The sequence below is a fragment of the Polyangiaceae bacterium genome, from assembly GCA_016715885.1.
Classification (GTDB): domain Bacteria; phylum Myxococcota_A; class Polyangia; order Polyangiales; family Polyangiaceae; genus Polyangium.
In genome coordinates this window covers 230,685-692,057 of the sequence record JADJXL010000025.1, presented here as the reverse complement: position 1 = coordinate 692,057, position 461,373 = coordinate 230,685, and the positions used below count along the sequence as shown (strand labels likewise).

Below are 461,373 nucleotides of genomic sequence, written 5' to 3'. Positions count from 1 at the left end.
GTTGCTCCAGCCTCCGCTCAAGAAGTTCGCTTTTCACGCGAACAGATCGACCGCGGCGAACACTTTCCGAAGATGAACGGCAAGCAGGTCTTCCGATGGGCGACCGAAAAAATGCCCGAAGTCAGCCGCGAAGCGCTCGCGTCGGCCGGCATCGACACCGACAAGATCGACCTCTTCGTCCCGCATCAAGCCAACATGCGCATCAATCAATACGTCGCCGACAAGCTCGGTTTGTCGCCGGACAAGGTCGTGCACAACATCGAGCGATACGGCAACACCACCGCGGCGACGATCCCCATCGGTTTGTCCGAGTCCGTGGCCGATGGTCGCATCAAAGAAGGCTCGACCGTGCTCATGGCCGCATTCGGCAGCGGTTTTACCTGGGGCGCCGCCGTCCTGCGTTGGTGACCAGAAGAGCGACCCATGATCCTGCCTTCCCTCATCGACGCCATCGTCGATCGTGCCCTCGAAGAAGACCTCTCCGGCGGTGACCTCACCGGACAAACCTGCATCGACGAATCGGCACTCGCCACGGCCGATGCCGTTTGTCGCAAGGACGTCGTATCGTGCGGCGCCGACGTCTTCCGCCGCGTCTTTGCGCGCATCGATGCTCGCTGCGCCGTCGACGAGCTCGTCCCCGACGGCTCACGCGCGAAAGCTCGCACCGTGCTTTGGCGCGTTCACGGGCCTGCTCGAGCCGTGCTTGCCGGCGAACGCACCGCGCTCAACCTCGTGCAACGTTTGACGGGCATCGCGACGCTCACGCGGCGGTACGTCGATGCCTTGCCCGCGAGTTCGTCCACGCGCATCACCGACACACGCAAGACCACGCCAGGCTTGCGCGTGCTCGAGAGGTACGCCGTGCGTTTGGGCGGCGGGCACAACCATCGCAACGACCTCGGCAGCGCCGTGATGATCAAGGACAACCACATCGTCGCGGCTGGAGGCATCTCCAAGGCCGTTGCGCGCGCACGAGCGTACGCCCCGCACACGACGCGCATCGAAGTCGAAGTCGACGGGCTCGATCAGCTCGAAGAAGCCATCACCGCGGGCGCTGACATCGTGATGCTCGACAACTTCTCCACGGACGACTGTGCGCGAGCGGTCGAACGCGTCCGCAACCTGTCGCCCAGGCCACTTCTCGAAGCATCAGGCGGCATCACGCTCGAACGGGTAACCGAGCTTGCACGTGCGGGTGTCGATGTGATCAGCGTGGGAGCGCTCACGCACTCGGCGCCCGCTGCAGACATAGGGCTGGATTTTCAGACCTGATCGCCGAGCGAAAGGTCATCACTCCGCGCTTATGTAGGCGGTTATGGAGTTGGGGCGTGAGCTGATGCACTCGGGCCCCCCATCTTCACCATCCAAGACCCCCATCGTCTCCATTCCGGCCCCCCTCCGTCTCCATGCGGGCCCCCGTCCCACTTCAATCTAGACGCCCCCCGTGAGCACTCGAGACCCCCTCCTTCTGCACCGAGGCTCCATTCCCATTGCAGTCGAGACCCGCCGCACATGCACCATTGCCCGATTGGGCGTCTGCATTAGCTGTTTTCGGATTCGTCGTCGCCACCATTCTCGTCGTTATCGGTGGCATCTTGTTCGTCATTGGATTGGCGCGCCGGGCGTTTCAGCGTTGTCAATCTGGGGGGCTCGTCGGTTTCGATTGGCTCAGGTCGCAGCCGGGTCAGCGAGCCAGGTGGCGAGATCGGCGGCGGAGAGGTCGAGGACGACGTCGCCGAGGCGGTCGGAGCCGAGGCTGACGAGGCGTTGGCGGAACGTGGTGCGTTCCTCGTCGGTGAGCGGACGACCGAGGCGGCGTTCGAACTGGTGGGCGAGGCTCTTTTCTAGGCCTTTCTCCATCCCTTCCGCGAGAATTTCCTCCCGGACCTCGGGACGCGCGCGCAACCATGTCTTGATCATCTGCGCCTGGTTTTCGCGGATTCGAGGCTCGTCGGTTTCGATCAGCTCCATATTTACCTCGCTGCGTGTCTTGGGAGACACCGGCAGAATTTGTAACATCCTTTCGACCCATTGGCTAGGCCGTCGCGAGGGCGACCAGCGAGCAAACTCGTCGAGGCTACGGCCGGAACGGGCAATGAGAAACGGGATCAGTTCGTCCTCGAGCGGCAGCTCGTTTGCGGCGATCCACATGAAAGAATACCACGCCGGGCCAACCTGGTAAACGCCCGCGTCGAGCCGAGTGACTCGACGCCGCTCGCGTAGCGCGGCGGGGACGTGCGGCGCGACCATCCAAATAGGTTCGTCGTCCAAGAACGGTTGCTCGGGGTGCTGCATTCGCTGGACCTGGCGAGCTTGGCGGCGGAGCAAGGTGCGCTCGATGGTCAAGAAATCAAGGTGATCGCCGGGCATTTTGATTTCGAGGATGACTTCGCTGTGCTCGAACGCATAAGACCAGGGGGCGGTGAGGGATGGGAGGCCTCGAGGGTTGCAGACGGTGAGCAGTCCATCGAGACGAACGTCAGCGAGACCTATCTCGATGGCGGATTGCCAGGCGATAGAGCCATGGGTGATGATTTCGGTCTCGTTGGCAAAGGTATCCTTGGCGAATTGCTCGAGCTGGCCCACGGCCCGACGTGTAGCGCAGGCGCAAGAAGAAGCAAATGGTTTTTCGAGGGGAAAGGGTGGACGGGTAAAACCAAGCGCGACATGCAGGCGCTCCGATGTCATACGCTGGCAATAGCAGGCGCAAGAGGATGGATCCCGGGATGAGCAGGAGAAGAAGAGGCTCGTCAACTCGAGGGCGGCTCACGGAAGCTTGGCAATTACGAAACCGTATGGATTTCCCATCCCCGGGCGTGTACATTCGAATGCGTCATGGCCAGCAAAGTCACGCGAATTGATTTTACGGCACTTTCCCCAGCAGCTCAGCGAAGGGTGTTCGAACAAACCGCTCGCGGCTGGACGCGGCTCTACAACACACCCGTGAGCGATTTCGAGGCTTACTGGTTCGAGAACAAGTCACGCAAGACGATCATCTACCTGCTGCGCGACGACGACGACGTCTGCGGAATGGTCACGTTCAAATATTACGATGTCGAGTACGAGGGGCGGCGCATCGTCGTCGTCAAGACCGGGGTGGGGACCCTGCCCGAGGCCAGGGGGTCGAACTTCACGGCGCGCTGTATCGCCACGCAGGCGGTCTACCACGCCATCGAACACGCGCGCGACGAGGTCTACGTGTTCTCCACGCTGATCCACCCGGTCACCTATCAGATCATCACGAGTTTCCTCGATACCTACTATCCCTTCTACGATCGCGCGCAGGACGGCGAGCTCGAGAAGCTTGCGTCGTTTCTGGCCCGTCACTTTGGCGTGCAGCCGTCGAATCGGCCGGAACCGTACATCTTTCGGGAAGCTCGGGGCGTGGTGGAGAGCCCCACGGAACGGGCCTATTGGCGGCAAAAGACCAACCCCGCAGTCCGCTTTTTCGTCGACAAGTGCCCCGACTACAACGCCGGGGAATGCTTCATCATGGTGGCTCCAATCCAAAGCCGATTCATGTTCGTCGCCTTCGCCAAGCTGGTCAAAATGCAGATTCGTCGACTCACGAAGCGCTATGTCACGAATCATGAGCGGCGATGAGGCGCACCACGGTGACGGTAATTCGGCAACTCGAATGAAATCACTGCGTGACGCCCGTGTCCGGGAATTGCAACGCAGCCTTTCGATTCGGCATTGATGTCGACCGAGTTTCTCTGCAAAAGGCATCGGGCTTGTGTTAGCATCCGCCTCGGACATGGGGAACGAGCCGCGATCAGACGTTTTACGTGCGGATCCCGACTTCGACGCGGGGACTTGCACCATGACCGGAACGTACGATTCGGGTGACGTTCTTTCGCCTTCTCCCATATCTCCACCGACGAATCGACCCGACAGCGACGTTCCTCGGACCGGCTATATCGAACATTACGAGATCATTCGCCCGCTTGGCGCCGGCGGCATGGGCACGGTGCTGCTCGCTCGCGATACGAAGCTCGGACGCCTCGTCGCCATCAAGTTTCTGCTCGACGCGCGTCGTTCAGGGATGCGCCTTCTCGCCGAGGCTCAGGCGACGGCTCATGCGCGGCACGAAAATATCGTCGTCATTTATGACATTGGGGCGCACGATGGCCGCCCATACCTCGTCCTCGAATACCTCGATGGCCGATCGCTGCGTCAGGTGATGATGACCGAATCGCGTGGCGACAACCGCGCGCTGCCGCGGGGACTTGCGCTGGATATCATGGTGTCGGTGGTTCGAGCGCTCGTGGCCGCGCATCAAGTGGGTATCGTGCATCTCGATTTGAAGCCCGAAAACATCATGTTGCTCGATTCGGGGCAAGTCAAAGTGCTCGACTTCGGCATTGCAAGCTTTGTCGAGCGTGAAGAGCGAACGCGCGCGGGAACGCGGGCATACATGTCGCCCGAGCAATGGCGCGGCGATTCGGTCGATGCGCGAAGCGACATTTGGGCCGTGGGCATCATGCTCTACGAGCTGCTCGATGGGGCGCATCCGCTGCCTGTCGAACAGCGCGAACGCGTGCGTGATTTGGACACGCCCATGCCGAGCCTCGCGGAGACGCGCCCCCAGCTTGCAGGGCTTGCGGATGTCGTCGCACGTTGCTTGCGTAAACGCGCAGACGAGCGATTTCAATCGGCCGAAGAGCTTCTCGCCGCGCTCGAACCTTGGGTTGCACGATCCAAGGCAACTTCGCTTGGCGAAGACAATTGTCCTTTCGCGGGCCTCGGAGCATTTCAAGAAGGGGATGCGGATAGGTTTTTCGGTCGTGAGAGAGACAGCATTGCGGTGCTTGGTCGCTTGGGTCGCCAGCCGCTCGTGGCGATTGCAGGGCCGTCGGGAGCGGGCAAGTCGTCGCTCGTGCGGGCGGGTTTGATTCCGGCACTTCGACGCAGCGGAGAAGCGTGGGACGCGCTGGTCGTTCGGCCGGGTCGAGCGCCCATGGCAGCGCTTCACGAGGCGCTTCGTGGCGAAATGATTGCAGGCGAATTGCAGACTTCGCCGGCGATGTTCGGGATGTCGTTGCGATCTCGATGTCGCAATGAAGGGCCCGCGCATCGATTGCTCGTGTTCGTGGATCAGTTCGAGGAGCTGTATACGCTTGGGGCTACCGAACCGGAGCGAAACGCGTTTCTTGCATGTTTGCTTGCGGCTGCGGATGATCCATCTTCGCCGCTGCGCGTGGTGCTGGGCATTCGTTCGGACTTTTTGGATCGTCTCGTCGAGAATCGAGCTTTCTTGGCGCAGGTGAGCACGGGCTTGTATTTGCTGCCGCCCATCCAGGGCGACGGGTTGCGCGAAGCGCTCATCGAGCCTGTATTGGCTGCAGGGTACCATTTCGAGGACGAAGGCATCGTCGCGGAAATGCTCGACGAATTGTCGCACGCGAAGACGCCGTTGCCATTGCTTCAATTTTCTGCGAGCGCCTTGTGGGAAGCGCGCGACCACGAGCGCAAGCGGCTGACGCGGGCTGCGTACGAAGCGATGGGTGGTGTGGCCGGAGCGCTCGCGAAACATGCGGACGCGGTGGTGATGGGTTTGTCGGGGAAAGAGCAGACCATGTGCCGCGCGATTCTTTTGCGTCTCGTGACACCGGAACGTACGCGTGCCATTGCGCCTTTGCAGGAGCTCGTTGCATTGAGCAAGGAGCCGGCGGTCATCGAAGGGATCATCGATCGCTTGGTGGCAGCGCGCCTGATTCTCGTGGATACGGGAGCCGGAGAAGAAAACGCGACGGTGGAATTGGTGCACGAATCGCTCATCGAGCGTTGGCCGATGCTTGGGCGTTGGCTGGATCAAAGTGCGGAAGATGCGCATTTTTTGGCGCGGCTACGTACGGCTGCGACGCAATGGCACGCCGCGGGGGAAACGCCGGGCCTTTTGTGGCGTGATCACGTCGCCGAAGAGGCGCGGCGTTTTCATGATCGTCATCGGCAGACCGCCATGTCGCTCAATACGATGGAAGAACGGTATTTGCAGGCCGTCATCGACTTTTCCGATCGCGCACGACGACGCCGAAATGGTCTCATTGCATCCGCATTTGCCGTCGTATGTGCGGTGGCGGGAATCGTCTTCGTCTTGGCACTACGCGCTCAATCTGCGGCGAAGCGGGCCGATGAAGAAGCAGCTCGCGTGCGCCAGCAAAATGCCGAATTGGCACTTCAGGCCTTGAAAGGCCGCAATGCGGTGCGGATCATGGTAGCGCGAAAATACGAAAAGGATCCCACCTTGGTCCTTGCGGTGGCACGGGAAGTCGAGCCGCCCGAAATCCCCAAGGACTGGCCCGAGCTCATGAGCGCGGCGCTGATTCGCGGCGTCGCCGCGGACGTGTGGAGGACATCACCGGATCGATGCGGGTACGCGGCCACGTTCAGTCCCGACGGTTCACGCATTGCGGTCGCAATGGATGACTATACCACGCGCATTTTGGGTCGTGACTTGGTCGAACGCGTCAACTTGCGGGGTCACACGAAGCTGGTCTGGTCGGTTGATTGGAGCGCCGATGGCAAACGCGTCGCCACGGCTTCATTCGACAACACGGCGCGGATCTGGGCCGCCGATGGTTCGGGGGAAAGCATCGTGCTGCATCACGACGACATGGTCAACACGGCTGTGTTCGACCCAGATGGGAAGCGCGTGGTGACCGCTGCCGATGATAAGACGGTGCGCGTGTGGAGCGCGGAAGATGGGCGCGAGCTGCTGCGATTGCCGCACGTCGCAGAGGTGCAGACGGCGGCGTGGAGCCCCGACGGACAGCGCATCGTCACGGCGGGCATGGACGGCATCGTTCGCGTGTGGAATGCGAGTGGCGTGGGCAAACCGCTGCTTTTGCGCGGCCATACGGGACCGAGCTTTGCGGCGACGTTTCACCCCGACGGGACACGGATTGCCGCGGGTGGGCAGGATCGGACCGTGCGCGTGTGGGACGCGAAGGACGGTACGGAGTTATTGGTGCTTCGCGGGCATGAAGAAAAAGTGCTCAGCGTGGCGTGGAGCCCGGATGGGACCCGAATCGCCACCGCCGCGAAAGACCAGACCGCGCGGATATGGCGAGCCGACGGAATGGGCGAGCCAATCATTCTGAGCGGGCATGGGCATTGGGTTTATACGGCGACGTGGAGCCCCGATGGGCAGCAAATCCTCACCACGTCGCTCGATGGCACGCAGCGTCGCTGGGATTTGCGCAGCATCGTCGCTCCCACGGTATTGCGCGGTCACCTGGATACCGTTCGCGGGCTCGCTTTCAGCCCCGATGGTCAACGCGTCGCCACGGCATCGTACGACAACACGGTGCGCGTGTGGAATGCCGATGGCTCGGGAACGCCGATTGTTCTTCGCGGCCATACGAATTCCGTCACGTTCGTCCGCTGGAGCCCGGACGGTACACGTTTCGCGTCGCTCTCCGACGACGGAACCGCGCGGTTATGGAGCGCCAATGCCGTCGCGGACCCCATCGTCGTCTCGGCTGCTGGAAGTAAATTTCAAACGCTCGATTGGACACGTGACGGCGAGCGATTCGTGACCGCTGCCGTCGATGGATGGCTTCGGTTGTGGAGCAAGGACGGCTATGAAATCGCCAGCTTGAAGAAAGAGACGACGACCGAATACAAGTGGATCCACGTGACGTTCGATGCATCCGGCAAACGTGTCTTGATCAACGACACGATGGATCGAGTCGTTTACGTGTGGAACCTCGATGACCCCGAAAAACTCACGACGTTCGGTGAGCACGAATCGCCGGTGTGGCGAGGTGCGAAGTGGAGTCCGGACGAAGCTCGGATGACCACCGTATCGAGGGACGGAGTGGCGCGCATTTTCGATGTGCGAGGTCTTGCCAAGCCGATCGAGGTTCGAGCGTCGGAGCCGATTCGTAATGGGTTTTGGACGCCCGATGGTCGCCAACTGATTTGGGTTTTGCATGATGGTACGTTTCGGCCGTGGCGTGACGGCGTGCTTGGCGAGTCGCTCATTTCCGGTATGACCGAAGAAGGGTTGTCGGCGGTCGGTTGGAGCGCCGACGGTACGCGGCTGCTCACGGGGGCGCCGGATGGCAAAGTGCGCGTGTACCGCGCGGATTTCAGCGGTGCGCCATTCGTGTTGACGGGGGCTGCCGTGCTTCCGCGCAATGCGCTGTGGAGCCCGACCGGCGATCGCATCGCCGTCCATTACGAGGACAAACTTGCATGGGTATGGCCTGGCGTTCAGCCTTTTTCCGGGCTCGACGACGAACGCCTTTGGATGGCGACGTCCTATTGCTTGACCATTCCTTTACGCATGCAGCTTTTCGGAATATCCGAATCCGATGCGCGAAATGCCGACGCGGCATGCAAGCAAAAGGTTGCGCAGAAACGTTCCACGTTATGACTTTGGGGGTGGCCTCATGAGCGAAACCGTAACATCCACGACCGATGATGTCCCTTCGGAGAATGCGCAGCGGCAAGCTCGTCCACGACCTTTTCTTTTCGTCGTCTTGCATTGCGACAATCCCACCCTTCGCGGTGCTCGGATTGGTTTGTCCGACATCGATGAGGTCACCATTGGGCGAGGTTCCACACGTCAAGTCGTGCGGGTGGGGGACCGGCGCCTCGAATTGCAGCTTCCATCGTCCAGCATCTCCAAAACACATGCGAGGCTCGCGCGCGGTTCGAATGGGTGGTTTCTCGAAGATCTTGGGAGCAAAAACGGTTGTGTCGTCCGTGGTACGCGGGTGAAGAGCGCCGAGGTGCACGACGGCGACTTCATCGAAATGGGCGCGATCGTTTTGCGATTTGCCGCGGCCATGCAAGCCTTGCCCGAACATGCTGGCGATTTCGATGCCGCAAACCCGGTGCCCAATCAGGTGGGTTTTTCGAGCCTCGTGCCATCCATTGCTTCGAGCCTCGGTGCGCTCGCTCGTATTGCCGTGCTGCCCATTACGACGTTGCTCTTGGGCGATACCGGTACGGGCAAAGAAGTGCTGGCCAAGGGCATGCATGACCTCAGTGGTCGGCCGGGGCCATTCATTGCCGTCAATTGTGGGGGCTTGACGGCATCGCTGGTCGAGAGCCAGCTTTTTGGTCACGTCCGCGGCGCGTTCACCGGGGCATTGCGCGAAGAGCCTGGATTCATTCGAAGCGCGGACACCGGCACGCTTTTCCTGGATGAAATCGGTGATTTGCCGCTGACGGCACAAGCCACGCTCTTGCGCGTGCTGCAGGAGCGCGAGGTGGTTCCCGTCGGCGACTCACGCCCGATGCGCGTGGACGTGCGCGTGATCGCGGCGACGAACAAACGGCTCGATACCCTGTGTTTCGAAGGGAAATTCCGTTCGGATCTGTATGCGCGATTGGCAGGGTATCAGCATGACTTGCCGCCCCTGCAACAACGTATCGAAGATCTGGGTCTTCTCGTGGCTGCCATTTTGGAGCGGATCAATATCGGCGACGCCCGTCACGCGCGCCTCAACATGCGTGTCGCACGGCGGCTATTGTCTCATTCGTGGCCGCTGAACATTCGCGAGCTGGAAAACGCGCTCACCGTCGCCGTTGCGCTGGCGGATCATGGAGTGGTGGAATGTGCGCATCTGCCGCAAAGCATAACGAACACGTCGGCTCCGGTCACACCGCCCCCAGAGCCGATGCAGCCGGGTGAAACGCGTGAACAGGTCGAGGCGTTGTTGCGTCAGTACGGTGGCAACGTCACCGCCGTCGCGCGAGCGACGAACCGATCACGCATGCAAGTGCATCGATGGTTGCAACGGTTCGGGATTGATCCGGAGCAGTTTCGCGAGTGATTTCGAGGTATTGGGGGAGGCAAAACGGAAGCGATGCCTACCAGGATTCGCCGAGGGAGCAAACGATGCCTCCCACGCCTCGTCCGCAGATGTCCCCCTGGCCATCGCCGTTGAGGTCGGGGATGCGGATGGTCCCGTAATATTCGCCCTTGTTCCAACCGGCTGCGTCGGAGTACTCCAAGTTCCACATAGCGCCAAAGCCAAGCCCGGCGTCGGGCCCCTTGACGCCGCAAGCGATGCCCAAACCGCCGCGTGCGCAGACGGCGTAACCCTTCGAAGACGCCGAGGCAAGTTTGACGGGTCGAAGCGTCAGCCAATAATCATTGTTCCAACCGCCGGCGTCGGAAAATAAACTCGCCTGCCCGCTGGCTTTGACGAAGCTCGTTCCCGTGGAATACGCGCACTCCATCCCCGATCCGCTGCGCATGCAGATATCGGCTTTGCCGTCCGCGTCGAGGTCGAGGAACATGATGGTCGCGAAGTAGCTGAAGCTGCTGCCGAAGCCTTGCGCATCGGTGTAGTGGTCGACCCAGAGCGTTCCGGGGCCAAAGTTCGTCCCCTCCCACAGATGGCAGGCGATCCCATTGTTGCTGCGTCCGCAGACATCGGCTTTGCCATCGCCATTGATGTCGGCGTAGCGAATGGTTCCCCAATAGCTCTGGTTCGTATTCCAGCCGTTGGGATCGCTGTACGTATCGGCCAAGATGTCGACCGTACCGAAGGATGTCCCGGTGGACAGGCCGCACTGCACGCCGGCGCCTCCACGCACGCAGACATCGGCTTTGCCATCGCCGTTTAGGTCGGGAAATGCGACGGGGCCGTATACCTGCCCGTCCCAGCCGTTGAAGTCGCTGAAGTCCGGGCTCCAAACCTTGAAGTCCTCGAAGGTGGTGCCATTGGAAATGCCGCAATGGATGCCGGCCTGGCCGCGTGCGCAAAGGTCGGCTTTGCCATCGCCATTGACGTCCACGTAGCTGATGCTGAAACGGTACTTGTTGTCGGACCAGCCGCCGGCATCGTTGATGGTGCTGTTCCACAAGCTGGGTGCGCCGAATTGGGTGCCGCCTTCGTTGAGCGCACACGTAATCCCATCTATCCAAAACCCGCAGACGTCGTCGAGCTTGTCGCCATTGATGTCAGCGTAAAGAATGGACTCGTAGCGCACCTGGGAATTCCATCCCCCGGCATCGCTGAAGGCCGGGCCCCAAACGCTCGTCTTGCCAAACTGGCCCCCTGGTTCCGCGAAGCGCGAATAAAGTAGGTTCGGTGGTGAGTCTTTCGCATCCTTGACGACACCCTTCGTCGCGGCTTTGGCCACGCGATCGTGTACTTCGGCGGGGGTCGCCGTGGGATTTTTTGACAGATACGCGGCGATCGAGCCAGCCACCACGGCTGTCGCTGCGGACGTCCCGAACTTCAAGTCGAAACTGGTGTCGTCCTTGTGCGATGCCGAAGTAATATCTTTACCCGGCGCGAAAATATCGACACAGGGCCCGAAATTCGAGAACCAGGCGCGCGAGTCGCCGTTGTCCGTTGCCCCTACGGTAATCGCTTCCGGCACATGCGAGGGGCTATAGCCACACGCATTCTCGGAGGCATTTCCTGCTGGGACGACGATCGGTACGCCCGCGTCGACCAAGCTCTTCACCAAATTGTCCATGATCGAGACCGCTTTTTGGCTGAGCATGCTCATGCTGACGACGGCCGGCTTCTTGTGGTTGTTGAGGATCCAATTCAGCGCCGCGATCCCATTGCTGCCGACGACTGCGCCGCCGCAACCGTATGTGCGTACGGGGATCAGGTTCGCGCCTTTGGCGACCCCCGACACCGCTCCACCCGCGAGCCCCGCGATATATGTGCCGTGTCCATGGCAATCGTCGGTCCCCTTGCCGTCGTTGATGAAGTCGACCCCTTCTGCCGCCTTCACCCGTCCACCAAAGTCCTGGTGTGAAGCACGAATGCCCGTATCGACGACGTAGATGTTTACCCCGGTGCCGTCGAACTCATAATTGAACGTCGAGTCGAGATCGGGCAATGGTTGATCAATGCGATCGAGGTGCCATGGCGCATTCGATTGCACCAATTCGAGGCTCATCTCGTAATCTTGCGTGATCCCGACGATGCGCGCATCCTTGGCCATGGCGAGAGCTCTTGTATCGTCGAGGCCATTGGCGGCGAAGCCGACGAGAGGGGCGCCGAATGTCTGGAGCAGGACGCCACCATGGGGAGCCAGCAATGCTTCCGCAACGGATTTCGCCGAATCTTCCGTAACGGCCTTGGGATCGAGCAAAAACATGTATTGCCCTTCGATGGCGCCTTCCGGCTTTTCGATGGACGTAACCGTACCGCCGCCGCCACTGCTGCTGCTGCTGGAGCCTGCGCTGGAGGTTGAATTGGAATTGCCACCGTCGCTACACCCGACGAAAAGAGCAAGAACGGCAGCACAAGGAATGAGGGTTCGTTGTAGGCGCATGGGCAGATCATTAGGCAATCCTGATGCCAATGGCGATCTGCTCGATTTCTCGCTGTAGGAGCCCGGCACAAAGGTTCATGGACCGTAACGGTGACGTCACGTGGGGCGTCACGTGGAAGCCGCAGGTTACACGCTCGATGAGCGGGTATGACAACAATGAAGCGTTCGAGCTGCCCGCCTTACTCGCTCATGGTCCAAAGGCCAGCAGTCTCACCTCCGAAATGTTGACCTTGTTGAATCGCCCGGCTTGTCCGCCGGCACCGCCATAGGTCGCGAAGTGTGCGTAATCGCTCATGTTTCCCGATGCCATGTCTTCACGAATCACAAGAAAATAGGTTTTTCCCGCCGTGAGGTTCACGGGGATCAAATTCGACGTCCGCCATTGTCCCCATGGATTCGGATCTCCGGGCGCCGCGAGGTGCGGCATCGTGAGATACCCGCCTCCGACGAGCGTTCCGCTTTCCCACACTTCGATCGCTTTCATGCCGCAGGTAATGCCCGACGTCACGTTGCCGGCGCCATTGCCCGCTTCGACCTGCAGGTAATGCCAGCCGGATTGGGTGGGTTGCACGTTGGCAATCATGAGCGTATCGTTCGGGTCGCCCCAATCCTCGTAGTGCCAGCGGCCGTGATTGAAGGTCAACGTTCCGCCGTTCGCTTGGAATGTTTGCGCATTCCACGTCTGGATACGTTGCGCGTTCGGTCCCCAATAACAAGACGGCTGCGCCCGTTGTGACGCATTGCCGCTCGATCCGAACACGGCTTCCACGGTGTAGCAATACGTCGTCGTCGCGTGCGCTCCGCTGTCCGGATCGAGCCAGTTCGTCGTCGTACCGGGCAAATTTTCCGCCACGCGGGACCCATTGCGGTACACGTTGAACGTCACGTCGCTCCCATTTTCGGGCACGGTAAAGCCAACTTGCACCCTATCGTTCACGATGCTCAGGCTCGAAATGGCCGGCGTGCGCGGCCCATACAAAAACTGCGGATTGCTCGCTTGCTGCTCGCTGATCACGGTGATGCTACGCGTTGCATCGCTGCCAGCGGACAGCTCCACCTCGAACAAATTGAAATCGCCCAGCATGGCCACGTCGACGAAGTCCGTGCTGATTTCATTTCCGTTGAGGCGCACGCGCGCGATGTCGAGCATTCCGTTCGTTGCTGGAGCCTCCGGCAAGGAAACGACCACATTGACGGTTTTTCCTTGGAACTTCACGTTCGACAAGGCAATTTGGTTCATGCCTGCAAAGAGCGTGTTTCTCGAGCTGCGCGTGATGTTTGGCCTGAACCGTACCCCTTTTTGGGTCGCCTCCAAGCCGAAAAGCACGTCGTGCACCATGGATATGTATCCCGCGACGCTCCACAGTTGCCGCTGCGAATTCACGACGGGACCGCTCGTCGGCCCTTCGTGCAGCATGTTGGCGCCGGAGACGACTTCGAAGTTCTCCATGTTGGACAAATTGAGCGCCGCTCCGCGCGCGAGCGAGTGCACGGCATGATCGACGGCGTCGGCATTGCCCACTTTGGCGGCAGCTTTGGCCCAAAACGCGGTAACGAACGGCCATATGCCTCGATTGTGGTAAATCCGCACGTCGCGTTGTTGGGGCCAAATGACCGGCGGCCCTTTGGGCAAGTGTGGATATTGTGCGACGATGTCCGCGGCTTGTGCCGGCGTCGCGACTTCGAATAGCACGGCAAACGCAGATCCCAGCAAATCGTATTGCAGCGTCGGCGCCTGGTCGAGCTCGGTCGTGACGAACGTCGAATACATTTTTCGATCCGGCAAGTACAAACGCGATCGAATGGCTTGCCGTAATGCCGTCGCCCATTCTGTATATTTTTGGCTCGCCGCCGAATCATTCTTTTCCGCTGCCAATTGTGCGGCCATGTCGAGCATCACCAGGTGGCCGATATTCGTGCCGAGCGCTTTGCTCATGCCAATTTGCACCGTGTCCGTCGTCGTCCATGCGGGATAGGTTTGCTCTCGCCAATCGAGAAACGACTGCTCGCCGCGATAGAGGCCATCACGCGGATCCCAAACGACCACACGATCGCGCTCGGCCGTATTCACGATGGCCTCGTACGCCAAGTCGCGAAATGCGGTGCGCTCGTCGCCTTCCAATACCTTGAGGACTTCAATCGCCCCCATGGCCCAGACGACTCGATCCGTCGAAATGGGCCAGCTCCCTCCGGTGCCCGTGTCTTGCACGATGGCGCGTTGAGATCCATCGCGTTTGGTGCTCGTCTTGAAGACCAACGACGTCCGCGCGCGCAATGGATCCAAGAGGCCGAGCCCCAATGCCATCGAATACGCCGTATCGCGGGTCCAGACGTATTTCCACAATCGCCCCGTCTCGAAACACCCGCCCGCTTCGCAAGGTAGCGGATTTCCACCGTTGAACGCTCCATCCGATATGGATTCGACCGACGCTTCACGCGACTCTTCAATGGCCAATGCATACAATGCATCGAACATGGCGTGACCCGTACGCACGACGGGTTGCCCAGCGATTTCCGAATACACGCGAGGATTCTGGGGCACTCCATCTCGCAATGGTCCCGTCGTCGATAGCTCGTAGGTCCGCGCGCACGTATCGGCGTTTTGGATGACGACCGTCGCCTGGTGGGGATCATCGTTCCACGATGCCGTTGCCGAAGCGGGCGTTCCGGCGGCGCGATAACAATCGACGGGCGGAATGCCCATCCCTCCGCTGCTCGAAGAACCGCTGCTCGAAGAACTGCTGCTCATACCGCTGCTCCCGCTGGATCCGGAGCTCGATGCGACGTGGGAACTTGCGCCCGTCGTGCTGTTTGGATTGTCTTCGGAACAGCCCACGATGGAAAGGGGGATGAACGAAGCGATGGCGCAAGCGAAGAGGCAGAATCGTGCATGCATGATGGTAAATGTGCTTTGTTGGGCGGCTTTTGGCAAGCTCTCGACATCGTGTCGATTCGGTCGTCGAAGTCTTGCACAGGGTAGCGGCGGACATTGACTTCCAGTAGCCTGGACAAACGCACGTGACGGACCTCGAAGCTTGCCGCATCGAAACCGAGCTTGATCGCCTTGGGGCGACCATCGGCCGACGGGTTGTCGTGACAAACGTCACGGCATCGACGAACGACGATGCTCGTCAGGCCGCTGCGAAGGGAGCGCCTCATGGGGCGGTTTTTCTAGCGGAATCGCAGACGCGCGGTCGAGGTCGGAGCGGTCATTCTTGGCATTCTCCGGCCGGGGAAAACCTGTACCTTTCCGCTGTTCTGCGTCCCAACATTCCGCCGATGGCGCTTCCGCCGCTCACGCTCGTGATCGGCGTGTGCGTAGCTCGCGTGGTTGACGAAGCGCTTGGCGCCGAAGGGCGTGCGCGCATCAAGTGGCCGAACGACGTGTACGTTGGCGAGGACAAACTCGCCGGCATCCTCGTCGAGACGTCGTTGCGCGGAAGCGCCGTCGATGCGGTCGTCGTGGGCATCGGCATCAACGTGCACACGACGGTTTTTCCTGACAATTTGCGAGCAACGTCGTTGCGACTCCTCGGCGCGCGCGTGACGGACCGATCGGTTCTCGCAGCGCTGCTTCTTGCGGAGATCGGCCGAGCGGTCACGTCGTACGAAGCTCGACGACTCGAGCCGTTTCACGCGGAGATCGAGCGGCGCGACATGCTCCGCGGGCGCCTTGTCGAAATCGGGGGCGTGCAAGGCATCGCCGCGGGCGTCGACGCTGACGGCTTCTTGTGCGTCAGGGCAGAGGACGGGACGACCCACCGTTTTGGCTCGGGAAGCGTCGACTTCCGCACTTTCCAAGCGTCTTCACCTGGCGCTCGCGAATCGTCGTAGTAAAAGTCAGCCGCCGCCGTGAAAGAAGACACCCTCGTCGTCCACGAGATTTATTCGAGCATCCAGGGCGAATCGTCGTTCGTGGGCCTCCCATGCACGTTCGTGCGCTTGACGGGATGCAACCTTCGCTGTGCGTGGTGTGACACGACGCAGGCCTTTTATGGCGGCAAGCGCATGCAGCGTGAAGCCGTTCGTGATGAGGCGCTCGAGTTTGGCACTCCGCTTGTCGAGCTTACAGGAGGCGAGCCGCTGCTACAGCCGGGTACGATTCCGCTTTTGCGCGAATTCTGTGATGCGGGTCGGACGGTGCTTTTGGAGACGAGCGGTGAGGCGGATGTGTCTCGCGTGGATCCGCGGGTGCACAAGATCATGGACTTGAAGGCGCCAGGTTCGGGTGAATCGCATCGCAATCGCTGGTCGAACTTGGAGCACATCACTGCGCGGGACGAAATCAAGTTTGTCTTGGCGGATCGAATGGATTACGAATGGATGCGCGGGGTGATGACCGAGCGAAAGCTTGGCGCGATGGGGTGCACGTTATTGGCGTCGCCGGTATGGGGAAAGCTTCATCCGAAGGATCTCGTGAAGTGGGTGCTCGAGGATGGGCTGAACGTGCGTGTGCAGGTGCAGCTTCACAAGGTGATTTGGGGGGCTTTGGCGCAGGGGGTTTGAGCGACTCGCGGCAGGTTGGACAAACCGCTTCGCGGGTGTAATTTCATCCATCGTCATCGGAGAATCTTGTGTTATTCTCGGCCCCAGCCAGCGTGGACAGGCGATCATGACCTTCGATTCCGGTGACTTGCTTTCGGCCGTGGCGCTCTGTTTGGCGCTCCTCGCGGCAGCCATGTTGATTGGGTTTCTCGTGCGTCGCCCGCCGCTGACGCGCGTGGTCAAAATGTGGCTCTTCGTAGCGCTCGGACCTCTCCCCATCTCCGCCGCCATGGCTGGGAACATTGCCAATTTCGAGGTGACGACGAAACGTAAATTCTGCGCCTCGTGTCACACCATGGACCCGCACGCCAACGACGCGGCCGATCCGCACAGTACGTCGCTCGCATCCATTCACAGCAAGAATCCCTATTTCGGCGACAAGAGCTGCTATGTGTGCCACGCCGATTATGGGATGTTCGGCACGGTGCTCACGAAAATAGGCGGCATGCACCACGTCTGGGATTATTATACCCAGGATTGGGACGCCCCCGGTCACAGACCTCCACAATTGTACAAGCCCTATTCGAATCTTGCTTGCATGCAATGCCATCCGGTCGACAAGCCTCGCCAACCGCTCGAACACAAGATTCATGCGGAAGCCGCCAAGAAGGATCTCGTGTCTTGCGCGGCGGCGAATTGCCACGGCCCGCCGCATCCGAAGCCGAAGGCAATCGTGCAAGCGGCCGGAGGTTCACCGTGAGCTCGTCGAATTCGCCCGAACGGCCGCAGACGGCTCCTCCGAACGTCGAGCGTCAGGTGCGCATTGCGTGCGTATTGGCGCTCGTCGCGCTTGCGCTCATCATCTTTTCATTGCTCGTCCCCAAGCCATTGCCGGTCATCGTGGCCATGTCGGTGGCTCAAGGCATTGGCACGTTGTCTTTGCTCGTCTTTTTGCGTGTCGTCATCCGCGAGGTTTGGCGTGCGATGGGCACGAAAGCATCGGCATCGACGGGCGATCGGCAAAGCGAAGCGCCGCCGGCGGCATGAATCATCGCAATACGCGGAACGAGTGACAGCCGGTGCACGTGCGCGCAAGCGGCTCGTGCTTTTCCATTTTGGTGTGGCACGACGATAGGCACGTCTTGCGATCGCTCTTGGGCGCATCATGCGCGGAATGGCACGACGAACATTGTTGATGGCCATTCAACGAATGCAAAGTAGGCAGTTTTGCGATTGAATGACACGATTCGCACGAGGGCGGGGAGCTTGGTCCTTTGGGGCCCATGGGAGCATCCGGCCCGTGTGCGCGATGGCATGCATTGCAATCTTGACGGGCGTGCGGACCGGATTTTTGTTGTTCGGCATGGCAATCGATGCATGCCTTCAGCGGTTTTCGGTCTTTCGGATGGTTCTCGTGGCATTGCAGGCAATTCAAATGCCCATCGAGCGCAGTCGTGTGCTCGGTTTCGTGGCACATGGCGCACATCGGCGCCTTCTTTCGCGGCTCGTGCGTGGTGTGGCACTTGGCGCAATCGCCGTGCCCATGGCCGCTCGATCCAGCGGCGCTCTCTTTTGCGTGGCATTGCTTGCACGGAAGCGCGCTCGCCCCATCGAATGCGTGCGGCACGTGGCAATCTCGACACTTCGTCGTGCCCGCGTGAAATGCCGTTTCGTTTGCTGCTTTGGTATGGCATTGATTGCACGCGAGCGTTGCGGATGCCGCCTTTTCGTCTGGATGCGGGTCGTGACAACCGGTGCAGGATTGCCCCTTGGGATCCGGATGTTTCGGTTGTATGGTCGCGTGACAAGACGTGCAGGTGGATGCGGCGGTCTTTTGTACGTCATGCGGTGAATGACAGGATTCGCATTTCGCGTGCGTATCACTTCCGCGCCCGGGCATCGTGTGGACGTTCGTATGACACGACGAGCACGCGCGCGGGGCAGCATCCGGAGCCGCGTGCGGGTCGTGGCAAGAAGCGCAGTCGTGGCCGTTTTTGAACACCGCCTTGACGAACGCTCCAGGCTTTCGTTTGTCGTGGCAATCCATGCATCGAGTGGCCGCGTCACCGCCCACTTCATGCGGCCTATGACAGACGTTGCAAGCGGATTCGCCGGCGTTTTCACCGTGGTGCGTGTCGTTCGATACGTGGCAATCGGTGCAGTTTCGCGGCAGTGTCCACGGTTCTTCGTGAGGCCTGTGGCAATTCGTGCAGTCTTCTGCGCCGTGCACGTCGATCGCCAAGCGATTGCCTTGTTGTTTTGCGTGACATTGCTGGCATTCCCATGCGCTTTCGCGAATGAGCGTCCCGCCGGCGCTCGATGGATCGTGGCAGGCTACGCAATGGAGCGACCCCATGCCGGTGATGCGCACGCGCACGTCCTCGTGGCATTGCACGCACACGCGATCGAGCGGCTCGCCAAACCCTTTGACTTCGCCAATGTGACAGCATGTGCACGTCGATCGCGTTTCCAGCATCGCGTCGACGTCATGGCCGACCTTTTTGGCGATTTCTTTCCACCGTGCGGCTTCCCGATCTTCGTCGGAATGGCAGCGACCACATCGCACCGATCCGGGGCCACGGTGAGGTGATTCTTCGATATGTTTTGCTTGGGCGCCTTGTCCTGCGCTACCCGCCGATGTCGCATCATCGTTCGTCAAGCCGCATCCGCCGGCAATCATCAATGCAGCCTCGAGCAGCCATTCCCAGGGGCGCGCGAGCGGCGACCTCATAGGCCACCTTCGTGACAGCGCCGGCAAGGCTCGTCGATGGTTTTACGTTTGCTGCTGCGGAAGCCGGGTGCATGTGGATTACCGCCCACGCCGCCTACGCGATGGCATCCAATGCATAACGCTTCACCCGCGCCACCATGACAACTCGCACATGTCTCCGGTTCGCGAAATGCCGCAGGTCCGTGGTCATTGCGCGTTCTGGGCGGGCCGAGCCATCCGGCAGGATGAGGGCTCCCGCGGCCGTTTGTCGCGCCAACCCCCTCGCGCGTGTGACAACTGCTGCACACGCTCGGCGAATGACACGTCGTGCACAAGCCCGGATCCGCTCGAGCTTCCTCGGCATGGCGCGAAAGGAATCCGGCGCGATGCACCCCGAGGCGCATCGGATCGTCGAAAAGGAGGCGCTCTGGCAAAATCGCAGCCGTCACGCCATGACAGCTCAAGCAAGATCGCTCGGAATGGCAATTCATGCAGAGCTGTCGTTGCGCGGCCGCTCGTACGCCGTGTTCCCTGACGAAATTGCCCGCGTGAATGAGGTGATCGTCCGGACGAACGCCTTCGTCGCGCAGGTTCACATGACACGGATCGCAACGATCTTGCGCGAGCTGGTTTTCGTGCGCGTGACAGCTTCCGCAGGTTGCCATACGCGGCCGCAGAATTTCGGAGCCGCTCGCGATGTCCACGTGGCATCGCACGCAATCGCCTCGAACCCGGGGCACATGAGTACGGTGCTCGAATCGCAGGTGCGTGCGCGCCATTTCGGCGCCTCGAGCGGCATGAGGCAATCCGTGACAATTGCGACATTCTCGATCGTCGTGAGGTTTCTCGTGGCAAGTCACGCAATCTCGAGTCGAAGGCAAGTGCAAGGGGCCTTCTTCGCCGGCCGCCGAAACTCCGACGTGGCAACGATTGCAATGAATCCCCTCGAGCGCATGCGCACGATGCTCGAAGGCTCGGCGTCCCGGTGGTCGAATGCCCAAAATGGACGCGCATGCGGCCGTGAGCAGGAGACATGCGCACAAGAGCAGCGACGACTTCGTGGTTTTCACGGACCACCCCACGAATAACCAAGGCGCACGAGCGCTCGAATTGCGGCTGAATTCGTCGGGGAAGCGTTCGCTTCGACGGCGCCCGAAACATCCCACGCCGATGCGGGGGCATACCGCAATGCCACGATGCCCCAGGGCCACACGGTGCCGCGATCTCGCGGATCGTCGGGCCAAACCAATTCGAGCTCCGTGGACGCAGAGAGCTTCGGTGCCAGAGGCAGTCGTGCGGTCCCTCGAATGCCCGTCCACGCCGCGGTGGGGGCGCCTTGACGTCGCAATTCGAGCCCCAGGGCGCCGTCACCTCGGTCGTCGAGGCGCAAGGTGGATCGTAAAAAGAATTGCCCTCCGAGCGCCCCGCCGAGCGATTCGAAGGCGCCTTCGCCGCGCACGTCGAGCCGCGGGGCTGCGCGCCAATGGATCGACCCGCCTGCGCGATCCGAGGGGACGTCGCCGAGCGCTGCAAAAAGAGACGTCGCAGGCAAAAGGCGCGAAGGGGAACGCCGTACGGCAAAGAGCTCGATACGAAAAGGATCGAAACGTGTTGCGATCGAAATGCGCGCATCGGATACACCGATGCGTAACAGATCCAGGCTCGTCGTGAAGGCTCCGTCGAATACGCGGCCGAACGATGCGGCGCCGTCGATACCGATCTCCTCGAATGCGGCTTTTCCTTCCAAACGCGAATGAAGATACGAGAACCCCACGGTCGCTCGTTGTCCAATACGCTGAGCGGCGCGACCTCCCACGACCCACGAATAATTGCGGGGCGCGAGGCCAAAGGTCACGGGCAAACCCCCAAAGAATTCGATACTGCTTCCCCAGGGAGCTCGAACGATTGCATCCGCGCCATCGATGTGCAGCGGTCGAATGGCTCCCATGGACGCCATCATGCGACCCACGCGCAATTCGGCGCGTCCCATGGGATCGCGTGCCCTGACGGTCATCACCAGGACATCGGCGGGCGTTTCACCCGAGCCCATCCACACGGCCGCTTCCGAATCGAAATACGATGGTTTGCGCGCTTCACCGTGGAGAAATACGAGCCCCGTCGTCGTAGGCGGTGACGATACATACGCATCCGCCCGCAAACGATAGGTTTGTCCGTGGGCCGTGACGGAGAAAAGCAAAATGCCGATGGAAGCCGTAAATGCACATCGTTTCATGGCGTCACGTTCACCACTCCATCGACGTGAGATTCCGGGGTAAACGAATGGCAGGACAAACACGCAGCCAATGTCGGTTGGCATGGTGCGTGTTTTGTTCCTTTGCGCGTAAACGCCGGCGGAAATCCATGACACGCATCGCATGTCCGCGCCGCGCCCGTTGCGTCGGTCCACGCTGGCCCTGGAACCGTGTCGAAATGGCACGACGTCACGCAGCGACCCGTTTCCGCATCATAGTTTCCCAATACCAAAGATACATCCGCCGGTGAAGTCGTATCGATGTGCTCGAATGGATTCGAGGATTGCGGTACGACGTGACACGCCGTGCAGGCTACAACGCGCCCGATACGATCTGCAAGCGTTTCATCGAGGTGTCTGCGATGGGCTCCCACACCTCGAGACGAAGCATCGACCGATCCGTCGAGCGCTGCGGGTGGAGCTCCGAGCTGCCCTTGTCCATGGCACGTGCTACACGTCAACGGGTTTGTCTCAACGATACCATTGACATGAGACGACGAAGACGCGTCCGGGTGGCAATTCGCGCATGAATCCGGCGTCGCCACGGTGGCGAACCGAGCATGTGAATCGGGTGGATTGCCATGGCACATGTTACACGGAGTGGCCGTCGCATTGGGCGCTTTCCATTCGATGTTCGTCCCAAGATGACAGTACGTGTCCGAACAAGTGTTTGTCGCGGCATTCCAGGTTGCCGACGATTGATTCGCCTTGGCCAAGCCGGAAAAGGCAACGTCGTTCATACCATCGAGGTGCCCAGGGTCGCGTATCGATTTGGGTACGGCGTGGCATTCGATGCAATAGGACCGATGTTTTTCGTGGGCTCCGTCATTGGGCCGTGGACCGTTTTCATTTCCGTGACAGGTGCCGCAAAAGGTGACGCCTTGCTCGTGACAGCCTCCATCACTGCACCCTGGAAGAACCGAGCTTTCCGCGCCATCGGCGCCATGACAAACCTGACAATCTTCGATGGGATATCCGTTGTCGCGAAGCCAGATTGCGTGTTTGCCTCCAGTGAGTTTGCTGGACCAGCCGCTCCCGTGATAACCTTCGGGCGCAGGTCGATCACGCGGGATCTCGCATCCCGCCACGGAGAGCATGGCAATGGTGAGGCAAACCCGACCGTGCATGTGTTTTGTCAGGGCCGAGGTGCGTGAACCACTTGCACGTCGAGGGCTGCGCCTTTTCCGTGGCACGTCGCGCAAGCTTCGATGCCGCTCGCGCTGGTCATCGTTTCCGCGTGGGCAACCACGTAAGGTGCGTCATGACAACCCGTGCAAGCTGCCGTTTCGGGTGGAATGAGTTTTTCGGATTGGATGATCCGCTCGTCACAATAATTGTCGCCGTCTGCCAAGGGATCCTCGGCGCACGCAAGGACCTGGGTTTTCTTTGGCAAGAGGTTCGAGCTGAGCGGCAGCATGTAGGTATCGCCCGCGTGACAGGTCCAGCAAGCATTCCGGTCGCCAGGATATCGCACTTCGCCGAAATCGACGGGATTGCCTGCGGGGTTCGCTTTCGTCGGCGATGGATTGCCTCCGAGCACATACGGCTCCGTCAATGCTTCGCCCATGTGAATGCGATGCACCATGACGGCCAAATCAACGGAGTGCACGTCGACGGATTTGTTCTCGAATCGTTCGACGCGGTCGTCGTTCACGTTTCCGGGCTGATGACAGAACGCGCAGTATTGCACTTCGATACGCGAGCCACCATGCGCGGCCAATTGAAGGTGGCAGCTATTGCATTGCTCCTGGCTCACGATCGTCCTGCGTGGCTCGGGCGTCATATCCGTGACTGCCGCAAACTTGACGGGATTCGGCGCCGAAATTCGAGTTCCGCCGGCGGGCTGCACATACCCCTCGAGGCCGAAGGCATACGTGCCCGCGGCAGTCACGGGCATGATTGCCGGGAATGCGTAGCGGAAATTTTGGCCGTCGGCTGTCAACATTCCGCTTGCTCCGCTGCCTTGGATGGTGTGTTGCCAATACGTTGCATAATCAGTCGTCGGGCCGGCAATCGTCACGACGAGGCGCGTGAGCGGAGTCGATAGGATATTGACTGGCAGGCCATTTTGCTCGACGCGGAACACGATCTCGGGAGTATTGCCGGGCGCGGTCTTTTCGACGCCGACGATGGTGAGCGTCAATTTCGGATTCGCCGGGTCCAAATAGGGAACCGCGTGCTGCGTGGCGATGCCTTCGAGCCCTCCAGCGGGCGGGTGGCATACCGAGCATTTCGAATTGTCTGCTTGTGGGCCTCCGACATGAAGCGTCTTTCCTGGGGGCGGCGGATCCTCGAACGAAACCATGTCATGACACGATCCGCAAGCGATCATCGTGGGATTGTTTTTCCATTGGTCGCCTTGGGCACCCGCATGACACGCTTCGCAATGCTGCATGGGTCGAGGGAATGCCACGGTCGAATAATCGTGCACGGATTGCTGATTTCCAATGATTTGGTAAGGTATTCCCGCCACGACGCTCGGAAGGGTCTTTCCGCGGTGGATCTTGTGCACCATGACTTGGAAATCGACCGTGTTGCCCGTATCCGGATCCGTCGATTGCGCCGAGTGGCAAAGCACGCACAGTTTTACATCGCGCCGGGATCCTCCATGCGCCTCCAATGGATCATGACATGCATTGCAGCGATCGGTTTGCACGAGCTCGCGCGCCGTCGTTGGAGTGCCGCCGGCGGGCAAAAAGTTGTAAAGGGCTTCCGCCGAATATCGTACGTCCTCGAACGTGCGAGTGGCCCATGCACCGAGCGTGTGCGTCTTCGTCCCGTCCGCGACTTGGATCTTGGTCCCGAACGTGTATCGGTAAATGCCTTGTGAAAAGTCGACTTCTTCGAACGTGCCACCTTCATCGGCAGCGGCTTGTTCCGCCGATTGTCCGGTGATGGGGCTCGTCTGCATTCTCGTCGTGTACGATGTGTATTGCAGCGCGTTGCCATTCGCGTCTTCGTCGAGCCACGCCAAGACAAACCGTAGCGACACGGCTCCCTCGGTGTATAATCCCTGCCTATCGAGCGCCACGCCGCTCTGGTCGGTGATGCGGAACGTCACGGTCACGGTGCCATCGACGCCGACTTGCGTATGGGAAACATCGAGCTTCACGCCAGGGCCCGTGAGATAAGCGTTGTGCCCTGGAGTGCCCGGCGGACCCTCCGGCCCTGCATCACCCGTTTGTCCGGGCTCACCGTTCGTACCGGGCAAACCCTCGCCCACGGAGCCTCGTTCACCAGGAGGGCCCGCGGGTCCTTCGCATGCAGAGAGCAATCCTGCGCCGACGACGACGGCCCAAAGCCCCAGCGTTCGCCAGGAAAAGCGACGGCGTGACGTGCGTGATACGAGCTGCAAACCTTGATGCATCTGCGCGAACTTCTTGAACATTGTGGCGATCCGTGACCTTCGATGTTGGGCGAGAGTAGGCAACCGCGCGCGTGTTGTCAATTGTCATGCCAATCAGTGTTTCTCGGCATTTCAGCGTGCGGTGTGCCCAACATCGGTCATCGAGGCGCAAGCGTTGCGCGCCGGTGCACTTCGTGCGCCGGATCCTCTTGACGGACCGCGGACAATCCCCTTCCATGCGCGTGTGAAATACGCTCCTCCGTCACTCGTTTTGCTTGCTTTCTTCGTTTCGTGCGCGGAAGCGCCGCCCGCGACACCCGACAAGCGCGTGCCCCTGCCGCGCGAAGCGTGCACGAGCCGCGTGGAAGCGCGTATGCCTCTATACGGCGAGCTCCACGCGCACACGGCGTTTTCTTTTGACGCGCGATCCTACGAAACCGTCGTCGAACCTGCCGATGCGTATCGTTTTGCGCGAGGTGAAAGCATAGGTTTGCCGCCGCTCGATGCGAATGGCGTGGGCACACGGAAGGTCAAGATCGATCGCCCCTTGGATTTCGCGGCTGTCACCGATCATGGCGAATTCCTTGGCGAAATCTACCATTGTACCACACCCGGTTCGCCCAAATACGACAGTTTTTCTTGCACGACGTATCGATCCGCCGTCGGGGAAGGAGCGTCTGAATTCGGCATTCGCCTATCGCAAGCCAATCCAATGCGCATTGCCGAATTATGCGGGGAAGGTCAAGATTGCGAAGCCGCGGCGAAAGTGCGTTGGCAGGCCATGCAAGACGCAGCCGAATCCGCGTACGATCGCACGAGCGCATGTACATTCACGTCGTTCGTCGCATACGAATACACGAATACGTTCGGGATATCGAACCTGCATCGCAACGTGATTTTTGGAAACGACATCGTCCCCGAGCTTCCCATTACATATTTCGAGGCGCCCACGCCGCTCGATTTGTGGACGAAACTCCGCGACGAATGCAAAGCGAACGAAAGCGGCTGCGATGTCATCGTACTGCCGCACAATTCGAATCTGTCCAATGGCAGACTTTTCGATCCGACGTACCCCGGCGGATCGACGGTCGAAGAAGAAGCATCGCGAGCGGCATTGCGGGTTGAAATGGAGCCCGTGGCGGAGATCTTTCAACACAAGGGATCGAGCGAGTGTCGCAATGGATTCATGGATGTCGAGGCAGACGTGGATCCGCTCTGCGATTTCGAACAACTGCGCCCGCCTACGGACGAACAATGTGGGGAAAAACCGGGCTCGGGCGGCATGCGGCTTTGGGGGTGCACACATCGTCACGAATTTTTGCGATACGTTCTGAAAACGGGATTGCTCGAGCAAGAACGATTGGGCACGAATCCATTCATGGTGGGGTTCATCGGGTCGACCGATACGCACAATGGCACGCCGGGAAACGTATCCAGCGTCGGTTTTCCGGGGCATGTCGGCATGGTCGACGATACGCCGGAAAAACGCCTCGGCGCGGGAACCGAAACGCACGATGGAGTCATCAACAATCCCGGCGGACTTGCGGCCGTGTGGGCCGAAGAAAATTCGCGGGAAGCCATTTTTGCAGCGATTCGAAGGCGTGAAACGTTTGCCACGAGCGGTCCACGCATTCCCATTCGCTTTTTTGCAGGCTTTGCGTACGACGACATGATGTGCGGGCGCGCTTCGATGCTCGAGGAAGCTTATGCGAATGGTGTTCCCATGGGCGGCGCGCTCGACATGAGCAACGCAATGGGAATGGCTCCGTCGTTCATCGTGCAGGCGAGCGCCGATCCAGGAACAGTAGATTGGCCGGGCAGGCCCCTCGAGCGCATTCAAATCGTCAAGGGTTTCGTGCGTGGCGGCAAAGTATCCGAAAAGGTATATGATGTCGTTGGCACGGAAATTCCCGATTCCACCGTGGATACGGCCACGTGTGCGGTGCAGGCTCAAGGGCCCGACGAACTATGCGCCGTTTGGACGGATCCCGATTTCGATCCGCAAGAGCGCGCATTTTATTATGCACGGGCCGAGGAAGCACCAAGTTGTCGGTGGAGCGCGTACGAATGCAGCAAGCTCGATCCGGCCACGGCGCCCGCGGCATGCACGGATCAGGTCACCCCGAAGATTGTCAGGCACCGAGCGTGGAGCTCGCCGATTTGGGTGGGGCCGTGAAGGGAAGGGGATTTGTCGGATCGAGCGCCGGAAACGCATGACGCGCTTCCAGCGCCATTTCATCAATGCAAGGGGCTCTTCTTGAATCGCGCCGCAAGCTCGTCCAGGATGACCTGTTGGTCCGGACGCACGCTCCTCTTTTGCGCGTCGATGAGCGAAAGCGTATCCGCGTGATCCACCATCAGCACCGCTTTGCCAATCGTGGACCGCACTTCGCCGTCATAACGCAAATACGACGCCACGAGCGCTTTGGCCGCCGCTGTTCGCACCGCATTTTCTTCGCCGCTTGCCTTGACGATCGGCGTCTTCCACGCCCACGCTGAACCGATGTCCCCGAGCGAATGCGCAATGACCTTTGCCATTGGCTCATTCGGCTGCGCGAGCAGCATGGCAGCGAGCTCGGTTGCGGCGAGGGACCTGCGGCAATGGCCCATTCCAGCAAGCACGGCCAATTGCTTGGCGTCTTTCTGCCGCGCCATCATCACGAGCTTTTGCGCCGCCGCATCCGTGCCGAGTTTCCCATACGCGCCCGCAGCCGCACGAACGAGGTCGTAATCGGTCTCCGCTCCATCGAGGATCGCCGTGAGCACCGGGGCCGATCGCCCGTCCCGCAAAAAGCCCACGGCTTCCACGAGTCCCACGCGCCACGATTTCCACGCCGAATCCGAAAGACCGTCACGCCCGCGCGCGTCGAACGCAATTTCATTCAGCATCGGGAAAAGCGCGTCGCTCCCCATTCCTTTGAGAATGGCCGAAACCGGGACGGCTCGACCTCGTTTGTTCGCGTCGAGCGTCGGCAAGTCGTCACGCAGTCGAACCAGCGTTTCGAAGGCCGCAGGCTTTGCAACGCGTTCTGCAGCAATGGCTCGAGTCAGCGTCGACCGTTCCGCCATGGCCAGTTTGTCCGGTGCGATGACCGCTCCTTGCGAACCGAGGGGCGCAGCCATTGAAAAACTCGACAGGAAAAGCCCTGCCACGAAAAGCCCGACGTTCATGGTTTTCATCATTTTCATGGCATGCTCTCCCACCAGAGATCCGCATCAGGTACGACCCGCGTCGTATTCGTTCCGCAATGCACCTCGCCGCTCAAGCGATGGTACAAGTTCCAGTTTTCAATGAAGTGCACCTTGATCCCGTAAGGCGCAAACGCTTCCACGAGCTGCGCCTCGAAGATGTCCTGGCCTCCGATGTTCGGCCCATGCGGTTTGGGCGCCCCGAATGACGTATCCGACAGGTAAATCCCGTTGACCGTGCCCGGCTGATACGCGACCGATCCGCTATTCGTCGGTTGATGCAAGAACGGTATCGGAATCATTTCCGCGTCCGTGATCCCCGTTTCTTGCTTCAATACATTGACTTGATCGTCGATCTCGATGGCCGCTTGCGCGCTTTCGTTCATCACGTCGGGATCCGACAGCACGTCGTCGATGCTGATTTCCGCCGATTGACTGCCCCACCAAAACTTTCCAACGAACATGTGCACGCCGCCGTAACCATCGGCCTGGGCCTTTTCGAGCATGGCTCGGGCCATGGTGGGGTCGTTGACGCCCATTGCCCAGCCCCGCGGGGAATTCGTTTTGATGAACGTGATCGTTTCGTCGACGTGCCCGACCTGTAGCCATTCTGTGTTGACGTAGATGATCGGTTGCGCATTTTGCGCACTTACCATCTTGTCGAACGACTTGTCGGGATAAAAGCTCGGCGTGCTTCCGCGGAGCACTCGTCCCAGCGCATAGGTTTTTCCTGCATGGGAATATGGCGGTACCGTCTCCAGATTACCGAACGAATTCAGCGTATTCATGCTATCCGAATGTTGCGGATCGTATTGAACCGCGGCTGCGACGTCTTTGCCCCGCAGTTGGAACACGATCCGCCCTGCTGAACGCAAATTACCGTTCGAATAATTCGCCGATCGGACGTTCACGTGCATGACGTGCTGCTTGCCCCCGGGGCCTGGCATCGACGTGTACGCAGTCTCGAAAAAGTCCTGCGTCCATTGGTCCGAATTGCCATATTCGTAGGTCGGCTCGGGCACGGCTGCGGCTTGTACGGCCGTCGCCAAATCAGCACGGAACACCGACGACGATTGCGAATTGGTGTTCGTCACGTACACCTTTTGCGCTGCATGCAAATGATGCCGGAACAAGACCGGAGCGACCCGCATGCGCAATTTGTCCGTCGTCTCGGGCATTGGCATTCCTTTGGGATCCGTGCCCGTCACCGTCAGCGTCACGTCGACGAATCCGTCCCACACAGCCGGGTCCCGTACGATGTCCGTTGCTTCGATCGCCAATTCGATACCAGTCGCCAAATCGGCTTGCGTCAATTTCGTCGCGGCGGGATCGAACAAGTCAAACGTGCCGCTTTCGTTTTTCCTGAAAAGCCGCACGCGATCCGGTGCGCTGACCGAAATCACACCCGCGGCGTCCGCATACGCTTCCTTCCACGGAACCGTCATGATTCGAGCGAGATCCTCGAGATCGTCCACTCCATTGACCACACTGTCCGCAGCGTCGTGACACGATGCATATTGCGAATCGGTTTGCTGCGACTTGGGACACTTCTCTTCGTCGTCGTCGATGTTCGCCATGAAAATGGCGCCGTGGGCTGAATCCCAGGTGTCCTCGTCCTTGTCTTCGGTTGCATCGTCCAGGTCGACGACGCCATTGCGATTCACGTCTGCACGCAAATCGACAATCTCGGCCGGTGGATTCACCTGACCTCCACCGCTACCGCCCGGTCCACTTCCACCTTCGGCGCCACCTTGCCCGGAGCCGCCAACTCCCGAGCCTCCAGCGCCACCCGTGGTCGATCCTGTCGAACCTCCGCCCGATGCCGTGCTATTGCCGAATACGAGATCCTCGTCGCTGCCGCCGCAGCCTATCGCGAGCGCGGCGCTCGAGATGCCTACGGCGCAGACTTTGGTCCAAAGATATTTCATTGGTTTTCCCTCGAACGTGGGTGCAGACGAACCTTCCGCTCGGCATGGTCACGCTGGCGGGCGGACATCCACAACGTTCGCAGTCTATCCCCAACGATCCGATTTGCATGCATCAAAAAGCACGAAATTGCATGCAGTGGCCGCGCAATTTTTCTCGAATGGTGGACAGGAAGTGAACCAGGCCCATTGGGAGCCCTGGCTCACTTACAATCCGAAAGCCAGGGCTCTTGACCTGTGAGATCCAACGTTTTCCAAACGCCCGATCGAAAACGCAGCCACAATACGAGGGCCAGAACGCCGAGATACGCTGAAAGCCAAAACACGGCCCAACCAATTCCTCCGCCCAGCACTCGCACACTCACGTACGAGCCGGGAACGAAGAGCAGCCATGCGATGAGCGTACGCGTCCACGCGGTAAACGACGTATCACCCGCAGCTCGAAGCGCTTCGGCGAAGCTCATGGAAAGAGCGTCGGCTACTTGCCACGTCGCCGATAACACGAGCACTCGCGCGCCGATTTCGAGAAACGCAGCTCCTTCGGCACCCGGCGGAGAAAACGGCAGCATGATGTACTTGGCGAAAAGGATGTAGAGCACGGCTACGCTGCCTTGCCAAGCGCATGTCGCAAACGCCGTCAAGCGCACGGTTTTCGGCACCGCGTCCCATTCTTTTGCACCAATCGATTGCCCAACGAGAATGGCTCCAGCGCTCGTCAAGCCAAACGCAGGCATGAACGAAACCTGATTGATTTGCATCGCCGCCATGAACGCGGCGAGCGTCGTCGTGCCGAGGCCAATGAGGACGACGTTGACGAACAGCATGAAAGCAGAAAATTCGACGAACCAATTCAGCCCGGTCGGTATGCCGAAGCGCAACATTCGATAGAACTCTGACAAACGCAGCGACCCGCGATTCGTCCGTGCGGAGGGGTCTGCGCCCACGCCGTAAAGAAAACATCCGAACAGCACGGACAAACCGATGAACGTCGATATCGTACTGGCCAGAGCTGCACCTTGCACACCGAGCGCTGGGGCTCCCAAGTGCCCGTAAATGAGCACCCAGTTGAGTCCGACGTTGAAAATCATGCACAAGACTTGCGTCATCATCGGCAAACGCGTGTTGCCAATGCCGCCGTAATAATTCCCGAGCGCTTCGAGAGCAATGGCTGCTCCACCGCCAACGAGGCGCGGCTTCGAATACTCCACCATCAGCGTCGTCACGGCGGGCGAATAGCCGAGCATCTCGATGACCGACGGCGCGAACGCAAGCAGCCCGATGTAGAGAAGCTCGAGCAAAAGCGAGAAAACGAGCCCGTAATAGCCGTACCGCCGCGCGCCCCCGTGATCGCCGCGGCCATAAAGCTGCGACGCGAAGCTCGAGATGATGAACATCGCGCCCATGGGCAGCGTGAACAGAAGCAGGACGTTGAGCGCTCCTGCCGTCGTTGCGGCGATAGCGTCTTCACCCAGAGGCGCGACCATTGCCGCATCCGACACACTAATGACCGTCTGCGCCGACCGGGAAACAATGATCGGCCAGGCAAGCGCGAGCAATTGACGCGCAGACGGGGCGACGGACGCGTTCGACATCGGGGGGACGGGGTTGTGACACTGGATGCGGCGCTACGCCCGTGGTTTGTCAAAAAAAGAAAGCATGAACGGTGAGAACGGAGGGGCATTCCAAGTGCCGTTCAGTCTGGAATAAGGCCCGGGGGTTGAGCGGCAAACACGCGCCCCCATCGACGACCGAAGCCGCCCCGCGCCGCCGCGATCACCCGTCGAAAACCAGGCGCGTCAGTCGTGGATAAATCGACCGTACGAACGGAATGCTTCCTGCCATGGCTCCAAGTGCGTCCCAGTGGTCCCGGTGAAGGGTGACGAGCCCGCCCTGCGAACGCAGCTCGCTCACGCCTGGAGCCGTGAGCGTCAAGCCCACTCGAGTCTTTATCTTGCAAGTCCACGTGATCACGAAATGAGGGTCGTCGCCGACGAGCTCGAGATCGTCGAAGCGCATTTCTTCGACCCGCGCGTTGAGATTGCGGGTGATCCGCATGAAATGGTCTTTGCCGACGACATCGTTGAAAGGATCGATGAAACGCACGTCGGGGGCATAGAGAGCATCGATGTCGTCGAGCACTTTGTCGCGGCGAATATGATACGTGGCAAACAGCGTCATGATGCGCTCGGGTAGCGTGGGCATGAATCGAGTTGTACCAGACGCACCGGTCGGGTCGAGGCTTCTTGGCGAAACAACGCATTGGTAGACGAAGGGCTTTACCCGCGCGCCCATGCCCCTGTAGGCTCACGCGCGTGGCCCTTTTGAATGCTCTCCTGCGTGCACGGGCAAGCCGTTCGATCGCTCGACGTTCGGCGATCGCGATTGCCGCCGTGGCGCATCTCGTCGGCGTTGCCGCTGCCGCGTCCGCTGTGGTTCTCGTGCCGTCCGAGGCATCTGCCGAGGAGCCGGCAAAGCGCAAAGTGCTTGCGGTTCACGTGGAAGGCCAAAACGCAGCGGACGCACGAGAAGACATCCTTTCCGTGCTACCGGATCGCATCACGGTCGTGGACAAGGGCGACGTCACGGCCGCCATGCGCAAGTTCGGCCTGTCGAAGCCGATGGGTTCGGCGATGACGCAAGCGAAGTCGCGAACGGGCCTCCTGCCGCGCTTGCGCAAAGCGGCCAAACAGATGGATGCCGATGGGTTCATCGTGGGCATCGTGCAGCGATACTCGGGCAAGTGGCGCGTGTATGTCGTTTGGCTGAGCCCCGACGGCAACGAGCTGCTCGTCGACGAAGCGGTCTCGCGCGAAGGTTCCGAGGCGGATCGGCGCAGCGCCCTCGAAGGTGCGCTGTCGGGGGTGATCGAGCAATTTTCGCCCAAACCAGTCGAGAAACCGAAGGACGACAAACCCACGCCGACTCCTGAAGCTGGCGAAAAAGATGGTTCCGACGAAAGCGATGACAAGCCCGCGCGGGTTCGTCACGAAGCGGGTTCGTCGATTTTTGCCGTCGAAGTCGGCGTGGAGGCGACAGGGCGCAGGTTCGATTTTTCGGACGGTTTGTCCACCAATTTACGTTCGTACGAATTGTTTGGTGCGCCCGTTGCGTTCGCCAGTGCCGAGGTGTATCCCGCGGGCTTTACGACCGTTCCCGTCTTGCGCGACATCGGTCTGACGATTGGCTACGCCCGGGCATTTGCCCTGCAATCTGCGACGGCGGACGGGACGCCCGTGAACACCCTGTACCAACGTTTTTCCGCAGGAATTCGCTACCGCATTCCGATCTCGCGCCCGACGGGACCCGTGCTGGGTTTGTCCGGCCAATACTACATGCACACGTTCAACGTCGACGAACCTCCCGAGCTTGCTGGGCAAGTACCCAACGTGGATTACAGCGCGATCCGAGCTGGTATCGACGGGCGTTTTCCGATTGGGCGAGCGGCGATCGTCGCAGGCTTCGACTGGATCGAACCTTTGTCCGCAGGTCCCGTCTACGATCGGTTCACGGGCGTAGGAGTGCACGGTATCGGCGGCAAAGTGGGGCTCGTCGTGCGTATCGCGAGTGGTTTCGAGCTGCGGTTTGCTGCGGAATATGCTCGGTTTTTCTCGGACTTCGACCCTGTCCTCGGCGATGCTTACGTCGCCGGCGGTGCGCTCGATCAGTATCTTGGGCTCCGGCTCTCCGGCGCCTATGTGGAGTGACGGACGCCATGAAACACGCTCGCTTGCTCCGTTCGGCTGCTGCGCTCGTCGTGGTCTTTCCCTGGATCGTCGTGGCTTCCGGTTGTCCAGGAACGCTCACGGAAGAAGAAAAGAAAATATTTCAGGGGGGCGGGAGTTGTCCGGACGTACCCAGTCTCCTCGCGGCAAAATGCGGCACCGCGGGTTGCCACATCGAGGGAGCCAATGCAGCAGGGGCGCTCGATCTCGTGTCTGCTGGAGTCGAAGCGCGCGTCGTTGGTAAGCCCGGAACGGCCGCGTGCAACGGGCTTGTCTTGGCAAACCCTGCCGATGCAGCCAATAGTTTGCTCTACAAGAAACTCGTGGATCCGCCACCGTGCGGCTTGAAGATGCCGCTCGGAACGTCCTTGTCGCCTTTGGAAACGGACTGCATCCAAGCATGGATCGCGGACCTCGATCCGAACGCTGGTACGGGCGGCGCAGCCGGTGCGGGTGGCGCTGCTGGCGCAGGCGGGGCAGCGGGAGCCGGTGGTGGTGGTTCCGGCGGTGGTACGTGATCAAAACTTCGTGGATTGAACCCCTTTCGCTCCCTGCTCTCAACTCGCCAGCGGCAACACCGGCCGGTGTATCAAGACAAACGGCTGCACGACCACCGAGGTAAATCGTAAGTTTGTCGAGATGGACCATCGCGAGACGTCTTCCGCCGACGGCTTTTCGAGCTTGCCCGACTTGATCCATGCATCGACTGCGGCCGTGTCGTTCAACGCGAACGCCATGCCCACATCGACCAGGTCGAGCTCTGCAGCAGCGATGATCACGGCGTCGCGCGCGACGTGCGCCGCAAGATCAGTCCAGAACACGCTCCCCATCGTCTCGGCGATACGTTCGCGCATGCGCAAAGCGTAGCGACAACGTTCGTACTAAGGTAGCTCCACGGGCGCGCCTCTTCTGTACGAGCCAAGCCCGCACGGACGAGCATGCACATCTTACCCGCGATCGATCTGTTCCAAGGCAAAGCGGTGCGTCTGCATCGAGGTCAGTACGACGCCGTCACCGTGTACGACGACGATCCGGTGCGGCTCGCTGCGAGCTTGCGCGGCAGGGTCGAGTGGCTGCATGTCGTGGACTTGGAAGGCGCGCGAGCAGGCCGGCCCGTGCAAGCGGACCTCGTGCGAGCCGTCGTTGGCGCGTTCGGCCCTGGTGTGCAAGTCGGCGGAGGCGTGCGTCATGCCGACGCTGCCGAAGCGTACCTCGCGCTTGGTGCATCACGCGTCGTGCTCGGAACGGCGGCCATTCGCGACATCGACATGGTTCGCGCGCTTGCGGATGCGCATCCCGATCGCGTCGTCGTCGCCGTCGATGCGAAGGGCGGACGAGTCGCCATCGAAGGATGGCTCGAAGCCTCCAATCAATCGGCGCTCGATGTAGCGAAAAACCTTTCCGGCTCGCGCGTGGCTGCTCTTTTGTACACCGACATCATGGTCGACGGCACGCAAACCGGGCCAAACGTGGTTGCTACGGCCGAGCTTTCCATGTCGGGTGGTTTTCCCGTCATTGCGTCCGGCGGTGTCGGAACCCTCAGCCACATCCGGTCGCTGGCGTGCGTTCCGGGCGTCGTGGGCGTCATCGTCGGCAAAGCGCTCTATGAACGGGCATTTACGCTCGAGGACGCGCTTGCCGCGGCGGGCCATTTCGTACGAGCCGAACCCTGATTCGCGCGTGCGTCCCTTTCCACTTGCCAATCATGGTGTACTGTTCGCGCCGTGGCCGGTAACGGATCGAAGGCGGACCGAGCGTCGTTGCGCAAGCTCAAAGCTGCGCGGCGTAAAACCCTTTGGGAGGACGCACGCAACCTTCCGAACCTCCTGACCTTCGCGCGGATCATCATGATCCCCGTCGTCCTCATCCTGCTCGATCGCGGCAGCCCCCGTGACTGCTTCTGGGCCGCCGGCGTCTATGCGCTCGCTGCCCTCACCGACATGTTCGACGGATGGCTCGCGCGTCGTCAGGGCCTCGTCAGCGTCCTCGGAAAGTTTCTCGACCCGCTCGCGGACAAACTCATCGTCACCGCCACCCTCGTGTGGCTCGTCCCCATGGGCCGCATCCCAGCATGGGCCGTCGTGCTGCTCATCTCGCGCGAGATCACCATCACCGCCCTGCGCTCCATCGCGTCGACCGAGGGCATCGTCATCGCCGCCGGCAACGATGGCAAAACCAAAACGGCGCTGCAGATGATCGGCATCGCGTGCCTCATCATCGGCTACCCGTACAACTTCACCCTCGGCATCTACGACTTCGGTCGCGTCGATCTCGTGCATGTCGGCAGACTTCTCGTATACACCTCGCTCGGCTTTTCCATCTGGAGTGCCGGCCAGTACTTGAGCTTGTTCGTCGACGCGATCGACAAGAAGAACAACGCAACCACCGAGAAGGCGGAGCCACCCGCGTGAACAGTGCAACTACAAAAACCGTGATTTCGCGAGCAACGTCGTCGATCTTCGGCCTGGGCTTATGTGCAACGTTGGCCCTGTTCGTCGGCTGTTCCAACCAGGCCGAAGGGCAGGCGTGCAGCATCGACAACGTCAACGCCGACTGCGAAGAAGGCCTCGTGTGCACATCGAGAGCCGAGCTCGATACGAAGGTCGACATCTGCTGCAAACCCATCGGCAGCGACAACCCCGCGTGCATTCCAGGTGCCCTCGGCAGCACCAGCTCCTCGTCGAGCGGCGTCGGCGGAGCAGGCGGCGCAGGCGGTGCCGGTGGAGCAGGCGGCGCCGGTGGAGCTGGCGGTGTCGGCGGAGCTGGCGGTGCCGGCGGAGCAGGTGGAGCTGGCGGCGGTACGTGAAAGCGTCGTGATCGATGCTCGGCCCTGCAGAACGATCTTCGGCCTCGCCCTTCGCTCCGAGTGACTTACGAGCGATCGCCGGCGCTCCGGGGCCCGTGCGCATCGCAGGCCGCGTGATCGACGTGCAGGGCAGCGACATCATCATCGCCGATGCGTTTGCGCGCGTCGGCGTGTCGCTGCTTCAAGGTGATGTTGCCCCGGGCGATCTCGTCGTCGTCGAAGCATCGTTCGTTCAAGACAAACTCGTCGCGGGTCGTGTGATCGAAAGGTTCACTCCCGCCAAACCCAAGGTTTCACGCGGGGCATCTTCGGAGGCTCCTTCGGGCGAAACGGAACGCTTCGTCTTGCGTGACGTCGGTCGAGCGCTCGCTGCGCGTGCTCGAGCCTTCGCGCTCGTGCGGTCGTTTTTCGATCGGCGAGGGTTTGTCGAAGTGGACACGCCGTCGATGGTTCCTTGCCCAGGCCTCGACCTCCACCTCGATGCCTACGGCGTCGCCGATTCGCCCCACTGGCTCATCACGTCGCCCGAATACCAAATGAAGCGGCTGCTCGTGGGCGGCATCCCGCGGTGTTATCAGCTCGCGCGGTGTTATCGTCGAGGCGAAGTTGGCGGGCGGCACAATCCCGAATTCGTGATGCTCGAATGGTATCGCGCGTTTGCCTCCGTTGATGACATCATCGCGGACACCGAAGATCTCGTGCGGCACGTCATCACCGAGCTTTCGGGCAAGAGCGAGGTTCTCGTCGAAGGTGTGCGGATTGATTTATCTGCGCCGTTCGAGCGCCTCACGGTGGGTGATGCATTTGCCCGCTATGCGAACGTGTCAGCAGATGAAGCGATTGCTTGGGCGACGGACGACGAGGATCGTTTTTTCAGGGTCCTCGTTGAAGACGTCGAGCCGGCGCTTGCGCGCCTAGGTCGACCGGTCTTTCTCACGGATTACCCGGCCCCATTTGCGTCATTGGCGCGCCTCTCGCCGTCCGATCCGCGCGTCGCCGAGCGATTCGAATTGTACGTCGGGAGCCTCGAAGTTTGTAATGGTTTTGGCGAATTGACCGATCCCGTCGAACAGCGGCAACGTTTTCTGCGCGATCAAGAACATCGACGGTCGCAAGGCAAGCCGGTGTATCCGATTGACGAACGGTTTCTCGCAGCGCTCGAAGAAGGAATGCCACCATCGACGGGCAATGCCTTGGGCCTCGATCGATTGGTCGCGCTTGGCTTGTCGGCCAAGAGCATTGCGGACGTCACGAGTTTCCCGTTTGGGTGGTTATGAAATTCGACGTTCCGACGCGCGAAGAGCTTGCCCTTCTCGAAGCGAAGTATTCGCAAATCGAGGCACTTCGGCTCTCGCGTGATCGCGGCGAGCCGATTCCCGAGCGGGCCGTGTTCAAAGCGCTATCCGAACGGTTTCCAGGAGCATTGCGGGAGCTCGATACGCTGCCGATGGACGTCGTTGCGAAACGTCGACGAATGCTCGGCGAGGCCATTGCTGGAGGTGCGATCGCGCCGTGGATGGCGTGGATGATCGCGTATCACGCATTATTGCGTGCAGCATTGTGGATCAAGCTCCGCACGGCCAACACGCTGGACGTGCCGACCGAGCGAATCGAGTCGCTCGTCCGTGGCGTATCGGGAGAATTTGAATTGAATGTCGATGCGCAGTTCGTGATGGATGTCGTTCGTCCGCATGCAGGACGTCTCAATGCGGTCGTCTTGCAGAGGCTCGAAGTCGTCTTTGGCGTGCCCGCGGTGGATATTCGTGCGGCACTGTTTCCGAGGCGAAAGAGCTCATGAGCCGGTTGTGCATTCGTCGAGCAGAGCCACGGATGTCCTTGGCGTTTTCTTGCTTCCCGTTGTCCCTCATGGCATTCTTCTTGATGCGGTTCTGCTGCCCGGTCGGGCAGTACCGTCACCGCACCCCTCAGCGTCGACTGTCGCTCCTTCGACAGTCCAGGATTTCATCGTGAGTCGACTCGAGATCAGTTGTCGCAATTTTCGCAGACTCAAAGACTTCTCCTGGGCGCCGGGAGCCGTCTCGCTCATCGTGGGGCCCAACGGCGCCGGGAAGACGACGACGCTCGATCTCCTTCGCTTTTTGCGGGGAACTTTCATCAGTGGACACGAGGATGGATTGCACGCTGCGCACGGTGGTGATCATTTTCCAACCCGGGGCAGTTCCGACGATCTGGTGATTTTCGAAGTGCGCGTCGATGACGTCCGTTGGCGGCTGCTGCTTCCGATGTCTGCTGCGGGCCTCAAAGGAAGATATGGCGAGGAGCTATATTGCGGAGATCGTTTGATCCTACGGGCAGCGGCTTATTCGGAAACGTGGACTCTAGAAGGCAAAACGCAACCCTTCGACGACGTTCGATGCTGTGCCAGGGTACTATGGGATCGCGGCGGCTCAGATTGGATGCGCCCGCTCTTTCAAGCATTGTATGATTTGCGAACCTATGACTTTTGGCTCCACACCGTGCGCGAAGGAACTACGCGTGAAGACGCAGTCAAATTCTTGCATGGTACAGGACGCAATCTATGGGCCGTGCTTGCGAACTGGAAGCAGGCGCCATTGCGCTACAGGGGGCAATTCGAGTGGGTCATGCAGCACGCCCGCATTGCTTTCCCCGACCTGATCCAGACAATCGAATTCGACCGCAACGAGGCTTATGTTTTTCCTCCGGGAGCGACCGATCCCGCTGATGGGTTGCCACCCCGAAGACAGGCCGACGGGTTACTCACGGGCCTATTGCAACTTACTGCCGTTGCAGGAGCAAAACCTAGGAGCATCCTTGCTTTCGATGAAATGGAAAACCAGCTCCATCCCCACGCAATTCGTTCGATTTTGGCGTCCATGCGGGCCATGGCCCGGGAACGTGATCTCACCGTCGTTCTAACGACCCACTCTCCCCTCGTCATGAATGAATTCGACCAGGAACCTGGCCAGATCTGGGTTCTCGACGCGGAGGCGGACAAATGCCCAATGCCACTCGACCAACTCAAGAAGCCCGAGTGGTTGGCAATGTTCCCGCTCGGAGAGCTCTACGATCGCATGAAATTCGGCGCTCCTCCCGTACCCGAAGCGACGCCTTCGGACGAGAAATCGAATTCATAACGAGGCTGCCCATGCGGGTATCATTGCTCACGACCGGGATCATGGAGTTCCGTGGTCTTGCGGCCGCACTCCAAAAATTGTTTCCCGATCATGAATTCCACGTCGAGCCATACGCGCCAGGCAAACCATTTCACGGCTTCACCTCATGTACGGTGCAGTTGCTACCCCCCGGCAATGGATCGGGAAAGGCTGGCACGATGCTGAGGGCGGCTCTTGGTACGTTGGTCCCTCCTGATACGGCGACACCCCCATCGGACCTTGCGTATGTCGTCGAGGATCTGGAACTCGTCAATAAGGGGAATGAAAGGATCATGATTGAACACGTTCGTGAATCAGCAAGGCGCACGATCAGCAACATCGGTTCCGCAATGGATCCAGCGTTTGCTACACGACTCATGCGCGAACGCGTCTCATTTCACCTCGCCGTCCCCATGCCGGAGAGCTGGTTCTTTGGGGACTTCTCGGCATTGCAAACGGAAGTGCCGTCGGCGTACTGGCCTCCGAACATTGCCCCGAACCGAGATCCCGAGGACTTTCTGACGGACGATCCTGCGTACGATGCGGACGACGGCAGTGCGTGCAAAGGTTTCGCTAGCGGCAGGATGCCGAGTTGGATCAGCGCTCGGCGAAAGGAGCATCCCAAGAAATACCTCGAGTGGTTGATGCGTGATCACACACTTGGCGACTGCTCGAAATACCTGGAGCAGCACGAAGGAGTGCGTCTCCTGGGCAAGCTGAACTGGCCCACCGTGCTCGCAACGTCTACGTGGTTCCCATACCTACGCGCACTTGTCCGGGACCTCGAGGCTGCGCTTGGTTCGAGCGCAGTTGGCATACCCACCGGTGGCGACGAAGCACCATTGACGAGTATGTTCAACGAACGATCGAATCCAATCCTTCGCAATCTCTAAAGGCGCGGTAATTTCTACCGCGTGCTTCGAAAAGCACCCATTCCGTCCGATCTCAACCCATCCCAATCGCCGCAGAAAACCCCGCGAGCAGCCGAATCGATTCGTCTCGACCCGGATATCCCGCCGCCGGCAATGGCGCATCCTCATGCGACAAGTGACAGCGCATCCGCTGCAACTCCGCGCGCTGCAATGCTCGCACCTCCGCGCGCTCTTCCGCGCTCAGTCGAGCCTCCGCCCATTTCGCAACCCGCCACGCAAGCGACGCGTGCCGCGTTTCGTCGTTCGCAATCACCCCCATCGCTCGCTTGATGTGCTCGTCCGTCGCGTGCTGCGCCTGGTACGTCGCAACCAGCGCCCCGAACGTCTCGCGAATGCACCCCTCGACCGCATTTTCTTTCACGAATTCCATCCACGCTCGACCCGACATTTGCCGAACCCGTGCAGCCACCGGCGTCCCACCATTTTTCTTCGCCAATCGTCGCGTCATCCGCGCGTGCCGCACTTCATCATTGCGCGCCCGCCTCGCATCCCGCACCAGCGTCCGCGGAGCGCGATACGTGCGCAGTTCCCCTTCCAGCCGCTCGAAAGCAAATACCGACGCCGCTTCGAGCTGCGACGCTTCCGCGAAATACGCGCCCATCGAGCGAGCCCCCCGCGGCGGATTCGACGCAATCAACCCCTCCGGACGGCGCCCAATCACGCAGCCCGAGTCCCCTTCTTCAATCACCACCGTTTCCTTCACCGTGATCACGCCCGTGGACGACACATGCACCACGTGCTCGTCTCGATGCGACCCCTCGCCACATGCAGTCCCGCTCGTCGTGAGAATATGGAATCCATCATCGACCGCAGCGGTGTTGTTCTCTTCGCAGATGACGCGATGGCCACTCAATTCATTATCAATCAAAAAGATCGCGTCTCGCGGATTCTCGATCGGCGCGAGGAACTTTTTGAGGTCGTCGAGTGACGCGACAGCGCCCACTTCGTCGCCACGCGTGAACACCAGATACCGAGTTGTCGGGCCGCCATCGAAGAATCCCGACGAGCGAGTCCAACCGCCTGTTACCGTCAGCGTTGCAAGGGTATCCGAGCATGTCGTGCCCGATGCGTTCGCGCAAGCAGACCCCTGCTTCGCAATGACCTCCGTCATCGGTGGCTCGGAGAAGGCAACCGTTTGCCGAAGCTCCATGTAATCGACCGCCGGCGTTGCCGTGAGCCCATCGAGATCATTGTTACCGGTGCAGGCATTCGTGGTGAATTGGTCGCGATCGACGCCGCCACATCCGGGCACGAACGAAGCGACCAGAATACCTTTGAACAACCGTTTCAAGTTTCGAGCGTCTAGCATGGTTCGTAGAATCCGTTGGTTCGAGGTTCCAAAGCAAGGGCAATTTGGGGGCATGGGCATTACCACATGCAGCGCGGCGCGTCGAACGCACCATTGGCATCGAAATCGAAGGTCGACGTGTTCGTCAAGATCCCAGCGACGTGTCCGCCATCGATGGCTGTAATCTCCAGCTCGCCATCGAAGAAGCTCCCTCCGCCGAACGCGCATTGACCCGTCGCATCGGCGGCACCCGACCACGAGAAATTGGAGATGATGGTTGGATCGTTCAGCGGAATGATGCCGACTTTTTGGAGATCCACCGGGATGCCAATCGCGACCCGATAATTGTCTCCGCAAGGTTCCGCCTCGAAGGGGTCGTTGCAGTTTTCGGGTGTATTGCTGATGGCAATGTAAAGCATATTCGCATCGGGTCCTCCGCCGCTCGACGAAGCCACCGTGGTGCCCGACGGATTCGAGCTTTGAAGCTCGCCGTAAAGCATCGCGATTGCATTCGAGCCGCCGGGGCTTCCGCCCGCCGTACCGCCGCCGCCATTGCCATTTCCGCCGCTCCCGCCGCCTCCGCCGCTCCCGCTGCTCGATGCGGTCGTTGCATTGCCGCCGTTGCCGCCGGAGCTGCCGCCGTCAATGACTTGAGCGCCACACGCGGCAAGCGTGAAGCAGGCGATGATTGAGATGGTGCTGACGAGCCAAGGAGATGCTTTCGTTGCGTTTCGCATGGGCGGAACGCGGGAGCAATCCGTGTGCCATTCGATGCGTCGGCTTTATTCGATTCGACGCGCCGTGGTGGGTGCGGTAATTGTCACAGGTTGGCACAATCAAGCGCCGATTTTGTCCTCTTACTCTGCGCCCTTGGCATCTTCCACTTCGGGCCACAAAAGTCCCAGGTCCAATTCGATGGCGTCGAAGGGCGGCACGCGCACACGCTGATTTCCTTCATGAAGTCCCGTCGTCAACCAATAACCGTCGGGATTCAGCGTGAATGCTTCGAGCGTCTGGCGAATGGGATGCACGAGCCACACGTACTTGACGCGTTCGCGCGCATAAACGACCACGACGTTCGGGAACGGCAGCGTAGTCCTCGTAGGTCGCGCGTCGCTGTGGTTTCTCGGCCGGAACGCTCATGGCCCCGAGTGTGCCGCGGCTTTTATGGGAAGGCAAGAGGCTCGTGATGGGAAACGACGAGCTCGTCGCCGCAATTGGTTCGGCATGACGAACTTGTTCTCGGCGCGTATGCCAATCGTCGCTACGTCCCGTTTCGTGCGGGCGGCGCTTCGGTCCCTTGTCCCGCGTCTTCCGGCTCCACGAGACCCGCGCGACGACGCGCCGTCGGGCGCACGCGTTCCGCAAGCTCGGGACGTCCTCCCAGCACGTAAAACGCCGCCGCCGCATCCGCCACACCCGAATACGACGTTCCCCATGCCGCCATTGCATCGTTCTTTGCGGCCTGCGTGAGCTGCGCTTCGCGTTTTTCTCGGTCGACATCCGATAGCGCCGTCTTCAATGCATTCGCGAGCGATTGCAATTCATCCGCGGCGAGCGTCGGATCGATTTTCAAGCTCTTGTTTTTCGGCGTTTCGACAAGGGGCCTCGTGCGCAAGAATTGCTCGACATGACCTGCCAGCGTCAGCACCGTCGCGGGCTCTTCCGGAATGGACCCTCCAAGCCCATAAGCTGCTGCCACCGTAGCACCATAGTTTTGCGCGAGCCCCGACCGCAAGGCGCTCATGAATTCGCGTACGGCCACGAGGTTTTCGTCTCGCGTGCGGCGATAACCATCGTCATCCGCGAGCTCCGTCGTATGCGTGCGGTCGGCATTGACGAGCGCTGTCGCTCGAGCTTGCAAATGCGCGCCGAGCGCTACGAGGACCCCCGCCACGGTCAGGTTCGGTGGCACTCCGTCCGGAAAGAGCAATTTTTCGAGGACCGGAGCGACTTCGGGACCGTGAATGTTTATCGAGGATACCACGGTATTGGTGATCGCAAGCCGGTCGGAAACCATACGAGAAGCTTTTGCGTCGGTCATGATGCTTGCTTAGCGGAGCTGCATCGAGAAGTAAAGAATTTGTCGACAGGGTGGTGTGGTGAAGTTGAGACAAGGAAGCCTCGGCACATCCGGCGAGGTGGCTTCAAAATGAAGCAGGGTCTCCGGAGGCAAACGGGACGCGGCGATCGGGCGTTTGTGGCGCGCCGGCGCAGCCGGGAAGCGAGTTGCGTGGGCGATATCGGTCACCGATCGCGGCGGATGGCGAGTTTCCGCGGCAAGTGGCGTGCCGATGGCGCCGGGAGGCGACGTTGATTGGATAGACGCGTGGCGGCGGTGGCGGAGGGGCATGTTGACGGGGCGAATGGTGCAGCGGAGGCGCCGGGACGCGACGTGGGGGCGGAAGTGGGGAGCGGGCGAGGGAATTCAGGGGATGTGGGATGCGTCCTGGGCCGATGTGACCGAGGTGGTCCTTGACAGGAACAAACATTCCAGTGTTTTTTGAGGCAGCGGCATGTGGTAGGTATGCGCCGTGGAGAGATGCGGATGACGACGGAGACCTCGCCCGAGCTACAAGCGACGACCGAAGCCGGCTCGCATCCGCGCCGTTGGTTGGAGCGTCTCAAGATCAACCAGTTCCGGTCGGTCGAACCGGGGACCGAGCTGCATTTCAGTGAGGGGCTGCATGTCGTTCTTGGAAAGAACGCGACGGGCAAGAGCACGTTGCTCGATCTCGTTGCTTCCGCACTAAATCTAAACTTTGGGCACCGAGCTTTCCGCGACGAGCCGTTGGACTTGGAGTTTGTCCTACGGGCAGGGCCACATCAAATTGATGTCGCGGTCAAACGAGCGGCGCTCACCGAGTCTTCGGCAGTCACACTTCGTGAAGAGGGTCGCTACACATTGCGGGCACCATCCGGCGTGGAGGTGACGATCCTTCTGGCGAGCGATAATCCTCCTCGGCGCATCGTGAAGGGAGCGGCGCTGGCGCTCGATGCGGTCGATGAGTCGATTGCATGGAGCTTCAAGCAAGCACCGCTCGCCCCTAATTTGCCGGCGCTCGGCGCATTGTTGAATGCGGACGTTCGCGCTATCAGTGGTAACGACCAAGCTCTTCATCGTATGCCCGAGAGTGATGAACTCTTGAAACACATTGAGGGCAACAGCTTTGAGATTTGCCTTGGGGAGTCGATGTGGAGTCGTCCAGGCCTCCTGCCAGATACTATTTTCCGAGCGCTACCTTCCGATGGTTCGGCCATTGACATCTCCCTGGTGAGTGAACCCCTCCTAGCAGCATTCGTTCGCGAGATGGGTTTCAGCGAAGCTCGGATGTACCTCGGTCCACCGCGCGTCGAGCAGCGCTACGGAAGCAAGAGTTTCGTTTACTCCTCTCCCACGTTCACGTTTTACCGTGACGGGCGATTGGCGCGACGAGGAGATCAATTGTCCTATGGTCAACGTCGGCTTTTCGCTCTGGGCTGGTACTTGGTATGCAACAAAGAGGCTGCCATTCTCGACGAACCCTCCAACGGTCTTCACGAGTCCTGGATCGAATTCTTGGTTTTGCAACTTCGCGATCGGCAGGTTTTTCTTACCAGTCAAAACCGCGAAATGCTCGATATGCTCCCCTTCAGCACCGAGACGGAGCTGAGCCGTGGATTCGTTCTCTGCGAATCTCGGCCGCAACCTGGGGGCGCTGAGCCCACACTTCACTGGCGAGGGCTGCGCGACGACGAATCTGCCCTCATGATCAAGGCATTGCGCGCCTCGCGCCTCGACCTCGTGACCGACTTGCTCCGTGCGCTGAACCTCTGGTGATCCGTGACGACACAGATGATTCATACCATCGATGTGCCGCGCCCTGTCGGGGGAGAATTCAATCCTGCGTCGCACCGCATTCGTCGACGTCAGCTCGACGCGCTGGGAGCGCTCATGGCATTGGGCGAACCTTGTGCACATCGGTTGGTCATGGCAGATGGCTCGCCTGTTCCCGCGGATCAAGTTACGGACCAAGACTTGGCTGATGTCGTGGGCGACCTCGAGCGCATTGGCCGAAGAGACGTTCCGTCGCTCGATGTGCTGCTCGAGCTATTGTATGCTGTTTCTTCGCATTCCGATCGATCGCGCGTCGCGTCGGCACTCGATCGCCTACTCGAATATGTCGACCATTGGAGCGCGACAGCGCCGGAACATGTCGTCGCGCTCTTCGAACGGCTCGATCCTGCTCGCACGGTACGTGCGGTCGGCCAGACCTTGCTTGCTGCAACGCGTATGTCGAGAGATCACTTGCCTGCCCGCCAAGCTTTTCTCGAGCGGTTTCTTGCTGACCTCCGCGCCCGCGGTACGCCCGAAACAACGATACGCCGCCTGGAGCAAGGGCTTGAAACGTGAGCATGGGACACCGTACGCAATGGTTTCGCGGGGCTGATGCTGATCTTGTCGTAGCCGTATGGGTTACGCGCACAGGCCGCGTCCAGTTCCATGCAGGACTTTACCATCGCGATTACGGTGCCCCACGTGTTCTGCACTTTGCCTGGGATCGAGATCTCCGCGACGATGTTCCGGGAGATGTCTTTGAGGGGCATGACAATGGTCTCATTGCGCTGACGCTCGATGATGACGACGCTCAGACGTTGTGCGCGCTCTGTCGCCGGGTCGCGCGGAGGCATTCCAACACGCTTCGTTATCGATTCATGGAGTGGAGGCCTCGATTTGATCCTACCAGTGCGGACATCATTCCATCGTCGACCGATGAACGTTATGGTTTTACTTGCGCGACGTTTGTCTTGGCAATGCTCCGGTCCGCGGTCGTCGAGGAGCTGCTCATGCTCGACGAATGGCCACTCCCAGCGCCGCAGGATGCCGATGACCGGTGGCAAAGGAGGCTCGCGCAGATGCTTTGTTCGAACGAGGCTTCGCCCGCGCAAGCAGCGAAAGTGCTTGCCGGGATTGGTGCAAGACGCGTTCTGCCGACGGACGTCGCTGGTGGAGCGACGCAACCACGCGAGCGATGGCCTGTGGGGTTCGCGGACGCTCGCAGGGATGGGGATGAGATCGCGAGATGCCTGCGATAGGTCGGCGCAAATTCGTGTGCCGTCGTTGCTGACGAGGGCGACGGCGTTTAATGCATAGCGTCCGCGGTAAGCATTTCGTTGCGCATGAGGCGATTGACGAGCCCAAGAAATTCGTCGAGCTCCTCGTACTGCATCAGCTCACGCGTTTCCTCTGCGTCAAGCACCGTCATCTGTCGCCGCTCGAGCAAGTCTTCGATGCGTTCCTGCACATGCGGCGGCGCTCGAAAAATAGGTACGCCTTCAACCAGCTCGATTCGCACGGCGGCATCCATCGGAAGCAGTTCCAAGAGGGCCTTCAGAATCGGGGGTTTCATGGGAGAGCGTTCCATGCATCAAGTGCCTACTCCATTCGGTTCCAGGTTGCAAGATGCGGCCGTGCAGGACCGCTAATTCTCCACCCTGCCCATGATCCACCACTTCGTTTTTTTTCCACCTTCCTCCGTCCAAACACGCCCCTCTCGCCCTTGTCGCGTAGACCTTGCTCGGCTACAACCGTGCCCCGATGGACGACATCAACTTCGGCGACACCGTCAAAAAAGCCGTCGAACAAGCCATGCACGAACGCGGCCACGCGAACGTGCTCATCGCAGGTCGCACCGGCGTCGGCAAAAGCACGCTCATCAATAGCGTCTTCCAAGGCCACTTCGCCGCCACCGGCCACGGAAGACCCGTGACCGAATCGACCCGCGAAATCAATAAATCCGGAATTCCACTCACCATCTTCGATACCCGAGGGCTCGAAATGGCGGAATTCGAGAAAACCCTGACGCAACTACGCGAATTCGTCGCAACGCGCCGCCAAGATCACGATCCGCGCAAGCATATCCATGTCGCGTGGGTGTGCGTCGCCGAAGACCTCCGGCGCGTGGAAGAAGCCGAAACAAGACTCGTCGATATGCTCGCCGACTTCATGCCCGTGCTCGCCATCGTCACGAAAGCCCGCGCAGACAATGGATTTCGAGCTGAAGTGCAGCGCCTCTTGCCGCGCGCCGGGAATGTCGTTCGCGTGCGTTCGATTCCCGAAGAATTGGACGATGGTCACAAACTCGCCCCCATGGGCCTCATCGACTTGGTCCAAGCGACGGTGGACCTCGTCCCGGAGGGGCAAAGATGTGCTTTCGTCGCCGCGCAAAAAGCTGATTTAGAGCTCAAGAGAAAAAAAAGTCATTTGATCATGGGTACGGCCGTTTCCGCCGCCATGGGCGTCGGGGCCGCGCCGATTCCATTTGCAGATGCGGCGCTGCTCGTGCCCATTCAAATCGGAATGATCGCCAGCATCACCGCAACGTATGGATTGGACTTTTCCGAAGGTTTTTTGAGCGCCGTCGTGGCATCGGCCATTGGCGGTGCAGCCGCGACGCTCACCGGACGCGCCATCGTCGGCGGCCTTTTGAAGCTCATTCCGGGAGCAGGATCCATTGCTGGAGGCGCAGTCGCAGCCGCAACGGCTGGCGCAATGACGACGGCGCTCGGCACGGCTTACATCGCGGCGCTCGATGCATTGTTTGCCAAACACAAAGGTGAACCGCCGTCGGTCGACGAAGTGCTCGCCGCCGTTGCTTCATTGCGAAAGTAGCAAGCGTGGTTCGATGAATCGTTCCCGCATTTCGGACAGGAACCGTTCATTCGCCATGTCGACAATTGCATCAGATTCGACGGGCGCCCTGCCATCTGGGGTTTTGGGGACCTCCGCGGTGGGCCTGTCGAAAGAAGACCTCGACGAATTCGGGCTCTGGAAACTGGCGCAATTCCCGGATGAAAGCTTCCTTCAGGTATCGGTGTCGACGGGATTTCGGGTCGTCGACGTCCGGGTCTTCCGAGACGTATCCCAACGACGGTGCCTCGCCCGGCGTGGTCGGTAAACGAGGGTGGCACGGGCCGTGTTTCCTCGCAATATACGGGTGCCTTCTGGGGCAAGGGCGTTTGCGTGTGTTCATGTGAAGAGCGGCAGAGGTGCCTTGTTGGTTTGGGGCGGTTGGCACTTCGAGCTGCAAACCGTCTTGACGGTCGCATCGTTTCGATGTTTTGTTGCCGCATGCAAAAGGCGTCGTGTTCGTTCGTGATTGTCGCGTTCCTCGTTGCTGGATGTGGTGCATCTTCGTCGTCTCCATCGTCCGATGCGGCCAAAGTGCCATCGACGCGTCGCGAGGCCCAGGTCTACGATAGCGCGGGTCAAGCCAAAACGTGCGAACCTCCGTCGAAGGAATGTGCTGCGCCGGAGATGAATCGCGAGCTTCAGGAGAGATGCGCGCTTGCGGGGTATCGCATGGTCCATTGTGGTTGCGAAATGCTTTGCATGGGCAAGCCGCAGCCGGCCGAAAAGATGCTTTACGACGCGGAAGGCAATGCGAAGGCATGCGCCAAGGCTTCCGAAGACTGTTCACCGCCGCCCGCGAGCGCCGCATATCAGGATGCGTGCAATGACAAGGGCTACAAGCTGGAAGTGTGTGGTTGTGAATGGCTTTGCACGGGCAATCCGGCGAAGTAGGCATTACGGGGACGCCGCGCCCCGAGCGACCCGGCAATGCCGCGACATGACCCGTTACGCTTGGCCTTGACGCTGGACGCGCGACCTTGTACCGCTTGATCCATGCACTCGCGGATATCGTCATTGTCTCGGGTCGCCCTCCTGCGCTCGGTAGCAGCGCTTGCGTTCATTGCATGTGACGGTCCTCGCGAGCCCGTGCGACCTCCGCAACTTCCTTCTGCGACGCCGCCAGGATCGGCGGCTCCGGTGGTTTCCGCATCGAATGCGCCGCCGACCGCGCCGCTTCCCGACGGGATTCGCGCCGAAATGAAAGGCAAAACGGGCGTCGTGCGCGTCGAGGAGCGTGACGGTTATCGATTGCTCACGATCGATGGAATCGTGCATGCGGCGCATTTCATTGGCTCGGGGGACGCTCCGCTTGCAGCGCACGATCCGCTCGTCGCGATACTCATTGCATCTCGGCGCGAACAGGCGACGCGTACGCTCGTGGTAGGTCTCGGTTCGGGCGCGACGGCTTCCGAGCTTGCGAGTGTCGAACATACGGTCGAAGTGGCCGAAATCGAAAGAGCGGTCATCGATGTTGCGCGGCGGTTTTTCGATTACAAGGGCCATGCCGAAGTTTCGGATGGTATGGATTGGATTCGTAAAGCCAAAGCTCCGTACGAGCTCATCGTGCTCGATGCATTCGCGGGCACGGAGCTGCCTGCATCGTTCATGTCGGCGGACGCTGTGAAGGTCATTCGGGAGAAATTGGCGCCTGGTGGGGTTGTTGCCGTGCGTTTTCTGGGGTCGCCGAAGGACGACATCGTTGCTGGCGCCGTGCATATGTATGCGAATTCATTTGGCCATGCGCGGTTTTATGGCACGGGCGTGGGCGACGAAGTGCAGAATTTGTATTTGTTGCTATCGGATTTGCCGCTGCGGCTGTACGACGAACATATGGGAATGGCGTTTGCGATGCCATTGCCCAAAGGGGACGCTGCGCTGGAGTCAGCGAAACCGGCGAATCGCGATGCGAAGGCGGAAGCTTCCGTGCGTGACGTCGTCATGGGCAGGATCGAAAGGCGCGCGGCGGTCGTGGGGTATTTGGTGCAAGATGCGGATGGCAAGTTGTGCGTGGATTTGCCGCATTGGGAAATGGGGGCGAGACGGTTTTTGCTTTCGGGGCCGGAATTGGAGCGGTTGCGGGCCCTTTTGCCAAAAAATGCGGTGTTTCCTACGTCGGGCGACTTGAGCACCGATGGTGATTTGTCGAAGACGATGCATTCTTTGTTGAGCGGCGGGGGCGTCAAGCTGAACACCGTGAGGTTTTCTCCGGTGGTCGTGGCGATCGAAGGCAAATTATCGGGACGCACTCCGGAGACACCTGCGATTCCGCGAGGACCCGGATTCAACCCTCGTACCTTCATGGATGGGGCAAAAAAAGTCGCAGTCAATGCAATCGGCGAGATTGCGGTCGAGCGCATTCATTTTTCGATGGATACGAAAGAGTGGCGTACGTTTCGACAGAAAAACATGCAAGCTCGGGCAAAGCGCGCAGAGCAAGCGTTTGCCAAAGGTGATCTCCAGGCCGGAGCGAACGCGATTCGCGCGATCCTCGATGCTTTGCACGATAGATTCGGTCGTTTTGCTCCGCGCATCGTCACGTACGACGAATTGTCGACGCTGCTGGGTGTGACGTCCAAGCCCGGGGCGACGTGTCATTCTGCGCGAAAGGAATATCGATCGCTTTACGGCGGGCCATTTTGGAATGCCGACGACGAAAGGCGCGAGGTATCGTCGATGCTGGCGGGGCTTTTCCATTGCGCGGTCAAGGCTTTCGAAAAGGAAGCGGGCCCAGCGCCGAAAACCGAGACGCAGCAGAAAGCGGCCGCGCGCCTGCTCGCGTTGCTCGAAGACGCCGGTTGGGACGAATTCAACGAAAAAGAGCGCAATGCCTTCGAAAAACGATACGAAACGCTGAAAGAAAAGTGGAAGATCGAGCCGGCCGAGGATCGGTGAGAGGGGGAATGAACATGCTGCATTCCAATGCGCGAGTCCTGTCGGGATCGATTTCGACGATCATCGCCTTGTTGTTGCTCTCCGGATGTTCGTCTCAGGTCTTTGGACATTATCATGCGCCGGAGTACCAGGATCCGCCGGCGTATCCACCACCGTCCGTTTCTCGTGCCGAACAAGAGCAGCGCCACGCTGAACGACGCGCGGCCATGGAGGAAGCCAAGCGCCAGCGGGCAGCGGAAACGGAAGCTCGTGAGAGAGCCATTTTCGATGAATTGGACGTCATGCGGCGAGACATTGCGGCGACCAAAGACGTCGTGAACAAGGCAAGACCGTTTGCCCAGAAAGTCGTCGAGGCGAGTCATACGGAGCTTGCTCGATCGCGCAAAGTGGACATGGCGCCGCTTTATGCGGAAGCCGCGCAGTACCTCGAGTCGGCCATTCGGCAATCGCCGTCCATCGAAACATTCGATACGCTTGCAGGCTTGCCGCCGGGTGAAGCGACGGATCGCGCGCTGCTTGCGGCGTGTCATCGCGTGCGGCACCTCGTGCAGGGCGACGAGGTCCTTGATTTTACCGGCACATGCCTGGATGGAGCAGGCGGTGATGCGAAAAAGCTGAAATGGCCCAATGCGCAGCGTGACGTCGCGGCGTATTTGAAAGAGGAAAATGAGCGGGCATTGGCTGCGGCGGTGACGGCAAAGAAAGCGCAGGAAAAGCAAGCAAAAGCGGAGCGATACGTGGCAGCGGCCGTATTTGCGGCAGGACGGTGCCGATTTGGCAATTGTTTGAAGGATGGCTGGACCGCGCGCACGGCCGAAGGCGATGTCGACGTGAGCTGTTCCTTTTCGAATTGTTTCAAAGATGGCTGGACCGCGCGATTTCCCGACGGATCGCAAGCCACGACGCGATGTTCGTTTTCGGATTGCACCAAAGACGGCTGGTCGACGAGGTTTCCCGATGGAACCGAAGCGACGACGCGTTGTTCGTTCTCGAATTGTTTGAAAGACGGGTGGTCGACGGATTTGCCTGGTGGAGGCACGGCCACGACGCGTTGCTCATTTTCCGATTGTTCGACGAACGGTTGGGAAACATCGCTACCGGATGGGCAGAGTATTCGATGCCGATGCAACTTCAACAAGTGTTTCGAAGATGGCGCGACGTGTGAGTGACAATCGTCGCACCTTTTTTGCTCCTGCCGCGGCTTGTCCGGTAGTCTCGGTGCCGCCCGAAGAACTGCTCCGGCAGGGCCGCTCCGATGTCCGATACTCTCGTCTGCTCCATCGAACTCAGCAAGATTGACGGCGTGACCGTGACGGTCAAGAACGCTGCCGGGAAGATCACGCAAACGATCGTGATGAACGGGACGAGCATCACGACGACGGTCGAGGGTGAAGAGAGCACGTCGACGATCACGCAGGATTCGGAGAGCTTTTTGTTCAAGGTCGCCGGGCCGGACGCGACGAGCACCATTACGCAGAAGCAGGATCAGGTGCTCATCAAATGCAAGAACTTCGAGGTTGATGCGGAAGACGTGAAGGTCAAGTCGTCGAAGGCTTCGCTGTACCAGGCGACCGGCAAAATGGATGTGAAGAGCACCGAAGACATGACGGTGAAATCTTCGGCGAAGCTCACGGCTTCGAGCACTGCTGCGATGAAGCTCGATTCGAGCGCATCGCTCACGGCGAGTGCCGTTGCAGATGCAAAGTTATCGGGCGCCAATACGACGATCGAAGCTTCGGCGAAGCTATCGGCGAAGGGCAATGTGAGTGCCGAGGTTTCGGGGGGCAAAGTGGATATTTCCGGCACGATGACGGCGTCGATGGCGGCGCCGATCACGAGCGTCGGGCGGGATCTCACGACGGTCAAAGGTTCGCTCGTCAAGGTGGAAGGGTCCCTCGTCAAGCTGGGCTGAGCGAGGTATGGAGGCAGCAAGGTGGACGACGAGGTTGAAAAGGTATTTCTAGACGAACTCGCCGCGCTCGACCGGTTTCGGATTTCGTACACGGGGGCGTATCCGAACACGCCGCTTTCGCGCGAGGATCCCGATGTACGCCGGCTTCTCGAGGGATTGGCGATGTTCACGGCGCGGACGCGCGTCGCGACTGCACGCGCGCTGCATCGCAATGTATTGCGCATGTTTCGGCAGCACTTTTCGCATATGCTCGGGCCGGTGCCTGCGATGGGAATGCTGAGCGCCAAGCCGAGCGCGCGTTTCGTGGATCCGGCCGTGCTTCCGAGCGGTTCTGAGGTGATGCTCGTCGAGCCGGGCATCAAAGGCGCCGACGATCGGGTCTTTCGGTTTCGCACGATTGGCGAGCTGCGCGTGTTGCCGCTCGAATTGCATTCGGTCGTGCCGCTGCGGATGCCCGACCGGAGCCTGCGGCTCGTGCTGCAATTTCGCTTTACGACGCGCCACGCAATGATGATGGATGTGGGGGATTTGCATTTGCACATCAATCATTTGGACGATCTCGCTTCGTCGCTCATGGTCGCGTATGCGCTCGAAAAAAACTTGAAATCGGCCGGGGTTGTTTTTGGACAGACCGTGCGTGAAGACACGGTGGGGACGCCTTGCCGCGTATCATTTGGGGCGTTGCCCGAGGCGCGGGACGTATTGGACCGGGCGTCGTATCCATTGCGGGATGTGCGTATGGCGCTACGTTTTCCGCGGCAGCATTTGTATTTGAACATTCATGGTATCAAATTGCCGGGTGCGGTCGATAGGTTCGCCGTGTATCTCGATTTGGGGACGACTTTTCCCACCGACCTTCGGCCGAATCACGACGGGTTCGAGCTGTTCGCGGTGCCGATCGTGAACGAACGAATCGAAATGGCGAACCCCATCGAGCATGATGGGACGAAGGAGCGTCATCCGGTATTGCATCCGGACATTGGGGCGAAGTTCGTTGCATCGGATATATTTGGCGTTTATCGAATGACCGATCAGGGGCTTGATCCGATTGAACCTGCGGTCGTATCGGCGGGTGCGCCTGGCGGTGGCAGCGAGTCGCGCCCGACATACGACGTGACGTACGAAGGGCAGGGTGCGCGGCGGAATGCCTTCGTGACGCTGGATGTGCCAGGGGCCTTCGATAGCCCTGTGAACGTGGCGGTCGAAGCGATATGGTATCAACCGTCGGTCGATACCGTGCGCATGGATGATGTGCGTGTGGCGCTTGCGGATCGGCATCTTGCGGGTGTGGAATGGTCGTGCTCGGGGGCATTGATGCCGCATGGGGAGAGCTCCATCGAGGAAAGCGATCAGGATTTGCTCGAGCTTTTGTCGATAAAAAATCATCGCGTGCTCGACTTGGAGCATATTCGGTGTTTGCTACGAGCGGTCGGGGCAGCCGAGGGGTCGGCATACGAAAAATTCACGAATGCTATGAAGAACGTTTCCGTGGATAGAAAACCGGCCGCAAAAAGCTCGACGGGGTTCAAGTACGTGTACAACATCGAGTTTTCCGAGCTTGGTCCGACGGAAATTCCAAAGCTCGAAGTTTATTGTCGCAGGCTCTTCGACTTGCTGGCGGCGTGGAGCACCGAGGAGGTCATCGAGCTCGTGGGGCGCGTCGTGGGTGGACGAGCGACGGTACGAGTGGAGGGAACGTCATGAAAAAGTCGCAAGCGGAGCTTTGGGCAGCCATCGATGCGGCATTTACCGAAGTGGTTTCGGTTTGTCGGGAAGCACGAGCCGCGGAAGCGCTCCTCGAAAGAAAACACCGCGAGGACGCAGTGGCGCAGGGGCGGCAGGCCGAGGCAGAGACGCACTCGGCGATTCCGAACGAACGGGTGCATCCGCGCCTGGCCAGCATCGATGATCTGGTCGAGGACTTGGCGTTTCAGAAGAAGCATCCGAATGGTGCGGATCTCGTCGCGATGAAGGCAAAAATTCGCGATCGATTGCATTTGCTCAAAAATGCGCTCGCGAGCACGTATTCCGAAGAAGACACGCACGCCATTCTTTTCCCCATCGTGGTTTACTTCGACGAGCTCGTACGGTTCGTCAGTCGTGACGTTGCCATTCAATGGGAGACGCTTCAGGGCGAGATATACAATACCGAGAGCGGAGGCGAAGAATTTTATAAATATCTCGAACAAATCAAATCGCCGCAGCTCGCCGTCGAGGTTTATTATTATTGCTTGCAGGACGGATTCGAGGGCATGTATGCCGACGATCCGGCTCGCATCGACGACTACAAGAAGCAGCTCGAGGCGCGCATGCAGATCGTGCCAATTGCGGCCGAACCTCCGCGTGCCGAACCGCCCGCGCCGGAGCTCGTGAAGTTTCCCGTGCTGTATTACGTGGCTGCGGCGGGGGCCATCGTCGGGCTTTACTTCGTATTGCGCCTCATTGGCGCGTCGTATTGAGGTTTTCGAGCCATGGCGCAGAGCCCTTTCGATCTCGAAGCAATCCGTCGCAATTGGGCGCGCACCATCGCACCTCCGAAAGGCCGCGTTCCGCCGCGTCTTTCCACGGTGGAGGTTCCGCGTGACGTACCTGCTGAAGTGCGCCAGCTCGTCGTGCGTATTCGCGACTTGACGTTGCAACGTTTTCCTCATCGTGAAGAAACGCTCGCCCCATTTTTCGTCGAGCTGCAGCGGCTCGCCGATCGCCTTGCCGATAGCGATGGCAAGTCCAAAGAGAATCCCGCCGAACACATGTCCGCCTTGCTCTCCGAATTGGAGGACCTCCTCGATGCGTTCGCGATCCTCAAGCGCTGATTCCGCCGCATCCATCCAATCGGCCGCTCGTTCATGCATTGCGATGGCCGCGGTTCTGGTCACGTCCGGTGAGGCGTTGGCCGATTCGATTCGATATGTCGATCGTAATGGTCGTGTGCACGAAATCGTCGTTCGCCGCGACAAAACGCCCGAAGCGCCCGCAACAGTCCCCGTAGCGGTTTCCGCCACGCTGCCTGCGGTAACGACGGCATTTGCGTCGTCCGTTCCATACCTCGACCACGTACGCGAGGCGGCCAAGCTGTATTCGCTTCCCGTGGAGCTCGTCGCAGCGGTCATGAGGATTGAATCCGGCGGTAATCCCAATGCTGTTTCGGTTGCGGGCGCCATGGGGCTCATGCAATTGATGCCCGGCACGGCGAATGACATGGGTGTGGACGATCCTTACGATCCTCGCAAAAACATATTCGGCGGGGCGCGGTACTTACGTATCCTGATCAATACGTACGAAGGCAGCGTTGCGATGGCGCTCGCGGCGTATCATGCCGGCACGGGGAAGGTCGAGAGGTACGGTGGAATTCCGCCTTATCCCGACACGCGGAAATACGTTATCGAAGTGATCAAGCTGTATCACCGATATCAGGAGAAGAACACGCCGACGAAGGCCGTGTCGAAGTGATTACGGGCTGAGAGGTGCGCGAGCGATTCGGTGGGGTGTGCATTATGGTGAAACGGATGCCGAATTCGTCCAGCAGATGCTGCAAGAAGTGGGTGTCGGGTACATTGCCAACGATTGAAATGCCAACCCGAACCCGCATGACGCCTCTTGTAGCGATTTGCAGCGTTGAGGCACGCTGTGTAGAAAGAGGTTGTTATGATGTCTTTTCTTGCCTTGGTTGGTTTGGGCTTTCTGGGACTCGCTGGTGGTTTCGATGGCGGGGGATCGAGCCCACTCGATCCAGGTGTTGGGGATTTCAACGCCGCTCCCCCCCCCCCCCCCCCCCCCCCCCTCCCCCCCCCCCCCCGCCGGCCCCCCCGCCCCCCCCCGCCCCCCCCCCCCCCCCCCCCCCCGGCCCCCCGGGCCCCCCCCCCCCCCCCCCCCCGGCCCGCCCCGGGGGGGACCCGCCCGCCCCGCCCCCCCCCCCGGCCCCCGGGCCCCGGCCCCCCCCCCCCCCCCCCCCCCTCCCCCCCCCCGCCCCCTTTTCCCCCCCCCCCCGGGGCGGCCCCCCAGCCCCCCCCCCCCCCCCCCTACCCGCGGCTCGGCTCGAGGGTGCTGAAATGGTGATAACTCGATCTGACCTGCTGGATCTTGTCTACCGATTCTACCCGCGAGGACTGCGTGACCTCGAGTGCACGCACGTTCCCCCTGGCGAGCCCGTTTACGACGACACGGAGGAGCACGGCCGCCTCGTCGCCGCCGCTGCCCGTGGGAGACGCGAGTACGACACGTGGAAGGCGATGTGCCGCCGCCTGGGGGATCGATACGGCCTTCAAAACGAGTCGCTCCACCTGTTCTCGGGCGGGACCGACCCGGCCTATTCGGCCCGAATTTGGCTCACCGAGGAAACGGCACTCAGCTTCCACGTGTCGCTGCTAGGGCCCTACTACGGGATCCACCTTCCGGGTATCCCCGAGGAGGAGCCGGTGGCGCGGGAGATCGCTCGGGAGATCGAGACCACGTACCCCGGATATCAGACGATCCCGCCGGAGATCGGCAATGAAGTGGTGCCGGACGTGGCTGCTGGGGCGCCGTTTGGAGAGGCGACGATCTACATCTGCCTTTTCTCGGAAGTCTGGACGTGGGTCGATCCCGTGTAAGCTAAACACATAATGAACGCCTTAGAACCACCGACTGCGGACGCGTCGAGACCCACTGCGCACGCGTCAAAGCGCACTGCGCGCGTCTGCCATGCCCACTGCGCACGAACGTCCCGTGGGAGGCATTACCGGAGTATGTGCGTGATCAGCCCGTTTTGGGCAAGCGTTGCGGGATGGGGGCGGTTGTCGTGACAAACCGAAGCTCGCGACGGCGTTCTTCGCGGGCTCCGAGCGATGCGCGCTGCGTGGTCGTACGCGTATCGACGTAGGCATCGCCAAGGCGCGAAGTGCCGAGAACACCGAGGTTTCGGGCATCTGGATCGCGCGAGGCCGCCACGTTTCTCGGACGGAAATAGCGAGCAGCTCCGTCACCGTCGAAAAGTACCGAGCCATCGTCCATGCGGTACATGGCGAGGTTTCCGCGTTTGCCGTACTCGAGGAGTCGTTCTTCTCCGACGGTAAAGCGGGCCGAGATTTGTTTCGCCGTCATCCAGGTGGGCATCGTGTTCTCGAAGTTCGGGCCGATGCAGACGGCATACCTAAGCTCGGACGCCCGGGCCAAGTTTGCGTTGATTTGGTCGGAAACTTGACAGGCCGAAATTCTTGTCGGGAGGTGTCATACACGTGGTTCGCTTGCTTTGTCGCGCATTGGTCACCCGACCATCCGCTGACTTTTTGACCTTTTCTCCTGTCTCTGTTACGACGTTCGTCAGGAGGACTTGTCTATGGAAATGCCGACGGCGGGAACAATCGCCGAAGCCTATCTGCCCAAAAGTGCATACAGCGTGTCGCGTGTCGCGGCGGATCCCAAAACCAAGGGACTCGAAAGCGGACTCGAAGCTGTGCATACGAGCATCAAAACAACGCTCCGCGAACGTGACGACCTCGAAGAGCAAGCGCAAAAAAACGCTGCATTGCTCGATGCGGACGACGACGCTTGTGATGATGTCGTCGAAGAATGATGGCAACGTGGCGCGAGGAATACAAGAAACTCGAAGGCACGCTCCTTACGGTTTACGCTTCCAATCCCAAGCGCGTCGCGCGGTTCTTCAAACCCTTTCGGAAGAATCGAAAAGTCTCCAAGCTTCAAACGCCCGTCGTGCCTCCCGAATCGCCCTGAAGTTGCATAGAGCGGCGTCAGGTCCCTTGCCCGCCGCTGTGGACGTGCACAATCGAGTCGAACAGCCCTTCGGCACGTCCGTGGACGTGCACAATCGTGTCGAACCTCCCCTTCAGCTCGTCCGTGGACGTGCGCAATCGTGTCGAACAGGGCTTCGGCGCGTCCGCGGACGTGCACAATCGTGTCGAGCAGCCCTTTGGCGCGTCTGTGGACGTGCATAGCCGTATCGAACCTCCCCTTCGGCGCGTCCGTGGACGTGCGCAATCGTGTCGAACAGCTCTTCGCTGCGTCTGTGGACGTGCACAATCCGATGGAACGCTCGTTGTGCCGCGCCATGACGCTGTAGAGCGATGAATCACGAGCTGAGCGCCATGCTTGGGTATGGATTTTCGCTTGATATGTTGACGCGGTTGTGCATGCGGGCGGCGCAGCGCCACGGGTGCGCGTGAAGGTTCGTCGAGGCGGACTCTTGGTGAGCAAACGAAAATGCGGCGCGTACTCAGACTCGCGGCTGATCTGCGTATCTGCGTACGCACAAGCAGATGCCGGATGTTGTACCAGGAACAAACGCGCGTTTCACCTTGACCAGGGCGCATCGCATCGGGTGCCATCGCACCATGGCTCCCACTATCAATAGACTCACATTGTCCTTGGGCTTTGCCGTGTGCTTGGGTTTTGCGTTCGTACCGCAAGGGTGCGGGGGAGCTCATCCTGTCGCGGACATTCCCGAGCACGTTGCAGCGCCGATCAAAGGCTGCGTTGTAGAGCACACGCATCACGTCAGAAGAGATGCGGACCAGATCGTCAAGTATGACGTGACGCTCGATAGCAACGGCCAAGTCGAGACCATTGCGCTGGTCGATTCCACCGTCGGCGATGAAGAGCTGGAGCAATGCATAGCTGCCTCGATCCGTTCGCTGACCGAGAACGATCTTCTGCGCCACCGCTCGGAGAATTTCGATCGGGAGCTTGCACAGCCGGAATCGCGCATGCTGCTGGGTACTCCGGCAGTACCGCTTGCGGTTTGCGTTGCGTCGCCACCTTGTTTGCTCGCGCTGACCGCCCTCATGGGTGCTTCCGCGATCACCGTACAGCTCATCGTGCACGCGGCGACGAGCAAACCCACCGCGATAACGACGGGCTGGCCGATGGCGACCGCCACAGCCACCACGACGACGGCCCCGCCGATCCCGATTCCGATTGCCGTGCCCACGACGCGCTACCCCAACCAGACGTGCACCGACAAGGAGCTGGATCGTCTGGAAGCAGAGAAGAAGAAACTTTGCTACGCCGGGTACGCCGCGAGCTGCAGTGGGAACCACGAGAAGCCAAAGTTTACAAAAATTCCCTGCTCAGCGATCAAGCTTGCCATCCAGCAACGGCGTGATCTGCAAGACGGCGCGACAGCTCGTCCAAGACAAGTGCTTCGGCGGCGAGCCGGACCCCGGACACAAGAAGGCGATTGATCAGGAGCAGGACGGGATTGACAACTGCGAAGCACTGAAGCTGATAAATTGCGCCAAAGACCACCCGATGGCAGGAAAGTAAGAAGATCCATGTCTGACGCACTTCTCGAAGCCATTCAATCGCGCGACGTTGATCGCGTGGCAAAGCTCCTTGCCGCCGGCGCGGATCCAAACGAGCCCGGCAAATCGCGCTATGGCAGAGGCGGAAATCTCCCACCCTTGCACGCCGCGATTGGTGAACTCGAAGCGTTCGAAGCCATCGGCTCGGACGCCCCGGTGCCGGAAGGGCCAATCGATTCCGTCGTGCTGCTGCTTCGTCACGGCGCGAGAGCCTCGGGCTGGAACATATCGAAGGAAGGGGATCCGCTCCTCGACGCGGTGCTTGGCAACCACATCGAAGCGGTGCAACTTCTTCTTGCTGCGGGCGCCGATCCCAACGTATCTGATGGCGAAGGCACCTCGCCGCTCCGCGTCTGCGCGGATAAAGGCTATTTGGAAATGGCTCGGCTCCTGCTCCTGTGCGGGGCGACCAGGACGATCGAGGAATGGGGCGGGGGACGGCCGATGACGGCACTCGGATTTGCCGCGCGCGGGCTCCACGTCGATTTGGTGAAGCTGCTGCTCGCACACGGGGCCGATCCGCAAGGAAAGAACGTTGACGATTTGACCCCACTCGATTGCCTGGAGTTCGTCGATTCGCCCGAGGATCCCGCCGACCAGGAGCGCCTTCGGGAGATTCGCCGGTTGCTTGGCGACCCGTCTGCGTCGTGCTAGCACCACGGGCCACCCGATCGTGGATCCAAGCAATAACGTGCAGGTAATGCCACCGGTGTGTCTCAACTGCCTGCAGGTCCTGGTGATCAACGTGCAGTCGCAGGGGTTTGTCCTCCCTGGTCTACCGTTTCGCCTCAAGAGTCAACCCCCTCCGCGCGTCCCCGTGCTAATTCGATGTGCCGATCCTGGACGATGGCCTGGTGGGTGATCCGGGTGTGCCCCCAACACCCTGAAAAACGGCAAGGAACGGGCGGGCGGGGGCCCGCCGGGAAAACTCATTGACAAACTGGATGATTTCGCCAAACAGCCTCCGCCACAACACGTCTTGGAAGGCTTGTTGCCGCAAGGGCCGCATTTCATCGAAGCCGTTCCGGGATTGGTCGACGAATTGGCAAAGCAATTGAAATTGCCCCGCGAAGCGCTCGACAATACGCGAGAAAGCCTCGATGTGGTGGAAGAAGCGCTGAAGAAACGGATACGACCGCGCAGCCGCATACTCGAAATTCCCAATTTGTTCGCGGCAATCGTCGCGTATACGGGCGAAGTCGCCAGGCACGTGACCGGTGGTCATTGGCATTTGAATGAAGTGCACGGGGGCATTTGGGAACCGTACGTCATGTACGACAACGATTCCGATTACGTGAATCCTTTCTTCGAACCGTACAAAAGCATCGTGGAACGTAGGCGCGGCGGTCTGCTGCTCTTCGCGCTGATTCCCGTCATGGACCATCCGGGATTGAAATTCAAAAAGCCGGATTGGGAATAGGAGGCCATGACCTCGCCCCTCATTCGAACGACCACACACCCATCAGCGAAGCTCCCGCCGTGAGCGCATGGAGCCCGGCGAGCATTCCCAATCGATGGTCAAACGCGCGTTCCCCCAGAGGCACGAGCGCAAATGCATCAACACGCAGCGATGCCGGCCCGGCAATCCGGAATTCCGTGCCGACGCGCATGCTGGCCGCGAGCGTCGTGGGCATTGTGCCGTGACCAGACTCGCCGACGAAAAACATCGTTGCCAGGCCGCCGCATAGACGCAATGCAGACGGTGCATGACAGATCGAACCGAAGAGCGGAATCATATCGCTACGAAATGCATTCGATGTAGGCATTGCAAGGGCGGCATCGATTTCAATGCGCAGGTGCGGCACACGTGACGATGGGACGAATCCAAGCGAAAAGAGCGGGCCGAGCCATTGCGTCGGCGCCGCGCCCATGCCGAGCAATGCGCCGACACCAAGGTGAAAACGATGCACGATCGGCGGCGGAGCGTCGACTTCTGGAGGCGGCGGCAGCGGATCGGGGCATATTGGAGAAGGCGCGGGCTCCGGGGGAGGCGGTTCCGGGGGAGGCGGAGGTGGTGGATGCTTGGGACACGGTTCGGACGGCGGGGGTTTTTCGAAGGCGCCGAGGAGTCGTGCTGCCGCGCGCGCAGAATCGTACAACACCTTGTGGCACTCGGTCCTGCTGGTGAACGACTCGTGATATTCGGCAAGCGTTGCCCCGGCTGCATCCACGAGCGTCATGTCCACGAGCGCGCCTCCCATGGGACTACGGCGGATGTGAACGGCCAACCGGCGGTCTGCATCCGGAATCAAGACGTTCGCACTCACCCAGTTCGCGAGGAGCGCTTCAAACGTCGCTAGGTCGTTGCAACGTGTGAGCGGCTGCTGCGTGTCGAAGTCGAGCCGCGTCGGGGCGATGGTCGGGGGGTCATGGGCGAACGCTGTTCCTACCGGCAAACCCACCAACATTGCCGCCACGAGAAAAATCGACCGGAGGGTCGACGATTTTTTCGGAATTCCGGTAGGCTCGCAGCCTATCTCGTCATGAGTCACCGACCGCCGACCGAACCACCCGACGATCCGCCCAAGCCTTCCAACAGTCGCCGGTTTGCCTTGGCCTTCGGGTTGACCAAAACCGAGTTCGACGAGCTGATCAAGGCGATGCTGGGTATCGTGGGGAAAGTAGGGTGTCCTGCACATATCGACCGCATGGATGTGGTTCATGATGCCTTCGTGACGGCCCTAGAAAAACCCATTTCGGAGCGAGTGTCCAGCGCCGAGCGCGAAAGGTTCATTGGATGGATGTGTGAGCTTGCGAGATATGCTGCCCTGACCACCCGCAACGCCGACGAGCGATTACGCCTGTGTCGCGAGGTATCGGATGAAGAAATCGCCCAATTGCTTTCCACACCGGCTCGTGTCCCGGATGTCGGCGTGCGCAAAGCGTTGCAAGAAGCGTTGGCCTCGCTCGACGCCGAAGACCAAGCTCTTTTGCTGGCGCGTTTTGTCGAAGACAAAGACATCACGGAGTTTGCCCGAGCGCGGAAACTGGCCCCGTCGACGGCGTATTCGCGTTTTTATCGGGTGCTGGGCTTGCTGCGCGCCGCCCTGAAAGCGATCATCGTCGCCACCGTCTTGCTCGTCGTGAAAAACGCCCGCGCCCAGGGAGCTCGTTTGGCAAGGCACGTGTCGCGCTTGCTTCCGCACGCAGGGCAAACGGCATGCGCGATGACCGTGACCGTGGCTTGCGGTATCGTGGTGCCTGCGAGCTCCACAGCCATGACGGTACGTCAGGACGCACCATCGGCGGTGTCATTGGCCCTGCCAGAGACACCCAGCATGGATGTTACCGCGCCGCCGATGCCCGTCGAGGTTGCACCCGTAGAACAGATTGGCCTTGACGAACCCGACGAGCAATGGTCTGCTGCCGTCATGAAGTCGAACAGCGTCGCCATTTGTATCCAAGGATCCCTTGTTCCCTTTGCTTTTCTCATAGCCTCCGCCATGACCCAACTCGGCTGTGCCGGCGCCGAACAACATACAGCTCCGCCCCAAGAGCCAGCGGAGCGAGACGGCAGCGGAGATCCATGGGTGCAAATGTGCGAAAACCAGAGAATGCGCGGCGAATCCTGCCTCTCAAAAGCAGATTGGTGCGCAAGGATGGGCCTACGCCCGGCGCCCAAGGGTTGTCAGTGACTTGGAGGTTGCGCCCGAAAAACGGATTGGCCTTGACGAACCCAATGCACCGCCTTCTGGCCAGCCTCGCAGCGTGACGACCGCGGCGCCGCGGGAACAAGAGCCGAACATCGTCGCCGACATCCGCGAATCCATGACCACGGACGACGACGTGTTCGCGCAAGCCGTCGACCGGGCGCTCAGGAAGGATCAGCGACGCGACCGACGAAGAGCACCGCCTTCGTCTTGAAGTCGCGGATGAAGAACACGAAGGGTTTGTCCAATGAAATCGTCGCCGGCTCGGGAACGCTCGTCTCGCCCACGATGACGGCCGTCGCTGCTGCCGCTTCCGTGCCCGCTTCATTCACCTTCACGAACGATTGGTGAATCACGTCCGTGATGACGAGCCCGCCCTTGCCATTGATGCCCGAGAAGTCGGCCCCATCCGAGAATGCAATGCCCATCCCCATGTCCTTCAATGGATCGACCAGGCCAAACTTCGATTCGAACTCGAACGTCGGCATCGTCGTGTCGACCATGTGATGGCTGAGCGAGCCGACGATCTGGTCCATCTTGGCGCCCGTCAGGCTCGCTTCGAACGCTGCCAAGTCGTTGGGCAGCACGAGCACCATCGATAGTTCGCCACCATCATACGGCAGCTCCACGGCGACGTAGTCCGCGCCTGCGCCATAAGGCACTTCGAGACTTCCGTGCATCATGGGCACCGTCACCATCGTTCCGGCTTGCGTCGTAAACGTTCCGGGCTTCGTTTGGGCGGGCTCGAAAGGCGTTTGCCACGCCGCATTGAAATACACGGCATTCGTCAGGACGAGCCTCGTGCTGGAGTCCACCGAATCGGGCGAGAGGATGTCTTTGATGCGGTTTTCGGTCTTCTTTTCGACCCAACCATTGATCAAATCGACCGCTTGGAGTGATTGCGTTTCGAAGTCGACGATGTGCATGCCGGCGCCGTAATTCAGCCCGAGCACATCGAGGAAATCGCTCTCGAAATGGTAGCCGACTTGGCCCCAGAGTGCATTGGCGATGTTGAGTCGGAACACGCCACCATCGGCGCCTTGTGCACCTTCGCCGCGGCTCGCCAGCTCGAGGTCCAGCGCATTCATGGCGGGATGGAATTGAGCTTGCGGCAGCGTGAAATGCAATGCCGACGCCATGTCCTTTTCGGTTTGAGTTCGCGCGCCGGCCCACGTCATGCCGAGGGCGCTCGAAATGCTGTGTGGCGAATAGAAAAAGTTGCCGGGTTCGGTGCGCAGGCGCTGATAAAGGTCTGCGGCGAAGTCCGTATTGCCTTGGACGAGGGCCGCGAGGTCGGCACTTGGAACGTCTGGCGTTTGAATGCGCTGCTGACTCGAACGAATCACGCAACCCGCCTTCGTTGCGTCATGGCATTCGGCGTCCACGGGAGCCGCGGGATTGGGCTCGACCGTGGTGGTACATGCGAGCGTGGAAAGGGAGAGAACCAAGGGGAGAATGGATAGGGTTTTCATGCCGGCGCACGTGAGCAACGAGCGTGCCGATGGCCGTGCAATGTGATGGTCGCACGGGCCGCCCTGGCGGTAACGCAATGAATGCGCGCGAGCGACGGATTTTGCATGTGTCATGGATGTCGGAATTGGCGCAAGGTGGCACGCAAACGTCTCATGCGCCCTCGAGCGCCCTGTACATGCGTTTCCAATTTGTTGATCATGGTACAAATGTTAAAAGACTGATGCATCGATTTGCCGAAAAACTTGCCCCTGTCCTCCCGCCCATGGCACCCCTTCGTCGATGCCCGTGTCGGCTCGTGCGCCAGGCCCATCCCCTTCGCGTGCCACTTTTTCTGATCGCATCGTCGGAACGCTCGACCTCGTCATTGGCGGCGAATCGTTTTCGTTTCCCGCCGGGAGCCTCGAACGCATCTGGATCAAAGCGACCACGTACGACTTCGAGGCCGAAGTCGTTTTCGGTGTCGTTTGCGACGGCGTGCCGGACACGGTTTTTTCGAGCTTCATCACGACCGACCTCATCACCGCTACGCTCACGCTTGCAAACGGAAATGAGGGGTATGCGGACGAAGATTCTCCGCCGTGGAAATTGCAGGGGCCGGTCACTTGGCGGCGTTTGCTCGAAACCACGGCGGACGACAAGACCGGAATCCCCATCGTGTTGCGACGATACTCCATTCGGTTTCTCGATCCGGCGCGCGTTTTTTGGGGCCAGCACAGGCCTCTCGAATTGCTCACGAGCGCTTCGATGAAAGACGTGCTCACGGCCTACGTCGCGCCAGGCATGCAGCTCGATGCGTCCTGGAATGCGCTCGACGAGTCCATGGACATGCTTTGCATTGGTGCGGGCAGCGAGGGCCCTGCGACCTTTTATGATTTGGTCATTTGGTTCGTGTACGAACACCACGGCATACTCGAGCTCGATGCGGAAAAAGCGAAATACAAGTTTGCCGCAGCAAAGTCGAAGAGCAAGCAAAAGCTCATGGTCGATCCCGACATCGTGCAGCATTTGCGTACGCGCCCGTCGGAACCATTACGGCGTGCGGCCTCGGTGCTCAATGCCTACAGCGAAGCCGCGACGCGCAAGAAGTCGATAACAAATTCGAATGCAGTGACGGGCGTTCGCCGAGACGCCCTTCTTCGTTCGCCCATTCAAACGGAAATGGATCGCCGCGTTCGTGTGGAAACGGCGCGCCTCGACGCTGGGCCGGCAGGCATCGATTTGACATTTCACAGGCTTCCGCCCGCATTTGCACCTCCGAATACGAACGTATCGCTCGGAGAAGAATTCAGTGCGGCGCTCTTTCCGGCAGGGAAAACGTATCGTGTTTACGAAGTGGAGCTCGATGCACGAATCGATGCGCCCGTGGATGTGGGCGATCCCGATGATGATTCGGCCGTGTTTCACTTGACATACCGTTTGTCCGCGGAACAAGAGAACGATCCGCGGCCGCGGTTGCCTGCATTTCATCGGCCGCAGTATCCGATCATCGTGGAAGGCAAGGTGCTTGCGGCATCTGGCGGTGACGACGATCGAACGTGGACGGCGCAGGAAAATGAAATGGATGCGCTGCATGCATATCGCGTGAACATTCCCTTGTGGAACAAAATCGTGAAGACGCCGTTTGTTCCGGATTATCAACCGGGGCACTTTTTCTTCCCGGCGTACAAGCATCAGCGCGTGCTCGTGGCGCTTTTTTTCAATCGCGCGGAAATCGTCGGATACCTCGATTGGGCCGGAAGACTTGCGCAAACGACGCAAGGTGATCAGATCATTCTCGGCAAGCGGGACAAGGACGAAACGGTGGCTCGTCACGTGTACGAGGAAGCCAAACCGAAATTGACGATCGTCCGGAAGCTCGCGGGGGACACGCAGACGATTACGGTCTCCGAGGGTGTCATTCGGTTTGTCGTGGAAGAACTGGAAGAGGCGCCTGCGCCCGAGCCGAAATACGACGTGACGCCCAAGGTCGATGCAGCGGTTGACGAAGTGGGCGCGGAAGTGCGCTCGAGCATTGCCAAAATATCGGGTACGTTCGAATCATCGATGGGCAGCGCGACGGCGTCGCTCGAAGCTGCGACCGCCGAAGTGGAAGGTGAGCTATCGGCGTCGGCCGCGACGATTGGTGCAAAAATCGCCGCAGCCGAAGGGGAATTGCAAACGATGATGTCGTCGGCAACGGAGGCGATCGTGGAAGCAACGGCAATGGTGGACGAAGCAAAAGCGGCGCTCGTGCAGGCGCTCTACGCGTAAGGAGAGGGTTTCGTGTTTGGAGAGCTGAAGGCGAAACTCGCGGCGATCGAGGGGAAACTGCGACTTTTGCTCGCGACCATCGAAGGTCAAGCAAAACTCGTCGAAAAGGACGCGGCGACGATGGACGCCGAGGCGCTCGGCATTTTGGGCCGCGCCGATGCGAACATCAAAAAGGCGGAATCCGAAGGAAAGCAAAAACTCGGCGGAGCGCGAGCGATGCTGAAAAAGATGTCGCCGCCGGCCTGAGGAACGGACGAGATGCAAGCGGTTTGGACAAAGTTCGATACAGCGGCGTCTTCGGTGACGAAAGTCGAAACGAAGACGAAGGCCACGGCGACGTCGATTCAAAAGACGGTTGGGAATTTGCCTGCGGACGTAGCCAGTGAATGGAAAAAGCTCAGCACTGAAATCAGCAAACCGAGCAATGATGTCAATACGGCGCTCGACAAGCTCCTCGCGGATGTAAAAGCTGAAATTGCAGCGATCAAAGCTCAATTGGCGCAGAAAACCCTTGGTTGGAGCGTCGTGGCGGACGCGTCCATTCAATTGGCACTGAAAAACATCGACGCGCAGACTACGGTAGACGTCGAAGCATTACGATCACGAACGAAGGAAGCAAAAGAGCCGCTGCAGAAGGAAGTCGACGCGCAAGGAAAAACGTTCGAGGAGCGGGCGAAAGGTTTGTCGACGGAGGCGAATGCGGCCATCGATCCATTCGTGAAACAAATTGGGGGGCTGGATAAAGCCGTAAAAGACGAGCGCAAGCGGGTAAAACAACAAATCGAAGCGTTCTCCGCGGGACTAGAATCGCAAATTGCAGCCGCGGAAAAGGAGCTCGGGCAAGGGCTCAAGACGGCAAGTGGGCAGGTCGATACGGGACGCCAGGCGCTGAAGAATTCGACGGCGACCGCGAAAAAACAGATCACGGCGCTCATCGAGCAGGTCCGGGGCATTGGAAAAAGCCTCGAAACGCAGGTGATGGGCCCGATCGACGACATGAAGAAGACGCTCGACGAAACCGAGAAGTCGCTGAACGAGCTCGTGAAAGCGGCGACTGCGAAGCTCGATGAATTGCAGAGGAAAACGATTGGAGAGCTGCAATCGCTCATCGATCAGGTGCAGGCGGCGATTGCGGCGGCGCTTCAGGTGCTGGCGACGATTCGTACGACGGTGAAGGAATTTCCCAAGAAGATCCTGGCGCCGCTTCACGCGCTCATTCAGGCGCTGGATCAGCTTTCGAGCCTCTTTTCCACGACCGTGGGTGAGCTGAAGGGCCTCTTTGCGACGGGCAAGTCGGCGCTTCAGGCCATTCCCGCGGCTGCACTTCCGCAGCCTTTGGTGAAGCCGACGATCAATGCGATCGAACAGACGGTTGCAGCGGCGTTGCCGCAAGTCGCGAACGCGGCGACCTTGGCGACGACGCAGTTCACGACGATCAGCACGCAAATCCAAGGACAGATCAACGCCGCGAAGACGCAGGCCGTGCAGGCTGTCAACACGTTCACGACCGAAACATCGCGTGCGGTCGATGCGGCGATCGTGCCAGTTTCGACGACGCTCGAGACCGTGCGTACGCAGATGCAAAGCGTGGTGGCGCAGCTACGACAAACCGTCGATGCGGCGAAAAACGCCGTGATTGCGCAGATTCAAGCGGCGAAGGCGGCGATGACGAAGGCGGTGGACACGCTCGTGTCGCAGCTCGAAGCGGTGCTCGATCGCGCGAAGGCGGACGTCGACAAAGCGCTCGGTGCGGTGCGCAAGCAGATCGACGATGCTCGCGCGGCGCTGAAAACGCAGGCGGATGCGATTGTCCTTCCAATCGAAGGAGCCGTGGATGCGCTCGTTGTGCAAGTGACGACGGTCGTGGGTTCCATCGAGCAGCAGATTTCGTTGGAGGAGCAACGAATTGTTACGGCCGTGGACGTGTTCGTGAAACCGATCGAGAAGCAGGCGCAGGGGGTCGAGCGGCAAGCTGCGGCGATCGAGAAGCGGCTGAATGATCAGGTTGGTCTTTTGAAACGCGAGAACGCGAGTGCTGTGGACGCCATACGGAACAAGATTTCAGAAGCGATGATGATGCAGCCTGCGGTGGATGCATTGCGGCAGAGCATCATGCAGGCGTTATCGGCGGTGCGAGCGGACGTTGCGGCGCTGTAGTCGTGCGGAATGGTGGACGTATGAGCAGGCATCGTAAAGTTACCGAAAGGCGTCAGAAAAGAGTGGATCTGTGGTGAGAATGGGCGGATGATGGCGCTCTTGTGGAGCTAGAGGGGAACGACTTCGACTTCGACTGCGATCACCGTTTTGGATTCGCGATGGATCCGAAGGGGAGCGCGACGGTCGGGTATTTGCTCGTTTGGAGCGGGCTTGGAGGGCTTGCGCTCTCGCCCGACATCGAGGTGAGCAATCCGTTCTCGAGTCCGGGGCAGAGGGTGCTTTCGGGCGCGCGGGTCAAGTGCATCGGGCTTCTCGAGAGTCTGCGATTTGCGGGTGAAGAAGACGATCCGATGCGTTTCGTCGCGTGGGTGAGTCAGGGGACTGCGGCGAACATACGCGCGAAAATTGCTCGGCCGCTTTCGAGCACGAAGCTCGAAATGGTCTTTTATATCATTTCCTACGACGAGGAAAAGAAGCAGTGGTTCGAGGCGGGGCTCGTCAAGGACGGGGGGCGCATGAAAGCGGCGCTCGATACGACGGGCGGGGAGGTGCAGATTTTCATATCGAACAAGCCGACGCGCATTGCGGAAAATTCGGAGACGCGCGTGTATAAATTCGAGTTTCAGGTCGTTCCTGCGGCGGGCGAGACGTCGATCGTCGAATTTGCGCTCGGGCCGACGCAACGGTTCGTGAAAAAATGGGGAGCGGCCGAGGGTTGACGGGACAAGGATTTCAGGTCGTCGAGACATCGAAACGAAGGAGTGGTCATGGCCAGGGAAGAAAAGTCGGAGATACCGAAGTCGAGAATCACGCTCACGTACCGAATTCCTCAAGGTATCGAGAAGAAGGAGCTGGAGCTTCCCTTCCGCGTGCTGGTGATGGGGAATTTGTCGGGCTCGACTGCGGAAGGGAAGAACAAGTCGAAGGATCAATTGGTCGACCTCGACAAACGCGCGATCCGACGTCTCGATGGCAAGAACCTGAACAAGGTGATGGCCGACATGGACCTCAAGGTCACGGTCAAGGTGAAGGATTGCATCGAGCCGGGTGACGACGGGTCGAACGAGATGGAAGTGACGTTGCCCATCAAGGGGATGAAGTCGTTCACGCCTGCGGACATTGCGCAGAACGTGCCGAAGATCAGGGCGCTCTTGCTTTTGAAAAAATTGCTGCTCGAAGGCCAGGCGCACATCGACAACAGCAAAGATTTCCGCAAGGACTTGCAGGCCATCAGCAAGGACAAGGAAACATCTTTGACGGCGCTGAAGGGCGAGCTCACGGGATTCGAACGATTCCAATTGCCGCCCGGGTTGCCGAAGGCGGAAGGCTGAAGGGCTCAGGGTCATAACGACTTCGGGTGGAGATGAATCATGGCTGATGCAATCACGCTTGAGAAACTATTGAAGGACGTGCGGCTCGAGCCCGAGAACGTCAAGGTCAACAATGCCTTGGCACTCACGCCGATGGTCAAAGACGGCTGGGAAGTCGTGCCGGACGACGCGGTCAAAGAAGAGGATCGGTTTGCTGCGAGCATGGCGGCAATTCTGTACAACATCGATCCGAAAGAGGGGATGATCGACAAGACGAACATCCAAAAGCTCGTGGCTCGCATCGATGAAATGGTCAATGACCAAATCAACGAGATTTTGCATGCAGAGCCGTTTCAGCAGATGGAAGCGACGTGGACGTCCATCGAAGATCTCGTGCGCAATACGAACTTCCGCCAGAACATCGACATCAACTTGCTCGATGTGACGAAGGAAGAAGCCTACGAGGACCTCGAGCTGAACATTGCGGACATCGCCGGGTCGGAGATCTTCAAGAAGATCTACGTGGCCGAGTACGATCAATTCGGCGGGCTTCCGTATGGGGCGATGATTGGGCTTTACGAGTTCGAGAATACGAAGCGCGACATTCTGTGGCTCGAGGCCATTGGCAAGATTGCGCGCCATTCGCATGCGCCGTTCATTTCGTCCGCATCGCCCAAGCTGTTCGGGTGCTCGACGATGGCCGAAGTCAATCAGCTTCGGGACATCGAGGGGCTCTTCAATACGCCGCGATATGCGGCATGGAAACAGCTTCGCGAAAAGGACGTAGCCGTCTACATCGGGCTCGCGCTCCCGAAATATCTCGCGCGGCAGCCCTATCATCCCATCGAAAACCCTGCCGAGGGCATTCATTTCGAGGAGAAGTTCCGGTTCACGAAGAAGGACGAGAACGACAAGATCGTGGCCATGACGGAGACCGAGGTCATGGATCAATATGCTTGGGGCAATGCGGCGATGCTGATGGCCCGCAATCTCGTGCGTTCATTCGAGCAGACCGGGTGGTGCCAATATTTGCGCGGCGTCAAAGGTGGCGGCCTTTGCACGGGCCTCGCGACGCATACGTACAACATCCGCGGCGAGGATGAATTGCGTGGCCCCGTGGAAATCACGATTGCGGACTTCCGCGAATACGAGCTTGCAAAGGCAGGGTTCATCCCGGTCATTCACCGCAAGGGTACGGCAGAAGCGGTGTTTTACAGTGCGCAAGCATTGAAGCGCCCGCTCGCGCAGGAGAACCCGAAAGACGCCGAGAACCAGCAGCTTGCCGCGAACATGACGTACACGTTCTCGGTTTCGCGCGTGGCTCATTACGTCAAATGCCTCATGCGCGACAACATCGGATCGTCCGCGGATGCGAATTACATCGCCGGCGAAATCGATCGGTGGATCGCTCAATACGTCACGACGATCTCCAATCCGGATGATCTCACGCTTCGTTACTATCCTTTCAAGGCGTACAGCGTGAAGGTCGATCCAGTTCCTGGGAAAATCGGCTGGTATCACTGCGATCTGTCGATTCTTCCACACATTCAATTCGAGGGACTCGATGTCGACTTGCGTGTCGACGCGAATCTCGCCTAATGACTTCGGTAGAACGAGAAGGAGAATCCCAACATGTTCGACCTACCTTGTAATTGGCGCGCCGGGTTCGTCATGGACCCGACGAAGAAGCAGCGATTCGGTTATATCACGTCCCTCGACGGCTTTGGCCTCAGCGCGGCCTTGCCCACGGACATCACGGTATATACGCCGTACAACACGGGCGCCGCACCGACGTATGCCGGCATTTCGTCGGGCTATACCGCGCCCAGTGAAGACGCTCCCGTGGGCGTATGCAAGGTCGTCGGCGTCCTCGAGCATTTTTCGTGGGGTGGTGGGGTGGGCGATCCCATTTCCGTCAGCATGTACGTGTCTCAGGAAAATGCGACGCAGATCAAGGCCCTCCAGCAGCTCACGCTCAAGACGACGACCATCAAGAAGCTGGGCTGGTGGATCGCCAATTACGATGAAGAAGTGAAGAAATGGTTCGAGGAAGCTTTCCCGAAGGCGCCGCAGGAAATCACGGGGCAAATCAATGCACCCGGCAAGAATGACATTCGGCTCCACGTGGCGAGTGATCCGGAGAAAGTGGCCCCGAACATCGATGTGAACGTGTACAACGTCAACATCGAAATCGTTCCGGCGGCAAACAAGCAGCACACGCTGCATTTTGCGAATTCAGACCAAAAGAAGGTCGTAAAAGCCTGGGGCCTCGTCGTCGGCACCATGGCCACGCAATCCGTGGGATAGTGAGCTGGTCTTGATTTGGACGCTCGCTTCGCGCGCGTGGGACGCGCGCTTCGCGAGGCTGGTCAACGATGGGGGGGTCCGCGGCTCGCCTCCCGGTGCTTTTGCTTCGCAAAAGCACGGCGAGGCGCGGACGCCCCCCATACCCCCCGAATGGGCCGTACTGCGAATTGTTGGGCCGTCCAAACTCCTCACTTCCGTTACGCTCGTGCGCACGATATAGAAACCGCAGATGGATCAACATCGGCTGTCGCGCGTGCACTGGTTCATTGGCCAGGCCCTTCTCCCAGAGCACTTTTATGCTCAAGAAGAATCGCTCCGGGGGGAGGTCGATCGGCGTTTCGGCCTGCATGCCGCTCCGCAATGGGGACTCGGCGTATTGGAGCTCGAACCGTACGGGCTGCCAACGGGCGTCATCACGATCGAACGGCTGACGCTCGTCTTGCGCTCCGGCATGGTCATCGACGTGCCGGGCAATGCCAAACCCGCGACGATCAAGCTGAAGGAGACGGGCGCGAGCATCGTGCCGCTCTACGTGCACGTTCTCAGCGAGTCGGAGGTTTCGAAGACGCGTATTGGAGATGCCGACGAAGAGGGCATCGAGCGCATCGTGCATCAGATTCGTTTGTCCACGGATCCGAGCTCGCCGACGATGATCGAATCGATCAAGATCGCAGAGTTCGAAGCGGATCCGGAAGGAGTTTGGCAGCTCGCGCCGAACTACTTGCCACCGCTCGTGTGCATTGGCCGGTCCGCTCCCCTATTCGAGTCGCATCGGATCCGCCTTCGCGCGATCGTGCAAGCGCTTCGTGAGATTCTCCTGACGGACATCGGCAAACATTATCTTGCGGGCGAAAGTCAGTCGGCGGCGCGACAAGCGCTGCGCGCGGTGTTCACGTTCGAACACGTGCTCGGAGACATCGAACACGGAATTGCTTTGCATCCATACGAATTTTTCAAAGCGCTCCGGTCGCTCCACGTCGACGTATGCATGTACGCGGGGCTCGATCCTTTGCAGCTCGACGTTTGGTACAGCCACGAAGAGCTGGGTGAGTGTTTGTCCAAGTACGTGGGCAAACTCGACGAGTACGTGAAGACGCCGCGACAACCGCCGCCCTACATCGCGTTCACGAAGACCGGATCGCGTTGGGAGTGCACGCTTTTGCCGGAAGCGCGTCGCGCGCGCGACGTGTACTTGCTCGTGCAGAAGCCGCAAGTTTCGATGAAGATCGACCTCAGCGGCAGCAAGCTCGGAAGTCCCACGCGGATTCAGTCGCTGCACGAACGGGCGCTGACGGGGATTCCGTGCAAGCGCATCGTGAATCCTCCGTTTCATCACGATTTGTCGTCGAACATCGACTGGTACCGCATCGAGCCTGGCGAGGAGTGGGACTACGCGATCCGCGAGCGCAAGCTCGTGATGTTCGACACGGCGGAGCTTTCGGGGTCGCGACTCTACTTGTATTTCCGGCCGGGTTGACGAGGAGCTGTCGAATATTTGGCGTCACGCGGGCGCCGGCTTATGGTGGCAACTGCCCACGTTGGGCGCTCGGGATAGCTTCGAATGAAGCCTAGCGACGTCAGCAAATTGTCATCGCTGTTCGGTCTTACGATCGATCCGAAGTGGCTCGCCGTCGTCGCGGTCCTCGTGCCCGTCGTCGTGATCGTGATCGTGGTCGTGTACAAGCGCGTGAAGGCACGTGGAGCGGGCAAGAAAGAGGCAAACCTTCCTTCGCCCACCGGAGCGCAGGCGCCGGATCCGACTGCGCCTGCGGAGGCTCCGAAGCTGCGCGAGGCGTGGCTCGAGTTCCTCAAGCGTTTGCCGTCGCTCTACCGGCGTTCGATTCTGAACTTCGAGCACTACGTCGTCTTGGGCGACAGCGCGCACGGCAAAAGCCGGCTCATCGACGTCTACACCGACTGGCAGCGGCAGCAAAAGCAGTTTCTCTCGAGCAACCCGGACAATCCCGAGCTTCCCGTCTACATCACGTCGAGCGCCGTCGTGATGGAGATCCCGGCGAAGGTGCTGCGCACGCACGGACAGGAGTGCAAACAGGCGCTCACGAAGTTGTGGAAACCGCTCTACGAGCACAAGACGCCGGTCGCCGTGGTGGCGGTGCACGCGCAGAAGATGCTCGATGCGACGTTCGACGAAATCCAAGACCTCGGGGAAACGCTACGCGGCAAGATCAATCTGCTCGCGTCGATACGAGACAAACCCATCGAGGTGAGGGTTGTCCTGACGAACCTCGACGCGATGGAGGGGTACACGGACGTCGCGGCGCTGTGTCGCAATTCCGGAATGCCGCTGCGGGTGCCGCTCCGTGGGGCGCCGAATGCCGAGACCGCATTGGCCGCGTGGCTCGATGGGATGAAGGCGCAGCTTCCGCGTGCGCTGCTCACCGTGGACACGGCGGCGTATGGTCGCATCCTGCGATTTTTGAATGGTGCGTCTCGGCTGATTGCTCCCGTGCGTCATCTCTATACATCGATGTTTGCGCACGAGGCATTGTCGGTCGATCCGATTCGAGGTGATTTGTATCTTGCGTCGCAGCCTGCGGGGAATCCGAATCCGTTGGCGCAAGGAGATCGAGCTCCAGGGCCGGATCCGCGTTTGCCGCACTTGATTGCCGCGGCGGTCGTCGCCGGGGCGTGCATGACGTTGCTCGGCATTACATTCGCGCATCAATATTCCGAATGGAGCACGGCGAAGGAGGCATTGAAAGATTACGTACCGAATGCCGTCAATCCAAAATCCGAAGTACGTCACAGGCTACGCATCATCGAATTTACCCAAGAGCATGATTCCTATTTGGACACTCATCCGGATTTCTTCGCGGGCGCGCGGCACGAAATGCGGAAACAATTCACCGACAGAATTCGCCAAGATTATTTGATTCCTCGGCTTCGCGAGGTGGCTCAGACGGGCGCTCCGGAAATGGGCCAACCTTTGCGCGCGCATCAGCGAAGCTTGTATTTCCTCGGGCTCATCCACAGCGGGAAAAACGACGTGCTCTCGATTCGGTCGACCCGCGATGGCAAGGATCGAGATCGCCTCGTACTTTGGAGTACGATGACGGGCATCGAGCCGGATTTCATTCGTGATTATCTGAACAATACGGACGAACCTGATCTCCGTGCCGTCGTGGGGCTCGAAATACAGAACGTCGATGCACACGATACGAAGCGGGTTTGGCAGGGATTTATCGATGACGTGAAAAAGGCGATGGCCGATGATGTCGTCACCGTGGAGGAGCTCGAGAAGCTGCGCAATGCGGCCAAAGATCTCGAACCGCAAGTCGCACGGTTACGCAATGCCGACATCACGCTCGACATTTTGCCAGCGCTCGATCAGCAGCGCCGGCCGGAGGGCGCGGCGGCGGACGATGACGCGATCGATGCGGCGGACGAGTCGAGTGGTCCATCGAATGGTTTGGCGCGGAAATACGCGCCGGCATTTGGCAGGTTCCTCGATGGATACGAGGCATTTCGGTTTACCGACGTGAACGAGCTCTCTGGAATGCTCGCAACGGTGCGGGATACGGGCCTTGCGGCGGACGAAGAGCGAGGGCTACTCACGTCGCTACTTTCGCGACTTTCGGCGCTGTATAGGCAACGTCTGACCGCAACGGACAACGGCCGAATGGTCCAGATCGATTGGGAAGCGAATAGCTTCGACGAATTGGCGTGGCATGCGAGCATTCGTGAAGCGAAAGCGCATATGATGGTGGAGTCGTTTACCAAGACGGCGACGGAGCGAGATATCTTCTTCGACGCGTCTGACGTGCTGGTGCCGACCACCTGGAATCCGACGGGAAGCGCGGCGGCCGTTTTCGTGGGGCGCAGGTCCATTGATGGGCGTTTTACGCGCGAGATGTACGAAACGCGTGTACGCCGCCCGGTGCTCGCATTGTCCGATTTCTTCGACAATGTAAAAATGGTCGAATCGGACAGAAAAGAACTAATCGAGTTTGTCCGCAAGGGTGTGCAGCGGTATGCAGCGAATTTCCGCACGGGGATGATCGCCTTCATCAGGGGTTTCGACTTGACCGTGTCTTCGCCGGAAGAATTGCGCGTCGCGCTCACTCAAATGAGCGCCGAAACGGGCGGGACGAGCTTCGACGAATTTTTGAAAATCGTCGATAGAAACACGCGCCTCAATGCCCAGAGCTCGAAGACGGGAGCACTGGAATCGATGCTGGTGCCCGCGCACGATGAAATGAAGATCTTCGATGCGTGGCATGGCGTGGTGGACCAAGAAAAAGGCGCGCCGAGGATCATCGAATACAAAAAGATTCTCCAGCAACTCCTCATCGACCTCGGTGGTTCGCTCGAATCTGCTCCCGCCGCAGAGGCGGAGCCGGCAAAAGATGGCAAAACCGAGACGGCCTCCACCGAAAAGAAGGCAAACGAACGGACGCTCGAAACGGAATTGACGCCGACGGGGCGGGTATTTCTCGCATCGATCGTGGACCGCAAGGGCGCGTATTGGGGGATGATTCGGGCGTGGCTCCAAGGGTCGAACCTGCCTTCGGAACAACAATCGCCATTCTTGTTGCCGCTTTCGTCCATCGAGACGACGGGCCGGCGCGACGTCGAAAACGCCGTGGAACGTAGTCTGCAACGCGAGCTCATGCTTGATCTCGAGCGCATCGTCAATCGCTTCCCATTCGACAGAACGGCTCGGGAAGAAGTGACGCCGCAGGAGCTGACCGATCTGTTTCATCCGAAGGAAGGCCGCGTATTCGACTTTTTCCGCAGGTATTTGGAGCCCGTTTCGGAAATCGACGGCGAAGGAGGATTTCGTATCAAGTCGTCGATCCGCGGCGTCCGATTGTCGAAAGCGATTTACGACGTCCTCAATGCATCGGCGCTGCTTTCTTCACGTCTATGGGACGATGCAGGCAAACCGCGCACGCTCGACTACCGGCTCATTACGGTACCTTTCAACAAAGCGCCAGACGGCGACGATGCACTCACGCTCGTGTACTTGAACGTGGGTGAGGGATCGCTTTTCAATTTCAATCAGAAGCATACCGCGAAGACGATGTCGATTGATTGGACGAAGACGGGGAGCTCGCAGGTTGGTGTGCAGCTCACGAACACCGAAACGAAAGAAAACTCGTTTCCACGGCCCATTGGCAAAAGCGGTTCGTATTTTAGTTTCCTTCGTTTGCTCACGGCCGCCGAGCCGCCTGCGCCCGTGAAAGAGCCGCCGACGGCGCAGCTCTATACGTGGCAGATAACGCTGAGCAACAATCAACGGGTGAGCGCTCAGGTTGTCGTGAAAAACGATCCATGGGACACGTTCACGCTGGGGGCTGCGGTTCGCAGATTGGCAAACCGATGAATACATGCCGGCGAATTCTCGGGAGCGTGTTATTCGGGGCCATGTTGACGGCTGGGGCGACGGGGTGCGCCAAAACGACCACGCAGGTCATCGTGGACGCGCCGGACACGGCGAACGATGGATCGCCTCTGCACATGATGATTCGCGCCATTCCCGATTCGCTCGAACAAGAAACGTACGAGCAAGCGGCGGCAAAGATGTTTCAGCAGCCGCCCGACGAATCGATCGTGGCGACGCAGCCCATTTTTCCGGGTGAACGATCTGCAATCAGTTTGCCGGACGTGGGTAAAGGCGACATCGTCATTTATTTCTTTTTCACGGTCCCCGAACCCAAAGACGGGTTTCGAGTTCCCATTCGCAGGCCCATTCCTGCGGAAGTATTCGTCATGCTCGGTGAACGCCGGGTCGAGCGCGTGCAGGTGAGGCGCCGCTGAGAGAGGAGGGGACTTGCCTGATAAGCCCATTCCCACTCCGGATCCCGAACGCATCGACATCGACGCGGTTGCATCCGCAGTTCGCAGTGGCAAAGCGAGCATGAAATGGCTTGGAGGATTTTTGCCCGCCACGTGGGATGCTCCAGAACGTTTTCACAAGGCGCTTCATGCGCACGCGAGCAAGCGCGTGGGCGGGCACAAGAGTCGTCCTGGTGAGGGATACGATCTCTATCACGACACGATTGGCGTGCACGTCGGTCAGCGGCGCCGCGCTTTCGTTGCGGCATCTGCCAGCGGCGATACGGATATCACCTTCGACAATTTGCACCATCGGAGTGCAGCCCTGTCCATTGCGTGGGCGCAAATGGGCGTCGCGCCGGGCAAGTCCGTAGCGATCGTATTGCCCGTGAGCGTCGACCATGTGATTGCACTTGTCGCCTGCTTGCGTCTCGGAGCCGTCGTGAGCACGGTTTCTCCGGACGGACCGACGTTCGTGCAGAATCGACTCGAGCGATTGCAACCGGACCATGTGGTCACCTCGGATAAGCTCGCTCGACATTGTGGCGATTTCGCCGAAAAGCGGATCCAATTCGTCGCGCCCGCCATGACGAATACATCGGCGCCGTCGCATTGGTACGCGAGTGACGAGCCAGTTCTGCGTATTCTTTCGCCTTTTGGCGACCCCGCAGGCGATCCTGTCGAGGTTTGCGCGGACAAACTTTACGAATCGCTGATCGTCGCGGGTCTCTTCGTCTTTGCGCTCGACAAATCCGACACCTTGGCGGCGCCGGGTTTTTCGCCGGCACAATTCCAGCCGCACCTGCTCCTCTCGGCGTTCGTTGCGGGGGCTGCTTATGCGGAAATGCCGGCTTCCGATGTCGAAGCGGATGCCAAGATCGTGAGTCGCACAGGTACGACGGTCCTTGGAGTTTGTCGCTCCGTACGGGATGCGCTCGTTCGCCAAGGCAGCTCGAATGTTCCGAAGGGGCTGCGCGCGTGGTTCCGGAGTTTGACCGAAAAATTCGATATCGAGCGCTGGGTCCAATTTCAAAATATCGCCTGGGAGCGCAAGGTCCCCGGCTTCTGCATTGCCGCGAGCTCCGCGGCATCATTCGTGCACTTGTTTTCGCCTCCTGCTGCGCCCAACGTCGCGGCGCTACGCGTTTGGCCTGCGCCTGGTGCGAGCTTTGCGCTGGCGGAGATTGCGGCCGGCGAGCTACCGTCATTGCGTGATGCTGGCGTGTACGCTCCGCTCGTGGAAGGAAAACCCGCCGATCCATCGGGCCTACCGACGATGATTTTTGCGCGCGAGAGTGACGGGTATGTCTTTGCGGGGTCTGTCGATTTGGGCCACGACGCGCATGCGTATCCGGCTGACGAAGTGGTGCGGGTCGTCGAGTCGCATCGAGCCGTCAGGCATGCGGCCGTGGTCGTCACGTCGGGAAAATACACGAATGACGCCGTCGTCGCGCTGCTCGTCTTTACCGACGATCATCGGGATGCGGAGGGACGCGTCGTTTTTCGCTTCACGCCGGACGACATACGTGCGCTCGTCATGCGTGAAATGGGCCCGACGGCATTGCCTGATCGAATCGAGGTGTTTCCATTGCGACCGCGTATCGTGGAAGGCAAAGTCGATGCTGCGTATTGTCGCGACCAGTATCTTGGAGGGCTTTTTCACAAGAAGGCGACTTCGGAGCTGCATTTGCTCATTTCTCGACTTGGTTACATTCTTGCCGGTCCTCGCGCTGGATGACGTCATGCTAGAGGAGAATACGAAATGGCAACGCTAGCGTGCATGGGAGCGATGATGCAATGCTCATTCGGGGCCGCCCCGTCGTCGCTCGTCGTGCTTCCTGCGAATCGAGTTTTGCAATCGCTTCCGATTGCGAACATCATGGATAACAAGCCATTCGTGAATATTTTGCCGTTTGCGATGTGCATGAGCATGGCAAACCCCGCCGTCGCATCGGCGACAGCGGCCGCTTTCGGAGTCCTCACGCCGATGCCGTGCACTCCAATGACCGCAGCTCCGTGGGTGCCCGGTACGCCGACGGTGCTCGTGGGAAATATGCCCGCGCTCGATATGAATTCCAAATGCATGTGTTCGTATGGCGGTGTCATTTCGATTCTATCGCCCGGACAGTTCGTCGTACAAGCATGACGTGGCGAGTGCGCCAAGGTCGAGGAGGATGACGTGGCCCGTGATTTGTCGATATACTCGAGCGCCCTCGAAGGGGCACCTGGCGCGGAGCTCGAATCATCGGACGAACGCCTTCTGGCGATCATCGAGCACTTCGAAAAACGCAATTTCGACAAGGCGGCCAATGTGGCCGAGGAGCTCGCGGAAGAGGGCATTTTCGACATTCGTCCGCTGTCGTATCTGCTTTTCGTAAGCTTTCTCGAGGGAGGGATTGCGGCTCTCGGCTCGATATTCGACGTCATCGTGACGACGCTCGAGCAAAATTTGCAATCGATCGGACCGCAAAAGAATCGTGAAGCGTTTTACGCGAAACGGATGGCTTGGTTATTTACGACCATGTCGGACCACATTGCGTATTATCGGAAGGAAGGCGGGACGGCTTGGAAAAACATGCGGGTCGGCGTTACGAGCGAGTCGATTTCGGACATTCTCGAGCGAGCCAGACGGGTCGATGCGGCCCTGGCGGGTGGTGCTTGGGAAAAGCCCGCAATGGCGCTCGGTTCGCTCGTGAGTGCATTGCGAGACTTGGCAGAAGAGCTTTCCGCAGCGGAGCAGACGCCTGGCGAATCGACGAAGCCCGTATCGGCGCAGCCGGACGCGGAGACGAACGATGACGCCGCCGTGGAAGAGGAAAATGAATTCGAGGGCGACGAGGTGGCGCAGGCACCGGTCGTGAAATCGAAGACGGCGGGCAAACGAACGATGACGCTCGACATTTCGCCGCAATTCGCCGAATTCCTCGCGAAATTGCAGGCATTCGAAAAGCTCGTCAAAAAAGGCGACCTGATGAAGGCGGCGATCGTGGCCGAGGACGTGCAAAACATCATCGAGAACTTCGACCCTCGGATCTATTTTCCTGCGCTGCTTTCGCGCTTCAGCGAACTATTGTCGACGCACGCCGAAACGCTTGGGGAACACATCGACAATCGTGATTCGTTTGCGTGGAAAACATCGTCGCAATTTTACAAGGTAGACCTCGACAAATTCGTGCGAGGGTAATGCGATGGTCGTGGATGCCACAGTTGCGGGTATGCCATTCGAAGAGCGTCTCGTACGGGAGGCGATGAGGTTCGATTTGCGCCCGCTGCTCGATGTGCTGCGCGATCACGGATATGGTCGAGACAGCATCATGTTCGAGGGGAGCTCGGAGGATGCTGCGTCTCCCGGGATCATCGAGGCGATTCGATTTCCGGAAAAACCTGCGGGCACGGTGATCATCACATTGAACTTGGGGCTGCTCGCCGAAGGCACGCTACTTCCCGCCTATTTTTTCGACGTGATTCAAACGAGCCCGCGAAGCACGGCATTTTACGACTTTCTGCGTTTTTTTGATAATCGATTGGTCGAGAATTACCTTTGGGGCATCTATCCTGAAGATCCGGGGGGGCCATACGGCGATTATGGTCGCCTGCTCGCCTCGTATTTTCGTATGCTGGGCCCGGGTTCGACGAGCACGTTGTCGTGGCTCTTTCAAAGGTATTTTCCGGACTTTCCGGTGCGCGTTTGGCGGCGCGAATTTCCGAGCGACACGGCGGCACACGCCATGATGATGGGCATGTCGAAGCTCGACGGGACGGGGGTGCTCGGCAAAATTTATCCTTCCGAGAGTGCAGGATTCGTCGTCGAATTGACGGTCGAATACGAAACCGATCATTATGGGCGTCCGTGGGCGGATGTCGTGCTTCAAAGGTTCCGCGATCGGCTCTTGCCGCTGATCGAACCCCACCGCATACCGCTTGCGCTGCGTCTGCGCGTCTTGTGGCACACGGGATACGCAAAAATCGAAGATCCGCGAAAGCAAACGAAGGGAAGGCTCGGGTACGATCGAATTCGCGACAAACAACCGTCCCCGCACACGATCCTGCTATATCCAGAACTTGGCAATGGCGCCGAACTGCGATAGGAAGATGTCGAATGTTTCTCCACAAGCATTTCGTTGATCCTACCGCATCGAACGAAGCTGAGGACGTCGTGCGAAATCTACGTCACGTGCTCGGTACGCGACGCGGAACGGGATCCTTCGTTCCGTCGTTTGGGCTCACGGGACCTGGACCTCGGCAGGGCGACGAAATGCTCGTGAGGCTCATGGACGAGGTTGCGGAAAACCTGCGTCTTTACGAGCCGCGTGTGGAGCTCGTGGGGAAAATCAAAGAAGTGCACGATAACGATGGAACGGGTGCGCGCATCTTGGCGACGATGCGTTGCATCGAGTCCGGCAATATCGTACGCATGACGATTCACGTGACGCAGCGGGGGTTCGAATTCGAGATCCTGCCGCCAGATGCATTGAAGGGTAAAACGAAATGACGAACGGAGCAAGCGAAACGTCGTTCCGGGACAGGCTCGAGGTGACGCTCGAATTGACCATTGCAGGGGAAGCATTTTCGATTGCCGGAGGAGACATCAAGTATTTCGAGATTGAAATTTTGCCGTATGGTATTTTCGGACAGGCGGAATTCTGGTTCGTCGCCAATACTTCGCAATCGGAGGATACCTTATTTTCCGCGTTCGTTGGGACGGACGTGATTGATGTATCGCTCACGTGTAAGCGCGAGCGTGATCAGGAGTGGGGCGAAGCTACGCCAATGACGGTGAAGGGGCTCGTTTCGGCACGAAGCGTCGAAGAGCGAGCATTCGATGATGTGAGCGGAAAGCCCGTATTGCAGCGCAAGTATGCGATTCATTTCGCGGATCGCGGTTCCGTGCTTTGGCGGCAGCATCATCCAACGGCGCTTTATGTCGACAAGACGATGAAAGACCTTGTGGAGGACAACAAGCCTGCGGGCGTGACGATCAAGTATCCGTGGACGGCGGCGACCACGCAGTACGCAGTGCGTTCGCTCGGGCTGGGAGTAAGTGGCAACGACGCATCGTTTTATGATTTTCTGATGTGGTTTTTGGACAAGGAAAACCTCGGCCTGCATTATGATTCCGCGGCCGACGATTATTCAATCGTATCGGAAAAACCGGACGGGGGTTCCGCCAAAACCTTGCAAAAGGAAGAAATTGCGCTGGTCGAGGCATACTTCCCCGAAGTGCGCCGCGACGTGGGCAACGTGCTCAATGCATACACGGATGCGGCAACGAAAAAGAAGGGCATTACGAATGCCGAGAGCGTCACTGGGGTTCGGACGGATCATTTGATTCGGTCGGCCATCGAAAACGACACCACCTCGCGCGCGACGCTCGAAACCGGACGGAGCAAGCAGCGGCAGCCCGAGGCGGTGGTGTTTTTCAAGTCGTTTCCGACGACGCCCGTCGTCTGGCCGAATCAGGCGAAGCTCGATACCGCGTATGGTACGAACGTCTATCAATCCGGCAAGACGTATCGAGTTCGTCGCACGCGTATCGTGGCGTGGGCCGTGAGCCAAGAAGCGACGGACGACAATGCGGAAGCCGCCAATGCATATATGATCGAACACGAAATCGATTTGGAGCTCGCCGCTGACGTGACGTTCCGGCGTGCGGCATTCGTTGCGCCCGTGTGGCCGTATCACGTCGAGGGGAAAGTCAAGAGTGAAACGGGGGAAGAGACCGAGGAGACGTATCAGATCTATCAGGATGCTTCGTCGCAGGACGTGTATCGCGTCAAAGTCCCGCTTTTCGACGACACGGTGGTCATTGCGCCGTTTTTGCCGTATTACCAACCGGGGCATTTTTATTTCCCGGCGTATCGTGACCAGCGAGTGTTATTGGAGCTTTACTTCGATCGAGCGTTCGTGAGGTCATTTTTGGATTTCAGGCCCGGTGGGCGCCTTGCGGCCGAATCGCAAGGCAATCACCTGCTGATGGGCAAGACCGCGACGGATCAAACGTCGATACGGCATTTGTACGAAGAGCAAAAGCCGAAGCTCGTGATCGAACGAACCAAGGACAAGGATTGGCAGATGATCACGGTTTCCGAGGGCGTGATCCGAATGGAAACGCAGGACAAGGAATAGCGCTGCGTGGGTATGAAACCACGGTAGAAGCCCGAAGCGCTTCTACCTATCCATACAAGAGTTACTTCGCCGTCGTCGTTTCGGCAGGTTCGAGATCGAATCCGATGGTCGCGTAAAAACCGCGCGCGGGCTGAAGCAAACGCGAATTGTATCCGCCTGCGCTTCCGGTGACCGTTCCGTCACCGGCAATCGAAATGGGGGCATTGCCCGAGTCCGCGGTGCGAATTCCCGGATGGCTATATTGTGTACCGAGAATGTTCGTGACGCGAAGGCCAAACGAAAACCCTTCCCAAGGAACGTTGGTCAGCCGGACGTTGGCGTCGACCGTGCCGTACGCGGGAATGGATCGAATGGGATTCGTCACGACGGTCTCGCGAGCATCCATGAAGCGTCCCATGATGGTGGCCGTGAAGGGCCCATTGTCGAACGTAATGCCGCCCCAAGCCTTGTTCAACGCGACATCGCCGACGAAACGAGTGCCCGCGCAAGAATAATCCGACGGAAAGAGACCTCCGTCGCAGTTGTCTTCGGCATGAAGAATGCGCGAATAATAGGCCCAGAGCTGAATGGGCCGGTAGAAGAATCGTGCGCCGACGTCGAGGCCTGCAAGTTGCCTTTCGCCAAGGTGGACGAATCCCTGTTGAATGTCGGTATCCGACTGGATGGGGGTGTCGATGATCGGGTTCGTCGACTGGAAATAATACGCACCCGCGTGTACGGAGAGGAATTTACGCACGAGCAAATCGGCGCTTGCTTCAATGGTATGCGAAGGCTCTTCGACGGCATCGAGCTCGGCGTCGGCGTCCGAATCCGTGTAGCGCGTGCGGGTCACTTCATAGAGCCCCGGCTCGAAGAGCCCTTGCCCATAAAGAACCTTGGTGGTGAGCGAAATCTGCTGAATTTCCCGGGATTTGGGCGTCGATGTTTCGTGAAGAACGAACTGCCCGACGTAACCACCGCGGAATACGACGCCGGTGCTGTCTCGTAGCGAACCGTGTTCGAGCCGCATACCAGCATGCAATGCGTGCGCATTGAACAATTGAAACTTTGCCATGACGTACCCACCGAGATCGTCGACACCTAGCGAGGGGACGTCGTGTTGTCCGATGAGCACGTTGGACTCGCCGAGAGGATCTTGCGAATTGATCGGGTACCAGCTTCGAGCGACTTCGTTGTAGCCGAGCCCCGTGCCGAGGTTGTTTTCGACGTGCTGAAAACGGAGACCGATACCGAGGGACAATTGGTCGGACGAAAATAATAGATTGCGTGGCGCCGATATATCGAAATCTTGGGTGACCAAAACTCCATAATGGGGAGATGTGCGCGAATAAATCACGGCCTCCGGCCCGTTTTCGCCATACTCGCGCGTGAGGTACGTCGTGGGGGAGGTGACGCTGCTATGCCGAAACTGCACGAGTGTCGTCGAACCGACGTGCGGAGAAAGCTCGGCCACGTGGCGACCGTAAATGCTGATTTCCTGTTCGGTCCACAATCCGCCTGCTTGTTGGCGATCGGCAGGGTAAGCCGTGCCAAACCCCGTGGATTGCACGAACATTTGTGCGGCAATTTCGGTGCCTTCTCCGAGATATAGGCGCGCATCCATGGCCGCTTTGCGATCGACCGAATGAAAGTCCCCCGCAAGCGTCGGGTACAAGTCGAGCACGGTCTGGTTCCAGAGCGCGGGGTCGGCATACATGGATGCTTGCGAATACCGGAACGACTTACGATCCCCGATGGATTTGTCGAGCACGCCATCTTCGAATCGGCCGCTCAGGCGAAAACGCCAACCGCGAGCGGTGTAAAGTGCCGTCGCGTCGACGATTTTCGTGGGGTCGCCAATCGAGCTGAAGTTTCCTTGCGGACCGCCGAAAATGAGCCGAGAGCGGATTCCCACGCCCGTGCGCCCTTGATCTTGGGCATCTTTCCCGTTGTTCGTGATCACGTTGATGAGGCCCATGGCGGCATTGGCACCATACACGGCAGACGCCGGACCATAAGCAATTTCGATGTGATTGACGTTCGTCAGAGGAAACGTCGCCATGATTTGGCCATGGCGATAAAATAGATGATTGACTACGACACCGTCGACCATCACCAAAAAGGGTTCCGCCGTGATTGAACGATATCCGCGAACGTAGCTGCGAACGTAATAATCGCCTCCGGGGCGGACGACGTCCATGGCTGGCAAGTCGTCGAGCACTTGCGAAAGGTCCGTATAACCGCGGTCGCGAATGTCTTTGGCCGAGACGACGAGCACCCAGGCCGGTGCTTCGGAAGCGGTTTCGCGACGTTTGCTGGCGGTTACGACTGGCGAATTGACGATTTCTTCAATCGTCACGGGTCCGGATGAATTGTCACGAAAGCCAGCACGGGTCCCCTTTTTGACGTTGCCTTTCAGCTCGGCGGGCAACGTCGATGGAACGGCGCCTTTCTTCGCGGGTTTTTTGGGATCATCGAAAAGAATGACTTCACTGTCGCTTTGATCATCGACGGGCGGCGGCGCGGGCGGTTTTGCTGCGTCTGGCGCCTTGGCATCGGGCGCCTTGGCATCGGGCGCTTTGGCATCGGGCGCCTTGATCTCTGGAGGCTTGACCTCGGGCACTTTGACATCGGGGGCCTTGATGTCGGGCACCTTCGCTTCCGGCAATTTTACGTCGGGCACTTTGGGCTGAGCTGCAACGTTGCCAGAAAGAGCAAGCACTGCAGTCACGGTAAGCGCAGGCAGGCAAAGCCGCGGCGCAAACACGCGCTTGGCGAAGCGGAAAGGACGACTCAGAAGCACGTGCACATCCTACGACAATTGGGGAGGCGAGGGCCAGAAGTCGGCAAACAAGTGTTGTGCGGTGCAAGCATTGTGAGCACTCATGCAGCCCTCGGCGATTGGCAGCCCGAGCTTCGGCGGCGTCGCACTGCGGCAAGCGCGAGGGCGCCGATGAACCATGCAATATTGCGATGACGTGAAGAGGAGTCACCTGCGGCACTGCACGCGCAACCGCCGCCCGTGGGGTTTTTCCCATCGGTACATTCGGGACCTTGGTCCGAATATTCGCAAATGCCGGTGGTGGGATTGCAAACGCCCTCGTTTTGGCATGTGCCGGGGGCCTCGCAAACGACGGGTTCGGAACCACTGCACGTGCCAGCCTGACAAACATCCGTTTGAGTGCAAAGGTTTCCGTCGTCGCATGTCGTCCCGGTGAGCGGTGAACACGTGCCATCCGCGGTAGCGCCTGCTGTGACGGAACACGCTTGGCAATCGCCGCCGCACTCGGCGTCGCAACAAACTTGGTCGAAGCAGAAACCGCTCAAGCATTGCGTACCCACGCCACACTTTTTGCCGAGCTCGACCATGCACTTTCCGGCGCCATTGCAAGCTTTCCCGTCGATGCAGGCACCATCTTGCTGGTTTTCTGGAACGTCCGAGCAGGTGCCGACGCTTCCGGGCACGTTGCACGATTGACAGTCGATACCGCATTCGATATTGCAGCACACCCCATCGGTGCAATGGTTGCTGGCGCATTCGGCGCCCGTCGTGCAGGCCTCGCCAAGACTCTTGACGCAGTCACCGGAACCATTGCAACTGAGCGTGGGGGTGTTGCAATTGCCTTCATCTTTGCCATTTTCGGGCACGAAGGAACATAGTCCTAGCGTGCCTTGGAGGTTGCACGCTTTGCATGTCTCCGTGCAGTCTTCATTGCAGCAAACTCCATCGACGCATTTGCCGACGAGGCATTCGGCTGCTGCGCTGCACGTTTGTCCGAGCTCTTTTTTGCATTCGCCTTGACCGTCGCAAGCGACATCGGACCCCGTGCACGTGCCGTCGTCCTGGCCGCTCACGACGTTCGAGCAAACGCCGACGTTACCAACGACGTTGCACGATTGGCAGGTCGTTTGGCAAGCAACGTTGCAGCACACGCCGTCGACGCAATTGTTCGTCACGCAATCGGCGGGCGCGGCGCAGCTCTGGCCATTGATTTTTTTGCAATTCCCCGCGCCGTCGCACGCCTTGTCGGCGCCCGAGCACATGCCGTCTTTTTGCCCCGCGGCGACAGGCGTACAGGTACCATTTCCCGCGAGGTTGCATGCTTGGCAATCCGCGCACGCCGCGCTGGCGCAGCAAACGCCGTCCACGCATTGCCCGCTCTGGCATTGTCCGCCGCTCGCGCAAACTTGCCCGTCGGGCTTTTTGGGGAGGCACACCTGCATGTCGCAATAGGCATCGGTCACGCAATCGGAATTGCTGGCGCACGTCATTTTGCATGCGTTGTTCTTGCACGCATAAGGAGCGCATTCCGTTTCCCCCATGGCGCAGAAGCCGACGCCGTCACAAAGATTGGGACCTTTCAGCGTGTCGCCGTCGATGCACACGGGAGGAGCGCATACTTTGGTGTTATCGTATTTTTGGCATTGCCCCATGCCGTCGCAAAAACCGTTGTTGCCGCACGTCGTTACGGCTTCCGGTGCGCAATCGTTGTTGGGATCGGTTCCTGCGACGACGTTCTCGCAAATCCCGTCCTTCATTTGCCCGGGTGTTCCCTTTTTCGCGTCGGAACATGCCTGACATGCTGCTGCGCAATTCGTGTTGCAGCAAAAACCATCCACGCAAAAGTTGGACAAACATTCGGTGCTCACCGTGCACGATTGCCCGATGGATTTTTTGCAGATTCCGCTCCCATCGCAGGCTTGTCCTTGCGCTTGGCAGGTATTGTCTTGCGTGCCGGCTGCGACGTTGACGCACGTGCCGGAAGCATTGCACACTTTGCAGGTTCCGGCGCAATCCGCGTCGCAACAAACGCCGTCGACACAATGGCCGCTCTGGCATTCCACGCCCGCGGCGCACGCGGATCCTTGCACTTTCTTGTACACGCACGTGCTCGTGGCGCCGTCGCAATACGCAGCGACGTTGCAATGCGATTGGCTGGAACAAGCGGCCAGACACGTATTGCTCGAACAAATGTAAGGGGCGCAGGGCTTGGAACCTGCGTCGATGCATGCGCCTCCGCCATTGCAGGTATCCGCATTGAATTGCGTCAAGCCGTCGGGGCTGCAATACGCTGCGACGCAGATACTTCCCGAAGGATGCTGCTGGCAAGCGCCGCTCGAGCAAATACCCGTGTTCCCGCACGTGGAAGCCGGTTGAGCGCCGCATTCTGCGTCGGGATCGGTTCCATTGGCCACGTCCCCGCATTCGCCGTTCGCCCCGGAACCTTTTTTCGTGGTCGAGCAAGCTTGGCACGTGCCATTACACGCCGAATTGCAGCAAACCCCCGTCCACGCAAAATCCACTGATGCATTGCGTGCCATCGCCATTCGTGCACGCAACGCCGTTGATCTTCTTGCAGGCTCCACTTCCGTCACAAGCCGTCGTGCCCGTGCACGCGGGAACCGCATTGGGATCCGTATCGTTCATGGCAAGGTTTCGGCACGTTCCTTCGTTGCCCGAAACGTTGCACGATTGGCAGTTCGCGCATGTCGAAGTGCTGCAACAGACGCCGTCGACACAGAAATTGCTCACGCAATCCGTGCCGCTCGCGCATTGAGTACCATTGAAGCGTTTGCATGCGCCCGCACCATTGCATTGTCTGTCCGCTCCAACGCAAGCGTTGGGCGGAAAAAAGTCATCGTTGCCCAATGCAATCGGCGAGCAACTTCCAACGTTGCCCGTCACCGCGCAGCTCGAACACACCGTCGTGCACGCGCTATTGCAACACACGCCGTCCACGCAAAATCCACTGATGCACTCCAAGCCCTGCGTGCAGTTCTCACCATTGGCCAATTTGCAGAACCCATTTCCGTCACACGACTCCGACGCAGCGGCGCACGTGACCGGATCGTTTTGGTTCTGCGGCACGTTCGAGCAAGTCCCCAGCTTTCCGGGCAAGTTGCACGCTTTGCACGTATTCGTGCACGTCGTATCGCAACAAACTCCATCGACGCAATTCCCACTCACGCACTGACCGCCCGTCGTACACGTCTCGCCATTGTCGAGTCTGCACGCAGCCATTCCATCACACGAGCCGCCCGTGCATTCGTTGTTCGGATCGAGCCCATTCATGATCGGCCCGCACGAACCATCAGCTCCCTGTCCTTTGAGCGTCGTCGTGCACGCCATACAGATGCCCGTACACGCAAGATCGCAGCATACGTTGTCCGCGCAGACCGAGCTCATGCACTCGCTTCCACTCGCACAAGGCTGACCATTGTCGCGCCTGCACGAGCCATTGCCATAACAAGCTCCGGCCGGGCATTCGTTCTGCGGATCCGTGTTCGCTTTGATGGGACCACAAACGCCGTCGACGCCTTGGCCCTTGAGCGTCGCCGTACAGGCCGAACACGTGCCCGTGCACGCATTGTCGCAACAAACGCCGTCGATGCAAAACGTGCTATCGCATTCGCTGCCCAGCGTGCACGCCGTGCCATTCACCGCATTCTGCTTCGGGACGGTCGCGTCGTCCCCTTCCGAAGGCTCGACGGCTTTCACGCGCATCTGCAAAAGCACCGCCGACGGGCCCTTCGGCACATCGAGCGCCAATTCCTTTCCCGTCAATCGAAGCCGCGTATCGATATGCTCGGACGAACCATTCTTCACGAGCGTCACTCGAAGCCGCGAAGCTCCGCGGTCATCCATCACGACCACATCGTCGCCATCCGGTCTCGCTCGCGCACCCACAAGTTCCCAGCGCCAAGTGAACCCTTCTTGCTCGACGAACCCGGGTTTCAAGAAAAGCGACACATCGAACCCACCCTCTTTCGCCGTCCACACCTGCCCGCCACCTTCGTGGTCGTACGTAATGACACCGTCCGAAAGGACCGCTCGTTCAAGGCCATCCAGCGATCGCATGACCACGACGAATCCATCGCGCGACGCAAACCGCACGCCGTCGTCCGGTTCGACGGGAAGCGTGATCTCGACCGGTTCGATGCCATCCGAGCTCGACATCTCCACGGACGATGCTGCATACCCATCGGTGCCGACGGGAACGAAGGGATCGTCCGTGTAAAATGCTTCGTTTCTTTCTTTGGGAAAATGAACGGCAAGCTGATCCTTCACCTCCGCCGCATCGCGATCACTGCCGCACCCGATGCAACCCATGGGCGCGGCGACGACGAGCGCGAGCAAGAAGAGAACGAAGATTCGAAAAAGCAATCCCGTGCGGCTCGGCATGGCAGATGGAAACGAGCACACCGAAAACCGTCGGCCATGTCAAGCTGAATGCATGGATCTGCCGCGGTAATTGTTCACGGCACGGGCGGGCTCGGTGCAGGATCCGCCGCCGGTGGTGTGTCCGCTGGATTCGGTGACGACTCGGTCGCCGGTTCCGAGTCCACTGGATTCGGCGCAGCTTCGACCGGCGTTTTCTTTGGCTCGTCAACTTTTCGAGCTGGCCGGTTCGGGCATCCGCCGAATTCGCGCATTCCGGCGAATTGAGGGCACTTGTCCGTTTCGTCGCTGACGCCGTCGCCATCCCAATCCGGAGGCGGCGTGGATTCGAGTCGCGGGACATAGGCAAACATGGCCACGAGCCGGAATTGTGGAGTGCCAGGGCCGTAGCTCAAACCAGTCCCGGCTCCAAGGCCCGCAACGAATTGAGGGCTGACGCGGAGTTGACCGTGCAGCATCGCTTCGGCATTCAAGTTCGCCGTCGTCGGATTGACGAGCACCTGCGACACGGTGGACTCGAGCCCGAGCTGCAAAGCGCGCGTATCGCCCAAAAGCACGGCAATGCCCGCTCCCGCATTGAGCGACGTACCTTGCTGAAAGGACAAAAACGACTGCGTCTTGCGAAATTCCGGCCCAATGGCCACCGACCAAATGATTCGATCGATGGCGCGACCTCCCACAATCACCTGACCAAGGCCGCGAAATGCGCCGTCGGTCACGAATGAATCCGTGCCCGAGGGAAACCACAATTGGCCTCCGATGCTCAAGTGAAACAATTTGCCCGGCATGCCGACGAGTCGACTGCGGATACCCAAACTGATATCGCCAAGAGCCGCGGTGCTCGGCCGCTGCACCCAATTGCCCGTTTGAAAAATGGCGAATGGAACATCGACATTGATGGCAATTCGTTCCCACAGGTGATACGTCGCGTTCACGTGCATCATCAATTGCCGCCCGACGATCTCTTCGTCCGTCGTGCCGTCTTCGACGCGCCGAAGCACGAGCGGATTTCGAGCATAATCGAAGTAGAGCGCAGCATGAAGCGACTTGTGACCCACGCCATCGGGAGAAGCGACTCCAATGAGGCGATCGCCCGCAAAGGCCGGATGCAGCCGAGGAACGGCGATGTCTTGGGCAAACGCGCTGGACGGCAACATCGCAATCGCCGCAGCGATCGATGCCGCAATGGCCTGCATCCTGTGCTCCAACGTCATGCCGACTCCAAGAATGCACCGAGAAATTCGAGCCCCACCGATTGACTCTTTTCCGGGTGAAACTGCACGGCGATCACGTTGTCCCGCGCGATCGCCGCCGTGACGCGATTGATTCCGTGACGCGCGGTGGCCACGACCAGCGATGGATCATCCGGGACAGCATGATAACTATGAACGAAGTAAACGTGCGGAGGCTCGTCCTGCCAAATGCGAAATATGCCCGGCGGAGGTTGCGCCATTTCGAGCTGATTCCAGCCCATGTGCGGGATCTTCACTGCGCTTTCGCCCGTGCCCGGATCGAGTCGCGCGACGTGACCGCGGAAAACGCCGAGACCTTTTGCCCCCGGCGCTTCGTCGCTCGAATCGAACAGCACTTGCAGCCCCAAACAAATGCCCAAATAAGGTTTGCCCCGAGCCATGCACTCGCGCAATGCATCTCCCACGCCTTTGGCCAGCGACAACGCGCAATCTCGAAAGGCCCCTTGTCCCGGCACCACCACTTTATCGGCGCCGAGAACGTCTTCGGGCTCTCCGCTCCGCACAATGGAAACCTCGACGCCGCGATCGGCCCCTGCTTGGCAAAGCGCTCGCTCCACGCTGCGCAGGTTGCCCATTCCAAGATCGACGACGACGACCCTCAGCATGCCTACAGGCTCCCTTTCGTCGAAGGAATGCCCGCCACGCGCGGATCGATGCGCGTCGCGCGCATCAGCGCTTTGGCAAATGCCTTGAAGCTGATCTCGATGATGTGATGCAGGTTTTCCCCTTCGTGCATACGCACATGCAAGTTGCATTGTGCTCCGCGGGCAAACCCTTCGAAAAACACCGGCACGAGCTCCACGTCGAACGTGCCCACCTTCGCCTTCGGCAATGGGACACGAAACACGAAATACGTGCGCCCTGACAAGTCGAGCGCGCACGTCACGAGCGCCTCGTCCATCGGCAACGTCGCTTCGCCGTACCGCGCGATGCCAGCCTTGTCCCCGAGCGCTGCTGCAAACGCGGTCCCGAGCACGATGCCGAGATCTTCCGTCGTATGATGCCCGTCGATCTGCACGTCTCCTTCCGCATCGATCGTCACGTCGAACAGACCGTGCCGCGCGACTTGTTCGAGCATGTGCGTGAGAAACGGCAGCGGCGTCGAAATCTTCGAGCGCCCCGTGCCATCGAGGTTGATCTCGACGGAAATCTTGGTTTCGTGGGTGGTCCGCTCCACCCGAGCAGTTCGTGCCATGCGTTCATCCTGACGCAGCAAAGGCGTCGACAGCGTTTATAGCTGATCTCGTCGCGTCGTGGCGGCGTGAAACCTCGAATCGTTCGACGCTGTTCGAGGCAGGTCGTCGAGTGGCCTTGGAAACGCCGGACGGAATCGCGCCGCCGCGTCCTGCGAGCTATTGAATGCGGTGGCCAACCCCCAACCAGCGGACCTATCGACTACGGCCCTTGCTCGTGCCCGCACGTAAGCGCACAAGCTCTGCTTCGAGCTCCTGCGCGCGGCGAATCGCCTCATCCGCGCGTCGAGCTTCTTCCTGCCGCAAGCGCGCTTCTTCCTGTCGCAAGCGAGCTTCTTCCTGTCGCAAGCGAGCTTCTTCGTCTGCGCGTTGCGTTTCGTGCGCTGCACGCTGCGCCGCCTTTTCCGCTCGTCGCGTCTCCAGCTCCACGAGCTCCGATTCGAACGGCAAGAGGTTTTCCCCGTTCGGACCCACGCCAAGCCGCAAGAGCGCGTCGTCCCCTTCATCTTGAGCCACGATGAACGCATCGAGCTGCTCGGAATGCACCCGATCGTCATTGGTCTCGAGCACGATCACGAGCTTGCCAACGGCGTCCCTTCGGTAGACGGCGAAACGCTTTCGTGGAGCTCTGCGTCGATGGTGGAACGGATCGAAGACGATCAATTCCTTGGTCCCCAAAGCATCGTGGCGAGATGGCGATTGCAGCTCATCCTTGCGCGGCACGCGCCGCGCTTTTACCTCGATCGCAACACTCGGCACCACTTGATGAATCCACGTCTTCCAACACTGCTCGTCCTTGGTGCCCGCCCACTTCGTCGGGCGACTCGTTGGGGCGATGCCAGGGAGCACGTAAATGTCCGGCGCTACGCACGCCTTGATGTTTCCCTTGACCCAATAAATAAAATTGTCCGAACCAACGAAAGCGACGATCCCCCGCTCTGCCAGAAACCGGCGCAACACCGGCTGGAGCTGCAGGCAAATCTCGGTCTCGACCGGCTCCCGGCACATGACTTCGCTTTCAGGATACTCGGTGGGGTCGTCGTCCACCGAAACGTCCCCGCCAGCAGCGCGACGACGTTTGACCCGTTGCGGATTGACCATTTGAGGCCCGGGAGCAGTCGTGGTCATACGTCTCCTCTACCACGCTTGGCCATGGCTGGGAAGCGTAAAGTTCCGGTTTTTTCCCAGGTGTAGTAACGATCTCCACCAAGCGCACGGGCGGACGGTAGCACGGACGAACCCTTGGTCAAGTAAAACGTTTGGCCATGCGAAACACTTCGTCGAGCCTCATCGAAACGCTCAATCCAGGGAATGCCTCGAGCCGATTGCAGGCGTGTTCCTACGTCTTTGCATTTGGTAGCTTCACAAGAATCGACAGCGCACGAATGCACCGCGGCCCTTTTTCGTTGATCGCACGGCAGCTCCTTTGTAGCTTCCACACATGCCCCACTTGCTCGCATTTTCGCGCCGAACCCCGCCCATTCTCTGCGCGCTGATCCCGCTTTTTACGCTCGCGACATCATGCTCGCCGGATCGCTCGGAAAACCCGCTTCATGCGGATGCTCGGGCGGCGCTTTCCGAAATGCAAAGAGCATCGGCGGACCCCACGTATCCGCTGGACCTCCATTCGTTGATCGTTACGCCGCAAAGTAAGCTCGTGGCGAGCGACGGGTTCAGCGAGCATTTCTTCGGCGGTTCCGTCGCGGCTTCCGGAGACACGGCGCTCGTCGGGGCGACAGGGGCCATCAGCGACAGGGGCGCGGCCTACGTCTTCGTGCGCAATGGCGGGGTCTGGACCGAGCAGACCAAGCTCGTCGCAAGCGATGGCGCGTATTTCGACGGGTTCGGCTCTTCGGTCGCGCTGTCGGGCGATACGGCCCTCATCGGGGCCGACGGCGACGACGACCAGACCGGAAACTCCGGCTCGGCCTACGTCTTCGTGCGTAATGCCGGCGTGTGGACCCAAGAGGCCAAACTCCTCGCCAGTGATGGGGCATTGGAGGACAGATTCGGCGAGGCTGTCGCGCTATCGGGCGACACCGCCCTCGTCGCTTCGGCCAGAAACGACGACAATGGTCAAAACTCGGGCTCCGTATACGTATTCACGCGCAATGGCACCGTCTGGACCGAACAGGCCAAGCTCATTGCGAGCGACGGGGCAGCCGACGACTACTTCGGATGGTCCATCGCAGTATCCGGCGACAGCGCGCTCGTCGGAGCGTTCGGCAACGACGACAAAGGCTCGGGCTCCGGCTCGGCCTACGTATTCACGCGCAATGGCAGCGTCTGGACCGAGCAGGCCAAGCTCTTCGCGAACGACGGCACGGCGGACGACAGGTTCGGCGCATCGGTTGCGCTGTCGGCGAACACGGCGCTCGTGGGGGCGTACTTGGATAGCGACCTGGGCTCGGGCATCGGCTCGGCCTACGTGTTCGAGCGCAATGGCAGCGTCTGGACCCAGCAGGCAAAGCTCATCGCGGACGACGGCGCGGCGAGCGATTATTTTGGCATTTCGGTCGCGCTGTCAGGGGACTTGGCGCTCGTCGGGGCGTCTGGGGACAATGGCGCGAAACTGAATTCCGGCTCGGCCTACGTGTTCTTGCGCAGCGGCGGCACTTGGAGCCAAGATGCCAAGATTGTCCCGAGCTCCGACACGCAAGACGCCGAATTCGGTTATTCGGTCGCGTTGTCCGGAGACGCGGTGGTCGTCGGGGCGACGGGGGACATTGAAAAGGGCTATAACGCCGGCGCCGCGTATACCTTTTTGATACCACCGGGCAAGGGAAACGGCGTTCCGTGTGCAATGGGACCCGACTGTCAGAGTGGATTCTGCGTGGACGGCTTGTGCTGCGATACCGCTTGCGGTGGGGGCGTCTCGAACGATTGCCAGGCGTGTAGCATTGCGGCGGGAGCCCAAGCGGACGGAACCTGCGGTCTTTTCGTGACGGGCACCGAATGTCGAGCGAAAACGGGTGATTGCGACGTGGCCGAGTCATGCGACGGCGTCAGTGGCGCTTGTCCGAGCGACGTCAAGGTCCCAGCGAACACCGAATGCCGCGCGTCGGTGGGCGATTGCGACGTCGCCGAAGTGTGCGACGGTATGAATGGTGCCTGCCCGAGCGATACCTTGGTTGCTGCGAACAGCGAATGCCGAGCGAAAACCGGGCCGTGTGACGTCGCCGAAGTGTGCAATGGCATCGATGGGCAATGCCCGTCGGATGCCGTCCTCGGCGTGACGGAGGATTGCCGGCCTGCGGCTGGGCCTTGCGATATTCCCGAAAAATGCGACGGGTTCACGAAGGGATGCACGCAGGACTTGATGGCCCCGCCAGGCGCGATATGCCAAGCCGCCGCGGGCGAATGTAATAATTCGGCGACCTGCGACGGCATTTCGACGAGCTGCCCCATGCCTGCCAACAAGCCTGACGGCACCGTCTGCACGGGCGGCACGTGCTTGGCGGGCGTATGCATGGGTGGCGCCGGTGGAATGGGCGGAGCTGGTGGAATGGGCGGCGTCGGTGGAATGGGCGAAGGTGGAATGGGCGCGGGCGGCGAAGGTGGAATGGGCGCGGGCGGCGAAGGTGGAATGGGTGGCGGAGGGACGCCGCCGACGGGCGATATCAATCCCGAAGGTGATTGCTCGTGCCGCGTGGCCGGTTCTCCTTCGAGCGGCACGACGAGCGCTGGCAGCATGCTGCTTGCGCTGGGGCTCGGCTTGGGAATCATCAGGCGCCGGCGCAAGCGCCGATAAAACCCATCTCGCGGCCCTTCGCCATTGGCCCACCCATTTTCCGTGTTCGCGTGTGCGTTGCAGTGCCAATTCCAAATGCAGTTCATCGCCGAATCGATCCGCGTGCACGCGTACCTCGCCCCATCCCTCGTGCCCCGACGCGCCGTCATTCCCATCCCACAATATGGCATGTCACGGAAGCATGCGAACGAGCATCAAAACTCGATATCAATATCAAAGACAAACTGGTTTCGCGCGAAGCACGTCGCAATGCCGCATTGCCCAAAGACATCGATGCTCAGATATTCGGTTATTTCGATGTCCTCGAAGAGCAGCGCGAAGCGGCCAACCGAGTTGCCAAGGCGGCAAAGGGCAAGTCCGAGACGCCAGTCACGGAAGGTACGTGAGCCGCATCCATCTACCCGATCTCATCTCGCCCCGCCTGTGCTAAACCCGCGCACGTGAAGCTTCTCGCCCTCCTGCTCCCATTCGCCTTCGTCGCCCTTGGTTGCGGTTCGAGCGCGATCGTCCAGCAAGGGCCGAGTGACACGCTGCGCGCGTACGCTCAGGCGCTGCGCGAAGGGCGCGTCGATGACGCGTATCGGCTGCTCTCGGACGACGCCAAACGCTCGATGTCGCTCGATGCGTTCCGTCGCGCCGCGAAGGAAAACCCCCAGGAAATCAAAGAAATTGCTCAGGCCGTCTCGCGCCCTGCGAGCGATCCCGTCGTGACCGCAACGGTCAACATGCCGAACGGAGACGAGCTCTTGCTCGTGTACGAAAACGGCAAGTGGCGCATCGATGCCGCCGCGATCGACTTGTACAGCCAAGCAACGCCGCGCCAGGCGCTCGCAGGGTTTCTGCGTGCCTACGAACGCAAGCGGTACGATGTGATCCTGCGCTACGTGCCCGACGCGGAAAAAACGGGCGTGCTCCCGGGCGACGAGCCTCCGACGGCATCGGCCACAGCAGAAGCAGGATCGCCCACCGCGAATGCGCCAGCGTCCGCAGCGTCCGCGTCGACGACGGACATCACGGCGGAGAAGCTGCGCAAGGATTGGGAAGGTCCGCAAAAGGAGCAAATGAACCGCATTGTCCAGGCCATTCGAGCGGCGCTGCCCACGGCAGCCATCGAAGAGACCGGCGACAACGCGGCCATGTCCTACGGCGCCGGAGGAACCGTGGCGCTCGTGCGCGAACACGGCCTCTGGAAGATCCGAGATTTTTGACGACGCCTACCCGGTTTCCACATTTGAGGCTCGGATCGCCTTCGGCGCCCTTCGCCCCAAACCCCGCGGCGCTCGACGAAAAAATGTACTAGGTTGGCGCGCATGGCATCCAGTGGCGCACCGCCATCTCGTCCACCTCCGCCGCCTCCGCCCGAGGACAGTGTCCCCATCCTTCCGCTCCGGAATTCCGTTCTGTTCCCTATGTCCGTCGTTCCCATCAACGTCGGACGTCCACGGAGCGTGCGGCTCGTCGAGGATCTTCTCGGTCGCGAAAAAGCGCTCGTCGGCGTGCTCAGTCAGCGCTCGTCGGACGTCGATGAGCCGACGTTCAAGGATCTGTACACGATCGGCACGATCGCTCGTGTCGTGAAGGTGATTCGACTCGGGCCGAGCAACTACTCGGTGGTGCTGCATGGTCTCGGTCGGTTTCGCATGCGAGGTACGTCGTCGCTCGAGCCGTACATGCGGGCGAAGATCGAACGCATTCCGGAATCGCTCGTGCGCGACGTGGAGCTCGATGCGCTCGGCACGGGGCTTCGCGAAGCAACGCGCGAAGTGCTCGCGCTGATGCCGAACTTGCCGCGCGACACGGCGAGCATTCTCGACAACGTGCGCGAACCCGGAGCGCTCGCGGATCTCATCGCGTCGAACTTTCCTCAAGCGCAAGCGTCGGTCGCAAACAAGCAAGAGATCCTCGAAGCGTTCGACGTGAAGGCGCGAGTGCGCTTGGTGCTCGCGATGGTGGGCCGGCAGCTCGAAGTGCTGCGCGTGAAGAAAGAAATCTCCTCGATGGTGCAAGAGGAGACGGGCAAGAGCCAACGCGAAGACATTCTTCGGCAGCAGATGAAGAGCATTCGCGAAGAGCTCGGCGAGTCATCCGAGGACGACGAGATCGAGGAGCTTCGCGAGCGGGTTCGGAAGGCCAAACCGCCCACGGATGTGGAAAAAGTAGCTCGAAAGCAGCTCAACCGCATGCGTTCGATGGCGCAGCAGTCGGCCGAGTACAACCTGACGCGGACGTACGTCGAATGGATCGCGGACTTGCCGTGGTCGAAGACGACGGTGGATCGTTTGAGCACCAAAGAAGTTCGTCGGTGCTTGGACGAAGACCACATGGGTCTCGAAAAGGTGAAGAAGCGCATCGTCGAGTACTCGGCGATTCGTCAGCTTCGCACGGACAAGAAGGGACCGATTCTGCTGTTCATTGGGCCGCCTGGTGTGGGTAAGACGTCGCTGGGCAAGTCGATTGCGCGAGCGATGGGACGGCAGTACGAGCGCATCGCGCTGGGCGGAGTGCGAGACGAGGCGGAGGTTCGAGGGCATCGGCGCACGTACGTGGGGGCGCTACCTGGGCGCATCATTCAGGCGCTGAAGAAAGCGGGCACGAAGAACCCGGTGTTGGTCCTCGACGAAGTGGACAAACTCGGAGCGGACCTGAGGGGTGATCCGGCGGCGGCGCTGCTCGAGGTACTGGATCCGGAGCAGAATGCGACGTTTCAGGATCACTACTTGGACATGCCGTTCGACTTGTCGCAGGTGACGTTTTTGGCGACGGCGAACAACCGGGACACGATTCCTGCGGCGCTGATGGATCGCATGGAGGTGATCGAGGTACCGGGGTACACGCGCACGGACAAACTCGGCATTGCACGTGAGTTTTTGGTGCCGAAGCAGCTCAGCGCGCACGGGCTGACGGACGAACGTCTCGAGTTCATCGAGGAGGGCGTTGCGGCGATCATCGATCACTACACGCGGGAAGCTGGCGTGCGTGGTCTCGAGCGGGAGATTGCGGCGGTTTGTCGCGCGACGGCGGTGCGACTGGCCGAGGGCATCGACGTGCGCGAGGTGGTCGGAGCGGAGCATGTGGAGAAGGTGCTCGGGCCGCATAAGTATCGACCGGAGATCGCGGAGAAGGTGCTCGAGCCCGGGGTTGCGACGGGTTTGGCATGGACGCCTGGAGGTGGGGAGCTTCTGTTCATCGAAGCGTCGAAGATGCCTGGCAAAGGCAACATCGTGCTGACGGGGAACATGAAGAACGTGATGCAGGAGTCGGCGACGACGGCTGTATCGTTCGTGCGGAGCAAGGCGGATCGGTTGCATTTGGATCCGGAGTGGTTGAAGAACATCGACTTGCACTTGCACGTGCCGAAGCACGGGGTTCCGCGGGATGGTCCTGCGGCGGGCGTGACGATGTTCACGGCGGTATGCTCGCTGCTGCTCGATTGTCCGGTTCGTTCGGACATTGCGATGACGGGCGAGATATCGCTGCGCGGGCGGGTGATGCCGGTGACGGGCGTGAAGGAAAAGCTTCTTGCGGCGCATCGGGCGGGTATCAAGCACGTGCTGATTCCGGCGAAGAACCGGCGGGACTTGGACGACGTGCCGAGAGACATTTTGGACGCGGTTCAAGTGACGCTCGTCGATTCGATGGACGAGATACTCCCGATTGCATTGGCGCAGGTTGCGGCGCCTGCTTCCTGAGTCGATTGCGGTGTTGCCGTTTGGGGGGGCGCAGCATGATTGAGCACGAGCCCCCCTTCAATCGGCACATCTTCGGAAGGTGCTTATGAATTCGGGTGAAGTTCTCGATGGGCAATACCGTGTTCTGCGGCTGATTGGCGAAGGGGGGCAGGGGGCTGTTTACGAGGCGGAGGATTTGGACATTGGGGCTCCCGTTGCCATCAAGATTTTGAAGCGTGAGGTTGCCGATTCACCTGAATTCACGACGCGTATGCGCCGCGAAGCGCGAGCGATGGGGGTGCTTTCGGGGACTGCGGCGGTGCAAGTTTTTGCGCTGAATCGCACGAAAGAGGGGCAGATGTACATCGTGATGGAGATGCTGCGTGGGCATGATTTGGAGCGGCATCTCCATAAGCACGAGCGAGAGTTCGGGCCGTTGCCGGTGCCGACGATGATTGAGTTATTGGCCCCGATCGTGGACACGCTCGAAGCTGCGCACGCGCGGGGGATCGTTCATCGAGATTTGAAGCCGGCGAATATTTTCGTATTGGATTCGACCGCGCGGGGGCGTGTGCGACTCCTCGATTTTGGAATGATCAAAGATCTCTCCGCATCCACGCCGCTGACGCAGGACGGGTATGTCGTCGGGTCGCCGTCGTTCATTGCGCCGGAGAGTTGGCAGGGGTCATCGATTACGATATCGTCGGCTGCCGACATGTACGCGATGGGGGCGGTGATTTATCGAATACTGGCGGGGCATGTACCATTTCGTGGTGAATCGCTGGTCGATGTGGTCAGGCTCGTCATTCGGGGGCCGAGACCGACGTTGACGGACAAGAGGCCGGATTTGCCGAAGGGAATCGATCGCTGGGTGGCGCGAGTGCTCGCGGTCGAGCCGCAGCATCGATTTGCGTCGATTCGTGAGATGTGGTCGACATTGATGGACTTGCTCAAGGGCTGGTCGGGCGATTTCCAGCGAAACAGTATTCCGCCGCGGGGAAGCGTGCCGCCGGGGCGAGGGCAATAGACAAGCGCGTCACTCGTGCCGCAATGCCTCGATGGGATTGAGCCGCGCGGCTTTGCGCGCGGGCAAATACCCGAATGCGACGCCGACGGCTGCGGAGAACCCGAACGCTCCCGCGATGGTCGCCGGTGAAATGGAATAGGGGAGCGATAACGCCGACGTCGCTGCATATGACAGCGACAAACCAAATGCGATGCCCAGCATTCCGCCGAGCATGGCGAGCACGACGGCTTCGACGAGGAATTGCATGAGGACTTCGCTTGCGAGGGCACCGATGGCGAGGCGCGTGCCGACTTCGCGCGTTCGTTCCGTGACGCTGACGAGCATGATGTTCATGATGCCAATGCCGCCGACGAGCAAGCTGACGGCGGCGATTCCACCGAGCAGGCTGGTCATGGAAGCGGTCACGCTGCTCATGGTGTCTGCAATTTCTTGCATGTTGCGTACGTTGAAATCGTCGAGCGCACCGGGGGCAATGCGTCGCCTTTCGCGCAAGAGATCCTCGATTTGCGATTGGACCGATGCGGTATACGAAGACCCTGCCGTTTGCACGTAAATGGAGCCGACGTTGAGGTTGCCGGCGACGCGCCGTTGAAATGCGCGCAGCGGCATGAGCACCACGTCGTCTTGATCGCCCCCGACGGCAGCTTGGCCTTTCGCGGCCAATACACCCACGACGAGGCACGACATCTGGGCGACACGAATGCGTTTTCCCATCGGGCGTTCTTCGCCGAACAGGTTTTCGCGAACGGTTTTTCCCAAAATGCAGGCCGCCGTTCCCGTGGCCATTTCGGTTTCCGATAAAGTGCGGCCAATGTCGATTTTGTATCCGCGTACGTCGAAGAACGCCTCGTCGATCCCAATGGTGGACGTAGGCCAATTTTGATTGCCATAAACGACCGTCGCACCCGATTGGGCGGTGGGCGCCAGGGCCTGCATGCCTACGATTTCGCGCCGAAGCGCATCCACGTCGTCCTGCTGAAAAGGAACGGCTGGCGTGCGCACAGGCCCGCGTCGCGCGGCTCCAGGCGACACCACGAGGAGGTTTTCGCCGAGCGCTCCGACGTCGGCTCGCACCTTTTGCGTTGCACCTTCACCAATCGTGACCATGGCAATGACCGCGCCGACACCGATCATGATGCCCAGCATCGTCAGAAAGGATCGCAATGCATTTCGGCGCACTTCGCGCAGCGCCATGACGAGCGTCGTCCACAGCATCAGTTCGCCCCCGAAATGATACGGCCGTCGCGGAATACCACCGTCCGCGTCCCGTATTCGGCCATGTCCGGCTCGTGCGTGACCATGACGACCGTAATGCCATGCTCGCGATTGAGCTTCGTCAAAAGATCCATGATTTCGGCTTTTCGAGCCGTATCCAAATTGCCGGTCGGCTCGTCTGCCAAAAGCAGCGATGGCTCGGTCACGAGCGCCCGGGCAATCGCGACGCGTTGTTGCTGCCCACCCGATAATTGAGCGCTCGTGTGCCCAGCGCGATTGTCGAGTCCCACGAGCGTGAGCGCTCGAAGGGCCCTTTGCCTTCGTTCTTCGGCGGGAACGCGCCGATAGATGAGCGGCAATTCGACGTTTTCGAGCGCCGACGTCCGAGCGAGCAAGTTGAAGCCTTGAAAGACGAATCCTATGAAATGGCGCCGGAGCAGCGCGCGTTGGTCATTGTCGAGTTTGCCCACGTCCACGCCACGAAACAAATACTGCCCACCCGTGGGCACGTCGAGACAACCAATCACGTTCATGGCCGTCGACTTGCCCGAACCGCTCGATCCCATGATGCTCACGAATTCGCGAGGCTCTATTTTCAAGTCCACGCCGTCGAGCGCACGCACTTCGGATTCGCCTTCTCCATATACCTTTTCGACACCGCGGAATTCCACAATGGGAAATGCTCCGCCATTCGCCGTCGGCTCATCCACGGGGCGCCTCGACGGCCGTCAAAATGACTTCGGTGCCTTCCGTGATTTCGTCCGACTTGATTTCCGTGCGAATCCCATCGCTCGGACCAACCTCCACGTTGACGCGCTTGGGTTCACCGCCGGTAGGCAACCAGAGCGCGGGCTTGCGCGGTCCCGCTCCAGGCCCGCCAGGAGCGCGCGTATTTTGCCTCGTAGGCCCCCTCCTCGCCGTTGGCAAGAATTGATCGACCGACACGCCCTTTTTCGTATTCGCATCGTCGCGACGACGATTCGGATTGAATCGCAACGCTGCATTGGGCGCGAGCAGCACGTCTTTCCGCTCGTCCACCACGATGGTCGCCGTGGCCGTCATTCCCGGGCGCAGCAATCGTTTTTCATTGTCCACCGAAAGCCATGCTTCGTACGTCACGATGGTCGTACCGGCCGTCGGGAGGTTTTTTACGGCCAGCACTTTCGAATCGAACGTTCGTTGCGAATAGGCATCGACGGTGAACGTCGCCGTTTGACCTTCGACCACGGATCCCACGTCCGCTTCGTCCACCTGCACGTTGAGCTGCAATTCGCCGAGGTCCGCGGCGAGCACGAAAAGCACCGGAGTTTGCAGGCCCGACGTGACGGTTTGTCCTGGCTCGACGGCTCGATTCAGCACCACCCCGTCGATGGGCGAACGAATGACGGCTTTGGAGAGATTGGTTTGAGCGACTTTCAGCGATGCTTGGGCCAGGGTCACTTGAGCGCCCGCGGACACGATCTGTGCCTTGGCTCGTTCGTGATTGGCTTCGAGCGTTTCGAAGTCTTGCTGCGCGAGCAACCCCTCCGCGACCGTGTTCTTGCCACGATCCACCTTCAATTTGGCTTCGTTCGCCGTCGCCTTCGCATTCCGCAACGTCGCACTTGCAGCCGTGAGTTGCGCTTGCGCTTCTTCGACACGCGCCTTGTACGTTTCCGTGTCAATCTCTGCCAATATTTGCCCGCGCGTCACCTTGTCGTTGAAGTTCACGTGAACTTGAAGTACGCGCCCCGTGATTTCCGCACCAACCTCGACCGTGCTTCGCGCCTTGAGCGTTCCCGTCGCCGTCACGCTCACCCGCAAGTCGCCTCGTTCCACCTTTTGTGTTTGATATTGCGTCGTTTGCGTCGTCGCCGTCTGCTTCTTCCACACGGCAAAACCGCCGCCGGATGCTGCGAGGAGAAAGGCGATGAGTGCTATCCACCGAAAGCGTGTGCTTTTTTTCTTCTTCGCGACGACACGTAGGACCTCCGGATCGCCTCCGGGTTGTTCGATGGTTCGAGAAGCTGACATGATGGCCGACCTTGGACGTACTTCGGCCATGGCGCCCTACGTCGTCAAGTGAAAGTTGCGCCGGGGCTACTTCGACCGAACGCGATGTTCGGAGATCCAGGCTCGCGCTTGCTGTTCCGTGTCGAAGAAGACGGCTCCTGCGCCCGAATTCACCGAATTGATGAGCTTCACGGCCTTGTTCATCATCGCGACCACGGTTCGAGCTTGGAAAGACGAACCGTACGTCACGACGGCTGCGACGCGTGCAACGTCGACCTTTTTTGCCGCATACGCGCGTGCTTCTGGCGTGATGAAACCGCCTCTACGTGCGTCCCGGAGGATGTAGACGCGGATAGGGGGCGGGATGGCCGAGATGATATCGTCGAAAGCCTTGAAGTGCTCGAGCTCCACGTCTCCGTCGTAGTGAACGTGCGCGACGTCGGGGGGTTCGATTTCGAGAACGTGCGGCCCCACTCGGTGCACTTCGGTGGCATGGCCGTTACCTTCTGACATCGTGAGGCACTCTACATGGGATGTGTAGAAAGAGGCCAGAAAAATGTGCGAGCTTTCAAGTGTCGCGAAGTTCTAGCTGGCGATTCGCGGGGGACGGTCAAGGCGTGGCGAGGTTCGACCGATTGCGGTGAGCGGCGATCCATGCTCGAGCTTCGGCTTCTGAGTCGAAGAACACGATCGTAGGCGCATTCTTGTTGAAGAGCCGCATCGCCTTGTTCAGCATCGTGATGATTGTACGCCCGTGAAACGATGCGCCAAATGTCACGATGGCGGCGACTCGTGCAATATCGACTTGCCGTGCGATGAAGCGGCGGGCTTGCGCGGTGACTTCGCCGCCATTACGAGCGTCCCGAAGGACGTAGAGGGGTGTTGGCGGCGGCACGGCGTCCATGATGGTTCGAAAAAATATTTCGAAGTGTTCGCGTTCCACAACGCCGTAGAGCCGAATGTGCAGCGTGTCCGGCTCTTCGATTCGCATTTGGTGCGGGCCGACGCGTTGAAAGTCGAGAGCTCGAGTCTCGTGAGCTTCCATCGTGCGCTACTTTAGACGTTTTGTTTGGTGATGCTAGGAAAATTTCCTAGTGTGTATGCTTTGGTGCATCGAGGTGGCATTCTTGCTCGAGGCGGTGTAGGAGGGGGAGTTGTTACGCAACGGTACGATGGTACGATGACGAGGATTGGCACGCCGATGAAGCTCTACGACGAACTTGCCACGTGGTGGCCTCTTCTATCGCCTCCGGCCGATTACGCCGAGGAAGCGGCATTTTATACGAAATGTTTGCTCGATGCGGGGGACTCTCCCGCGCGCACGTTGGTCGAGCTTGGCAGCGGCGGAGGGAACAATGCTTCGTTTCTCAAGGCGCACTTCGATATGGTGCTGGTCGATCCGGCGCCTGGGATGCTCGAAGTGAGTCGTGCGCTGAATCCCGAATGCGAGCATGTTCGAGGCGACATGCGCACGGTACGGCTCGGGCGAACGTTCGACCGCGTGTTCATTCACGACGCCATTACGTACATGACGAGCGAGGCGGATTTGCGAGCGGCGATCGAGACGGCATTCATTCATTGCCGGCCGGGGGGCTCGGCACTTTTTGCGCCTGATCATCTGCGCGAAAACTTCAGCGTGCCCTATACTGAATGCGGTGGTGAGGACGACGGCGTTCGTGGATTGCGATACCTTGCATGGGTTTGGGATCCCGATCCGACGGATACGACGTACACCGTGGATTATGCGTACATGTTGCGCGAAGCGAATGGGGAGGTTCACGTCGTACACGATCGGCACATCGAGGGGCTTTTTTCGCGCGCCGATTGGTTACGGATCCTCGAAGAAGTGGGTTTTCAGGCGCGAAACGTGCCGTTCGACCATTCCGAGCTGGAGCCGGGGAGTTACGAATTGTTTGTCGGGGTAAAACCGCGGTAGGGGCACTGCTGGGGAATCTGGGTTTGCCCGCCTGGGGAGGGCTACCTCCGTCGAAGTTTGAACACGCTCCAAGATGCGGGGGAGGGGATTTCGGGGGCGACAGCGGGCAGGGGAAGGTGCTACAGTGCGGGCGAGCATGGGTACGGAGAAGAGCGAGCAGGCGAATTTGACAAGGCGTTCTGTCGCGGCGGACGATCAGGAGACGCGGAGCGTCTCGATGGAACGTCTTTCCAACGGTGGCTCGGTAGAAGTTACATTTTCATTCCCTGCAACCGATGAAGGAAGGGCTGCATTACGCGCATTGGAGCATGCGCTCGATGAGGGAACATCGACAACGATGGATGGCAAATACCTTGCATCAGGTGGATATCCACTTTCGCATCGAAGGCGACGTGGTCGGATTCCGCTGCCCACTCTCATCGAGGTACATGCGTCCAAGCCATCCGAGCATAGGATTTCTATGCGGCTCGAGGTGTCATCGCAAAATGGCACCGTAGCGCTTCCCTATATTGAGTTTCGTATTGTGAGAAGCGACAGCACCCGAGTAACGCTTGTGAATGATCATCAAGCCATCCCACTCGAGGTGACCCTTGATCTGCATATTCGGGAGAAAAATGGCTTGGTGCGTCTACGCAAGGTGCGTATTGGCAGGACCCCCGCGGACGAAAAGGAAATGGTAGCCGTCCTGCTCTGGACCATGCGTTCCAGCAGCCGAATTCGACTCATCGATATCGAACGCAATGTTATCGTGCATGAGAGCGACTTGTCATCCGTGGAACGAGATACATCGTTGCCTGACCTTGTTCGCTATCATGAGATACTCGAGAAACTGTGTTTCATTGAAGCGAGAGCCCGCCGATTCGGGGCGATGGGTCTGGATCGTGAGCTGAACGAAGACGACGCCGCGTTGATTGAAGAGCTGTTCATGATCGTTCGCGACGGCCAAGTCGAGAAAACAACAACGCTGGATTTCATGGTCAAGCCAGATTCACAAATTCCAGAACATGCTGGGGCCGAAATCAAGCTCCATTTTGATATGGAACCGGTAGACCTTTGCGGAACCCGGAATCGATTTGGGTAAAATGCGGATGATCGTCAAAGATGTTCCCCGCTTTTTCGACGAATTTCGCCGAGCGGCTCTTGAAGCTCACGAAAACGGCACACCCGCTCGAGCTCATATCGAATCCATGCCCATTGTTGAAGAATATTTGGACTGGCTACCACGTTCGGACGCAGAAAGGGAGCGTCTTCAATCGCTTGCAGCAACACAAGCGGGTTATTTTACCGCCTGGCAGGCGATTGAGCTCGGATATGCATCAACGGATATTCTCGAATTGAAGGAACACGTCGACCTGATCGCCGACGGCGTATATCGCTTCGTGCATTATCCCCCGTCCGACCACGAAGACCTCGTCATCACCTGGCTCCAGACCGAAAAGCAAGGCGTGTTCTCGCACGACACGGCCCTCGCATTGCACGAGCTGTCCGACATATTGCCCGTTCGTACTCACGTCACCGTCCCGCCAGGATGGAAGCCCATCGAAGGTATGCAGCTTTCGGCGAATACGGTCGTTCATCATGGAAACGTGGATGCATCCGAAATCACTTGGATGGGACCCGTTCCATTTACCAAACCACTGCGAACGCTCGTGGATTGTATCGATGATCAATTACCGCCCGATATTCTGGATCAAGCCTTGTCGGATGCCTATCGCCGCGGCATGTTGAGTCCCGCAGAACTCCATACCCTTCAAGCACGCAAAGCCAAATCTGCATGAACCAAAGGCGCTATGCGAATGCCGACGCTTTCAAGCAAGCTCTCGAAGCTCGGCTAAGGAAAAAGGCTTCCGAGCTTGGGCAAACCATTCCACGTGTTCGCCAGCGAGCCGTCTTCGATCGCTTTGTCGCTCGAATCTTCCAGCACTTTGGTGACCGAGCCGTTCTGAAAGGTGGCGTGGCTCTCGAATTGTTTCTTTCGGAAGCTCGCATGACGCGCGACGTGGATTTCGCTTTCTATGGTTCGTCAGAAGGGTTGCAGCTCGAGTTGGCCCGTGCGGGGCAACTCGAGCTCGGTGACTTTATGACGTTCGAAATCCAGCCGCATGCGACCGTTCCGACGATTGAAGGGCCAGGTGTCGTGTATGATGGATTTCGTTTTCAGGTTGAAGCGCGCCTAGCCGGCAAAATATATGGCGACCGTTTCGGTCTCGACGTCGCGTTTGGTGATCGTATGGCGATTCCACCAGCGACGCTTCCCTGCGGTGATCTCTTTTCCTTTGCAAATTTGCCTCAATCTCAGGCTCGCGTCTACGCACGCGAAGTTCATTTGGCAGAAAAGCTCCACGCGTATACTCTGCCTCGACTGACCGAAAACTCGCGCATCAAAGATCTGCCCGATATCGTCGTGCTAGGCACGTCGGCGCAATTTCGTAGCGACGACCTTCGTCGCGCAATTGTAGAAACATTCTCGCATCGTGCGAGCCATCCCATACCCGACGCGCTGCCCCGGCCTCCCGAACGCTGGACCGGCGGTTATGCACGCATGGCGCGCGAAAACAACCTCCCTTGGCCCACGCTCGACGACGTCTTTCAACGCGCCAGCGCCTTCCTCAATCCCATTCTTGCCAGCGAAAACGGTACCTGGAACCCCGATACCTGGTCGTGGCAATCGTCCGCGTGAGCACCCTCATTCCGCCGCTGCCCCCATCCATTCGCCCGCCCTTGCAAACGCCAGCTCCTCGAGCATCGCCGCCGCATCCGCCATAGCCCGTTCAACCGACCCCGCAAATTCAGCAAGCGACTCGATCCGCACGAAATGCGCCAATAGCTCGGTTTTCATCGCTTCATCGACCGAACCACCAATCGCAATTGAAACGATGTTCTTTCGCGCCGCACGCCGAGCGACCCCGAGCGGCGCTTTACCCATCAATGTTTGCCCATCGAGACGCCCTTCACCCGTGATGACGACGTTTGCATCGTCGAGCCATCCATCAAATCCAATCGCATCCAACAAAACGTCGATTCCCGATACGAGTCGCGCATTGCAGGCACTTGCGAAACGAGCGCTTCGACGAGGCCCTCGCCGCCATCCGCGAGAGCGACGACGACCGCATCGATACCAGCTCGCCGCATACCACGAGCAATGGCATCACCCGCCTGGCGCGACGAAAGCGTGCCCTTGAACGACGCGCAGGCAATGACGGCAATGTTGCGGCTCGATCCCACGTCTTCGGCTCCGTGACGACATCGATTGTAGCGATAAGTCAGCCGCGTGACGAGCAAAAAATCGTGGAAGCGTGCTATTTTCAAGGCGATTCGGTTTTTCCCGGGCCGATGCCCCAAGAGGCGCTTGACACGCGACGCGGCATCTCGTTTCTTGCCTCGAGCACGAACCTTCATGAAACCGATCGACGTTGGCATCATTGGTTGCGGTACGGCAGGCAGTGCCGCAGCGCTTTTTCTTTCGCGGGCGGGACATCGCGTCACCATCTACGAACGCGTCGCAAACCCGGGTCCCGTGGGAGCAGGTGTGATGCTTCAGCCGACGGGAAAAGCGGTGCTCGAGCTTCTGGGACTCGCAGACGCCGTCGTTTCACGATGTACGCCGATTACGAGACTGGTTTGTCGCTCCGATCGAGGCCGAAACATATTCGATTTGCACTACGGCGACATCCCGGGCAATCACGTGGGCCATGGCCTGCATCGCGGCGTGCTTTTCGAGCACCTTTTTCAAGCCGTGCAAGCCGCAGACGTCACGCTTCGCCTTGGCGTTGCCATCCAAGATCTAGCCGATGCCGGCGAAGGGCGGGTCCATTTCGTCACACCCGAAGGAAAACGTCTCGGTCCGCATGCGTTGTGTATCGTCGCCGATGGAGCAAAATCGCATTTGCGTGACGATACCTCGATTCGCAAAACGATTCGCCCCTATCCGTGGGGCGCATTATGGTTTGTTGCGGACGATGCTCGGGGGCAATTTCGCGGCGAGCTTGCGCAAGTCGTCCGGGGATCTCGGCGCATGATGGGCCTATTGCCAACGGGGTTCGGCCCAGGAAGCGGATCGACCGACAAAGTCAGTTTGTTTTATAGCCTTCCGGCCGCAAAGGTGAATGAATGGCGCGCCGCGGGGCTCGATGCGTGGAAGCGCGACGTCGTGGCGCTCGATCCGCGCGCCGAAGTGGTACTCGAGCAAATTCATTCGGTCGACGATGTTCTTTTCGCGCAATACCACGACGTGTCGATGTATCCGTGGAACGACGATCGCGTCGTGTATTTGGGCGACGCGGCGCATGCCATGAGCCCGCAGCTCGGCCAGGGAGCCAACTTGGCATTATGGGATGCAATGGTATTGGCAAACGCCCTTTCCATGCACGACCTTTTGCCCGAAGCGCTCAATGCATATTCACGTATGCGGCGGTCGCATTTGGGCTACTATCAATTCGTCACGCGCTGGGTGACGCCATTTTTCCAGAGCCATCTTACGCCGCTCGGATGGCTTCGGGACGTTGGTTTTCCCATTGCGATGAAATTACCGTTTGCGCGGCGTTTGATGGTCAAGAGCATGTGCGGATTGGCCCAAGGGTTTGGCTTGGGCGCACCTCTCGCGCTGCCGGCTCACGAATCCCGAAGCGCGCTCGGATCGTGAAGTGTGAATCAGCCCTTTTTCGGGCCTGTCACCGGCACGAACGATCCATGCTGGACGCGATCCATTCCCGGTTTGGGCAGCGAGCCTGGAAGCACGGTAACCTTCGCCTCGCCCACGATTTGCCCGCGACCTTCCACCCATTCGTTGCGCTCGGCAACCCACGCCATCACGGCAGCACGCACTTCGTCCGAAATGCCACGCGGATCGTCCTGATCTGTAAGCGATAATCCCGTGTCGTAACGGTATCGCACTTCCATCGGGCGATCCGGGCTCAGGTTTTTCTGGGCCTCGCGTTGAGCCGCTCGGGCCGCTTCATCTTCCTTCGCTCGTTCTGCACGCGCTGCTTCCGCGGCCTTCGCGCGCGTTTCCGCAAGTTCCTTTTCCGCCGCACGTTCCTCGTCGTCGAGCGGTCGCATGGTCTTCTTCAGACGGTCGTTTTGCTCCCGCGTCAGCCCTTCGAAGACCACGCCCAGCACGTCCGTGAAGCGTGGGCGTTCACGTAGCCACGCGGCCGTTGCTTCTTCATCGGCAAACTCCTCGAAGGATGTGTCGCCGGTCTTCATGTTCTCGAGCTTCAGCATGATCTTCATGGATGTGCATGATCTCCGAGATGGCGCCGGTTGACAATGCCCACTACGCTCGAACTGGACAAAAGACGCGCCCGCTCGTTCTTGGGGCCGGCTCACAGTCTCGCGGTTTTGCTCTTTCTCCTCGCATGTGCGCCCATATCGTGTACGATCCGCACCCAATTCGTGTCATGACTCACCGACTGCGCCCATGAAACCCTTGTCGATGTTCCATCGTGCAATTGAATGGTTGCGCTCCTTTTGGGCGGCGCGATCGGTTTCATCCATTGCGACGTTCGTCGTCGTCCTGAGCATCGGGGCGATTGGATTTCTGCCGCTTTTCGACGGTCCTGGATACGAAAGTGCACTGGCGGCGGGAATTGTCGTGCCGATCGTCACGGTCATTGCCACGGCGCTCGAATTGTCACGCGAACGCCTCGCGCCGATCGATGCTTTGAGCAAAGGTGTGGCAAATGGTGCGAAATTCGTAGCGATCGCGTGGTTCGTCACCATGCTCCACGGATTGCGCAATGGCTTTTGCGATCCGTGGAGCGGCAGCGCGCATTACGCGCTCGGGCCAGGCGTAGGCGCGGTCCTCGCGGGCGCATGGGGCGCCGTTGCGGGCGAATTTGCGGGACGTGCCAAGAAAAGGCGCCTCGTTGCGGTGCTTTTGGGGCTTGCGGCTCCGCTTTTGTCGGTCGTCGTGTCCCTTTTGCGGTTTTACACGAGCCCGATGGTCTTTGCGTACGACCCATTCGTCGGTTTTTTCAGTGGTAGCTTTTACGATACCATCATCGATTTTTCCGGTCTTTACACCTATCGCGTCGGATCCGCGGCCACGCTTCTCGCTTCGGTCGTGATCGCGCTTCACTTGCAGCGTTCGGCAAGCGGAAAGCTCGTTTTTCGATCACTTGGGCGCCCGGGCCTCGTCCTTTTGGGCATGGGCGCCGCGGCCGCGAGCATTCTTTTGAACGCAAACGGTCATCGATTTGGGCATTGGCATACGGCAAGCACGATCAAGGGGCAGCTTGCGGCGCCGGTATCCGTCGGTCGCTGCGATGTATTCGCCGCGCGCGGGATTCCTCGGGCCGACGTCGAACGGTTTGCCCGAGAATGCGATGGGCACATCATCGAGCAAGAAGCGTTTCTCGAAACTCGAGGCCCCGCGCGGATAGCAGCGTATCTATTCGCAGATTCGGCGCAAAAAGGCGCGCTCATGGGAGCTGCAGACACGTACATTGCCAAACCGTGGCGCAAGGAAGTCTATTTGCAGCAAAATGGTTTTCCGCATCCAATCCTGGGGCACGAGATTGCGCACGTCATGACCGGCGCGTTTGCCCGAGGACCGTTTGCCGTTGCCGGAAAGTTCGCAGGACTTTGGCCAAATCCAGGGCTCATCGAAGGAATTGCGGTCGCGACGAGCCCGCACGAGGGGGCATTGTCAGCGCGTGATTGGGCCCGAGCCATGAAAGATTTGGGTCTGCTCCCAGGCGTCGAACGGCTTTTTGCCATGGGGTTTTACGGGCAAAACTCGAGCGTCGCGTACACCGTGAGCGGTGCTTTCGTGTCTTTCGTCAAAGAACGACACGGCGCTGCTGCATTACGAGCGTGGTATGGTGGAGCAGACCTTCCCGAGGCGACTGGAATGTCTTGGGATGCGCTCGAAAAAGCATTTCACGAAGATTTGATGCTCGTGACGTTACCCGATGCGGCCATGGCTCAAGCCCGTGCGCGCTTCGATCGCCCCGGTCTGTTTTCACGGCGATGTCCTCATGTCGTCGATGGATGCCGAAAGCGAGCCGAAGAACAGCGATCTCGCGGTGATGACGACGGCGTCATGGAGACGCTCGGTGAATGGCTCGCGCTCGATCCGGGTGACGCGAGCGCCCGCGTTGCAGCGGCGCGAACGCTCATGCGTTTGGGCCGACTGCAAGAAGGCAAGGCGGCGCTTCAGGCGATTGTCGACGAAGAACGTTTCGTGAGGTACGTGCGCGATCAAGCTCTCGAAGAACTTGGCGATTTGGAGCTCGAAGGGGGCGACACGGAGCGCGCGATCGTGCATTATCGCGAGGTCATGTCGCGGTCGCTCGATGAAAACGTATTGCGCACGCTCGAAGTGAAGCTCGAAGCGGCACGTAATCCGCGTGCGAGGCGAGCGATCGTGGAGCTGCTCATTGGAAGTGGCGGTCGTGGGCCGGATAGGGTGCGCGCTGCGGAGGAGCTCGGGGCGTGGGCTGCGGCGGCTCCTGAGGATGGTTTGCCCGAGTATTTATTGGCGCGAAGCTTGGTGAATGCGGGGCAATTCGACGACGCCGCGAAGCGTCTGGACAGGGCGCTTCTTGCGGGGCTTCCGATAGCGCGTGTTTCGGCGGAAGCCATACGGCTGCGTGCGTTTGCTGCTTGCGCGCTCGGCGATGTGCCGGCCGTGGAGCGAATGGCTGAAGCGTACGTGGCGAGGTCGGACGTGTTTTTGGCGAGGCGCGAGGCAATGGCGAAGTTTGCGTCACGCTGTACGGGAAAAACCATTCGCATAGGTACGAATGCAGCACCTGAGGGAGGGGCACGATGAGCAGCAGTGGAGCGTCGGACCAGCACCTTGTCGTGCTCAATGCTGCTTTACGTGTCGCGGCGCGACACCCGAGTTTGCTTGCGCCAGTGGCTTTCAAAGAGCTCTTCGATGCGCTCTCTTCGCATCTTCCCATTGCGGGCTTGGTCGCGCTCATCCCGGATGGCGAAGGGTATCAGCGCATTTATGTCGACATGTCGGATAAGTTGTCTCCGTCCCCCATTGGGTCGGGAAGTCGCATTCCGCAGATGGCGGTCATCGACGAGAGCATTTATATCGAAGGACGTCCCTTCGTGTGCAACGACACGCGCGTGGGCAATGAAGTACATCGGATTGCGGCGGCTTCTGGGTTTCTTTCCTATGTGCTCGTACCCATCAAGTCGGCCGACGGAAAGCGTACGGTCGGCGAATTGGCGTATTTGTTTCGCGAAGTGGGCGAGGCACTGCGTGCGCCGCTCGAGTTGCTCGTCGCCGTATGTGAAGTCGTGGGGCTGAGTTTCGAGCGAGCCGTGCGTTTTGCGCGCGATCGTCGGTTGGCAATGATTCTCGACACGTCCAGTGATGCGATGCTGGCCTGGGATGACCAAGGTCGCGTGACGGATGCGAATGCGGCTGCGAGCGCCCTGACGGGGTTCCCTCGCGAAGAATTGCTTGGCCGTGACATCGGAACGCTGCTCGAACCGCGACCCGACAGGGTGAAGGGATTGCCGGCGCCGGATGCACGCATCGTGCTTCTGGCGCGCGGAGTCGATGGGGAAGAATATCGATTGCCCGCGGCAGCGACGATTACCGCGGTCGAGGACGATCCACTCGTCGCATGTCACGCCCTCATTCGAGACTTGACGGCGTGGGAAATGCGTGAACGCGAGGTGGTGCTGCATTTGGCGCGTATTCACGAGCTGGAAGAGCAACATCGTACCCTTCTCGACAATGCGCCGCTCATTATTTTCCGGCTCGATCCGAGAACGCACGAGCTCGTGTATTTGAACCACTGTGCAGAGCGGCTTCTTGGCGTGCCGCTCGACGAAGCGCTTGCAACGACGGGATTTTTGCGAGCTTTGCACGATGCCGAAGGCGCATTGGCGTACGACGAGGCGCTTTCACAAGCGTGCGCAGGGCTTTGCTCGTTGCCTTATGAAGCTCGTCTGTCGCGTCGCGAAGGTGTGCCCATTACGGCACGCGGCACCATATATCCGCTCCTCGGGAAAGCCGGCAATGTGGTGGCCATCGAGGGATTGTTCATGGACGTGAGTGCCGAGCATGCGGCTCGCACGCGTCTGATTCAAGCCGATCGCTTGTCCACGCTCGGAACGCTCGCGGCAGGCGTCGCGCATGAAATCAACAATCCCGCGGCATTCATTCTGCTCGGAATCGACATGCTGGGGCGCATGCTCGACGGCTCCGACGCGGCGCTTGGTGCCGACATATCGAAAGACGTGCACGACCTCCTTACGGAATTGCGCGATTCGACGCGGCGAATCGTCGACATCGTACGCGACTTGCGCATGTTCGCGCGTGCCCCCGGAGGCACGCGCCGCATTGCAGTCGATGTCAATCGTACCGTCGAAAGCGCACTTACGCTCACGCGTGGCCAAATTGTCGAGCGAGCCGAAGTCGTGCGTGATTTGGCGGATGTGCCAAACGTGCTCATCGACGAGGGGCGACTGGGGCAGGTGCTCGTCAACTTACTCGTCAATGCGGCGCAGGCGATCCCGCGCGCATCGCGAGGTGAGGCGAAGGTTTTCGTATCGACGAGAAGTCACGATGGGCGCGTGGTGGAAATCGAAATTCGTGACACGGGCGTCGGGATTCCGCCGGACATTCAGCAGCGCATTTGGGATCCGTTTTTCACGACGAAGGATCCTGGAGCGGGAACGGGTTTGGGGCTATCGATTAGCCGAGAGATCATCGAGCGCAGTGGCGGACGGCTGTACGTGGAAAGCCCTGTGCCGGGCACGGATCCGCCGGGAGGCTCGCGATTCATCGTCGAATTGCCGGCGTCGTCGTCGTTATTGTCACCGCTACCTCCGATGCCGACGTGGCCGCCGCGATCGATTGGAGGACCTGCGCGCGTGCTCGTGATCGAGGACGAAGTGCTTTTGGCGCGGGCACTTGCAGCCGAGATTGGTCGAGTGCACGTCGTGCAGGTCGCGGCGAATGCAAAAGAGGCGCTCGACATATTGGCGTCGAAGCTGTTCGACGTGATCCTTTGCGACGTGCGCATGCCGGGGCTGAGCGGCGCGGCGCTTTTTGAAATGGTAAAGCAAAACAAACCGCACGTGGCGATTCGGTTCGTTTTCATGACTGGCGTGGGATTTGGCGCGGACTTCGAGCGGTTCTTGTCCGAGTCGGGGCGGCCAATCTTGGAAAAGCCATTTTCCGTGGAAGATGCGCTGAGCATCATTCGGAAAGTGGTGTCGAAACACGGACGGGCGCAGGTGGAGGGGACGTCGTAACTGCCATCCGCTTCATCATCGGCTTTTCGATGAAAATCCACGAAGCGTAACCCACCAAAAGCGACAACCCCAATGCAAGAATCGACGTGCGCGCGAGGTTTGTCCAGGAAGGCGGCGCCAAAGGCTCGAAGTCGCATAACCCCAGCGCGAGCTGATGATACAAAAATACCCCGTAACTCACGATACCCGTAAAAACGAGCGGTCTTGGCGCAATCGCGCCGACCAGGCGCCCGCGACAAAGACATGCTGAAAGCACGATCGCCGTCGTGACGAGCGACAAAAGCGCGTATGGATGACTTCCTCCAAGCTCGAAATAATACGCTCCCTCGAGCCTGAACGCTGCGATCAAGGCTGGAAAACACATTCCAAGCGCGAGCGGAGCCAAACGTGCGGCGCGCGATGAATGCTCGAGCAGGACAAACACGCGAGCTGCGAGCGCTCCGAGCAGAAATTGATCGAGACGACTCACGATCCAGCGTCTTTGCGTAGCTTCCAGCATGCCCGCAAAAAGCCCCGGTTCCAGCGACCAGTCGTGAAGGATCGATCGGACCAGCCACGTCGTCAAGACGAGCGCACATGCGCCCAGGACGAGATGCCGTTTGGGTGATGAAACGAGGCGCGCAAGCCACGGAAATAAAATATAAAATGAAATTTCGGTCGTGAGCGACCACGTGGCGCCAATGAATACGATCCCGCCAATGGGAAAATATCCTTGGAGGACCAACGCATGCATGAAGAGCGCGGCGGCGAAATCTTTTTGCAGAATGATCGAACGATGAAAAAGCAGCGTCACCGCAAGCGCCACGTAATACGCCGGCAAAATGCGTGCAGCGCGGCGAATGAAAAATGTGCGCGCCGATTGTCCTCCGCTGCGAAACCATGAAAGCGCCAAGGAAAAACCCGAGAGCACGAAGAACAAGTCCACGCCCCACCATGCGTGGTGGAGAATCGTCAGGATCCACGCTGCGATGGATGCAGGGACATGCGTTTCGATGGCGCTTCGCACGAGAGGCAGGAAGCGATCGCCAAGGTGCTGGGTGAAGACGGCGAGGATGGCGACACCGCGCAGGGCATCGAGCTGTGGCAGTGTTTTTCCGGCGTGCGGCGTAGGGCGCTCGAGGGAAGCAAGCATCGTGGCGGCAGGTATCCGAGATGTGGATGGCCCCATGGTAGAAGCAGGTTCGTCGTCTGACATCAACGGAATTCGGCGGGCGCGATGGGTTCTGGAGCGTGAAAAGGCGGGACTTCGCTGACGATCTTACTTGCTTCGGGCCGAAAATGAGACGATGATGGGCGCCGTGTCCGGCGCAGCGCATTCATCGAGCATCGACGACAACAGCGTAGGCAAGTACAAGTTCATCGCGAGTCTCGGTGGCGGTGGAATGGCGGATGTCTACTTGGCGGTCGTCGAAGGACCCGCCCGCGTCAAAAAGTTGCAGGTGGTCAAGCGGCTGCGTCGCGACTACCTCGATGACCCCGATCATGTCGAGATGTTCCTCGACGAAGCACGCCTCGCCGCGCGCCTCAATCACCCGAACGTGGTGCAGACCTTCGAGGTGAGCGAGAGCGAGGGCGAATACTTCATGGCGATGGAGTACCTCGATGGCGTGCCATTCAATCGAATCTTGAATCGTGCACGCAACAAGCCGCCGCCGCCAGGCGTCCTGCTTCGCATTCTCGCCGATACGCTGAGCGGATTGCATTATGCTCACGAGCTCGCCGATTACGACGGCCAGCCGCTCAATATCGTCCACCGGGACGTGAGTCCGCACAATATCGTGGTGACGTACGACGGACAAACGAAATTGCTGGACTTCGGCATTGCGAAGTCGGAAGCGCGGTCCATTGAAACGCGGGCAGGCGTCGTCAAAGGAAAAATATCGTACATGTCGCCCGAGCAAGCGCGCGCCAAGCCGCTCGATCGGCGCGCCGACATTTTCGTCGTGGGCATTTTGATGTGGGAGGCCATGGCGGCATCGAAAATTTGGGAAAGAGCCACCGACATGGAAGTGCTGCACCGCCTGGCCCTCGGCGATATGCCCGAATTGAAGGAAGTTCGTCCTGACGTACCCGACGAGATCGTCCGGATCATCAAGAAAGCATTTTATCCGGATCCCGAAGGTCGATACGGCACGGCGCTGCAGATGCGCGAAGATATCATGGCGTATCTCGACAAGGCCAACATTCGCGTGACGAACGAGATCATCGCGGAGTATGTGTCGACGGTTTTTGCTGACAAACGGGCAGAAATCAAAAAGGTCATCGAGCGGCAATTGCGCAAGCTCACGTCGAAAGAGCCGGTGGTGGAATCATCGGGGCTGCTCGATTTGAGCAATCCACTCGATTCGCTCAGCGAACCCTCGGATCTACCGCGTCTCGGGGGTTCGGGCGTTCGCAGCGTGGGTGGCTCGACGAACTCGGATTCGCATTTGAGCAGCGTATCGAGTGGTGCGAATGCAAGCGTGAAAAGCACCTCGGCACCCGTGACGCAGGTGGAGCCATCGAATCGGGAGTCCTCGAGCGAGTCGTCGGGGCGAAGTCGTGGCAGTTTGTACATTGCCGGTGCCGTGATGATTGCCGCTTCGCTCGGGGCGTTCGTGTTTTTGCGTTCGCGCGTGCCGTCGAATCCACTGCCTCAGCCGCCTCTGACGCCGAGCGCGGTCGTGACCATTGCGACATCCGCTCCGACGCCCATTGCGACGCCTTCTGCGGCTCCGCCACCATCGGCGCCCGTCGTGGTTGCTTCGGCTTCAGCGACGCCGGAGCCTTCGTCGCTTCCGATTGCCGAGATGCCGGCGACCATCGAATTGCAGGTGACGGTGCATCCGCCGACCGCAACGGTGTATCTCGATGGCGCGAAATTGCCATCGAATCCATTTACGGGGAAGTTTCCGAGCGACAAAATTGGCCACAGGCTCGAAGCCGCAGCGCCCGAGCATCGTCCGCTGGCTCAATTCGTGTTGTTCGAGAAAGACACGAAAGTCGAATTGACACTCGATCCTCGCCCGGGGACTCCGGCGTATCGTGAATGGATCAGAGCCAGGCAAGCAGCCATTGCAGCATCCGCGTCGGCAGCTCGCGCCGCTGCAAGTGCCCCGAAGCCTTGACGAAAGTCGGTCGCAGCCCGTTTTCCGGCACTCGCGGGACCCCAAACTCGCCCGCTTCGCGGGCTCAAACAATGGGGCCCCCCCGCAAGCGCCGGAAAATCGGGCCGAGACCTCCTGTAGCTAGGTCCTGCCCCAATATCAGCCTTCCAATTCCTCAATCAGCGAATCATCTCCAAGCGCTGCGGCGTGCTCGGCGTCTTGCCATGCGAGGTTGATTTCGCCCGTTCGCAACAGCGCCCGGCCGCGAAGCGCAAACGGCGACGGATCGTTCGGATCCAGATCCATGGCCCGTTCGGCATCCGCAATGCACGCCGGGTCATTGCCCAAGTCGTAATATGCTTCCGCGCGATTCGCAAGGATACGCGCATTGTCCGGCGCAAGCTCGAGCGCCCGTGAATAATCCTCGAGTGCCGCTTCCACCTGCCCGGCGATGTGCAATGCTACCGCGCGCGTATCGTATGCGTCCGCGGACAATTCATTCTGAAGCGACCACGATGCGTCCGTCACCGCTCGGTCGAGCATTTCCACATCGAGCCACGCCGCAGCGCTCGCTCGATATGCCAGCGCAATCTCCGAACGCTCATGAACGCCCCAAGCCCACGCTCGTGCTGATTTCGTCCATTCCAGCGCTTCCTGGCTCTCTCCGGCATCCAGAGCTGAATAGGCGTGATTCGCGTACGCGTGAATTTGCTCGATACGCACGTCTTCACCCTTGGCGAAGACCTCCGATTCGAGACGCTCCATCAAATGAGGCGGCGGCCCGCCCTCGTCATATTCGTGAAACGACGGCTGGTCCTCGACGGAAAAACTGTCGAGCCCATTGGCTGCTGCAACGACGAGCGCCGCAAAACCAAATGCAAGCTCTTCCGGAAGGTGCGCGTGCAATCGTCCAAGGCGCGTTTTCGGGTCGAGAACCTTCTCGAGCACACCGTCGGGATCCTGGTACGTGAAGAATTCGAGCGGTGGCAAATCGTGCCCCTCGAGCGCTTCGTGAATCACCTTCAGCAGCGCTGGCCAGTCACTCTTCTGAAGCTCCCACACGAACGGCAGCGACCACCGCACGAGCGCCGGCTTGTCCGACGTGTTGCGTGTTTCGCATATGAAGTCGTCCGCCGTGCGCAACGTCGTAAGCAGCTCCGTCAAGAGCAAATCGAGGTCCGCTGCAGTAGGAAGCGAGACGAGATCGTCGACGACGGGCAGCCACAACGAAGGTGCGTGCTCGCCCAGATCGCTGAGAAACCATTCCTCCTCGCCGAGCAGCTCGCCCTGCTCGTCCACGAGCTCGAAGCGAGGCGCCACCGACATTCGTCCCACCCCGAGAATGTGTTCGACGAGTGGAAACGAGCCAAAGCTTCGGTATGAAAAATCGGCATCGCCCTGCAGGAGATGGCTCATCGCGCGGCATCATGCGCCGGTCGCCACCCACCTGGCAAGAGGCTCCGATGACGGCGCAAGATTCGTGACGAAAGCCGTCGCATCGTCGCGATGACCACGGCCGCGTACGCTTCACGTGCGTCTTCTGATGTGAGCACAAAAGTTGTGCTTGACGAGCTCGGCGAAGGTCACCTACGAACAAAGTGAGCTACGCGCGACGTGATCGATGCGACGCGCACGTTCCGCGGCAAACCCATCCCGCGCGTGTCGAGCGCTCGAGCGGGTCGATGGAAAGCGAGCCGACGCGGCGCTGCGTTCGGGTTTCGTCGATGCGAAACGTATGAGTGCAAAGCATATCGTTTCATCTGCGTAGCGAGATCTTGCGAACACGTGTGTGCGTGCAGGAGGCATCGACGAAGCGACACGCGCCTTCGTTGCACGCCTTCAACCTCCTCGAACCTCCCAGCGGCGGCGCATTCGAAGCTTGATCGTGCCTCGGCCGCCGTATTGCAAGATGCCTTGTTCCGTTTTCATGGCCCCTTTCGTCCGTTGTGGTCCGGAAACCGTCATGCCAATCAGCGCACCATCGACCGCTCGCATGACGACTTGACCCTCGAGGCTCGTTTCTGTATGCGCTCGTTTGGCTTCGTCTCGAGTGAGTTGCATTGCAACGTAAACGACGGCGCAGATGTCTCCGTCGATTTCGTAAATCGCAACGAGCTTTGTGCGGCGAACTTTCGCTTCCAGTGTCGCTTCGGTCGTTTCGATGCTCAGCTCTCGTTCGAGGTATTCGGCCAACCAGGGCACTTCGTCACCGGTGCGGACCTTGTGCTCGACGGGCTGTGGCAATGAGGTTTCCGTTTGTCCCTGTCGCGGACGCTGCGTGATCGGTTTCTTTTTCTTGGTGAAAATTTCCAAACGAACGACGGCATCGTATTCGTCTTTTGAAACATTGCGTCCGTTCTCGTCCGTCACACGCGCGACTGGACCACGCAAGTCGACGATGTAGGGTTTCCTGAGCGCCGGCATGTTCTTGTCAGGCTCGCCTTGGCCGTTGACGGTGACCAAGGACGCGGCGGTTCTGTATTCGACTTTCCACCGCACGACCCGGCTGCCACGCTTCTCGAGAATCTCGGTTTGCTTCAGCGTGCGGTCGAAGGTTTCGAGATTCACGCTTCGAGCTTGGGAATCCGCATAGAAAACGAGCTTCGACGACGACGAAATTTCATCACCGTCAATTCGAATGTCTCCTACGAGCGCCGTTTCGTCGGGTTCGTGCAAAACGACTTCCGTCATCTCCGTGGGCTTGGCGGTCGTCGCACCTTCGATTTGTACGACGACGTCAGAGCTTTGGGCGACAGCGGCCCCACATCCCGCCGTCGCCATTGCGAGCACGAGCCCAAGCATAGCCTTCATCACGTTCTCCCGCGAAGTCAAGCACACTAGGGCACGTGATCGTCCGGCGTCAAGCTCGACGTTTCGCCTGCAATTCCTGGAACCACGCTTCGGCGTCTTCCCACGTATCGACGAACTTGATGGGGAAGGAGAATGATTTTGGCGTGAGCACGCGGCCGGCGGCGATGATCATGTTGGCAATCGTGCGCGTGGGGAAGCTCCCGCCGAGCAGCGCGCAGCCATGGTACGGGTAGGGACGCTCGACACGCGTGAGCCTTTGCCGACCGGATTCGGTCACGCGTTTGAATTGCGACATGTCCACGATGCATTCGACCAGGCCGCCGCAAAGCTCTGCGTACTTGTATCCAAATTGCAAATGCGCTTCGACCTCGGGCCCATCGAACGTATCCCGAAGGTAGAATCGAACCTGGTTCGGAGGAACGAACCGAAATTCATGAGGGCCGACGATCAAGGGTTCCGTGTCGTGATCGGTGCGCAAGCGACTACTTTATCACGAAACGCAAAGGCCGGAAGCGCAAGAATGCTGCTTGGATCGGGCGATTACGATATGCTCGCCGCCGGAGATACCTCATGATCACACAATCCAAACGAAGCTTCATGAAATCCATACCTTTTTCGTATCTTGCGGTAGCACTCGCGCAACTTGCCCTGACCCCGTTGGCCATCGGGTGCGGCGGTGAGGGCACCGGCACCACGGGATCCAGTGCTTCCGCAGGCTCGGGCGGAAGCGGCGGTGACGGAGGTGCTGGCGGGTCGGGTGGCATGGCGCCGGCCGGTCCGTGCGATATGGCGCACGACACCGAGGTGGTCGTCAAAGATGCGGCCGAACTGACCGATGCTCTGGCAAAAGCCGCTCCTGGAATGCTCATTCGCCTCGAGCCGGGGACATATGCGGATACGTTCGACGTGACCGTGTCCGGTGCCGCGGACAAACCCATCGTTTTGTGCGGTCCGCGCGAAGCGATCATCGATTCGTCCGCCAATCCGACGCTCACCGGCATCGACATGATCAACGTGCAGCACTGGATCCTTTCCGGTTTTACCGTCACGGGAGGTGGACAAGGAATTTATTTGAATGGATCGAGCGACAACGTGATCACGGCGCTATCCATTCATGACGTGGGTGAAATCGCGATTCGATTGCGCAACGGAGCGAGCCGGAACACGATACAACATTGCGAAATCAAAAATACGGGCATGAAGGATCCCGAAAGTGCCGAGGGGATTTTCATTGGAACCATCGATAGCGCCTGGCCCGATCCGAATACGCCGGATGCATGCGACGGAACGAAGATATTGTGGAACGTTTTTGGCCCGGGGATCAAGACCGAGCACATCGACTTGAAGGAGGGCACGAAGGGCGGCGAAATTCGTGGCAACACGTTCGATGGCGTGGGCCTCGTCGGCGCCAATTCCGAGGATTCTTGGGTGACCGTGACGGGGAGTGGGTATCTATTTGCAGAGAATACCGGGACGACGGCTCCAAAGGATGGCTTTCAAGTGCGGTCGTCCAATGCGGCTTGGGGTCACGACAACGTATTCGAGAAGAACGTCGCGAAGGTCGATGGTCCCGGATATGGGTTTTACGTGGCACCGGGCAGCATGGGGACGATCATCAAGTGCGACAACATGGTGGAAGGCGCCGTCATGGGCTTTTCCAATGTGATGTGTACGCCTTGAGCTCCCGGCAAATCGTTGCTCTTGTCAATCAGGCCGCCGATCCTTGCTCAGCGTAATCGGAATGTAGAGCAGTCGCATCTTGGACATCGCGCCTTCGCGCGTGTACCCGGCCAAACCATAGAGCACGTTCCACCAATGCCCGACGGGCGAGTTTCCGAACGAGAAGAACGGGAAGAAGTGGAACTCCCAATCCGTGCCGCCCTCGACTTTGCGTTCCCGGTAAAACGTATTCAGCGCGAGCTGCGAAACGCCGTCGGCATCTGCGAAGCGGAAGAATCCAGGCAAGATGATCGTCGCGCGCGACGTGGGCGACGCAAAGTCCCAGACGAACGGCGCGAGCACGAGGTGCGTCGAATTGTACGTCCGGCCCATGTGGAAGAAGGGAAAGAGATTGGCCTGCCAACCCGACGTGTCCGTGCGATAGCGGAAAAGCGGCGTAACCCACGTCTCGTCGCTCAAACCATGTCGCTGGAATCGCCCATAGAAGGGGAAAACCACGAGGTCTTTGCCACGAGGTGATTCCTCTTTGTAGAGAAACGGAAAGAGCATCTTGCGATCGAGGCCAATGTCGGGATCGCGGTAATGCCAATAGAGCGGCGAGATCATTTGCAGCTCGGTGCGCCCCTGATGATGCGCGTACACCCACGATGCAAACGTCCGGTGACCTTCTTCGTTACGCGACCAATAAAAGAGCGGCGTGGCCACGCGCGAAGCATTGCCTTCGTAACTGTAATGGAAGAACGGCGCAACCGTGATGCTTTCCTTGTTCTTGCCCCACCAATGCCAATAAAACGGAGCAATGTGCCGGCTGTCTCCGTCCTTGTCGTGCGTGCGAATGTACGGACCCCAAACGTTCGTCCAGCTTTCGCCCACGTCGCTATAGCGATAATAATGCAAAAGCGGCGGGATGATTTCGTATTCCCGCGTTTCGTTGCGCCCGTAGAAATAAAGCGGCGCCAAACCCATATCGATGTCGTCCGCCGTGCGAGCATCGCACGCCGGACCGCCCTTCCACCTGCAATAAAGGGGGCCGACGACGTTCAATCCGTCGTGATCGGTATGCTTCGTGAACATCAGCAGCGGCGGAATGTGCAAATAACCACTGCTCCCCGAACGCCCCTCGAAAAACAAAGGCGGAAGCCAATTCGTGTGCCCCGCAGGCCTCTTCGCCGTCGCCTCGCGCTCCTGATGCATGAACGGCCCGACCACCGTCGTCCGCGTTTGCTTTTCGCGAAATCGCCAATAAAGCGGAAATAAGACATCCGCTTCGTAATCGGGAGCCCTTCGGCGATAATAAAATGGCGTAATCAAACTCGCGCGGTCTTTGGGCTTCTGCCATTCGGCCCAAAGCGGAAAGAGCGTCCGGAATTGATGATTCGGACCTCGCTCCGAATACCACAATCCATAAAAGTCCCGATCGACGGGCGATGGAGCATACTTGGGAACCGCCGCCGCACTCGAACCAATTTGCCCCGCCACCTCTTTGGGAATCTCGAGCGGCTCTTGCGGCAACGTCGGCTCTTGCGTCTGCAAGGGCGAAACTTCATCCGCCCCGGATGCCGCATGCGTCTCCGGCTGCGCCTGTGACGGCTTGGATTGCCCACCACCCGGAGGCGGACCCGCGACGCCCCCCGGCGGCATGCCCGTCTGCGCGAACGCAGGCGTAGCCATCGCTAGCTCGGCAAGCGCAAGCCCCAAGATGCAGGCACGAATGCGAAGCCGCGTGCCCGTCACGCTTTGTCCTGCCGATGTTCAATGGGTGGAGCCTTCTCTACCTGCTCCGCCAAACTCGCCGCTGCACGTTCGAGCGGCACCTCCGACTGCGAGTGACCCGCGAGATCCTTCACCGTCGCAACGCCGCGCTCGAGCTCTCCCTCGCCGAGAATCACACACCACCTTGCGCCAAGTGAATCGGCACGACGCAACATCGCTTTGATCTTCCCGCCACGTCCGTCGACCTCCGTGCGCACGCCAAGCCGCCTGAGATCGCGCCCCAGCACGAGCGCCTTGCTCGCGCATGCAGGCGAAAGCGGCGCGATGTACACCGCTGGTTTGTCTCGAGAAACATCTGCCGGGATGAGCGTCAGAAGTCGCTCGATGCCCATCGCGAAACCGATCGCCGGAACGTTTGGTCCACCAAGCTCGGCGACCATGTTGTCGTAACGACCTCCGCCGACAAGCGTGCTTTGTGCACCAAGGTCACCTGTCGTCGTGACGAGCTCGAACAAGGTTCGCGTGTAGTAGTCGAGGCCGCGGACGAGCTTCGCATCGACGACGTACGGCACGCCCATGTCGTCGAGGAAGCGTTTCACAGCATCGAAGTGCGCAAGGTCTGCTTCGTCGAGAATGCTGAGGATCGACGGTGCGCCTTCGAGTTGTTCGCGGTCGCGCGGGTCCTTGGAATCGAGGATGCGGAGCGCGTTTTTTTCGAGGCGCCGCTGTGAATCTTCGCTGAGTTTGTCTTTCCGAGGTTCGAAGAAGTCGCGCAGTGTGGATGCGTAACGCGCGCGTGTTCCAGCGGCTCCGAGCGAGTTCAAGCGCACTTCGATGTTGCCGATGCCGAGGCCTCGCGTGAGGTACGCGTGCACCATCTCGATCATCTCGGCGTCGACCAACGGACCGGGATCGCCGAAGACTTCGCAGCCTGCTTGGTAAAACTGCCGGTAGCGTCCTTTGGCGGGTCGTTCGCCGCGGAACATGGGTCCCATGTAGTACCAACGCGACACGGGTTCGCGCGCGTGCACGTGATGCTCGACGTAGGCGCGTGCGGCGCCGGCGGTGCCTTCTGGGCGAACCGTGAGCGCGTCGCCGTGCCTTTCGAAGGAGTACATTTCCTTCTCGACGACGTCGGTCGTTTCGCCGATTTGCCGCGTGAAGAGCGTGGTGTGCTCGAGCAGCGGCGTGCGCACTTCATCGTAGCCGTAGTGCGCCACGTGGCTTCGGAACGCCGACTCGAGTCGCTGCCATCGTGCCGCCTCGTCCGGCAGGATGTCGTTCATTCCTTTGACTGCGCGAAGCTCCATGTCCGCCGCGGCTTATGGTCGGAGAGCACGGACGGGTCAAGGTAGGACCGAAGGTCTTGACGTTTGGCCTGGTTCGCCCCCCCTATGTCAGGGCATGCAAGACCGTCCTCGGCGCCCACGTGCCTGTGCTCTCGACCTGGGCAAAGCTCGGGTTGGCGTGGCCATTGCCGACGAACTGGGGCTTCTGGCGCATGTTCGCCCTCCGCTCGATGGCCGTGACAAAAAGGGACTTTTGGAGGCTTTGAGGGAGCTCGTTCGCGAGGAAGGGGTGGAGCTGTTCATCGTGGGCCTGCCGCTCGACATGTCTGGAATGGCCGGACCGATGGCGGCGAAGGTCGAGGCGCTTGCGCGAGAGATTCATGCGGCGACGGGGGTGCCGGTGGAGCTTTACGACGAACGGTGGACGACGGTGGAGGCTTCGCGGAGGTTGCGGCAGGGTGGTGTGGAGGGGCGCCGGCAAAAGGGCCTCGTCGATGGAGTGGCCGCGGCGGTGATGCTTCAGAGCTGGCTGGATCGGGCTGCTTACGTGGGCACATCCGAGGGTTTTTCGGACATGCCGCTGCCGGCTCCGATGGGGCAGGGTGGGGACAGGTCGTCTCGGCGGCGTCGCTGATGGTCGGTCGGGCCTCGAAAAGTGGTTGGCTCCTTTTCGAGCGTAGACAAACCCGTGAAACATTACGGTGTGTCTTGACCAAGCGCGACGCGCCCGTATACTGCGCGTCCGTTTTGTTTGGCCCGTCATTTGGCCTGCGTCGCTTCGGGCGCTAGCTGAGTCTCGGGCGTCTCTCGACCGTCCGTGTGCTCGGCAGCAGACGTGACTGGTCAGAAGCATCGAAAGACCCATGCTGCATCCCATTCACAAAGCATCGATCATCGAGAAGTACGGCACCAAAGAGGGCGACACGGGGTCTCCCGAGGTGCAGATCGCGCTGCTCAGCGAGCGCATCACGCAACTGACCGAGCACTTCAAGACGCACAAGAAGGACCACCACTCGCGTCGTGGTCTGCTCAAGCTCGTCAGCCAGCGCCGCCGCCAGCTCGACTACTTGAAGCGCATCGACATCGACCGTTACCGCACGCTCATCGGCAAGCTCAACATCCGCAAGTAAAGAGCAGCCGCACACAGCGACACGAAGGCTCGTTTTCTGTTCGGTTCGGCCTGGACAGGAAGCGGGCCTTTCTGCGTTTGCGGTGGTCATCGTAGCCACGGCCCGGGTTTGTCCACTTCCGTGCACGTTTCGTCACGAAAAAAGTGGCGGCGATCGGTCGGAGGTTCTAGAGACAAATCCGAAACGAATTTGGGTTTGGACAACTGAACGGGCGCGGGGGTGCGTTCCCCCACGGCCACGAACGCAACGGAGCGTCTTCGACTTCGCTTCGTGCCCAGCAGAGATTTGCTTCTACTGGGTAGGAATCGAGGAAGAAGATCCGCCATGCGTTCGAGCGGCACTTCGGGACCGCCCTCGCCTCGTACGAGAGAGAGCGCAGAAAATGTACGTTCGGGAATCCGTCATGGTCGGCGATCGAGCCCTCACGCTCGAGACAGGTCGGCTGGCCAAGCAGGCGCATGGCTCCATTCTGATCACTTACGGCGAGACGATGGTTCTCGTCACCGCCGTGTCGCAAGAGGAGCGGCAAGGCATCGACTTCTTCCCCCTCACTTGCGAGTTTGTCGAGAAAACTTACGCGGCCGGCAAGATTCCGGGCGGGTTTTTCAAGCGTGAAGCTCGTCAGCGCGACGAAGAAATTCTCGCGTGCCGCATCATGGACCGCCCCCTCAGGCCTCTGTTTCCCGATGGGTTCAAGCGGGACACGCAGATCATCGCGACGGTCTTGTCGAGCGACAAGCAGAACAAGGCGGATGTCCTTGCGCTGACCGGTGCGAGCGCTGCGCTTCACATCTCGGACATTCCGTGGAACGGCCCCATCGCGGGCATTCGCGTGGGTCGCAAGAATGGCGAATTCATTGCGTACCCCACGGTTTCCGAGATCGAAGAGTGCGACATCGACCTCGTCGTTGCGTGTTCACGTGATGCCATCGTGATGGTCGAAGGTGGAGCGAGCGAAGCGACCGAGAACGACATCATCGATGCGCTCATGTTCGCGCATCAATCCTGCCAGCCGGTCATCGACCTCATCGAACGTATGCGTGCGGCCGTTGGCAAAGCGAAGAAGCCGTTCGTCGCAGCGCAACTCGAGGACGACATCAAGAAGCGCGTCGCAGCATTGGTCGATGATGATCTGTCGAGGGCCACGCGCGTCACTGACAAGAAGGCCCGCTACGAAGGGTACAGCGCGCTGAAGAAGAAGCTTGGCGAGACGCTTTTGGCCGAGATTGGCGCCGAGAAGTACTTGGCCAACGAAAAGCTCATCAAGGCCGAATTCGAGGAGCGCAAGGCGCATGTCGTGCGCAGCTACGTGCTCGAAGAGGGCAAGCGCATCGATGGTCGTGACACGCGTAGCATCCGCCCGATCATGAGCGAAGTTGGGCTGCTGCCGCGTGTACACGGTAGCGCGCTCTTCCAGCGTGGCGAAACTCAAGCGGTCGTCACGACGACGCTCGGTACGTCCACGGACGAACAGAAGATCGACAGCTTGATGGGTGAGAGCTGGAAGCGGTTCTACCTCCACTACAACTTCCCGCCCTTCTCGACGGGTGAAATCAAGCCGCTTCGAGGTCCTGGTCGTCGCGAGATCGGTCACGGTGCTCTCGCCGAACGAGCGCTCGCGCGCATGATTCCTCCGCAAGAGCAGTTCCCCTACACGATCCGCATCGTCAGCGAGACGCTCGAATCGAACGGTTCGTCATCGATGGCTGCGGTGTGTGGCGGTTGTCTCTCGCTCATGGACGCTGGTGTTCCTGTGAAAGCGCCCGTTGCAGGTATTGCGATGGGGCTCATAGCCGAGGGGCCGAAGTACGCGATTCTCAGCGACATCCTTGGTGATGAAGATCATCTCGGCGACATGGACTTCAAGGTGTGCGGCACGGCGCGTGGCGTGACGGCCATTCAGATGGACATCAAGATCGCTGGTTTGTCTCGGTCGATCTTGCAACAAGCGCTCGATCAGGCGCGCGAAGGCCGCATCCACATTCTTGGCAAGATGCTCGAAGCGCTCCCGGCGCCTCGTCCGGAGCTCAGTCAGTACGCGCCGCGCATCACGACCATCAAGGTCAAGCCGGACCAGATTCGGCTCATCATTGGGCCTGGTGGCAAGACCATCAAAGGCATCGTCGATCAAACGGGCGTCGCGATCGATGTCGAGGACGACGGTACGGTCAACGTGGCATCTGCCGATTCGGATGCCGTCAAGAGGGCGCTCGACATCATCAAGGGGCTCACGGCCGAACCTGAAGTTGGTGCGACGTACAAGGGCACCGTCAAGCGCATCACGGACTTCGGTGCGTTCGTTGAAATCCTTCCGGGCATCGATGGCCTCGTGCACATCTCCGAGCTTGCGCACACGCGTGTCGAGCGTGTCGAAGACGTGGTGAAGGAAGGCGACGTGACCGAGGTGAAGGTCGTGAGCGTCGATCGCGAGGGCAAGATTCGGCTGAGCCGTCGTGAGGTCATGCCGCTTCCCGAAGGTGAAGCTGGCGTGCAAGCGAAGGCGCGCATGGATCAAGCGCGCGAGCGCGATGCGTCGGGTCCCCCGCCGCGCCGACCTGACGGCCCGCGTGGTGATGGCCCGCCGCGAGATCGACCGTCGCGCGATCGCGGCGACCGTCCGCCAATGCGTGACCGGGGCGATCGTCCACCGCGCGATAGGCGGTGATTGGAAGCGGGCCAGGACCTGCGCGCTCGCTTCGCGCGCGTGGGACGCGCGCTTCGCGAGGCTAGTCACGATGGGGGGCTCGCAGGCGGCTCTTTGAGTCTTTTGGGTCTACGACCCAAAAGACGAGCCGACTGCTCCGCCCCCCATACCCCCCGAGATCAGATCGGAACCAGGCCACATCACCTGGAACCAGGCCACATCACCCGGAAAGTACGCGCTCAAAATATCCGCGACGCCGCCCATTCCTCCCGCGTGCGGCTCTCGTGCACGGCCACGACCTTTCCGCCCGATAGGAACATCTCCGCCGGCAACGCGCGTCCGTTGTACTCGCTGGCCATCACATAGCCGTACGCACCGGCGTCACGAATGACCACCGTGCTCGGCAGCGGCTCGCAGAATGCATGTTCCCCAAAGTCGTCCGAGCTCTCGCACACGGGACCCACGACGCGCATCGGCACGCCGGTTCCTTCCACCGCAGGCAGCGCGTCGATCGGCTCGATGCGATGCTTGGCCGCGTACAGCGCTGGCCGAATCAAATCGTTCATGCCCGCATCAATCATCATCCAGCGCCGCGTGATCCCCTTGCTGCGTGACTGCTTCGTCATCAACACCGACGCGCAAAGCACCCCGAACGGCGCAACGAGACAGCGCCCCGGCTCGACCACGATACGCAGGCCACCGAGTCCGCTCTGCCTGACCAGTTGCGCAACCGCCCGCGCAAAATCCGCTGGTTTGGCAGGACAACCTGCGCCGTAATCGATGCCAAACCCGCCACCAAAATCCACGAGCTCGAGCGCCCGCACCTTCTGCCGCCGAGCCACGAGACCCAGCACGACCTCCGCTGACGCGACGTACTCGTCCACTTTCGTCATTTGCGAGCCGATGTGGCAACCGATGCCCACGAGCTCGATCTCGTTCGGAGCGCTGTCGATCGCTGCAAACGCGGATTCCAAATCCTCGATCGCGATCCCGAACTTCGCTTCGTCGTGGCCCGTCGCGACGTGCGCGTGCGTGTCCGCAAGGATGTCCGGATTCACGCGTATCGATACACGCGCCTTGCGTCCCAGCGCCTTTGCACGAGCAACGACGCGCGGGATCTCCTCCACGCTTTCGAGCTGAAGCGCCAGGATCCCGCGGTCTCCCGCGCCAATGGCCTGGTCGATTTCGACGTTTGTCTTGGCCACACCGCTGAACAGGATGGCATCGGCGGCAATGTCACACCCGAGCGCCACCATCAGCTCCGATCCCGAAACGACCTCGGCCCCACAACCTACGCGTCCAAGCGCCTTCACGATGGGTCCCGCCGTGTTGGCCTTCACGGCATACGCAACGAGATGCGGTGTTCCATCGAAGCCAGCGATGAGCGCACGTGCTGCATCGGTGATTGCATCGAGGTCGTACACGTACGCGGGGGTACGTGCAGCTTGTTCCGTTCGTACGGGTTCGTAGGATTCCGAGCTCGCAGTCCGTCTCGAGCTTGATTGACGCAGCACGTCTTCCAGACGCAGGCCGTTCATCGTTGCGGCTCCGCGCGCATCACGCATCAGCATGCGCCCTCGGGTAGCGCGGCTGCGTGAGAAGGTAAAGGTGCGATGACGTGTGCGAGCGCTCGACGCGCGACGCCAGCACGCGATGAAGGGCTGTTGTTGGCGCAGGCGTCATGCCATGCTCCGACCGTGCATGTACGCCGCGCCAAGATCGTTTGCACCATCGGCCCTTCCTCGGAAGACAAGCCCGCCCTCGAGCAGCTCATTCGGGCGGGTATGGATGTTGCGAGGTTGAATTTTTCCCACGGCTCGCACGAAGAGCACGCTCGCCGGTTCCAAGCCGTGCGGGCAGCGGCCGAGGCCTGCGACAAACCCGTCGCCATCCTGCAGGACCTGTGCGGACCCAAGATTCGCGCCGGGCGCTTCGAGGGAGGAACGATGGACGTCCCAACGGACGCATCGATCGCCCTCGTGGAGGTTTCAAAAGAACAACCCTTCGCTGGACCGGGCGAAATGCCCGTCATGTACGAAGGGCTGTGTGAAGATTTGCAACCTGGCGACATCGTCCTCATCGACGACGGCCGCATGGTTTTGACCGTCACGAAAGTCGACGGCAGGCGAGTGCACGCGGCAGCGACACAAGGCGGACAACTTCGCGACCGCGTAGGCGTGAGCTTGCCGGCGCGTCGCATACGACTCGCATCGCTCACCGACAAGGACAAGGCCGACCTCTCCTTCGGCCTGTCGCTCGGCATCGATTACGTCGCGCTCTCGTTCGTGAAAACCGCCGATGACATTCGGCTCGTGCGCGACATTTGCGACGCTTGGGGCAGGCCCACGCCCATCGTTGCAAAAATCGAAACACCCGCTGCCGTCGAGAACCTCGAATCAATCATCCAAGCAACGGATGCCGTCATGGTGGCGCGCGGGGACCTTGGCGTTGAGTTCAACCCGGAACGAGTTCCGGTCATCCAGCGAGAGATCCTCGGTCTCGCACGCACGCATCAAAAACCCGTCATCGTTGCAACCGAGATGCTCCAGTCGATGGTCACGCAATCGCGTCCGACGCGCGCTGAAGCAAGCGACGTTGCAACGGCCGTCTTCGAAGGAACGGATGCCGTCATGCTTTCCGCGGAAACGGCGACGGGAGCTCATCCGCCGCTCGTCGCTCGCGTCATGAGCCGCATCATCACCGAGGCCGAGCAGAGTCAGTTTTTCCGTCCTCTGTCGAGCGAAATGCCCGGCAAGCGCGCGAACATCAACGAGTCCGTCGCACGCAATGGTTGTGACATCGCGCGAGACATCGGGGCGCGCGTCATCGTCGCGTTCACCGAATCGGGCAGCAGCGCCTTGTTTGCTTCCAAGCACCGTCCGGTCGTTCCGATCATCGCGTTTTCTCCGAACGCGGCCACACGCAGGCGCCTTGCGCTTTTGTGGGGCGTCGTCCCTTGGCCAATCGATAAAGTCACGAGCGCAGACGAGATGGTCGACCGGGCGAGCATGTTACTCTTGGCGCACGGATTCGTTTCTCCGGGTGACAAGTTCGTCGCCATCTTCGGCGCCCCCATCGGCGTCAGAGGCTCGACCAATTCCATCCGCGTCAAGGTCGTTGAATGACGGAACCCTCCGCGCTGCCTAGTCTTCCGCGGCTCGCGAAGTACGAGCTTCTCGAGGAGATCGGGCATGGCGGCATGGCCACGGTGTATCGCGCCCGGGACAAACGCCTCGGCCGCGATGTCGCCATCAAGATCATTCACAAACACCTTCGCGAAAACGTCGAGGTAGGAACTCGTTTCATCGCCGAAGCACGAGCCGCGGCCAAACTTCGACATCCGTGCATCGTCGAGGTGCACGACGTATCCGGCGATGACGACGCCGAGCGGTATCTCGTCGTCGAGCTTTGTCGCGGCACCACGCTTCGCAAGATCCTCGAGCGACACCGCGACATGCCCGCCGAAGTCGGTGCAGCCATCACGCTCGTTCTGTGTGACGCACTCGAACATGCCCACGCGTCCGACATCATTCATCGCGACGTCAAACCGGAAAACGTTCTCGTCGAGCTTCCGTCCGACCGCATATCGCGGCCCCAGTCACACGCATCTGCTGCGGACGACTCGGACGAATCATCCGGACCCGCATCGTCTCGCAGACCCATTTCAAAACGTTCTTCCGAGACAAACGACGAGAAAGCCGGTCCACGCCGCGTTTCCGCTCCGTCGTCGGATCTCGGAGTCATCATCAAGCTCACCGACTTTGGCATCGCCAAGATGCTCGATGCACAAGGCGTCACGTCGACGGGTCAGGTGCTCGGATCACCTGCGCACATGGCTCCCGAGCAAATCGAAGCTGGCGAGGTCGATGGACGCACTGATGTTTTTGCGCTCGGCGTGCTCATGTACGAGTGCCTCGTGGGGCACTTGCCGTTCGAGGGGAAAAACCCGGCACAGGTGTTGCGACGGGTGCTCGAAGGGTCGTATCCGCCGGCGGATCGCGAACGAAATACGGTAGGGGGTCGTTGGGCGCGCATCATCGACGGCGCGCTCGCACATCGTTTGGAAGAACGAACGGCGAGCCCCGCCAAACTCGCCGAACGTATTCGTGCGGAGCTCGACGCGCTGGGCATCAGCGATCCACGCGCTGAAATCGAAGCGTATTTTGCGGACCCTGACGAGTACGCTCGCAGTTTGCCCGGACGACTCGTCCCGCGTCTGCTCTCACGAGGTGAAGCCGCTCGGAAAGCTGGCGATGTCGTCGGCGCGGCCGATGACTTCAACCGTGCGCTGGCCCTTGCTCCTGATGATCAGAGCATTTTCAAGCGCGTGCGCGGTTTGCGTTCGAGCGCTGCGAGGCGTCGTATTGCGGCGCGTGTCGGCCTCGCTTTGGGTGTCGTCTGCGTGCTGGGCGGAGCGGCTTACGGGATAACGCGAGCACGCAAGCCTGACCTTGCGAAGGGCATTCTGGCCGATCGTCCGGACGAACAAGGCACGCCTCTCATCGCGCCTCGGACAAACGACCCAGAGCCCCCCGAGACAGCGTCGAGCGACGGGGCACCGTCGTCGACCGCGGAGCCCGTCGATTCGGCGGATAAACCGCGAAGCATTCGCGTCAAGCTGCCGATGCTGGCGTCCGCGATGCCGGCGAAGTCCGCGCCTCGAAAAGTGGCGTTCGTCATCACTCCACCAGGTGCGCAACTCACGCTCGATGGGAAGGTCGAGACGTGGTTTTCCCGCGTATTTACGTTGAAATCGGGACCGCATCCGGCGTCGGTGACCGTCGTGGGGTCGAAGTGCTGCGAGCCATTTCAAGGGTCGATCAACGTCGACCCACCGCCCGAGAACGAGCCTGATTCGATTCAGCGCATCCCCATTCGCCTGAAGCCTCTGCCCGCGACGGTATCGCTCAGCGGGGCCCCACCGAGCGCGCAACTCGTTTGCACCGACATCATGCTCACGGTGTTCACGGGCGGCACCAAGACCGTGCAGCTCGGAGATGTCACGTGGGACGGGCGCTGCCAGTTCATGCCTCCACCTCCCGGCGAACCAATGCGTAAAGCCGTGCGACTTCGTGCCGGCCAGCACAACGACGTGCCTTGGCCGCAGAAGTGAATCTTGCGGCGATTTGCGCATCGCGAACGTCGAAAACCGCTGCGATGCATCACGGCGCCCCACAGCGCTCAAATTCCGGTAGAAAGGGTTCCTCGGTTACCGGGAATGACGGCGCGAACTCGTCTGCACCAGGCTCAGCCCGGCGGATCTTGGGGGTTCGGGGCGAATGACGCCGTCGGATCCGAGGTGTGCCATGAGGATGCCGTCGTCGAGCGTTGCTCGAGTATGCGCCGTCGGGCCCATGGCTCTGTGACCAGGTTTGTCTTGTCCGTCATGGTCGGTTTCGCGCTGCTGCTCGAGGCCCGAACGGCGCGCGCTGACGACCTGCAACAGTTCGAGCTCGGTAAAACTCGGTTCAACGCAGGCGAGTACGACAGGGCTGCCGAGCGCTTCGCCACGATGCTCGATCCTACACAACCTCCGTGCCAATCGGTTCCGACGGACGTCACCTCCGCGTGCCGACTGACCGATCCCGATGTCATCGAACGCGCGCGGACGTTTTACGCGGCATCGCTCGTGGCGCTCGATCGCGTCGATGATGCCGATGCGCAAATCGCCGAGATTTTGAGGAAAAACCCTCAGTTTTCGCCCGACCCCGCCGCGTTTCCCCAGAAGGTGGTCGATCGTTTCACGATCGTGCGGGCCGAGCTTCGACAGGAGCTCGAGGCCGAGCAGGAGAAACGAGCGCAGAAGGAGCGTGAGCAACGGCTGGCCGCGGACCGCGCCAAGCAAGCCGAGGAGCGATGGCTCGCCGCAGTGCTTCGAGCCGCGTCCGAAGAACGGGTTGTCGTGAAAAACTCGCGGTACATCGCCGCGCTTCCTTTTGGGATCGGCCAGTTCCAGAACGGCAATCGATCGCTCGGTACGGCCTTGGCGATCTCGCAGTCGATTTTTGCGGCAACGAGCATCGCGGCGTCGGCGATGAACACGTACTACTTGAAGTACGGTTTGCCCGAGCAGACGGAAGCAGAGCGGCAGTTTTCAAAAAGCGGGCAGCTCATCTCCGGGCTCATCAACCAGATTTCCTTCGGCGCATTTGCCGCGTTGGCCGTCACCGGAATCGTGCAGGCGCAAGTCGCCTTCGTTCCCGAGAAGGTCGTCATACACAAGCGACCCGTTCCGCCCCGACCAACCGCGACGTCATTGCAGATCGTGCCGACGTTCGGTTTGTCTCCGAACATGGTGGGTGTGGGAGTTTCTGGGGTGTTTTGAAGGAGGTTTACCCCGACCCGTCTGCTGCTTCGTTGTGCTCGCGGCAGCTCGTGCGCGGCATCGTTCGGGCGCGAAACGAAATGCGACCACAGGTGCTGCACACGCAGAGGTTCTGCTCGTACAGCGTGCGATTCGACAAGATGTCGGCGACGAACAGGCCAAGCACGATGTCGCTCAGGGCATCGTCGCGACGGAGATGCGCGATCCACATGCCCGAGCCATTCGGCTCGATCGACTGCACTCGGCCCGATGCCTTTGCATGTTCGATGAACGTTTCGTCGGGGGGCGTTTGCAAGAGCCCTGCGAGCGTATGCACGACACGTGAACGCGCGCGACCGAGGATGCGATCGAGGAGCGTTCGCGATGCCGTTGCCGTTGAACCCGTGAGCGCATCGAGGAGCAACGTGCCTGCCATCGGCTCGGTGAGGTGAACTGGCCGCTCCATGCGTCCGGCGCGCACCAGGTACTCCTCGATCCAGTTGCGGATCTCGCGTGCGCCCATCGAACCAATTCCAATGCCCTCGACGAATGCCAAGGCGCCGATGAGAGCACCGCGATCGTTGCTTGTTCCGCCAGGAAGAGTCGGATTCACGTGCGGGGGAGAGCCGGCCATTGCAGTCCTTTCGGCACAACCAAGCGGTAAAAATAGCAGCGCTCGGGCCGTGTCGGATCGCGATGTCGCCGCGTGCCTCAAGCTTTCTCGAGCGCCGCGATCCAAAAGCCGCCGAAGTGACGCAGGGGCGAATCGCAAAGCGCACGTTCGGCGCGGTCGAGCACTCGACCAATGACCGGCAAACGCATCGCTATCGCGGCCGGGGTCACAATTCGGATGCCACGCGACGCGCGCAGGCGCAGCGCTCGAGGAACCATCGCGCTCACTTGGAATGGGCTGTCGAAACGCGTGTACACCGCGTTCTCTTTCGTCTTGTCGCTGATGGCGCCTGCAGGCAGCAGGTTCTTCACGAGCCCTCGCAGGCTGTATGGGTTGTAAAGCTCGATCACGACCGTTCCGCCCGGACGAACCACCCGCGACATTTCCGTGAGCGCGCGGTCGATGTCCCGCACGTGTGGCAGGACCTTGAACGAACACGCGACATCGAAGCTCGCGTCGGCGAACGGCAAGTCCGTTGCACTGCCGCGTGCGACGTCGAGGCCCCGTGCTCGCGCCTTCTCCAGCATGCCGTCGGACAAGTCGATGCCTTTGGCCGAACGGGCGAAGCGTGCGATGCGTTCGAGAAGCAGGCCCGTTCCGCAGCCGACTTCGAGCACGTCGCGATCCGTGCCGAACCGGCGCAAAAAGTCGATCTCGAGGTCATCGACGAGGTCGTGGTAGCCGCCCGGATCGCGTCCGCCCCGCTTGTCTTCGTACCGCGCAGCGAACTCGTCGTAATACGCGCGCGTAGCTTCCAAGTGTTCGTCGGTGTGCCCGGATGCGTGGCTGTCCATCTCGGCCGCGTTCTAACCTACGGAGGCCCGAGCGTCGACGTGCGAGGCCGTGACACGAACCTTTCGTCACCCTATGGAGGGGGCGTCCGCGTGTTTTGGAAATGATCACGACACAAGGAGAGGACTCATGAAACCCGGCGACCATCCCGACTTTTTCCGCTTTGCACCCCCGCCGGGGACATCGCGCGAAAGCACCATCGTGCTCGATCGTGAAGGCTCGTTTTGGCACGACGGAGTCCGTGTCGAACATGGTGCGCTCGAAGAAGCGCTTCATCGTTGGATCTCAAAGCATCCGGACGACGGCCGTCTCATCCTGACAAACGGTTACGACTGGTGTTATTTCCGCGCCGAAGGGACGCCGTACATCGTTCGAGCTTTGCGCGTTGCCGACGACGGACGCAGCGCAGAGCTCGTGCTCTCCGACGCCACCGACGAACCGCTCGATCCACGCAATCTGTGCATTGGTGATGAGGGTGTGGTGTTTGCCCGCGTCAAAGGCGGCAGCTTCGAGGCACGTTTTTCTCGGCACGCGCAAACGGCGCTCGCCCCACTGCTCGTATCCGCCGAACCGCCCGTCGTGAAGGTGGGAGACGTGCAAGCCGAGCTCGGATTTCGAGCGGTTCAGTAGCGGTACTGCCAAAGCAAGTCGAGACCCGAGCTCGGTTGCTGATTGACCCCGCCAAACCCGAACGATCCTCGCAAAGACCAGTTCCTGTAGAAGCGCCAATCGATGTTGATCTCGGTGCGATTGGTGCTGTCCGAAGGATCTTGCGTGCGAATTCCTTCGAGCCTCGCACCGTTCGGGATCCCCTCGTAACTCGCTTGGGCAGTCACCGTGTCGCCCAGCTCGTACATGACCGTCGTGCGAAGGCGTCCCGAGTCGGACGTGCCGACACGTGTCGACAAACCACGCAGCGGTGCGATCTGCGAAAGCATCGCGTTGATCTGCGTCGACGCGATCTCGCCTCCGACCACGTTTGCCGCTACGTCTGCTGCACTTGCAGAACCTTCCGTCGAGGTATCGTCGGTGCTGTCCGGCGTCTCGCCCGTGAGGATCATCGAAAAGATGTGTTGTTGCGGCATTGGCGGATCGGAGCGGAACCTCAGTTTCTGCTCGGTGATCGGCTTGAGCACGCCGGAGTAGTCGACGTAGACGCGGCTGCCGTTGGGGGCATCCCAGCGCGCGGTGAGATTGACGTAGGGGTTTCCCGTTTCTTCTTCGCGTAGCCGCACGAGACCTCGTTCGATCTCGAACTTCTTTCCAATGACTTCGACCGTGCCCTTCACGAGCTGAACGTCCCCCGACACGCGCGCCTCTTCACGCAACTCGATTCGCGGCGACGCGCCTTTGGGGCTCGTGAGCTTCACGTCGATGCCCGTGCCTTCGATGTGCAGCGTGCCGAGCTCGACGGTTGTAATCCACGCGAGCGCGCCACTTTGTCGAGCTTCCTTTTTCTTGCCCACCGGATGCGAAATCACGATGTCTGGATGCGGGTCGAGCGACTGCACCGCGCGCGAGCTGGATGCCGGCAGCGCGAGATGCATCTGCGGAATTTTCACGGCAAGGTGTACTTCTTGCGGCCGCTTTTCCGCCACGAGCGAGAGGTTTCCGTAGGCTTGTCCCAGTGGAACCCCTTCGAACGTGATGGGCAACGCTTCGCTCTCCCGGATCGAAAAGTCTGCCGTGGCAGTTCGGAATGACAAACCTTTCATCCTCGCCACCGCGGATCCATGGATTCGCCCGCTGATCCCTTCGGCCTGGATGTCGTCGAGTTGCAGTGCTCCACGCTCGCGCGACCTCAGCGAAAAGTGCGCATTTTTCAGCTCCTGGCCGATCTGCGGAATGTGAACGACTCCATCCACGAGCTCCATGTTCGCTTCGACGTGACCTTGCGATTCGTCTCCGTACATCGTCGACGCGACGTGCACGTGGCCATCGAGGCGTCCGTCGAGCCGTGAGAAGACGCCGTTGACCATGGGCTGCAAACTCGCGAGCCGGAAGCTATGCGCGACGATCGACATCCCCGCTGGCTTCAGATCGTCGATTTTCGGGACAAGCTCGTCCCAATTCACGCCGGCGTACGCCTTGACGTCGACGCGGCCGCCTTCTCGTCCCGCCAGCTCGATGTCGAGCGTGCCGTGCGACGTCGCCTTGGCATCCGTGCTTGGAACGATGTCCAAAAGGAGCGCCGCCCGCTCGAGCGACACTTCGTTGTTGATGCGTAGTGCCGGGACGTAGAGCTGCGCTCTCGCCGTTCGCTCGCCACCTTGTTGCGCGATCCGAATCGTCCCGCTCACGCTCGCATCGACGCCCCGCGCTGCGACGTACGGCAACCTTCCGACCGGCAAGCGCGTCAGCGTCGCCTGCGCGTCGAAGTTCGCTGCTGGACTTTCGCCACCGCGCAGAAGCGCCGGCACGTCGACGGCCGCGTCTCCAACGACGGACGCGATTTCGCGACCGTTGCGACGCACTTGCGCGACGATGCCGGCCTTCTTCGCCTTGTAGTTCGCCACGACATCTGCATCGACCGGCAGCGACCACTCGGTCGGGACACCTTTTTCGTCCACGTGCGCCCACCGCCACGCGGAAACGCGTGCGCTCATCGTCGGGTCGACCAGCGTGCCGCTGGCCGTCGCCGTCACGGCGAGATCTCCCTCGAAGGGCGGAAGTTTGTCGTGAACGAACGATGGCAAGCTGCGCAGCGACTTCACCGAGCGCCTGGGCATCGTGAACGACAGCTTCCCCTGCGACTGCGCGAGCGATTTCCCGCGGCGCTTCGGATCATCGACGATCGTGCGCAAGTCGAGGTCGACGTTGGCCGACAGCTCGCCAATTTTGTCGGTGTCCGACAGGACCACTTTGCCGGCCGTTGCTCCCGTCGCGCCGTCGAGACTCGCCGTCACCGCGACGTCCACGGAACGCGACTCCCAGCGAGGTTTGTCCTCACCAAACATTTGCGGGCCTGCGATGGTCAGGCCGCGTGTGCGCACGTCGAGCGATTTTACCGAGACAAACCGCTGACCCACCGGCCTTTCGACGGACAAGCTTGCATCCAGGAGACCGCCCACTTCGGTCAAGAGCAGCGCGATGGGCAGGCGTTTGGCGACGCAATCGAGCCGCGTGTCGAGCGCATCCACGCGTGCTCGGCCCGTCATTTTCGTCCACGTCGACGCCGCCAAGAGCGGGCCTTTCAGCGTTGCATCGGCTTCCGAAATGCGTACTTCGGCAATCGTTCCGTCGCACGCCGTCGCGGGGTCTTCCCCAGGTTTGGCGTGGTCGTCCAGCCGTACCGAAGCTTCGAGTGACGCGTGCTCGTCGTCGAACGTCGCGTTCACCGAAGCTGCCGCACCCGCAAGCTCGATCCCCGGCATGGGCGAGACCGTCGCGTCCTTCACTTGCACCCGCACGTGACCTTTGCGGCCGCGTTTCGTCCGTGCGAGCGACACGTCGACATCCGCAATGCCTCGCGTCCGTTTGCCCACGCCGATGAGCCGCCCGAGGCGCGAAAGATCGATGCCTTTGCCCGTGAGATTCCCGGTGACCTCTTGGTTCGCCACGACGAGCGTTCCACCGAGCGCACCGAGCCCCGGGCCTTCGAGCGACAGACCTCGCGCCGCAACGCTTCCTCGCTCGGCACGTACCTCCGTCACCTTGCCGTGCAGCTCTTCGCCGCCGCGCGATAACCGCAGCTCGACGTTGCGCACCGCCTTCGCCTTCGAATCCACACGCGCCGATGCACGCAGATCCTCGATGTCCCCACCTTCGAGATGCGCATCGATCGACGGCGTCGTGACCGGGCCTCTCGCACGCACGGTGACTCGATCGGCAGCATTCTCGCCCGCTCGCAACCGCTCACCCGTCACGAGCGCATCCATCTCCAGTTGGTTGAACGGCCCGCGAAGGTGCCCATCGATCCGCCCGTCCTCGAGCGACACCGCACCCTTTGCTGCAAGCGAATGGACCGTGCCTGCGACGCGTGCATCGAGCTCCGTACCGCCTCGCACGACACCTCGAACCCTCACACGACCGCTGCCCGAAAGCGGTCCTCCGAGCCGCGGCATCGCTTGAAGCGAGGCAATGTTCGATTCGGCCTCGAAGCGAATCAAATCTCGCCCTTCGATCACGAACGACCCCTGCGTCGGTGCACCAGGCTCGTGCAACGTCACGCGTCCCTCGAGCATGCCGTGATCGAAAACGGCATGCGCGTCGATCGCTGGCACGGGTTGCCCCTCGAGCTCCGTGGGATCGACCGAGGCGTCCACGACAAACCGCGGCGATGGGTTTGTCGAAAAGTGCACGCGTGCTCGGGCATCCACGCTCGTTGCGGGAAAATCCTCGCGGAACGCACGCGCATCGAGGTCCGTGGTGGTCACGTCGACCACGAGCTTCGGGCCGCCTCGAGCGTCGAGTTTGCCCGCGACGACGACCGACGCGGGCGGTTTATCCGCCGGCGTCACGTCGAGTCGCGCGTCGATGTCGTACGTCGGGTGCGTCCCCTCGATCGACGCACGAAGCGACGTTCGTTCCTGGATGGGAAGACCAGGCACGAGTTTGACCAAGTCCGCCGGCTCCGTGCGCGGCAGCTCGATGGATGCCGAGGTGGTGCTTCCGTCGAGACTCCAGCGCGCGGTGAGGTCGATGTTTCCAGCTTGCCCAGAAAGGCCCGCCCACATTCGCGGCGGCTTGGGCGGTACTGGTGGCCCACTCGGGTTTGGCGTCGCGAAGTCGATGTGCAGGCGATACTCGGCATTTCCCGCCAACTGCGCGGGCAAAATTCCGCGCTCCACGAGCTGCGTTGGCTCCACGTCGACGGTGAGTTTGTCCGGGCCGATCCGGACGGATCCTACGAGCTGCGTCACGTCGCCATCGAGCATTCGTGGGGCCGTCACGTTGCCGTGAACCCACGCGTGGCCAATCTCGATTCGCTCGAACGCGATTGCGGTTTTTCTCGGTTTTGCTGCTTTCGGCTTGGGTGGTGTCGTCGTTGGCTTGCGAGCTCGTGGCGAAAATGTTCTTGCGATACCGAGGTGCCCGTCCTCACCGTGCGAAACGAGCACTTCGCCATCCTCGATGCGCACCAGTGGAAACGTGAGCATCGTGTTTCCGTCGATGAATTCTCGTGCGAACCCGACGAGATCCACGCGCGCAGTGACGCCGGATGCTCGAATCGTTTGGCGTCCCAAGGGATCGATCGCCACGACAGAACGGATCTTGATCTCGTGCAAGCTCAACTGATCGAGCTCTTCGACGACGACTCGGCCCTCGAGGGTGTTGGCGAGCACGCGATTGGCCGTGTGTTTCGCGATGCGTCGCAGCGGCGGCAAATTCATGTGCAGGCCCAGCGACAGCAACACGGAAAACGCGAACACCGCGCTCAATCCAAGCGTGGCCAGGATGGTCCCGAACGTTCGCCGAAGCCGCCTCCGTTTGGGAGGCGGCGCGACCTGTTCATCGGCAGTCGTTCTCTCGGGCGCCACGCCGTCAGCATAGCGAAAACGCGTGCCGCGCACCTGAACAGTAGGCCGCTATTTGCGCGTATTTTCCGCCGAATGCATGCTCGGTTGAATGGCGGCTGTGCCCGCCGTCGACGCGCGCAGTCATGGCCGAATGCCATGCATGGGAGCTCATGCGTGAGGCGCGTGACTCCATCCCCCGAGTTTTTCGACCGTCATTGCACGATTGCCGCGCGGCTCTTGCGCCCGCGCCCGTATGTCTGCGAAGGTTCTAACCCCAACCTTATGCCCAAGCCCGATCCCCGCGTCCTCGCTCGCGTCGCTGGCAGCTACCTCAAGGAGCACCCGGAGGAAATTGTCCGCGCACTCCGCGGCGCTGTTCGTCTGCGTGCCGGCATCCCCATGGATGCGCTGCGCTACCTCGCGCGTGAGTTTCTTCCCGACAGCAAAAAAGTCCCGAAGGACATCAGCATCGAAGCTTCGCCTCCGGGCCTTCGTTTGACCGCGACGGTCGATGCGATGGGCACGCCCGTGCGCGCAACGCTCGTGCTGCATGTCGAAGAGATCGCGATCTCGACGTCCGAGATGCGTATTGCGGTGCGAATCGAAGGTTTGTCCCTGACGGTGCTGGGTGATTCGGCTTCGCCGCTTGCGGGTCTGTTGAAGTCCGGCGCGCTCGATCTCTCCAAGCCGGGTAACCTCGTCGCGTTCATGCCCAAGCGTCCCCCGATGCTCATCGATGCGAAAGACGATCGCATCGTGCTCGATTTGATGAAGGTGCCAAAGCTCGCGGAAAACCCGATGGTTCGTCGTTACCTACCGGTGCTCGTGCCGATCGTGGGTATCCGCGCGATTCGCACCAAGGACGACCATCTCGACATCCACCTCAAAGCCGACATCAGCGGTGTGCCGCAGGCGATTGCAGCTGCACGCCAACCGAATCTCTAAACGGAACGAATGCCTTTGCCCTCACGGCAAGATCCGACCGCGCTCACTTTCAAGGTTCTCGCCGAGATCGCGGACGGCGAGACGGCGACGGTGGAGCTGTGTCGAGTCACGGCAGGACCCGCAGAAGGGCGACTCGTTGCCGTCAAACGCCTTCATCCGCACCTCGCGAGCGATCCCGCATTCGTCGATCAATTTCGTGACGAGATGTGGATGACCGCGGCGCTTCGTCATCCGAACATCGTGGAAGTGGTGGGTTGGGGGAGCGACGATCGCGGCTTGTACTTGGCCGTCGAGCTCGTTCAAGGCGTGTCGCTCGCGCGTCTCATGAAGACCATCTTCGACACGGGCGAAGCGTTCACCGAACGTATGGTCGTGTTCATTTTGCGCCAGATTTGCCGAGGTCTCGTCAAGGCGCATGCGCTGAAATCACCGCAGGGCGAGCCGCTCAATTTGGTTCACCGCGACCTCACGCCGGGCAACGTGCTGTGTTCGTTTCAAGGGGACGTGAAGATTGCCGACTTTGGTCTGGCCAAGGCCAAGCAGCGCCTCACGAAAACGCTCACAGGCATGGTCAAGGGCCAGCTCGAGTACATCTCGCCCGAGCAAGCTCTGGGCAGAGAAGTCGACGCTCGCGCCGACATCTTCTCGCTGGGCGTGACCATGTTCGAGCTCTTCGCCGGCCGCCGTCCATGGGCTGCATCGAACGACATGGAGCTCGCGAATCTCCTCATGACTGCGCCGCCGGCAGATCTGTTCAAGATTCGTCCGAAGATCCATCGCGAGCTCGTCGACATCGTCAACAAGTGCCTCGAAAAGGATCCGAAAAGGCGCTTTCACTCGGTCGCCGAGATCCTCGCGCGCTTCGACGAATGGCTCTCCGCGCACGGCTACATGGAAGACAACGAGGAGGCGCTCGGAAGGTTCGTCCGGCGAAACTCCATGCGCCAAATGGGTTGGTTCGAACGGGCCACGACGGCGAATCCATCGGATCCCCAGGGCAAACTTCTCGGTTTGTTGCCGAGCCCGTCCATTCCTTCGCTGAAGAGCGCGCCGCCTCCGCCGAACGAATCGGCCCCTGCGACGGCGCGAGCGGCCGTGCCCAAACCCGTTCCGGTGCCGCCGAAGCCGGCAATTGCACCGAAGGCAGCGCCCAAACCGCGCAGCGATTCCGAAGCGACCGCGGCCGAGGGCAAAGGGGCGCTTGCGAGGATTGCGAATTATTCAGGGGCGCCTCGCATCACCGAGGTCCAAGAAGCGCGCGACAGCGACACCGATTGGGGCGAGGAGATCCCGACGCTCGTCAAGGGAACGCCCGAACAAATTGCGCGCCTGCGTCAAGCTCATCGCGAGGGAAAACCATTTGATCCCAAAGCGATTGCGGGACACGTCGTTCGTCCCGATCCGCTCGACGAACCCACCTCGAAGGACGGACAAACCGCGGTCGACGTCGTCCTTCGGGCGAAGCGATCGCCCGACGAGGAAGTCCTCGAAGACCCGACGGCGCCGATCGGTGACTTGTTACGAAAAGTTCGTGAGGGGCGAGCTGGTCCTTCCGAACCTCCTCCAAGTCCGCTGACGACACGAAGTGCTGGTTCTGCGCCGCCAGTGCCGGATCCTGGCGCCGAAGAGCGCATCAAGACCGAAGCCGAACGCCTTGCGATCGAAGCCGTGCGTCTTGGTGAAGAGGTCAAGGCGGCGTATGCACGTGCGGAGCGCAAAGCCGCGCTGGCCAAGGCCATTGGAGAAGCTGCGACGATTGCATCGGACGCCCTCCGGCTTGGACCCACGAGCGGCCTCCTCGAGGCGCAGCGCAAACTCGACATGGCGCTCGCCATCGAGCGAACGGCACGCGCCAACGATGCCGCTGCTGCATCGGGAACGAGCGCGCCACCGCCGCCTCTCGTAGCCATTGCCGCGCCGCCCGTTCCTCCGCCTGCGCCTGTCGTCGCCCCGCCTGTCGTCGCCCCGCCTGTCGCTGCCCCGCCAGTGGCTCCTCGTCCAGCAAATCCGGCGCTCATCCCGTCCGCGCCTCCTGTGCCGAGCTTTGGTTCGGGTCCTCGAACGCTTCCGACGGGTGCGGCAAGGCCCGAACCGGATGCTCTTCGCGGATCGGATCGTCATGCGCTGGCGGCGCCTGCGGCCGAAGCAGATGCATCGATGAAGGAGCTTCGTCCGACGGCGTTGGGATTGCCGTTGCCGGTGGTTCTCGTCATCGCGGTGGGTGTGGTCGGACTGATTCTGCTCGTGCTCTTCATCGGCTTTGGATGATCTCGCGGCTCGTCCTTCTGCCTTGATTTCATCGTCGCGGCTTCGCTACCGTGGACGCGATGAGCAAAGGCAATAAAGAAGAGTGGGTCGTCATCGGCCTCGACGCCAAATTGTCCCGACGGCAGGGCATGCCCGCGCAATTGCCCATTCCCAAGAGCGAGTTCGAGGGGTTGGCGGACAAAGGCCTTTCCATCGACAACGCCCGCAAGTGGATCAAGGCATTTTTGAACGATTCGCCCATGGGCCAGGACCACAACTGGCGCAAGAAAAACAGCCAGCTCGTGATGTCGCTCGAGGTGTTCCTCGACAAGGCTCCGCTGCTCGATCGCGCGCAGAAGGGGTTTCAGGAAAAGGACTTCGAGAAGGCCGTCTCGGCGCTGAAGCGTATTGCGTCGATGGATCCCGACGATCATGCATCTCGGCTGAATTTGGGCGCCGCGCTCGTCAATGTTCGAGATTACCCCGGCGCGCTCAAGGTGTTTCAGCAGATCCGAAAAACCTTCGATGGGGATGCCGACTATCACGTGGGATTGGGCCAGCTCCACGCCACGATGGGCAACAAGGACGAGGCGACGAACGAGTTTGTCTTGGCGCTCGAGGCCAAACCCGATTGCCAACCGGCGCTCGATGCTCTCGTGACGCTGGGCGTGCTCGTGCCGGTTTATGAAAATCCGCGCGATGCAGCGTCGCTGACGTATGTCCGTTCCGACAAGGTCGAAGAGTACCTGGCCAGTGTTTGGGACGCCGAAGCGCGTGACGTGGCGTTTTACTTGGAACAATTGGCGTATCACGAGCGCGAGGCACGTCCGCGGATCGTGCTCGCTTTGGCCGAGCGGATTTTGAAGGCATCACCGGATGCGGTTGCGGCGGAGAGGGCCGAGCTTGCGAAGATCGCGGCGCTTCGGGACCTTGGGCAAGTGGGCGATGCGCTGGCGGCAGCCAAGGCGTATGCGGAGCGAGCTCCGAAGTCGGCTGGGGCGCAAGTCGAGGTGGGGCGGTGTCTTTTGGTAGGCGGGCAGGCCAATGAGGCTCGGGCGGCATTCGATGCGGCGCTCGCCATCGATCCGGGTGACTTGATGGCATTGCAGCTCAGGTATTGGCCTGCGGATGCGCAAACGAACATCCAGGCGGTGGCGGATGCCATTCCGGCGTTGCAGGCATTTGCCGAAGCGCATCCGAATTCGGCGGGCGCGTGGCGATCTCTGGCGCGAGCCAAATGGGCATCGGGGGCGAAAGAGGAAGGCGTCGAGCTTTTCCGCAAAGCCGTGGATCTCACGCCCGCGGATGACGACGTTCGCGCTGAGCTCTGGAACCAACTTGGTAATTTGCAGCAGTATCAGCAAATCATCGAAGATGCTTCCAAGATCGAAAACATGAACAAGCGCGATTGGAAGCTGCGGTGGAACGAAGCCGAAGCCTATTTGGGTCTCGGCCGAAAGCTCGAAGCGCGCGGTGCATTCACGGCCATCAATTTCGATGAATCGCTGCACGTGGACATTCGGAAGCGGGCGAAACGCGCCGTCAGGTCAATCGACGAGGGAATGACGCTTTCGGGGCCCACGGCACCGCCCGAAGGCACGCCAGCGGCGTAGCGGCCATTCAGCTTGGAATAAGGCCAAATCGGGGGGTATGGGGGGCCGAGCCTCGGACCCCCCATCGTAAACAAGGCCTCGCGAAGCGCGCGTCCCACGCGCGCGTAGCGAGCATTCAAATCCAGGCCCGGCATCAGAAACCATTCATTCATCCATCATCGCCTGGCCTGCCGCCTGAGATTGCACTGGGCCATAAATCGAACCAATGAGCGCGCCGAATGCAAGGTTCGATACGACAAACCCAATGACGCCCATGGCGCCATGATTGGCCATGAAGAATCCCGGTGATTGCATGGTTTCCGGGATCAAAGGGTGCACGTTGTCGATGAGGCCCAACATGAGACCCTGGATCGCCACGGGGACGAGCGACACCAGGACACCGGTCATCGCGTCCGCCCGGTGTGTCATCGTCTCGAATGTCGCGCCATAGACGATACCGGCGAGACCGCAAGCGAGCATCAGTGCGACAAACCCTGCAAACCAAGCCGCGCCGCTCGGACCATTCCCCGGCATCGTACCGAGCACCATGGGCAGATCGGCTCCGCCTCCGAGTGCTCGCGCGGCGGACATGACGAGTACCATGAGCGCCCCCGCAATGATGCCCGCAACGAATGCTTTCTTGATATTCATCGCGCCCCCCATCCACGGCCCGACCGACCGGGCGTGACGGCTGGGTAGCGGCAATCGCGATGCCAAGCGAACGCGGCCCGCGAGGGGTATGATCGCGAAGATTTCTTGCTTTACCGGGATCGGCGATTGGAAAAAATCGCCCTGAAAAGTTCGCTCTGGGCGCTCGCTGCGCAGGCATGAGCAACACGTGCGCACTCGTCACGTCGTGCAGGCGTGCGCCCTATCGTCTTTCAACGGAGCGGGATCATCGTCTCATCACGATCCCGGATCATTTACGCATGCATCATACGCCGTCGGACACAACGAACTCACGCACGTGTAGCAGGTCCCCGACAATTGTCCGAAGTCGCAGATATCACCCACGTCGCCACACGAGGCGCTGCAATCAACGTCGCACGCGCACTGGTACACAGCCGCGAATGTCGCATTCGACGATGCGCATAGGGTGCCGCTGCTTTGGTCGTACATGAAATCGAGGCAAGGCACGCACGGCTCGGCCGGGCAATCCAGCGGATCGGTACCTTCGGCACAAAATCCAGACCCCTCGGGCTCGTCGCAGAATCCGTCGCCCGCCGTGGGGCAGGTGGGCAGCATGCAATCCTTCGCGTCGGTGCCCTTCGCGCATGTTCCGTCGCCTGCCGGAGCCGGTTCATTGCATATCCCATTGTCCACGGTGGCGCATGCCGGCGGCGGCTTGATGCACGTGTTGAGGTCGACTTCCTCATTATAACAAACCGACGTGTCGAAAAGCCCGTCGCTGCACGTGCCCTCGGCGTTCAGACAAGTGAGATACGTCTGGTAGGGGTCTCTGCAATCGGCGCCCTGAGCCTTGTCCTCGAGGTTGATCATGTCATCGAGACACGTTGCGCTTTCGGAATCCGTGCATTTGTTGCATTCGCACTGGGCCGTGCAGAACTTCTGTTGCGGTGTCAGCGTCTCCGTTTCGCAAGCGGCAAACGTGAAGCCGGAGAGGAAAAGCAGCACCATGCCATGGAACAAGCGTTTGTGGATCATGGGAAGCTCCGCAAAAGGACGTAAACGCAAAACCCTCGGCGCCTATGACCGAGAAGCTGCTCACGCGCAAAACGCGAGCATAATGCTAGGCTATCACGGTAACGATTCGGCGTCTAGCACGCCGTTCAGTTTGATCCCAATCATGACTCGGCTGCGCTTTTGCGCGCGTCGGCACGTTCCACATTGCCCGTAATGAGCCGTGCGCCACGTTCATAGGTCACGTACGAGTATGCCCAATCGAACAACACCACCAATCGATTTCGGAAACCAATCAAAAAAACGATGTGAATGAGCATCCACGCGAGCCAAGCCACGAGCCCCGAAAGCTGCAAACGTCCGAGGTCCGCAACCGCCGAAGCTCGGCCAATCGTCGCAAGCGATCCACGATCATCGTACCGAAACGCAAGACGCGGCTCCTTCGACAAACTCCGCTCGATGTTCCGAGCAACATGCCGCGCTTCTTGAATCGCCGCAGGCGCCACGCCAGGCACGACCACGCCGTCGTGATCAAAGGACGCAAGATCCCCGATGACGAACACCTCGGGATGCCCCGGTACGGACAAATCGGGCTCCACCTTCACGCGACCCGCTCGATCCACCGGCGCTCCGAGCATTCTTCCAAGAGGCGATGCCTGTACGCCCGCAGCCCATAACACGGTTTTCGTCGAAATTTTTTCCGCTCCAATGGACACCGAATTCTCGTCGATGTGCGTGACGAGCGCCTTCGTCTGCACTTGAACACCGAGCGATTCGAGCTGTCGCTTCGCTTTGTGCGACAAATAAGAAGGATAGGTCGGCAAAACGCGATCGACCCCTTCGAGCAATATCACGCGCGCCGACGCCGGATCGATCGATCGAAAATCCCCCGCAATGGTGCGATGCGCGAGCTCCACAAGCGTCCCCGCAAGCTCCACACCCGTCGGACCTCCACCAATGACGACGAACGTGAGCCACGCTTTTTTCTCCTCTGCATCCCCGCAACATTCCGCTTGCTCGAATGCAAGAAGGACGCGCTTTCGCATTTCGAGCGCATCTTCGAGGCTCTTCAATCCAGGGGCCACGCGTGCCCATTCGTCGTGACCAAAATACGAATGACTCGCGCCCGTCGCCAATATCAAATAATCATACGCCATGTCGCCAATCGTCGTCGTCACCTTGCGCTGCGCGGGCAAAATGCCCGTCACTTCCCCGAGCAGCACGCGCACATTTCGCTGGCTCCTGAGCACTCGGCGAATGGGAACCGCAATCTGTGGCGGATTCAAGCCCGCCATCGCGACTTGATAAAGCAAAGGTTGGAATAGGTGGTGGTTTTTCCGGTCGAGCAGCGTAATGCGAACCGGCGCCTTGCGTAATGCTTTGGCCGCATTCAAGCCGCCAAACCCCCCGCCCACGATGATTACGTGCGGCTCATGCTCGGGATCGAGTCTTCCTCCCGCAGCATCGGCCTTTTGCATACCCGCCGACACATGCAGGATTCAAACCGCAATCCCGCCAAGCAGACTCAGCCGTGCGTCTTCAGCCACTCGTTCATGAACCGAGCGCTCTTTTCCCAACCATCGCGCAGTTGCTTCTCCGCGCTGCTCTCGATGAGCCCGCCGACACCAAAAATCTTGGCCTCCACGACGAGCTCGGCAATTCGTCGCACCTTCGTATCCCCAACGGGCTCGATGCGCAGTGTCCCCTCGTTGCGCAGTTTCTCCGCCATCGTGCTCGGAATCATCTTCCACTGCCAGAGCTTCGTCGCCTTGTTGAACTTCCCCTCTTCCGTGTACCCGAAGTTCGACCCGAGCACCTTGGCGACCGGACCCGGCACTTCCATCTTCGGCGTGCCCTTCACCTTGCGAACGATGTCACCGTCCGTCTCGCGCTGATCCAAGATCGTGAACTCCGGAAACCCGAGGTTTTCCTTGTAAAGCTTGTTATTGAAGTCCTTATCGAAGAAGACCTTCCAGAACGTTTCCGCGTTGCAGTTGATTTCGTGCGTGACCGTGAACTTTCCCATCTCAGGCTCCTCGTGAGCCCCGGAGACGGATGGGGCTCGACGGCCGCACCTTACCAGCAAATGGACGGGTTTCCAGATCGTTGCGATGTCGCCGCGTTCAATTGCTGTCGTGCTCGAACGACGGCGTCGCGGTCAGCGGCCCCCGCCCGACTGAGGCATGCGGGGCCTTGGTGGACAGAGTTGCGTGATGCCTCGGCCGATGAGTCGGTTGTTCACCAAATCGAAATTCGGCCGGTACACGCACACGCCCATTGCAATCGTTCCGCGGCGTTCGAGCGCCTGTTCCAGGGCATCCACGGTGATGAGCCCGGTCCTCATGAGGTTATCCGTAAGGCGCACGGTCGTTCCCGTGGGGCACGAAAGCGATGCGCTCATGAAAATGTTGGGGTCGACCTGCTGCATGGGACTGCCCGTGTCGACTGGCTCGACCCAGCCGCTGATATCGACCGAATAAAGGCATCCGTCCTCGAGAGGCATCATGATGCGCTCGCTTATGGTCATTCGGTTCGTGATGTAGTCTTGTCGATAATGTTGTCCCGTGCCACCGCCGCCCTGACGTCGATGGTGATCGTATTGCACTTGCTCGGCGCTGTCCGCTGGGGCGGCGGGCAATACCGTCATGCCAGCCAATGCGACAGTCGCGATTGCCGTGCGAAGCAGCATGCTCATGGATGACCTCCTTTGCGGTTCACCGTGCGAAAGGCGCAATGCAATGCCGCCCCCCCCGAGCGGGGGCCGGTCAGTTGGCCGCATCGCCGTGGCGTGGCAAAAACCCGCGATTCAGGCGGATCGGCATGTGGGGGGGGGGGCCCGTCCCCCCCGCGGCGCCCCCCGCGGGGCGCCCGGCCGCGGCCCCCCCCCCCCCCCCCGCGCCCGCCCCCGGGGGCTCGGGTGCGGGCGGTGGTGCTCGCCATTCGGTCTAGGGCCGGGCCGCGGCAAGGGTCGGGCGTCTCGATTTGTCGACCTCGCAATCGGGTCGCTCGGCACGAGCAACACGGGGGCGCCGCCGCGGAGGGCCCCCCCCCCCCCCCGGCCGCCCCCCCCCCGCCCCCCGCGGGGAGATGAATGTCCATCTTTCGTGGGGGGCTTTGCGCCGCGCGTCAGTGACGGGACGAAGGCCGCCCCGCTGGTCATTGCTTTTCGCATTGGACCAACGAAATCATCGGAATGTCGAGTGCAACCTCGTCCGATTCACCCGTGACTGGATACGAACCATGCAGGCCGACAAATGTGCAAGCACAAATATATTCCGGCGAACCGAGTGGTGTGGTATTCAGTGTCGACGAAAATGCATGTTTGTGCTTGCGTGGCTCGGGCTTCGTAAACGGTTCGCCTCCGATGGGCATGTCGGCAGGAGCATTTGGAGGCAATCCGACGGCAATGCGTCCTTCCGTGGCGGCCGTGGCCGACTTCCACCCCGACGGACAGGTGTCGAGATCGAAATACGTATGCAATTTTGCGGGAAGGGGCAGAACGTTCGCACTGGGCTCCACCATTTTTTTGCACACCAGGAGCTGCCGGTAGGGAATGTTGGCCGACGCCGGGTCTGAAGTCGTGGCAAATGCGAACGCACCCCCCGGCGTAAACAAGCCGTTGGGTCCAGGGTCGCCGCCCAACGTCGTCGCAGCCGTAACGGACCCGCTTCCCGCCAATTTATGCTCGTGCGTACGATCTTCACCGCTGGAAAAGGGTTCACCCATCGTCGTGCCACGCGGCAATCCCGCATTGGCAGACACGATCATGCGCCCCGCAGCCTCATTGAACGGGCTCCAACCGGGCGGACAAGCGAGCCTGTTGAAAAACGAGACGGCGCCCGCGGGAAAAGCGTCACCTTTCGGAACAATCCCGCCGCCGCCCGAGCCCGCTTCGCCACCCATGCCCGCATGACCGCCCATGCCGCCGCCCGCGCCTGCTTCGCCACCCGTGCCGCCGCCCGCGCCCGCATGACCACCTATGCCGCCGTCCGGTCCCGAATGACCACCGTTGCCGCCTGAGCAGCTCGTGACCATGACGCAAACGACAATCGCTGCCCAATGGTTTTTCATGGCTTGATGCACCCCTCCATTTGGAAAAACGGTAAGCCATCGGCATTTTTATCGGTCACACCTGTGACGGAAAACGTCCCCGCGAGCGCCACACCTGCTGCCACGCCATTCACTGCCGTGATGTATTTCGCTGGGAGATTCACTGCACCGGTGAACGCGTGCTCATGGACGCGCTCTTCACCAGCAGTGAACGGAGTGCCTACATCGACACCGACGTCTTCCTTGATGACCGTACCGACGATGGCACGTCCTTCGATGTCGCTCGCATGCAGCCATCCTGGAGGACAATCCCCACCCCCGACAAACGCGACCATGCCCGATGGCGCTCCATCTTCAGCCTGCGGTTCGCTCGACGCATCGCGCGCGTGAAGCATTCCGAAACCCATCCCCACGACCACCGCTGCGACAGCAACGGCACGTCGACGCTCGAGCCATTTCGTTTGACGCATGCGATAAAGCGTTGCAAGAATGCGACGTCGAGTCAATAGCGAAGGCTCGCGCGAAAAGAAGAGTTGGCACCCGACGCATGTCCGTGCATCATGCAACCTCGCGGGCGCTGCGACCGAGGTGCGAAATGGTCAAGAAGGTGCGTAAGTTATTACCTGGCGGTGTTTCTCTCGGCGGGGTCATTCTGATGCTAGGCGGGTGTGCGTCGCTGGTCTTCGATGAACTGTCGGACATGCGCGAGGGAGGAGGCGGTTCGGCAGGAGCCGGCGGTTCGGCAGGAGCCGGAGGTTCGGCAGGAGACGGGGGTTCGGCAGGCAATGGCGGTTCGGCAGGCAATGGCGGTTCGGCAGGAGGCGGCGGTTCGGCAGGCAATGGCGACGCGCTCATTTCGGGCGCCAAATTCGGGAGCAGCGACGATCAAATCGTCTATGGGGCCGCTCTCGACGGGGATGGCCGCGTTGTCATGGCAGGAATGACCCTTGGCACGAGCATGCAGGACGTGGGCTGCGACAATGCCGGCAAAGGCGGGCTCGACATGTTCGTGACGTGGGTCGATCCCAAGGACATGGCCGTGCAATGCCCCCCGAGTCGCCTTTTAGGCGGCTTGAACAGCGATGTGCCTTTCGGGATCGCGGCCGATCCGGATACCGGTGGGGTTGGTATCGTGGGATTCGCCATGAGCGACTTCGATTGCGGAAAGGGCGCTTTGACGAGTGGCGGTGGCCGTGACGTCGTCGTGGCGAAATTCGTAGGCAATGGCTGTCTCTGGCAGAAATCGTTCGGTGACGACAAAGATCAAGAAGGCCAAGCAATTGCATTCGACTCGGCCGGCGCGGCGTACATCGGCGGCCGGTTCAAAGGAACGCTCGTATTCGAGTCGCCACGCGTCAACAATACCAATGGATTCGATGCATTCATCGCAAAATTGCTGCTCGCCGACGGTACCCCCTCATGGAGCGTGCATGCAAGCGGGACAGGCGATCAGGAAGTGCATGACATCGCCGCACCTGCGGAAGACTCGATCATCGTTGGCGGACGATTTTCGGAGAGCATCACTTTCAACATCCCCGCACCACCGGTCACCCAAGATCCAGCCAATGATGCCCTCTTCGTCGCATCGCTCGACGGTAAGAAAGAGGTCAAGTGGCTCGTGAAAATCGCAGAAGGCCCGATAGGAGACTCGTCGCCAATATCGCTCGCCGTCGCAAGTGACGGCAACATTTTCGTCGCGGGTGGATTTCGCTCGAGAACGCTCTTTCCCGATCAGACGAAATGCAAATTGGTCAATGAGACGCAGGCCGAAGATGCCTTCGTCGCCAAGTTGAACCTCGCGGGGGAGTGTCAGTGGAGTCGGCGGTATGGTGAAATCGATCCCATGTTAGCGGAGCATCAACGAGCACACGCCATTGCCGTCGATGCCGTCTTGAACGTGTATGTGACGGGCGAATTCCATGGCAGCATTTCATTCAGTGCAGACCATGCATTTCAAAGCCTCGGCTATGCCGACGGCTTCGTGCTGAAATTGGACAACGCCGGCGAGCATGTGTGGAGCCGTGTGATTGCGGGAACGGGCAATGAGTCTGGCAATGCCGTCGTCTTGGATGCATTGGGCGAGCTCGTCTACGTCGCAGGTTCATTCGCAGACGGCCCCCTGAACTTCGAAGGTGGATTGCTCACGCCCGCGAGCTCCGACGTGTTCCTCGCCAAGCTCCCCCGCTGATCGCGGCGCCCTGCGCCCCAAACCTGCGAAATCGACTTCGCACAGCAGAAGCGATCACAAGAATCTTTGGTCTACGTCCTCGTCGTGGTACCGTCATTCGTGGCGCCGTTTTTCACGAGCCGCGCGCGGAGCGGTGGGGAGCATGTTGCACATCGAAGTTGGTGACGTTCTTGCCGACAAATACCGCGTCGAACGCGTCCTTGGCCGCGGCGGTATGGGCATGGTCATCGCCGTGTGGCATCAGGACTTGCACGAACGTCGCGCGATCAAGCTCATGCTTCCCGAGGCTGTGCAACAAGCCGGAGCCGTCGAGCGTTTCCTGCGCGAAGCTCGTGCGGCCACGCGCCTGAAGAGCCCCCACGCCGTCAAGATCCACGACGTCGCCCGTTTGCCTGATGGTGCGCCCTACATCGTGATGGAGTACCTCGAGGGAATGGACCTCGACCACATCCTCGATTCACGCGGTCCTTTGCCCATCGACGAAGCTTGCCGGTACATTCTCCAGGCGTGTGAAGCCATCGGCGAAGCGCATGCGCTGGGCATCGTCCACCGAGATCTCAAGCCTGCAAACTTGTTCGTCACGAAGGGCGTGCGCGGTGAGCCCTTCGTCAAAGTGCTCGATTTCGGCATCGCCAAGGTCACTCGCGGCTCGGACGTGAAATCCCCGAGCCTCACGGTTGCGCAAACCACGATGGGTACACCCGTGTACATGTCGCCCGAGCAGATGAACGACAGCAAAACCGTTGACGGGCGCGCCGACATTTGGTCGCTCGGCGTCATTCTTTACGAGCTCACGACACGCGCGCTCCCGTTCAAATCCGACCACTATCCCGTTCTATTTGCACAAGTACTGGACGACCGCATCAAGGCTCAGGCCCCGTCCTGGTTCCATCCCGGAATTCCACCCGAATTCGATGCCGTCGTCCTTCGTTGCCTCGAAAAGAACATCCGCGCACGATATCAAACCATCGCCGAGCTCGCCAGTGCCCTCACGCCCTTCGCAATGGGCGCTCGTGCGGCCGTGCAAGCGCCGGCCAGCGACATGTTCACATTGCCCATGGCCACGTTGCGGCGTGGTTCGGACCCCCTGCCAGCGTCGATCGACCATTCCGCCATTCCAGCCGCTGCTCCTGCCAACACCGCGGTGACCGTGGTTGAACGGAAGTTGCCAAAGGGTGGACCCACATTGCAAGGCGGAATGGTCACGACCGCACGTCCAGCGACATCCGTGCGGCATGCGATTGTCGCAAGCGCCATTGCCGCGAGCCTCCTCGCGGGCATCGCCGCATGGATCATGCTCGCCGGGGGTCGCAACGACGGCGCATCCGAGGCTGTCGCGACGCCGGCAATCAGTCGCGCGTCAATGGATTCGCAAGACAAACCAATGCCGGAAAGCACCACTGCGGCACCGCCCGCGACACCCGAGGCAATTCCGGTGGCGAGCGTGTCGAATGCCCCCGAGCCTTCGGTGCATCAGCCGGAGCCCGCTCCCAAATCGACAGTAGACCAACCAATCGCGCCGACGGCGAAATCCGCGCCGACGGCGACAGCCGCGCCGACGGCGACAGCCGCGCCGACGGCGTCAGCCGCGCCGACGGCGACAGCCGCGCCGACGGTGACAGCCGCGCCGACGGTGACAGCCGCAACGACGACGAAAGCCGCGCCGACGGCGACAGCGACAGCCGCGCCGACACCCAACAACGAATTCAACACCCGCAAGTGAACGATATGAACTCCCAAAGTTGCCATTCATTGTTCACTCGGGCGGTCATGATCGCGTGCTTCGTGGGATTGCCGCGATTTGCGTTGGCACAAACTGCCACCCAGGCTTCTCCACAAGACATTGCCATCGCGCAAAAGCTTTACGACGACGCGATGAAGCTCATGGAGGAGAAAAAGTACGCTGAGGCGTGTCCCAAACTCGCAGAAAGCAACCGGCTCGACACCGGCATGGGCACTCGTTTTCATCTGGGCGATTGTTATGAAAACGTCGGTCGTCTCGCGAGTGCTTGGGCGCTTTTCGTCGACATTGCGGACGAGGCGAAGCGAACCGGGCAAGCGGGGCGCGAGTCCGTTGCGCGGGAGCGTGCAACCAAGCTCGAAGCGCGTTTGCCCAAAATCACTCTGCAGGTTCCACCCTCCGTGGCGAACGTCTCCGGCGTCGAAGTGCGGGACAATGACAATGTCGTCAATCCGCCGCTCTGGGGACAACCATTGCCCCTGGATCCAGGAAAACACACGATTACCGCGACCGCGCCGGGACGGCGAAAATGGGAAAAAGTGGTCCTATTGAAAGAGGCCGCTGCGGAGACGGTCGCCATTGGTGAATTGGCACCGGTCGAAGCTCCGGGGCTTTCGTCGAGGCACATCGGCGCCATAACGCTCGGTTCGGCCGGAGTCGCCAGCATCGTCGTGGGAAGTGTATTCGGGTTGAGGGCCAGGTCGAAGTGGCGTGATGACGTCGTTGCGAAATCGTGCATTGGCGGCGTGGTGACGCAGTGTGACCTCGCAGATGCCGAAATGCGTGTGGAGCAGAGTGGGGCTCGCACCGACGCGACCATTTCGACGGTTACGTTCGTTGTTGGAGGTGCGGCGCTCGCAGGTGCAGCCGTGCTGGCCCTGTGGCCTCGCGAAAAGCATCCGGAAGGACCGGCAAAAACCGCGCAAGTGTTTTTCGTCCCCATGCTCGATGGCCGTGGATTCGTCGCAATGGGCGTGTTTTGAGCGGGCCGAAGTGCTGGGAAAGCCCAAGCAAAGGCGGAAGTAGACGCCGTCTCCGCGCCCTTCCGCCTGCCCTCATTCACAAATCGGAGCCTGGTCCTCGCAGTTCTCGAACCACGGCATCTCGAGCGTCGACAGCGCCGATTCCGGGAAAACACAGCCCCACGTTTCATCCGTCGTGTCTTGTCCTTCGCCCATTTTGACGGCCGCAAGGCACGCATCGAAAAAGCTCGGCATGGCAAGTGAACAATGCCTGGTGGGGTCCCATGAATCTTTCCCGCCGGCATTTTCCGAACCGTAGGAATACCGATGCGTGCCGATTCGAACGTCACCCGATGCTCCAATCATGATCAAGTGTTTGGCGTCATCCGCGCCGTTCGACCACGTATGGTTCAACGCGATCTGATACATGCCCGGCTTTCGATCTCGCATGGCTTCGACGATGCAAGCCAAACCGGACGTGGAAAATGGCGATCCACCCTCGATTCGTTGCGCGAATCCGTCGCACACGACCGCTCCGCATGCGGCGAGCGTGTCATAATGAGCCTTGTTCGGCGGTTCGGGCGGTAGCGGCTCATCGGGAGGGCTCGAAGCGCAGGAACAAAGGAAAAGCGCCGCGGCCACCATCGAGAATGCTTTGGCATTCATGCGGTGGCGCTGCCGAAGCGCGCCGAACGCAGATGTATGGCCACCCGGTAAACGTGTGCAATCGAAATTCATGACGACACCCTTTTGAAATCGCCTTCGACGGTGCGCGAAGCAGTCACTGTACCGTTTGCCCGGCGCTCATTTCATCGACATACCATTACCGCACCGAACGACGACGGGCCAACTTTATGCGGGCATTGTGCGACGCTCGAGAAGGTGAGCAGACCTGTATGCGTCGCCAGGCAGCCGCACGTCAGCCGACACCCTTCCAATGACCGTCGTTGTGTGGTGCAAAAGAGGGCGCTTTTGGGGTATCATGGACGCGCATGAGCGACAATCTGACGACGACGCAGGACGTGCGACGGGAAGACAGCGCGACACGAGCGAAAGCTTTACCCTTTCTTTTCGTTATCTTGCAATGTGATCAACCCACGGCGGGCGGCTCGCGTCATGGTTTGTCCGGGATCGATGTCGTCACGATGGGGCGAGGTGCGGCGCGAGCCGTGTCTCGGGTGGATGCGCAAAAGCTCGACCTGCGCCTCCCGTCATCCACGGTTTCCAAAGCACACGCGCGGTTGATTCGTCGCGAGGAGGGGTGGTTCCTCGAAGACCTGGATTCCCGTAATGGCTGTTGCGTCAATGGCGAGCGCGTGACGAGTGCCCTCGTTCGCGACGGCGATTCCATTGAAATTGGTTCCGTCATGCTCCGCTATCGCGCGGCGTTGCCTGCGCTCCCCGAATGCGCTCCCGACCTCGATAGTGCGCGTTGCGACCGAGCCATTCCTGGGTATTCGAGCCTCGTGCCCGCCATTGGTACGAATCTCGATGCGCTCGCTCGCGTGGCTCGCGCGCCCATTACGACGTTGCTGCTGGGCGAAACGGGCACGGGCAAGGAGTTATTGGCGAAGGGAATGCATGCGATATCGGGCCGTCCGGGACCGTTCGTCGCCGTCAATTGTGGTGCATTGACCTCGTCGCTCGTCGAAAGTCAGCTCTTTGGTCACCTCAAAGGTTCCTTCACGGGCGCTCGACGGGACGAGCCCGGCTACGTTCGCAGCGCGGAACGCGGGACGCTGTTTCTCGACGAAATAGGCGACTTGCCATTTCCGGCGCAGGCAGCCTTGTTGCGTGTTTTGCAGGAGCGCGAAGTGGTGCCCGTGGGGGGCACGCGTCCTTCGGCCGTCGACGTGCGGATCATTGCGGCGACGAACAAATCGCTCGACGAGCTGTGTTTGCTCGGCGAATTCCGAGCGGATCTCTTGGCGCGCCTCAAAGGCTATCAGCATATGCTTTCGCCCTTGCGCGAGCGTATGGAAGACATTGGCGTATTGATAGGCGATCTCTTGCAGCGCACGAACGTCGAAGGCGCGAAACGTGTGCGTCTCAGCGTATCTGCAGCAAGGCGTCTCGTGTCGTATTCATGGCCGCAGAACATCCGCGAGCTCGACAATGCTCTCTCCGTGGCCGCAGCGCTTGCGGATCGGGGCGTCATCGAGGTCGCGCATCTGCCCGAAGTGATTGCAAAATCGGTCGAGCGACAGGTGGCTCCATTGGACGTGCCTGCGAATCCAGACGAATTGCGCGAACAAATCGTGCGCTTGCTCGAAGAGCATCGTGGCAACGTGACGACCGTCGCTCGGAAGCTGGGCAAATCACGCATGCAGGTGCATCGATGGCTACAGCGGTTCGGCATCGAGCCAGACGCGTATCGCGGGTGATGCGAGAGCTAAGCAGGCTTCGACTTCAACATCTGCAATAGCCGCGGATAGTTCGCTTCGATTTGCTTCTCCGTGCGAAAATCGAGATAGGTGTGCCGTAGTTGCCACGGGATCACCGTATCACGGACCATGATTGGGATGAACCGATTCGGGAACACCGCGCGCCCGTAGAGACGAATCCAGTGCAAGCCGTCCGCCCATAATTTCGAGTGGATATACGACGGCGACAGTAGACAAACAAAGAATGCATTTCCAACAGTACGGAGTAGAAAATCGCGGAACGCGGTAGCCTGGGCATCACTCGCCTCTTGAACCCGCAAACCATCCTTTTCCAGTCGGTCGCGCAACGCACGCGCGACGCTCGCCTCGAAGCGCGAAAAACTCAAATAAACATCGCACGCTGGCTTTGATTCGAGGTCCCGTTCCCCGCGTTTGACCTTACGGAGCGCCTCCGCCAGCTTTTCCGCCTCACTCCGTCCACACAGATCGACCGCCAATTCCCGTACCGACCACAAATCCGGCGGCATGATTCCTTTTTCGAGCTGTCCCGCGATGAAGCGCAGCGTTTGAATCGCATCGCCTTTCGTCTTCGCCTTCTGTAGCAGTCTCTCTACCGCGAAATAATACGCGTCCGTATGCACCTTCGAGTGGACCGCCTTCCCAAGCGGGTTAGGCGATCTTGCCACCGCTCGTGTCGCACGTATTGACGGGAGGTTCGCGTGGTAACGTCGACGAACACGCGGGCATCGATATTGCCAAGAAGATACCGAGAATCAACAAGCCCAGGTGCGTGCATCGCGCTGCACACCAAAGAAAGAAGCCGCGCAAGAACAGTATCATCGTTTGCATGTTGGATCCTTTCTCCGAAGCATTGAGGGACTTCAAGATACCGAGCGGCCGTCGTCATGATGGCGAACAGCTCGAAGGCCGAGCCGTCGCACATGGGGGAGCATCTCGATGATGCCGAGAGCCGATCGTTCGGATGTGGGGATGATCAACCCGGGGGTTGTGCGGTCGGCGGGGCGGGGGCTTTTTTCCCGGCCAATGCATCGGCGCGCATGCCATCCAATTCATCGAAGTAACCAAACACATTCCGGTCCAAGCCAGCGATCGCCAGGTTGCGCGCGAGCACTTCCACGAAGTTCAAGGGCGGCCCATTGCCATCGGGGCTCGATGTCGACGTGGTTTGCCCGTTGCCTTTCTTGGGGTCGCCCTGCAATGCAAACACGCCGAATAGTTGCCCGGTCTTCGCTGCCCTTCGTAGCCTGCTGGAGACGGGAGGTTTGGCATGCGGAAGAGGCTACTGGGTGTCGGAGCGTTTCTGATTCACGGTTCGTTCGGAGTCATGAGCGTTGGGGCGGAAGTTGCGCAGGCTCACGTGGCTGGTGATCCAGAGGAAATGATTCTGGAGCTCGAGACTGCGGACGACGAGACTTCCGACGATATGGAGCCTGCTTACAAGGAGGTGCGTTGCCGGGTGCCAGGTAGCTTTGCGTGCATGGAGCAATGCTACGGCATTGGAGCAACTTGCTCACAATTCGTCTTGCACCCGTATAGGGTCGAGAGCGGTCAAGGAACGTTGTATTGGTGTAAGGGCGGCAGACCAACATATACGTGCAGCTACAGATTCGCCAATGGCGAACATTGCCATTATCTAAAACCTTTTGGAATACCCTACTGCGTATATGAGGGTGGAAAATGAGTACCGGTGATCATGATCGGGGGCGGGAAATTGTCCAAGCCATTTCGGAGGGGCTCAACTGTATGGCGAATTTGCGAAAACTCGCCAAAGCGAACGAAGCGCCGCCCCCAGAGTGCGTGACGGAATTAGACGCTATGGAATACGCGTTTCAGGGCGTTCGTCAGGGCATTCGTGATGGGGCTGTCGAGACGGATTTCGTGGCTGACGATGCCCTCATGACAGGCGTTCGTGCCGTGCGTGGGTTGGTGTTGGATTGGCTGTCGACGGGACGAGCACCACCAGATCTCGTGCCCCAGATCGAAGAGATCCTCGCACGCATGGGGATCACGGTCGAATACCTGGATTCCGAGCCATAGGGCTCACCCGCAGCGCTCGGCCTTCGGGACAATGCCGAACAGCTCGAAGGCCGAACGCTCGGCCGTCGGCACAATGCCGAACAGCTCGAAGGCCGAGCCGTCGCGTATCGGGCATCTTCGCCATCATGCCGAGGCGCGAACGCTCGGCCGTCGGGACAATACCGAACAGCTCGTTGCCCGACCGCTCGGCCGTCGGCACAATGCCGAACAGCTCGTTGCCCGAACGCTCGGGCGTCGTCACAATGCCGAACAGCTCGAAGGCCGAACGATCGGGCGTGGGGGGTGCTGATCAAGTTTGGCTCCGACTGATCAAGTTTGCGATCGGTCGGTAGACACGGCGAAAAGCGACCCGCAAGATGCGCGTGCTCGAAAGAGCGCCGCCCCTGGGGATCTGGAAACCCCCAAGGGCGACTTGGCGCAACCCCGCTCCCCGGAGTCGCAACCCATGCTTCGTCTAGTTCACCCTCGGAAAGAGGGCCAAGAAAAAGTCGCGCGCAGGCGACATGATCGAACCAACCACAACCCGACGCCTGAAGAGCAGAAGCGGATCCATGCCGCGATCAAGAACGTCGCCCGTGCCTACGGCGGAAGAGACGTTCTCGCTGCGGTCATGGGCTTTGCCAAAGGCACGCTCTACAGCCGCGAAACGCGTTCGTATGGCTTCGCTTATCTTCTCGCCCGCGCCGCGGGAATCACCATCGAACAGCTTCTTTCGGGCCAGCCGCACGCTGTAGGCAGTTGTCCGCTCTGTGGCCGAAAGGGGGCACGATGATGTCCACGTCCCCCTACCGCCAGCGCCCATTGAAGGGTCGCGATCTGAACGAAATGCAGCGCAGCAACCTGCGTGCGCTGCTTCGGCAAATGCGCCGCGAGCATGGTTCGTGGATCGTCATTGCTCGGCTGCTCCGCATCCGCCGTTCGACGATCAAGGCGTTCTTCGATGGCGACGAGCCCGGCAACATGGCCCTTGCGCGTGGCATCGCCGCGGCTTCCGAGCTGGAGCTACACACCGCCCTTGCTGGCGCATTCGTCATTGCGAAGGGCGTTCGACCGCTCCGGAGGTCGTGATGCGATTCGTCATCAATCACGCGGGGAATCGCATCGTCGATGCAACCCCGGAGGAAACGCATGCCTTGCGCCCGTGCATATGCGCAGCGCTGCGCCGTCATGGCTGTCCCGAGCGCGAGATCGACGATATTGCGCAGCACGTCGAGATCGTTACGTGGCAAGGCATCCAAGACAGGAGAATCCAGGGCTACGAGCTTGACGAGCCCGACGTCGCCTTGCTTCGGTTCATGTTCTTGGTCGCGAAAAACGCGTTCATGAACTACAGGCGCCTTGCATCAACGCGATACGAAGCTTTCCAGGATGAGCCCGCAGAATGGCCGTCATGCTCACCCGTGGCTCGTTTGGAAGCTCGGGATCTGCTCCGACGCATCGAAGAACGTCCCCTTGTCGCTCGCTTCCTTTTGAACGTCGCGACGGAAGTGCCGTATGTCGAGCGCTACCACGACGCGCAGATGGGAGACGGCACCTACAACGCGCGGCTTGCGCGCAGTCGCAAGTGGTTGCGCAGCGTCATCACGTCTGGACGCTGGAGAGAGCCGCCGCAGCCAACCCCGCCTACGCCGTGGCATCGGAAGAAAAGGCGCTGAGCGAGGGGCATGCCACAACAGCCAACCCACGACTAACCATAGAAGCAAAAACTCTGAAAACTTGGCCCACCTTTGGGCTCCTGGAATTCTGTTCGTGTTGACTGTTCAGACCAGGAGCTACACTGCGATGTCACCCAAGTGTCCCAAATGCGAGTATACGACCTTTGAAATGGCTGAAAATACGCCACGCAACTCGCGTTACGCATTCATGTTCATAGTGTGCGCGTCTTGCGGCACCGTTGTTGGTGTCACCGACTGGTACAACATCGGCTCGTTGCTGCACACGTTAGCCAAGAAGTTGCGCGTATCGTTGACGTGATCTGGATGATCGGCGCACGTTCGATGTGCACACGAGCACCCCATAGCACCGATCATGTTGCGATGATTTTCGACGTCGTTGTCGCTGACCAATGATTCAATCATTGCGTCGTTGTAGCGCGGCGTTTGCGCGGAGCAATTCGTTGTCCGTTCAATACGGGCAATCTTCGTCGTCATCCCCAAACGATCGTGCTCGCGTCTCCACTCGGCTTCCGCCGAACAGATCCATTTGCTCCCATCGATGCGGCGCTCCAAAGGTGCGAAGCGTTGGCACCGTAAGCGCATCCGCTGACGTCGATGCCGTAGCAGGCTTGGCGACGGGTGCGGGCGTCACCTTGGCAGGTTCTTCCGCGATGACAGGCGCTTCCACGACGGGCTTTGCCGCTGGCGGCGTAGGCGCCTTTGGCGCGTCGTTCTGCGGGCTCTTGCCACCCTGCAAGACGCGGAGCCATCCCTTGCCGTTCGGAAGCTCGCGCGCCGTGGGCTTTGCTTCGCCGGGAGGTGGCGCGGGCGGGGCGAGCGGCTTCGGCTCCGGAACTGCACACGGTTCGGCCGCAAGCGCACGTTCGACAAGCTCTTGCACGGTCCAGACGCGATCCGTGATTCCCGCCTCCATGGCAGGCGTCACGCGCAAGGTCTCATGCACTCGGCAGAAGTTGTACCAGGCGACGTGAAGCGACACGGCAGCGCGATGGTTCTCGATCTTCTTGGAGAAGCCATTGCATAGCCGCGTGAAGCGACGGACGTGCATGCGCACCGTCAGGTTGGCGCGCTCAATATGCGACGTCGATGCGCGCTTCAAATCCGGTGCACCGTGGCCAACCTGCTTCGTGATGAACGGATCGCGCGGAGGCTCGTAACGATGGTCGTGCTTTGGACCATCCGCTCGCCCTTTGCGGCTGTAGTTCTTTTGGATCACGGCATGGTCGACCGATCCGTTGAAGCTCTGCCCAACGGCAGTCTGGTAGCTCTGCCATCCGTCCGTCGAGACTTCGGGAATCGTCACGAGACGCGCGCGCAAGTCGTTCGTGAACAGCTTCGTTGCCGCTTCGTCACGCTTTCCCACGATGTACGAGATGATGAGCTTCTTGGTTCGTGCCATCCCAAGAAACGTATACGCATCGCCGAATTCGACGGGATCATTGTCCGTCACGCGAGCCTGTTTCTTTTGGACGTATGACCAGATCTCGTCGCATTCGATCTTGCGAATGTCGAGATCTCGCACAATTGCATTGTGCAAGCTGTCGCATCCCGCGCCCATGCGGAGCAGCGTCGACAGCACCGTCGGGATCGACACGTCCGTGAGCCGTGACGTCGCCCGGACGCTCGCGCCTTCGACCAAGTGTCGAACAACGTCCACGCGCTTTTCCAGCGGCAAGTGGTTGGCCACGACGATGCCCCATCGAGCTTGCTCTCGTCGTCGCGACCATCGCGAGACGTCCAAGCAAGCGAACCGATGAACAGAATCTAGCATCGTTTGCCGTGTTTTCTAGGTTTTACTTGGCCAGATCGGACAGGATATGACAGGTTCGTCATGGTAAAACACATGCGCAAAAGCCTTGGAAACAAGGTCAAGTGGAATGTTTGGCGGGGCGGACGATTCGTGTCACTGGCGCACGTGTTCAGGTTGGCGCGGTCAAGTCGATGGGGTGTCTCGGGAGGTCGGGCGGGGTGGGAAGGTTTGCCCCTGCAAACCTGGTTGATCAAGTTTGATCAGTACCCGTGGGGGAGCATCGTGACCATGCCGAAGGCCGATCGTTCGGATGTGGGGATGGTCAACCCGGCGGTTGTTCGGTAGGCGGCGTGGGGGCTTTTTTCCCGGCCAATGCATCGGCGCGCATGCCAGCCAATTCATCGAAGTAACCAAACACATTCCGGTCCAAGTCTGCGGGCAGCGCTTTGTTCAAGGCCATTTCATCCGCGAGCGCTCCGCGGAAACGCCCGAGGACGGCCAAGGTGCTCGTCCGAAGCTTGCTTGCTTCACGTCGCGCACCCGTGTCCGCATCGGCGCGTTCGCCCAGCAATTTTGCAATATCCTTGCCGCTCGCGACAAAACCCGCGCACCAATCATGGAGCGACAATCCACCCGCAATGGGAATCGCTTTCAGGTCTGCTTCGAGGTTCGTCAATGAAACTTCGTTGTCCATTGCGGCGTGAGCTTCATTGACGTAGCTTGCTTGCAAGACGTCGAGCTGCGGAACGAAGGCCGCGCGCACTCGAGCAACCGCGGCGAGCAGGTCTGCCGGGGCGTCGGGCCAGCGCTGATAAGCTTCCGTGATATGCCAAAGGGCGGTGCCGAATCCATCATGTCGCTTGTCCACACTGGTCAATTCATCGGCGAATGGTTTGCCGCCCGTGAACGCCGTGGGCAATGCGTCGATCAGGGTTTTCTTGTCGAGCAACACGGGCTCGTACATTTTGCCTGCGTTCGATGTGACGAGCGCCACATGGCGGTTGGCGAAAAGGTCGGCCAGGGCGACCTTGAGCGCTGCAAGACTGAGGTATCGCATGGGGTGACGTTACACGAAGTCGGAAACAATGTGCAAGATGTTGTGTACGTTTCGGGAGTCGAGCGTGCCGCCGAGGTTCGCGTCAGCCTGCGATGGCGACCGGAGTACATTCAAAGTTAGATGGTTCGTCAAGTCGACGCCCACCGTGGACACGTCAACCTCGAGCACGTTGCCGTATTCGTCGAAGTCAACGAAGTCCACCGTCGTATCGCGCAGCATCGTGGCTTTTTCCGATTGCACGATATCGGCGACCCACAATTCGAACGACCCAGACACGTGGTTGCCTTGCATGCGGCGTGTGCGTCGTGAGTCAATGATTGGTGTATTGGTTTGGAGCTCAAACGGTGTCGTTGGACGACCACAACTTGATGAACTCGGTCCCCTTTAGCTTGGCCGCTTTGACGCGCTCGACGAAGCGGTCGCTGTAGTAGTCGCCGCGGTCCATTGGCATTTTGAAGATGTCAATCTCTCGTATCGCGGACTCGATGAACACATATTTGCGGATCCAGAGCGTACTCGTTCCAGGGATCTGCTCGTAGGTCGATCGCTCCCTATCGAATGCATCGATGACGAATCGCGGGTTGAACACGAACAGCTCGACACCATCTTCGGTAGCAAGGGGGAGCACTTCGCCGTGCGTTTCGAGGATGTCGCGAAGAGCATCGACAGCCGAAGGACGCAAGATGAGGACATCATGGTCATAAGGCAGGTCCGCGGCTTTGAAAGCTTCGCGCCGTGATGGTCGACAACGCCGTACGAGGATCGGCTTCCAGTCCTGCTTCCTCGGTGGGCCATAGAGATCGCGAAGCACCTCGTCATCATCGTAGCCATTCACGGTGTTGATCATCTCGTACCCCTTGGCGCCCAGCCTATGAAAAACAGCGGTCATGGCATGATTCCTTTTTCGAGCTGTCCCGCGATGAAGCGCAGCGTTTGAATCGCATCGCCTTTGGTCTTCGCCCTCTGTAGCAGTCTCTCTACAGCCCTATAATACGCGTCCGTATGCACCTTCGAGTGGACCGCCTTTCCAAGCGGGTTCGGCGATTTGGAATGGCCAGGCAGAAACACCCCATTGACCGCATCGTCGACCTTGATATCAAACTTTTGCAGAATCTCAAGCGCCTTCTTCGCCTTGTCGGCACCGTGCGCAACGATGTGATGGGCAAACTCGCCAGCCAGTCTCTTCATGCCCGCTATTTCCATGTTACGCCCGAGCGCCCGCGCCGAACCCGTCGCGACCGCTTTGGCGACAGCACGCGGCGCAGTCTTGAGAAAAACCCCTGCACCGAGCCCACCGACGGCGCCTGGAAGGAAAATGGGCATTCGGCGCAGACCGATCAACGAAATCCGAATTCCGCGCGTCACGGCCACTTCGAGGAGCGGTAAACCTGCCATGATCGCAGATTCCACAATGGCAATCGCAAACTCGATCATCATCACGCGATGCCAAACCTCGTCGGCCCCCTCGCCATAACCCGTGTTGAATCCGCGCCACGCCGCTCCCGCAAGCCACGAATCGTCGTACAAAGGCGGCGCCTCGAGTTTGTCGAGGTCCTTGGCGCATCTCATGAACTCCGCTTCGAGCGTGTCCGGATCGATATCATTCCAGCCCGCAAGGGCATTCACCGGCTGACGCGCGAGCTCCTCGGTGATCCGCTCGCACGTCGCCAACACGAACCCGACGCGGTGCCCGAAATCCTTGGCGATGCGGTGTGCGATTTTCCATTCCTGGTCTTGCAGAAGCCGCGTCGCGTTCTGCGGGCATGCCGGTTGATTGATGCCCAAACCCTGTTTCGAGGGGAATAGCTCAAACTGCCCCAAATAAGCCTTGTGCCCACGTCCGCTCCGCGGCGTTGCCGGTTGCAGAGGATTGCGTTCGCAAAAGAAACCCGGCGGCGGCAAACAATACGGCGCACCGGACTTGCCGCCGCTCGTGTCGCATGTATTGACGGGAGGTTCTCGAGGCAGCGTCGACGAACACGCGGGCGTCGATACCGCCAAGAAGAGCCCCAGAATCAGCAAGACCAGGTGCGTGCGTCGCGCTGCACACCAAAGAAAGAAGCCGCGCAAGAACAGCATCATCGTTCGCATGGTGGATTCTTTCTCCGAAGCATTGAGGGACTTCAAGATACCGCTCGGCCGTCGGCATAATGCCGAACACCCAGGTGCCCGAACGCTCGGGCATGGGGGAGCATCTCGATTGTGCGCAATGCCGATCGTTCGGATGTGGGGATGGTCAACCCGGCGGTTGTTCGGTCGGCGGCGCGGGCGCCTTTTTCCCGGCCAATGCATCGGCGCGCATGCCGGCCAATTCATCGAAGTAACCGAATACGCTCCGGTCCAAGTCTGCGGGCAGCGCTTTGTTCAAAGCCATTTCATCCGCGAGCGCCCCGCGGAAACGCCCGAGGACGGCCAAGGTGCTCGTCCGAAGCTTGCTCGCTTCACGTCGCGCACCCGTGTCCGCATCGGCGCGTTCGCCCAGCAATTTTGCAATATCCTTGCCGCTCGTGACAAAACCCGCGCACCAATCATGGAGCGACAATCCACCCGCAATGGGAATCGCTTTCAGGTCTGCTTCGAGCTTTTCCAATGAAACTTCGTTATCCATCGCGGCATGAGCTTCATTGACGTAGCTTGCTTGCAAGACGTCGAGCTGCGGAACGAAGGCCGCGCGCACTCGAGCAACCGCGGCGAGCAGGTCTGCCGGAGCGTCGGGCCAGCATTGATAAGCTTCCGTGATATGCCAAAGGGCGGCACCGAATCCATCATGTCGCTTGTCCACACCGGTCAATTCATCGGCGAAAGGTTTGCCGCCGGTGAACGGCGTGGGCAATGCGTCGATCAGGGTTTTCTTGTCGAGCAACACGGGCTCGTACATTTTGCCTGCGTTCGATGTGACGAGCGCCACGTGGCGGTTGGCGAAAAGGTCGGCCAGGGCGACCTTGAGCGCTGCAAGGCTGAGATATCGCATGCGGGTGACGTTACACGAAGTCGGAAACAATGCGCAAAATGTCGTGTACGTTTCGGGAGCCGATGGTCGTCGGCATCGAGTGAGCCGTCCTGGTTCGAGTTACCGCTCGATGCCCACGGGGGTACGGTGCAGTCAAGCGTGTGGCAAGGTTGTGTTACGACGCAGAAGGTGCTTTATTGGCGTGGGGAGGTGCAAGTGACCAAGTGATGAAGACGCCCATGCTCGTCGCGAGGCCCGGATTCATCCTCCTTAGCAGCTCGTCGCACAAAGCCATGAGCTGATCGACCTTCGTCACGATGCGCGCGTCGCCGTCGACGCCCGTGTCTTTGCGCATGATGTCCTGGATGGTCTTGATCGTCGTGCCAATCGCGATGGGGCGCGACAAAACCAACCCGTTTTTCGGGCGCAACCCGATGCTCACTGGCAGCCGCGGCGCGCCGGGCGCATGCCCATACTTGCGCACCACTCTGCCTTCGTGGGGCAGTCGTTGCCGCGGGCTCTCTCGCGGTCACACGACATGTCGTACGGATCCATCCCGCCTGGATCGTAGTCATCCGGTTCTTGGGGCGGAGGCGCATGTTGTTCGGCTCCGCCACAGCCGAGCTCGGTCATGGCGGAGGCCATGAGAAAACCAAAGGGAACAACAGTAGCTTGGAGACAAAGGGCGATCTTGGTCGACTTCATGGTGAAAGCAGACCACTGCGCGCCGGGTTCGTCAAGGCCAATCCGTTTTTCGGGCGCAACCTCCTCGGGCAACGACGGCACGGTGGAAGCCGTGCTGTTTGTCTCGGATGAAGCTGACGGGGCCGACACCAGTGCGTCTTGACGTACCATTGTAGCCATCGCGCTTCCGGGGACGATGACGCCACAGGCCACGGTCACGGTGATCGCGCACGCCGTGTGCGTCGCATGCGGAAGCAGATGCGACACGTGCCGAGCCAAACGAGCACCTTGGGCGCGGGCGTTTTTCGTGACGAGCGCGACGACGCTCACGACGATCGATTGCATGGCGACGCGCAGCAGGCGCAGCACGCGGTCGAGGCGCGATTTCGCCGTCGACCAGGGCAGGTTCCGTTCGTTGGCGATCTTCTGGATGGTCTTCTCATCGACGTAGTGCGCCTCGAGCAGCGCTTCGTCTTCCGGATCGAGCTGCAAACGCGCCTTTTGCAACAGTTCGAGGGCCAGAAAGTCCTTCATTGGTTCCGACGTGCCGAGTCCTTCAGCACACGTGTCGTCGGAAGGCTCGTCGCTCTCGCGCCGTCGCTGTTCGGCGTTGCGAGTGGTCATGGCCGCAAATTTGGCCAATGTTGCCATCCACGCGACGAACCGATTCCAGTCTTTGATGCGCTGCTCGACCGAATTCGGTTTACTTAGTGCCGTGACGAACGCATCCTGCAGCGCATCGTCATGAAGGTGCACCGGACAACCCTCTTTGCGAATCATGGCCCGCATCGCGTTGATCAGCTCTTCGGCGCGAGCCTTCGACAACCCCAATGCGGACGCGGATGCCATGGCGGATTCGTTCGATGGCTTCTGAGGTTCGGGCGCATCTTGGGGCGGAGGGGTCGAGGGCGGGCGGCTCATGATATGCTAGGACACGAGCCTATCGAAATCACGAAACCATGGCGCACATTTTTCTTGATGCTTGGCCTGGTTGGGGTTTTGCCGGCTCGTACGGCGTTCGCCCACGACGCACCCGCCATCGCCCCGGCGCGGCTGGAGTTCGATGCGAGCCAAGCGCCAAAGCTTTGCAACGACCGCGCGACGTTTCGCACGCTGCTCGACAACTGGGTGGCTGTCAATGTGTGGTCACCCGATGCGGATCGCCGGTTGGTCGTACGCATCCGTCGTGCTCCGACGGGTGAAAAGCTGGGCGAGGTGGCACTCGTGGATGCTGCTGGAGCCACCATTGCAGAGCATCATGAGCGCTATGGCGCCAGAGAGGAATGTTACAAAGTGCTCTACGAGTCGGCGAGTGCCGCGGCGAAGCTCCTCGGCGCCTTCTGAAAAACCCCCGCCGCCCGAACCTTGGCCCCAGTGTCCCCCTCTTCCGCCTCCTCCGGAACCCGCGCCTTCCCCAGCATGCCCGCCGTGTCCGAAGTGCCCCGTCTCCACGCCACCCCCAGCCGTGCGTCGCTTTGACTTCGGTCTCGGCGCATTGCTCGGCATGGGTGCGAGGCCGGCGCAATGGCTCGGTCCGCTCCTTTCGCTTGGAATCGTCCCATGGCTTCGCGTGCCACACCTGCGCATGGAAATCGATGTCGCCTATGCATTGCCTATGTCGGATGCATCCCGCAGCAATATGATTCCGCTATTCGGCTCGCTTTGTTATGTACCGTCGGCATTGCGTCTGTGCACCGGCGTCGTCACGACGTTTTTCCTGAGTGAACCTGGAAACGATGCAATGCACACGACGCTCGCGGCAAGTATGCGCCTCGGCGCGGAATTCGAGATTGCCGGTCCGGCATCGATTCGAATCGACGGGTTTGCGCTCGTGCCCTTGGGGGAACGCTCGTTTGGTTCGGAATTGTCGACGCGCGATGCGCAAGACGCGTTGATGGCGGGCACTTCGGTCACAGGGGTGTGGTCGTTTGAATGAGGGCAGGTCGTGCGCAGGGCGAGGTGCACAACGTGCCGAACAGCCAGGTGCGCGAATGCTCGGCCGTGGGGGAGCATCGTGACCATGCCGAGAGCCGATCGTTCGGGTATGGGGATGGTCAACCTAGCGGTTGCGCGATGGCCACCGGCGTCCATTCGAACGTTTTCACGCCGGCGTCGCGGAAGATGTTCATCACTTTGGGGGTGACGAGGACGAGGGGATTCGGCCGCTTTTCACCTCGTTGCTTCTCTTTGTCTTCGGGCCAGAAGTCGCCGAACCATTCCCATGTCAGGTTGAAGTCCTTCATCCCGACCAGATCCTCTTCGCGATAGGGCATCGGGGGCCTTCTCATGCGTCCGCCTCGTCGACAAACCTTGCAGAGATACTGCTCGTCTTCGGCCGTGAGCTCCCCACGCATGGGCGGCATCGTGTGTTCGATGAGGATTTGGTCTCTGGCCACGCTGGTCCATTTGTCGTTTTTCAATCGAGCTCGAACGTCGCCAAACGAGATTCCCGTGACGCCGGCGTCTTTCAGCTTCTTGACCATCCCGCCGTCGACGAGGATGTGAGCCCTATGTGATCCGATCGCGCGATGTTTTCGGATTCTAGGTAGGTAATATGCGTCAACGTAGAGCGCCGAGGTCTGTCGTGCACCCGTGCCGCAATTCGAGCATGCATCGGCCATGTCGTACTTGGTGCCATGCCTGCAGCCCCGCAGAGGCGAAATTACGTTGGGATCCGAGTGTCATCCGCAACAGCCGTGCGTTTGGAGGTCTTCTATGGAGTAATCTATGAACGAGTAAGTCTCTACATTGAGACCATGCTTGTTGAGCAGATCCATGACGATTGTAACGCGTGGATCATCTTCATCGAGTTTCACCCATGCGGAGCTCATACGTTTGCCAAGCACGACACCATCAACGACGTTCGCAACATCCGACCCACACCCGGCAGGTCCCAGGATGGTTGCAACGCCGTCAGGAAGTCGTGACCCATCGAAAGAAATGCTGATCCTCGTTTTCATCGCTCTCTCGTTCGACTTAGGTGATTGCCTCGTCGCTCATTTGAAGTATGGCTTTATCGCATCCAGCCAACTCGGGTAACCTGCGTATACCTCTTCGTATACCTTCCAGAGATCGCTTGGTGACAGCTCTGCCCCTTTGCCCTCGCGCCTCAGTCCGTCGAGCACCTTTGCTCGCGCTTGGTTCAGCTTGTTCGTAATCGCCTTGTGTTCCGCTTCCGAGAGGACGATGGCCGGGATATCATCGATCGCCTTCATGTCCATGCCGAAGATATCTTCCGCCATATCCACTTCCAGAGCATGATGTGCCTGGAACTTCCCTTCCCATCCCTTGGTGAAGATCTTCGCCCGCGAGTACGGCAAAATCACACCCGCCTCCCGAAGCGATGGCGCCATGGCTTTGCCAAATGACTCGAGGGCATCGAATGCCTTGTCGTCGCCGCGTTTCAACGCGTCTATCGCGTCCTTGACGGCTTCCTTCTTGGGCTCCTCCGCCAACTTCTCCGCGATTTCCCTTGACAAGACCTTCGGATCCAAGATGCCGGCTACCTTCTTTTGGCTGAGCGCCCTCGTGACCGTCTCGATGAACTCCTTACCCGACTTGAACGGGATCCCGATAATCGCGAACGTACCCGCGGCCGCTTGAAGCAGCAACAAATCCGGCCCGCCAGCGTTTTTCCCGGACGGGATCCCGTACCGCGAACCGTTCGGATCCTTCAGCGAACCCGACGTGTCGCCCGACGCCAGCGCGCCAGCGATCGCCAGGTTGCGCGCGAGCACTTCCACGAAGTTCAGCGGCAACTGGTTGGCAGCTTCGTGGCCGTCGGAAACTAGCGCGTACCGTCGCAGTGATCGAATGAATATTTATGCTGCATGTCACAGAGATAATCTTGATCGCGGCAGCAACCGATACATACAGGACTTGCTTCGCGCTTGGCACACTTGCTGAAACAGTCGAGCGCCTGCACGGTGCATTCTTCACGCGCGGGCGGAGCACCGCCATCGACGTCGTCAAAGCGGTTCTTGCCTTTTTCGCGCGGCCTACAACCAGGAATCAAGACCACAACGAAGGTTACTAGGAGGAAAATCCTGGCTGTCTTCATCTGCATGTTCCGAGTGTGCAGAGTATTCTACACGTTGGTGCCTCGCTAGTCGAGATTCTGGCACGCGTAAAACGCATAGTCTTCGCCGCGATCGCACAACCTGCCGTTCATGAAGCAGCAGCGCGGACATTCCTTGAGTGCGTCCGCCTTGTGACAGTCGTTATTGCAAGCACTTACTTTGAGCGTGCAGCTTTCTTTTTCTTCGGGGCGTGCTTCCGAAGCATCGGGGTCATTGGTACAGCCCGCGGTTCCCCAGATCGAGATGCCGAGCATCAGAGCAAAGCGATACGAACGTATTCGATTCATTTGTCGACCTCCAACAACGCATCCTATCCGGTTGTATCACCGCCAGCAATAATTGAGTCGATAAAATGGGAGCCCCATCGGCACCCGTCACCGTGATCGTTTCCGGCGCGCCGTCGACGCATTGTGGAGCGAGCGTAGACGTCCCGTCGCGCTGTTCCACGCCCATAGATTCACGCCCTCGGGGACATCGAGCGGTTTGTCGCAAATATACACGACGTCCGCGCGGGGATTGCTCCATTGAAGGTCGCCCATTGTGAGGCAACCGGCGCTGCATAGCAGCAGCAATGCGCATACGAATTGCAAGAACGGTGGCAGGTGGTGCTTCGGCATACTGCGAGGGCAACACCATGGGCCGGGGGTGTCAACGTTTTCGCAGATGATGTGGAAGTGCGATCTGCTCGATCACGCGTGACGCAATTCCATCGAAGGCCGAACGCTCGGCCGTCGGCACAATGCCGAACAGCTCGTTGCCCGACCGCTCGGCCGTCGGCACAATGCCGAACAGCTCGTTGCCCGAACGCTCGGGCGTCGTCACAATGCCGAACAGCTCGAAGGCCGAGCCGTCGCGTATCGGGCATCTTCGCCATCATGCCGATGCGCGAACGCTCGGTCGTCGTCACGATGCCGAACAGCTCGAAGGCCGAGCCGTCGCACATGGGGGAGCATCTCGATGATGCCGAGAGCCGATCGTTCGGATGTGGGGATGATCAACCCGGGGGTTGTGCGGTCGGCGGGGCGGGGGCTTTTTTCCCGGCCAATGCATCGGCGCGCATGCCGGCCAATTCATCGAAGTAACCGAATACGCTTTTGGCTCGGTTCGGCCTGCCCTTTACGCCATCAGCTCCGAAACCAGCGCATCCGCCACTTTGCGCGACGTCTCCTCCGCTTGCCGCAGTTTGGTCTCGAGCTCGTCACACAAAGCCATGAGCTGATCGACCTTCTCCACGATACGCTTTTGCTCGGGGAGGGGTGGGAGGGGGATCGGAGTCTGCTCGATTAATCCGACGTTCAGCGTCGGTTGCGCAAGTGTACGCGTAGTTGATTTAAAATAGGTTTGCACCGATTCCTCGCGCAATACGAGGAGTAGGTAGTCACGCTCAAGCTCCGGAATGGGTTTTATGCGGGCAACGGCTCTGGCTATGTTTGCGCCTGCCCAACTCGCAGGAACGATTCCAAGTTTGCCGATGCTGCCCACAACGCACAGAAGAATCTCCCCGCCAGCAAGCCGCGTTCTGGCATATGACTTCTCGATATCAGGTGAAATGGTTTTGCTCGGCCGCGGCGGATGATTGGAAGTATATAAGTCTTGGGCACGGACGAATGGCACTCCATCTGCAACATCATTCCCGGGTACAAGAACGCCGTAGGAAATCGTATTTCGCGGGTCAACAAGATTAGCCAATTGCTCGACGCACCACGACAAAGGCAGGTCTTCACGCTCTCGTAGTCCCGTCGAATCGCCTGTACTCTTTTTGCGTGCACCTCTCGTTCCTCTTACGTCCGTTCGTTTTTCAATCGCCCGATCGATGCGGACTCGCGCGTTTTCATCCCTCGGATCCTGCCGCACCAGCTTCCCCCGAACGGCCAGCGAGAGCACCACCTCCCGCACCTTCTTCACATCCTCCATGCGCGACACGAGCCCGTCGAAATTCCCCACCACCCGCCGAAAGCTCTCGGCCAATTCCTCCGGCCCCTCGGCATTCGCGAGCGCATCGAGCGCTGCTTTCGTCAGCCGCGCCCCCGTCTCCCGCTCCTTCGCCTGCCGAGCCTCCAATTCGTCGCAAAGCTTCATCAGCTCGTCCACCTTCGCCACGATGCGCTTTTGCTCGGGGAGGGGTGGGACCGGCACGGCGACGGCGGACAGCTGCTGTTGATTGACTTTCGGCATTGCGACGCGATTGTCTTCGCTAACAACCTGGCGCAAGAAAACTTGCGATAACATAAAGATGTGCAGGTACCGCCGCTCCATGGTAGTCGCAATTGGATACATGTCGGCACTGCATAGGCCATCGAAGTCAACGATTACAACCTTTGAAAGGTTTGGGCGAATTTTTGAGTATAGAATTTGCCCTGCGAAAAAATGATGCTTGTTGCTTATAACCTTGTCTTCAGCAATCGTGCGAAACGGCAAGAGCCGTCCCGTGCCTTTCTCAATGTTATCGGGAGCGATATGTGGCTTGTTCGGGAATTGTAGCGGATCGACCAAACGAGATTCAATTGATGCGACGTCAATAAACTGAGCCCATTTCCACAACTTTGGTATTTGAGGGAGGCCGTCGTTGAACGCATCACCTGCTGAATGGTTCGAGATAGTATCGTGGTCGCAATCAACCGGACTCATAGCGCCTGTATGCACAAGCTTGCCCGTAACCGCCAACTCCAGCACCACCTCCCTCAGCTTCTTCACGCCCCCCGGCGCCTCGGCCAGCACCTCGAAATTCGCCAGCAACCGCTCCGCCTGCGGCGTCAGCCCATGCGATACCACTTCATGGTTCTTCGCCCCCACCACCGGCGCAGGCCCTGTCGCCGCAGCCGCATCGAAAAACGCAAGCTGCTCCTTCTTCTTCCGCTTCATCGCGCCGCCCCCTCGAGCGCCGCGCGCAATTCGTCCCGCAACCTGTCCCGCACCTCGGCTACCTGCGCACGAAGCGACCGATATTCCAATAAAAGCGCCTCCGCATCCCCAGGACCATCCTCCACCGCACGCGGATTCTTCATGTCGAGGTTGTAATTGCGCGCCTCCAGGTCCTCGATCGATACCCGCCACGCCCGATCCGTTTCCTTGCGATCGTTCCACCACGCCCGCTCGGGACCGAATTCATCAATCCGCATCGGCTTCGTCTTCGAATAACTCTTCACCCCCGCCGGATACGGATGCTCGTAATACCATACCTCGCGCGTCGGCTTGCCCTTCGTGAAAAACAAGAGATTCGTCTTGATGCTCGTGTACGGCGCAAAGACCCCCTTCGGCAATCGCACGATCGTGTGCAAATCACACTCCCGCAAAAGCCGCTCCTTGAGGCGCGTCTTCACGCCCTCGCCAAACAATGTCCCGTCCGGAAGCACCAGCGCCGCGCGCCCGCCGTCCTTCAAGAGCACCGTCAGCAAATACAAAAACAAATCCGCCGTCTCACGCGTCCGAAATGCCGCCGGAAACGAATTCTCGATCCCGTCTTCCTCGATGCCCCCGAACGGCGGATTCGTCAGGATCACATCCACCAAATCCGATTTTTTGTAGTCGGCCACCGCCCGCGCCAGCGCATTCGTGTGCCGTATCTGCGTCGGCGCATCGATTTGATGCAAAATCATGTTCGTCATGCACAAGAGATGCGGCAGCGGCTTTTTCTCGATCCCCCGAATCGATGCCTGAATCGTCTGCTCGTCCGCGTCGGTCTTCTTGTATTTGTCCCGCAAATGCTCGATGGTGCACGCCAAAAACCCGCCCGTCCCACACGCCGGATCCAGCACCGTTTCCCCGAGCCGCGGATCGACCCGCTCCACCATGAACGCCGTCACCGCGCGCGGCGTGTAATATTCTCCGGCATTGCCCGCGCTGCGCAGATCGCTCAGGATCTGTTCGTAAATCCCCCCAATTTCATGCCGATCCGCCGAACGATTGAAGTCGATGTCGTTCAGCTTGTTGATCACCTGCCGCAGCAAGGTGCCGTTCTTCATGTAATTGTAGGCATCTTCGAAGACGCTGCGAATCACCAGGACGAGCGGCTCGTGGCCCCGCAAATCCTTCAGCTCGGGAAAAAGCTTGTTGTTGACGAAGTCGAGCAGCGTATCGCCCGTCATGCCTTCGGCATCGCCCGCCCACGCTTGCCAGCGCAAATGATCCGGAATCGGCGATCGATACCGCTTGCGCAACGTTTCTTTTTCAGTTTCCCGATCGTCGAGGATCTTCAGGAACAGCATCCAGACGAGCTGCCCGATGCGCTGTGCGTCGCCATCGACGCCGGTGTCCTTGCGCATGATGTCCTGGATGGTCTTGATCGTCGTGCCAATCGCCATGGGGCGCCTTGCGTACCCCACGAACCCGCCCGCCGTCAAGCGTCGTCGTACAAGTACGCTTCCAGCACCGAGATGGCCTTTTCGAACCCTACGCGTCCGCCGAACGCCTTCACCAACTCCACCGGCGTCCCAAGTTTGTCGAGGGGTTTGAGTGTCAAGTGCGTCGTGTCGTCCAGCGTCTCGACGCCTTCGTCCACGAACTTGGCGAGCAGCCCTTCGAGCACCTTTCGGCGCAGCGGCGATTGCGTCGCGAAATACGTTTGTATGACCGGCTTTTGCGCTCGATCCTTGCGCGTGACGAGCGGCATGTCGTAGCCCACGTGCGAAAGCAGGTCGTACGTCGCGTAGCCGTCACCGCAATGCTTCGCCAATTCCCCGAGACTCGCGCCTTCTCGTTCCAGATGCCCCAAAAGCTCGGATCGTCGTTCCGGGTCGAGCCACCGGTCACGGAACGTTCGGCGCGGCCCGCACATCTCGCGCAGCACGCGCCGCGTATGTTCGGCGATGGGCAATTCCACGCGTTTGCCGGCAGCGTTATACCGCACGACCGTTTCGGCCACCGTGAGGACTTCTTCGTCGGGAATCACGTATTTGTCTCGGCGCTGCCCGCTTCGCGAAACCGATGGCGATTCCCCCGGTGATGGCTCGCCCGTCCGTTCGGGTGGTGCAATCGATTCCCCCTCTTTCACTTCGTAGACTTGTTCCGGAGGCCCGTCGAAGGTTTCGTCCTCGAAGTGCCGCGTCGCGCCGCGGAAGTCCATGATGGTGAACCAAAACTTGCCGTAATCTTCGCGCACGCGCGTCCCGCGCCCGATGATTTGCTTGAATTCGGTCATCGAGCCAATTTCGCGGTCGATGACGATCAGCTTGCACGTTTGCACGTCGACGCCGGTGGAGAGGAGCTGCGCCGTCGTGGCAATGACGGGATACCGTTCTTTGGGCTGAATGAAATCGTCGATTTCGAGCTTGCCTTCCGGGTCGTCGGACGTGATGCGCCGGACGTAGCGGTCGTTTTCCGCGACGAGATCGGCGTTTTCATTCACGAGCGCCGAGCGCATGCGGCTTGCGTGTTCGGTGTCTTGGCAAAAAACGATGGTTTTGGCGAATCGGTCGGTGAGCTTCAGGTATTCGGTGACGCGTTTGGCGACGAGCTCGGTGCGTTTTTCCAGCACCAAACGGCGGTCGAAATCGCTACGCGTGTAGGTGCGGTCTTCGACGAGGCGGCCGTATTTGTCGAGCTTGCCTTTGCCCGGCGTATAGCCGTCGACGTCCTTGTCGAATTCGACGCGAATGACTTTGTAGGGCGCCAAGTAGCCGTCTTCGATGCCTTCGCGCAACGAATACGTAAAAATGGGCTCGCCGAAATAGTCGATGTTGGACACGGTCGACGTCTCTTTCGGCGTCGCCGTGAGCCCGATTTGCGTGGCCGAGGAAAAGTATTCGAGGATCTCGCGCCAGGCGGAATCGTCGGCCGCGCTGCCTCGATGGCATTCGTCGACGATGATCAAGTCGAAAAATTCGCGGGTGAACTGTTTATAAATATTCTTTTCCTCTTCGGTGCCCGAGACGGCTTGATAGAGCGCCAGGTACACTTCGTACGACTTGTCGACCTGTCGATGGCGGATCTTGGTTATGTTCTTGATGTTGCCGAAGGGCTGAAAGTCGTTGCGATACGCTTGGTCGACGAGGATGTTTCGGTCGGCGAGGAAGAGGACGCGTTTTTTGGCTTTGGCTTTCCACAGTCGCCAGATGATTTGAAAAGCGGTGAACGTTTTGCCCGTTCCGGTGGCCATGACGAGCAAGATGCGCGATTGGCCTTTGGCGATGGCTTCGACGGTGCGATTGACGGCCTTGATTTGGTAATGGCGCGGCTGCTTGTCTTCGGTGCCACGAAACCAATCCTGCGCGACGATGGCTTCGCGTTCCGGCGTGATGTCGTGGGTTTGGCAGTAGCGTTGCCACAGTTCGGCGGGGGAGGGGAATGCGTCGAGCGGTATTTCGCGCTCGGTGGTTTTCGCGGGGTTACTACGGTCGCTTTCGACGAAGGCGTCGCCGTTGGAGCTGTATGCGAAGGGGGCGTCGAGCAGCGAGGCGTAGGCGAGGGCTTGTTGCATGCCTGCGCCGATGGCGTGGCTGTTGTCCTTGACCTCGATCACGGCGAGCGGGAGGTTTGGTTTGTAGAACAGGACGATGTCGGCGCGTTTGCCGGTGCCGGGGATTCGCATTTGGCCGGGCTGGCCCTTGGTGGTGATGCGATCGGCGGTGAGGGTGTATTCTTCGAAGATTTGCTCGCGCAGGTCCCAACCCGCGGAGGGACGCGTGAGTGCGGGCAAGACGAACTTGCTGATGATGTCGCGTTCACTCAGTTCTTTTTTCTTCATGGCAAGCGCGGCTTGCGTCGATGGTACAGCGGGCGGTGTGTTTCGAACCAACTTTTTGTCTTGGAATGATGTGAGCAACGCGCCGAACACGAAGGTGGCCGAACGCTCGGGCATGGGGGAGCATCGTGACCATGCCGAGAGCCGATCGTTCGGATGTGGGGATGGTCAACCTAGCGGTTGCGCGATGGCCACCGGCGTCCATTCGAACGTTTTCACGCCGGCTTCGGCGCTGTATTCCATGTCCACGTCGTCGCCATCGCCACCAAGGCACTAAGCGGACGGGACGCCGAGCAGCCGGCGAATCTCACGAAGACGGTCCTGGTCTGCGGGATCAGTTGGAGAGAGCCGTCGGAGCCGATCGAGCGGCGTCCGCCTGTCATTGTCCTCGACAAGTGGATCTGCGCCGTGAGCGAGCAGCAGCCGCACAATGCCGACGTTGAGCTCGTACGCCGCCAGCCCTAGCGCATTCATGCCCGCGGACCCTCCTGCCTCGTTGATAGTCTTGGTCGCCCCGCAGAGGAGGAGGAGCCGAGCCATCTCCAGATAGCCTTTATCCGCGCAGAAACGAAGTGGCGAATCGCCCTCGTTGTCCTGGACGTTGGGATCGGCGCCCGCAGCCAGTAGCAGCCGCACCGCTTCGATGTGCTTCATGAGTACCGCGTCGAAGAGCGGATCCCCTTCTCTATCAATGTCCCAGCCGTTGACCCTGGCGCCGTGGCGTAAAAGCAGGATGACGGCATCGATCGGTCCGCCAGGCTCGTCGTCGCCGAAGGCTTCGAGTTCGGCAATTGCAGCGTGCAATGGGGGGAGATCTCCGCCCGATCCGTAGCGGGATTTGCCTGGTTCATTTGGATCTGCGCCGGCGGCAAGAAGCGCCGCCACGCGCTCGACGTCGCGCGTCTGAATGGCTTCGAGCAATGTGTCGGATTCTTTGGACATGGCACTCCTACCGTCCTGCCATGGGATGGCCTTTTGCGCAATTGAGCAGCTTCAGCGCTTCGCAGGCGTTCACCGCGTTCTGCTCTTGATCAATCGCCGTCTTGTGTCCGGGGTCCGGCTTGCCGCCGAAACACTTGTCCTGAATAAGCTCTCGCGCCGCCTTGCAGGCCTGCCGTTGCTGGATGGCGAGCTTGATTGCCGAGCACGGAATTTTCGCGAACTTTGGCTTCGTGTGGTCACCCTTGCAGATGGCGGCGAAACCCCCCTCGGGCTTGCAAATCTTGTCCTTCTCGTCTTCCAGGCGATCCAGCTCCACGTTCTCACACGTCTGACCGGCGTACCTCCGCGGCGCGGGAACCGGCGGCGCGGTCGTCGCCTTAGGCTGTGCGGCCGACGCGGGTGCAGGCGTAGTGGTAACTGGCGTGTCCTCGGTGGCAATGATCTCGTAGGCCGAAATGGCCCCCACAGCGAGCAGCCCGACCGCCAAAATCCCGACCGCCACGAGATCCCCGGGACCGGGGGCGGGTGAATCCGTTTGCGACGCTAGAAGTGCCGCGGGCGCTGCCCTGGTCATCACTCTCTTGAATGCGGCTTCGACGACGGCGCTGGAGGTCGGAGGCACATCGCCAATGAATTTCTTTTCAGCAGTTGATTGCGCCTGTTCAAAACGCACCGTTTTGACCCAGCCCATCTGCTCGGCACGCGTGATGATCTCGTCGTAGCCAAGCGTGTCAATGGCCAGTCGCCCAACCTTGGCCATGGTGCGATTGTCGCCATTGATGAATGTCTCCGGCTTGGCCACCACCTTTACGGCGACCGGAAGCACAATCGTATATCCCTGCGCTTCGAAAACCAATTGACTGACGACAATGGGCACGCCGGAAATCACGTTGATGAAATCGGCGAGCGAAAGTTGTTCCTCGCTCGCATGCTCGCGCTGATATTTTAGTGTTTCCACGCCATGACGCAAAGGTTCTTTGGCAATGGGCATGGCGCGCAAGGCATTCCGCAGACACGCGCCAAGGTCGTGGGCCGAGTTGGGAATGCCATCAATGGTGACGTCCTCTTTGTCGCCATCCTCATTCATCCGAACCGTCGCGCTGAATTCGTGGTGCCCCGGTACCAAAAGCAATCCATATTCGGCTACGCAATCGCGCGATCGTATGACCATGCCATCCGGAAGATTCGGGCGGTCGATCCGTCCTTCCGTTTGCGTAGCCACGACTGGGCCAAGACGATTCGTGCAGCCGATCAGCACATGCCCGAGCGTAGCAACCCCCAAAAAACCCGTCGCCAGTATCGTGCGCATGGGTTTACGCATCGTCACCCTCCCAATCTTCCATCGTTTGATCGTCATCGTGTACGCGTCTAGCCAAGTTGCATGATGGGTGCGAAAAACCGATCGGCGAATATCAGTGACGCCATATGCCCGTCCCCCTCGAGAATGTACTTGTCGGACAACCGACCCGGAGCCATCACTACATCGCGCGAAAATGAGATGCAAGCTCGGCATCACGACGGTCGGACGTGCAATGTCCTATGATGCATCCCACCCGAGCCCATAGGACGAAAAGCCGAGATTTCGGTGTTGCGTTGGCTGCTCTGGTTCGCCTAAACGCGACGCGGCGTATCGTTTCCCACACGCTCGGCCATCATCATGATGCCGAACACCTCGAAGGCCGAACGCTCGGCCGTCGGCACAATGCCGAACAGCTCGACGGCCGAACGCTCGGTCGTCGCCACAATGCCGAACAGCTCGACGCCCGAACGCTCGGCCGTCGGCACAATGCCGAACAGCTCGAAGCCCGAGCCGTCGCGTATCGGGCATCTTCGCCATCATGCCGATGCGCGAACGCTCGGTCGTCGGCACAATGCCGAACACCTCGGTGCCCGAACGCTCGGGCATGCGGGAGCATCTCGATTGTGCGCAATGCCGATCGTTCGGATGTGGGGATGGTGTGGGATACCCGAGACGCCCCGGTAATACGCGTCAAAACCTGCCCGCAAGCCCCATCGTTCCGCCGCCTGGCTGAGGCGTCATGAAGGGCGTCATGTGAAATTCCGATTTGCGCAGAGCTCCCCGACGAGGCTCGTCGCGATCCATGCCGCTCGTGAGCCACGCCGCGGTCGCAAGACCTGCAACCACACCGGAGGACGCGAGAAAGGAAAATACCTGCTCGTCCATTCGGTCGGCAATCGATGCATAAAGACCACCGAAGAGGAGCCCCCCGGCAACACCACCCAGATCGATGAATCGCACGCGAGCAATCGAGGGCGAAACCCGCGCCGCCAAGAGGCCCGTCGAGACGCCACCCGCGGCCGCGCCAATCAATCCCGTGACGAATGGCGCAGAATTGAAATCACCATCCATGAAGCCTATCGTCACGAACGACGTGACCACGCCTCCCCAAATGGCCCCCGAGCTCGTAAAGGACGCTCGGCCCGGCGTCACCGGCACCGTGGCCCCGATGAGCCCGCCAATGAGCCCGCCAGCCGTGGCCGAACCCCATATCAAACCAGGCAAAATCTTTTCCTCGTCCCGGTCGACGATACGCTCGGCCTCCAAAATCGCCGCCATGTAAATGCCCGCCTCGAGACCCATGTACATGCCCGAAGTAATCGATTGCGGCACGCCATAAGGCAGGGGACCAAACTTCACGTCCATGAGCGCGAGGGCGCCTGCACCAAGCGCCGACATACCAATGGCCGGCAAAAAGAACGTCGACGCGTCGCCACTATCGGACGCAAACCCGACGACCACGCCAAACCCCGTTCCCCATAAGATCGAATTTCCGTAAAGAATCGCAAGCTCGTCAATCGTCCGCTTGTCCTCCCGAGGCTCGGTGGAATCTACGCGCGGTGGAAGCGTATTTTGCGCCGGCATCAGCGTCAATCGATTGTACGCCCAATACGATGCCAAATGGCTGAGCTCGCGCGCTTGCGCTCGCAATCCCGGATCCGGCGCGCGCATGGCCACGTCGTTCAATATCTGCGATGCGAGCGGAAATGACCCGGACGCGAGCGCTGCTTTGCCGCGCTCGTACGCCTTTTGCCATTGCGCCAAATCGGCCGCGGGCTCGGCCGGAGGCTGCGCAGGAGGGGCTTCTTGCGCGGGCGGAGGCGGTGGCTCGGCCGGCACTTCCGTCGGCACCGGGGTGGGACTTGCCGCAGCAGCGCTTGCTGGAGGCGCAGGCGGTGCGCCCTTCGGCGCAATCGGTGCGCTCGATGGAGGCGCAGCCGGCTGTGCCCACGCGATAGCGGTGCCATCGAAAAGCGCCACGCTCAGCGCGAGCGACACGAATGTCATAGAACCAGCAAGGCAACGACGACTCATTCCGTGGCGAATCATACGTGGTTTTCCGTTGTGTGAAGGGCGTAAGGCGTTCGTCCGCTCGGAGCCCTTACACGTTCCGTTCCAATCGAGCGCTATACGCCGCACGTTCGTGAAAAGCAAGCATCATGTTTCTTGCGACACGTCGCGCGTGGACAGAATCCTGCTTGCATCGAGCTGTCGAATGGCGGATGATCAGGCGACCCGTGATACGCAATCTTCTTACCTCGGCAGCCTCCACGTTCGACTCGGCCATTGGATCCACGCTGCTTTTGCGGCGTAGGCGTCAACCTGGGCACGCAGATCCGGAAGCGTTGAGCCACGACGAGCGCATGGCGCGACTCGAGGAGCTACGCGACCTGTACGATCGCGCCGAGCATTACGCGTCCGATACATCCTTTTTTCCAGAACCTCGAGAGATTACGCCAATCACGACGCCCGTACGTTCGATCACGGGTCCGGGGCCAGGCAAAGTCGTGGACGTGACGTGGCCGAGTCATTTTGACGTGGTCTGTGAAGACGTGCGCGAAAAATACCTTGCGCATCCGAAGAATCGACGTGGTGCGGCGCGGCTGTTTTTACATGAAAATCCCGCGCGGCCGGTGGTGATTTTGATTCACGGGTATCTTTGCGGGCAGTATCCGCTCGAAGAACGCATATGGCCGGTGCAATGGCTGTTCGAGCGAGGTCTCGATGTGGCGCTTTTCGTTTTGCCATTTCATGCGGTGCGCACGGACGACCGCTCGCCTCGGTTTCCAGGCGGTGATCCGCGCATTACGAATGAAGCGTTTCGGCAAGCGATCCATGATTTGCGCACGCTTTCGGCATATCTTCGGCGGCGGGGAGCCGAGTCGGTGGGCGTCATGGGCATGAGCCTCGGGGGGTATACGACGAGCCTGTTTGCGACGCTGGAGGAGGAGCTTGCGTTTGCCGTACCGATCATTCCGCTCGCGTCCATTCCGGAGATTGCGCGTTCCGCGGGTCGATTCGTGGGTTCACCAAGGGAGCAGGAGCTTCAATACGAGGCGCTCGATGCGGTGCATCGTCCGGTGAGTCCACTTTCGCGTCCGCCGCGAATCGATCGCGACCGAATGCTGATTTTGGCGGCGAGCGGTGACAAGATCACGCCACTGGAGCATGCGCGCAGGCTGGCGGATCACTTTGGTGCGCCGCTCGAGACGTTTCACGGCGGGCACATTTTGCAGTTTGGCCGGGCGGATGCATTCCGATCGGTGGGACGAATGCTGGGGAGATTGGGGCTATTGGGAGGGCGGTGAGGGAGGGGGAATCACCCCGGTGTCGTGGCGACGACACCTGGATTGATGGACCACTCGAATGCGTCGAGCAGGACGGTGGAATCCCAATATCGGTCGCCTGTATCCCAGATGATGAATTCGATCGTCATGTTTTCGCCCGGTACGATGGGCGCGGTCGTCGTGAGCCAGACGGTGCCGCCACCATCGTTGACAGCGCCATTGACACCACCGACGCCCGTCCCGACGAGCTCGCTGGTGCCCGCCGAGCAACCTTGGCATACGTCGAAGAAGGCATTGTTGACGCTGACGGGGTTGCCGAAGTTATCGAACGAAATGTTCTTGTCGGCCGGGATGCCTGCAACGCCGGACGTGAGCATGGCGAGGTAGAAGTCGTTGTATTGGGTGCAGAGCCACTCGGGGTATTCCGACGAGTAGAACTTGAACTTGTAAGAGAAGGATTGGGCGTTCGTGGGAACGCGAATCTGCACCTTGAGGTTGGCGGAATCATTGGCGTCGTTTGCGGTCGTGCAGCCTGGCGCCGTCTGAAGCGTTCCGCCGTGCGCTGCGAGGTACACGGGGGGCGGGTTGCCATTGCCGCTTGCGGCCAGTCCATTGTCTGGATTGATGAAGCCGGGGTCGGTCTCGTCGCGCGCCGTGCCGGATGAAAGTGCGGCCATGGTCACGCCTTTGCGTGGCGTGACGTTGGGCCCGAAATTCGCGAGCACGCCGCGCTGAATATCCACAGGCGGCGTGGAGACGCCATCGGCTGCGACGAGCGTGGCCGAAAGGACGCCCCATTTCTTTTGCGGTTTGGGCGGGTTGAGCGTCGTGGTTTGACAGAGGTCCATGGCTTGCACGAGCTTCATGGGCGTGGTCGGCGTTTGCAGCGCGACCGTCGAGCAGAGCGCGGCCGGCGTCAAATCGCTCGTTGCAGCGTCGCAATCGTCGTTCATCGAATTGCCGATGACTTCGATGGCGCCTGGATTGACGAGCGGCGGTTGATCGCAATCGACCGGGCTGTCGCAACAATCGCCATCGCAAACGCCCCAACCGTCGGCGTCATTGTCGAGATTTTCGTCGACCACGCCATTGCAGTTGTCGTCGAGTCCATTGGCGCAGGTATCCATCGCGGCCGGCATTTGGTTTTGCACGCACGTGAGCGAGCTGTTCACGCACATCACGGTGCCTGCGCTGCAAATCCCGGGGTTGCCCGTGTTGCAGTTTCCGCCGCCGCCCGGATTGCCCTCGTCGATCGAGCCATCGCAATCGTTGTCTTTGCCGTCGCAGATTTCCGTGGTGGGGCTGGCCGGTATGCAACTGAGGGCGCCGCCGCTGCACGACGTGATTCCTTTGGCGCATTCGCCGACCGCGCCGGGGGGCGTGCAAACTTGGCCGCCGCCGGGATTGCCCTCGTCGGTCGTGCCGTCGCAATCGTTGTCCGCGCCGTCGCAGATTTCGGGCAGCGATGGGCCGGGTAGGCAGACGATGCTGCCCGAGCTGCACGTCGTCGTGCCCAGCGCGCAACTGCCTTGCTGGCCGGGAGCAATACATGATTGCGCGCTGCCAGGGTTGTTTTCGTCCGCCACGCCATTGCAGTTGTCGTCGAGGCCATTGCAGCTTTCGACTTGCGGCGATTGCACGGCATTGCAGACGATGCTGCCATTGGAGCATGCAGTTACGCCTGCCGAGCAGATGCCGGGAAGCTGGGTTTGGCACGCCATACCGCCCCCGGGGCTGCCGTCGTCGACGGTGCCGTCGCAATCGTTGTCCTTGTTGTCGCATACCTCGGTGGATGGCATGCCGGGCGAACAGGTGACGCTGCCGCCGCTGCATACGGTCGTCCCTTTTACGCATTCACCGAGCTGCCCGGCGGCCGTGCAGGCTTGGCTGCCGCCGGGATTGCCCTCGTCGACGGTGCCGTCGCAATCGTTGTCCTTGTTGTCACACGTTTCCGACGTAGGCTGGACCGTTTGCGTACAAACGAGCGACCCGTTCGAGCACGACAGGGTGCCTTGCGCGCAAAGACCTTGCTGACCGGCGACCGAACAGACGCCACCTCCGCCAGGATTGCCGTCGTCCACCGTGCCATTGCAGTTGTTGTCGATTCCGTCGCAGCTCTCTGCCGCAGGGAAGACCGTTTGAATGCACGTGATGGCGCCGCCCGCGCAGCTCGTTTGTCCCGTACCGCAAACACCAGGCAGCCCCGTCGAGCATGATTGGCTTCCGCCAGGATTGCCCTCGTCGGTGCTGCCATTGCAGTTGTCGTCGAGACCGTTGCATTGCTCGGGAACTGGCTGGACCGATTGCACGCATAACAATGTGCCGAAGGAACACTGCTGCACGCCCGAGGCGCAAATGCCCGGAAGAGGCGTCGTGCAGGGGCCGCCGCCCTGAGGATTACCATCGTCCACCATGCCATTGCAATCGTTATCGACGTCGTCGCATAGCTCAGCCGTCGGATTGCCGGGGACGCACGTCGCCGGCATACCACCTGCACATGCGGAAACCGTGACGCGACAAGCTCCTACGCCGCAGGCGACATTACCGAGCCCATCGTCGACCGAACCATTGCAGTCATCGTCGATGTTGTTGCATTCCTCGAGCATGGGCGTGCCGGGAACGCATTGCTGCACCGCACCATTGACACAATTGTCGACCGTCTTGGTGCATTGTCCAGCGCCACAAGTCGTTTGTCCGAGACCGTCGTCCTTGATGCCATTGCAATCGTCGTCGAGCGCGTTGCACGTCTCCGCCGTGGGTACCACTTCGCCTGCGCAAGCGCCCCACGCACCATTGACGCACGTTTGCACGCCCTTTTTGCATACACCGACGCCGTCCGTACCCAATGCACCCGAATAACAAGCCTGCGTCGCTCCGTCGGTGCACGTGCAGCCCTCGTCAGCCTCGTCGATTTCGCCATCGCAGTCTTCGTCGAAGCCGTCGCACTTCGGAGGCAATGCCATCCCCGGCGTGCACGTCTGGACCTGCCCATTGGCACACACGTCAATCGTTATTTGACATACGCCCATTCCGCACGTGGCCTGACCGAAGCCATCGTCGACTTGGCCATTGCAATCCTCGTCTTTGCCATCGCAGACATCGGCCACGCCGCTGGGAAGCACTTCGCCCGCACATGTCGTGTCCCATTGGCCATTGACGCAGGCCATCGTTCCGCCCGTGCATTCACCAACGCCATTGGTCGCTGGGTCGCCGGTATAACACGGCATCGTCTCACCGGGATTGCACGCTGAGCTGCCGCCACCTTGGCCGCCGCCACCTTGGCCGCCGCCACCAGCTCCACCCATGCCGCCGCCGGCTCCGCCTTGGCCCGCGCCTCCGCCTTGCCCCGCTGTCCCGCCCGCGCCTCCGCTGGAGCCTCCCGATCCAGCTTCACCACCCATGCCGCCCGAGCTGCTTCCCGCGCTGCCCCCCGATGCTCCAGCACCGGATCCCGTCGTCGCAGTCGATGTGCCATCTCCGCAGCCTGCGGCCGCACACCCCATCGTAATCACGAACAGCCCCAAAATTCCCGTACGGCGCGTCAGACTTCGCATTGGTGGCTCCTTTGCAACCTCTGCATCGTCGCACGATCCCGACGGTGTTGGAAATGGTTCGTTCGTCTGTGAAGTCGTTTTTTTTCGTGAGCGACACGCGATTGTAATGCGCTTATCCCACGCATTCGTTCGAATGAACACATGAACGACGCCGGATTCTTACAGGCACGCGCGATTCGTCACGCCACGGCAAGATCTTTGATCTTTGCCGGTTCGAGCCCAACCCCTCCGCAATCTTCGCACACGCGCATTTCGGGCGCATATCGCGCATGACACCTCGGACAACACATTTCCCCTTCGATGTCACCCGTCGCCGCGGGCAGCGCGGAAAGCTCGTCCGGATTGAAAGACAACGAAGAAGCCATTTTGGCCATTCGATTCGTCATGGCATTGCGGTAAAACGCTTCCGTCGCCCGAGCGTCCGGATCGTCGGTTGGACACGATGGCAACATCGGGTGTCGTGCATCGCGGAGAAGATACGACAAGAATCGCTTCAATCGATTTTGGGGCGCCACTGCAGCGACGGCGGCGGCCGGATGAAAATCATGGAGGATCTTTTTTGCCAAAAGGTCGACCGCTCGCATTCCACTGACCGGCACGAGCCCCAGCATGATGGCATATCCCCATCGTTCCAGTCGTTCCAATGGGAAATATTTTCGATGCAAGCGGACCCAAAGTGTCGCCGTCACCCACGTTGCCAAATACACCGCGCCGATCGCCACGATCCAGATACGCTCGAATCCCAGCCGCATGGCAAGTGCCGGGACGAGCACCAACGTGACGAGCCACAAGACGAAGCTCGACGTGCGCAATCCCGCCGTTTGCGCGTAAAAATCACGCAGGCGTGACTTGGCTGCTTCTACGTCGAAACGTTTTGCCAAAAATTCGTCAATCGCCGCAGCTCGTTCGTTTCGAGGCAATGTTTGCAAATGTGTAATGATTTCGACGAGCTGCCGCGCCATGTTCGGCGACGTCAATTCGAGGATGGATTCGCCGTTGAGCCAAACGTTACGGCCATGCGCGGACACATCGCGAATCGCATCGAAGTGGAAAAAGTGCCCCGGATGATCGGGTCGCTCTTCCAGCTCCATGGATTCGGCCACCCAAAAAAGCACGCCGTCCGGCGATAGCGATACGGGCCACTGCGGTACGATGAAAACGGTTGCATTCGTCAAGAAGGGAAAACCGATGACGGCCCCGCCGCGAGCATTCCCGATCGTTCGATGAGGAAGTCGCGGCAAGGCCCAATCGGCCGATCGCGCGCAAAGCGCAATGCTACCTCGAGGCACCCAGGCTGCTCCTTCGAGCAGGTAGAGTATGACGAGAACGAGGTATAAGGTTTCGCCGTCGGTCATTACCGCTCGAAATCAGGACTCCGAAGAATCCGCCGATTCCGCCGCTGCGTCTTTCTTGCGGCCAAAGAGCTTGGAGACGAGCGCTCCGCCTGCGGCAAGAATCAAAGCTCCAATTTTGAAGACGCCCTTACCGAGCTTCGCCAAAATGCCCGTTTTCGCGGCGACCGCGACCGCACCGCCCGTCATCAGCCCGATGAGACCAATTTCGGCAACTTTGTCACCCGGCTTGAATTCCGAATACCGCTGACCATCCTTGAAGGTGAATCCTTCGAGCAACTTGCGCGTATTCGGAAGCGTCTGCGCATAATTCTCTGGAGCTACCACCAATCCCGCTTGCATCACGCCAGCTCGACCCAGCATTCGGATGTCGTGATTGACGCTCTTGTTGCCGGATTTGTCATTCTTCAGCGTCGTGGCCCATTCCAAATTGTGCGTCGTCGGCTCGTATTGCGGAGACGATGCCCACCCCTCGATGGTCACGGTATCCCATCCCCGTTGACTACGAATCTTGTTGGCTTCGGCCGTGCCTTCTCGGAGCGACTTCAAAATCGCATTCGCATCGATTTCGTCCTTCTCGTCGTCCTTGACGTACCCGATGTCCGAAAAATCGAAAATCACAAACCACGTCAGATCCTCGGCCGCCACCATCCCGAGCTCCTCGCCCGACGTCGGATTGTGATTCAGCTCGAGGTATTTCCGAGCGCCAGGACCGTCGGCGAACATTGCGCCTTCCGGTACCGCAATCGTCGCGTGCTTCAAATCCCCCGTCGTCGGCCCATGTTTCCAGCCAACGCTTTCGATTTGTCGAATTCGTTCCAAAAGCTCGGGGGGCAGATCCGCCGGGATTTCTTCACCCGCCGCTGCCGATCCAGCGGGGGCCGCTGCTGCAGCCGGCTCGGCGGGCGCAGACTGCGCGTGAGCTGCATGCCCGGACGCGAGGGAAGCGGCGACGAACAATCCTGTGGCGAGTGAAAAACGTCGTAACACAGATGGATTCATCATGGCGCGCGATGACACACGAGCCGCTGCTCCGTGTCAAGAGGGATGCGTACACTTTTACTCATTTGTCCCGATTGGAATTGTCCACCGACGGTGGATTGGCGACGGTGATCGGTCAGGCAGCTTCGGACGCCGATGGCGTAGCGGGCGGGTCGGCTTTGCGTGCCAGGAGGTTTTCGATGTCCTTTTTCGGAATGAGCGCGAAGAACACGCCGTAAAGGAATACGAGCGAAACCAGCGTGAGCGCCGTGTATTTGTCGTCGTTGTAGAACGTCGAGCGGAAGATGAACTGCGTGAGCAGCGCCAAACCGAAAATGGGCGCTTCGAGGTCGCGACGCACTTTCGTCAGGGGCGCTAGCAGAATCATGAACGAGTAGTAGTAGCAGGTGAGCTGCGCGAGCAGGATCATCCAGATTTGCCCGAGGCATTGGGCGACCCACAGCGACTTCAATCGGCGATGCACGTAGATGCTGAGCGCCAGCGTGAGCGCGATGAGCGAATAACCGACCCACCGATATTTCTTGTAACGATCATTGCGCATTTGTTTCCACACCTCGAAAGGATCTTTCAAGGTGTTGTTGCGCGTGAACTTCATGCGGCCGCTGGCTTTGCTTGCTGCGTCTTCGTTATGAAATGTTTTTGCGATGGATTTGGCTCGATCTTCCGAAATCCACCCGCGTTGATGCAAACTTTCGGTGGCTGCGGCGACCGTATCGCCGACCTGCGCGATGGCTTGACGCGGCATGTCGTGCGCAATGAGCACGCGCAGACCCGTGTGATTCGTCAGCGGCGTTTGATCGTGCACTTGCAGCGTGTGTTTGTAGAAGTCCAAATACGACTTCGGCCCGGATACCGCCATCGATATAGCGATCAGCACCGCCGCGCTTGCCGTGCCGCCGATGAGCATTTGGATCTGCTCGCGCGACATTTTGTGCTTGCGATAGACCGTCCAGCCCACGGCGACGAGGAGTCCGACCACGACGAGACCCGGGAAGATGCGGAGCAAGCCGGCATAAACGAGCGCTGCGCCTGCGAGCTTCGGATATTGTTTGCGTAGCAAACAAACCGAAAGGACCAGGAAAAACAGCCAATCTTGGCGCAAGAATGCACCAAACGTCCAATACGACGTCGCCGTGTGCTCGCAGCCATAAAAGATGGCGGCGACGGCGAAGACGCGCCATCCGAATGCCCACCACAAAGCTGCGAACATGCCTATGGTGTAGAAAAATGTCGAGCGACGCCAAGAATTGGCAATACCCGACGGTGGCCGGATGCAGTTCCGAGAGAAACCGGCCCATGATGGTCCACACGGGCGGCGGATTGTACCCGTGGTCTTTCAGCATGTCCTCCCAGTAACCTTTACCGGAGACGATGCGGAAAAACTTCACGTCGGCTTTGAATTGCTCCCAGCGCGCCGGCTGAAACGCCGTCGTGCATTCTTCGGGATGCTCCAAGAAGTTGATGGCGGGTTTCAGGAGGTTGTCACCACCGAGATTGCGGATTTTTCGATCCGGGTGACGCGCTTCTTTCGACAAATCGATGCGATACGTGCGCCCGTCTTCTTCGGTGTGCGAAATGACGCCCATTTCGTCTTGTGCAATCAGCGCGCACTTGTAAAGACCGTCGTACCCCAATTCTTTGAAGTACTTGGCCCCCATGTAATAATGAAACTGATCCCACCGGTGAAAGAATTTGGGGTAGGGAGAATAGAACCCGTTGAAGTAAGCGCCAATCGCTGCAACGGCGAGCGTCACGCCGACGAATTTTTTCCATCGCTCCGCGATCGGCCGCTTCTGAATGACGCGATAACGCTCGTAGAAGACGCATCCCGCCGCGGCGACGGCGATCGCTCCCTTGATGACATCGACCGCGATTTCGTGATTGTCCGTCACCTTCGTCGCGCCGTAACAGACGAGACCCACGGTGCTGATGCCTGCCACGTAGCGGAACCAGAGCTGGCGACGACCACTGAGTAGCCGGTCGATGAACCAGACCAGATACGTGTAGAGGACGCTAACGCCGACGAACAGGATGATCTGCGAGAGGGAGTACTTCATTCGATTCGCTGCGGCTGTGTGATCCCGAGCCTTGCAGTGTGCTCGAGCCACCGCTGGTGAGGATCAGACGTTTGGGCGCACCTTATGCGGACATCGGGCGATTGCCTAGTCCTAGTTCGTGCGAACCCTGAGTCGACGGCGTCTGCGGGGCACCGATGCGGGGCAGACTACCCGCGCTCGGATAGTCCAACATCTGCCCGGTGCAGACCTTTCCGGATGCTCCAAAACCGTCAAAAATCCGCACGTTAGCGATGCTCGGTCGTGTATCGTCCCATCGTGATCATGGACGGGAATTCGGGTTCGTCTGCGCATCATGAGACCGTGGACTTGAATCAGCTTGGCTTCGTGCTCGAAGTCGAAGGCGCGATCGCTCCTTTGCCTTGCAAACTCGTGCGAGGCTTTCAAGAAGCGGTCGTCGCGGCGCAGGATCCGCGCACGCCCATGCCGACGCGCCTCGTCATCATGAGTCCCGAGGTGGCGACGTTCGAATGGCTTGCGGCGTGGTCCGAGGACGAGCAGCAGGTGCGGCGCACGCTGACCATCCGCAGGCGCAGCGATGGTGCCACAGTCATCGCCGTCGTGACGCTTGCAGCTTTCGGTCATGCGACCCATACGTCGCTCACCGTCGAATCGTTGACGCTGCCGTCGCAACGCAGGCGCATCGTTCGCAGCGGCGTGCATCCCAAATCGTTTCTCGATGCCATCCGCGCGCACTACAAGCGCTCGGTGCAGCATGGAGCCGCCAACGACGTGCGGCTCGTTCCGACCGATCCCCCGAGCGGTGAAGCCGGCTGAAGGGTAACTGCTCTCTGGCATTGTCGATTGCGCCGGAGCTTCGCAGTGATACCTTTTGCTCGTGCCAGATGGGCGAAAGCCCGGGGTTGGTCCTGCTGGAGAGCACTCCGGTGCTGGCGCAAGCAAAATTCGTTGCGATGTCCGCAGCGACGAACAACACGAACACCCACACTGCCGATCGCACGAACGATTGGGCACGGGGTGCCGGCACGCCGGAGGAGGGATGGTCACCATGCGCGAATTCTGTGGCTCTAACCCGGAGGTTTCGGGCAGTTGACCGAATGGCCCCCGGGGTAGCGGCCTGTGGAAGTGTCGTGGAAGTGGTTGTGTCGAACGTCGCGAGTGCTCTCTGGGCGCGTAGCAGGTTGATTCCAGCCACTTGAAAGACCCCATGGGCTGTCAGGGCCGAGCGGGTCGGAGGGTGTTCCTCCGGCCCGTTTTTCTTTTGTTTACGCACGGCACGAGCAAACCACACCGCGCTTGGCCTCGCGGGCTCGTCGCGCCACCATCGTCGCGATGCTTCACGAACCCTTTTCGCGTGCGCTTCTCGTCGCTTTTGCGGCGCTACCGCTTTCTGCGTGCCTTGACAAACCTTACGATCCCGACGGCCCTGGAGACTTCGTCGGCACCTTTGCCGTCGACGCAAAGCTCGACGCAAACTCGTGCGGTGCTGGGGTCATCGATGCACCTGCATCGTGGAGTTTCGAGGTGCGTTTGTCGCGCGACGTCGACCTCATTTACTGGTGGAACAACGGCTCCGAGCTCACCACGGGCAAACTCGGTTCCGACAAACACTCGTTTTCGTTCGACACCGCCGTCGTCGTCGACATGCGCGACGAGAACAGCGAACCATGGTTGCCTCCGTGCTCGGTGCAGCGCCGTGATCGCGCCGATGGAAAGATCGCGGAGGACGACACGGCGTTCACCGGCAAACTCAGCTACGACTACGCGCCGACGAGCGGTTCGGATTGTTCCGATCTCGTCACGTCGAACCCGCCGGTCTTTGCGGCTCTTCCGTGCGGCATGACGTACGTACTCGATGCGAAACGCACATCCGACGTGCCTTGATCCGCGCTGCGATGTGCGTGTGTTCAGCATGCGTCCGACGTCGCTTCGCGCTACCGTGGCGCCTTGTCGATGAGCGAAGACATCGTTTCCGAAGATGGGATGCTCGGGCGCTTTGGCGTTGTCGTGCATGGTGGTGCTGGGCATGTGAAGCCTGAAAGGCATGCGCTTCACGTCGAGGGTTGCAAGCGTGCTGCGCAGATGGGGCTCGACGTGCTGCGTGGCGGTGGAAGTGCGCTCGACGCGGTTGAGCGCGCTGCGCGAGCGCTCGAGGACGACGAGCTGTTCAATGCGGGCACGGGAGCGTGTCTCGATGAAGATGGTCGCGTAGTGCATGACGCGTCCATCATGGAGGGGCGTGACTTGCGGGCGGGGGGAGTCTGCGCGCTCGCCGGGTTTCGCAATCCGATCTCGATTGCGCGCAGAGCGCTCGAAGACGGCAAGCACGTGCTCTATGCGGGTGAAGGTGCGGCGAGGTTTGCCCGGACGCACGGGTTTGTCCCGGTACCCGAAGCGGAGCTCGTGACCGAAGCTGCCATCGCGGCGCTCGCGTCTGCACGGGCAGGTACGGGGCCGACGGGTTGGGCAGGAAGTACCATCGGCGTCGTTGCAATCGACGAATCCGGCCTGCTTGCTGCGGCCACGAGCACGGGGGGCATGGTCAACAAGCGAGCTGGTCGCGTGGGCGACTCACCGCTCATCGGTTCAGGTACCTATGCTGATGATGCTTCAGGAGCCGTGTCCACGACGGGTCATGGCGAAGGCATGATCCGCTTGTGCATTGCACACGTGATCGCCGAGTCCATGCGTGAAGGAGCCACGCCCGAACAAGCCACGCGCAGCGCCATCCAGCGCTTGCATGCACGTCTTGGTTCGACGGGAGGAGCCATCGCGATTGATCGTCGCGGCCGCTTTGGTCTTGCGCGTTCGACGAGCACCATGTCGTGGGCTGCAGCGAGCGGCAGCGGGATCTACGCGGGCATCTGAGCGTGCGTGCGGTCGTCGATGCATAATCGTGGCGACTCGTCAACGGCTCGATCGCGCCATTGCGAAGAATTCGTCGTGTCACTGAATTGACGAGTGATCTCGAAGAGTCTCCATCGATGTCGGCAGTGCTTCATGCATGGGTGTCGTGAAAAGTTTTGCTGTCACGACAGCGCTTGGAGGTGGCTTTTGCGTCGAGAGATCGAGAGATGAAAGAATTGCTTGACGTCTCTGGCGAATGGCCAAGAATACGGCCCACCTCACGACGCTTATTGGCGTATCGCGAGGACCACTCGAAACTCGATTCCTTATCGGAGAGACATCTGCCAGCGCGCAATGGGGCGTAGACTGAGCCCAGATGAGGACCCGCGAAGGAATCAGGTCAGGTTGACATGGCTCTCAATGCGTATCTCCGTTTGAAGGGGCAGAAGCAAGGCGAGATCAAGGGTTCCGTGACGCAAAAGGGTCGCGAGAACAGCATCATGGTCATCGCGGTCTCGCACGAGATCATCAGCCCGCGTGATCCGGCCAGCGGTTTGCCCACCGGCAAGCGCATGCACAAGCCGTTCGTGATCACCAAGGAGCTCGACAAGTCCTCGCCGCTTCTTTACAACGCGCTCGTCAACAACGAGAACATTCCCGAGTGGAAACTCGACCATTACACGCCGCAAGTGAAGGCGCAGCAAGGCGTCGGCACCGAGGTCAATCACTACACGGTGCGCCTCTTGAACGCGAACATCGCGTCGATTGGCTTCCGCATGCCGAACAACCGCAACCCCGAGCTCATGAAGTACGCCGAGTACGAAGAGGTCGCTTTCACGTACCAGAAGATCATCTGGACGTGGAACGAGGGTGGCATCACGGCCGAGGACGATTGGGAAGCCCCGAACGTCTGATCGTCCCTCATTCGGGATGACAAACACCGGGCGGTCTTTTTGGGGGCCGCCCGGTTTTTCTTTGTAGCTTTATCAGAATTTCCGTTGTCGTAAGGTTCGAAGACCACTAAGCTATTTGCCGCGTCTGCTCCGTACCTCGTGGACCCTCCATGGCCCTGAACGCGTACCTAAAAATCGTCGCGCAAAGACAGGGCCCCATTTTGGGTTCCGTCACCCAAAAGGGTCGGGAAGGCACCATTCAAGTCATTGGTGCCATGCACGAAATCGTGGGGCCGCGTGACCCCGCGAGCGGCCGGCCCACGGGCAAACGCGTGCACAAGCCCTTCGTCGTCACGAAGAACATCGATCGCGCCTCGCCGCTGCTCTACAGCATCCTCACCTCCAACGAAAACATCCAATCGTTCGAGCTGCAGTTTTTCACGCCAGACAAGACCGGCATCGAACGGCAACACTTCACGGTTCGACTGACGAACGCCAACATCTGCGCCATCAGTTTCCGCATGCCGAGCACGCGTTCCAAGTTCACCGCGCAGCTCGCCGAGCGTGAAGAAGTCGCCTTCACCTACCAGAAAATTAGTTGGACCTGGAACGAAGGCGGAATCTCGGCCGAAGACGATTGGGAAACGCCTCGCTGACGATTTCACGCTCGGTTCAGCACCTTTTCCCGTGCCGTCCCGCGCCCTCGACAAACCGCGTTGCTCCCTGCACGGCTTCCCCTTCGAGCGCTCGCAAGCCGTGTCGCAATTCGTTCCGCATTGCCTCCGCGAACGACAGATCGAATTGTTCGTATGTGCTCATACGATCGGCTCGCATGCACGTTTGCGGCATCGATGCGATCTCGCGAGCCAGCGCTTCCGCCTCGCGTCTCGATGCTCCCTTCGGCACGACACGATTCGCGAGTCCCATCGCAAGTGCTTCCGAAGCGCCCACGCCACGCCCCGTCAAAATCAGATCGAGCGCTCGGGACAAACCTATGAGCCGCGGCAAACGCACCGTCCCGCCATCGATGAGCGGCACGCCGAAACGCCGACAAAACACGCCGAGAACCGCGTCTTCCTCGACCACGCGCAGGTCGCAAAAGAGCGCCAGCTCGAGCCCTCCAGCAACGGCATGACCCGCGATCGCCGCGATCACCGGCTTCGATAGCAGCATGCGCGAAGGCCCCATCGGACCGTCGCCTTCCGGATCCACGCGGTTCGGTTTTCCCGCCGCAATCGCCTTCAAATCCGCACCTGCGCAAAACGTTCCGTGATCGCCCCAAAGCACACCCACGCGCGCGTTTTCATCCGCGTCGAACGCTCGAAAGGCATCCGCCAGCGCTTCTGCAGTCGCTCTATCCACCGCGTTGCGACGTTCGGGGCGATCGAGAATCACGGTCGTGATTGGGCCTTCTCGTTCAATACGCACGCTCATGGATCAGCTCCTCGTTCTCGACGTCCGTCGTGGTATGAAGCGTATCGACGGACCGTGAGGCATGGTCTGCGCAGAAAGGTCGAAGCGCCATGAATTTCGATTTGCCCCCCCACATCGCGGAAAAGCGCCACGAAGTGCGTTCGTTCATCGACCAGCGCGTCATCCCTCACGAGCGATCCGTCATTGAAGAAGATCGCGCGGGCAAACACGACACTTTGCGCCGGCTGCAATCCGAGGCTAAAGCTGCGGGGTTATGGGTTCCGCACTTGCCGCCGTCGTATGGCGGGCTTGGTTTGGGAATCATGGGAATGTGTGCCCTTTTTCGTGAAATGGGCCGATCTCCCGTTGGCGCCAAGGTATTCAATTGCGACGCTCCCAATCAGGGCAATATGGATATTTTGCTCCGAGCCGCCAGCGAATCCATCAAAGAGCGATACCTCGGGCCGCTCGTTGCGGGAGAAACCACCAGCGCGTTTTGCATGACCGAGCCGGCACCCGGCGCCGGAGCCGATCCGTCGAATCTGCGCACGCGTGCCGAAAAAGACGGCGACGATTGGATCATTTCAGGACACAAATGGTATTCCACCGGCGGTCGTGATGCCGCATTTCTCATCCTCATGGCCCGAACGAGCGACGATCCTCGAACGGGAGCCACCATGTTCATCGTCGATCGGCATGCCGAGGGTGTCGAATACGTGCGTGACATTTCCACCATGTCCGAACCCGTGCTCGACCACCGCGAGGGCGAATTCCGATTTCATTCCGTACGCGTGCGGCCCGATGCCGTGCTTCGCGCCGTGGGCGATGGCTTTCGGCTTGCCCAAGAACGGCTCGTTCCCGCGCGCCTCACGCATTGCATGCGGTGGCTCGGTTTGGCAGACCGAACGCTCGAGCTTTGCAAACCGTATTTGGTGACGCGCGAAAGTTTTGGCAAAAAGCTCGCGCAACATCAGATCACGCAACAGAAAATTGCCCATCACGCGCTTGGTATTCATGCCGGCAATCTCATGACGTTCCATTGCGCATCGATGCTCGAAAAAGGGCTCGACAAGGAAGCTCGTCCCTATTCTTCCATGGCGAAGCTGCACGTGGCGCGCCTCCTTTGCAACGTGCTCGACGATGCCATTCAAATGCACGGCGGCCTTGGATACAGCGACGACATGCCGTTTGCGTCATGGTATAGGCATGCGCGAAGCGCCCGCATTGCGGACGGTCCGGATGAAGTGCACGAAGTCGTCATTGCCCGTGATTACCTCACACGCGGTCTCGAGCTTCTCGTTTGATTCGAGAAAGACAGGTTCATGACGGCCAAGAAAAAATTAGGCGCCCGAGCGCTTCGACGGCAATCCGATCGCGACACGCAAAAGCTCATGCGCGATCGAGCTCGTCTCGCGGCGCTCGAGCCTGGCGGAGCACCCGATAGACCCATTCGCGTTGCGTCGGCGTCCGAAGTCGAAGTTGCAGCTCGCAGCACGCCATGCATTCAATGCGGCGGCGAAGTTCGCGTCGAAGAACACCTTGCCGAAACGATCGGCGCCGAAAGGCTACGCATTGCACACGTCACGTGCCGCATCTGCGGGGCCAAACGCGCCATTTATTTTCGTATCGGCGCCCCACTTCCCAATTGACGACGCCGTGTCGCTTCGATGCCTTGTCGCAATGTCGGCAGTAGGCGCACCCTTCCCAAATCAACGCCGTATTCCACCATCACCTGCGCGACCTTGGGCCGAACTCCCGTCACCATCCCTTCGGCACCCATCAGCCCCACCGCGGAGATCAGATTCACGAAATGCGCTGCCATTGCAGTATCGATCTCTTCGACGCTCGTCATGTCGAACAGAACGAACCGCGCAGCTCGCGAAGAAACCTCGGCCAAGAGGCGCCCCATGATTTCATCGGCTCTCTGAGCGTCGAGCGCCCCAATGAGCGGCACGGCGAGCGTCCCGGGTCCGACATCGAGAATGGGCGCTGAAAGCGTCAGGATTTCGCGGTGCTGCCGTTCGATCACGTGCAGCTTCGTATCCAATTCTTCAATGACGCGGCCTTTTTCTTCCGCCTGACGTCGCTCCGCCGCGGCTGTGTCCTCGAGCTCCCGTGAAAGCGCGGCCTGCGTGAGCAGCACATTCCCTGCGGAAAGCGCAAGCCCACCAATACCCGCAACCGCTGTGAGGAATGCCAAGTCCGCGTCGTCAAACGCTTCTTCGTCACGGCCGGATCCCAGAACGAGCAGCCCGAGCACGTGATCGCGCACCGTCAAAGCGACGGAAACAAGCCCGTGTATGCAGATTTCCGACGATAACGTCGCAAACGCAGCAAGCTCGCTCGGCGGTACGACTTGCGCAATTTGATCATTGGCGAGTCGCTGCCAGAGCGACATGGCCGTTGCGATTGTATCTTCACTGCAATCGCCCCTGAGTGTCGCAATCTCGAGGTGAACCTCGTTGCCTAGAAATAGCACGCCGTGATCGCGCCCCAGAAATGTCCCCGCAAGCGATAACAGCGTGTCGGCAATAGCTGAAGGCTCGTGAATCTCGATTGCGGCAAACGTTCTTGCCACGAGGTAGACATTCTCGAGATGCCTCTCGAGCCGCAAAGCACGGTCATCCATAGCCGGACCCTCGATGACTTCCGGCCAATCAGGCGACGCCGTACTTTTCTTTGTATTGTCGAACGAATCCGCCGATCGTTTTCGGTGGTGCCATGACGAACACACAATCCTTGTGCCCCATCGCTTGACACGTAATTTCTTGTGCTTCGAGCTCCACGCCGTAGCTGACTTCGCACCAGCCGCTCGAATAGCCTGAATTCATCGAGCACGCGGGCAGTCTCGATCGCAGGCCGTGTTCGAGGTACGCGTTGGCCTCGAAAGAATACGGATGCGTGTAGGCCAAAAAGTAATTTTCGTCGGGTGACGGTTTGCTTTCCGGAAAAATGTCGACGAATGCCCAGCCGACGTGCGCAAAGTGCACGGGCCCGAGCGCCAGTTTCATGTGGGGATCGGTCACGCCGAGCTTCTCGTGGTATGCGCGAGCATCTCTGCGGCCGAGTGCTCGCGCAATCTTGTACCGTATTTGTCGAGCGCCCGCATCCCCGAACGTCTTGCGTAGCTCCTCGTGCAGCTCGAAACTGAACGAATCCGCGCGCATCAGGACATATCGAGCGCCGCCCACGGAAAGTTGTCCTTTTTCAGGCTCGCGTTTCAGCTCGCCAAAGAAGCCCTCCATGATCCGTTCGGCCTCCTGAAAAAGCGGCACGAAGGGTTCGGGACAACGGACAACGCGGGTATCTCGTTCGTCGGACACGGTCGACCTCCATGGCGTGAAGCAGTCGGATGTCGCTATTGGAAGTACCACCCTAACGCAGTGTCAATACGTCGCGCTAGTAAAAACTGGACCCACGTCCGCGTCGATCGCAATCGCGCGGATAACGAGCTCGGGACGAGAAATGCATTACGCGAGGAAAGGTGACGACGTGGTAAAAATTGCCACGCCGCAGGCCCAGTCTTGTGCTTTCATATGCCAAAACTGGTGGTTCGCCACGGTCGACGTGCGTGGCGAGACGCTTGTCACGAGGTGCTTCCATGACGATTCGATTCCGCTTCTCATTGCTCGGCGTTGCAGCAGCGCTCACGTTCGTGGCCGGATGTGGCCCGAACGATACGAATCCGGTCGCAGCAGGCCCGACCCCTTGCGAGATGCTCGATTGCGCAGCGAGCCAAAAAATTTGCGTGGACGATTCGGCAGGCCTTCGGTGCGAACCATGTTCCACCGGCCAATATGCGACTGCTGCGGGCACGTGCGAGGCCCTGAAGGGAACGCCCATCAAGCACGAGTTTGCTTCATTCACGGTTCAGCCGGGTGAAGAAATCAAAGGGCTTTGCCAAAGCTTCACCATGAACAATCCCACGGAAATCTGGGTCAATGCCGTCGAGCTCGAACAAGACGAGTGGTCGCACCATTCCAATTGGACATTCGTCCCATCCGATGAGTTCGTCGGCCCGGATGGCGTATGGAAGTGCAGCGATCGCGGGTATAATCAAGTCAGCGCAGCCCTTTCCGGCGGCGTCCTGTACGCGCAATCCACGCAGGCCACGCGCGAAGTCCAAAAGTTTCCCGATGGCGTCGCCGTGCGCATCCCTCCCTATTCACGCATCATTGGCGACGTCCACCTGCTCAATCCATCCTCGTCGCCCGCCACGGGTACGCTCAAGCTCAGCATCTACGGCATTCCCAAAGAAGAGGTCGCCCACAAACTCGTCCCATTCCACCTCGATTATAATGGTTTGGCCATTCCGCCTCATGCCAAATCGAGGTTCGTTGGGGAATGCACGCTCACGGACAAATTCGCGGCGGCAGGAGAAACGTTCGACCCCAAAGTATATTTCATTCTGCCCCACACCCACGCCATGGCAAAAGGGTTTTTCCTCGAGATACTCGGTGGACCAAGAAACGGCGAAACCATCATCGAATTGGGGGCGTACGACGGCGAAGCTCACGGCCGCGTGTATGCCGATCCCATCGACATGACGGGTGCCGAAGGATATCGGTTCGGATGCGAATACCACAGTGACCGCAGCGAAACCGTGAAATGGGGATTCGGGGATCAAGAAATGTGCGAGCTGCTCGGGTTTGCCGAAAGCAACGTTGCTTTCGAATCTCGAATCACCGCCGCGGAAGAAGTCGGCATGGATGGTGACGTGCGCATCTTCTCGGCGCCGTGCAATACCATCGCATTCGCATGGGACCACGAAAAGCCCGGCGGCCCCGTACCTTGACGATTCGGGCTGCGCCGATTCGCATTACTTCGCTGATTCCAGCACCGTCTTCCATGCCCCGCGAGCTGCTTCCACCGTGTCGCTCGGCCCCGCCAGCTTGAAAAACCAGTTTCCCCGATCCGGCGTTTTGACGACTGCTCCGAGCAATCGGAAGTTTTCCTTCACCATTTGCATCGGTGCCTTCTTCTTCGGGCCCACGGGCGGACCCAGCGGAATCTTGTAAGTGCCAGAAATTTCTATCATTTCCACTTCGAGCGCCCCCGCGGAGAACTTTTCGCGTTTCGCGGTCTTTTCGACGTCACCATCGAATTGCTTGAACCACGATTGAAAGTGTTTGTCGGGGCTACCCTCCGCGCCCGTTCCGAAAAAGAAAACCTCGAGCGTCGCTTCCTCCTTGTCGTTGCCCACTTGCGGAATGCGATATCCCGCCTTTTGAGGACCCGACCGCGGCACATCCATCGTCGTCCACGAGCTCGGTACTGTCCATTGCAATGGCGCGACCGCCGGCGCGGCCGGCGCACTGGTCGACGTGGGCTCGGGTTCCGCGGGTGCACGCGAGCAGCCTGTTCCCAATGTCACAGACAGTGCGATCATTCCAAAGGTTTTCTTGCTGTTCATGATGGACATCGACAAAAGCACGAGCAAAGAACTACAACATCTCGGGCCCGAGTGCACGCATGGAAATCGTGGGAGCACCAACTGTCGCGTTCGTCGTGCTCTTCGAAACGCGGTATTGGCGTCAAACTCCAAGCTCCAAGCCCTTTTCGGCAAGCCGCTTTCGCGCAACATTGACCTTGTCGCACGGTCCGAGCGACGCGATGGCGAGCCCCAGCGCCGCTGCGGAAAGTAGCGGACTTGCGAGGCCGAACAGCGAGACCAGGCCGCCTGCCACGCTGAGCAGCAGCCAAAGCGCTGATGCCAAGAGCGCGACGCCTGCAAACGTCGTTTGAAGTATGGCTCCCGATGCGCGAGCGCGCATGAGCGTCGTTGCGGCGAATGCGAGTCCTGCGCCCACGATCAGCAAAACGATGGATCCAATGAATGCACGGCGAGTGAGGATGAATCCGGAGAGCGTTTGGATCCCCGTCAGCATGATGATCGCCCCCGCCAAAAGTCCAATGCCGCCCGAGATTTTTAGGATGGAAGGCGTTCGTGCAGCGGCAAAGTCGTCCTCGTGTGCGTCCATGCACGTGCGTTATCGCGTGCAGCGTGCATGTGCAACAAGTTTTTCCAAATTGCGACAGCCGGAGTCAAAATTGACCAATGATGGTAAAACCCTTGCGATCCTTGTCCATCATCGGCACGACGGCAAACGATTGAATGCCAAGCGCCGTTTTGGGTGGCTCGGGCGTCGATGCATGCGAAAGCACGGCTACGTCGAAGGCGTGCCACAACCCCCAACCCGCCAATGCACCATAACCGCTACCGGTCGCGTAGAATCCAATCATTGGTGCCCCGAAATTCATCCCGAAACTCAGCCATCCACGCCCCTTGTTGCCATGCGTCCAATGAGCAATGGGATTGACGAGAATCGCCCCCGCGGCCGCAGGAATGAAGATCGTTTCTTCATCCGTGACGATTCCCACTGCAAACAAACCATACACCGGAGCGAGCCCAATCAGCGACTTCCAACCATACCAACCGGTGTACGGAGGCTTTTTTGGCTTTTCGTCCTCGCGATACTTGGCCATGATTTCGGCATATCGCGCCGAGTCTACCGTCGATTGCGGTGCTGGGGGCGCAACCTGCGCTGGCCTCTTCTTTTTTTTCGCGGGCGTCGTCCCAGGAGGCGGCGGAGGTGGCGCTAAATGCGGCGGCTCATCGGGCGCGGTCGACGTCGGCGGAGGCGGTGGTGGCGGCTTCGCGCTGGTCGTTGCCGGCGGAGGCTCCACGTTCACGCCCGGCGGAGGCGGCGGCGGTGCGTCGAGCACACCCGTCCCACTCGGCACGGGCGGTGGCGGCGTCGTGTTTGCCCCCGGCGGCGGCGGAGGAGGCGGCGGAAGATCGTCTGCAAACGCGGAAGATGCGTTCGAACTGACGATCGCTGCCAGGACAAACCCTACCGAAAATCGTTTGTGCTCAAAGAATGGTCGCATGCTCGTGCGCTGTGCAAGCATGTTACACGACTGGACGACCGGGATCAGCTTCTGCGTGTGGCCGGCTCGTCGAAAGGGAGTTTTCCCGTAGCGAGATGCACCGTGAGCACAACGGGTCGTCGTATGACGCTCGAACGGGCTACGAAATTTGCCTTGATCTTGCGCGAGGTTACGGTTACCGATCCACACTGGTGGACTTTTCGCGTGGCCCTGCCTGCGACATCTGCCGTTCGACTGGAGTTTCACGATGCCTCGGCGAGACAAGAACTACCATTACTTGAAGCAGCGCGTTGCAGACATCGAGGGCATAACGCCCAGTGCCGTCACGCCCAAGCAGATGGCGCATTATTTCCTATCGAATGGCGTCGATTTGAAGGGACAAACGCAGACCGGATACACCGCGAAGGGCGGGGGATTCGGCATCGATGTCTCCATCGACCCGGGCAAACTCATCGGGCTTGCGGCCGAAATCGGCATCAATGCCAGCGCCGCTAGACTCGAGCAGAGCACCATTCTCGTCGCCCGCGGGCCCAGCATTTTGGACGGCGCCCAAATTGCCAAACCCATCGTCTTGTCGGCTCTGTCGGGCAGGAAATGGAGGGGAGAATTGGGGGCTGAGTTTTCCTTGGGAATTGGTGCGGAAGTCAGCGCCGGGGTTGGTACCGGCGGAGCCAAGGCGGAGGCGGAGAGCGACTGGGCCGAAGAGGAAGAAGAAGAAGCGGCGGCCTTCGAACTGGACGACATCGAAGCCATCGGCGTGAAGGCGGGTTTTTTCGTCGGATTGAAGCTCAATGCAAGCACCAAGGCCGAACACTATTTCGGCGTCGATCCGTGCCCGATGTATTACGACGATTTGGGACGCCAAAACCTCGCCGATGAGCTTGGCAATTGGCTAGCCAGTGAAACGCGAAAACGTCATCTCAAACGGGAAACGACCGAGCACCTCAATTACATGCGCCGCTTCGTCGCCGCGCGAACCAACGGTAATGAAAAGCTCCGACGCGAGGTTCGCGATTCTTTGGGCCTCGCGCGGCTCGGTATGACGGAAACTGGAGACTTCAACGAGCATGACGCTGGCGAGCACTTGATCGAGAACCTGAACCGCTTACGAGCCGGGCTTCAACGAGGAATCTACACGGAAAGTCTCTTTGCGAATGGATCGTACGGCGTCAAGTTGGACGAAATGTTCGCGAAGACCGATGAGCTCTACAACAAGCTCGTTCCGCTTTATGGAAAGGTCACGTACGCTCGTAGCTGGGTGAAGATCAATAGCGTATCCGGAACGTTTGGCGGCAATCTTGGAGCCGAAGCAGAAGCCGAGGCGACCGTGTCTTGCGTCGCGCACGCGAATTTGAGTGCGTCTGGCAATCTTTTCGAGGGGCAGTGGTCGAAACGCAGAACCCGCATCGTTTGGCAATTGCAACATGGCGTCGACCCTCGCGGATGCCCACTGATTTGCACACAAGATACCGTCATCAATTACACGAGCGCCGATGCGCAGGCTCTTTCGGGTGCAGTCGAAATGGAGGCGAAAGTCGGCAAGAAAAAGTACGGTTATGATATCGGGGGCAGCGTCTTCGGCAAAGGGCTCAATACCATGACCTACCAATCCGGTATCCTCTACTGGAGAATGCCCGTCGAAGAACGAGGCGAGGTCAGGCCACTTTTGGGCAGCGGCGTTGCTTTCGGGCAATCGGTCGTCATCAACAATCTCTTGAAGGTTTGCGAAGAACTCAAAAAGGGAAAAGAGGCGGCCAAACCGTCGTCGCAATCAATCTTCGGCCCTCTCAAAGGGCCCATCGTGCTCGATATCCCGACCGCGTCCAAGAAGCAGTCCGCGACCTTCTTCGACATCGATTTCAAAAACGATGCTCCAGCGAAACCGTCACCCATGATTGCGCCAAAGTCACCTCGAAAGTCGGGCGGCAACAAATGGCTGAAGCGCATGGCGCGTTCATTACGCGTCACGGAAGAACAATTGACGGAATTCCTCACCCGCGCGGACGTCATCGGCGTTCTCGAGGATCTCAGCGCGAGTACGCAAGATCTTGGAGATCCAAATTCCGAGCCCTGGGGAGATCGAAGCGTCTTGCTCGAATCGAGCTTCAGCCTACCGTTGTCTACTGCGCCGCTCACCTACGAGAACAACAAGCTCACGGGGGGCGTTCGAACCACGCTCCTCGGCGCCAAAAACCGCAGCCTTCAAGCCATTCGACTTCGCTTTCGCATCAGCGATTGCTTTTCGTCGCAAAAGGCATTCCGCCTCGGATTCAAAGTGTTCGGCACGGGGCTCGGCGTTTCTTTCAAGAAGATCTCGGAAGCCGGAACCGAAGGTGTCGTCACCTTGTGCAGCTTGTACTTCCCTTCATCGCTCGATGCCAACTTCATGAAGATGGAGGAATCCCTCGTCCCGCCCGTCACGCTTTTCTCTCAGTGAACGCGGTGACGCGTGATGCAAGCTGCGAGCCGCGGTCGAGCAGCCTTCCTTCACACGCCCGACCTCAAATGGTGTAAGTCGAATCCAGGGGTCGTACGTACTTGGGTCTGCGGATCGGAGACGCGTGATGGAGCAGTTCGGTGATTACCTCGTCCGGCGGCTGGTGGGCGAGGGGGGCATGGGCAAAGTTTACGAGGGCGAAGAAAAGCTCTCCAAACGGCGCGTCGCCATCAAGGTGCTCCATCCGGAGCTCGCGAAGAGCGAGTCGGGGCGAAAGCTCTTCGTCAACGAGATGCAGATCCTGGCGCATCTCGAACATCCCAACATCGTGCGCAGTTTGGCGAGCATCGAGGCGAACGGGCAGCTCGCGATGGTGCTCGAGTTTCTCGAAGGACGAACGCTGCGCAACGTGTTGCTCGAAGACGGAAGACAATCTTGGGCCGAAGCCGTGCGCATCGTTTCTGCCGTCGCGTCTGCGCTCTCTGCGGCGCACGGTCAGGAGCCGCCGATCATTCATCGCGATCTCAAGCCTGAAAACATCATGATTCTGAAAGACGGCAACGTGAAGGTCATGGACTTCGGCATCGCGAAAATGCTTCAAGCCATGAACCAAACCAACACGCAAAGTGTCGGCACGCTTCAGTACATGAGCCCCGAACAGATCGACGCTCGCACGATCGATCATCGCGCCGACCTCTATGCGCTCGGCCTCATTTTCTACGAACTTCTTGCGGGAAAACCGCCGTTTTACTCGGCGTCGCCGCGGCAACTCCTCAACATGCAATGCACCGAAGAGCCGCCGCCGTTCGAGGCCGACGTGCGCAGTGGTTTGCCCAAGGGCGTTGAGCAGCTCGTCTTCCAGCTCCTCGAAAAAGCGCCCGAAGATCGCCCCTACCTCGCGACGGACATCGTCGAAAGACTCGAACCGTTTCACGTCGCGGCACCAGCGATGACGAAGACTGCAGGGCCGCGTGCGTCCGCATCGTCATCGGCAACGACGCCCCACGACAAACCTTCGACGCCGCGCAATACGCCGAAAACGTTGCCCGAATCGGCTCAGGAAGCGCGCAGCGTGGGGAGCGAACCATCGAGCAGGCCGAAGACCATCAGCGACGATGATGCATCCGAAAGCGACGATGCGCCTGCAAAGGCGCCGCGGAACGACACCATCGCGCTCGTCGACAAAGTGGGCGAATCGCGCGAAATTCCCACCAAAGTTGCCATCGGCATCATCGTAGGTTTGTCGCTTGCAGCGGGCCTTGCGGCGTATTGGGTGCGCAGCGCGCAAGCGCCCGACGGGCCGCCCGGGGCCGCATCGAGCACGGCGTCGCCGTTCTTGCAGAAGGCCGGGGATGACCGATGAAACGTGCGCGCCCCGAGACGAGTGGGTTTGTCCCGGGCGCGCCTCTTCCGCCCTTCGGCCGCGCGTCGCGCTTTGCGTGCGAAGGCGGCGCAGAATTGTTCAGGCTCGAAGCATCCGACGAATCCGCCGCAAACCGCCTGCTCACGCTTGGTGAAGCAAACGTCGGTGGGTTTGTCGATGGAGGCATAGACGAACAAGGGGTTTGGATTGTACGCATAGCGCTGCAAGGCACGCTTGCGGAGCGAGTGCGCACGCGCAAAGGTGCGTGGCCTTGGCGCGAGGCTCTCGAGACGACGCTTGCCGTTGCCGAAGCGCTCGCTGCATGTGAAAAGGCGAGCCTTTTTCCGGGGCCGCTGTCGCTCGATGCCGTGCAGCTCGCAGCCGACGGGCGCGTCGCGCTTTCCGTGCCGCGCCTCGTTGCCGCGATTCTCGGTGCGCCTGAAGGGGCGACGCGGGCGGGCACCGAGGCCAACGCGCCGCTGTGGACGCCGCCCGAACAGGCTCGAGGTTCGTCCTGGGACAATGCGGCAAACCGTTACGTGCTCGGACTACTTTTGTACCGACTTCTTTCGGGTGAACATCCTTTTGCGGGAGCGGGTTTGCGCCACGCCCTCGATGCGGCGCAGCGCGAGGCGCCGCCGTTCGTCGAGAGCGTTGCGCATGAATTGCCCAAGGGATTGCAGAGTTTCGTTTTGCGCCTCATTCATCCCGAGCCCGCCGAACGTCCCGATCGCGCTTCTGCCATTGTCGTCGAATTGGGGCGTTTTCTTCGAGGAGAAACGCCGGCTGCGCGCGCACCTGCAGGACGAACCCGGCCTTCGAAGACAAAACCTTCGCCCTCCGCCGACGATGCTGCGCCGCCGCCTGCCGTGCGAGTGGTCGCGGACGAACCTCATGCTAAGGCCAAAGGTGCAGCACGACAAACCATTTTTCAAACGCATCCGTGGCTTCGGGTTGCCATTCCCATCGCAGGCGGTGCGATGATTGCGGCATTTGCGTTTTCGCGCATAGAAGAGCCACCTCTGCCGCTACCGCGCCCCGAAATTCCACCCGCTTCGCTGCTTTCCGCCACGGGTTCGACCGCGGAGACATGCGCGGGATGTCACGCCAGGCAAGCTGCAGAATGGCGGCGATCCGTCATGGCGCATTCCGTCAAGAGCCCGCTCTTCAATGCGCTCGAAAGTCTCATCGAAGAACAAGTCGGCCGTGACGAAGATTGTCCCCACGGTGCGGGGATTTTGCGTCGAGTCAACGGGGCAACGGCTTGTCGAAACAGACAAACGGGTTTTCCCATCACCGGAAGCGGCGGCGAGCATTGGTGTGTCAATTGCCATAGCCCCGCCGAAAAAATCGATCGACCATTGCCGGCGTGGGATGGGCGTCCGGGAGGCGATGCATCGACTCGCCGGCCCGTGCGCGACTTGCTCGGAGCGCAAGGAATCGAAGGGATATCGTGTGTTTTTTGTCATTCCGTGCATGGCCCCGTGGGCGGACGCGGCTCGCGCGGATACGCAGGAAACCCCACGTGGACGTCCTTCGTGACGGGAACGGTTTTTCCTGCCAGACCCGAGGACAACCGCGGTCTCGTCGGAATTGCCAACAGCGGCTATGACATTCGCACCGAAGAACTTTTTCATGAATTCGCACGAACGACATTTGCGGCGCCGGGGCCGGCGGGTGCGCCCGATCCCGTCGTGCATCGCCGTCCTTCCGAGCGCACGGATGCCTATTTGCGTTCCAGCGAATTTTGCGGCAGTTGCCACGACGTGCGGCTTTTTGGAACCGACGTGATCGGCGTTCGTCAAGGCGAACATTTCAAACGTTTGCGCAATGCGTATTCCGAATGGGCCGCGTATGCTCGTGACCAGGAAAGGCGTGGGAAAACCCCCGCATCGTGCCAAGATTGTCACATGAGCACGTTCCCGGGCGTTTGCGAACCGGGCGCGCCTGCGTCTGGCGAAGACGAACCCGAATGCCCGCCGAATACCCATTTCGTAGCGCGTCGTCCAGGCGTTTATCCCGAGGCCCTTGCTGCTGCCAATTCTGCCGGAGCAGCTACCGTGTCGACGCACTACTTTTCCGGCGTGGACTTGCCTCTATCGCCGGAATTCCCCGAATTCCTCACGGACGAACAATCGCTCGACGTGCACGGAATTCCCCTCGGAGCGCGTCGTCGTCGCGATTTATTGCTACGTCACACGTTTCGTTTTGAAATCGACGGAGCTCGCAATAGCAGGCGTGGTGTTGAAATTCCGATTGTCGTGGAAAATATCGGAGCGGGTCATCGAGTGCCCGCGGGATTCAGCCAAGAGCGAGAATTCTGGGTGCATCTCGTCGTGCGCGATGGTTCGGGGCGCGTCCTTTACGAAGTGGGGCGCGTGGACAGGCCCGATGAAGATCTGCGGGACAAAGTGTTTGTCCGAGTCAATACGAATCCTTCATCCATCGACGAAAGGGGCCGTCCGGTGGGCCTATTCGGAGCGGACGTGCGCGATGGTCCCGACGTTGCGCAATGGTCACCTCCGCCGGCTTTGGGGGGCACGGTATTTCGCGGCAAGGGCCTCATCAATTTTCAAAATGGCTTCTTGCGATGCGTGCGCTGCATTGGATTCATCAGCCCCGACGGCCGATGCGAACCAGCTCCCGGTCAAGGTTTTTTCCGAGCCGACCGATTTGACGATGGCGATTACGATATCGATACGGGCGAATGCCGGTCCAACCTTTTCGGCGACAACGCCCTTTTCGAGACGTATTTCCCCGTCGGAGCGCTCGATGCGAGTCGCGGTTTCGTGCGCGGTCCCGACGCGATCATCGATACGCGATCGCTCCCATCGAATACGCCGATCCGTTACACGTACGACTTGGACTTTGGCGGTCGTCGCGGACCCTATCGAATTGAAGCGCGGCTTTTGTTCCGAGCGTTCCCGCCATTTTTGATTCGCGCGTTTGCCGCGTACGAGCGCGAGCAGTCGCGGCGAGGCTTGCGTCCGAGCGGGCCGGCGGTCACTGAAGACATGCTGCGCAGATTGGATATCGTGGAGCTCGAGCGCGTCACCACGGAGGTGCAATGACGGACGTAGCTCCCCGCGATGCGGCTCCCGCGTGGCCATCGGTCGTGTGGGATGCGCCGGTTTTTCGTGGGCTGGATGCTCGGGCCCGGCGTGAAATCGAAGAAAGCGGTAAAATTTTTACCGCTGATCAAGACGAAATCATTTATCGCGCCGGCGATTCGAGCGATGCGTTTTTCGTCGTCGCCGAAGGATCCGTCGTTTTGTCTGCGGTTCGTCGCGGTGAAACGCAGGAGCAAGAATTGCGCATTGCCGAAAAAGGCGCTTCGTTCGGCGAAGAAGCGACCGTGGGTGGTGCGCGTAGTGCAACGGCGAAAGCTCGCGCGCGATCGCGCGTGTGCAAAGTCACGGCGCACGTTTTTCAGCGCGCCGTCGGTCGAAGCGGCAAAGCCGAGGTTGCTGAACGGCTGGAACGAATACTACGCCGAGCTGCAACGCGCGATTTGCTGCAAACGCTGGCATTTGCTCGGACGCTCGAGCCGGCGGACATCGATCTTTTGCTCGATGCGGCGCGATACCGACGTTTCGATCGCGGAGAAACCATTTATCGCGAGCAGGATCCATCGACGGATCTATTCATCGTGGCCGATGGGATGGTTCAAGTTCAAACGGACGACGGCGAACGCTTGCACGTGCGCGCGTACGTGGGTCGGGGCGACTTTTTCGGAGATGCCGAAATCGAAGCGGCAATTCCGCGCGTTTCCGGAGCCGTTGCGAGTGGTCCGACGCTGCTCATTACGATTGATGCACGCACCGTGCGAACCGTGGCGAATCGCCATCCGGACCTTTTTCGACGCTCGGTCGCATTGCGCTCGATCAACAGGCCGTGCAATTGTCCGTCATTGGTCGTGCGGCGGCGAATGCCACCCAGCATGCATTTCGTGACCTCTATCGGCTGAACGTCGCTCGATCGCTGCTCGTCATCGATTTGGAAACGTGTGTTCGCTGTGGCCATTGCGCGTGGGCCTGCGCGGATGTGCACGGTCAGTCGCGCATCGTGCGACGTGGCGACAAGATGGTGGCTCGCGTAGATGCAGCGAAAAACGCGCCGAAAAGTCTGCTACTTCCGAATTCGTGCCAGCATTGCGAAAATCCTAGCTGCATGATCGATTGCCCGACCGGTGCGATTGGGCGTGATCCCGGCGGCGAAGTGTTCATTCGTGAAGCATTGTGCACGGGTTGCGGGGCATGTGCCAAAGCGTGTCCTTGGGACAACATCAGCATGGCCGAGCGTCCCGAATCTGCGCCTCGTCCGGCCGGCGGGGCCTATCCCGATGTCGCCGTCAAATGCGAGCTTTGCCGCGGTTACGACGGTCCTGCATGCGTGCAGGTTTGTCCTACGGGATCGATTTTCCGGATGAACCCCAGCGAAGAATTGGCCGACGTACGCGATCTCGTCAAAGGTTCGTCCAGCGCGGCCCCATTGGTGTCGGCGCCGCGAGCCAACGACATTGGGATCATTCTCGGCGGAGCGATTGCAGGAATTGGTTTGACGGTTGCCGCAATCGTGATGCATGTCCGCGGGCTGCTTCGTCCGGGATCCGGAATGGGATACATTGCCGGCGTTCTTGCGGCTATTGTATTCGGTCTTCTGCTTTTGTATGCCGGTCCGAAGCGGCTCGTGCGCTTCCGGATGCAAAAGCGTGCCAAAGAATCGTCCACTCCAACGACGTCGCGCGTTCGTCCTCAACTTGCCGTGCATTTGGCGCTTGGATTTATCGCATTGGGGCTCGTGGCGACGCACGCGCCCATCTTTTCGCTTTGGCCCACGTCTGCGGGCAGCGCATTGCGACTCGCATTCATGGCAACGACATTTTTTGGCCTTTGGACGGCGCTCGTTTACCGCATTTTGCCGTCGCGGCTCGCGCGTATCGAGCGCACGGCTGCACTTCCCGAAGACTTTGCGGCAGCTCGTCGCGAGCTCATGGATCGGCTTTATCGTGACGTCAGTGGCAAGAGTGATCTCGTCAAAAAAATATTCGAAAAAATCCTCGTTCCTTACACCAAACAGCCCTTTGGCCCTGTTATGCTTTTCTTGAGCGGGCGAAGCTTGCGCGAAGAAGAGCGCCACTTGCGCGAGCGGATCGATCGAGTTCTCGAGGGGCGGGGTAAAGAACGATTGGCGGGTCTCGATGGTTTGGTGAGGATCGTCGTGGAACGTCGCGCGCTCCCGGTGCAGCGTCTTTTGTTATTCGTGCTTCGAGCCGGTTTGCCCGCGCATGTCGTGACGTTTGCAATTGCGCTTGCGCTCCTCGTCGTTCACGCAGCCACTGCCGTTCGTCGCTGACGACAATTCGTCTTGCATTCACATGGGCGCTCGTGGTAGGTCGTGTCGTCTCTTGCCAGGGAGGGCGTTTCACATGACCGAGCCGAGTTTGTCCGAGCCATCGCACGCTACCGAGCACGAACCTCCGCCTCCCGAGCCGGTGGACGAGATTGTCGAGGATCGTAAGAAGCGATCGAAAAATCTCCTCATTGGCATTTCGGCCGTCGTGTTGCTCGCCGGCGGGGGACTGTTTGCCCTGCTCCGTTTTCAGGAAGCGGAAAACACGGCGGCCATGTCCAAAGCGTGGAGCGCATTCTCGCGGTGTGTCATGGGCCCGTCGCTCGAAGAAGGGGAAGTGCCGAGCATTCGGTTTCGCAATGCGCAGCTCACGGCGATGACCATGACCGAGCAGGAGCGAATGGCGCCGGGGAGTGACAAACCCTGGCCCATGTCGTGCACGCCGCTTGGTCATGTCGTGCAAGAGACGTGGAAAAGCGCAGGACGAACCGAACCGGGTGGCAAGGATCTCGGGGCCGCAGCGGAATCGCTTGCGAAAGCATTACGAGAGCCTACGGGGCGATCGGCCGATCTTTCGGAAATGATCGATGCCACGTGGGAGCAGGCGAAAAAGGCGGGTATCAAATGGACGAATGTCGAAGGGCCATCGGCGCCGGAAGCCGCAAAGCCGCTCGATGCCAGCAAGCTTGCCAAAGGTGCGCCTCTTTCGCCGACGGTATTTACGCTGAAAGCGGCGTTCACCGATGCTCATCCGGCTTCCGCCATGCGGCTTTTGGTGGAAGAAAAGGGCATAACGAAGGCGCCATTTCTTTGCACATTCGCCGCGAAAGACGCCAAAGTCGAATGTAAGTCGTTGCCGCAGTCGGTTTCGGGAGGACACGGATTGCGGCTATGGGGAACGGCCGACGATGATTCCGCACCCGTCGTTTTTGCAGGCGAACGCGGTCGAGCGGGTATTTTTCGCGCGGACAGCGGCGACAAAATCGATGCAATGTACAGCTACGGCGGGTATGCGCAAAAGGACGGGGCCAGCGCGGCGCTTGGATATGATGACAAAACGAAAGATTTGATCTTGGCAAGGCGTCCAGCAGGAGGAAAAGCAGGGCGCACGAAGATCGAACCGGATTTTCGCGTCGGCAATTATTATTATTCGACGCAAATTCTATGGGATCACCTCGTCTTGCGCGGTGTGACCAAGAAAAACGAAAGACGCCTGTTCGTGACGCGTTATCCGTGGCAAGGTGACGCGGCGCCGAATCTTACGGACATCGGCGAATTGCCCGAACCGGGGCTCATCGAAGGAGGCGCGGACGAACCGGCGCACATTCAAGGTTGCCGGACGCCTCAAGCCATGGTCGTGCGCGTAAAGGGCTACGACAACGATTTCATGAGTTTTCTCGTAGGGGGCAAGTGGAGCCCTCCCATGTCGCCCAAAGTCAGCGATGGCATTCTGTCGTGTCATGGTACCGAAGCGGTGGTGACGCGGTTATATCGGGCCTCGGCGGAAAAATCGTGGTCGACCACGATTGCGCAAAGTCAATGCACGACGGCCGGATGCACCGTGTACGACGTGGCCATGGAAAAGGTCCTGAAGACCCAATACGAATTCGGGCCGCGCGACATGAAAATCGATGCGGTCGATTTGGATGGCAAGCTCCTTGTCGTATGGGCCGCGGGAGAACGCGGAGGAGTACGCATGCGGCTTGCAAAAGCAGATGAAATCGTGCGCGCTCCTGATCGCATCATCTACGATGATCTCGTCAAAGATGGTCAGGTGCAGAAGCTGTCCACGCTTTTCGATTTGCGTCTCTTCTCGCGGGATGGATTCGCCATTCTGCTCCTCTCGACGGTGTCCGGGGTTTATGCGCTGCGTATCGACGCGGGAGGAATGACGACGCCGGTCGAGGTCGTTTGGACGTGAAGTTTCCGGTTGCCAAGTTCCTGTCATGTAATCTTCTACGTTTCGCTCTTCCCTAAGCTCGTTTTGCGTCGTAGCATCCGCCCGTGCAACGCCCGCACGTTCTGCAAGCCCTCGCCCTCGCTCTGTGTTTTCTCGGCGTTTCTGCGCCTTCTGCCGCGGAAGATCCGCTCGTCGAGCGTGTCGTCGTCAACCGCATCGTCGCCGTCATCGACCACGATGTCGTCACGTTGGTCGAGCTGAAGCGTCGCGCGGAGCCGTTCAAGAAGCGCCTGGCCGAGGTTCCTCCGGACAAACGCGCTGCGGCCGAAGCTCAATTGCACAAGGATCTCGTGCAAACCGCCATCGACGAGCGGCTGATCGCACGCGACGCGCGGGCGCGGAAAGTCACCGTCTCTCCGGCGGAGATTGATTCTACCATCGACAAGATCGCGGCGGCGCAAGGCATTACGCGCGCGCGGGTCCTCGAGGTCATCGTCGAGCAAGGTTTTACCCAGGAGCAATATCGCGAACAAATCGTTCGCCAGCTCCTCGTCGGCAAGCTCATGAGAATTCGCATGTCCGACAAATTTCAGAGCTTGGACAAAGATCCGGAAAAGGCCTCCAAGCAGCTCGAAAAAATGGAAAAATCATATCTTTCGAGTTTGCGAGCGAATGTGTACGTCGAGGTGAGGCTGTGAGCATGTGGAATTCGTCGATGTGTCGCAATTCGCTCGCGCTCGTCGCCCTTGGTTTGTTTGCGTGCGGGGGCTCAGCAAAACCTCCGCCGGTGCGTCCGGCCGAACCTGTACCGGTGAAACCTCCGCCCGAAAAGGATCCGATTGCCGTTCACGTATGCTCCGAGGTGAAGGGACTCGTCGACGAGGGGCAAGTGGTGCGGGTCGAAATTCGAGGTCGTGGCGCGCCGGCATTGCTTTGCGAACGGTTTTCCTTGCGAGCCGAAGGTCCGCTCGATGATGTGACGACGGATATGAACGTCCGGTCGCTTTATGCCGAGGGGCGCGTCGAGGATGTCGTCGTATTCAAGGAAAACCGCAAGGAAGGCGTTGTCGTCGTTTACGAAGTCAAAATGCGTAGACGCGTTCGTTCCGTGAAAGTTCGCCCAGCCGAGGGGCTCGATCAGGCCATTGCAGATGAATTGGTTCCGGAAGCTCCGCCATGGGAAGACAGCGCTCGATTCGATGCAATGACCCGCACGGCGACCGTGATGCTCATGCGCCGGGGTTACATGCACGCCAACATTGCCGTCGAAACCACTCCTGAAGGCGAGGACGAAGTGAATGTCACGCTTGCCGTCGAGCCGGGACCGCGCGTGATGGTTGGCGCATTGAACATCGAAGGGCTTGCTCCAGCACGTTTGACCGAGCTATCGAAGATCATCCGCACGAAAGTCGGTGAGCCTTTCGATCGTGAATTGCTCGAGCGCGACGTGCTCGTCATTACGGCAGATCTTTTCGATCGCGGACTGATTACGGGTGCATTTTCAACGCCGGAAATCGTCGAATCGGCGGATGGTACGAAGGTGACCATTTCGCTGAAAGTCACTGAGGGGCCTGTCTTCAAGGTTCGCGCTGTCAAGTTCAGTGGTGATTTGGTGGCGAAACAGGCCGAATATTTGCGCGATTCGTGGCGCACGAAGACGGGATCCGTGTTTTCACGAAGCAAGGTCCTGGAAGACGTCGAAAAGGTACGGAGTTTTCATCTGAGCCGTGGGGCTCCGGCCGACGTGGACATCGATACGGCCGTCGATCCGAAGACGCGGAGTGTCGACATCACGGTGAGGATCAAGCGTCACCAGTAAGAATGGGCTTCACGTAGGGCTGAGTTTTCTTGTATTCTTACGACTTACCATTCCGGTTTGCCCATGACCGATTCCGATCGCGACAAATCACCCGACGACAACCCCGCCGCGCAGAAGACGCTCTACGCGGCACCGCTCGGTGATGCGCGCGATCGCGCCGCGGTCCCTCGAGAAATGCCGCGCGGGCGTGCTGCTCGGCGTGCCGAAACGACATCGGATGTGACTCGTTTTCGAGGGCTTTTTCCCGCGACCATCGTGGCAGCCGCGACGACTGCCATTTCGGCGTTTGCAATGCCGCCTCCGGGGGGACATTCATCGCCGGGACCATTGGCAAAGCCGCATGTCAATGCATCCGTCACTTGTGCAAAATGTCACGGCACCGATGATGCTCCAAAGCGCCCGGATGAAGCTTGCGTCGGATGCCACGGCCCGCATCCCTCAACGCGCAAGGGGCATGCGCGATTGCAGCAAAAGGGCGCGCTGCGCTGTTCGAATTGCCACACGATTCATCGAGGCGATCAAGGCGTCGTATTCGTACCTGGAAACGACGCCGTTCGTTTTGCTCCAGGCGGCGAAGAATCCGTCGATTTGCCGGTAACGCGGGAGTCCTTGGGACCAGCGACGGTGCCCATCGTGGCCGTTTCGAGCTGCGAGCGGTGTCACGATGTCACGTCCGCGAAGGATCCCATTGCACGGTGTTTGGTTCCCGGCCAAGACAAACTTGGCGGGGACAGACCTTCCGTTTGTTTCGACGAACATCAAACGGCGCTTCCCGACGATGTTGCACCACGCGCGGACGCATTTGGCAAAAGGCGGGTTTGTGCAGAGCAACATGGGGAAGATCGCGCGATCATGTGGGATGCGGCGCGTGAAGTGGCGATCAGCAATCCGGTCGTGGCACGGCCAGTCGTGGGCAATCTCGCATGGGTTTGGCTCGGTACAGGAATGCTCGCTTTTGGCTTGACGTTTGGTTTCGTGCGAGGTGGGGGAGGCATTCTTGCGCGAATTCGTCGAGGGAAAACGACGGCGCCGCCCGAGGCGCTCGTCAAGCCGCAAACGCGCATTCGGCTTCCTCAAATCAATACGCAAACATGCATTGGATGTTACGCGTGCGTGGATGCGTGCCCGTACGACGTGATCGAAGTGCAGAAATACGTTGCGGTGGTCGTTCGCCCGGAAGCATGCTGCGGTTTGACCTTGTGCGAGCAGCGCTGTCCGAATGGATCGCTTCGCGTCACGGATGGGGAAACGATAGGCGATAGGCCTCGTATAGGGGAAAACCTCGAAAGCGTCGATACGCCGGGTCTATTTCTCGCGGGGGACATCACGGGTTTGCCCCTCATCAAAAATGCCATCCTCCAAGGCAGTCATGCCGTCGACAAGATTGTCGCGAGCTTGGAGGCGGAGGGACGATGGGCAGGTAGCGGCGACAAACCACTCGACCTGGTCATCATTGGAGCAGGCCCGGCAGGAATCAGCGCGGCGCTACGCGCCAAGGAGCTTGGTTTGTCCTTCCAAGTCATCGAGCAAGGAAACGTGGCGCAAAGCATTCGCAGTTTTCCTCGGGGCAAGCTGGTTTTCGATCAACCGCTCGATTTGCCGCTGTCGGGAAAGTTGTGGCTCGAAGAATCGACGAAAGAAGAATTGCTTTCGCATTGGATGCGTATCATACGCAAAGCCGACTTGCCTATTTTTCAAGACACGCGCATGACTGGAATCGAACGTGATGCAAAGGCCAGGGTATTTCGTGTCGTCACGGAGCCGCGGGAAGGCGGTTCGTCGCAAACGCGTATGGCGCGCCGGGTGCTCGTGGCGATTGGGCAGCGAGGGTCGCCGCGCCAATTACCCATTGAAATCGATCCGGAGTACGAAAGCCGAGTGCATTATCATCTGGCCGACGCGAGAAGCTTCGAGGGCAAACGCGTGGTCGTCGTGGGGTTGGGCGATGTCGCGATGGAGACGGCGCTCGCGCTTGCGCGGCAGCCTGGAACGACGGTGACGGTCGTTCATCGCGGAAAGAGTTTTACGCGGGGGAAGGCACGAAACATCGAGGAGCTCGGGCGCATGCGTGACTCGGGTCGAGTGACGATTCGTTTCGAGGCCGAAGTGACTGCGATTGGTCAGGAAAAACTTACCCTGCATATGCCGCAAGGAACCGAACGGGTGCCGTATGATGCGGTATTCGTGATGATCGGATCGATTCCGCCGTGGAATACGCTGCGAGCCATGGGCGTGAAGGCGGTGAGCGACGAGCAGATTTAGAACGTCACGGGCAAGCTGCGAACCGCGTGCAAAAGGATCGACGGGTGAAACTCGAGCGCTTCGCGCGCTACTGCAAGGCGCAATCGCGGCAGTCGACGTAGCATCACTTCGAATGCAATGGCCGCTTCGAGCCTGGCTAGCGACGCGCCGAGACAAAAGTGGATTCCATATCCAAAGGCGAGGTGCTTGTTCGACTTGCGACCGATATCGAATCGATCTGGATCGGGAAAACGCGTTTCGTCGTGGCTAGCCGAAAGCAAGCTGGCAAAGACGGGATCCCCGCGCTTGATATGCTTGCCGTGAATCGTCACGTCCTCGAGCGCAAACCTCTGGGTGGTCGTTTCGACAGGACCGCAATAACGCAGCATTTCCTCGATGGCCGATTCGAGCAACGACGGATCGTTTTCGAGCCGCTTGCGCTCTTCGGGGAAATCGAGCAATGCAAGTGTACCATTGGCAATGAGGTTGACCGTGGTTTCATGCCCTGCGATGAGCAACAAGAAGAGCATGCCGATGAGCTCTTGCGAATTCAACTTGGCCCCGCCCTCTTCCGCTGCAATGAGGGCGCTGATGAGGTCGTCTTGCGGAGTTGCTCGGCGCTTTTCCACGAGCGCGACGAGGAATTGAAAGAACTCGAATCCTGCCGCTCGAATTTGGGGCATGTTGGCCTCGCTCGGAGGCATCATCATGGTGCTCGTCCAGGTACGAAAGCGCATGCGGTCCTCGACGGGCACCCCGAGAAGCTCGGCGATGACCGTAATGGGCAAGAGCACTGAAAAATCAGCCACGACGTCCATCGATCCACGATCGGCGACGTTGTCGATGAGCTCCTCGGCAATGGTCCGAATGCGCGGTTTCAGGTTTTCGATACGTTGCGGTGTGAACGCGGCAGCCACTAGCGAACGCAGGCGCGTGTGATCGGGCGGATCGGTGCCGAGAAGATGTTGGCCAAGCATTGCGAGGTCATCGCGATAACCAATTCGCGCGCGCTCTTCTTCGGTAAATTTGCTTGCGTCTTTGCAGAATCGGGGATTCTTGAGCATTTCGACGCAATCGTCGTACCGCGTAAAAAGCCACATCGGACAACTAAAACGTCCCGTCTCGACTTGCGTAAGAGGATCTTCTGCACGGAGCCGCTTGTAAATGGGCAGGGGATTGCTGCGGCCTTCCGGTGTGAGCAAGGGATGTAACGTTAGCGGTTCGGTCACAGGATGGTCCTCTCGCAATGGAGTTGCGTTGGTGGAGCACTCGTGCCGACTATTATCAGCATGTCGGCAGGTTGTCATCACTGGAAAAGCACGGTTCCATCAAGACATCCGCGCCTGCGCTACCCTCCCATTGCGGCCCGAGAGGTCGAAGTGTGCCTACCAGCACTTGAGCGATTTGAGCCCCTTGTCGATCCCGCTCCCAACGGACTTACCAAAGTTGGCGACGGTTTTTAGCGCTGAGTTCACATCTTTCGAGTTGAATCCTGCGCGTTTCAAAAGATCCCCGCATTCGTCGACTCCCTTACCGAACGCACTGCCGAGAGCCTTGCCAACGTCCTCCACGCCATAGCCAATGGATTTCATGACCTTCGCCGTGTCTTCGGCACCTTGCGAGAATGCCGATTGCAGTGCATGTCCCACTTCTTCGGCAGCATATCCGGTTCCTTTGAGCAAGCCTGCGGCTTCTCCTGCCGCAAGCTTGTATGAACCTTCGAGCGCCGCGCCGACTTGATGCGCGCCATATCCCGCGCTCTTCATGAGCGATGCCGCTTGCTCCTTCGACACTTTGAAAACCGATTTCAATGTGCCACCAACGGCTTGACCCACGTGTTTTGCAAATTCGATCGTATTGTTTCCGATATTCGCGAGCCACGTCGCTGCGTCCGTGAACAAGTGCGCAAGGTATTTGACTGCGTCATCGATGATCTTCTGTTTGATCCAGTTGACCAAATCTTCGAAGCTTTGCGGGGCAATCGATATGCCGAAGCTCAGGTCGAACCCTTTGCCATTGATGGTAAAGGTCGCGCGCACTTTCGCAGCAAACCCACTCTTCGAGATGGTCACCGACACGTCCGCGCCAATGTCGAACGACAGGCGCACGTTATCCGCGACTTTGACACCTCCAATGCGAATGGTTCCAAAGTCGATTTTCGGAGATACGCGGAATCCCACCGTGCCCGAAAAGATCGGATTGTCCTTGTCCCACGAGATATTCAGCAGCAAGAATTGCCCGAGCCATCGCCCTTCGAGCCGCATCTCTTCATTCGAGAGGAAGAGGCGCGATTGCGAAAGCGTCAAACCGAATAGCTCGTTCTTCGTTTCGCCGCTGAGGTAGAATCGTTTTTTCGATACCATTCCTTCGACGTTCCCATAGACGCGAATGGGCCAATTCTTCGGGAAGAGGTCGAGCTCGCCGTTGAACCAGATTGTCGAATCGACAAGCCGCAAATCGGCCGACATGGCTCGGTGCCCGAGCACGTCGAGATGCGCGTGACCCTGGATTTGAATCGCTGCCGTTTGCGTCGCTCGAGCTGCCGGAGGCGCTGCGAGCGCCCAATCCGCCCCAAATACTTTACCGTGAATCTTGTTCGGGCCCACGTCGGTCAATTCGATCCCGGACGTGTGGTCCATGTCGTAATAGGCCACAAGGTCCGTTTCCTTGCCCGAGAGCGGCACGGCCATGTTGGCTGCAATTTGCTCGGGCGACCTTGCCACGGACCAGTAGCGAATATCGTCGATGCTTCCGCGGAAAAACGCTTTGTCCGTTCCGTCTTCGCTGCGGCCAATGCTCATCGCAGCCGCATCGACCACGAGCGGCCCCGTGAGCTGCGCCTTTTTCCTGGCGACGCCATTGACGACAATCGTAATCGCCGAACCATCGCTCGTAACGGCGATGTGGTTCCATTCGCCAAACCGCACCTGTCCATTGTCGGTGTTCAAAACCTGAGCCTTTACCGAAGTCGTGGATTTGGGCACCATAGTTGTTGGTATGACTGATTTTATTTTCGGCATCACGACTTCGGTCACGTTCGCGGTATAGCGATGCGAAACAAGGCCGTCTTTGCTCAAGTAAAGCTTCGGACCTGCTCCGCCGGCTCCAAGAATGCATTGCCACGATGCCTTGGGCTCCTTGTCCGGTTGAATCCATGTTTCGATCGTATATTTCTCGGTCTTGAACTTGTCCGAACGTTCAATGAGCGCATAGTCGTTCGTTCCATTGAAAACCAATCCATCGTGCGCGAGCGCTCTAGTCGCCGTGGAGGCTCTCTTTGGTTTCACATGCAGCCGCCCGGGGTTTCGCCCGCAAACATCGTTCAACGTGTCCCCGTCGACGTCCGTCAGGCGCCATAGGCTCACGAGATTCGCGGTTTTACCATCGAGGCGCTTGCCGGCGTTCGTCGCGAGCTCCTCGGGCGAACGCGCCCCGGACCATAGCCGAATTTCGGCGATTTGCCCGACGAACGTTTCGGCAGGAGCATCCGCCGTTCTGCCGATCACAATGGTGCCGTCGTCGACGATGAGATTATTGCCTGCGACCGGTCCTTCGGCCACTTTGGCGCCGTTCAAGTACGTCCTTGCAACTTTGCCGTCGTTGGTGATCGCAATGTGGTTCCAGTTGCTCCAATCGATCGCTCCATCGGCCGTATTGGGCGCGCCGTCGTTTGGACCCTTGCTCGTATGGAATCGATGGTGAATGAACCCCTTTCGATGAAGGATGACCGAATAGTTGCGACCGGTTTTTCCGAATACGCCGGCCCACGGGGTTCGGGTGGACGCCTTCTGCTCCTTGGACTGCCCTTTGAATAAAGCCCCGGGCTTTGCGCGCTTCATGCGTTTGGCGAGAACGGCCTCCAGGCTTTCCTCCGGCGTGTATGGCTTGAGCCATACCTCGACGGTGTACGGCCCAATGCGAAGGCTTTTCGAATCGGGTATCTCGATGTACGATGATTGCCCGTCGAATTCCAAACCGTCGAGCATGAGCAAATCGGAGTTGACGAATGCACCGTTCTTTATCGTCCCGTGATTTCTCCCGCAAATGTCGACGGCTCTGTCGCCCGTATTCGAGTCGAATCTATAAAGCGACACGAGATTCTTCTCGTCGCCGTCGAGGACTTCGCGCATGTTCTCCTCGATGTCATCAGCATCTCGAGCGGCTTTCCAGATGCGGACCTCGGCGATTTCACCCTTGAACAACTTATCCATTCCGCTGCCGGGTAATTTGCCGATATAAACGGTGTCCTTCAGCAAAACGAGTCCGCCTTGCACCGGCCCGCTCGCGACCTCGTTGCCGTTGATGTACGTTTTCGCCGTGACACCGTCGTTCGTGATGGCCACATGTTGCCATTCTTCCCACTTCACGCTGCCATTGGGCGTGTGCGGCGCACCGGAATTCCCGTTCTTTGCATCCTTGAATCGATGCACATAGAATGCGCCTTTCGTGTTGATCTCGAGGTAATAATTACGCTGGCATCCGTTCTGCAGCGTATCGATTCCGAACAGCTCGATCCATTCGTCGCCCTGCTCCTTGCCAGGCCGGATCCACATTTCGATTGTGTATTCGGGGAGCATCAAGCTATCGGACGCAGGAATTTCGATCCATGCGTTTTTCCCATTGAGCGATAGCGCCTTACCATCGTCCCGTTTCGCGGCGGACACGATCTTCTGTGCCGCGGATACCGCGGCTTTCTTGAAGACCGTAACGACTCCCATTTTTAGCGCGGGCGCCGTTTGCGTGAAAAGTGCGGGTGTTTCCGTCGTCGTAACGACTGGCGCGGCGGTCGTCACGATGGGCGAATTCACCATGACCGCCCCTTCGAGCCCCAATACCACCTTACCAATGGCACCCTCGAACTTGAATCCCGTATTGAACCCCATCGAGCTCGATGCGGCCAGGCCGAGCGCTGCTTCGAGGCGCATGAACCCGATGTCCGCCTGCCCGCGTACGAATGCGACCAGCCCTTCCTCGTTGCGTTTTACCTGGCCGCCCGCGGCGGTCGCCACGGCCGGCAAAACTGCGACGAAATCATCCACATCGCTCGCCGTGAGCTTCATTTGCTTGAACGCGCCTGCTTTGAATTCGGCCGGGGTCGTGAGCATCCAGTCCGCATCGAATTTCATGAATGCAAACTTGTATTCGGCGCTGCCCACGCGCTGTTCGAGTGGGATGGCTGCGATACAATCGTTGATGGAAAACGTCTTGCAGAAATTCATCATCGACGCGACATTTTTCCACGTTCCGACCTTGATGGTTTTTCCTTTCGTACCGAGGAACTTGCCGCCCAGGTATTCTGGAGCCTGCAAGTATTCGTCGTGAAAAGTGAACGCGAGCTCGAACCCGCCCGGTGGGGTTTGGGGATTCAAGAGCGCTTTGGGCTTCTTCATGAAATCGCTGAACGCCTGGAAAATGGCCGCAGCTCGTGCGCCATCCAAAGCCGGTTTGGGGAATCCCACGTGCGCCTGCAACCCGAGCCCCTCGACGCCCATGTATTCGAATCCGATCTCGTCGTAGAAGAGCGGAATCGGAATGGGCAAACCCGCCGAGATCGGAATTACGCAAAAGACGTCGTCGAGAATGATGCGCCGCTGCAATTGATCGGAGGTGGGCAGTGGGAAACTCGGATCGGTCGGCAATGCGAGCGAAACGACGAGCGACGGCAGATCGAATTGATCGATGACAGCATCGACCTCGCCATACATGAGCGCACCCGCCATGAGCGTTCCCACGGTGAATTTGCGAACTTCGATACCGCAAAGCCCAGGCATCGGGACATAGCTTTGAACGACCGTCGGGAAAAGTACGCGTACCGGCGTTTTCGGCGCAACGAGGCCAATGGTGATTCGACCCGTCGGCGAAAAACCAAACTTGAATTCGAGGCTCTCCGGCACCTTCAAGTTGAAGTAATGCTTGAACCCGTCGGGGAATCGATTGAGCACCTTGCCTGTCGTCTTCAAAATGGTAACGACGTCGTTCGGCACGTCCCCTGCTTGCTCGAGGAAGTCGACGAATTTGTCAATCTCGAGATCGTCGTTTTGGTCGACCAGGACGAGGCCATCGAGCGGAATCTTGTCCGGGAAGACGTCGGCCATGGTTTTCCCGCCGCACGCTTCGAGGAACATTTTGAGCGGCGCGAGGGGCAAAGCAAGCGTGCGGGTGATTTGGATGCCGCCTCCGGCTTCGAAGTATTGCGATACGCCATCGTAAATGAACGTCGGCATTTTGAGACGAATTGCACCGTACTCGCCAAAGTCGACGTCGAACCACGTATCGCCGCCCACGACGACGGTGTTTGCCGCAGCAAAAGGCGAACCCAAGAATTGCACGGCGACGCCCGTGCCGGAAATGGTCAGCCGCGTGCGCGCCATCGTTGCGACGTTGCCCGGCTGATAGACACGGAAAATCTGCGCGCCGAGGAATGTATTCAGCTCCGCAGGCAAACCCAGACCCGCTTCGATGACCAATCCGAGCGACGGTTTGAAGGCAATCCCCACCTCGGTCAATTGAACGAAAGCTTTGCCGAGGCTCTTGCCGTCAATAGTCGGGAATGCAACGCCCACCGGATCCGTCACGTTGAGCGCCGAAATGCGCACATCCTTGGTGCCGGCAACGAGCTTTGCAGTAACCTTGGCGGGTAGTGCATCGCCCAGGAACCCGGGGAAACCCATGAAACCAATGTTGAGCGTGCCGGTGAACGTCCACGCGGTCGTTTCTGTTTCTTTGACAAACCCAATCTCGAAAACGTCCCCCTTGACGGCCATTCCTTCGCCGGTGGGAAAGTCGAGCTTGAACCCTGCCGTGCCCGCATTCGGCTTGAAGAGCAGCGCCTTCTTGCCTTCTGCAGTATTCATCAGACTCAGGTATCCATCGACGGCAAATGCGTTTTCGATGGCGAGTCTCGATGCGATTCGCAAGTCGAAGAACGTCTGGCGCTTGTCGCCTACGAGTCGGCGGTCGATCAGCAAATCGAATTGCTGGAACGAATACGAACCAATTCCGTCGATGCCGATGAGCTGCTTGGCCGGGGTGGCCGTGGTGCGGAATTTGAACTTTTTGATTCCGGCCACATCTTCATAACCGGCCTGCAAATCCATCCTCGTGTCGAAGATATCGACCCCCAAGCTGCCCGACAGAGCCCAGCCCGAGGTGGAGTTGTAATTGAAGAGGAAGTTGAACGCCTGGAGGGAAAACCCGTCGACGACATGGACGGGTCCCGTGCCCTGCAGGCTGATGCTCGCGGCAATGGCGTGTTTGTCCCCAACCTTGTCGTGCGTGAACGTAAATTGCACGTTGGTCGAAAGCGAACCTTCGCTGGTCAAATGGTCCCACGCGACGGTCGCATTGCCAGTTGCCGAAAATGCTCCCGTCTCGAGGTTGACTCGAATGCTGAGTGTCTGAAAGACGATATCGGGAACTTCGTCCGGCAATGAATCACCATTCGTCACGAGAGACCAGAACTTCTTCAGTTCGAAGTTCGATAGGCTGCCCGATAGGGTAGTGCCATTGTTGACCTCACCCGAGAGCACCGCCGAAGCGTCTGCCATGCGCATTTGCGCCGATACGATGGCCCTGACGCCTCGTACTTTGACGTAATCGATCAAGAAAACAAGCCCTGCGACATCGAAGGATGTTCCGCCCACGGGAATGGACAAGAGGTCCTTGATGGTAGCGGCAATGGAGAACGATTGTTCTTTGGGTGCTGCCTGAAGGAGCAATTGCGTAATGGTGAGCGCCGGTAGGTCGGTTTCGTTGGGCAGAAACGATTCAATGACGTCACCGAACGGAAGGGTTTGTCCTGCCGGTAGCCCCGCACCTATGCGATACGAGGGAAACTCCATGTGGGCCGCAAGGCTGAACTTCTTGAATGCCAGAAGCCCCGTGAGTGTCGTCGAAATGTATCGACCCGAGCTGAATGGACGGGATACGCTGAAGACGACGGCGATTTCGGTGAGTGACATGGTATCGGGAACGATTTCCCAATGCATGGGCAATCCGACACCGACGAGCAAGCGGCTCACGCTATAGTCGATACAATCGAAGGTGACGCCGAAGTCGGTCAACGCGAGCCCGTTGGGCTTTGGCATATCTTCCGGCATGCAATCAAAACCGTCAACACCGACCGTCTGCGAGAGATTGGAAAAGCCTGCGACATTGAAGTCGGCAAAAGTGCCTCGTAAACTGAGCTCAGTCGAGGTTCCCGCAATGTCGAGCTTACCGATCAGTTCGAGCGGTCGACCTGCGAGCGTAGATTGGGCGAGAAGATAGAGGCCATCGCCTTGCGTCGCGCTGATGTTGGGATCGCGGTCGTAATCCGAGAGTGCCGATTTCATGAAAAGCTCGGCGCTTTGAATGACGAGCGGCCCGATGTTCGCCACGTCCGTCATGAGGGGCGCATGGAGACGAATACCAAGGAACTTCAATGGATCGTACGCCCGAGAAAACTCCTTGATGGGGCCATACACATGCAGAGGCTTGTCTTCCTGCAAGAGAAACCCGAGCGTATACAGAGGTCCCTGGAGATGGAGCTCGCCGACGAGATTGAGGCCGGGCACGATGTTTCGCCCGAGCGTATCGTCGAAATAAGCAGCATTCGAACATATGAGCCGCACGGCACCGAAACTCAGCCGCGTCAGGACGTTGGCATCTTGAAGCCAATCGCCGTCGGGGCCATCGGTATGACGCAAGGCGTGCGTAGGCAAATACGGGCACGTTTTCGCGAGCGACCAGCCCGGAGGAGCGTTCATATCGAACGTCACCACGAGTCGCCCATCCAGCTCGCGCGCGATGAACGTCACGTTCACGTCCGGCGCATCGAATAGCGCCGTCGTACCAACGAGCCTCAATTGGTCATCGGCACGTAGCGTTTGACTCGTGACGAGGTCGATCGTAATGGCATAGACGCTGAAGATGGAGCGCAGCAGCGCGATGATATCGGCCGATCCGATGAAGTTTTGATCGATGGTCAATGACGCACGAGGGCCCATGGGTCCGATGGCGTCGAACTGCCGAAGAACGTAATTCAATGACATGACTTCACTCCTTGTATTTCGCTCTCGAGCTCGCGGCCACCGCGCTATTTCTTGTCGGGAAAAGTAACCAATCCGTAATATGGATCGACGGCCTCGTAGGCAAACGTCATGGGAAGCTTTACGAACCCCTGCTGCTTCGCCGGTTTGAGCGTTCCGATGGCATTCTGGACGCCCGTGCTACTCATTGCAGCACGTTCCCACTTCTCTTTGACTCTATTTTCGGCGCTCGTTATGGACTTCTTGAGTTTTTCGATTTTTTCGACCAACGTGTTGTATTTCGCCTGATCGATCGGAGGGTTCTGCTCGAGCGCCGTTATTTGCGACTGTAGCTTCTGGACGTTGTTCTCGTGCTGCGCGGTCTCTTTCTGGGTCTCCGTCGCGATCTTACCGCTGTTTTGGTCGAGGAAGGCCTGAATGGCCTCTTTTACGCTGGGCACCGATGCGGTTCTCACTTCGTCGTTCCTTACGGGGCTATCGCCCTTGGCAATGGCGGGAAACGGCGCAATGAGGACGTGCTTCAAGTACGTCCTTCCCATGTTCAGAAGATCTTCGATCGTCGTTTCTTTGATCGTGCGCAGTTCTTTTTCGGGTTTGTCGAGCTCGAGAATGCCATGGCCCATGGTCGTACCAAAAAATTCTTGGGCCTTTTCAGATTCAATGCGGAACGCTCGGCCGGTTGAAATGGCGACATGCGCCCCGAAATTCAGGATGACCACACGCCCCCGCGGGATCTTGACATTCGAGGGAATGCACACGATCTCATCGTCAGCCCAGCCCATCCGCTGTGCGCGGCGGTCGGCATTTTCGAGCGGGCCGTTCGACACGCTCCAAAAGTAGTCTCGGATTTTGATGATCTCCGGCAGAAAAGACGGAATGGGGCTAAACTCGTCTTTCGATTTCCAATAGGGGGCCTTGTTGAGCGTCACGTTGGCCCACGAGATGTACCCCTTTCCTACGAGGCCAGATTTTACCAGGGAATAAAGCACGCATTCCCAGCAATTCATTGCGAGCGGCTCGTCGTTCGTGCGGCCCGCAAGCCATTGCGCCATGGGTGAGCTCGTGGTTTGAGTCAAGTACGATGCGGCGCGCCAAATGATGTAGCCCTCGAGGGCGTCCTCTTCAATTTCGTCTACGGCGAGCTTGAACGCCTGATAATCCTTGTAGTGTCTATCCGAATAGGCCGCCTGTTCGTCCAAGGCCCATTGTTTTTTCGCAGCTTCGATGGCCTTGTCTTTATCGACCATCTTGCGTCCGAGCACCTTGGCATTCTTATCCATCAGCAGACGCATTGCCGATTCGGCTCGATACCCCACGTTTCGAATGGCGATTTCTCGCAGCAGCGCCTCGTCGTTTGCAAATTGCTCGTCGTCCAGCACAAAATCAGACAAAATTTCCGCCATCACTTTGGGGGGAAAATACACGTAACGATTGTCGCCGAAACGTGTCTGTAGCAATTTGCCAACGCGCGCGACGAAGTGTTCGAAGTCGTCTTTGCTGCTCGTGTACCGGTCGGCTCCAACGGTGACCACTCGCTGCAGCACTGGCGTTGCGATTCGTTTTCTATTTAAAGATTTCCGAACGTTACGCCATAGCGTCGACCAGCTCAGGCTCGAAGCCACGGCGCCCATTGCGTCCGCTTCCCTCTCGAGAATGGGATCGTCATTCAAAGCCGCGCCATTGAGCTGCGATGTCTCCCGCACTCGTCCCTGCTTCTGCTGCACCACGTGCCACACCTCGTGCGGCAATGCATCTTCCGCCCCCGCCGCCAAATGAATCGCCGTCCCATGCGCGAACGCGCGCGCGCCCACCCCGCCAGGCTTGTCCGACGCGTAATGGACGCGCACATCCCCCATGTCGTACCCAGATAGGTACTCGACGGCCCACCTCAGCCCTTCGGGCAAAGGTTCACCGGCTCCATTGGAGGATGCACCACGAGATGCCATTGACTCGCAAAAGTTATCGCTTGTATGCATCATGGTCGTGACTTTCGATGATCAGGCCGAAGCATGTTCCGGGCCGCAGCCGCAACATGCATCGAATCACGACGAATCCGCGCAGGTCAACCTTGAATTCTCTTATGAAAGGTGCCGAATTTGCACTCCGCCGGTGCGAAATTCGCAGTCGCCATGCTCCGTCAGCATCCATCCCGTGATGTCGCCCCGGAGAAGAGTGAGCATGGACAATTTTATAGATTGGTTGGAATGCAGCTTTATCGAACGAACAATCGAGCGCAGGCGGCTCGAGTGGCTGCATTCTCGACGTTCAAGTCGCGCCGCCGGGCCAGTCTTTGACGAAGGTGGAAAAAAATGGCAATGCGTGAGCCGAGGGCCGAGGATCCGATATGGTATCCATGCCGCCGCGAGTGCTGGCAAATTCGCCCTCCCATACCGTGCGTCCCGTCGTCATGTCGAGGATCGAAACCCTGCCCGTGAGCGTCGATTCCACCGTGCTACTGGGCATCCTGCCGCCACCGCCGCCGATGCGCTGATCGTAATTGAGCCGCGACAGGATCAAATACCGCGCGCCGAGCGATTCTTTGTATTGAGCGAGCTGCTCGGGGTTCGGGTTACTTGCGTCATACTCGTAGACCTTCAACCACTGGGCTTCCTCTTCGAGTGACAAATTGAGCGCCTTGTTGTGCGAATCATTCGTCACCATCGGAATGTCGGCACGCAATTGCTGAATGGCCCGAACGAGACTCTGCACCGTCTTGAATCGTTCGCTCGGAATGATGTTCTCCTTGTCGAATTTGACGGGCATCACGGCAATCTTGCCCGTAACGAGGTCGTTCGAGGTGAGCTTTGGATCGATGTAAATGATTTCCGGCTTCCAAGCGCAGCCCGAGCCGCTCGCGAACGTCACGGAACACAGCACCGCGAAGAGCGCCGCCTGAGCGCCTCGACGCATACGACGAAGGTAGTGACCGCGCATGCTGCGTAGGCAAGTTTCGTCCACGGATAGACCATCCTTTCTGTTCGTGCGAACAATCCTTCCAAAATTGTCCTACGAAACGTGGACTTGCGCAAGCCCCAATTCGCGCGCACGCGGGACGAGGCGTCGGAAAGCAGCAAATCGCCCAATCAGTCGTCGTAGGAGACGGTCATGGGATCATCGAGCGCAATCGTGACTGGCTGTACTTGCGGCGCTCCTGGAGCCGTATATCGAACATCGGGGGTGGGATCATTGCCAGGTCCGCCAGGGTTGAAGAACGCTCCATAATTGCCTGTTGCGGGAATCTCGACGCTGACGATCGATCGCATGGCTGCTTCGTCGCCATCGAGCACGATGTCGATATAGTTGTCCCAGTCTTCGACGTAGCAATCATCGTACACGACGTCGCTCGACGCGGGCCGTCCGAGATCCGCCAGACCCACGACGCGAATGACGCCACCTTGTACCATATGATCTACGCCGACTTTCTCGAGCAATACTTCGGCCCCATCCGCTGCTTTGGCGTGAACCCGAAAGAATCGCTCGTATTCGTCGGGACGGAGACCACGAACGCCATCTGGCGAAAATCCGCCGGATGTATACGTTCGCAATCGAAATTTTGCCTTCGATCCATAAAGAGCCACGCCGTCATTGGGGAATGGGCCTCCCATCAATTCCGGGCCGCCTTCACCTTCGGTGGAAAATCGACTGAGCTTCGCTGCCACGAGCGCCGGGCCAGCGACATAAGGATTGGAGCTTTCTTTGCTGAGTCCCACTGCACTCACCGGCCCCTTCGGACCGACCAGCATCAACGGATCGTCGTCCTCGACGATATCGACGCGAACTGGATGAATCGATCCGCTTTCGTCGGGACGCAGTCGATTGCCGAATTCCCCGAAGAGGACCGCGGTCTGCCGCTCGTTGTATTCGTAATTCGGCTGGATCGTGGCAAAACCGGGCGTGACCTTCGAGCCGTCGTTCAGGACGACCAAAAAGTCCGTGGGGGCGAGTGTCGAAGGCAAGTACGGCCAACTGAATACGATTGGCATCGCATCTGCACGCGTCAGCGTCATTCCTATATTGGGTTCGACGGACGATGTGAGCACGCGGCGTGCGGGCTCCTCGCCATTCGTACATGTAACTTTGTTCCATGCTCCGCCAGCCGCGCGCACCTCAGCTTCACCACCTTCCACGCCGATGATCCCCTCGAAACCATATCCAGCAGACATGATTTCAGCCTTGGGCGAGAACATGTCGGCATTGACGAGTTTGTCCTCTGTCGTCGGATTGCAACCCGAGCATCCGATGACGCCGACCAATGCAAGGAAAAACCATGGATGCAGACGCACCTTGGTAAAAATTTCATTGGTAAGCTCGTTCTTGAAGATCTGTTCCACTTCCATGTGCCTTTCGTCGCTTGGAGCGCCCCTCGCTCGAAGGCAGTATGGCCGCGGCGGCGCACGATTGACCATGACCGATGCCGCCACCTTCGATGACATTTTCGGATAAGCGGGCACACTCAATGGCGCGTGGGCAGCGTAACCGATGACGAGCACTGTCGTGAAAACAATATTCGTGTACGTGATGTAGATTAAACCCGGCCACTCTCAAGAGCTGTGATCGTGTGCTAACAAACGACTGTCGTGCTCTCCAGCCTGCCGGTCCGTGTCGATGCCGAAATTTTTCCAGATCGTTCCGTGTCGATCTTCGTCCAAAGGCCGGTCGATTCACCGTAAGCTTGTTTCGGGAGCTGCGTTTTAGAATCGACCCGATCACGACGTCCCCAAGAGAGAGCCCATGAAACCCTCGAGTGTTGCCCTCTTCGCCTTCGCCGGCATGCTTCTCACCAGCCTCTCGGTCTACTCGTTCACCCCGAAAGGCGGCCTTCCAAGCTCGACGACCGCCACGATCGGCGCCGAGACCATCGACGACACGAAGCCCATCGAAGACGATTCTGACCAAACCGTCCAGGCCGACATCTCGCACTTCACCGCAGGCTCGACTGTCATGATCGACGGCCGCCTCGGACACTCGAAAGTCCTCCGCTCCAAAACGGGCGACACGTTTTTGATGCTCGAAGCGCGCTCTTCGAATGACGGTCGCGCCAAAGGCGCCGCGCCCGTGAATTTGTCCATTGTCATCGATCGTTCGGGTTCCATGAAAGGAACTCGGCTCCGTAATGCAATCAATGCAGCGATTGGTGCTGTCGAACGGCTCAAGGATGGCGATATGGTTTCCGTCGTCACGTTCGATACGCGCACGCAAGTGGTCGTGCCTGCGTCGGTCATTGGGCCTTCGACGCGCGGAACGGTGATATCGGCGATTTCGGGCATAACGCTCGGCGGAGATACGTGCATTTCGTGCGGTATCGAAACGGCAATGGCAGAAATGAGCCTGACGGGGGCTGGCGACGGTCGAATTGGTCGCATGATCGTGCTCAGCGACGGCGATGCCAATCATGGATTGAAGGACATTCCGGGATTCCGCAGTTTGGCACAACGAGCGCGTGATCGAAATGTCAGCATTTCGACCGTGGGCGTCGACGTCGATTACAACGAAAGAATTTTGTCGGCGATCGCCATCGAATCGAATGGCCGCCATTACTTCGTCGAAAATGATGCTGCACTTCAGCGCGTTTTCGAAGGCGAGGCTGAATCGCTCACGCAAGCCGTTGCCAGCGGCGCGGAAGTCGACATCGAGCTTGCTCCGGGCGTCGAATTGGATCGCGTATTCGACAGAACCTTCCGCCGAAGTGGCAATCGTATCACGGTTCCGCTCGGTACGTTCAGCACGGGCGACGTGAAAACCATTCTCATGAAAGTTCGCCTGCCTTCGAGCTCGGATGCAACGCTTGCCGTGGCCAATGTCGATATGCGATATCGCGACCTCGTGAAGAACGAAGATGGGCGCTGCGCGGGCAAACTTGGCGTGGCCCTCGTGGACAGCGAACCCAGCGAGCTCGATGGAGTCGTGGCTGGTCGCGTGAATCGAAGTGAGACGGCTGCGACGCTCAAGGAAGCCAATCTCCTCTTCCAACAGGGCAAATTCGACGAAGCTCGGCGCAGGATTCAATCGCGCGAGGTTGCATTGAAGGATAACTTGGCGAAAGCAAAGGCCGCCGCGCCTGCTGAGAGGGCCGAGGACGTCGCGAAAGATTTCGACAAACAGCTCGCGGCGGTGCAACAAGCGGACGATGGTTTCAATTCGCCGTTTGCCACGCCGCCGGCTGGGGTCGCGGGTGGTGGGTTCGCCAGTCCTCCGGCAGCAGCAGCGCCCGCGCCGGCTCGACAAGGCAAGCGCCAAGTCCGCGCGAACGAAGCCGCAGCCACCGACATGGGGTTCTGAAAGACGAACCTAGTCACCGATACAAGAGAAAAGGACCTCGGCGTTTCCCGAACGATTCGAGGTCTTTTTCATAAAGAGCGACGATTCGCGGTACGTCGTCGCCCCGCGTGATCGCCTCGAACACGCGAGCATTTCCCAATAACGTCATGACGCCCGCGCTTTTCCATTCGGTTGGGTAAAGCTTTCGGAGCGCTACCGCAATGGCAATTCCAACGCGTACGCTTTCGAGTTCCGCCGCATTGGTCAATTCGATGCCGACGCCGCCGCATGCTTCTCCCGCGAACACGCTCGATTTGGGAGTGAATCGAATGGGCGAAAAACGAACGCCGGCAAGCTTCGCGCGGTCAAGCTCGGCGGCAAGCTTCACGCCGTCGATGTAGGGGGCACCGACACGCTCGAAAGGTCGATCCGTTCCGCGTCCGACGCTCACGTTCGTCGCTTCGACGAGGCCCACGCCGGGGTAAAGAAGTGCTTCGGCTGCGGTCCTCAAATTGGGCGAAGGTGGTATCCAGGACAAACCCGTGCCGGACCATTGCATCGAACGCGTCCACCCAACCATGGGCACGACGTGCAAATCGGCGCCGATGTTGCGTTCGGCATTGAAGAGTCGAGCCAGTTCTCCCACGGTCATTCCATGTCGCACGGGGATTCTGTGGTATCCGACGAACGATTCTCGATCGGCATCGAGCAGCGGGCCTTCCATGACGATGCCACCCAGTGGATTGGGTCTGTCGAGCACCACGAGTCGGAGTTTTCTCTTTGCGGCCTCTTCGAGCATGTATCCAAGCGTCGTGATGTACGTGTAGAACCGCGTGCCCGCATCCTGAATGTCGAAAACGAGCGTATCGATGCCCGAAAACGCCGCATCGACCGGGCGTTTGTCTTTGCCGTAAAGGCTGTGGACAGGCAACCCCGTGGGTTTGTCTTTCACGTCGCCTACGAGCCCATCCGCAGTGCCGCTCAATCCGTGTTCGGGCGCGAATATCGCGACCAGCGAAAGTTTATCCGAACGATGAAACAAATCGATCGTTCGCTCGCGCCGCGCGTTCGTTCCAGTATGATTCGTGATGAGCCCGATTTTTCTGCCTTCGAGCATCGCAAAACCTTCGCGCTCGAGCGCATCGACGCCCGTACGCACGAGGGCACCCGTTTGCGCGGGCCCCGGGGAAGCTTTGGTCGCGCCCATCAATGCCGCCGCATTTGCGATATCACGTCGCAATATTTTGGCGCTGCCTTTTCCGTCGGGATGCAGGGCGCTCGTCAATAGAATCACCGCTCTGTCGCGCGCTCGATCGATCCAAAATGCCGTGCCCGTAAAACCCGTATGACCCACACCATCGAACATGGAACCGAGCCCGTACGATCGTTTTTCCGCTTTACCTGGCATGGGACGTAGATCGAGCAATTGACGCACGATGCTCGGCGAAAGAACGGGTTTGCCATCGAATTGCCCCTCGTTCATGACAATCCCAACGAAGCGCGCAATATCATCGGCCGTCGAGAATAATCCCGCATGCCCAGCGACTCCGTCGAGCGTTCGAGCGAGCGGATCGTGCACTTTACCGACCAGCATTTCATCGCCGATACGCGTCGTTGGCGCAATACGTGCAAGGAATTGCGACGCCGGACGAAATGACGTGTCGAGCATTCCCATGGGTTCGAAGATGTTTTTCTTGGAAAATGTTTCGAGGGCTTCACCCGATGCTTTCTCGACGATTTCTCCAAGCAAGGCATACCCAACGTCGCTATAAACGTACTTTTCTCCCACGGGGCTGTCGAGCGGCGTATCGAAAAGCTTCGTCATCGCCTGTTTTCGACTTCCAGCACGATCAGCGCGAGCATTTCCTGCTGGAAGCCCGGACGTATGCAAAAGCAAATGCTCGACCGTCACGCGATCGTCACCTCGAAATGCGGAAAGCCACTTTCGTACGGGATCCTGAAGCCGAAGAACGCCGCGTTCGGCGAGCAAGAGAATGGACGTCGCGGTCGCAATGGGTTTTGTCAGGCTTGCGAGGTCGAAAATCGTGTCGACGGTCATTGGTACTGCGCCGGGCTCTTTCGCGCGATGCCCATAGGCTCGACGGAAAACGACTTCCCCCTGGCGAAGAACGACAATCACGGCTCCTGGCACATCTTCGCGCTCGATGGCAACGCGAACGGCAGCGTCGAATCGAGCTTCATCGGCGGCGGTCAAGCGCGATGGAGGAGCGGGCAGGGGAGCGGAGACGGTCGCGGAAGCGGGAGCAGAGGCGGATACCGAGGCCGCCGCGGATGCTGTTGCAATGATCGGTGCGGGCTTGGAAGGCTGCGTTTTTTCGGGGCGCGTTTCGGTACACGCCGAGCAAAGGGCAAACCATGCAGCAAGCACTGTCAATGGCAGCCGACGTTCCCTGAATTGCACGGCGAGCGTCGAGCTGAGAAACGTTTGAGGTCGAACGAAGTTCGATCGGACAAACACGAGGTCAAGGCGCGTCGGTCTCGACATCCGAGCTCATCGTGCCGGCATCCGCTTCATGAGTTTGTCCCGGATGAGACGTCGACGGCTTCGTCTTGTTTGCGATGTCGTCGAGGCCTGCGAGCGTGAACGTTGCCGACAAGAACGCAGCTCCGCGGCCGAAGGCTCGATCGTTGGTTTCCATCGCCAAACGCTTCGCTCGAAGTGTAGCTTCGGCTTCGCGTGCTTCGCGTGCAACTGCTGCGAGCGCCTTGTCGAGCGCGGGCAGTTCTGCCGCAAGCTCCTCCGCAAATGCCTCACGATCCAGCGACAAACCTCGCCTTCGTGGCGCGGGAAGCTTGATCGATTCGTCGCGAAGATGCGTGAGGACCGACCGCGCGAGCACGGAAAGGGTCGATGGATCATTCGGGATCACGTCGGTCAAAAGCAGGCGCGGAAGGCCCGCAGTTCCGCACGCCATCTCCACGGCCGTCCGCAAATCGGTCAGGATTCGACGCAGTTTCTCAGCCGCCTCATCGCGAAGCTTTCGCGGCTCGGTGTCGTCGGCAAGCTCGAGCTCGTGCGCGGCATCGGCGCGACCGAGCGCTTCGTTTTCCGATGCGATCATGCGCCCGACGAGCTTCACGAGAAGCTGGATGTCCGGCACCTGCTCACCGGGTTTGGCGTAGCGTGAAAGCGTCTCTTTGACCCGTGAAGCTGCATCTGCCGAATAGGTGTACGCGGCGCTGGCGACGGTGCGAGCAGCGCGTTGACGATCGATGACGGCCTTGGATGCCATGCGGAGGGGCTCCTACTTCGTGAGCCAATATCATCACTTGGGTCTTTCTCCCATGGCAACTTCCCTCGTCGTCGCCTACTCGACGCTTTGCCTTCATCCTGCGCTTGACGCTCGCCGAGCTTTGAGGCTTTGGACTTCGGACCATGTCCGCCGGACCGACCACGCGCACGCCACAGACTCCGCCGAAGCCTCCTCGGCGTCGCGCTGCGAAGTCGATTTCTGCAGCGACCCGTCGACGGTTGCGCCAAGTGCCATGGCCTCGAGCAATGCTCTTCGCGCTCGGAGGTGCCGCTGGTGCGATCGCGTCCGTGATGCTTGGTATCGTGTTTGGCTTCGGGCTTTGGGACGGGCCGTCGCGCGGTGGGGTTGCGCTGGTGGATTGGCCTGCGGGGCTCGATAGCGCCGAAGCGGCGGGCATTCTTTCAGGTCTGGGGCTCGTGCGCAGCGAAGGCGCGATGGCGATGTTTCTGCGTTTGACGGGGGGAACGAGCGGGTTTGTCGCGGGACCGCACGTGTTGCCGGATGCGCTCGATCCGTGGGATCTCGTGCGCGTTCTCGAACGATCGCCGAAGCGCCCGATGGCGCGGGCAACGATACCCGAGGGGTTTCATCGATTCGACATCGCGACGCGTCTGGAAAAACTCGGCGTCGTTTCAAAAGACGTATTTTTGCGCGTCAGTGCGGATGCGCAGTTGCTCGGTGAGCTGGGAATCGTCAAATCGGGTGGCGGTGTTGCCGAAAGTGCCGAAGGGTATTTATTTCCGGCGACATATGAGTTTCATGTGGATAGCGACGCGCGCGACGTCGTTCGCCGCATGGTTGGTGAATCGGATCGACGTTTCGCCGCGCTCTCGAAGCAACGTGCGGAAACCTTGGTGCATCTTCAAAAGCATCTCGGATTCGGGCGCCGGGAAATCTTGACATTGGCGTCGATCGTCGAAAAAGAAGCGGCGGTTGCCGAAGAGCGGCCCATCATCGCGAGCGTTTTTCTGAACCGGCTGCAGGACCCGGCATTCAAGCCAAAACGTCTGCAATCCGACCCGACGGCCATGTATGCCTGTTATGCCGAGCCCGACGTCGTCCCGGCATGTGTCGGTTTTTCAGGAAAAGCATCCCCGGCCATCAATCGTGATCCCCGTAACCGCTACAGCACGTACGTGATCGATGGTTTGCCGCCGGGACCCATTGGGAATCCGGGGGATTCTTCGATCAATGCGGTTCTTTCGCCGGCTGCGACCAAGTATCTTTATTTCGTGGCAAAAGGCGCAGGGCGGCATACCTTCAGCGAAACACTGGAACAGCACAACGAAGCCGTGAAAAAGCTTCGAGCGGCATCCACGAGTCGAGAAAAACCAGAATGAATGGTACCATGAAAAGTATGGCGGCGTGTTATCGACAGATTGCAGGGATCGTGATGGCAGCGGCTCTCTGCGCGTGTTCTGGAGCTTCGGGGCCGGATGGATCGGCGGCTGCATCGAACGCAACTGCTGCACCAAGTGCCATTCCGACGCCAAGCGTGGCTGCTGTGCAACCGGCGGCAGCGCCATCTGCGGTGGCGCCGGCCGAACCGCCGGCCGCGGCGTCTGCCACGGCATCGGCGGCTGCCGAAGCTGCTCCTGCGGCGCCGAGCGCATCGGCCGCGCCCGAGGAAGCGCCGATTCCAAGCGTAAAAGTGAAGAACATCGGCATGCATATTGGCGGCGGCCCGAACGACGACGTGACGAAGGGGCCCATCAAGCGGTCGGTGGAGCCGCATTTCGATGCATTTCGGCGGTGTTTCGCCAAAGTGGACGATCCGGCCAAAGGAGGTGACTTTGGGGTGGATGTGCTCATTGAAGCGAATGGGGGCAAAGCAAAGATTACGCATCCGCGCACGGCATTGAAAGGTGCGGGATTCGAGGAATGCGTCGTGTCAGTGTTCGAGGCCATCGAGTTTTTGAAACCCAAGGGTGGGAAAAAAACGATGGTGAGTTATTCGTTACGATTCACGCCATAATTCACGCCATGAAAAGCGCCATTCGTTCTGCAGCTTCACGCTTGAGCTTTTGCAGCCTGGACCAAGCCGTGCTGCGCGCGAGACCATGACGCGCCGCGATTTCCGATAGTGGCACTTCGTCGCAGAAGTATCCGAAAAACATCTGGCGATCTTCGGCCGTCACACCCGCAAATGCAGCGGCAAACACCTGCCGCACATTGGCGCGATCTTCGGCGCTGGGGTCGGTCGCGGCGAGCGACGAAAGCACTTCGCCTTCGAAAAGCTCGTGGTGATGCCGGTTGCGCCGAAGTAGGTTCATTCCAAGCCGCCAAGCAATGCCTCGAAGCCACTTTCGCTGCCGCCCATATTCCAATGGACATTCGATCCAGCGATTCTGCGCGACAATGAATGTTTGCTGCACCAAGTCATCCACGTCCGCGCCGACTAGCCCCATGCGACGTAGCCTGCGGCGTACATGTCGGACATGGTGCGTGTAAAAGTCCGCATCGACCCCCGAAACAACCTCGAGATGCGCGCCGATTCCTCGATGATTCCGAGTCATGCGCCCGTTGGTGCAACGAAGATCGGAAACCGAAGTCTTTTTTTGGGGGAAAAATTGGTTATGAGACGAACGCGAAGTGTCTCGGAAGTTCGTGTTCGTGCGGTATCAATCCGCCATCGGGTCAGCGAGGCTTGGAGGCTTTAGGCTTCGACTTGGTGGCGCGTTTGCCCTCCGCGAGAACTTCCTTGGCAACCGAAAGCGCTCCACGCACGCCAATGAGCGGATCGGTCACGAGCACGACCGGAATTTGCCCCATCAACTTCGTAAAGCGCCCCTTCGCTCGAAACCCTTCCAAAAAGAGTTCACGTCTGGCCGAAACGATGTGGCGCGCAATGTTACCTGCCACGAATACTCCACCGAGCGAAAGCCCCTTCAACGCCAAATTCCCGGCCTCCGCACCATAAATCGACGCAAATAAATCAACCGCCCGTTTTGCAGGCTCGTATTGCCCCGACAGTCCCACTTCGGCGATCGCTGCATTACGATCACCCTCGGAGAGCTTTTTTCCTATGGCCTTCGGTTCGCGCCCTGCTTTGGATGCAAAAAAATCATAAATCGCCCCGAGCCCGTCCCCGGAGAGCACGCGCTCGTAACTCACATGGTCGGGATGGCGCTGAGCCAAAAATTGCCACAATTCAATTTCAATCGCCGAACGCGGGGCAAAATCGGCGTGTCCACCCTCGGTCGGGACCACGAGATGCGTCGTCCCATTCCACACGAGTAATGCTTCGCCCAGCCCCGTGCCTGCCGCAATGACCGCCAAGTCGTGATCCGCTATCATTGCACTGCGACCGGTCATTGGAATCGCAACCTCCGGCGACACATGCAAACAGCCACGCGCGGCCACTGCCAAATCATTCGCCAATACCACCGTCGGAATCGACAAACTCCGCACGAGTCGCGACGCATCCATGCGCCAATTCAAATTCGTCACGGTCGCAACCTGACCTCGAACCGGTCCGGCCACTCCCAACACGGCAACCGACGGCTTGGGATGACTCGACGAACCCAAAAATTGCAGCGCAACGTCGTCGAACCGATCGTACATGCGGCTAGGAAGCACAGCCTCGACAAGCAAACGTTTGCCGTGACCATCGTAAAGCGAAAGCCGAGTCCGAGTGCCTCCTATATCCCCGACGAGAATGGACGACGGTGACGTCGAGCGCGTTTTCATGTCGTCTGCCCTACGAAAAAATAGGCCGCAAGGCAAGCCTCGAGCCGCAATTCACGATGCGTCCTGCACATGCCGATCAAAAAGCCACGTGATCTTCCCTCGGGCCCGTCGCAAAAGCCGCGCAGGCACGGCGTCTTCGGGCCCGTCCAAAAAAACCTCCGTCACGGGCGCACGTTTCTGTGGCCCCTTCGCAAGTACCAAGACAAACCGCGCTTCGCAAATGACCGGCGCAGTGAGCGTCATGCGCGCCTCGATTCCACGCGAAGGCTGCGCCTCGATCGCCGCGACGAGCCGGTCATCGATGGCTACGGCACCCGCTGCCGGAAACAGCGACGCCGTATGCCCATCATCGCCGATGCCGAGCGTCATCGCATCGAACGCGACTGCACTTGCGACGCCGAACGTTTGTCGTAGCAAACGTTCGTAACGCGCGGCCGCCGCTGCGAGATCCGTCGCGTCTGCCTCCATGCGATGCACGCGTGAAGCATCGGCGCGACCGAGCTGCAAGTCTTCGCAGACTGCGCGATAGTTTGAACGCAAATGATCTGGCGCGACCGCGCGTTCGTCCACCCAAAACCAGTCGATCCGATCGAGCGGCAGATCGTATTCCGCAAGCTTGCGGTACGCCGGACCAGGCGTCGCTCCGCCCGACAACGCAACGCACGCGCGCCCTCGCACTCGCACGGCCTCATCAATGGCTCGTGCCAAGAGCTCCGCTCCGAGCAGAGCATGCTCGTGCTCCGTTTCGGCCCGGACCACGTCCCATCCGCTCGATGTCACGGTCGCGCTCATCGTCCGCTCCAATCCGCCGCCATCGTGAGTGCTTCGCGGTAGACGCGATCGCCCTCGGTCGCATGGATCGCTTTGACGAGCACCCAGTCTTCTCCGCGGTGGCCCATCGCATAATCGTGCGCCGATTCGCGAGCACCGCGGCGCATCCAGCACACCTGATTCACGTGCTCTTTGCTGCGAGTGCACGCGAGAGACAAGGGGGCCCCATCGACCGAGGTCTCGATCCATACGCCCGTCAGCTCGCCCGGCAACAGCAATTCATGAGGTTCGTCTTGCAAAACGATCTCCACGGTTTGTCCGTGTCGGTCTCGAGCTTCCTGCCGCGAATCGAATGCCCAACCCAGGCGCGCCCCGAGCCATCCAAGAAGCAGCGCTGCCGGCTCCGTCACGCCTCCAGGGGTTCGTCCAACGGTAACCTTGCGAATGTCGTCGAGAGCCGTGAGCGCATCGTCGAAGAAGCGTGCAACGAGCTCGCGCCAAGTGTACGTCCGGACGAACTGTCGATCGCCTACGAAAGAGCTCGCCATCGCCGCAATCTCCGCGACGCGCGTGACGCTCGTGTGCGCCGTATCCACGATGAGCCGATCCGCGCGCGGAGCTAGGGCACTCACGAGGGTACGCGGCGCCCCGCGCCCGACTTCGACGACGAGCGGCACCTCGGGAAGAGCCAACGCCGCCACGATCGAACCGGCTCGTTCGCACGTCAAGGCGCCGAACGTGAGCGCGATCGAGTCGTGGCAAATCGGTTGTACGCCGCCGTCGAGTCGGCATGCCATGCGCACGTCGTGACTCGCTTCCCAGGGGGCGAGTCGGCCATCGACGGTCAAGACAAACGCGCGTCCGGGGTGCGTTTCCACGACGGCTTCGGTCGTTTCGCGCGCGCGTTCGACCTCCGCTTGGCTCGTCATGATGACGTAGGTCATCGTCGACGAACGCACCTTGGTCATCGGCGTTCCGGACTCTTCGTCGGGCGCAGCCCAGAACTCGGCGAGCTCGCTTTCGATGCGTTTGAGCGCCTCGTTGACCGGGAGTGCCGTCACGGCCGCCTCCACGTGTCGCCTGGAGCGAGCAACCTGTCGGCTTCGCGCGGGCCCCAGCTTCCTGCTTCGTAGCTCGTCACGGGAGCATCGTGCTCTCGCCAGCCCTCGATGATGGGATCGATGAAACCCCACTGCGCTTCGACTTCGTCCGCACGCGTGAAGAGCGTCGCGTCGCCACGCATCGCATCGAGGATGAGCCGTTCGTAGGCTTCGGGTGTGCTCGAACCGAACGCCGTGCCGTAGCGAAAATCCATCGCGACGTTTCGCATCGACATGCCACCACCAGGCACTTTGGTCGCGAACCGAAGCGCGATACCCTCGTCGGGTTGAATGCGCACGACGAGGACGTTGGGTTCGTCATGACCACCGGGTGCGTCCCGGAACAATCGGTGCGGAAGCGGCTTGAAATGAAGCGCTACCTCGGCGGATCGTTTGGCCAGACGTTTGCCCGAGCGCAGATAGAACGGCACGCCGCCCCACCTGAAGTTGTCGATGCGCAGCGACATCGCGACGAACGTCTCCGTCTTCGATTGAGGATCGACGTCGGGTTCGTCCCGGTACCCAATGACCCTGTCCCCGCGAACCGTTCCCGCAGCGTACTGCGCACGCACCGTTCGATCGAGCACCTCGCGACCTCGAATCGGACGGAGCGCGCGAAGCACCTTGACCTTCTCATCACGCACGGCGTCGGCGTCCCACGAGGCCGGAGGATCCATGGCCATCATCGTGAGGATCTGAAGGGCATGGTTTTGGACGATGTCGCGCGTGATCCCGATCTTTTCGTAAAACTTGCCGCGCCCTTCGACACCGATGTCTTCGGCCACGGTGAGCTGCACGTGACTGATGTGTTGTCGTGACCAAAGAGGTTCGAAAATCGTGTTGCCGAAGCGGAAAACGAGCAGGTTCTGCACCGTCTCTTTTCCCAGGTAGTGATCGATCCGGTAGATCTGTCGTTCGTCCAGGCACGTCAAGAGCTCTCGATTGAGTGCGCGTGCGCTCGCCAGATCTTCGCCAAAGGGTTTTTCCACGACGACGTGCTGGTAGCTCGCATCGGACGAAGGCGATGGCGGCATGACGAGCTTCGCGGAGCACAAACCTTTTACGATCGAAGGAACTTCGGAAGGCGCGACGGCCAGGTAAAACACTCGATTCTGCGTCGTTCCTCGGTCGCGCTCGAGCCTTCCGAGCGCTCCGGCGAGTCGGCTGTACGTTGCCGGATCGCCGAAGTCGCCTTGAACGTAGGCCATGCCTTTTTCGAGCTCTGTCCACGTGGCGTCGTCGAGCGGTTTGCGGCGTGAAAACTTCGCGACGGCATCCTTCATTTCGCGAGCGAACTCGGGTTTGGGTCGCCGCGCGACGCCAACGAGCGCAAAGCCGCCTGGCAGGAGACGGCTCAGGGCCAAGTTGTAGATGGCGGGCAAGAGCTTGCGCCGGGTGAGATCTCCCGACGCACCAAAAATGATGAGCGCGGTTGGTTTCACCGTGCGTTCGTCCGGCATCCCCTCACGCAGTGGGTTTGTCTCCCATGCCTTCATCGTCGCCTCTTCCGCCCCCTCGATGCTGCTCGTCCGTGCACGAGTGAGCAGCGCTGAAGGCTACCAGAGCACTGTGAAAAGCGGCGGCCTGAGTGTGTGCCCTGCGTGGATCGAACAGCGGAGTTCGTCCGATATTTTGGCGCTTGCGCAGTCGCTGATTACCCTCGGGCGCAGCTATGACCCAAGGAGCCCTTCCGCGTGTTCTCGTGCCCCATCCGCATGTTCGTTGTGACGGAAGGATTCTCGGAGGAAGTCCGCACGTCGAGGGATCGCGTGTGCCCGTGCGAAGGCTATGGGCGTGGCATCGCGGCGGTGCTTCCGTCGAGACGCTCCTTCGCCGCTATCCGAATTTAGGTCCGGCAAGAATTCTCGATGCGTTGTCGTTCGCGTACGACAATCAGGAGCTCATTCAGGCCGACATCGATCGCGAGCAAGCGCTCTTCGAGAAGCAAGGCGGACCGACGGTTGGGGCGCGTCCGCTCGCGCAGCTCTCTCTTCCTTTCGATGATGAACCACCGGTGCCTGCGCCCATCGCATCGATGCCTGCGCCCGTTGCATCGATGCCGGAACGAATCGTGGTGCGAGAGGAAGAACCGCAGCCTGCTCGCAGCAAATCGACGCGCAAGAGGTGATGCGTCGAGACGCTCGAAGAAAGTCTACGAAGGTATTTACAGGCCTCCGCAGCTCGTGCAAAAAGGGCCCACATATTGGGTGGGTTCAGGTGAGCATCTCGCGCTTCGGCGGAGATGCTCGCAAGCACGTCAATAGGTTGGACGTGACTCGTGCCGCGCGTGTCGCGCACGGTCTTTTCGAGAGGCGCCCAAGGGGTGCCGGAGGTTTTTCAGATGAGCGTCAATCGTTGGAAGTTCTTCTCCATGCCCGTGGTCGTCCTCGGAATCGCCTCGCCGATGCTCATCGATTGCGGTGGCAAACTGCCTGGTGATCTCAAGGTTCCCGATGGTGCCGGCGAGGTGCTCGAAGCCGCCAAGGGATGTGACGAGTTCAAGGCGGGTGACTTCGGTTCGTTGGACATCAAAGGAGATGCAAAGGTCCAGAGCAAGATCAAAGCATTCCTTCAAGTCTCGTACGACGTGAACAAGACCGTCGTCGATCTCGAAGGCGACCTCATCAAGTCGTGCAGCGCGCTCGGCAAAGACCTCGGCATGCCCGAGGGAGAATTGAAGGCCGAGGTGGGTGGTGGCAAAGGCGCCGAGAAGGTTTGCACGGCGGTTGCTGCGAAGTTGAAGTCGATGCTCTCGGCGCAAGCCGAAGCGAAGCTTGCGGTCGAGTTCGATCCGCCCAAGTGTTATGCCGATGTCGACGGCATGGCGAAGTGCATGGACGCATGCGGTTCGCCGATCGATCCGGGCAAACTCGAAGCGAGCTGCTCGGGTGGCGAGATCAGTGGCAAGTGCGAGGCCGACTGCAAGGGCAAGTGCACGGTCGAAGCGGGCGCGCAATGCACGGGCACCTGTCGCGCTGCGTGCACCGGAAGCTGCGATGTTGGTTTCAAGGGGACGTGCGGCGGCAAGTGCGACGGCAAGTGCGACGGCAGGGACTCGAAGGGCGCCGCGTGCGCGGGCACATGCGAAGGCAAGTGCGACGCGAAGGCGGAAGGCACCTGCTCGGGTACGTGTTCGGGAAGCTGCTCGGGTAGCTGCGAAATGAAGGCGGCTGCGAAGTGCTCGGGCTCGTGCTCGGGTGGTTGCAGCGCGCAGATCAAAGAGCCGAAGTGCTCGGGTGAGTTCAAGCCGCCGACGGTCGATGTCGAGTGCCAGCAGAGCTGCGCGAACCGTGCTGCTGCGTCGGCCAAGTGCGATGCACCGAGCGTGCGTGTCACGGCGAACGGCAAGGTGAACACCGAAGTTCAGAAGCTCATGAGCGCGCTCAACAAGAACCTGCCGACGATCATTCGTCTCTCGGCCGGCACCGGTCCGAAGATCAAGGTGGGCGCCGAAGGCCTCGTGAAGACGGGCGAGGGCATGATCAAGGTTGCTGGTGACGCTGGTGGCAAGGCGCTTGCGTGCATCAAGGCCGGCGTCGATGCGACGGTCAATGCGACGACGTCGGTCAACCTCGAGGTCAAGGCGAGCGTCAGCGTCAGCGCGTCTGCGACGGGCAAGGTCAACTGACGAGCAAGCTTGTCCTAGCTGATCGAGGGCTCGGTCCGATGGACCGGGCCCTTTGTATTGGAGGCCGGTCCAGGGCTTGAACGCTCGCTTCGCGCGCGTGGGACGCGCGCTGCGCGAGGCCAGTCACGATGGGGGGCTCGCGCCTCACCCCCTAACCCCCTCTCCCCTCGCGCCTACGGCGCGGCGGAGAGGGGGAACGACTGCTCTGCCCCCCATACCCCCCGAGATCGAACTGACGCCTTGTTCTCTATTCTCTATAGCGCCTTGACACCCTTCGGCAGTTTGTCTTCGATCGGTGCGTCGGGGCGCGTTTTTTGCTTTTCAATCCATGCAATCACAGGATCTCGCCACTGAATGCCGAGCCCGACGGCGCGCGGATCGTACGTGCCGAAAAGGGAGCCGTCTCCGCCCGTGTACATGAAATCCGTGATGTGGACGGTGTATTTCTTTTTGGAGTCGATGGGTTTGCCCCCAATGAACCATTTGCCGCTTGCTCGTTTTTCAGCTCCAGCAGCAATGAATTTGGGGTTCTCCAGTTCCTTCTGCAAGTCTTCGCCCGTGACCGAAAGCTTCATCATCCGATTGTCGAAGGGAAGCACGCCCCATATCGTCGCATGGGTAATTGGACCCGCCGGGATGACTTGACGAATGCCGCCTTTGTTGACGATCGCAACGTCGCCACCAAGTTCGGCAAGCCACGCGTTCGCCACGATTTGCCCAACCACCGCTTCCGGACCAATTCCGCCGCGGCTATGACCAATCGTGACCCCAAGCGCTTTGTCGACCTTTTCTTTTGCACTCTTCACGAGCTCCCCGAGCACGGGGTCCGGGCGAACATTGGGCGACGCCACAACTTCCACGAACGCCGATTCAACGGAAACGACGCGTGATTTTGCAGGCAGCGAGCGGTCCACCCGAAGCGTGATGCGCGCGTATTGATGCATGCGCCAATCGGGACTCAGCACGGAAACGTCGCCTGCACGCAGGTGCATCATTTTATGACAATGCCCTCCTCCGACAAACGCAAGCCGCCATTCTGGATGTTTCTCGATCACCGGCACGAGCACGTCCGGACATTCGTGCGCAATCGCAACGACCACGTCTGCTCCCGCTTCCCACGCTTTGGATACGGTTCGATCCAATGCGGCTTCCGGAGACTCGAACGTGATCCCAACGAATCGTTCGGCGATGGCCGTCTTCAACGTTTCGACCGTCGAAAGGCCGATCACGCCAATGCGAATGCCGCGACGTTCGAAAATTTCGTATGCGCGCAAATCGATTTCTGCGGCGACCTTCGGATCTTCGATGCGTACGTTCGCAGCCAAATATTTTAATTTTGCTTTGTCGCGATTTACTGGAAATTGCGGCCTTCCAAAATCGAATTCGTGATTTCCAAAAGCCGACGCAGCATACCCCAATCGACCCATGGCGTCGGCCATTGGTTCGCCCAAGAAATACGTCGAAATCGCGGGACCTGTATAATTGTCCCCACCGGAAAGCAGCAATGTCTTCGGATTCGTGCAATTCTCCGAATTGGGCGCAAGGAACGATTCGTCTGCGCTCATGCCAAACGGCGCAGGGCCGGGACAATGTCCTTCGACCTTCACGAGTTGCCCCAACAATTCAGCAACACCACCATGTCGACCGCCATCTCGAGGCACACTTTCGAGCCACCCGTGCTCGTCACTCGTGTAGAGCACCGTGATCGAGACGGGCGCTTCGGCCGTCTTAGGGGGTGGTTTGTCGTGCGTGAGCGGCGGTGATGGAGCTGCAGATCCGCATCCTGCGAGGTGCAAGGACACGAGCAGGGCGAAAAACCAGCGAGGCGATGTGAAGGAGGCCATCGGACGCGCAGTCTAGCCGATGGTTGGGCGCTCTGAAACCCGTGTCGAACCATGCGTGCGCGCCGCTTTCCGGACGCGACGCGCTCTGCTACAGTCGACGCACCGGGCGATGGACATCCGATCGAAGCTGCTCGCGCTGCTCAGCCCTTGGCCTTTGGGGCACGAGGTTTTACCGGGCGCGCGGCTTTCAGGGGCATCGACCGAGCTCGGCATGCGTCTTCGTTTCGAGTTGGAAGATGGCATTTTGTGGATGGATGTAGCGCCCATCGAATACGCCAAAGCTCACGCTGCGCGGAGCGAACGTCTTGCATTCGGTTATCGCACGGAAGGTGATCGCCGCGTGATCGATCCGCAATTCGGATTGCTCCTGTGCCGTCGTGTGGCGGCGCAAGCGACGCTGAATGAAGAGCGCGTCTTTGCTGCGGTCGAAGAAGAACGCACGGGCGATGACGGTGCCCGCATTCGTCGCGTGGACGTGGATGCGCTCCTCGAACCAGCGGGCACGAAAAACCAATCTTTTTATACGTTGAGCCCCTACGTTGGTTGTAGTATCGGTTGCCGGTTTTGTTATGCGTCATCGAAAGTGGATCCGATGCGTGCGGTGCTCGGATTGCCCGCCGTACCATGGGGATCGTACGTCGATGTTCGTCGCAATGCACCGGAGATTCTCGCGGGCGAGCTCGAACGATTGCCTGTTTTGCCCATCAAGTTTTGCCCCGTGGTGAGCGACCCTTATCAGGCGATTGAACGTCGAGAACGCTTGACGAGCCAATGTTTACAAGTCATTCGTTCGGCGAGCCGCGTTTGGCCCGTGCTGCTTCTCACGAGGTCCAACCTCATTCTCGATGACGTGGATTTGATTGCGTCGATGCCGCGTGTTTTTGCCGGAGTTTCACTGCCGACGATCGATGACGACGTGCGCGCCCATTTCGAGCCTCGCGCCGCTTCGGTATCGGAGAGGCTTCATATCTTGCGGACGCTGCGCAGTGCGGGCGTTTCGACCATCGCCATCGTGCAACCTATCTTCGACGGACCGCTCGAAAAGCTCGCGGATGCGCTTGCAGAAACTGCGGATTCGGTGAGCATCGACGTGCTTCGGGGCGTCATGGGGGCCGAGCGCGAGTTTTCCGATGCCAGGCACGCGCCCACGCGGGAGCAGCAATGGCAAGTTGCTCGAGCCCGAACGCTCGCGGGGATGCTTGGCGAACGCGGCGTTCCCGTATGGATATCCGAATTGCCTCCAGGGTGCTGAAAAGGACGAGGGAGAAATCATGGAACAGTCCGGACCTGCGGCGGATGGGCGCCCGCTACGCATTGGCGTGATTGGAGGTGGAACGGCGGGATATTTTGCAGCATTGGCGATCAAGCGCCGTTTTCCGCATATCGACGTGATGATCGTCGAATCGAGTCGGATTCCGATCATTGGCGTGGGTGAAGCGACGACGACGCTCATGCCACCTTTTTTGCATGCACAGCTCGGGCTCGACATCGTGGAGCTGTTTCATGAAGTAAAACCGACGTTCAAATTGGGCATCCAATTCGATTGGGGGTTGCCGGGGGATTATTATTTCACCTATCCGTTCGGCGAAGCGCAGCCCGTCGAAGCTCATGTTTTCGAGCGCGATTTGCGGCTGCAATCGCTCACGTCGCTCCTCATGGGAGAACGTCGTGCGCCCATTTTGCGCGGCCCAGAGAACGAGCTTCATTCCCTCTTGCCGAGCCTGAAGTTCGCCTATCACCTCGATAATGCACCATTCGTCGCATTCTTGGCGAAGTCCGCGCGCCGAATGGGCATCGATCATGTCGACGTTGCCATCGATCATGTCGTGACGAGCGGCGAGGGGCGAATCGAAGCACTGCGCTCGAACGATGGGCGGGAACTGCAATTCGATCTTTACGTGGATGCGACGGGATTTCGTTCGCTTTTGTTGGAACGTTCGCTCGGATCGCCCTTTCAGAGTTATGCGTCCAGCTTATTTTGCGACACGGCCATCGTCGCCACGGTCCCGCAGCGAGATTCGATTCAGCCGTATACGACGGCGGAAACGATGGATTGTGGCTGGTGCTGGCGGATTCCCGTGGAAGGTGAAGACCACCGAGGGTACGTGCATTCTTCGGCGTTCATCGACGTCGATGCAGCAATGGCAGAAATGCGTGCGAAAAACCCCGGTATGGGCGAGCCGTGGGTGGTGCGCTTTCGATCGGGAAGGCATCGCGAATTTTGGCGAAAAAATGTCGTGGCCGTGGGCAATGCGTATGGATTCGTGGAACCGCTCGAATCAACCGCGCTGCACATGGTCATCATCGAAGTGGCGTATTTACTCGCTGGAATCGAGGCGATGCAGGATCCGAATAACGACGAGTCATTCGCAGCTCGGGCGAACGATGCGGTGGGGGCGCATTGGGATTACCTGCGGTGGTTCTTGTCGGTGCATTACAAGTTCAATCGAAGGCTCGATACACCATTTTGGCGCGCTTCGCGTGCCGACGTCGACGTGAGCGGCGTTCGGCATCTGCTGGATCGCTTCGAACGTGAAGGCCCGTGGGTCGTGAAGCAAGGGCAACGCTTTGAAGTTGGGGACCCCGCATTTGGATACAGTGGCTTGATGATGATGCTGCTCGGGCAACGTGTACCGTGCCCCGAGCCGGTCGTGACCATGTCGAGGGAAGCGTGGCAGCTTCAATTGGCGAAGTATCGCGGCTTGGTGCAAAGAGCGTTGCCGCAAGACGAAGCGCTTCGCGCATTGCGAGAGCACCCGGAAATGCTCGTGCGATTGACTCGCGCGCCCGGATCATGGTGCGCGTCGGATGCCGAACGGTTTTCCGTTGCAAATGCAATGAAAAGCTCGTCGGGATGAGCCGTTAGCGAATGGGCGACAAACGGCGCGACAAGACGGGTGCATCGGGCTCGAGCCACACGAGGAGCTTTTCTCGATCGCTGGCATATTTGACGATGTTTCCCATCGCGGCGTGGCAAGCAGCTTTGTTGCCGCTGCCCACGACGACGAGCAAATCGCAAATATCGACGATGAATCTGGCGGCGCTCTCGAATGCTTCCAAGTTGAACGTCGGGTGATCGAGGACCGTTCTCGCGGTTGCCGACGTGTGCAAATAAAGGTATTCGGAGAGATCGTCGGGCGTGGCGAAGAAGTTCTGAAAGTTTTTGCAGGGAATGACCACGGACAGCCGCATACCCCGCTGCTTTGCAATGGAGGCAAAAAGACGATCGGTGGCTGCCGCAAGCAATGTTACCGCTTCTCCGCCTCGGCCCCCATGTTCAGCGAGCACGTTTTCCATTCGTGAGCGAATGGACGCCCATTGCGAAGGAACATGATGGTACGGATGGCTCACGATACCAATACGTGAATGGACGGCAGCACGTGGTGCGGAGTCGTGTATCGCGGCATGTCGCCCGCGAGATCGCGCGTACGCAAACGGAATGCGCCGAGTGACGCTTCTCGTTGCCAGCGAAGCGAGGGCGCGCTGCTCCGCGGTTGTATTCGTCGTATTGCTGGCCGATTTGACATGCCGTGTTTTCATCGCGAGCTCGGATTCGAGGTAGCAGGTGCCCCATCCGTCGATTGTAGGGATGGATCACGTTTCGGGGACTCCTGAGCATTGGTCCAGCGCAGGAGCATGACGATTGCAATGGCCAAGGAAATGGAAGCAACGATGGTGAAAACAGCCGTGAAACGAAGGTTTTCGGGCGCCGCCGGGACGGCCGAGCTCGGCGACTCGAGAATGTTCGGATTGAATTTGAATTGCACGGATCGAGATAATTCGCGTATGTCGGGATTCGATAGGACGGACGTTAGAGCGATTCCTGCGTCCGTGATGTCTCGAAAATGATCTGGGTGTTTGCGTGTCGTTATCAAAACGAACCAAGCATCGAAATCGTGGGGCAATCGAATGGATTTCCGACGCATTGCTCGAACACTCGGTGGTTCCGGCGCGCCGCCGATGATCGAGTTGCAGAGCGCCATGAAGCCCAATCGATCGACTTCTTCAATCCAATAGGGTTCCCCCACGAGCAACGTATAGGCCATGTGCCCGAGCGCATACATGTCGTCGAATTCACAAGCCTCCGCGCCCTGGATCTGCTCGGGCGACGAATAAAGAAGCATTCGCCCTGCAAGAGCCGCTTTGGGGCTCGCATCCTGCAATGTCGGCTTGCGCGGACGCCCCTTCAAAAGCCGCAGACGCGGTGCCCCATCGTCGCCTTTGGTCACGCGCAAAAGGTCGAGCGATAGGCTGCCATGCGATTGCCCAGACGTGTGAAGGCCCTCGAGAACCGATATGAGAGGCGTGAGGTAACGCAAAGCGTCACGTGGCGACAATCGACCCGCATTTCGCAATACGGTTTCGAGGTCCGTGTCCCTGTCGACCGTTCCCGATGCATGCTCTTTCGTCAATATGGTCCGGTCTACCCCGTTGGACACTGCGCCCACCCATGACGTCAAACGTGTGAATGTTAGATGCCTCGCAATGTCGATGTGGAGACACACGTGAGGCATCTGGGTCGTTCCCACGGAGGAGCCTGCGTGAATGGGAATGTTGCATTTATGTGGCACGGATCTCTTCTTCTTTTCAGAAGATGGACCCATTACACATGCGTGGCCATACCACCGAAGTGGTATGGCCGGGTGGCGAGGTCTTGGCAGAAGAGCCTGTTAGCGCGAGCGCCGACGGCTTCGCCGAGACGCGAATGCGAAAGCCAAGCCGATGGCGGGGAAGAGGGGTGAAGTGTCGTGGTTCGAGCCGGCCACATCACAATCGCAACTGCCAGCTTCGCCGGGCGTAATGCCATTGCCGCCGGTGTTGCCGCCGCTACCTCCACTGCCTCCGTCACCAGCCATACCACCGGTGCCGCCTTCGCCGCCATTGCCGCCGGTGTTGCCACCGCCCGATCCGCCCGAGCCTGCGCCGCCGCTGGATGACGACGAAGACGAGCCACCCCCGGCAAATTCGACGATCGCCGTTTGAGAATACGATTCGGGTACGAGGGTTTGCCCACGCATACCTCGAAGCCATAATCCCATTTGGCCTTGAGGAAATAGCTGCCGAATTTGGGTGGTCCGAGAACATCGAGATCGATGGTGACCGTTTTGGTTTGTCCGGACGCTAGATTTCCGACGGGAACGCCAGCGCCGAGTTTGGTTGCGTCGACCATGCCTCCACCGGCGTCGCCGGGAACGCCGTCGATGGCGAAAGCTGTAAGACCGAGGGAATCTTCGAGCGGCAAGCTGAAGAGAATGTTTTCGGCGGCAACGTCGCCATTGTTTGCGAGCACCGCCGTCACCTTGAACGTGTCGTTTTGCGCGACGATGGGCGGCGCGTCGATGGAGCTGCTCGCGGCACCCTTGAAGTCGGGCGCATTGACGTCGATCGAGAATGCCGCAAGCACCGGGACGAATGAATCTCCCGTGGTCGTCGTGCGAATGACCGCGGACGTCTGGCCATTCTGAAGCTGATTGTTCGCGGAGCTGACGCCAATCGTCGTGACGTCCCAGCCTTGTCGTCCGCCAATCGTGTTCGTTACCGCAAACGCATCATGATTTGCCATCCCAAACGAGCCACGTGTCGAGCATGCCGGCGCTATCGTTGATTTGTGAACAAAGAAGTTGTCAACTGGATTGTTCGGTCCTGACAAACCGGCGAAAGGACCCGCGGCCGTGGGCGCAATTTGAAGCTTGTCACCGCCGAGATCGGCATCGCCTTCAATGGTGCTCACGACGATGTCGCCTTCGACGATGCCTGCGGGCGGAGCGCAGAATCCACTTATCGTATAGTCTTGCGTGTCATTTTCGTCGACGAAGGATCCTCCTACGAAAATGCTGAGATTGCGCATTGCCGCGCCTTCGTCTCGATATGCGACCACCAGTGTCCATCCGGCAGCATTCAAGCTATTGATCGTGGTCGTTTGCGTTGCCGGCACACCCGAAACGGAATACGTCCCTTTGCCTTGTTGCTTGACGAAGTCCGTCACGTCCGCCGATCGCATGTAATACCGCACCGCGAAATTACCCTTCGCCGTTTCGGATATCGTGAGCTCCGTCATCGGATCCGGGGCCACCATCAGCACGGCTCCATTCGCCTCGAGCTTCACGGATGAACCAAGGGAGCTCGTCACGTCTTCCGGTGAATATTGATAACTTCCACCCCACACGAGCTCGGCATAAAGCACTTCCGCTTCGGGCAAGTCGAGCACGGCAGTCGAGCCATTCTGCATCCAATCGTAGGTCGTTCCCATCGGCCACGGGTTCGCAGGATTGGCAGGCATGTCGTCGACCGTGTTTCCGAGCGACACGAACGTTCCAATCGAATCCTCGATGCCTGGCCCGTTTACGTTCAGCGCTTTGCTCAGACCGAGCGTGTTGCCGGTACCGACGATGCCTCCCGGGACCGTCGCGGTATACCGTAGTGCTTGTGCTTCCGCCGTCGCAGGTAGTGCTGCGGCAGTGACGATTGCGAGAAGAAGAGGGGCGTAAAGCTTCATGGAAAACAGGTAGCTTTGCCGAGCGCGAAGGTCAAACGGCTTGAAGTTGCCCGAAGGGACTAGGGTGCGTCGTCCGCATTGGTTATGATGCCGCCGCTTTCGAGACGCCCATGAACGAGACCGCTCCGCAGATCGTCAAGCCACGCGCCGCGCCATTTCCGTCGCCTCGCGTTCGAATCGACGCCATCGCCACCGTGATGCGCCGGCCATTGCCAAGCGGCGTGCGCATGGAATTGCGACCACCCAAGCCCGTCAGTGCAGCGTGGGATCAAGCGTTGCCGCTTTTCGACGGCTGGACGCAAACAGGGTCGCTCATCGTGTCGGCGTCGGGGTTGGCCGATGCGCCATTCTTCGTGGGACTCGAAATCGAAGGCGTACGCATCGGTGGCGTGATGGCCGCCGCGATCACACAAAATCCCGATGAACCGAGCGGTTTTCCTTTGAGATCGAAGCATCGCTCGGCCAGCTCAAGCCCTTCGCCGGAAAACTCGTCAAGCTCGTCGCGCTCGTTTCTGCGTCGGGATCGCTCGCCGATGCGCGCCGCGTGACGCTTGCGCGAATGAATCTCGTTGCAGTGCCCGGCGACGGCCCCGTAGTCACCACGGTGGACGTCCTCGAATCGACGGATTCGGTGCTCGTCGATGCGCCCGAACGACGCTTGTTCGACCTGCAAAACCCCGAAGAAGGCTTTTGGATCGGAACGGGCAAATGGCGTCTGCGACTCTTCGCGGATTGGGCGAAGCTCGAAGGCGCGCCATTTTCACTCGATACGCAACCCGCGCACATCTCGCATCGATGGCAACGCCACGACGAGACGCCGCAAGTGCTGACGGAAGACGTCACGCGTCGAGCTGGTGGGCGACAAACCTACGCCGAGTTTTCCCTGGACTCGTCGCACGTGGATCTCTTGCCGATCCCCGAAGAAGGCAAAGACGTGCCGCTCGATCTTGCCGTCGAACATTCGCTACGCTTCGGCGAGCATTCGGCCGTGTGCTCGTGGCATGCAGGGCTTCCGATCCGCCTGCGCGATCCGCGACCGCTGCTCAAATCGTTTCAGCGTCTCTCTGCCGTGGGCATCGACTTTGGTTCTTCCGCGACGGTCGCTGCGCTCTATCAAAAGGGCTACCGCTCGCTGCTGCGCCTAGGAGGCTCGATCGCCGACGCCGTGAAATCAGCCGAAAACCCGACGTATTTGCTCATCGAAGACCACGAGCGTCTATGGTCCGAAATGGAGCGCGTCGCCTCGTCGGATGGGTTTCGGTTTCCAAACCTCTTGCGTGTGCTTCGTGGATCTCATGCCGCGCGCGATGCGATGACCGATTCGCCGAACGCTGTCTTGGGCGAGCTGAAGAGTTTGCCCGAGCGCGTGATGATGCTCGATCAATCGCCGCAACTTCGAGATCGCGAGCGGCGCAAGGACTTCTTGCTCGACGAAGCTCGCGTCCGCATGCTCGTGCGCGCCTACGCGTATCTGCTCTCGCGTGCGATCAACCGCCCAGGGCAAGACGTGTACTTGCGTTATTGGCTGACGCATCCTGCCAAGTTCGACGACAAGGCGCGCAGGCTGCTCGAGGAAGAGATTCGGCACGGGATTTTGCTTGGCATTCCCGAGGGGATCAGCGCCGAGGACGTGACGGTCGAGATGAGTGCGAACGAGCCCGAGGCGTTTGCCGCGGAGGTTTGTCCGGAGCTCGCGGCGTATCCGGAGCTCGAGCCCATCATCGAAAAGTTCGGCGAGATGCGGTTTGCCGTCTTCGATTTCGGCGGTGGAACGCTCGACATTGCATGCGGAAGGTTCCGTCCTGCAACGGAAGCCGAAGCCGAGGAATTTGGTGGTCGAACGGTGATCGAGACGCTTCAAGTGAGCGGTGACGATCACTTGGGCGGCGACTACCTGACGCACGAGCTCGTGTGGCTCACGCATCAACACGAGAAACACTTGCCCGAGATGGAGGCGAAGGAGGTGCCGATGATGCGTCCTCAAACGGTGCCTCCGAACAACTTGGCGAACAAGCCTCACCTCTACAAACGCAGTTTGGCTGCGCGGCAGAACCGTTTCCGATTCGAGCGAGAGCTTGGGCTCGAAGAGGTCAAGTTTGGTCCGACAAACCCTCCGAAGCAGGTCGCGGGACTCATGGCCGCGCGGCTCGACGGGACCGAAGTGCCGCTCGAGTCTCTCGGACAGGACGTTTCGAGTTTGCACGCGTCGCTCGACGCGCACCTCATGGCGCGCATTCGTGATGGTGTGAAGCTCATGAAGAGCATGCTTGCGATCGCGCCTTGGGGAGGTGAGGGGACGTGGAAAGAGCAAGGCGTGACGATTCTCTTGGCGGGCAATTCGTCGCGAAGTGCCTTCGTAGAAAAGGCGCTCGCGGAAGAATTGGGCATGAGCGACTTGCACGTGTGGCGGCCTGGTAGTGACAAACCTTTTCAGCAAGTCGTTCTCTACGAAACGCCGCAACGAACGGAGCGTGGGGTGACGATCGTCGGGGTTACGCCGAAGAGCGCCGTGGCGCTCGGAGCGCTGAAGATTGCGAACCACGAAGTGCACTTGGTGCGACGCGCGCAAGGTTTCCGTTACTTCGTTGGAGATTTGCGCGGGTTTCCGCCGAAGTTCACGGCGCTCGTGCAGATGGGTACGGCGGTGTCGGATCCGAGCGTATTCGGGCCGCACTACGTCGATTTTGGCAAGTGGGACACGAAGACTCCGCTGCGTGTTTCGCAAGAGTTCGTTCCGGGAAAGATGACGTCGAGCGATCCGCGCGTGTCGCTCGTGCCGACGGGTTTGCCCCCGGGCCTCGTGGGTCGTTTGTTCGTGTGTGTTTCAGGCACGGATGAGCTCACACTCGCGCTTCAACGTGACGGTGACGAGCCTGTCGTCGCGACGTGTAATCTCGCGAAAAGCATGCGTTGAAGGTGCGCGACCATGACGTTGTCGTTGACATGTGCAGCGCTCGTGGTCGCATGATCGGATCGGAAGGAGGAGCAAGTGCTCGACCATCTCGACATCGATGAAATGCTGGCGCTCACGGCTTCGTGGGTGGAACCATCGCAAACGCGTGACGTTTTTCTTTCCGTACCCGAGATTGCGCCGCTGCATCCGAAGGTCGTGCAGACGCATCAGGCGCTCGTTGCTTCGAAGACCGCGCGCGCTCCGCAAAACGAGCTCAAAGCGTTGCTCGAAGAAGAGACGGTGGTCGATGCGCGTCACGATCATCTCGCGCGCGGGATTCATCTTGCGTTCGAATCGCACATGCACTTTTTATTGGGTCAGGATCCGCCAGATTTCGCGCGAGCTGCGACATGTCAATTGGCGCAGCGAAAACTTTTTCCGACGGGATTGACGATCGTCAATGCGTCGCTCTTGGCGGAATCGGGAAACACGGCGCGCGTGGGGCGCATGTTGCGAAATCAGGAAAAGGGTTTGGCGGACTTTTTGGCGACGGTGCCGGCGCTCGAGCCCAACAAGACGCTGCGCGACATGGTCGATGCGTGGATCGAAGCGGGTACGGCGCTGGCGGAGCTCGAGCACAAGCGAAGCTCGTTGATGTTGAAGGAAGGTGCAATGGCGCCTGCTTCGTCGCCGCAAGCTGCGAAGAGGGCGTGGAATCGAATCGTGTCGCAGGTGCTTTTGACGCTTGGTGTTTCGGATGCGTCGCCGGATGTCGTGCATGCATTGCGTGCACCGTTCGAGGGTGCCGTTGAGCGGACGTCGATGCGGTTTTCGGGCTCGCGCGTGGGTGACGAAGCGACGCTGCCGGAGTGATGTCACGCGAGCGGAAGGATCGAGCTCGGTGCCAAAACACGGTTTGGTATGAAAAACGTTTGGCTTGGCGCAATGTAATTGACATCGTTGCTGTCGTTTGACACGGTACGAGGCGTGGCGAATGCGAGAGGCATCCGCATCGCAACCTCGAATACGATCCACGAGCGTGGACATGTGGCCCTCGCGGAGAGACCGTGTCATGAGCAAAGCGAAAACGTCGACGATGGAAGTCCAAGGCACCGCCATCGCGGTGCTGTCGGACAGGTCCGATGACTACATCTGCCTCACCGACATTGCTCGGCACAAAAATGCCGACGGCATGGACGACCTGATACGAAATTGGCTGCGAAACCGTAATACTGTGGAGTTCCTCGGGGTCTGGGAACGGCTCAACAACGCCAACTTTAATCCCGTCGAATTCGACGGGATTAGGATGCAAGCCGGGCTCAACAGTTTCACCCTCACGGCAAAACAGTGGATCGAGAAGACCGGTGCCATCGGCATCGTGTCGAATCCGCAAATGCAAATTCTCACAGCCAGTGAGTCACGACTACTGGCTGCCCTGCGTGAAGGTTTGGCATAGCTGCGCAGACCTTTTTCGACTCAAACTCGCTTCATATCCTTGAAAGCCGTACCATCGAGGACCGTCTCGAGACCGATAAAATAGCCGCTTTGGTTTAGGAAGATTTTGGCCGCGCGTGCCTTCTTGCCATGCATATCTGTCGCAACGACGTAAAGCGTGGCATTCCATTTGCCGGAATTTTTCGGCGCCTCAGTGCAACTTAGGTCGTTGCCGTGCATGATTACGAAATTCGGCCAAGTCACGCCATGCGAGCGCAATTGCTCTTTGACGTCAGCGATCGTCGGGTCCCAGGGGCGACGCTTTTGGCATGCCGCGCAATTGTCTACATCGATGTTGCTCGACTTAGTGATATCCATATTCGCTCCATGCATAAACTGCCGCCATGCACCATGACATGATCACCTGCGTGCATGCACACGTCAAGCCCCCTTGTCCCCGCGGCTGAAATCCGCCATTCTCCCACCCATGATTCCTTCTCCCGACCCGATGCGTGTGCGAATTGGCCGCTTCCTCGTCGACGGCGCGTGGAACGTCCTCTCGCAAGGTTCTCGCCTCTTGCCCATGGCTCGCCCCGAACGGCATGGCGTCGAGTGCGAATACGACGTGTCTTACGCCAATAGCGGGGGAAAAACATCATCTGCTCGACGTGTATCGTCCCGCCGAAGGACGCGGACCATATCCTGCGGTTCTTTACATTCACGGGGGCGGTTTTCGTATTTTGTCGAAGGATTCACATTGGGGCATGGCGCTCGCGTTTGCGCGGCGAGGCTATGTCGTCTTCGTCGTCAACTATCGCCTTGCCCCCGTGCATAAGTATCCTGCGGCGGTCGAGGACGTCGCGACGGCCTTGCAATGGGTGAACGACCATGCGCACGAGTATGGTGGCGACGCCTCGCGCCTGGTGCTCGCGGGAGAATCTGCAGGGGCAAACCTCGCGACGTCTCTTGCGATTGCATTGTCGTACCGTCGCGATGAACCATTTGCGCGTCGCCTGTTCGATGCGAACATCGCGCCGCGCGCCGTGATCGCGAAATGCGGCATGCTCCAAGTATCGGATCCAGAACGCTTTTCTCGGAGGAGGAAAATTCCCAGGTTCATTCGGGATCGCATTTTGGAAGTGAGTCAATCGTATTTGCCAAAAGGACCCGTCGCCGAAGGACACCTCGATTTTGCCGATCCGGTCGTCGTCCTCGAACGAAGCATCGTCCCGGATAAACCTTTGCCACCGTTCTTTTCGAGTGCTGGAACGAAAGACCCGGTGCTCGACGATACGCGAAGGCTCCACGCAGCGTTATTGCGCCTTGGTGTGCGTTCGGAGGCTCGGTACTACCAGGGCGAAATACATGCATTTCAAGCGCTGCATTTTCTTCCGAATGCGCGAGCGTATTGGCAAGAAATGCATGCGTTTTTAGAAGAAGTGCTCGCGCGTTGACTCTATCGTCGATGAAAAAGACGTAAGCTTCGCGATTCTCGTTGCATATGTGGCGGGAAATCGGCACCATCGTCATTCATGCGTTACCAGCTTTGCTTACCGCTCGTCACCCTTGCATTGTGGGCGTGCGTATCCGACCAGCAGCCAGCCGATGACCCCCCGGACGTGCCCATCGATGCTGGCGATTCGAGCGATGCGGGCATTCCTGATGATGCGTACATTCCCGACGACGCCGGCAGCATGCCCGAGCTCGTCGATGTCTCCCATTCGCGCGAGCTGCGTGGGGTATGGGTTGCCACGGTCGCAAACATTAATTTTCCAACGAGTCAAGCACTTTCCGCCGAAGCGCAGCAAAACGAGCTTCGCGAATTGCTCGATGTGCTCGCGGACGCGCATTGCAACGCCATCTTTTTCCAGGTGCGCCCCGAATCCGATGCGCTTTACAAGTCGGACCTCGAGCCCTGGAGCCGTTTTCTCACGGGAACGCAAGGCAAGGATCCTGGATACGATCCACTTCAAATATTGGTCGAAGAAGCGCATTTGCGCGGCATCGAGGTCCACGCTTGGTTCAATCCGTACCGAGCAAAATCGAGTCAAGCGAGCAATGCCGTTTTGCCTCATATTTCATTGACACAATCCAAGTTTGCTTACCCCTACGATGTTGGCCTTTGGATGGACCCAGGTGCGATCGTCGTGCAGGATCACGTCGCCGCGGTCGTTACGGACGTCGTGAAGCGTTACGACGTCGACGGCATTCATTTCGACGATTACTTCTACCCGTACCCCAACGGTACGCCATTTCCGGATTCGGCAACCTATGCAGCCTATCAGGCGCTGGGCGGCCAGCTTTCGCTTCACGATTGGCGCCGCGACAACGTCAATACACTCGTGCAGCGCGTCGCAGGCGAAATCCTCGCCACAAAACCCTGGGTACGGTTTGGCATCAGTCCATTCGGCATTTATCGGCCGGGCATTCCACCGGGTATCGTGGGGCTCGACCAATACGACAGCCTTTTTTCCGATCCCGTGAAATGGAAAGCCGAGGGGTGGGTCGATTATCTCGCGCCGCAGCTTTATTGGCCGTCCACGCAGACCGCGCAGGCCTATGGGCCGCTCATCGATTGGTGGTCGAAACTTCCCGAGGAGGGGCGCTATACGTTCGCGGGCAATTACCTCTCGAAGCTCGACAGCAGTGCGGCGTGGAGCATCGACGAATTCAAGACGCAGGTGGCATTATCGCGTGAGCAGGCGAGTTACGGGTCATTGGGCAACATCTTTTTCCACATTGGCCCATTGAAGAAGAATCAATTGGGGATTCGCGATGTGTTCCGGGACGAGCTTTACCCTGCGCCTGCGCTTTCTCCGCCCGTTTTTGCGGTTCGGGATGAAATGGTCGCACCGCCCTCGGTCGTCGTCGAAGGATCGACTGTGATGATGAGCCACGATGCGGATGTATTCGCATGGGTCGTCTATCGTGACGACGGCAGCGCTTTTGTCGTGGATCGAATCGTGCCGGCAGCGACGAAATCATTCGATTTGCCAATGGGACGATATGCCATCAGCGCGGCAGGACGGAGCATGGTGGAGAGCCAGGGCGTCGTCGTCGATGTGCTTTGAAGGAAAGCGCGTGCTCGACGCATCACGCATCGTTTTCGGGATTTGGTGCGAATGGCAACGTCACGACGAACTCCGCACCTTTTCCTGGCGCTGAATTCACGTCAATGTGGCCTCCCATGAATGACACGATTTCGCGAACGATCCATAATCCCAGACCGAGACCCTGGTAATGGGCCGCCGGTACTGCACGCTGAAAGCGCTCGAAAATCAATTCTTGACTCTCGGCCGGAATTCCAATGCCTTCGTCTCGAACGCGAAGCACTGCGGCGTCATCCGTTCGCGTGACGGTGATCGTAATCGGTTTCCCTGCACCATACCGATAGGCGTTCGAAAGCAGATTTCCTACCACCTGACCAAGGCGAAACCGATCCCATGGTCCCCGAATTCCATGCTCGATATGTAGAACGAGCGTGCAACCTTGTCGGGTGATTTCTTGGCGCTCTCGATCAACGAGCTGCAGCACGACTTCGCCAAGATCCGTCGTCGCCGGTGTGACGTCGAATCGGCCGGCAGACAAACGAACGGCATCGAGGATCTCGTCCATGATGCGCGAGAGCCTGGTGGTTTGTCGCGATAGAATTTCCAGGCGTGGCACGAGGCGCGATGCGCTCAGCACCGCATTGGGGTCGCGCTCGGCTACCCGCGTCAAACCTTCCAATTGTAGCTTGAGCGCCGAAAGAGGCGTCCGCAGCTCGTGCGATGCCATGGCGAGAAAGAGGTCACGTGCTTCCAATGCGTCGTGAAGTTCTCGATTTTGTTGTGCGATTTGCTCGATGCGTCGCAACACCGCTTTTATCACAGGGCGTTCGAGCGCCTCGGCTGCGTCGATTTCCCAGGCTTGCCACAATGCGGACCGGTTGCGCACCGAATTTTTCCACATTTGAAATGAATTGTGCGGTCCGATAGCACCTGTCGTGGGATTCATGATGGCAGGTTTCGTCGGATCTCCGCCCCAGGCCACGGTCCGAGCGTGTTCCGGACGAAACCATAAAATGACCGGCCCGTTCGCAACTCGCAGTGCAAGCAGGCCCGCGGCCAAAGGCGCGAGCGGTTTGGCACCTGGCCAATGTTCCGCGAGACGATCGGTCGCGAAGACGTGACTTTCGTGGTTGTTCACGAGCCAGTCTACCATTGCGACGATATCGGATTCGGACGGCGTGCTTCCAATCACCTTGCAGCGCCCGTTCCATACGACCGCCGCCCCGGTTGCATTGACCAGATCGAGCACGGAGGGCTGCCGTGTGGTCAGCGCATCGAGCAAGTCCTCCGTCTCGAGGGTCCCGCGCACCAATGCGGCAATGGTATTCGATGCTCGCGCCCGTTCACTGGCATCGTCGGACCATTCTGTCAATTCGATTTCCCACGATAAAATGCGCGCCAAAAGCTCGCACCACGAGCGCGTTCGGTAGGGCAGGTGCCGCGGCGTTCGATGATGGCACGCAATGAGCCCCCAGAGCCGGTCCTGTACCACGAGCGATATCGACATCGATGCGCGCACCCCCATGTTGTGAAGGTATTGCAGGTGCACCGGTGCGACACTGCGCAGGACGGCGTGGCTCAGATCGAGAGGCTGCCCGTTGCGGAGCGATGGGGATGCAATCAACGCTGCCGGCGTTGCCGCGATGTCGACGATGAGCCTCAGCCAATTGAGCTTGTACAGTTTGCGTGCTCGCACGGAAATGTCCGTGGCCGGGTAATGCAAGTGCAGATAAGTTTCCATGTCCTCGTGTGCTCGCACTTCGGCAATCACTTCGCCGTGGTCGTCCGGGTGAAAGAGATAAACCATGACGCGATCGAACTGCGTCACACGCTGCACTTCCTCGGCGACCGCTTGCCATACGCCGGGGCCGGGAGCCGCGTGAGAAATCCGCTCGAGGGCCTGTTCGACGTTGCTGAACAAATCGAGCGGCACGTCGTCCGTGCCGGGCGATTCCAATTCGACGATGGCAAATGGACCCATGCGATGAACGATTCCATCGAAATCGCGCCCGGCAGCTCGAACGGAAATGGGGCCGATTCTTCGCGACCCCGCGCTGCCGAGCGCATCGCGCAGACGACTGACGGCATCTTCGCCGACGACATCCGAAAATGTGCCGTCGAAGAGGTCCTGCGCTCGGTGTCCAAGCATTTCCATCGCATTGGCAGATGCCCAAGCGATCGATTGAAGGGCCGGGTCGAGCGCGAACAGGACACCGTGCGGTTGAATCGATCCAGGAATGTGAATCGGCTCGTTCTCGCACTTGGAAAAGTCGAGCTTTTGCGCATTCACGTCAAAATTCCTCGAGGAGGCATGCGTGCCATCCAGTAGGGGGCGCCTTGCGAGCTGCAAAAATCGAACCGTTGGCCTAACGTGTGATGTGACCGGTCGACCTCATGTCGCTTGCCCCAATGCGATGACCGCACGGCTCCGTGTTGCACTCGCAAGAGCTCTGTCTGCTCGTACGCGTCCGAAGGGACGACACGCAAAAAATGATCTTGCTTGCATCATTGCCGCGCACAGGGATTGTTGTAAGCGACCGCAACCATGGTGTAGGCTGCTGGCGGAACGAGTGTCGTGCGCGGCAAGGAGGAACGTCATGGCAGCAGCAGGTGCGGGGACGAGCGCGAAGCGCAAAAAAACGGATATGGCGCGAGCGACTCGTTATCGCGAGCTGTTGGGGGGCGCCGTCGTGCTTGCATGGATGTCTTGTGCGGTGATGTCGTGCATTGCGGACCCGATCTTGGTGGAGCCCACCGGAGGCGCTGGTGGACTTGGCGGCGCCGGCGGGGTCGGGGGTATGGGCGGCCAAGGGGGCGGTCCGGCGACCTGTGAGGTTCCGCTCGATTGCCCATCGACGGGCAGTCCATGTATCAGTGCGGTGTGCCTCGGCGGTCTGTGTGGCACGACAAACGTGGCCGCGGGCATCACCTGCGACGTCGATCAAGCCAAAGAATGCGATGGGTTGGGCGAATGCAAAACCCGACCTGGCAAGACGTGCGAAGCGGTGCAGGATTGTTTGAGCGGTTTCTGTGTCGATGGCGTCTGCTGCGATTCCGCTTGCGATGCCGTGTGTACATCATGCAACGTCGCGGGGTCCGAAGGGGTGTGTACCAATACGCCGCTCGGGCAAGACGACGCCAATTCCACATGCGTGGGCGATACCGTTTCGTGCGATGGCGCAGGTGTTTGCAAGAGCGAACTGGCGCAAGCGTGCTCGGACGACTCGAATTGCACGGCGGGATTCTGTGTGGACGGTGTGTGTTGCGATTCGGCGTGCGGCGGCCTATGCGAAGCATGTTTGGCGGTGGCTACGGGATTGCCGTTGGATGGGCAATGCGGGCCGATTGTCATCAATGGGGATCCCGACGAAGAGTGTCTCGATGGGGCATGCAATGGCCAGGGAGCATGCAAGATCGACGGAGGTAAGGGCTGCACGGCAAAAGAGGATTGTTTCAGCGGATTTTGTGTGGACGGCGTTTGTTGCGATACGGAATGCGCAGGCAATTGCGAGGCATGTACGGCGGCGCTCAAGGGTGAAGGCGACGACGGTACGTGTGGTCTCATCGTCACGGGCACCGACCCGGAAGACGAATGCCAAGACGGCGCCTGCGACGGAGCTAGCATTTGCAAAATCGACGGAGGAAAACTCTGCGCGGCCAATGCGGATTGTTTTAGTGGGTTCTGCGTCGATGGCGTTTGCTGCAACTCGGAATGTACCGGCACGTGCGAAGCTTGTTCGGTTGCCCTCAAGGGCGATGGGCAAGGTGCGGAAGGCGAATGCGGACCCATTGCAACCGGCCTGGATCCGCAAGACGAGTGTGCCAATGGCGCGTGCAATGGCGCGAACGCTTGCAACATCGACAATGGCGTGATGTGCATGAGCAGCGGCCAATGCGCCAGCGGATTTTGCGTCGATGGGTATTGTTGCGACACTGCATGCACGGAGACGTGCAAGTCATGCCACGTACCTGGGCTCACGGGCGTATGTTCCAATGTGCCTCCTGGACAGGACGATGCCAATGCTCCAATGACCTGCGCGGGGTCCACGGTATCGTGTGATGGCAATGGCGTGTGCAAGAAAGAGAACGGCAATGCGTGCTCGGCAAACGGCGAATGTTTGAGCGGATCTTGCGTCGACGGAGTGTGTTGCAACAACGCGTGCACGGAAACGTGCAAATCGTGCAACGTGGCTGGAAGTGTCGGTACGTGCACGAATGTCCCGATCGGGCAAGAGGATCCGAACGCTTCGCTGCAATGCCTTGGCTCGAACACGTGCAACGGCAATGGCGAATGCAAGAAGAAGCAAGGCGAAACGTGCACGAGTAATGGCACCTGCTTGAGTGGGTTTTGTACCGACGGTATTTGTTGCAATGTGGCGTGCACGGATGCCTGCAAGTCGTGCAATCTCGCAGGTAACGTAGGTACGTGTTCGAATGACACCAATGACCCGGGGGCTGGCGTTTCTTGCGATACCGGTTTGGTGGGTATTTGCCAACCGGGCACGAAGGTCTGCCAAAATGGGGCGCTGGTCTGTAGTCAGAATCAGATGTCGCAGGCCGAAATTTGCGATGGAGCTGACAATGATTGCAATGGGCAGACGGACGAAATGTCGCCGCAAACTGCGTGCACAGCGCAAAATCCAGGGGTGACGACGGTCATGACGTGGGGATGCTCTGGTGGCAATTGCACCGTCACCCAATGTAACAGCGGCTTCGGAAACTTCGACAACAGCGCCGTCAATGGTTGCGAATGCCAATTCGATACCAACAGCACGACGTGCGCGACCAACTTGACGACGACGAACGTTCCGCTCGACGGCTCGACGACGTTTCAAGGGAAAGTCGAGACGTCGGGCGTCAATGATGGCGACTGGTTCGCCATTTCATTCGCAAATCGTGCAGCCAACGAAGCTTACCATCCGAAGATCGAGCTCACCAGCAACCCCGGCTCCCAATTCGTCATCGACGTCAAGACCGATTGCAATACCTTTGCGACGTGTCCCAGCGGAACCGCCAATGGCGTCACGGCTTGGGAACAGCACTACAACCAATACACGACCGGTGCCGGCTGCTGCAACGACGACGCGAACCCGCGCGTGCTAAAAGTGTTCGTCCGTGTATATCGCAAACAGGGGTTCCCCTTGTCGTGCGACACGTTCACGCTCTCCGCATTCAATTTGTAGTGGCTGATCGAAGTGCCGGCGCATGGCCATGCGCCGGCAACCTCATTACCACGTACCACGAAGACCAAGCGTCGTCGGGCCGATGAAAAGTTGGGCCTGCGGAGCGAAATGTCCGCCCGTGTTTCGTTTGCGCGACGGTGAAGAAGCCACCACCATCGTCACGCCGCCCGCGAGAATGACCGCACCCGCGACGCCCGCAATCAATCCACCGAGCTGAAGACTTTGCGCGTCTTTGCGTAGGTCGAACCCCGTCTGATCACAGCGGTTCTGCGCATCGCAATGACCGTCGTTGCTCTCGTTGTTCTTCGATATCGAAAGCCCCCCGAGGGTCGCACCGATACCACCCCCCACGAGGCCCACGCCGATCGCGACAACCCCTCCGACGCGCAGCGCCGAGACGCTCGACGCGTTGACCGATTTGATCTCCTTCAATGGTTCGAGCTTGACGGTCGCGCTATCGCCTTCTTTGATGACGACGCGCGTTTGCCAGCGTTCACGTCCCGGCGCAATGACTTCGATTTCGTGCGCGCCCGGCTGCACATCGCTACCTTTTTGCCAATACAGCGGATCGATGACTTCGCCATTCACACGAATGGTAATGCCTCGGAGGTCCAGCACGTCCGGGGGACTGTCGATACGCAAAATGGTTTTATTGACCTCGAGAGGCTGCACGATGACTCGAAACGGTTCAGCCCCATCGGTTGGTTTTTTCTTGTCGTACACTCGGATGAGCGTGCGCCATCGCTTTCGTCCTGGCGCCGAAGCCGCAATCTCGTGCTCGATGGCATCTGCGGGAAACGGTATGCCCCATGTTGCTGGCTCCTGAACCTTCCCATTGAGCGTGACGGTCAGGCCGGGAATTGATCGGACATCGTCGGGGACTTCAATTTGAAGTTTGCCCAAAAGCGGAGCCAATTCAGCAGCGCTCGTCGAAGCTTCTGTCACACGATCAGCCTGACCGGCCGTGCGAGCGAGCGTTTCGGCCTGCCGGTACTGACTCCAAGCGCTCGCGAGCCGCCCTTCGCCTCGATAACATCTCGCGAGCCCGAGCCTTGCACCGGACGCATGTGGAATCTTGGTGACGACGACCTCGAGTTTTCGGCATGCAGGCGCGTATTGCTTGTCCGCCATCAGCTTGAGTGCCGCATCGAGAAGCGTTTGCGCCTCCAATTCGACGGCGGGGTCGACCTGTTGCGCCAAGGCCATGCCGGGGGCCAAGGCGAGGCACAACGCGGTAGCTTTCAAGATTGCCCAATTTCGTCGACCAACCATTCTCTTTCTCCAGACTCGTGTAACCCCTCTTTACGCAAGCATCAGTAGAGGGTCAGATCCGATGTGTTGCTTGGCGTGGCCGTTGTTTTGGTGGAAGGTGTTTTCGGTCCCGACGGCTGCTTGGCGACATTCGATGCGGGAAGCGCCACGGTCGATGACGATGGAGCCGTCGGGGGCTGTTCCGAATTCGCCGATTCGGACGGCAATGGTTGTGGCGTTGCGATGCTTGCTGTCGCGCTGGGCGCTGGCTGCGTCGCGGGCGCCTCGGTCACCGTGGGTCGTGGCGGACTCGTGGGCATTGCAATGGGTTTTTCCGGATTCGGTTCGCTCAATTTCGACACGCCAAACGCGACCCCACCGAGAAGTACGCACGCTGCGAGAATGGCCCCCATCACCCAATGGGCCTTTGAACGATCGGGCGCGGTCGTTTTCGTCGTTTCCCCCCAAGCGCCCCCGGTTTCGGTGACTTTGGGGTTTGCATCCGCAGCGGGACGGATCCAGGGATTGGGAACCGATTCAGCTCGATGCCCTCCCGAATTCACGGCCGGTGCGGCGCTCGCCACTTCTTCGGCGCCACCCCACAAGGCCAGCGTTCGAGACGGCGGACTGGCGTCCATTGGCAGATCGTTTTTTGCGACAAACTGCGATGAAGACGTATCCGGTTTGGAGAAAAGGTCCGGTTTCGCGATCAAATCCGGCTTGGGAACCAAATCCGGCTTGGGGACCGCATCCGGCGAAACCGCCACGTCCGGAAGATCGAAGGCCGGCAGCGGTACCGTTTTGGGCGATGTCGGCATTTTGGGCGGCGGATCGGCGTTCGGCACGATGATGTTTCGCGTACCCGTCGTGACGAGATCTGCTGTAATGAAAGGGCGCAGCTCGGCCATCAAGTCGCGAACCGTCTGATACCGATCTTTGGGGTTTTTTGCGAGGCATCGGAGCACGACCTTATCGAATTCGGACGGAATGCCTGCGCGCAATTCGCTTGGCGGAGTTGGCTCGGTCGTGAGCACTTCGCTCACCAGCTCCATCACCGAATCCGCATTGAAAGGTACGCGACCCGTGACGAGCTCGTACATGATGACGCCGAGTGACCAGATGTCGCTGCGTAGGTCGGCGGACTTCGCCGATCGCATCTGCTCGGGTGACATGTACCTCGGTGAACCGATGAACGAGCCCGTTTTGGTCAGGTCCGAAGCCAGTTCGTTTGCGGGTTCGAGCTCTTTCGAGATGCCAAAATCGAGCACCTTGACGCAAGGGCTCCCGTTGGCGCGGCGTGTGAGAAACAAGTTGGCGGGCTTGAGATCACGATGGATGATTTTGTGCCCGTGGGCTTCCGCCACCGCCTCGCACGCTTGATACAAATAGAGCGCGACATCTTCGACCGGTAGTGGGCCACTATTTTTCAGGACGCTTCGCAGGTCCTGCCCATCGAGGTGCTCCATGACCATGAACGGAGCGCCGTCCTCGAGGTTTCCCACGTCTTGCACGCGTGCGACATGCTCGCCCTTCAGTCGTGCCGACGCTCGAGCTTCACGCAAAAACCGCTCGATGGCCTCTTGGCTACCCATTCCTGCGGAAAGCAAGAGCTTGATTGCAAACAATTCCCCGAGCTGCACATGGCGCGCGGCAACGACGATCCCCATCCCGCCCTTGCCAAGCACGTGTTCGACGCGGTACTTGCCCAACACGACGTCGCCTGGCTGCAGCGTCTCGTACATCTTAGCGCTCCTCGAGTATCGGACGTGCCGCAACGATTGCCGATTGCGAGCACGGGCGCAGCATATCAGCCGAGCCGCCGGAAAAGCAAGATGCTGTGTGGGAAGAATCGTGCACTCGGCCGAAAGGCTCGTATTGAAGGTCAACGCGCGACGTTTTCGTGCACCCGCAGCTTTTCGACGCGATCTCGTGATTTGGTGGCGTCGTGAAATCCTGGCGTGCTCTTCGAAGTTCGACAGAATCATCGTTGACAGCGATTACATCGTCCCCGTATACTGCCAACGCCTATGAAGCCCGCCACAGGACACGAAATTCAAATCCTGGCTGTGGGGAAAGTCGCGGCAAGTGCCATTGCTTGGCGATACGATGGGCAGCTTCAAGTAACTGCCATCGCCAAGGCCACATTTGCATTCGCGCACGAAGGCGTCATGCCGCTGGCCGAGCCGCAGGAGATCTTTGCCGAAGAGGTCCGTCACGGGAGAAACCCCGCACGAAGCGTCCGGTTTGCGTCGGATCTGATGCCACAACAACGGCGCGTCGACGTGCTTTTTACGGGAAACGCGCATGCGCCATCGAACAGCCCCGTGACATCGATGCAGGTGCGGCTTGGTTTGTCCGACGGGCAAAACATGCTCCTAGACAAACCATTGTTGGTCAAGAAAAACAGTGGCTTCCGGACGATGTCGCTCACCTACGAGAACGCGTTTGGAGGCATCGGGTATGCCGAAAATCCGTTCGGTCGAGGCATGGATGACGAGGATGAACCGCCCTCGATCATCGACCCGGCTCATCCACGTCGAGCCGTTGGTTTTGGCCCCTTGTCGCGAACGTTGATTACGCGCAAGCGCCTGCTTGGTTCGGCGCCTGCACCGAATTTCGGCGCTGGCATCACGACGCTCCCTGCCACCATCAACTGGGAATACTTTCAAGTCGCGCCCGAAGATCAACGCATCCACGCGTTGCGGGGCGACGAACAGATCATCCTCGAGGGCTTGCATGGGCGGCTTCCAAAGGTGCACCTGCGTTTGCCAGGGGTGCGCGGCTTCGCGCGTATCCATGGTTTGACCCATGCCGGTGGTTCGGATGGAACGCTCTTGCAAATGCACGCCACCACGCTGCACATCAGCGGCGACGAAGAGCGTTGCATGGTGACATTCCGCGTGTCGTTTCCCGTTGCGTCCGAACAAACGCTCGGCAGCTTGCGGATCTTTGCGGGTGTCGAGCTGCCCGGTGAAACGATCGCTTGGCCCGATCCGAGCACGGCTCTTCAAAGCAGCGGCTCGACCAAGCCCAAACGCACGACAGTACCGCTGTTCTCGAACGACGCGACGATGATGCTCGACGACGAGGATGTCGAATTCCTCGATGACGAACCGGCTGCTCCAAAGCCCGCGGGAATCTCGGACGAGACGTCGTTTCTTTCGGATTCGCACGTACGCATTGCGCCGGGCAAAGCGTTGCCCTTTGCGAAAGCGCGTGGAGACGAGGCCGCATCGCTGCCCGTATTGGGCCATCGAGCGCCCGCTCCGGATGCGGGAAATACGCTCTGCATCGATATCGATGCGGGCGATCCGGCGCCCGCTGCGCCGGCGTTTGTCGCGCCGCCCCAGCCGCCGCTCGTCGCAGCGCCGATCGAGCCGATTACGCCGCCCCCCGTCATGGCATCGCCCGTGGCTGCGCAACCACCAGCTCCGGTTGCCGCCGTATGGGCGCCGTCTCCCGCCCCACCCGCCGCGCCTGCCTGCGCCCAAAAAACGACCGCGTCCCCCACCGCCACAGAAGTACGATGTCCGCGCCAAACTCTATGGCGCCCGCCTCAAACCGCGATAGCCCTCCTGCACCGGAGATGACCGATGGCCGTCCACCCGATCTTGAATTGCTTTCTCGAATCCAAACTGGGTCGATGGGACCATGTACAAATTCATCAACTCTCCGGTCGAGAGACCATCAGCGAGCTTTTTTCCTTCGACCTCGAAGTCGCCTGCGATATCGGGCACGAATTGCCCGAAGACGCTTTGCCCGGTGGCGAGGTTTGTCTGATATTCGAGCACGATGGGCTCGAGGTTCGTCGTGTCCACGGAATTCTCGGACCGATGCGCAGCCGCCTCGAACCGCCTGAAGAGCATGCGACCTACAAGCTGCGCATTTTACCGCGTGCCTTCCGAATGACGCTCGTCGAAACGCAGGAGGTCTTCGTCGACCGCAGCATTCCGGACATTCTGCGCGACAAACTCGAACGAAATGGATTCGAACAGGTCGATTTCGAGCTGCGGCTCGTCGAAGAGTACCCCGTGCGTGAGCTCGTCGTGCAATACCGCGAAAGCGATCTGGCCTTCATCCGTCGTTTGGCCGAACATTATGGCATCAGCTTTTTCTTCGAGCACGAGGACGGCTGCGACAAACTCGTTTTCACGGATCACCAAGGTGGATTTCGCCCAGCGGAAGGCGTCGAAGAGATTGGTTTTCGTGCGCGAGGTGAAAAAAGCGACGTGTATTCGCTCGAGCTGTGCAGCGACTTGGTCCCGACGACGTACATCGTGCAAGACTACAATTACCGAACGCCGCAGGTGGATCTGACGGCGCACCACGATATCGATTCGGGCAGTGGTGGGGGAGTCGTCGAATACGGCGCACATGTCAAGACGCCCGAGGAAGCCAAGCATTTGGCGCAATTGCGCGCACAAGCGCGGCAGGCGATGCAGCGCATATACGAGGGTCGAAGCACGCGAGAAGGTTTGTCGGCGGGTCGCAAAACGACGCTTTTGGATCATCCGCGGCTTTCGAGCGCCGAACCACTCTTGCTCGTCGACGTGCAGCACGAAGCGACATTTCCTGGTTTTTCGGAGCAAAAGAACAAGGACGCTTCGTATCGGAACACGTTCCGCGCCATTTCGTCGAGCATTGTGTATCGACCGCCGCTCAGGACGCCAAAACCGCGCATCGATGGCACGGCGACGGGTATCATTCAACCAGGGCCGGGTGGAGCGACCGAGGTGACGCCGCAACTCGATGCCGAAGGACGATACCTCGTGCAAATTCACTTCGACACCGTGCTGCCAGGTGAACAAAGAGCGTCCCACCGCATTCGAATGGCGCAGCCTTTTGCCGGGACGAACTACGGAATGCATTTTCCTCTGCGGCCCGGCACCGAGGTGCTTCTTGCATTCACGAATGGTGATCCTGATCGACCGATCATCGTCGGCGCTTTGTTCAATGCGACCACTCCATCGCCCGTTGCCAGCGCCAACGCTACCAAGCATCAAATCAAATCGCCTTCGGGCGCCATCTTCGAATTCGGAGTCCGTTCTTAGCCCAATAGGATGAACCCATGAGCAATTTCACGACGGATCTCGGCGATGATTTCATTGGACAGGCTGGCTCGGGCGACGGCAGCTATGCGCTCGTGAAGGTTCCTAGCCATGGAACCGATACGTTTTACTTTAAAAACAACGACAGCAATACGGTCACGATGACGTCGTTCTTGCGGATCGGAGCCGTGCCGAGCGACGATCCGACGACGGAACATGGCTGGGATTTGGCGAAATTGGTGGTGGGTTTCATCGACGATACACGCACGCGCGACGTGGATACCGCCGCTGCCAGCACGCTCATCTCGACAGTCGTCGAAGGCACCGGTGGCGGGTCAATCGCTTCCGATCTCCAAGATCGAATGATTTCCTTCTATGCAAGTGGCGTCGGAAATGGCAGCGTCACGACGGATCAGACGAAGCGGATCCAAGAATCGAAAAAACTGCATTATCGCGGCGGTTGGCGCGACCATTCCGACGGCAATCGCATTACGACGACGCTCGGTGACAAGGTCGAGGTCATTCGAGGCAACTACAAAATGGCGGTCCTCGGGCGTCAGCCAACCGTAAACGACCCCGTGGACAGTTTGTCCAATTCCGTGACGACGTGGGACGCTTCCGGCGGCCACATTATGGATTGGCGCTTCACGCCCGGCGCGTTCACCGAGATTAGCTGGGTCAAGCATACGGATACGTTCGGGTTCGATACGTGGAAGGTCACCGAAGAAACCGTCAAGGGCGATGTCCACGAGACGTATCACGGTATCGTCACCGAACAATACCTGGGACCGTCCGTCACGACGACCACGGGCTGGAGCGGCGGCGGAGGAACCGATGATCTTACACGCGCGGCGGATGACGCGACGAATACGAGCATCCCCAAACTCTATCGCGCAAATCCCTCGCTCAACCGCGAAAACCCAACCATCACCGAACGGACCTGGGCAAAAAACATCTACGATTATAACGGATCGTCGGGTTGCCCAGTCGACTACATCGAGGAAAAAACCTACGCCAAGCGAATTCACGAAGAGATTCACGTGACGGACGGCGCCGGGAAAATCACGTCGGAGCTGCACGCGGACGAGGTGATCGAGGACGTTTACGTGGATTACCATAGCACGACGTTTCATGGCATCGACAAACGCGAATTGTGGATGGGCCATTTCGGCGAAATGTTTCTCGGGGCAACCGAATCGTTCAAGATCGGAAACTTCATCGACACTCGGATAGGCGCGAAGCTCGCCGAATACAACCTTTCTCTCGTCTTGCCACGGACCCAAGTCGATGTCGCACCGCTCGGCCTCTTCTCGCTCGCTGTGAGCGGTTACAAGACGGATATTTACTACGGGTCGATAAAGAACAATTTTGACCTCTGCACGGAGGTCATCGACATCAATCCCGGCAACAGGCAAGATATGTCGGTCAGTTGGAAACGCGTCGCTCTCGCGATATTCATCGGCTAAGCACCGGAAACGTCGAGCCATGCGCATCAAGAATCAATCGTCACTGCTCTTTGGCGCAACCGTGACATCGACGCGGCCTCCGCGACCGGAAATGACCGCGGTCGCTCGCGGGACCTTCACCATCGTGCCCGGCTCTGTCGCCGCCCCGCTGGAAGGCATTCCGGAAATTGCCCAAGGAGCGCTCACTGCTGATGTTTTTCGCGACGATGACGAGGAGCGCTCCGGGGAATGCCAGTATCCCAGTGATTTTGCCGATTTCAAACTCAATGCCGAAGTCATGTTGACGGGGTCTTGTCATTCCACGAAAGGAAAACGCATCGTCGAAAGTTTGGTGCGGTTCGAAGTCGGAGCATGGTCGAAAACGCTACGCGTGTCGGGCAATCGCTTTTTCACCGATGATCGTATTTCCGAGCCCGAAGCCTTTACATCCATGCCGCTCGATTATGCGCATACGTTCGGCGGCGCCGATTTTCCCGACAACCCCGTCGGCAAAGGTCTCGACCGGCGCGTCTTGCCGAACGTCGAGCACCCGCGCAGTTTGATGCTCAACCCGGACGATCGGCCGATCCCCGCGAGCTTTGCGCCGATTTCGCCCGCTTGGCCTGTGCGGGCGTCCAAAATGGGTACGAAGTACGATGCCGATTACCGAAAAAATCGTGCACCCTATTATGCCGAGGATTTCGATTGGCGATATTGTCACGCTGCCCCCGCCGATCAACAACTTTCAGGATATTTGCGTGGGGACGAGTCAGTGGTGTTTCATAACCTTTTGCCCGAAGATTCGCGCGTGCAAACGTGGTTGCCGGGCTTGAGGCCGCGCGTATTCGTGAAGGATCGAGAAGGCCGATCGCGTGAAATTCCCATGCGCCTCGATACGCTCCTGGCCAATACCGACAAAAAGCAACTCACGTTGACCTGGCGCGGGCTCGATGCCGTGCGCGAACATGACTTATCCGACGTGGCTTTCGTGCTCGTCGTGTCCGAACCGGTCGCCGAGAAGCCCAGAAACGCCGCCCATTACCTCGATATGCTGGAGCAATTCGCTGCGGATCCCATAGGTATCAACGAGGCTTTGCCGGAGGAGCTACGAAGCGCGCTGGAGAAAGCCGAACAAGGAGGCAATGCGACCGACGAAAAGGAGCTCGATCCGGTTTCGGCTTTGCTCCAAAAAAAGCTTGGAAATGTTGCCAAAGGGGAGCAAGCGCAATTGCGCGCGACCATTGCCGCCGCCGCAGAAGCCGCCGGACCGAAGGCGGACGTTTACGGAAAGCTGCGCGAGATCGTCAGTTCCATGAATACTGCGCCGGAGGCGCCGCCGCCGGCCATTCCGCCGGCCGCTGGAGGGACGGCGCGCATTTATTTGCGTGAGCAATGGAAAGAGCTGATCGCTCGTCTTGCCGAGGCGAAAAAGCAAGCGGCGAACGCGGGCAAACCGCTTCCCCCGGAGGTGCAAGCGGCCGAGCAAAAGCTTTACGATCCGCAATTGCAAGCGCTCGATCCGACATTGCGCGAGCCTACGGATGCATTGCCAGGGCCGGGCGCGGATCTATCGGGGCAGGACCTTTCCGGCCGGGATCTGCGAGGCATCGATTTGCGCGGCGCAAAGCTTGAAGGCGCCGTGCTCATCGGGACCAATCTGCGCGGCGTATTGCTCACGGGCGCGAGCTTGCGGGGAGGCCATGCTGTTCAAGGCCGATCTTTCGGGGGCCGATTTGCGCGACGCTGATCTATCTTTGTGCAATGCTGCCAATTGCGTCGCGGAAGATGCGGACCTGCGCGGCGCCAAATTGGACGATGCCTACTTTCACCAGGCAAACCTGTCTCGTGCGCGCCTCGAAGGCGCCATTGGCACGTTCGCGAGCTTCACAGAAGCCAAGATGCAATTCGTTCGCGCATCGGGCGTGCGCTTCGACCAATCCGAATTCTCCCAGGCCGATGTATCCAATGCGGATTTTTCGCGCGGTTTCTTGACCCGGTGCAAGTTTTTGGAAACAAACGGACGCGGGACCATTTTCGAGAGCACGACGCTCGACCATTCGAGCTTCATGGACGCGGACTTGGAAGGGGCCAGGCTACGCGAGGCCCAGGGCAAACGGACGATTTGGATGCGCGCCAAGCTTGCCAGCGCCAACTTTGGTCGGTGCTTTTTGCGGTCGTCGCAATTCGATGGCATATCGGCCAAAGGTGCCATCTTCCGCGGGGCCGATGTGCGTGACAGCCGTTTTTACAAGGCCATTCTGGAGGACGCTTCCTTCGTGCAAAGCAACCTATTCGGCGTCGACTTGTGCGAAACGAAGCTTGATCGCGCCGATTTCACTCGTGCCAACATGTACGAAGCCAAGCTTTTGGGCGCGAAAGGGAATGGGACGCGATTCGATGGCGCCAACCTCACGCGAGCGCTCTTTCAGGAGGCCCGATGACGCCGCTCGAGCTCGAACGTCTCGTCCGCGAGGGGCGGGATCTTCATGGTCAATCGCTTGTCGGGATGAACCTTTCCGGTAAAAACCTAGCCGGAGCCAAGTTGCGCGGCGCGGACTTGTCCGACGCTGTGCTCGTGGGCGCTGATTTGCGTGGTGCCGACCTCGCTGAAGCTCGGCTTTGCAATGCAAACTTGCGCCAAGCGATTCTCGAGGGAGCGCATCTCGCGGCTGCGGATTTGACCAAAGCCGCATTGCAACTTGCGTTCTTGGACGGCGCACGGCTGCATCGGGCCAAGCTCGTCGAAACGCGTTTCGACCTGGCACGCATGCGCGACGCGTGGCTCGATGGCGCATCGATTGAGCAGTGTGCGTTTACGCGTGCGGAGTTGTCTCGCACGAGCCTTCGCGAATGTCGAATTTTGCAAACGGCGTTTGTCGAGGCCAAGCTCGATCATGTCGACTTCGAAGGCGCGAATCTGGAGCACGTGACTTTCATGCGAGCGGACCTCCGGCGTGCGCGGCTACCCAAAATCATGCGTTTTACGCTCTTCGACGAAGCGCTCCTTTCCAATCTCGATCTCGAAGGATCGGATCTAAAAGCGGCGGAGCTGGAAGGGCATGATTTGTCGGGTGTGAATTTGGAAAACGCGCAGCTCGAAGGCATATCGCTGCGTGGAACGAAGCTGCGGGGCGCGCGGCTGCGCAATGCTACGCTGCGAAATGCGAATCTGATGAATTGTGACTTGACGGATGCAGACTTCGAAGGCGCCGATTTGCAAGGGTGCATTTTCATTGGGGCCACGTTGCGAGGTGTCGACCTACGCGACAAGGACCTCAAGGTCGTGATTTTTTCGGAAGCAGACCTCGAGGGGGCAAACCTTTCGGGTTCGTGTTTCGAAGTTTGCAATTTCGATCAAGCCAACTTGAAAGGTGCGAACCTCACGCGGGCGCTGTTCAAGCAAGTGAGCATGACCAAAGCGGCGCTGGAGGGCGTGATTCTGGAGCGGACGACGTTTCATAGCGTCGATTTTTCGGGCATTGATCTGACACACTTGCGTTTTCGTGGTATGTCGATGGGGAATTGTTGTTTTACAGAAGCGAAGATGCAGGGCATGGATTTGCGGGGGTGTGATTTCACGTCCAGCGATTTTTCGAAGGCAGATTTGCGCGCCGCGGATTTTCGAGAATGCACGCTCTCGTATGCGAACTTCATGGAGACCAACCTCGAGGGCACGCAATTTTCTGGAGTCGTAGCGAAAGGTGCTTTTTTTGGCGCGGCGATTCTCCGGCGGGCACGACTCGACGGAGCTCGATTGCGGTACGCGACCTTTACGGCAGCCGACGCATCCGAAGCCAATTTTCGCGGCGCGGACTTGCGCGAGAGCCTTTGGGTCGAGGCCAAAGCCATGGCGACGTGTTTTGCCGATGCGCGCATGCAATACGCAGATTTGTCGCACGCTCGCTTTCGGCGGGCGGATCTTTCAGGGGCAAACCTCACGCGCGCTAATTTGCACGCGCTCGACGACGAACGAGCTGATTATACGGCAGCCATTTTGCTTTTCGTCAAACGAACGGACGAAGCGCGATTTGCAGCGGAAACGTGGGTACGGCCGGAGCGTTAGGACAAGGAGAATGTGACGATGGTAGCCATGACCTCTTCCGCAAATGAACGACCTCGCAGCTCGGGACCACTGGGTCTCTTTGCGGCGGGCGCGGTGGTCGACTATTTGGGCCCGGCAACCGTCCGCCACGCATCGGGTCCCGATGTGACAGTGGAGCTCGACGGGGGGCGACAGGTCGCCGTGCGTCTTGCGCTGTCCGTGCCGTATCAGCCTGTCGAAAATGACGTGCTGCTCGTGATTGGCGGGCCAAACGGTCATTACGCGATTGGTGTCCTGCACGGCACGGGGCGGACGACCATTGCGGTGCCCGGCGATATCGATGTACACGCAGTGGGCGGATCCTTGCGCCTTGCGGCGGACAAAGGTGTCGTCGTCGAAGGCGAGTCGGTGGAAATGCGGGCGAGCCGATTGCACGTTCTGGCGGGCGCCGTGGTCGAGAAATTCGATACGCTTTTTCAACGCGTTCGCGAAATGCTGAGCGTCCGCGCCGGACAACGTCATACGGTCGTCGACGGCGCCAGCATCGAGAAATCGAAGAGCGCAACGATATTGACGGAAGAATCGGTCGCCATCAACGGCAAACAAGTTCATCTCGGATGATCGCGGAGGGATTGCCGTGCTGATTGCTGCAAATCGAGCTCTTGGAATGATGTTTGGTTTTCCGGACGTATGCAATACGCCCGTCGGGCCGGCAACCGCCCCGCTGCCTTATCCGAACATGGGCATGAATGCAATGGCGACGCCGTTTTCACCCAACGTGCGGCTGACCATGGTCAATGCGCTCAATTTGGCATCGATCATTCCCATGACCACGGGTGACGAAGGTGGGGTGGCACATCCGACCATCAAAGGCCCGGGAACCTATAAGGCGGGCAATCCGGTCGTTCACATCAATCTATTGCCTGGTATCAATCTTTGTTGTCCGACGGCGGGAAATGGCATGAACAACTTTCTCGGTGCGGTGCTCGTGCCGAGCTTGACGAACGTCTTTTTTACATACCGTGCGTCGGACGTTTCTGCCGAGCCCAATCCCATTGCAGCCCGTCCTCTCTCCGCAACGGACATCGAATCGTTCGCCAGCCTTTCTGCCGAAGCGCCCGAGCACGTGTTTTCCATCATGCTCGACGAATGCATTGGCTATGTCGACATTCCCGCATTCAGCGCAGCAATGCCCACACGGGTAGGTCGCGCGTTGCGGAAGCTGCAGCGAGCCGGCGCGCGGGGACTGGTATTGGATTTGCGGGACAATCCCGGCGGCGAATACGATGCTTTTGTGCGCCTGGCCGAGGAATTTTCGCCGCAAGGTCAGCTCATCGGACGCCGTACGGACGCCGATGGAGACGAAATCGATATACGCGCTCGACACGATGGTGACACAACCATTGCATTGTGCTTGCTCGTCAATGCCAATACCGCATCGGCTGCCGAATTGTTTGCGGGGAGTTTGCAATGGCATGGACGTGCCGTGCTGCTTGGCCAGCGGACGTTTGGGAAAGGAATGTTGCGCGGGGTGAAGGCAACCGATGACGGGTTTGTCGAAGTCGATTTGGCGATGTGTTCGTTGCCTGGCGGCGAGGCCATTCAGGGGGTGGGACTTTCGCCGGACGTCGAAACGCATTTCGATCGCACGAGCGATCCCTTGACGGATCCGAGTATCGCTTTGGCGTGCGTTGAGCTGCGACAAATGCTCGGGGTGTGCGCATGACGGCACTTCGGGCATTGGATGGCGCCGCGCCTCCTCCGGGGCTCGCTGGCGACTTGCGTGCGCTTGCCACATTGCCAGCGCCGGTACGCGAATCGTTATGGGACGTGCTCGGTCCAAACCTCGGAGCGCAAATCACGGAAGAAGCAACGGCCGCCGTCAATGCGTTTTGTGAAGCGCGAAGGCTGCGCGCGACGGACCTCATGGCGCCCGTCAAAGCCTGTCGTTATTTGATTCGGCAAGCGGCACGTCGAAATTTAAAATTGGATGACTTTCGCGACGACCTGCGCAGTTTGTGTGGCGACGACGCCCCGTTCGAGCTCAACCTGGTTGGCTGGTACGAGCGAGCCTTGCCGATGTTGCGTCAGGAGTTTGTTTCGGCTGCGCTTGCAGCGCACGGAAAGCTAGCGACCGGTGTGGATTGGCGATTGGACGGCATTCTCATGTCGCAGGACGGCGAGAATTTGGGCGTACCCGTCGCGATGCTCACGTTCCGCTATGTCGAGGGCGACGAGAAAAAGCGGATCACGCTCCAATTCGTACCGGAGGTCATCCGCGAGTTGCATGCCATTTGCGAAAAGATGCTGCGTTGAAATCGCGTCTCGCACGTGCAGGGGACGCCACGTTCGGTTGGATCCACACGTTCAAAGGGCTTGCTTCAATCCAAAAATGTATGTCGGAGCACGTGTGGCTGCAGGCGGGTTCGTCGCAATCGATTGCCGGCGGTCCGGTGCCGCGATTTGGCACTCCATGCATGGCGTTCCGGCGGCGACGGGAAGCCTATCGATGACTTGCGAAGGGCGTGACGACGCGTCTGCGAGCACTTTGTGGCGCGGCATCGAGCTTGTCGACAGCGGGGGTGAGAGATCTGGCGGAGTGCAAATCGTGTTGCGACGCGACACCTGCGCGATACGTCGTAGTGCAATGTGCGCGCCGACGAGCCGAAACGCGATGCGGCACGCAAGCGATGGGAATTCGGCCGGGTGGAAGGGCTCGCGCGTGGTCGATTTAAAGCTTCAAGCGGTGCAAGTCGAAATCGGCGTATGGTTTCCCATCGGGCACGTTGTCGGTATCCGTGCGGAAGTCGCCTTGCTTGAACGAAAACCTGCGCGGATGAATGCGCAGGCGCACGGGCTTGCCTTCGAATGGGGGCATGACGGCGCCCACGCTGTAGCTATGGCCTTGCGGAATGTCCTTTTGTCGTCCGCCGTAAATGGCGCCGGCGACGACGCGTAGCAGTTCGGTTCCGCCGCCCGAGATGACCTGTGCGCTATCGTGATCGTGCACGTGCCCGGCCAGGTACACGTGCGCGCGGCGACGCACGAGCATTGCGGCGTCACGTTCCTCGTCGGGATGCAGCCATTCGCCATTGAAGGGGTGATGTCCGAGCACGACGACGAATTCGCGTTCGGGTGCGCAATCGTTGAGTAATGCGTTTTGGGCTTGTCCGAGGCGCAGTTTTTTTGCATCGTCGTTACCGGCCGCCAGGAGCGCGGTGTCGAATCCGACGATATGCACGGCGAGGTTTCCGCGGGCTTGTTCGCGATGTGTCCACGCGAGTCGCTGGAGCGGAGCAATGTCCGGGTGATGGCATGCAGGAGCAAAACGTTTGGCAAATTGTAGATAGGCGTCTTTGCGGCGGAGCAGAACGTCGAGCGAGTTTTCGTCTTCGAGAACCTCGTCGAGGTTTTCCGTACCTTCGCGGAGAGCGGCGAGCAGCAATTTCGACATGCGATCGCTGGTCAGCGATCGATCGGCGTCATGGTTGCCCGGGACGACGAAGACGCGGTCGCTCGTGAGGCCGAGAATTTTGAGTATTTCGTCGAGCCATTTCGATGCGGCGTCGTAATCGGAGATTTTTCCGGCCCATGCAATGTCGCCCGTGATGAAAATGGCGTCGGGGCGTGGGAGGGATTTGCTGGACCACGTCAAAAATTCGTCGCGCAATGCGGCGAGCACGGTGGATTGATGGTGCCTGTCGCCGGCTTTGGGCAGACCGAAATGCATATCGGAGAGATGGAGGTAGGTGAAAAGCGGTGCTGGTTCGGGCGCGGGTGCGGGTTTTGGAATGGGGACGGGGGCAGGGGAGGGGGGTTGCGCAGGGGCGGATGCGCTGACGAAACGGCGAAGTTTTTCGATTTGCTCGGGGCCAGCGGCTTCGACGAGGGATTTCCATATGGGATAATCCTCGGCATTTTCCAGATCGAGGCCGGTCATGAGGGAGGCGTAATCGGCGTGGGCGAGCATGAGGGCGCCGAGTGGGCCGTCGAGTTTACCGTGGTTTTGCTGAAAGAGCTTGGCGTGCTCGTTCCATGCGAGGGCGGACCAGAAGGCCCACATCGGATTTGCCGCGAGCCACATTTTCCACGCGTTGTCCGGGAATACGCCATCGGGGAAATACGCATGCAGGTGACGGCCGAGAGTCAAAAACCATTCGATTGATGCAATCGATCCGATGTCGGCCAGGAGCACCGGAAGCGCCCGGGGAGCCGAAAGCTCGGAGCGGAACCGATTTGTAGGCATTTTGAGGCGCGTGCCCAAATTCGGTATGTCCTCGAATGCAGACTGAGGTGTATCTGCTGTCATCAAGTTGGGTTCAAATGCCTTCCGAACAACCGGTTCGACGAACGAACGCACGAAAATGCGAATGAACGAGCGCGCGAAACGAGCGCGAAAATGACCTTCAAAATCGCCCGCCAACCCCTGACCGTACTCGCGGCCAAAATTCTGCACGAAATCGCGAACGAAGGTGCAATCGAAATAGCGCCCAAAATCCCGAACGAACTCCTGCACGAACGTGTTGGCAACGCGTGCGGGCAGTTCGCCGGGAGTCGCATTGTGGGAATGCGATTGGCGCAACTTATCAGAAATGAAGCGCGTCAAGAATGTCGTCAACGGTCCCGCAAAAGGAGTGCGTGATTGTACCGAGAAAAATCGTTCAATTGCCAAGTTCCCCTGCGCCAAACGTGCATCATCGCAATGAGGTAAAGGAGTCGTTGGTGGAAGACTCCTCGTTGCAAACGCCAGCGGTGTCTCGATCTGATGAGACTTTCCATCGAGCACGAGCGTTCCGGGTTGAGCGAACGTTGGCGCAAATTCGGCATTCGGATATTGGGCGGCAAACGCCTCCCGCGATTCGACCTCCGCATTGATTTTTCGTCGCACCCACCTGATCGCAGCTACGATCGTCGCATCTGATTTCACGGGGCATTGGGTGGCCCCTATTGCCCAGCCAAGCGTGCAGCGATGAACGTCTTCTCCATTCAATGCCCCAAACGCTGCTTCCCAATGCTCCGGCGTCGATTTTTCCGCAAGGAGCGTGGCAATCTCCGGTACGTCCCAAAATACGACCAGGTCCGGAAGCAACGCCGGCAAATCCGCCCGGGCAAAGAAACGCTTCGCCGAGCCCGCCACCCCGCCAAATAGCTTTTCTTCCAAATGCAACGCTGCCACGGCTTCCGCAGGCAATCCGCTCGATTGCACCTGCGCACACGCTGCCCGCAATTCAGCCTGCACGACGTCCGTCGCAAACACGCGGATGTCTTCGAGCACCACGTAAACATCGCCCTCGAACACTGGGCTCGTCGCCCACGCGCGCACGAGGCGCTCCAGAATGACGCGACGCTGGCTCTGACGAATATCGTGCCGATCGCGCAGCGCTCGCCCGAGGAGCAGCCAGCCCGTGATGTCGTCGCAACGTTCTAGCTCGTCCAGCAGTGCTCGAACGAGGTCGTCGAACATGTTGAGGCCAGCTCGGTCGCGTTTGCGCGCAAACAAATACAATCGCAGCAAGAAGACTTCGGACCAGGTTGGATCGCGAAAATGCTTCACGAACACCGCTTCTTGGTCACGAATGGTCGTCATGACCGTGTCGAATGAAGCGGCCAAGTATTCTTGAAACGATAGGTGCAAAAACGATAACTTCCCGCCACCTCGATCGACCAAGAGCCCCACGCGATCACACGCATAATCGACGAATTCGCGCATCTCCTCGCGCGCCTTGAGCGGCGAAATGGAAGGATCGCGCCGATCGGTCTCCAAGTGATGCGTCGTGAGAAAAGCGAGGGCATCGTCTTTCGAGAACAATCCCCGCGCGCCGCTCGCTTCGTCATCTGCGAGCAACCCGTGCTCTTGCACGTGAAATGCAAGCGCCTCCAAATATCCGCGCGGCAATTCGGTGGCCAGTCCCAGATGCTCGTACGCATGCTTTTCGGGCCGCTCGCGCGCATCGAGCCAACTGCGAAAGAGCATGTTCACGCATTGCTCGTAAAGCTCGCCTCTGTCTTGCGGCAAATGCCCCAAGAAGCGATGCACGAAGGCCATCAGCGTGAGCAGCAATGGATTGGAAGCGAGCGCTCGAACTTGCTTCGTCCGGAAAATGGCTTGTCGTAATGAATTTTTGTTTTCGGCCTGCTTTTGCGGATCATCCGGGAGCTGAATTTGATACCAGCGCGTCAAAAAATCGTCGACTTGGGCGTCGTCGAGCGCGCCGATGAGCACGTGATGAAATTCGTCCTGCGGCAATGCGATGTCGTGCGTGTACCCGTGAATGCGAGACGTGACCCAGACGGGGCAATCGGGATATTCGCGCCGCAATTCGCGCACGCGATCGGCCATGCGTTTACGGGCCGCGGACGAACCCACTTCGTCGAGACCATCCAGCAGCACGATGGCTTCGCCCATACGCAAGGATGCCTCGAAGAAAGCGGGATGCGCATGACGCAGCTCGGAAAAGCGGGAGCACCGTTTGGCGAGGTATTCCAAAAGCGAGACGTTGTGCGCTTGGTCCTCGAGGGCATATTCACGCAGCGAAACGAAGAGGGGAATACGTTTGGGCGGCGGGGTGTATTCGGCGAGCGTTGCCACACCGTCGGCATGCAGGAGTGCCAAGAACGTCAGCAGCATGGTTTTGCCCATGCCCGGATCGCCGAGGACCAGGACGGAGCGTTCGGCGTTCAATAAATCGGCCAGTCCCGTTCGTTCTTCGCGATTCTGTTGCTTGCGAAAAACCGTGGGAACAAAGAGATCGGCGAGGCGAATGTGGGCTTTGGCGTCTTTTTCACGCAGGGCGTCGGGCGGAAAGCCGAGCAGGTGGACGTATTGCTTGTCGCGGACGATTTCGGCGCAATACGAGCGAGCAAAGGTGCGGAAGTCGAAAGGAACGAAGCCGGGCAAATGGCCTGCGGCAAGCTCGGGGTAATAGCGGGCAAAAAGGGCAGGGACGGGGCGGAGGAGGTTTTCTAATTGGGACATGCCCCAGACGTCGACGGTCGTATAGCCTTCCCATTTGGGTTGGGCGTGGAGCCATTCGATTTCGTCAGCATTAAGGTTGCGAGGGAAAATCAAAATGGACGTGTACTGCCTCTGGTTCTTGCGGATGGCGGCTTTACGAGCGCTCGGGGCGCTGGTCCGTGCGATGACCGTGAACTTTCGTCGGTAGGTTGGCGGGCACCACAGTGCACGAAAGTCCCAGTCCTCGATAGTCGGGATCGATTGCGCAGGGCCCCAAATTGGCTGGTAACCATTGGCGATAGCGATATCGTTTTGGGAAGGGGGACCCTTCGTGGCCTACCGCGCTTGGCACGCTAGAGAACATCACACAGGTTGCGCAAATTCCTTTTCCCCCTCTTCCCCCTCCGGCAACCTCTCCACAATCGGCGGCAACTGCGCGCTCGGACGAATCGCTTCAATCCGCGTCATGCTCGTTTCTTCGACACCGCCGCGCAATTCGAGCGCCTCGTCGGCCGCTTGCCGCGCCCCCTGCGCATCCCCGAGCGCTCGACGCAATGGGCCCACGCGCTGCAAAATGGCAAGCAAATCATTCTTCGCCTCGACGTCCTGCGGACTCTCCGCATGACGCGCCTTCGCCACGACGAGCGCCCCTTCGGCAGCCTCCCGCGCAGCTCGCACATCCTCGCGCCGCAATGCAATGCGTTCGGCAATTCCATACATGTGAAGCATGTCCCGCTCCACGTTGCCTTGTCGCAATTCGATCGCCTGCGTGACGTGTATTGTCGCCGCATTGAAATCGCCGAGTGCTTCTTCCGCGGCGGCCATTGCGACGAGCGCCATTGCATGATCGGGCCCGAGCAAATTGGGCGCGACCCCTTGCAACAATGCCTCGGCCTCCTCCGCCAAACCAAGCGATTCTCGGGCGCGATCCCTGTCGAGATACCCTTCGGCCGCGCGCAACAAATTCGCAATCATGGCCGGTCGCGCACCTTCACCGCGCAGAGCAAGCCTTCGCGCTTGGTCCTTGCACATGTCCGGATCCAGGGTCGGTCCTTCGTCGAGGCGCACGGGAGGCATTACAAAATCGGTGATGTCGATCGAAGGAAGCGGCGCTTTTGCGGGCGTGCCGGGCAAATCGATGGTGAGCGTGCGAATGGACCATAAATCGCTGGCCGCAGGCGCAATGATCGATTTGTACCAATGCGGAAGCGCGAGCACGAGGCCGCCGCCCAAATGCGTGCGCAAGCCTTGGCGGCTTTCATTGAGGCGCAAAATGAGCTGGTCGTAGCCTTCACGCCAAAGCTCGTACGTCGGGTCGGACGCATCGACGGCGACGGTATCGAGCCAAAAGCAATTCGATTTTTTGGATTCGGGCTGGGCGATGGCCGAGACGACGGCGAGCACGTCGGCGGGTTTTTCCGGGTGGAAAACGCGCATGCGGCGGCCGGATTTTTCGAGGACGCTGCGCGAACGGTCGCGAAGAATGCCGACGGCTTCGGGGGATGAGGAAAAGATGAAAGCGAGATAGAAATCGGTGGTCCAATCGACGAGGCGCTGGAGGCGTGCCCACGCGTCGTCGAGAGCGGTATCGGGCTCGGGGGTCATGACGAAGGTGTCTCGGGATTGGCGCGGGTGCGTTTGATACGCGCGGCTTGTTCCATGACAATTTCGCGTACGAGCGGGTGGACGTCGTACCATTCTGACCCATCGCGATAACAAAGGACGAGGCCGGTTTCGAGAAAATGGGCGAGCTTGGGCAGTAGGTGATCGTCACCAAGCGAAGCTTCATGCGTCAAGGCGATGCGCTCGAGCCATAGTGCATTCTCGTCCGAAATGGGAACGAGCTCCCAGCGCAATTGATTGATTGCTCCTTGGACGGCTTCGGGCTCGACCGGGACCGCGTGTGCGCGCAGCGTAATTTCCGCAAAAAGACGCAAGAGGTCGCGCACATGGCCACCGGAGGCCAGAATCACGTCGCGAAGCAACGTCTCTCCTTGGTCCTTGCCGAGAAGACGATCGACGTTGCCGCGCGCGCGGACAATTTGGGCGAGAGCACGGATACCGTCTTCATGGGGCTCTCCCGTTTCCTTGTGTCTGACTTTCACGAGAGGGAACATGGCGACGGTTCCCTTGCCGTAATGCGAACCAAATTTGGGAGATCGCACCTTGAGATAAGGCGGCACGGTATACACGAAATGCACTCCCGGGATTTTCAGTTTACCCGGATGGCCCACGAACAACGTTTCCACCGATGCCTGAACGGCATCTGCATTCTGGGACGTACCACGAATATGGTCGATCGAGTCCACGAGGACGACGAGTTCGGCCGCAGCACCGTGCTCGCGGCGAAGCGCGGCGACGCACTCGCCGAAGAATGTGCAAACGTCTCGATAGAGGGCGCCGACATGCCCTGCGAGGTGTTGCTGAATGTTTTGACGAAATGAGGGATCGGTTTTCAGCTCGATCTTGACGTCGGTGGGCAAGAGTTTGCCAAGGTCGACGTTCGGGAGCCTTACATTGGTTTTACGAAGGAATTGAACAAACCTGCCCCAGTAGCCTTCTTTGATAGGGTTCTTGCCCAGCATTTCGGGCGCCGACAAAGCTTCGCCCACGCTGCCAGCGATAACGATGAGAAAGTCGCTGATGTCGACTGGCGTCGTCATATTGACGAAGTCATCCATGTCGATGAGCAGCACGTGATAACCAGCCGTGCGCAGTTTGTCTTGAAGCCGCCGGAGCTCCGTACTTTTTCCCACGCCGCGTGCGCCGCACAAAAGCCGAACGCTGTCGCCGGACGACCATTGAATCCCACGTGTGAACCGCTCGATGGGATCTTCGTCGTCGTCGGCGAGCATGGCGCGACCATGAGCATCCTTGCCGTAAAGTGGAACGTAGCGTCGGTCGGATGCCGGGTCGAGGGGACGTTCGGCCGCTACTTGGCGGAAGAACTGCTGCAAAAACTCGACATCCTGCTCGTTCATGGTGACCTCACGTCGTCGATGCGCTCGGAACTGGAACGCTGGATAAACGATCGAGCTCGATGACCGCGCGCACGACAATCACGATCACCGCTTCCTACGCGGCTGCTCGCGCATCGTCAAGCACGCCAACGCACCCACCCATCACATCCCTATTGACACATCCGCCCCGACTGGCTTGCCATGTCGCTCGCGCCTGGTACACCCGCGCGCACGACAGCGAGGAAACGCGCCCATGTGGAGTCCGGAAGGTCGTAAGGAAAACGCGAGAGAGTTGCGAAGGATCGGCGACAAAGTGCTGCGATACAGGCAGCTCTGCGATCGCTTCGCAAGCTACTTCCAACCGGATAGCGACAGCGCACGGCAGCTCAGACAGCTTCGTTCGAGGCTCGAAGACCTGCGAGCTCGCGCAAACGACCGCGAAAAACGCCTCGCCAAAGGCGTCGTCAAGATCGGCGTGGTTGGTCTCGAGAAACAAGGCAAGAGCGCGTTTCTTTCGGCTTGGTTGAAGAGCGAAAAGCTACTGCCGAGCGAGGCCGAACGCTGCACATGGAGCACCACGGTCATCGAACCGGGGCAAGAAAATCAATACGAAGCTACGGTCACGTATTACGGCGAAAGCGACTTCAAAGCGCGCATTCAAAGCTACTTCGATGCGCTCGAACCAGGAAGCGTCGAGCGCTGGGTGGGGCTCAACCAGTCCGAAATCCTGCGCCTCAAGGCCGCATTCAAGTCCCGCGAAGGGTACGAGGTCGATGATCCCGATCGCGCAGGTCGTCGTGAACAGACGGCACTTGCCGAACTGGTCGACATCTCGGCAGGTTTGTCCGAGATCAAAGCGCGACTGGGGAAACCTCCGGAGAAAATTGTCGCGACAAACATCGATGAGCTCGCGGAGAAAATTCGTCCGTTCATCGCACTGAAGGACACGAAAAACGGCAATCGGCCGTATCCAGGCGTGCGCGCGGTGAAGATTGTCACGGTGACGATTCCCGTCGAAGGCGCGATGCCAGGCGTCGAGCTGATGGACTTGCCGGGCATCGATGCGCCTTCGGACAAGGCGCGACGCGACACCGAAGATGCGCTGACGAACGAGGTGGACGTGACGATTTTCGTCAAAGACATCACGCGCCCGTCGCTCGTGCGGAACGAAGTGGAGCTTCTGCGGATGGCGCAGACGTCGGATCGCAGCATCTCGCTGAAGGATCGCATCTTCGTGGTGCTGACGAAGGTGGACTTGTTCGATCATCCGGACGAAAACGGCAATTGGCACTGGTCGCTGGCGGCACGAAACTTCCGCGAACAAGGCGTCGATCGCATCTTCCCGTACTCGAAAGTGTGGGCGCATCAAGGCGTCGACACGCAACATCCGGTGGCTCGGCAGCTCATGGACTTCTTCGGGTCGACGACGCCCGTGAGCGGCCTCGACAAACTCAAGGAAGCCGTCGAGAGGTATTTGTCGACGGATGTGGAGGCGCTCGATCGCAAGGTGACGGGCGCGATCAACGCGGAGTTCGGCGAGGTCGAGGCGCTTTTGCGCGGGGTGCTCGTGACGGTCAAGGATGGCTTGAGCGATCGCGAGTTCGAGCGGCGGGCGGAGCAAGTGTTCGACATGCATTACGAGCACATCCAGTCGGGCGAGGATCCGATCGGGCTTTTGCCGGAGATTCGCAAGCGTTTGTCGGCGTTCATGGATCACGAGATGAGTGAATCGCAGCGAGCTTCGAGGGCGCTGCGTGCGGATGCGCGTATCGATCAGATTCGTAGCGACTTGATTGCGCGGCTCACGCCGGAAGAAGCGGAAGCGAAGCGTCGTCAGATGCCGAGCCCGGGGTTGATGAACGAAACGGCGGTCGAGATTGAGATGCGCAAGCAGATGCGTGAACGCGTGGCGTCGCGCATTGCGGGGCTCGGCGAGGATTTCCGCAACACGGCGCGTGAAAGTGTAGAGCGGATGCTGCATGAAATGTTCGTCGAGGCAAACTTCGAAGGCGGGCGTCTCGAATTGCTTTTGCCCGGCGGCAAGGGGCTCATCGAGCGAATCGATTCGCTTGGGAGGTCGGGGCACGTATCGGAGAGCGTCGTGCGGTACCAGAACAACGAAATGGCGAAAGCGGACGTGGCTTTCGAGGTATTGTCGCGGTATTTTGCGCGTCAGATTGTGGACATCCTCGATGCGACCGATCCGGGCGACCGGGAAATGCGCGAGCGGGAAATGCGGGGGCTCGAGCAATTCTTTGGAATGGGAATTGCGGACAAGGCGCAGGCATCGGCGACGAGCGGCGTGACGAACGTCGTGGGGACGGTGAAAGCAAAGCTTGGGTTTGGCGCGGAAGAAAATGCGCAACCCGGCCAGGAAAAACCTGCCATTGGAGGGTTTCCGACGGCGGGGGCGGCCATGCCCGTGGCAAAGCCTTCTCCTACGGCGGCTCCGGCGGCTGGATCTGCGCCGACGAAGCCGACGCAACCTGCGGCAACGGGGCGCGATTGGTCGAAGATGCTCACGCGCGTTCGCACGGACGTCGATCGCATTTGCGACTTTTTGGAAGCATTGGCAAAGCACCCGCGGGGCTTGCAGAAATATCACGAAGAAGCGGTGCGGACGGTGCACGATTCGTGGCTCGATCGTGAGGGAGAGCAATCGCTGAGGCGCTGGGTGCGTAGCGAATGCTCGCGCATTTGGCCGCACAAGTTTGCGGCGATCGAGGCGGAAAAGGAACGGGCGCGAGCGGACATCGCGGCGCTCGAAGAGTTATTCGGTGGTGGTTCGCCGCAATCGAGCGTTTCGGCGTCGAAACAAACGGGAGGATGAACCGTGGGTCACGACCTCGCGCGCTTGTCCAGTTACGTGCGGTTTTACCAGACCGTGGTCACCCAAATTGGCGCGGCTTATCAAAACATCGAGCGGACGCATGGTGTGGTGAAATCGGCGCTCGAAGCTTATGCCGAACCGCTTTCGCCGGTGGGAGTCGCGGCGCTCGATGCGGCCATGGGCGCGCCGCGGGCATATCGCAACGAGATTGCTCAGTTGTGGTGGCCGGTCGACGAAAAGGACCTTTCGGACTTGAACGACATTTACGAGGTCGTTGGTCGATTCGGTTTTCAGGGCGACGACAACGAGAATTTGCAGCACGTGCAATGGCTCGTCGCGGGGGCTCGAAATGAAATCGTGACCCAAAGGACGCGTCTATCGGATTTGCGTGAGCTTCCGGCGAAGTCAAAAGCTGCTGCGGCGCGCATTTTGGCCGCGGAACAAGCGCGCGCAGCGGACGAACGTGCCAAAAAGCTGGCTGAATTCGAGCCGATTGCGGAGACGGTCGTGACGCGAGCAAAGCAAACGCTCGATGCTGTAAAAGCGGTGCCGTTTCCGGATTTATCGGCGGCCGAAACCGCTGCGGAGGAATACCGCAAGTATGCCACGAGGCTCGATCAGGTGTACCAAACCTGCTTGCCGTTTTTGCGCAAAGCCATCAGCAATCTGTATGCGTTCGTCGAATGCGAGCCGGGCGCGTCGTGGCCGGATACATTGCCTGTGACGAAGGATATGCCTCCCGAGCTCGTGACGGTGCCTCCAGCGGGCTCGGAGGAGCTCACGAAGGCGCGAGCGAGCGTGACGGCGCTGGCGGAGGAGGAGCTTTCGCTCGGGCGTGCGCGCGATGCTGTGGCGACGATGGCGGCGCGTCTCGAGGGGGAATTTGCAGCGGCGCAAATGAAAGACGCCGAGCTTGGGCAAGAAAATCAATACGGCGCACTTGGTGCTGGATGCTTGTCTGGCGCGCGAGCAGGCAGAGAGTTTGTCCAAGCAAATCGAGGAATTATCGGGACAGCGTGCATTGCGGGTGGATGCAACGGGCGCGGTGTTAGCGAGGCAGCGGCAGATCGAAGCAGCGGGCAAGTTGCTCGAAGAAGAATTGCGGCGTCGTGGGCAAGAGATGACGGCGCTCGAAGCGGAAATCGTTGCATTACGAAAAGACGAGCCGGTGCTGTTTGGCAAGGACGAATGGCGTGCGCGGGTTTCGGCATTGGAAGAAAAGCGGCAGGTGGAGCAAGGGATCCTGGCGCAACGAACTTCGGCGTTGCATCAAGCGCAGATCGAGTATTCGAGCATTTCGGTGGAATTGCAGACCGAGCAGGCGAAGCAGGCGCTCCTCGAGAGGCAGATAGCGGAGCTTTCGGGCAAGCTTTCCCAATTCGAGGCGCTTGGGCGCGACATTGGCAACAAGCTCGGCGTTGCGCGGCCGTCGCGCAATGTCACATCGGATAAGGCGCGCGACGGCATCGTGACGTTGCAACAGGCGCGGGTTGAGCTTGCCGAGCGCCTGGAGAAGTGCCGTATCGAGATGCGTCATCAAAAGGACGAAGCGGTGCGGGTATTGGCGCGCATGAAGCAGATTGGTGTCGAGCGGCAGCACGTGACGGCGATGGTGCAAAGCGCGGAAGTTGCGGCGACGCAAGGGCGTGAGGAGGCATTGCGGCAGCTTGCGCTCGAGCGAAAAGCGGGGGTCGAGCGGCACATTGGCGAGGTGCTCGGGACGCTCGAAAAGTCGGTATCGCACGTGGATCAGGTGTTCATCGAGCCGGCGCGGGAAGTCGTCATCAAATTGACGGAGCCTCGGGCGGAGGCGTCGGCGAAGGTGCTCGCGGCTGCCGAAGCGGTGGCCCCTGTCGTGGACAAACTCTACACGGAGCTCGAATCGGAGCTTTTGGCCGAGGACGCGACGCTTGGGCAGATTCAGCGGGAGTTTTGCGACGTTGCGGTGGACGCTTGTCGGATGGCGTGGGGCGGCTGAAGTATTTTTGCAACAGCGCGAACGTCAATGCGCAACAAAAAATCGTGTTTGGACCTTGCACGGCTTCAAAAATTCGATAAATACAGGCTGTGCTGCGGCGCATCATAGCTTGATTCATTGAAGGCGTTTTGGAGATTATGCAGGGAAACGAGCTTGTTGCGGTTACGCGTCCTTTCGCTCGTGAGGACCGATTTCGCAGTGTGGTGCATGTGGTGTCGACATTTGGCCTTTTGGCTGTTGCGACGGTGGTCGCGGCGGCCGCACCGCATTGGGCATTACGCGTCGTCGGGAGTGTCTTCGAAGGGCTGCTCATCGTACGTGCGTTCATTTTGGCGCACGATTTTCAGCATGGGGCGATTCTTCGTCGCAGTTTGATTGGCCAGGTGATTTTCTTCGTTTACGGCGTGCTCGTATTGACGCCGCCGAGGGTCTGGCGAGCGACGCACAATTACCATCACGCGCACACGGCGAAAATCGTTGGGGCTCAAATCGGATCGTACCCCGTGATGACGGTGGAAATGTGGCGAAGGGCTCCGCGAAGCAAGCGCATTGCTTATGCCATTGCACGCCATCCATTCAATATTCTCTTCGGCTACTTGACGATTTTTCTGGGTGGAATGTGCGTGGGTGCATTCTATCGCAATCCCCGCGAAAACTGGGACTCTGCGGTCGCATTCGTGGTGCACGTCGCGCTCCTCGTCTCGATTACGTATTTCTTTGGCATCGAAACGACGCTTCTCGTGCTCGTCGGACCGCTCTTGATTGCTTGCGCGCTCGGTTCTTATCTGTTTTACGCGCAGCACAACTTTCCCGGCATTCACATGCAGCCTCGCCAATCGTGGACGTTTGCTCGAGCTGCCGTGGAGTCGTCGAGCTTCATGCGTTGCGGGCCGATCATGAGCTTCTTCACGGGCGATATTGGATACCACCACGTTCACCATCTCAATGCGGTCATTCCATTCTACCGCCTGCGAGAAGCCATGGCGGCGATTCCCGAGCTTCAAATCGAGCCGCAGACGAGTTTGTCCGTGGGGGACGTCTGGCGCTGCTTGTCGCTGAAGTTGTGGGATCCTCAGGCGGGGAAGATGGTAGGATTTCCGAAAGAATGACATCACGATCTCTGGAAGGCCGATTCGGTAACTTCATCAGGGAATGGGAAATGTGTGAGCTTCGCCGGCATGCCTGTGTCGCGGAGCTTGGCTTCGCGTGCATGCCGCGCTAAGGCGGGCGATCATGAGCGTGCGGAAACGACGGCGAATTGGGCTGGCCGCAATGTACCTTGGCGCAGCGCTATTCGGATGCAGTCGCGGTCATACGCCGCCCGAGGCGCATTCGCAGCCGCTCGTGCCTTCGGCCGCCGGAGTGCCTCTTTCTGCGAGTGCTGCATCGCCTTCGTCCGCGGCTGGCGTGACGCCGAGTGCGCGCCTCGAGGATGAACGATGGCAACGCGCCAAGGGCGAGGATCTCGCGGACAAACAGGCGCTTGCGGATGCGCTCGGAGCGGCAGGATTGCTCGACGCGCTCGACGACGGAGGAGACATCACGACGACGGCGCTCGCCTCATTGCCGCTCGCGGATGACGCCGACGTGGCCCTTGGACCTCTTGCCAAGCGAGCTCTCACGGCGACGAATGAATCACGCGAGCTGCTGCTTTCCGCGTTGCTCGGCATTGCTGGACGTCCCGCACGAGCGCGAGAATGGGTCGATCCCGAAGGTGCTGCAGAAGCGGGTGCAGCCGTATTGGCGATCGCGAAAGACGAAGCGTTGCCACGCGAGCATCGGGCGCTGGCCGTTTCCGCCGCTCGAGCTTTGGCCGAGAAAAAAATCGTGGATCCTTCGCAGATTCCAACGGATTTGGATCCGCCGTGATGCTTACGTCGAAGCGCTTGCGCATTTCTTTTCCGTATCCGATGCCTGCGCTAGGTTCGTCAGCGTGACGACGCCGTACGCGAGTGAAGCATTTCTCCATCAAATTCTGGCGAAGGCGCATGCGGCCAATGCCAGCGACGTTCACTTGAAGGTGGGGCGACCGCCTGGTGCCCGCGTACGTGGCGAAATCGTTTATTTTCGCGCCGAACCGCTCGAACCCAAGGATACCGAAGCGGTTGCGCGGCTCATCCTTGCGCAACGAAGTGGAGCGCTCGCATCGGCGCCCTCGTTCCGCGAGTTGGACGTGTCGTACGAGGTTCCGCAGCTTGGTCGGTTTCGCGTGAACATGTACGTGCAGCGCGGCTCGGTGGCGCTCGTCATGCGGGTCATTCCGCAAGCGTGCCCGAGTTTCGACGACTTGAAGCTGCCTCAGCAGGTGCGCGCATTGGCGGACCGTGAACGCGGCCTCGTGCTCGTCGTGGGGCATGCGGGGCATGGCAAGTCGTGGACGCTCGCGTCGATGATCGCGCACATCGTTGCGACGCACGCGAAGCATGTCGTCACCATCGAGGACCCGATCGAGTTCATGCATGAAGATGGTCGATCGAGCGTCAGCCAGCGCGAAGTTGGAGTCGACACGGATTCGTTTCCGAGCGGCGTGCGGTCTTCATTGAGGCAGGACCCGAACGTGCTGATGGTGAGTGACATCCGCGATGAGGCGACGATGGACGCGGTGCTTCAAGCTGCCGAGACGGGCCATTTGGTGCTCTCGGCGCTGAACGCGCCCGATCCCGAACGCGCGGTGGGCAGACTCCTTTCGATGAGCTCGAACTTGCATGAAACGCGTGAGCGTTTGGCCGAGTGCTTGCAGGCGATCGTGGTGCAGCGGCTTCTCCCGCGTGCCGATGGCGATGGGCGCGTCGTGGCGACCGAGGTGCTCTTGGGGACGAGCTCGGTGCGGCTCGCGCTGAAGCGTCCCGAGCAGAGCGTGTCGCTTCGGGAGCTCATGGAACGCGGCGGGGCGAGCGGCATGCACACACTCGCGATGGATGTGCAGCGCCTCGTGAAAGAGGGTCTCGTCGACGCGGACGCTTCACGTCACGCAATCATGAACGTTTGACATCCAACAAATGTCACCCCGCTCGACGGTACGGCATCGTTGGAAACAAATCTTTCATCGCCGTCGGTAACTCGGCACGAACGCTTTCGATTTCTCCTGCCGAAACCGAATCTGCGATGACGTCGCACACCGCATACAAGATATCGGCGGCGTGGTCTGGAATCAGATGCAGGGTTTGTCGCAGGTCCGACTGAATGGTCTCCGTCGTGATCGTTTTGTCGGGACCTTCGTACGGGCGATCGAGCGAGATGGCGAGTTTCGACGGCAGTTGAGCGACCAAGTGTTGTGCTTCGCCGGGCGTGAGGCGGCGGCAGATGTTCGACAGCGCGATGCGCAGCGCTTGTTCCGCTTGCTCGCGTGACTCGAGCCCGGTTTGTCGCTCGACGGCGCCGAGCAGGCGATTGTAGGTGTTCTCCGCGCGCGCCTCGCGTCGGCGACGTGCACGTGAACGCGTGTCCATGTCGGGCCGTGCTGGCACCAGTGGATGCGTTTCTCCTTCGGCTTTGAAGCGTGCGGCTATCTCGAGCTGCGCACAAACGACCGTACGCAAATCGTCGAGGCTGACTGCGCCCTCGATGATCAAATCGTCGAGCGTGACGATGCCGACGGGCCGGCCCTCCGAAAGAACCGGCACGCGACGGCAGGCGTGTTTGCGCATCGTATCGAGCACGTCTTTCACGCTGTCGTCGACGTCTACGCATGCGATCTCGTCGCTCATCACATCGCGCAGGGTCGTCGTATTCGAGTCGAGCTCTCCGGCGACCACGTCGAGTGCGAGGTCGCGGTCGGTGACGATGCCGACGAGCTTCTGGTTTTCCGTGACGAGCACTGCGCCGATGTGGTTGTCCGCCATGGCGCGAGCGGCCTCACGAGTGCTCGAGCGAGGATGCAGAATGACGAGCCTGGGGCGTCGGTAATTTTCGAGAGACATGAGGGCTCCTGATCGTTCGGCGATGGGTGGACGACTGCCGTCTAGCCAAAACGGTGCCGTCTTGATGGCGGCCGGCTTCAGCTACTTCCGCGCCTCTGTTCGCTTCGTCTTTTCCTCGCGCCCCGAGTCGGCTACATCGACGAGCCATGACCGAGGCGTTTACGATTCGCCGTGATTGGAGCGTCGACGAAGTCGTCGCGATTCACGAGATGCCCTTTCTTTCGCTCATGGACCGCGCACGAGCCGTGCATCGCGCGCACCATGTCGACGGCGAGGTTGAGCTTTGCACGTTGCTCAGCGTCAAGACGGGCGCATGTCCTGAAGACTGCGCGTATTGTCCGCAGTCGTCGCATTACGAGACCAAAGTCACGCCAGAGAAGATGCTCGACGTCGATGACGTGCTCGCTTCGGCCGAGCGCGCGAAGGAAGCCGGTTCGACGCGGTTTTGCATGGGCGCTGCGTGGCGCGAAGTGAAGGACGGCCCGGCGTTCGATCGCGTCTTGTCGATGGTTCGCGGCGTCAAGGGCATGGGCCTCGAAGCGTGCGTGACGCTCGGGATGTTGACCGAAGAGCAGGCTTGCAAGCTCAAGGACGCGGGGCTCGATGCGTACAACCACAACCTCGACACATCGCGTGAGCACTACCGTTCGATCATCTCGACGCGTACGTACGACGAACGACTCGTTACCCTTCGCAACGTGCGCAAAGCTGGCATCACGGTGTGTTCGGGTGGGATCATCGGGATGGGTGAAAGTGTGCGCGATCGGTGCGCGATGCTCGTCGAGCTTGCACGGCTCGATCCGCATCCGGAGAGCGTGCCGATCAACGCGCTCGTGCGAGCACCCGGCACGCCGCTCGAACACCTTCCGCCGGTGGATCCGCTCGAGTTTGTCCGGATGATCGCGACGGCGCGTGTCGTGATGCCGAAGAGCCGCGTGCGTTTGTCCGCGGGTCGGACGGAGCTTACGCGCGAAGCGCAGATGATGTGTTTGTACGTCGGGGCAAACTCGATCTTCTACGGCGACAAACTGCTCACGACGCCCAATCCGGACGAGAACGAAGACACGGCGCTCATTCGCGATGCGGGGCTTTCGACGCGCAAGCCGGTGCATACGGCCGCGGTTCCAGCAGCGGAGTGAGCGTAAGCGCTACGGCGCTTTCGTGAGAATGGCTTCCCATGCATCACATTGCGCCGTGCGGACGCCTTCGCCCGTCGTGATGGGGCTATCGAGCACGAGGTGCGGGTCTTTGAGCATGTCGTACTTGGGCCATTCGACGGCGCCCGCTCCATTCGGGCTGCCCGTTGCTCCAAAGCGGCTCCAATATCCCATGATTGAGTCTGCCAATGCCAAGTCCTCCGGCGCTGGATTGAAGAGCGGAATGTCCGTCATCGTGCGGAACACGTAGAGCAGCTCGATCCCGTGTTTGGCGGGTTGGTTTCCTTGCGCTGTTTTTGCCTGGCGCGTGAAGAAATATCGATACACGGGTTCGGTTTGCGTTTTGGAAATGCTGCTCGCGAGGATTCGCGTGGGGCACGTGAAACGCAGGTCCGAATACACGGCAACGAGCGCGTGTTGCGGCGATGGGTAATCGGCAAGGGGGTATGCCGCCAGCACGTCGGGCGCGAGCGTGCCGAAGTTGAGATTGATGATCCCCTGAAATTCTGCTTCCGTATCGACCTTCACGGTGAGCATGTCGGCGAGCTCTTCGGCATTCGTGCCAATGGCGAATGGCATGTGATTGTGTTCGCCAGCCGCGAAAATGGCCGACGTTGCTTTGGGCAGCACATGTCCATCGATGATGGGCCCGTAATTGGCCGCGTTGCTCCCGAGCGATACGCCACTGACGCTGATGGAACCCGGGATTTCGGCCAGCAATTCATTCGCGGTTTTTCCACGCAAACACATGACGCGGTCGGATGCATTCCCGCACGACGACATGTCCACTCGAGCGGCCATTGCGGTTTCCGCATCCTTCTGCGGAGTCGACGGGGCGCCGCCGCTTTGTGCGAGCGCTGCGGAAAAGAGACCTTTTGCAAGCGGCGATGCAACGAGCGTGATCGTATCGACGGCTCCTGCGGATTCACCGAAGACCATGACTTTCGATGGATCCCCACCAAATGCCGCAATGTTTTTCTGTACCCATTCGAGTGCGGCGATTTGATCCAGCAATCCATAATTGCCCGAAGCTCCCCAGGCTGATTCCGCGCTGAGCTCGGGCAGCGTCAAGAATCCCAGCGGTCCCAATCGGTAATTGATGGTAACGACAATGGCTTTGCTCGCTTCGCTCAGGTAAATGCCATTGTAAATAGGCGCCATACCCGCGAGTATTTCGCTGCTCGAGCCTTGGATGTTACCGCCCCCGTGAATGAAAAAGAGCACGGGCAGCGGGGCGCTTCCAGCCATTGCGCCGTCGGGTGCCCAGACATTGAGTGTCAAGCAGTCTTCATTGCCAATGGGTTGCTTCGTCTTGTCGAGCTGTGGGCATACCGCGCCAAACGCATTTGCATCGCGCACGTCATCCCAACATGCGGCCAGCTCGGGCGGCTTCCATCGTTTGTCCCCGGTAGGTGGCGCCGCATAGGGAATTCCGCGAAATACCCAGGATGCGCTTTCTTTCGTGCCTCGTACGAGACCGCTATCCAATGCAACGACGCCCGGTTCGCTGGCCGCTTCCACCTGGCAGCGAGCGCCGGATCCGCCGCTACCGCCCGTGCCTCCGCTGCCCCCGCTTCCGCTGCTCGAACTGCTCGTGGTCGTGCTCGTGGAGTTGCCGTTGTCGCTGCAGCCCGCGAGCAGAACGCCGGTCAATGCGAAGAATGTGCTCCATCGTGTAACGCGCATCGTGTAGGCCCTCGAGATGCGTGAGACACCGCGAGGGGCCCGAGCGTAAAATGGACGGTCGCACTTGGCGACTATCGGAGCACGGTTGCCCGATGTTGCTGCACCCACGGCGAAAGTCCGCAGTGGTTGCCCGATACATCATCGCCCGTTGCGGGTTGCGCCTTGCGCTCGTTACGCGCGGTCGCCGCAGCAATGGCCGCCGCAAAATGCAGTTCTTCTTCCGGCCCAAGCTCAGAATATGAACACAGCTCGGCCTTGTGCTTGTCGATGAAGCTCGTCGCGTAACGACCCGATTCGAATGCCGGGTGCGCCAGCAGTTTTTCGTGGAAAACGATATTGGTCTTGATCCCCGTCACGACGTATTCCGAAAGCGCGCGGCGCATGCGTCGGAGCGCCGTCGGCCGATCCGGTCCCCACGTGCTGATTTTGGAGATCAAGGGATCGTAATGGCTCGGCACGATGGCGCCTTCGTAAAACCCTCCATCGTCACGAAGCCACGGCCCGGAAGGAACGCGCAAGCATTCGATTTTTCCGGGGCTTGGCAAAAATCCCATCGGATCTTCTGCGTAAATGCGGCATTCGATGGCAGCTCCGCGCCGCGTGATGTTTTCCTGGCGGAAAGGAAGCTTTTCTCCAGCAGCAACGCGAATCATTTCTGCCACGAGGTCCGTCCCGGTAATCCATTCCGTGATCGGATGCTCGACCTGCAGACGCGTATTCATTTCGAGGAAGTAAAAATTTCCGTCTTCCCCGAGCAAAAACTCGAACGTGCCTGCGGAAAAGTACCCTACCGAAAGGGCGCCCTTCACCGCAACTTCACCCATACGCGCAATGAGCTCGGGCGTCGCGACGGGGCAGGGGGTCTCCTCCACGACTTTCTGATGTCGGCGCTGAATCGAACAATCGCGCTCGAATAGATGCACCATGTTGCCGTGCTTGTCGCCGAGCACCTGGATCTCGACGTGACGCGGCTCGAGGATCGCTTTTTCGATGTAGACCGTCGCGTCGCCAAAGGCGCGGAGAGCCTCGCTTCGAGCCCTGTCGAAAGCGCTCTCCATTTCGCTTGCGTCGTGGACCAAGCGCATGCCTTTGCCGCCTCCGCCCATCGCCGCCTTGAGCAGCACGGGGTAACCCACGCGCGCAGCCGTTGCCCGTGCTTCCTCGACCGTCGAAGCGTCACCTCCAGGCGTGATCGGCACGCCCGCTGCGGCCATCTTTGCGCGTGCAGCCGTTTTCGATCCCATCGCAGCCATGGCGCTCGCTGGCGGACCAATGAACACGATGCCCGCGTTTTCACATGCTTCGGCGAACTCGCGGTTTTCCGAAAGGAACCCATATCCTGGATGAATCGCGTCCGCGCCGGACTTTCGCGCGGCTCCAAGGATGCGCTCGATGAGCAGGTAGCTCTCTCGAGCCGGAGCAGGACCGATGGGGTAGGCCTCGTCGGCCAGTCTGACGTGCAGCGATTGGCGATCGGCGTCGCTGTATACAGCAACGGACGCGATTCCAAGCTCGCGCAACGTACGGATGATGCGGACGGCGATTTCGCCGCGGTTGGCTATGAGAACCTTACGGATCACGCCGAGGACGTAGCACACCCACCTGCCAGGAAGGAACCAGCTAAACGTCGGTTTCACTTTCCCTCGGGTCGCTTACGAGCTACGCCACGCGCCCCGTGCAAAGGCGTGATCTAGGCCCCGATTTCCCGTACGAAGGGCCAGGAGATTCGGAACCCATCGCGGCATTTCGGCCCGGAGGGGACGGCGTGCAAGCGCAACGCCCCACCATGCGAAGGCCCGAAGAGCCGCCGGTGATCTCCGTCGCCGAGCTCGACCATCGGCTGAAACGCCTCGTCGAAGGCGGCACCCAAGACGCTCGCGTCGTCGGCGAAGTCGCCGGCATGCGGCTGCACTCGAGCGGGCATGCGTACTTCAAGCTGAAGGACGAAGCGGAAGAGGCGTGCGTGGACTGCGTCATGTACAAAACAGCGCCTCCGCGAGCGCGAAAGATGCTTGCCGACGGTGCGCGCGTCGTGCTCATCGGGCGCGCCACGGTGTATGTCCCTCGTGGCCAGCTTCAGTTTGTCGCGACAGACGTTCGACCGGTTGGCCGTGGAGCGCTGCTCGAAGCGCTCGAGCGACTCAAACAACGTCTCGCGTCCGAAGGCCTGTTTGCCCCGGAACGCAAGCGACCGTTGCCGCAGGATCCGCAGGTGATCGGTGTCGTCACGAGTGGCGATGGAGCGGCGATTCACGACATCATCGCGGTTTCGTTCCGCCGCGCATCGCCGCGCATTTTGCTTGCACGTGCAACGGTTCAAGGTGCCGGGGCGGCGCAATCCATGGTCCGAGCGCTCGACATGCTCGCGCGTGTGCCCGAAGTCGAAGTCATCATCCTTGGTCGGGGAGGGGGATCTGCCGAAGACCTCCTTGCGTACAACGACGAAGCCCTCGTGCGGAAAGTCGCGAGTTTGTCCGTGCCGGTCGTCAGCGCTGTGGGGCACGAGATTGATACGACACTCACGGATCTCGTCGCCGATGCGCGAGCCGCGACGCCCTCGCAAGCGGCCGAGATGCTCGTGCCCGATCGCGCAGCTCGTCTCACGGTGCTCAAGCAACTCTTCCAGCGTACGTACCGCGCGATGAAGCACAACGTGAGTACGCGGCGGGCAAACCTCGATCGGCTGACGTCTCGTGTTGGTTCACCTGCACAGCTCGTCGCCGAACGACAGCAGCAGCTCGACGAAGCGGAAATGCGCCTCGAACGGGCGCTGCGTCGAGCGGTTGCAAAACGACAAACCGAGCTCTCGCAACTGGAAACGCGACTGGGATCGAGGCATCCACGTGCGGTCGTTGCATCAGCGCGCGGGGCCATCGGACCGCTCGAGGTTCGTCTCGGTGCAGCCATGCATCGTCGCATGGAAAGTCTGCGCACGCGTCTCGGAAGCCAAGCCGTGCGGATGGATGCGATGTCGCCGCTTGCCGTGCTTGCTCGCGGATACGCCATCGCCACGACCGAAGGCGGCCGTGCCGTGCGTAGCGCGACCGACGTTGCCGCGGGCGATCGCATCTCCGTGCGTGTCCATCATGGAGCGCTCGTTGCGGAAGTTCTCGAGGTTTTACCGGAACGACAACCATCCTTGCGAGACACAGGAACCGATGAGTGAGGGGCGGGTATTCGCACTCTTTGGCCACCCTGTGTCGCATTCGCTTTCGCCCGTCATTCACGGGGCGGCATATGCGGCACTTGGGCTTGCGTACACGTTTCGAGCGATCGATCTTCCAACCGAAGCCGACCTCGTTCGAGCATTCGACGACCTGCGCGCGGGCAAGTTTGGCGGGGCAAACGTGACGTTGCCGCATAAACGCGCGGCGCTCGAAATGGCCGACGTGGTCGATGCGAGTGCCGTGGAGCCCGGTGTTGCGAACGTCCTGTGTCGTGATGACGACGGCCGCATACATGCCTACAACACCGATGCCGAAGCTCTTGCACGCGACATCGAGACCGATTTGCCCGAGGCGCCGCGTTTGCATGCCGTGGTCATCGGTGGCGGAGGCGCAGGATTTGCGGCGGTCGTAGCTTGTCGAAAGCTCGGCTACGAACGCGTCGGAGTGACCTCTCGCTCGTGGCTGAGCCGGGAATATCTCGAGACTTTGCCGGTTACGGGCCGCATGCGAGCGCTCGGGGCCGAGGTTTTCCCATGGCCATCGAACGATCCCGGGTCAGGTCCTTTGGCAGTCCAACGGTTGCAGAGCGAATGGTTCGAGTTTGTCCGCGCATCGTCCCTCGTCGTGCAAGCGACGAGCGCCGGGATGGCCGGAGCCGACGCAGGAGAAGCCGTGACGGAAATCGTTCCGTGGGCCGAGCTTGCTCAGCACACACTCGCCTATGACGTCGTCTATAATCCGCCGGTGACTCCGTTTTTGCGAGCTGCCATGGCGCACGGGCTCCTTGCTCGAGGTGGTCTCGGCATGCTCGTTCGGCAGGCTGCACGCTCGATCGAGCTGTGGATTGGCCAGTCACCGCCGCTCGACGTCATGCAGCGTGCGGCCGAGCAAGCCTTCGATCGGCAAGGGCCAGCAGGATGACGAGCGTTAGCCGCTTCGAAGATGCACTGGTTTATCCGCACCTGAAAGTGCACGGAGACCTGGGCCTTGCGCGTAGCCGCGAGTGGATCCTCGGCAACGGCGCAGGCGCGTACGCAAGCTCGACGATCGCTTGCCTGCACACGCGCCGCTACCATGGCTTGCTCGTCGCTGCGTTCGATCCGCCGCGTGGTCGTCATGTGACGTTGTCGCACGTCGACGTGACGGTGATCGTGCCGCCGAAACCCGGAGCCCCTCGCGGCTTGTGGGACCTTGCCAAGCACCAGTTCCCAGGGCTCGATCCGGATCACGGCTCGTTTTACCTCGAACGATTCGATCAAGATCCCTTGCCGCGGTGGACGTATGCCGTCGCCGGCGGCGAGCTCGAAGTCCTTCTGGCGCTCGTGCCCGGGGAAAACGCTGCCGTCTTGCGATACACCTGGCGCGGTCCGCAGCCTGTCATCTGCACGCTGCGCCCGCTGCTCGCGATGCGGCACATGCACGAGATGATGCGCGAGCACGGAGCGATGGAACAGCGTGTCGAACTGCGTGCCGGTGAGATGCGCGTACGTCCGATGCGCGCGCTGCCGAGGCTGTGTTTTCGCTACGAAGGCACTTTCGTAGGCTCACCCGATTGGTGGCGCCGCTTCGAGTACTTCGAGGAGCGTTCGCGTGGAATGGAGTTTCACGAGGACCTCTGGACGCCTGGAGTGTTCGAAATTCGGCCGGATCCATCGGGCATACCGAACTACTTGCTCGTCGGCGTCGACAAGGCTCCCGAAGGCAGCCCCGAAGCGCTCGTCGCTGCTGCGTGCGATGCAATCGCGGCGGCGGATCCAGGCCCGGAACGTCCGGCCCTCGAGCGGCGTTTGTCGCTTGCAGCAAAACTCTTCCGCGCAGACGCCGTGGAGCGGCCGGCGATCGTACCCGCATATCCGTGGGTCGATGCGTGGGGGCGAGAAGCCATCATGTCCGTGCCCGGTTTGTACTTTGCAACCGGCAACGTCACTGAAGCGATGGGCGCCGTTCGGACGATGATCGCGTCGATGCACGAGGGGCTCGTGCCGAATCGCTTGCCCGATCAAGGCGGAGCACTCGATACCGCAGCGGCGGACACGACGCTCTGGCTCTTCGATGTTGCACAGGGTTTTGCCGAGCTGCTCGGAGAAACCCATCCGTTTGTCAAAGACGAACTGCTCCCTGTGCTCTCGAACGTGTTCGAGCTGGTGTTACGAGGCGCGCCTCACGACATGCACGTCACACGTGATGGACTGCTCGCCGCTGGACGTTCCGGTGATGCGCTGACCTGGATGGATGCTCGCGCTCACGGCAAAGTCGTCACGTCGCGTGTGGGCTGTCCCGTAGAGCTCACCGCACTCTGGGCACGCGCATGCTTCTCGCTTGCGAGACTCGCGAGCGCCGCTGGACTCGATGCGCTTGCGGATCGAGCCGATACCGCTTGTCACCGAGCGCGATCGGCATTTCAAGCTCGCTTCTGGTGCGAGCGCACGTCGTATCCCTACGACGTCATTTCCGAAGCCGAAACGGGCGAAGACAGTTTTCAGGACGAAACCATCCGCCCCAACGCGGTGCTTGCGCTCGCGATCGATTCCCGATGTTTTGCGCCTGATCGTGCGCGTTCGACGCTAGATCGCGCGCGCAGCGAGCTCGTCACACCGGCTGGCTTGCGGACGCTCGCGCCTCACGAGCCGGCTTACAAGGGCCGCTGCGAGGGCACCGTCGACGAGCGTTACGCGGCACATCACCAAGGGTCGGTTTTTCCGTGGCTCCTCGGGCCGTACGCAAGGGCCGCGCGGGCCGTTTTACCGCCAGACGATCCGCTCGTGCTCGAGCTGCCGACGCTCATCGCATCTGCGGCTGATCGCGAGCTCGCCGTTGGGCATGTCCCCCAAGTTGCGGGCGGGGACGATCCAAACCTGCTGAGCGGCTGCATCGCGCACGCCCTTGGTGCCGCTGAGCTCCTTCGAGCACTGAAGGGTTAGGCAGATCAGGCTCGGTGCACGGCCGTCTTGGGAGGCGGCGTGCCGGCGAGGAACGCGATGAGCGCATCGGCGATCCGTTCGCCTGTTTGTCCGTCCCAACCTTCGGGAATGCGCCCCCGCTTGCCGTTGCCGGCCAAGATCGCGTCGACTTCCCGTCCAATCAGCGGTGCGTCGAGACCAACAATCGTGTTGGTTCCTTCGGTCAACGTGATGGGACGTTCAGTGCCCTTGCGCATCGTGAGGCACGGGATCCCGAGCGCCGTGGTTTCCTCTTGAAGCCCGCCCGAGTCTGTCGCGACGAACTTGGCATGGGTCATCAACGTCACGAAGTCGGCGTGACCAAGCGGCTCGGCGAGACGCAAGTTCTGCATCGCACGAATACGACCGGACAAACCCAAAGCATTTGCGCGCGCCGCCGTGCGCGGATGCAGCGGAAAGAGCACCTTGATGCGCCGAGCGATCGCTTCGACGGCGTCGATCGCTCGAACGAACGCATCCCGTTCGTCCACGTTCGCAGGGCGATGCAGCGTGACGAGGGCAAACGGTTTGTCCGCGAGATCGAAGCGTGCGACGACATCCGTCGGATGCGAAGCGGTATGGAGGAGCGAATCGATCATCACGTTGCCGACGAACACGATGCGCTCTGCCGCGATACCCTCGGCCAGAAGGTTTGTCTCTGCATCGCGCGAGGGGATGAGCAGCAAGTCCGACAGTTGGTCCGTCAAAACTCGGTTGATCTCTTCGGGCATCGTCCAGTCTCGTGAACGTAAACCCGCTTCCACGTGCACGACCGCAATCCCCAATTTCGCTGCGGCAAGCGCCGCGGCCAGGGTGCTCGTCACATCTCCGACGACGACCACTGCGCGAGGGCGATGCGCAACGAGATCCGCTTCGACGCCCACGAGGACTGCGGCGGTTTGTTCCGCAGGAGAACCCCCTCCGGTGTGCAGTGTCAGGTCGGGTGCAGGCAGTCCCAGATCGCGAAAGAACACCTCGCTCATCGACGCGTCGAAGTGCTGGCCCGTATGGAGCAGTCGCGTGCGCACGTGCCGTTTCGAAAGCGCTCGCCAAATGGGGGCGATTTTCATGAAGTTTGGACGAGTGCCGGCGACGAGGGAAATCATGCGGAATGGCTCCGTCATGCCACGCCGGATCGTCTTGATCCACAATGTAATTCGGGCACGACCACGGCGTCGCTCGCGACCCTGATCCTTCGTGGTTTGGCGTAAAAAACAGTTCGGTCGTATGCTCGGACATGGCCGTTCTGCATTGCATACAAATGCATTGCGGCGTGACGGCGAAAACGAGCGCTCGTTCATGCAATGCCCAAATATGTATTCGCCTCATTGCGGCAAGATGAGGCCGGTTGCGTGATGAGCCAGCGTGCGAATGAAGTCAGCTCGGGGCTGCCGAGCGTTCGGACAAGAGGCGTCTTGCGTGACCGAGGAGCCGCTCGCGTTCATTGTCCGCAGGCTCGTCCGTAACGACTTCCACGAGCGCCTGGAGCACTTCGCCCACGATGGGACCCGGCGGCACGGAAAGCTCGCGCATCAAGTCACCACCACGAAGCGCAAGATCCTTCGTACTCAGGACCGCACCCGCCGCCAAAAGCTGGTTTGAACGCTCGCGCAGTCGTTCGAGCGCGGCGACTTGCTCCGATACGTCGACGCCCTTGCCTTGCAAGTCCGCAATGGCCAACCGGAACAAATCTTTCATCAAGGGCACACCAATTCGACGAATCCATCGCCGCACGTCGCCGTCCGTCCATGTGTCGTCGTATCGAATGACATGATGCCGCACCAATGCCGCAATGTGCGAGCGTTCGTCATTCGAGAACCTCAGGCGCGTCGCGATTTCCTCGGCCATTTCGGCGCCGATTCGCTGATGTTCGAAAAAACGCGGGCTCTCCAGAATCCGGGGAAACGATGCGCGCCTTGGGTTTGCCGATGTCGTGTAGCAACGCGGCCGTGCGCAAGATCGGATCGGGCTCGCACGCGTCGAGGCACTCCATCGTGTGATCCCAGACGTCGTGCGCGTGCCGTTTGTCTTGTCCGCACCCGATGGTGGCGGCGAGCTCGGGACACGTGATTCCGATGATTCCGGTGCGGCGCATGATGTTGAATGCGACGCTTGGACGTCGTGCCCGCATGGCTTTCAGCCACTCGTCACGAACGCGTTCAGCGCTCACGCGACGAAATGTCTGGTGCGAACGTTCCTCGCTCATGGCGCGTTCGGTGTCGCTTTCGATGGTGCACTCGAGCGTTGCGGCGAATCGTGCGCCGCGAAGAATGCGCAAGCCATCCTCGGAAAAACGCTCACGAGGGTCACCCACGGCGCGGACGACGCGAGCTGCGAGATCCGCGCGGCCGTCGAACGGATCGATGAGGTGTCCGTCGACGGGGTCGAGGGCGATGGCGTTGATCGTGAAGTCGCGGCGAGCAAGATCGGCGACGATGTCCTCGACAAACTCGACCTTGTCCGGGCGCCGTCCGTCGGAATAGGCACCTTCACCACGAAGCGTCGTGACTTCATAGTGCACGTGGCGCAAAACGACGGTCACGGTGCCGTGCTGAAGGCCGGTCGGGATGACCTTGTGAAAGATGCGCATGACCTCGTCCGGCCTGGCATCCGTCGCGACATCCCAGTCTTTGGCGGGCTGCCCTCGTAAGAGATCACGAACGCATCCGCCGACGATCCAGCCGCGCCGGCCGTGTTCACGGAGGCGGCGGCAGATGCCGAGGACATCTTCGGGGACGTAGTCGATGAGGTGGGCGACGTCGGACACGCCGACTGGGTCTATCACTTTTTGGTGCCGCGTGGCGATGTTCAGGGCTTGGGTTTTACCTGGTGAGCGTAGGGATCGACGATGTCGCTCGCGCCGCCGCTGCCGCCAATCTTCGTTGTCGTCGTGGCGGAAGTCGTCGGAGCTGCCGGTGCGCCGACTTTGCCCGTCGGACGCCCGCCCGGTGTGTCCGCGACCTGCGGGGCAACGACCGGCAAAGGCGTGAGTTTGGCCCGGAATTCCTTCACGCTCCCATCGAGCGTGATTTTCTTCGGTTCGAATCCCTTCGCTTCGATTTGAAGCGTCACGGGTTTGCCCTGCTCAACCTCGATGTTCTTCGGAAACTTGATTCTTTCCGTACCCAGCATTGCCGCTGCTTCGGCGCTCGGAGGCTCGACGACGACGAGCACGAGTGTCTTTTGCACGGGCGCAGGTGTCGTCGCTACAGGAGCCGACGCGCTCACACCTGGGCTAGCGTTTGTCGAGGCTGTGGGCGATTGCATGATGACGAGCACCGTGCCGAGCGTCGCGCCCATGACCACCGCACCCACGGCGACCAGGCGAATCCAAGGGGATTTCTTGGGTTTGTCCGGCGTGACGCCGACCGACAGCCCTTCGGGGCGCGATGCCATCTCAGCAACGGCGTCCGGAACCATGCCGTCCTGGAATCGCTGCAAGTCGGCCGAAAGTGCATGCATGTCGGGGTAGCGATCATCGGGGGCTTTGGACAAACACTTGAAGATGATCGCTTCGAGCTCGGCTGGGCACGGCGAATCCAGGTTCAGCTTTCCCAGCGGCGGAGGCGCTTGGTACATGTGCTGGCTGAGGATGCCCATGAAGTTGTCAGCGGTGAACGGAAGCATTCCGCTGACCATTTCGTAGAGCATGACGCCGAGCGAATAGATGTCGGTGCGATGATCGAGCGGCGCGCCTGCAGCTTGCTCGGGAGACATGTAGTGCGGGGTGCCGAAGACGGCGCCTGCGCGCGTGAGCTTGTTTTCACCGCTCGTGGCGACTTTGGCGATGCCGAAATCCAGAATCTTGACGAAGTGTTTGTCCAGGCCACGTGTGACGATGTAGATATTTTCCGGCTTGAGATCGCGGTGAATGATGCCCGCTTCGTGGGCTGCCGCGAGACCATTGGCCATTTGAATCGCGATCTTGGCGATGACTTCGAACGGCTGGCGATTGTTCTTGTCGTTGAACTGCACCAGGCTCTGGCCATCGAGGAACTCCATCACGAAGTACGTGGAGCCATCGGGCAAATCGCCGAAGTCCGAAATGTCGATGATATGCGGATTGCCGATGCTCGATGCCGCTCGCGCTTCTTGCAGGAAGCGCTCGAGGATCTCGCGATCCTTGGCCATCTCGGCGCGCAGCACTTTGACCGCGACCTTCTTGTCGATGACTTTGTGCCGTGCGAGATAGACAAACCCCATGCCGCCTTCGCCAAGCAGCTTTTCGATCTTGTAGCGATGATCGAAGGTGGTGCCGATGTACGGATCCTTGGATCCAGGAGCTCGCTCTGCATCGACGTGAGCCGGAGGCGGAATGTCGGTTTCGCCGATGCGCCGAGATTTCGGCGCGCCGTCTCCAGTAAAACTCGGGCGGTTTGTCCCATCGCCGTCGGGAAAACTTGCAAGTTTTGCGCGTTCTGTGGGATCGCCGAGCCCGAGCGTCGCGAGATCGAGATCCATCGACTTCTCTTCGACGGAGATCGCTGGCGGAGGCGCTGGGATCGATGGCGCCTTCGGCGGAACGCTCGGAGCGGCGTTTGTCGCGGCATTCGCTGGCGGCGGCGCAGACGCCTTCGGCGCTGCTGCCTTCGGTGCAGGTGGTGGAGGAGGCGGCGCGCTCGGTGCGGCCACGGGCGCAGGTGGCGCGATCGAGGGCAATTTCGGCGGCCCCGGGACCTTGGGCAGCAAGTTTGTCGGAGCAGCAGAAGGCGTAACGCTCGCAGGCTTGGGCGCACTCGAGCCGGCCAACTTGGCCAAACCCGCAGGAGGACGCGGCGCAATGGGCGCAGGAAGCACCGACGGAGCTACCTTGCCGGCAGGCGAAGGCACGCTCTTGCCCGCGGCGCTTGGGGCCGTAGGTGGTTTCGGCGGGGCGGGGGGATCGTTGGGCGGCATGAAGGGCGTTTTGCCGAGAGGGATAAAAACGCAGTGGTATTGTAGCAGTACACGCCGCATCGGAGAAGAGTTCTGAACACGGCTGCCTCGCGACCCACGTTCTCGAGCGCGGCGACGCAACTCTTTCGAGCGTTACGTGCCAGGGCACGGCAACTCTGCTACAGCCTGCCGCCAGATGGGCTACCCCCTCGAGGTTGCGCTCCGGTATCTGGGGAGCAAAAAACGCGCGTTCATTTCGGTTGGCACGGCCTTCGCCATTCTCGGCGTCACGCTCGGTGTCGCAGCTCTTGCTACCGTCATGAGCGTAACCGGCGGCTTTCAAGCGCAGTTTCGCGAGAAAGTCCTCGGGGTCAACGCTCACGTGCTCGTCCTCAAGTATTCGACGGACTTTCGTGAATACCGGACTGTCATGGAGCAGGTGGCCAAAGTGCCGGGCGTTCGCGCCGTCGCACCATTCAGCATCAATCCGATGATGCTCACGCATGGATCCGCCACCGCAACGGGCGTGCTGCTGAAGGGCGTCGAGCCGTCTTCGAGCCTTGGCGTGGGTTTGCCCGAGGGCTCTCCGTACGTACTCGACCTGCCACAGCAGATCAAAGACGGGTCTCTCGAGGGGCTGCGTATCGCCGGCGCAAAACCGCCGGAACGCAAGTCGCCTTCTTTGCCCCCCGTGCCCAAACTAAACGATTCGCTCGATGGAGGTTTGCCCCAGGACGGTGGCGGAACCTTCGGACTGCTTCAAGCGATCGAAGAGGACATCAAGCGGCAGGAAGAAGCAGCGCGCCTTCGCAAGGACGACAAGAAAGACGACACGAAGGACGACGAGGCTCCGAGCATCGACGCGATCGCAGCGCTCGAAGCGACGCCTGCGGACAAACTCTACAAAGACGCCAAGCCCGAACCCCAAGTCAACGACGTCGTCGACGAGCTCGATGCAGGCGTTGCGGAAGAAGCAGGCCCGTCGGGTGAGGTCGAGCCTGATGGCGGCTACGCAAGCGTGCTGCCGGATGAAGACGAGGTTCCCGCGGACGTGGATCCGGACATCTGCGCCGATCCTGATCTCGTTGCGAAGCTGCCCGGTATCGTCGTTGGAACGTCGCTCGCAAAGACGCTGAAACTCGACCTGGGAGACTGCGTCACGGTCACGTCTCCGACCATCGGTTATTCGTATTCGGGCGGATCGCTGAAGCCCCCCGTTGCCAAACGATTCCGCGTGATTGCGGTGTTCGAGGCAGGGTTTGACCAGTACGACTCGAAGCTCGTCTACACGGATTTGTACGAAGCTCAGGCGTTTTACGATCAGGGCGATACGGTGACCGGCGTCGAGATGAAGGTCGACGACATCGACGACGCCAAGCAGATCGCCAAGCAGATCAGCGTGCAGCTCGCGAGCGGCCTGTATCACACGATGGACTGGGAAGAGCTGAACCACGGGCTGTTCACCGCGCTTCTCATCCAGCAGATCCTCATGAGCGGCGTCTTGGCGCTCATCATCGTCGTCGCAGCGTTTACCGTCGTTGCGACGCTCATCATGGTGGTGCTCGACAAGACGAAAGAGATCTCCGTGCTGAAGGCGATGGGCGCAACGAACGGACAGATCCTGCGCATCTTCCTCTACCAAGGCGGCATCATCGGTTTCGCGGGCACGTCGCTCGGTCTCTTGCTTGGCGTCGTCGTCTGCAAGGGGCTTCTCGTCTACGGTTTCCCGCTCGATCCAAAGGTGTACTTCATCTCCCGATTGCCGGTGCAGGTGAGGCCGCTGGAATTCGCGATCACCGGAGCCATTGCGATCTTCATCTGTCTCGTGGCGACGATCATTCCGAGCGCGTATGCCGCACGGCTACGTCCTGCCGAGGGATTCCGCGCGCAGTGATGCGCGCGCAGCATAAACAATCGCCGCCGCAAACGATCGCCGGTCCTTGGCGCCGCTCCGCTCCCCGGTCACGCTCCTTTCGCGAACGCTCGACGAAGTGTTCGCGCAGGGGAATCTCGGTCAGCCAGGCCGATTGTAGTTCGTATCTTCGAGCAAAATGACGTTGGTCTTCGAACGCGTTTCGCCCACGTTCGTCACGTAGACCGCGGGTTTGTCCTGGACGGGGCAAACCTTTTCGCATGCCCCGCAGCCGATGCAGAGCGATGGATCCACGTGAGGTCGCTGCACGTGGACCGTGGTCATTTCGGGTTCTTTGCCATCTTCGGATGCGATCGGTAGGCGTCGAGGAATGGTGACTTCCTCGACCCAAATGGCTTTGGGAGACGTTGGGCAGAACTCTTCGCAAACGATGCACGGAGTCGCCATGGCCCACGGCAAGCAGCGGCCTTGATCATAAAATGCCGTGCCGATGGAAACAGGCTTTTGTCCGAGCCCGAGCTTTTGATCTTCGGTAATTTTTTGAATGGCTCCGGTGGGACAAACCTGCCCGCAGAGCACACACGAATGCTCGCAATAACCAATTCGCGGAATGAGGATCGGAGTCCAGATGCCCTCGACACCCGCCTCGAAAAACGCCGGGTGAAGAGCATTGTTCGGACAAACCTTCATGCACTCGGCGCAGCGAATGCAGCGCTCGAGGAATTCACGCTCTTCGACGGACCCCGGCGGGCGAATGACGCGATGATCGTAGTTGGCATCGATGACATCGGCGATGCGCGCTGCTGGAACGATGGCTGCTCCGGCAGCGGCGGAAGCTATGGCGGTGCGCCGACCGGTGTCGGGTTTCGTAATGGTGCCCTTGCGGTTCGGCAGAAAGCGAAACTTGATGACGTCTTCTGGGCAGGCGCTTTCGCAATTGAGGCACATGTGGCATTCGTCTTGTCGCCACTTCACGCCGCCTTGAGGCGAATCGGCGCCCTGGCAATTGACGAGACACAAGTTGCAATCGGTGCACTTCGCATGGTCCTTTTCCATGCCGAACAGTGCAAAGCGCGCAAAAACGCCGAGGAACGCTCCGAGCGGGCAGAGCACGCGGCACCAGAACCGAGGGATGACTCGGTTCATGAAAAGGACCGCGACGAGCAAAATGCCGATGAACCACGTGTGATGAAAATAAAATTGTTTCGATTGCCAAACCGTTTGCGCTAGAAAGTCTTGAGCGACATCCGTCGCGGATTGCAGGGGCCTCACGCCCGCCTGGCCCGTCACGAAGCTCGCCACGCCAAACACGTACTGAACGGCCGGGATGACCGCGAGACCAATGGCACGAACGGCGATACAAATGGGATCGAAGAGCCCTCCAATCGCGCTGCCCGCAACGCTCGCGGCGAGAAACGCGTACATCAAGTAATACTTGATGCGTTGCCGCGGAGCGGTCTTGTTGGATTCGACGCGCTTGTTTCCGCGCAGGTATCTCGATGGAAAAATCCATCCAAAAAAATGATGAAGGGTGCCAAATGGGCAAATCCAACCGCAAAATACGCGACCAAAAACGAGCGTGAGCGCCAATAAGCCCAGCGACCACACGAGACCGCGGTAGACGGTATGCGTCGAAAGAAGCGTCATGGCCGCGACGAATGGATCGGCCAATAAAAATGCTTCGACGGGAAGGGGAAGACGGACTGCCGTCTCCGCAGAAGCAAAAGAACCTCGAAAGCCGGTCTGAAATAAGAAATATAAAAAGAGCGCCAAAAAACCCGCTTGCGATACGCGGCGCACCCACACGAGCACGCGAATGCTCATGCGAGCGGGAATGCCCGAACCCGCGCGACCCTTTTGCTTTACAGGTGCGACGCTCGGCGCCTTCGCTGCCGCGCTGCCTGCGGTCGTTGCGCTGGCCACGTTTACACCTCCACCCAGCGCAAGTCTTTCCAATGCATCGTCCCGAGGCCTCGTTCGTGTCCCATGCGAATGTAGGGAATTTCTTCCGCGGATCGGCCTATGAGCTGACACCCGTACGCGTCTGCCGCAACCTGATCGATCGAAGCCACGATCGTGCGGATTTCCTTCGCGTCTGCGATGTTGCCCCCTTGCGGACCATTACGCATGAGCACCCGCCATGCATCGACCACCGTCAGCGTCGGTTGCATGAACGTCGCCAAATCCGCAATCGATACGTCGATGTTTTGATGCAGCCGATTGCGCCTTCCCCCGAGCGACCCGTACCAGTTTTTCATGGCCGCCGTGTACCGCGACAAATTGTGATGTTTTGCCACCGGTACATTGATCACCTTGTCCGCCTGAATGAGCGGCGTGTAGACCGGCCATTCATCCAGCACTTCGCCCTTCAAACGCATGCCGCGGAATCGATGCTCCGCCGGCAATACGACTTCCGCTCCCACGTCGTACGCCGCTTTCCAAATACCCGACCGCTGAAAACATCGATTCGGCTCATTGCACGAGGCATCGGTCACGACGACTCGTTTGGCACCCGCGTCGTACGCCAGCTTCACCACTTCCGCGACGACCCGAGGATTCGTATTGGCTGCGTGAATCGGCGTCCTGTCCCATCCAATGTTCGGCTTGACGACGACGATGTCACCTCGCGACACGAATCGCTTCATCCCTCCGAGCGCCGTGATGGCTTTGCGCACCAGCGCTTCCGGTTCGGATTCGTTCTTTGCGACGGAAAGCGCAGGCAAATCCGATGCATCCGGCACCCGATGATCACGCGTCTGCGGGCGTTCGCGGGGCGCGGCGACGCCTACGTCGCCTCGATCGTAGCGCACACGTGCGGCCGCCGCGGCTCCACCCAGAACGAGCCCCGCTGCACTCAAACGCTGCAGCATTTCTCGGCGTGAAATGTTACGCATCGGAAGATCTGGTTCTTAGCAAGACCTTCACGCAGCGACAAGCGGCGTTTGTGCTTCGAATGCCGTCAGTTGTAGGGGTCGTCGTCAGCACCGCCGGCAGGTGATGGCGATGGCTCTGGAGCAGGCGGAGGATCCGACGGCGGAGGTGCAGCGGTGCCCGAGGGCGCGCCCGTGCTGCCTCCAGCCGGCGTTGGGTACGATACCTGTGCTGCGGCGCGTTTTGCGGCATCGAGCTGCTTGCGCAGGTCTTCACGGTCGGTGTTGCAACTCGTTGCATCCGCGTGCGCGCGATCGCGTTCGTCCGCGAGCGTCTTCAGCTCGTTCTGTTTTTGTTCGACGAGTGCCTTTTGATCGTCTCGCTCCGTCGTGAGCCGCTGTTTGTCTTGGCTGCACGTCTCGCTGAGTTTGTCGTACAGGTTCTTCACTTCGTCGGTGTCGTCACGACAGGTCTTCAACGCGTCTCGGTGCTGATCCCGCAGCTTGTTCATCTCGCTGACGCATTCCTTCTGCTCACCGGATTTGCACACCTTGTTTTGCACTTCGAGGCGCTCTTCGTAGTCCTTTTTGTCGGTCTTGCGGCCTTGTTTGCACTTGTCGGTGTCGCTCTGCGCTTTGACGTACGACGCGATGCAGGTGTCGAGGTTGCCGAGCGTTTCTTGGCCCAAGGCTCGGGCGTTTTCGACTTCGTTCATGAGGCGCAACTTTTCGCGCTTGGTGAAGAACCACAGCGCGGTGGCTCCAGCGCCGAGCATCAGCACGGCAACGGCAACACGAAAGCGCTGCAGGGATGCTCGCTGTTTGTCGCGGGCGCGTGCCTCCGCCCGATCGACCTCGCGCTCGGGTTCGAGCAGCACGTCGAGCTGCGCGGCGAGCGCCTTCATCGTGGGGCGTTTGGCCGGGTCTTTCGCGAGCCAGCGACGAAATGCATCCTCGATGAGCTCGCGAGGTTCCCCTTCTGCATCCGGGAGCATGTCCTCGGGAAGGGGCCTCGTTGCTCGCACATCGAGCGCCTTCATCAGCTCTTCGAGCGAGTTTGCCTCGGTACCAGGAAACCGCGCCTCGCCGATGAGCGACACCAGGATGGTCGCGCCGAGGCAGTACGTGTCCATTTTTTCGCTGAGCGGTACGTCAATTTCGCCGCGCAGCATCGACAGTTGTTCGGGTGACGCATAGAGCGCGGTTCCGGCGACGAAATGCGCTTCGCGTTCAGCGGCAGCGCCGAGATCGAGCAGGATGGGGTGCACTTGGCCGCCGAATACGGCGAGGAAAATGTTTTCCGGTTTGATGTCTTGATGGCGCAAACCGGCCGCGTGCAGGGCTTCGAGACCACGCGCGACGGCCGTGAAGATCTCGTACGCCTCACGCAGGTCGAGGGGCTTGCGAGCAAGGCGCGCGTCGAGGGTTTCCCCTTCGTACACGGGCATCGTGAGCCACACGTAGTCGTTTGTCATGCCGTGATCTTTGAGCTGCACGACGTGCGGATGGCCCACGGTCGCGAGCATCACGAGCTCACGTTCGACGTTGCGCCCAGCGTAGTGGGACTTGGGCAAGATCTTCAGCGCAACCTGATGCTCGGGCACGTCCTCGCGCTGAGCGACGTAGACTTTGCCGAACATGCCGGCGCCGAGCAGCCGCGTGAGGCGATAGACGTTGCCCACCACGTCACCGACGCCAGGAAGGGCAGCGTTCGACGTAGACGCCGGAGCCGGCGTCGTTTCGTCGATGCGTTCTCCGTTGTCCGGGCGATCGACGGTCACGGAGTATGCCTGCACCGTCGTCGTCGTGCGCAGCTTCGATTTCGATTTCACGGCAACATAGAGTGTACCGCGAACCGCTTGTGGACTGCGAAAAAGCAGCGCAATTTGTAAAGGATTAGCTGCGGCGGGCGCGTACCGTATCCACGAGCCAAAGGATTGCGGCACTCGCGACGAGGCCAGGAACGAGGAAGAATGACGCGAGCCGCACTGCGTAGAACAGTGCGGCAAGAGGCAGGAGCCAAAGAAGGTCCGCGCCGCTCGGCGACAAGAGGGCTTCGACGAGACCCGCGGCGTCGAGCCCGTAGGCGAAGGCGACATGGAGAACCACGACGAGTGCGGCAAACGTCAGCGTTCGTCGGGGAAAACGAAGCGTTTGTCCTGACGCAGGAGCGGTCGCGTCGTTCACGACCCACCTGCTTTCTTGCAATGGTTTTCCCATTTCCAGGTGGCCGTCGTCATCGCGAGCAAGATGGCGTTTCCAAGCGGTCCACCGCTCATGTAGCGCATGCCGCGTGTGCGATGAATGGGAACGCCCCAAAAATCAGCCGTGCGGTAAAGCTGCGTAAAAAATAGCGAATCGCCATGAAGTTTGGCACTGGCCAGCGAAAAACCCGTCGCTGAAACGCTGACGCCCAATACGACGGGCCCCGAATCGATGTCCCCGCCGCCGTCGAATCTGGCAGGATATTCACGAACTGCCCCAAATCCTATAAAATTCTCACTGTTGCCCTGTAGAGCACCAAAAAGCTTTTGCGAAAGTTGTTTGTCCACAAAGGACAGGGCAAACGCCGCGAGCGCCGTGCCGGATGCCCGTGGAGGCCCGAGCGGTCGTCCGGTAGCTGCATCCCCGCTTTGATGAAGCAGGCCCGAGGACGGATCGATCCAGTGAGAAAACGACTTTTGCCATGCGGGCCAAAAGGACCTCGTCGGACTGCCGGTTGCGCAATCGTGAAGCGCAATCGATGCCGCGACCATCGCTACGTCCGCTGCGTACGCTTCGCCCGGATACGTTTCGAATAGAGCATGGGGGGCCGCGGACAAACGAATGGCGAAAGCTTCCGTCAAGTCGTCGTGCAAGCGGGCAAATCGCGTATCGGGCTTCAAGAGACGCAGCATCGAAAGCGCGAGGTTCGAATAGCCGAGATAGGCATGCCCCGTTCCACCAGGCAACCCCTCGAATCCGGAGCGCCCCCAAGCTTCTGCACCAAAGGAATTCGTTTCGGCCGACGTGAGCTCGTCCGCGCATTTTTCCAGGGTTGGCACGTAAGCTGCCATTTGCGCCGGATGATGGAGCGCAACGTGTCCGAGGCCAATGGCTGCCATCGCGAACGTGCCGAACGCCCATTCTCCGTCGAATCGGGGACTTCCCGTATGAAATGCCGATGCGGCAACACCGGATTCGACGAACGCCTGCACTTCCGTCGCAAGGGCGACTTGGGCACGCTCATCGTCGTTGTAAAGTGCGCTTGCGGGGTAGCCGCTGATGCATCGAGGAATCGTGGCAGCACACGCGAGAATGAAGGCGAGTCTCAACGCGTATCGCCATGCGCGATGATCGAATGCGGTTTGCATGGGGGTGCGGAGGCGTGTCAGTTCGCGAGCTCCGCGGTGAATGCGTCGAAATCGCCGGTATTGCTCGGTGGGTTCGGGATGCCAGTCAGCGTGCTTTGAAATCCGCCACCAATGATGACATGGCCCGTGGTCGAGCCGATGACGACCGCTGGAGCGACCTGGAGCAAGGTGTCGCCAAAATCGGTGGCCCATCGTGGCGTGAGCTTGCCGTCGAGTTTCATGGCGAATGCATCGAAATCGTTGGCGCCCGTCGTGAAGAGTGCACCTACGTTCGTTGGCAAACTGGATGAAAACGCGCCCGCAACGACGACATCGCCGAACGAATCGATTGCAATCGAGCGTATGGCCTGCGTACCGGCGTGCACCATGGGGAAGGCATTGCTCGCTTCACCCTTTGCGGTCGAAAACTGTGCGACGTACGTGTCCCAAAAGGGAGAGGTATCCGTACTTTGCACGCTCGAGGGTCCGAGCACGATATTGCCACGGAACATGCCAGACAAATACACGGCATGGGTGCTTGCGGCGAGTCCGCCGACGAGGTCGTCCTGGTCGCCACCTACGGTCACGCTCCACAGCGCACTGCCGGCTTCGGAGGGATTATTCGAATCGAGAATCCGTGCAAGGAGGATGTCGTTGGCTCCGGAAGCCGTGACAACGCCTGCATTGAACGCCACGGTGTCGGCAAACCGTGCCGCGATGAAGATTTCATTGTTTTCGTTGATCCGAATGGCATCGACGGATTGATCTCCGGCGCCAGTGAAGAATGTTTGCCAGCGGAACATGCCGGTCGATGTATAAGAAACGATGAATCCGTCTCGGCCTGCGCCGGTCGGCGCGTCCATCTGGCCACCGAAGTTGATCGAACCCGTGTAATGACCAACCACATAGATATTGCCGCTGCTGTCGACCGCGACGGCGCGCGCTTCGACCGTGTCTCCTGCTTCCGCCGGATTGCCGATGGCTTTGATGAATTTGGCGGTGCCATTGATGCTGAAAACCGTAAGAAAGCCATTCTTCAGCGTCAGAGCGAGTGGAGCCTGGCCCATCGCAGCCAGCAAGCCATTGTTGGTTACACCAACGACGATGATCTCATCCGTTGTCGTGTTATAAGCGACGCCCGTGCCATAGGCGGTGCCCGCTCCGGGTTGAAACGGCATGAAGCTGAATTGCCCAGACCAGTCGTTGACGCCTCCCAAACGTTGACGGCGCCAAAAAAGCACTTGACTCGACGTGGGCGGAACGTCCGCCAATAAATTCTGAATTAAGGCATTTCGTATGCCAACGGCGTACGAGACCCCGTCGAATCCCCCTTCGGCCGGCGTCGTCACCATCGCGAGGATCATGTCGTCGCCAGGCGTGAGCTCACTTTGTGCCTTGATGGCAGTGCCGGTGCATCCGACGAAGCCGTCGCAATTCGTATCGTCTTGCGACGCGCACGCCTCGGAGGTTGGCACAACAAACCCTTTGCATTCTGGCCACACGCCATCTTCGCAGGTCTGTTCGACCGGCTGGCACAAGCCTTTTCCTTTGGCGGGGAATGGCCCGCCATAACAGGACCGAACTTCCTTGTCGACGCACGGTGGGCTTCCACCACCACCTGCTTGACCGCCCGCGCCGGCAATCCCGCCCGTACCGCCGGCACCAGCCGTGCCACCGTCGCCACCCGTTCCGGACGAGCTCGATGCCGCATTGCCGCCTTGTCCGCCGCTACCATTCGACTGCGGAGGCGTGTAGGAGCAGCCTATCGAGAGTACGAAATAGCTGCTGATGGTTAGCGTAATCCAAGTTGCGTTGCATTTCATGAAAGTGCTCCGGTTGGCAAGTGCTCGACCGCGAATCAATTCGTAAGCTCGATGAGGAAGGCATCGGCGGGGCCAGTCGCCGTGAGGAGGGGTTGAATGCCGGTGAGTTGGCCTTGGAAGCCGCCGCCTGCGAAAATATGGCCCGTGGCATTTCCGATGGCGACGGCGAGCGAGACTTGATCGAGGTCGTTGCCGTATTTTCTACTCCATCGTCCAAGGAGATTGGCATCGAGTTTGCCAACGAAGGCATCGAATCCACCGTTCGCGCTGGGCGGCGGATTCCCGAGTGGTAATGTTATGCTAAATCCGCCCGCAATGACAATGTCATCGAATGCATCAATGGCCACCGCGCGGACTTGCTGCGCGCCATTTCCACCGAGCACGGTGTATTTTTGGAACCCGCCATTGTCCGCGGCAAACGTGGCAACGAATGCATCACCAGCGTCATTGGCTATCAGCGTTTGGTCATGGAGATCTACGCTGCCACGGAAGTTGCCGCTGAGCACGACTGTCGTCGAATTCGCCGCAATACCTCCGGCATCGAGCTCGTTGCCTACGACATCGGCCCCTTTCACCTGCACATTCCACGTGGCGACTCCATCCGTGCCGCTGAGTCGGCTCAGCAAAATATCGGCGTTGCTGTTGCCAACATACGTTTTTGGCCCTTCCGTGGTGTTGATGCTCATGCTTCCGACGATTGAAGTGGCAATCACCACGTCGTTGTCATCGACCGTCACCATGGCGCGAACGGATTGATCGAAGATGCCCTCCAGAGGCTGAGCCCAGCTCGTACCATTGCTCTTGAATGCCGCGACGAAACCGTTTTTGTCCCCCGTCATGGGGAGAGTCGTCGTTCCAATTTTGGGTGATCCCATGTAACTTCCACCAATGAAGACATTGCCAGCAGCATCCGTGGCGACGGCGAGCGTTTCGACGTAATGATTGCCGCCGATGCTGAAGGCGTCGAGGACGGCGCCCGCGGGGGAAAATCGAGCAGCGAACGTATTTGTGGTGGCGCTATCTCCGAGATTTGTGCCGCCAATGGTGAGCGAACCGCCGGCAAAGGAGCCAACGACCACGACGTCGCCCGTCGGCAGGACGGCCACGCCGGTGGCAACCGCAGCATTGGGTCCGCCGCCACTGATGAATGAAAATTGATTCGACCAATCGTGAAACACTCCGTTGGAGTCTCGCTGCCAAAGCAGCACGCGGTGGTTACTGAGTGGCATCTGATTGAAAGAATACGCAGCCTGGAATCCGGCCGCGTACGTTGCGCCATCTTTGCCGCCTTCGCCTTTTGCGGTCGCGACTGCGAGAACGAGGTCATCTCCCGATGTTTGCATTATCGGGGGAAACGCCTTGATGGGCGCGCCGCTGCACGGAGGGAACTTGTCGCAATTCGTGTCTTCGGCTCCGCTACAACCTTCCGGCATGGGTACGACTTGCTTGCTGCATGCGCCCCAGGTTCCTTTTGGCGTGCAATTCCTCGTGCCCGGTTTGCACGTGCCCTCGCCTTCGGTTCCCGCTGGGCCGGTGTACGCACATGTCTCGGCTGTGCCCGGCTCACACACGCTACTGCCGCCGCCTTGTCCCGCCGCACCGCCCTGCGCCGAGCCGCCTTGTCCCGCCGCACCACCTTGTCCACCGGAGCCCGCTTCACCGCCAAACCCACCTGCCCCGGTGGCTCCAGCACCCCCTTGACCGGTTCCAGTGCTGCCCGTCGTCCCCGCCTGCGGCAGTTCGTAATTGCACCCGATAAATGTCGACACGCAGCCGGCAATCGGTAGAACGAGCCCCGAAATCATGTGAAAGTTTTTCATGCTGCTCCAAGCGAAGCGAAAGGATAGGCCTTCCTGATCTGACGCATGTTCGAGCGCCGCGGCGGCGGCGTCAACAGTCAGCCAAGTATTTCGGCATGTAAACCGCAGGCTGCTGGGCTCGCGCCTCCGTTTTGACGCCGAGCACGGTCACTCGGCGGGCACGTCGAACAATCTGCTTTATGCGGTCGTCGCTCGTGACGAGCCGGTCCCAATACGAATCGTGCATGCCCGGAGCATAATGGGTCCGGCGGTGACGCACCACGCTTGCCGCGGCGTAAGCCGTATTCGAGATCACGTTTCGCGGAGGTGGCGAACAAAGGATTCTTGCGCCAACATCGACGCCCCTGCATCTTCCGGTTTCTCGTACGGAACTTCGACCATTTCGGACCGCATCGAGCGTCCCGTCTCAAAGCCGCAATATCGGAAAAAAGGAGCCGCCATGGCCACCGTGAACAACGTGATTCTCGTGCCGATCGACTTCGAACCTGCATCGATGAAAGCGCTCGGCATTGCCAAAGATCTCGCTTCTCGCATGGGCGGCGAAGTCGTCGTTGTGCACGTATACCAACTCCCCGTGTACACGTATCCCGGCCTCGAGCCTTCGCTGATGCCTGGTTTCCACGCTGAAGTCACAGCGGCGGCAGAACGCGCCGTCAGTTCGCTTGCGCAGCAGGAAGGAGGCATCCGAGCGGTGCTTCGGGAAGGTGATCCGGCGACGGAAATTCTTGCTGCCGCCGCAGAGCTCAAGGTGTCGATGATTGTGATGGGAACGCATGGGCGCAAAGGTTTGGCGCATTTGTTTCTCGGGAGCGTTGCCGAAAAGGTTCTGCGTAAGGCCAACGTTCCAGTGATGTCGGTGCGGGTCGCCTGAGCGCCACGGGGGGGCGCGCGATGGCGCGATATCGACTTGCGGACCTCGCATTGCTGCCGAACATCCTGAGCGCGCTTCGCTTGCCGCTCGCCGTGGTTTTTCCGTTCGTCGCGGCAGATGCGCGGGCAGCGTTGGCCGTGCTGCTCGCGGCGGCGCTCACCGACATCTTCGATGGTTGGCTCGCGCGTCGTTCGGGACAGGTGACGGCGGTCGGCGCGGTCGTGGATCCCATCGCAGACAAAGTCTTTGCGACGACGGTCGTCCTCACGCTGCTCTATCAGCAGAAGATGCCCGTGTGGGCGCTTCCGGCGCTCCTGTCGCGTGAAATTCTGGAAGCACCGCTCGTCGTGTGGGTGCTCGTGAGCCGCAAATTCCGCGGCACTCGCAAAGCCGCGGCGCGCGCGAACCTCCCGGGAAAACTCGCCACCACGGTGCAGTTTGTCGCGGTACTTTCCGCCATCGCAGCGCCGGATCTCGTCGAAGTCACGCTCGTGGGGGCCGCCGTCGCAGGCTCGCTCGCAGGCATTTCCTACTGGCATCGCGAGCTACATCGTGCACGGCTCGCACGCGTAGCTCAGGCTGGCGAGCGCCCGACCGACGAGTGAAATGCTCGTCGCGCGTACCGATCGACTTTCGTTTGCCACGTTGATCCGTGTACCGTAGGTGCGCGTCGTCTTCGCGTCGTGACGGCAGCGGGATCAGCGAACATGTTGCAGATCAAAAAGTTTGTCGCACTTGCGTGCGTTCTTCTCATGGTGCCTTCGGGCTGTGCTTCGGCCGGAGGAGCCCAAGCGAAATACGCCTACCGTAGCGCGGATACTGCAGCCACGGGGGCAAACATCCAGGCTGTTGGGAAAGAGTCGCGCGACTTCGAATCGTACGAAATCGATGGTGCACAAGTCTCGGCCGATGGTGGTGACTTGTGGAGCGGTGGTGAGGTCGATTTGCCGCTCAAGAAAGAAGCACCTGCGCGCGAAGAGGCTTCTCCTGCGCCGCCGCCACCTCCTGCGCCGGGCTTTGCTGCGCAAGCTCCTGCAACGCCTTCCACGCGACAAACCGAAGCTCCAGCCGAGCAAGCTCCTGCATCGACGCCTGCGCACGCCAAGGACAAGCAGGCAGACAGCGGCACTGTGAGCGTCATTCGCGCGCCCATGCTCGTCTACACCGGTCGCGTGCAGATGGCGGTGTACGAAGTCCGAAACTCACTCGGTGAAGTCGAAACGCTCGCTCGAGCGCTCGGAGGGTTTCTCGCCAAGCGTGACGACCATTCGATCACGATTCGCGTGCCCGCGTCGCGCTTCGACGAAGCCATGCGTCGCATCGAAAAGCTCGGCGACATGATCAGCCGCGACGTGCAGGTCGAAGACGTGACCGAAGAGTTCAACGATGTGGAGATTCGTTTGAAGAATGCGCGCGCCGTACGAGACAGACTCGAACAGCTCCTCTCCAAGGCGACGAAGGTCGAGGAATCGATTCAGATCGAGCGGGAGCTCGAGCGCGTGGCTTTGACCATCGAACGGCTCGAAGGGCGCATGAAGTTCTTGAAAGACCGCGCGACGTTCTCGACGATCACGGTGACATTTCAGCCGCGATCCGCTGCCGAGCTTGGCAAGCGGCCCTTCAACCTGCCCGTTCCTTGGCTGTACGGGTTGGGCCTTGGACGCCTCTTGAGCCTTTGAAGGAGATCGCCGTGAAGCATCGTTGGACCTCAAACTTGTTTGTCGCTGCTCGCGTATTGGCGCTCTCCGCAGCTCTTGGAGCGTTTGCGTCGTGCCGTCCGTTCGTCCCGGCAACACCTCCAGGGTTTGTCGAATTGGAAGATCGGTACGCTTGGAACGAGTACCGAGCGACCACGGCCGATGGTGTGGTCATCGGCATTCGCGCCTTCAAGAACGAACCGAAAGGCGAGCGAGCGTTCTGGGTACGCGCGATCGAAAATCGGATGCGTGACGTCGGAGCTTATGCACTCATCGAAAAGCGCGACGTGAAAAATCGCGGTGGTTTGACCGGAACGGAGATGGTGTTTGGCCATGATGAAGGGGACGAACCCTATCTCTATCGATTGACGGTATTCGTTACCGACGATCGCGTGTTCATCGTGGAAGCCGGCGGATCGAAGCCTCAGATGGAACGGCAAGCGCAGCAGATCGATTGGTCGATCAAGAACTTCTTGCAGCGATGATTTCTCGGCGGTAGGGCGCTCGCGACGACATCGTACGTCGATGAACGATTGCGCGACTCGTTATGGCTGTCGCGCTTTGCCAAACCGGTTTGGTCATTTCGTGGTAAGCGTGGAGTGCTGCATCGGATGGTGGTCGTCGCTACATGAAGCGAGGGCGATCTCGAGTGCCGTTTGCTTGGCTTTCCGTCGAGGTTCTAGTAGCCTTGCGGAAGCGAGTTATCGACGACCATGCCCCCTGTTCAATCCCCTTTTTTGCCCGGTGACGTTGTAGCCGGCAAGTACCGCGTCGAGCGACAACTCGGCGCGGGAGGGATGGGTGTCGTACTTGCAGCGACGCATCTGGATCTGCTCGAACCGCGTGCGCTCAAGTTTCTTTCGGACGCGGCGCTCGAAGACGCCGAGTCGGTGGAGCGGTTTTTGCGCGAGGCTCGGGCTGCGTCGCGCCTCAAGAGCGAGCATGTGACGCACGTGTACGATGTCGGGCGTTTGCCGACGGGTATTCCGTTCATGGTGATGGAGTATCTCGAGGGGACCGACCTTGGAGGGATGCTCAAGACGACCGGTCGAATATCCACTGACGTTGCAGTCGATTACATGCTGCAGGCGATGGAGGGGCTGGCCGAAGCGCATGCGATGGGAATCGTGCACCGGGATTTGAAGCCGGCGAATTTGTTTTTGACATATCGCCCGGATGGTACGCATTGCGTGAAAGTGCTCGATTTTGGCATTTCAAAGATCAAGTCCGGGGAAGACATCGACGTCACGAAGACGCATGCGGTATTGGGATCGCCCCATTACATGTCGCCCGAACAAATGGAATCGAGTCGCGACGTCGACGTACGTAGCGATATTTGGTCACTGGGAATCATTTTGTATCAGCTCACGACGGGCGAGCTTCCTTTCAAGGGTAAAACGATGACCGAAGTCGTGGCGGTCGTATTTTCCAAGCCGCCGATACCACCGACGAAACTCGTGGAAGGGTATCCTCCCGAGCTGGAAAGCATCATTTTGGCTTGTTTGAAGCACGATGTGAATGCAAGGCCGCAAAACGTGGGTGAATTGGCAACGGCTCTTGCTCCCTTTGGTGGGCCTTCGGCATCGCACGTGGTCGAACGCATTTGGAGGCTTCTTCAAGCGCCCGTGGGGCTTCGTTTGTCCGCGTCGAATCCGGCGATCGCTTCGCAATTCGAGAATTTGCAGGCGACGCGAACACCACTTCCTGGCGCCGTGCCGATGGAGCAACGAACACCGCTTCCGAGTGGGCGTTCGACACCGTCTCCGGTCGCATCGTCGCCGCCTGCAGGGATACCTGTTGCGTCGGGTTTTTCCGAGCGCATGAACGACGTGACCCTTCAGCAGCCGGGTTCCGTCACGGGGGCTTGGGGCGGTACGGCTTCGGGGACGAAGCGCCGGCGCATTCCTGCGGCCGCCATTTTGCTTGCTTGCGGCGCGATGCTTCTCGGCGTGGCCGTTGCCATTGCAATCGTCATGCGTGAACCTCCAAGGCCCGCCGAACCGCCCGTATCGTCCGTCATTGCAATGGCATCGACGCCGCCGTCGCCGCCGGTAGAATCCGTGCCGGATGCTTCAGCCGCGCCGGAAGCGCCTGCATCCGCGGCGCCGAGCGCCGTCGTGACGGCATCGGCAACGGCATCGACGCCCACTCGTCGTTTACCTGTGCGAAAAACCGCGCCTGCGCCCACTTCTGATCCATTCGGGATGGACCGTAAATGAATCGGCATCACCCCAGAAGACCGATATCATTGCTCCTCGCGACGGCGATTTCATTTTCCGGTTCGTTCGTTCATGCGTCCGACGCATCTCGGGAAAAGGCTGCGCAGGAATTTTTCGTGGATGCAATGAAAATGATGTCCGCGAAACGTTATGCGGACGCCTGTGAAAAGTTTGCCCGATCGCTCGAATTGGATCCCGGCATGGGGACTCAATTTCGTCTTGCCGAATGTTATGAAAAGCTCGGGCGGCTGGCGAGCGCATACGAACAATATTTGGCCGTCGCCGATGCCGCAAAAGAAGCGCAGAAAAAGGATCGCGAGCTCGTGGCGCGCAAACGTGCCGACGCGCTCGAACCGCGTGTTGCGAGGTTGACGATCGTCATTGGCGCGGCGCTTGTCGATGTGCCAGGGCTGGAAGTCGTGCGGGATGGGGCCGTGGTTCCCAAGGAGCTATGGGGAACGCCCATTTACATCGATCCAGGTGATCACGTCGTAACCATCAAGGCCACGGGGCGATTGCCGCTCGAAAGCAAACTGTGGGCGGAAGGTGCGGCTCGTCTCGTCGTGAACATCACGTCGCTCGAAAAACCGCCTCCTCCGGCCGCGCCTCCACGCAGCAAAGTGCCTGCGATTGCAATGGGCGCGGGTGGGGGACTCGGCATCATTTTGGGCGCGACGTTTCTGGGAATTCGTGCCGCCAAGATTTCCGAAGCCGAAGGGTTGCGGGATACCATTCAAGCGGCTGGTGGGCATTGCCGACCCGACAGGCCTGCCGAGTATGCCGGCAATTGCGATGCGCTTTCGTCGGCCACGTCCACGGGCGATGCGCTCGGCACGTCGTCCATCATCAGTTTCGTCGTCGGCGCCGGTGCGCTTGGAGCCATGGGAGCGTACTTGCTCTGGCCTCAGCCGACGGTTCAGCAATCGGGCAGCGTAAAACTCCGGTGGTTTCCGACCGTTACGCCAGGACAAACTGGTTTGACGGTTTCGGGGACGTTTTAGGTGCATCATGCGAATGTCGTCAGTCGCCATGGCCGTGGCTTCCGCTTCGATGCTCGGGTTTTTCCTGTGGGCATCCGGATGCTCCAATCTCTCCGATGATTGTCAGCTCAATTTGAATTGCCCTGCGGTCGTCGTCGAAAAACCAAATTGCAGCAAGGTCATTTTTCCTGGCGACTGCGACGCATGCATTCAAACGTCGTGTTGTGCTGAAATGGCGGCGTGTCTTGCGAGCGATGATTGCCTCGAGTATTGCACTTTGAACGTGCTGCCCAGCCCGGACCAGTGCACGTCGATCGATGGTGATTTGAGGAACCGATTCGAAGCATCGACCCAATGCATCAAGACGAAATGTGCCGACAAGTGTGTTCTACCCGATAAGTGTAATCCGGTCACGCACAATGGGTGCCCGAACGACGGATCGTCGTGTGACATTGCGTATCCGGGTTATTTTGCGTGTTATTCGCCCGTGGGTATGCCGGCAGCCTTGTGTCAACCGTGCAATTTTCACGTACAACCTTATTGTGGCTCCGGCTTGCGTTGTCATCCGGCCACGAATAGATGTGGCAAATATTGCTGCAATGACAGCGATTGCGGCACGGGTCGTTGCGAGCTCAATCAGATGCTGGCGCTCGGCACCGACCTTCCCGCGGGCAATGCGGTGGGCATTTGCGTGAACATGGATCCCATGATCCCCGGGCCCTCGTGCGATGAGGCCGCCATGACGATGTCCGGCGGGTCTTGTTTCGCCGGGTATCCGGGTATGTGACGGATCAATTCAAGAGGCTGTCGAGAAGGCGCCCAGGGACGCGTTTTCCCGTCATTGGGGTGGCGTTTTACTCGACCGGTGCAAGTCATCCAAAAATCGCATGATCATCGCTTCATTGACGTGATCCATGACGACCGCTTTCCACCATCGAGGCTCGTCGTACCTATCCGGAACGAGCATGTAATGATTAGCCACATCGATCGGCATGCTGGATGTTGCAATGGCGACGATGTTCATCGCTGGATCGCGGAAATACGTTGCACCGAGTCGATCGAGGCCCTCGCAAAGTTTGTCCGTGCGCATGACGAGATCCTGCAAGAATTCCTTGCCCCCGGCCGACCCATACGATTGCAGAATCATCCACAAGGCCACCGCATTGGCTCCCGAGCGGCTTCCGCAAAGCGTGTAATCTTTGCCGTGCACGTACCGAGCTTGCTCCGTGCATATGAATTCGACGAGCCCCTTGCGAGCCAAAAAGATGCCGGTGCCATACGGAGCTTGCAGCATCTTGTGCCCATCCATCGTGATTGAATCCACCTTTGGATGTCGGAAGTCGAGGCGATTGTGCGCTGCCGTGAAGGGATAAATGAATCCCCCGAATGCGGCGTCGACGTGAATGCGGTAGTCGATGCGCACGTCGTCCAGCACCTGCGTGACGGCATCGATGTCATCAATGCTGCCAAAAAGAGTGGTGCCCATGGTGAGCACCAGAAACAGGCGCTTCACGCCACGGTCCTTGGCCATGAGCGCGACTTCGCGAAGCGCGCCTCGATGCATTTGCCTCGTCCGCTCGTCGACCGGTATGGCGAACGCTGCGAGGCCGAGCAAATCACAAGCCTTGGGAATCGAATAGTGTGCATCTTCGGAATGGATCACGGCGACGTCGACGAGCCCTTCGCGCCGGGCCCTATTTCGCTGAACCCATAGCCCCTCGATGTTGCACTCCGTGCCTCCGCCGCAGACGTGACCATCATATGCCGCATCCTGCGCGCCCATGATTTCTTCCGCGCAGATCCGAATCAAGTCGACCTCGATGCGTTGCGTTCCAGCGAATGCCACTTCGGCTTGCGTCAGCGTGTGACATCCGATGTGATTCGGGTTTTCCCGCACGCAGCTCAGATAGGGTAGCTCGCGCAAGGAGGGTGCATCGGGGAAAACTTCGCGATCCAAATAGGAACCCGGGAAGCCGATGACATCCTCGCGGCAATAACTCAGGTTCGAGGAGAGCGCGTCGAAGACCGCACGATCGATTTGGTCTTTCGTCATTTTCGCCCAGAACATGCACGATCATTGATCCATTTCGGCTGCATTGTCGAGCGAAACATTTTCGTTTCGTGCGGAAGAAGTTGCGCTTCACCCGCGGCTCATTCCTCCTCGGCCCTCATTCGCAACCTTGCGAAAAGTTTTCGGTAGCCTTCGTGATCCAGCACGTGAGGCATCGTATCTTCAGCCTGTGAAAACATCGCCGAAATGGACCGATCGGTGCTCGCCGACAACATGCGGTCGGCGATGTAAAAGAGCACTTCGTTCTCTTTTTCGATGTGCAAGCGGAGCAGATCGATGTAATCGAAGGCGTCCCCGGCAGGTAGTTCGGGCAAGCCGTCGATCATTCGCTGGAGAAGCTTCCGGCCCTTTTCGTGTTCGTGCAGCATGACTCCAATGGGACCCTGCGACGGCATTCCAGCGGCTTCGAGGGCAGGGAAGAGTGCATTTTCTTCCTTGTGGTGGTGATATTCGTCGGCGAATTCGCGGAAAAACATCAAGAGCTGGCGCGTGTCGTCGACCGGTACGGCCCTTCCTGCCTGCACGCAATCGGCAACGGCATACAGGGCGACGAGCCCCTCGAGAATCAATTCGTGATCGCGTTTGAGCCATTCCGTTGCATTCATGGTTCGTCTCCTTGTCGAGTGCCCATGTCGTGGCATCAATACTCGACGCTGCGGTTTCCTTCATCGACGTCGGTGGTTGCGGACGCATGTGCGCGCCCTCGTCGCTGTTCGTGCCGAAATGCTCCCAGTAGCGCCGCTCCAATGGCGCCTGCATAAATGGCATCTGGATGGGTTTTTACTTCGATTCGCTGCGCTCCGGGCCGTTTTACCTTCGAATCGGAAGCGAGAACATCGTTGAGTGCGCCGAGCATACCCGCGTCATGCGCCAGCCCGCCCGTGAGCGCTACGATTCCGCGAGCTCCAATGGCGCGGAGAAGTTGCGACAATCGTCGCGCAATGCTCACGTGAATCCCTTTCAAGATGTCGCCGGTGGGGGCTCCGCGCGCGACCAAATTGATCACGTCCGTTTCGGCTAGTACCGAACAAATACTCGACGTTTCTTCGACGGCTTTCGATGCCTGCGACAACATGCCCACGTCCTCGAGGGGCACGCCGAGATACCGGGCAATGCTTTCGAGAAATTGCCCCGTGCCGCTCGCGCATTGGCTCGTCATGCGATGATTCGTCACCTTGCCCCGCCCATCCATCGCAATGGCACGAGAATGAAGCGCGCCCAAATCCAGGACCGCGCGCGCTTCGGGAATCAAGAAAATGGCACCTCGCGCGTGCGTGGTCATGCCATAGAAATGGCCCGTGGCAAATTCGAGTGACTCGGCGTCCCCCGTCGTGCACACGTAATCGAGATCGTCGAGGCCACAATGCGCCGCGCTACATGCTTCCTGAAAGCTCGCCGAAATCACGTCGCCCACGTTGCGCCTGCGAATACGCTGGTGCACGAGCGCTTCCATGACGCCGTCGTCGCCTGCATTGCTGCGAGCAATGGCTACTTTCACGGAGCTCGTGCCCACGTCGATTCCAGCCGTCCGATGCGTGCCATCATTCATGACGCTATTCCTTTCTCCTGGGCGAGCATGAGCCGGGCTCGCCCTGCTTGGAGGTCGTCGAGCGCAAACAAGGCCGCTCCGAGCGCGCCCATGTAAATAGAATCGGGATGCGTGTGAATGACGATGTCCGAACCATAATGCTCCGCCACGAGCTCGCCGAGCACTTTGGTCGCCATCGGGTTTTTGCAGACGCCCCCCGTGAAGGTGAATTCATTGCGAATTCCACCCGACCTTGCAATGAGGGACATGGCGCGGGTCAAAATGGATCGGTGTAGCGCCGCGAGAATGTCTTCGCGCCGCTGTCCGAGCGAAAGACGCTCGCGCAATTCCGCGCCGGCAAAAACGGTGCACGTGGAATTGATCTTCACGACCTTGGTCGATTGAAGCGCCAGCGGCCCAAGCTCGTGCAGGCCGATGTTGAGCTCGTCGGCGATGTACCCGAGGTATCGACCGCAACCTGCGGCGCAGCGGTCGTTCATTTGAAACGCCGTGACCATGCCGGAATCGTCGACTTGCAGCGCCTTGGTGTCTTGGCCACCGATGTCGAGCACGGAACGAGTGCCGGGAAAAACCCGATGCGCGCCGCGCCCGTGGCATAGAATTTCGCTCCGCACCGCTTCCTTGGGGAATGGCAACGTTTGCCGACCATACCCCGTTCCAACGTACGAGCATTCTTCGATGGGCACGGTTGCGACGCGATCGACGATGGCTTTGATTTCATCGCGCACGTCGCTCCGTACGGAATCGGTAATGACATCGGGCAGTGCCCGATCGAGCGCCCGCGAAAGCAGTGTTGCGAATTCGACGTTCATGAGCCACGTTTCGACGTCGAATATCGCCCGATCGAAAAGCGCCACGATGCGCTCGAAAACGACTTGGCCCTCGCGCGCCCGCCGTTCGGCGCCTGCCATGAAAGCAGCTCCCGCGAGATCCCGAAAAAAGTCACTTTTGCGTCGAGCTCCCGGAACGAAGAGCTGCGGGGCGTCTCGAATGCATTCCGCAAGGATGTCTCGCGCCGGTGCTTCCGTTTCGGATCGATGGCGACCATATTGATCACCTGCCAGGAGCAGCTCCATGACGCGACCGAGTTGTTCGAGTTGAGCGAGGTACACCTCGAGGCGAAAACATGCAGCGAGCCGCTCGAGAAGCGTTTGCGTTTCGACGCTGCCCATACGCTGGTCGCTCTCGAATGCGCGCTCGAGCATGGTGAAACGCGCTGCTGTCAGCGCTTCGTCGCGTGCGACGGACGAAGCGACCGCGTAATTGCTGCGGCTGTTCGTAATGCCTTGGCCGAGCACGCTGCCGCGCTCGTCGAGAAGCACGGCCTTGGTGGTGGTCGAGCCTAGATCGATGCCAACGACGCATTTCATTGCGCGCCCTTCCTTTTCTTCCCCTCGAGCATTTGAAAATAGCTCTGAAGACGATTGTCGATGTTGGCTTTGCCGAAATAACGCGGATCGACGAGGTCCGATTCGACGAACCCTCCTGGAACGCCCGTGCGTTTTTCGAGCTCCCGCAAGACCAGAAGCTGTCCGACGCTGAACGAATTGCACGACTTGACGCTGTTGATCAAGAACCCATCCGCGTCGTAACGCTTGATGTATTGCTCGATCAAATCGATGCGGCTCGGTAGATTCATGTTCGTGTAACAGCCGAGGCAATAATCGGCGAGTGTTTCCAAGGGACGGCGCGAATCGTGACGAAACCCGAGGTCGTAAAGCCCGCCGACGCGTGTGTACGTGCTCGCGACGACGGTCGCTCCTTCGCGCGAAAACATTCGCCAAAAGTCGTAGAAGTGCGTCCAATTCGGGGGACCTTCGACGACGATACGAAACTTCTCGTTCGTCGTCGGGCCGTCCGGCGTCGTGGGCCCTTCGCCCGTAGCCATTCGCGCCGTCACTTCTTCCCGAAGCTCCCGATAATAGTGCACGGCATCCTCGGTACCGCGAAATGCGGAGAAGATTGGCCCGATGTAATAGACGCCCCCGAAATATCCGTCTATCGGTGACGGCCTATGGCGAGCCGATTCCCAGACGGCCACGAGATCGTCTTCGGCTTTGGCCGACAATGCCAAACGCTTTTCCAATTCTTGCATGTCGAGCTTCTTTCCCGCCACTTGCTCCATGGCCGGAATCACGACTTGCTCGAGCTGGTCCACGATGTACCGACGCATTTCATCGGTAATCATACCGTCGGCCTGATAAGGCACGTGCAGCATCACGACCGGGCAGTTGTATTCCTGCTTCAGAAGCTCGAACCATTTCATGAAGGTGAAGCAGCCCGTGTACGAAAGCAGCAGCAAATCGGGCGGAGGTAGTCGCGTACCCGTCGGACTGACGTTGCCGCTCTTCAGCATACCAATGTCGCACTTCACGTAGGTGCAGACGTCTTCGGAATGCCCAGCTTTCTCTGCTTCGGCAATGTATTCGGCGGACTTCTTGCGCATGCCCGATTGAAGCGCATTGATTTCCGGCAGCACGGGCAACATCCCGAGCGCGTCGATGAGCTCGGTCAGGTTCCCAGGGACGAACGTATAGACGACTTTTTTGCCCGTCTCTTTGGCATGTTCGAGTTTGTCGAAGTGATCGGCAATCATGCGTTTCTGGCGCGCTTGGCTCCGATCCTTGGAAACGTCCGTGGCGGCGATTGCCATAGGGGTCGTCGTTGTCATACGTTTGCTCCCCATAATTTCACGGCATCCGAAAAAGCGCCCGCTTGTTCGCGAATGACCTGAAATTGTCCAGTATTTTCGGCAAACTTGAAACTCGTGAAGGGAATGTTTTGCTGCCTGAGCGCAGCTTCGAGCATGGGTTGGTCGAGAAGCGCAGGATCGCAAAACGATGCCGCCGCAAAGATGACTCCATCAGCGGGCAATCGACGCACACGCCGAGCGAGGTCGGCGCCTTTGATTTCATCCGCAATGTACCGTGAGGCCGTTGGGCGCCCCTGTTCGATGTATGCGCGAGCAAGCGCGTCCACGGGATCCTCGCCATCCCGAACCTCGATCGCGGATTCGATCATTCGCCAACCGAGCTGGAAATCGTCGTCGACGATATCGCATCCGGCTTTTTCGAGCGAGCGGATGAGGGCGAGCGGGGGCTGCTCACAGAATGAACCGCAAAGCACGACACGTACGTTGTCGAAATGGCGCACGTGGCGCTGCTTCGCGGCCGTCACGAATTCGTCCAGCAAATCAGCGTGTGCACGCGCCGTAAGGGCGGCTCCTGCCCGCACGACCGTGTACGCTTCGGATGCCCGCACCCGTGATGGGTCTTCTCGTCGTAATGCGTCCAATTCTGTAATGAGCTCTCGGCGGCGATTTTCGTCTGCAATGGCCAGCAGAAGTGCCTCCGCTTGCAACGGCTTTGCACCCTTTTTTTCCAGCTCACGCGCAATGCGACGAAGCTCTCCCGCGTAAAACCGACCCCCAATTGCGGAATCGAAGTTCTGCGGAAGATCGAGATAAATGCTCAATCGATCCGGGAACAGCAGTTTCCACATGCCTCCCAGGTTCCGGATGACGTCGCATATCGACGGAAACACCATCGCATCGACCGATTCGAGACGCCCCGACAATCCGAGCTCGATGGTGCTGCGTGGAATGTGGCAGATGTACGATTGAAAGTACGAGTCGCCACGAATGATGTCGAGTTGGTCGCCGGCACCGAAAATCGCGACGGGCAGGCACCCGAGCGCCTCGAAAAGCGGGCGCGGCGCATAGATGGGCATGTGTCCCACGACGAGCGCGGTCGGATTCGCCTCCTTGAAAGCACGAACACTCCGCATCTCCAGATCGTCGGCGAGCACTTCGGCGCGCGCCAAGACCTCCGCAGCAGGATCCAATCGTTCGCGAATCATATCGGACGTGTCTCCTTTCGTCGAATGGGTGAAGGCAATGCTGCAGCATCGAGCTTTCCCGACGTCGTGGGGATGCACGCGGATTCGTTCAATCCCGCCAAACCCCTCATGGCCATCGTGTGAATCGTTCGTGCCACATCGCTTGCGCTTCCATGCATATGCGGATCGTACCACGCGTAGACCCAGTTCATCATGCCAAACACGTTATATGTCGCACGGTCGATTTCGCCGCCACGTCGTTCACCTCGCTCCGCAAGGATCGTAGCCACGATGGCTCGCGCCCGACCGAAGTAGTCATCCTTGAGCTTGCGGACGGTCGGGCGATGTTTGGGTGCGAGGCGGCCGGCTTCGTGCACGAGCACGTGCATGACGGCCGTGTGCTGAATGAAGTAGGCGACGTGAGTGGCAATGAACGTATAGAGTTTTTCCTCGCTTTCCGTGGCCTTTTGCAATTCTGCGTCGACCGCCGACAAAAGCGCCGAAAACGATCGCGCATGCAGCGCAAAAAGCAGATCCTCCTTCGAATCGAAATAGTTGTAGAAGTTGGCGAGCGACATGCCCGTCGACTGAGCAAGAACACGCATGGACATCCCGTGAAACCCATGTTCCGCAATCGCCGCTGCGGCGGCTTCCAGGATTTGCTCGCTGGCTTGCTCCCGGCGACGCATTCGGGCGCTCATGCGTGCCTCCAAACCGGCTTGCGCTGCTGCATGAATGCCGCGATTCCTTCGTGACCGTCGTGCGTTGCGCAGAGCTCGTCGATGTACATTCGTTCGGCGATGTCGAGCGGCGCGCCGATTCTGTCTGCGATTCCTCCCGCTTGGCGCGAAACCCGCACCGCGTGGCGCAGTGAGCTGGCCGAAAGCGACGCCAGCGTCGATCGATACCAGGCAAGAACATCGCTTCGACCATTGCCATCGCTTTCGCCCACGATGGACGTCACGAATCCCAAACGCACCGCTTCGGTCACGTCCATTTCAGCGCCCGTGAGCAAGAGCCTTTCCACCACAATTTGCGGCAACCGCGCGGGTCCGAGAGCTGCAAGCACCGGGGGAAACACGCCCAGCTTGATTTCGGGGCACGCAAATCGAGCGCTCTGGGTGGCAAATACGAAATGGCACGCGAGCACCAGTTCGAATGCTCCACCGAGGCATCGACCGCGTACCAGTGCCGCAACTGGCACGGGATAGAGCGCGACTTGGCGAATGAGCGCATGAAATGCGGGGAGCATCGTGCCAATGCGATCCTGCGTATGCTCCTCGATCGCCGCACCGAACGAAAAGTGCGCATCACCGCCCTCGAGCAGCACCATACGCAAGGTCTGTTTGCCCATGTGAGCGTCGAGTGCTGCGCGAATTTCGTCCATCATCGCCATGTCGACGATGTTGCCCTTGCCGCCGGAAAGCCCAATGCTTAGAATCCCTGCGTCCTCGTCGAGCTCCACGGTGATGCGTCGATGGTTCGTCATGGCAAAACCTCGTTCAACCGGCGTGCTGTTTTTCGAATTCCGCGCGCGCTGCATTCGGCAAGACGGAAAGGATGAGCTCACGATCGAACGGCGCTCCTTCGGCGAGCTTCTGACGCAATTTGACGAAATCGATTTCCCTCGCGCCGCGTTCGCCATATTGAAACGCAGGGAATCCCGCCGCGGCTTCGGTATTCATGTTGAGCGCCAACCAGGAACGATTGGCTTCGCTGTTGGCCATCCAATGCGCAAGCTTCTTCTTTCGAAGGCTTTGTAGCGTTTTGCGCGTGCAGTCGGGGAAGGTCGAAACGAGCTTCGTCACGTAGGAATCGACGAGTTTGTCGAGCAGCGATAGATCGATTTCGCACTTGGCGGCAAGCGCCTTCGCATTCGCTTGTTCGGCCCCCGTTTTCCATTCACCATAAACGCGACGTCCGAATTCGTCGTACGTTCGATCGGTAACCACGAACGGATTCGCAATGAACCGCCCTTCGTTTTTGTAGACCGGCGCAATGTCGTTCAGGACGCCCAAATCGAGCGCCTTGTGGGCGGACCACGGTTCACACAAAACGAGCGACTCCGCGGCCTTCGCATAGCCCACATAAAGGTCGAGGAAATCCGTGGACCCACCATCCGGCGCAGAACCGTGCACGGGGCCGGCTTGGCCAAACCGCGCGTGGTCCCCGGCAACGCTGAAATCGCACGCCATTCCAATTTCTTGTCCGCCGCCGATGCGCAGTCCATTCACGCGACAGATGACGGGTTTGTCGCAGAGCATGATGTTCGTCACCATGTCATTGAAGAGCCGCATGTATTGGAGGTATTCGAGCGGCCGCTGCGCGTAATAGTTCGCGTATTCTTCCGTATTCCCGCCACTGCAAAACGCGCGATTGCCCATCGCGGTGAACACCACGGCCACCGCACGACGATCCGCGCTCGCGCGCTGAAACGCGATGATCACATCCTTGACGGCCTCCGTCGTATACGAATTGAGTTGCGCTTCATTGTCCAAAATAATCCAAACTTGATGCAACCCCTCGATGACGGAACCATCCTGCCGCTTGACAGGACGGGCTTCGTAACGAATGTGCCTGATCACGTGATCGGGAACGATTTCATGATTTTTTAGGGCGATCATGGAGTACTCCTTTGGTCATGTGTTCGAGGCCGCGGACGAAACTCGCGGGTCCAACACCATCCGTTTGGTCAGCGTATGAGCGGCCATTGCATCGAGCAGCGAATTCACGGCGGAGAGTGGAGCGAATTCGACGAATGGATCGAGGACGATTCGCCCGTCGAATATCATGCGAAGCACTTCGGGATAGAGCTCCGGAGGACAACCCCACGATCCATGCACCGATGCGTCGAATGCCATGAGATTGGCAAGACGAACGTTGATGGTATCCATCGTATATCCCACGACGACCATCGTTGCAGCTCGCGCGAGAAGGGCGTAGGCCAATTCTTGACCTCGCGCGACACCACTGCATTCGAAAATGCGATATGCATGCGTCGGGATGCCCCAACTGCGCGCCATTCCGTGCAGCTCTTTGCGTATGTCCTTCGGACCTTTGCCATTCACATCGACGACTTCGTCCGCACCATGACGGGCAATCAATGCTAGCCGATGCGCATCGACGTCGCATGCAATGACGCGCGCCCCGAGCGCATGAGCTATCTGCACGACATATCCACCGACTCCCCCCGTACCCACGACGAATGCAACGTCTCCGGCGCCGAGCCCTGCTCGCCGAATTGCTTGATACGCCGTCGATACGGCATCGGCCACCACGCCGAACATTCGAACATCCACGCCCTCTGGAGCGCTGGGCACCACCACGAGGGCATTCGAAGGAACCCGAATATGCGACGCAAAGCCCCCGTGAATGTCATTGCCAGGCATCTTCTGCGCATTGCATGCATTACCGCGCCCCATTTTGCAAAGCGCACATTGACCGCAAGGCATGACCGCCGGCACGATCACGACCTGCCCCTCGAGCCATTGATCGCCAGAGCGAGTCACCGTGCCTACAACTTCATGGCCGAGCACCAAGGGCAGGGCATGGTTCGGCGCCACCGTCCCAGACGCATACGCAAAGTCTGTGTGACACATCCCACACGCTAAGACTTCCACGATCGCTTCGCCTGGACCTGGGTCCGGCAGAGCCAAATCCGCCTCGCGAAGCGGCTGCCCCGGGCGTTCGAGAAACCAAGCCCGCGCCGTCGTGTTCATGCGCCGTCCCTCCAGTCGGAGAAAATGAACGAACGTTCGTTCGTTGTTTGGATGATGCTTGAGGGTATTGGGTACAAAGTCAAGGGGGTCATCTGCTTTTTATGCCGTTTCTTTGGAAGCTGTTTTCAACTGTGCGACGAGAAAACTCACGTATCGTTTGGTTAGCTCTGCGGGCCGTCTAGAGCGTCAATAAAAAGGCAATGAGGTCTTCGAGCTCGTCCGGGGTCAATTGCGATGTCGTGCCATGCGTATCGGGCATTCCGAACGTCTCGTTGTAGCCAGTTTCTCCCGGCAGAAGCGCAGGATGCCCCGGTGTCGCGAGTGCTTCGCGCAAATTGTTGGCCCTCCCGTCGTGATAAAAGCGTTGCGCCCGATCCCAAATGCCTCGAAGTTGCGGCACGCCGAATCGAACACCTCCAGCATCTTGCTCGGCATCGGGAAATGTCTGCAAAAAGCCCGGAATTACATTGTCGGCGTTTTCCCCGGCATCGTTCTTTCGGGGTGTGATGACGGGGGGAAATCGGATCGGTAGCCGAGATGGATTGAAATCGGCTGTAATCGTTGTGAGCGGCAGCGGATGGCACGTATTGCACCCCGTGACGGGCGACTCGTAAAGCACGCGACCGCGTTTTGCTGCAGCCGATGGTTCGCGCGCATTCGGGTTGGGCAAAAAACGAGGTCGCACGAGCAAAAACAGGCCGAGAGCTCGCGTCACGCCACCGAAATCGAGAGAAATGCCATCTTTTGCACCGTCGAGATTTTCTTGAAACAAGACGTCCCCTATGGTCTTGTCGCGCCCGAACAGCATCTTGGCTCCCTCTTTGAAGTGTTGATTCCGTGTCGAATGCGGACTGCCGTAATTGCGCTGCGCGCATTCAGGAGGTGGATCGTCCTTGCAATGGAGCACGTGGTTGCAGCCGGGTTTGCCCGAATCATTGGAGCATTCCGACAGGGAAGGATAGGCGGACCAAATGAGTGGATCGAGCGCTTCGCAGCAGAAGTTTTCCTTGCGGGCGAATTCATTGATGACGGGAAAAAAGTTCGTGTCCGTCATGGCGCTTTCCATGAACCACGGACGCGTATCCGCTGCCCCGCGGTATGCCATCACCATGCGCGTTCCCCACACGATGTCCTGTTGCAATGGCATTGCAATGGGGCGAGCCACGCTGCCGCCTTCGCGATGACAATGGACACAGGTCTGATCGCCGTCGACCGTGAGAGGTGCGGTCACGAAATTGACGGCTTCGCCCATTTCAGCGTCCGTGGCGGGAAAAGGAGGTTCGTCGAGCGATCCGACGGCAATTCTTCGCTCCGAGCCCGGACCCGATTCCAAATCCAGCACCGTGATGCCTTCACCCAATCGCTCGCTCACGTACGCACGCGTGCCGCCAGGAGAAAGCACGATGTCGAATGGATTCATTCCAGTGCGAAATAGCGCCCCGCCCGTTTGTCGCGGAATGAGCTCGCCACCGGGGCCCACGTCGAAGCTTTGAACTTCGTTCGAGCCGGAATACACGACAAACAACCGATCGTCGTGAAATGCAAGCCGTTCGGGCAATGCGCCGGCGACGATCCATCGAGCTTTGGGCGGTAGATACGCGAGCCTCGAAGCGGGCCACGTGTCGGGAGCGGGCAGCGCCGCTCCTTTGGCAGGATCGTCCGGATCGACATCGCGAAAATCGCGGCAGCATATGGTATCCGACGTATATTCGCGCAAGAGATTGCCGTCCCTGTCGAGCACCGCTATCTCGTTTTGAACGTCCTGGAACATCACGTTTGCAGTTCCATCGCCGGGCATACCATCTTCGTCCGTATCGTACCCCGAATCAGGCGGATGGTGCGTACCTCGCCCGATGTGTGGTACGAAGACGAATGCTTCCGTCGCCAATACATCGGCGGGCGGAGATCCGATCGTCACTCGGCGAATTTCCCGATGGATCGTCACGTCGATGATCGATAGCGACAATGCCGTGGGACTCACGACGTATAGCCGCAATCCATCCGGGGAAAACGAAAGCGATCGAGGGTTGTCACCGACGGCAATGCCCATCGGGGCCTCCGGGGGCTTTGCCGAATAATCGTCCCCCACGACGCGAAATCGGTCGCTCACATCGATATCCCAATGCAAGACGCTGTCTTTCCACCGATTGGCCAAATAAGCTTCGGAACCATCAGGAGCGAATTTGATGTCCACCGTATGAAAAGGAACCGGCACTTCGGCGACCACGTCGTCCTTTTGCGTATCGATGATCGAAACGAAATTGGAGAATCGATTGACGACGGCAAGAAATCGCCCCAATGGATGAAGCGCCATCGCCGTGGGGCTCGAGCCGACTTCGATTCGGCGAACCACTCGTTCGTTCGAGGTATCGACGATGGCCACGTGCTTGCCTGGTTCGTCCTCGACGCCTTGCAGGGCTACGTAAAGTTTGTCACCACTTGGCAAAATGGCCAATGCGAGCGGATGATCTCTGCGGGGTTGGGGCGACCAAAGGACATCACCTGGACCGAATGGATTGGGGCCGGGATCGAGAGAAATTCTTTGGAATTCGCTATCGACCGGACCACATCCGGCGATTCCCCAAATACCAAAGGCAACAATTGCAATCGGGGAGCAGATATTCAGAGCCCAGCGTCGGCGCATGGTCCACCTCCGTCCGGAAACAATGTGCCCCCTTCTGTCAAATCGTCACAAGTTCCGCCATCGCCGAGCCGCAATGACAATGTCTGTTTGCCCGTGCAATTTCCGGCCGTTGCGGTGGCGTCGAGACGCGGGTGCTCGTCGAGCAGTTCCGTCATGGGAATGTCATTGAAGAATATTTGCACGTTTTCAGCCAATCGGGCACCCGTCGGTAGAGAAGTCATGAATGCGATGCGATCCTGAACGATGGGCGAATGGTCCTGAAACGTGACGTGGAAGCGAAAGGACACGAATTCGGCATCGGTTCCGGTGATTCGGGCAGCGCCTTCGATGAAACGAAACCCTTGGAAACCAAGTACGACATCGACCATCTGGTCGTCTTGAAAAGGTAAAAAGCTTTCGTCCGCAACCTGACCCATTTCGAGTCCGATGAAACAGGGCGCGCCGGCGTCTGGCTCGTCTTTGCCACCATTGGGACGCTCGGGCGGTGCCGTGCAGCCAGCGAGCGACCAAAAGCCAAGAGCAAGAAGGCATTTTTTCATGGGTCGAACTCCGCCGCGACGCCAAACGACACGATGGTGGCGTATCGTTCGGAAAGCGGTGCAAAATTGAAGAATCGTTGAGCGTAAAACTCGAACATGCACGTTGCGCGTAGGTCTGAAATGGGGCCGATACGTCCGAAGCTTGCGTCGATGCGCGGGCCGCCGAGGAACGAAAATCCGGACGAAAGCATTTTGTCGGCGTCACGGAATTTGGGCAATGCGTCGTCGCGCAGCTCGTATCGGTAAGCGTGAAACGTGGCCGAGCTCTGCCCGTAGATGCGGCCGCGCAATCCCAATAAGATGCGCGAACCAAATAACGATCGTTGAACTTCGAATTCGTTCGTGAAACTCGCGATTCCCCACGTGTCGGCATACAGACGCAACCTCGCGCTACCAAACCAATGGGAACCAAATGCCCGCCGAAGGCCCGCCGCAATGGCGTGACGAGTGCGTTCCGTGGGCACCGATTCTGGTACCCCTCCAATGGCATAGTTCGATCCCGGATGATAAATGGGCACGTAACGATAAGGACTCGATTGAAAACCGTCATGAAATTGCAATTCGTAGACGACGTCGCCAACCATGCGGCGGCTGAACACCCAACCAAGGCCCACGGTGAGGGAATGGCTGTTGAGCTTTTGCCACGTGTCCTGCGCATCGCCGCGCCGGCCGATTCGATCGGCGCTGAACCGGTAACCAACCTGCGTCGTGAGCCGGCGATCCCACCATTCTCGTTCGGCGGAAAGGGCGACGCCGTGCGAAACGTAGTCGGGCTCGAAACTGGGCGTATATTGAGCCGCCACGACCGTTGCTGCGGCGGGGCGGAACGTCGCGCCCGCGCTGAATCCATGGCGCTCTTCCTGGTAACCGCGAGGCGACGCAGCGGTGACCAAATCGACGCTCGCCGCAGTAATGACATCGGCCTCGTAACTCGCGTCCATCGTGAGCCAATCGCGCAAAGGGACGCGCGCCGACGCTTGCGGAGAAATCACGGTCAAATGGTCGCTCGACGAAAAAAATGACACCCACGTCGCGCCGCGACCCTCTGCTACAGCGGGCGCCGTCCAAAGCATCATTGCGGCGAATGCGCCAATCACTTGCAGCCGCATCCACCACCTCGTTCCCCTGATGCACCCTGTGATGCCTCACGCGCGCCGAGCATGTGATTACGTGCCCGCGTCTCTTCGGGCCGCGTATCCGACCGCATGGCGGGATGTGAAAGCAGACCTCGTTCCCACGCGCGAACGGGCTCGCATGCGCTTGTGAATGGCAAGAGTGCGAACAACGACCACGCCCAACCGCGGTTTGTCATGGTACGTCTCCTGGGTGATGCCCATCGGTTATCCATTCGAGGATTCTTCGGTAATCATGATCGTCTTCGGAATCGAATACCGCACCTCCTCCATGATATCGCCGCGTCGCAAGCGGTTTGGCAATCAGCAGCGCATCGATCGGTCGATCCGCTTCGGTCGAAAAGAGCACGCATGCCTGGTAATTGTGGTCGATTTCCGCGGGCCAAAGCGGTTCGTCGAGGAACCTGCGCGAAACGTCTCCGCGAAAACGCAAGGGCGCATAAATCGAAAGGGGTCGTTCCGGCCTCCCATGACAACTTGGATTCGCACATCGTTCGGCGAGAATGGGCTGTACATCCGAGACAAACCTGTCCCGATCGAGCCATCGCAATGGAACCGTGCCATCGTCGGGCGTGCCGCATCCGCATCCGAGAGCTGCTGCCGCAATGACGTGCGCGATTCTCATGGCGGGGCTCCTCGATAAACTGCGCCGAGATCAATCCAGCGCGTCAGGACGAGCCGTTCATTTTCATCGAGCGGTGGATCGCCTTTGCATGCGCCGTCCACGTTTCGCGGAGCGTCCAATTCGCGGCCCAAAAGTCGCTCCACCAAATAGCTCGATCGGGCGCTCGAACCAATGTCGTCCACGTATTTTCTGCCATTGCCCGACCCGACACCCGGCGCGACGAGAGCCTCGTACGCCGTGTCGAATTTCGCGGTGGCGTGGGCTTCCAGGTCGAGCCCTCCAGCGGCCGCAGGGCCTTGATGACATCCCTTTACGCACGATCGCTGGATGAGCGGCAATACGTCGGCACGAAAATCAATGACGATGGGGTTGGCGCCGACGGGCATTGGTGCGCGGGGTCTTCGAGGGTCGAGCGCGTCGTGCGTCGCGAGTGTCATCGACGCTTGCGTAATCGTGTCGGGTATCGGTCCGCCCGCATCTTGCGGGAGTCCCGAAAGCGATCCATGACAGGTCGCGCATAGCGTCGGATACAGGGCAGGGGACACGCCTCCCGGAAAGGTTTGGCCGGGTGCAACATCGATCCACCGCCGGTGTTGCGTGCCTATCGCCAAACCGTGGGCATCGAGCGTCTGCACACGAAATGGCGTGGCCGCCGGAACTTCCAGGTACAACGAACCACCAAGAAGCGGCAGTTCAGCGAGAATGCGGCTTCGCCCATGCATGCTTGCCGAAATGGGTCCGTGTGCCAAATCGTCAGGCGTCGTTGGTATCGATTCGATAAGACGAACGGCGACGAGGTCGTTGCGTAATGTTTTTGCGCCGACCGGCGATACATTTCGCATGATTGCTTCGAGCGTCTCGACGTGACGATACGCGAGCTTGCCGGTTGAAAGCGTTGGATCCCAAGCGGGCTCGTGCGACGGGTCGTCCTCGAGCGGTCGGGCGACGAGCGGTTCGGCATCGTATTCGGAAATGCCAGGCTCGTCTGCGACGACGTCGACCGCCGTAATGCGTGGACCACCAAGCGTACGGTCTTCCGTGAGCGTCAGCAAAAAAAGTCCGAAATCGGGCTCTGTCGAAGGATCCAATGGATCGAAGGGAGGTTTTGCGAGAGTCACCAAGAGGCGCCCATCCGGCATGGGCACGGGATGCCGCGCGGCTGAAAAGGTAACGCCGCTGGGATTGAACGGAAAGGTGAGCGGGACGAAAGCATGACGAAACCCCCCGACGGATGCCGAGTGTGCGTCGCTTTGCGACAATTCGGGACCGATCTGACGGTCGAAGATTGCGATCGTGCCTGCTTGCCAAACTGAATCGAATTTCACGAGCGCCGTGGAAAAACGGCCGTCCGGCATCGCTCGCATGCCTAGAATCAAGTCGCGCGTTGCAGTCAAACCGTGGTGCACGTGCAATTCAGGGTCACCGTGATGAACTTTGTTGTGATCGAGCGGCATGCGGAAAACGACGGACCGATCCCCCTCGGGCGTCGCGCGCACCACCGTGAACGCCAGCGTTCCATAAGATTTACCCACGCCGAAAAACGAAGGCGTCAATTCCGGAGCAGGATCATGTGTCAATCGTTCGAGTGCGCGGGTTTCTGGGTCGACGGCCCAGATTTCCGTATCGAGCCGCGCGTGGTGCTCTGCTAGTTGCCCAGCGCGTGTCGATACGAAATAAATTCGACCATCGGGCCCATACGTTGGTTGCACGTGTGATTCCCGGCCGCCACCGGGGTGTTTCGGCGCCGATTCCGTGAGCTTGCGAAAGCCCGATCCGTCGCGACGAATCTCGTACAACTCATGTGTCGATTGCACACTTTTTCGCATTGCAAATACGATTCGATTGCCGTCGTGCCCCACCGCCGGATCCCGAACATCCGCTGGGCCCTCGGGATGCGCCAAAGCCGTGATGTTGCGCGCTGCCGAAGGCGGACTTCCCGCGTCGAGAATGAACAGGTCGGAACCGGGGACGAATACGTCGTGATCGAGCGGCGAGCTATTGCCCACGGGGCCTCGTACGAATACGATTCCGTGCAGAGCGGGCATTTCTCCTAGCGTCGCAGCTCGCTCGGCCTCGGCCCACGAAGCAATGGCGTCGACATCGTCGTCTTTCCGTAGATCACCCGGTTTGCCTTGATTGAAAAAGATATCATTCCCACCGCGATGCACGATGCCTCCTTGTTCCGGAGGGATCGCTTTGCGTATGAGGCGTGACAGGAGGGGATCGCCGCCGAGGAACAAATGCATGCGCGCGGATGCATAATTGTGAAGAATGCTTTCTCGCGAAAAAACGGGCTCACCATCGATGATGAGAGGCAAATCGAAAGCCGTAAATGGTGCTACCGGTCCATGGCAAGCCAATGTCGAACATTGACGGGCCGCGAGCCGAGGTAAAACATTGCGAGCAAAAAGCTGCTGCGTCTCGGTCAAATCTTCGACGCGCCCTCCTTCGCCTCCTTCGTCCTCCATTTCAATCCAATGCTTGATCGCGTCATACGCTGGATCTTCTCGTTGGCGAAAAATGACGCCCCCGGCGTGGAACGTTCCTCCCGCTTCCATTGCCAGTGGCTTTCGCAAGAGCGACGAGAACTCGGGCTTTTCGATCGTGTTGATGCGGCTTTTCGAGATGGCATACGCTTGATCGACGTCGGCGATGCGTCCGAGCGCGTCGATTCGTACATTGAAATGTTGCCATTCGATGATCTCACCGTTTTTTTCGGCATCGGGGCCGACGCCATGACAAACACCCGATGTGCAACGTCCTTCGAGCACGGGCACGACATCGGATTCGAAACGATCACGACCCGATGGAGGCGTACACGCACTCACGGCAGAAAGGGCAAGAAGGATGAGACCCCAATGAATGCAACGCATCCTGTTGCTCGACTGCAGCAAGAATCGCGCCCTCGGCTTCGGGATCGGTCAAACCTGCAAGCATTGGATGTATTTGCATTCATATGCATGAATGGAGATGCAAAACCTGCGCGAATCGCGCGGGGGCCCGCGATCAAATTGCGCCCGACGAATGCGATCACGCTGGGCGATTCTCGAGCGCCGAACACAAAGCGAAAACATTGCGGTTACCTCAATCGTCGCTGTTTTTCTCGACACATCATTGTACAAACGTGGTGCAAATCTGTTGTATAAATTTCTAATAAATGTGCACGGCCAGTGCAAAAATGTTCTTGCACTCCGAGTGCAGATAGGTAGAATCGCTGCCGTGGAGCGCGAAGCTCGAACGGATGTGGATGGGCGTCATGAGCGCGCGGAGCGGACGCGTGACGCCATCGTTACGGCGTTGCTCGCGTTGCTCGCGGAGGGGGACCTCAGGCCGTCGGCGGAGCGCGTGGCGAAGCGTGCGGGCGTATCGCGGCGAGCTTTATTCCATCATTTCTCGGATCTGGAGGAGCTGCTCACACGCGCTTCGATGCGGCGACTGGAGCAGCTTGCGGCGAGATTACCGACGGCGCCGACGGAAGGACCTTTCGAGGATCGCGCGCGGACATTCGTGAGCGCGGTGGGGCATTTCCACGATCAGGTCAGCCACGTGCGTCGAGCGGCGCTGCTTGCTTCGTATGATTCGAAAGTGGTTGCGGAACGCATGGACATGGCGTTGCGTCGTCATCGCGAATTGACGAGCGCCGCATTCGCAGAAGAAATCGCGAATGCGCCCGAGCATGTTCGCGATGGGCTTTTGCGTGGTTTGGCTGCGGCCACGAGCTTTGCGACATGGGACGAATTACGACGCAATCAGGGGCTTGCCACGGACGAAGCGATACGCGTGGTGATGCGGTTCGTCGAGGGGCTCGTTTCCGACGTGCGCCGTAAGATTTGACGACTTCAAACGAAACTGGCGGTTGACTTACGAAGAGGACGAACATGAGCACGTGCAAAATCAATAGCGGAATCGTTTTCGTATCGATGGCTTCCTCCGTTCTTGGACTCCTTGGGTGCTCGGGTCAAACGACGAGCGGGAGCCTGCCCGAGCCCACGTATTACCGTGACATTGCGCCGCTCGTCGAGGCGAAATGCAACAATTGCCACGTGGAAGGAGGCATTGCGCCTTTTGCGCTCGAGAACTACGACCATTTGAAAGCCTTGGCGCCCGCCGTCCGAGCGTCGGTGGTCATGAAAACGATGCCGCCTTGGCCGGCGTCGAACGAATGTGCCGATTATCTTGGCAATCGTTCGCTCACGGATGAACAAATCGATAGGCTGGTCCAGTGGATCGACAATGGAATGTCAGAGGGTGATCCATCCGATGCACCCGTGAAGGTCGATAGCAATGCGCTCAAACTTTCGCGCGTGGACCTCGAATTGCCGATGCCCGTGGCGTACACGCCGAAGGTGTCTCCGGACGAGTATCGCTGTTTCTTCATCGATTGGCCCGAGCAGGAAACGAAATACGTGACCGGATTCGGGGTCAAGCCTGGCCACGCGCCCGTCGTGCATCACGTCATTGCATATTTGGCGCGCCCAGACACGCTCGAGGCTTTCGAGGCGCTCGAAGCGGAAGACGCCGAGCCGGGTTGGACTTGTTATGGTGGCCCTGGAGGGAATGCGGCTGGGACGAGCTGGGTGGGCGGCTGGGCGCCGGGTGCATTGGGATCCGACTTTCCGCAAGGCACGGGCATTGAAATACCGGCCGGTTCGAAGCTGGTCGTTCAATTGCATTACAACACGAGCACTGCGGCGCCGATGCCGGATCAAACGGCATTGCTCCTCAAGGTAGACAAGACGGTCGAAAAAAAGGCGGCAACGATTCCGTTCACGAACATAAAGTGGGTGCAAGACCATACGATGGACATCCCGCCACACACGAACGACGTCACGCATGCTTATGCCGCAGATCCAACCAAATGGATGACGTTCATGACGGGCGGTACGATTGCCTCGAATGTACCGTTGACCATTTATTCGGCCAGCGCGCACATGCATACATTTGGCAAGAGCATTGGCCTCGAGATCCAGCGTTCCACTGGCGAAACGGAATGCATGGTGGACATCCCGCAATGGAATTTCCACTGGCAGGGTCAATATGGATTCTCTCAGCCGAAGCTTTTCGATCCGGGTGACGCGATCTCGATGAAGTGCATCTATGACAACACCACGTCGAGCGAGGTCAATTGGGGCGAAGGCACGGGCGACGAAATGTGTCTCGGCGTGTACTACGTGACCGAGTAGTTCTTCCTCGACGCCACGGCTTGCTTGCCGTCCTACACTTTGCTAGTCCGCCTCGGGTGCGACGATTCGTCCCCCACGTGTTTGTCCTGTCCACCTTCGCCGCAGCGCCGGCGTTGGCTCATAGTCCCGGAGCTGGTGCCCCGCCGGTCGAAGTTCCGCCGCCTCCAGCCGGTGATGGCTTGACGGCGCATGGAATCGTGAAGGACGTCGAGGCCAAAGCGACCGATCCGCGGACGAAAAAGCTCGTCGAATCGTCCCTCGAACATGCCAAGAAGTCGCTCGAAAGAGCGCATGGAGCGCGAGCTTCGGGCGACGCCGTCCACGCTCGAATGCTCGATGGCTTGGCGCTCGAGTGGGCTGAAACGGCGCGTGATCTCTTGCGAGCGGCAGCCGCGGAACAAGCTGCCGCTTCCGCAGCGGACAAGGCGCGTGAAGCTTCCGTGCGGGCCGAACGCGCGCGTGCGCTGCTCGAGGAAACGCAGGCGCGTCGGGGTCGTGCCGATGCGGAGCTCGAAAAAGCGCTCGCGGCCGAGCGTGAGGCGCGTGAGGCTGCGGCAAAAACCGAAGAGACGCGCCTCTCCGTGGGCAAACCTGGAGCGGCCAAGGGTGCGCCGGCAGGTGGTAAAGACAAACCCGCGGCGAAGGCCGGCGCTGCTCCCAAGAAAGCGCCCGTGACGAACCAGAAGAAGGGGAAGTGATGAAAAGGCTCGTCACACTTGCGTTTGTCCTGTCCCTCGCGGCTTGCGCGCCGATTCCGCGACCGCCGGTTTTCGCCGAGGTCGAAGCCGTGCGGGACAACCCTGCCAACGCTGCACCTCGCGAGCTTGCGCCGACCGCGTACGCTCACGCGGACAAACTCCGCGCCGAAGCGCAGGCTGCGTTCGATGCAGGCGATGTCGCGGGCTCGCAAATTCTCGCAGAGCGCTCGCTCGCAGCCTACGCACACGCGCTCGTGCAGGCCCGCATTGCGCGCGCCGAAGCCGAAGCGAAAGACGCCGACGCAGCTCTTGCGGCATCGCAGACTGAAATTGCCACGCTCGACACCGAGCAAGCTCGCGTTGCCGCTGAAGTCACCGCGCTCGAAGCCCGGATTCGCGTGTCGCGTGATGCCCAACCCATCACGCCGTCCGGCAACGGCAGTCCCGAGCGCGAGGTTGCGCGCGTGGCTGCGGCGCGATCTCTCGCGCTGGAAGCGAAGATGCTTTGCACCGGCGCTCGCTTGCTCTTGCCCTCGATCCCCGAAGGATCGCCGCCTCCCGTAGGTGCCCCCGAACGCTCGGCGCTCGCATTGCAACTCGACGAAGCCGAGCTCGTCGTGACCAAGACGCACGAGTCTCTGGCGGCCGGAGGGCGGGCGCCGATCGATCTCGCCACGCGCGCTCGGGCCGGGTGTTTGTCCGTCCTGACCAACATGCGCCGGTCCATGACACCGGCGGCTCGAGCTCCGGGCAAAGGCGACGCGCTACTCGGCGAAATTTCCGCGACGCGGCAGTTCTCACCGTTCCGGGACGAACGCGGCGTGGTCGTCACGCTTCGCGATGTGTTCAGCCTTGACAAACTCACGCCCGCGGCAACACAGCGCATCGAAGCGCTTGGGCGGATCGCCAAGGCGCACCCAGGGTTTCCGTTGGCGGCGGTCGTGCATGTCGAAAAGGAGCCGACGGCGAAAGACGACGCGGCATCCAAGGCTCGCGCTGATGCTCTTGCCGCCGCATTTCGTTCAGCGGGAATCGCGTCGATCAACGTCGTGCAAGCGGGCGCTGCAGCCCCGGTCGTCGATCCCGCAGGCAGCGATCGCAAGCGGAATGCTCGCGTCGAGATCGTCTTCATCACGCCGGAAACATTTTAGTAGGATGTTGTCCTTCCTCCGATGCGATACGACGTCATGATGCGACCTGATTCGGCAGCTTGTTTCGTGGTGCCTGCGCTCGTGGCAAGCCTTGTTGGCTGTGCTGATCCGGCGAAGCAGGAGCAGATGGCGGCTTCGGTCCTCCAGAAGATCGCGCCCATCGCGGATGCCGACGTTGCGCAGGTTCGTCGAGGTTTGCCCGAGGGTGCCAAGAAGCTCGGCGAGCACATCGATGACGAGCCCGAAACGAACCTCGTGGCTCTGCAGCGCGTCGTACGAGGCTCACGCGTCAACATCGAAGATCTTCGGACGTCCAAGTGCACGTTCTTTTCGTTCGCGGACACGTCTGGCGTCGTTCATCGCAGCGAAACCGATCCGGACAACCTTGCTCAAAAGCAGCTCTTTACGGTTTTTCCCGGACTGAAAAAAGCCCTCGAACCGAATGCGGGTGTCGTCGAAGCGTGGGGCGACATGGAGGAAATGCGTGTCACCAAACAGGGACCCGAACATCAATGGGTTTTGGCGCACGCCGTTCGAGACAAGGAAGGCAAAACGAAGGGTTTGTTCGTGACGGGTTGGTCATTGCGCCGTTTTGCGCAGCACATCGACCTGGCGGCCAAGGACGAGCTCGTCAAGGCGGTGGAGCGGGAGCGCAAGGTCAAAGTGCCGCTCGTGTATGTATTTCTCATCAAGGACGGCAAGGCGTATGGCGGGCCCATGGCACCGGATGTCAATGCGCATGCGGTCGAATCGCTTGATTTGCCGACCAAGACGCAAAATGGTCCTTTTCGAGGTCACGTTCAAATTACGGGGCGCACGTTCGGCGTAGCTGCTCAAAAAGCGCCCAACATCGGTGAATCGATCGTGCTTTCGGTCGTGGTATCGGAAGTCTGAGCGGGCCTCGGGTGACGACGCCGCCGCCTCCGAAAAAATCCAAGCGTCGCCGCCGTGTGATTCTGGTCGCGGTACTTGCCGTCATTCTATTGCTCGTCGTCGATCAGCTTGGCGTTCGTGAATTGTCCGGGCGCGATTTTTCGGTGACGGAACCGCTTGCGCATTCGCAAAAGGCGCACGTGGTCGAGCTTTCCAAACCTGCGTGGCAAGGTCGAGTTCCGGGGACCGACGGCAATGCTCAGGCGGCCCGTTATCTCGAGGATGCATTGAGAGCCGCCGGTGTTGGACCGTTTCCGTCAATAGGCGGCTACCTTTCGCCGCTTGCCGATTCTCGATTGGGGCACAACGTTTTGGGATGGATTCCCCCCGATGATCCTGGCTCTTCCCGTGGGGTCATCGTTCTCGGTGCGCATTTCGATCATGTGGGGCCGACGTCCGAAGGCATGCTGCTCGGAGCGGACGACAATGCATCGGCTGTAGCCGTCGTTCTTGGCGCGATACGGTCGATTTTGGCTATGAAGCCGCGTCCTTACGGCATTGCGATCGCGCTTTTCAATACGGAAGAGGCGCCCTATTTCGGTACGGCGCAGCAGGGATCGCGCAGGTTCGTCGCGGAATTGCCGCGAGAAATTCCAAGTGTGACGTCGATTCGTTTGGCCATCGTGCTCGATCTCATCGGTGGGGTCGTTTGGAAACACACGGCCGACTCGATTTATGCATGCGGCGCAGAAAAAACGCGCGGATTGCCCGCTGTCGTCGATGCGGTTCACGAAGAAGGGCTCGATGTCCGGCGCCTCGGAATTCATTCCGTCGAAAACATTCCCGGCTATCGCCCGAGTGCTTTCTCCGATTACGATATTTTTCGAGACAACCGCATTCCATTCTTGTTTTTATCCAGCGGCCGCACGCCGCGATATCATCGAGCATCCGATTTGCCCGACACGTTGTATTACGATCGAATGGCACGTACGTCGCGCTGGATCCACAAGCTCGTACAAACGTATTCGCAATCGAACGAAGATTTCGTTTTCGATCCCAAAGGCGAAGACTACGCAGCAGAACGCGATTCTCTGCGGTGGGCCATTCGTGAAGCGGTGAAACCGTGGCGGTCCATTTCGGGCACGAGCCCCATGACGGCGATGCGTTTTCTGGGCGACCTCTCACGCCTCGATGCGATGGCAGATCCCGCACATGTCTTCACGCCTGCCGATGCGCTCGCGATCGAACGCGCGAGCTTTCGACTGCAATGTTTGCTCTATCGATATCCCGTCTGCTTTACGCTGTGACCGACTTCTTCTAGGATTACGCTTGCCATGCGTTCTTCCTTTTTTGGGGTGGCTGGCCTCGCGGCAGCTTGTTTCGTCGTTGCTTGCGGTCGTACCAACATCGAGGATACCGACTTCTCCGCGAATCCTTCGGGCGGCAGTGCAGGGGCCGGAGGTGAGGGTGCGTCGGGAGGTACTGGCGGGATTGGTGGCGTGGGCGGCGGCGTAGGCGGAGCTGGAAATGCCGGCGCAACCGGGGGCGCGGGCGGCATTTCGTCGAGCTCCAGCAGCGGGCCCGGTGGAGGTCCCAGCTTCATTTGCGGCGACGGCTTGCCCGGCCCCGAAGAAGAGTGCGACGACGGCAACGACAACGACAACGACGCTTGCGTCGATTGCGGTTTCGCCAAATGCGGCGACGGCAATGTGTGGTTTGGCGTCGAACAATGCGACGACGGCAATATCGTCGACGGTGACGGATGTTCGAGCAAGTGCACCGTCACCGGGTGCGGCAACGGGATCATCGAGCCGGGTGAACAATGCGACGACGGTAATTCGAGCTCCAACGATTCATGTGTCTTCTGCTCGAATGCCAAGTGCGGCGACAAGTTTGTCTGGACCGGCGTCGAAGAGTGCGACGACGGCAATCAAACGAACGGCGACGGTTGCTCGAGCACGTGCAAGCTTTCGTTCTGCGGCGATGGGTTTGTCGATCCGAACGAATCGTGCGATCTTGGCGCGCAAAACGCCGATCGCCCCGCGCTGCTCGTCAAGCAAGGATCCAAGCAGTTTGTCGTTCGTCCCGTCGATCGTTCCGCGAATGTCGTGACGTTTTACGCCTACGGTTCCGCCAGCAGCCACACGGGCTACGAGGTTCTCCAAGGCAGCCGCATCTTCTTCTATCGCGACATCACGACGGGCAACTTGAACCTCGTTTTCCACCACGGCATCGACTTCAACTCGAGCGGCCAGTCGCAACCTCAAGCGCAGGTCACCTGGTCGATGTCGGGTTTGCCCAGCAGCGTGGTCGTGCTCGTTGCAGACGACGGACCCAACGAGCTTGCGAAGTCTTCACCCACGACGATCCAGGCGAAGTGGGGCCTTCAGAACAACTCGGACGGCGGCGCCATCGGCACGTTCCCGTTCCCTGGCAACTTCACGGTGAGCATCGCGCCGACGTTCGTCGGAGGCATCAACAACTGGGTGTGGATCAACGGCGACGAGGTGCAGACTTCACTCAACCTCACGCAAACCGTTGAGATCACCGCATTTTCGACGCCGTCTGCATGTCGGCTCGATTGTACTGTTCCCGTATGTGGTGACGGGACTCTGGATGGCGGTGAAGTTTGCGACGATGGCAACACGACTGGCGGAGACGGTTGTGCTGCCAACTGTGCGTCGCTTAATTGATCCGCGCTGCGGAGAGCGGAAAGACGCGACGTTTCGCTCGGGGCGGCATGAGGGTATGCGTTTGCGGGCCGGATCATGCTAGCGTCGAGCGCGGAGATAGTCGGAGACGATGCCTGCAAACATCGACCAGATGATGAAGGTTTGTCGCGAGGTCATCGCGCCGCTCGTGCGAGCCGATCAAGGTGAGGTCTACCTCGTGGCGCTCGAGCCCGATCAGCTCACGCTTCACCTTGCGGGTATGTGCGCAGGTTGTCCGGGCGTGAACTTGACGGTGAAGGGCGTCATCGAGCCTGCGGTGCACGCGGTTGCGCCGACGGTGCGGGTCGTCGTTTCGAGCGGCATCCGCATTCCCGAAGGCGCGTCGCTCATTTCGTGAACGGATGCCCTGTCGGGCGTTCGCACGAACGTAATCGTTGGGCCTCAAAAAAAAGACGGCGAGCGCATGAGGCACTCGCCGTCGTTCTCTTTCTGGTACTGCCCAGAAAAACTTACTTCTTCTTGTCTTTTTCCGCTGCTTGCGGGGGTCCGGGCGGTGGTTCGGAGCCACGAGCTGCTGCGCGAACGGCCGGATCGATGTCGTCTTCCACGACGGGCTTGTTTGCCCTGAGGGTGTCGATGTTTGCGAGCGTTGCGTTGTCTTCGTACACGATCGCCACTGCCGTTTCGTGGCGCTCGACGAGCCGCACATGCGTCGTTGCGTCCTTCCAGTCGACCGTCGTGACGTAGATTTGTTTGTCCGGGTTCGGTTGAATCACGCGGCCCACTGCGCCGTACTGCGCCGTCAGTTTTACCGCGGCGTCCTGGAACGTCTTGCCCCAGGGGCTTTTTTCGCTGAGCTGGACCTCGTCGATGATTTTCCAGAGCCGGTCCTGGATGAAGAAGAAATACCGCATCTCGCCGTTGCGGCTGAGCGTCAGGATCGACTCGTTGTTCTTGTAGGTGTATTCGCCTTTGAGCGGCGTGGAGTCGAGTGCGACGGGAAGGTTGCCGAAGTCGATGCGGCTGCGGCGGAAGGCGTTTTTCTCTTCCCTGAGCGCAGCATCGAGCTGCTTCATTTTCACGCCCGGCGACACCTTTTGGTAGAGGGGCTTGTATTCGGTGTCGAGCATCGTGTCGATCGCCTTCCAAGTCTCTTTTATCGTCAAACCCCATTTCAACGGTGCGGTTGCGGGGGGGATCTGGATGGGCTTGACGGCTTGCGCCGGGCCGGTGAGTGCAGGAGCCTCGGTCGCTTTCTTCTTCTTTTGCGCTTCTGCGTCTGTCACGGCACTCATGGCCGCGAGGCCGAATGTCGTCGCCAGGAGCGCGCCCCAGATCTTGTTCGCCTTCATCTCCTCAACCCTCCGCCGTGTCGGCTCGCAGCCGAACCTCGGAATTTCAAACCATGGACCGTTTGCGGGCAAGTGCACGCTAGCAAGAGCAGGCTAGCAAGAGAAACAAGTGCGCCCAAAATGCCCAGCGCGGTCAGTTTGCGCCGTTCGACGTGCCGGCTGGGGAATCGATGGAAAGAAAATCAACGCGTTTCGTAAACGACTCCGCTCTACGCTTCCCGCCACCACTGACAGCGCATGCCCATCGTGCTAGGCCAACGTGCCGAAACGTGACGATCTTCGAGCGGAGCCGACTGTGAGCAGTGTCAGCGTCAAGACGTTCAAAGAGGTCGAGGCGATGCGCGTCGTCGGCCAAATGGCCGCCGAAACCCTCTTGGGCGTAGGCGAAATGCTCCGCCCGGGCATCACCACCGAGGACATCAACCGGTTCGTTCACGACGACACCGTGCGCCGCGGCGGCTGGCCAGCGCCGCTCAACTACCACGGCTTCCCGAAAAGCGTGTGCACGTCGGTCAACGAAGTCGTCTGCCATGGCATTCCCGGGCGTCGTGTCCTCGAGCCGGGCGACATCATCAATGTCGATGTCACCACGATCTACAAAGGGTTCTTCGGTGACACGTCGGCGACGTTCTACATCGGCAAACCATCGCCCGAGGCCAAACACGTCACGGAAGTGTCGCGACGAACTCTCGAGCTTGCGATCGCCGAGGTTCGTGAAGGCGCGCGTCTTGGTGACATCGGCGCAGCCATTCAAGCGTTTGCCGAAGCTGAAGGTTGCTCCGTCGTTCGAGCGTTCGTCGGGCACGGAATTGGCCGGCAATTCCACGAAGCTCCGCAGGTTTCCCACGTGGGCAAACGCGGCCAAGGCATGCGCCTTCGAGCCGGGATGTGCTTTACGATCGAGCCCATGATCAACGTCGGCACACACGAAGTCGAAGTGCTCGACGACAAGTGGACGGCCGTGACATTGGATCGTTCGTTGTCGGCTCAGTTCGAGCACACCATCGTGGTGACGAAGACGAGTTGCGAGGTTCTCACGCGTCGAAATCGAAAACTTTCGAACAGCGAGATCTTTGGAGACGTGTTTTCCTCGGCGTCCATTCCGGCTGCCATCTCCCCCTGATCCATCGAGAACAACATGCCTCTCGACGACGCCGCTTCCGCGAGAATCGCGCCCTACGTCTCCAGCACGACGGATGACGTTTTCGCCCTGAGTGGGCTGCCAGAAGAAGTCATCGCCGTGCTTTTCGCGTATTACTCGCGCAGCCGCGATGACCTCCGGACAAACCTCGCTCGACTGCTTGCCGATCAAGAGATCGATGTCGTTGAAGGAGTCGCTGCCCGTCCTTCGTTTGGCCTTGCCACGGAAAAAGCCCGAGCCTTCCACGAAAAGTGGGTCGTCGGATACGGCCACGCCTCCGTTGCGGAACACGCCGTCGTTCATCTGGCGCTCGAAAACGTCAGCATCGTCGCGTCGAAGGTCATCGAAGATCTGAGGCTCGGATCGTTCACCGAAAAGAGCACGCGTTACGTGGTGTTCGACCGCAATAGCTTCGTCGATCTTCCCGTTCTGGGAGACAAACTCCATGCGCTTTACCGCAGTACATGCGAGCAGCTCTTCGCGTCGTATCTAGATCTGATGCCCGTCGTCACGGAAGCGCTCAAGGCTCGTTTGCCGCGCGCCGAGGGCATGACGGACGGTGCGTATGCTGCGGCGATTCGCGCCCAAGCGTGTGACTTGCTTCGAGGGCTACTGCCTGCAGGAACGCGGACGAACATTGGTTTGTCCGCGAATGCACGAGCGCTCGAAGGGCTTCTGTCGAAGATGTTGTCGAATCCTTTGAGCGAAGTGCGCGGACTGGCGACCGCGATGCATCGCGCGTCGCTCACCGTCGCTCCGACGCTCGTCAAGTACGCCAGGGAAAACCCTTACCGCGCCACTTTGCACGAGTGCGTTCAAGAAAAACTCAGCGCGATTTATTCTCCTGGACCTTGGGATACGTCGGTCACCAGCGTGATTGGGCAACCCGTGCGCCTCGTGCGCCACGATCCCGATGCTCTCGACCGCATCCTCGTCGCGCTGGCCTATGACGGAAGCGAACCGAACGTGCACCTTCGGGGGCTCGTCGAGGCACTGAGGCAAGCGACGAGAGCCGAGCGGGAAGGGATCCTGCGTGCGTCGCTCGAACGTCGAGGGCCTTATGATGCGGCGCCGCGCGCATTCGAGGCGACGACGATGACGTTCGAGTTTTTGCTCGACTACGGCGCGTATCGCGACTTGCAGCGGCATCGAATGCTCTTGCCGACAACCCAACGACTCACGTGCAGGCTGGGATTCGAGACGCCTGCAGAGCTTGTCGAGTTTGGCCTGGCGGACTCGTATACGCGCACCATGGCCACCGCGATCGATGCGTGGGAACAGCTCGAGGCCGAGTTCCCGCTCGAAGCGCAATACGCCGTGCCGCTTGGATTCCGCATTCGCACGCTGTGGACGCTCAATCTGCGCGAAGTCATGCACGTCATCGAGCTGCGGTCGGCAAAGCAAGGGCACGCGAGTTACCGGCGCATCGCTCAGGCGATGTACCGCACCGTGATCCACGCGCACCCGTGGCTCGAGGGCCTCATACGCGTGGACCTCGAAGACTACGCGCTCGCACGCGCGTGATCAGCGTTTGGATGTTTTTCCGCGCGCGGGGCGAGCGTTTGTCCCGGTCGACGTGGCCGTAGCGCGTCGCTCCACGACTTGCGCCGCTTCACGCAACAGCTCGCCCGCAGCATCCAGCGCGCTTTGCGTAACCTTCGCGCCTGAAAGCATCCGCGCTACCTCGGCGACACGCTGTTTGTCCGCGACTGGGGTCACGGTGCTCTTCGTCATCCCACCTTCCACTTGCTTCGAGACGACGAAGTGTTTATTCGCGAAGGCTGCGATTGGCGCGAGGTGCGTGATGCACAAAACTTGATGATGTCGCGCGACGTCCGCGATCGCGCGACCGATGCGATCGGCGATGGCACCACCCACGCCTGCGTCCACTTCATCGAATACGTAAAGCCCCGCTGGGCCCGAATCGGCGAGCGTTCGTTTGAGCGCCAAGAGAGCTCGGGACAACTCGCCGCCGGATGCGATCTTGCGCAGCGGTTTCGGATCGATCCCTTTGTTCGGCGCAATCAGGAACTCCACGCGATCGATTCCGTCGCGCCCGAGACGAGCTCCATCGACGACGAGCTCCGACCGTTCTCCAGACAGCGTTTCGACATCGACGACCACGCGCGCTCCGCCCATGCCCAGCTCTGCAAGCTCTGCGCTGATCGATTCGCCCAGCCGTTTGCCCGCTTCGCGTCGCTTGTTCGACAGGAGCCGCGCACGTTCCGAAGCATCGCGCAAACGGCGATCGCGTTCTCGTTCGAGCTCTTCGATGCGTGATTCGACGTTGTCCAGCGATTCGAGCTCCGCCGTGATGCGCGCACGCGCCTCCAGCACGGTTTCGATCGTCCCGCCGTGTTGTCGCAACAGCCCTTCGATGCGGTACATCCGCTCTTCGACCTCGGACAAACGCGCAGGGTTTGCCTCGGCACGTTCGGTATACCGCTCGATTTCACGCGTGATTTCGCGTAGTTCGGCAAAACAACTGTCGAGCGCGCGGGCGGTCTTGTCGAGGCTCGGATCGAGCTCTGCGGCGGTGTTCAGGTCCCGCGACAAACGTGCAAGCTCGTCACAGATAGCTTGGTCGCCTTGATCGAGCCGTGCGACGGCGCGTTCGGTGAGCTCACGAAGTTTGCCTGCGTGGCGAAGGCGTTGGCGTTCGGACGCAAGCTCGTCGAGCTCGCCGGGCTTCGGTGCGATCGCATCGATGCTTTGGAGCTGAAAACGCAGAAACGCTTCTCGTTCGGCTCGACCGCGTTCGGCTTCACGTACGCTGCGGATTTGCGCAACGACTCGTTCGAGCTCCACGACGTCGGCCGTCAGTTCCTCGCGTGCGCCCGAAAGGTGGCCGAAACGATCGAGGTATCCAAGGTGCGTCGATGGGTCGGTGAGCGCGACGCTTTCGTGTTGCGATGCGACGTCGACGAGGTTCGATGCGAGCGCTGCAAGCTCACCCGCGGTGCATAGGCGCCCGTTCAAGTAGGCACGCGACCGGCCGTTTTGCTGCACGACGCGGCGGATGACGAGCTCGCCTCCCGCGGACACGCCTGCTGCTTCGAGCGCTGCGGCAACCTGCTGGTTGTTTGTCACGTCGAACAGCGCTTCGATTTCGGCTTCGTCCGAGCCAGGACGAATTTGATCGGCATTGCTGCGACCGCCGAGCACGAGCGATAGGGCGCCGACGACGATGGACTTGCCGGCTCCGGTTTCGCCCGTGAGGACGTTGAAGCCAGGCTCGAGACGGAGCTCGAGCGAATCCATGAGGACGAAGTTTTTTACGTGTAGAGCAAGGAGCACGGGGGCGGGCGCAGCATAAGAAAAGGTTTGCCCGTCGTCGATGCGTTCTTTGCGATCAGCGGATCGTCACGGACTTGGACACCGTGACGGGGCCGCCATCGAAGGGGGGGACGGATGCGCGTTTGAACGCGTTGGCGATGCAACCGCCCGTCGCGGTGCCCGAGAACGGCGGCCCGTTCACGAGCGCGCGCGTGGCACGTCCCGATGGGGCAAACGTGACGCTTACACGGGCCACTCCGCTCGGATCGCCCGGAGCTTTGCAACCTGCGGCAGCGCCCGCGGCGGCGTTGAGCGCTGAGGACGCGGCGCTCTTGTTGAATTCGGAACCTCCCGTAGGGGGCGGGGTCGCTGGTGCACCGCCGGCAGTCGCCGCGGCCATGGCTTCAGCCAAACTTTTCGCTTTGGAAGGCCCGGCAGGTTGTTCAGGTTCCGCCGGTTTGTCCTTTGTTTCAGGTTCGGACGGTTTTCCTTGGGCGGTCGGCTTGTCCGAGTCGGCGACTTTCGCTGGTTTGTCGGACGAGTCCTTCGGCGTGCTGTCTGCTGCCGTCGCCGATGCTGGTTTGTCCGCGACCGCAGGTTTGTCCTCGGGTGATTCTGTCTTGGCTACGCGCGGTTCTACCGCTTCCGGCGTTTGACCCGGCCGCGTGTCGAGCGCTGCTTCGGTCGATGTCGACGCGGGCGTCGCCGATGCTGTCGGCTCGGTCGGCGTCGACGACTTCTGCATGAAGAAGAAAACGCCTCCGATGACGAGCACTGCTGCGATGGCACCGAGCACGATTCCCTTGCGATTCGGCCCCGTGCTCGTCGGCTTCGGGGCATCCGTCGCGGCTTTTACCGGAGCAGCAAGCGCCTTTGGCTCGAGCGGTGCGAGTGGCGCTGCCGCGGCTGCACTGAGCAGCGCAATGTCATCGAGCGCGGACGTCGATGCAGCTTTGGAAGACGTCTTGTCGGACAAACCGGGGCCCACCAGCGCGGACATGTCGGGAGCGACGAGCGGCGATCTGTCCGGCGTCGAAAACAGCCCTACCGACAGGTTGAAGAGATCTTCATCGACCGGGATCTGCCGGCTCCGCGTGATTTCACGTTCTTCCGAACGCGAGCCAAGCTGCGACTTGGGTTTTTCCGGGGCAGGCTCGGGCTTCTTGTCGAACTGGACCGAAATCGGGATGTCGTCCGACGCCGTGTTCGTTTCGACGTCGAAGATCGAAAAGATGTCGTCCTCGCTGCGCTTCTTCTTGGCAGGCTTGCTCTCCTGCGGGACTCGAGGCGCACGCGGAATGCTCAGCGAGCCTGGGCCTGCTGCTCCCGATGTCGGAGGAGGCGGCACCGTGACCGCATCGATCGACAAGTCCATCGGCGCGATCGACAACGTCGACGCTCTGGGGGCATCCGCGGAGTCGGTCATGGTGTCCGATTTCGCATTGGTGTCCTTGTCGCTCATCGTGCTCCGTTTCAACAGACGATCGTCAATCGTTCAAGACAAACCATTCAGCCAATTTCGCTCGAGCCAATCCAGTGCGACAGGCGCGCTGCGCAGCGCCGCGTCGATGCGCTGAACATCGGCGTCGCGAGCATCTGCTGGCTGCCCGTAAGCGCGTGCGTAGAGGATCCACGTCGACAGCTCGTAGTGATGAAGCAAGGGACCAAAGCGGTGCCCGTCGAACGCCGCGATCGCGTCAGCCGCTTCTCCCACGGATCGTTTGTTCACCAACGACATGCATGCATCGAACAGAAGCTGCCGCAGATCCTCGAACGCTCGATCCGGATCGTCTGCGACTTCGTCGAGCATCGTCTCGAACGCATCAGCGGGCATGCCTGCTTGCTCGGCCGCATCTGCCATGGCCGGAACTTGCGTCTCGAGAAAGGACGCATCGGGCGCGTGTCCGAGTAAGCGGCCCACGAGATACAGGTCGAACGCGCTCGCGATCGCCTCGCCCAAGAAGAGCGCGTCGTAACTCGGTGGTGCCGATGCTTGCTCGTTCTGCACGAGAGCTCGTCGAGTCAGATGGTGCCAAGCGGCGTGCATCATCACGTCTGCGGGAATGGAATTGCTTTCGAGTACATCGCCTGGTTCACCAGGTGTCCAGAACGTCAGGTTCAGAAAGAGCACTCGATCCCATCGCGCTTTGCCCGAGCCTTTGCGTGGGACCCAAAACAGGATGTCGTCGCGGAGCAGTGCTCGTTTCAGCGCGTCGTAAAGCCCGATGTGGCGATACGATCGCTCGTCCTCGATTCTCAGCTTGTCGAGCGGCACGCGTTCAAATCGCACGGGGATGACTCCAGGCTACGCCCACGGTGGGTACGGAGCGATATCCATTGCACACAGGCCCGTCGGGGTGCTTGAAAGTCGCATCCACTGGGGCATGATGCCGGACCGGCTCAGCCTGGCAAAGCTTTGCTCGTGTCCTGGTCGTGTGAGGAGGACTGTTTCATGTTGCGGTTTGGATCCATCGTGCCTTTCGTGCTTGTGCTTGTCCCGTCTGTCCTGGCCGGTTGCAAGAAGGATGAACCCGTTCAGACGCAGCCCGAATCGGCGCCTTCCGCTGCGGCGTCGGCGAGCGCAAAGCCAAAGTTGCCGCTCCGCAACACGATGGCGCCCGTACCCAAGATCGACCCTCAGGCGATGAAGGATTACCGCCTCGAGGTTTGCTACTTCGGGACGCTCACGTTGCGTCAGGCGCGTGAGGCGTACCTGGCCAGCCTGGGCAAAGACGAGCCGAGCGAGAAGAAGCTCCCCAATTTTGGCATGCCGTCGCCGCCGTCCGCGTCGCTCGTTCCGCCAACTGCACCAGGCGCATCGAGCGCTGGGCCGAAGGCAGCGCTGGCGCCTTCGCCTGGCGGCTCTGCACGAACTGCGGCATCCGCCGTTGCCGTTCCGGTTCCACCGGGCAGCGCAGCCATGGGGCGTCGCATCGCGGACATGGGGCTTCGTGCACCGCACGAGCGTAACGCGCGAGCATGCACCGTCGCCGCGGGACTCAAAGAGCCGGCGATGCCCGACGTCGACGCTGCGCTGAAAGACTTCGCGCCGTTCGCGCTCGAGCTGAGCAGAAACGTTGCTGCTGCAAGCGTTTATTACCAACGCGAAGAGTACAAGAAAGACAAATTCGAGAAGGGCAAAGAGCTGCACAAGAAGCTCGTCGCAGACTTTGCCAAGCTTGATGAGCTCTCGGAAAAACTCGGCGCCGCGATCAACGCGCATCGGGAAAAGAACCCCGTCGACATGAGCAAGCTCGACGAAGGGGAGAAAGCGGTGCTTCAGGCGTACACGGATGCTCGTGCGATCATCGGGCTGCTCGTCGCGAAGAAGATCGACGCCGCTGCGTACAAGACGGCCCTCGGTACGCTCGAGAAGTCGGTCGAAGGCGTGAAGACCCTCGGTACGAAGGCTGGCGATGGTGCGAAAGCCGCGCCAGATCCGAAGAACACGAGCGAAACATGGGCGAAAATCACAACGCCTGCCTTCGACGCGTTCCTCAAGGGCGTCCGTGACGCGGAGGCAAAGATCACGGACAAAGGCTTGCCTCCCGAGACGTTCTTGCAGCTCGTCAATACGTTCACGGCGGTGATCGAGGCCAAACACCGCGCGCTCTCACGGTCGCTCATCGCGAAAGGACAAACGATCGATCCGGGGGTCAGACCTGGTGGGCGCATTCCCCATCCGTCGCTGCGACCCGAGGTTCATGGGGACCACAAGGACCATCCACCGAGCAACCCGCATTGATCTGACGTCAGGTCACGGTTTGTCCCCGGGGGGTATGGGGGCCTCGCGCAGCGCGCGTCCCACGCGCGCGTAGCGAGCGCACAAATCAAGACTCGCTCCCAATCACTCCCCGCGATGCCGCGACATCGCGAGCCGGTAGAGCGCTTCGTATTGCCGGCTCGCGTGATCCCACCCGAAAGGCTTCTGCATCGATCGACGCTGCATCGATTGGAAATGCTCGGCGTGGTAGCGATAAATGAACGTCGCTTCGAGCACCGTCATGGCAAGCGCCACGGGCGAAAGTTCGTCGAACTTGAACCCCGTCACCATGTGCTCGACCGTGTCATCGAGCCCCCCGACGGCGCGCACGACTGGCAGCGTGCCGTACCTTTGGCTGTAGAGCTGATTCAGTCCACACGGCTCGTACCGCGACGGCATCACGAACAGATCCGCGCCCGCTTCGATGCGATGAGCCAGCGCATCGTTCATGCCGATGTACGCCTTGAAGCGATCACTGTGGTGCGACAGCTTGGAAAACGCATCCTCCGCCCAGCGTTCACCCGAACCCAGTACGACAAACTGGATGTCCTTCGAAAGCAGGTGGCCGAGCGCTCCGGCGAAGACATCGATGCCCTTCTGTTCGACGAGCCGGCTGATGAGCCCCACGAGCGGTACGTCGGGACGAACGGGCAAGCCCATCTCTTTCTGAAGCTCCGCTTTGCAAACCGCCTTGCCGCGAAGATCGTCGACATCGAAGTGTGCCGCGACGTGTTTGTCCGTGGCCGGATTCCAAATCTCGTCGTCGATCCCGTTGAGGATCCCGATCACGTCGTTACCGCGATCCGCGAGCACTCCTTCCAGCCCATAACCACCATCACGCGTTTGGATCTCGCGTGCGTAACGAGGCGACACCGTCGAGATGACCGACGAAGCGTAGATGCCGGCCTTGAGCAGGTTGATCCGATCGTGCGCTTCGAGCAGCCGCTGGTGGAAGTACTCCCAACCGAGCTTCGTTTGGTAAAGCTCGTTTTTGTCGAACCACCCTTGGTAGCCCATGTTGTGGATTGTCAAGACAGACGCCGCTCGACCCACGGGCGTGTGCGCCTCGAGCGTCTTCATGTAGATGGGCACGAGGCACGTTGGCCAGTCGTGCACGTGCACGATGTCCGGGGCAAAGTCGATCGCGTTCGCCAGGCGCAAGGCACCTCGAGACAAGAATGTGAAGCGCGCGAGGTTGTCGCGATAGTCGCCGCTCGAATCGTTGTAGACGCCGGGCCTATCGAACAGTTCGTCGTGTTCGAGCAGGTACACGCGTGCGCCGCTTTCGCCGAGCTTGGTTTCGTACGCAGCGCCCCACGCTTCACCGTGCCCGACGGGAACGCCGATCGACAGCGGCAGCTTTTCCGCGGGGTGCTTTTTCGTGACCCGGTAACGAGGCATCACGACGCGGACGTCGTGCCCTCGAGCTGCGAGCGCCATTGGAAGCGCGCCGGCGACGTCCCCCAAGCCTCCCGTTTTGGCAAATGGGACGCATTCGGGCACGACATTGAGAATCCGTAGACGTGGCATGATCCTTCAGGTCTCGCGCGGTGCGAACGTAGCACGAGTAGCATCGTCCACGATTTTCACCAAACGTTCGACCGAACCGTCGATGCCAAGCACGGGCGCATCGATCACGTGTCGCGATCGCTCGTAGAGTGCGCGACGCGCTCGCAGGATCGCTTCGACCTCGCCCATTGCGTCCGGTTGGCTTGCCATGGGACGAGCGTCACCAGCCGATGTTTTCAATCTTCACGATGTCGCGACGCTTGCACCGTGAAACACGTGCATTGCGTGCCCCTCGCCCCCGAACTATCATTCGCGTCCGTTTCTGATACAAGAATGGATTGGCATTACTGCTTTTTAGCGCGTCATGCAAATACGAACACGGGATGCTCGAGTTGACCCATGATTGAAAAAGAAATCACGATCGATGCGAACGGCATCACCCTTGCGGGAACGCTCTGCTTGCCACGAGAAGATGGCCGCTACCCCATTGTCGTCATGATTCACGGCAGCGGTCCACTCGACCGCAACGAAAACATGAAACGACAATCGCTCGACATATTCAACGTCATTGCTCACCAGCTTGCAGGCAGGGGCTTTGCCAGCTTTCGCTATGACAAACGCGGCTGCGGCAAGAGCGGAGGGAATTACTACACGGCGGGGCTTTTCGACATGGTGGACGATGCCGTCCATTGCATCGACGCGATACAACGCCAGCCATGTTGCGACAGCATCGTCCTCCTCGGCCATAGCGAGGGATGTATCATTGCTCCGCTGGTGAGTGGAAAACGCACCTCTGTCTCGAAACTCGTTCTGATATGCCCGTTCGTTCAACGCATAGAAGCCATATTATTGAAACAAGCGGCGCAGGTGCAAAAGGAACTCGAGAGCGGCGGCATGTTACGTCGATGGCTCTTCAAAATGCTCGGCACCAGCGTCGAGAGTCAGCAAGAGCTCATCGACCGAATCAAATCCGAAAACAAAGACACCATTCGCGTGAATCTGCAGAAGGTACCGGCCAAGTCGATCCGAGAATTGCTGGAGCTGGATCCTCCCACCATCATGGCCCAGGTGGAACGACCTACGTTGATCATCGGCGGCGAAAAGGACCTCCAATGCGACCCCGCCGACGTAGATAAGATCGTCGCGCTGATCAAAGGGCCGGTCGAGGCACATGTCGTCAAGAATCTCACCCACCTACTGCGCTTCGAGGAAGGCGAACCAGCTCTGCTTCGTTCTATCCAGCTCATCCGAAAACCGATGGAACCCGTGGTTGCAGAACTGATCGCCAATTGGCTGGAAAAACAATAGGCCTTTGGGGCAAAATGACTGAAATTTTTGAGGTCATACGGTTTGCCGATGGTTCGCGTCGGTGAGTCCGATTCGTTCGACGGCACATAGTTCTTGATTCAATTTTTCTCTCATGTTCTCATCATTGCGAATCGTCACCTGTGAGGAGGTTCTTATGGCTACCACATCCAATTGGAAGTTGCGCCGTTTGGCCGCGCGGGCCAAGCGAGTGCAGGCTCGTCGAAGCAGCGAAGCTCCGGTGCTCGCGGCCTATTCGAAAACGCTGCCTACCAAGGCCAATGCATTCATCGCCGCGTACGATGCCGCGGCAAAGTACGAGAACACCTGGCGTCGCGAAATGAAAGAAGGCAAAGGCGCCGTTGCCAAGCTGGTTGCGCAAATCCGAAGCTGGTTGCCGTTGCTCGCGCGTGACGTGCCGCAATTCGACACGTCGAGTTTTGCCGATAAGCCGGATGTGCCGGACGACATTCTCGAAGACGGCAACCGTCTGCTCGAAGTGCTCGACGAAGCGACCGATGCGGAAGGAAAGCCGCTCGATTATGCGGCGGCTGCAAACGCAGCGCTCACGGAAGCGCTTGCAGCGGGGAACAAAGAATGGAGCGAAGCCGAGGCGGCTGATTCGAAGTACCAGAAGCTCCTGAGCGAGGTTCGCGCGACGGCTGCCGTGTTCGACTTGGAATTACAGACGTTTCGTCGCAGCTTGAGTCACGTCGCGGGTCGTAACGACAAGGACTTTCAGAAGCTGCGCGTGGAACGTGCATCTCAAAAGGACGAAGAGGACGACCCCGAGGAGGGCGCGCCGCCATGGTGAAGGAGGGCGAGCTTCCGAAAGGTAATCGGGACTCCTGCCGGGGGTCGAAAAACCGGTCGACGGCTTCCGGAACCGGTCGATGACGTTCGGAAACCGGTGCGCGGGGGCCTTGGACCGGTCGATGGCCCTCGGGGACTGGTCGGTGGCGTCCGCGTCGTGGTCGGCGGCTTGCGCCGCTCGGTGCGCGACGTGCTCGCCGATCGGAGTGAGCCTCCGAGGGTGGATTGGGGGCACCTTTTCGTCACCTGGCAGTTGCTGCGATCGGTCGGTGGCTCTCTTCAAAACGTCACCGCTCTACGTCGCCTGGGCGTCGGGGCTCATTCGACGCTTGGCGGCTTCCGTGCGCCGGACTGGAGGGCTCGTCGCGAAGGCGGCGCGGTGCTGTGCCGGGTGACACACGTCGGCCCTGCGGAGGTCGGCATTTCCGCCCGATCATCAGATTGTGTTCGACCTTCACGGCGCTGCGATTGCCATTCGGATCCGTCACCAGCACCGGCCCGAGCACCCGGTAGTCGATTTCAATCTCGACCGTGCTTGCGAGTGGAGCTTTCACCGCAGCAATGACGACGCAATTGGTGCTGTAAGAGTCGTCACGTTGCCTGGCGGCCGCCATGGCGGGGGGTGGCGGTGGGGCGAATCCGCCAACGTGGGACAAGTGTAACACATTGAAATTATTCAGTTCCAGTCGTGGCACGGAACTCGCAGTGTGCGAACCGGACCAAACTGGAGCGACCATGTCATACGCACGAAAGATTGTTCCTGGAAAGACCTATTTGTTGACGCGTCGTACGATGCGTCGATATTTTTTGCTTCGTCCCGATGACGAAATGAAGGAACTCATCGAGTACTCATTGGCGGTGTCGGCGCGTATTTATGGGATGGACGTGCATGCATTTTGCGCAATGTCGACGCACATTCACGTCGTGTTGACGGATACGCGAGGGGTGCTTTCGTATTTCTTGGCCTACTTCAATCGACTCGTCGCAATGGGAACGAAGGTGCTCCGCCGTTGGGAAGGTTCGATTTGGGATTCCGAGCAACCGAGCGTCGTGGAATTGTTGACACGAAAAGCGCTTGTCGAAAAAATCGCGTATGTGCTGGCAAACCCCGTTGCGGCGGGGGCGGTGCTCGACCCGGAAGAATGGCCGGGCGCGAAAACGCGGGTTTGTGATATTGGGCAAATGGTGCTGAAAACGAGCCGTCCGAGGGTGTATTTCGATCCCAGTAAATGGCGGGATGTTTTAAATTTGCCAATCACGTTGCCGCCTACGATCGCAGAAGCTGATGCTGGAGCATTTCGGGACGATGTTGCGGAGGCATTGGCGCGTGAAGTGGAGGAGGCTCGGAAAACGATTGCGCCGGAAAACGTTCTTGGGGCAAATCGAGCAGCAACGATTTCGCCAGAAACGCGATCGAAGACGCCCGAGCCGACGCGCAAGCTGAATCCGACATTCGCTGCCGGTCGAGGTTGCGGCGCCATTGCGGCTGCCGCGGCGCGTGCGGTGACCGCATTTCGAGCGGCGTATCGTGAGGCGCTGGAGCAGTGGCGGATGGGCGACCGCGACGTAGCGTTTCCTGCGGGAACGTGGTGGATGCGCGTGTTCCATTCGGTGAACATCGGCGGCAGCAGTTGATTGGCGAGTATTGAACGGCATTGCGCGATGAGCTGAACGAATCGGTATTCAGCCAATGCAGACGTGTGTCCTGCGGCGGCGATCATTTCAATAAAGCGTAATTATTGATACTGCAAAGTGCGGAGCACGTGCCGTGCGCGTTGTGAAGCGATGCCGCACGTGATCTTGCATCCGGTTTTGGTCCGCGACGGCGAGGTCGACTTTGGGAGCGAGGCCGGGCGGTCGGTGGCCTGCATTATGCTGAGCATGGGTGCGGAGCAATTGCCGCGCCTCGTTGGCGATTGAGAACAGCGGTGTTACTCGGGAAATTTGAGCGTGAGCGCCTGTGGGCGCCTGGCGGCCGCCAACGTGGGTGGGATTGATTGATTGATTGATTGATTGATTGATTGATTGATTGATTGATGATCATTTCAATAAAGCGTAATTATTGATACTGCAAAGTGCGGAGCACGTGCCGTGCGCGTTGTGAAGCGATGCCGCACGTGATCTTGCATCCGGTTTTGGTCCGCGACGGCGAGGTCGACTTTGGGAGCGAGGACGGGCGGTCGGTGGCCTGCATTATGCTGAGCATGGGTGCGGAGCAATTGCCGCGCCTCGTGGCGATTGAGAACAGCGGTGTTACTCGGGGAATTTGAGCGTGAGCGCCTGTGGGCGCCTGGCGGCCGCCAACGTGGGTGGGATTGTGTGTGTGTGTGATGATGCCAATGTGGGTGGGATTGATGATTGGTGGGGATTGATTGATTTATTTGATTCCCGACCCGCTTGACAGACGATACGCCTTGTGCCGCGCAACGCACAAAACCGTCAACCGTTCTGACCCGCATCGTCCACAATCTTCACCAAACGTTCGACCGAACCGTCGATGCCAAGCGCCGACGTGTCGATCACGTGCCGCGATCGCTCGTACAGCGCACGTCGCGCTCGCAGGATCGCTTCGAGCTCCCCCATCGCGTCCGGACGGCTCGCCATCGGTCGAGCGTCACCCTGATCGATGACCCGCTGAAAGTGATCCTCCGGCCGCGCTCGAAGCCACACCGTCACGGCCTCTCGACGTAGCAGCTCGAACGCGTCGTGATCCGTCACGAGCCCCCCGCTCGTCGCAACGATCGCCGGCTTGCCTTCTCCCACGATCCGCTCGAGCTCCTCGCGCTCCAGCCGCCGAAAATATGCCGCCCCCTGCATCTCGAAGATCTCCGACAAACTCATCCCCGTCCGCGTCACGATGCGCGCATCCACTTCCACGAACGGCATCCCCAGACGCGACGCCGCAAGTCCCCCCAGCGTCGTCTTGCCCGCTCCACGCAAACCGAGCAGCGCCACGATGGGACCCTTTGAGGACATACGGTTTGTCCGCGGAGCGTCACCCACGAGCTCCGTAAGGTTTGTCCCGAGCGCCGTCGCGATCTCGTGCAGCCGCAAGATCGAAACGTTTGTCTTTCCAGACTCGACCGCCACCAAGAACCGCTCGCTCACCGACGACGCCTTCGCCAAGTCCCGCAGCGTCATCGACGCCGTCTGCCTCGCCGCCCGAACCCGACCACCCACCGCGCGTAGCAACGACGCCCCATCATCCTCCAGCGCTTTCTCCGCCGGCTTCGCCTTCCGTACCTTCCGCTGTGCGGTCATGCGTGCAGTATACTGCACGTGTCGAGACGAACACGCATTATAGTGCTTGCGTCCGAACGCAAACGGTGGTGGAGTGCCTGGCGATGGCGACAGAGACTTCTGGAAACGGGGCGCAGGCGCGTCCCATACGTTTCGAAACGCATCCCGAGCGGTACACGCATTGGAAGCTCTCGTTCGAGGGGCCCGTGGCGAAGCTCGTGATGGATGTGGTCGAGGACGCGGGGATGCGTCCTGGGTATGCGCTCAAGCTCAATAGCTATGACCTTGGGGTGGACATCGAATTGGCAGACGCCGTGGAACGGCTGCGATTCGAACATCCCGAAGTCAAGGTTGTGCTCGTGACGAGCGGGCAGCAGCGCATCTTCTGCGCGGGAGCGAACATTTATATGCTCGGCTCGTCGACGCACGCATTCAAAGTGAATTTTTGTAAATTCACGAATGAAACGCGATTGTCGCTCGAGGAAGCGTGCACGGCGAGTGATCAACACTATGTCGCGGCGCTCAATGGCGTCGCTTCGGGTGGCGGTTACGAATTGGCGCTCGCGTGCGAACGTATTCTGCTTTGCGACGATGGGTCGAGCGCCGTTTCGTTCCCCGAAACGCCGCTCCTCGCGGTTTTACCTGGCACGGGAGGCCTCACGCGGCTCGTCGACAAACGAAAGGTTCGTCGCGACTTGGCGGACGTGTTTTCGACGCTTGCGGAAGGTGTCCGCGGAAAACGAGCCGAAGAATGGCGCCTCGTGGATCGATCGATTCCCAAGAGCCGATTCGATCAGGTCGTGGCCGAAGAAGCGCAAGCGCTCGTATCGCGCTCGAAGGACAAAGTCGGCGCGCCGTTGACGCTCGCGCCGCTCGAGGTGAAACGAAGCGAAGAAGGTCAAAAGACCATTGCCGAATATCGGTACGTGACGTTGTCCGTCGACAATGCGACGCGCGTCGCCGAAATCATGGTGCGAGGTCCGGAAGGCGAGCCGCCGACGACGTCGGAAGCGCTTCGCGAGCAAGGATCGTCGCTATGGGTGTTGCAGGCATTCCGCGAGCTCGACGACGCGCTGCTCGATTTGCGATTCAATCACGCGCCAGTGGGTCTCGTGCTTCTGCGCACGAAAGGTGATCCGGAAGCCGTGCGCGCGCATGATCGTGCGCTGCACAATCTCCGCGGAGATTGGCTGGCGGGCGAGATTCGGCTCAAGATGAAGCGAGTATTGAAGCGGCTCGATTTGACGGCCAAGAGTTTCTTTGCGCTCGTCGAACCGGGATCATGCTTTGCGGGCAGTTTGTTCGAATTGGCGCTGGCAGCCGATCGCACGTACATGCTCGATGGCGGTGACGAACCCGCCGTGATTGGCCTGGACGAGCTCAATTTCGGGGCTTTTCCGATGTCGAATGGCCTGACGCGCTTGGAGACGCGGTTCCTGCACGATCCGGAAGCCGCGAAAGCGCTGCAATCGAAAAAGGACCTCTTCGATGCGGAATCGGCACGTAAACTCAATCTCGTAACGTTCACGCCCGATGAAATGGATTGGGACGACGAAGTGCGCATTGCCATCGAAGAGCGTGCGAGTTTGTCGCCGGATGCATTGACGGGCATGGAAGCGAGCCTGCGGTTTGCGGGTCCAGAAACCATGGAAACGAAAATCTTCGGCCGATTGACGGCCTGGCAAAACTGGATTTTCCAGCGTCCCAATGCCGTGGGTGAACGGGGCGCGCTTACGATGTACGGACGGCCCGAGCGGCCCGAATTCGATTGGAGGCGAACGTGAGTGCTGTCGTCAATTCCGAACGTATCCCCAACAACGTCGATCTCGGTTCGGACAAGAAGCTGCAACGGGCGCTCGAGGCGTGGCAGCCGAAGTTCGTCGATTGGTGGAAAGAAATGGGGCCCGAAGGATTCCAAGAGGACCTCATTTACCTGCGTACGGCCGTGAGCGTCGATCACGAAGGCTGGGCGCATTTCGATTACGTCAAGATGCCCGATTATCGCTGGGGCATTTTCCTCTCGGACCCCGTGCCGGAACGGAAAATCGCTTTTGGTGACCACATCGGCCAGCCGGTTTGGCAAACAGTGCCCGGAGAATTCCGCAATGTCTTGCGCCGGCTCATCGTCACGCAAGGCGATACCGAACCGGCCAGCGTCGAGCAGCAGCGGCTGCTTGGAAAGATTTGCCCGAGCGTCTACGACTTGCGCAATCTCTTTCAGGTGAACGTCGAAGAAGGGCGGCACCTGTGGGCCATGGTGTATTTGCTTCAAAGCTACTTTGCGCGCGACGGCCGCGAAGAAGCGGAAGCATTGCTCGAACGGCGCAGCGGTAATCCGGACAAACCGCGCATTTTGGGCGCCTTCAACGAGCCTTGCACCAATTGGCTCTCGTTCTTCATGTTCACGTACTTCACCGATCGCGACGGCAAGTATCAGCTTCTGGCGCTCGCCGAGAGCGGATTCGACCCGCTTTCCCGAACGACGCGATTCATGCTGACGGAAGAAGCGCATCACATGTTCGTCGGTGAAACCGGCGTGCTTCGAGTCGTCCAACGAACGGCCGAGCTCATGAAGAAAAACAGCAACGAAGACGCTCGAGCGGAAGGCGGAGTCGATTTGCCGACGATTCAGAAGTACATCAACTTCTGGTATTCCGTGTCGCTCGATTTGTTCGGCGGCGAAATATCGTCCAATGCGGCAAACTTCTTCGCATCGAGCCTCAAGGGGCGCGCCAAGGAAGAAAGCTACGAAGACCATCGCGCCATCGATGGGGCGTATGCAATGGACGTCCCGCTGCAATCACAACCGGGCGTCGTGACGGGTTTCAAAAAGGAAGAAGTCCCCATGCGTAATGCCATGAACGAGGTATTGCGCGACGAATACATCGAAGACGCGCAACGTGGCGTGGACAAATGGAACCGAGCGCTCGCCGAGGCAGGAATTCAATTCAAGCTCACTTTGCCGAGCCGAAGGTTCCATCGTCGCGGAGGCATCTACGGCGGGCTCTATTTCACGCCCGAAGGTCAGCCGGTGACGAAAGAAGAATGGGAGCGTCGTCATGATGAATGGCTCCCGAGCGAAGCGGACGAGACGTACCTGCAAAGCCTCATGCAGAAGCCCGTGTACGATCCGAAAATGATGGCGCATTGGATTGCTCCACCGAAACACGGCATCAAAGGCCGCCCGGTGGAGTTCGAATACGTCAAGCGCACATAAACACGATTGGGCGAGCGTGCGGGGGGCACGCTCGCTCAAATTTCTCGTAGCACCGATCTCACGTATATGGCGTCACGCCTTGTGCGGCAAATAGCTCCGCCCGCGCTTCGGTCAATTCCGTGTTGACCGTGCGGAGTCGCTGCGACAAACCCTGGACAAAACTCCACAATAGCTTGACCGCCAAAACCGGCTCGCGGCGCATGACGTTCATCATGTCCGCGCGCTTGATGATCATCGTGCGCACCGGTTCGAGTGCCCGCACCGTCGCCGATCGCTTCGAATCGTCGATGAGCCCCATTTCGCCAAAATAGCCGCCCGCCGGTATCGTCGTGATGGCCGTCCCATTCTTCTCGACCGCGACCCGACCTCGCAGGATGACGTACAGGTCCTCGCCCACGTCCCCCTCGATGACGATCGCTTCGCCTTCCGGATACGACTTGACGCTGGAAATCGCGACGATCTCGGCTTGCTCGCGGTAGGTCAGGTGCATGAAGAGCGGGATACTGCGCAATGCTTCGTGCTTGCGCAGCGATTCGTACATGACGCTCTCCGGACCATCCGCCGTCTCTTCGCTTCTGACGGACACCAGCATCGCCGTGATGTTGTCGCGTCCACCGCGCTCGTTCGCCATATCGACGAGTTTTTCGGCGAGCGAATCGTTCACGTTCGAACAAAGCGTCGCAAGCTCTTGTTCATCGTCGAAATATCCGTGCAAGCCGTCGCTGCAGATGAGCATCACGTCGCCGGGCATGAGGTCCACGAGCAACGTGTCGACTTGGACGGACTGTTGCGTGCCCACGGCACGCGTGAGGACGCTGCGGAGCGCGCTCTTTTTGGCCTGCTCCTTGGTCATCGTGCCGTGTTTGATTTGAGCTGCAACGAGTGTGTGATCTTCGGTGAGCGCGTGGGCGGAGCCTTGGCGGATGAGGTACGCGCGGCTGTCTCCGACATGCCCCAAGATGGCGTGTTCGCCCGCTACGATGCAGCAGACCATCGTCGTGCCCATCCCGCGTAACTTCTCGTCGGCTTCGGCCATCGTCCAAAGCTCGGCACATGCCGCTTGGATCGCTCCTGTCACGAGCTCCTGCGCAGCCACGCGGTTCTCCTGAGTCATGTCGTCGCGCAACTTGTCGATCACGCTCTTGCGTTCGGCCACGAAGTTTCGAACCGTCGTAACGGCTTTTTGCGACGCGACATCACCTGCAGCTTGCCCGCCCATGCCGTCGGCAACGACGTAAAGGCAGAGATCGGCATCGATGAGGTGACTGTCCTCGTTACGCCGCCGCTTGCGTCCGACGTGCGTGGCTGCTTGCGCGATGGTCTCGAGGGGCATCTGTGCGCGTACCTTTCCGTTCTCCATGCAGAGGAATCGACTGTGCGCATGCTAGACGAGCTAGCGGGGCGGACGGAAGAGCGGCGTGAAGTCGACCAGCATTTGGCGCGAAATACGGCATGATCCGGTCGTGGAGGGCGGCAAACCACCAAGGCGAAAGCAGACGTAGCGCGCCAGAAAATCGTACGAAACCAAATTGTTTGGACCTTCGTGCGATGCGCGTATCATGCGACGCCATGACCCTCCGAAATCGGCTCGCGACTTCGATTCTCGGCGTATTTCTCTCGAGCGTTTGCGCGTGCGAACCGCTCGCTGACGACATGAACATCGATCGTGAAGAGGTTCCGGTTTTCGCGGCAAGCACGATCGTGACTCCGACCAGTCCGGCGCCGACCGAGCTGCGAGTGATGGCGTGGAACATCAAATACGGCGCGGGTCGTATCGATTTTTGGTTCGATTATTGGGGAGATCGCACGCACATGACGATCTCCGAAGTCGAAGCCAACATGGACAACATTTACAAGCTCTTGAACGAATACAACCCCGATATCCTCATGACGACGGAGATCGAGGTCAATTCGCGTCGCAGCGCGCATTACGACATGGTCACGGGCATTCTCGAGAATACTCGCCTCAATTATGGTGCGTACTTTCAAACGTGGAATAGCCGCTACGTTCCTTCCGAAGGCGTCGGGCGCATCGATCTCGGCAATGCCATTTTCTCGAAATACCCCATCACGTTTGCCGAACGCATCAGACAAGTCGATCGCACGGATCAAGATGCGGTCACGGCCACGTTCTACCTACATCGCATGATCGGACGAACGATCATCGACGCTGGCAACAATCGCGAAATCGCGGCCTATGTCGTGCACACCGAAGCGTACGATCAGGATGGTACGAAAGCGAAACAAGTTCAGCAGATTTACGACGAAATAAAGAAAGAAACCCGTCCCTTCGTTCTTGGCGGTGATTTCAATGAACTACCGCCGACGGCCATTCGACTTCAGGACTTTCCGGACGAGCTCGCCATTGCTGAAGGCACCGACTTCGAACAGCCGCCCTACACACCTCAAATCATGCAAAAGTTCTACGACGATTACGTTCCGTGGGTCACGCTCGAACGTTATGGCGACACCGAAGACGAGCAGCGCGCATTCTTCACGCACACCGTGGCGGGTCCCGGGCATCTCGACGAAAACGGAAAGCCTCAGTTTTGGAATCGCACGCTCGATTACCTCTTCGTGACCAAGGCGGATGCGTGGAAGGACGGAACCACGGACGTGCTTCAGGAAAGTGGCAGATTGGGAATTACCAGCAATCCATTGTGGCTCAGTGATCATGCGCCAGTCGTGGGTACGTGGGTGCTCGGCGGAGGTGCTCCGTGAAGCGACCGATTTGCAAAGCAATGGGTCTTGGAATGGGCGCCGCATTGTCGCTGGCCGTTTCGACTGCATCGGCCGAGCCCATGCCCGCGCGTGAAACGGCTCGAGTGCTCCCCAAAAAAGGCGTGTCCGTCGGACTCATGTCGCCCACGGCAATAGGCCTCGGCCATGGCGTCGAAGTCACGACGATGCTCGTCCCGTGGTTTCTCCTTTCGCCGAACGTGTCGATTCGCGCCGAGCTGGTCAAGAGTCGAAGCGGCATCGTATTGACGAGCGAATATGGCCTCGGCGTTCCCTCGGGCGCCATGTGGATGCTGCAAGGGTATTTGTTTCCATCGTATGCGGTGAGCGGCACGACTCCGCCGTTCATTTTGCAGCAGCATGCCGGGTTTTGGCTATCTGGTGGCACTCGCGGCGTTTGGACCGCGCGCGCCGACGTGACCATTGGATTGGGCAATGACGCCGCTTTCCAACCCATCGAAAGCTACGCACCGTTCGATTTGTGGTTTGCCCCGGCGACATCGTGGTCTCGATGGCACGTTGGCGGAACGTACGATTACGCAATTCTCGATTGGCTTCGCGTACGCGGAGGCCTGCACGGGTACGTCGTCGGCAAATCCGCATCGCCTGATCGATCGCTCTTTTACCTGGGCGTCGACGCGGCGCTCGAAGCGCGGCTCGGTAAACGGTTCCGCTTGGCGCTCGGGGCTGTCTGGTACAACTATGACAGTGGGAAGATCGACGTCGAAATAGGGGAGAACGGATTCGCCCAAAATGTGCGGGTGAGATCCAATGATTTCCTCCCGACGATCGACCTCGTCTACTACTCTCCTTAACCCATCGCCCAATACGTGTCCCGCATGCGATTGCAATAGTCGACGATGTTCGGTCGCTCAAGGGCACATGCCTTGACCGGATTGTCGAACGGTGCAGCCGTCAGGCCAGCAAGCATCGCATACGCCGTCGCGTCGATTTTGCTCGGCTTGTCGTCCAGGAAAAACCGTTTGTCCCCCAGCATGTCGGATGCTGCTTCGACGAGCGCGCGTCCCATTGCATACACTTCCTCGCGCGCATGACGTCCCGTGCCTTGCGCATCGAGCTGATTGCGAACTTGTCGTCGAACGAGCGCTACCACGGCCGGAACGGCAAACTTCGGCAAACTCGATGCTGCAAACATTTCCATGAGCACCGGCTTCAGAATCTCGAAATCATCGTCGTTCCACCAGCGCAGGTAGGACGCGATAAAATACAAATCCGACTCGAAAAGCGACTTCAGCGCTTGCCTTTGCGCTCGCTCACGCGTTCCAAACCTTCTTTCGTTCAGCGGATCGCCGTGTCTTTCTTCGAGGTAATCGATGATGTGATTCGAATCGGCAATGATGCGATTGCCAACGGACACATAGGGCAATTTTTTCTTCGGAGCTTTGCGCAAATCACCCCGTTCGTTGCGGTACGCGACTTGCGCCATTTGAAGCCACGTTTGGACCTTCACGACGAATGGGCTCGTATCGGGCAAACCAAAGGCAGGACCAAAACCATAGACCGTAAGCATCATCAACCCTCAGTTTCCAGAACCTTCGCCATCCGGGCCACCGTCACCTGGCACTGGCGCCGGCGGATCGGGACGTTTCGGCGGATCACCATATTCGGTGAACAATTTTTTCGCCAATTTGTCGATGATCAATTGCTCATGATAACTCGGCAGCGAATTGAGCTGCACCGTCACACGCACGATATCCCGCGCTCCTTTGACCATTTCCATCGAACCCGTATGCACCTTCTGCCCGGCACCGGATGTCGTGTATTTGAATAATAAATAACCGTGCGCCTGATCCTTCTCGGTAATCTCGAGCCCCATGTCGACCCGGAGCAGCCGCACCGCAGTGCCCCACGTTTGATCGAACGAGTACGGCGACTCGTACGATGTTGCAGCGAGCGCTTCATGCTGGCCCACATTGACCAGCACCGGGCCAGAAACGACCGACACGCACAGAGCGATGCCAACGAGCGTGGAGCAGATGCTTCGGCGCATGTCCCTCGGCATAGCGCAACCTCCGGCGGTCGGCCCACAAATCAGCGAACCTTGCCAGTGCTTATTGAAGTGGATATCGATGCCGATGTCTACAGCGATGCGGACTTAGCGTCGAGAAATCCGGCCTTGACGGCAGCTTTGGCGGCTTCTTCGAGCGTCTTCGGCGCCGCACCGAGCTCGATCAGGCGCGCCTTGACGGCGCTGACGGAATCCTTTGAGACCAAAGATTCTTCGTACAAATCCAAGATGAGGGGCCACGCACCCTGATGCTCGCGAAGTAATCCTGGGACGGGCCAATCCTTCACCTTGAATTTTTCGTTCGGCGACCCGGTGAGGTTGATGTAAATCGCCTTGACGGGTTTGAAGCCGCCGAGCGTTGCGCGAACCTTTGACGCCAAAGCAATCAATTCTCCGACTTGGCTCGGGTCGACGCCACCACGCAGCAATTCCTTGTTCGCGGCTTCTCCTTCGAGCTCCCCCGACATGAGGCGATGGTAAATCGAATACACGACGAAATCGGCTTCGGAATCGTCACCCAAGAGGATTTCTTCCGCTTTCTTTGGTAAATCCAAGCGCCCGCGCAAAAGGTGCCCGAGCTTGTATCCAACTTGTTCTTTCAATGCTGGCACGATGCGATCGGGGTTCAGATTCGCGACTTGATTGCCCGCGATTTCCTCGAAAGGTTTGAGCATGATGCCGTCATGCTCCACGCCGTCGAGCTGCATTTTGGCTTCGAGGATTCGCTTGAAGAAACGAGGGCTTCCGCTGATGAAGACAAGCGGCCGGTTTTCCTTACCGGTCAATCCTGCGCGGAGGGCTGCATAGACCTTTTCCATGGCAGGCAACGTTTTACGGTCGGCCGCTTTCTGCGTCAGCAATTTGAGCATGTCGCGCTTGTGAATGAAATGGGTATCGAGGTACGTGAGGTCGATATCCGAGCGCACGACGGAGCCCTTGAAATCGTTCGCGAGGAGCAGGACATTGGTTTTTCCTGCCGATACACCTTTGACGCGAATGTCGACTCGATAGCGCCCCGGATTGGCCGTGCCCTCTTTCAGCGGAAATGCTGCGTCGATGTAGCCTTCCCCGTCGCTCTTGCCCACGCCGAGCTTGGTGATTTCCTTTCCGTCCATTCCAAGAAGGATTGCCTCGAAATCCGTTTCTTTCAATTCGTCCTGGGACATGTCGCGCGTGGGCGTGGCCTCGCGCAAATCGGGTTGTCCTTCTTCTTCGACCAGGCGCCCGCGAATGGGCACGGACGTGACGGTTCCAAGGGTATGCCCCATGTCGGCATAGGGTTGCTCTTCCTTGTCCTTGTCATTGCTTGGCGCGGCGACGACGGATTCCTTGACAGCCTCCACTTTGGAAGCAGCCGATGCGGCCGTGAGCACGGGATCTGGCGTGCGATCGCAAGCGATCAAGGCGATCGACGCAGTGAGAAGAAGTTGTGGAAGGCAAATCGTGGGTAGGAGCGAGCGCATGAGGATCGCCACGAATGCTAACAGAATGGGCGCGCGCAGGGAAGGCGAAATCGTGGTCGGAAGTGCAAGCTCAGGGATCCAGGGGATCGCGCCAGTTGATGCGTCGAACGGCCGGGGAAGGCTCGAAGATGGCATGATCGTCCCCTCCATCTTTCAAGTCGCCGACGCGGTATCCGAGCTCCTTTTCACAACGAGCGTGAAATGTGGACATGGTCGGGTTCGAAAGATAAAAATCTTGATCGAAAAGGTCCGTTCCACTCACGCCACCTCCTTGGCATACGACGAGCGCACGGGACAAACCATGCGAAAGCATGATCCTTCCCGCATTACGCAGGTTGGTCGTGGAATGCCTTGCACGAGCGTCCACGAGCACGCGATCCTCGGGCAAACCCATTTTCACGAGCGTCGCTTTCATTTCGAGCGCTTCGTAATAGGGGGTTTCTCGCGGATACACATTGGCTCCGCTGACGAGTACAAAGGGAGCTTTCTTTGCGCGGAAATCAGCGTAGGCTTGTTCGAGTCGTCTTCGGCAAATAGGATGCACGCCGGGGTTGGCCACTTGAATGTCCCGCGGCGTATAACCCGGGACGATGATGACGTGGTGCGGGTAAGCTTTCCATTCGTCGAACTTTTTGATTGCATCGATGGCCGTGTGATTGTGCTTTTCGGAGGGATCTTCCGGTGCAATGTGCGAGGCCAATGCTTCCGCCCGCGCTCGACGCGCAGAATCTGCTTCGACCCATTCCACGAGATCGTCGTCCTTCATTGCGTCGATGACGGCGAGCAGGGCTTTCGGGCGTTCGGGCTCGGGTGTCATTTCGATGGACGTAGCGACCGCTCCAGCGCGCAATCCTGCGAAATCGGCGCGAATGAGGCTCCGGTATATCGCAACGAGCTCCGCATCGTTTTTCCCGACGACCAAGCGTCCGAGCGCTTCTTCGTCGACGAACCATCCTGTCTCGTACGGCGAGGGAATGTCGGTCATTTGAGGCTAGTTTTACTGCGATATGCCAAGTGCGCCACGTAGCGGAGACTTTACAATGCCGTCGTTCGTGTGGTATGCTCGGGGCATGAACCCTCGACGTCGACCAGCTCTGGGTCGCAGTCGATACAGTCACCGAGCCTGACGAAGATGACGGGGAGAACGTCGCGGGCGACGAGGGGTGAAGCTGGCACAGCCACTCGTTTCAGTGCTAAATCCCCCGCCACTGCATGGCCACCAAGGTAAAACCTTCTCCGGACGCTCCCTTACGCGCTTCGTTTGCTGAGATCGCCGGCCTCGAATCGCTCGAGTTGCCGCGTTCTGACGCCCCGATCGTTCCCGAAGAAATTTTGCCTTCGTACGAACTTCCGAGCGATCGGCCCATCACGACCGCCCGAGACACCGCGGCAGCGGCGCTCGCGTCCCCTGGCCCGCATCACGTCGTTTCGGCCGTCGGCTCGGCTCCGGCGCTCGTTCTTCGAGCGCTCGCGAAGTCCACGAAACGCAAAATCATTGCCATTACAGCCGATATCGATGCAGCTCGCGCCTTATTTGCCGATGCATCGTTTTTGCTCGCGGGTAAAGACGCGGACGAACCCGATGCCGGACAACCCACGCTCGGCGACGTGTTGCTCTTTCCGCCCAATGAATCGAGTCCCTATGCCGATGTCGCGCCGGATCGTCGCGGCGCCGAAGCTCGTATTGCGGCGCTCTTTCATTTGGCCGTCGACTTGCCGTGGCGCGTATTGGTTTGTCCCATCCAAGCATTGTCGCGAAAAATCGTTCCGCGCGACGAAATCCTGGAACATGCCGAGCTCGTCGTAGCGGAACAAGAAGTCGATCGCGACGCGCTCGTCGGGCGCCTCGCCGCGGCGGGATACGTGCGTAGCCCCATCGTGGAAGATCCGGGAACGTTCGCCGTACGCGGAGCACTGCTCGACGTATGGCCGCCGAATGCTGGATTTCCTGCGCGCATCGAGCTTTATGGCGATCTCGTGATGAGCGTCAAATCGTTCGATCCCGAAACGCAAAAAACGCTCACGGAAATCAAAGAAGTATGGCTGCCGCAGGCGCGCGAGGCTGTCCTGTCGCCCGGCAATCTCGATCGCGCAAAAGAACGTGTCCGCGCCCTATGTGACGCGATCGATTTGCCGTCGACCAAAGCACGCGCGCTGCTCGACGACGTGCTCACGGGTCGCGCGTTCTTCGGAGCGGAAGGCTTTTTGCCCGCATACATCGATCCTGCGCCTCTATCGTCGTATTTGCCGGACGACGCGCTCGTGGTGCTGGAAGATCCCGCCGCGATTACACGTGCATTGCGTGAAGAAATTACGCGAGCCGAAGAAGACTTCGCTCGCGGCACGCGTGAAGTCCGCTTTCCCGTCGCGTCGTTTCACGAGGACGAGAATGCCATTACGAAATGGCTCGATGACAAAACCATTCTCGCATTGCATCGTACGGGTATTGCAGGACAAACCGCCGACCCGGAATCGCTCGAACGGTACGAAGTCGCTCCCGAAGATGCGCCGTCGCTCGGCACTTTCGATCAGAGCGACCTCGAACGAGCCATCAAAGCGGCCCGGGCATCTCGCGGGAAAACCGGCGCGCTCGATCCTCTCGTGCGGCGCATGTTCGCCTGGCAAGAGCAAGGATATCGCATCGTCATTGCGGCGCGAGCGGAGACGCAGGTCGAACGTCTGGTGACGCTGCTGCGGCATCGCGACGTAAACGTGCGCGCTCGATTGGGCACATTCGATCCGAGCATTCTGGAAGAATCGGATGCTTCCGCGGCGCTCGTGGTGCGAGGTGCGCTGGCTCGGGGCGTCATTGCAATGACCGAGCGCCTCGTGCTCGTCACCGAAGAAGAAGTATTCGGGGCGCGGGCGCATCGTCGCGCGGCGCGAGCAGAGAAGAGCGCGACGGCGTCGGCGCGGCCATTTCTCGAAGACTTGCGCAGTTTGTCCGTCGGCGATTACGTCGTTCACGAAAGCCACGGCGTTGGTCGCTACCTGGGCCTCGTGCACAAACAGGTGGGCACCAGCGTCATCGACCTCATGACGGTCGAATATGCGGGCGGCGACAAACTGTACTTGCCCGTCTATCGCCTCAATCAAATACAAAAATTTTCCGGGGGAGAAGGTACGCCGAAGATAGACAAACTCGGCGGACAAACCTTTGCCAAAACGCGAGCACGCGTCGAAAAAAGCGTACGCAAAATGGCCGACGAGCTATTGCGGCTTTATGCCGAACGTCGCGCGGCCGAGGGCGAAAGCATTCCAGCCGCGGGGGACGAATACGCGTCGTTCGAAGCTGCGTTTCCATTCGAGGAAACGCCCGATCAATCACGCGCCATCATAGAAGTGTCGGGTGACTTGGAAAGCTCGCGCCCGATGGATCGGCTGGTGTGTGGAGACGTTGGATTCGGTAAAACCGAAGTTGCGCTTCGCGCGGCATTTCGCGTGGCCCTTGCCGGCAGGCAGGTTGCCGTTCTTTGCCCGACGACGGTGCTCGCGCAGCAGCATTACCTGAACTTCAAGGCGCGTATGAGCCCGCATGCGATTGAAGTTCGAGCGATGTCGCGGTTTCAGACGAATGCCGAGCAAGACGATTGCATTCGCGGTCTTCGAGCGGGCAACGTGGATGTCGTGGTCGGTACGCACCGGTTGCTCTCCAAGGACATTCACTTCAAGAAGCTGGGTTTGCTCGTCGTCGATGAAGAACAGCGGTTTGGCGTGACGCACAAGGAGCGCATCAAGTCATTGAAGACGAACGTCGATGTGCTCACGTTGTCGGCGACGCCCATTCCTCGCACGCTGCAAATGGCGATTTCGGGCCTGCGGGACATGTCGATCATCAATACGCCTCCGGTCGATCGCCGAGCCATTCGTACGATCGTGACGCGGCACGACGAAAACGTGGTGCGTGAAGCCATCGAGCGTGAAATTGGGCGAGGGGGGCAGGTGTTTTTCGTGTACAATCGTGTCGAGGGGCTCTACGAAAGGGCCGCACGGCTGCAAGAAATCGTGCCGAGCGCGCGTATTGCCGTCGCGCACGGGCAAATGAGCGAAAGCGCACTCGAGCAGGCGATGATCGATTTCGTGTCGGGCAAATACGACATTCTCTGTTCGACGGCGATCATCGAAAGCGGACTCGACATTCCACGGGCAAACACGATGATCGTGGACCGAGCGGACATGTTCGGTTTGTCGCAGCTTTATCAGCTTCGAGGTCGCGTGGGCCGGTCCAAGGAGCGGGCATATTGTTATTTGGTCGTGCCGCCGGCAAACGCCATGTCCGACGAAGCGCGGGCACGCATCGAAGCGCTCGAACGTCATACCGAGCTCGGGTCGGGTTTTCAAATTGCCTCGCTGGACCTCGAATTGCGTGGATCCGGCGATATTCTGGGTGCGGAGCAAAGCGGCAACGTGGCGCTCGTGGGCTTTGAACTATTCTGTCAGATGCTCGATGAAGCCGTGCACGAATTGCGGGGCGAAGTGGTCGTGCACGACGTCGATCCGGAGCTTGCATTCGACGCGGATGCACTCTTGCCGGAAGATTACGTGTCCGACGTCGGCGTGCGTTTGTCGCTGTACAAGCGCTTGGCGAGTGCGCATGGTCCGGACGAAGTCACGGACTTGGCGAATGAAATGGAGGATCGATTCGGTCCGCCGCCGGTGGAGGCGCGGCGATTGGTTCACTTGATGAGCTTGAAGACCGAATTGCGCAAGCTTCGGGTGCTCGCGTGCGAAGCGAGCCACAAGGGCGTGACGTTGCATTTGGCCGACGACACGCCGCTCGATTCGGCGAAAGTGCTGAAGCTCGTGCAGCAAAAGGGGTCGCCGTACAAGCTCGCGCCAGATATGCGGTTGTCAAGAAAAACCAAAGAGACAGAGCCATTTTCGAGCGGCCTCGAAGCGACGGACAAGCTACTGAGCGAATTGGCGGGCTGTTTGAAGGACGCCAAATAAAGCGTTCATCGTTTCGATTGAGCGTCTCGCACGGCCATTTTCCCCGCGACGTTCCCCGAAACGGCGCACGGTACGATGCCCGCGCCGAGTACCGACGAACCGCACATGTAAAGCCCATCGATGGCTCCGCGTGTGCCGAATCGGAAAGGCGTCATTTGATTCGGCGATTGCTCGGGACCGTAAATGCTGCCGTAAGGCGCGGCCGCATACGTGACGTTCGTCACGGGCGTGCCCAATTCGAGAACCGTGATGTGCTCGCGCAAGCCGGGAACGTACTTTTCGATTGCGGTGAGGTATCGCGTTTCGAGCTCACGTTTCATCTTTTCGTAGTCATCGCCGCGTTTTTTCGTTTTCGTATCCTCCCAGCGTGCAAATGGCTCGAAAGGCGCGAGTGTGACGAATTCGAGCGTGTGATGACCCGGAGGTGCCTTGACGCCGGAAATGGGATCCTTCAAGGATGGCGACGACAAGAAGAAGAAGTCGTTCGGCGGCATTTCGCCGCGGAGAACATGGGCGTAGGCTCGATCGATGTCGACGTGAGGGTAATTCCAAATGTTCGCGTCCGTCATGCCGGCTTTTGCTACGTCGATGTCCGTCCCGACGAACATGCACATCGACGCAATCGAATGCCGCGTTGATTGTGTCTTTTTGCGCAGACTGGACGGCAGGTTTGCCGTGCCAATCAAGTCGCGATAGGTGACGACGGCATCCGCATTCGAAATGACGATGGGCGCCTGATATTCATCACCATTTTTGCATCGAACACCGGAAACTCGGTCGCCGCTGAGAAGAATTCGCGAAACGGGCGAATTCCGAAGGGCAGTACCGCCCTTTTTCTCGATTCCCTTGACGAAAGCATCCCGCACCGCACGCGACCCACCAATGGGAAAGTACGCGCCATCGAGGTAATGGTTGAGCAGACCCAAGCTGAGCAGCGCGGACGCTTTCCCCGGCGGCAAACCAACGTCGCCACCTTGTGCAGCGAGAACGCCCTTGAGCAGCGGATCCGAAATGATGGAATCGAGCATTTCGCCGAATGTCGAGCGAACGTACCGCAACAGGAAGGGTAAGTGACGGCTCGCGGCGATGGCCGATCGCAGACCGCGGATGGAATTGATGGCGGGCAATGCTTCACGCATGCGGTGAAGCAGGTCGAAAAATTTTTCGAGTCCCCGGCGTTCGTGGGGAAAGTCGGCGAGCAGGCGCTGATGATAACGATCGGCGCCTTTGGGCATGTAGACTTCATATCCGGGAAAGACGATGCGATCGAAACCGTCCGGGGTCAGTTCGCGGAAACGAACGTCGTCTGCAATGCCTAGCGATTCGAGGATTTTCGTGAAGGCCCCATGGGGGCCGCATTCGCCAATGTAATGAAGGCCGGGATCAAAACTGTAGGCACGACGCTGAAACGGGTTCAAGTAACCGCCGAATTGTTTACCTGCTTCGAGGAGCAGGACGCGCCGCCCGCGGGTTGCGACGGTAAGGGCAGCGGTAAGTCCACCGATGCCACTGCCAATGACGATGACGTCGAAACGTCGCTCCGCTGCGCTCTTGATGCTCACGAGAACTCAAACACCACCGCTCGGGCGTAAGGTCAAGATCTTTTGCTACGGAATTTCTTTTCTTCGCGCAGGAGTGGGTAGACAGCTTGTGCCCAATCGGCGAAACTGTTCGAAATACGCGACGGCCTTGGAGGTAACATGAAATTATCGATGCAAGTGCAAGCCCGGTCGAAGCCCATTTTTTCGACTCTCGCGTTCCCCAAACTCGCCCGCTGCGCGGGCTCGAACAGTGGGGCCCCTAGCGAGCGCCGAAAAAGTGGGACTTCGACCTTTCTCAAGGTATTCGTGAGCGCGGCGGCGGCTTGTGTTGCGACATCGACACTTGCGCCGGAGGCGTTTGCAACGGGCATGCAAGGGCACGTGTACATGGCGCAATGTGCGGCGGAACAAATTCAGGACGCGCGGCTTCGAGCCATCTTCGAGGCGCATCCGACGCATTTGGCCAATGGTGGATTCTTCCCGGATTCGGGTTACACGGCAAAAGATCACGACCAGGGCGAAATTCCGCATTGGGAAGGATACGTGCAAGCGTATGTCGAATTGATCCGAGAAACCTACGGGCCGAAGTACGATTCACCCGAAGCAGGTGAACACATCGCATTTTTGATGGGAATGGCCGCGCATGGAATCACAGATTCGACGTACGACGCCATTTTTGGTGATCGCGCAGCGCAAGTCGAGCCTACGGACATCAATAGCCTCGACATGGCAAACGAAATTTTTCTCGTGCACGATTTGCCAAGGTATTACATCCCCGACATCGTCGTCGATACGAATACGCATTCCAACGTGTTCACGAATCGAATGAAACATCCAGTCACGGCAGAATCCATTGCGGATGCGATGAGCACGGCGCGATCGGGCATTGCCGTGGTCGCAAATCTCCTTTACGTTGGTGCCGATGAATGGGGCGGGAAATATCCGTGGGCGCGTAAGCACTTGCTCGATCCGCGCGTACCCGGGGCTTATCCGTTCGGCGCCAAAGTCGTCACGGGATATTACCGAGAGCTCCTTCGGAGACTCGATAATAATCCTTCGGCTGATCAAGTCGTCATTGGTACGTATCCCGATCCCGAATACCCGCTCGTGACGCTCGACAATACGCGTCCCGATGGCAAAATTCATTTCTTCTTCGGCGAGGGGCTCGAGCGTACGTCGGTCGACGATACGTCCATCGTCGTGCAGGACGAAGCCGGAAATGTCGTTCCGACGAAATGGAATTTTTTCCGTGGAGACAATTGGCCGAACGTCATTCAAATCGCGGCACAAGAAGCTTGGAAACCGTCCACGAAATACACTGTCGTGCTGAACAACACCATTCGCACGTTGCAGAGTGTTTCTCCAACGAAACCATTCTCCATTTCTTTCACGACATGCACGCCGACGTCGCCCGGAGGGGATTGTCCGGAAATCTCGGGTCCTACGCCGGCGTCGCCTTGTCCGAAATTGGATGCGCTTTATTCGATGCGTCCGATGCCCGAAGAGGAGGAAGAGGAACCGCCGCCGCCTGCGGTCAATCCGGTCGCGGAAGATTCGTCGAGTTGTGCGGCGGTGCCGATGGGTGATGGCGGCGCGGGGGCGCTCGTGGCGGTCGCGTTTGGCTGCTTGGCCTTTGGGGCGCGACGGCGCCGCGGCTGAAATTGCGGCGGATTCGCAACGAGAGAGCACTCGAACCTTCCATGAATCGGCACATGCGGGTAGAGTCCCGCCGCCATGGCCGATAACGCTGAGAACGACGAGAAAGACGCTGGTGCTGCCGAAGAAGCGCCTGCAAAGAAGGACAAGCCCGCTGCAAAGGGTTCGGCTGAAGCCAAGGCCGCTTCGCCCGCAAAAGCGAAAACGGGCGCGAAGAAGTCGACCGACGAGGGCAAGAAGCAACCGAAAGGCGACAAACCCGCAGCTCGACGCGCACCGCCGCCCACGACAGCATCGCTCGGAAAGAGCATCACGCTGTTCGTCGTGGTCGTCGGCGTGCTCGCCGTTGGTTTCGCGCTGCTCGGCCAAGAGCGCGGAGGCGGCGGGCCGCGTGGACCGAGTTGGAAGGTAGGACAAACCGTCGACCTCGAGATCACGCTCGTTGCAAGCGACAAACGCGAGTTGAGCTGCGCATCGGCCGAAGAGGTCGCAGGACGTCACTGCGCATTCGAGGCGCCGAACAAGCCGTGGTCGAAGGATCCCGCGCAGGACGACAAGAAGACGTTCCGGCCCTACACGAGCACCGACAACGTTCAATTCGTCGGCGCAGGTCTTTGGAGCGAACCGGCGCTCGCCGGCAATCTCCCCGCGTCGCGCTTCACTGTGAAGTGCAAGTACGCGGTCGAGGGCAAACTCAAGAACCCCACGTTCCACTGGGAAAGCGGTTGGGAAGGACAACCTCGCGGCGAGATGTTCGCGGGGCTGCTCAGTAGCTGCTCGCTCAAACCCTGACGAGAACGCTGTCCAATGCGCCGAGCGCTCGTCGTGCTCGGCGCGTCCACTCCGTCACGTCACGGCGCAATCGGTTCCAGCGTGCCAAACCCGTGCGCGCGTACCCAGTTCACGTGCACGCCGCGACACGACTGCGTCTCGCGACAATCCTTGCACCTCAAAGCTTTTGTGTAGAAGCCGTCCGCGACGTACCGCTTCGTGAACGCGACCATGTCCACACGCGCGTCGGGTCCGAGCATCGCGAGGTCCAACGTTTTGGGCGCCTTGCGAACGGGTCGCCCCACGATGCATGCAGGGACGTTTTCCACGGACACTTCATGGGCGTACGCCTGGAAAAATGCCTTCGTGTCGATGTCATTCGCCTGCGCATCCGACACGAGATCGTAGTTCTTCTGGACGATCACGAGGTTTGTCGGAGGCTTTCCCAGCGCTCGAATCATCTCCTCGGTCGTCTTCGTGAGGAATACCCGCACCTCGAACGAACGGCCCAAATCGAGCAGCGTCTTCACTGCGTGCGGGTCGCCCGTGTAACACGCTGCAACGTATTTGCCTGCGAGTTTGTCTTGGGCGTCCATCGCTTCCGACAAACCCGCGTAGGAATCTAGCTCCAGCTCGATGGTTTCTTGCGGCACTTTCGTCACGAGCGCTGCCGCTTCTTCCACGTTCGTCGCGACAATCCTCGCGATCGGCGCTTCAGGGAGTTTGCCCGTGAGCGGTGGGGCACCCGCGTAACGAATCACGTCGACGCGTTCGGAACGACGCACATCGAGCACTTCGTCGAGCGTGTCGCACAGGCTCTGCAGGTAGCAGTACTTGCAACGCTCGGGCTCGCGGCACGACAGTTTCTGCCCGAGCGAGAGGTAACGATCGAACTCTTCGCGACGCCCTCGAACTTCATCGTTGAGCTTGTAGGGATCCTGGATGAGGTCTTCGAATCCTTCGGCGTAAGGCGGCGGAAAGCGATTGAGCCAGATGTGCACGTCGGGCCGGCGTGCGTATGTGAACGCCTTTTGTAGATACTCGAGGTTCCCGTCGAGGTCGTAGAACAGGTGATGTCGCGCGTCGCTCCATGCGTTGCCGAAGGGGATCACGTGGAGAAGGTCGAACTCCTTCACGCCCCAGCCGATGAACGTTTCGAGCATCTCGGGCAGGTGCTTCACGTTCTGCTTGTTGATGACGATGTCGACGTTGACGATGAAGCGGCCCGAATCGAGCGCTGCGCGAAGCCCTGCGACTTCTTCGACGAACGCGCCTGGCGTACCAACGAGCGCGTCATGCAGTTTGGCCGTGTGGCCATGCAGCGAGAACGTGATCTCGTGCAGGCCGTTGTCCGCGGCCTTGTTCAAAAAATCTGGATACCGAAACATCCGCCCGTTCGTCACGGTTTGGATCTTCGGGTAGCCGGCCATTTGGCCGAGCTTGACGAAGTCGAGGAAGTTCGGGTGCATCGTCGGTTCGCCGCCCGAGAGAATCAGTCGATTCGATCCGCGCTTTCGCCCTTCGACGATCTGCACCTTGATGTCCTGCGTCGCGCGCATCGTTCCATCGTGCGCGTTCGAATCGAGGCAGAACGTGCAGTGGTTGTTGCAGTCGTACGACAAGCGAACCCAGTTGCGCTTCTCGTGCGCGGCAGCCTCGTGCTGGAGCGTTTTCGTCTCGCCCAAGAGCGCCTCGTTTTGAAAGTCGGCGAAGTTCGTTTCGGCTGGGGGGGCGATGGGAAGCCTTCGAGGAGCGGTAGCAGTCACTGAGACACCTGTTCCAAACGTTCGTAACGCAAAACCCATTGGTTGCTGGTCAAAGGAGTTACATCGTGGCGAAGGATGAGCCTGAGGGGCTTTCCTTCGAGTCTTCGGGCGCACTTTTCAGCGTCGTCGTTGCGAAAGTGTTCCAGCCGGTTCGTCGTGGAGGACTCGGCACGCGAAGCATGTTTGCGGCTTCGTACGAGCCCAAAGGCAACGTTGTCCACGAGCAGTAGCGTGCCGCCCGGGCGCAATCGCGCGATCGCACCATCGAAGACGCGTGCGGGATCCTTGAAGTGGTTGACGCTGCGCAGGGCCAAGACGTGATCGAACGTGCCGATATCGTCGGGGAGCTCTTCCGCATTTGCCGTGACGAACCTTGCAAACGGGTAGCGTGATCCGAGCACGGACAAACTCGCAGGATCCGGGTCGAGACCAACGTAGTCGATGGCGTTTGTCTCGGCGCGTTTGGCGAGCGTCTCCAAGTAGCGTCCTTCGCCGCATCCAAGATCGAGAACTCGCCCGGACAAACCTGCGAGGACATCGAGCACGAACCGGTCATCGTGCGAGAAGACGTCGGCGCTCGTTGCTTCGTAGCAGCCTGTGCACTTGGAGCGCTCGGGACATGGGCCGCATTCCGCGGAGAGCCGCAGCTTGCGCAGGTCCTTTGAAAAGTCGTCGGGCGCGAGCTTCGTGGAAATGTCGATGTAGAGCTGCCCGTACTTGTCTTTGATGCCGAACAGTTCTTCGTCGGAGAAGTCGCGCGTTTCCGTGCGAAAGAGGCGCATCCGATCCTTCATGCGCACGAACAGCGTACGCCCGCGATCATACGGGGTCGTACCATCTGTGCGGATGGGGCAGGGGGCGCCTGGGGCACGAGCGATGTCACGCTCGGGTACGAAGTTGTACGAATTGGCGCGAGGTTTTCCCAAGACGGGACGCAGCGCGGATGCTCCACGGGTCTCGAAGTAACCTCGGTAAAGCCCTGGACACGCGCCCGCGAGCGCACAGTCGCCGCATATTTCCGATGGCTGAATCTTCGCGACGTCGTCGACCGGAACGAAATCGTCTTCGTCCGCTTCGATCATCGTCGCGTAGCCGTGGGTCTTGAGGTCGTCGTAGAGGTGTTCGAGGCCCGGCAGGAGGCAAAATGGAATGCCATCGTGGGCAAATCGAGGTTCGTCTCCGACGCGTTTGTCCTGACCGTACTCGATGGCATCCTTCACGCGCTCGGCGCATTCCTCGACGTCGGGGACGATGATGTCGAATGCTCGACTGCCGCCGCCCTTGGGCTGCGTCATGGAAAATTTGATGCACAGCTTGGGGAAACCGAGGAGTTTGTCCACGACGCCGCGCAGATGACGAACGTTCGCGGTCGTAACGACACAGTTGATGGTCAAATCATCGACGCGTCCGTGCAGGTTGCCGATGGCTTGCATGGCCTTGCTGAACGTGTCGGCTCGAACGACCGATCCATGTACTTTCGCGTCGCCTCCGTGCAGCGACATGTACACGTACTTCAAGCGGCATTCGCTGATGAGCTCGTCCGTGACGTTGGGGTACGCGAGCATCAAACCGTTCGTGACGAGGCCTAGATCCAGCCCGCGCGATGCGATGCGGCGGGCCCAGCGAAGCAGCTCTGGGCGCATCGTCGGTTCGCCGCCGCTGAGCACGACCATCGAGTAGCCGAGGCGCTTGGCGCGATCGATCTTCCAGTCGATGCGATCGGCCGTGTCGTCCATGTGGCGAATGTCGGCCGTGTGGCAGAACGTGCAGTTCTCGTTGCACGCGTAGCCGACTTTGATGAGGCCCTTCACGTGGCGTTCATTTTACGCCGTTTCATGAATGGCCGATCAAATTCACTCGATCACCCACATGCAGCTCACCCTCACCTTCGGCCACCAGATTCCAGCCGAAGTAGACCTTGTTCGAGCGAGCGCGAAACGTGGACAGCGTTGCGAGCGGGTCTTTGCCGCGAATTCCCGTGGCTTGGTCAATCGTGATGACCTGGCAGCGCTGGCAAGGTTTGCAGGACTGGAACACCACATTGCCAATCGACATATGGGTCCACGTGTCTTCGGCCCATGGCGGTGCACCGCGGACGACGATGTTCGGGCGAAAGCGGTTCATCGGCACGCCGTCGATGAGTCGTGCATTGAGATCCGCAAGGGATTCTTCCGTCGTGAGCAGGAACGGGAACCCATCCGCAAAGTTCACTTTTTCGCCGCGTTTGGCGTACTGCGTATCGACCGTGCGACCTTCGGTATCGGGCATGAAGACAAGCTCGACGGGCCGCTGCAAATACGTGCTGAAGTACTCCGCAGCAGTCTTGCCGACGAAGCTGGCGCGGCACTGATCATTCCACACGCGCACGGTGCGATCGGGCGCGCCTTCCGGGCGAATCGGTAGGCGAAGTGGATCCTGGCCCGGGGCTCGCACGACGAGCGAGTCGGCTTCGATGGACGTTTCGACGAGCGCGAGTGATGGGTGTTCGCGCTGCGTGAGGAACTCGCCCTGAGGATCGACCAGCAGAAATCTGCGATCGTATTGCAAGCCGAGGGGAGTGATGTGCGCGCGACTCAGTTCGATGCCTCGCGTCCCCTTGATGGGATACACGAACAGACCACTCACGGTGATGTTGCTCATCGGGCATGCGCCTTTCGTCAGAGACCGGCGAGGATGTCTAGCAGTGCACGACGCGGGCGTCGCGAGTGACGTCGGAGCAACTGGTGCCTGTTCACCAAAACTTCTTGTGCGCCGATCGTCCCGCATAGAATGACGAGCATTAAGTCAGTCGCGCAACGATGCGAGCGCGGAAGGGAGACGAACGAATGAAGCTTCATCTTGGCGTATGGGGGGTGTTTGGCGCCACGTGTGCACTCATGACACTTGGTGCATGCTCGGACGATACCGGTACGGCCACCACGAGTAGCTCGTCGAGTTCCAGCGGCGCATCGAGCTCGTCAGGTAGCTCCGGCTCGTCTTCGTCTTCATCGGGGATGTCGTCGAGCTCGTCGTCGAGCAGCTCGGGCGGTGGCAGTTCGAGCTCTTCGGCAAGCTCGTCCAGCGGAAACGGCATGTACACAATCTGCAGCGAATGCACGAGCGACGCGTCCGGCGCGTACACGAAGGAGTGCAAAGCGCAACGCGATGCATGCTTGGCAAACGCTGATTGCGCAGCACTTGCGAAGTGCTCGTACGACAACTGCTCGCTCAATACCGACGGCGGATGCTGCTCGCGCACGTGTGCGAAAGATTTGAACACGCCGATGGCTGCGTGGGACCTGTTCTATGCGCTCGATACCTGCGTCTTCTGCATGACGTGCAAAGACTTGTGCGAACCGGATCTCGACCCTGGCGACTATTGCAAGGTCATCGCGCCCGGCGGCGAATCGATGTGCCCACCGTGAACAGTGGAAGTTTGTCCTCATGCATCAGGACAAACTTTACGGAATCCAACTTTCCGTCAAACACTCCGAAGCAACGCACGCTTCGTAAGCTTCGAGGATCGCACGACCTTCGACACCTTCCGGTGTGTCGTCGCAAGCCAGACAGTCCGGCAAGCTGCTGCAGAACTTGATGCAGTCGCGGAAGTTCTTGCAGTTCAAGTTGGCTTCACATGCAGCGTTGTAACCGTAGCAATCCCCGTTGTTCATGAACGTGCGGCAGAGGTCGTAGTCCTGCGGGTAAAACGCACACGGCGGCTGACACTTCGTGTCGTACGCGCAGTTGACCACCGCCAGGTGCTGGTCTTTGCCTGCGGAGCTCTTGCCCTGACAGTGCAGAAAGCAGTCGCTCTCATCGGGCGATCCGATCTCGCTGAGGTGCACGCACGTCGTTTCGATACACGCTTCGACACTGTGGCAATCCGGCCCGCAGGCTGTTTCCGCAGCAGCGCATTCCATTTCGAGGCATTCGTCGCAGGCGCTCCACGGGCCATCCTTGGCGCTCGGACCAGGACCAGGACCAAACGCATCCGGATTTCCTCCAGCGTCGGCGATGCTCGACGGAGGTTCCGTGCAGACGTTTTCCAAGCATCGCAAGGGCTCTGCACAATCATCCGTCTTCGAGCAACTGTCCCCGGTAAAACCTCGCCGAAACGCGTCCTCGTCGCTTTCGCACGCCGAAAGGAACGCTCCCGCGAGCATGAGAATCGGCAAAGCGACGAGCGCAATGCGGGCCCAGTGTGCGCGACGAAGGGGGCCGGCATGGTGGGACTTTCGGCGTGTTTCCATGCGCCCGAAGATGCCACGACAGCGCCCCAGCCGGAATGGCGATGTCAGAGGGGCGCTAGGACGTCGGCAATACGGGCAAGTCGATCGAGATCGTGAATGTCGTACGGGAAGGCCGGAACGTGAGCGAGCAGGCTTCCACCGAGTGCTTCGTCCTCGAGTGCCGCTTCGAGCCCGATGAGGTGCAGTGCATCGAGTTTGCCCATGCGTCGTTCGTCTTCGGTGGCTTGTCGAAGACGCCGAGCTGCATCGGGGCCCAGATCGACGGGGCGCTTTCCGAGCGCTTCTTGCACTTCGGCAACATCGGGCACGCGCTCGTAGACGGGATGCACGCGGTTCACGACGAAGGCATCGCGACGCATGTTTTGCTCGCGCAATCGATCCGCGAAAAAGAGCACTTCACGAACGGCGAGCGGATCGGGCGTCGTGACGAGGACGTAGGCGACATCGGGTCCGCGGAGGGCTGCGCTCACGGCGTCGGCACGTTTCTTCCAGCCCCCGAAAAGCGTGTTGATTTCGGCGATGAAGGCCGCCATCTGCTCGAGAAATCCGCTGCCGCTCACCTTGCCGATGCCGCGCACGATGGCCGCTGCGCTCTTGGCAAGGACGTTCAGGGAAAACGATCCCGACGTCTGCACGGCCTGCACCAGCCACCTCGTTGCAGCACTGTCGATGGCTCCGACGAGACGCTCCGGCGCATCGAGGAAGTCGAGCGCATTGGCTGTGGGAGGCGTGTCGAGCAGGATGAGATCGTAGCGAGGATCAGCCTTCGTCGCGTGAAGCTTCTCCATCGCCATGTACTCTTGCGTGCCTGCAAGTGACGTGGAGATGTACTTGTAGAGAACGTTGTTGAGGATGCGGTCGCGCTGTTCGGGCGATGGCGCGAGCTCGCGGATGAGCCCGTCGAAGGTGCTCTTCGTATCGAGCATCATGACGGTCATCGAACCGGGGACGTCGAGCCCGGCGCGCTCGAAGAGCGCGGGATCGATCGTTTGCGCCTCCGTCTTCATCTCTTCGATGCCGAGGCTTTGGGACAAACGCCGTGCGGGATCGATGGTCAGGCAAAGAACGCGCTTGCCTCGACGTGCTGCTGCGAGTCCAAGGGCAGCGGTCGTCGTCGTTTTTCCGACGCCACCACAACCGACGACGAGCAGGACGCGGCGAGACATGAGCAGCGAGCCGAGCCCGCTCGGCGAGGATCGACGTTGTGCTTCAGATGCCGTCACGCGCTCGCCCTCATATCACGTTTCTCGGATACGGCTATGGGAGCAAGCTCGCAGAGCGTCCAGGATGCGTCTCGAGCGGGACGATCGGCGCCGGACAAAGCTCCGTCAGTGCGGATTTTCAAGCCACGCAGACTGACTACGCTTCCTCCGGCAAGCTGCTAGCTTTTGCCGCGCGCACGATGGGCGGCTACATCGACTTGCACTGCCACTGGGTTGTTGGCATCGACGACGGAGTCAAGACCGTAGAAGACAGCCGCGCCTTGCTCGAGGGGCTGGGGAAGATCGGTTTTTCCAAGGTCGTCGCGACGCCGCACATGCGTCCGGGCATGTTCGACAACGCGAAGAGCGATCTCGTCCGTGCGTACGAAGCCACCGAGCGAGCGCTCGAAGGTGCAGCGGGTTTGCCCGCGCGCGGTTTGTCCTCGGAACATTACTTCGACGACGTCGTTTTCGGACGGATCATGCGCGGTGAAGGTTTGCCGTATCCAGGAGCGCGCGCGATCCTCGTCGAGTTCTACCCGCGGGCCATCCCGATTCAGCTTACTGCGAGGTTCTTCGACTTGCGGCGCAAGCGTCTGCGGCCCGTGGTTGCGCATCCAGAACGTTACGAGTGGGTCTGGGACGATCCGACCGTGCTCGATGCGCTCATCGATGCAGGCGGGGTCATGTTGCTCGATGTCGCTGCTCTTGCAGGCAAATACGGTCGCTCGGTGCGAAGTTGTGCCGAGAAGCTGCTCGACGAGGGCTACTACGATGCGGCGTGCAGCGACGCGCATGCGCCGCGTGACGTCGACGATGTCGCGGCCGGCATCGAAAAGATGCGCAGCGCCATCGGAGCCGAAGAGGCTCGAGCCATGTTGGTCGACGGACCTCGGGACATTCTGGAAGGTCGTCTCGAATGAAGAATTTATTGTCGTTGTCGAATCGTACGGAAAGGACAAACGCATCGTGCAGGAGCTGCTGAAGAAGATCGAAGATCGCACGGCGCACGTGGTCGTCGTGGGCATCGGGTACGTCGGTCTGCCCCTGGTCGTCGAATTTGCGCGGGCAGGATTTCGCGTCACGGGTTACGACAAGGATCCGGAAAAAGTCCGACTCCTTGCCAAGGGTGAGTCGTACATCGGCGACATCCCTTCGTCGGCGCTTGCTCCGCACGTAGCCGAAGGGCGGCTCGCTGCGTCGACCGATCCAAAAGTGCTCGGCACGGCCGATGCGATCGTCGTCTGTGTTCCGACGCCGCTCAACAAGACCAAAGATCCCGACATGCGGTTCATCTTGTCAGCGAGCGACGAGATTGCCGCGCATCAGCACGCGAACATGCTGATCGTGCTCGAGTCGACGACGTATCCCGGCACGACGCGCGAAGTGCTCGTGCCCAAGTTGACGGGCGGCCGGTTCGAGCTTGGCAAGGACGTATTCGTCGCATTCAGCCCCGAGCGAGTGGATCCGGGGAACATGGTGTACGGCACGCGCAATACGCCGAAAGTGCTGGGTGGTGCAACACCAGCGTGTCTCGAGGTGGCGGTTGCGCTCTATGGCAAAATCATCGAAAAAGTCGTTCCGGTATCGAGCACCGACGCGGCCGAAATGGTCAAATTGCTCGAAAATACGTTCCGCGCGGTGAACATCGGGCTCGTGAACGAAGTTGCTTTGATGAGCCGCAAGCTTGGCATCGATGTTTGGGAAGTCATTCGCGCGGCAGCGACGAAACCATTTGGGTTCATGCCGTTTTACCCGGGACCGGGACTCGGCGGGCATTGCATTCCGATCGACCCGCTCTATTTGTCGTGGCGAATGCGCACGCTGAAGTATCAGGCGCGTTTCATCGAGCTCGCGGATTCGATCAACAGCGCAATGCCCGACTACGTCGTGATGCTCGTCCAGCATGCGCTCAATAGCATCAAGAAGGCGCCGAACGGGTCACGGCTGCTCATTCTTGGCGTCGCGTACAAGCGAGACGTGGCGGATTATCGGGAATCACCGGCGTTCGACATCATTCATTCGCTGAAGAGCCTGGGAGCCGACGTCCATTATTACGATCCTCATGTGCCGGAGGTCGAGGAGGCGGGGATTGTGATGAAGTCCGAATCCGATCCGGTGTCGTACGCCGATTACGATGCCGTCGTCATCGTGACGGATCACAAGGGCATCGATTACGCGCGTGTGCTCGACGAAGCCAGAATCGTCGTGGATACGCGTGATGTGCTTCGAGGCGTAGCCGGTGATCAATCCAAAGTCGTACGCCTTTGAGCGCGCCTTGCGGGTGCCGCTCGACGTATTGCCGTGAAAAACCCTCCCGACGAACCTGAACGATTGCCCGTCGCCTCGAACAAACGAAGGTGGCTCGAACGGCTGGCCCTGTCGCTGCTTTTTGCGGCGGGATTCGTGTGGATTGCTTTGCGAGGCGGTTTGCCGCTCGTTCCGCCCGCCGCAGCATTCAGCTCGGTGAAATGGTGGACCGTCGGGGTTTACGTGTTGTCGCTCGTCGTCGTGCATTGGTTTCGAGCTGCGCGATGGCGGCACCTTTTGCGCCCCGTTGGGGACGTGCGATTACGCGACGTCGTCGCCGTGGCGTGGGTTGGGTTTGGTGCGATATTGCTGTCGCCGCTACGAAGCGGTGAGATTGTCCGGCCATACCTGATTACGCGTCACGGTTCGGTGCGACTTTGGGAAGCGACGGGAACCGTTGGTGCAGAAAGGATCATTGATGGATTGGCGGTGAGCGGCATACTTTTTTTTGCGCTCAGATTGGCAACGCCGCTCGATCCATTGCCCGATCACATTGGAGACTTACCCGTGCCGGTCGCGGCGGTGCCGGCTGCGGCGACAGGAGCGCTGGTTCTATTCGTCGGCGCCTTTGCAGCGATGGGATTGTTCTTTTTCGCGCGTGATTTCGCGCGGCGAATGACATTCAAAATCGTGGGGCTCGTGTCGATACGTTTTGCCGAAGCATTGGCGGGAATCGTCGAACGAGTTGCCGAAGGTATGCGTTTTTTGCCATCACCGAAGCACCTCGTTCCCTTTCTTGGCGAGACCGCCGTGTATTGGATCATGAATGCGACGGGCGTCTGGCTGCTCGCGTGGGGCACTGGCCTCGGAAGCACGACGCTTGCAGAAGCGTGCGTCACGATGGCGTGTGTGGGCATTGGGATTCTCGTGCCATCGGGCCCGGGATACTTCGGTGCGTTTCAGCTTTCGGCGTATGCGGCGCTGGCGATGTACGTGCCGGAGGCACCTTTACGTGCGAGCGGCGCAGCGTTCGTGTTTTTGCTTTACGTGGCGCAAGTAGGGTTTCACGTGGTCGCGATGCTCGCGGGCCTGGGAGCGCTCCGTCGAACGCAGCGCGTGAGCTAGTTTGGCGCGCCGTTACCTTCGGAGGAGCTCGTCTTGCCGAAGATGTTGTCCCAGTTTGTCCGGTACGCATCGGTCGCAACTTGCGCTGGACCGTGTCGGGCAGGCAGTTGAGGGCGCGGCGACTTGACGAGCGTTTCGACGTTGTAGAGGCGCTCGTGTTCCTTGCGTTGGGTCAAACTCACGATGTCGCCGTGGATGGGAGCACCTTCGCGAATGTTGCGGATGGCTCCAAGCTCGACCGAACCGTCGCGCATGCGAAGCACGTTGTAGCCTTGCCCGTCGTCATGCGGGCTGTGGATCATCACCACATCCTTCGCATTCGCCGGCGCATCCGTCGCATCCGCCGGTGTTTCCGACGTCTGCGACGCGGGCTCGTTGACTTCGCGTGGCTCTCGCTCGTCGCTCACGAATGACAGCTTGGCATCTTCGGGCGCTGTCCGTAAGGGCTCGCGCGGCACCATCGCCAACAAGTTCACAAGCCTTCAGTGCTCGGGACTTTCCGCCTGCCCACTCGTCCAATTTTCACGAAACTTGGCCGTCCTCTTTCACCTGACATATCGGGGTCCTTAGCGAAGGAGCCGCACGAAGCGGCAGCGGTGCGAGCCCCTCTCGCACCCCTTGGAGGTTTGTCATGAGCATGCCAGGCGCAGAGGATACCGTCGGCGAGGGCCTCGGTCAGAATGCCAAAGCAACCACGTCCGCAGCCGATCGGCGGGCAGGTAAGAGCCGCGTCAGCTTCGAAGCCCTCGTCGCCGTCGGCGGTACCAATGGCGCCGGTGGATTCGAGGCCGAGTCGGTCGACGTGTCTCAAGCCGGCATGCGTCTGCGTACGGCTTATCTGCCCGACGTCGGCGAGCGGTTGCTCTGCAAGTTCGAAGGTGACGTAGGCGAGGTCGTCGCCGAGGGCGAAGTGACGTGGAGGCGCGAAGCGTCACGTGGGGGCGAGTTCGGCTTGCGTTTCACGAAGTTCGAGACGGCGGATGCCGAGGCTGTGCTGCGTGCGATGTGTGCACGCATCAATGGCACGGCCGATCCCAGCGCTGGGCCGATCGCGATTCCAGGCACACGCGTGCGCTTGCACATCGAGGGGCTGGGGTCGCCCATGAAGGCCCGCGTGCGCGACTCGCTCGGAGGCGAGATCCAGGTCGGATCGAACCTCGAGTTTCTCAAAGTGGGTCGCTCGGTCGAGCTCGAGGACATGGATCACGGCGACAAGCGAGCGGCGATGGTGGATGCGGTGAAGGTCGAGGTCGATCCGCAGACGCGCATTCCGCAGCTCGTCGTGTCTCTTCGATTCGATGGGCACGAAGCCAAAAAGTTGGACGTCAAAGAAACGGCGAAAGATGCTCTCCACACGCTGGGATCGCTTGCGCGTCGCGTGACGAAGCCGTCGGAAGATCGTACGGAGTCAAATGGTTCGGGAGACGCAGAGCCGAAGGGTTCGCGTCTTCCTTCGACGCTTGCATCCGCTGCGGCGACGCTGCGTCCTCGTCCGTCGTCGGCTCGAGCGTCGCTTCCCTCGGTGCCCCCGCGCTCCGAAGACGACAAAGCGTCGCGAGAAGAACCGGCGGTCGAAGCGAAAGAGGCGGGCGCCGAGGAGTCTTCGTCGCAGGCGGATGCCGAGGTTCCGGCGGCGGCCAAGAAGGACGTGGGAGCGGCGGTGCGAAGCGCAGCGGCCAAGGCGTCGGGATCGGCGCGAGCTGCGATGGGTGTCGTGGGGCCAGCAGTGGGACGCTTTGGAACACGTGCCAAGAGCGCGGTGACGGGGCTTCTCGCAGCGATTCGCAAACGGCGCGAAGCTGGGGCGGAGCAACAGGAGGCGCAAACGTTTCGACGAACGACGTCGATGCCGCCGACGGGCGTGCTGCGGGCGGCAGGACGCAAGCTCGTGCGAGATCGCGACGAAGGGGAAACTGGTGGATCGCCGGCGAAGGTTGCCTCGCGGCGCAAGGCTGCGCTGATTGGCGGAGCGCTTGGTTTGGCTTCGGTTCTCGCGGTCGTCGGTGGTGCTCGTCTGCTCGGTCTGACGGGTGGGCCATCGGCGACATCGCAATCACCCGAGGCGAATGCGAGCGCGGTGGCAGCACTGCCGGCGCTAGCGGACACCGCACCTGCAGCAGACGGCACCGCGACGCCGGTGGCCAACGTGCCGCTGTTTGGCGCGACGCCCTTGTCGACGACCGAACCTGTTCCGGCGATGCCGACGCAGCCGGATGGCACGATCGCCCCGACTCCTGATAGTGCGGCGAACGAGGATCCGAATGCACCCGGAGCGGCTGCAGCATCGAACGATGATGACGACGACGAGAGCGCTGGTGGTACGCAGGGAGATGGTAAGCAATTCGGTCAAGGCAGCGTGCGCAGCCCGATCGTCCTGAAGATCAAGACCGACGGCGACATCGAGACGGTCAACGGTGCGGCTGGCGCGATGGGCTTCACGATTTCACTACCGGGCAGGCGCGCAAAGACACTCGCGACGTCGGAGCTGATGCGTAAAGACAAACGCATCGCGTCGCTCAACATCATCAACAACCCGACGGGCACCGAGATCAGCATTCAGTTCAAGGACGGCGTACCGGCATACATGGCCAAGGCCAAGGGCAACCGGCTCGACATCGCGCTTGGTACCGATGCCAAGAAGGTGGCGAAGGCGGGCGCTGCGAAGAGCAAGAAGGCGTCCAAGAAGAGCACGAAGAAAAAGACGAAGAAGGGTGCAAAGAAACCCTGACGCATCCTTTGCAGTGAGTCGTTGGTTTGCGGCGCCGGTCATTTCGGCGCCGCAACGCATTTGTCGGTGGGTATGCCGCCGCAGCTCGAGCCACGCGCGTTTTCAGCCGGGATCCCTCTTGCATTATCGTCGCTAGGCGTGTGAAGTCCCGGCCTTCGATGTCGCTTCGTGCGCGTCGATCGAAGACCTCATGGGAGCGCAGGACGTCCCCGCACCTCAATTGTCGATCGTCATCCCAGCGATGAACGAAGAGCGGCGCTTGCCACGAACGTTGCGACGCGTCGTCGAGTACATGCGCGAGCGGCCCGAGACGTGGGAAGTGATCGTCGTCGATGATGGATCGCGTGACCGCACGGCCGACATCGTCGAAGAGCTGTCGCGCGAGCTCGACGAGCCGCGGCTGACTGTACTGAGGCTAGCGCGCAACCAAGGGAAGGGCGGTGCGCAGCGCGAGGGCGTTGCGCATAGCCGCGGCGAACGAGTGCTGCTGATGGACGCCGATCTGGCAACGCCCATCGAAGAGCTCGAACCGCTTTGGAGAGCGATCGATCGCGGCGCAGACGTCGCCATTGGTTCTCGAGCTCTTCCGACGTCGAACATCACACGCCCTCAGTCGCTTCCTCGCGTCCTGCTTGGCAGTGCGGGAAACCTCTGGATTCGCTTCTTCGCCGTCGCAGGGATCTACGACACGCAGTGCGGCTTCAAGCTCTTCCGTGGCGATCTGGCGCGTAAGCTTTTTGCGATGGGCCGCGAGAACCGCTTCGCGATCGACATCGAGCTTCTCTGTTTGGCGCAGCGCGTGTTTCACGCAGACATCGCAGAGATTGGCGTCACGTGGGAGCATCAGGATCTTTCGAGTGTGCGTTGGCGTGACTATGTCGACGTGCTCGCCCGCGTGGCACGCATCGGCATGCGCATCCCGAAAAGCAAGTGACCTAGCGCGTGTTCACCGGGGTTTGCCCGCAAGTCGCGCGTTGCCATCACGTGGCCACGCGATGGTTGCATCTCAAACGAACTAGGGTCGCGATATTTGCGAGACCTCCGAAAACGAGAAAACTCCGTCGGCATTCTTCTCTTCCTGCAGACTTGAATCTTCACTGTTGACCGTCGTGGACGTCATTTCACGTTCGGGTCGTCGGTGGTCGTATCGTTCTCACCTCGAATGTCACTTGTGCACTCGAGCCTGCTCCGAATTGCTCATGCGAGGTGGCGTGCGCGATCCGCTTCGCTAGAGTGATTCATCGTAGGTGACGCCGCGCGACACTGCGCGGTGGCGACGCTGAGGAGGGGGACGTTTGGCTGCGAGCGCGACAGTGCAAGCGAGGGGGGTGGGGCATCGATCCCATCGGATGACGACGGGACATCACCCTGGTCCTGGTCGCGTCCTACTCGTCGAGGATGAGCCGGATCAAGCCGCGATTCTCGAAGCCGTATTGCGTCACGAAGGGCTCGATGTGTTCGTCGCATCGAGCGGCGAACAGGCGCTCGAGATTCAACATCGCACGCCGGCCGACGTACTCGTGACCGACCTGAACTTGCCTGGGATGACCGGCATGGACCTCATGCGTCGTTTGGCTCCGCCGATGATGGATGAGGAAACGCATCGGCATCCAGCGCCTGCCGTCATCGTCGTGACCGGGTCGGGCTCGGTTGCGAATGCCGTCGACGCGCTGAAGCTCGGCGCAGCGGACTACATGCAAAAGCCGCTCGATCCTGCACGCCTCGTCTCGCTCGTGCGCGAGTTGCTCCATTCGGACAACGTTCGCGAGGCTGAGGGTGAGGACGACGACGCGCTCACGAGCCCGCTCGTGTTCGAGGGGATGGTGGGTGGTTCGCGGGCGATGCGCGACGTGTTTGCCCGCATCGATCGCGTTGCATCGACGATGGCACCCGTGCTCATCGTTGGCGAAAGCGGAACGGGCAAAGAGCTCGTTGCGCGCGCCATTCACAACCGCAGTCCGCGCAAGTCGGGGCCGTTTGTCCCAGTGCACACGGGCGCGATTCCGCGCGAGCTCATTGGCAGCGAGCTCTTCGGGCACGAGAAAGGCTCGTTCACCGGCGCATTCGCGTCCGCCGAAGGCAAGTTCGAGGCAGCCGCGACGGGCACGGTTTTTCTCGACGAAGTCGGCACCATGGATGCCGCTGTTCAGGTGAGCCTGCTCCGGGTTCTCGAGACGTACCGTTTTACGCGGGTGGGCGGCCGAAAGGAGATCGAGGCCGACGTGCGTATCGTCGCGGCGACGAACAAGGACTTGCTCGATCTCGTCGACGAGAACGTTTTTCGCGAAGATCTCTACTATCGACTCAACGTCTTCACGATCACGCTGCCTCCGCTGCGTGAACGCGTCGAAGACATCTTGCCGATCGCCGAACGTTTCCTCGTGAAGTATTCACGGCGCTACGGCACGTTTGCGAAGAAGTTTTCCGAAGGAGCGGTGCAGCGCCTCTACGCGCACGACTGGCCGGGCAACGTTCGAGAGTTGCGCAACGTCGTCGAGCAGACGGCGCTTTTCGCGGCCGGTGAAGTCGTTGCGCCCGAAGAGGTTCAGATTGGCCAAGGGCGCATCGAACGTCGAACGGGGCGTCGATCGAGCTCGCCGCACATCGAGCACGCAGCGGTCGTGCACGTGCCGGCGGAGCAAGAGCCGCAGCCGCAATCGGTTGCGGAGCCGGCTGCGTCTTCCGCGGTTCCGCCATCCGTACCCGTGGAACACGAGGGCATCGAGAGCTCGCATGTCGTCGCGGAGCCCATATCGCAACCTTCATCCGCATTGCCTGCCGTGCCGTCGCGCGTGACGTTGGCATCGTCGTCCGATGTCGAACCTCGCGATGCGGCGGAGCACCCTCTGGTGCTTCGATTGCCCGTCGGAACGCGCCTCGCGGATGCCGAACGCAAGCTCATCTTGCTCACGCTCGAAGCGGTGCGAGGCAACAAGCAGCGGGCCGCACGGGTGCTTGGAATCAGCCGTCGAGGCCTTTACTCCAAGCTGCAGGCGTACGGCGAGCATGTGGGCGCGCAAGAAGCCCCGGACGCTGCCGAGGCCGAGCCATCGAACGACGCATGTGACGAGCAACCGCCGCCTGCATCGGGTGACGTGCAACCGCCCTCCGATGCTGCACCTGCTGCGATATCGAGCCCCGAACACCTCGCGAGCTGAACATGCGCGTTTTGCCGACGTGATCGGATTCGAACACACGGCATCGTGTGTTCTTGGGCCGAAGAGCGAAGAATTTTCCCCTCGGCCCTTCTTTTCGCTAGATCCGAACTTCTTCAATGTTCATGCGTCAGGAAGTGTCCGAAATCGGACGCAATCGAGATACACTCGGTTGCCCCATCCTTGATATGAACCTCCGTCGACTCGCCGAGCTACACGCGACATGAAGATCACCTGCAACTCTTGCCAGTCGAAGTACACGGTTTCGGACGAAAAAGTCCAAGGGAAGACCGTCAAGATCAAGTGCCGCAAGTGTGGCGCGACGATCTTGGTCAACAGCAGCGGGGCGACCACGACGAACGCCTCGGATCCCGCCGTCGCCGCAGCCGATGCCGCTGCCGCGGGCGAAGGTCCGACGTATCTCGTCAACGTTGCCGAGGGCGATCAGCGATCAATGTCGCTGCAAGAGCTCGTCCAAGCCGTGACAACTTCGACCATTTCAAGCGATACGTACGTCTGGGCCGACGGCATGGCCGATTGGCAGCCTCTAGGTCAGGTCCAGGCGATTTCCGAGGCGCTCAATGCCGCAGGGGGTGGAGCGGCGGCGGCAGCGCCAGAACCAGCTCGTCCAGCAGCAAAACGTGAAGGTGGACGAGGAGCGTCACGCGATTTGTTCGGTGCCGACGCACAAGCAGATGCACCGCTGTTTTCCGCACCGAAAGCACCGGCACCTGCGCGTATCGGAGCGGGCAACGAAGAGCAATCGGCGCTGTTCTCACTCAGTGCACTCACCTCACGCGTCGCTTCATCTTCGGGTGGAAGCGGTGCTCCGAGCTTGAGTGCGCTCGCTTCGTCATCGAGCTCGTCGAAACCGCTCAACACCGAAGACTCGGGTCTCATCGACCTCAAAGCTCTCGCGGCAAGTGTTGCGGCAACGAAAGAGTCGGCGGCGCCAGCGACGCCGAACTTGCTCGATGATCCCGGTGGCTTGTTCCAGATGGCGGCCCCGGGACTCACGACAGCGACCGCCGCGCCGACGGTATCGACGGCTGAACCAGCCAAACCTCAGAAAAACCGCACGCCGCTGTTCATCGGCATCGGTGCTGTCGTCGCGATCGGCGCGATGGTTGGCGTGTTCATGATTGCTTCGAGCGGTCCACCGCCTGTCGACCCAGCGGCATCGTCCACGCCCGTGGCAGCCGCGACGCCCCCTCCGCTCGACACGGCGCCTCCCGCCGCTACGCCGCCTCCAGTGGAAAGTGCCGCTCCCGAGGCAAGCGCATCGGCCGTCGCTCAGGCGACGAAGGCGCCTGTCAAGACTGCCGGTGGCGGAACGACGACGAAGAAGACGGGTCCTTCGACGGGTCCTGCGCCCGGCCCCAAGCCTGCGCCCGCGCCTGCTCCGAAGTCGGGCGGATGCGGCTGCGCTCCCTCCGACCTCATGTGCAACATGCGTTGCTCGGCCAAGAAAAAGTGACCTCGCGCTGCTTCGGCGTCACTTGAGCCGCTCGCGCAATCGTCCCCTTTCACCACGAATTGTCCTGACGACCTTCGGGTTTGTCTGGGCTCCCTCGTGCGCTCCAGCCGAACCGCTCGTCGTGACACCGATCGTGGCGGTTCCACAGGAGCCAGCTGCGGAGTACGGACAGCCTGCTCCTCCCGCGGGCGAAGGTGATACGGACCGACCGAGACGTCGCGTTTGGACGTGGGAAACGAACGCGCGCGATGCGCGTGAACGTGCGCGGCGCGAACGTTTGCCGCTGGTCGTTTACGTGCGCGCCGATTGGTCCGCTGGAGCGCTGGCGATGGATCGCGACGTTTGGTCCGATCCGCGCATCCTTTTTCATCCGCTCGCGCTCGTGCCGCTACGTCTCGATGTCACGGGTGGTCCGGATGCCGAGCTTTTGGCGGACGAGTTTCGGGTGCAGGCCATTCCCACGACGATCCTCGTCGACGCCGATGGCGGAGAAGCGATGCGTCTCGAAGGTGCACGGTCGGTTGATGAGGTGCTTTCGGCATTGCGCAATCTCGAACGTGATCTCGAAGATCGATAGCTTGTACCGGTTTGCCGTGCGCGGTTATGATGCGGCTCATAGCGAAAACCGATGCATCACCTCACTCGCTTTCTAATTGTTGCCGGAGCTGTTCCTGCGGCGATGTTCGCTGGATGTGCCACTGAGGAGATACCTCAGTACGGCGATCCATCGAAGGTCGTCGGAAGCGTGGGGGGCACTTCTGGGTCTGGCGCGTCGTCGTCCTCGTCGTCCTCGTCTGGCATGTGCATGCCGGATGCTGGCTGCGCGGTCAGCTTCGCGAACAACGTCTTTCCAATTCTCGAGACCAAAGCGAAGTGTTCGGACGCGGCATGCCACGCGCCTGCGGCGGCTCAACCTCCAGCGATGACGCCCAGCGATGCTGCGGCGACGCTGCAAGTGCTGCTCGCGCACAAGTTTTTGGAAGAAGAAGCTGATGCCTACATCGTCCCTTGCGACCCGATGGCGTCGAAGATGATGTGCAACCTGAAGCTCGACCCAGCGGAAGGGATGAACATGTACGGCAAGTGTGCCCCGACGATGCCGAAAGTGAGTGCGCTCGACGCGGTTGACGATGCGCCCCTCAGCCTGATGGAACTCAACACGATTGCGGAGTGGATCTCGTGCGGCGCTCCCGACAACTGACCAATTCGCTTTTGGCGAGTGCCCTCGCGCTCGGTCTCGCATGCTCGGCGCTCGTGCCATCGACTGCGTTTGCCGGACCCAAGGACTCCGAGGGGCTTGCTGCAGTCACCGAGGCATACAACGAGTTTGTCGAAGCCAAATACGACAAAGCCATCAATCGGCTCAATGCGGCGCTGAATGCCTGCAAGGGCAAGGCTTGTGAGCCCAACGTTCGCGCCCAGATCCTCATGGCCATCGGTGTCATTCAGGGCGCAGGGAAAAAGAAGCTGCCTGATGCGAAAGCGGCATTCGAGAAAGCGCTGACGGAAGATCCGAAGATCACGCTCGACAAAGAGTGGGCCACGAAGGAGCTCGAGCAGGCGTTTGTCGAAGCACGACAAGCGACGGCGAAGCCCACGCGTCCTCCGGCGACGAAAGCGCAGCTCGCAGCGGTCGAAGCGGCGAAGGCATCGTTTGCGAGCAAAGACTTTGCTGGGTGCATGGCCGAGCTCATCGCCGACTCCGAGTTTGCCGCGGGCAAACTCATGCTCGCCAGGTGCGAAGACGGGCTCGGTCAACTTCTCGAAGCGAAGAACGATGCCGAGCTCGCGCTGAAATACGCGAATGAAGAGGGCACCTTCGAGATCGCCGAGGAGGCCAAGGCATTTCTCGAGCAGCTCAAGGTCGATACGCCGACCATCACGCTGCAGATCCCGAGCTCTTGGACCGACGTCGAGGTCAAGGTCGACGGCGTACCGATTCCAAAGGACAAACTCAAAAATCCCATCCCGCACAATCCGGGCAAGGCGACGATCGAAGCCAAAGGCAAACGGGGTAAGTTTCCTGCGGCGTACAAGACGACCGAGGCGTTCGATCGCGGCGAGCAGATCACGGTCAACGTCGATCAAGGCGGTGCGGGAGGGAACAACAGCGCCGTTTTTCAATGCATGCAGGCCGCTCGCACGCCCGCCGACATGCAGCGCTGCATCGACACCGGCGGTAAAGGCCGTGGTTTCACGCTCAAAGCCGGCCTCGAGACGATGTTCTACTCGGACAACTTCGACGTCACGGTCGTGTCACCGGCGGTGTTCTTGTCCGGGGAAAACCCCACCGCGGGTTGGTCGGTCGGTGCGAGTTTCGTCGTCGACGTCGTTTCTGCGGCATCACCGGACATCGTTGCGACCGCATCTCGACGGTGGAACGAGGTTCGTTACGCGGGCAGTTTGTCGGGGGACGTCAAGATCAAGTCGGCTCGCGTTGGGCTAAACGGCGCCGTGTCCATCGAGCCCGACTACATCGCGCGCGGTGTGGGTGCTTCTTTCAGCACTGACCTTCACAGCAAGATGATCACTCCGACGCTCGCGTACAACTTCGGCTTCGACATCCTCGGGCGCGCAGATACGCCGCTCGACGTGTTCCGCGAGGACATCTACCGGCACACGATCGATGCTGGCGTGTCGTTCGTCATCGATGCGAGCACCATTGTCGTCGGTGGCGCGACGGCCGAGTTCATCCTCGGCGACACGTCGAAGCCGTATCGTCACATCCCGATGTTCGCTTCGGCGATCGCGGGTCAGATCCCGTCGGGTGCCACGCCGCAGCTCATCGCATCGAATCGCTTGCCGTTTGCCCCTCTGGAACAGCTCCCGACGGAACGCAGTCGGTTTGCCCTTTTCGGGCGCGCGTCGAAGCGTTTTGAAAAGGCGACGATTCGCGGCGACGAACGCCTCTACGTCGACAGTTGGGGGCAGCTTGCGAGCACGACGGATGGGCGCATTTACTACGACGTGAACGACGATCTCCGCCTTGGTGGGCACCTTCGTTTCAACGCGCAGGGACCCGTGAGTTTTTGGAAACGCGCGTACACGGCGGAGCTCTTGCCGACGGGCGGCTGGAACATTCCTCAACTGCGAACGAGCGACCGGGAGCTCGGGCCACTCATTGGCGGCATGGCGGGAGTGAGCGTGCGTTATGCGCTCGCCAGTGTGCTTTCCGCGCAGCTTCAGGTCGAAGGGCTCTACAGCCGCTACCTCGATCACATCTACGTCGTGAATCGGCTCGGCTTGTTCACGGCTGCGACGCTCGAGTTGGAGGTCGACTGATGGGTATTGCAGCGAGTTTGCCCGCGCGCATCGTGCGAGCGACGTTGACGCTCACCGTTTGTCTGGGCGCATCGGTTGCATCGTTCTCCGGTTGCGGAACCGATCCGATCCCGCAAGCGATCATCGATGGTTTGCCCGGCGAAGACTCTGGTGGTCCGAGCGCGACGCACAGGCCCGGACAACCCTGTCTCGTGTGTCACTCGACGTATGGCGAAGCGCAACCGCCGCTCGTCATCGGTGGCACGGTGTTCAAAGAAAACACCATGAGCGGGGCGCTCGAGCCTGCGCCGGGGATCAAAGTCATCGTGTACGACTCGAGCGGCGATTCACGCGTTGCTTGTTCCAACGCGGCCGGCAACTTCTACATCGAGAAAGACAATTGGGAGGACATCACGTTTCCACTCAAGTCTTTCGTCGGCAACGCGCCTCGCCGCATGCAGTCCATCATTGGCCGTGAAGGATCCTGCGCCAACTGTCACAAGTTGCCCTCGGCCGATCGTCCGGGCACGACCCTCACCGGAGCTGGTCGGGATAGTCCCGGTGTGATCATCGTCGAAGATGGTGAAGAGAGTCCCGAGTTGTGTCCGGGGGTGCCGTGATGAGCTCGAAAGGTTTTCCCCGTCGGATCAAGGCATTGGTGCTTGCTTCGTGCACGCTCGTGCTCATGGGCGTGGGTGCATGGAGCTGCGTGGGCGAGGGCGAGCTCGAAGGGGCTGCCTGTCCGAACCACGACGTCTTCGTCCAGCACGTGTCGCCGTATCTCGAACGGCGATGCGGCATGCTCGATTGTCATGGTCAGCCTACGCGACCGATGCGCCTCTACGGACAGCTCGGTTTGCGGCATCCTGAAGAGAACAACCTGGCCGGTGGTGCGGCGACGACGCCTCTCGAGCTGGAGTCGAATTTTGCCGCCGTGTGCAATCTCGACCCCGAAGCGATGCAGGAGGTCGTCGAGAAACTCGGCGCACCTGCCGACAAGCTTTTGCTCGTCAACAAGGCTCGAGGACTCGAACGGCACAAGGGTGGTAAGGTCGTCAACGAGCAGGACGAGGGTGACAAGTGCATCCTCGATTGGCTCAAGTTCAGGGACGCAACGGTGGTGGGCCCGAGTTGCGCTGCTGCTGTCGAGCGCTTGAAGTAGGCTGATTTTTTTCGAAGATCGTTGGCTCCCCAAGAAGCTTTTGCGCGGAAGTACCAACTCGCCTCGTGATCGTGCAACAATGTACGAGCGGCTGGTTTCTCATCTGCTGCGCTGCGAAACATGCGACCTGACGAAATTCGCCCCGGCGGCCTGGTGGCCGGAAAATTCCGGATTCGGACCATTCTCGGTCGGGGACATGGGGTCCTCGTCGAGGCATTCAACACCGAGTTCGATCAGCGTGTTGCGATCCGTTTGCTCCTACCCGGGCAGACCGACGACAAGGAGCTCGAACGTTTTCGACGAGAAGCGCGCACTTTGGCGAAGCTCGAATCCGAGCACGTGGCGCGCATCATCGATGTCGGGACGCAACCCGACGGCACGTTCTACCTCGTTCGCCAGTTCCTCGAGGGGACTGATCTTGCAGCGTATCTGAGAACGCGGGGCCGTTTGTCTTTGCAGGAGGCATCGCTGCTCGTGCTTCAAGCGGCCGAAGCGGTGGCCGAGACGCACGGGCACGGCATCATTTTGCGGGAGATGCAGCCGCAGCACTTGTTTGTGACGACACGTGCTGGAGGATCGCCTCTCGTCAAGCTCATCGACTTTGGCACATCGAAGCTCATGCGCGACGTTGCGGGGCCTGGTGGCGGCGAGATGACGGCGACGACGGTCGTTGGTTTGTCCGCGTACGCATCCCCTGAAGTGCTTCGCAAATCGAAGACGATCGACGTGCGTGCCGACGTTTGGTCGCTTGGCGCATTGCTCTACTTCGTATTGACGGGCCGGCCGCCATTCGACGGCGACATGGCCACGCTTCTTTTGCAGATCGCGAAGGACAATCCGCAGCCCATCACGCAGTTGCGGCCCGACCTGCCGCGCGAGATCGACCAGATCGTCGCGTGGTCGATGGCCAAGGAAGCCGAGGGCCGGTTTGCCAATGTGCACGCGTTTGCCCACGCGCTTCGTCCGTTCGTCACGGCGGAGGGCCAGGTCCTCATCGATCGCATTGGTGCGATTACGCATGCTGCGGCGAACAAGAAGAAGACCGGGTCGGTTCCGCCGCCGCCGGCGGCTGCGAAGCCTGCGGACGACGATGGCGAGGAAGCGACGCGCATGATGAATGCGGCGTCGCTGAACATCGCGGATCTCATGCCGCCCGGTGGTGGTGATGCGCCCATGGAGCGCACGATGTTCCTCGCGGGGGATTTCGTTCCAAGCTCGCCGGCGCCACCGGGCAAACCGCCGCTGCCGACGCCGCGTCCAGCGGCCGGAGCGGGTGGTCCGCCGCCGCCCAAGCCCGCGGCCGCGGCGACGCCACTGCCGGGTTCGCCGTCGGCGTTTCCCGGGCCGAACCCGGGGCTCGGTGGTGCGCCCATGCCGGTGATTCCGCCATCGCCTGCATTGCCTGCATTGCCTGCAGACGCTGCGCGTCCTGCGCTTCCTGCGTGGGCTTCTCGCGGTCCCGATGCGGCGACGCCGCCGGGGTCGGTGCTTTCGGCGTCGGATGGGGACAATCCGTTTGCCAAGAAAACCGACAAACGCATCGTCATCGGTGCCATTGCGGCCGTGGCGGTCCTCATTCCGACGCTCTTGGCAATCGTTTTCGTGGGGGGTGGTGATGACAAACCCGAGGGCACGACGGCGACGGGCGACAGTGCTGACCCGATTGCGGTGAATGCTCCGTCGGCGGCTGCCACGCCGGGACAAACCGCTCCCACGACGACGGCGGACCCCGTTGCGGCGCTGCCGACCGCGACCGATACGGCTGACACCGCAAATCAGCCACCGCCTTCGGGTGGTGGTGCTGCGCCTCCGTCGACGGGTGGAGGCAGTTCCACTGCGAAAAACCCGCCCGCGACCACGAACAAGGGCACGTCGCCGCCGCCGCCGCCACCACCTCCGCCGCCACCACCTCCGCCGCCACCTCCGCCGCCGCCGGCGGGAGGAGGCAATGGCACGCTCGTCGCCGTTGCCGTTGGTGGCTCGTGTGCGTTTTCGGTCAATGGAGCGTCGAAAGGTACGAGCTCGCAGCTCAAGCTTTCAATGCCGCCGGGAACGTATTCGGTCAGTTGCAAACCCGCCAGTGGTGCTCAGAAATCGCGCAGCGTCATCATAAAACCCGGCGAAACGGCGATGGCGATGTTCAAGCTCCAATAAAAGAAGCCTTGCGCTCCATTCCTCGGTTATTGGCGCCTGAATACCTCCGCGGCCGCCATTGCGACCCATTACGCGCTGCTGTTGCATGCGTTGCGTCAAGCCGCCTGGTCGGGCAAATGCATCCTCCGCGGTGCGCATCACGCTACGCTACTTTTTCTCCAGATTAGCTGTTGACCCCTTGCAGCGGTTCCGTTTAACTACCTGAACGGGCGCATCCTTTCGTATCGTCACAGGGGCAAAGCACCGGGAGTCAACCAATGCGTAGCTTGATCAAATCCATTCTCATTCCCGCCATCACGTTTGCTTTTTCCGCACTCGCCTTGCAGGCATGCGGCAGCGACCAGCAATCCGGCGGCACCTGCGTACCGAATTCGACGCAGTCGTGTCTCTGCACGGATGGCAACATGGGTGTGCAAACGTGCCAGGCGAGCGGCGTGTACGACACGTGCACCTGCGGTGGCGGGAGCAGCAGCAGCAGCGGTATGGGTGGCGGCGGTGGTTCCGGTGGCGGCAGCGTTTGCGACAGACCCGCGAACACGCCACCCACGTGCGGCAATGGTAACGTCGACATGGGCGAAGAATGCGACGACGGTAATTGCGTCGCGAACGATACTTGCAACAACAATTGCAAATTGCCGTATTGCGGCGATGGCATCGTTCAAGCGCCCGAAATGTGCGACGGCGACGAGATGTGTCCGGGCGATTGCGGCATTCCGGCCAGCTCGAGCTCCAGCTCCAGCAGCGGTATGGTCGATCCTTGCGTCGGCAAGCTCATCGTGGCTGGTTTCGCGGCACCGCAGAATGGCGCATTCGCGTACAACGGCCAAATTGGTCTCGACGCCGCGGCGGCCGCTTGCCAAGCGCTCGGTGGCTTCGGCATGTGCGACTATGACCAGTGGAAAGAGATCGAAAACAATCCCATGAATCACCAGCCCGATCTCACGAAGCTCGGGATGCTGATCCCATCGGGCACGTGTACCGGCGTATGGCTGCAGCGCACGACCGATCTGGCCATGTGTCCGTCGGGCGTCGGCGGACGTTGCAATGACTGGAACTACAACACCGGTCACATTGCCGACGGCGAATGGTGCAACATCTGCAACATGGGCGGGACGATCACGTGGGATTGCAAGCTCGATTGCGACCCCGTCTTCGATCCAATGAATCCTGGCCCGCACCAGGACCAGACGCTGCCGTGCAACGTCCAGCGCACGATTCCCTGTTGCTACGAGAAGTGCATTCCGATGTCGCCGTGACCATTTCGGATCACGCATGAATGCATCGCGTCCTCGTCTGCAACTTGCAGTCACGATCCTCGGCAGCAGCCTCCTCGCTGCTGCCGGGGGCGATGCGCCCATTCCCTGGCCGCACGGCGAACCTCCCACCCCCACGGCCATCACCGAAGCCGTCGAAGGCGCCCTCGAGCTCTCCGAACGAGATCGATTCGAAGAATTCCTCGCGGCGGAAAATGAATTCGACGATCGCGAACATATTTTCATCGTTCAGCAATGGATTGACGACCATTACGATAGTTATTCCGAACCCGAGGATTTGTTTCGTTTTGGTGATGCCTTCTTTACGCACGAATTTCGTCCAATCGATGGCGCTGGGAATGATTCGCTCCCGCCGCTTCGCCGCATACACACGGGCGTAAAAGGCGGTTTCGATACGTATTCATGCGCCGGTTGCCATTCCGTGGGCGGGCCCGACGGCGCCGGATCACTTACGCAAAATGCATTTGTAAATGGGGACGGCGCGCACCTGTCCTCCGCGAACGTTCGCAATGCGCCCGCCGTCCTGGGCCTGGGCCTCGTGCAAATGCTCGCGGAGGAAATGAGCGCGAATTTGCTCGCCATTCGCGACAATGCACTGGCCAAAGCCGCGGCCCAAGGAAGCGCCGTCACGCTGCCGCTCGTCGCAAAAGACGTTTCCTTCGGGGAAATCACGGCACATCCGGATGGCAAAGTCGAAATGTCGAACGTAAATGGCGTCGATCCGGACCTCGTGATCAAGCCCTTCGGATGGAAAGGCTCGGTCGCCAAATTGCGACGTTTTGCCGAAGACGCCGCGCGCATTCATTTCGGCGTCCAATCCCACGTCCTCGCGCTCGGTTGGAAAGACAAACCAGATCACGAAAAACTCGGGCCTGGCCCGGATTGGTGGGATCCCGACGACGACGGCGTGCAACGCGAAATCGAAGAAGGTGCGCTCACCGCCTTTGCCGTGTACATGGCCATGCTCGAAGTGCCCATCGTATTGCCGCCCTTCGATCCGGGCCTGCGCGAGCGTTGGGCCAAAGGATCGGCCGTATTCGAGCAAATCGGGTGCGCCGATTGCCATAGGCCGCATTTGTTGCTCAAGTCGGCCATGTTTCGCGAATATCCCGATACGACGGGCGCGCCTCCGGTCGAGTTCAACATATTTTCGGTCGGTGACGAACCTCGCGGAAGCTTTTCCGTGCAGCTCTACAGCGACTTGAAACGCCACGACATGGGCGAAGGGCTCGCCGATGCGCACGATGATCCGGAAACGACCATTCCGCGGAGCGTTTTTCTCACGCGGCCGCTGTGGGGCCTCGCCGAATCCGCGCCCTACATGCACGACGGTCGCGCGACGACGATTCCCGAAGCCATCGTTGCGCATGGCGGCGAAGCTCGAGATGCCCGCGATGCATTCGTCGCGCTGGGCGAAGACGCGAAAAAAGACCTACACGTTTTTCTCTTGTCACTCACACGTGAATCGAGATTGGTGGTGCTGCCATGAGGGCCGCGCGCACCTCGCTCCTCTTCGCGTTGACCATTGCGGCAGCCGTGGGCGCGGCATCTGCTTGCTCGCTCGAACCGTCGCCCAAACCGAGCTCGTCGAAAGGTTCAGCAGAGCCGCTCGGCATGCATACGAGCGAGCTCGATCCGGACCTCGAGAAACAAGCGTACCGGTCGCTCGAACGTGATGCCTTGCGGCGCGAGTATCGATTCCAAGACGCCGTCGATCCGGGTTTTCTCTGGAGGTCGACGCGTATCGAACAATCGGCGATCGACGCTCGTTCCTTTGCACCGTCCGAGCTTTTTCAAATAGGTGCGCAGTTATTCAACGTCACGTTCACGCCCGAGATTGGATACGGCGCAAAGGATCTTCCGCGTGTCGGGCGGTTTCATAAAGGGAAGCGCGGCGGACCGGATGCCATCAAGTGCGCGGCGTGTCATTGGCGAGGTGGTCCGGGCGGGGCGGGGGATGCCGCCGACAATGCGTACATCGATGGCGATGGCGATACGCAGGCTTCAGCGCTCGTGCGCAATCCGCGCTCGCTGGTAGGCGCGGGCATCGTGGAGCTGCTCGGGCGCGAGATGACGGCGGAGCTCGTGGAAGCGCGAACGGCCATGCTTGCAAAAGCAAAGGCATCCGGAAAACCCGTACGCGACAAACTCGTCGCCAAGGGTGTTTCTTTTGGCGAAATCGAGGCGCGGCCGGATGGAAGCACCGATGGCACGAAGCTCGAAGGCATCGATGCCGATCTCGTCGTCAAACCTTTCGGCTGGAAGGGGCGGTTTGCTTCGATACGCGACATCGTCGAGGAAGAGCTGCTCATTCATCACGGCATGCAATCGACGTTCGTCGTTGCGCATGGCTCGCCCGATCGTATCGGACCGTTTGGAGGGACAGACCCGGATGGGGATGGAGTCACCAGCGAAATCACCGAAGGGCAGGTCACTGCACTGACGCTTTTCGTGGCGATGCAAGAAGTGCCCATTGCTTCGCCGCCGATCCTCACCGACCACTTCACGATGCTCGCCAAGGGTGATCAATTGTTCACATCACTCGGTTGCGATGCTTGTCATGTGCGATCGCTGCCGCTCGAAAACACGAAGTATGTCTTGACGAACCGTGAGGGCGGGCCGCCCGTCGAAGTGGACTTGGCCGAGGACGGCGTCGAGCCGCGGATCTCGACGAGTGTTCCGGGGACCTTGCGCGTGTACCTGTACAGCGATCTCAAGCGACACGACATGGGTCCGGTGCTTGCGGATGCGCGTGCTGAACAGGGCATCATGAAGCGGTTTTTCGTGACGCCTCCGCTGTGGGGCATCATGCGCAGTCGTCCGTATTTACACGATGCACGCGCGCAGACGGTGAGCCTTGCGATTCTTGCGCATGGTGGTGAGGCGCAGGCGGCGCGCGATGCGTATGCGGCGTTGTCGGAATACGACAAGGGATCGCTGCGCGTGTTTCTCACGACGCTCGTGCGGGCGCGCCGTCTCGATGTGCCGTAGAGACCTGGTCACACGAGTGACCAGGTCATGGTTTGTCTCGGCACTACAGCTTCGCTTCGCCGCCGGTTGCGATGACGCTGCCGGATTTGTCGCGACCACCCCACACGATGATGCTGGATCCTGTCCACACGGTGGTGTGTCTGCGCCGTGGAGGCATCGCGCCGACTTCGGGGATGAGCACCCACGAGCCGCCGCTGGCGTCGGGCGTGTAGATGCCGCCATCGCCATACAGCGTGCCGCAGAGGTCGGTGCCGCAGCCGCCCCAAACGAGCAAGCTCGTCCCGGTCCACACGCCGCTTTGTTCGGCGCGGCCCACGGGAGCTCCCGTGGTGGACGTGGTTTTCCAAGTGGACGTGGCCGGATCGAACGTGCCGCCGGTATTGAGATAATCGCCGCCGTTCCAGCCGCCCCACACGAGCATGCTTGATCCTGTCCACACGGCGGATTGCTGTTCGCGCGCTTCGGGAACGTTTGCCCCGGGGGTTGGTCCCATCCAGGCGTTGGTCGACGGGTTGTAGGACGAGCCGGTCCAGAGCCAATCGGAGTAGTTTTGGCCGCCCCAGATGATCATTCGATCACCGGTCCAGATGGCCGTGTGGTTGAACCGCCCCATGGGTTGCCCCGCGGTGGGAAGGTTTGTCCACGTGTTTGTCATAGGATCGAACGCGGCACCTTGCGCGATGGGAACGTTGTTCGCGAGGCCTCCGAATACGAACATGCGGCTGTCGATCCAGATCGCCGAATGCCTGATGCGCGGCGTGGGTTCGCCCGTCGTCGTCATGGACGACCACGTGTCGGTTTCGGGGTCGTACATGCCGCCGCCCGTGGCGACCGCACCATCGCCAAAGCCGCCCCACACGAGCATTCTGGAGCCGGTCCATACGGCTTGATGCGAGTGTCTTGCCGAGGGAGCGCCCGACTGCGACACGGGGGACCACGAGCGGTTTGTCGGATCGTACACGGCGCCCGTATCGAGCACGGGCTGGCCCGGGGGACCACTGCCGCCCCAGATGATCATTTTCGATCCAGTCCACACGGCAGAGTGTTGCTGCCGAGCGGATGGAGCGCCGGTCGTGGGCAACGTTTGCCATGGCAAACACCCTGGGCTCGTGGGATCGTGCGTGATCGCGCCTGTCGCGGGATCGCACGCATCGGTCGTGCAAGCGACGTCGTCGTCGATGTCGACGGGCACGTGGGTGATCGCGCCCGATTGCGGATCGCAAGCATCCGTCGTGCAGCCATCGCCGTCGTCGAGCGCGATGGGCACGACGACACACTCGCCGGCAGCGCTGCACGTGCCCGTCTGAACGCACGTTACGCCATCGCACGCGGTTCCTTCGGCGAGCGGCGTATGTGAGCACGTGCCGGATTCGCATCGGTCGTCGGTGCAGGACGAGTCGTCGGAGCAATCGCTATCGACGGCGCATGCGGGAGCGCCACCGCTTCCGCCGGCTTCGTCCGGGATGAGGCCGTAGTCGACTTCGGCGATGAGAACGCAGTTGGCGAGAGAAAGAGCGGCGAATGCGGCGGCGAAGGCGGACTTCGGGCCGACCGCCGCGACGCGGGGCAGCATGACTTCCGGTAACAGGAAATCGTTCGAGCAGCAAGAATTCCTTCCCATCGGGTGAAGAATCACTCATAATGGGCTCTTCGGCCTGTCTTGCCGTTGACGAGCGGGAAGGTGGGTCGCACGTTTTATGATGTTCACGTCGCTCGATGCAGCGGTGAACATCCGTTTCGAGAACCTGGTTTTTCCGAGTGGTTTTGCATCGACCCCCTCGGACGTTGGCGATACTTGCTCATGGAACCGAATTCGGCTGCTCGAAATGAACCGTCGTCGGAGAAATCGTCGTCGTGCTCGGACGCTGCTCGGGTTTCTTTCGAGAAACCGGCAGTAGCTCGGCGCGGATCTCTGCTTGGTGCACTCTTGGCGATCGGCGTGTCCGGCGCGTTGCTTGGCGCTTGTGGTCCTGAATCGAACGGGGGCACGGGTGCCACCGGGTCCGCTGGTATGGCTGGGGCTGGTGGAGGAGGTGGAGGAGGTGCGGGAGGTGGTGGTCCTGCGGGGCCGACACCTTATGAGCTGTTCTTGAAGATCGAACCGGAGCTCAAGGGCAATTGCTACATTTGCCACAAGGAAAACGGTTCGGCCGATGCGCCATTCATTGCGGGAAGCACGCCCGAGGAGCGGTACAACAGCATTACGTCGTGGCCGGGAATCATCACGGCGACGCCTGCTGAAAGCATCTTGTTGACGCATCCCGATCAGCCCACACATGGTGGGGGCGAGGCTCCGCCGTTTCCGGCCGAAATCAAGCCTGACGCGATCATTTGGCTCACGGCGGAATCACAGAACGCGCCCGACGCAGTCGAAGAGATTGGGCCCGCGGTAAAACCTTTCAAACCGATTGGTGGTGGGGCATTCAACACCCTTTACTTGTCGGAGCTCGGGCCAGACTTCGAATATGCATCGATATCGTTCAATGCCAAGGCGATCGGCGGAACGAGCGACGAACCGACGATGCTTTGGCTCACGAACATCACGGTGCACACGGTCGCGGACAAACCCCTGCACATCGTCCACCCCTTGTTCACCGTATATCCACCTGGCGCTCCCGCGGATCCCGATCCGGTCGATAGTTTCTCGAACATCGATCAGACGTTCACGATCGACGGCAATCCGAAGTTGGGAACGGGAGAGGTCGTCCTGACGAACTGGAAGAAAGGTTCGTATTTGGGTTTGGCCTTCGAGCTCATCGAGGTTTATGGGGGTAATGCAGGCGGAGGAACGGGTTGCAAGGACATTGCAACGTTCCAGACGGTCGTCGTGCCGAAAATGCAGACGTGCATGATGAAGTGTCATGGCGGAACGGATCCGCAAGCCAAGGGCACGATGAACTTGTCGGAGCTCAATGCGGCGACACCGACGGCGGCTTGTATCGAGGTGCGTGCGCGCATCAAGCCTGGCGTTCCGGCGGATAGCCAGATTCTGCTCGTGACCGATCCGACACAGATCGTCGTGCACAAATACAAATTCGATGGGGACTATAACCAATACAACGCATTCAAGGACGCAGTGACGCCTTGGATCCTGGCGGAGCAATGATGATGAACCTTGGCAATATAGCGTGGAAAGGAGCGGCGCTCGCGGGCCTGATGCTGGGCCTATTCGCGTGCGGCGGCAACGAGGATCCTAATAAGCTCCTCGGCGGCCCGAACGGCGCCCAGCCCTGTCCACCCGATACGGGCGGCGCAGGAGGTACGGGTGGCGGCGCGACGGGAGGAGCGGCCGGTAGCACGGGTAGCGCAGGCGCGGGCACGGGTGGTGCGGTGGCGAGCGGCAGCAGCAGCAGCAGTTCGTCCGGCACGGCTACGGGCAATCCCACCCTCGATGCGCGCGCGATTTCATACACCGAAGCGTTGCGCACGGCGAGCATCAAGCTCGTTGGCAAGCTGCCGACGCTTGCGCAGATGGAAGACGTGCGGCTCTCGCCGGACCCGAAAGCCACGTACGAAAAGCTCGTCGACGAATTCATGAATTCGCCGCGTTTCGCAGCAGCGATGGTCGAGTTCTGGAAGAACACGTTCCGTTCCGGCGGAGCGGCGGCCGGCGGCGTTCCAAATCGCGATGGCGCCCCGAATTTCGCCGCGCAGATCATCACCGAAGGCCTCGACTACCGCCTCATGTTCACGGCGGCGAGCGGCACGTGTCCCACGTTCGACCCGATGGCAGGCACGTTTACTCCAGCGGATTGTCCCAATGGGCCGCTCACGGCAGGCGTGCTCTCCGACGCGGGGCTCATGTACCAATACGCCAGCGCGCTCGCTTTCCGTCGCACACGATTCATTCAAGAAACGTTCACCTGTCGCAAGCTGCCGGCCGAATGGAGCTCGATGCCCGTTCCAAAAGGTGCTGGCAGCTACACGTCACCGTGGCCGTTCGAATCGATTGGCGACCTGTCCAATGGCGGTCGCATCGCCTTCCAAGACACGACGGCTGCCATCTGCGCCAACTGCCATACGACGATGAACCATCGCACGCCGATTTTCGCGCGCTACGACGACATGGGCAAATACGTCGAGCCCACGGTGGGCATGGATGGCATTTTGGAATTCTCCGTCGCGGTTCCCGTCGAGGGCAATCCGCTGGCGAAAATGTCCGACTACCTCGTGCCGGGTGAAACGACGGCGTGGAAGTTCGGCAAACCCGCTGCGAACGTCGCCGAATTCGGGCAGCAAATGGCCGCCGACGACGAAATCGCCCGGTGCGCCGTGCTGCGCATGTGGAACTACGCGTTCTCGAAGGGCGATGCCGTTTATGATCTCGGCGATGCACCCGATAGCGTCATCGGATCGCTCGTCAACGACTTCAAGGCGAATGGCTACATCCTACGCAACACGCTCCGAGCCGTGTTCGTCCACGACGACTTCGTGAGGTTTTAATCATGGCGAGGACATTGATTGGCTGGGCACTGCCCGGCGTCTTCTTTACGGTCGGCTTCGGCTTCTCCGCATGCGTGGGCTCATCGGATCCGGTGGGTGACGATTGCGAGCCGAGCCTTGTCAGCGCGAGCTCGAGCAGCAGCGGAAATGGCGGCGCTGGAGGTGGCGGTACGGGTGCCGGTGGCTCGGGAGCGCAATCGGCAGGCGATCCTGAAACCAGCGAAAACCCCGATAACAACTTCCATCACCCCAACGAACCGACACAGTCGGGGCAGGCAGATCCGTTCGAGATCCTGAAGCAACGCGCATCGGAGGGCCCTCCGGACGTGCGCACGCGCTTGCATTCGTGCAGCAAGCTCAGCTACACCGCCCTCGGCGAATTCCTCGTTTCGCGCGGCGTCAACATGGCGACTCCGGGACAGGGTGGAGTGCCTTCGGCGGGCGAATTGTACAATGCGGCATCGACCAAAGACGCGCTCGGTCTTGCCAACTACGACGCGCGTATGGGCGAATCGTATTACTATACGATTTCGTCGGCAACGAAGATGTTCGACATCTTCGTTCAGGCAGCTCCGCAAATCATCGCCAACATCCAGAACATGCCCGAATGCCAAATCAATGGCGTCGGCAATCCCATGTTCGACCCTGTCACGGACAAATGCGATTACAATGCGCTGAGCTGCATCATGGGACGTCCGGCGCTCGATGAAGATCTGACGCTGTGCAATCTCATGATCTCGGAGGCCACTCCGGCCGAACTCGAAAACCGCAAAAAGATCACCGTCGCGGCATTCCTGGCTGCGGCGCATACGTGCCAATAGGAGACGGGCCATGGCGAACTACAAGCTGAAAGACCTGCGCGGCCCGGAGCGCCGTAACTTTTTGAAATTCATGGCCATTGCCGCTGCGGGGTTTGGCCTCGAGCGGTCCAAGTTCCTGAATTTCCTCGCGGACGAAGGCGGCACGGCCCTCGCCGCCGATTCCTGTTCCGAGACGAACCGGCACGTCGGTATCATCGCTGGTGGTGGTAACTTCTGCCAGTGGACACTCATGTGGCCACTTCCCGACGTGGCCATGGCCATGAACCCCACCTTTGCTTACAGCAAAATCGGCGAAGGGTTCATGCACAATGGGGACAAACCCTATTTCCAAAACGGTCCCGGGGACAAACCATTTTATTATGGCCCGGACTCTCCCTTCATCGAAGCAGGAGCGCCTACGCGCCCCATGTCGGCGTTCCTCGTGGCCGATCCCGTCGTGCATCATCGAAAGCCATTGCGGCAAGTCACCATTGCCGGTGCGTTGCCGGGTAACGCGCAAGGTGCAGACGACGGCATTGCCGGCGGCAGCGTCACCCTCTTTGCGGCCATTGCGTCGCTTCAGCGAACGACGACGTCGATTTTGCCTTCGATTGGCGTGGCACCCGCATCGATGGGAAATGCTCCAGGCGCTCCGGCCCTCGCCGTCGTGCCGAGCGCCGATGCCATGGTCGATTTGTTCAACAGCGCGGCCGCTCGAGTCATTCTCTTGGCGGAAAAGGACAAAGCGACCTTCGAAACCTATTACAAGGCCATTTTGGGCTTGCGCGAAGCGGCTGGGCGACCCACCTGGGCGCGCGAGCTCGACATTGCCAAGAAGGCCGCAAACCTCATCGGCAAAAACCTCTCCAAAGAGCTCATGCCGAGCGCTGCGGACCTGGCCTTCTACGGCGTCGATCAAATGATGGCCACGCCCGCTGCCGATTGGTACAGCATCAACAACAATGGCGCGCCGGCCAAAGAACGCGTCATCAACATGGCCAAAGCGCTCATCATCACGAAAAAAGCATTCGCGCTTGGCCTGACGAACCAGGTCCTCATTGGCACCATTCCCGAAGCCGGCGGTGGCGCGGGTTTCACCGATCCGCACGACACGTTCAGCGACCTGCCTGGGGCGCATACCGTCATCAAATACTGGGGCATGGCGCTCGATAGGTTCTACAAAGACCTCGCAACGACCGTCGATCCAGCTTGCACGACGAAGTCCCTCGACAAGACGGTCATTCTCACGGTGCATGGGGATCATCCGCACGATCCGCTCTCGCGGCCCGGCTGGAAAGACTCCACGCCTGGCAATTCGAATTGGCTCTACGTCATGGGCAATGGATACATTCCTTCGGGTTGGCATGGTCATCCCCGTACCGATAACAAGGCAATGGGTATCGACCCGACGAACGGAACGGAAATTCCCTACAATGGCCAATCGTCGGTGCATGCGGCAAGCGCGGCCGTTCTTTATGCCGTCGCCAAGGGTGACATGAAGAAGGTCAAGGAATTCTACAAAGGCCCGGACATCACGTCACTCGTGAATCCCAATCCGCCGGTCTAATCGAATTTAGGCCGTCAAACCCCCCGTCCAAAAAACTGGCCCGTTCGCGATCTGTCCGGTTGCAGATCGAGAACGGGCCAGCGTTTGTATACCCGCGCATGAGGCGTAACTGCGCGACGGCCTTGCATGATATGGTTGGCACATGCGAACCACTTCGATCGTTTTTCTTGGCACAACTCTTTTCTGCGCGCCGGCATGCAGTAGCAGCGTGGAGATTGCGGGTACGGGCGGATCGGGCGCTGCCAGTAGCTCTACGGGATCCAGCGGCGGAGGCACCTGCGCAGGAAACGGTCCCACTTGCGTCTGGGGTTGCGGTTCGGATGCGGCATCGGCGGCCGAATGCAAGAATGGCGCGTGGAAGTGTCCGCCCGACACCGTCGACATGGATACGTGCCCACCAGGCACGTGCTGGGGACCTCCGCTGCAATGCGAAGTTTGCGATAATGGCTGGACCTGTAAACCCGAGGCAGCGTGTATTGGTAATTGTGAATCGTTCGTGTGCGCAACGTGCAATGGTGCGCCAAACGGCGCGCTTCAAATTGGCGCGTGTTCGTGTTCGTGCTCGGATTCAGGCAATTACGGCTGTTCGCTCGCGCCTGGCTGCTGCATTGCCGATATCGATTGCGGCGACGAAATGTACGTGCCGTGCGTCGAGCACGTCTGCAAGCAGCCGGTATTCGGTGCGTGCTGGGTGGACGCCGAATGCGGACCTGGAATGAAATGCCAAGGGGCCGTCGTTTGTCCGTGCAATTTCGATTGCGATGCGCCCGATAGCCCCGGAAACTGCGTGCCAGGATGACCGGCTGGGTGCGTCCCGTACCGCCCGTAACGAGCACGTCAGGCACGGAGAAACCGCTCGCGATAGGCAGCGAATTCTCGTTTGATTTTGGCTTCATCCAAGCCGAACTCGCCCAAGCTGTACACATGTTTGCCGTGTTTGTGCTGGCGATTTTCCGCAGCAAACCTGCCGAGCGTATTTCGATGCGCGGACGTGAACGGCAGGTTTGCCCGCTGGTGGATATCGGCAGCTGCTCCTACCGGATCTCGGACGAGCGTTCGGTAATCGAGATGCAGGATCCGCCGCCCCGCGTCCGTATCGGCAAAAGCAGCAGACCGCTCCGCATACGTGACCACCTTGAGGTGATTCGATTCGACGGTTCGCTGCACGTCGATCTCACGAACCGAAAGACCTTGCAGTGACAAGATCAGTTTGCATTCCGACGGCACGACCTCCACAGGATCTCGATGGGTCTGCACAATGATTGCCTCGGGAAGTGTTTCCGTGAGCGCCGGCAGCCAGGCAAGATGATGGGGGCACTTGAGCGTCAGGCGCCGCCCGGGATTGGCGCGTTGGTGCAAAATGAGCACCTTTCGATAAAGTTGGTAACCCTCGCGTAGATCCTGCGTCAAGAGCCAACGCAAATACGTGTGTACCGGACTCGTGGCCCAGTAGATGATTGATCGTCCGGCCAAACGCATTCCGAAGTTGCATTCGTCGGGGAGCTCCGGGCGCACGTAATGAATGGCGTCGAGGCCATACACCTTGCTCGCGGCAAGCCAAGGGAAAAACTTGACCTGCGTCAGTCTCAAACGATAATCGAAGGGCTCAGGTCGCGTCGGGTAGACATGTCGATACATCGGCACGCCTATCGCATCGGGCGATGCCGACAATAGCCGGTGAAGAAATGTCGTTCCCGAACGTGGCAGCCCCGTCACGATGACCGGCGACAACAGCGGCGTTTTGGCGAGCGATGGATCATCGGCAAACATCTTTTCGACGCGCAACATTTCAGCCAGCCCCGTGACGAGCAGATCCTCGGTATTGGCCGTGCCAAACCAATGCAACTTCGCATCGTCCCGCAGCGATTTGCATAATACCTCGAGCGCTTCGTGGACGTGCGCCGGAAATTCAGGCGGCAGCCCCGCAGCATGACCCGCGGCCGTCATGAATCGCTCGGGCGTCAATTCCCAGCGCTCGCCACTTACGATCGCTGCCGCGCCGTTGGCGACACGCAGCCACCGAGGCAATGGCATGATTTGAAAACCAATGGGTGCCGCGGTGCTCATGTTTGCTCCAGCGTGTGTGGTTCGAGATCGGCAAATCGTTGCTCACCCGACTCCATCGATTGCTCCGCGATGGGCGCATCATCGATCAAAATATCATCGAGGCGGGTCGTGAATTCGTGATGGTGCAGCTCGAGACGCCCCGTTTCGTCTTGATGCTCGTCGAGCTCTCCCGAAATGTGCAAGTTGACGCGGTACACCCGGCCTTGCTGGGCGGAAAAAGCCTGATAAAGCCGCGTTGCGGGCGCAGGCCGACGGCGCTCGACATCGAGTCTGAGGATATCTTGGCCGCTATCGCGAAGGACGACGCTGCGCCGAGATCCTTGCCGCAAAAAATCGATATCGAAGCATCGTTCGTAATTGGGAAGCAGCCAGCGCTCCGTTGCATGCGCGCGCGAAGCGGGCGTCGTGGTGGCCAGCGCAATGGGGAACCAAGCTGCATGGGGCAACGGATTGCCCCGCTGAGCAAAGGGCGGAACCAGCACGGACAGGACGAGCTCTCCGTAGGGTCCAACCTCGCTATGCACGAAGTCGAACGCGGTGATTGCGAGCACGCCGTGCGCCGGACGAACGTCGTGCGGATGCAGGCCACTTGGCAGCAATGATTGCAGTGTGGAAGAGCGCGCCAGGAAAAACCCTCCCAGCGCTTGGCGAAAACCATACCGGGTCATCGAGTCACCCCCGCTTCGCGCAGCACCCGCCCGATGATCCGCGCCCCATTGCGAAGATCCGCCGGATCGTGTGCGGCCGAAATCGACACTCGAAACCGCGATTGTTGTCGTTTCACCGCTGGGTATAGAATGGGATTGAGGTACACGCCTGCTCGTTCCAATTCGCGCGCAATCGGAAAAATGCCATTGTCTTGCCGCACCATGATTGGAATCACTTGCGACGTCGATTCGCCGATGTCGACGCCTTCCGCGAGCAATGCTTCACGCATGGCCGCGACGTTTGCCCACAGGCGTGCGCGCAATTCGGGCTCCCGACGCGCGATCCGAAGCGCCTCGTGCAAGCCCCCCACCACCGGCGGCGACAATGCACACGAAAACACCTGCGAACGCGCGTATGCTCGCACGTAATCGATCATCGAACGAGAGCCGGCCACATAGCCGCCCATTCCTCCAAGGCTCTTCGAGAGCGTGCCGAAATGGACGTCCACGTCGTTCTCGACACCGAAATGCTCGACCAGCCCCTTGCCGTGCTCGCCGTACACGAAAGCCGAATGCGCCTCGTCGACCATGACGCGTGCACCGTGCCGTTTGCAAAGCGCAACGACCTCGTCGAGAGGCGCGATGTCACCGTCCATCGAATACACCCCTTCGACGATCACCAGTTTGCGGCCGGATGCCCCAGACAAACGTTTTTCCAAGCTATGCATGTCGTTGTGCCGGAACAAGGACAGCTTCGCCTGCGCCAACACACACCCATCCACGATGCTTGCATGCGCATTCATGTCCGCAATGACCCAATCGTTCGTCCCGACGAGCGCAGAAATGGCGCCGATGTTGGCCGAATATCCGCTCGGAAAAAGCAGCGCTGCTTCGACCCCTTTGAAGTCCGCCAACTCTCTCGCGAATTCCTCGTGCAGCTCGAGGAGTCCACTCAAATGAGGGGATCCTGCCGCACCGAGCCCATAACGACCGAGCGCTTCCGTTGCCGCCGCAATCACTTCGGGACGATACGACAACCCCAAATAATTGTACGATGCCAGATTGAGCAGACTTTGGCGGTCTTCGCCCATTTTTACTTGCGGGCGGGGCGCCGTCGACAAGGATTGCAAGTACAGATCATAACCTCCAGGTCGCGAGCCATTGCTCCACCTTGCGAAATGATCGTGCACGTCGAATAGGTCATCCCCCGTCGTCGTGCGAAAATGGCTCAAATCGTACTGCTTCCAATCGTTCGTCGGTTCCATGATACGCTCAGCGGTCGTTCGTGAGTTTGGCCTTGACGAATCCCCATTGGGAAGCCGCCAAATGTTTGAACACGCCCAATTTGCCTGAATCCGTATTGCCTCGCCCCAGCTCCCCCGACCGATACCATTCGACCGTTTTGGCCCGTTGCAGCTTGCCGCTCGACGTTTTGGGCAAACTGCCGGGAGCCAACGTGATCACTTCGTCCACACGCAGCGACAAGGCCTCGAATACGCGGGCAATCGCTTCGTCTCGTAAGGTTTGTCCCGTATTCGGATCACGCACTTCGGCAGCGACGACGACCCGTTCGCGTCCCAGGCTCGAATCATACAGTCCGAAGGCCACGACGTTACCGCGACGCACGCCAGGCACTTGCCCAACCTGCCATTCAATGTCGCTCGGATGATAATTCCGCCCTTGGATGATGATCAAGTCTTTCTCACGGCCGCAAACATATAGCTCGCCATTTTTTACATATCCAAGATCACCCGTCGCGAGCCAACCATCGCGCAACGCCCTTGCCGTCATCTCTGGATCGTCCCAATAATCGCGCATGACGCTCGGACCTTTCAATCGAATGTGTCCCACATGGCCATCGGGTAATTCGATTCCAGCGTCGTCCACGATCTTCAATTCGTGACCCGGAAATGGCCGCCCGCAACACACGACATCAATGGCGTTGTTCGTCGTTGCCGGCCGCGCTTCACCGGATGCAAGCCCCTCGGGATCCACCGAATCGCTTCGTACCGGAGTGCCTCGTTGCGTGAATGTCGCAGCCAGCGTGTGTTCGGCGAGACCATAACAAGGCAGCAGAGCTTCGGGCCGGAACCCATGAGGGGCAAAACGTTTCGCGAATGCTTCCAGCGTTGCGCGCTGAATGGGTTCCGCTCCGCAACCCGCCACTTCGAGCGAAGATAGGTCGAGTCCTTGGATTTCGCTGTCTTTGATCCGCGTCGTGCAAAGGCCATACGCGAAATTCGGCGCAAACGAGAACTGTGCGCGCCGCTCGGAGATTTGCCGTAGCCAAATCGCCGGGCGTTTCAAAAATAGCAGCGGCGCAATGAACGAAACACGCACCGCATAACGCACCGAACCAAACACGAGGCCAATGAGGCCCATGTCGTGATAAAGCGGGAGCCACGTGACCGCGGACGTCTCGTCACGTTCATGAACGCCGAGCGCCGTGCCAAAGGCATTGATGTTCGCAAGCAGTTGTGCATGCGTGAGCGTCACGCCTTTGGGTCGCGCCGTGCTGCCCGACGTGAATTGCAAAAACGCAACCGTATCCGCTGTCGGCGGCGAAATGCGCGGTTCCGCATTCGGACCCAATCGTTTGCTCAGCGCCGTGAATTCTTCAATCCTGCGAACACAAGGAACGTCAATCAAGAGCGTTCCGAGCACCGCACGAACTTGCGCGTCCGTGATGACCAGACGACACCCCGCTCGACGCAGAATGTGCGCAGTATTGGGGAGATACGTCCCGAGCTGCGCCAAATTCATGGGCGGATAGATTGGCACTGCAATCATCCCGGCAACCATGCAGCCGAACATCGATTCGATGAATTGCGCCGAGTCCGGAAGAATGAGCGCGACGCGATCTCCCGGCACGAGTCCCATGTCGAGCAAGGCCGCAGCGATGCGTCGTGCGCGACTCGACAATTCAGCGTACGAAACAAAGTCGACCGGACGTTTTTCGTCGGTCAAGTGGGAAAACCCCACGTCCTGCCGCATCGCGACGGCTTCGAGCGCCTCCACGAGCGTGGACGGCGATTGCTTTGCGCTCATGCGCGCTTTCCCGCCTCGAGCGCCGACACGATGACCGCCGCGATATCGCCAAGCGTTTCCGCACGTTGAAGGACACTCACGGCAATGGTCACTCCATAATGATCCTCGAGCTCCGAAAGCATTTGTGCGCCTTCCATCGAATCGAGGTGCAAGTCGGTCACGAGGCGCGTCGTCGCGGATAATGACTCCGGTAGCGGCCGTTCGACACTCTGTGATAGGTAATCACAAATTCGCACGAGAACGTCGTCGTACGTTGCATGATGCATCAATTGAGCTTTCTATCATTGCGTCGCTCGTCGTGTCCAGGCGAATCGTGTGCATTGAATAACACGATTCTTGGTTGGCACATTGTAATGGTATATTTGACAACGCAGGACAATGCGTGGTCATGATGACGGGGATGTCGCATTGTTATGTGAGATCGGTGTAACGCGTGTCGCCAATCTTGGCAAATAGCCCGCACGGTCCCCCCCCCTCCCCCCCCCCCCCCCCCCCCCCCCCCCCCTCCCCCCCCCCCCCCCCCCCCCCCCCCCCCCCCCCCCCCCCCCCCCCTTCCCCCCCCCCCCCCCCCCCCCCCCCCCCCTCCCCCCCTCCCCCCCCCCCCCCCCCCCCCCCTCCCCCCCCCCCCCCCCCCCCCCCCCCCCCCCCCCCCCCCCCCCCCCCCCCCCCCCCCCCCCCCCCCCCCCCCCCCCCCCCCCCCCCCCCTCCCCCCCCCCCCCCCCCCCCCCCCCCCCCGCTAGCACCGTCCTTGCGTCGTTGCAGTGCTCGGCGCTCCCACGATTGCTGCCCTGGACAACGCCTGGGATTCGGCCCAGCGGCGCCTATTTCATCGAATTGCCATTGGCGTCGACAGCGATGACGCCGCCGTTCGCTCGGCCGCCGCTCGCTGCTCGCGTCGCTCGAACGTGCCGCCGCCACGCAATCGGCACCAGAATCGCCCGCGCAGCCGCCCGAAGCGGGCTGAGCTCGATACGCTCGTTGTTGTTTTACCGGACCAACTGCTCCGCGATCTGCACCGCATTCAATGCAGCACCCTTGCGCAGGTTGTCCGACACAATCCACATATCGATCGCCCCAGGCACCGCGAGGTCGTCACGCACGCGCCCGACGAAAACGGCATCCTGTCCCGCCGCATCTCGCGGCTGCGGATGACGCCCCGGCGCATACGGCTCATCCATGAGCACCACGCCCGGCGCATTACGCAATAGATCGCGCGCTTCCCGCGCCGACAGCGGCCGGCGAAACCGCGCATGCACCGCTTCACTGTGCCCCGTCACGACCGGAACGCGCACCGTCGTCGGCGATACGCCAATCGTTTGATCACCAAGGATCTTCCGCGTCTCGTGCACCATCTTCAGCTCTTCCTCGGACCAGTCCTCCAAGCTGCCCGTCTTCCAGTCCATCAGCACGTTCATCGCCAGAGGTGCCGGAAATACGTTCGTCTGTGGGGTTTGTCTCGCTGCAACCTGCGCGGTCTGCGTGATGAGCTCCTCCATCGCCGCGTGTCCCTTGCCGCTCGCCGCTTGGTACGTGCTCACGACGACGTGCTCGAGCCCCGCGGCATCGTGCAAAGGCTTGAGCGCCACGACCATCTGAATCGTGCTGCAATTCGGGTTCGCGATGATGCCCTTGGGACGCGTTTTCGCCGCGTCCATGTTCACCTCGGGCACGACCAGCGGCACGTCGGGATCCATTCGCCATGCGCTGGAATTGTCGATGACGACCGCTCCTTTGGCGGCCGCGATCGGCCCAAGCTCGCGTGATGCAGAAGCTCCAGCGCTGAACAGCGCGATGTCCACACCTGCGAAAGCTTCGGCGTTTGCAACGCAAACCTCGAGCTCACCGTCGCGAAACGGTACGCGCTGCCCGGCTGATCGCGGCGACGCAAGCGCAAGAACCTTTCGCGCGTCAAACCTACGCTGCTCGAGGGTTCGCAACATTTCCCGTCCGACGACGCCCGTGGCGCCCACGACTGCTATGACGCACGACATACGCTGCCTATAGCGCTCGGGATCGTGCCCGTGCAAGAACGCTGCGTGCCGCCAGCTCGCGCGCTACGATGTTCCCCGATGCGATCCCGCCGCTCGCGTTACATCGCCGAGTCTACGACCGTCCCGCCTGGGGCCGTCGTCGCGGCCGCCATGGCCATCGCTCTGACCGCCTGTTCGTCGAAAGGAACCGCGGTCAAAGTTGGAGGTCAAACGAAAGCGGCGCCGGTGCCAAGCGCCGTGATCAGCATGATTTCTCCTTCACGCCTCGTGCCCGACATTCGCAACGAGCGAGGCGTCGTCGCGTACGAGAGCGGCGCGCGCCGAGCGCTCGTCAACCGCATGCGCATCGTCATCTACGACGACGGCACCGTCGAACGCGCCGCCGAGCTGCTTCCGCTCGGCAACGTGCATGCCGTGCCCTTGCCGAGCCGCCTTGGTGGAGGGTTTGTCTTTCACGCATCGACCGGCGGCGGTACGCAAGTTTGGCGAGCTTCTTCGTGGCTCGGTAGGCTCAAGCCTCTCGTGCAGTTCGGCTCCATGGCGACCGATTTGGTGCCTGGATTCGATCGCATCTACGTGCGTTTGTCCGGGAACAATAAGCTGCTCGCGATCGATGCCGAGACCGGCGAGTCTCGCTCGGTCGATCCGCTTCCTCCTGCTGCGGCGTACGGTGCTTTGGCTTTTGCCGACGGCTTTCGCGGCGTCGTCGATGTCGACATGCGCGGCGTGCTCGCGACGTTCGACGCGGGAGCGACATGGCGTCCGCTTGGCCTTTCCGAGAAGCCCACGGCAATTACTGTCGTCGACGGTGACCCGACCATCTACGCTGCCAAAGGCAGATACGTGCTCGATGCGCGTGGCAACTTGACGTTCCGAGGCCATGCCGCGGTCGAGACCGACGAAGGCGTCGACACGAAGCTCCCCACGCCGCGCGGGCCCTTTGGAAAGCGCCCTTTGCGCGCTGCGGTCGAAGACGGTTACCCCGACTCGAACGAGACTGCGGTCGTGGCGAGGTCCGGCGCGCTTGCCCGCATATCGCTGCGCACGGGCGCGATTGTCGAAATGTCCACGTCGGCGTTTCCCGAACGAGATGCAACGTGTCACGGCGTGCGCCTTGGAGCTTCGTTCGGATTCGTCTGCGGCGAACACGACGGGGCGACGAACGTCTATGCGTTCGACCCGCCCCTTTCGATGCACAAGGTGCTTTCGTTTCGCGGGCCGAGGTTTGTCTCGGCGAGCGGCAACGGAGCGCTCGTCATTCGAGGTCCTTGCGGGGAAGGGCCCGAGGACGACGACGGCATGCGCGTGTATTGCGTGCGCTCGGCCCTTGGAAACACGCGCGAAGTTCGAGTCAAGGGGGACCTCGGTGTCGAACGTGTCGTAGCGCTCGGCGACGGACGCGTGGCGATTCTCGTGCCGCCGCGCAATGGCGGGACGGGACAAATCACGGTCGTGGACGGCTCGAAGGTGGCGACCAGTGCGCTGTCACTTCCGACGAAACCGCGATCGGTCGTGCGTGAGCTTCGGCGCGGCATGTGGCTCGAAGGTTTCGAGGAGCGCGAAGCTGGGGTGATTGGCGGATGGGTGGAAGCGGGCGGCCCCGTCATTGGCGTGCGCGTCGCGATCGACGGCAAAGTGAAGGCCGGCGAGCCCAGAAACAATGAAAATGGCGTCATCATGTCCGGCCGGTTCGCATTGTCGCAAGGGGAGGGTGGGCGAGCTGCGGAATCGACCGACGGTGGCGTGAGCTGGAAAGTATTCGACATGCCCGAGCACGACATATCGCCGGGCGATGCCGACACGCGAGCATGTGGGCCTTTGGGCTGCGTGCTTGGAGGTTGGGTACGGGTTGGTTGGGGCAAACCCGCGACGGCCGGAGACCTCACGCCCGCCCCGACGCCTCCATCGATGTATGTTCCTTCCACGGTATCTCCCACGGTCAATTTGCGCTGCTCGCCCATGGGCAAGGCCGTCACGGAGCCATTACCGGACAAACCCGTGAAGCCTGCTCCGGCGCCCGTCGTGGCGATGCCACGATACCCATCGGGGCCCTTTGGCCGATTCCCGTTACCACCGACCGTCGCGCCGCGATCGCCTTGGCAGTCATTTCGTAATTCTCCTCCACCGACGCTCGGGGCCGACGAGGTTGGGATTGACAATGGCGTTCCGTACGATCTCGTATCGATGCGCGCCTATGCGTGGGGTAAAAAAGGCGCGGATTGGGCGCGACTCGGGCATTTCATCATTCGATTCGACGACAGGTTCGATCCTCTCGGCGGAATGAGGTCGACGGGCATAGCGCCGCCGCCATGGGCCGACGAAGTGGCGACGATGGATGCGATGGGCATTGGTTCGTATCCGATTGTTACGTGGGGCTCGTATTTGGATGCATCCGGGCGCCACGCTCTCGTGACGCTTTGCAAAGGCGGGGCGTGTTCGCATTTTGCTGCGAGCGAAGGGCAGCCGGCGCTGCATTTGCGCGACGTTGTGGGACGCACTGCGGTCGCACCGCGCCCTTATCCGCACGGTGCCGTGCGCGTGGGTGAAAGCTGGTTTTTCGTCACGCCCGGGCCTTCCTCGGATACGGTTGCCGTTTACCGAGCCGATTTGGGCGTGATTCGCCGATTGGCTCTTTATCATCGTCCGGTGGCAGCTCCCGGGTCGCGTTATTCGTCGCACACGAATGCGGAAGCCCCGAGGATCGTGCGGCGAGCCATTGGCAATGGCATCGGGCTCCTCTTTACTGCGCTGGCAGCACCGGGCGAACGATCGGGGGGCATGTTCGTCCTGCCAATCGATCCCGACACGGGCGAGCTTGGGGAACCCATTTTGCTTGGAAAGCGAGATTTGGCCGGGCAATTGCCACCGCGTTGTGCCGAAGGGCAAGATGGCTGGCTCTTGGACACGGGGCTCGACATGAATCCCAACGTGCAGCTCACGTCTGGCCGGGCGGTGCTGGATACCATTGAATTTCGCTTGCGAATGGATCCCGGTGCGGTTTGCGTCGAGGCGATGGCGGCACGAATCGATGGAGCGTTCGTCCCTGACAAGGACGCCAAATCATCTACGGACAAACCCACCGGCACCGTTACGCTTTCGGCTACTGAACGCATGACCGGCAGACGGTGGGCGTTTACGTGCGGCAAGCGGTGAGGCGTCGATTCAGCGGATGAAGCCCCGTTCGCCAACCGTCAAGGACGAATGCCCTGTCATCGTCTTTCGCGGTCTGCGCCAAACGCCAACGATTGAGTCATGAAGTAAAATTTCAATGTAAACATTCACGAAGGCGCGAAAAAATATGCGCGCTGGCCCTTTTTTCTCTGGCGCTCGGTCGGTTGTTCCGGATAATCTATGGCGGCCCTCACGAGGAGAATCAATGCCGCCCCATCACGCCCTGAAGCCGTTACGCGTTCGTCTTGGTATCGCTGCCGTCGCATTTGCGATTTTGCCGTCGTTTTTTGCGTCGCAGACGTTTGCGGCGGATGCTGCGGACATCGACAAGCTGAAAGCCGGTTTGCAAAAGATGCAGACCACCACGAGGAAACTCAGCTATTCGCAGAAGACGTGGGAGAAGAAGGGCAAAAAAGAATCTGCGTTTCGAGCGGATTGTTATTGGATGGGGCAAACCACCATTCGAATGGACATCGTCGAAGGCAATGGCAAGGGTGGCGTGGCGGTTCTCAAGAATGGCAAGGTCACGGGTTTTTTGAAGGGTATCTTGTCGTTCGCCAAAATGACCTACGATCCCAAGGACAGTGCGGTCTTGGGACTTCGCGGCCAAGGCATGCCTTCGGCGGGGTTCATGGATGACGTCAAGATCATCTTGTCTCATTGGGACAATGGCAAAGTATCATTCGAAGGCGACAAAGCGGTCATGGAGTATACTGGGCCGGACAAATTGCCCATGAAAATGTGGGTCAAGAGCGACGGATCGGTCGTGTTGAAGACCGAAACGTACGAAAATGGCGCAATCGTGATGCGCTCGGAATACAGTCGCGTGAATTACGCCGCGACGTTCGATGCAGCCAAAGTCTTCGACCCCTGAAATCACCTTCGAACGGGAAGGTAACTCACTTACACCAAAGATGGTTGGCACCTTGCGTGCAAAATAACTTGTCACCGAAGCGCGATGTCGGCATGGTCGTCCGGCCATGGCGTTTCTCCCGTATCGATCACGCAGAGACGTACTTCGTGCTTTCACCGCAGGAGTCTTGTGCGCCAGCGTCGGCTGTTCGCGCTCGAACGACCAAAAAGCCGCAGGTAATGGGCGTTTTGGTCAAGTAAAGCTGGCGCTGAATTGGGTTCCGGAGCCCGAATTTGGTGGGTTTTACGCCGGTAGAGAAAACGGTGCTTACAAGCGGGCGGGCATCGACATCGAGATACGTGGTGGTGGCGCCGGTGTACCCGTTCTGCAAATGGTCGCCACAGGCGAAGCGGATTTCGGCGTCGTCGGGGCTGACGAGGTCATCAATGGCAATGCCCGAGGCGCGGACGTCGTGCCCGTTTTTGCTACCTTTCAGACGTTCCCGCAAGCCATCATGGTTCATGCTTCTCGCGGAGCAAAAAACCTCGCGGATGTGCTGACATCTGGAACCATTGCCATCGAACCCGGTGCGCCGTACGCCACTTTTCTCAAGAAAAAATATGGGTTTGGTAAAGCAAACCTGCTGCCTTACGACGGCGGTGTGGCCAAATTTCTCGCTGACGAAAATCATGCACAACAATGCTTTGCGACGTCGGAGCCGATTGAAATCGAGCGAAATGGCAAAAAAGCTCAGGTGTTTCTCATCGCCGATGAGGGATATAATCCTTACACCGTCGTCGTGATCGTTCGCCGGGCATTGTGGGAAAAAAATCCGGACCTCGTTCGAGCGTTCGTCCGCGCTTCGCGTGAAGGGTGGCGCGCCTATCTCGATGATCCAACCGCCGCAAACGCAGTCATGGCGAAACTCAATACGACGCTCGCAGCGGAAAGCTGGAACCTCGTGGCCGCGGCGCAGAAACGCTTCATCGAGCCGTCCGAGGCCGAGCGAGATCATCTGGGCAAAATGACGCTCGAACGCTGGGAGACGCTTACGAAGCAATTGGTCGAGCTCGATATCGTCAAGGATCCCAAAGCTCCGTCGACGTATCTGGTCAAATTGGAAAATTGATGGGTGTCAACCCGTATTGCGCAGTCCTGCGGCAATACCGTTGATCGTGATCAGCAGAGCATCGCGGATCTCCGGAGATGTTTCGTTTTGCGTGCGAATGCGGCGCAGCAGCTCGACTTGCAAGAGGTTGATGGGATCGACATAGGGATTGCGGACATCGATCGAACGGCGCAGCACGTGGTTGTTTTCGAGCAGATCTCGTTGCTTCATCACTTCGAGCATGATGTCGATGGTGTCGCCGAGGCTCTTTCGAAGATTGGCGCCGAAGTCGTGTAAATCTTCGGCCGCGAGACGCTCGTCGTATTGCTGTGCGATACGAGGGTCCGCCTTGGCGAGGACCATTGCCACGAGGTCGATGGTGGACCGGAAAAACGGCCACTTGGCGCACATCTCGACGAGGTCGTCCATGCCGCCCGAATCGGCGATGCTTTGCAATGCCTGGCCCACGCCATACCACGCGGGAAGCATCATGCGGCTTTGCGTCCATGCGAAGACCCAAGGAATTGCGCGTAAGGTCTCGATACCGCCACCAGGTTTACGTCGCGCCGGGCGACTGCCGATGTTCAAATCACCGAGCTCGACTTCGGGCGTCACTTCTCTGAAATAACGCACGAATCGATGATCGCCGCGAATGAGGCCGCGATATGCACCGCATGCGTGATCGGAAAGCTCTTCCATACGCTTGCGCCATGAGTCCGAAGGCTTCATTGGAGGCGCGAGCGTCGCTTGCAATGTGGCGTTCGTGTACAGCTCGAGCGTCCGAATGGCAATGCCTGGCAAGCCAAACTTGGCCTCGATCATTTCACCTTGCTCGGTGACTCGCAGGCGCCTTTCCGTGGAACCCGGTGCTTGCGACAAGATTGCGAGATGCGTGGGACCTCCGCCGCGACCAACGGTGCCGCCACGTCCGTGAAACAACGTCAAATGAACGTCATGCTTTCGGCAGGTTTCGACGAGCTGTTCTTGCGCTTTGTAAAGCTCCCACGCCGCGGTCAACCGACCTGCATCTTTCGCCGAATCCGAATAACCGAGCATCACCTCTTGTTTTTGCTGAATATGTTTTTTGTACCAAGGTATCGAAAAGAGCGCGTCCATGGTCTTTGCAGCTTGGCGAAGATCATCGAGCGTTTCGAAAAGCGGCACGATGCGCATGGGTGAAGTCATGTGCGCTTCGCGCTGAAGGAGCGCGACCGCCAATACATCGGAAGGGTCGGTCGCCATGGAAATCACATAGGCGCCAAGAGAGCTCGGGCCGATTTGCGCTGCCGCGCGGAAGGTCTCGAGGACGTCACGAACCTCGGTGCTTGCCGGCAGATCGTGCGGAATCAGTGGCCTTCGGCCTTCGAGCTCGCGAAGCAAAAAGGTTTGTCGCTGCTCCTCGTTCCATTCGGCATACGACCCGAGTCCAAGATGGCGCGTCACGGCGTCCAGGACATCGGTATGTCGCGACGATTCTTGTCGCAAATCGAGTCGCACCAAAGTGAGGCCAAACGTCGCCAATCGGCGAAGATTGTCGAGCAGGCGGCCTTCGGCGATCGAACGCGCTCCGGTATCGACGAGCGATCGGAAACAAAGCCACAATGGTTCGGCGAGCTGTTCGGTTTCGATATAAATATCGCTCGATTCCGCGGGGCGTCCATCGAGGATCGCGGCATGGTGGGCGCGCGTGGCGATTAGCTTGTCGCGCACTTTCGACAAGAGCGCTCGATATGGCTCGCGGGCATCTCCGACATGCTTTCGCAATTCTTCGCTGCAATCGATCATCGAGAGCTCGTATCGCAATGAGCTGATTTCTTGAAGAAATAGGTCAGCGGCCGTCCACCGGGCAATTCGACACACACGCTGAGTGACATCGGGGGTAACGTTTGGATTGCCGTCGCGATCGCCGCCCATCCACGAACCAAAACGAATGATCCCGCAATTCGCGGGAAGCCGCCGCCCGAGGATATCCTGAAGGTCGCGATCGAGCTCGCGCAAAAACTCGGGCACTGCATTCCACAATATTTGCTCGATGACGACGAATCCGCCGAGCGCTTCGTCGACTGGGGTGGGGCGCTTTCTGCGGATCTCGTCGGTTTTCCACACCGAAAGGATCTCGCGTTCGAGCGCTTCGCGGGCGTCGCGCGATTCGTGGGCCGTCAAGTTCGGCACGTCGCGCCGAGCCAACGTTTCTGCGATGCGTTGGTACTTTTGTACGAGCGTGCGCCGTTTGACTTCGGTGGGATGCGCCGTGAGCACGAGCTCGATGTCGAGGCTCGCCAATGTTTCGACGATCGTGTCGGGTGAGATTCCTTGCTCGAGAAGCGGTGGAATCGTGTCTTTCAGCGTGCCTCGCTGGGGCGCGGCAGCCGGATCGCGCAGGTATTCGCGGCGGCGGCGCACGCGATGGTGTTGCTCGGCGATGTTTGCCAATGTGAGAAACCTCGAGAATGCACGCGCAATGGGGACAGCCTCGTGAACGGGCATCGCAGCCAATACATCGCGCAATTCATCGAAAGCGGCCTCATCGCCTCCTCGGGCGCGTTTGGAGAGCGACCGTACCTTTTCCACGGTGTCGAAAGCGTGCTCGCCCACCTGCTGGCGAATGACATCACCGAGAATTGCCCCGAGCAGGCGAACGTCATCGCGGAGCGCTTGGTTCGTATCGACGGTGCTCATGCAATCCATCTACCACGTTTTCGGCGATATTTCGAGCCTGAACACTCCATGGAAATCCCCACTTCATCGAGCGCGTTGCAATTTTTTCCTGCCGACCGCGTGCCGACTTCCCGACCGTCGCGTCGGTGTCCCTCGCGCCCGGATCGCCTTTTCAATCCCGACGACAAGCGACGCGACCAAGCCGGACGAGACAATCAGCAACCATTCCCGCCATCCAATTGGCGCTGTATGAAAAAGCCGATTCATCACCGGCAAATACGTAAACGCGAGTTGCAATAATGCCATCCCGACGGCTCCGAGCAGTAGCGGCTTGTTCGAGAAAAAGCCTATCCGAAATGACGACTCCGTGAGGGAACGGCAATTGAACATGTAAAAGATCTGGATGAACACGAACACGTTTACCGCGACGGTGGTCGCGGCCCGCATATCTGCCTCGCGAATCTCCGTCATCCACTCGAAAAGCCCAAACGCGCCCACGAGCATCAAAATGGCAACCAAATTCATGCGCAGCACGAGCCGCATGCCCAGAATGGGCGCGTTCGGATCTCGCGGGGGACGCTGCATCGTATTCGGCTCCATCGGCTCGAACGCGAGCATGATGCCCAAGAGTACGCCCGTCGTCATGTTGATCCACAAGATTTGTACCGGCAAAATTGGGAGATCCGTGCCGATGGCAATTGCGGTCAAGATGACGAGCCCTTCGCCCAAGTTCACGGGCAAAGTCCAAACGAGAAACTTCGTCAAATTGTCGAAAATGCCCCGACCTTCCTCCACTGCCGCGCGAATCGAAGCAAAGTTGTCGTCCGTCAGCACCATGTCCGCAGCTTCTTTTGCGACATCCGTACCGGCCAAACCCATTGCAATGCCGATATTCGCCTGACGCAGCGCCGGCGCGTCGTTGACGCCATCACCCGTCATCGCGACGACGTGTTCGCGCTTCTGCAATGCGCGAACGAGCCGCAATTTCTGCTCCGGAGTCACTCGGGCAAACACCGCCACCCGCTCGGCAACATCCGAAAGCCGCTCTTCGGCGATCTCTTCGAGGTCCTGGCCCGTCAGTGCGCGAAGCATTCCATCCTGCGTCATTTCACCTTCGAAACCAATTTCTCGCGCAATCGCCGATGCCGTCAGCGCATGGTCACCGGTAATCATTTTTACGTGAATTCCAGCCGCTTTACACGCCCTCACAGCCTCGATCGCCTCCTGTCGTGGAGGATCGATCATCGCCTGCAATCCCAAAAACGTCATCCCCTCGGCCACGTGCATGTGTTCGAGCTCGTGCGTTTCTGCCGGCAAGTCCCTGCGCGCAAATGCAAGGACGCGCATTCCCGTGCGCGATGCCTCCGCTGCGGCTGTCAAAATGGCTTCCCGATCGAGCGTTTCGGTTTGTCCCCCCGATCCCAGGACATTGACACACCGTTCGAGCGTTTTTTCCACGCCGCCCTTGAGATACGCGATGCGCGGTTTTCCAGCTCCAGCATCGTGTAGCGTCGCCATGTAACCGCGTTCGGATTCGAATGGAATCACGTCGAGGCGCGGCAATTCTGCATTCACGACGTCTCGGGTTTGTCCCAGCTTTTGCGCGGCGACGACGAGCGCCCCTTCGGTGGGATCACCCATGACCATCCAGCGGTTTTCCTTCTCGACCACGAGCGCATCATTGCACGAAACAGCCGAACGAAACAATTCGACGAGCGGCCCCGGTGCCGCCTCCGGCCTGATGGGATGTTTGTCATGGAGAACATTACCCTCCGGAGCATACCCTCCGCCGCTTACTTCGAATATCATGTCGCTCGTCGTGATTTGACGAACGGTCATTTGGTTTTCCGTGAGCGTCCCCGTCTTGTCCGAACAAATGATGGTCGTGCTGCCGAGCGTTTCCACGGCGGGCAATTTACGAATGATGGCTCGACGCCTTGCCATTCGCGACACACCAATCGCCAAAATGATGGTCATCGCCGCGGGAAGTCCCTCCGGAATGGCTCCAACGACGAGCGCCACGACCGCGACGAATGCATCGCCCCAGGCATGTCCCCGAACATAAACCGCCACCACGAGCGCCGCGACGGCGAAGGCCAAAATGACAATCGTCAGCACGCGGCTGAATTCGGCGATCTTTCGGGTCAGCGGCGTGTCGAGCTCTTCGGCGTCGGAAATCAATTCCGAAATGGCGCCAATTTGCGTCCGATCCCCCGTCGCGACCACGACACCTTTGGCTTGCCCGTGCGTGACGAGCGTCGATGCATAAGCCATGTTGTGGCGATCCGAGAGGAGCACGCCTGCATCGAGGGGCTCCGTTTTTTTCGACACGGGCATCGATTCGCCCGTGAGCGCCGATTCATCCACTTGCAATTCACGCGCATGCACGAGGCGCAAATCGGCGGGAACTTTGTCCCCGGATTGGAGCAGCACCACATCGCCCGGCACAATCACCGCTTGTGACAATCGATGCGTCTCGCCGCTGCGTAATACGGTTGCCTCCGCTTGCATCGTTTTCGATAATGCTTCAATGGCGGAAACAGCTTTGCTTTCTTGTACGAAGCCGACGATCGCATTGATCAAGACGACGCCGAGAATGACCGATGCATCGACGGGTTCATTCAGGAAAAACGTCACGGCGGCAGCCGCGAGGAGGACATAAATGAGCGGCTGGTGAAATTGCAGAGCGAATCGTACGAGCGGGCTTTGCTTGCGCCGCGGCGTGAGCGCATTCTGCCCGTATTGAGCGAGCCTTCGCGCAGCCTCGTCCGGCGATAGCCCTGCGCGAAGATCGGTATCGAATTCCCGAGCGACCTCGGGCGCAGCAAGGGCGTGAAACGCGCGCGTGGCGTCTTTCGTGAGTCGAGCCATGACCAAAGGCACAGTCCGTGCCGCGCCAACCCATGACGGACGGCCGCGCACGGCAGCATTGAAGACGTCGCGAGCATTTTTTCCGGTTATCGCGTAACGTGCGGACGAGGCTCGCCCTCATGGTTTGTCCTACGACGAGCCGCGCGTATCGGTCGCTTTCAGCCATGCTTGGACCAGTTCAACGAATTTTGGCATGTTTGCGGCAATTTCGTCGACTTTTTTGAACGTCACGATGCCGCGATCAGCCGCCGCCCATTGCACGAGACCCGACGGATCGACGAATGTGAAATAAGTCGCGTCTTTGGATTTGGCTCCGCGGTGAAAAATCAGTTGTACTTCTGTTTTGCCGTTGGGCGGTATGCGAAAAGTAATGCGGTCATCTCCACCATGACAAAAACTCGGCGCGTTCCACTTGATGTGCTCGGTGATTTCGGGATTCGTTCCGAGGATGGTTTTGCGCAGGGCGACGATTCCATCCTTCAAAGGGTGCTCTAGGTTCGCTAGGAACGCTTCGACGGTTGCAGGAGTCTTGGCCATGAAGCGTTTTTATCCCGGATGCCGCCCTCGGGGCAAGAGGCTCCGCGCGATCCTTCGCACGCTGCGAAGCATCGGCCGCGCGTGGCGTGCCTGAGCTCACGGGCAAACGGCCTGCCACATTTGACAAACCGCCGTACGTGACGAGCGGGACAAACGAAATGTTGTCCTATGACAAAAAAGGTTTTTCTTTCTGGGACGGGTTCGTTTACGCTGCGATCGAGGACGGTGGGAATGAGTAGCGACGACAAGCCCAAGCCGCCACGGCTCGACGCAGCGACCCAAAAGCTTCCGAACGTGCGGACCTTGTTGAAGCCGTCGACGCTGAATGTCGATCTCGGCATAAAGAATCGGCCCGTGATGCCATTCAATGCGTCAGCGGCTCCTCAGGCAACGCCGGCCCCGCAACCTGCACAGACGCCAGCGTCGCCTGATGTCTCGCGCATGACGATTCCGCCGCTCCCGCCGCCACCCTCGCGTCCTACGCCTCCGCCACCTCCGCAGCCAGCGCCGCCAATGCGCAAGCCCGCGCATTCGAGCGCGCCGCCGATGGTCGTTCCAGACAAACGAGGGAATGCCATCGGTGCATGGCGAGCGCCAGGGAGCTCGTCGGGGGATGATGTCAAAGTAGCAGCTTCGAGTGCGACGCAAGGCACGGCGCTTGCGTTTTCGAATGCTGCGGCCGGAGCAGCGCCGCGCATCGAGGAAAACCCAACGACGTTTCCGCGTGAAGATGCGGCTCGTGCACATCGAGGCGAGGGGGTTGAAATCATTGGGTTCGATGCGGCAATGCTCCCGCGCATGCGCAAGCATGCTCCGTGGAAAAAGCTTCTTTCGGAGCTCAACCCGAAGGCGAAGGGGAGGGATGACGATGCGGATGACGATGGCCGAGACAAACAGAAGGAGACAAGGGATCGTCGTGATGTTTTGGCTATTTTAATGCGAGGGGAATCGACGGCGCTCGACGACCTTCGAGCGGTGGTGTGGGAGGCGATGGAAAACCTTTTGCCGCCGCCGCTCGTGCTGGTATCTGGGGAAATCGAGCTTTGCTTCGATGAAATGGAGACATTGAAGGCGGCGCTCGCGGTCATTTCGCCGTTTGTCGGTGCGGACAAGAAACTGAAGGAAGCCCTCGATGCGGTACGCGACGTGATGGCGACGCCGGGGATTGACCGAGCGCGAACGGTTGTGGACAAACTTTGTGGGCGCGTGCGCGATGCGTTTGGCGAGAAGAACCGGGGAGTTCCTGCGACGTACATTGAATCGCAGACGGAGCCGATGTTGCTCGAGGCGCGAGCGTATCAGAAGCGTGTGGCATTTGGCAAGGAATGGATTCGAGCGTCGCTGCTGGTATTGGGCGACGACAAGAAGGCCGCGATTCCGGTGTACATTGCGACGGACTTATCGAGCGAGCTGCCGATGATTCGGCGGTTTCCGGCGCGTCTCATAGCGGAAGTGCGCGCGCGCGTGGAGCAATCGGAGGCGAATGATGTGGCGCTGAAGGTGGTGGCGATGGGGAGAAGGGTGGGGAGGTGATTACCAGCGCCATTCATGCTCGTCGAACCGAGTGGTCGTTGCGGTATCGAGCAGCACGGGAGACGTACGCCGCGCGAATTTCCAATACGTACGAGTTTCGCCCTCATGATGCCGCGCCTTGCATGACCCGAAAGGCGTGGGGCGATTGGAGCAAAATTAGGCACGGGCCGTATTCTTTTTCGGTTTCCTCTCGCCCCCGCGATTGATTGTCACGAAATAGGCGTCCTGCCCTCCCATTCCGCGCAAGCGGATGATCAAGGATGCTCGGCGAACGCGTTTCGTCTTCGTCACCGTCGTCGTCTTGTTCCGCCTTTTATCAATATGCACGATGGTCACCTTGACCTTCGGTTTTCGGAGGTAACCAGGCAGGTCCGTCAAATGCAGTGTCGCCCTCTTCCCACTGCCATTGGGGGCGAGAAGAACTTGGATATGCTTCCCTTTCTTGTTTTCGCTGACGAGCCAGTCAACTCCGTGTCGAGGCGCGGTGCGTCGCATCCTGCCCGTCATTGATGCGTAAAACTTGAAGACATGCCATGCCGCTTTCAAATCATCGACCGTGTCCAAGTCATACTTGCGCTCGGGCTTTGGGTGGCCTGGTTTCTGCGTTGGCTTGGGCCCGAAACGCGACCGACACATGCGTACCCATGGCAGCTTTGTCTTACGTTTGCGTGCCTTTTTAATCGTATAATTGGCGCGCTCCACGGCTGCGAGGAAATGGACTGCGGTTCCCGGGGACCTCCACGACCGCCAACCCACGGTCTCGTTGATGTCGATACGCGGAATGGGTCCTCGTCGTCTCGAAAATCGAATCGTCTCTCGGACTAACTGCTTGATCTTCGGTTTGGTGCCAAGATTGTGCCATGAAATAATGTCGGGAAAAACACGCTTGTTGCTTTTCTTTTGCTCTTTGATGCAGCGCAAAAGGAACCGCGCGAGCCACGATTTTCCCCCTTCTTTTTTGCCCCACCCTCCTGCAAGGCTCGGGCCCACGATCATCGCTTTCGGCAGCGTCCTGCGAATCCGGCGGAACGCGTCGCGCCAGATAGGGAAGAAGCGGTCGACTCTCTTGGAGAAGAAGCCGAATTTGTGATGATTGGGTTCGTTCCAGATGTCGAATTCGAATTGGCTGATATCGACGCCTATGTCATCGGCGAACTTCTTCGTTGCTTCGACGACCGCCGTTACCGTTTCCCGCCAAAGCTTTCTGCCCGTCCCCGTGGGTGACACCGCGCCCTCCTTGGGTGGCCCCCACGCGTTCGACACGATTATCTGAAACTTGGGCTTCACAGGCAGGGACAGGACTTTCTTCGCTATCCCCACATAAAATGCTTTGAAAACCTGATCCTTGTAATACGCGAGCCGATTGTCTCCGACTTTCGACGACGCAGGGAACACTCCGGCATCATAAGGGCTCACCCGGAACAAAATTGGCTTCAGCGTTTTGATTTTTGTTTTCAGTCGTCTATTGAAGTCCCGCATTTCCTCGTCTAATACGAGGGCCCTCAGTTCCTTTTTGGATTTTCTTATTCTTCGACTGCTCCTTGAGTTTATTTACTTGTGCTCTGATATGCTTGGGCTTCTTCACAAAGCCATGCAGAAATCCCGCACCGCATCGTGTCACGGGCCAAGATCCGGCCTTCTTCACGCGCAGCGTCAAGGTTACCTTCGGCCGCGAGCTTGCGCCTCTTGCCGTGGCGGTTCGCGCAGGCTTGTTCGCATTGCCGCTCGCCGTGACCAGCATCTGAACACCCCGCCGCGCAATATGCCGTTTGGTGGTGCCGACGAACACGTCGGACGCGCCGGTGCCAAAATCATCCCCCGGTACGTCGTCGAATGCGACAGGCAAGCCACCTATCGTGACATTGGCCGCCCCAGCGCTCCGGGCGGCTCGCGGCCGACGGCGCCTGATAGGACGAGCGATCTTTTCGGAAGAATTGTCCGGAGCTGCCATGAGCGCATCCATTTCGTTCATGTCTCCTCTTCGTCGTCCCCATCCTCGTATTCGTCGTCCCCATCCTCGTACGCGTCATCCTCTTCGTCGTCCCCGTCATCCTCCACGTCGCTGTCGTCATCCTCTGCATCATCGTCCTCCTCGTCCTCCTCCTCGCCAATCTTGTAGAGCAATCCATTTGCAGTTTCCGGTAACCCCTGCGAATAAATCCTGGCGATTTCCCCAAGAGCCAGCTCACGCGCTTCGTCGCTCCACCCATCCTCCACCTCCAGATCGAGCCTTCCTGTCGCGCTGGGCTCTGTGTCGTCTCTCCGCCACACGCCGTATTCGACGGCGTCCGTCTGGTCGTCATGGCGCAGTGCCATTTTACAAATGACCTCGTCCGTTCCTTCGTCGGCAAATCGGTAGAGCTCCCATGCCCCGAGGTTCGTCATTCGCTCCACGACGACCATGTTCGTCTGTTTCATACGCTCCTCCGGCTACCCGCGAGTCTTATCGAAAAACTCGAAGCCCTTCTTCATCGTTTCATACTCGTGCGGCTCGATTCCGAATGGGGCTTTGCCGCCCCATAGCCCATTGCCAGGATCCCCCCCCCCCGCCATGCCCCCCCCCCCCTCCGGTCCAAGCCCCCTTTTTCGCGCATCCCCGCGCTGGCCGAGCGGCCCCCGCCCGCTTTTTGCCCGCCCGCCTCCACCTGAGGTCCTCCGGATTGATCTGCACGTTCGGCCCACCCTGGATCACCACATCCCCGTCGTCCGCCTGCACCACCAGCTTCGCGCCGCTCTTCAGCGTCATGTTCACCGTCGCGTCCACCGTCACGTGCGACCCCGCCGCAAGCGCAATGTCCGCTCCCGCCTTCATCAATATCCGCGCCGCCGCGTCGAACGTGATGTTCGGCCCCTCCAGCGTGATCGTCGCTTCTCCCGTCGTCACCGATATCCGCCCATCCACCATCTCCGTGCCCGTCGGCAACGTCGCCCCCCCGCGCGTTTGTCGCATCGTAACCGCATGCCGATCGCCTACCCACGTCGCATCCACCGCCCCGATCGTCGTCGTCCGGTTTGCCCCGATCGCAATCGTTTCACTCGCACCCACACGCTTGCTTCGCATGCGCCCAATCGTCACCGACTCGTCGACCTTCACGAGTTTGTCCAGGTTACGCTCGGCTTGCACGTACACGAGCTCCGCGCCTCTCGCATCGTCGAACATGATCTCGTTGAACCCACCGGATCCAGGCGTCGAATCGCTCTTCCACGTGCTCTTCGTCTTGTGCTCCGGCAATTTGTACGGAACGCGCGTCGTGTTGTTGTACACGCGTCCCACGACGATGGGTTGGTCCGGGTCGCCCTCGAAAAACCCCACCAATACTTCCTGCCCGACACGCGGCAGCGCCATTATGCCAAACCCACCACCGGCCCATCCTTGGCTCACACGCATCCAGCACGAACTGCGTTCATCGAATGTGCCTTCACGATCCCACGGAAATTGCACCCGCACCCGGCCAAACTCGTCCGTGTGTATCTCGTCGGCAGTCGCACCCGCACGAGGTCCCACCACGATCGCACTCTGCACACCTTCGATGCGCGGCTTCGGCGTTTTTCGTTGGGGTGCAAAAGGTTCGTCCGCGAACAGCGCCACACCCATAGCGGAAAAACTTCGATCCTGCGTCCCCGTGATCGACATCTCGATCACGAGCAGCCGACGCGTCTTCGCAAGATCGCTGCGCGGATGCCGATCGATCGAAAACACCGTCCCCGGCGATAGATCGGCCACGTTCGTGTGAAAATTCATCGCTACGCGTCCTGCACGCGCGCTCGCCAAACGCTGCTCGGCCCGCAGCTTGCCCACTTTCTCATCCGTACGCACCACACCCCGCTGGTCCGCGATCGGCGTATCGGACAGACGCCCATCAGCCACGACAAACCCTCCAGGCTCGTAGTGAAACTGCTCGTAACGCCCCTCCAAACCGGCCGAGGACGCCTCGCCAAACAGCCGTACATCCGACTTGCGCCGAAAGTCCGTATCACCGAGCATGATCTTGCCCGGACGAACCTCACGCGAGATCTCCACGTTCGTCACGTACGCTCGGTCGAACGATGCCGGAGCCGCCGGCAAATAAACGATCGGATACGCGCGTCGCGGCTCCGCGCTTCCGGGCGCATCGACGAACATCGGCACGCTTCCTTTTTCACCACCATCCGCCATGACAAACGAGATCCCGGCTTCCTCGAGCAGCCGACATACGAACGCAAGATCACTCTCACCGTACTGCACGCGTATTTCGAGCTTCGCCAAGCGCTCCCGATCCACCCGCCAAACAGGTTCCAGTCCCCACTCGGAAAGGATTGTCCCGACAATTTCAACGACGCTTTGATGCTGGAAAATCCGGTGGTTGCGACGTTGGGAGAGCAGCCAGAGGTTTGGCACGATCGAGAGATGATACGTGGACAAACCTTTCTCCTCCGCGCCGATCTGTTTCATGCGGAGAACGATGCCGGTCCACCTGCGCGCATTCTCGCTTGTCCCGCCAATCCTGAAGGCCACCGGCCTTCCGACGATGGCTTCCAGGTCGAGGTCCTCATTCGGCGAGCACGCGTGTACCGAGATGTCGAACAGAGTCGAGATCGCATCGCGTACGACGAACTCGCGAACCGTCAGCGATTGCTCCCCCGATTGGAATGCTAGATCGGCAACCAGCATGGCGCCCCCTCTCGTATTCGTCACGCCCGTCTGCGTGAACGGCACGGTTTTGAAGGGTAAACCCATGCAAAACGCAAGCGCAATGCTTTTGTGACAAACCGGTTTTTGTGAGTTTTACCACGCCACCGAGGCAAACCGCCCGCGGAGAAGCAGCACGGCGCCGTCGAGGTTTGGGTTACCGAACGTATGCCGAACAGGTAGCAGGGAAAATGTGACGCGTCGCGTCGATTTACCGAGCTTTTGCTACGACAATGTATTGCTCGGGCAAACTCTCGTCGATGGCTTTCCCGGACAAACCGCCCGCATCGAGCTCGGCAATCACTTTTTCCGGCGCGAGACGGTGCTCTTTCGGCGGGCCTTTCGTCGCTTCGAGCGTGAAATCCACGATGATCACGAGCCCTCCCGGACGTAGTGCCGCACGCAGCTTCTGCGCATACGCAGCTCGATCCGGAATGTGATGCCACGTGTCCACGACGAGAATGCGGTCCACGGATTCCGGTGCAAGACCCGTTTCACCCGGCGTCGCTTGCACCGCCGTGACATTGACGAGTTTTTCTTTTGCCGCACGCTCGCGCAAATACCGCACCATGTCCGGCTCGATGTCGACCGCCAACACTTTGCCCGTCGGCCCCACGGCCCGCGACAAATGCGGCTCGAAATATCCCGTACCCGCCCCAATGTCAGCCACCGTCATTCCGGGGGAAATGGTCATTGCCGCAACGACCTCCGTCGGCTTTTGCCAAGCATCCCGCGCCGGATCGTCGAACTGCTTCGCCCACTCCTCGGCCTTCTCGAATCGGTGCACGAGCGGCCCGCCGTGACCGCCATGCCCTCCGTGATGCATCCCGTGCTCGCCGCCGTGATGCATTCCGTGTTGTCCACCGCCGTGATGCATTCCGCCCTGCGCGCAGTGCGGACAAGCCATTCCGTCTTGATGTGCCATGCCAGGTTGCTTGCAGTGTTCACAACCCTTGCAGTGCGGGCAAGCGCAACCTTGCTTTCCATGCGCCGAATGCGCCGTTTTCCCAGCCGCATCTTGACCAGCAGCGCCTCCGCAACCCAAGACCGCTGCGAGCGCACCCACCAATATTGCTTGTTTCATGAAGCTGCTTTAGCACCCGCCTGGCTGTTTGGCGCGACCAAATTTTTCGACGAACACGCGATGAGGCTCGATTGCTACATCACATGACGTAGCCAAATCCTTCTCGCGATACCCTGTGTCGATTGTAATAATTGTCACGTGTCGTCCATCTACGGAAAACCACGCGCGCCAATCCTTGTGCGCAAGTCGCCGCGTTCCATCAGGTTCGATACGAATGCGCCGATACGGATGCGGCTGCGGTCCGAGCTGCAACGTTCGCTCGATGGGCGAAGTGATGTCGATGTGCAGTTCGTCCCGTAAAAACGCAGCGCGCTGCATTGCTTCGGCCGACCATGACACGGTAAAACCCGGCTCGGGATCGGCGGGCGGAGCATCGTTTGTCGGGGCCAGATTTTCAATCCAACCCGTACGCGCCGAAGTCCGCGCCTCGGCATAAGGCAAATACGGTTTGATGTCGAAAACGGGCGACTTGTCGATCATGTCCACGTCGCGCACGTGCAAAACGAGCCCGTCGACGGACACGAGGCGCACGAGGGACAAACCAATCGGGTTTGGCCGATGCGGCGAACGCGTTCCGAACACGCCGCGCCGTTTACCCGAGCTTCGAGGCGGAAGGACTTTGGGACGCCAGGACGAATTCAGGTGAAACCAGAAGAGGACCCAGATGTATTCCCATTCTTCCAGGTCCATCACCGCATGCTCCAGACCTCGGCCTGGAAACAATTCGATTCTACCTTCCGCACCGCCCGCCGCGTGAGGTTGCCTGGGCGTGCTCACGCGATCGGGAAATGGCGTATGCAGAATTCCGATGGGCGTCAGGGTGAGATTCGGAGGTTCGTCGTCGTGCAAGCGCGTAACTTACTCCGTCCAGATAACTTCGCTATCGGGCATCGTGCGATAGTTCTTTTCCATGTACTCCATCAGCTCGAGCCAGAAATCTTCCATCTTTGCGCCCTGTTCCATTGGGCTCTGGCCGAAGAACGTGCCGCGAATACATTCCGCCTTGCCGCTCGGGCCAACGCGACAGCGACCATCGACGAATACGAGAATCGCCTTGGGCATGCGGGTTTCCATGCTATCGGCCGATTGATTCATGAACGTGCGGATGATGCCGGTGGCAGCGGACAAACCATCGGGCTCTTGGCCGTAACCATGTAGTGCATACACGACGGGATAACGCCTATCCTGCTGAGCTTTGTGGGCGTATCCGGGAGGCAACGAAATGATGACCGGACCCTTTCGTCCCGCTTTGGTCGTGAATTCGACTTCGCACGTTCCGAGGATCTCGCATTGTGAGGCCCCGTCGACGGGATCGTCGGCACTTTCGAGCACCAGCGTGCGCAATTCAGGCTCGCGCCAGCGCGATAGAATGAAGCTGAGCCCCGCGCGAATGCGATCGATGACTTCGGTCGCCGTGCCGACGTGTTGCCCGCTGCCGCTGTCGATGTCGGCTTGCGTGGGATCGATCTTGCCATATCGCTGCAAAATGAT

379 protein-coding genes and 2 pseudogenes (2 of these 381 running past the window's edge) are annotated in these 461,373 nt (G+C 59.8%); 199 read left to right on the top strand and 182 right to left on the bottom strand.

Features of this window, described 5'->3' with window-relative positions; all coding sequences use genetic code 11:
• Both IPM54_37870 and nadC read left to right on the top strand, forming a co-directional pair.
• Nucleotides 1-408, top strand: partial view of a ketoacyl-ACP synthase III gene (locus IPM54_37870; GenBank protein ID MBK9265544.1) — the end only. It extends 588 nt beyond the left edge of the window; only the last 408 of its 996 coding nucleotides appear in the window; its start codon lies beyond the left edge, outside the window; the stop codon is at nucleotides 406-408.
• A gap of 15 nt (nucleotides 409-423) precedes the next feature.
• Nucleotides 424-1,272: a carboxylating nicotinate-nucleotide diphosphorylase gene (gene nadC / locus IPM54_37865; protein MBK9265543.1), complete on the top strand. Its 849-nt coding sequence runs from the start codon at nucleotides 424-426 to the stop codon at nucleotides 1,270-1,272.
• A 396-nt stretch (nucleotides 1,273-1,668) separates the two neighbouring features.
• Here the strand turns inward: nadC and IPM54_37860 are convergent, their stop codons facing one another.
• Complete coding sequence (locus IPM54_37860; GenBank protein ID MBK9265542.1) at nucleotides 1,669-2,586, bottom strand: hypothetical protein; 918 nt, start codon at nucleotides 2,584-2,586, stop codon at nucleotides 1,669-1,671.
• A 249-nt stretch (nucleotides 2,587-2,835) separates the two neighbouring features.
• Here IPM54_37860 and IPM54_37855 point away from each other — a divergent pair, with 249 nt between their 5' ends.
• From IPM54_37855 to IPM54_37845, 3 genes are all read left to right on the top strand, one after another.
• On the top strand, nucleotides 2,836-3,603 hold the full coding sequence (locus IPM54_37855; GenBank protein MBK9265541.1) for a GNAT family N-acetyltransferase: 768 nt from the start codon (nucleotides 2,836-2,838) through the stop codon (nucleotides 3,601-3,603).
• Between the two features lie 220 nt (nucleotides 3,604-3,823).
• Nucleotides 3,824-8,383, top strand: a complete 4,560-nt coding sequence (locus tag IPM54_37850; protein ID MBK9265540.1) for a protein kinase — start codon at nucleotides 3,824-3,826, stop codon at nucleotides 8,381-8,383.
• A 16-nt stretch (nucleotides 8,384-8,399) separates the two neighbouring features.
• Entirely contained in the window at nucleotides 8,400-9,791 is a 1,392-nt protein-coding gene (locus IPM54_37845) for a sigma 54-interacting transcriptional regulator (protein MBK9265539.1), read from the top strand.
• 37 nt (nucleotides 9,792-9,828) lie between these two features.
• Here the strand turns inward: IPM54_37845 and IPM54_37840 are convergent, their stop codons facing one another.
• Entirely contained in the window at nucleotides 9,829-12,264 is a 2,436-nt protein-coding gene (locus IPM54_37840) for a S8 family serine peptidase (protein MBK9265538.1), read from the bottom strand.
• A 187-nt stretch (nucleotides 12,265-12,451) separates the two neighbouring features.
• On the bottom strand, nucleotides 12,452-14,968 hold the full coding sequence (locus IPM54_37835) for a hypothetical protein (GenBank protein MBK9265537.1): 2,517 nt from the start codon (nucleotides 14,966-14,968) through the stop codon (nucleotides 12,452-12,454).
• Here IPM54_37835 and IPM54_37830 point away from each other — a divergent pair.
• From IPM54_37830 to IPM54_37810, 5 genes are all read left to right on the top strand, one after another.
• A complete protein-coding gene (locus IPM54_37830) occupies nucleotides 14,961-15,257 on the top strand; it encodes a hypothetical protein (protein ID MBK9265536.1) in 297 nt (98 codons plus the stop codon). The two genes, IPM54_37835 and IPM54_37830, sit on opposite strands and share 8 nt — an antisense overlap.
• Before the next feature lie 25 nt (nucleotides 15,258-15,282).
• A complete protein-coding gene (locus IPM54_37825) occupies nucleotides 15,283-16,098 on the top strand; it encodes a biotin--[acetyl-CoA-carboxylase] ligase (protein MBK9265535.1) in 816 nt (271 codons plus the stop codon).
• 18 nt (nucleotides 16,099-16,116) lie between these two features.
• Nucleotides 16,117-16,770: a radical SAM protein gene (locus IPM54_37820; protein ID MBK9265534.1), complete on the top strand. Its 654-nt coding sequence runs from the start codon at nucleotides 16,117-16,119 to the stop codon at nucleotides 16,768-16,770.
• Between the two features lie 106 nt (nucleotides 16,771-16,876).
• The gene (locus IPM54_37815; protein ID MBK9265533.1) at nucleotides 16,877-17,509 is read left to right on the top strand and encodes a NapC/NirT family cytochrome c; all 633 of its coding nucleotides are present in this window, start codon (nucleotides 16,877-16,879) and stop codon (nucleotides 17,507-17,509) included.
• Nucleotides 17,506-17,796, top strand: coding sequence for a hypothetical protein (locus IPM54_37810; GenBank protein ID MBK9265532.1), 291 nt, complete (start codon nucleotides 17,506-17,508; stop codon nucleotides 17,794-17,796). The genes IPM54_37815 and IPM54_37810 overlap by 4 nt, the downstream gene beginning before the upstream one ends.
• A gap of 1 nt (nucleotide 17,797) precedes the next feature.
• On the opposite strand, the gene IPM54_37805 is transcribed toward IPM54_37810, so the two are convergent.
• The 5 genes from IPM54_37805 to IPM54_37785 are packed head-to-tail and all read right to left on the bottom strand — an operon-like array spanning nucleotide 17,798 to nucleotide 25,098.
• Nucleotides 17,798-19,480, bottom strand: coding sequence for a hypothetical protein (locus tag IPM54_37805; protein ID MBK9265531.1), 1,683 nt, complete (start codon nucleotides 19,478-19,480; stop codon nucleotides 17,798-17,800).
• Nucleotides 19,477-20,529: a hypothetical protein gene (locus tag IPM54_37800; protein MBK9265530.1), complete on the bottom strand. Its 1,053-nt coding sequence runs from the start codon at nucleotides 20,527-20,529 to the stop codon at nucleotides 19,477-19,479. The genes IPM54_37805 and IPM54_37800 overlap by 4 nt, the downstream gene beginning before the upstream one ends.
• On the bottom strand, nucleotides 20,526-21,692 hold the full coding sequence (locus tag IPM54_37795; GenBank protein MBK9265529.1) for a hypothetical protein: 1,167 nt from the start codon (nucleotides 21,690-21,692) through the stop codon (nucleotides 20,526-20,528). Before IPM54_37795 ends, IPM54_37800 begins: the two co-directional genes overlap by 4 nt.
• Nucleotides 21,689-22,837, bottom strand: coding sequence for a CxxxxCH/CxxCH domain-containing protein (locus IPM54_37790; protein ID MBK9265528.1), 1,149 nt, complete (start codon nucleotides 22,835-22,837; stop codon nucleotides 21,689-21,691). Before IPM54_37790 ends, IPM54_37795 begins: the two co-directional genes overlap by 4 nt.
• 8 nt (nucleotides 22,838-22,845) lie before the next feature.
• On the bottom strand, nucleotides 22,846-25,098 hold the full coding sequence (locus tag IPM54_37785; protein ID MBK9265527.1) for an OmcA/MtrC family decaheme c-type cytochrome: 2,253 nt from the start codon (nucleotides 25,096-25,098) through the stop codon (nucleotides 22,846-22,848).
• A gap of 202 nt (nucleotides 25,099-25,300) precedes the next feature.
• On the opposite strand from IPM54_37785, the gene IPM54_37780 reads away from it, so the two are divergent.
• Nucleotides 25,301-27,232, top strand: a complete 1,932-nt coding sequence (locus IPM54_37780) for a DUF3604 domain-containing protein (GenBank protein MBK9265526.1) — start codon at nucleotides 25,301-25,303, stop codon at nucleotides 27,230-27,232.
• A 62-nt stretch (nucleotides 27,233-27,294) separates the two neighbouring features.
• Here the strand turns inward: IPM54_37780 and IPM54_37775 are convergent, their stop codons facing one another.
• The 4 genes from IPM54_37775 to IPM54_37760 all read right to left on the bottom strand — a co-directional run bounded on the left by IPM54_37775 (nucleotide 27,295) and on the right by IPM54_37760 (nucleotide 32,372).
• The gene (locus IPM54_37775) at nucleotides 27,295-28,245 is read right to left on the bottom strand and encodes a hypothetical protein (GenBank protein ID MBK9265525.1); all 951 of its coding nucleotides are present in this window, start codon (nucleotides 28,243-28,245) and stop codon (nucleotides 27,295-27,297) included.
• Complete coding sequence (locus tag IPM54_37770) at nucleotides 28,242-30,173, bottom strand: protein-arginine deiminase (GenBank protein MBK9265524.1); 1,932 nt, start codon at nucleotides 30,171-30,173, stop codon at nucleotides 28,242-28,244. Before IPM54_37770 ends, IPM54_37775 begins: the two co-directional genes overlap by 4 nt.
• Before the next feature lie 200 nt (nucleotides 30,174-30,373).
• The gene (locus IPM54_37765) at nucleotides 30,374-31,762 is read right to left on the bottom strand and encodes an MATE family efflux transporter (GenBank protein ID MBK9265523.1); all 1,389 of its coding nucleotides are present in this window, start codon (nucleotides 31,760-31,762) and stop codon (nucleotides 30,374-30,376) included.
• Between the two features lie 181 nt (nucleotides 31,763-31,943).
• A complete protein-coding gene (locus tag IPM54_37760; protein ID MBK9265522.1) occupies nucleotides 31,944-32,372 on the bottom strand; it encodes a nuclear transport factor 2 family protein in 429 nt (142 codons plus the stop codon).
• Nucleotides 32,373-32,482: 110 nt separating this feature from the next.
• On the opposite strand from IPM54_37760, the gene IPM54_37755 reads away from it, so the two are divergent.
• Both IPM54_37755 and IPM54_37750 read left to right on the top strand, forming a co-directional pair.
• Entirely contained in the window at nucleotides 32,483-33,874 is a 1,392-nt protein-coding gene (locus tag IPM54_37755; protein MBK9265521.1) for a hypothetical protein, read from the top strand.
• Nucleotides 33,875-33,882: 8 nt separating this feature from the next.
• Complete coding sequence (locus tag IPM54_37750) at nucleotides 33,883-34,410, top strand: hypothetical protein (protein MBK9265520.1); 528 nt, start codon at nucleotides 33,883-33,885, stop codon at nucleotides 34,408-34,410.
• A gap of 39 nt (nucleotides 34,411-34,449) precedes the next feature.
• Here the strand turns inward: IPM54_37750 and IPM54_37745 are convergent, their stop codons facing one another.
• Nucleotides 34,450-34,746 (bottom strand): DUF2288 domain-containing protein, encoded by a 297-nt coding sequence (locus tag IPM54_37745; GenBank protein MBK9265519.1) that lies wholly within the window; start codon nucleotides 34,744-34,746, stop codon nucleotides 34,450-34,452.
• 84 nt (nucleotides 34,747-34,830) lie between these two features.
• On the opposite strand from IPM54_37745, the gene hisA reads away from it, so the two are divergent.
• From hisA to IPM54_37710, 7 genes are all read left to right on the top strand, one after another.
• Nucleotides 34,831-35,565: a 1-(5-phosphoribosyl)-5-[(5-phosphoribosylamino)methylideneamino]imidazole-4-carboxamide isomerase gene (gene hisA / locus IPM54_37740; protein ID MBK9265518.1), complete on the top strand. Its 735-nt coding sequence runs from the start codon at nucleotides 34,831-34,833 to the stop codon at nucleotides 35,563-35,565.
• Nucleotides 35,566-35,616: 51 nt separating this feature from the next.
• Nucleotides 35,617-36,303 (top strand): CDP-diacylglycerol--glycerol-3-phosphate 3-phosphatidyltransferase, encoded by a 687-nt coding sequence (pgsA, locus tag IPM54_37735; protein ID MBK9265517.1) that lies wholly within the window; start codon nucleotides 35,617-35,619, stop codon nucleotides 36,301-36,303.
• Nucleotides 36,300-36,698, top strand: coding sequence for a hypothetical protein (locus IPM54_37730; protein MBK9265516.1), 399 nt, complete (start codon nucleotides 36,300-36,302; stop codon nucleotides 36,696-36,698). The genes pgsA and IPM54_37730 overlap by 4 nt, the downstream gene beginning before the upstream one ends.
• A 14-nt stretch (nucleotides 36,699-36,712) precedes the next feature.
• A complete protein-coding gene (gene genX, locus IPM54_37725; GenBank protein MBK9265515.1) occupies nucleotides 36,713-37,975 on the top strand; it encodes an EF-P lysine aminoacylase GenX in 1,263 nt (420 codons plus the stop codon).
• Nucleotides 37,972-38,496: a hypothetical protein gene (locus tag IPM54_37720; GenBank protein ID MBK9265514.1), complete on the top strand. Its 525-nt coding sequence runs from the start codon at nucleotides 37,972-37,974 to the stop codon at nucleotides 38,494-38,496. Before genX ends, IPM54_37720 begins: the two co-directional genes overlap by 4 nt.
• 169 nt (nucleotides 38,497-38,665) lie before the next feature.
• Nucleotides 38,666-39,814, top strand: coding sequence for an AAA family ATPase (locus IPM54_37715; GenBank protein ID MBK9265513.1), 1,149 nt, complete (start codon nucleotides 38,666-38,668; stop codon nucleotides 39,812-39,814).
• 11 nt (nucleotides 39,815-39,825) lie between these two features.
• Entirely contained in the window at nucleotides 39,826-40,725 is a 900-nt protein-coding gene (locus IPM54_37710; protein MBK9265512.1) for a hypothetical protein, read from the top strand.
• Between the two features lie 52 nt (nucleotides 40,726-40,777).
• Here IPM54_37710 and IPM54_37705 read toward each other — a convergent pair whose 3' ends face one another.
• The 4 genes from IPM54_37705 to IPM54_37690 form a co-directional block, all read right to left on the bottom strand.
• Nucleotides 40,778-42,073, bottom strand: a complete 1,296-nt coding sequence (locus tag IPM54_37705) for a ferritin-like domain-containing protein (GenBank protein MBK9265511.1) — start codon at nucleotides 42,071-42,073, stop codon at nucleotides 40,778-40,780.
• Nucleotides 42,074-42,132: 59 nt separating this feature from the next.
• The gene (locus tag IPM54_37700) at nucleotides 42,133-42,789 is read right to left on the bottom strand and encodes a hypothetical protein (protein MBK9265510.1); all 657 of its coding nucleotides are present in this window, start codon (nucleotides 42,787-42,789) and stop codon (nucleotides 42,133-42,135) included.
• 120 nt (nucleotides 42,790-42,909) lie between these two features.
• Complete coding sequence (locus IPM54_37695; GenBank protein ID MBK9265509.1) at nucleotides 42,910-43,125, bottom strand: Uma2 family endonuclease; 216 nt, start codon at nucleotides 43,123-43,125, stop codon at nucleotides 42,910-42,912.
• Nucleotides 43,126-43,316: 191 nt separating this feature from the next.
• Nucleotides 43,317-44,096: a hypothetical protein gene (locus IPM54_37690; GenBank protein MBK9265508.1), complete on the bottom strand. Its 780-nt coding sequence runs from the start codon at nucleotides 44,094-44,096 to the stop codon at nucleotides 43,317-43,319.
• A gap of 504 nt (nucleotides 44,097-44,600) precedes the next feature.
• On the opposite strand from IPM54_37690, the gene IPM54_37685 reads away from it, so the two are divergent.
• The 3 genes from IPM54_37685 to IPM54_37675 are packed head-to-tail and all read left to right on the top strand — an operon-like array spanning nucleotide 44,601 to nucleotide 47,128.
• On the top strand, nucleotides 44,601-45,872 hold the full coding sequence (locus IPM54_37685; protein MBK9265507.1) for an AAA family ATPase: 1,272 nt from the start codon (nucleotides 44,601-44,603) through the stop codon (nucleotides 45,870-45,872).
• 3 nt (nucleotides 45,873-45,875) lie between these two features.
• Nucleotides 45,876-46,445: a hypothetical protein gene (locus tag IPM54_37680; GenBank protein ID MBK9265506.1), complete on the top strand. Its 570-nt coding sequence runs from the start codon at nucleotides 45,876-45,878 to the stop codon at nucleotides 46,443-46,445.
• Nucleotides 46,446-46,447: 2 nt separating this feature from the next.
• On the top strand, nucleotides 46,448-47,128 hold the full coding sequence (locus tag IPM54_37675) for a hypothetical protein (protein MBK9265505.1): 681 nt from the start codon (nucleotides 46,448-46,450) through the stop codon (nucleotides 47,126-47,128).
• 47 nt (nucleotides 47,129-47,175) lie between these two features.
• Here the strand turns inward: IPM54_37675 and IPM54_37670 are convergent, their stop codons facing one another.
• Nucleotides 47,176-47,442, bottom strand: a complete 267-nt coding sequence (locus IPM54_37670; protein MBK9265504.1) for a hypothetical protein — start codon at nucleotides 47,440-47,442, stop codon at nucleotides 47,176-47,178.
• Between the two features lie 188 nt (nucleotides 47,443-47,630).
• On the opposite strand from IPM54_37670, the gene IPM54_37665 reads away from it, so the two are divergent.
• The 10 genes from IPM54_37665 (at nucleotide 47,631) to IPM54_37620 (ending at nucleotide 58,118) form a co-directional block, all read left to right on the top strand.
• Nucleotides 47,631-48,704 (top strand): 50S ribosome-binding GTPase, encoded by a 1,074-nt coding sequence (locus IPM54_37665; GenBank protein MBK9265503.1) that lies wholly within the window; start codon nucleotides 47,631-47,633, stop codon nucleotides 48,702-48,704.
• Nucleotides 48,705-49,163: 459 nt separating this feature from the next.
• The gene (locus IPM54_37660) at nucleotides 49,164-49,616 is read left to right on the top strand and encodes a hypothetical protein (protein MBK9265502.1); all 453 of its coding nucleotides are present in this window, start codon (nucleotides 49,164-49,166) and stop codon (nucleotides 49,614-49,616) included.
• Between the two features lie 102 nt (nucleotides 49,617-49,718).
• On the top strand, nucleotides 49,719-51,617 hold the full coding sequence (locus IPM54_37655) for a hypothetical protein (protein ID MBK9265501.1): 1,899 nt from the start codon (nucleotides 49,719-49,721) through the stop codon (nucleotides 51,615-51,617).
• Between the two features lie 14 nt (nucleotides 51,618-51,631).
• Nucleotides 51,632-52,786 (top strand): WVD2 family protein, encoded by a 1,155-nt coding sequence (locus IPM54_37650; protein ID MBK9265500.1) that lies wholly within the window; start codon nucleotides 51,632-51,634, stop codon nucleotides 52,784-52,786.
• 86 nt (nucleotides 52,787-52,872) lie between these two features.
• Nucleotides 52,873-53,529: a hypothetical protein gene (locus tag IPM54_37645; protein ID MBK9265499.1), complete on the top strand. Its 657-nt coding sequence runs from the start codon at nucleotides 52,873-52,875 to the stop codon at nucleotides 53,527-53,529.
• 21 nt (nucleotides 53,530-53,550) lie between these two features.
• Nucleotides 53,551-55,233, top strand: coding sequence for a type VI secretion system baseplate subunit TssF (locus IPM54_37640; protein ID MBK9265498.1), 1,683 nt, complete (start codon nucleotides 53,551-53,553; stop codon nucleotides 55,231-55,233).
• Nucleotides 55,230-55,988, top strand: coding sequence for a DotU family type IV/VI secretion system protein (locus IPM54_37635; protein MBK9265497.1), 759 nt, complete (start codon nucleotides 55,230-55,232; stop codon nucleotides 55,986-55,988). The genes IPM54_37640 and IPM54_37635 overlap by 4 nt, the downstream gene beginning before the upstream one ends.
• Nucleotides 55,989-56,000: 12 nt before the next feature.
• Nucleotides 56,001-56,342 (top strand): hypothetical protein, encoded by a 342-nt coding sequence (locus IPM54_37630; GenBank protein MBK9265496.1) that lies wholly within the window; start codon nucleotides 56,001-56,003, stop codon nucleotides 56,340-56,342.
• Between the two features lie 43 nt (nucleotides 56,343-56,385).
• Nucleotides 56,386-56,979 carry a lytic transglycosylase domain-containing protein gene (locus IPM54_37625; GenBank protein MBK9265495.1) on the top strand — a complete coding sequence of 198 codons (594 nt, stop codon included), beginning with the start codon at nucleotides 56,386-56,388 and terminating at the stop codon, nucleotides 56,977-56,979.
• Nucleotides 56,980-57,578: 599 nt separating this feature from the next.
• Nucleotides 57,579-58,118 (top strand): hypothetical protein, encoded by a 540-nt coding sequence (locus IPM54_37620; GenBank protein ID MBK9265494.1) that lies wholly within the window; start codon nucleotides 57,579-57,581, stop codon nucleotides 58,116-58,118.
• 145 nt (nucleotides 58,119-58,263) lie between these two features.
• On the opposite strand, the gene IPM54_37615 is transcribed toward IPM54_37620, so the two are convergent.
• A complete protein-coding gene (locus IPM54_37615) occupies nucleotides 58,264-58,620 on the bottom strand; it encodes a hypothetical protein (protein ID MBK9265493.1) in 357 nt (118 codons plus the stop codon).
• A gap of 223 nt (nucleotides 58,621-58,843) precedes the next feature.
• Between IPM54_37615 and IPM54_37610 the strand changes: the two genes are divergently transcribed.
• From IPM54_37610 to IPM54_37585, 6 genes are all read left to right on the top strand, one after another.
• Nucleotides 58,844-59,080, top strand: coding sequence for a hypothetical protein (locus IPM54_37610; GenBank protein ID MBK9265492.1), 237 nt, complete (start codon nucleotides 58,844-58,846; stop codon nucleotides 59,078-59,080).
• Nucleotides 59,077-59,238 (top strand): hypothetical protein, encoded by a 162-nt coding sequence (locus IPM54_37605; protein ID MBK9265491.1) that lies wholly within the window; start codon nucleotides 59,077-59,079, stop codon nucleotides 59,236-59,238. Before IPM54_37610 ends, IPM54_37605 begins: the two co-directional genes overlap by 4 nt.
• 181 nt (nucleotides 59,239-59,419) lie before the next feature.
• Entirely contained in the window at nucleotides 59,420-59,584 is a 165-nt protein-coding gene (locus IPM54_37600) for a hypothetical protein (protein MBK9265490.1), read from the top strand.
• Nucleotides 59,585-59,855: 271 nt separating this feature from the next.
• The gene (locus tag IPM54_37595) at nucleotides 59,856-60,704 is read left to right on the top strand and encodes a hypothetical protein (protein MBK9265489.1); all 849 of its coding nucleotides are present in this window, start codon (nucleotides 59,856-59,858) and stop codon (nucleotides 60,702-60,704) included.
• 90 nt (nucleotides 60,705-60,794) lie between these two features.
• Nucleotides 60,795-61,478 carry an ankyrin repeat domain-containing protein gene (locus tag IPM54_37590; GenBank protein ID MBK9265488.1) on the top strand — a complete coding sequence of 228 codons (684 nt, stop codon included), beginning with the start codon at nucleotides 60,795-60,797 and terminating at the stop codon, nucleotides 61,476-61,478.
• Between the two features lie 337 nt (nucleotides 61,479-61,815).
• Complete coding sequence (locus IPM54_37585; protein ID MBK9265487.1) at nucleotides 61,816-62,244, top strand: hypothetical protein; 429 nt, start codon at nucleotides 61,816-61,818, stop codon at nucleotides 62,242-62,244.
• A 19-nt stretch (nucleotides 62,245-62,263) separates the two neighbouring features.
• On the opposite strand, the gene IPM54_37580 is transcribed toward IPM54_37585, so the two are convergent.
• Nucleotides 62,264-63,241, bottom strand: a complete 978-nt coding sequence (locus tag IPM54_37580) for a hypothetical protein (GenBank protein MBK9265486.1) — start codon at nucleotides 63,239-63,241, stop codon at nucleotides 62,264-62,266.
• 66 nt (nucleotides 63,242-63,307) lie between these two features.
• On the opposite strand from IPM54_37580, the gene IPM54_37575 reads away from it, so the two are divergent.
• Entirely contained in the window at nucleotides 63,308-64,459 is a 1,152-nt protein-coding gene (locus IPM54_37575; GenBank protein MBK9265485.1) for a sigma-70 family RNA polymerase sigma factor, read from the top strand.
• Between the two features lie 179 nt (nucleotides 64,460-64,638).
• Here the strand turns inward: IPM54_37575 and IPM54_37570 are convergent, their stop codons facing one another.
• A complete protein-coding gene (locus IPM54_37570) occupies nucleotides 64,639-65,946 on the bottom strand; it encodes a serpin family protein (protein ID MBK9265484.1) in 1,308 nt (435 codons plus the stop codon).
• A gap of 286 nt (nucleotides 65,947-66,232) precedes the next feature.
• Here IPM54_37570 and IPM54_37565 point away from each other — a divergent pair, with 286 nt between their 5' ends.
• The 16 genes from IPM54_37565 to IPM54_37490 all read left to right on the top strand — a co-directional run bounded on the left by IPM54_37565 (nucleotide 66,233) and on the right by IPM54_37490 (nucleotide 85,896).
• A complete protein-coding gene (locus IPM54_37565) occupies nucleotides 66,233-68,197 on the top strand; it encodes a hypothetical protein (protein MBK9265483.1) in 1,965 nt (654 codons plus the stop codon).
• Nucleotides 68,198-68,209: 12 nt separating this feature from the next.
• Complete coding sequence (locus IPM54_37560; GenBank protein MBK9265482.1) at nucleotides 68,210-68,443, top strand: hypothetical protein; 234 nt, start codon at nucleotides 68,210-68,212, stop codon at nucleotides 68,441-68,443.
• Nucleotides 68,444-68,455: 12 nt separating this feature from the next.
• Nucleotides 68,456-70,354, top strand: a complete 1,899-nt coding sequence (locus tag IPM54_37555) for a hypothetical protein (GenBank protein MBK9265481.1) — start codon at nucleotides 68,456-68,458, stop codon at nucleotides 70,352-70,354.
• A gap of 158 nt (nucleotides 70,355-70,512) precedes the next feature.
• Complete coding sequence (locus tag IPM54_37550) at nucleotides 70,513-71,073, top strand: hypothetical protein (protein ID MBK9265480.1); 561 nt, start codon at nucleotides 70,513-70,515, stop codon at nucleotides 71,071-71,073.
• Between the two features lie 48 nt (nucleotides 71,074-71,121).
• Nucleotides 71,122-71,685, top strand: a complete 564-nt coding sequence (tssB, locus tag IPM54_37545) for a type VI secretion system contractile sheath small subunit (GenBank protein MBK9265479.1) — start codon at nucleotides 71,122-71,124, stop codon at nucleotides 71,683-71,685.
• A gap of 39 nt (nucleotides 71,686-71,724) precedes the next feature.
• Nucleotides 71,725-73,263, top strand: coding sequence for a type VI secretion system contractile sheath large subunit (tssC, locus tag IPM54_37540; protein MBK9265478.1), 1,539 nt, complete (start codon nucleotides 71,725-71,727; stop codon nucleotides 73,261-73,263).
• Nucleotides 73,264-73,296: 33 nt separating this feature from the next.
• Nucleotides 73,297-73,971 (top strand): hypothetical protein, encoded by a 675-nt coding sequence (locus IPM54_37535; protein ID MBK9265477.1) that lies wholly within the window; start codon nucleotides 73,297-73,299, stop codon nucleotides 73,969-73,971.
• Between the two features lie 229 nt (nucleotides 73,972-74,200).
• Nucleotides 74,201-75,448, top strand: a complete 1,248-nt coding sequence (locus IPM54_37530; GenBank protein MBK9265476.1) for a type VI secretion system baseplate subunit TssK — start codon at nucleotides 74,201-74,203, stop codon at nucleotides 75,446-75,448.
• A gap of 84 nt (nucleotides 75,449-75,532) precedes the next feature.
• The gene (locus tag IPM54_37525; GenBank protein MBK9265475.1) at nucleotides 75,533-79,318 is read left to right on the top strand and encodes a hypothetical protein; all 3,786 of its coding nucleotides are present in this window, start codon (nucleotides 75,533-75,535) and stop codon (nucleotides 79,316-79,318) included.
• Nucleotides 79,267-79,752, top strand: coding sequence for a hypothetical protein (locus IPM54_37520; protein MBK9265474.1), 486 nt, complete (start codon nucleotides 79,267-79,269; stop codon nucleotides 79,750-79,752). The genes IPM54_37525 and IPM54_37520 overlap by 52 nt, the downstream gene beginning before the upstream one ends.
• Before the next feature lie 13 nt (nucleotides 79,753-79,765).
• Nucleotides 79,766-81,508 (top strand): AMP-binding protein, encoded by a 1,743-nt coding sequence (locus tag IPM54_37515; protein MBK9265473.1) that lies wholly within the window; start codon nucleotides 79,766-79,768, stop codon nucleotides 81,506-81,508.
• Between the two features lie 24 nt (nucleotides 81,509-81,532).
• Nucleotides 81,533-81,916 carry a DUF4280 domain-containing protein gene (locus tag IPM54_37510; GenBank protein ID MBK9265472.1) on the top strand — a complete coding sequence of 128 codons (384 nt, stop codon included), beginning with the start codon at nucleotides 81,533-81,535 and terminating at the stop codon, nucleotides 81,914-81,916.
• 33 nt (nucleotides 81,917-81,949) lie between these two features.
• Nucleotides 81,950-82,954 (top strand): hypothetical protein, encoded by a 1,005-nt coding sequence (locus IPM54_37505; GenBank protein MBK9265471.1) that lies wholly within the window; start codon nucleotides 81,950-81,952, stop codon nucleotides 82,952-82,954.
• A gap of 4 nt (nucleotides 82,955-82,958) precedes the next feature.
• Nucleotides 82,959-83,858: a hypothetical protein gene (locus IPM54_37500; GenBank protein ID MBK9265470.1), complete on the top strand. Its 900-nt coding sequence runs from the start codon at nucleotides 82,959-82,961 to the stop codon at nucleotides 83,856-83,858.
• A 68-nt stretch (nucleotides 83,859-83,926) separates the two neighbouring features.
• On the top strand, nucleotides 83,927-84,262 hold the full coding sequence (locus tag IPM54_37495; protein MBK9265469.1) for a hypothetical protein: 336 nt from the start codon (nucleotides 83,927-83,929) through the stop codon (nucleotides 84,260-84,262).
• Complete coding sequence (locus tag IPM54_37490; GenBank protein MBK9265468.1) at nucleotides 84,259-85,896, top strand: hypothetical protein; 1,638 nt, start codon at nucleotides 84,259-84,261, stop codon at nucleotides 85,894-85,896. Before IPM54_37495 ends, IPM54_37490 begins: the two co-directional genes overlap by 4 nt.
• 61 nt (nucleotides 85,897-85,957) lie before the next feature.
• Here IPM54_37490 and IPM54_37485 read toward each other — a convergent pair whose 3' ends face one another.
• From IPM54_37485 to IPM54_37455, 7 genes are all read right to left on the bottom strand, one after another.
• Nucleotides 85,958-88,678, bottom strand: coding sequence for a TonB-dependent receptor (locus tag IPM54_37485; protein MBK9265467.1), 2,721 nt, complete (start codon nucleotides 88,676-88,678; stop codon nucleotides 85,958-85,960).
• A gap of 80 nt (nucleotides 88,679-88,758) precedes the next feature.
• Nucleotides 88,759-91,197 (bottom strand): hypothetical protein, encoded by a 2,439-nt coding sequence (locus IPM54_37480; GenBank protein ID MBK9265466.1) that lies wholly within the window; start codon nucleotides 91,195-91,197, stop codon nucleotides 88,759-88,761.
• On the bottom strand, nucleotides 91,136-93,058 hold the full coding sequence (locus IPM54_37475; protein MBK9265465.1) for a hypothetical protein: 1,923 nt from the start codon (nucleotides 93,056-93,058) through the stop codon (nucleotides 91,136-91,138). The genes IPM54_37480 and IPM54_37475 overlap by 62 nt, the downstream gene beginning before the upstream one ends.
• A gap of 74 nt (nucleotides 93,059-93,132) precedes the next feature.
• Nucleotides 93,133-94,269, bottom strand: coding sequence for a hypothetical protein (locus IPM54_37470; protein ID MBK9265464.1), 1,137 nt, complete (start codon nucleotides 94,267-94,269; stop codon nucleotides 93,133-93,135).
• Nucleotides 94,266-94,913 carry an imidazole glycerol phosphate synthase subunit HisH gene (gene hisH, locus IPM54_37465; GenBank protein MBK9265463.1) on the bottom strand — a complete coding sequence of 216 codons (648 nt, stop codon included), beginning with the start codon at nucleotides 94,911-94,913 and terminating at the stop codon, nucleotides 94,266-94,268. Before hisH ends, IPM54_37470 begins: the two co-directional genes overlap by 4 nt.
• A gap of 2 nt (nucleotides 94,914-94,915) precedes the next feature.
• Nucleotides 94,916-95,503, bottom strand: coding sequence for an imidazoleglycerol-phosphate dehydratase HisB (hisB, locus tag IPM54_37460; protein ID MBK9265462.1), 588 nt, complete (start codon nucleotides 95,501-95,503; stop codon nucleotides 94,916-94,918).
• Nucleotides 95,504-95,696: 193 nt separating this feature from the next.
• A complete protein-coding gene (locus tag IPM54_37455) occupies nucleotides 95,697-96,629 on the bottom strand; it encodes a hypothetical protein (GenBank protein ID MBK9265461.1) in 933 nt (310 codons plus the stop codon).
• Nucleotides 96,630-97,083: 454 nt separating this feature from the next.
• Here IPM54_37455 and IPM54_37450 point away from each other — a divergent pair.
• From IPM54_37450 to IPM54_37430, 5 genes and pseudogenes are all read left to right on the top strand, one after another.
• Nucleotides 97,084-98,265 (top strand): annotated as a pseudogene (locus tag IPM54_37450) (FG-GAP repeat protein).
• A 1,049-nt stretch (nucleotides 98,266-99,314) separates the two neighbouring features.
• Complete coding sequence (locus tag IPM54_37445; GenBank protein ID MBK9265460.1) at nucleotides 99,315-99,638, top strand: hypothetical protein; 324 nt, start codon at nucleotides 99,315-99,317, stop codon at nucleotides 99,636-99,638.
• Between the two features lie 54 nt (nucleotides 99,639-99,692).
• The gene (locus IPM54_37440) at nucleotides 99,693-100,460 is read left to right on the top strand and encodes a hypothetical protein (GenBank protein MBK9265459.1); all 768 of its coding nucleotides are present in this window, start codon (nucleotides 99,693-99,695) and stop codon (nucleotides 100,458-100,460) included.
• A 102-nt stretch (nucleotides 100,461-100,562) separates the two neighbouring features.
• Nucleotides 100,563-102,941 (top strand): endopeptidase La, encoded by a 2,379-nt coding sequence (gene lon / locus IPM54_37435; protein ID MBK9265458.1) that lies wholly within the window; start codon nucleotides 100,563-100,565, stop codon nucleotides 102,939-102,941.
• 85 nt (nucleotides 102,942-103,026) lie between these two features.
• On the top strand, nucleotides 103,027-103,947 hold the full coding sequence (locus IPM54_37430) for a serine/threonine protein kinase (protein MBK9265457.1): 921 nt from the start codon (nucleotides 103,027-103,029) through the stop codon (nucleotides 103,945-103,947).
• A gap of 9 nt (nucleotides 103,948-103,956) precedes the next feature.
• Here IPM54_37430 and IPM54_37425 read toward each other — a convergent pair whose 3' ends face one another.
• From IPM54_37425 to IPM54_37405, 5 genes are all read right to left on the bottom strand, one after another.
• A complete protein-coding gene (locus IPM54_37425) occupies nucleotides 103,957-105,162 on the bottom strand; it encodes an ABC transporter permease (GenBank protein ID MBK9265456.1) in 1,206 nt (401 codons plus the stop codon).
• Nucleotides 105,162-105,872: an ABC transporter ATP-binding protein gene (locus IPM54_37420; protein MBK9265455.1), complete on the bottom strand. Its 711-nt coding sequence runs from the start codon at nucleotides 105,870-105,872 to the stop codon at nucleotides 105,162-105,164. The genes IPM54_37425 and IPM54_37420 overlap by 1 nt, the downstream gene beginning before the upstream one ends.
• Nucleotides 105,865-107,175, bottom strand: a complete 1,311-nt coding sequence (locus IPM54_37415) for an efflux RND transporter periplasmic adaptor subunit (protein ID MBK9265454.1) — start codon at nucleotides 107,173-107,175, stop codon at nucleotides 105,865-105,867. The genes IPM54_37420 and IPM54_37415 overlap by 8 nt, the downstream gene beginning before the upstream one ends.
• 66 nt (nucleotides 107,176-107,241) lie before the next feature.
• A complete protein-coding gene (locus tag IPM54_37410) occupies nucleotides 107,242-107,667 on the bottom strand; it encodes a hypothetical protein (GenBank protein MBK9265453.1) in 426 nt (141 codons plus the stop codon).
• 97 nt (nucleotides 107,668-107,764) lie between these two features.
• Nucleotides 107,765-108,199, bottom strand: a complete 435-nt coding sequence (locus IPM54_37405) for a hypothetical protein (protein MBK9265452.1) — start codon at nucleotides 108,197-108,199, stop codon at nucleotides 107,765-107,767.
• 156 nt (nucleotides 108,200-108,355) lie between these two features.
• Between IPM54_37405 and IPM54_37400 the strand changes: the two genes are divergently transcribed.
• The 4 genes from IPM54_37400 (at nucleotide 108,356) to IPM54_37385 (ending at nucleotide 111,770) form a co-directional block, all read left to right on the top strand.
• Nucleotides 108,356-109,090, top strand: coding sequence for a class I SAM-dependent methyltransferase (locus tag IPM54_37400; protein MBK9265451.1), 735 nt, complete (start codon nucleotides 108,356-108,358; stop codon nucleotides 109,088-109,090).
• 217 nt (nucleotides 109,091-109,307) lie between these two features.
• Entirely contained in the window at nucleotides 109,308-110,171 is an 864-nt protein-coding gene (locus IPM54_37395) for a hypothetical protein (protein MBK9265450.1), read from the top strand.
• 106 nt (nucleotides 110,172-110,277) lie between these two features.
• Complete coding sequence (locus tag IPM54_37390; protein MBK9265449.1) at nucleotides 110,278-110,868, top strand: hypothetical protein; 591 nt, start codon at nucleotides 110,278-110,280, stop codon at nucleotides 110,866-110,868.
• Nucleotides 110,865-111,770 carry a nucleotidyl transferase AbiEii/AbiGii toxin family protein gene (locus IPM54_37385; GenBank protein MBK9265448.1) on the top strand — a complete coding sequence of 302 codons (906 nt, stop codon included), beginning with the start codon at nucleotides 110,865-110,867 and terminating at the stop codon, nucleotides 111,768-111,770. The genes IPM54_37390 and IPM54_37385 overlap by 4 nt, the downstream gene beginning before the upstream one ends.
• A 6-nt stretch (nucleotides 111,771-111,776) precedes the next feature.
• On the opposite strand, the gene IPM54_37380 is transcribed toward IPM54_37385, so the two are convergent.
• Together IPM54_37380 and IPM54_37375 are read right to left on the bottom strand one after the other, a co-directional pair.
• Nucleotides 111,777-112,100, bottom strand: a complete 324-nt coding sequence (locus IPM54_37380; GenBank protein MBK9265447.1) for a glycerate kinase — start codon at nucleotides 112,098-112,100, stop codon at nucleotides 111,777-111,779.
• A complete protein-coding gene (locus IPM54_37375) occupies nucleotides 112,016-112,489 on the bottom strand; it encodes a glycerate kinase (GenBank protein ID MBK9265446.1) in 474 nt (157 codons plus the stop codon). Before IPM54_37375 ends, IPM54_37380 begins: the two co-directional genes overlap by 85 nt.
• On the opposite strand from IPM54_37375, the gene IPM54_37370 reads away from it, so the two are divergent.
• The gene (locus IPM54_37370) at nucleotides 112,488-113,732 is read left to right on the top strand and encodes an FAD-dependent monooxygenase (GenBank protein MBK9265445.1); all 1,245 of its coding nucleotides are present in this window, start codon (nucleotides 112,488-112,490) and stop codon (nucleotides 113,730-113,732) included. The two genes, IPM54_37375 and IPM54_37370, sit on opposite strands and share 2 nt — an antisense overlap.
• An 8-nt stretch (nucleotides 113,733-113,740) precedes the next feature.
• Here IPM54_37370 and IPM54_37365 read toward each other — a convergent pair whose 3' ends face one another.
• Nucleotides 113,741-114,322 (bottom strand): hypothetical protein, encoded by a 582-nt coding sequence (locus tag IPM54_37365; protein ID MBK9265444.1) that lies wholly within the window; start codon nucleotides 114,320-114,322, stop codon nucleotides 113,741-113,743.
• Between the two features lie 202 nt (nucleotides 114,323-114,524).
• Here IPM54_37365 and IPM54_37360 point away from each other — a divergent pair, with 202 nt between their 5' ends.
• A complete protein-coding gene (locus IPM54_37360; GenBank protein ID MBK9265443.1) occupies nucleotides 114,525-116,867 on the top strand; it encodes a hypothetical protein in 2,343 nt (780 codons plus the stop codon).
• Nucleotides 116,864-119,320 carry a PAS domain-containing protein gene (locus tag IPM54_37355; GenBank protein ID MBK9265442.1) on the top strand — a complete coding sequence of 819 codons (2,457 nt, stop codon included), beginning with the start codon at nucleotides 116,864-116,866 and terminating at the stop codon, nucleotides 119,318-119,320. Before IPM54_37360 ends, IPM54_37355 begins: the two co-directional genes overlap by 4 nt.
• Here the strand turns inward: IPM54_37355 and IPM54_37350 are convergent.
• Nucleotides 119,265-120,452 carry an acyltransferase gene (locus tag IPM54_37350; GenBank protein MBK9265441.1) on the bottom strand — a complete coding sequence of 396 codons (1,188 nt, stop codon included), beginning with the start codon at nucleotides 120,450-120,452 and terminating at the stop codon, nucleotides 119,265-119,267. The genes IPM54_37355 and IPM54_37350 overlap by 56 nt on opposite strands.
• A 166-nt stretch (nucleotides 120,453-120,618) precedes the next feature.
• Here IPM54_37350 and IPM54_37345 point away from each other — a divergent pair, with 166 nt between their 5' ends.
• Nucleotides 120,619-122,427 (top strand): serine/threonine protein kinase, encoded by a 1,809-nt coding sequence (locus tag IPM54_37345; protein ID MBK9265440.1) that lies wholly within the window; start codon nucleotides 120,619-120,621, stop codon nucleotides 122,425-122,427.
• Nucleotides 122,428-122,565: 138 nt separating this feature from the next.
• On the opposite strand, the gene IPM54_37340 is transcribed toward IPM54_37345, so the two are convergent.
• From IPM54_37340 to IPM54_37330, 3 genes are all read right to left on the bottom strand, one after another.
• Entirely contained in the window at nucleotides 122,566-123,822 is a 1,257-nt protein-coding gene (locus tag IPM54_37340; GenBank protein MBK9265439.1) for a tetratricopeptide repeat protein, read from the bottom strand.
• A gap of 423 nt (nucleotides 123,823-124,245) precedes the next feature.
• A complete protein-coding gene (locus IPM54_37335) occupies nucleotides 124,246-125,217 on the bottom strand; it encodes a hypothetical protein (protein MBK9265438.1) in 972 nt (323 codons plus the stop codon).
• Nucleotides 125,218-125,266: 49 nt separating this feature from the next.
• Nucleotides 125,267-125,695, bottom strand: a complete 429-nt coding sequence (locus tag IPM54_37330) for a hypothetical protein (GenBank protein ID MBK9265437.1) — start codon at nucleotides 125,693-125,695, stop codon at nucleotides 125,267-125,269.
• 119 nt (nucleotides 125,696-125,814) lie between these two features.
• Here IPM54_37330 and IPM54_37325 point away from each other — a divergent pair, with 119 nt between their 5' ends.
• Nucleotides 125,815-126,897, top strand: coding sequence for a right-handed parallel beta-helix repeat-containing protein (locus tag IPM54_37325; protein MBK9265436.1), 1,083 nt, complete (start codon nucleotides 125,815-125,817; stop codon nucleotides 126,895-126,897).
• Nucleotides 126,898-126,921: 24 nt separating this feature from the next.
• Here IPM54_37325 and IPM54_37320 read toward each other — a convergent pair whose 3' ends face one another.
• Together IPM54_37320 and IPM54_37315 are read right to left on the bottom strand one after the other, a co-directional pair.
• Complete coding sequence (locus IPM54_37320; protein ID MBK9265435.1) at nucleotides 126,922-128,631, bottom strand: hypothetical protein; 1,710 nt, start codon at nucleotides 128,629-128,631, stop codon at nucleotides 126,922-126,924.
• On the bottom strand, nucleotides 128,628-129,920 hold the full coding sequence (locus tag IPM54_37315; protein MBK9265434.1) for a histidine--tRNA ligase: 1,293 nt from the start codon (nucleotides 129,918-129,920) through the stop codon (nucleotides 128,628-128,630). Before IPM54_37315 ends, IPM54_37320 begins: the two co-directional genes overlap by 4 nt.
• A 94-nt stretch (nucleotides 129,921-130,014) precedes the next feature.
• On the opposite strand from IPM54_37315, the gene ruvX reads away from it, so the two are divergent.
• The 3 genes from ruvX (at nucleotide 130,015) to pnp (ending at nucleotide 133,694) form a co-directional block, all read left to right on the top strand.
• Nucleotides 130,015-130,533 (top strand): Holliday junction resolvase RuvX, encoded by a 519-nt coding sequence (ruvX, locus tag IPM54_37310; GenBank protein MBK9265433.1) that lies wholly within the window; start codon nucleotides 130,015-130,017, stop codon nucleotides 130,531-130,533.
• Between the two features lie 229 nt (nucleotides 130,534-130,762).
• The gene (gene rpsO / locus IPM54_37305; protein MBK9265432.1) at nucleotides 130,763-131,029 is read left to right on the top strand and encodes a 30S ribosomal protein S15; all 267 of its coding nucleotides are present in this window, start codon (nucleotides 130,763-130,765) and stop codon (nucleotides 131,027-131,029) included.
• A 382-nt stretch (nucleotides 131,030-131,411) separates the two neighbouring features.
• Complete coding sequence (gene pnp, locus IPM54_37300; protein MBK9265431.1) at nucleotides 131,412-133,694, top strand: polyribonucleotide nucleotidyltransferase; 2,283 nt, start codon at nucleotides 131,412-131,414, stop codon at nucleotides 133,692-133,694.
• Nucleotides 133,695-133,912: 218 nt separating this feature from the next.
• On the opposite strand, the gene lysA is transcribed toward pnp, so the two are convergent.
• Entirely contained in the window at nucleotides 133,913-135,244 is a 1,332-nt protein-coding gene (gene lysA / locus IPM54_37295; protein ID MBK9265430.1) for a diaminopimelate decarboxylase, read from the bottom strand.
• A 126-nt stretch (nucleotides 135,245-135,370) separates the two neighbouring features.
• Between lysA and pyk the strand changes: the two genes are divergently transcribed.
• The 3 genes from pyk (at nucleotide 135,371) to IPM54_37280 (ending at nucleotide 139,998) form a co-directional block, all read left to right on the top strand.
• Nucleotides 135,371-136,798 (top strand): pyruvate kinase, encoded by a 1,428-nt coding sequence (pyk, locus tag IPM54_37290; GenBank protein MBK9265429.1) that lies wholly within the window; start codon nucleotides 135,371-135,373, stop codon nucleotides 136,796-136,798.
• Nucleotides 136,795-138,786 (top strand): protein kinase, encoded by a 1,992-nt coding sequence (locus tag IPM54_37285; protein ID MBK9265428.1) that lies wholly within the window; start codon nucleotides 136,795-136,797, stop codon nucleotides 138,784-138,786. The genes pyk and IPM54_37285 overlap by 4 nt, the downstream gene beginning before the upstream one ends.
• 264 nt (nucleotides 138,787-139,050) lie before the next feature.
• Entirely contained in the window at nucleotides 139,051-139,998 is a 948-nt protein-coding gene (locus IPM54_37280; GenBank protein MBK9265427.1) for a hypothetical protein, read from the top strand.
• A gap of 7 nt (nucleotides 139,999-140,005) precedes the next feature.
• Here IPM54_37280 and IPM54_37275 read toward each other — a convergent pair whose 3' ends face one another.
• Together IPM54_37275 and IPM54_37270 are read right to left on the bottom strand one after the other, a co-directional pair.
• Nucleotides 140,006-140,590, bottom strand: a complete 585-nt coding sequence (locus IPM54_37275) for a hypothetical protein (protein MBK9265426.1) — start codon at nucleotides 140,588-140,590, stop codon at nucleotides 140,006-140,008.
• Between the two features lie 98 nt (nucleotides 140,591-140,688).
• Nucleotides 140,689-141,444, bottom strand: a complete 756-nt coding sequence (locus tag IPM54_37270) for a methyltransferase domain-containing protein (GenBank protein ID MBK9265425.1) — start codon at nucleotides 141,442-141,444, stop codon at nucleotides 140,689-140,691.
• Between the two features lie 127 nt (nucleotides 141,445-141,571).
• Here IPM54_37270 and IPM54_37265 point away from each other — a divergent pair, with 127 nt between their 5' ends.
• Entirely contained in the window at nucleotides 141,572-142,072 is a 501-nt protein-coding gene (locus IPM54_37265; protein ID MBK9265424.1) for a hypothetical protein, read from the top strand.
• Here the strand turns inward: IPM54_37265 and IPM54_37260 are convergent.
• On the bottom strand, nucleotides 142,066-146,922 hold the full coding sequence (locus tag IPM54_37260; protein MBK9265423.1) for a translocation/assembly module TamB domain-containing protein: 4,857 nt from the start codon (nucleotides 146,920-146,922) through the stop codon (nucleotides 142,066-142,068). The genes IPM54_37265 and IPM54_37260 overlap by 7 nt on opposite strands.
• Nucleotides 146,923-147,183: 261 nt before the next feature.
• On the opposite strand from IPM54_37260, the gene IPM54_37255 reads away from it, so the two are divergent.
• Genes IPM54_37255 through IPM54_37245 form a run of 3 tightly spaced genes read left to right on the top strand, consistent with a single transcriptional unit; the run spans nucleotide 147,184 to nucleotide 151,706 of the window.
• Nucleotides 147,184-147,846 (top strand): hypothetical protein, encoded by a 663-nt coding sequence (locus IPM54_37255; protein MBK9265422.1) that lies wholly within the window; start codon nucleotides 147,184-147,186, stop codon nucleotides 147,844-147,846.
• A 9-nt stretch (nucleotides 147,847-147,855) separates the two neighbouring features.
• Entirely contained in the window at nucleotides 147,856-150,114 is a 2,259-nt protein-coding gene (locus tag IPM54_37250) for a serine/threonine protein kinase (protein MBK9265421.1), read from the top strand.
• Between the two features lie 59 nt (nucleotides 150,115-150,173).
• Nucleotides 150,174-151,706: a tetratricopeptide repeat protein gene (locus IPM54_37245; protein ID MBK9265420.1), complete on the top strand. Its 1,533-nt coding sequence runs from the start codon at nucleotides 150,174-150,176 to the stop codon at nucleotides 151,704-151,706.
• Between the two features lie 144 nt (nucleotides 151,707-151,850).
• On the opposite strand, the gene IPM54_37240 is transcribed toward IPM54_37245, so the two are convergent.
• The 7 genes from IPM54_37240 to IPM54_37210 all read right to left on the bottom strand — a co-directional run bounded on the left by IPM54_37240 (nucleotide 151,851) and on the right by IPM54_37210 (nucleotide 157,846).
• Nucleotides 151,851-152,336, bottom strand: coding sequence for a hypothetical protein (locus IPM54_37240; protein ID MBK9265419.1), 486 nt, complete (start codon nucleotides 152,334-152,336; stop codon nucleotides 151,851-151,853).
• A 255-nt stretch (nucleotides 152,337-152,591) separates the two neighbouring features.
• The gene (locus IPM54_37235; GenBank protein ID MBK9265418.1) at nucleotides 152,592-153,350 is read right to left on the bottom strand and encodes a hypothetical protein; all 759 of its coding nucleotides are present in this window, start codon (nucleotides 153,348-153,350) and stop codon (nucleotides 152,592-152,594) included.
• Nucleotides 153,351-153,490: 140 nt separating this feature from the next.
• The gene (locus IPM54_37230; protein ID MBK9265417.1) at nucleotides 153,491-154,804 is read right to left on the bottom strand and encodes an NAD(P)/FAD-dependent oxidoreductase; all 1,314 of its coding nucleotides are present in this window, start codon (nucleotides 154,802-154,804) and stop codon (nucleotides 153,491-153,493) included.
• A 47-nt stretch (nucleotides 154,805-154,851) separates the two neighbouring features.
• Complete coding sequence (locus IPM54_37225) at nucleotides 154,852-155,352, bottom strand: DUF2505 domain-containing protein (GenBank protein MBK9265416.1); 501 nt, start codon at nucleotides 155,350-155,352, stop codon at nucleotides 154,852-154,854.
• A gap of 132 nt (nucleotides 155,353-155,484) precedes the next feature.
• On the bottom strand, nucleotides 155,485-156,021 hold the full coding sequence (locus IPM54_37220; GenBank protein ID MBK9265415.1) for a hypothetical protein: 537 nt from the start codon (nucleotides 156,019-156,021) through the stop codon (nucleotides 155,485-155,487).
• 461 nt (nucleotides 156,022-156,482) lie between these two features.
• The gene (locus tag IPM54_37215) at nucleotides 156,483-157,397 is read right to left on the bottom strand and encodes a hypothetical protein (protein MBK9265414.1); all 915 of its coding nucleotides are present in this window, start codon (nucleotides 157,395-157,397) and stop codon (nucleotides 156,483-156,485) included.
• Nucleotides 157,394-157,846, bottom strand: coding sequence for a hypothetical protein (locus IPM54_37210; GenBank protein ID MBK9265413.1), 453 nt, complete (start codon nucleotides 157,844-157,846; stop codon nucleotides 157,394-157,396). Before IPM54_37210 ends, IPM54_37215 begins: the two co-directional genes overlap by 4 nt.
• Nucleotides 157,847-157,971: 125 nt before the next feature.
• Here IPM54_37210 and IPM54_37205 point away from each other — a divergent pair, with 125 nt between their 5' ends.
• From IPM54_37205 to IPM54_37195, 3 genes are all read left to right on the top strand, one after another.
• Entirely contained in the window at nucleotides 157,972-159,564 is a 1,593-nt protein-coding gene (locus IPM54_37205; GenBank protein ID MBK9265412.1) for a hypothetical protein, read from the top strand.
• Nucleotides 159,565-159,706: 142 nt separating this feature from the next.
• Nucleotides 159,707-161,287 carry a protein kinase gene (locus IPM54_37200; GenBank protein ID MBK9265411.1) on the top strand — a complete coding sequence of 527 codons (1,581 nt, stop codon included), beginning with the start codon at nucleotides 159,707-159,709 and terminating at the stop codon, nucleotides 161,285-161,287.
• Nucleotides 161,288-161,370: 83 nt separating this feature from the next.
• Nucleotides 161,371-162,288, top strand: coding sequence for a hypothetical protein (locus IPM54_37195; protein MBK9265410.1), 918 nt, complete (start codon nucleotides 161,371-161,373; stop codon nucleotides 162,286-162,288).
• Nucleotides 162,289-162,360: 72 nt separating this feature from the next.
• On the opposite strand, the gene IPM54_37190 is transcribed toward IPM54_37195, so the two are convergent.
• Nucleotides 162,361-163,005 carry a hypothetical protein gene (locus tag IPM54_37190; GenBank protein ID MBK9265409.1) on the bottom strand — a complete coding sequence of 215 codons (645 nt, stop codon included), beginning with the start codon at nucleotides 163,003-163,005 and terminating at the stop codon, nucleotides 162,361-162,363.
• A gap of 254 nt (nucleotides 163,006-163,259) precedes the next feature.
• Between IPM54_37190 and IPM54_37185 the strand changes: the two genes are divergently transcribed.
• Nucleotides 163,260-164,651: a sigma 54-interacting transcriptional regulator gene (locus tag IPM54_37185; protein MBK9265408.1), complete on the top strand. Its 1,392-nt coding sequence runs from the start codon at nucleotides 163,260-163,262 to the stop codon at nucleotides 164,649-164,651.
• A gap of 8 nt (nucleotides 164,652-164,659) precedes the next feature.
• On the opposite strand, the gene IPM54_37180 is transcribed toward IPM54_37185, so the two are convergent.
• The 3 genes from IPM54_37180 to IPM54_37170 form a co-directional block, all read right to left on the bottom strand.
• Nucleotides 164,660-165,337, bottom strand: coding sequence for a toll/interleukin-1 receptor domain-containing protein (locus tag IPM54_37180; GenBank protein ID MBK9265407.1), 678 nt, complete (start codon nucleotides 165,335-165,337; stop codon nucleotides 164,660-164,662).
• Nucleotides 165,321-165,500 carry a hypothetical protein gene (locus IPM54_37175; protein ID MBK9265406.1) on the bottom strand — a complete coding sequence of 60 codons (180 nt, stop codon included), beginning with the start codon at nucleotides 165,498-165,500 and terminating at the stop codon, nucleotides 165,321-165,323. The genes IPM54_37180 and IPM54_37175 overlap by 17 nt, the downstream gene beginning before the upstream one ends.
• Before the next feature lie 145 nt (nucleotides 165,501-165,645).
• Nucleotides 165,646-165,879, bottom strand: coding sequence for a hypothetical protein (locus IPM54_37170; protein MBK9265405.1), 234 nt, complete (start codon nucleotides 165,877-165,879; stop codon nucleotides 165,646-165,648).
• Nucleotides 165,880-165,939: 60 nt separating this feature from the next.
• On the opposite strand from IPM54_37170, the gene IPM54_37165 reads away from it, so the two are divergent.
• The 6 genes from IPM54_37165 to IPM54_37140 all read left to right on the top strand — a co-directional run bounded on the left by IPM54_37165 (nucleotide 165,940) and on the right by IPM54_37140 (nucleotide 168,364).
• Nucleotides 165,940-166,353: a hypothetical protein gene (locus IPM54_37165; GenBank protein MBK9265404.1), complete on the top strand. Its 414-nt coding sequence runs from the start codon at nucleotides 165,940-165,942 to the stop codon at nucleotides 166,351-166,353.
• Nucleotides 166,350-166,709, top strand: coding sequence for a hypothetical protein (locus IPM54_37160; protein MBK9265403.1), 360 nt, complete (start codon nucleotides 166,350-166,352; stop codon nucleotides 166,707-166,709). The genes IPM54_37165 and IPM54_37160 overlap by 4 nt, the downstream gene beginning before the upstream one ends.
• A gap of 31 nt (nucleotides 166,710-166,740) precedes the next feature.
• Nucleotides 166,741-166,998 carry a hypothetical protein gene (locus IPM54_37155; protein ID MBK9265402.1) on the top strand — a complete coding sequence of 86 codons (258 nt, stop codon included), beginning with the start codon at nucleotides 166,741-166,743 and terminating at the stop codon, nucleotides 166,996-166,998.
• Nucleotides 166,999-167,154: 156 nt separating this feature from the next.
• Nucleotides 167,155-167,481 carry a transcriptional regulator gene (locus IPM54_37150; GenBank protein ID MBK9265401.1) on the top strand — a complete coding sequence of 109 codons (327 nt, stop codon included), beginning with the start codon at nucleotides 167,155-167,157 and terminating at the stop codon, nucleotides 167,479-167,481.
• Complete coding sequence (locus IPM54_37145; GenBank protein MBK9265400.1) at nucleotides 167,478-167,777, top strand: hypothetical protein; 300 nt, start codon at nucleotides 167,478-167,480, stop codon at nucleotides 167,775-167,777. The genes IPM54_37150 and IPM54_37145 overlap by 4 nt, the downstream gene beginning before the upstream one ends.
• On the top strand, nucleotides 167,777-168,364 hold the full coding sequence (locus tag IPM54_37140) for a hypothetical protein (GenBank protein MBK9265399.1): 588 nt from the start codon (nucleotides 167,777-167,779) through the stop codon (nucleotides 168,362-168,364). The genes IPM54_37145 and IPM54_37140 overlap by 1 nt, the downstream gene beginning before the upstream one ends.
• A gap of 198 nt (nucleotides 168,365-168,562) precedes the next feature.
• On the opposite strand, the gene IPM54_37135 is transcribed toward IPM54_37140, so the two are convergent.
• The 9 genes from IPM54_37135 to IPM54_37095 form a co-directional block, all read right to left on the bottom strand.
• Nucleotides 168,563-168,859: a hypothetical protein gene (locus IPM54_37135; protein ID MBK9265398.1), complete on the bottom strand. Its 297-nt coding sequence runs from the start codon at nucleotides 168,857-168,859 to the stop codon at nucleotides 168,563-168,565.
• Complete coding sequence (locus IPM54_37130; protein MBK9265397.1) at nucleotides 168,834-170,072, bottom strand: IS1 family transposase; 1,239 nt, start codon at nucleotides 170,070-170,072, stop codon at nucleotides 168,834-168,836. Before IPM54_37130 ends, IPM54_37135 begins: the two co-directional genes overlap by 26 nt.
• A gap of 385 nt (nucleotides 170,073-170,457) precedes the next feature.
• A complete protein-coding gene (locus tag IPM54_37125; protein ID MBK9265396.1) occupies nucleotides 170,458-171,192 on the bottom strand; it encodes a hypothetical protein in 735 nt (244 codons plus the stop codon).
• Between the two features lie 9 nt (nucleotides 171,193-171,201).
• On the bottom strand, nucleotides 171,202-171,468 hold the full coding sequence (locus IPM54_37120; protein ID MBK9265395.1) for a hypothetical protein: 267 nt from the start codon (nucleotides 171,466-171,468) through the stop codon (nucleotides 171,202-171,204).
• 61 nt (nucleotides 171,469-171,529) lie between these two features.
• Nucleotides 171,530-172,081, bottom strand: a complete 552-nt coding sequence (locus IPM54_37115; protein ID MBK9265394.1) for a hypothetical protein — start codon at nucleotides 172,079-172,081, stop codon at nucleotides 171,530-171,532.
• Nucleotides 172,078-173,283, bottom strand: coding sequence for an AHH domain-containing protein (locus tag IPM54_37110; GenBank protein MBK9265393.1), 1,206 nt, complete (start codon nucleotides 173,281-173,283; stop codon nucleotides 172,078-172,080). Before IPM54_37110 ends, IPM54_37115 begins: the two co-directional genes overlap by 4 nt.
• 145 nt (nucleotides 173,284-173,428) lie before the next feature.
• Nucleotides 173,429-174,163 carry a hypothetical protein gene (locus tag IPM54_37105; GenBank protein MBK9265392.1) on the bottom strand — a complete coding sequence of 245 codons (735 nt, stop codon included), beginning with the start codon at nucleotides 174,161-174,163 and terminating at the stop codon, nucleotides 173,429-173,431.
• A gap of 154 nt (nucleotides 174,164-174,317) precedes the next feature.
• On the bottom strand, nucleotides 174,318-174,548 hold the full coding sequence (locus IPM54_37100; GenBank protein ID MBK9265391.1) for a hypothetical protein: 231 nt from the start codon (nucleotides 174,546-174,548) through the stop codon (nucleotides 174,318-174,320).
• Between the two features lie 32 nt (nucleotides 174,549-174,580).
• The gene (locus IPM54_37095; protein ID MBK9265390.1) at nucleotides 174,581-175,675 is read right to left on the bottom strand and encodes a sigma-70 family RNA polymerase sigma factor; all 1,095 of its coding nucleotides are present in this window, start codon (nucleotides 175,673-175,675) and stop codon (nucleotides 174,581-174,583) included.
• 129 nt (nucleotides 175,676-175,804) lie between these two features.
• On the opposite strand from IPM54_37095, the gene IPM54_37090 reads away from it, so the two are divergent.
• Nucleotides 175,805-176,170, top strand: a complete 366-nt coding sequence (locus IPM54_37090; protein ID MBK9265389.1) for a hypothetical protein — start codon at nucleotides 175,805-175,807, stop codon at nucleotides 176,168-176,170.
• A gap of 121 nt (nucleotides 176,171-176,291) precedes the next feature.
• Complete coding sequence (locus IPM54_37085) at nucleotides 176,292-176,762, top strand: hypothetical protein (protein ID MBK9265388.1); 471 nt, start codon at nucleotides 176,292-176,294, stop codon at nucleotides 176,760-176,762.
• A gap of 118 nt (nucleotides 176,763-176,880) precedes the next feature.
• Here IPM54_37085 and IPM54_37080 read toward each other — a convergent pair whose 3' ends face one another.
• The 6 genes from IPM54_37080 to IPM54_37055 all read right to left on the bottom strand — a co-directional run bounded on the left by IPM54_37080 (nucleotide 176,881) and on the right by IPM54_37055 (nucleotide 179,727).
• On the bottom strand, nucleotides 176,881-177,309 hold the full coding sequence (locus IPM54_37080) for a hypothetical protein (protein ID MBK9265387.1): 429 nt from the start codon (nucleotides 177,307-177,309) through the stop codon (nucleotides 176,881-176,883).
• Nucleotides 177,310-177,507: 198 nt separating this feature from the next.
• Complete coding sequence (locus IPM54_37075; protein MBK9265386.1) at nucleotides 177,508-177,786, bottom strand: hypothetical protein; 279 nt, start codon at nucleotides 177,784-177,786, stop codon at nucleotides 177,508-177,510.
• Between the two features lie 36 nt (nucleotides 177,787-177,822).
• Entirely contained in the window at nucleotides 177,823-178,584 is a 762-nt protein-coding gene (locus IPM54_37070) for a hypothetical protein (GenBank protein MBK9265385.1), read from the bottom strand.
• A gap of 29 nt (nucleotides 178,585-178,613) precedes the next feature.
• Nucleotides 178,614-178,892, bottom strand: a complete 279-nt coding sequence (locus IPM54_37065; protein MBK9265384.1) for a hypothetical protein — start codon at nucleotides 178,890-178,892, stop codon at nucleotides 178,614-178,616.
• A gap of 39 nt (nucleotides 178,893-178,931) precedes the next feature.
• On the bottom strand, nucleotides 178,932-179,192 hold the full coding sequence (locus tag IPM54_37060; GenBank protein ID MBK9265383.1) for a hypothetical protein: 261 nt from the start codon (nucleotides 179,190-179,192) through the stop codon (nucleotides 178,932-178,934).
• A 361-nt stretch (nucleotides 179,193-179,553) separates the two neighbouring features.
• Nucleotides 179,554-179,727 (bottom strand): hypothetical protein, encoded by a 174-nt coding sequence (locus IPM54_37055; protein ID MBK9265382.1) that lies wholly within the window; start codon nucleotides 179,725-179,727, stop codon nucleotides 179,554-179,556.
• Nucleotides 179,728-179,780: 53 nt separating this feature from the next.
• Between IPM54_37055 and IPM54_37050 the strand changes: the two genes are divergently transcribed.
• Entirely contained in the window at nucleotides 179,781-179,987 is a 207-nt protein-coding gene (locus IPM54_37050; GenBank protein MBK9265381.1) for a hypothetical protein, read from the top strand.
• A gap of 34 nt (nucleotides 179,988-180,021) precedes the next feature.
• Here the strand turns inward: IPM54_37050 and IPM54_37045 are convergent, their stop codons facing one another.
• The 7 genes from IPM54_37045 to IPM54_37015 form a co-directional block, all read right to left on the bottom strand.
• On the bottom strand, nucleotides 180,022-181,767 hold the full coding sequence (locus tag IPM54_37045; protein ID MBK9265380.1) for a restriction endonuclease subunit S: 1,746 nt from the start codon (nucleotides 181,765-181,767) through the stop codon (nucleotides 180,022-180,024).
• Nucleotides 181,764-183,206, bottom strand: a complete 1,443-nt coding sequence (locus IPM54_37040; GenBank protein MBK9265379.1) for an SAM-dependent DNA methyltransferase — start codon at nucleotides 183,204-183,206, stop codon at nucleotides 181,764-181,766. The genes IPM54_37045 and IPM54_37040 overlap by 4 nt, the downstream gene beginning before the upstream one ends.
• Before the next feature lie 35 nt (nucleotides 183,207-183,241).
• The gene (locus IPM54_37035) at nucleotides 183,242-185,587 is read right to left on the bottom strand and encodes a DEAD/DEAH box helicase family protein (GenBank protein ID MBK9265378.1); all 2,346 of its coding nucleotides are present in this window, start codon (nucleotides 185,585-185,587) and stop codon (nucleotides 183,242-183,244) included.
• A 270-nt stretch (nucleotides 185,588-185,857) separates the two neighbouring features.
• Complete coding sequence (locus IPM54_37030; protein MBK9265377.1) at nucleotides 185,858-186,526, bottom strand: ankyrin repeat domain-containing protein; 669 nt, start codon at nucleotides 186,524-186,526, stop codon at nucleotides 185,858-185,860.
• A 7-nt stretch (nucleotides 186,527-186,533) separates the two neighbouring features.
• A complete protein-coding gene (locus tag IPM54_37025; protein ID MBK9265376.1) occupies nucleotides 186,534-187,847 on the bottom strand; it encodes a hypothetical protein in 1,314 nt (437 codons plus the stop codon).
• Nucleotides 187,848-188,137: 290 nt separating this feature from the next.
• Complete coding sequence (locus IPM54_37020; protein MBK9265375.1) at nucleotides 188,138-188,311, bottom strand: hypothetical protein; 174 nt, start codon at nucleotides 188,309-188,311, stop codon at nucleotides 188,138-188,140.
• Between the two features lie 205 nt (nucleotides 188,312-188,516).
• Nucleotides 188,517-189,860 carry a hypothetical protein gene (locus tag IPM54_37015; GenBank protein MBK9265374.1) on the bottom strand — a complete coding sequence of 448 codons (1,344 nt, stop codon included), beginning with the start codon at nucleotides 189,858-189,860 and terminating at the stop codon, nucleotides 188,517-188,519.
• Nucleotides 189,861-190,063: 203 nt separating this feature from the next.
• On the opposite strand from IPM54_37015, the gene IPM54_37010 reads away from it, so the two are divergent.
• Nucleotides 190,064-191,134 carry a hypothetical protein gene (locus IPM54_37010; GenBank protein MBK9265373.1) on the top strand — a complete coding sequence of 357 codons (1,071 nt, stop codon included), beginning with the start codon at nucleotides 190,064-190,066 and terminating at the stop codon, nucleotides 191,132-191,134.
• Between the two features lie 11 nt (nucleotides 191,135-191,145).
• Here the strand turns inward: IPM54_37010 and IPM54_37005 are convergent, their stop codons facing one another.
• The 4 genes from IPM54_37005 to IPM54_36990 form a co-directional block, all read right to left on the bottom strand.
• Entirely contained in the window at nucleotides 191,146-194,667 is a 3,522-nt protein-coding gene (locus IPM54_37005; protein MBK9265372.1) for a choice-of-anchor L domain-containing protein, read from the bottom strand.
• A 179-nt stretch (nucleotides 194,668-194,846) separates the two neighbouring features.
• On the bottom strand, nucleotides 194,847-196,022 hold the full coding sequence (locus IPM54_37000; GenBank protein ID MBK9265371.1) for a hypothetical protein: 1,176 nt from the start codon (nucleotides 196,020-196,022) through the stop codon (nucleotides 194,847-194,849).
• Between the two features lie 12 nt (nucleotides 196,023-196,034).
• Nucleotides 196,035-197,024, bottom strand: coding sequence for a DUF2167 domain-containing protein (locus tag IPM54_36995; GenBank protein ID MBK9265370.1), 990 nt, complete (start codon nucleotides 197,022-197,024; stop codon nucleotides 196,035-196,037).
• A 112-nt stretch (nucleotides 197,025-197,136) separates the two neighbouring features.
• A complete protein-coding gene (locus tag IPM54_36990; protein MBK9265369.1) occupies nucleotides 197,137-198,231 on the bottom strand; it encodes a hypothetical protein in 1,095 nt (364 codons plus the stop codon).
• 61 nt (nucleotides 198,232-198,292) lie between these two features.
• Here IPM54_36990 and IPM54_36985 point away from each other — a divergent pair, with 61 nt between their 5' ends.
• From IPM54_36985 to hcp, 6 genes are all read left to right on the top strand, one after another.
• Nucleotides 198,293-198,997 carry a hypothetical protein gene (locus IPM54_36985; GenBank protein MBK9265368.1) on the top strand — a complete coding sequence of 235 codons (705 nt, stop codon included), beginning with the start codon at nucleotides 198,293-198,295 and terminating at the stop codon, nucleotides 198,995-198,997.
• 342 nt (nucleotides 198,998-199,339) lie between these two features.
• Nucleotides 199,340-199,873 (top strand): hypothetical protein, encoded by a 534-nt coding sequence (locus IPM54_36980; protein ID MBK9265367.1) that lies wholly within the window; start codon nucleotides 199,340-199,342, stop codon nucleotides 199,871-199,873.
• A gap of 516 nt (nucleotides 199,874-200,389) precedes the next feature.
• Nucleotides 200,390-200,941 carry a hypothetical protein gene (locus tag IPM54_36975; GenBank protein ID MBK9265366.1) on the top strand — a complete coding sequence of 184 codons (552 nt, stop codon included), beginning with the start codon at nucleotides 200,390-200,392 and terminating at the stop codon, nucleotides 200,939-200,941.
• A 69-nt stretch (nucleotides 200,942-201,010) separates the two neighbouring features.
• Complete coding sequence (locus IPM54_36970) at nucleotides 201,011-201,925, top strand: isoaspartyl peptidase/L-asparaginase (GenBank protein ID MBK9265365.1); 915 nt, start codon at nucleotides 201,011-201,013, stop codon at nucleotides 201,923-201,925.
• A gap of 389 nt (nucleotides 201,926-202,314) precedes the next feature.
• Nucleotides 202,315-202,818, top strand: coding sequence for an Hcp family type VI secretion system effector (locus tag IPM54_36965; protein ID MBK9265364.1), 504 nt, complete (start codon nucleotides 202,315-202,317; stop codon nucleotides 202,816-202,818).
• A gap of 149 nt (nucleotides 202,819-202,967) precedes the next feature.
• Nucleotides 202,968-203,453: a type VI secretion system tube protein Hcp gene (hcp, locus tag IPM54_36960; protein ID MBK9265363.1), complete on the top strand. Its 486-nt coding sequence runs from the start codon at nucleotides 202,968-202,970 to the stop codon at nucleotides 203,451-203,453.
• A 16-nt stretch (nucleotides 203,454-203,469) separates the two neighbouring features.
• Here hcp and IPM54_36955 read toward each other — a convergent pair whose 3' ends face one another.
• Nucleotides 203,470-204,231, bottom strand: coding sequence for a crotonase/enoyl-CoA hydratase family protein (locus IPM54_36955; protein ID MBK9265362.1), 762 nt, complete (start codon nucleotides 204,229-204,231; stop codon nucleotides 203,470-203,472).
• Nucleotides 204,232-204,320: 89 nt separating this feature from the next.
• On the opposite strand from IPM54_36955, the gene IPM54_36950 reads away from it, so the two are divergent.
• Together IPM54_36950 and IPM54_36945 are read left to right on the top strand one after the other, a co-directional pair.
• Entirely contained in the window at nucleotides 204,321-205,514 is a 1,194-nt protein-coding gene (locus IPM54_36950) for an acyl-CoA dehydrogenase family protein (protein MBK9265361.1), read from the top strand.
• A gap of 18 nt (nucleotides 205,515-205,532) precedes the next feature.
• The gene (locus IPM54_36945; protein ID MBK9265360.1) at nucleotides 205,533-205,859 is read left to right on the top strand and encodes a hypothetical protein; all 327 of its coding nucleotides are present in this window, start codon (nucleotides 205,533-205,535) and stop codon (nucleotides 205,857-205,859) included.
• Here IPM54_36945 and IPM54_36940 read toward each other — a convergent pair.
• Both IPM54_36940 and IPM54_36935 read right to left on the bottom strand, forming a co-directional pair.
• Nucleotides 205,826-206,839, bottom strand: coding sequence for a GAF domain-containing protein (locus IPM54_36940; GenBank protein MBK9265359.1), 1,014 nt, complete (start codon nucleotides 206,837-206,839; stop codon nucleotides 205,826-205,828). The genes IPM54_36945 and IPM54_36940 overlap by 34 nt on opposite strands.
• A gap of 28 nt (nucleotides 206,840-206,867) precedes the next feature.
• Nucleotides 206,868-207,533 (bottom strand): XylR N-terminal domain-containing protein, encoded by a 666-nt coding sequence (locus tag IPM54_36935; GenBank protein MBK9265358.1) that lies wholly within the window; start codon nucleotides 207,531-207,533, stop codon nucleotides 206,868-206,870.
• A gap of 278 nt (nucleotides 207,534-207,811) precedes the next feature.
• On the opposite strand from IPM54_36935, the gene IPM54_36930 reads away from it, so the two are divergent.
• Complete coding sequence (locus tag IPM54_36930; GenBank protein ID MBK9265357.1) at nucleotides 207,812-209,005, top strand: hypothetical protein; 1,194 nt, start codon at nucleotides 207,812-207,814, stop codon at nucleotides 209,003-209,005.
• 24 nt (nucleotides 209,006-209,029) lie between these two features.
• Here IPM54_36930 and IPM54_36925 read toward each other — a convergent pair whose 3' ends face one another.
• The 3 genes from IPM54_36925 to IPM54_36915 all read right to left on the bottom strand — a co-directional run bounded on the left by IPM54_36925 (nucleotide 209,030) and on the right by IPM54_36915 (nucleotide 211,101).
• Complete coding sequence (locus IPM54_36925; protein ID MBK9265356.1) at nucleotides 209,030-209,623, bottom strand: hypothetical protein; 594 nt, start codon at nucleotides 209,621-209,623, stop codon at nucleotides 209,030-209,032.
• A gap of 121 nt (nucleotides 209,624-209,744) precedes the next feature.
• The gene (locus IPM54_36920) at nucleotides 209,745-210,191 is read right to left on the bottom strand and encodes a hypothetical protein (protein ID MBK9265355.1); all 447 of its coding nucleotides are present in this window, start codon (nucleotides 210,189-210,191) and stop codon (nucleotides 209,745-209,747) included.
• Nucleotides 210,192-210,255: 64 nt separating this feature from the next.
• A complete protein-coding gene (locus tag IPM54_36915; GenBank protein MBK9265354.1) occupies nucleotides 210,256-211,101 on the bottom strand; it encodes a hypothetical protein in 846 nt (281 codons plus the stop codon).
• A 247-nt stretch (nucleotides 211,102-211,348) separates the two neighbouring features.
• Between IPM54_36915 and IPM54_36910 the strand changes: the two genes are divergently transcribed.
• The 8 genes and pseudogenes from IPM54_36910 (at nucleotide 211,349) to IPM54_36875 (ending at nucleotide 226,234) form a co-directional block, all read left to right on the top strand.
• On the top strand, nucleotides 211,349-213,538 hold the full coding sequence (locus IPM54_36910) for a hypothetical protein (protein MBK9265353.1): 2,190 nt from the start codon (nucleotides 211,349-211,351) through the stop codon (nucleotides 213,536-213,538).
• A 127-nt stretch (nucleotides 213,539-213,665) separates the two neighbouring features.
• The gene (locus IPM54_36905) at nucleotides 213,666-214,901 is read left to right on the top strand and encodes a protein kinase (protein MBK9265352.1); all 1,236 of its coding nucleotides are present in this window, start codon (nucleotides 213,666-213,668) and stop codon (nucleotides 214,899-214,901) included.
• Complete coding sequence (locus IPM54_36900) at nucleotides 214,898-217,972, top strand: hypothetical protein (GenBank protein MBK9265351.1); 3,075 nt, start codon at nucleotides 214,898-214,900, stop codon at nucleotides 217,970-217,972. The genes IPM54_36905 and IPM54_36900 overlap by 4 nt, the downstream gene beginning before the upstream one ends.
• A pseudogene (locus IPM54_36895) lies at nucleotides 217,969-220,256 on the top strand (cyclic nucleotide-binding domain-containing protein). Before IPM54_36900 ends, IPM54_36895 begins: the two are co-directional and overlap by 4 nt.
• Before the next feature lie 73 nt (nucleotides 220,257-220,329).
• Nucleotides 220,330-222,174 carry a hypothetical protein gene (locus tag IPM54_36890; GenBank protein MBK9265350.1) on the top strand — a complete coding sequence of 615 codons (1,845 nt, stop codon included), beginning with the start codon at nucleotides 220,330-220,332 and terminating at the stop codon, nucleotides 222,172-222,174.
• 83 nt (nucleotides 222,175-222,257) lie between these two features.
• Nucleotides 222,258-222,851, top strand: coding sequence for a SurA N-terminal domain-containing protein (locus IPM54_36885; GenBank protein ID MBK9265349.1), 594 nt, complete (start codon nucleotides 222,258-222,260; stop codon nucleotides 222,849-222,851).
• A 2-nt stretch (nucleotides 222,852-222,853) separates the two neighbouring features.
• Nucleotides 222,854-223,972, top strand: a complete 1,119-nt coding sequence (locus tag IPM54_36880) for a hypothetical protein (protein MBK9265348.1) — start codon at nucleotides 222,854-222,856, stop codon at nucleotides 223,970-223,972.
• Between the two features lie 63 nt (nucleotides 223,973-224,035).
• The gene (locus tag IPM54_36875) at nucleotides 224,036-226,234 is read left to right on the top strand and encodes an NAD(P)-binding domain-containing protein (GenBank protein ID MBK9265347.1); all 2,199 of its coding nucleotides are present in this window, start codon (nucleotides 224,036-224,038) and stop codon (nucleotides 226,232-226,234) included.
• Here IPM54_36875 and IPM54_36870 read toward each other — a convergent pair.
• The 5 genes from IPM54_36870 to IPM54_36850 form a co-directional block, all read right to left on the bottom strand.
• Complete coding sequence (locus tag IPM54_36870; GenBank protein MBK9265346.1) at nucleotides 226,231-227,520, bottom strand: cytochrome P450; 1,290 nt, start codon at nucleotides 227,518-227,520, stop codon at nucleotides 226,231-226,233. The two genes, IPM54_36875 and IPM54_36870, sit on opposite strands and share 4 nt — an antisense overlap.
• 78 nt (nucleotides 227,521-227,598) lie before the next feature.
• The gene (locus IPM54_36865; protein MBK9265345.1) at nucleotides 227,599-235,245 is read right to left on the bottom strand and encodes a LamG domain-containing protein; all 7,647 of its coding nucleotides are present in this window, start codon (nucleotides 235,243-235,245) and stop codon (nucleotides 227,599-227,601) included.
• 44 nt (nucleotides 235,246-235,289) lie between these two features.
• Nucleotides 235,290-237,221 carry a DUF4157 domain-containing protein gene (locus tag IPM54_36860; GenBank protein MBK9265344.1) on the bottom strand — a complete coding sequence of 644 codons (1,932 nt, stop codon included), beginning with the start codon at nucleotides 237,219-237,221 and terminating at the stop codon, nucleotides 235,290-235,292.
• A gap of 286 nt (nucleotides 237,222-237,507) precedes the next feature.
• The gene (locus IPM54_36855; protein MBK9265343.1) at nucleotides 237,508-238,176 is read right to left on the bottom strand and encodes a hypothetical protein; all 669 of its coding nucleotides are present in this window, start codon (nucleotides 238,174-238,176) and stop codon (nucleotides 237,508-237,510) included.
• Between the two features lie 149 nt (nucleotides 238,177-238,325).
• Nucleotides 238,326-239,579, bottom strand: coding sequence for a phospholipase (locus IPM54_36850; protein MBK9265342.1), 1,254 nt, complete (start codon nucleotides 239,577-239,579; stop codon nucleotides 238,326-238,328).
• A gap of 394 nt (nucleotides 239,580-239,973) precedes the next feature.
• On the opposite strand from IPM54_36850, the gene IPM54_36845 reads away from it, so the two are divergent.
• Nucleotides 239,974-241,521, top strand: coding sequence for a VWA domain-containing protein (locus IPM54_36845; protein ID MBK9265341.1), 1,548 nt, complete (start codon nucleotides 239,974-239,976; stop codon nucleotides 241,519-241,521).
• A gap of 13 nt (nucleotides 241,522-241,534) precedes the next feature.
• Here the strand turns inward: IPM54_36845 and IPM54_36840 are convergent, their stop codons facing one another.
• Both IPM54_36840 and IPM54_36835 read right to left on the bottom strand, forming a co-directional pair.
• A complete protein-coding gene (locus tag IPM54_36840) occupies nucleotides 241,535-244,006 on the bottom strand; it encodes a DUF1343 domain-containing protein (protein ID MBK9265340.1) in 2,472 nt (823 codons plus the stop codon).
• The gene (locus tag IPM54_36835) at nucleotides 243,984-244,754 is read right to left on the bottom strand and encodes a hypothetical protein (GenBank protein ID MBK9265339.1); all 771 of its coding nucleotides are present in this window, start codon (nucleotides 244,752-244,754) and stop codon (nucleotides 243,984-243,986) included. Before IPM54_36835 ends, IPM54_36840 begins: the two co-directional genes overlap by 23 nt.
• A gap of 266 nt (nucleotides 244,755-245,020) precedes the next feature.
• On the opposite strand from IPM54_36835, the gene mltG reads away from it, so the two are divergent.
• Together mltG and IPM54_36825 are read left to right on the top strand one after the other, a co-directional pair.
• Nucleotides 245,021-246,115, top strand: a complete 1,095-nt coding sequence (mltG, locus tag IPM54_36830) for an endolytic transglycosylase MltG (protein ID MBK9265338.1) — start codon at nucleotides 245,021-245,023, stop codon at nucleotides 246,113-246,115.
• Nucleotides 246,116-246,123: 8 nt separating this feature from the next.
• On the top strand, nucleotides 246,124-246,750 hold the full coding sequence (locus IPM54_36825) for a hypothetical protein (protein ID MBK9265337.1): 627 nt from the start codon (nucleotides 246,124-246,126) through the stop codon (nucleotides 246,748-246,750).
• Nucleotide 246,751: 1 nt separating this feature from the next.
• On the opposite strand, the gene IPM54_36820 is transcribed toward IPM54_36825, so the two are convergent.
• From IPM54_36820 to zwf, 5 genes are all read right to left on the bottom strand, one after another.
• Nucleotides 246,752-247,291, bottom strand: coding sequence for a sigma-70 family RNA polymerase sigma factor (locus IPM54_36820; protein ID MBK9265336.1), 540 nt, complete (start codon nucleotides 247,289-247,291; stop codon nucleotides 246,752-246,754).
• Between the two features lie 121 nt (nucleotides 247,292-247,412).
• A complete protein-coding gene (locus IPM54_36815) occupies nucleotides 247,413-248,465 on the bottom strand; it encodes a glucokinase (GenBank protein MBK9265335.1) in 1,053 nt (350 codons plus the stop codon).
• Between the two features lie 51 nt (nucleotides 248,466-248,516).
• Nucleotides 248,517-249,257 carry a 6-phosphogluconolactonase gene (gene pgl / locus IPM54_36810; GenBank protein ID MBK9265334.1) on the bottom strand — a complete coding sequence of 247 codons (741 nt, stop codon included), beginning with the start codon at nucleotides 249,255-249,257 and terminating at the stop codon, nucleotides 248,517-248,519.
• Nucleotides 249,254-250,297 (bottom strand): glucose-6-phosphate dehydrogenase assembly protein OpcA, encoded by a 1,044-nt coding sequence (locus IPM54_36805; GenBank protein ID MBK9265333.1) that lies wholly within the window; start codon nucleotides 250,295-250,297, stop codon nucleotides 249,254-249,256. Before IPM54_36805 ends, pgl begins: the two co-directional genes overlap by 4 nt.
• Entirely contained in the window at nucleotides 250,294-251,832 is a 1,539-nt protein-coding gene (gene zwf, locus IPM54_36800; GenBank protein ID MBK9265332.1) for a glucose-6-phosphate dehydrogenase, read from the bottom strand. Before zwf ends, IPM54_36805 begins: the two co-directional genes overlap by 4 nt.
• A 176-nt stretch (nucleotides 251,833-252,008) precedes the next feature.
• Between zwf and IPM54_36795 the strand changes: the two genes are divergently transcribed.
• Together IPM54_36795 and IPM54_36790 are read left to right on the top strand one after the other, a co-directional pair.
• Nucleotides 252,009-252,464 (top strand): DUF433 domain-containing protein, encoded by a 456-nt coding sequence (locus IPM54_36795; GenBank protein MBK9265331.1) that lies wholly within the window; start codon nucleotides 252,009-252,011, stop codon nucleotides 252,462-252,464.
• Nucleotides 252,465-252,707: 243 nt separating this feature from the next.
• Complete coding sequence (locus IPM54_36790; GenBank protein MBK9265330.1) at nucleotides 252,708-253,964, top strand: hypothetical protein; 1,257 nt, start codon at nucleotides 252,708-252,710, stop codon at nucleotides 253,962-253,964.
• Nucleotides 253,965-254,218: 254 nt separating this feature from the next.
• Here IPM54_36790 and IPM54_36785 read toward each other — a convergent pair whose 3' ends face one another.
• The gene (locus IPM54_36785; protein MBK9265329.1) at nucleotides 254,219-255,808 is read right to left on the bottom strand and encodes a bifunctional metallophosphatase/5'-nucleotidase; all 1,590 of its coding nucleotides are present in this window, start codon (nucleotides 255,806-255,808) and stop codon (nucleotides 254,219-254,221) included.
• Nucleotides 255,809-255,917: 109 nt separating this feature from the next.
• Between IPM54_36785 and IPM54_36780 the strand changes: the two genes are divergently transcribed.
• Both IPM54_36780 and IPM54_36775 read left to right on the top strand, forming a co-directional pair.
• Nucleotides 255,918-257,060, top strand: a complete 1,143-nt coding sequence (locus tag IPM54_36780; GenBank protein MBK9265328.1) for a hypothetical protein — start codon at nucleotides 255,918-255,920, stop codon at nucleotides 257,058-257,060.
• A gap of 19 nt (nucleotides 257,061-257,079) precedes the next feature.
• Nucleotides 257,080-258,666: a tryptophan 7-halogenase gene (locus IPM54_36775; protein MBK9265327.1), complete on the top strand. Its 1,587-nt coding sequence runs from the start codon at nucleotides 257,080-257,082 to the stop codon at nucleotides 258,664-258,666.
• A gap of 4 nt (nucleotides 258,667-258,670) precedes the next feature.
• Here IPM54_36775 and IPM54_36770 read toward each other — a convergent pair whose 3' ends face one another.
• From IPM54_36770 to IPM54_36760, 3 genes are all read right to left on the bottom strand, one after another.
• Nucleotides 258,671-259,105: a hypothetical protein gene (locus tag IPM54_36770; GenBank protein MBK9265326.1), complete on the bottom strand. Its 435-nt coding sequence runs from the start codon at nucleotides 259,103-259,105 to the stop codon at nucleotides 258,671-258,673.
• Between the two features lie 239 nt (nucleotides 259,106-259,344).
• Complete coding sequence (locus IPM54_36765; protein MBK9265325.1) at nucleotides 259,345-260,247, bottom strand: hypothetical protein; 903 nt, start codon at nucleotides 260,245-260,247, stop codon at nucleotides 259,345-259,347.
• Between the two features lie 164 nt (nucleotides 260,248-260,411).
• On the bottom strand, nucleotides 260,412-262,304 hold the full coding sequence (locus IPM54_36760; GenBank protein ID MBK9265324.1) for a hypothetical protein: 1,893 nt from the start codon (nucleotides 262,302-262,304) through the stop codon (nucleotides 260,412-260,414).
• A gap of 110 nt (nucleotides 262,305-262,414) precedes the next feature.
• Between IPM54_36760 and IPM54_36755 the strand changes: the two genes are divergently transcribed.
• From IPM54_36755 to IPM54_36740, 4 genes are all read left to right on the top strand, one after another.
• Complete coding sequence (locus IPM54_36755) at nucleotides 262,415-262,852, top strand: hypothetical protein (protein MBK9265323.1); 438 nt, start codon at nucleotides 262,415-262,417, stop codon at nucleotides 262,850-262,852.
• 11 nt (nucleotides 262,853-262,863) lie between these two features.
• Nucleotides 262,864-265,218 (top strand): hypothetical protein, encoded by a 2,355-nt coding sequence (locus IPM54_36750; protein ID MBK9265322.1) that lies wholly within the window; start codon nucleotides 262,864-262,866, stop codon nucleotides 265,216-265,218.
• A gap of 75 nt (nucleotides 265,219-265,293) precedes the next feature.
• Complete coding sequence (locus IPM54_36745) at nucleotides 265,294-266,070, top strand: hypothetical protein (protein ID MBK9265321.1); 777 nt, start codon at nucleotides 265,294-265,296, stop codon at nucleotides 266,068-266,070.
• Nucleotides 266,071-266,269: 199 nt separating this feature from the next.
• Entirely contained in the window at nucleotides 266,270-266,653 is a 384-nt protein-coding gene (locus IPM54_36740; GenBank protein ID MBK9265320.1) for a KilA-N domain-containing protein, read from the top strand.
• Nucleotides 266,654-266,673: 20 nt separating this feature from the next.
• On the opposite strand, the gene IPM54_36735 is transcribed toward IPM54_36740, so the two are convergent.
• Nucleotides 266,674-267,009, bottom strand: a complete 336-nt coding sequence (locus IPM54_36735) for a hypothetical protein (GenBank protein ID MBK9265319.1) — start codon at nucleotides 267,007-267,009, stop codon at nucleotides 266,674-266,676.
• Between the two features lie 224 nt (nucleotides 267,010-267,233).
• Between IPM54_36735 and IPM54_36730 the strand changes: the two genes are divergently transcribed.
• Entirely contained in the window at nucleotides 267,234-268,085 is an 852-nt protein-coding gene (locus IPM54_36730; GenBank protein MBK9265318.1) for an alpha/beta hydrolase fold domain-containing protein, read from the top strand.
• 78 nt (nucleotides 268,086-268,163) lie between these two features.
• Entirely contained in the window at nucleotides 268,164-269,702 is a 1,539-nt protein-coding gene (locus tag IPM54_36725; GenBank protein MBK9265317.1) for a family 10 glycosylhydrolase, read from the top strand.
• Between the two features lie 22 nt (nucleotides 269,703-269,724).
• Here IPM54_36725 and IPM54_36720 read toward each other — a convergent pair whose 3' ends face one another.
• Nucleotides 269,725-271,971, bottom strand: coding sequence for a GAF domain-containing protein (locus tag IPM54_36720; protein MBK9265316.1), 2,247 nt, complete (start codon nucleotides 271,969-271,971; stop codon nucleotides 269,725-269,727).
• Nucleotides 271,972-272,278: 307 nt separating this feature from the next.
• On the opposite strand from IPM54_36720, the gene IPM54_36715 reads away from it, so the two are divergent.
• Complete coding sequence (locus IPM54_36715) at nucleotides 272,279-274,864, top strand: hypothetical protein (protein ID MBK9265315.1); 2,586 nt, start codon at nucleotides 272,279-272,281, stop codon at nucleotides 274,862-274,864.
• 45 nt (nucleotides 274,865-274,909) lie between these two features.
• Here IPM54_36715 and IPM54_36710 read toward each other — a convergent pair whose 3' ends face one another.
• Together IPM54_36710 and IPM54_36705 are read right to left on the bottom strand one after the other, a co-directional pair.
• Nucleotides 274,910-276,109: a hypothetical protein gene (locus IPM54_36710; GenBank protein MBK9265314.1), complete on the bottom strand. Its 1,200-nt coding sequence runs from the start codon at nucleotides 276,107-276,109 to the stop codon at nucleotides 274,910-274,912.
• A gap of 68 nt (nucleotides 276,110-276,177) precedes the next feature.
• Complete coding sequence (locus IPM54_36705; protein MBK9265313.1) at nucleotides 276,178-277,857, bottom strand: protein kinase; 1,680 nt, start codon at nucleotides 277,855-277,857, stop codon at nucleotides 276,178-276,180.
• A gap of 285 nt (nucleotides 277,858-278,142) precedes the next feature.
• On the opposite strand from IPM54_36705, the gene IPM54_36700 reads away from it, so the two are divergent.
• Genes IPM54_36700 through IPM54_36660 form a run of 9 tightly spaced genes read left to right on the top strand, consistent with a single transcriptional unit; the run spans nucleotide 278,143 to nucleotide 288,966 of the window.
• On the top strand, nucleotides 278,143-279,705 hold the full coding sequence (locus IPM54_36700) for a DUF2169 domain-containing protein (GenBank protein MBK9265312.1): 1,563 nt from the start codon (nucleotides 278,143-278,145) through the stop codon (nucleotides 279,703-279,705).
• 3 nt (nucleotides 279,706-279,708) lie between these two features.
• Complete coding sequence (tssI, locus tag IPM54_36695) at nucleotides 279,709-281,166, top strand: type VI secretion system tip protein VgrG (protein ID MBK9265311.1); 1,458 nt, start codon at nucleotides 279,709-279,711, stop codon at nucleotides 281,164-281,166.
• A gap of 17 nt (nucleotides 281,167-281,183) precedes the next feature.
• Complete coding sequence (locus IPM54_36690) at nucleotides 281,184-282,629, top strand: hypothetical protein (GenBank protein ID MBK9265310.1); 1,446 nt, start codon at nucleotides 281,184-281,186, stop codon at nucleotides 282,627-282,629.
• Between the two features lie 19 nt (nucleotides 282,630-282,648).
• Entirely contained in the window at nucleotides 282,649-284,355 is a 1,707-nt protein-coding gene (locus IPM54_36685; protein MBK9265309.1) for a DUF2169 domain-containing protein, read from the top strand.
• On the top strand, nucleotides 284,309-285,049 hold the full coding sequence (locus IPM54_36680; protein MBK9265308.1) for a pentapeptide repeat-containing protein: 741 nt from the start codon (nucleotides 284,309-284,311) through the stop codon (nucleotides 285,047-285,049). Before IPM54_36685 ends, IPM54_36680 begins: the two co-directional genes overlap by 47 nt.
• On the top strand, nucleotides 285,046-286,671 hold the full coding sequence (locus IPM54_36675; protein ID MBK9265307.1) for a pentapeptide repeat-containing protein: 1,626 nt from the start codon (nucleotides 285,046-285,048) through the stop codon (nucleotides 286,669-286,671). The genes IPM54_36680 and IPM54_36675 overlap by 4 nt, the downstream gene beginning before the upstream one ends.
• A gap of 27 nt (nucleotides 286,672-286,698) precedes the next feature.
• Complete coding sequence (locus IPM54_36670; protein ID MBK9265306.1) at nucleotides 286,699-287,271, top strand: DUF3540 domain-containing protein; 573 nt, start codon at nucleotides 286,699-286,701, stop codon at nucleotides 287,269-287,271.
• A 16-nt stretch (nucleotides 287,272-287,287) separates the two neighbouring features.
• A complete protein-coding gene (locus IPM54_36665; protein ID MBK9265305.1) occupies nucleotides 287,288-288,376 on the top strand; it encodes a DUF4150 domain-containing protein in 1,089 nt (362 codons plus the stop codon).
• On the top strand, nucleotides 288,373-288,966 hold the full coding sequence (locus tag IPM54_36660) for a hypothetical protein (GenBank protein ID MBK9265304.1): 594 nt from the start codon (nucleotides 288,373-288,375) through the stop codon (nucleotides 288,964-288,966). Before IPM54_36665 ends, IPM54_36660 begins: the two co-directional genes overlap by 4 nt.
• A 51-nt stretch (nucleotides 288,967-289,017) precedes the next feature.
• Here the strand turns inward: IPM54_36660 and IPM54_36655 are convergent, their stop codons facing one another.
• The 4 genes from IPM54_36655 to IPM54_36640 all read right to left on the bottom strand — a co-directional run bounded on the left by IPM54_36655 (nucleotide 289,018) and on the right by IPM54_36640 (nucleotide 296,460).
• Complete coding sequence (locus IPM54_36655) at nucleotides 289,018-289,212, bottom strand: hypothetical protein (protein MBK9265303.1); 195 nt, start codon at nucleotides 289,210-289,212, stop codon at nucleotides 289,018-289,020.
• 169 nt (nucleotides 289,213-289,381) lie between these two features.
• A complete protein-coding gene (locus IPM54_36650) occupies nucleotides 289,382-293,626 on the bottom strand; it encodes a metallophosphoesterase (GenBank protein MBK9265302.1) in 4,245 nt (1,414 codons plus the stop codon).
• Nucleotides 293,627-293,968: 342 nt separating this feature from the next.
• Nucleotides 293,969-295,210: a hypothetical protein gene (locus IPM54_36645; protein MBK9265301.1), complete on the bottom strand. Its 1,242-nt coding sequence runs from the start codon at nucleotides 295,208-295,210 to the stop codon at nucleotides 293,969-293,971.
• Nucleotides 295,207-296,460: a hypothetical protein gene (locus tag IPM54_36640; GenBank protein MBK9265300.1), complete on the bottom strand. Its 1,254-nt coding sequence runs from the start codon at nucleotides 296,458-296,460 to the stop codon at nucleotides 295,207-295,209. Before IPM54_36640 ends, IPM54_36645 begins: the two co-directional genes overlap by 4 nt.
• Before the next feature lie 9 nt (nucleotides 296,461-296,469).
• Here IPM54_36640 and IPM54_36635 point away from each other — a divergent pair, with 9 nt between their 5' ends.
• From IPM54_36635 to IPM54_36610, 6 genes are all read left to right on the top strand, one after another.
• Nucleotides 296,470-296,649 carry a hypothetical protein gene (locus tag IPM54_36635; GenBank protein ID MBK9265299.1) on the top strand — a complete coding sequence of 60 codons (180 nt, stop codon included), beginning with the start codon at nucleotides 296,470-296,472 and terminating at the stop codon, nucleotides 296,647-296,649.
• A gap of 169 nt (nucleotides 296,650-296,818) precedes the next feature.
• Nucleotides 296,819-299,395 (top strand): dynamin family protein, encoded by a 2,577-nt coding sequence (locus IPM54_36630; GenBank protein MBK9265298.1) that lies wholly within the window; start codon nucleotides 296,819-296,821, stop codon nucleotides 299,393-299,395.
• Nucleotides 299,396-299,398: 3 nt separating this feature from the next.
• Nucleotides 299,399-300,847: a hypothetical protein gene (locus tag IPM54_36625; protein ID MBK9265297.1), complete on the top strand. Its 1,449-nt coding sequence runs from the start codon at nucleotides 299,399-299,401 to the stop codon at nucleotides 300,845-300,847.
• Between the two features lie 663 nt (nucleotides 300,848-301,510).
• The gene (locus IPM54_36620) at nucleotides 301,511-302,482 is read left to right on the top strand and encodes a fatty acid desaturase (GenBank protein ID MBK9265296.1); all 972 of its coding nucleotides are present in this window, start codon (nucleotides 301,511-301,513) and stop codon (nucleotides 302,480-302,482) included.
• A 124-nt stretch (nucleotides 302,483-302,606) separates the two neighbouring features.
• Entirely contained in the window at nucleotides 302,607-303,242 is a 636-nt protein-coding gene (locus IPM54_36615) for a thiamine biosynthesis protein (GenBank protein ID MBK9265295.1), read from the top strand.
• Nucleotides 303,243-303,306: 64 nt separating this feature from the next.
• Nucleotides 303,307-304,362 carry a PilT/PilU family type 4a pilus ATPase gene (locus IPM54_36610; GenBank protein ID MBK9265294.1) on the top strand — a complete coding sequence of 352 codons (1,056 nt, stop codon included), beginning with the start codon at nucleotides 303,307-303,309 and terminating at the stop codon, nucleotides 304,360-304,362.
• 13 nt (nucleotides 304,363-304,375) lie between these two features.
• On the opposite strand, the gene IPM54_36605 is transcribed toward IPM54_36610, so the two are convergent.
• A complete protein-coding gene (locus IPM54_36605) occupies nucleotides 304,376-305,293 on the bottom strand; it encodes a CBS domain-containing protein (GenBank protein MBK9265293.1) in 918 nt (305 codons plus the stop codon).
• Nucleotides 305,294-305,439: 146 nt separating this feature from the next.
• Here IPM54_36605 and bioB point away from each other — a divergent pair, with 146 nt between their 5' ends.
• Nucleotides 305,440-306,432, top strand: a complete 993-nt coding sequence (bioB, locus tag IPM54_36600; protein ID MBK9265292.1) for a biotin synthase BioB — start codon at nucleotides 305,440-305,442, stop codon at nucleotides 306,430-306,432.
• Between the two features lie 9 nt (nucleotides 306,433-306,441).
• Here the strand turns inward: bioB and IPM54_36595 are convergent, their stop codons facing one another.
• Complete coding sequence (locus IPM54_36595) at nucleotides 306,442-308,136, bottom strand: carboxylesterase family protein (GenBank protein MBK9265291.1); 1,695 nt, start codon at nucleotides 308,134-308,136, stop codon at nucleotides 306,442-306,444.
• 71 nt (nucleotides 308,137-308,207) lie between these two features.
• Nucleotides 308,208-309,716 (bottom strand): acetyl-CoA carboxylase biotin carboxylase subunit, encoded by a 1,509-nt coding sequence (locus IPM54_36590; GenBank protein ID MBK9265290.1) that lies wholly within the window; start codon nucleotides 309,714-309,716, stop codon nucleotides 308,208-308,210.
• Nucleotides 309,717-309,946: 230 nt separating this feature from the next.
• Here IPM54_36590 and xseA point away from each other — a divergent pair, with 230 nt between their 5' ends.
• The 3 genes from xseA to IPM54_36575 are packed head-to-tail and all read left to right on the top strand — an operon-like array spanning nucleotide 309,947 to nucleotide 314,224.
• Nucleotides 309,947-311,302 carry an exodeoxyribonuclease VII large subunit gene (xseA, locus tag IPM54_36585; GenBank protein ID MBK9265289.1) on the top strand — a complete coding sequence of 452 codons (1,356 nt, stop codon included), beginning with the start codon at nucleotides 309,947-309,949 and terminating at the stop codon, nucleotides 311,300-311,302.
• Nucleotides 311,295-312,224 carry a shikimate dehydrogenase gene (locus tag IPM54_36580; GenBank protein MBK9265288.1) on the top strand — a complete coding sequence of 310 codons (930 nt, stop codon included), beginning with the start codon at nucleotides 311,295-311,297 and terminating at the stop codon, nucleotides 312,222-312,224. The genes xseA and IPM54_36580 overlap by 8 nt, the downstream gene beginning before the upstream one ends.
• The gene (locus IPM54_36575; protein ID MBK9265287.1) at nucleotides 312,221-314,224 is read left to right on the top strand and encodes a glycogen debranching enzyme family protein; all 2,004 of its coding nucleotides are present in this window, start codon (nucleotides 312,221-312,223) and stop codon (nucleotides 314,222-314,224) included. Before IPM54_36580 ends, IPM54_36575 begins: the two co-directional genes overlap by 4 nt.
• Nucleotides 314,225-314,229: 5 nt before the next feature.
• Here the strand turns inward: IPM54_36575 and wecB are convergent, their stop codons facing one another.
• The 4 genes from wecB to IPM54_36555 all read right to left on the bottom strand — a co-directional run bounded on the left by wecB (nucleotide 314,230) and on the right by IPM54_36555 (nucleotide 318,703).
• A complete protein-coding gene (wecB, locus tag IPM54_36570) occupies nucleotides 314,230-315,348 on the bottom strand; it encodes a UDP-N-acetylglucosamine 2-epimerase (non-hydrolyzing) (GenBank protein ID MBK9265286.1) in 1,119 nt (372 codons plus the stop codon).
• A gap of 271 nt (nucleotides 315,349-315,619) precedes the next feature.
• A complete protein-coding gene (locus IPM54_36565) occupies nucleotides 315,620-316,090 on the bottom strand; it encodes a hypothetical protein (GenBank protein MBK9265285.1) in 471 nt (156 codons plus the stop codon).
• A complete protein-coding gene (locus IPM54_36560) occupies nucleotides 316,050-317,009 on the bottom strand; it encodes a hypothetical protein (GenBank protein ID MBK9265284.1) in 960 nt (319 codons plus the stop codon). The genes IPM54_36565 and IPM54_36560 overlap by 41 nt, the downstream gene beginning before the upstream one ends.
• A gap of 41 nt (nucleotides 317,010-317,050) precedes the next feature.
• Nucleotides 317,051-318,703, bottom strand: coding sequence for a serine/threonine protein kinase (locus tag IPM54_36555; GenBank protein ID MBK9265283.1), 1,653 nt, complete (start codon nucleotides 318,701-318,703; stop codon nucleotides 317,051-317,053).
• A gap of 610 nt (nucleotides 318,704-319,313) precedes the next feature.
• Between IPM54_36555 and IPM54_36550 the strand changes: the two genes are divergently transcribed.
• On the top strand, nucleotides 319,314-321,011 hold the full coding sequence (locus IPM54_36550) for an ABC transporter permease (protein ID MBK9265282.1): 1,698 nt from the start codon (nucleotides 319,314-319,316) through the stop codon (nucleotides 321,009-321,011).
• 120 nt (nucleotides 321,012-321,131) lie between these two features.
• Here the strand turns inward: IPM54_36550 and IPM54_36545 are convergent, their stop codons facing one another.
• The 8 genes from IPM54_36545 to IPM54_36510 form a co-directional block, all read right to left on the bottom strand.
• Entirely contained in the window at nucleotides 321,132-322,814 is a 1,683-nt protein-coding gene (locus IPM54_36545; protein MBK9265281.1) for a 4Fe-4S binding protein, read from the bottom strand.
• Between the two features lie 101 nt (nucleotides 322,815-322,915).
• Nucleotides 322,916-323,860 (bottom strand): DUF362 domain-containing protein, encoded by a 945-nt coding sequence (locus IPM54_36540; GenBank protein ID MBK9265280.1) that lies wholly within the window; start codon nucleotides 323,858-323,860, stop codon nucleotides 322,916-322,918.
• Nucleotides 323,861-323,949: 89 nt separating this feature from the next.
• Entirely contained in the window at nucleotides 323,950-325,692 is a 1,743-nt protein-coding gene (locus tag IPM54_36535) for a protein kinase (GenBank protein MBK9265279.1), read from the bottom strand.
• Between the two features lie 64 nt (nucleotides 325,693-325,756).
• The gene (locus IPM54_36530) at nucleotides 325,757-326,047 is read right to left on the bottom strand and encodes a hypothetical protein (protein MBK9265278.1); all 291 of its coding nucleotides are present in this window, start codon (nucleotides 326,045-326,047) and stop codon (nucleotides 325,757-325,759) included.
• Complete coding sequence (locus tag IPM54_36525) at nucleotides 326,044-327,213, bottom strand: hypothetical protein (GenBank protein ID MBK9265277.1); 1,170 nt, start codon at nucleotides 327,211-327,213, stop codon at nucleotides 326,044-326,046. Before IPM54_36525 ends, IPM54_36530 begins: the two co-directional genes overlap by 4 nt.
• Before the next feature lie 17 nt (nucleotides 327,214-327,230).
• Complete coding sequence (locus IPM54_36520; GenBank protein ID MBK9265276.1) at nucleotides 327,231-329,015, bottom strand: SBBP repeat-containing protein; 1,785 nt, start codon at nucleotides 329,013-329,015, stop codon at nucleotides 327,231-327,233.
• Between the two features lie 35 nt (nucleotides 329,016-329,050).
• Entirely contained in the window at nucleotides 329,051-330,835 is a 1,785-nt protein-coding gene (locus IPM54_36515; protein MBK9265275.1) for a hypothetical protein, read from the bottom strand.
• A 70-nt stretch (nucleotides 330,836-330,905) separates the two neighbouring features.
• Nucleotides 330,906-331,130 carry a hypothetical protein gene (locus tag IPM54_36510; protein MBK9265274.1) on the bottom strand — a complete coding sequence of 75 codons (225 nt, stop codon included), beginning with the start codon at nucleotides 331,128-331,130 and terminating at the stop codon, nucleotides 330,906-330,908.
• Between the two features lie 144 nt (nucleotides 331,131-331,274).
• Between IPM54_36510 and IPM54_36505 the strand changes: the two genes are divergently transcribed.
• From IPM54_36505 to IPM54_36475, 7 genes are all read left to right on the top strand, one after another.
• Nucleotides 331,275-331,706, top strand: a complete 432-nt coding sequence (locus IPM54_36505) for a universal stress protein (protein MBK9265273.1) — start codon at nucleotides 331,275-331,277, stop codon at nucleotides 331,704-331,706.
• A 20-nt stretch (nucleotides 331,707-331,726) separates the two neighbouring features.
• A complete protein-coding gene (locus tag IPM54_36500; protein MBK9265272.1) occupies nucleotides 331,727-332,311 on the top strand; it encodes a CDP-alcohol phosphatidyltransferase family protein in 585 nt (194 codons plus the stop codon).
• A gap of 147 nt (nucleotides 332,312-332,458) precedes the next feature.
• Entirely contained in the window at nucleotides 332,459-333,385 is a 927-nt protein-coding gene (locus IPM54_36495; protein ID MBK9265271.1) for a DUF4349 domain-containing protein, read from the top strand.
• A gap of 11 nt (nucleotides 333,386-333,396) precedes the next feature.
• Entirely contained in the window at nucleotides 333,397-333,888 is a 492-nt protein-coding gene (locus IPM54_36490; protein MBK9265270.1) for a serine/threonine protein kinase, read from the top strand.
• 228 nt (nucleotides 333,889-334,116) lie between these two features.
• A complete protein-coding gene (locus IPM54_36485) occupies nucleotides 334,117-335,622 on the top strand; it encodes a serine/threonine protein kinase (protein MBK9265269.1) in 1,506 nt (501 codons plus the stop codon).
• The gene (locus IPM54_36480; GenBank protein MBK9265268.1) at nucleotides 335,619-336,623 is read left to right on the top strand and encodes a hypothetical protein; all 1,005 of its coding nucleotides are present in this window, start codon (nucleotides 335,619-335,621) and stop codon (nucleotides 336,621-336,623) included. Before IPM54_36485 ends, IPM54_36480 begins: the two co-directional genes overlap by 4 nt.
• Nucleotides 336,624-336,630: 7 nt before the next feature.
• Nucleotides 336,631-337,389: a hypothetical protein gene (locus IPM54_36475; protein ID MBK9265267.1), complete on the top strand. Its 759-nt coding sequence runs from the start codon at nucleotides 336,631-336,633 to the stop codon at nucleotides 337,387-337,389.
• A gap of 51 nt (nucleotides 337,390-337,440) precedes the next feature.
• On the opposite strand, the gene IPM54_36470 is transcribed toward IPM54_36475, so the two are convergent.
• The 16 genes from IPM54_36470 to IPM54_36395 form a co-directional block, all read right to left on the bottom strand.
• Nucleotides 337,441-338,655 carry an aspartate aminotransferase family protein gene (locus tag IPM54_36470; GenBank protein ID MBK9265266.1) on the bottom strand — a complete coding sequence of 405 codons (1,215 nt, stop codon included), beginning with the start codon at nucleotides 338,653-338,655 and terminating at the stop codon, nucleotides 337,441-337,443.
• 98 nt (nucleotides 338,656-338,753) lie between these two features.
• Nucleotides 338,754-339,278, bottom strand: a complete 525-nt coding sequence (locus IPM54_36465) for a hemerythrin domain-containing protein (GenBank protein ID MBK9265265.1) — start codon at nucleotides 339,276-339,278, stop codon at nucleotides 338,754-338,756.
• Between the two features lie 35 nt (nucleotides 339,279-339,313).
• Nucleotides 339,314-340,222 carry a benzoyl-CoA reductase subunit D gene (locus IPM54_36460; protein MBK9265264.1) on the bottom strand — a complete coding sequence of 303 codons (909 nt, stop codon included), beginning with the start codon at nucleotides 340,220-340,222 and terminating at the stop codon, nucleotides 339,314-339,316.
• Complete coding sequence (locus tag IPM54_36455; protein ID MBK9265263.1) at nucleotides 340,219-341,592, bottom strand: benzoyl-CoA reductase subunit A; 1,374 nt, start codon at nucleotides 341,590-341,592, stop codon at nucleotides 340,219-340,221. The genes IPM54_36460 and IPM54_36455 overlap by 4 nt, the downstream gene beginning before the upstream one ends.
• A complete protein-coding gene (bcrB, locus tag IPM54_36450; protein MBK9265262.1) occupies nucleotides 341,589-342,875 on the bottom strand; it encodes a benzoyl-CoA reductase subunit B in 1,287 nt (428 codons plus the stop codon). Before bcrB ends, IPM54_36455 begins: the two co-directional genes overlap by 4 nt.
• 14 nt (nucleotides 342,876-342,889) lie before the next feature.
• Entirely contained in the window at nucleotides 342,890-344,080 is a 1,191-nt protein-coding gene (gene bcrC / locus IPM54_36445; protein ID MBK9265261.1) for a benzoyl-CoA reductase subunit C, read from the bottom strand.
• Complete coding sequence (locus tag IPM54_36440; protein ID MBK9265260.1) at nucleotides 344,077-344,760, bottom strand: TetR family transcriptional regulator; 684 nt, start codon at nucleotides 344,758-344,760, stop codon at nucleotides 344,077-344,079. Before IPM54_36440 ends, bcrC begins: the two co-directional genes overlap by 4 nt.
• On the bottom strand, nucleotides 344,757-345,548 hold the full coding sequence (locus IPM54_36435; GenBank protein MBK9265259.1) for an enoyl-CoA hydratase/isomerase family protein: 792 nt from the start codon (nucleotides 345,546-345,548) through the stop codon (nucleotides 344,757-344,759). The genes IPM54_36440 and IPM54_36435 overlap by 4 nt, the downstream gene beginning before the upstream one ends.
• A 13-nt stretch (nucleotides 345,549-345,561) precedes the next feature.
• Nucleotides 345,562-346,683: a 6-oxocyclohex-1-ene-1-carbonyl-CoA hydratase gene (gene oah / locus IPM54_36430; protein MBK9265258.1), complete on the bottom strand. Its 1,122-nt coding sequence runs from the start codon at nucleotides 346,681-346,683 to the stop codon at nucleotides 345,562-345,564.
• Between the two features lie 15 nt (nucleotides 346,684-346,698).
• The gene (had, locus tag IPM54_36425; GenBank protein MBK9265257.1) at nucleotides 346,699-347,778 is read right to left on the bottom strand and encodes a 6-hydroxycyclohex-1-ene-1-carbonyl-CoA dehydrogenase; all 1,080 of its coding nucleotides are present in this window, start codon (nucleotides 347,776-347,778) and stop codon (nucleotides 346,699-346,701) included.
• A gap of 178 nt (nucleotides 347,779-347,956) precedes the next feature.
• A complete protein-coding gene (locus tag IPM54_36420; GenBank protein ID MBK9265256.1) occupies nucleotides 347,957-350,422 on the bottom strand; it encodes a hypothetical protein in 2,466 nt (821 codons plus the stop codon).
• On the bottom strand, nucleotides 350,401-350,961 hold the full coding sequence (locus IPM54_36415) for a hypothetical protein (protein ID MBK9265255.1): 561 nt from the start codon (nucleotides 350,959-350,961) through the stop codon (nucleotides 350,401-350,403). The genes IPM54_36420 and IPM54_36415 overlap by 22 nt, the downstream gene beginning before the upstream one ends.
• On the bottom strand, nucleotides 350,958-352,070 hold the full coding sequence (locus IPM54_36410; GenBank protein ID MBK9265254.1) for a DUF3570 domain-containing protein: 1,113 nt from the start codon (nucleotides 352,068-352,070) through the stop codon (nucleotides 350,958-350,960). The genes IPM54_36415 and IPM54_36410 overlap by 4 nt, the downstream gene beginning before the upstream one ends.
• The gene (locus IPM54_36405) at nucleotides 352,055-352,168 is read right to left on the bottom strand and encodes a DUF4266 domain-containing protein (GenBank protein ID MBK9265253.1); all 114 of its coding nucleotides are present in this window, start codon (nucleotides 352,166-352,168) and stop codon (nucleotides 352,055-352,057) included. The genes IPM54_36410 and IPM54_36405 overlap by 16 nt, the downstream gene beginning before the upstream one ends.
• Nucleotides 352,169-352,269: 101 nt before the next feature.
• Nucleotides 352,270-352,719: a hypothetical protein gene (locus IPM54_36400; protein ID MBK9265252.1), complete on the bottom strand. Its 450-nt coding sequence runs from the start codon at nucleotides 352,717-352,719 to the stop codon at nucleotides 352,270-352,272.
• Complete coding sequence (locus IPM54_36395) at nucleotides 352,716-355,592, bottom strand: PD40 domain-containing protein (GenBank protein ID MBK9265251.1); 2,877 nt, start codon at nucleotides 355,590-355,592, stop codon at nucleotides 352,716-352,718. The genes IPM54_36400 and IPM54_36395 overlap by 4 nt, the downstream gene beginning before the upstream one ends.
• 151 nt (nucleotides 355,593-355,743) lie before the next feature.
• Between IPM54_36395 and IPM54_36390 the strand changes: the two genes are divergently transcribed.
• The 8 genes from IPM54_36390 to IPM54_36355 all read left to right on the top strand — a co-directional run bounded on the left by IPM54_36390 (nucleotide 355,744) and on the right by IPM54_36355 (nucleotide 363,693).
• Nucleotides 355,744-356,553 carry a TetR/AcrR family transcriptional regulator gene (locus tag IPM54_36390; protein MBK9265250.1) on the top strand — a complete coding sequence of 270 codons (810 nt, stop codon included), beginning with the start codon at nucleotides 355,744-355,746 and terminating at the stop codon, nucleotides 356,551-356,553.
• A gap of 44 nt (nucleotides 356,554-356,597) precedes the next feature.
• Complete coding sequence (locus IPM54_36385; protein MBK9265249.1) at nucleotides 356,598-357,902, top strand: monooxygenase; 1,305 nt, start codon at nucleotides 356,598-356,600, stop codon at nucleotides 357,900-357,902.
• A 56-nt stretch (nucleotides 357,903-357,958) separates the two neighbouring features.
• Nucleotides 357,959-358,600 carry a hypothetical protein gene (locus IPM54_36380; protein ID MBK9265248.1) on the top strand — a complete coding sequence of 214 codons (642 nt, stop codon included), beginning with the start codon at nucleotides 357,959-357,961 and terminating at the stop codon, nucleotides 358,598-358,600.
• Nucleotides 358,600-359,751, top strand: coding sequence for a hypothetical protein (locus IPM54_36375; protein MBK9265247.1), 1,152 nt, complete (start codon nucleotides 358,600-358,602; stop codon nucleotides 359,749-359,751). The genes IPM54_36380 and IPM54_36375 overlap by 1 nt, the downstream gene beginning before the upstream one ends.
• Nucleotides 359,752-359,772: 21 nt before the next feature.
• Nucleotides 359,773-360,645 carry a hypothetical protein gene (locus IPM54_36370; GenBank protein MBK9265246.1) on the top strand — a complete coding sequence of 291 codons (873 nt, stop codon included), beginning with the start codon at nucleotides 359,773-359,775 and terminating at the stop codon, nucleotides 360,643-360,645.
• Nucleotides 360,646-360,656: 11 nt separating this feature from the next.
• Nucleotides 360,657-361,931, top strand: a complete 1,275-nt coding sequence (locus IPM54_36365) for a M28 family peptidase (GenBank protein MBK9265245.1) — start codon at nucleotides 360,657-360,659, stop codon at nucleotides 361,929-361,931.
• 27 nt (nucleotides 361,932-361,958) lie between these two features.
• Nucleotides 361,959-363,317: a DUF4215 domain-containing protein gene (locus IPM54_36360; GenBank protein ID MBK9265244.1), complete on the top strand. Its 1,359-nt coding sequence runs from the start codon at nucleotides 361,959-361,961 to the stop codon at nucleotides 363,315-363,317.
• A gap of 109 nt (nucleotides 363,318-363,426) precedes the next feature.
• Nucleotides 363,427-363,693, top strand: a complete 267-nt coding sequence (locus IPM54_36355) for a NifU family protein (protein MBK9265243.1) — start codon at nucleotides 363,427-363,429, stop codon at nucleotides 363,691-363,693.
• A gap of 112 nt (nucleotides 363,694-363,805) precedes the next feature.
• Here the strand turns inward: IPM54_36355 and IPM54_36350 are convergent, their stop codons facing one another.
• On the bottom strand, nucleotides 363,806-364,648 hold the full coding sequence (locus IPM54_36350) for a hypothetical protein (GenBank protein MBK9265242.1): 843 nt from the start codon (nucleotides 364,646-364,648) through the stop codon (nucleotides 363,806-363,808).
• 295 nt (nucleotides 364,649-364,943) lie between these two features.
• Here IPM54_36350 and map point away from each other — a divergent pair, with 295 nt between their 5' ends.
• Together map and IPM54_36340 are read left to right on the top strand one after the other, a co-directional pair.
• Nucleotides 364,944-365,771 carry a type I methionyl aminopeptidase gene (gene map, locus IPM54_36345; GenBank protein ID MBK9265241.1) on the top strand — a complete coding sequence of 276 codons (828 nt, stop codon included), beginning with the start codon at nucleotides 364,944-364,946 and terminating at the stop codon, nucleotides 365,769-365,771.
• Between the two features lie 15 nt (nucleotides 365,772-365,786).
• The gene (locus IPM54_36340; GenBank protein ID MBK9265240.1) at nucleotides 365,787-367,313 is read left to right on the top strand and encodes an FAD-dependent thymidylate synthase; all 1,527 of its coding nucleotides are present in this window, start codon (nucleotides 365,787-365,789) and stop codon (nucleotides 367,311-367,313) included.
• Here the strand turns inward: IPM54_36340 and recN are convergent, their stop codons facing one another.
• Genes recN through IPM54_36325 form a run of 3 tightly spaced genes read right to left on the bottom strand, consistent with a single transcriptional unit; the run spans nucleotide 367,314 to nucleotide 371,355 of the window.
• The gene (recN, locus tag IPM54_36335) at nucleotides 367,314-369,086 is read right to left on the bottom strand and encodes a DNA repair protein RecN (protein ID MBK9265239.1); all 1,773 of its coding nucleotides are present in this window, start codon (nucleotides 369,084-369,086) and stop codon (nucleotides 367,314-367,316) included.
• 55 nt (nucleotides 369,087-369,141) lie between these two features.
• Complete coding sequence (locus IPM54_36330; protein MBK9265238.1) at nucleotides 369,142-370,527, bottom strand: hypothetical protein; 1,386 nt, start codon at nucleotides 370,525-370,527, stop codon at nucleotides 369,142-369,144.
• 33 nt (nucleotides 370,528-370,560) lie between these two features.
• Nucleotides 370,561-371,355, bottom strand: a complete 795-nt coding sequence (locus tag IPM54_36325; GenBank protein MBK9265237.1) for a hypothetical protein — start codon at nucleotides 371,353-371,355, stop codon at nucleotides 370,561-370,563.
• Nucleotides 371,356-371,517: 162 nt separating this feature from the next.
• Between IPM54_36325 and IPM54_36320 the strand changes: the two genes are divergently transcribed.
• A complete protein-coding gene (locus IPM54_36320) occupies nucleotides 371,518-372,810 on the top strand; it encodes a DUF3829 domain-containing protein (GenBank protein ID MBK9265236.1) in 1,293 nt (430 codons plus the stop codon).
• Between the two features lie 102 nt (nucleotides 372,811-372,912).
• Here the strand turns inward: IPM54_36320 and glgA are convergent, their stop codons facing one another.
• On the bottom strand, nucleotides 372,913-374,358 hold the full coding sequence (gene glgA, locus IPM54_36315; protein MBK9265235.1) for a glycogen synthase GlgA: 1,446 nt from the start codon (nucleotides 374,356-374,358) through the stop codon (nucleotides 372,913-372,915).
• A gap of 6 nt (nucleotides 374,359-374,364) precedes the next feature.
• Entirely contained in the window at nucleotides 374,365-374,547 is a 183-nt protein-coding gene (locus IPM54_36310; GenBank protein ID MBK9265234.1) for a hypothetical protein, read from the bottom strand.
• Nucleotides 374,548-374,736: 189 nt separating this feature from the next.
• Between IPM54_36310 and IPM54_36305 the strand changes: the two genes are divergently transcribed.
• Together IPM54_36305 and IPM54_36300 are read left to right on the top strand one after the other, a co-directional pair.
• The gene (locus tag IPM54_36305; protein ID MBK9265233.1) at nucleotides 374,737-375,645 is read left to right on the top strand and encodes an alpha/beta fold hydrolase; all 909 of its coding nucleotides are present in this window, start codon (nucleotides 374,737-374,739) and stop codon (nucleotides 375,643-375,645) included.
• Between the two features lie 154 nt (nucleotides 375,646-375,799).
• Nucleotides 375,800-376,456 carry a hypothetical protein gene (locus tag IPM54_36300; GenBank protein ID MBK9265232.1) on the top strand — a complete coding sequence of 219 codons (657 nt, stop codon included), beginning with the start codon at nucleotides 375,800-375,802 and terminating at the stop codon, nucleotides 376,454-376,456.
• Between the two features lie 286 nt (nucleotides 376,457-376,742).
• Here IPM54_36300 and IPM54_36295 read toward each other — a convergent pair whose 3' ends face one another.
• Complete coding sequence (locus IPM54_36295; protein ID MBK9265231.1) at nucleotides 376,743-377,069, bottom strand: hypothetical protein; 327 nt, start codon at nucleotides 377,067-377,069, stop codon at nucleotides 376,743-376,745.
• 121 nt (nucleotides 377,070-377,190) lie between these two features.
• Here IPM54_36295 and IPM54_36290 point away from each other — a divergent pair, with 121 nt between their 5' ends.
• The gene (locus IPM54_36290) at nucleotides 377,191-378,090 is read left to right on the top strand and encodes a transposase (protein MBK9265230.1); all 900 of its coding nucleotides are present in this window, start codon (nucleotides 377,191-377,193) and stop codon (nucleotides 378,088-378,090) included.
• An 804-nt stretch (nucleotides 378,091-378,894) separates the two neighbouring features.
• Here the strand turns inward: IPM54_36290 and IPM54_36285 are convergent.
• Nucleotides 378,895-379,716 (bottom strand): helix-turn-helix domain-containing protein, encoded by an 822-nt coding sequence (locus IPM54_36285; protein MBK9265229.1) that lies wholly within the window; start codon nucleotides 379,714-379,716, stop codon nucleotides 378,895-378,897.
• A gap of 83 nt (nucleotides 379,717-379,799) precedes the next feature.
• Here IPM54_36285 and IPM54_36280 point away from each other — a divergent pair, with 83 nt between their 5' ends.
• Nucleotides 379,800-381,479 carry a benzoyl-CoA-dihydrodiol lyase gene (locus IPM54_36280; protein ID MBK9265228.1) on the top strand — a complete coding sequence of 560 codons (1,680 nt, stop codon included), beginning with the start codon at nucleotides 379,800-379,802 and terminating at the stop codon, nucleotides 381,477-381,479.
• Nucleotides 381,476-382,912: a benzoyl-CoA 2,3-epoxidase subunit BoxB gene (gene boxB / locus IPM54_36275; GenBank protein ID MBK9265227.1), complete on the top strand. Its 1,437-nt coding sequence runs from the start codon at nucleotides 381,476-381,478 to the stop codon at nucleotides 382,910-382,912. The genes IPM54_36280 and boxB overlap by 4 nt, the downstream gene beginning before the upstream one ends.
• Nucleotides 382,913-382,970: 58 nt before the next feature.
• Here boxB and IPM54_36270 read toward each other — a convergent pair whose 3' ends face one another.
• A complete protein-coding gene (locus IPM54_36270; protein ID MBK9265226.1) occupies nucleotides 382,971-384,245 on the bottom strand; it encodes a cyclic nucleotide-binding domain-containing protein in 1,275 nt (424 codons plus the stop codon).
• A 236-nt stretch (nucleotides 384,246-384,481) separates the two neighbouring features.
• On the opposite strand from IPM54_36270, the gene IPM54_36265 reads away from it, so the two are divergent.
• Together IPM54_36265 and IPM54_36260 are read left to right on the top strand one after the other, a co-directional pair.
• The gene (locus IPM54_36265; protein ID MBK9265225.1) at nucleotides 384,482-385,633 is read left to right on the top strand and encodes an endonuclease/exonuclease/phosphatase family protein; all 1,152 of its coding nucleotides are present in this window, start codon (nucleotides 384,482-384,484) and stop codon (nucleotides 385,631-385,633) included.
• Complete coding sequence (locus IPM54_36260) at nucleotides 385,630-386,466, top strand: hypothetical protein (GenBank protein ID MBK9265224.1); 837 nt, start codon at nucleotides 385,630-385,632, stop codon at nucleotides 386,464-386,466. Before IPM54_36265 ends, IPM54_36260 begins: the two co-directional genes overlap by 4 nt.
• On the opposite strand, the gene IPM54_36255 is transcribed toward IPM54_36260, so the two are convergent.
• The 4 genes from IPM54_36255 to IPM54_36240 all read right to left on the bottom strand — a co-directional run bounded on the left by IPM54_36255 (nucleotide 386,463) and on the right by IPM54_36240 (nucleotide 390,128).
• Nucleotides 386,463-387,185 carry a glutathione S-transferase C-terminal domain-containing protein gene (locus IPM54_36255; GenBank protein MBK9265223.1) on the bottom strand — a complete coding sequence of 241 codons (723 nt, stop codon included), beginning with the start codon at nucleotides 387,183-387,185 and terminating at the stop codon, nucleotides 386,463-386,465. The genes IPM54_36260 and IPM54_36255 overlap by 4 nt on opposite strands.
• Before the next feature lie 6 nt (nucleotides 387,186-387,191).
• On the bottom strand, nucleotides 387,192-387,662 hold the full coding sequence (locus IPM54_36250) for a hypothetical protein (protein MBK9265222.1): 471 nt from the start codon (nucleotides 387,660-387,662) through the stop codon (nucleotides 387,192-387,194).
• Nucleotides 387,663-387,751: 89 nt separating this feature from the next.
• The gene (locus tag IPM54_36245; GenBank protein ID MBK9265221.1) at nucleotides 387,752-389,143 is read right to left on the bottom strand and encodes a hypothetical protein; all 1,392 of its coding nucleotides are present in this window, start codon (nucleotides 389,141-389,143) and stop codon (nucleotides 387,752-387,754) included.
• A gap of 70 nt (nucleotides 389,144-389,213) precedes the next feature.
• Nucleotides 389,214-390,128, bottom strand: coding sequence for a YdcF family protein (locus IPM54_36240; GenBank protein ID MBK9265220.1), 915 nt, complete (start codon nucleotides 390,126-390,128; stop codon nucleotides 389,214-389,216).
• 227 nt (nucleotides 390,129-390,355) lie between these two features.
• Between IPM54_36240 and mfd the strand changes: the two genes are divergently transcribed.
• A complete protein-coding gene (gene mfd, locus IPM54_36235) occupies nucleotides 390,356-394,093 on the top strand; it encodes a transcription-repair coupling factor (GenBank protein ID MBK9265219.1) in 3,738 nt (1,245 codons plus the stop codon).
• 5 nt (nucleotides 394,094-394,098) lie between these two features.
• Here the strand turns inward: mfd and IPM54_36230 are convergent, their stop codons facing one another.
• On the bottom strand, nucleotides 394,099-395,655 hold the full coding sequence (locus IPM54_36230) for an NAD(P)/FAD-dependent oxidoreductase (protein MBK9265218.1): 1,557 nt from the start codon (nucleotides 395,653-395,655) through the stop codon (nucleotides 394,099-394,101).
• Nucleotides 395,656-395,940: 285 nt separating this feature from the next.
• On the opposite strand from IPM54_36230, the gene IPM54_36225 reads away from it, so the two are divergent.
• Nucleotides 395,941-397,293, top strand: coding sequence for a zinc dependent phospholipase C family protein (locus IPM54_36225; GenBank protein MBK9265217.1), 1,353 nt, complete (start codon nucleotides 395,941-395,943; stop codon nucleotides 397,291-397,293).
• A 75-nt stretch (nucleotides 397,294-397,368) separates the two neighbouring features.
• Nucleotides 397,369-398,082 carry a hypothetical protein gene (locus tag IPM54_36220; GenBank protein MBK9265216.1) on the top strand — a complete coding sequence of 238 codons (714 nt, stop codon included), beginning with the start codon at nucleotides 397,369-397,371 and terminating at the stop codon, nucleotides 398,080-398,082.
• Between the two features lie 59 nt (nucleotides 398,083-398,141).
• Here the strand turns inward: IPM54_36220 and IPM54_36215 are convergent, their stop codons facing one another.
• From IPM54_36215 to IPM54_36200, 4 genes are all read right to left on the bottom strand, one after another.
• A complete protein-coding gene (locus IPM54_36215) occupies nucleotides 398,142-399,827 on the bottom strand; it encodes a radical SAM protein (GenBank protein MBK9265215.1) in 1,686 nt (561 codons plus the stop codon).
• Nucleotides 399,824-401,638 (bottom strand): radical SAM protein, encoded by a 1,815-nt coding sequence (locus tag IPM54_36210; protein MBK9265214.1) that lies wholly within the window; start codon nucleotides 401,636-401,638, stop codon nucleotides 399,824-399,826. Before IPM54_36210 ends, IPM54_36215 begins: the two co-directional genes overlap by 4 nt.
• A 22-nt stretch (nucleotides 401,639-401,660) precedes the next feature.
• Nucleotides 401,661-402,467 carry an MOSC domain-containing protein gene (locus IPM54_36205; protein MBK9265213.1) on the bottom strand — a complete coding sequence of 269 codons (807 nt, stop codon included), beginning with the start codon at nucleotides 402,465-402,467 and terminating at the stop codon, nucleotides 401,661-401,663.
• Nucleotides 402,468-402,660: 193 nt separating this feature from the next.
• Entirely contained in the window at nucleotides 402,661-402,900 is a 240-nt protein-coding gene (locus tag IPM54_36200) for a hypothetical protein (protein MBK9265212.1), read from the bottom strand.
• Between IPM54_36200 and IPM54_36195 the strand changes: the two genes are divergently transcribed.
• Nucleotides 402,899-403,231 carry a hypothetical protein gene (locus tag IPM54_36195; GenBank protein MBK9265211.1) on the top strand — a complete coding sequence of 111 codons (333 nt, stop codon included), beginning with the start codon at nucleotides 402,899-402,901 and terminating at the stop codon, nucleotides 403,229-403,231. The genes IPM54_36200 and IPM54_36195 overlap by 2 nt on opposite strands.
• Nucleotides 403,232-403,267: 36 nt before the next feature.
• Here IPM54_36195 and IPM54_36190 read toward each other — a convergent pair whose 3' ends face one another.
• Nucleotides 403,268-404,056, bottom strand: coding sequence for a hypothetical protein (locus IPM54_36190; GenBank protein MBK9265210.1), 789 nt, complete (start codon nucleotides 404,054-404,056; stop codon nucleotides 403,268-403,270).
• 44 nt (nucleotides 404,057-404,100) lie between these two features.
• Complete coding sequence (locus tag IPM54_36185) at nucleotides 404,101-405,222, bottom strand: ArsA family ATPase (GenBank protein MBK9265209.1); 1,122 nt, start codon at nucleotides 405,220-405,222, stop codon at nucleotides 404,101-404,103.
• A 236-nt stretch (nucleotides 405,223-405,458) separates the two neighbouring features.
• Between IPM54_36185 and IPM54_36180 the strand changes: the two genes are divergently transcribed.
• From IPM54_36180 to IPM54_36170, 3 genes are read left to right on the top strand one after another with little or no spacing between them, the layout of a single operon-like run.
• Nucleotides 405,459-406,181: a protein tyrosine phosphatase gene (locus tag IPM54_36180; GenBank protein ID MBK9265208.1), complete on the top strand. Its 723-nt coding sequence runs from the start codon at nucleotides 405,459-405,461 to the stop codon at nucleotides 406,179-406,181.
• On the top strand, nucleotides 406,075-407,529 hold the full coding sequence (locus IPM54_36175; GenBank protein MBK9265207.1) for a nucleotide sugar dehydrogenase: 1,455 nt from the start codon (nucleotides 406,075-406,077) through the stop codon (nucleotides 407,527-407,529). The genes IPM54_36180 and IPM54_36175 overlap by 107 nt, the downstream gene beginning before the upstream one ends.
• Nucleotides 407,530-407,562: 33 nt before the next feature.
• Nucleotides 407,563-408,633: a flippase-like domain-containing protein gene (locus IPM54_36170; protein ID MBK9265206.1), complete on the top strand. Its 1,071-nt coding sequence runs from the start codon at nucleotides 407,563-407,565 to the stop codon at nucleotides 408,631-408,633.
• Here IPM54_36170 and IPM54_36165 read toward each other — a convergent pair.
• Entirely contained in the window at nucleotides 408,630-409,040 is a 411-nt protein-coding gene (locus IPM54_36165) for a hypothetical protein (protein MBK9265205.1), read from the bottom strand. The two genes, IPM54_36170 and IPM54_36165, sit on opposite strands and share 4 nt — an antisense overlap.
• A gap of 224 nt (nucleotides 409,041-409,264) precedes the next feature.
• Here IPM54_36165 and IPM54_36160 point away from each other — a divergent pair, with 224 nt between their 5' ends.
• The 13 genes from IPM54_36160 (at nucleotide 409,265) to IPM54_36100 (ending at nucleotide 426,835) form a co-directional block, all read left to right on the top strand.
• Complete coding sequence (locus IPM54_36160) at nucleotides 409,265-411,361, top strand: PilZ domain-containing protein (protein ID MBK9265204.1); 2,097 nt, start codon at nucleotides 409,265-409,267, stop codon at nucleotides 411,359-411,361.
• Between the two features lie 190 nt (nucleotides 411,362-411,551).
• Nucleotides 411,552-412,295: a glycosyltransferase family 2 protein gene (locus IPM54_36155; protein ID MBK9265203.1), complete on the top strand. Its 744-nt coding sequence runs from the start codon at nucleotides 411,552-411,554 to the stop codon at nucleotides 412,293-412,295.
• A 415-nt stretch (nucleotides 412,296-412,710) separates the two neighbouring features.
• Nucleotides 412,711-414,519 carry a sigma-54-dependent Fis family transcriptional regulator gene (locus IPM54_36150; protein MBK9265202.1) on the top strand — a complete coding sequence of 603 codons (1,809 nt, stop codon included), beginning with the start codon at nucleotides 412,711-412,713 and terminating at the stop codon, nucleotides 414,517-414,519.
• Between the two features lie 220 nt (nucleotides 414,520-414,739).
• Complete coding sequence (locus tag IPM54_36145; protein ID MBK9265201.1) at nucleotides 414,740-415,993, top strand: zinc-ribbon domain-containing protein; 1,254 nt, start codon at nucleotides 414,740-414,742, stop codon at nucleotides 415,991-415,993.
• 121 nt (nucleotides 415,994-416,114) lie between these two features.
• Nucleotides 416,115-416,570, top strand: a complete 456-nt coding sequence (locus IPM54_36140; GenBank protein ID MBK9265200.1) for a thioredoxin family protein — start codon at nucleotides 416,115-416,117, stop codon at nucleotides 416,568-416,570.
• Between the two features lie 228 nt (nucleotides 416,571-416,798).
• Nucleotides 416,799-417,194, top strand: coding sequence for a hypothetical protein (locus IPM54_36135; GenBank protein MBK9265199.1), 396 nt, complete (start codon nucleotides 416,799-416,801; stop codon nucleotides 417,192-417,194).
• Nucleotides 417,173-419,275: a DUF3570 domain-containing protein gene (locus tag IPM54_36130; GenBank protein MBK9265198.1), complete on the top strand. Its 2,103-nt coding sequence runs from the start codon at nucleotides 417,173-417,175 to the stop codon at nucleotides 419,273-419,275. The genes IPM54_36135 and IPM54_36130 overlap by 22 nt, the downstream gene beginning before the upstream one ends.
• Nucleotides 419,275-419,874 (top strand): hypothetical protein, encoded by a 600-nt coding sequence (locus IPM54_36125; protein MBK9265197.1) that lies wholly within the window; start codon nucleotides 419,275-419,277, stop codon nucleotides 419,872-419,874. Before IPM54_36130 ends, IPM54_36125 begins: the two co-directional genes overlap by 1 nt.
• Nucleotides 419,874-420,416, top strand: coding sequence for a hypothetical protein (locus IPM54_36120; protein ID MBK9265196.1), 543 nt, complete (start codon nucleotides 419,874-419,876; stop codon nucleotides 420,414-420,416). Before IPM54_36125 ends, IPM54_36120 begins: the two co-directional genes overlap by 1 nt.
• 120 nt (nucleotides 420,417-420,536) lie before the next feature.
• Nucleotides 420,537-422,570, top strand: coding sequence for a protein kinase (locus IPM54_36115; protein ID MBK9265195.1), 2,034 nt, complete (start codon nucleotides 420,537-420,539; stop codon nucleotides 422,568-422,570).
• A 257-nt stretch (nucleotides 422,571-422,827) separates the two neighbouring features.
• Entirely contained in the window at nucleotides 422,828-423,826 is a 999-nt protein-coding gene (locus IPM54_36110) for a hypothetical protein (GenBank protein ID MBK9265194.1), read from the top strand.
• A gap of 16 nt (nucleotides 423,827-423,842) precedes the next feature.
• Nucleotides 423,843-425,333: a hypothetical protein gene (locus IPM54_36105; protein MBK9265193.1), complete on the top strand. Its 1,491-nt coding sequence runs from the start codon at nucleotides 423,843-423,845 to the stop codon at nucleotides 425,331-425,333.
• A complete protein-coding gene (locus tag IPM54_36100; GenBank protein ID MBK9265192.1) occupies nucleotides 425,330-426,835 on the top strand; it encodes a hypothetical protein in 1,506 nt (501 codons plus the stop codon). The genes IPM54_36105 and IPM54_36100 overlap by 4 nt, the downstream gene beginning before the upstream one ends.
• 43 nt (nucleotides 426,836-426,878) lie before the next feature.
• On the opposite strand, the gene IPM54_36095 is transcribed toward IPM54_36100, so the two are convergent.
• Nucleotides 426,879-428,408, bottom strand: coding sequence for a hypothetical protein (locus IPM54_36095; GenBank protein MBK9265191.1), 1,530 nt, complete (start codon nucleotides 428,406-428,408; stop codon nucleotides 426,879-426,881).
• 108 nt (nucleotides 428,409-428,516) lie between these two features.
• Between IPM54_36095 and IPM54_36090 the strand changes: the two genes are divergently transcribed.
• From IPM54_36090 to IPM54_36070, 5 genes are all read left to right on the top strand, one after another.
• Entirely contained in the window at nucleotides 428,517-429,941 is a 1,425-nt protein-coding gene (locus IPM54_36090) for a hypothetical protein (protein MBK9265190.1), read from the top strand.
• Entirely contained in the window at nucleotides 429,938-431,278 is a 1,341-nt protein-coding gene (locus tag IPM54_36085) for a DUF1549 domain-containing protein (protein MBK9265189.1), read from the top strand. The genes IPM54_36090 and IPM54_36085 overlap by 4 nt, the downstream gene beginning before the upstream one ends.
• Before the next feature lie 2 nt (nucleotides 431,279-431,280).
• Nucleotides 431,281-432,099, top strand: a complete 819-nt coding sequence (locus IPM54_36080; GenBank protein ID MBK9265188.1) for a hypothetical protein — start codon at nucleotides 431,281-431,283, stop codon at nucleotides 432,097-432,099.
• Nucleotides 432,100-432,109: 10 nt separating this feature from the next.
• Nucleotides 432,110-433,645: a hypothetical protein gene (locus IPM54_36075; protein MBK9265187.1), complete on the top strand. Its 1,536-nt coding sequence runs from the start codon at nucleotides 432,110-432,112 to the stop codon at nucleotides 433,643-433,645.
• A 142-nt stretch (nucleotides 433,646-433,787) separates the two neighbouring features.
• Entirely contained in the window at nucleotides 433,788-434,444 is a 657-nt protein-coding gene (locus tag IPM54_36070) for a hypothetical protein (GenBank protein ID MBK9265186.1), read from the top strand.
• Between the two features lie 38 nt (nucleotides 434,445-434,482).
• Here IPM54_36070 and IPM54_36065 read toward each other — a convergent pair whose 3' ends face one another.
• The 6 genes from IPM54_36065 to IPM54_36040 form a co-directional block, all read right to left on the bottom strand.
• On the bottom strand, nucleotides 434,483-435,712 hold the full coding sequence (locus IPM54_36065; protein MBK9265185.1) for a sulfotransferase: 1,230 nt from the start codon (nucleotides 435,710-435,712) through the stop codon (nucleotides 434,483-434,485).
• On the bottom strand, nucleotides 435,709-436,380 hold the full coding sequence (locus IPM54_36060; protein MBK9265184.1) for a hypothetical protein: 672 nt from the start codon (nucleotides 436,378-436,380) through the stop codon (nucleotides 435,709-435,711). The genes IPM54_36065 and IPM54_36060 overlap by 4 nt, the downstream gene beginning before the upstream one ends.
• Nucleotides 436,377-437,624: an aminotransferase class I/II-fold pyridoxal phosphate-dependent enzyme gene (locus tag IPM54_36055; GenBank protein ID MBK9265183.1), complete on the bottom strand. Its 1,248-nt coding sequence runs from the start codon at nucleotides 437,622-437,624 to the stop codon at nucleotides 436,377-436,379. The genes IPM54_36060 and IPM54_36055 overlap by 4 nt, the downstream gene beginning before the upstream one ends.
• A 7-nt stretch (nucleotides 437,625-437,631) precedes the next feature.
• Nucleotides 437,632-439,407 carry a fatty acyl-AMP ligase gene (locus tag IPM54_36050; GenBank protein ID MBK9265182.1) on the bottom strand — a complete coding sequence of 592 codons (1,776 nt, stop codon included), beginning with the start codon at nucleotides 439,405-439,407 and terminating at the stop codon, nucleotides 437,632-437,634.
• Nucleotides 439,404-439,673, bottom strand: a complete 270-nt coding sequence (locus tag IPM54_36045; protein MBK9265181.1) for an acyl carrier protein — start codon at nucleotides 439,671-439,673, stop codon at nucleotides 439,404-439,406. Before IPM54_36045 ends, IPM54_36050 begins: the two co-directional genes overlap by 4 nt.
• A gap of 720 nt (nucleotides 439,674-440,393) precedes the next feature.
• The gene (locus IPM54_36040; protein MBK9265180.1) at nucleotides 440,394-441,398 is read right to left on the bottom strand and encodes an aspartate-semialdehyde dehydrogenase; all 1,005 of its coding nucleotides are present in this window, start codon (nucleotides 441,396-441,398) and stop codon (nucleotides 440,394-440,396) included.
• Nucleotides 441,399-441,476: 78 nt separating this feature from the next.
• Between IPM54_36040 and IPM54_36035 the strand changes: the two genes are divergently transcribed.
• The 3 genes from IPM54_36035 to IPM54_36025 all read left to right on the top strand — a co-directional run bounded on the left by IPM54_36035 (nucleotide 441,477) and on the right by IPM54_36025 (nucleotide 446,551).
• Complete coding sequence (locus tag IPM54_36035; protein MBK9265179.1) at nucleotides 441,477-444,551, top strand: PQQ-binding-like beta-propeller repeat protein; 3,075 nt, start codon at nucleotides 441,477-441,479, stop codon at nucleotides 444,549-444,551.
• Nucleotides 444,552-444,774: 223 nt separating this feature from the next.
• Entirely contained in the window at nucleotides 444,775-445,443 is a 669-nt protein-coding gene (locus IPM54_36030) for a hypothetical protein (protein ID MBK9265178.1), read from the top strand.
• Between the two features lie 106 nt (nucleotides 445,444-445,549).
• Nucleotides 445,550-446,551, top strand: a complete 1,002-nt coding sequence (locus IPM54_36025) for an ABC transporter substrate-binding protein (GenBank protein MBK9265177.1) — start codon at nucleotides 445,550-445,552, stop codon at nucleotides 446,549-446,551.
• A gap of 6 nt (nucleotides 446,552-446,557) precedes the next feature.
• Here IPM54_36025 and ppc read toward each other — a convergent pair whose 3' ends face one another.
• The 3 genes from ppc to IPM54_36010 all read right to left on the bottom strand — a co-directional run bounded on the left by ppc (nucleotide 446,558) and on the right by IPM54_36010 (nucleotide 452,596).
• On the bottom strand, nucleotides 446,558-449,209 hold the full coding sequence (gene ppc, locus IPM54_36020; GenBank protein MBK9265176.1) for a phosphoenolpyruvate carboxylase: 2,652 nt from the start codon (nucleotides 449,207-449,209) through the stop codon (nucleotides 446,558-446,560).
• A gap of 63 nt (nucleotides 449,210-449,272) precedes the next feature.
• A complete protein-coding gene (locus tag IPM54_36015) occupies nucleotides 449,273-452,059 on the bottom strand; it encodes an HAD-IC family P-type ATPase (GenBank protein ID MBK9265175.1) in 2,787 nt (928 codons plus the stop codon).
• A 129-nt stretch (nucleotides 452,060-452,188) separates the two neighbouring features.
• Nucleotides 452,189-452,596, bottom strand: a complete 408-nt coding sequence (locus IPM54_36010) for a DUF1801 domain-containing protein (GenBank protein ID MBK9265174.1) — start codon at nucleotides 452,594-452,596, stop codon at nucleotides 452,189-452,191.
• Nucleotides 452,597-452,827: 231 nt separating this feature from the next.
• On the opposite strand from IPM54_36010, the gene IPM54_36005 reads away from it, so the two are divergent.
• Nucleotides 452,828-454,129, top strand: coding sequence for a hypothetical protein (locus IPM54_36005; GenBank protein MBK9265173.1), 1,302 nt, complete (start codon nucleotides 452,828-452,830; stop codon nucleotides 454,127-454,129).
• A gap of 156 nt (nucleotides 454,130-454,285) precedes the next feature.
• Here the strand turns inward: IPM54_36005 and IPM54_36000 are convergent, their stop codons facing one another.
• From IPM54_36000 to IPM54_35970, 7 genes are all read right to left on the bottom strand, one after another.
• Complete coding sequence (locus IPM54_36000) at nucleotides 454,286-455,524, bottom strand: hypothetical protein (GenBank protein MBK9265172.1); 1,239 nt, start codon at nucleotides 455,522-455,524, stop codon at nucleotides 454,286-454,288.
• 67 nt (nucleotides 455,525-455,591) lie between these two features.
• A complete protein-coding gene (locus IPM54_35995; GenBank protein MBK9265171.1) occupies nucleotides 455,592-456,092 on the bottom strand; it encodes a hypothetical protein in 501 nt (166 codons plus the stop codon).
• 5 nt (nucleotides 456,093-456,097) lie between these two features.
• Nucleotides 456,098-456,547: a hypothetical protein gene (locus IPM54_35990; protein MBK9265170.1), complete on the bottom strand. Its 450-nt coding sequence runs from the start codon at nucleotides 456,545-456,547 to the stop codon at nucleotides 456,098-456,100.
• A gap of 58 nt (nucleotides 456,548-456,605) precedes the next feature.
• Complete coding sequence (gene tssI / locus IPM54_35985; protein ID MBK9265169.1) at nucleotides 456,606-458,846, bottom strand: type VI secretion system tip protein VgrG; 2,241 nt, start codon at nucleotides 458,844-458,846, stop codon at nucleotides 456,606-456,608.
• Nucleotides 458,847-459,009: 163 nt separating this feature from the next.
• Nucleotides 459,010-459,882, bottom strand: a complete 873-nt coding sequence (locus tag IPM54_35980) for a class I SAM-dependent methyltransferase (protein ID MBK9265168.1) — start codon at nucleotides 459,880-459,882, stop codon at nucleotides 459,010-459,012.
• A 9-nt stretch (nucleotides 459,883-459,891) separates the two neighbouring features.
• On the bottom strand, nucleotides 459,892-460,731 hold the full coding sequence (tsaA, locus tag IPM54_35975) for a tRNA (N6-threonylcarbamoyladenosine(37)-N6)-methyltransferase TrmO (GenBank protein ID MBK9265167.1): 840 nt from the start codon (nucleotides 460,729-460,731) through the stop codon (nucleotides 459,892-459,894).
• A 9-nt stretch (nucleotides 460,732-460,740) separates the two neighbouring features.
• A protein-coding gene (locus tag IPM54_35970; GenBank protein ID MBK9265166.1) for a hypothetical protein crosses the window boundary here: on the bottom strand, nucleotides 460,741-461,373 show its 3' portion. It continues 2,418 nt past the right edge of the window; the window shows 633 of its 3,051 coding nt (coding positions 2,419-3,051); the start codon falls outside the window, past its right edge — the gene reads right to left on this strand; its stop codon occupies nucleotides 460,741-460,743.

Bases quoted from the DNA above. Each gene is read 5' to 3' on its own strand.
- IPM54_37840 (MBK9265538.1), bottom strand. From the start codon at position 12,264: ATGCGCCTACAACGAACCCTCATTCCTTGTGCTGCCGTTCTTGCTCTT.
- IPM54_37335 (MBK9265438.1), bottom strand. From the start codon at position 125,217: ATGAAGGCTATGCTTGGGCTCGTGCTCGCAATGGCGACGGCGGGATGT.
- IPM54_36640 (MBK9265300.1), bottom strand. From the start codon at position 296,460: ATGCTCGCCGACGACGACGAAGATCCCATCGAGCGGTTCACACGTGGG.
- IPM54_37650 (MBK9265500.1), top strand. From the start codon at position 51,632: ATGCTGCATTCCAATGCGCGAGTCCTGTCGGGATCGATTTCGACGATC.
- IPM54_37675 (MBK9265505.1), top strand. From the start codon at position 46,448: ATGGGACACCGTACGCAATGGTTTCGCGGGGCTGATGCTGATCTTGTC.
- IPM54_37245 (MBK9265420.1), top strand. From the start codon at position 150,174: ATGAGCAAAGGCAATAAAGAAGAGTGGGTCGTCATCGGCCTCGACGCC.
- IPM54_36465 (MBK9265265.1), bottom strand. From the start codon at position 339,278: ATGAATGCAACGGAATGGCTCAAACGCGATCACGAATTGATTCTCGAG.
- IPM54_36265 (MBK9265225.1), top strand. From the start codon at position 384,482: ATGACCCTCCGAAATCGGCTCGCGACTTCGATTCTCGGCGTATTTCTC.
- rpsO (MBK9265432.1), top strand. From the start codon at position 130,763: ATGCTGCATCCCATTCACAAAGCATCGATCATCGAGAAGTACGGCACC.
- tssC (MBK9265478.1), top strand. From the start codon at position 71,725: ATGGCTGATGCAATCACGCTTGAGAAACTATTGAAGGACGTGCGGCTC.
- IPM54_36865 (MBK9265345.1), bottom strand. From the start codon at position 235,245: ATGTCATTGAATTACGTTCTTCGGCAGTTCGACGCCATCGGACCCATG.
- IPM54_37645 (MBK9265499.1), top strand. From the start codon at position 52,873: ATGTCCGATACTCTCGTCTGCTCCATCGAACTCAGCAAGATTGACGGC.
- IPM54_36755 (MBK9265323.1), top strand. From the start codon at position 262,415: ATGAACGAGACCGCTCCGCAGATCGTCAAGCCACGCGCCGCGCCATTT.
- IPM54_36285 (MBK9265229.1), bottom strand. From the start codon at position 379,716: ATGACCGCACAGCGGAAGGTACGGAAGGCGAAGCCGGCGGAGAAAGCG.
- IPM54_35990 (MBK9265170.1), bottom strand. From the start codon at position 456,547: ATGAAACAGACGAACATGGTCGTCGTGGAGCGAATGACGAACCTCGGG.
- IPM54_37080 (MBK9265387.1), bottom strand. From the start codon at position 177,309: ATGGTCAAGAAGCTGAAAGACGCCGGCGTCACGGGAATCTCGTTTGGC.
- IPM54_36390 (MBK9265250.1), top strand. From the start codon at position 355,744: ATGCGATCACGCTGGGCGATTCTCGAGCGCCGAACACAAAGCGAAAAC.
- IPM54_37250 (MBK9265421.1), top strand. From the start codon at position 147,856: ATGCCTTTGCCCTCACGGCAAGATCCGACCGCGCTCACTTTCAAGGTT.
- hisH (MBK9265463.1), bottom strand. From the start codon at position 94,913: ATGCTGAGGGTCGTCGTCGTCGATCTTGGAATGGGCAACCTGCGCAGC.
- IPM54_36035 (MBK9265179.1), top strand. From the start codon at position 441,477: ATGCGATCCCGCCGCTCGCGTTACATCGCCGAGTCTACGACCGTCCCG.
- IPM54_37095 (MBK9265390.1), bottom strand. From the start codon at position 175,675: ATGGCATCCGCGTCCGCATTGGGGTTGTCGAAGGCTCGCGCCGAAGAG.
- IPM54_37030 (MBK9265377.1), bottom strand. From the start codon at position 186,526: ATGTCCAAAGAATCCGACACATTGCTCGAAGCCATTCAGACGCGCGAC.
- IPM54_36370 (MBK9265246.1), top strand. From the start codon at position 359,773: ATGCGATACGACGTCATGATGCGACCTGATTCGGCAGCTTGTTTCGTG.
- IPM54_37105 (MBK9265392.1), bottom strand. From the start codon at position 174,163: ATGCGATATCTCAGCCTTGCAGCGCTCAAGGTCGCCCTGGCCGACCTT.
- IPM54_37835 (MBK9265537.1), bottom strand. From the start codon at position 14,968: ATGGGCATTCCGCCCGTCGATTGTTATCGCGCCGCCGGAACGCCCGCT.
- IPM54_37185 (MBK9265408.1), top strand. From the start codon at position 163,260: ATGAGCGACAATCTGACGACGACGCAGGACGTGCGACGGGAAGACAGC.
- ppc (MBK9265176.1), bottom strand. From the start codon at position 449,209: ATGAGCACCGTCGATACGAACCAAGCGCTCCGCGATGACGTTCGCCTG.
- IPM54_37200 (MBK9265411.1), top strand. From the start codon at position 159,707: ATGTTGCACATCGAAGTTGGTGACGTTCTTGCCGACAAATACCGCGTC.
- IPM54_36750 (MBK9265322.1), top strand. From the start codon at position 262,864: ATGAATCTCGTTGCAGTGCCCGGCGACGGCCCCGTAGTCACCACGGTG.
- IPM54_37230 (MBK9265417.1), bottom strand. From the start codon at position 154,804: ATGCAAAAGGCCGATGCTGCGGGAGGAAGACTCGATCCCGAGCATGAG.
- IPM54_36580 (MBK9265288.1), top strand. From the start codon at position 311,295: ATGAGTGAGGGGCGGGTATTCGCACTCTTTGGCCACCCTGTGTCGCAT.
- IPM54_36070 (MBK9265186.1), top strand. From the start codon at position 433,788: ATGCGAACCACTTCGATCGTTTTTCTTGGCACAACTCTTTTCTGCGCG.
- IPM54_37770 (MBK9265524.1), bottom strand. From the start codon at position 30,173: ATGAAATATCTTTGGACCAAAGTCTGCGCCGTAGGCATCTCGAGCGCC.
- IPM54_37365 (MBK9265444.1), bottom strand. From the start codon at position 114,322: ATGAAGATCATGCTGAAGCTCGAGAACATGAAGACCGGCGACACATCC.
- IPM54_37405 (MBK9265452.1), bottom strand. From the start codon at position 108,199: ATGGAAGCTCACGAGACTCGAGCTCTCGACTTTCAACGCGTCGGCCCG.
- IPM54_37360 (MBK9265443.1), top strand. From the start codon at position 114,525: ATGTTCCATCGTGCAATTGAATGGTTGCGCTCCTTTTGGGCGGCGCGA.
- IPM54_37235 (MBK9265418.1), bottom strand. From the start codon at position 153,350: ATGATCCACAAACGCTTGTTCCATGGCATGGTGCTGCTTTTCCTCTCC.
- IPM54_36460 (MBK9265264.1), bottom strand. From the start codon at position 340,222: ATGAATGATGGCACGCATCGGACGGCTGGAATCGACGTGGGCACGAGC.
- lon (MBK9265458.1), top strand. From the start codon at position 100,563: ATGGCATCCAGTGGCGCACCGCCATCTCGTCCACCTCCGCCGCCTCCG.
- IPM54_36845 (MBK9265341.1), top strand. From the start codon at position 239,974: ATGAAACCCTCGAGTGTTGCCCTCTTCGCCTTCGCCGGCATGCTTCTC.
- IPM54_37015 (MBK9265374.1), bottom strand. From the start codon at position 189,860: ATGAGTCGTCGTTGCCTTGCTGGTTCTATGACATTCGTGTCGCTCGCG.
- IPM54_37855 (MBK9265541.1), top strand. From the start codon at position 2,836: ATGGCCAGCAAAGTCACGCGAATTGATTTTACGGCACTTTCCCCAGCA.
- IPM54_35980 (MBK9265168.1), bottom strand. From the start codon at position 459,882: ATGAAACAAGCAATATTGGTGGGTGCGCTCGCAGCGGTCTTGGGTTGC.
- IPM54_36030 (MBK9265178.1), top strand. From the start codon at position 444,775: ATGCCGCCCCATCACGCCCTGAAGCCGTTACGCGTTCGTCTTGGTATC.
- IPM54_37605 (MBK9265491.1), top strand. From the start codon at position 59,077: ATGATGGCAACGTGGCGCGAGGAATACAAGAAACTCGAAGGCACGCTC.
- IPM54_36860 (MBK9265344.1), bottom strand. From the start codon at position 237,221: ATGATGCATACAAGCGATAACTTTTGCGAGTCAATGGCATCTCGTGGT.
- IPM54_36470 (MBK9265266.1), bottom strand. From the start codon at position 338,655: ATGACGAAAGACCAAATCGATCGTGCGGTCTTCGACGCGCTCTCCTCG.
- IPM54_36110 (MBK9265194.1), top strand. From the start codon at position 422,828: ATGCGTAGCTTGATCAAATCCATTCTCATTCCCGCCATCACGTTTGCT.
- IPM54_36055 (MBK9265183.1), bottom strand. From the start codon at position 437,624: ATGGAACCGACGAACGATTGGAAGCAGTACGATTTGAGCCATTTTCGC.
- IPM54_37370 (MBK9265445.1), top strand. From the start codon at position 112,488: ATGAAACCGATCGACGTTGGCATCATTGGTTGCGGTACGGCAGGCAGT.
- IPM54_36125 (MBK9265197.1), top strand. From the start codon at position 419,275: ATGGGTATTGCAGCGAGTTTGCCCGCGCGCATCGTGCGAGCGACGTTG.
- IPM54_36670 (MBK9265306.1), top strand. From the start codon at position 286,699: ATGACCTCTTCCGCAAATGAACGACCTCGCAGCTCGGGACCACTGGGT.
- IPM54_37000 (MBK9265371.1), bottom strand. From the start codon at position 196,022: ATGACCGACGGCGAAACCTTATACCTCGTTCTCGTCATACTCTACCTG.
- IPM54_36025 (MBK9265177.1), top strand. From the start codon at position 445,550: ATGGCGTTTCTCCCGTATCGATCACGCAGAGACGTACTTCGTGCTTTC.
- IPM54_36835 (MBK9265339.1), bottom strand. From the start codon at position 244,754: ATGGCATCCAAGGCCGTCATCGATCGTCAACGCGCTGCTCGCACCGTC.
- IPM54_36175 (MBK9265207.1), top strand. From the start codon at position 406,075: ATGTCGCGGCCGGCATCGAAAAGATGCGCAGCGCCATCGGAGCCGAAG.
- IPM54_36740 (MBK9265320.1), top strand. From the start codon at position 266,270: ATGAGCAAAGCGAAAACGTCGACGATGGAAGTCCAAGGCACCGCCATC.
- IPM54_36545 (MBK9265281.1), bottom strand. From the start codon at position 322,814: ATGAGCATTCGCGTGCTCGTGTGGGTGCGCCGCGTATCGCAAGCGGGT.
- IPM54_36270 (MBK9265226.1), bottom strand. From the start codon at position 384,245: ATGCCCCTCGAGACCATCGCGCAAGCAGCCACGCACGTCGGACGCAAG.
- IPM54_36205 (MBK9265213.1), bottom strand. From the start codon at position 402,467: ATGAGCAACATCACCGTGAGTGGTCTGTTCGTGTATCCCATCAAGGGG.
- IPM54_36040 (MBK9265180.1), bottom strand. From the start codon at position 441,398: ATGTCGTGCGTCATAGCAGTCGTGGGCGCCACGGGCGTCGTCGGACGG.
- IPM54_37795 (MBK9265529.1), bottom strand. From the start codon at position 21,692: ATGAAACGATGTGCATTTACGGCTTCCATCGGCATTTTGCTTTTCTCC.
- IPM54_36485 (MBK9265269.1), top strand. From the start codon at position 334,117: ATGCCCCCTGTTCAATCCCCTTTTTTGCCCGGTGACGTTGTAGCCGGC.
- IPM54_36925 (MBK9265356.1), bottom strand. From the start codon at position 209,623: ATGAACAGCAAGAAAACCTTTGGAATGATCGCACTGTCTGTGACATTG.
- IPM54_36075 (MBK9265187.1), top strand. From the start codon at position 432,110: ATGGCGAACTACAAGCTGAAAGACCTGCGCGGCCCGGAGCGCCGTAAC.
- IPM54_37355 (MBK9265442.1), top strand. From the start codon at position 116,864: ATGAGCAGCAGTGGAGCGTCGGACCAGCACCTTGTCGTGCTCAATGCT.
- IPM54_37700 (MBK9265510.1), bottom strand. From the start codon at position 42,789: ATGCGAAACGCAACGAAAGCATCTCCTTGGCTCGTCAGCACCATCTCA.
- bcrB (MBK9265262.1), bottom strand. From the start codon at position 342,875: ATGGCAATCGCCGCCACGGACGTTTCCAAGGATCGGAGCCAAGCGCGC.
- IPM54_37665 (MBK9265503.1), top strand. From the start codon at position 47,631: ATGGACGACATCAACTTCGGCGACACCGTCAAAAAAGCCGTCGAACAA.
- IPM54_36060 (MBK9265184.1), bottom strand. From the start codon at position 436,380: ATGACCCGGTATGGTTTTCGCCAAGCGCTGGGAGGGTTTTTCCTGGCG.
- IPM54_37110 (MBK9265393.1), bottom strand. From the start codon at position 173,283: ATGCGAACGATGATGCTGTTCTTGCGCGGCTTCTTTCTTTGGTGTGCA.
- IPM54_36965 (MBK9265364.1), top strand. From the start codon at position 202,315: ATGGCTCTCAATGCGTATCTCCGTTTGAAGGGGCAGAAGCAAGGCGAG.
- IPM54_37125 (MBK9265396.1), bottom strand. From the start codon at position 171,192: ATGCGATACCTCAGTCTTGCAGCGCTCAAGGTCGCCCTGGCCGACCTT.
- IPM54_36875 (MBK9265347.1), top strand. From the start codon at position 224,036: ATGACCGATTCCGATCGCGACAAATCACCCGACGACAACCCCGCCGCG.
- IPM54_36630 (MBK9265298.1), top strand. From the start codon at position 296,819: ATGTGGAGTCCGGAAGGTCGTAAGGAAAACGCGAGAGAGTTGCGAAGG.
- IPM54_36955 (MBK9265362.1), bottom strand. From the start codon at position 204,231: ATGAGCGTGCGTATTGAACGAGAAGGCCCAATCACGACCGTGATTCTC.
- mfd (MBK9265219.1), top strand. From the start codon at position 390,356: ATGGCCACCAAGGTAAAACCTTCTCCGGACGCTCCCTTACGCGCTTCG.
- IPM54_36350 (MBK9265242.1), bottom strand. From the start codon at position 364,648: ATGAAGGCGAACAAGATCTGGGGCGCGCTCCTGGCGACGACATTCGGC.
- IPM54_37670 (MBK9265504.1), bottom strand. From the start codon at position 47,442: ATGAAACCCCCGATTCTGAAGGCCCTCTTGGAACTGCTTCCGATGGAT.
- wecB (MBK9265286.1), bottom strand. From the start codon at position 315,348: ATGATTTCCCTCGTCGCCGGCACTCGTCCAAACTTCATGAAAATCGCC.
- IPM54_37430 (MBK9265457.1), top strand. From the start codon at position 103,027: ATGAATTCGGGTGAAGTTCTCGATGGGCAATACCGTGTTCTGCGGCTG.
- IPM54_36595 (MBK9265291.1), bottom strand. From the start codon at position 308,136: ATGCGCGTTACACGATGGAGCACATTCTTCGCATTGACCGGCGTTCTG.
- IPM54_36605 (MBK9265293.1), bottom strand. From the start codon at position 305,293: ATGTCTCTCGAAAATTACCGACGCCCCAGGCTCGTCATTCTGCATCCT.
- IPM54_36985 (MBK9265368.1), top strand. From the start codon at position 198,293: ATGCAGTTCCGAGAGAAACCGGCCCATGATGGTCCACACGGGCGGCGG.
- IPM54_36945 (MBK9265360.1), top strand. From the start codon at position 205,533: ATGACGGCCAAGAAAAAATTAGGCGCCCGAGCGCTTCGACGGCAATCC.
- IPM54_36905 (MBK9265352.1), top strand. From the start codon at position 213,666: ATGGAGCAGTTCGGTGATTACCTCGTCCGGCGGCTGGTGGGCGAGGGG.
- oah (MBK9265258.1), bottom strand. From the start codon at position 346,683: ATGATCGCCCTAAAAAATCATGAAATCGTTCCCGATCACGTGATCAGG.
- IPM54_37760 (MBK9265522.1), bottom strand. From the start codon at position 32,372: ATGCCCACGCTACCCGAGCGCATCATGACGCTGTTTGCCACGTATCAT.
- IPM54_36990 (MBK9265369.1), bottom strand. From the start codon at position 198,231: ATGTTCGCAGCTTTGTGGTGGGCATTCGGATGGCGCGTCTTCGCCGTC.
- IPM54_37470 (MBK9265464.1), bottom strand. From the start codon at position 94,269: ATGACGTTGGAGCACAGGATGCAGGCCATTGCGGCATCGATCGCTGCG.
- bioB (MBK9265292.1), top strand. From the start codon at position 305,440: ATGACCGAGGCGTTTACGATTCGCCGTGATTGGAGCGTCGACGAAGTC.
- IPM54_36840 (MBK9265340.1), bottom strand. From the start codon at position 244,006: ATGTCGAGACCGACGCGCCTTGACCTCGTGTTTGTCCGATCGAACTTC.
- IPM54_36715 (MBK9265315.1), top strand. From the start codon at position 272,279: ATGGCAGCAGCAGGTGCGGGGACGAGCGCGAAGCGCAAAAAAACGGAT.
- IPM54_36515 (MBK9265275.1), bottom strand. From the start codon at position 330,835: ATGAAAAACTTTCACATGATTTCGGGGCTCGTTCTACCGATTGCCGGC.
- IPM54_36685 (MBK9265309.1), top strand. From the start codon at position 282,649: ATGCGCATCAAGAATCAATCGTCACTGCTCTTTGGCGCAACCGTGACA.
- IPM54_37145 (MBK9265400.1), top strand. From the start codon at position 167,478: ATGATGTCCACGTCCCCCTACCGCCAGCGCCCATTGAAGGGTCGCGAT.
- IPM54_37815 (MBK9265533.1), top strand. From the start codon at position 16,877: ATGACCTTCGATTCCGGTGACTTGCTTTCGGCCGTGGCGCTCTGTTTG.
- IPM54_36525 (MBK9265277.1), bottom strand. From the start codon at position 327,213: ATGCAAACCGCATTCGATCATCGCGCATGGCGATACGCGTTGAGACTC.
- IPM54_37510 (MBK9265472.1), top strand. From the start codon at position 81,533: ATGGCAACGCTAGCGTGCATGGGAGCGATGATGCAATGCTCATTCGGG.
- IPM54_36245 (MBK9265221.1), bottom strand. From the start codon at position 389,143: ATGCGCTCGCTCCTACCCACGATTTGCCTTCCACAACTTCTTCTCACT.
- IPM54_37845 (MBK9265539.1), top strand. From the start codon at position 8,400: ATGAGCGAAACCGTAACATCCACGACCGATGATGTCCCTTCGGAGAAT.
- IPM54_36700 (MBK9265312.1), top strand. From the start codon at position 278,143: ATGAAGCCCGCCACAGGACACGAAATTCAAATCCTGGCTGTGGGGAAA.
- IPM54_37690 (MBK9265508.1), bottom strand. From the start codon at position 44,096: ATGACCGACGCAAAAGCTTCTCGTATGGTTTCCGACCGGCTTGCGATC.
- IPM54_37255 (MBK9265422.1), top strand. From the start codon at position 147,184: ATGCCCAAGCCCGATCCCCGCGTCCTCGCTCGCGTCGCTGGCAGCTAC.
- IPM54_36910 (MBK9265353.1), top strand. From the start codon at position 211,349: ATGCCTCGGCGAGACAAGAACTACCATTACTTGAAGCAGCGCGTTGCA.
- IPM54_36195 (MBK9265211.1), top strand. From the start codon at position 402,899: ATGTACACAATCTGCAGCGAATGCACGAGCGACGCGTCCGGCGCGTAC.
- IPM54_36480 (MBK9265268.1), top strand. From the start codon at position 335,619: ATGAATCGGCATCACCCCAGAAGACCGATATCATTGCTCCTCGCGACG.
- IPM54_36615 (MBK9265295.1), top strand. From the start codon at position 302,607: ATGAGCGTGCGGAAACGACGGCGAATTGGGCTGGCCGCAATGTACCTT.
- IPM54_37660 (MBK9265502.1), top strand. From the start codon at position 49,164: ATGCAAAAGGCGTCGTGTTCGTTCGTGATTGTCGCGTTCCTCGTTGCT.
- IPM54_37785 (MBK9265527.1), bottom strand. From the start codon at position 25,098: ATGTTCAAGAAGTTCGCGCAGATGCATCAAGGTTTGCAGCTCGTATCA.
- IPM54_36495 (MBK9265271.1), top strand. From the start codon at position 332,459: ATGGTGCCTTCGGGCTGTGCTTCGGCCGGAGGAGCCCAAGCGAAATAC.
- IPM54_37190 (MBK9265409.1), bottom strand. From the start codon at position 163,005: ATGAATTTCGATTGCACACGTTTACCGGGTGGCCATACATCTGCGTTC.
- IPM54_37240 (MBK9265419.1), bottom strand. From the start codon at position 152,336: ATGAATATCAAGAAAGCATTCGTTGCGGGCATCATTGCGGGGGCGCTC.
- IPM54_37285 (MBK9265428.1), top strand. From the start codon at position 136,795: ATGACGGAACCCTCCGCGCTGCCTAGTCTTCCGCGGCTCGCGAAGTAC.
- IPM54_36660 (MBK9265304.1), top strand. From the start codon at position 288,373: ATGACGGCACTTCGGGCATTGGATGGCGCCGCGCCTCCTCCGGGGCTC.
- bcrC (MBK9265261.1), bottom strand. From the start codon at position 344,080: ATGATTCGCGAACGATTGGATCCTGCTGCGGAGGTCTTGGCGCGCGCC.
- IPM54_37765 (MBK9265523.1), bottom strand. From the start codon at position 31,762: ATGTCGAACGCGTCCGTCGCCCCGTCTGCGCGTCAATTGCTCGCGCTT.
- IPM54_36890 (MBK9265350.1), top strand. From the start codon at position 220,330: ATGACCGAGCCGAGTTTGTCCGAGCCATCGCACGCTACCGAGCACGAA.
- IPM54_37535 (MBK9265477.1), top strand. From the start codon at position 73,297: ATGTTCGACCTACCTTGTAATTGGCGCGCCGGGTTCGTCATGGACCCG.
- IPM54_36820 (MBK9265336.1), bottom strand. From the start codon at position 247,291: ATGACTCGGAATCATCGAGGAATCGGCGCGCATCTCGAGGTTGTTTCG.
- IPM54_37065 (MBK9265384.1), bottom strand. From the start codon at position 178,892: ATGCAGATGAAGACAGCCAGGATTTTCCTCCTAGTAACCTTCGTTGTG.
- IPM54_37550 (MBK9265480.1), top strand. From the start codon at position 70,513: ATGGATCCGAAGGGGAGCGCGACGGTCGGGTATTTGCTCGTTTGGAGC.
- IPM54_36675 (MBK9265307.1), top strand. From the start codon at position 285,046: ATGACGCCGCTCGAGCTCGAACGTCTCGTCCGCGAGGGGCGGGATCTT.
- IPM54_36010 (MBK9265174.1), bottom strand. From the start codon at position 452,596: ATGGCCAAGACTCCTGCAACCGTCGAAGCGTTCCTAGCGAACCTAGAG.
- IPM54_37225 (MBK9265416.1), bottom strand. From the start codon at position 155,352: ATGGGAAAGTTCACGGTCACGCACGAAATCAACTGCAACGCGGAAACG.
- IPM54_37705 (MBK9265511.1), bottom strand. From the start codon at position 42,073: ATGCTAGACGCTCGAAACTTGAAACGGTTGTTCAAAGGTATTCTGGTC.
- pnp (MBK9265431.1), top strand. From the start codon at position 131,412: ATGTACGTTCGGGAATCCGTCATGGTCGGCGATCGAGCCCTCACGCTC.
- IPM54_36825 (MBK9265337.1), top strand. From the start codon at position 246,124: ATGAAAAGTATGGCGGCGTGTTATCGACAGATTGCAGGGATCGTGATG.
- IPM54_37615 (MBK9265493.1), bottom strand. From the start codon at position 58,620: ATGCCCACCTGGATGACGGCGAAACAAATCTCGGCCCGCTTTACCGTC.
- IPM54_37135 (MBK9265398.1), bottom strand. From the start codon at position 168,859: ATGACGACGAAGATTGCCCGTATTGAACGGACAACGAATTGCTCCGCG.
- IPM54_37775 (MBK9265525.1), bottom strand. From the start codon at position 28,245: ATGAAAATGATGAAAACCATGAACGTCGGGCTTTTCGTGGCAGGGCTT.
- IPM54_36410 (MBK9265254.1), bottom strand. From the start codon at position 352,070: ATGCGGCTGCAAGTGATTGGCGCATTCGCCGCAATGATGCTTTGGACG.
- IPM54_37500 (MBK9265470.1), top strand. From the start codon at position 82,959: ATGGTCGTGGATGCCACAGTTGCGGGTATGCCATTCGAAGAGCGTCTC.
- IPM54_36975 (MBK9265366.1), top strand. From the start codon at position 200,390: ATGCTTCACGAACCCTTTTCGCGTGCGCTTCTCGTCGCTTTTGCGGCG.
- genX (MBK9265515.1), top strand. From the start codon at position 36,713: ATGCTCGGCCCTGCAGAACGATCTTCGGCCTCGCCCTTCGCTCCGAGT.
- IPM54_37750 (MBK9265520.1), top strand. From the start codon at position 33,883: ATGAAACACGCTCGCTTGCTCCGTTCGGCTGCTGCGCTCGTCGTGGTC.
- IPM54_36915 (MBK9265354.1), bottom strand. From the start codon at position 211,101: ATGCGACCATTCTTTGAGCACAAACGATTTTCGGTAGGGTTTGTCCTG.
- IPM54_37220 (MBK9265415.1), bottom strand. From the start codon at position 156,021: ATGAGCATGCTGCTTCGCACGGCAATCGCGACTGTCGCATTGGCTGGC.
- IPM54_37400 (MBK9265451.1), top strand. From the start codon at position 108,356: ATGAAGCTCTACGACGAACTTGCCACGTGGTGGCCTCTTCTATCGCCT.
- IPM54_36085 (MBK9265189.1), top strand. From the start codon at position 429,938: ATGATGATGAACCTTGGCAATATAGCGTGGAAAGGAGCGGCGCTCGCG.
- IPM54_37410 (MBK9265453.1), bottom strand. From the start codon at position 107,667: ATGTCAGAAGGTAACGGCCATGCCACCGAAGTGCACCGAGTGGGGCCG.
- IPM54_36795 (MBK9265331.1), top strand. From the start codon at position 252,009: ATGACCCAAGGAGCCCTTCCGCGTGTTCTCGTGCCCCATCCGCATGTT.
- IPM54_36045 (MBK9265181.1), bottom strand. From the start codon at position 439,673: ATGCATCATGCAACGTACGACGACGTTCTCGTGCGAATTTGTGATTAC.
- IPM54_36190 (MBK9265210.1), bottom strand. From the start codon at position 404,056: ATGGAAACACGCCGAAAGTCCCACCATGCCGGCCCCCTTCGTCGCGCA.
- IPM54_36415 (MBK9265255.1), bottom strand. From the start codon at position 350,961: ATGAAAAAATGCCTTCTTGCTCTTGGCTTTTGGTCGCTCGCTGGCTGC.
- tssI (MBK9265169.1), bottom strand. From the start codon at position 458,846: ATGGGTTTACCCTTCAAAACCGTGCCGTTCACGCAGACGGGCGTGACG.
- IPM54_36300 (MBK9265232.1), top strand. From the start codon at position 375,800: ATGGCTACCACATCCAATTGGAAGTTGCGCCGTTTGGCCGCGCGGGCC.
- IPM54_37060 (MBK9265383.1), bottom strand. From the start codon at position 179,192: ATGAATCGAATACGTTCGTATCGCTTTGCTCTGATGCTCGGCATCTCG.
- IPM54_36360 (MBK9265244.1), top strand. From the start codon at position 361,959: ATGCGTTCTTCCTTTTTTGGGGTGGCTGGCCTCGCGGCAGCTTGTTTC.
- IPM54_36475 (MBK9265267.1), top strand. From the start codon at position 336,631: ATGCGAATGTCGTCAGTCGCCATGGCCGTGGCTTCCGCTTCGATGCTC.
- IPM54_36995 (MBK9265370.1), bottom strand. From the start codon at position 197,024: ATGATGAATCCATCTGTGTTACGACGTTTTTCACTCGCCACAGGATTG.
- IPM54_37790 (MBK9265528.1), bottom strand. From the start codon at position 22,837: ATGCACGGTCGGGTTTGCCTCACCATTGCCATGCTCTCCGTGGCGGGA.
- IPM54_37090 (MBK9265389.1), top strand. From the start codon at position 175,805: ATGCTTGGCCTGGTTGGGGTTTTGCCGGCTCGTACGGCGTTCGCCCAC.
- IPM54_37425 (MBK9265456.1), bottom strand. From the start codon at position 105,162: ATGCTGTGGACGACGCTCGTCATGGCGCTGCGCGAAGTGCGCCGAAAT.
- IPM54_37390 (MBK9265449.1), top strand. From the start codon at position 110,278: ATGCCCATTGTTGAAGAATATTTGGACTGGCTACCACGTTCGGACGCA.
- IPM54_37045 (MBK9265380.1), bottom strand. From the start codon at position 181,767: ATGAAGCGGAAGAAGAAGGAGCAGCTTGCGTTTTTCGATGCGGCTGCG.
- IPM54_37395 (MBK9265450.1), top strand. From the start codon at position 109,308: ATGGAACGTCTTTCCAACGGTGGCTCGGTAGAAGTTACATTTTCATTC.
- IPM54_37160 (MBK9265403.1), top strand. From the start codon at position 166,350: ATGAGTACCGGTGATCATGATCGGGGGCGGGAAATTGTCCAAGCCATT.
- IPM54_37150 (MBK9265401.1), top strand. From the start codon at position 167,155: ATGCTTCGTCTAGTTCACCCTCGGAAAGAGGGCCAAGAAAAAGTCGCG.
- ruvX (MBK9265433.1), top strand. From the start codon at position 130,015: ATGCAAGACCGTCCTCGGCGCCCACGTGCCTGTGCTCTCGACCTGGGC.
- IPM54_36760 (MBK9265324.1), bottom strand. From the start codon at position 262,304: ATGAAGCTTTACGCCCCTCTTCTTCTCGCAATCGTCACTGCCGCAGCA.
- IPM54_37710 (MBK9265512.1), top strand. From the start codon at position 39,826: ATGCGGGTATCATTGCTCACGACCGGGATCATGGAGTTCCGTGGTCTT.
- IPM54_36080 (MBK9265188.1), top strand. From the start codon at position 431,281: ATGGCGAGGACATTGATTGGCTGGGCACTGCCCGGCGTCTTCTTTACG.
- IPM54_37720 (MBK9265514.1), top strand. From the start codon at position 37,972: ATGAAATTCGACGTTCCGACGCGCGAAGAGCTTGCCCTTCTCGAAGCG.
- IPM54_36680 (MBK9265308.1), top strand. From the start codon at position 284,309: ATGCTGTTCAAGGCCGATCTTTCGGGGGCCGATTTGCGCGACGCTGAT.
- IPM54_36015 (MBK9265175.1), bottom strand. From the start codon at position 452,059: ATGGCTCGACTCACGAAAGACGCCACGCGCGCGTTTCACGCCCTTGCT.
- IPM54_36920 (MBK9265355.1), bottom strand. From the start codon at position 210,191: ATGGACGCACACGAGGACGACTTTGCCGCTGCACGAACGCCTTCCATC.
- IPM54_37630 (MBK9265496.1), top strand. From the start codon at position 56,001: ATGGCGCAGAGCCCTTTCGATCTCGAAGCAATCCGTCGCAATTGGGCG.
- IPM54_37025 (MBK9265376.1), bottom strand. From the start codon at position 187,847: ATGCGTAAACCCATGCGCACGATACTGGCGACGGGTTTTTTGGGGGTT.
- IPM54_36250 (MBK9265222.1), bottom strand. From the start codon at position 387,662: ATGCGCCGAAGCATCTGCTCCACGCTCGTTGGCATCGCTCTGTGCGTG.
- IPM54_37210 (MBK9265413.1), bottom strand. From the start codon at position 157,846: ATGCGTCAAACGAAATGGCTCGAGCGTCGACGTGCCGTTGCTGTCGCA.
- hisB (MBK9265462.1), bottom strand. From the start codon at position 95,503: ATGGCACGAACTGCTCGGGTGGAGCGGACCACCCACGAAACCAAGATT.
- IPM54_37685 (MBK9265507.1), top strand. From the start codon at position 44,601: ATGACGACGGAGACCTCGCCCGAGCTACAAGCGACGACCGAAGCCGGC.
- IPM54_36940 (MBK9265359.1), bottom strand. From the start codon at position 206,839: ATGGATGACCGTGCTTTGCGGCTCGAGAGGCATCTCGAGAATGTCTAC.
- tssB (MBK9265479.1), top strand. From the start codon at position 71,122: ATGGCCAGGGAAGAAAAGTCGGAGATACCGAAGTCGAGAATCACGCTC.
- had (MBK9265257.1), bottom strand. From the start codon at position 347,778: ATGAACACGACGGCGCGGGCTTGGTTTCTCGAACGCCCGGGGCAGCCG.
- IPM54_37155 (MBK9265402.1), top strand. From the start codon at position 166,741: ATGCCGAACAGCTCGAAGGCCGAACGCTCGGCCGTCGGCACAATGCCG.
- IPM54_37655 (MBK9265501.1), top strand. From the start codon at position 49,719: ATGCACTCGCGGATATCGTCATTGTCTCGGGTCGCCCTCCTGCGCTCG.
- IPM54_36870 (MBK9265346.1), bottom strand. From the start codon at position 227,520: ATGACAACCTGCCGACATGCTGATAATAGTCGGCACGAGTGCTCCACC.
- IPM54_36770 (MBK9265326.1), bottom strand. From the start codon at position 259,105: ATGGAAAACGTGCTCGCTGAACATGGGGGCCGAGGCGGAGAAGCGGTA.
- IPM54_36290 (MBK9265230.1), top strand. From the start codon at position 377,191: ATGTCATACGCACGAAAGATTGTTCCTGGAAAGACCTATTTGTTGACG.
- IPM54_36200 (MBK9265212.1), bottom strand. From the start codon at position 402,900: ATGCCGTTTCCGCTGGACGAGCTTGCCGAAGAGCTCGAACTGCCACCG.
- IPM54_36295 (MBK9265231.1), bottom strand. From the start codon at position 377,069: ATGGCGGCCGCCAGGCAACGTGACGACTCTTACAGCACCAATTGCGTC.
- IPM54_36850 (MBK9265342.1), bottom strand. From the start codon at position 239,579: ATGGAAGTGGAACAGATCTTCAAGAACGAGCTTACCAATGAAATTTTT.
- IPM54_36280 (MBK9265228.1), top strand. From the start codon at position 379,800: ATGGCGACAGAGACTTCTGGAAACGGGGCGCAGGCGCGTCCCATACGT.
- IPM54_36405 (MBK9265253.1), bottom strand. From the start codon at position 352,168: ATGCGGTCGGATACGCGGCCCGAAGAGACGCGGGCACGTAATCACATG.
- IPM54_36735 (MBK9265319.1), bottom strand. From the start codon at position 267,009: ATGGATATCACTAAGTCGAGCAACATCGATGTAGACAATTGCGCGGCA.
- IPM54_36505 (MBK9265273.1), top strand. From the start codon at position 331,275: ATGGCCACCGTGAACAACGTGATTCTCGTGCCGATCGACTTCGAACCT.
- IPM54_36855 (MBK9265343.1), bottom strand. From the start codon at position 238,176: ATGCGCGGTCACTACCTTCGTCGTATGCGTCGAGGCGCTCAGGCGGCG.
- IPM54_37340 (MBK9265439.1), bottom strand. From the start codon at position 123,822: ATGAGCCATCTCCTGCAGGGCGATGCCGATTTTTCATACCGAAGCTTT.
- IPM54_36185 (MBK9265209.1), bottom strand. From the start codon at position 405,222: ATGTCTCGCCGCGTCCTGCTCGTCGTCGGTTGTGGTGGCGTCGGAAAA.
- IPM54_37270 (MBK9265425.1), bottom strand. From the start codon at position 141,444: ATGGACAGCCACGCATCCGGGCACACCGACGAACACTTGGAAGCTACG.
- IPM54_36635 (MBK9265299.1), top strand. From the start codon at position 296,470: ATGAGCATCCTTGCCGTAAAGTGGAACGTAGCGTCGGTCGGATGCCGG.
- IPM54_37375 (MBK9265446.1), bottom strand. From the start codon at position 112,489: ATGAAGGTTCGTGCTCGAGGCAAGAAACGAGATGCCGCGTCGCGTGTC.
- IPM54_36330 (MBK9265238.1), bottom strand. From the start codon at position 370,527: ATGAGCGACAAGGACACCAATGCGAAATCGGACACCATGACCGACTCC.
- IPM54_36655 (MBK9265303.1), bottom strand. From the start codon at position 289,212: ATGCCGCGCCACAAAGTGCTCGCAGACGCGTCGTCACGCCCTTCGCAA.
- IPM54_36565 (MBK9265285.1), bottom strand. From the start codon at position 316,090: ATGGCCGAGGAAATCGCGACGCGCCTGAGGTTCTCGAATGACGAACGC.
- IPM54_36150 (MBK9265202.1), top strand. From the start codon at position 412,711: ATGACGACGGGACATCACCCTGGTCCTGGTCGCGTCCTACTCGTCGAG.
- IPM54_37555 (MBK9265481.1), top strand. From the start codon at position 68,456: ATGCAAGCGGTTTGGACAAAGTTCGATACAGCGGCGTCTTCGGTGACG.
- IPM54_36340 (MBK9265240.1), top strand. From the start codon at position 365,787: ATGCCTCTCGACGACGCCGCTTCCGCGAGAATCGCGCCCTACGTCTCC.
- IPM54_36775 (MBK9265327.1), top strand. From the start codon at position 257,080: ATGGAACAGTCCGGACCTGCGGCGGATGGGCGCCCGCTACGCATTGGC.
- IPM54_36970 (MBK9265365.1), top strand. From the start codon at position 201,011: ATGAGCGAAGACATCGTTTCCGAAGATGGGATGCTCGGGCGCTTTGGC.
- IPM54_37205 (MBK9265412.1), top strand. From the start codon at position 157,972: ATGGTCAAGAAGGTGCGTAAGTTATTACCTGGCGGTGTTTCTCTCGGC.
- IPM54_37480 (MBK9265466.1), bottom strand. From the start codon at position 91,197: ATGGCACGCAATGCATCAGTGGATTTTGCGTGGACGGGGGTTTGCTGC.
- IPM54_37455 (MBK9265461.1), bottom strand. From the start codon at position 96,629: ATGACCACGACTGCTCCCGGGCCTCAAATGGTCAATCCGCAACGGGTC.
- IPM54_36440 (MBK9265260.1), bottom strand. From the start codon at position 344,760: ATGAGCGCCCGAATGCGTCGCCGGGAGCAAGCCAGCGAGCAAATCCTG.
- hcp (MBK9265363.1), top strand. From the start codon at position 202,968: ATGGCCCTGAACGCGTACCTAAAAATCGTCGCGCAAAGACAGGGCCCC.
- IPM54_37590 (MBK9265488.1), top strand. From the start codon at position 60,795: ATGTCTGACGCACTTCTCGAAGCCATTCAATCGCGCGACGTTGATCGC.
- IPM54_36100 (MBK9265192.1), top strand. From the start codon at position 425,330: ATGAGGGCCGCGCGCACCTCGCTCCTCTTCGCGTTGACCATTGCGGCA.
- IPM54_37350 (MBK9265441.1), bottom strand. From the start codon at position 120,452: ATGCTTGCTTCCCTCGAGCGCCCTACGCCGCACGCCGGAAAAACACTG.
- IPM54_37850 (MBK9265540.1), top strand. From the start codon at position 3,824: ATGACCGGAACGTACGATTCGGGTGACGTTCTTTCGCCTTCTCCCATA.
- IPM54_37175 (MBK9265406.1), bottom strand. From the start codon at position 165,500: ATGCAAACGATGATACTGTTCTTGCGCGGCTTCTTTCTTTGGTGTGCA.
- IPM54_37215 (MBK9265414.1), bottom strand. From the start codon at position 157,397: ATGAAAAACCATTGGGCAGCGATTGTCGTTTGCGTCATGGTCACGAGC.
- IPM54_36650 (MBK9265302.1), bottom strand. From the start codon at position 293,626: ATGTCCCAATTAGAAAACCTCCTCCGCCCCGTCCCTGCCCTTTTTGCC.
- IPM54_37570 (MBK9265484.1), bottom strand. From the start codon at position 65,946: ATGAAAACCCTATCCATTCTCCCCTTGGTTCTCTCCCTTTCCACGCTC.
- IPM54_36420 (MBK9265256.1), bottom strand. From the start codon at position 350,422: ATGCGCCGACGCTGGGCTCTGAATATCTGCTCCCCGATTGCAATTGTT.
- IPM54_36240 (MBK9265220.1), bottom strand. From the start codon at position 390,128: ATGACCGACATTCCCTCGCCGTACGAGACAGGATGGTTCGTCGACGAA.
- IPM54_37115 (MBK9265394.1), bottom strand. From the start codon at position 172,081: ATGACCGCTGTTTTTCATAGGCTGGGCGCCAAGGGGTACGAGATGATC.
- IPM54_36785 (MBK9265329.1), bottom strand. From the start codon at position 255,808: ATGGCCTCCTTCACATCGCCTCGCTGGTTTTTCGCCCTGCTCGTGTCC.
- pgl (MBK9265334.1), bottom strand. From the start codon at position 249,257: ATGAGCGCGACCGTGACATCGAGCGGATGGGACGTGGTCCGGGCCGAA.
- IPM54_36900 (MBK9265351.1), top strand. From the start codon at position 214,898: ATGAAACGTGCGCGCCCCGAGACGAGTGGGTTTGTCCCGGGCGCGCCT.
- IPM54_37325 (MBK9265436.1), top strand. From the start codon at position 125,815: ATGAAATCCATACCTTTTTCGTATCTTGCGGTAGCACTCGCGCAACTT.
- IPM54_36435 (MBK9265259.1), bottom strand. From the start codon at position 345,548: ATGACGAACCATCGACGCATCACCGTGGAGCTCGACGAGGACGCAGGG.
- IPM54_37575 (MBK9265485.1), top strand. From the start codon at position 63,308: ATGAGTCACCGACCGCCGACCGAACCACCCGACGATCCGCCCAAGCCT.
- IPM54_37805 (MBK9265531.1), bottom strand. From the start codon at position 19,480: ATGAGGTCGCCGCTCGCGCGCCCCTGGGAATGGCTGCTCGAGGCTGCA.
- IPM54_37635 (MBK9265497.1), top strand. From the start codon at position 55,230: ATGAAAAAGTCGCAAGCGGAGCTTTGGGCAGCCATCGATGCGGCATTT.
- IPM54_37830 (MBK9265536.1), top strand. From the start codon at position 14,961: ATGCCCATCCCTCCGCTGCTCGAAGAACCGCTGCTCGAAGAACTGCTG.
- IPM54_37520 (MBK9265474.1), top strand. From the start codon at position 79,267: ATGGGACACGTTCACGCTGGGGGCTGCGGTTCGCAGATTGGCAAACCG.
- IPM54_37610 (MBK9265492.1), top strand. From the start codon at position 58,844: ATGGAAATGCCGACGGCGGGAACAATCGCCGAAGCCTATCTGCCCAAA.
- IPM54_36780 (MBK9265328.1), top strand. From the start codon at position 255,918: ATGGACATCCGATCGAAGCTGCTCGCGCTGCTCAGCCCTTGGCCTTTG.
- IPM54_36950 (MBK9265361.1), top strand. From the start codon at position 204,321: ATGAATTTCGATTTGCCCCCCCACATCGCGGAAAAGCGCCACGAAGTG.
- IPM54_37415 (MBK9265454.1), bottom strand. From the start codon at position 107,175: ATGTCAGCTTCTCGAACCATCGAACAACCCGGAGGCGATCCGGAGGTC.
- IPM54_37490 (MBK9265468.1), top strand. From the start codon at position 84,259: ATGACGAACGGAGCAAGCGAAACGTCGTTCCGGGACAGGCTCGAGGTG.
- IPM54_36145 (MBK9265201.1), top strand. From the start codon at position 414,740: ATGAAGATCACCTGCAACTCTTGCCAGTCGAAGTACACGGTTTCGGAC.
- IPM54_37075 (MBK9265386.1), bottom strand. From the start codon at position 177,786: ATGAAAACGAGGATCAGCATTTCTTTCGATGGGTCACGACTTCCTGAC.
- IPM54_36930 (MBK9265357.1), top strand. From the start codon at position 207,812: ATGACGATTCGATTCCGCTTCTCATTGCTCGGCGTTGCAGCAGCGCTC.
- IPM54_36120 (MBK9265196.1), top strand. From the start codon at position 419,874: ATGAGCTCGAAAGGTTTTCCCCGTCGGATCAAGGCATTGGTGCTTGCT.
- IPM54_37620 (MBK9265494.1), top strand. From the start codon at position 57,579: ATGGTGATAACTCGATCTGACCTGCTGGATCTTGTCTACCGATTCTAC.
- IPM54_36725 (MBK9265317.1), top strand. From the start codon at position 268,164: ATGCGTTACCAGCTTTGCTTACCGCTCGTCACCCTTGCATTGTGGGCG.
- IPM54_36115 (MBK9265195.1), top strand. From the start codon at position 420,537: ATGCGACCTGACGAAATTCGCCCCGGCGGCCTGGTGGCCGGAAAATTC.
- IPM54_36500 (MBK9265272.1), top strand. From the start codon at position 331,727: ATGGCGCGATATCGACTTGCGGACCTCGCATTGCTGCCGAACATCCTG.
- IPM54_37625 (MBK9265495.1), top strand. From the start codon at position 56,386: ATGGCCGCGGTTCTGGTCACGTCCGGTGAGGCGTTGGCCGATTCGATT.
- IPM54_37530 (MBK9265476.1), top strand. From the start codon at position 74,201: ATGGATCAACATCGGCTGTCGCGCGTGCACTGGTTCATTGGCCAGGCC.
- IPM54_36160 (MBK9265204.1), top strand. From the start codon at position 409,265: ATGAGCATGCCAGGCGCAGAGGATACCGTCGGCGAGGGCCTCGGTCAG.
- IPM54_36050 (MBK9265182.1), bottom strand. From the start codon at position 439,407: ATGAGCGCAAAGCAATCGCCGTCCACGCTCGTGGAGGCGCTCGAAGCC.
- IPM54_36135 (MBK9265199.1), top strand. From the start codon at position 416,799: ATGCCGGATGCTGGCTGCGCGGTCAGCTTCGCGAACAACGTCTTTCCA.
- IPM54_36355 (MBK9265243.1), top strand. From the start codon at position 363,427: ATGCCTGCAAACATCGACCAGATGATGAAGGTTTGTCGCGAGGTCATC.
- IPM54_36375 (MBK9265247.1), top strand. From the start codon at position 358,600: ATGAAAAGGCTCGTCACACTTGCGTTTGTCCTGTCCCTCGCGGCTTGC.
- IPM54_36815 (MBK9265335.1), bottom strand. From the start codon at position 248,465: ATGAAAACGCGCTCGACGTCACCGTCGTCCATTCTCGTCGGGGATATA.
- IPM54_36790 (MBK9265330.1), top strand. From the start codon at position 252,708: ATGCCCGTGGTCGTCCTCGGAATCGCCTCGCCGATGCTCATCGATTGC.
- IPM54_37525 (MBK9265475.1), top strand. From the start codon at position 75,533: ATGAAGCCTAGCGACGTCAGCAAATTGTCATCGCTGTTCGGTCTTACG.
- IPM54_36385 (MBK9265249.1), top strand. From the start codon at position 356,598: ATGAGCACGTGCAAAATCAATAGCGGAATCGTTTTCGTATCGATGGCT.
- IPM54_36880 (MBK9265348.1), top strand. From the start codon at position 222,854: ATGTGGAATTCGTCGATGTGTCGCAATTCGCTCGCGCTCGTCGCCCTT.
- IPM54_37035 (MBK9265378.1), bottom strand. From the start codon at position 185,587: ATGAAGAAAAAAGAACTGAGTGAACGCGACATCATCAGCAAGTTCGTC.
- IPM54_36320 (MBK9265236.1), top strand. From the start codon at position 371,518: ATGTTGCGGTTTGGATCCATCGTGCCTTTCGTGCTTGTGCTTGTCCCG.
- IPM54_36105 (MBK9265193.1), top strand. From the start codon at position 423,843: ATGAATGCATCGCGTCCTCGTCTGCAACTTGCAGTCACGATCCTCGGC.
- IPM54_36455 (MBK9265263.1), bottom strand. From the start codon at position 341,592: ATGAAATGCGTCGTTGGCATCGATCTAGGCTCGACCACCACCAAGGCC.
- IPM54_36555 (MBK9265283.1), bottom strand. From the start codon at position 318,703: ATGGATCTCGATCTCGCGACGCTCGGGCTCGGCGATCCCACAGAACGC.
- IPM54_36155 (MBK9265203.1), top strand. From the start codon at position 411,552: ATGGGAGCGCAGGACGTCCCCGCACCTCAATTGTCGATCGTCATCCCA.
- IPM54_36220 (MBK9265216.1), top strand. From the start codon at position 397,369: ATGGCCGATAACGCTGAGAACGACGAGAAAGACGCTGGTGCTGCCGAA.
- IPM54_37050 (MBK9265381.1), top strand. From the start codon at position 179,781: ATGCCGATGCGCGAACGCTCGGTCGTCGTCACGATGCCGAACAGCTCG.
- IPM54_37595 (MBK9265489.1), top strand. From the start codon at position 59,856: ATGGCTCCCACTATCAATAGACTCACATTGTCCTTGGGCTTTGCCGTG.
- IPM54_36540 (MBK9265280.1), bottom strand. From the start codon at position 323,860: ATGCTGCAGCGTTTGAGTGCAGCGGGGCTCGTTCTGGGTGGAGCCGCG.
- hisA (MBK9265518.1), top strand. From the start codon at position 34,831: ATGCACATCTTACCCGCGATCGATCTGTTCCAAGGCAAAGCGGTGCGT.
- IPM54_36690 (MBK9265310.1), top strand. From the start codon at position 281,184: ATGAGCAATTTCACGACGGATCTCGGCGATGATTTCATTGGACAGGCT.
- glgA (MBK9265235.1), bottom strand. From the start codon at position 374,358: ATGCCACGTCTACGGATTCTCAATGTCGTGCCCGAATGCGTCCCATTT.
- IPM54_37475 (MBK9265465.1), bottom strand. From the start codon at position 93,058: ATGCCGAGCCGCACGGGATTGCTTTTTCGAATCTTCGTTCTCTTCTTG.
- IPM54_37005 (MBK9265372.1), bottom strand. From the start codon at position 194,667: ATGCGAAGTCTGACGCGCCGTACGGGAATTTTGGGGCTGTTCGTGATT.
- IPM54_37140 (MBK9265399.1), top strand. From the start codon at position 167,777: ATGCGATTCGTCATCAATCACGCGGGGAATCGCATCGTCGATGCAACC.
- zwf (MBK9265332.1), bottom strand. From the start codon at position 251,832: ATGAAGGCATGGGAGACAAACCCACTGCGTGAGGGGATGCCGGACGAA.
- IPM54_37265 (MBK9265424.1), top strand. From the start codon at position 141,572: ATGAAACCCGGCGACCATCCCGACTTTTTCCGCTTTGCACCCCCGCCG.
- IPM54_36620 (MBK9265296.1), top strand. From the start codon at position 301,511: ATGCAGGGAAACGAGCTTGTTGCGGTTACGCGTCCTTTCGCTCGTGAG.
- IPM54_37745 (MBK9265519.1), bottom strand. From the start codon at position 34,746: ATGCGCGAACGTATCGCCGAGACGATGGGGAGCGTGTTCTGGACTGAT.
- IPM54_36730 (MBK9265318.1), top strand. From the start codon at position 267,234: ATGGCGTCGAGTGCGAATACGACGTGTCTTACGCCAATAGCGGGGGAA.
- IPM54_36095 (MBK9265191.1), bottom strand. From the start codon at position 428,408: ATGCTGCCCCGCGTCGCGGCGGTCGGCCCGAAGTCCGCCTTCGCCGCC.
- IPM54_36705 (MBK9265313.1), bottom strand. From the start codon at position 277,857: ATGTACGAGACGCTGCAGCCAGGCGACGTCGTGTTGGGCAAGTACCGC.
- IPM54_36645 (MBK9265301.1), bottom strand. From the start codon at position 295,210: ATGACCCCCGAGCCCGATACCGCTCTCGACGACGCGTGGGCACGCCTC.
- IPM54_37040 (MBK9265379.1), bottom strand. From the start codon at position 183,206: ATGGCGATTGGCACGACGATCAAGACCATCCAGGACATCATGCGCAAG.
- IPM54_36005 (MBK9265173.1), top strand. From the start codon at position 452,828: ATGAGTAGCGACGACAAGCCCAAGCCGCCACGGCTCGACGCAGCGACC.
- IPM54_37165 (MBK9265404.1), top strand. From the start codon at position 165,940: ATGCGGAAGAGGCTACTGGGTGTCGGAGCGTTTCTGATTCACGGTTCG.
- IPM54_36550 (MBK9265282.1), top strand. From the start codon at position 319,314: ATGGGCTACCCCCTCGAGGTTGCGCTCCGGTATCTGGGGAGCAAAAAA.
- IPM54_37385 (MBK9265448.1), top strand. From the start codon at position 110,865: ATGAACCAAAGGCGCTATGCGAATGCCGACGCTTTCAAGCAAGCTCTC.
- IPM54_36400 (MBK9265252.1), bottom strand. From the start codon at position 352,719: ATGAGAATCGCGCACGTCATTGCGGCAGCAGCTCTCGGATGCGGATGC.
- IPM54_36255 (MBK9265223.1), bottom strand. From the start codon at position 387,185: ATGATGCTTACGGTCTATGGTTTTGGTCCTGCCTTTGGTTTGCCCGAT.
- IPM54_37315 (MBK9265434.1), bottom strand. From the start codon at position 129,920: ATGGAGCTTCGCGCAGTCAAAGGAATGAACGACATCCTGCCGGACGAG.
- IPM54_36575 (MBK9265287.1), top strand. From the start codon at position 312,221: ATGACGAGCGTTAGCCGCTTCGAAGATGCACTGGTTTATCCGCACCTG.
- IPM54_36520 (MBK9265276.1), bottom strand. From the start codon at position 329,015: ATGAAATGCAACGCAACTTGGATTACGCTAACCATCAGCAGCTATTTC.
- IPM54_36395 (MBK9265251.1), bottom strand. From the start codon at position 355,592: ATGCGTTGCATTCATTGGGGTCTCATCCTTCTTGCCCTTTCTGCCGTG.
- IPM54_35995 (MBK9265171.1), bottom strand. From the start codon at position 456,092: ATGGATGCGCTCATGGCAGCTCCGGACAATTCTTCCGAAAAGATCGCT.
- IPM54_36305 (MBK9265233.1), top strand. From the start codon at position 374,737: ATGATTGAAAAAGAAATCACGATCGATGCGAACGGCATCACCCTTGCG.
- IPM54_36065 (MBK9265185.1), bottom strand. From the start codon at position 435,712: ATGAGCACCGCGGCACCCATTGGTTTTCAAATCATGCCATTGCCTCGG.
- tssI (MBK9265311.1), top strand. From the start codon at position 279,709: ATGGCCGTCCACCCGATCTTGAATTGCTTTCTCGAATCCAAACTGGGT.
- IPM54_36310 (MBK9265234.1), bottom strand. From the start codon at position 374,547: ATGGCAAGCCAACCGGACGCAATGGGCGAGGTCGAAGCGATCCTGCGA.
- mltG (MBK9265338.1), top strand. From the start codon at position 245,021: ATGCTCTTCGCGCTCGGAGGTGCCGCTGGTGCGATCGCGTCCGTGATG.
- nadC (MBK9265543.1), top strand. From the start codon at position 424: ATGATCCTGCCTTCCCTCATCGACGCCATCGTCGATCGTGCCCTCGAA.
- IPM54_36180 (MBK9265208.1), top strand. From the start codon at position 405,459: ATGGGCGGCTACATCGACTTGCACTGCCACTGGGTTGTTGGCATCGAC.
- lysA (MBK9265430.1), bottom strand. From the start codon at position 135,244: ATGCTGATGCGTGATGCGCGCGGAGCCGCAACGATGAACGGCCTGCGT.